Annotated in this window: 410 protein-coding genes, 2 tRNA genes, 1 other RNA gene, 8 pseudogenes and 2 other annotated features (2 of these 423 running past the window's edge); of the genes and pseudogenes, 346 read left to right on the top strand and 75 right to left on the bottom strand. The window is 44.6% G+C overall.

What is annotated here, in order from left to right; translation table 11 throughout:
• A protein-coding gene (locus MKX46_RS07745) for a nitroreductase family protein (protein WP_069010473.1) crosses the window boundary here: on the top strand, positions 1–435 show its 3' portion. It extends 219 nt beyond the left edge of the window; the window shows 435 of its 654 coding nt (coding positions 220–654); its start codon lies beyond the left edge, outside the window; it ends in the stop codon at positions 433–435.
• A gap of 143 nt (positions 436–578) precedes the next feature.
• Here the strand turns inward: MKX46_RS07745 and MKX46_RS07740 are convergent, their stop codons facing one another.
• The 3 genes from MKX46_RS07740 to MKX46_RS07730 all read right to left on the bottom strand — a co-directional run bounded on the left by MKX46_RS07740 (position 579) and on the right by MKX46_RS07730 (position 4686).
• Positions 579–1736 (bottom strand): VanZ family protein, encoded by a 1158-nt coding sequence (locus MKX46_RS07740; RefSeq protein ID WP_341071075.1) that lies wholly within the window; start codon positions 1734–1736, stop codon positions 579–581.
• A 7-nt stretch (positions 1737–1743) separates the two neighbouring features.
• Positions 1744–3087 (bottom strand): amino acid permease, encoded by a 1344-nt coding sequence (locus tag MKX46_RS07735; RefSeq protein ID WP_341071074.1) that lies wholly within the window; start codon positions 3085–3087, stop codon positions 1744–1746.
• 294 nt (positions 3088–3381) lie between these two features.
• Positions 3382–4686: a VWA domain-containing protein gene (locus MKX46_RS07730; protein ID WP_341071073.1), complete on the bottom strand. Its 1305-nt coding sequence runs from the start codon at positions 4684–4686 to the stop codon at positions 3382–3384.
• A gap of 179 nt (positions 4687–4865) precedes the next feature.
• Between MKX46_RS07730 and MKX46_RS07725 the strand changes: the two genes are divergently transcribed.
• Positions 4866–6860 carry an AraC family transcriptional regulator gene (locus tag MKX46_RS07725; protein ID WP_341071072.1) on the top strand — a complete coding sequence of 665 codons (1995 nt, stop codon included), beginning with the start codon at positions 4866–4868 and terminating at the stop codon, positions 6858–6860.
• A 173-nt stretch (positions 6861–7033) separates the two neighbouring features.
• Here the strand turns inward: MKX46_RS07725 and MKX46_RS07720 are convergent, their stop codons facing one another.
• A complete protein-coding gene (locus MKX46_RS07720) occupies positions 7034–8086 on the bottom strand; it encodes a 2,3-butanediol dehydrogenase (RefSeq protein WP_341071071.1) in 1053 nt (350 codons plus the stop codon).
• 341 nt (positions 8087–8427) lie between these two features.
• Between MKX46_RS07720 and MKX46_RS07715 the strand changes: the two genes are divergently transcribed.
• Together MKX46_RS07715 and MKX46_RS07710 are read left to right on the top strand one after the other, a co-directional pair.
• Positions 8428–9465, top strand: coding sequence for a LacI family DNA-binding transcriptional regulator (locus MKX46_RS07715; protein WP_013311372.1), 1038 nt, complete (start codon positions 8428–8430; stop codon positions 9463–9465).
• Between the two features lie 117 nt (positions 9466–9582).
• Complete coding sequence (locus MKX46_RS07710; RefSeq protein ID WP_341071070.1) at positions 9583–10233, top strand: hypothetical protein; 651 nt, start codon at positions 9583–9585, stop codon at positions 10231–10233.
• A 140-nt stretch (positions 10234–10373) separates the two neighbouring features.
• Here the strand turns inward: MKX46_RS07710 and MKX46_RS07705 are convergent, their stop codons facing one another.
• A complete protein-coding gene (locus tag MKX46_RS07705; RefSeq protein WP_340886130.1) occupies positions 10374–11303 on the bottom strand; it encodes an AraC family transcriptional regulator in 930 nt (309 codons plus the stop codon).
• A gap of 198 nt (positions 11304–11501) precedes the next feature.
• On the opposite strand from MKX46_RS07705, the gene MKX46_RS07700 reads away from it, so the two are divergent.
• The 4 genes from MKX46_RS07700 to MKX46_RS07685 all read left to right on the top strand — a co-directional run bounded on the left by MKX46_RS07700 (position 11502) and on the right by MKX46_RS07685 (position 14316).
• Positions 11502–11783, top strand: a complete 282-nt coding sequence (locus tag MKX46_RS07700; RefSeq protein ID WP_340932842.1) for an Atu4866 domain-containing protein — start codon at positions 11502–11504, stop codon at positions 11781–11783.
• Between the two features lie 49 nt (positions 11784–11832).
• Positions 11833–12570, top strand: a complete 738-nt coding sequence (locus tag MKX46_RS07695; RefSeq protein ID WP_341071069.1) for an SDR family oxidoreductase — start codon at positions 11833–11835, stop codon at positions 12568–12570.
• A gap of 223 nt (positions 12571–12793) precedes the next feature.
• The gene (locus MKX46_RS07690; RefSeq protein ID WP_029515545.1) at positions 12794–13072 is read left to right on the top strand and encodes an ArsR/SmtB family transcription factor; all 279 of its coding nucleotides are present in this window, start codon (positions 12794–12796) and stop codon (positions 13070–13072) included.
• Positions 13073–13143: 71 nt separating this feature from the next.
• Positions 13144–14316 (top strand): MFS transporter, encoded by a 1173-nt coding sequence (locus MKX46_RS07685; protein WP_341071068.1) that lies wholly within the window; start codon positions 13144–13146, stop codon positions 14314–14316.
• Positions 14317–14417: 101 nt separating this feature from the next.
• On the opposite strand, the gene MKX46_RS07680 is transcribed toward MKX46_RS07685, so the two are convergent.
• The gene (locus MKX46_RS07680) at positions 14418–15098 is read right to left on the bottom strand and encodes a GNAT family N-acetyltransferase (protein WP_341071067.1); all 681 of its coding nucleotides are present in this window, start codon (positions 15096–15098) and stop codon (positions 14418–14420) included.
• 514 nt (positions 15099–15612) lie between these two features.
• Between MKX46_RS07680 and MKX46_RS07675 the strand changes: the two genes are divergently transcribed.
• Positions 15613–15984: a hypothetical protein gene (locus tag MKX46_RS07675; RefSeq protein WP_029515541.1), complete on the top strand. Its 372-nt coding sequence runs from the start codon at positions 15613–15615 to the stop codon at positions 15982–15984.
• A gap of 227 nt (positions 15985–16211) precedes the next feature.
• Here MKX46_RS07675 and MKX46_RS07670 read toward each other — a convergent pair whose 3' ends face one another.
• On the bottom strand, positions 16212–17216 hold the full coding sequence (locus MKX46_RS07670) for a chitosanase (RefSeq protein ID WP_340932838.1): 1005 nt from the start codon (positions 17214–17216) through the stop codon (positions 16212–16214).
• Between the two features lie 265 nt (positions 17217–17481).
• Here MKX46_RS07670 and MKX46_RS07665 point away from each other — a divergent pair, with 265 nt between their 5' ends.
• From MKX46_RS07665 to MKX46_RS07645, 5 genes are all read left to right on the top strand, one after another.
• Positions 17482–18285, top strand: coding sequence for an isocitrate lyase/PEP mutase family protein (locus MKX46_RS07665; protein ID WP_340932836.1), 804 nt, complete (start codon positions 17482–17484; stop codon positions 18283–18285).
• A gap of 37 nt (positions 18286–18322) precedes the next feature.
• On the top strand, positions 18323–18883 hold the full coding sequence (locus tag MKX46_RS07660) for a bifunctional transcriptional activator/DNA repair enzyme AdaA (RefSeq protein ID WP_341071066.1): 561 nt from the start codon (positions 18323–18325) through the stop codon (positions 18881–18883).
• A 25-nt stretch (positions 18884–18908) separates the two neighbouring features.
• Positions 18909–19394, top strand: a complete 486-nt coding sequence (locus tag MKX46_RS07655; RefSeq protein WP_341071065.1) for a methylated-DNA--[protein]-cysteine S-methyltransferase — start codon at positions 18909–18911, stop codon at positions 19392–19394.
• A 13-nt stretch (positions 19395–19407) separates the two neighbouring features.
• On the top strand, positions 19408–19695 hold the full coding sequence (locus MKX46_RS07650; protein WP_341071064.1) for an antitoxin Xre/MbcA/ParS toxin-binding domain-containing protein: 288 nt from the start codon (positions 19408–19410) through the stop codon (positions 19693–19695).
• A 159-nt stretch (positions 19696–19854) separates the two neighbouring features.
• A complete protein-coding gene (locus MKX46_RS07645; protein ID WP_029515536.1) occupies positions 19855–21738 on the top strand; it encodes a stalk domain-containing protein in 1884 nt (627 codons plus the stop codon).
• Between the two features lie 86 nt (positions 21739–21824).
• On the opposite strand, the gene MKX46_RS07640 is transcribed toward MKX46_RS07645, so the two are convergent.
• Positions 21825–22382, bottom strand: a complete 558-nt coding sequence (locus MKX46_RS07640; protein WP_318627446.1) for a YdhK family protein — start codon at positions 22380–22382, stop codon at positions 21825–21827.
• 290 nt (positions 22383–22672) lie between these two features.
• Here MKX46_RS07640 and MKX46_RS07635 point away from each other — a divergent pair, with 290 nt between their 5' ends.
• The 3 genes from MKX46_RS07635 (at position 22673) to MKX46_RS07625 (ending at position 25106) form a co-directional block, all read left to right on the top strand.
• Positions 22673–23512 (top strand): MetQ/NlpA family ABC transporter substrate-binding protein, encoded by an 840-nt coding sequence (locus tag MKX46_RS07635; RefSeq protein WP_318627445.1) that lies wholly within the window; start codon positions 22673–22675, stop codon positions 23510–23512.
• A gap of 69 nt (positions 23513–23581) precedes the next feature.
• Positions 23582–24757 carry an aminotransferase class I/II-fold pyridoxal phosphate-dependent enzyme gene (locus tag MKX46_RS07630; protein ID WP_029515533.1) on the top strand — a complete coding sequence of 392 codons (1176 nt, stop codon included), beginning with the start codon at positions 23582–23584 and terminating at the stop codon, positions 24755–24757.
• 22 nt (positions 24758–24779) lie between these two features.
• On the top strand, positions 24780–25106 hold the full coding sequence (locus MKX46_RS07625) for a phosphorylase family protein (RefSeq protein WP_341071063.1): 327 nt from the start codon (positions 24780–24782) through the stop codon (positions 25104–25106).
• Positions 25107–25124: 18 nt separating this feature from the next.
• Here the strand turns inward: MKX46_RS07625 and MKX46_RS07620 are convergent, their stop codons facing one another.
• From MKX46_RS07620 to MKX46_RS07605, 4 genes are all read right to left on the bottom strand, one after another.
• Positions 25125–25610 carry a DUF5381 family protein gene (locus MKX46_RS07620; protein WP_029515531.1) on the bottom strand — a complete coding sequence of 162 codons (486 nt, stop codon included), beginning with the start codon at positions 25608–25610 and terminating at the stop codon, positions 25125–25127.
• Complete coding sequence (locus tag MKX46_RS07615) at positions 25603–26439, bottom strand: hypothetical protein (RefSeq protein WP_165149714.1); 837 nt, start codon at positions 26437–26439, stop codon at positions 25603–25605. Before MKX46_RS07615 ends, MKX46_RS07620 begins: the two co-directional genes overlap by 8 nt.
• Positions 26440–26474: 35 nt before the next feature.
• The gene (locus MKX46_RS07610) at positions 26475–27560 is read right to left on the bottom strand and encodes a WXG100 family type VII secretion target (RefSeq protein ID WP_241113381.1); all 1086 of its coding nucleotides are present in this window, start codon (positions 27558–27560) and stop codon (positions 26475–26477) included.
• A 265-nt stretch (positions 27561–27825) separates the two neighbouring features.
• On the bottom strand, positions 27826–28575 hold the full coding sequence (locus MKX46_RS07605) for a hypothetical protein (protein ID WP_340933950.1): 750 nt from the start codon (positions 28573–28575) through the stop codon (positions 27826–27828).
• 159 nt (positions 28576–28734) lie between these two features.
• Between MKX46_RS07605 and MKX46_RS07600 the strand changes: the two genes are divergently transcribed.
• The 5 genes from MKX46_RS07600 to MKX46_RS07580 all read left to right on the top strand — a co-directional run bounded on the left by MKX46_RS07600 (position 28735) and on the right by MKX46_RS07580 (position 32349).
• A complete protein-coding gene (locus MKX46_RS07600; protein WP_029515527.1) occupies positions 28735–29661 on the top strand; it encodes a cell division protein ZipA C-terminal FtsZ-binding domain-containing protein in 927 nt (308 codons plus the stop codon).
• A gap of 20 nt (positions 29662–29681) precedes the next feature.
• Positions 29682–30383 (top strand): DUF1963 domain-containing protein, encoded by a 702-nt coding sequence (locus MKX46_RS07595; RefSeq protein WP_341071062.1) that lies wholly within the window; start codon positions 29682–29684, stop codon positions 30381–30383.
• Between the two features lie 99 nt (positions 30384–30482).
• Positions 30483–30953, top strand: a complete 471-nt coding sequence (locus MKX46_RS07590) for a DUF6097 family protein (RefSeq protein WP_039274393.1) — start codon at positions 30483–30485, stop codon at positions 30951–30953.
• A 52-nt stretch (positions 30954–31005) separates the two neighbouring features.
• Positions 31006–31473 (top strand): hypothetical protein, encoded by a 468-nt coding sequence (locus MKX46_RS07585; RefSeq protein ID WP_069010495.1) that lies wholly within the window; start codon positions 31006–31008, stop codon positions 31471–31473.
• A 78-nt stretch (positions 31474–31551) separates the two neighbouring features.
• On the top strand, positions 31552–32349 hold the full coding sequence (locus MKX46_RS07580) for a hypothetical protein (protein ID WP_341071061.1): 798 nt from the start codon (positions 31552–31554) through the stop codon (positions 32347–32349).
• Between the two features lie 28 nt (positions 32350–32377).
• Here the strand turns inward: MKX46_RS07580 and MKX46_RS07575 are convergent, their stop codons facing one another.
• Positions 32378–32800, bottom strand: coding sequence for a hemerythrin domain-containing protein (locus tag MKX46_RS07575; protein WP_029515522.1), 423 nt, complete (start codon positions 32798–32800; stop codon positions 32378–32380).
• Between the two features lie 169 nt (positions 32801–32969).
• On the opposite strand from MKX46_RS07575, the gene MKX46_RS07570 reads away from it, so the two are divergent.
• The 28 genes and pseudogenes from MKX46_RS07570 to MKX46_RS07435 all read left to right on the top strand — a co-directional run bounded on the left by MKX46_RS07570 (position 32970) and on the right by MKX46_RS07435 (position 61311).
• Positions 32970–33758: a YwiC-like family protein gene (locus MKX46_RS07570; protein WP_049816889.1), complete on the top strand. Its 789-nt coding sequence runs from the start codon at positions 32970–32972 to the stop codon at positions 33756–33758.
• A 14-nt stretch (positions 33759–33772) separates the two neighbouring features.
• Entirely contained in the window at positions 33773–34891 is a 1119-nt protein-coding gene (locus MKX46_RS07565) for a TIGR04053 family radical SAM/SPASM domain-containing protein (RefSeq protein WP_165149726.1), read from the top strand.
• The gene (gene hemG / locus MKX46_RS07560; RefSeq protein WP_029515519.1) at positions 34875–36296 is read left to right on the top strand and encodes a protoporphyrinogen oxidase; all 1422 of its coding nucleotides are present in this window, start codon (positions 34875–34877) and stop codon (positions 36294–36296) included. Before MKX46_RS07565 ends, hemG begins: the two co-directional genes overlap by 17 nt.
• Positions 36297–36405: 109 nt before the next feature.
• Positions 36406–37125: an iron-sulfur cluster repair di-iron protein gene (gene ric, locus MKX46_RS07555; RefSeq protein ID WP_029515518.1), complete on the top strand. Its 720-nt coding sequence runs from the start codon at positions 36406–36408 to the stop codon at positions 37123–37125.
• Positions 37126–37154: 29 nt separating this feature from the next.
• Positions 37155–38009, top strand: coding sequence for a molybdate ABC transporter substrate-binding protein (gene modA / locus MKX46_RS07550; protein WP_340932824.1), 855 nt, complete (start codon positions 37155–37157; stop codon positions 38007–38009).
• Positions 38006–38683, top strand: a complete 678-nt coding sequence (gene modB / locus MKX46_RS07545) for a molybdate ABC transporter permease subunit (RefSeq protein ID WP_340932823.1) — start codon at positions 38006–38008, stop codon at positions 38681–38683. The genes modA (MKX46_RS07550) and modB (MKX46_RS07545) overlap by 4 nt, the downstream gene beginning before the upstream one ends.
• Positions 38684–38881: 198 nt before the next feature.
• Positions 38882–42556 carry a nitrate reductase subunit alpha gene (locus MKX46_RS07540; protein WP_029515515.1) on the top strand — a complete coding sequence of 1225 codons (3675 nt, stop codon included), beginning with the start codon at positions 38882–38884 and terminating at the stop codon, positions 42554–42556.
• On the top strand, positions 42546–44123 hold the full coding sequence (gene narH, locus MKX46_RS07535) for a nitrate reductase subunit beta (RefSeq protein ID WP_028542275.1): 1578 nt from the start codon (positions 42546–42548) through the stop codon (positions 44121–44123). The genes MKX46_RS07540 and narH overlap by 11 nt, the downstream gene beginning before the upstream one ends.
• Complete coding sequence (gene narJ / locus MKX46_RS07530; RefSeq protein ID WP_029515514.1) at positions 44116–44682, top strand: nitrate reductase molybdenum cofactor assembly chaperone; 567 nt, start codon at positions 44116–44118, stop codon at positions 44680–44682. Before narH ends, narJ begins: the two co-directional genes overlap by 8 nt.
• Positions 44682–45365 carry a respiratory nitrate reductase subunit gamma gene (gene narI, locus MKX46_RS07525; protein ID WP_029515513.1) on the top strand — a complete coding sequence of 228 codons (684 nt, stop codon included), beginning with the start codon at positions 44682–44684 and terminating at the stop codon, positions 45363–45365. Before narJ ends, narI begins: the two co-directional genes overlap by 1 nt.
• Positions 45366–45410: 45 nt before the next feature.
• Entirely contained in the window at positions 45411–45863 is a 453-nt protein-coding gene (locus tag MKX46_RS07520; RefSeq protein WP_029515512.1) for a GAF domain-containing protein, read from the top strand.
• The gene (locus MKX46_RS07515; protein ID WP_029515511.1) at positions 45864–46928 is read left to right on the top strand and encodes a PAS domain-containing sensor histidine kinase; all 1065 of its coding nucleotides are present in this window, start codon (positions 45864–45866) and stop codon (positions 46926–46928) included.
• Between the two features lie 7 nt (positions 46929–46935).
• Entirely contained in the window at positions 46936–47583 is a 648-nt protein-coding gene (locus MKX46_RS07510) for a response regulator transcription factor (RefSeq protein ID WP_023989699.1), read from the top strand.
• A gap of 22 nt (positions 47584–47605) precedes the next feature.
• Positions 47606–48136 (top strand): hemerythrin domain-containing protein, encoded by a 531-nt coding sequence (locus MKX46_RS07505; RefSeq protein WP_029515510.1) that lies wholly within the window; start codon positions 47606–47608, stop codon positions 48134–48136.
• A 166-nt stretch (positions 48137–48302) separates the two neighbouring features.
• A complete protein-coding gene (locus MKX46_RS07500; RefSeq protein WP_029515509.1) occupies positions 48303–49457 on the top strand; it encodes a nitrate/nitrite transporter in 1155 nt (384 codons plus the stop codon).
• Positions 49450–50469, top strand: a complete 1020-nt coding sequence (locus tag MKX46_RS07495) for a ThiF family adenylyltransferase (RefSeq protein ID WP_029515508.1) — start codon at positions 49450–49452, stop codon at positions 50467–50469. The genes MKX46_RS07500 and MKX46_RS07495 overlap by 8 nt, the downstream gene beginning before the upstream one ends.
• An 85-nt stretch (positions 50470–50554) precedes the next feature.
• On the top strand, positions 50555–50998 hold the full coding sequence (locus tag MKX46_RS07490) for a molybdenum cofactor biosynthesis protein MoaE (RefSeq protein WP_341071060.1): 444 nt from the start codon (positions 50555–50557) through the stop codon (positions 50996–50998).
• Positions 50991–51224: a MoaD/ThiS family protein gene (locus tag MKX46_RS07485; RefSeq protein ID WP_029515506.1), complete on the top strand. Its 234-nt coding sequence runs from the start codon at positions 50991–50993 to the stop codon at positions 51222–51224. The genes MKX46_RS07490 and MKX46_RS07485 overlap by 8 nt, the downstream gene beginning before the upstream one ends.
• Before the next feature lie 37 nt (positions 51225–51261).
• The gene (moaA, locus tag MKX46_RS07480) at positions 51262–52278 is read left to right on the top strand and encodes a GTP 3',8-cyclase MoaA (RefSeq protein WP_341071059.1); all 1017 of its coding nucleotides are present in this window, start codon (positions 51262–51264) and stop codon (positions 52276–52278) included.
• Positions 52279–52863: 585 nt separating this feature from the next.
• Entirely contained in the window at positions 52864–53697 is an 834-nt protein-coding gene (gene licT / locus MKX46_RS07475) for a BglG family transcription antiterminator LicT (RefSeq protein WP_029515504.1), read from the top strand.
• Between the two features lie 107 nt (positions 53698–53804).
• Positions 53805–55718 (top strand): beta-glucoside-specific PTS transporter subunit IIABC, encoded by a 1914-nt coding sequence (locus tag MKX46_RS07470; protein WP_029515503.1) that lies wholly within the window; start codon positions 53805–53807, stop codon positions 55716–55718.
• A gap of 30 nt (positions 55719–55748) precedes the next feature.
• Positions 55749–57206, top strand: a complete 1458-nt coding sequence (locus tag MKX46_RS07465; RefSeq protein ID WP_341071058.1) for a glycoside hydrolase family 1 protein — start codon at positions 55749–55751, stop codon at positions 57204–57206.
• A 146-nt stretch (positions 57207–57352) separates the two neighbouring features.
• Positions 57353–57510 (top strand): annotated as a pseudogene (locus tag MKX46_RS07460) (methyl-accepting chemotaxis protein); the annotation flags it as partial.
• Positions 57511–57529: 19 nt separating this feature from the next.
• Positions 57530–57880 (top strand): hypothetical protein, encoded by a 351-nt coding sequence (locus tag MKX46_RS07455; protein ID WP_341039746.1) that lies wholly within the window; start codon positions 57530–57532, stop codon positions 57878–57880.
• A gap of 86 nt (positions 57881–57966) precedes the next feature.
• Positions 57967–58773: an alpha/beta fold hydrolase gene (locus MKX46_RS07450; protein ID WP_341071057.1), complete on the top strand. Its 807-nt coding sequence runs from the start codon at positions 57967–57969 to the stop codon at positions 58771–58773.
• A 24-nt stretch (positions 58774–58797) separates the two neighbouring features.
• Positions 58798–59781 carry a sensor domain-containing diguanylate cyclase gene (locus tag MKX46_RS07445; RefSeq protein WP_318627435.1) on the top strand — a complete coding sequence of 328 codons (984 nt, stop codon included), beginning with the start codon at positions 58798–58800 and terminating at the stop codon, positions 59779–59781.
• A 42-nt stretch (positions 59782–59823) separates the two neighbouring features.
• The gene (locus MKX46_RS07440; RefSeq protein WP_341071056.1) at positions 59824–60219 is read left to right on the top strand and encodes a hypothetical protein; all 396 of its coding nucleotides are present in this window, start codon (positions 59824–59826) and stop codon (positions 60217–60219) included.
• A gap of 129 nt (positions 60220–60348) precedes the next feature.
• Positions 60349–61311, top strand: a complete 963-nt coding sequence (locus MKX46_RS07435; RefSeq protein WP_340932817.1) for a helix-turn-helix domain-containing protein — start codon at positions 60349–60351, stop codon at positions 61309–61311.
• A gap of 90 nt (positions 61312–61401) precedes the next feature.
• Here MKX46_RS07435 and MKX46_RS07430 read toward each other — a convergent pair whose 3' ends face one another.
• Positions 61402–62964 (bottom strand): S-layer homology domain-containing protein, encoded by a 1563-nt coding sequence (locus tag MKX46_RS07430; protein ID WP_341071055.1) that lies wholly within the window; start codon positions 62962–62964, stop codon positions 61402–61404.
• Between the two features lie 300 nt (positions 62965–63264).
• On the bottom strand, positions 63265–65025 hold the full coding sequence (locus MKX46_RS07425) for a methyl-accepting chemotaxis protein (RefSeq protein ID WP_341071054.1): 1761 nt from the start codon (positions 65023–65025) through the stop codon (positions 63265–63267).
• A 358-nt stretch (positions 65026–65383) separates the two neighbouring features.
• Between MKX46_RS07425 and MKX46_RS07420 the strand changes: the two genes are divergently transcribed.
• The 4 genes and pseudogenes from MKX46_RS07420 (at position 65384) to MKX46_RS07405 (ending at position 68401) form a co-directional block, all read left to right on the top strand.
• Positions 65384–66586: an MFS transporter gene (locus tag MKX46_RS07420; RefSeq protein WP_029515494.1), complete on the top strand. Its 1203-nt coding sequence runs from the start codon at positions 65384–65386 to the stop codon at positions 66584–66586.
• A gap of 115 nt (positions 66587–66701) precedes the next feature.
• A pseudogene (locus MKX46_RS07415) lies at positions 66702–67556 on the top strand (CbrC family protein).
• A gap of 94 nt (positions 67557–67650) precedes the next feature.
• The gene (locus MKX46_RS07410; RefSeq protein WP_165149765.1) at positions 67651–67977 is read left to right on the top strand and encodes a hypothetical protein; all 327 of its coding nucleotides are present in this window, start codon (positions 67651–67653) and stop codon (positions 67975–67977) included.
• A 22-nt stretch (positions 67978–67999) separates the two neighbouring features.
• The gene (locus tag MKX46_RS07405) at positions 68000–68401 is read left to right on the top strand and encodes a hypothetical protein (RefSeq protein ID WP_069010514.1); all 402 of its coding nucleotides are present in this window, start codon (positions 68000–68002) and stop codon (positions 68399–68401) included.
• Positions 68402–68529: 128 nt separating this feature from the next.
• Here MKX46_RS07405 and MKX46_RS07400 read toward each other — a convergent pair whose 3' ends face one another.
• A complete protein-coding gene (locus tag MKX46_RS07400) occupies positions 68530–69534 on the bottom strand; it encodes a hypothetical protein (protein ID WP_340932806.1) in 1005 nt (334 codons plus the stop codon).
• Positions 69535–69794: 260 nt separating this feature from the next.
• On the opposite strand from MKX46_RS07400, the gene MKX46_RS07395 reads away from it, so the two are divergent.
• The 9 genes from MKX46_RS07395 (at position 69795) to MKX46_RS07355 (ending at position 79429) form a co-directional block, all read left to right on the top strand.
• A complete protein-coding gene (locus MKX46_RS07395; protein ID WP_341071053.1) occupies positions 69795–72554 on the top strand; it encodes a family 78 glycoside hydrolase catalytic domain in 2760 nt (919 codons plus the stop codon).
• 14 nt (positions 72555–72568) lie between these two features.
• Positions 72569–73762, top strand: a complete 1194-nt coding sequence (locus MKX46_RS07390) for an MFS transporter (protein ID WP_029515488.1) — start codon at positions 72569–72571, stop codon at positions 73760–73762.
• Between the two features lie 28 nt (positions 73763–73790).
• Entirely contained in the window at positions 73791–74789 is a 999-nt protein-coding gene (locus MKX46_RS07385; protein WP_029515487.1) for an AraC family transcriptional regulator, read from the top strand.
• A 93-nt stretch (positions 74790–74882) separates the two neighbouring features.
• Entirely contained in the window at positions 74883–75890 is a 1008-nt protein-coding gene (locus MKX46_RS07380) for a phosphotransferase (RefSeq protein ID WP_341071052.1), read from the top strand.
• Between the two features lie 84 nt (positions 75891–75974).
• Positions 75975–77135, top strand: a complete 1161-nt coding sequence (locus MKX46_RS07375) for an immunity 26/phosphotriesterase HocA family protein (RefSeq protein ID WP_341071051.1) — start codon at positions 75975–75977, stop codon at positions 77133–77135.
• Between the two features lie 30 nt (positions 77136–77165).
• Positions 77166–77684 (top strand): hypothetical protein, encoded by a 519-nt coding sequence (locus MKX46_RS07370; protein ID WP_126665903.1) that lies wholly within the window; start codon positions 77166–77168, stop codon positions 77682–77684.
• Between the two features lie 35 nt (positions 77685–77719).
• Positions 77720–78379, top strand: a complete 660-nt coding sequence (locus tag MKX46_RS07365) for a DUF2625 domain-containing protein (RefSeq protein ID WP_341071050.1) — start codon at positions 77720–77722, stop codon at positions 78377–78379.
• Between the two features lie 8 nt (positions 78380–78387).
• Positions 78388–78840: a hypothetical protein gene (locus tag MKX46_RS07360; protein ID WP_341071049.1), complete on the top strand. Its 453-nt coding sequence runs from the start codon at positions 78388–78390 to the stop codon at positions 78838–78840.
• Between the two features lie 52 nt (positions 78841–78892).
• On the top strand, positions 78893–79429 hold the full coding sequence (locus MKX46_RS07355; RefSeq protein WP_341071048.1) for an SMI1/KNR4 family protein: 537 nt from the start codon (positions 78893–78895) through the stop codon (positions 79427–79429).
• A 105-nt stretch (positions 79430–79534) separates the two neighbouring features.
• Here MKX46_RS07355 and MKX46_RS07350 read toward each other — a convergent pair whose 3' ends face one another.
• Positions 79535–80122, bottom strand: a complete 588-nt coding sequence (locus MKX46_RS07350) for an RBBP9/YdeN family alpha/beta hydrolase (protein ID WP_341071047.1) — start codon at positions 80120–80122, stop codon at positions 79535–79537.
• 348 nt (positions 80123–80470) lie between these two features.
• Here MKX46_RS07350 and MKX46_RS07345 point away from each other — a divergent pair, with 348 nt between their 5' ends.
• Together MKX46_RS07345 and MKX46_RS07340 are read left to right on the top strand one after the other, a co-directional pair.
• On the top strand, positions 80471–82216 hold the full coding sequence (locus MKX46_RS07345) for a methyl-accepting chemotaxis protein (protein ID WP_069010522.1): 1746 nt from the start codon (positions 80471–80473) through the stop codon (positions 82214–82216).
• 219 nt (positions 82217–82435) lie between these two features.
• Positions 82436–85840 carry an nSTAND3 domain-containing NTPase gene (locus tag MKX46_RS07340; protein WP_341071046.1) on the top strand — a complete coding sequence of 1135 codons (3405 nt, stop codon included), beginning with the start codon at positions 82436–82438 and terminating at the stop codon, positions 85838–85840.
• 106 nt (positions 85841–85946) lie between these two features.
• Here the strand turns inward: MKX46_RS07340 and MKX46_RS07335 are convergent, their stop codons facing one another.
• Both MKX46_RS07335 and MKX46_RS07330 read right to left on the bottom strand, forming a co-directional pair.
• Positions 85947–86516 carry a DUF1697 domain-containing protein gene (locus MKX46_RS07335; RefSeq protein WP_341071045.1) on the bottom strand — a complete coding sequence of 190 codons (570 nt, stop codon included), beginning with the start codon at positions 86514–86516 and terminating at the stop codon, positions 85947–85949.
• A gap of 34 nt (positions 86517–86550) precedes the next feature.
• Positions 86551–87201, bottom strand: coding sequence for a hypothetical protein (locus MKX46_RS07330; RefSeq protein WP_318627423.1), 651 nt, complete (start codon positions 87199–87201; stop codon positions 86551–86553).
• A gap of 182 nt (positions 87202–87383) precedes the next feature.
• On the opposite strand from MKX46_RS07330, the gene MKX46_RS07325 reads away from it, so the two are divergent.
• From MKX46_RS07325 to MKX46_RS07310, 4 genes are all read left to right on the top strand, one after another.
• Positions 87384–88379, top strand: a complete 996-nt coding sequence (locus tag MKX46_RS07325) for a hypothetical protein (RefSeq protein WP_341071044.1) — start codon at positions 87384–87386, stop codon at positions 88377–88379.
• On the top strand, positions 88379–89464 hold the full coding sequence (locus tag MKX46_RS07320; RefSeq protein ID WP_341071043.1) for a hypothetical protein: 1086 nt from the start codon (positions 88379–88381) through the stop codon (positions 89462–89464). Before MKX46_RS07325 ends, MKX46_RS07320 begins: the two co-directional genes overlap by 1 nt.
• 84 nt (positions 89465–89548) lie before the next feature.
• Positions 89549–90490 carry an ADP-ribosylglycohydrolase family protein gene (locus tag MKX46_RS07315; protein ID WP_165149787.1) on the top strand — a complete coding sequence of 314 codons (942 nt, stop codon included), beginning with the start codon at positions 89549–89551 and terminating at the stop codon, positions 90488–90490.
• Between the two features lie 212 nt (positions 90491–90702).
• Positions 90703–91623, top strand: coding sequence for a hypothetical protein (locus MKX46_RS07310; RefSeq protein ID WP_165149789.1), 921 nt, complete (start codon positions 90703–90705; stop codon positions 91621–91623).
• Positions 91624–91666: 43 nt separating this feature from the next.
• Here the strand turns inward: MKX46_RS07310 and MKX46_RS07305 are convergent, their stop codons facing one another.
• The gene (locus tag MKX46_RS07305) at positions 91667–92236 is read right to left on the bottom strand and encodes a TerD family protein (protein WP_069010531.1); all 570 of its coding nucleotides are present in this window, start codon (positions 92234–92236) and stop codon (positions 91667–91669) included.
• Positions 92237–92413: 177 nt separating this feature from the next.
• Here MKX46_RS07305 and MKX46_RS07300 point away from each other — a divergent pair, with 177 nt between their 5' ends.
• The 10 genes from MKX46_RS07300 (at position 92414) to MKX46_RS07255 (ending at position 102747) form a co-directional block, all read left to right on the top strand.
• Complete coding sequence (locus MKX46_RS07300) at positions 92414–94801, top strand: polyprenyl synthetase family protein (RefSeq protein WP_341071042.1); 2388 nt, start codon at positions 92414–92416, stop codon at positions 94799–94801.
• Positions 94802–95030: 229 nt separating this feature from the next.
• Positions 95031–95570 carry a CueP family metal-binding protein gene (locus tag MKX46_RS07295; RefSeq protein ID WP_165149793.1) on the top strand — a complete coding sequence of 180 codons (540 nt, stop codon included), beginning with the start codon at positions 95031–95033 and terminating at the stop codon, positions 95568–95570.
• Positions 95571–95854: 284 nt separating this feature from the next.
• Complete coding sequence (locus tag MKX46_RS07290; protein ID WP_341071041.1) at positions 95855–97918, top strand: methyl-accepting chemotaxis protein; 2064 nt, start codon at positions 95855–95857, stop codon at positions 97916–97918.
• Between the two features lie 154 nt (positions 97919–98072).
• Positions 98073–98453, top strand: a complete 381-nt coding sequence (locus MKX46_RS07285; RefSeq protein ID WP_341071040.1) for an immunity 22 family protein — start codon at positions 98073–98075, stop codon at positions 98451–98453.
• 194 nt (positions 98454–98647) lie between these two features.
• Positions 98648–98794 carry a hypothetical protein gene (locus tag MKX46_RS07280; protein ID WP_230585172.1) on the top strand — a complete coding sequence of 49 codons (147 nt, stop codon included), beginning with the start codon at positions 98648–98650 and terminating at the stop codon, positions 98792–98794.
• Positions 98791–99045 (top strand): tyrosine-type recombinase/integrase, encoded by a 255-nt coding sequence (locus tag MKX46_RS07275; RefSeq protein WP_103049510.1) that lies wholly within the window; start codon positions 98791–98793, stop codon positions 99043–99045. Before MKX46_RS07280 ends, MKX46_RS07275 begins: the two co-directional genes overlap by 4 nt.
• Positions 99046–99210: 165 nt before the next feature.
• Positions 99211–99951 (top strand): hypothetical protein, encoded by a 741-nt coding sequence (locus tag MKX46_RS07270; protein WP_328800461.1) that lies wholly within the window; start codon positions 99211–99213, stop codon positions 99949–99951.
• Between the two features lie 165 nt (positions 99952–100116).
• Positions 100117–100764 (top strand): hypothetical protein, encoded by a 648-nt coding sequence (locus MKX46_RS07265; RefSeq protein ID WP_330720662.1) that lies wholly within the window; start codon positions 100117–100119, stop codon positions 100762–100764.
• Positions 100765–100902: 138 nt separating this feature from the next.
• On the top strand, positions 100903–101592 hold the full coding sequence (locus MKX46_RS07260; protein ID WP_341071039.1) for a hypothetical protein: 690 nt from the start codon (positions 100903–100905) through the stop codon (positions 101590–101592).
• A 174-nt stretch (positions 101593–101766) separates the two neighbouring features.
• Positions 101767–102747 (top strand): hypothetical protein, encoded by a 981-nt coding sequence (locus tag MKX46_RS07255; RefSeq protein ID WP_328800458.1) that lies wholly within the window; start codon positions 101767–101769, stop codon positions 102745–102747.
• A 188-nt stretch (positions 102748–102935) separates the two neighbouring features.
• On the opposite strand, the gene MKX46_RS07250 is transcribed toward MKX46_RS07255, so the two are convergent.
• Complete coding sequence (locus MKX46_RS07250; protein WP_029515468.1) at positions 102936–103223, bottom strand: DUF6809 family protein; 288 nt, start codon at positions 103221–103223, stop codon at positions 102936–102938.
• Between the two features lie 153 nt (positions 103224–103376).
• On the opposite strand from MKX46_RS07250, the gene MKX46_RS07245 reads away from it, so the two are divergent.
• From MKX46_RS07245 to MKX46_RS07150, 20 genes and pseudogenes are all read left to right on the top strand, one after another.
• The gene (locus MKX46_RS07245) at positions 103377–103601 is read left to right on the top strand and encodes a helix-turn-helix domain-containing protein (RefSeq protein WP_029515467.1); all 225 of its coding nucleotides are present in this window, start codon (positions 103377–103379) and stop codon (positions 103599–103601) included.
• A 311-nt stretch (positions 103602–103912) separates the two neighbouring features.
• Entirely contained in the window at positions 103913–104890 is a 978-nt protein-coding gene (locus tag MKX46_RS07240; protein WP_330720664.1) for an HNH endonuclease, read from the top strand.
• Between the two features lie 326 nt (positions 104891–105216).
• A complete protein-coding gene (locus MKX46_RS07235; RefSeq protein WP_029515465.1) occupies positions 105217–105882 on the top strand; it encodes a hypothetical protein in 666 nt (221 codons plus the stop codon).
• A gap of 275 nt (positions 105883–106157) precedes the next feature.
• Positions 106158–107000, top strand: a complete 843-nt coding sequence (locus MKX46_RS07230; RefSeq protein ID WP_029515464.1) for a hypothetical protein — start codon at positions 106158–106160, stop codon at positions 106998–107000.
• Between the two features lie 329 nt (positions 107001–107329).
• Entirely contained in the window at positions 107330–108016 is a 687-nt protein-coding gene (locus tag MKX46_RS07225; RefSeq protein ID WP_341071038.1) for a hypothetical protein, read from the top strand.
• A 207-nt stretch (positions 108017–108223) separates the two neighbouring features.
• Entirely contained in the window at positions 108224–108754 is a 531-nt protein-coding gene (locus tag MKX46_RS07220; RefSeq protein ID WP_322252197.1) for a hypothetical protein, read from the top strand.
• A 282-nt stretch (positions 108755–109036) separates the two neighbouring features.
• Positions 109037–110443 carry a hypothetical protein gene (locus tag MKX46_RS07215; RefSeq protein ID WP_330720666.1) on the top strand — a complete coding sequence of 469 codons (1407 nt, stop codon included), beginning with the start codon at positions 109037–109039 and terminating at the stop codon, positions 110441–110443.
• 282 nt (positions 110444–110725) lie between these two features.
• Positions 110726–111121: a contact-dependent growth inhibition system immunity protein gene (locus MKX46_RS07210; RefSeq protein ID WP_044788072.1), complete on the top strand. Its 396-nt coding sequence runs from the start codon at positions 110726–110728 to the stop codon at positions 111119–111121.
• 148 nt (positions 111122–111269) lie between these two features.
• The gene (locus MKX46_RS07205) at positions 111270–111503 is read left to right on the top strand and encodes a hypothetical protein (protein WP_328800451.1); all 234 of its coding nucleotides are present in this window, start codon (positions 111270–111272) and stop codon (positions 111501–111503) included.
• 838 nt (positions 111504–112341) lie between these two features.
• Entirely contained in the window at positions 112342–112638 is a 297-nt protein-coding gene (locus MKX46_RS25555) for a DUF2569 family protein (protein WP_445671743.1), read from the top strand.
• Between the two features lie 216 nt (positions 112639–112854).
• On the top strand, positions 112855–113493 hold the full coding sequence (locus MKX46_RS07200; RefSeq protein ID WP_013372315.1) for a hypothetical protein: 639 nt from the start codon (positions 112855–112857) through the stop codon (positions 113491–113493).
• A gap of 180 nt (positions 113494–113673) precedes the next feature.
• Positions 113674–113916: a hypothetical protein gene (locus tag MKX46_RS07195; RefSeq protein ID WP_013372314.1), complete on the top strand. Its 243-nt coding sequence runs from the start codon at positions 113674–113676 to the stop codon at positions 113914–113916.
• Complete coding sequence (locus MKX46_RS07190) at positions 113917–114294, top strand: retropepsin-like aspartic protease (RefSeq protein ID WP_341071037.1); 378 nt, start codon at positions 113917–113919, stop codon at positions 114292–114294.
• 709 nt (positions 114295–115003) lie between these two features.
• Positions 115004–116044 (top strand): ABC transporter substrate-binding protein, encoded by a 1041-nt coding sequence (locus MKX46_RS07185; RefSeq protein ID WP_069010396.1) that lies wholly within the window; start codon positions 115004–115006, stop codon positions 116042–116044.
• 1 nt (position 116045) lies between these two features.
• Positions 116046–116822, top strand: a complete 777-nt coding sequence (locus tag MKX46_RS07180; RefSeq protein WP_341071036.1) for a (2Fe-2S)-binding protein — start codon at positions 116046–116048, stop codon at positions 116820–116822.
• Between the two features lie 108 nt (positions 116823–116930).
• Entirely contained in the window at positions 116931–118652 is a 1722-nt protein-coding gene (locus MKX46_RS07175) for a helix-turn-helix domain-containing protein (protein ID WP_264216042.1), read from the top strand.
• Between the two features lie 774 nt (positions 118653–119426).
• Positions 119427–119777, top strand: a pseudogene (locus MKX46_RS07165) (hypothetical protein).
• A gap of 223 nt (positions 119778–120000) precedes the next feature.
• Entirely contained in the window at positions 120001–120369 is a 369-nt protein-coding gene (locus tag MKX46_RS07160) for a hypothetical protein (protein ID WP_029515456.1), read from the top strand.
• A 515-nt stretch (positions 120370–120884) separates the two neighbouring features.
• The gene (locus MKX46_RS07155; RefSeq protein ID WP_069010401.1) at positions 120885–121571 is read left to right on the top strand and encodes a hypothetical protein; all 687 of its coding nucleotides are present in this window, start codon (positions 120885–120887) and stop codon (positions 121569–121571) included.
• Positions 121572–122430: 859 nt separating this feature from the next.
• Complete coding sequence (locus tag MKX46_RS07150) at positions 122431–122886, top strand: NUDIX hydrolase (RefSeq protein ID WP_029515453.1); 456 nt, start codon at positions 122431–122433, stop codon at positions 122884–122886.
• A 242-nt stretch (positions 122887–123128) separates the two neighbouring features.
• Here the strand turns inward: MKX46_RS07150 and MKX46_RS07145 are convergent, their stop codons facing one another.
• Entirely contained in the window at positions 123129–123878 is a 750-nt protein-coding gene (locus MKX46_RS07145) for an SDR family oxidoreductase (protein ID WP_341039697.1), read from the bottom strand.
• 240 nt (positions 123879–124118) lie between these two features.
• Here MKX46_RS07145 and MKX46_RS07140 point away from each other — a divergent pair, with 240 nt between their 5' ends.
• The 9 genes from MKX46_RS07140 to MKX46_RS07100 all read left to right on the top strand — a co-directional run bounded on the left by MKX46_RS07140 (position 124119) and on the right by MKX46_RS07100 (position 131138).
• Positions 124119–124676, top strand: a complete 558-nt coding sequence (locus MKX46_RS07140) for a TetR/AcrR family transcriptional regulator (protein WP_029515451.1) — start codon at positions 124119–124121, stop codon at positions 124674–124676.
• A gap of 302 nt (positions 124677–124978) precedes the next feature.
• Complete coding sequence (locus MKX46_RS07135) at positions 124979–125428, top strand: GNAT family N-acetyltransferase (RefSeq protein ID WP_341039696.1); 450 nt, start codon at positions 124979–124981, stop codon at positions 125426–125428.
• A gap of 89 nt (positions 125429–125517) precedes the next feature.
• Positions 125518–125931 carry a GNAT family N-acetyltransferase gene (locus tag MKX46_RS07130; RefSeq protein ID WP_165149851.1) on the top strand — a complete coding sequence of 138 codons (414 nt, stop codon included), beginning with the start codon at positions 125518–125520 and terminating at the stop codon, positions 125929–125931.
• A gap of 1316 nt (positions 125932–127247) precedes the next feature.
• Positions 127248–127697: a hypothetical protein gene (locus MKX46_RS07125; protein WP_165149853.1), complete on the top strand. Its 450-nt coding sequence runs from the start codon at positions 127248–127250 to the stop codon at positions 127695–127697.
• Between the two features lie 110 nt (positions 127698–127807).
• Positions 127808–128224 carry a GNAT family N-acetyltransferase gene (locus tag MKX46_RS07120; protein ID WP_238438010.1) on the top strand — a complete coding sequence of 139 codons (417 nt, stop codon included), beginning with the start codon at positions 127808–127810 and terminating at the stop codon, positions 128222–128224.
• Between the two features lie 282 nt (positions 128225–128506).
• Positions 128507–129130, top strand: coding sequence for a hypothetical protein (locus tag MKX46_RS07115; protein WP_341071035.1), 624 nt, complete (start codon positions 128507–128509; stop codon positions 129128–129130).
• Between the two features lie 70 nt (positions 129131–129200).
• Positions 129201–129626 carry a protein export chaperone secb gene (locus tag MKX46_RS07110; RefSeq protein ID WP_340956250.1) on the top strand — a complete coding sequence of 142 codons (426 nt, stop codon included), beginning with the start codon at positions 129201–129203 and terminating at the stop codon, positions 129624–129626.
• A gap of 408 nt (positions 129627–130034) precedes the next feature.
• On the top strand, positions 130035–130490 hold the full coding sequence (locus MKX46_RS07105; RefSeq protein ID WP_318627383.1) for a DinB family protein: 456 nt from the start codon (positions 130035–130037) through the stop codon (positions 130488–130490).
• A gap of 21 nt (positions 130491–130511) precedes the next feature.
• A complete protein-coding gene (locus MKX46_RS07100) occupies positions 130512–131138 on the top strand; it encodes a class I SAM-dependent methyltransferase (protein WP_340956248.1) in 627 nt (208 codons plus the stop codon).
• Between the two features lie 162 nt (positions 131139–131300).
• Here the strand turns inward: MKX46_RS07100 and MKX46_RS07095 are convergent, their stop codons facing one another.
• Both MKX46_RS07095 and MKX46_RS07090 read right to left on the bottom strand, forming a co-directional pair.
• Positions 131301–132164, bottom strand: coding sequence for a sulfurtransferase (locus tag MKX46_RS07095; RefSeq protein WP_341039691.1), 864 nt, complete (start codon positions 132162–132164; stop codon positions 131301–131303).
• Between the two features lie 75 nt (positions 132165–132239).
• Positions 132240–133184, bottom strand: a complete 945-nt coding sequence (locus MKX46_RS07090; protein ID WP_029515438.1) for a DMT family transporter — start codon at positions 133182–133184, stop codon at positions 132240–132242.
• A 239-nt stretch (positions 133185–133423) separates the two neighbouring features.
• Here MKX46_RS07090 and MKX46_RS07085 point away from each other — a divergent pair, with 239 nt between their 5' ends.
• The 7 genes from MKX46_RS07085 to MKX46_RS07055 all read left to right on the top strand — a co-directional run bounded on the left by MKX46_RS07085 (position 133424) and on the right by MKX46_RS07055 (position 140444).
• The gene (locus MKX46_RS07085; RefSeq protein ID WP_340932750.1) at positions 133424–134332 is read left to right on the top strand and encodes a hypothetical protein; all 909 of its coding nucleotides are present in this window, start codon (positions 133424–133426) and stop codon (positions 134330–134332) included.
• Between the two features lie 212 nt (positions 134333–134544).
• Positions 134545–135258 (top strand): 2,3,4,5-tetrahydropyridine-2,6-dicarboxylate N-acetyltransferase, encoded by a 714-nt coding sequence (gene dapD / locus MKX46_RS07080; RefSeq protein ID WP_029515436.1) that lies wholly within the window; start codon positions 134545–134547, stop codon positions 135256–135258.
• 181 nt (positions 135259–135439) lie between these two features.
• The gene (locus tag MKX46_RS07075; protein WP_209950162.1) at positions 135440–136576 is read left to right on the top strand and encodes an N-acetyldiaminopimelate deacetylase; all 1137 of its coding nucleotides are present in this window, start codon (positions 135440–135442) and stop codon (positions 136574–136576) included.
• A 75-nt stretch (positions 136577–136651) separates the two neighbouring features.
• The gene (locus MKX46_RS07070; RefSeq protein WP_029515434.1) at positions 136652–137761 is read left to right on the top strand and encodes an ABC transporter ATP-binding protein; all 1110 of its coding nucleotides are present in this window, start codon (positions 136652–136654) and stop codon (positions 137759–137761) included.
• On the top strand, positions 137751–138563 hold the full coding sequence (locus MKX46_RS07065; protein WP_341071034.1) for an ABC transporter permease: 813 nt from the start codon (positions 137751–137753) through the stop codon (positions 138561–138563). The genes MKX46_RS07070 and MKX46_RS07065 overlap by 11 nt, the downstream gene beginning before the upstream one ends.
• On the top strand, positions 138553–139374 hold the full coding sequence (locus tag MKX46_RS07060) for an ABC transporter permease (protein WP_322252249.1): 822 nt from the start codon (positions 138553–138555) through the stop codon (positions 139372–139374). Before MKX46_RS07065 ends, MKX46_RS07060 begins: the two co-directional genes overlap by 11 nt.
• A complete protein-coding gene (locus MKX46_RS07055) occupies positions 139371–140444 on the top strand; it encodes an ABC transporter substrate-binding protein (protein ID WP_341039689.1) in 1074 nt (357 codons plus the stop codon). The genes MKX46_RS07060 and MKX46_RS07055 overlap by 4 nt, the downstream gene beginning before the upstream one ends.
• Positions 140445–140956: 512 nt before the next feature.
• Here the strand turns inward: MKX46_RS07055 and MKX46_RS07050 are convergent.
• The gene (locus tag MKX46_RS07050; RefSeq protein ID WP_341039688.1) at positions 140957–142120 is read right to left on the bottom strand and encodes an aminotransferase A; all 1164 of its coding nucleotides are present in this window, start codon (positions 142118–142120) and stop codon (positions 140957–140959) included.
• Between the two features lie 396 nt (positions 142121–142516).
• On the opposite strand from MKX46_RS07050, the gene MKX46_RS07045 reads away from it, so the two are divergent.
• From MKX46_RS07045 to MKX46_RS07030, 4 genes are all read left to right on the top strand, one after another.
• Positions 142517–142918: a VOC family protein gene (locus MKX46_RS07045; protein WP_341039687.1), complete on the top strand. Its 402-nt coding sequence runs from the start codon at positions 142517–142519 to the stop codon at positions 142916–142918.
• Positions 142919–143030: 112 nt separating this feature from the next.
• Positions 143031–143576: a GNAT family N-acetyltransferase gene (locus MKX46_RS07040; protein WP_341039686.1), complete on the top strand. Its 546-nt coding sequence runs from the start codon at positions 143031–143033 to the stop codon at positions 143574–143576.
• A 185-nt stretch (positions 143577–143761) separates the two neighbouring features.
• On the top strand, positions 143762–145171 hold the full coding sequence (gene aspA / locus MKX46_RS07035) for an aspartate ammonia-lyase (RefSeq protein WP_029515429.1): 1410 nt from the start codon (positions 143762–143764) through the stop codon (positions 145169–145171).
• Between the two features lie 175 nt (positions 145172–145346).
• On the top strand, positions 145347–145934 hold the full coding sequence (locus MKX46_RS07030) for a restriction endonuclease (RefSeq protein WP_341039685.1): 588 nt from the start codon (positions 145347–145349) through the stop codon (positions 145932–145934).
• A gap of 95 nt (positions 145935–146029) precedes the next feature.
• On the opposite strand, the gene MKX46_RS07025 is transcribed toward MKX46_RS07030, so the two are convergent.
• Positions 146030–149206 carry a bifunctional cytochrome P450/NADPH--P450 reductase gene (locus tag MKX46_RS07025; RefSeq protein WP_341071033.1) on the bottom strand — a complete coding sequence of 1059 codons (3177 nt, stop codon included), beginning with the start codon at positions 149204–149206 and terminating at the stop codon, positions 146030–146032.
• A gap of 284 nt (positions 149207–149490) precedes the next feature.
• Between MKX46_RS07025 and MKX46_RS07020 the strand changes: the two genes are divergently transcribed.
• The 6 genes and pseudogenes from MKX46_RS07020 to MKX46_RS06995 all read left to right on the top strand — a co-directional run bounded on the left by MKX46_RS07020 (position 149491) and on the right by MKX46_RS06995 (position 157519).
• Positions 149491–150495: a BMP family lipoprotein gene (locus tag MKX46_RS07020; protein WP_341071032.1), complete on the top strand. Its 1005-nt coding sequence runs from the start codon at positions 149491–149493 to the stop codon at positions 150493–150495.
• Positions 150496–150522: 27 nt separating this feature from the next.
• The gene (locus MKX46_RS07015) at positions 150523–152187 is read left to right on the top strand and encodes a methyl-accepting chemotaxis protein (protein WP_029515425.1); all 1665 of its coding nucleotides are present in this window, start codon (positions 150523–150525) and stop codon (positions 152185–152187) included.
• 215 nt (positions 152188–152402) lie between these two features.
• Positions 152403–154849, top strand: a pseudogene (locus MKX46_RS07010) (AraC family transcriptional regulator).
• 128 nt (positions 154850–154977) lie between these two features.
• A complete protein-coding gene (locus tag MKX46_RS07005; RefSeq protein ID WP_341071030.1) occupies positions 154978–155985 on the top strand; it encodes a tripartite tricarboxylate transporter substrate binding protein in 1008 nt (335 codons plus the stop codon).
• Positions 155986–156033: 48 nt separating this feature from the next.
• Positions 156034–157035, top strand: coding sequence for a 2-keto-3-deoxygluconate transporter (gene kdgT / locus MKX46_RS07000; protein ID WP_340956224.1), 1002 nt, complete (start codon positions 156034–156036; stop codon positions 157033–157035).
• 130 nt (positions 157036–157165) lie between these two features.
• A complete protein-coding gene (locus MKX46_RS06995) occupies positions 157166–157519 on the top strand; it encodes a hypothetical protein (RefSeq protein WP_029515421.1) in 354 nt (117 codons plus the stop codon).
• Between the two features lie 81 nt (positions 157520–157600).
• Here the strand turns inward: MKX46_RS06995 and MKX46_RS06990 are convergent, their stop codons facing one another.
• Positions 157601–158083: a DUF1641 domain-containing protein gene (locus MKX46_RS06990; RefSeq protein ID WP_039274499.1), complete on the bottom strand. Its 483-nt coding sequence runs from the start codon at positions 158081–158083 to the stop codon at positions 157601–157603.
• A 12-nt stretch (positions 158084–158095) separates the two neighbouring features.
• Complete coding sequence (gene fdhF / locus MKX46_RS06985; protein WP_069010420.1) at positions 158096–161038, bottom strand: formate dehydrogenase subunit alpha; 2943 nt, start codon at positions 161036–161038, stop codon at positions 158096–158098.
• A gap of 641 nt (positions 161039–161679) precedes the next feature.
• Between fdhF and moaA (MKX46_RS06980) the strand changes: the two genes are divergently transcribed.
• The 8 genes from moaA (MKX46_RS06980) (at position 161680) to MKX46_RS06945 (ending at position 169238) form a co-directional block, all read left to right on the top strand.
• A complete protein-coding gene (moaA, locus tag MKX46_RS06980; protein ID WP_069010421.1) occupies positions 161680–162693 on the top strand; it encodes a GTP 3',8-cyclase MoaA in 1014 nt (337 codons plus the stop codon).
• 40 nt (positions 162694–162733) lie between these two features.
• Positions 162734–163546 (top strand): formate dehydrogenase accessory sulfurtransferase FdhD, encoded by an 813-nt coding sequence (fdhD, locus tag MKX46_RS06975; protein WP_039274507.1) that lies wholly within the window; start codon positions 162734–162736, stop codon positions 163544–163546.
• A gap of 133 nt (positions 163547–163679) precedes the next feature.
• Entirely contained in the window at positions 163680–163928 is a 249-nt protein-coding gene (locus MKX46_RS06970) for a MoaD/ThiS family protein (protein ID WP_039274509.1), read from the top strand.
• A gap of 56 nt (positions 163929–163984) precedes the next feature.
• Positions 163985–164716 (top strand): molybdenum cofactor biosynthesis protein, encoded by a 732-nt coding sequence (locus MKX46_RS06965; protein WP_069010422.1) that lies wholly within the window; start codon positions 163985–163987, stop codon positions 164714–164716.
• Between the two features lie 64 nt (positions 164717–164780).
• A complete protein-coding gene (locus MKX46_RS06960) occupies positions 164781–165854 on the top strand; it encodes a thiazole biosynthesis adenylyltransferase ThiF (RefSeq protein ID WP_029515414.1) in 1074 nt (357 codons plus the stop codon).
• An 89-nt stretch (positions 165855–165943) separates the two neighbouring features.
• Entirely contained in the window at positions 165944–166765 is an 822-nt protein-coding gene (modA, locus tag MKX46_RS06955; RefSeq protein ID WP_039274513.1) for a molybdate ABC transporter substrate-binding protein, read from the top strand.
• A gap of 27 nt (positions 166766–166792) precedes the next feature.
• Positions 166793–167458, top strand: coding sequence for a molybdate ABC transporter permease subunit (gene modB, locus MKX46_RS06950; RefSeq protein ID WP_069010423.1), 666 nt, complete (start codon positions 166793–166795; stop codon positions 167456–167458).
• Positions 167459–167702: 244 nt separating this feature from the next.
• Positions 167703–169238: a choice-of-anchor Q domain-containing protein gene (locus MKX46_RS06945; protein ID WP_069010424.1), complete on the top strand. Its 1536-nt coding sequence runs from the start codon at positions 167703–167705 to the stop codon at positions 169236–169238.
• A gap of 236 nt (positions 169239–169474) precedes the next feature.
• Here MKX46_RS06945 and MKX46_RS06940 read toward each other — a convergent pair whose 3' ends face one another.
• Positions 169475–170785, bottom strand: a complete 1311-nt coding sequence (locus tag MKX46_RS06940) for an amidohydrolase family protein (RefSeq protein WP_069010425.1) — start codon at positions 170783–170785, stop codon at positions 169475–169477.
• A gap of 156 nt (positions 170786–170941) precedes the next feature.
• On the opposite strand from MKX46_RS06940, the gene MKX46_RS06935 reads away from it, so the two are divergent.
• Both MKX46_RS06935 and MKX46_RS06930 read left to right on the top strand, forming a co-directional pair.
• Entirely contained in the window at positions 170942–171370 is a 429-nt protein-coding gene (locus MKX46_RS06935; RefSeq protein ID WP_069010426.1) for a MarR family winged helix-turn-helix transcriptional regulator, read from the top strand.
• A 117-nt stretch (positions 171371–171487) separates the two neighbouring features.
• On the top strand, positions 171488–171835 hold the full coding sequence (locus MKX46_RS06930; RefSeq protein WP_013311231.1) for a DUF2294 domain-containing protein: 348 nt from the start codon (positions 171488–171490) through the stop codon (positions 171833–171835).
• Between the two features lie 27 nt (positions 171836–171862).
• On the opposite strand, the gene MKX46_RS06925 is transcribed toward MKX46_RS06930, so the two are convergent.
• Complete coding sequence (locus MKX46_RS06925) at positions 171863–172129, bottom strand: DUF4395 domain-containing protein (RefSeq protein ID WP_256026026.1); 267 nt, start codon at positions 172127–172129, stop codon at positions 171863–171865.
• Positions 172130–172189: 60 nt separating this feature from the next.
• Between MKX46_RS06925 and MKX46_RS06920 the strand changes: the two genes are divergently transcribed.
• The 7 genes from MKX46_RS06920 (at position 172190) to MKX46_RS06890 (ending at position 183797) form a co-directional block, all read left to right on the top strand.
• Entirely contained in the window at positions 172190–172927 is a 738-nt protein-coding gene (locus MKX46_RS06920) for a tRNA(His) guanylyltransferase Thg1 family protein (protein WP_069010427.1), read from the top strand.
• A 2-nt stretch (positions 172928–172929) separates the two neighbouring features.
• Positions 172930–173382 (top strand): AAA family ATPase, encoded by a 453-nt coding sequence (locus MKX46_RS06915; protein WP_069010428.1) that lies wholly within the window; start codon positions 172930–172932, stop codon positions 173380–173382.
• A 10-nt stretch (positions 173383–173392) separates the two neighbouring features.
• Positions 173393–174223, top strand: a complete 831-nt coding sequence (locus MKX46_RS06910; RefSeq protein WP_069010429.1) for a siderophore biosynthesis protein — start codon at positions 173393–173395, stop codon at positions 174221–174223.
• 478 nt (positions 174224–174701) lie between these two features.
• The gene (locus MKX46_RS06905) at positions 174702–176183 is read left to right on the top strand and encodes an Ig-like domain-containing protein (protein WP_069010431.1); all 1482 of its coding nucleotides are present in this window, start codon (positions 174702–174704) and stop codon (positions 176181–176183) included.
• A gap of 273 nt (positions 176184–176456) precedes the next feature.
• Positions 176457–177926, top strand: a complete 1470-nt coding sequence (locus MKX46_RS06900; protein WP_069010432.1) for a hypothetical protein — start codon at positions 176457–176459, stop codon at positions 177924–177926.
• 212 nt (positions 177927–178138) lie between these two features.
• A complete protein-coding gene (locus tag MKX46_RS06895; protein WP_341071029.1) occupies positions 178139–179017 on the top strand; it encodes a hypothetical protein in 879 nt (292 codons plus the stop codon).
• A gap of 193 nt (positions 179018–179210) precedes the next feature.
• On the top strand, positions 179211–183797 hold the full coding sequence (locus tag MKX46_RS06890; protein WP_069010433.1) for a fibronectin type III domain-containing protein: 4587 nt from the start codon (positions 179211–179213) through the stop codon (positions 183795–183797).
• A 49-nt stretch (positions 183798–183846) separates the two neighbouring features.
• Here the strand turns inward: MKX46_RS06890 and MKX46_RS06885 are convergent, their stop codons facing one another.
• On the bottom strand, positions 183847–184356 hold the full coding sequence (locus tag MKX46_RS06885; protein ID WP_341071028.1) for a discoidin domain-containing protein: 510 nt from the start codon (positions 184354–184356) through the stop codon (positions 183847–183849).
• A 217-nt stretch (positions 184357–184573) separates the two neighbouring features.
• On the opposite strand from MKX46_RS06885, the gene MKX46_RS06880 reads away from it, so the two are divergent.
• Positions 184574–184945, top strand: a complete 372-nt coding sequence (locus MKX46_RS06880) for a hypothetical protein (RefSeq protein ID WP_029515399.1) — start codon at positions 184574–184576, stop codon at positions 184943–184945.
• 280 nt (positions 184946–185225) lie between these two features.
• Positions 185226–185927 (top strand): RNA polymerase sporulation sigma factor SigK, encoded by a 702-nt coding sequence (gene sigK / locus MKX46_RS06875; protein WP_013311218.1) that lies wholly within the window; start codon positions 185226–185228, stop codon positions 185925–185927.
• 158 nt (positions 185928–186085) lie between these two features.
• Here the strand turns inward: sigK and MKX46_RS06870 are convergent, their stop codons facing one another.
• Both MKX46_RS06870 and MKX46_RS06865 read right to left on the bottom strand, forming a co-directional pair.
• Positions 186086–187060: an alpha/beta hydrolase gene (locus MKX46_RS06870; protein ID WP_029515398.1), complete on the bottom strand. Its 975-nt coding sequence runs from the start codon at positions 187058–187060 to the stop codon at positions 186086–186088.
• On the bottom strand, positions 187057–187686 hold the full coding sequence (locus MKX46_RS06865; RefSeq protein ID WP_029515397.1) for a TetR/AcrR family transcriptional regulator: 630 nt from the start codon (positions 187684–187686) through the stop codon (positions 187057–187059). The genes MKX46_RS06870 and MKX46_RS06865 overlap by 4 nt, the downstream gene beginning before the upstream one ends.
• 222 nt (positions 187687–187908) lie before the next feature.
• On the opposite strand from MKX46_RS06865, the pseudogene MKX46_RS06860 reads away from it, so the two are divergent.
• Together MKX46_RS06860 and MKX46_RS06855 are read left to right on the top strand one after the other, a co-directional pair.
• Positions 187909–188067: pseudogene (locus MKX46_RS06860) on the top strand (sigma factor); the annotation flags it as partial.
• Between the two features lie 124 nt (positions 188068–188191).
• Positions 188192–188653, top strand: coding sequence for a DUF523 domain-containing protein (locus MKX46_RS06855; RefSeq protein ID WP_049816884.1), 462 nt, complete (start codon positions 188192–188194; stop codon positions 188651–188653).
• A gap of 105 nt (positions 188654–188758) precedes the next feature.
• Here MKX46_RS06855 and MKX46_RS06850 read toward each other — a convergent pair whose 3' ends face one another.
• On the bottom strand, positions 188759–189508 hold the full coding sequence (locus tag MKX46_RS06850; RefSeq protein WP_069010437.1) for a YdcF family protein: 750 nt from the start codon (positions 189506–189508) through the stop codon (positions 188759–188761).
• Positions 189509–189725: 217 nt separating this feature from the next.
• Here MKX46_RS06850 and MKX46_RS06845 point away from each other — a divergent pair, with 217 nt between their 5' ends.
• The 4 genes from MKX46_RS06845 (at position 189726) to MKX46_RS06830 (ending at position 193858) form a co-directional block, all read left to right on the top strand.
• The gene (locus tag MKX46_RS06845; RefSeq protein ID WP_209949467.1) at positions 189726–190613 is read left to right on the top strand and encodes a DMT family transporter; all 888 of its coding nucleotides are present in this window, start codon (positions 189726–189728) and stop codon (positions 190611–190613) included.
• A gap of 214 nt (positions 190614–190827) precedes the next feature.
• Complete coding sequence (locus MKX46_RS06840; protein WP_341071027.1) at positions 190828–191604, top strand: NAD-dependent epimerase/dehydratase family protein; 777 nt, start codon at positions 190828–190830, stop codon at positions 191602–191604.
• Positions 191605–191887: 283 nt separating this feature from the next.
• A complete protein-coding gene (locus MKX46_RS06835; RefSeq protein ID WP_341071026.1) occupies positions 191888–193090 on the top strand; it encodes an acyltransferase family protein in 1203 nt (400 codons plus the stop codon).
• 306 nt (positions 193091–193396) lie between these two features.
• Complete coding sequence (locus MKX46_RS06830; protein WP_341071025.1) at positions 193397–193858, top strand: hypothetical protein; 462 nt, start codon at positions 193397–193399, stop codon at positions 193856–193858.
• A 2269-nt stretch (positions 193859–196127) separates the two neighbouring features.
• Here the strand turns inward: MKX46_RS06830 and MKX46_RS06825 are convergent.
• A pseudogene (locus MKX46_RS06825) lies at positions 196128–197337 on the bottom strand (IS110 family transposase).
• A 370-nt stretch (positions 197338–197707) separates the two neighbouring features.
• Positions 197708–198652 (bottom strand): MBL fold metallo-hydrolase, encoded by a 945-nt coding sequence (locus MKX46_RS06820; RefSeq protein ID WP_341071024.1) that lies wholly within the window; start codon positions 198650–198652, stop codon positions 197708–197710.
• 230 nt (positions 198653–198882) lie between these two features.
• On the opposite strand from MKX46_RS06820, the gene MKX46_RS06815 reads away from it, so the two are divergent.
• Positions 198883–199290: a MerR family transcriptional regulator gene (locus MKX46_RS06815; protein WP_318627576.1), complete on the top strand. Its 408-nt coding sequence runs from the start codon at positions 198883–198885 to the stop codon at positions 199288–199290.
• Positions 199291–199789: 499 nt separating this feature from the next.
• Here the strand turns inward: MKX46_RS06815 and MKX46_RS06810 are convergent, their stop codons facing one another.
• Positions 199790–200170 carry a hypothetical protein gene (locus tag MKX46_RS06810; protein ID WP_341071023.1) on the bottom strand — a complete coding sequence of 127 codons (381 nt, stop codon included), beginning with the start codon at positions 200168–200170 and terminating at the stop codon, positions 199790–199792.
• Positions 200171–200310: 140 nt separating this feature from the next.
• Between MKX46_RS06810 and MKX46_RS06805 the strand changes: the two genes are divergently transcribed.
• From MKX46_RS06805 to MKX46_RS06795, 3 genes are all read left to right on the top strand, one after another.
• On the top strand, positions 200311–201306 hold the full coding sequence (locus MKX46_RS06805; RefSeq protein ID WP_341071022.1) for an ABC transporter permease: 996 nt from the start codon (positions 200311–200313) through the stop codon (positions 201304–201306).
• An 18-nt stretch (positions 201307–201324) separates the two neighbouring features.
• Positions 201325–202218 carry a carbohydrate ABC transporter permease gene (locus tag MKX46_RS06800; RefSeq protein ID WP_340932712.1) on the top strand — a complete coding sequence of 298 codons (894 nt, stop codon included), beginning with the start codon at positions 201325–201327 and terminating at the stop codon, positions 202216–202218.
• A gap of 111 nt (positions 202219–202329) precedes the next feature.
• Positions 202330–203871, top strand: a complete 1542-nt coding sequence (locus MKX46_RS06795; protein WP_341071021.1) for an extracellular solute-binding protein — start codon at positions 202330–202332, stop codon at positions 203869–203871.
• Between the two features lie 76 nt (positions 203872–203947).
• On the opposite strand, the gene MKX46_RS06790 is transcribed toward MKX46_RS06795, so the two are convergent.
• Complete coding sequence (locus tag MKX46_RS06790) at positions 203948–206209, bottom strand: AraC family transcriptional regulator (RefSeq protein WP_341071020.1); 2262 nt, start codon at positions 206207–206209, stop codon at positions 203948–203950.
• 266 nt (positions 206210–206475) lie between these two features.
• On the opposite strand from MKX46_RS06790, the gene MKX46_RS06785 reads away from it, so the two are divergent.
• Positions 206476–207195 (top strand): TetR/AcrR family transcriptional regulator, encoded by a 720-nt coding sequence (locus MKX46_RS06785; protein ID WP_241113378.1) that lies wholly within the window; start codon positions 206476–206478, stop codon positions 207193–207195.
• Between the two features lie 26 nt (positions 207196–207221).
• The gene (gene map, locus MKX46_RS06780) at positions 207222–207968 is read left to right on the top strand and encodes a type I methionyl aminopeptidase (protein WP_029515388.1); all 747 of its coding nucleotides are present in this window, start codon (positions 207222–207224) and stop codon (positions 207966–207968) included.
• A gap of 262 nt (positions 207969–208230) precedes the next feature.
• Here map and MKX46_RS06775 read toward each other — a convergent pair whose 3' ends face one another.
• Positions 208231–208944 (bottom strand): expansin EXLX1 family cellulose-binding protein, encoded by a 714-nt coding sequence (locus tag MKX46_RS06775; RefSeq protein WP_340956189.1) that lies wholly within the window; start codon positions 208942–208944, stop codon positions 208231–208233.
• A gap of 479 nt (positions 208945–209423) precedes the next feature.
• Here MKX46_RS06775 and MKX46_RS06770 point away from each other — a divergent pair, with 479 nt between their 5' ends.
• A complete protein-coding gene (locus tag MKX46_RS06770; protein ID WP_341071019.1) occupies positions 209424–210140 on the top strand; it encodes a metal-dependent hydrolase in 717 nt (238 codons plus the stop codon).
• A gap of 98 nt (positions 210141–210238) precedes the next feature.
• Here the strand turns inward: MKX46_RS06770 and MKX46_RS06765 are convergent, their stop codons facing one another.
• Positions 210239–211318, bottom strand: a complete 1080-nt coding sequence (locus MKX46_RS06765) for a M42 family metallopeptidase (protein ID WP_069010446.1) — start codon at positions 211316–211318, stop codon at positions 210239–210241.
• A 185-nt stretch (positions 211319–211503) separates the two neighbouring features.
• On the opposite strand from MKX46_RS06765, the gene spoVAC reads away from it, so the two are divergent.
• The 15 genes from spoVAC (at position 211504) to MKX46_RS06690 (ending at position 224333) form a co-directional block, all read left to right on the top strand.
• Positions 211504–212010: a stage V sporulation protein AC gene (gene spoVAC, locus MKX46_RS06760; protein ID WP_029515384.1), complete on the top strand. Its 507-nt coding sequence runs from the start codon at positions 211504–211506 to the stop codon at positions 212008–212010.
• Entirely contained in the window at positions 212007–213029 is a 1023-nt protein-coding gene (spoVAD, locus tag MKX46_RS06755) for a stage V sporulation protein AD (RefSeq protein ID WP_029515383.1), read from the top strand. The genes spoVAC and spoVAD overlap by 4 nt, the downstream gene beginning before the upstream one ends.
• Positions 213026–213382, top strand: a complete 357-nt coding sequence (spoVAE, locus tag MKX46_RS06750; RefSeq protein ID WP_013311204.1) for a stage V sporulation protein AE — start codon at positions 213026–213028, stop codon at positions 213380–213382. Before spoVAD ends, spoVAE begins: the two co-directional genes overlap by 4 nt.
• A 215-nt stretch (positions 213383–213597) precedes the next feature.
• Positions 213598–214557 carry an AAA family ATPase gene (locus MKX46_RS06745; protein ID WP_165148948.1) on the top strand — a complete coding sequence of 320 codons (960 nt, stop codon included), beginning with the start codon at positions 213598–213600 and terminating at the stop codon, positions 214555–214557.
• Between the two features lie 3 nt (positions 214558–214560).
• Positions 214561–215808, top strand: coding sequence for a DUF58 domain-containing protein (locus MKX46_RS06740; RefSeq protein WP_209949478.1), 1248 nt, complete (start codon positions 214561–214563; stop codon positions 215806–215808).
• A complete protein-coding gene (locus MKX46_RS06735) occupies positions 215805–218015 on the top strand; it encodes a transglutaminase TgpA family protein (protein ID WP_029515380.1) in 2211 nt (736 codons plus the stop codon). The genes MKX46_RS06740 and MKX46_RS06735 overlap by 4 nt, the downstream gene beginning before the upstream one ends.
• 108 nt (positions 218016–218123) lie before the next feature.
• Positions 218124–218654, top strand: a complete 531-nt coding sequence (locus MKX46_RS06730; protein WP_341071017.1) for a YqeG family HAD IIIA-type phosphatase — start codon at positions 218124–218126, stop codon at positions 218652–218654.
• Positions 218647–219774, top strand: a complete 1128-nt coding sequence (gene yqeH, locus MKX46_RS06725; protein WP_069010449.1) for a ribosome biogenesis GTPase YqeH — start codon at positions 218647–218649, stop codon at positions 219772–219774. Before MKX46_RS06730 ends, yqeH begins: the two co-directional genes overlap by 8 nt.
• A gap of 110 nt (positions 219775–219884) precedes the next feature.
• Complete coding sequence (gene aroE, locus MKX46_RS06720; RefSeq protein ID WP_029515378.1) at positions 219885–220754, top strand: shikimate dehydrogenase; 870 nt, start codon at positions 219885–219887, stop codon at positions 220752–220754.
• 68 nt (positions 220755–220822) lie between these two features.
• On the top strand, positions 220823–221119 hold the full coding sequence (gene yhbY, locus MKX46_RS06715) for a ribosome assembly RNA-binding protein YhbY (RefSeq protein WP_013311197.1): 297 nt from the start codon (positions 220823–220825) through the stop codon (positions 221117–221119).
• A 17-nt stretch (positions 221120–221136) separates the two neighbouring features.
• Positions 221137–221727 (top strand): nicotinate-nucleotide adenylyltransferase, encoded by a 591-nt coding sequence (gene nadD / locus MKX46_RS06710; RefSeq protein ID WP_029515377.1) that lies wholly within the window; start codon positions 221137–221139, stop codon positions 221725–221727.
• Positions 221711–222307, top strand: coding sequence for a bis(5'-nucleosyl)-tetraphosphatase (symmetrical) YqeK (gene yqeK, locus MKX46_RS06705; protein ID WP_029515376.1), 597 nt, complete (start codon positions 221711–221713; stop codon positions 222305–222307). The genes nadD and yqeK overlap by 17 nt, the downstream gene beginning before the upstream one ends.
• On the top strand, positions 222304–222651 hold the full coding sequence (gene rsfS / locus MKX46_RS06700) for a ribosome silencing factor (RefSeq protein ID WP_013311194.1): 348 nt from the start codon (positions 222304–222306) through the stop codon (positions 222649–222651). Before yqeK ends, rsfS begins: the two co-directional genes overlap by 4 nt.
• Positions 222648–223556, top strand: coding sequence for a CvfB family protein (locus tag MKX46_RS06695; RefSeq protein WP_029515375.1), 909 nt, complete (start codon positions 222648–222650; stop codon positions 223554–223556). The genes rsfS and MKX46_RS06695 overlap by 4 nt, the downstream gene beginning before the upstream one ends.
• Positions 223557–223559: 3 nt before the next feature.
• The gene (locus tag MKX46_RS06690; RefSeq protein WP_029515374.1) at positions 223560–224333 is read left to right on the top strand and encodes a class I SAM-dependent DNA methyltransferase; all 774 of its coding nucleotides are present in this window, start codon (positions 223560–223562) and stop codon (positions 224331–224333) included.
• Positions 224334–224405: 72 nt separating this feature from the next.
• Here MKX46_RS06690 and MKX46_RS06685 read toward each other — a convergent pair whose 3' ends face one another.
• Positions 224406–224795 (bottom strand): tautomerase family protein, encoded by a 390-nt coding sequence (locus MKX46_RS06685; protein WP_029515373.1) that lies wholly within the window; start codon positions 224793–224795, stop codon positions 224406–224408.
• Positions 224796–224979: 184 nt separating this feature from the next.
• Positions 224980–225237: a binding site (T-box leader), on the top strand.
• A 61-nt stretch (positions 225238–225298) separates the two neighbouring features.
• On the opposite strand from MKX46_RS06685, the gene leuS reads away from it, so the two are divergent.
• Positions 225299–227737, top strand: a complete 2439-nt coding sequence (leuS, locus tag MKX46_RS06680) for a leucine--tRNA ligase (RefSeq protein WP_029515372.1) — start codon at positions 225299–225301, stop codon at positions 227735–227737.
• Here leuS and comER read toward each other — a convergent pair.
• On the bottom strand, positions 227718–228563 hold the full coding sequence (gene comER, locus MKX46_RS06675; protein ID WP_029515371.1) for a late competence protein ComER: 846 nt from the start codon (positions 228561–228563) through the stop codon (positions 227718–227720). The two genes, leuS and comER, sit on opposite strands and share 20 nt — an antisense overlap.
• Positions 228564–228857: 294 nt before the next feature.
• Between comER and MKX46_RS06670 the strand changes: the two genes are divergently transcribed.
• From MKX46_RS06670 to holA, 7 genes are all read left to right on the top strand, one after another.
• Positions 228858–229505: a ComEA family DNA-binding protein gene (locus MKX46_RS06670; protein WP_341071016.1), complete on the top strand. Its 648-nt coding sequence runs from the start codon at positions 228858–228860 to the stop codon at positions 229503–229505.
• 89 nt (positions 229506–229594) lie between these two features.
• Positions 229595–230113, top strand: coding sequence for a deoxycytidylate deaminase (locus MKX46_RS06665; protein WP_069010453.1), 519 nt, complete (start codon positions 229595–229597; stop codon positions 230111–230113).
• Positions 230114–230291: 178 nt separating this feature from the next.
• Positions 230292–230444, top strand: coding sequence for a hypothetical protein (locus MKX46_RS06660; RefSeq protein WP_238794850.1), 153 nt, complete (start codon positions 230292–230294; stop codon positions 230442–230444).
• Entirely contained in the window at positions 230374–232947 is a 2574-nt protein-coding gene (locus MKX46_RS06655) for a ComEC/Rec2 family competence protein (protein ID WP_341071901.1), read from the top strand. The genes MKX46_RS06660 and MKX46_RS06655 overlap by 71 nt, the downstream gene beginning before the upstream one ends.
• Before the next feature lie 739 nt (positions 232948–233686).
• Positions 233687–234235, top strand: coding sequence for an RNA polymerase sigma factor (locus tag MKX46_RS06650; protein ID WP_013311184.1), 549 nt, complete (start codon positions 233687–233689; stop codon positions 234233–234235).
• The gene (locus MKX46_RS06645) at positions 234232–235689 is read left to right on the top strand and encodes a zf-HC2 domain-containing protein (RefSeq protein WP_341071015.1); all 1458 of its coding nucleotides are present in this window, start codon (positions 234232–234234) and stop codon (positions 235687–235689) included. The genes MKX46_RS06650 and MKX46_RS06645 overlap by 4 nt, the downstream gene beginning before the upstream one ends.
• Positions 235690–235902: 213 nt before the next feature.
• Positions 235903–236934: a DNA polymerase III subunit delta gene (gene holA, locus MKX46_RS06640; RefSeq protein WP_029515366.1), complete on the top strand. Its 1032-nt coding sequence runs from the start codon at positions 235903–235905 to the stop codon at positions 236932–236934.
• Between the two features lie 143 nt (positions 236935–237077).
• Here holA and rpsT read toward each other — a convergent pair whose 3' ends face one another.
• The gene (gene rpsT / locus MKX46_RS06635) at positions 237078–237350 is read right to left on the bottom strand and encodes a 30S ribosomal protein S20 (RefSeq protein WP_013311181.1); all 273 of its coding nucleotides are present in this window, start codon (positions 237348–237350) and stop codon (positions 237078–237080) included.
• A 198-nt stretch (positions 237351–237548) separates the two neighbouring features.
• On the opposite strand from rpsT, the gene gpr reads away from it, so the two are divergent.
• The 16 genes from gpr (at position 237549) to MKX46_RS06555 (ending at position 256532) form a co-directional block, all read left to right on the top strand.
• Positions 237549–238550 carry a GPR endopeptidase gene (gene gpr / locus MKX46_RS06630; protein ID WP_341071014.1) on the top strand — a complete coding sequence of 334 codons (1002 nt, stop codon included), beginning with the start codon at positions 237549–237551 and terminating at the stop codon, positions 238548–238550.
• Positions 238551–238772: 222 nt separating this feature from the next.
• Positions 238773–240032 carry a stage II sporulation protein P gene (locus tag MKX46_RS06625; RefSeq protein ID WP_029515364.1) on the top strand — a complete coding sequence of 420 codons (1260 nt, stop codon included), beginning with the start codon at positions 238773–238775 and terminating at the stop codon, positions 240030–240032.
• Positions 240033–240059: 27 nt separating this feature from the next.
• Positions 240060–240575 carry a hypothetical protein gene (locus MKX46_RS06620; protein WP_341071013.1) on the top strand — a complete coding sequence of 172 codons (516 nt, stop codon included), beginning with the start codon at positions 240060–240062 and terminating at the stop codon, positions 240573–240575.
• Between the two features lie 71 nt (positions 240576–240646).
• Complete coding sequence (gene lepA / locus MKX46_RS06615) at positions 240647–242461, top strand: translation elongation factor 4 (protein ID WP_029515362.1); 1815 nt, start codon at positions 240647–240649, stop codon at positions 242459–242461.
• A 389-nt stretch (positions 242462–242850) separates the two neighbouring features.
• Positions 242851–244038 carry a radical SAM family heme chaperone HemW gene (hemW, locus tag MKX46_RS06610; protein ID WP_029515361.1) on the top strand — a complete coding sequence of 396 codons (1188 nt, stop codon included), beginning with the start codon at positions 242851–242853 and terminating at the stop codon, positions 244036–244038.
• Positions 244039–244194: 156 nt separating this feature from the next.
• Entirely contained in the window at positions 244195–244671 is a 477-nt protein-coding gene (locus MKX46_RS06605) for an N-acetyltransferase (protein WP_029515360.1), read from the top strand.
• A 743-nt stretch (positions 244672–245414) separates the two neighbouring features.
• The gene (gene hrcA / locus MKX46_RS06600; RefSeq protein WP_341071012.1) at positions 245415–246446 is read left to right on the top strand and encodes a heat-inducible transcriptional repressor HrcA; all 1032 of its coding nucleotides are present in this window, start codon (positions 245415–245417) and stop codon (positions 246444–246446) included.
• 121 nt (positions 246447–246567) lie between these two features.
• Positions 246568–247140: a nucleotide exchange factor GrpE gene (gene grpE / locus MKX46_RS06595; RefSeq protein WP_341071011.1), complete on the top strand. Its 573-nt coding sequence runs from the start codon at positions 246568–246570 to the stop codon at positions 247138–247140.
• A gap of 177 nt (positions 247141–247317) precedes the next feature.
• Positions 247318–249162, top strand: a complete 1845-nt coding sequence (gene dnaK / locus MKX46_RS06590; protein WP_029515356.1) for a molecular chaperone DnaK — start codon at positions 247318–247320, stop codon at positions 249160–249162.
• A gap of 247 nt (positions 249163–249409) precedes the next feature.
• On the top strand, positions 249410–250540 hold the full coding sequence (gene dnaJ / locus MKX46_RS06585; RefSeq protein ID WP_029515355.1) for a molecular chaperone DnaJ: 1131 nt from the start codon (positions 249410–249412) through the stop codon (positions 250538–250540).
• 155 nt (positions 250541–250695) lie between these two features.
• Entirely contained in the window at positions 250696–252351 is a 1656-nt protein-coding gene (gene dcuS, locus MKX46_RS06580; protein WP_080658565.1) for a DcuS/MalK family sensor histidine kinase, read from the top strand.
• On the top strand, positions 252344–253051 hold the full coding sequence (dcuR, locus tag MKX46_RS06575) for a two-component system response regulator DcuR (protein ID WP_029515353.1): 708 nt from the start codon (positions 252344–252346) through the stop codon (positions 253049–253051). Before dcuS ends, dcuR begins: the two co-directional genes overlap by 8 nt.
• Positions 253052–253172: 121 nt before the next feature.
• A complete protein-coding gene (locus MKX46_RS06570) occupies positions 253173–254519 on the top strand; it encodes a 2-hydroxycarboxylate transporter family protein (protein ID WP_318627849.1) in 1347 nt (448 codons plus the stop codon).
• A 63-nt stretch (positions 254520–254582) separates the two neighbouring features.
• Positions 254583–255779: an NAD(P)-dependent malic enzyme gene (locus MKX46_RS06565; RefSeq protein WP_029515351.1), complete on the top strand. Its 1197-nt coding sequence runs from the start codon at positions 254583–254585 to the stop codon at positions 255777–255779.
• Positions 255780–255947: 168 nt separating this feature from the next.
• Entirely contained in the window at positions 255948–256322 is a 375-nt protein-coding gene (locus MKX46_RS06560) for a hypothetical protein (RefSeq protein ID WP_069012560.1), read from the top strand.
• Positions 256323–256346: 24 nt separating this feature from the next.
• The gene (locus tag MKX46_RS06555) at positions 256347–256532 is read left to right on the top strand and encodes a YfhD family protein (RefSeq protein WP_069290020.1); all 186 of its coding nucleotides are present in this window, start codon (positions 256347–256349) and stop codon (positions 256530–256532) included.
• An 84-nt stretch (positions 256533–256616) separates the two neighbouring features.
• Here the strand turns inward: MKX46_RS06555 and MKX46_RS06550 are convergent, their stop codons facing one another.
• Complete coding sequence (locus tag MKX46_RS06550; RefSeq protein WP_141695525.1) at positions 256617–257015, bottom strand: hypothetical protein; 399 nt, start codon at positions 257013–257015, stop codon at positions 256617–256619.
• A gap of 39 nt (positions 257016–257054) precedes the next feature.
• Between MKX46_RS06550 and prmA the strand changes: the two genes are divergently transcribed.
• The 5 genes from prmA to MKX46_RS06525 all read left to right on the top strand — a co-directional run bounded on the left by prmA (position 257055) and on the right by MKX46_RS06525 (position 261552).
• Entirely contained in the window at positions 257055–258020 is a 966-nt protein-coding gene (prmA, locus tag MKX46_RS06545) for a 50S ribosomal protein L11 methyltransferase (protein ID WP_165148997.1), read from the top strand.
• A 2-nt stretch (positions 258021–258022) separates the two neighbouring features.
• Positions 258023–258715 carry a site-2 protease family protein gene (locus MKX46_RS06540; protein WP_165149000.1) on the top strand — a complete coding sequence of 231 codons (693 nt, stop codon included), beginning with the start codon at positions 258023–258025 and terminating at the stop codon, positions 258713–258715.
• 188 nt (positions 258716–258903) lie between these two features.
• Positions 258904–259668, top strand: a complete 765-nt coding sequence (locus MKX46_RS06535; protein WP_029515345.1) for a 16S rRNA (uracil(1498)-N(3))-methyltransferase — start codon at positions 258904–258906, stop codon at positions 259666–259668.
• 1 nt (position 259669) lies between these two features.
• Positions 259670–261013 carry a tRNA (N(6)-L-threonylcarbamoyladenosine(37)-C(2))-methylthiotransferase MtaB gene (mtaB, locus tag MKX46_RS06530; protein ID WP_103049601.1) on the top strand — a complete coding sequence of 448 codons (1344 nt, stop codon included), beginning with the start codon at positions 259670–259672 and terminating at the stop codon, positions 261011–261013.
• 104 nt (positions 261014–261117) lie between these two features.
• A complete protein-coding gene (locus MKX46_RS06525) occupies positions 261118–261552 on the top strand; it encodes an NUDIX hydrolase (protein ID WP_029515343.1) in 435 nt (144 codons plus the stop codon).
• Here MKX46_RS06525 and MKX46_RS06520 read toward each other — a convergent pair.
• Complete coding sequence (locus MKX46_RS06520; RefSeq protein WP_341071009.1) at positions 261542–262558, bottom strand: Na/Pi cotransporter family protein; 1017 nt, start codon at positions 262556–262558, stop codon at positions 261542–261544. The genes MKX46_RS06525 and MKX46_RS06520 overlap by 11 nt on opposite strands.
• A 394-nt stretch (positions 262559–262952) precedes the next feature.
• Here MKX46_RS06520 and MKX46_RS06515 point away from each other — a divergent pair, with 394 nt between their 5' ends.
• From MKX46_RS06515 to rnpB, 33 genes are all read left to right on the top strand, one after another.
• Positions 262953–264332 (top strand): class I SAM-dependent rRNA methyltransferase, encoded by a 1380-nt coding sequence (locus MKX46_RS06515; RefSeq protein WP_069010254.1) that lies wholly within the window; start codon positions 262953–262955, stop codon positions 264330–264332.
• Positions 264333–264568: 236 nt separating this feature from the next.
• The gene (gene addB, locus MKX46_RS06510; RefSeq protein ID WP_341071008.1) at positions 264569–268135 is read left to right on the top strand and encodes a helicase-exonuclease AddAB subunit AddB; all 3567 of its coding nucleotides are present in this window, start codon (positions 264569–264571) and stop codon (positions 268133–268135) included.
• On the top strand, positions 268132–272151 hold the full coding sequence (gene addA / locus MKX46_RS06505) for a helicase-exonuclease AddAB subunit AddA (protein ID WP_341071007.1): 4020 nt from the start codon (positions 268132–268134) through the stop codon (positions 272149–272151). The genes addB and addA overlap by 4 nt, the downstream gene beginning before the upstream one ends.
• Before the next feature lie 28 nt (positions 272152–272179).
• A complete protein-coding gene (locus tag MKX46_RS06500) occupies positions 272180–273364 on the top strand; it encodes an exonuclease SbcCD subunit D (RefSeq protein WP_307347030.1) in 1185 nt (394 codons plus the stop codon).
• Complete coding sequence (locus MKX46_RS06495) at positions 273361–276756, top strand: SMC family ATPase (protein WP_341071005.1); 3396 nt, start codon at positions 273361–273363, stop codon at positions 276754–276756. Before MKX46_RS06500 ends, MKX46_RS06495 begins: the two co-directional genes overlap by 4 nt.
• Before the next feature lie 261 nt (positions 276757–277017).
• Complete coding sequence (locus MKX46_RS06490) at positions 277018–277422, top strand: hypothetical protein (RefSeq protein ID WP_029517802.1); 405 nt, start codon at positions 277018–277020, stop codon at positions 277420–277422.
• Positions 277423–277749: 327 nt separating this feature from the next.
• Positions 277750–279093, top strand: a complete 1344-nt coding sequence (locus MKX46_RS06485) for an aminotransferase-like domain-containing protein (RefSeq protein WP_341071004.1) — start codon at positions 277750–277752, stop codon at positions 279091–279093.
• A 162-nt stretch (positions 279094–279255) separates the two neighbouring features.
• The gene (locus tag MKX46_RS06480) at positions 279256–279615 is read left to right on the top strand and encodes a histidine triad nucleotide-binding protein (protein WP_025722131.1); all 360 of its coding nucleotides are present in this window, start codon (positions 279256–279258) and stop codon (positions 279613–279615) included.
• Positions 279616–279786: 171 nt separating this feature from the next.
• Positions 279787–279960: a 30S ribosomal protein S21 gene (gene rpsU, locus MKX46_RS06475; protein WP_005547957.1), complete on the top strand. Its 174-nt coding sequence runs from the start codon at positions 279787–279789 to the stop codon at positions 279958–279960.
• Between the two features lie 16 nt (positions 279961–279976).
• A complete protein-coding gene (locus tag MKX46_RS06470) occupies positions 279977–280420 on the top strand; it encodes a GatB/YqeY domain-containing protein (protein WP_013311146.1) in 444 nt (147 codons plus the stop codon).
• A 279-nt stretch (positions 280421–280699) separates the two neighbouring features.
• Positions 280700–282067 carry an NfeD family protein gene (locus MKX46_RS06465; protein ID WP_341071003.1) on the top strand — a complete coding sequence of 456 codons (1368 nt, stop codon included), beginning with the start codon at positions 280700–280702 and terminating at the stop codon, positions 282065–282067.
• A gap of 43 nt (positions 282068–282110) precedes the next feature.
• Positions 282111–283112 (top strand): flotillin-like protein FloA, encoded by a 1002-nt coding sequence (floA, locus tag MKX46_RS06460; RefSeq protein ID WP_029517799.1) that lies wholly within the window; start codon positions 282111–282113, stop codon positions 283110–283112.
• A gap of 44 nt (positions 283113–283156) precedes the next feature.
• Positions 283157–283735 (top strand): hypothetical protein, encoded by a 579-nt coding sequence (locus MKX46_RS06455; RefSeq protein ID WP_069010261.1) that lies wholly within the window; start codon positions 283157–283159, stop codon positions 283733–283735.
• Between the two features lie 421 nt (positions 283736–284156).
• Positions 284157–285566, top strand: a complete 1410-nt coding sequence (locus MKX46_RS06450) for an amino acid permease (RefSeq protein WP_165149027.1) — start codon at positions 284157–284159, stop codon at positions 285564–285566.
• A gap of 381 nt (positions 285567–285947) precedes the next feature.
• On the top strand, positions 285948–286241 hold the full coding sequence (gene yqfC / locus MKX46_RS06445) for a sporulation protein YqfC (protein WP_029517796.1): 294 nt from the start codon (positions 285948–285950) through the stop codon (positions 286239–286241).
• Complete coding sequence (yqfD, locus tag MKX46_RS06440; protein ID WP_029517795.1) at positions 286238–287431, top strand: sporulation protein YqfD; 1194 nt, start codon at positions 286238–286240, stop codon at positions 287429–287431. The genes yqfC and yqfD overlap by 4 nt, the downstream gene beginning before the upstream one ends.
• A 6-nt stretch (positions 287432–287437) precedes the next feature.
• Complete coding sequence (locus MKX46_RS06435; protein ID WP_029517794.1) at positions 287438–288409, top strand: PhoH family protein; 972 nt, start codon at positions 287438–287440, stop codon at positions 288407–288409.
• A gap of 95 nt (positions 288410–288504) precedes the next feature.
• Entirely contained in the window at positions 288505–290751 is a 2247-nt protein-coding gene (locus tag MKX46_RS06430; protein ID WP_165149033.1) for an HD family phosphohydrolase, read from the top strand.
• A gap of 55 nt (positions 290752–290806) precedes the next feature.
• Complete coding sequence (gene ybeY, locus MKX46_RS06425) at positions 290807–291304, top strand: rRNA maturation RNase YbeY (protein ID WP_029517792.1); 498 nt, start codon at positions 290807–290809, stop codon at positions 291302–291304.
• Positions 291304–291678, top strand: a complete 375-nt coding sequence (locus MKX46_RS06420; RefSeq protein ID WP_025722122.1) for a diacylglycerol kinase family protein — start codon at positions 291304–291306, stop codon at positions 291676–291678. The genes ybeY and MKX46_RS06420 overlap by 1 nt, the downstream gene beginning before the upstream one ends.
• Positions 291679–291727: 49 nt before the next feature.
• Positions 291728–292630 (top strand): GTPase Era, encoded by a 903-nt coding sequence (gene era / locus MKX46_RS06415; RefSeq protein WP_029517791.1) that lies wholly within the window; start codon positions 291728–291730, stop codon positions 292628–292630.
• A 508-nt stretch (positions 292631–293138) separates the two neighbouring features.
• Entirely contained in the window at positions 293139–293276 is a 138-nt protein-coding gene (locus MKX46_RS06410) for a YqzL family protein (RefSeq protein ID WP_080658633.1), read from the top strand.
• A 42-nt stretch (positions 293277–293318) separates the two neighbouring features.
• Positions 293319–294071 carry a DNA repair protein RecO gene (recO, locus tag MKX46_RS06405; protein WP_013311133.1) on the top strand — a complete coding sequence of 251 codons (753 nt, stop codon included), beginning with the start codon at positions 293319–293321 and terminating at the stop codon, positions 294069–294071.
• Between the two features lie 404 nt (positions 294072–294475).
• Positions 294476–295363: a glycine--tRNA ligase subunit alpha gene (gene glyQ, locus MKX46_RS06400; RefSeq protein ID WP_023989480.1), complete on the top strand. Its 888-nt coding sequence runs from the start codon at positions 294476–294478 to the stop codon at positions 295361–295363.
• The gene (glyS, locus tag MKX46_RS06395) at positions 295356–297431 is read left to right on the top strand and encodes a glycine--tRNA ligase subunit beta (protein ID WP_340932673.1); all 2076 of its coding nucleotides are present in this window, start codon (positions 295356–295358) and stop codon (positions 297429–297431) included. The genes glyQ and glyS overlap by 8 nt, the downstream gene beginning before the upstream one ends.
• Before the next feature lie 115 nt (positions 297432–297546).
• A complete protein-coding gene (locus tag MKX46_RS06390; RefSeq protein ID WP_029517787.1) occupies positions 297547–298023 on the top strand; it encodes a YaiI/YqxD family protein in 477 nt (158 codons plus the stop codon).
• Positions 298016–299890 carry a DNA primase gene (gene dnaG, locus MKX46_RS06385; RefSeq protein WP_029517786.1) on the top strand — a complete coding sequence of 625 codons (1875 nt, stop codon included), beginning with the start codon at positions 298016–298018 and terminating at the stop codon, positions 299888–299890. Before MKX46_RS06390 ends, dnaG begins: the two co-directional genes overlap by 8 nt.
• A 43-nt stretch (positions 299891–299933) precedes the next feature.
• Complete coding sequence (rpoD, locus tag MKX46_RS06380; protein WP_007431230.1) at positions 299934–301067, top strand: RNA polymerase sigma factor RpoD; 1134 nt, start codon at positions 299934–299936, stop codon at positions 301065–301067.
• An 87-nt stretch (positions 301068–301154) separates the two neighbouring features.
• Entirely contained in the window at positions 301155–301994 is an 840-nt protein-coding gene (locus MKX46_RS06375; protein ID WP_029517785.1) for a hypothetical protein, read from the top strand.
• Positions 301991–302752, top strand: coding sequence for a tRNA (adenine(22)-N(1))-methyltransferase (locus MKX46_RS06370; RefSeq protein ID WP_029517784.1), 762 nt, complete (start codon positions 301991–301993; stop codon positions 302750–302752). Before MKX46_RS06375 ends, MKX46_RS06370 begins: the two co-directional genes overlap by 4 nt.
• Complete coding sequence (locus MKX46_RS06365; RefSeq protein WP_341071002.1) at positions 302728–303843, top strand: Nif3-like dinuclear metal center hexameric protein; 1116 nt, start codon at positions 302728–302730, stop codon at positions 303841–303843. Before MKX46_RS06370 ends, MKX46_RS06365 begins: the two co-directional genes overlap by 25 nt.
• A 61-nt stretch (positions 303844–303904) precedes the next feature.
• Complete coding sequence (locus MKX46_RS06360; protein WP_029517782.1) at positions 303905–304471, top strand: flavin reductase family protein; 567 nt, start codon at positions 303905–303907, stop codon at positions 304469–304471.
• Positions 304472–304550: 79 nt separating this feature from the next.
• An RNA gene (gene rnpB, locus MKX46_RS06355) (RNase P RNA component class A) lies at positions 304551–304949 on the top strand.
• 415 nt (positions 304950–305364) lie between these two features.
• Here the strand turns inward: rnpB and MKX46_RS06350 are convergent.
• Entirely contained in the window at positions 305365–306585 is a 1221-nt protein-coding gene (locus MKX46_RS06350; protein WP_318627855.1) for an aminotransferase-like domain-containing protein, read from the bottom strand.
• 116 nt (positions 306586–306701) lie between these two features.
• Between MKX46_RS06350 and pdxR the strand changes: the two genes are divergently transcribed.
• A complete protein-coding gene (pdxR, locus tag MKX46_RS06345; protein WP_341039649.1) occupies positions 306702–308177 on the top strand; it encodes a MocR-like pyridoxine biosynthesis transcription factor PdxR in 1476 nt (491 codons plus the stop codon).
• An 88-nt stretch (positions 308178–308265) separates the two neighbouring features.
• Entirely contained in the window at positions 308266–308496 is a 231-nt protein-coding gene (locus MKX46_RS06340; RefSeq protein WP_080658632.1) for a hypothetical protein, read from the top strand.
• Positions 308497–308553: 57 nt separating this feature from the next.
• On the opposite strand, the gene MKX46_RS06335 is transcribed toward MKX46_RS06340, so the two are convergent.
• Positions 308554–310434 carry a S8 family peptidase gene (locus MKX46_RS06335; protein WP_341039648.1) on the bottom strand — a complete coding sequence of 627 codons (1881 nt, stop codon included), beginning with the start codon at positions 310432–310434 and terminating at the stop codon, positions 308554–308556.
• A gap of 186 nt (positions 310435–310620) precedes the next feature.
• Here MKX46_RS06335 and MKX46_RS06330 point away from each other — a divergent pair, with 186 nt between their 5' ends.
• The 6 genes from MKX46_RS06330 (at position 310621) to thiI (ending at position 315429) form a co-directional block, all read left to right on the top strand.
• Entirely contained in the window at positions 310621–311127 is a 507-nt protein-coding gene (locus MKX46_RS06330) for a YpuI family protein (RefSeq protein ID WP_341071001.1), read from the top strand.
• Between the two features lie 187 nt (positions 311128–311314).
• Entirely contained in the window at positions 311315–311542 is a 228-nt protein-coding gene (locus MKX46_RS06325; protein ID WP_029517777.1) for a DUF1540 domain-containing protein, read from the top strand.
• 44 nt (positions 311543–311586) lie between these two features.
• A complete protein-coding gene (locus MKX46_RS06320) occupies positions 311587–311979 on the top strand; it encodes a hypothetical protein (protein WP_322251723.1) in 393 nt (130 codons plus the stop codon).
• A 222-nt stretch (positions 311980–312201) separates the two neighbouring features.
• A complete protein-coding gene (locus MKX46_RS06315) occupies positions 312202–312894 on the top strand; it encodes a lytic transglycosylase domain-containing protein (RefSeq protein WP_318627858.1) in 693 nt (230 codons plus the stop codon).
• A gap of 158 nt (positions 312895–313052) precedes the next feature.
• Entirely contained in the window at positions 313053–314201 is a 1149-nt protein-coding gene (locus MKX46_RS06310; protein ID WP_165149077.1) for a cysteine desulfurase family protein, read from the top strand.
• 1 nt (position 314202) lies between these two features.
• Positions 314203–315429 (top strand): tRNA uracil 4-sulfurtransferase ThiI, encoded by a 1227-nt coding sequence (thiI, locus tag MKX46_RS06305; protein ID WP_029517773.1) that lies wholly within the window; start codon positions 314203–314205, stop codon positions 315427–315429.
• A 73-nt stretch (positions 315430–315502) separates the two neighbouring features.
• Here thiI and MKX46_RS06300 read toward each other — a convergent pair whose 3' ends face one another.
• Entirely contained in the window at positions 315503–316198 is a 696-nt protein-coding gene (locus MKX46_RS06300; protein WP_341071000.1) for a TerC family protein, read from the bottom strand.
• Positions 316199–316414: 216 nt separating this feature from the next.
• Between MKX46_RS06300 and MKX46_RS06295 the strand changes: the two genes are divergently transcribed.
• The 5 genes from MKX46_RS06295 (at position 316415) to MKX46_RS06275 (ending at position 322614) form a co-directional block, all read left to right on the top strand.
• Positions 316415–317074, top strand: coding sequence for a TerC family protein (locus MKX46_RS06295; protein WP_029517771.1), 660 nt, complete (start codon positions 316415–316417; stop codon positions 317072–317074).
• A gap of 94 nt (positions 317075–317168) precedes the next feature.
• Entirely contained in the window at positions 317169–317660 is a 492-nt protein-coding gene (locus MKX46_RS06290; protein ID WP_029517770.1) for a LiaF transmembrane domain-containing protein, read from the top strand.
• 291 nt (positions 317661–317951) lie between these two features.
• Positions 317952–319793 (top strand): translational GTPase TypA, encoded by a 1842-nt coding sequence (typA, locus tag MKX46_RS06285; protein WP_029517769.1) that lies wholly within the window; start codon positions 317952–317954, stop codon positions 319791–319793.
• Positions 319794–319918: 125 nt separating this feature from the next.
• Positions 319919–320980: an LCP family protein gene (locus tag MKX46_RS06280; protein ID WP_029517768.1), complete on the top strand. Its 1062-nt coding sequence runs from the start codon at positions 319919–319921 to the stop codon at positions 320978–320980.
• A 302-nt stretch (positions 320981–321282) separates the two neighbouring features.
• Positions 321283–322614, top strand: a complete 1332-nt coding sequence (locus MKX46_RS06275; RefSeq protein WP_029517767.1) for a PhoH family protein — start codon at positions 321283–321285, stop codon at positions 322612–322614.
• 98 nt (positions 322615–322712) lie between these two features.
• On the opposite strand, the gene MKX46_RS06270 is transcribed toward MKX46_RS06275, so the two are convergent.
• A complete protein-coding gene (locus MKX46_RS06270; protein ID WP_029517766.1) occupies positions 322713–323798 on the bottom strand; it encodes a coiled-coil domain-containing protein in 1086 nt (361 codons plus the stop codon).
• A 297-nt stretch (positions 323799–324095) separates the two neighbouring features.
• On the opposite strand from MKX46_RS06270, the gene MKX46_RS06265 reads away from it, so the two are divergent.
• The 37 genes from MKX46_RS06265 to MKX46_RS06085 all read left to right on the top strand — a co-directional run bounded on the left by MKX46_RS06265 (position 324096) and on the right by MKX46_RS06085 (position 365591).
• Entirely contained in the window at positions 324096–324746 is a 651-nt protein-coding gene (locus MKX46_RS06265; RefSeq protein ID WP_029517765.1) for an RsfA family transcriptional regulator, read from the top strand.
• A gap of 126 nt (positions 324747–324872) precedes the next feature.
• Positions 324873–325832, top strand: a complete 960-nt coding sequence (locus MKX46_RS06260; protein WP_049817000.1) for a ketopantoate reductase family protein — start codon at positions 324873–324875, stop codon at positions 325830–325832.
• A gap of 4 nt (positions 325833–325836) precedes the next feature.
• Positions 325837–326226, top strand: a complete 390-nt coding sequence (locus tag MKX46_RS06255; RefSeq protein ID WP_013311106.1) for a DUF3397 domain-containing protein — start codon at positions 325837–325839, stop codon at positions 326224–326226.
• Positions 326227–326379: 153 nt separating this feature from the next.
• Positions 326380–328083, top strand: a complete 1704-nt coding sequence (locus tag MKX46_RS06250) for a peptide ABC transporter substrate-binding protein (protein ID WP_029517764.1) — start codon at positions 326380–326382, stop codon at positions 328081–328083.
• A gap of 202 nt (positions 328084–328285) precedes the next feature.
• A complete protein-coding gene (locus tag MKX46_RS06245; protein ID WP_029517763.1) occupies positions 328286–329218 on the top strand; it encodes an ABC transporter permease in 933 nt (310 codons plus the stop codon).
• Between the two features lie 4 nt (positions 329219–329222).
• Positions 329223–330173, top strand: coding sequence for an ABC transporter permease (locus MKX46_RS06240; RefSeq protein WP_029517762.1), 951 nt, complete (start codon positions 329223–329225; stop codon positions 330171–330173).
• Positions 330174–330184: 11 nt separating this feature from the next.
• Positions 330185–331123, top strand: a complete 939-nt coding sequence (locus tag MKX46_RS06235; RefSeq protein WP_029517761.1) for an ABC transporter ATP-binding protein — start codon at positions 330185–330187, stop codon at positions 331121–331123.
• Positions 331124–331245: 122 nt separating this feature from the next.
• The gene (bshC, locus tag MKX46_RS06230; RefSeq protein WP_029517760.1) at positions 331246–332877 is read left to right on the top strand and encodes a bacillithiol biosynthesis cysteine-adding enzyme BshC; all 1632 of its coding nucleotides are present in this window, start codon (positions 331246–331248) and stop codon (positions 332875–332877) included.
• Between the two features lie 65 nt (positions 332878–332942).
• Positions 332943–334208 carry an adenosylhomocysteinase gene (locus MKX46_RS06225; protein WP_013311100.1) on the top strand — a complete coding sequence of 422 codons (1266 nt, stop codon included), beginning with the start codon at positions 332943–332945 and terminating at the stop codon, positions 334206–334208.
• A 331-nt stretch (positions 334209–334539) separates the two neighbouring features.
• Positions 334540–334977: a division/cell wall cluster transcriptional repressor MraZ gene (mraZ, locus tag MKX46_RS06220; RefSeq protein ID WP_013311099.1), complete on the top strand. Its 438-nt coding sequence runs from the start codon at positions 334540–334542 to the stop codon at positions 334975–334977.
• 17 nt (positions 334978–334994) lie between these two features.
• Positions 334995–335945 carry a 16S rRNA (cytosine(1402)-N(4))-methyltransferase RsmH gene (rsmH, locus tag MKX46_RS06215; RefSeq protein ID WP_023989455.1) on the top strand — a complete coding sequence of 317 codons (951 nt, stop codon included), beginning with the start codon at positions 334995–334997 and terminating at the stop codon, positions 335943–335945.
• Positions 335946–335969: 24 nt separating this feature from the next.
• On the top strand, positions 335970–336350 hold the full coding sequence (locus MKX46_RS06210; RefSeq protein WP_029517759.1) for a hypothetical protein: 381 nt from the start codon (positions 335970–335972) through the stop codon (positions 336348–336350).
• A gap of 60 nt (positions 336351–336410) precedes the next feature.
• On the top strand, positions 336411–338765 hold the full coding sequence (locus tag MKX46_RS06205; RefSeq protein ID WP_029517758.1) for a penicillin-binding transpeptidase domain-containing protein: 2355 nt from the start codon (positions 336411–336413) through the stop codon (positions 338763–338765).
• A gap of 81 nt (positions 338766–338846) precedes the next feature.
• The gene (locus tag MKX46_RS06200) at positions 338847–340763 is read left to right on the top strand and encodes a stage V sporulation protein D (RefSeq protein WP_025721601.1); all 1917 of its coding nucleotides are present in this window, start codon (positions 338847–338849) and stop codon (positions 340761–340763) included.
• Between the two features lie 55 nt (positions 340764–340818).
• Entirely contained in the window at positions 340819–342306 is a 1488-nt protein-coding gene (locus MKX46_RS06195) for a UDP-N-acetylmuramoyl-L-alanyl-D-glutamate--2,6-diaminopimelate ligase (protein WP_029517757.1), read from the top strand.
• Complete coding sequence (locus tag MKX46_RS06190; RefSeq protein WP_029517756.1) at positions 342306–343709, top strand: UDP-N-acetylmuramoyl-tripeptide--D-alanyl-D-alanine ligase; 1404 nt, start codon at positions 342306–342308, stop codon at positions 343707–343709. Before MKX46_RS06195 ends, MKX46_RS06190 begins: the two co-directional genes overlap by 1 nt.
• Before the next feature lie 22 nt (positions 343710–343731).
• A complete protein-coding gene (mraY, locus tag MKX46_RS06185) occupies positions 343732–344700 on the top strand; it encodes a phospho-N-acetylmuramoyl-pentapeptide-transferase (RefSeq protein ID WP_013311092.1) in 969 nt (322 codons plus the stop codon).
• A gap of 4 nt (positions 344701–344704) precedes the next feature.
• Positions 344705–346126, top strand: a complete 1422-nt coding sequence (murD, locus tag MKX46_RS06180; RefSeq protein ID WP_029517755.1) for a UDP-N-acetylmuramoyl-L-alanine--D-glutamate ligase — start codon at positions 344705–344707, stop codon at positions 346124–346126.
• A gap of 49 nt (positions 346127–346175) precedes the next feature.
• Positions 346176–347273: a stage V sporulation protein E gene (gene spoVE, locus MKX46_RS06175; protein ID WP_029517754.1), complete on the top strand. Its 1098-nt coding sequence runs from the start codon at positions 346176–346178 to the stop codon at positions 347271–347273.
• 6 nt (positions 347274–347279) lie between these two features.
• A complete protein-coding gene (gene murG / locus MKX46_RS06170; RefSeq protein ID WP_340885915.1) occupies positions 347280–348389 on the top strand; it encodes an undecaprenyldiphospho-muramoylpentapeptide beta-N-acetylglucosaminyltransferase in 1110 nt (369 codons plus the stop codon).
• A 146-nt stretch (positions 348390–348535) separates the two neighbouring features.
• Positions 348536–349441 (top strand): UDP-N-acetylmuramate dehydrogenase, encoded by a 906-nt coding sequence (gene murB / locus MKX46_RS06165; RefSeq protein WP_029517752.1) that lies wholly within the window; start codon positions 348536–348538, stop codon positions 349439–349441.
• Complete coding sequence (gene murA / locus MKX46_RS06160; protein WP_176715673.1) at positions 349431–350741, top strand: UDP-N-acetylglucosamine 1-carboxyvinyltransferase; 1311 nt, start codon at positions 349431–349433, stop codon at positions 350739–350741. Before murB ends, murA begins: the two co-directional genes overlap by 11 nt.
• A gap of 57 nt (positions 350742–350798) precedes the next feature.
• On the top strand, positions 350799–351563 hold the full coding sequence (locus MKX46_RS06155; RefSeq protein WP_069010282.1) for a cell division protein FtsQ/DivIB: 765 nt from the start codon (positions 350799–350801) through the stop codon (positions 351561–351563).
• Between the two features lie 199 nt (positions 351564–351762).
• Complete coding sequence (gene ftsA / locus MKX46_RS06150; protein ID WP_039272246.1) at positions 351763–353034, top strand: cell division protein FtsA; 1272 nt, start codon at positions 351763–351765, stop codon at positions 353032–353034.
• Positions 353035–353101: 67 nt separating this feature from the next.
• On the top strand, positions 353102–354226 hold the full coding sequence (ftsZ, locus tag MKX46_RS06145) for a cell division protein FtsZ (protein WP_013311084.1): 1125 nt from the start codon (positions 353102–353104) through the stop codon (positions 354224–354226).
• A gap of 188 nt (positions 354227–354414) precedes the next feature.
• Complete coding sequence (spoIIGA, locus tag MKX46_RS06140; protein WP_029517748.1) at positions 354415–355401, top strand: sigma-E processing peptidase SpoIIGA; 987 nt, start codon at positions 354415–354417, stop codon at positions 355399–355401.
• Positions 355402–355506: 105 nt separating this feature from the next.
• Positions 355507–356247, top strand: coding sequence for an RNA polymerase sporulation sigma factor SigE (gene sigE / locus MKX46_RS06135; protein WP_176715674.1), 741 nt, complete (start codon positions 355507–355509; stop codon positions 356245–356247).
• A gap of 96 nt (positions 356248–356343) precedes the next feature.
• The gene (gene sigG, locus MKX46_RS06130; protein ID WP_007431182.1) at positions 356344–357126 is read left to right on the top strand and encodes an RNA polymerase sporulation sigma factor SigG; all 783 of its coding nucleotides are present in this window, start codon (positions 356344–356346) and stop codon (positions 357124–357126) included.
• Positions 357127–357239: 113 nt separating this feature from the next.
• On the top strand, positions 357240–357584 hold the full coding sequence (locus MKX46_RS06125) for a YlmC/YmxH family sporulation protein (protein ID WP_185156367.1): 345 nt from the start codon (positions 357240–357242) through the stop codon (positions 357582–357584).
• Positions 357585–357666: 82 nt separating this feature from the next.
• A complete protein-coding gene (pgeF, locus tag MKX46_RS06120; RefSeq protein ID WP_029517745.1) occupies positions 357667–358551 on the top strand; it encodes a peptidoglycan editing factor PgeF in 885 nt (294 codons plus the stop codon).
• Between the two features lie 8 nt (positions 358552–358559).
• Positions 358560–359261, top strand: a complete 702-nt coding sequence (locus MKX46_RS06115; RefSeq protein WP_029517744.1) for a YggS family pyridoxal phosphate-dependent enzyme — start codon at positions 358560–358562, stop codon at positions 359259–359261.
• On the top strand, positions 359252–359704 hold the full coding sequence (locus tag MKX46_RS06110) for a cell division protein SepF (protein ID WP_013311078.1): 453 nt from the start codon (positions 359252–359254) through the stop codon (positions 359702–359704). The genes MKX46_RS06115 and MKX46_RS06110 overlap by 10 nt, the downstream gene beginning before the upstream one ends.
• 7 nt (positions 359705–359711) lie before the next feature.
• Complete coding sequence (locus tag MKX46_RS06105) at positions 359712–359969, top strand: YggT family protein (RefSeq protein WP_029517743.1); 258 nt, start codon at positions 359712–359714, stop codon at positions 359967–359969.
• 8 nt (positions 359970–359977) lie between these two features.
• Entirely contained in the window at positions 359978–360760 is a 783-nt protein-coding gene (locus MKX46_RS06100) for a YlmH family RNA-binding protein (protein ID WP_029517742.1), read from the top strand.
• 171 nt (positions 360761–360931) lie between these two features.
• On the top strand, positions 360932–361441 hold the full coding sequence (locus MKX46_RS06095) for a DivIVA domain-containing protein (protein WP_023989434.1): 510 nt from the start codon (positions 360932–360934) through the stop codon (positions 361439–361441).
• A 167-nt stretch (positions 361442–361608) separates the two neighbouring features.
• Positions 361609–361890: a binding site (T-box leader), on the top strand.
• A gap of 78 nt (positions 361891–361968) precedes the next feature.
• Positions 361969–365058, top strand: a complete 3090-nt coding sequence (gene ileS / locus MKX46_RS06090; RefSeq protein WP_029517741.1) for an isoleucine--tRNA ligase — start codon at positions 361969–361971, stop codon at positions 365056–365058.
• Between the two features lie 185 nt (positions 365059–365243).
• Positions 365244–365591, top strand: a complete 348-nt coding sequence (locus MKX46_RS06085; protein WP_029517740.1) for a DUF5665 domain-containing protein — start codon at positions 365244–365246, stop codon at positions 365589–365591.
• Between the two features lie 22 nt (positions 365592–365613).
• Here the strand turns inward: MKX46_RS06085 and MKX46_RS06080 are convergent, their stop codons facing one another.
• On the bottom strand, positions 365614–366348 hold the full coding sequence (locus MKX46_RS06080) for a TraR/DksA C4-type zinc finger protein (protein ID WP_029517739.1): 735 nt from the start codon (positions 366346–366348) through the stop codon (positions 365614–365616).
• Between the two features lie 235 nt (positions 366349–366583).
• Between MKX46_RS06080 and lspA the strand changes: the two genes are divergently transcribed.
• From lspA to MKX46_RS06020, 12 genes are all read left to right on the top strand, one after another.
• Positions 366584–367081, top strand: a complete 498-nt coding sequence (gene lspA, locus MKX46_RS06075; protein WP_029517738.1) for a signal peptidase II — start codon at positions 366584–366586, stop codon at positions 367079–367081.
• A 1-nt stretch (position 367082) separates the two neighbouring features.
• Positions 367083–368054 (top strand): RluA family pseudouridine synthase, encoded by a 972-nt coding sequence (locus MKX46_RS06070; RefSeq protein ID WP_029517737.1) that lies wholly within the window; start codon positions 367083–367085, stop codon positions 368052–368054.
• A 504-nt stretch (positions 368055–368558) separates the two neighbouring features.
• Positions 368559–369125, top strand: a complete 567-nt coding sequence (gene pyrR, locus MKX46_RS06065; protein WP_029517736.1) for a bifunctional pyr operon transcriptional regulator/uracil phosphoribosyltransferase PyrR — start codon at positions 368559–368561, stop codon at positions 369123–369125.
• A complete protein-coding gene (locus tag MKX46_RS06060; RefSeq protein WP_023989427.1) occupies positions 369122–370036 on the top strand; it encodes an aspartate carbamoyltransferase catalytic subunit in 915 nt (304 codons plus the stop codon). The genes pyrR and MKX46_RS06060 overlap by 4 nt, the downstream gene beginning before the upstream one ends.
• Positions 370037–370095: 59 nt before the next feature.
• Positions 370096–371418 carry a dihydroorotase gene (locus MKX46_RS06055; protein WP_029517735.1) on the top strand — a complete coding sequence of 441 codons (1323 nt, stop codon included), beginning with the start codon at positions 370096–370098 and terminating at the stop codon, positions 371416–371418.
• Between the two features lie 61 nt (positions 371419–371479).
• Positions 371480–372616, top strand: a complete 1137-nt coding sequence (carA, locus tag MKX46_RS06050; RefSeq protein WP_069010289.1) for a glutamine-hydrolyzing carbamoyl-phosphate synthase small subunit — start codon at positions 371480–371482, stop codon at positions 372614–372616.
• Position 372617: 1 nt separating this feature from the next.
• Complete coding sequence (carB, locus tag MKX46_RS06045; RefSeq protein WP_340932641.1) at positions 372618–375833, top strand: carbamoyl-phosphate synthase large subunit; 3216 nt, start codon at positions 372618–372620, stop codon at positions 375831–375833.
• A gap of 67 nt (positions 375834–375900) precedes the next feature.
• Positions 375901–376695, top strand: coding sequence for an orotidine-5'-phosphate decarboxylase (gene pyrF, locus MKX46_RS06040; protein WP_080658631.1), 795 nt, complete (start codon positions 375901–375903; stop codon positions 376693–376695).
• Complete coding sequence (gene pyrE / locus MKX46_RS06035) at positions 376692–377333, top strand: orotate phosphoribosyltransferase (protein WP_013311063.1); 642 nt, start codon at positions 376692–376694, stop codon at positions 377331–377333. Before pyrF ends, pyrE begins: the two co-directional genes overlap by 4 nt.
• A gap of 147 nt (positions 377334–377480) precedes the next feature.
• A complete protein-coding gene (locus MKX46_RS06030) occupies positions 377481–377645 on the top strand; it encodes a hypothetical protein (RefSeq protein WP_014282411.1) in 165 nt (54 codons plus the stop codon).
• Positions 377646–377769: 124 nt separating this feature from the next.
• Positions 377770–377843 (top strand) — tRNA-Ile (locus MKX46_RS06025).
• Positions 377844–378066: 223 nt separating this feature from the next.
• On the top strand, positions 378067–378606 hold the full coding sequence (locus MKX46_RS06020) for a GNAT family N-acetyltransferase (protein ID WP_341070999.1): 540 nt from the start codon (positions 378067–378069) through the stop codon (positions 378604–378606).
• A gap of 255 nt (positions 378607–378861) precedes the next feature.
• On the opposite strand, the gene MKX46_RS06015 is transcribed toward MKX46_RS06020, so the two are convergent.
• Both MKX46_RS06015 and MKX46_RS06010 read right to left on the bottom strand, forming a co-directional pair.
• Complete coding sequence (locus tag MKX46_RS06015; protein ID WP_069010293.1) at positions 378862–379194, bottom strand: hypothetical protein; 333 nt, start codon at positions 379192–379194, stop codon at positions 378862–378864.
• Positions 379195–379486: 292 nt separating this feature from the next.
• A complete protein-coding gene (locus MKX46_RS06010) occupies positions 379487–380983 on the bottom strand; it encodes a GDSL-type esterase/lipase family protein (RefSeq protein ID WP_029517729.1) in 1497 nt (498 codons plus the stop codon).
• A gap of 168 nt (positions 380984–381151) precedes the next feature.
• Between MKX46_RS06010 and MKX46_RS06005 the strand changes: the two genes are divergently transcribed.
• The gene (locus MKX46_RS06005; protein ID WP_069010294.1) at positions 381152–383413 is read left to right on the top strand and encodes a helix-turn-helix domain-containing protein; all 2262 of its coding nucleotides are present in this window, start codon (positions 381152–381154) and stop codon (positions 383411–383413) included.
• Here MKX46_RS06005 and MKX46_RS06000 read toward each other — a convergent pair.
• Positions 383410–384309 carry a carbohydrate ABC transporter permease gene (locus MKX46_RS06000; RefSeq protein ID WP_013311057.1) on the bottom strand — a complete coding sequence of 300 codons (900 nt, stop codon included), beginning with the start codon at positions 384307–384309 and terminating at the stop codon, positions 383410–383412. The genes MKX46_RS06005 and MKX46_RS06000 overlap by 4 nt on opposite strands.
• Positions 384310–384577: 268 nt before the next feature.
• Between MKX46_RS06000 and MKX46_RS05995 the strand changes: the two genes are divergently transcribed.
• The 7 genes from MKX46_RS05995 to MKX46_RS05965 all read left to right on the top strand — a co-directional run bounded on the left by MKX46_RS05995 (position 384578) and on the right by MKX46_RS05965 (position 392748).
• Positions 384578–385537 carry an ABC transporter permease gene (locus MKX46_RS05995; protein WP_023989418.1) on the top strand — a complete coding sequence of 320 codons (960 nt, stop codon included), beginning with the start codon at positions 384578–384580 and terminating at the stop codon, positions 385535–385537.
• Positions 385538–385558: 21 nt separating this feature from the next.
• On the top strand, positions 385559–386182 hold the full coding sequence (locus tag MKX46_RS05990) for a YesL family protein (protein ID WP_069010295.1): 624 nt from the start codon (positions 385559–385561) through the stop codon (positions 386180–386182).
• A 28-nt stretch (positions 386183–386210) separates the two neighbouring features.
• Positions 386211–387731, top strand: coding sequence for an extracellular solute-binding protein (locus MKX46_RS05985; protein WP_029517726.1), 1521 nt, complete (start codon positions 386211–386213; stop codon positions 387729–387731).
• Between the two features lie 171 nt (positions 387732–387902).
• Positions 387903–389264, top strand: a complete 1362-nt coding sequence (locus MKX46_RS05980) for a glycoside hydrolase family 28 protein (RefSeq protein ID WP_318627874.1) — start codon at positions 387903–387905, stop codon at positions 389262–389264.
• A gap of 23 nt (positions 389265–389287) precedes the next feature.
• Positions 389288–390172 (top strand): dienelactone hydrolase family protein, encoded by an 885-nt coding sequence (locus MKX46_RS05975; RefSeq protein ID WP_029517724.1) that lies wholly within the window; start codon positions 389288–389290, stop codon positions 390170–390172.
• A 25-nt stretch (positions 390173–390197) separates the two neighbouring features.
• A complete protein-coding gene (locus tag MKX46_RS05970; protein ID WP_029517723.1) occupies positions 390198–391154 on the top strand; it encodes a pectinesterase family protein in 957 nt (318 codons plus the stop codon).
• Between the two features lie 16 nt (positions 391155–391170).
• Positions 391171–392748: a glycoside hydrolase family 43 protein gene (locus tag MKX46_RS05965; RefSeq protein ID WP_340932632.1), complete on the top strand. Its 1578-nt coding sequence runs from the start codon at positions 391171–391173 to the stop codon at positions 392746–392748.
• A gap of 60 nt (positions 392749–392808) precedes the next feature.
• On the opposite strand, the gene MKX46_RS05960 is transcribed toward MKX46_RS05965, so the two are convergent.
• The gene (locus MKX46_RS05960) at positions 392809–393696 is read right to left on the bottom strand and encodes a LysR family transcriptional regulator (protein WP_341070998.1); all 888 of its coding nucleotides are present in this window, start codon (positions 393694–393696) and stop codon (positions 392809–392811) included.
• Positions 393697–393814: 118 nt separating this feature from the next.
• Here MKX46_RS05960 and MKX46_RS05955 point away from each other — a divergent pair, with 118 nt between their 5' ends.
• Positions 393815–394840, top strand: a complete 1026-nt coding sequence (locus tag MKX46_RS05955; protein WP_029517720.1) for a YeiH family protein — start codon at positions 393815–393817, stop codon at positions 394838–394840.
• A 239-nt stretch (positions 394841–395079) separates the two neighbouring features.
• Positions 395080–396624 (top strand): GH25 family lysozyme, encoded by a 1545-nt coding sequence (locus tag MKX46_RS05950; RefSeq protein WP_029517719.1) that lies wholly within the window; start codon positions 395080–395082, stop codon positions 396622–396624.
• Positions 396625–396695: 71 nt separating this feature from the next.
• On the opposite strand, the gene MKX46_RS05945 is transcribed toward MKX46_RS05950, so the two are convergent.
• Positions 396696–396962 carry a DUF2642 domain-containing protein gene (locus MKX46_RS05945; RefSeq protein ID WP_025719729.1) on the bottom strand — a complete coding sequence of 89 codons (267 nt, stop codon included), beginning with the start codon at positions 396960–396962 and terminating at the stop codon, positions 396696–396698.
• A gap of 168 nt (positions 396963–397130) precedes the next feature.
• Here MKX46_RS05945 and MKX46_RS05940 point away from each other — a divergent pair, with 168 nt between their 5' ends.
• On the top strand, positions 397131–397259 hold the full coding sequence (locus MKX46_RS05940; protein WP_013371969.1) for a hypothetical protein: 129 nt from the start codon (positions 397131–397133) through the stop codon (positions 397257–397259).
• 189 nt (positions 397260–397448) lie between these two features.
• Here the strand turns inward: MKX46_RS05940 and MKX46_RS05935 are convergent, their stop codons facing one another.
• Together MKX46_RS05935 and MKX46_RS05930 are read right to left on the bottom strand one after the other, a co-directional pair.
• Positions 397449–397679: a hypothetical protein gene (locus MKX46_RS05935; protein ID WP_029517718.1), complete on the bottom strand. Its 231-nt coding sequence runs from the start codon at positions 397677–397679 to the stop codon at positions 397449–397451.
• A 112-nt stretch (positions 397680–397791) separates the two neighbouring features.
• On the bottom strand, positions 397792–398457 hold the full coding sequence (locus MKX46_RS05930; RefSeq protein WP_340932628.1) for a cupin domain-containing protein: 666 nt from the start codon (positions 398455–398457) through the stop codon (positions 397792–397794).
• 457 nt (positions 398458–398914) lie between these two features.
• On the opposite strand from MKX46_RS05930, the gene MKX46_RS05925 reads away from it, so the two are divergent.
• The 6 genes from MKX46_RS05925 to MKX46_RS05900 all read left to right on the top strand — a co-directional run bounded on the left by MKX46_RS05925 (position 398915) and on the right by MKX46_RS05900 (position 403510).
• Positions 398915–399568: a cell wall hydrolase gene (locus MKX46_RS05925; protein ID WP_340932626.1), complete on the top strand. Its 654-nt coding sequence runs from the start codon at positions 398915–398917 to the stop codon at positions 399566–399568.
• A gap of 183 nt (positions 399569–399751) precedes the next feature.
• On the top strand, positions 399752–400102 hold the full coding sequence (locus MKX46_RS05920) for a hypothetical protein (RefSeq protein ID WP_029517714.1): 351 nt from the start codon (positions 399752–399754) through the stop codon (positions 400100–400102).
• Positions 400103–400133: 31 nt separating this feature from the next.
• Positions 400134–401120, top strand: a complete 987-nt coding sequence (locus tag MKX46_RS05915) for a ketoacyl-ACP synthase III (RefSeq protein WP_340932625.1) — start codon at positions 400134–400136, stop codon at positions 401118–401120.
• Between the two features lie 201 nt (positions 401121–401321).
• A complete protein-coding gene (locus tag MKX46_RS05910) occupies positions 401322–401870 on the top strand; it encodes a GNAT family N-acetyltransferase (RefSeq protein WP_029517712.1) in 549 nt (182 codons plus the stop codon).
• 133 nt (positions 401871–402003) lie between these two features.
• Positions 402004–403107, top strand: coding sequence for a glycerol dehydrogenase (locus MKX46_RS05905; protein WP_029517711.1), 1104 nt, complete (start codon positions 402004–402006; stop codon positions 403105–403107).
• A gap of 187 nt (positions 403108–403294) precedes the next feature.
• Positions 403295–403510, top strand: coding sequence for a hypothetical protein (locus MKX46_RS05900; RefSeq protein ID WP_013311038.1), 216 nt, complete (start codon positions 403295–403297; stop codon positions 403508–403510).
• 72 nt (positions 403511–403582) lie between these two features.
• On the opposite strand, the gene MKX46_RS05895 is transcribed toward MKX46_RS05900, so the two are convergent.
• Together MKX46_RS05895 and MKX46_RS05890 are read right to left on the bottom strand one after the other, a co-directional pair.
• On the bottom strand, positions 403583–404614 hold the full coding sequence (locus MKX46_RS05895) for a glycosyl hydrolase (protein ID WP_029517710.1): 1032 nt from the start codon (positions 404612–404614) through the stop codon (positions 403583–403585).
• Positions 404615–404645: 31 nt separating this feature from the next.
• The gene (locus tag MKX46_RS05890) at positions 404646–404924 is read right to left on the bottom strand and encodes a hypothetical protein (protein WP_340932623.1); all 279 of its coding nucleotides are present in this window, start codon (positions 404922–404924) and stop codon (positions 404646–404648) included.
• A 353-nt stretch (positions 404925–405277) separates the two neighbouring features.
• Here MKX46_RS05890 and MKX46_RS05885 point away from each other — a divergent pair, with 353 nt between their 5' ends.
• The 3 genes from MKX46_RS05885 to MKX46_RS05875 all read left to right on the top strand — a co-directional run bounded on the left by MKX46_RS05885 (position 405278) and on the right by MKX46_RS05875 (position 406087).
• Positions 405278–405460, top strand: coding sequence for a hypothetical protein (locus MKX46_RS05885; RefSeq protein WP_340932622.1), 183 nt, complete (start codon positions 405278–405280; stop codon positions 405458–405460).
• Positions 405461–405512: 52 nt separating this feature from the next.
• A complete protein-coding gene (locus MKX46_RS05880) occupies positions 405513–405839 on the top strand; it encodes a YnfA family protein (protein WP_023989398.1) in 327 nt (108 codons plus the stop codon).
• Positions 405840–405934: 95 nt separating this feature from the next.
• Positions 405935–406087 carry a hypothetical protein gene (locus MKX46_RS05875; RefSeq protein ID WP_322251737.1) on the top strand — a complete coding sequence of 51 codons (153 nt, stop codon included), beginning with the start codon at positions 405935–405937 and terminating at the stop codon, positions 406085–406087.
• 75 nt (positions 406088–406162) lie between these two features.
• On the opposite strand, the gene MKX46_RS05870 is transcribed toward MKX46_RS05875, so the two are convergent.
• Positions 406163–406351: a hypothetical protein gene (locus tag MKX46_RS05870; RefSeq protein WP_023989396.1), complete on the bottom strand. Its 189-nt coding sequence runs from the start codon at positions 406349–406351 to the stop codon at positions 406163–406165.
• Between the two features lie 128 nt (positions 406352–406479).
• The gene (locus MKX46_RS05865) at positions 406480–406638 is read right to left on the bottom strand and encodes a hypothetical protein (protein WP_013311032.1); all 159 of its coding nucleotides are present in this window, start codon (positions 406636–406638) and stop codon (positions 406480–406482) included.
• Between the two features lie 247 nt (positions 406639–406885).
• Here MKX46_RS05865 and MKX46_RS05860 point away from each other — a divergent pair.
• Positions 406886–406971, top strand: a tRNA-Leu gene (locus MKX46_RS05860).
• 1214 nt (positions 406972–408185) lie between these two features.
• Here the strand turns inward: MKX46_RS05860 and MKX46_RS05855 are convergent.
• A pseudogene (locus MKX46_RS05855) lies at positions 408186–408514 on the bottom strand (response regulator transcription factor); the annotation flags it as partial.
• Between the two features lie 918 nt (positions 408515–409432).
• Here MKX46_RS05855 and MKX46_RS05850 point away from each other — a divergent pair.
• The 9 genes and pseudogenes from MKX46_RS05850 to MKX46_RS05810 form a co-directional block, all read left to right on the top strand.
• Complete coding sequence (locus MKX46_RS05850) at positions 409433–410014, top strand: YkoP family protein (RefSeq protein ID WP_049816996.1); 582 nt, start codon at positions 409433–409435, stop codon at positions 410012–410014.
• 201 nt (positions 410015–410215) lie between these two features.
• Complete coding sequence (locus MKX46_RS05845; protein WP_049816997.1) at positions 410216–410842, top strand: YqaA family protein; 627 nt, start codon at positions 410216–410218, stop codon at positions 410840–410842.
• Positions 410820–411341, top strand: coding sequence for a phosphatase PAP2 family protein (locus MKX46_RS05840; RefSeq protein ID WP_039272208.1), 522 nt, complete (start codon positions 410820–410822; stop codon positions 411339–411341). The genes MKX46_RS05845 and MKX46_RS05840 overlap by 23 nt, the downstream gene beginning before the upstream one ends.
• A 24-nt stretch (positions 411342–411365) precedes the next feature.
• Entirely contained in the window at positions 411366–412532 is a 1167-nt protein-coding gene (locus MKX46_RS05835) for an MGDG synthase family glycosyltransferase (protein WP_241113309.1), read from the top strand.
• 30 nt (positions 412533–412562) lie between these two features.
• Positions 412563–413264, top strand: coding sequence for a polysaccharide deacetylase family protein (locus MKX46_RS05830; protein ID WP_029517702.1), 702 nt, complete (start codon positions 412563–412565; stop codon positions 413262–413264).
• A 22-nt stretch (positions 413265–413286) separates the two neighbouring features.
• The gene (locus tag MKX46_RS05825; RefSeq protein ID WP_069010543.1) at positions 413287–414420 is read left to right on the top strand and encodes an MGDG synthase family glycosyltransferase; all 1134 of its coding nucleotides are present in this window, start codon (positions 413287–413289) and stop codon (positions 414418–414420) included.
• A complete protein-coding gene (locus MKX46_RS05820) occupies positions 414420–415643 on the top strand; it encodes an MFS transporter (RefSeq protein WP_341070997.1) in 1224 nt (407 codons plus the stop codon). The genes MKX46_RS05825 and MKX46_RS05820 overlap by 1 nt, the downstream gene beginning before the upstream one ends.
• A gap of 21 nt (positions 415644–415664) precedes the next feature.
• Positions 415665–415979, top strand: coding sequence for a hypothetical protein (locus MKX46_RS05815; RefSeq protein WP_029517699.1), 315 nt, complete (start codon positions 415665–415667; stop codon positions 415977–415979).
• Positions 415980–417450: 1471 nt separating this feature from the next.
• Positions 417451–417735: pseudogene (locus tag MKX46_RS05810) on the top strand (IS110 family transposase); the annotation flags it as partial.
• A 37-nt stretch (positions 417736–417772) separates the two neighbouring features.
• Here the strand turns inward: MKX46_RS05810 and MKX46_RS05805 are convergent.
• Positions 417773–419566: a hybrid sensor histidine kinase/response regulator transcription factor gene (locus MKX46_RS05805; RefSeq protein WP_341070994.1), complete on the bottom strand. Its 1794-nt coding sequence runs from the start codon at positions 419564–419566 to the stop codon at positions 417773–417775.
• A gap of 299 nt (positions 419567–419865) precedes the next feature.
• Between MKX46_RS05805 and MKX46_RS05800 the strand changes: the two genes are divergently transcribed.
• The 3 genes from MKX46_RS05800 (at position 419866) to MKX46_RS05790 (ending at position 422659) form a co-directional block, all read left to right on the top strand.
• A complete protein-coding gene (locus tag MKX46_RS05800) occupies positions 419866–421092 on the top strand; it encodes a serine hydrolase domain-containing protein (protein ID WP_341070993.1) in 1227 nt (408 codons plus the stop codon).
• Between the two features lie 859 nt (positions 421093–421951).
• Complete coding sequence (locus tag MKX46_RS05795) at positions 421952–422299, top strand: YolD-like family protein (protein ID WP_029517694.1); 348 nt, start codon at positions 421952–421954, stop codon at positions 422297–422299.
• A 201-nt stretch (positions 422300–422500) separates the two neighbouring features.
• A complete protein-coding gene (locus tag MKX46_RS05790; RefSeq protein WP_241113305.1) occupies positions 422501–422659 on the top strand; it encodes a hypothetical protein in 159 nt (52 codons plus the stop codon).
• Between the two features lie 79 nt (positions 422660–422738).
• On the opposite strand, the gene cysK is transcribed toward MKX46_RS05790, so the two are convergent.
• The 3 genes from cysK to MKX46_RS05775 all read right to left on the bottom strand — a co-directional run bounded on the left by cysK (position 422739) and on the right by MKX46_RS05775 (position 426382).
• Positions 422739–423677 (bottom strand): cysteine synthase A, encoded by a 939-nt coding sequence (gene cysK, locus MKX46_RS05785; RefSeq protein WP_029517693.1) that lies wholly within the window; start codon positions 423675–423677, stop codon positions 422739–422741.
• A 406-nt stretch (positions 423678–424083) separates the two neighbouring features.
• A complete protein-coding gene (locus MKX46_RS05780) occupies positions 424084–424257 on the bottom strand; it encodes a hypothetical protein (RefSeq protein ID WP_341070992.1) in 174 nt (57 codons plus the stop codon).
• Between the two features lie 181 nt (positions 424258–424438).
• Positions 424439–426382, bottom strand: a complete 1944-nt coding sequence (locus MKX46_RS05775) for a serine hydrolase domain-containing protein (RefSeq protein WP_341070990.1) — start codon at positions 426380–426382, stop codon at positions 424439–424441.
• Positions 426383–426639: 257 nt separating this feature from the next.
• Between MKX46_RS05775 and MKX46_RS05770 the strand changes: the two genes are divergently transcribed.
• From MKX46_RS05770 to MKX46_RS05750, 5 genes are all read left to right on the top strand, one after another.
• The gene (locus MKX46_RS05770; protein ID WP_341070989.1) at positions 426640–428700 is read left to right on the top strand and encodes a glycosyl hydrolase 115 family protein; all 2061 of its coding nucleotides are present in this window, start codon (positions 426640–426642) and stop codon (positions 428698–428700) included.
• Positions 428701–428819: 119 nt separating this feature from the next.
• Positions 428820–429482, top strand: coding sequence for an S-layer homology domain-containing protein (locus MKX46_RS05765; protein WP_341070988.1), 663 nt, complete (start codon positions 428820–428822; stop codon positions 429480–429482).
• Between the two features lie 259 nt (positions 429483–429741).
• A complete protein-coding gene (locus tag MKX46_RS05760) occupies positions 429742–430410 on the top strand; it encodes a uracil-DNA glycosylase (RefSeq protein ID WP_209949548.1) in 669 nt (222 codons plus the stop codon).
• A 16-nt stretch (positions 430411–430426) separates the two neighbouring features.
• Complete coding sequence (locus MKX46_RS05755) at positions 430427–430849, top strand: hypothetical protein (protein ID WP_318627885.1); 423 nt, start codon at positions 430427–430429, stop codon at positions 430847–430849.
• A gap of 120 nt (positions 430850–430969) precedes the next feature.
• On the top strand, positions 430970–432856 hold the full coding sequence (locus MKX46_RS05750; protein ID WP_341070987.1) for an Ig-like domain-containing protein: 1887 nt from the start codon (positions 430970–430972) through the stop codon (positions 432854–432856).
• A gap of 68 nt (positions 432857–432924) precedes the next feature.
• Here the strand turns inward: MKX46_RS05750 and MKX46_RS05745 are convergent, their stop codons facing one another.
• Both MKX46_RS05745 and MKX46_RS05740 read right to left on the bottom strand, forming a co-directional pair.
• Complete coding sequence (locus tag MKX46_RS05745; protein WP_013310964.1) at positions 432925–433227, bottom strand: hypothetical protein; 303 nt, start codon at positions 433225–433227, stop codon at positions 432925–432927.
• A gap of 385 nt (positions 433228–433612) precedes the next feature.
• A complete protein-coding gene (locus MKX46_RS05740; RefSeq protein ID WP_029517686.1) occupies positions 433613–433807 on the bottom strand; it encodes a hypothetical protein in 195 nt (64 codons plus the stop codon).
• Between the two features lie 140 nt (positions 433808–433947).
• On the opposite strand from MKX46_RS05740, the gene MKX46_RS05735 reads away from it, so the two are divergent.
• A complete protein-coding gene (locus MKX46_RS05735) occupies positions 433948–434388 on the top strand; it encodes a NucA/NucB deoxyribonuclease domain-containing protein (RefSeq protein ID WP_209949551.1) in 441 nt (146 codons plus the stop codon).
• Between the two features lie 16 nt (positions 434389–434404).
• On the opposite strand, the gene MKX46_RS05730 is transcribed toward MKX46_RS05735, so the two are convergent.
• Complete coding sequence (locus tag MKX46_RS05730) at positions 434405–434557, bottom strand: hypothetical protein (protein ID WP_165150326.1); 153 nt, start codon at positions 434555–434557, stop codon at positions 434405–434407.
• Positions 434558–434671: 114 nt separating this feature from the next.
• Between MKX46_RS05730 and MKX46_RS05725 the strand changes: the two genes are divergently transcribed.
• The 7 genes from MKX46_RS05725 to MKX46_RS05695 all read left to right on the top strand — a co-directional run bounded on the left by MKX46_RS05725 (position 434672) and on the right by MKX46_RS05695 (position 445145).
• Complete coding sequence (locus MKX46_RS05725; RefSeq protein WP_029517684.1) at positions 434672–436492, top strand: sensor histidine kinase; 1821 nt, start codon at positions 434672–434674, stop codon at positions 436490–436492.
• On the top strand, positions 436467–438092 hold the full coding sequence (locus tag MKX46_RS05720) for a response regulator transcription factor (protein ID WP_341070986.1): 1626 nt from the start codon (positions 436467–436469) through the stop codon (positions 438090–438092). The genes MKX46_RS05725 and MKX46_RS05720 overlap by 26 nt, the downstream gene beginning before the upstream one ends.
• Before the next feature lie 134 nt (positions 438093–438226).
• Entirely contained in the window at positions 438227–439909 is a 1683-nt protein-coding gene (locus tag MKX46_RS05715) for a sugar ABC transporter (protein ID WP_341070985.1), read from the top strand.
• Between the two features lie 246 nt (positions 439910–440155).
• On the top strand, positions 440156–441046 hold the full coding sequence (locus MKX46_RS05710) for an ABC transporter permease (protein WP_029517681.1): 891 nt from the start codon (positions 440156–440158) through the stop codon (positions 441044–441046).
• 27 nt (positions 441047–441073) lie between these two features.
• Complete coding sequence (locus MKX46_RS05705; protein WP_029517680.1) at positions 441074–441952, top strand: carbohydrate ABC transporter permease; 879 nt, start codon at positions 441074–441076, stop codon at positions 441950–441952.
• 26 nt (positions 441953–441978) lie between these two features.
• Positions 441979–444096, top strand: a complete 2118-nt coding sequence (locus MKX46_RS05700) for a beta-galactosidase (RefSeq protein ID WP_341070984.1) — start codon at positions 441979–441981, stop codon at positions 444094–444096.
• Positions 444093–445145 (top strand): glycoside hydrolase family 53 protein, encoded by a 1053-nt coding sequence (locus MKX46_RS05695; RefSeq protein WP_341070983.1) that lies wholly within the window; start codon positions 444093–444095, stop codon positions 445143–445145. The genes MKX46_RS05700 and MKX46_RS05695 overlap by 4 nt, the downstream gene beginning before the upstream one ends.
• A 96-nt stretch (positions 445146–445241) precedes the next feature.
• Here MKX46_RS05695 and MKX46_RS05690 read toward each other — a convergent pair whose 3' ends face one another.
• The 4 genes from MKX46_RS05690 to MKX46_RS05675 form a co-directional block, all read right to left on the bottom strand.
• Positions 445242–447005 (bottom strand): methyl-accepting chemotaxis protein, encoded by a 1764-nt coding sequence (locus tag MKX46_RS05690; RefSeq protein ID WP_341070982.1) that lies wholly within the window; start codon positions 447003–447005, stop codon positions 445242–445244.
• Positions 447006–447333: 328 nt separating this feature from the next.
• A complete protein-coding gene (locus MKX46_RS05685; RefSeq protein WP_029517676.1) occupies positions 447334–448293 on the bottom strand; it encodes an AEC family transporter in 960 nt (319 codons plus the stop codon).
• A 99-nt stretch (positions 448294–448392) separates the two neighbouring features.
• A complete protein-coding gene (locus tag MKX46_RS05680) occupies positions 448393–450111 on the bottom strand; it encodes an NAD-dependent malic enzyme (RefSeq protein ID WP_341070981.1) in 1719 nt (572 codons plus the stop codon).
• Positions 450112–450490: 379 nt separating this feature from the next.
• Positions 450491–451732, bottom strand: a complete 1242-nt coding sequence (locus MKX46_RS05675) for a nitrate/nitrite transporter (protein ID WP_340887096.1) — start codon at positions 451730–451732, stop codon at positions 450491–450493.
• A gap of 418 nt (positions 451733–452150) precedes the next feature.
• On the opposite strand from MKX46_RS05675, the gene nirB (MKX46_RS05670) reads away from it, so the two are divergent.
• The gene (nirB, locus tag MKX46_RS05670; protein WP_341070980.1) at positions 452151–454325 is read left to right on the top strand and encodes a nitrite reductase large subunit NirB; all 2175 of its coding nucleotides are present in this window, start codon (positions 452151–452153) and stop codon (positions 454323–454325) included.
• A gap of 81 nt (positions 454326–454406) precedes the next feature.
• Positions 454407–456587, top strand: coding sequence for an assimilatory nitrate reductase catalytic subunit NasC (gene nasC / locus MKX46_RS05665; RefSeq protein ID WP_241113519.1), 2181 nt, complete (start codon positions 454407–454409; stop codon positions 456585–456587).
• A 125-nt stretch (positions 456588–456712) separates the two neighbouring features.
• On the opposite strand, the gene MKX46_RS05660 is transcribed toward nasC, so the two are convergent.
• A complete protein-coding gene (locus tag MKX46_RS05660; RefSeq protein WP_029517670.1) occupies positions 456713–457786 on the bottom strand; it encodes an anthranilate phosphoribosyltransferase in 1074 nt (357 codons plus the stop codon).
• A gap of 19 nt (positions 457787–457805) precedes the next feature.
• A complete protein-coding gene (locus MKX46_RS05655) occupies positions 457806–458408 on the bottom strand; it encodes an ANTAR domain-containing response regulator (RefSeq protein ID WP_029517669.1) in 603 nt (200 codons plus the stop codon).
• 445 nt (positions 458409–458853) lie between these two features.
• On the opposite strand from MKX46_RS05655, the gene nirB (MKX46_RS05650) reads away from it, so the two are divergent.
• Positions 458854–461286, top strand: a complete 2433-nt coding sequence (gene nirB, locus MKX46_RS05650; protein WP_341070979.1) for a nitrite reductase large subunit NirB — start codon at positions 458854–458856, stop codon at positions 461284–461286.
• A gap of 12 nt (positions 461287–461298) precedes the next feature.
• Positions 461299–461373 carry the 5' portion of a nitrite reductase small subunit NirD gene (gene nirD, locus MKX46_RS05645; RefSeq protein WP_029517667.1) on the top strand. 255 nt of this gene lie beyond the right edge of the window, so only the first 75 of its 330 coding nucleotides appear in the window; it begins with the start codon at positions 461299–461301; its stop codon lies off the right edge, out of view.

The raw sequence follows: 461373 nt of genomic DNA, 5'->3' as shown, positions 1-461373 counted from the left end.
CCATTGGCCCGTTTCAACCAACGTCAAGTGGAGACATCTTCGGCAGTGATCGCTGTGTTTGGAGATTTGAACAACTTTGATAATTTCGAACAAATTTTCGGAGAAGCTGTAGAACTGGGCTATATGCCAAAAGACATTAAAGAAATGCAACAGGAAAAAGTAGCAGCTCACTTTGCAGCGCTTGATCCCGTTGTGAACAAAGAAACGGTCCTGATCGACGGTGGTTTGGTATCCATGCAGCTTATGCTGGTGGCGCGCGCTCATGGATACGACACCAACGCTATCGGCGGTTATGAGAAGGATCAAATTGCTGAAGCCTTTGGTCTGGACAAAGATCGTTATGTCCCTGTTATGCTCATTTCCATGGGTAAAGGAATCAACGATGGTCATCCTTCCACACGTTTACCTATTGATCAAATTGCACAGTGGAAATAAGTTAAGTTATATCTATATGCAACATAAAAATATACGCAAAATAAAAACAGGCGGAGCAAAGGCACATCCCTTTGCTTCGCCTGTTTTTTTATTCGCCAGGATGCAATGCAGATCCGGGGCTTGATGACGTGTCGATCCTCTGGTTATTTTTGTACTATATTCGCTCCCGACGTCTGTGTTGGGTCAGCGGGGTCATTCTGAGTAGGATGGTAGCGCTTGGGCCATATAATCTGGTGCGAAGTATGACTAAGCTCCTCATAAAATAACGGTGCTTTCTTGAATAGGCGTATGACTAGATAGAAAAAGAACCATCCGTTCATCACCAACAGCACAAGGCTGATCATAACATTTATCCAAGGAGACAGATGAGATCCCAGTACAGATCCACCTAGTACGTAATTAAGTCCAAAATACAACCAATACAAGAGACTGTAGCGCTTAATGAGCTCCCACAGGGCAACTCTTTTTCCTCTCCCTATCAGATGAATGCGTACCAGCCACTTCCCCGGAGTTCGTCCATTTGTCAGGTAAGGAACCACCATAAAGTAGACCCCACTGGAAATCCAGAAGGCAGCAGGCACATGCAGGGACTCCATGATGCCGAGTAGCCCGGTCCAAACGATAGAATCCACGAAAAAGGCTACACCCCGTCGGGTATAGGACACCCGTTTGGTCGTAATGTCCAAATGCTTGTCCAGATGCTCCAAGCGAGGCAGGAAGCGTGAAAACCATTCGCCTAATAGAAAGCCTAGCATACCGCCCAATGTATTAGCCAGCAGATCGTCCACATCGAATACACGATACGCATGGTCAAAAAATCCATATAATCCTGTCAGCTGTGTCACCTCAAAGAAGAGGGACAGGGTGAAAGACAGAATCAGACACCATCCCCATCGTGCACGGAAATAATAACGTAAGAACATACCGAAAGGCACAGTCATCACAACGTTAAAAACGACTTGCAGAAAAGCACGCTCCTTCAGCAAATGAACATAGCTGGAGAGATGGGCGGGTGAGACGGATGTTTCTCTTATAATGTCTTGCACGAATTGCAAGGGCATTAACTGCAACGCTCCCCCGGCTAATGCAGCATTATGACGCGATGCCGGAAGCGGGAGTATGACCAGAAAAAAGGCGTTCATCAAGTATAAAAGCATCAAGTAAAGCAGCCATGCTCTAGCCTTGTGAATATAGCCATACCTGCGATATTGCACGATTAGGAATGGCAGTGTGAACAATAACGCAGCAAAAGGAAACGCAAGAAAGGCATATGAAACAGGAAACAGGTACGATTGAATCATGTGCTGCTTACGCCTGCTTTCTCCGGAACTTCACTAACGACCAGATGATCAGAAATGCCATGAACGCCACGCACACGCTAATGCTGATGCGATTTTGCGGGTCAAGCAAGAACAGGAACGCAATGACCCATAGACATCCTACTGTAACTGCCGTTACATAAGGGAATCCCCATATCTTGAAAGTAGGCTCCACTGGATAAGATTTGCGCAATTTCAATTGGGACAGACAAATGCAGCTCCAGACGAGCAGCACGACAAAGCCAGGTACAGCCATCAAAATACGGAACAGCCCGTCCTGAGCGATATAAGCAACCATGGAACCGACAATCAGGACTACAGCGCAGAATTTGAGACTATTCACTGGAACCCCATTAGAAGATACGCGAGCGAGTGATTTAGGACCTTCTCCATTGACCGCCAACGAATGCAGCATACGTGTAGCCCCGTAAATCCCCGAATTGGCGGCAGACAGTACAGCAGTGATCAGAATAAAGTTCATGACATGAGCCGAGCCTTGAAGCCCTACAGAAGACAATACCTGTACAAACGGGCTGGTATTCGCATCCAGTTGGTTCCAGGGAATCAAGCCACAAATGATGAGAATTGGCAACGTATAGAACAAAACAACGCGAAGAATAAAGCTTTTAACCACTCTAGGCAGTACTTTTTCCGGGTTTTCTGTTTCCGTCAACGTCAGTCCAATCAGCTCGGACCCTCCGTATGAAAAGGTAACGACCAGCAGCGCTGAAAAGATAGCCAACCAGCCATTGGGTAGAAATCCGCCATGCTGCGCGTAGTTGCTTAGATAAGGTGGAGTTTCAGTGGGAATAATCCCGAACAGTATACAGCCACCTAAGGCGATGAAGATAATAATCATGGCAATCTTAATACCTGCAAGCCAAAATTCCAGTTCCCCAAATCCGCCGACACTCAGCATGTTGACGACAATAATGAAAGCCGCACTGACTAAACTGAGTACCCATAGAGGGACATCTGGCAACCAATATTGCAGGAAGCTACCCGCAGCAATGACCTCAATGATACAGACGGCCAGCCACATGAAGCAATACAACCAGCCGATAATAAAGGACAGTCGTTCTCCAAAAGCTTTGCGAATAAAATCCTTCATATTCATGTTGGGATAGACGGTAGCCATCTCGGCAATTGCGCCCATAACGACCAAGAGCAGGAGTCCTGCGAAGACATAGGATAAAATAACTCCTGGTCCCGCCAAGCTAATCGTTTCGGTGCTTCCTTTAAAAATACCCGTCCCGATGACTCCGCCCATAGCCATAAAGGTAATATGCCGTGGGAGCAGCTTTTTGTGCAAAGTGGGTTCATTTGATTTCAATATGAAATCCTCCTTCATATAGTGTATAGCTTCAGCATAGCCCAAACAGGGTTACTTCAATTAGACTTATACTACATGAAAATATCCAATTAGGAAATGAAAGAAATAGGATATGGTAGGGAGATTGAAATCGATAGAGGACAAACTGAAGAAAACAGAGGCAGAATGCTGGCGCTGAGGATTGCTTTATCAGCGGTCATTGTGCCTCTTATTGCTCTACTTGGTGATATTTAAGTGATCACGCAGGGGGCATGAGGGCGTTAATCTGGTGCAGTATTGGCGTTACGGCGGGAACTAGCTCCGCAATATTCCTTTAGCCCGTACTTGCTTGAGCCAACTAGGAAACTCATTCAGCAGACGGTCGTACAATTCTGCATCTGTTACGGAGTCAATGTCATCCAAGGCAAAGAAATCTGCATTATCTACTACGCGGCCGCGCATCTTATCCAACTTTCGAAGAATTCCGTAATCGGCTTTACCAAGACCTACAAATTGCCAGAAAATCGGAGTGCTTGAGCTTTTAATCAGCAGCTGTTCTATTTTTTTTTGTTCATAAATACCTCCATCACTAAAAAAGATAATGTAGGTCGGGATCATGTCGTTGGGATCTTCTTTTGTGTATTTAAGTATGATATCCTTCATGACTTCTGGCTCGTTATTGACCCACCCCAGCTCACTATCTTCACTAGGTTCAGCATAATTCCTATGAATGTAATTCTCGAAATTCCTCTCTGTGACGCTTGGAGCACGTTTGGCTTTGTCCGCAAAAAACCATACATCCATTTCACCATCGTTATCCATACAGGCGGCTACAGCCAACACACGTTCGCAGGCTTTTTGCACAGTCCCACCCGTGTACAATTTGAACATAGAAATAGAAGCATCGAATACAACCGCTACACGTGCTTTTTCACGGTCTATTTTTTTCTTTTTCAGTGAAAATTGTACATTCTGCTTGTGCAGATTAATTCTTGCGTTAATGGGGGCAGTCTCTTTTCCGCCAGCTTTAGCACCTACCGCGCTTAAGATCGCCGATGTAGGGATGTTCATCTGAACGGTATCCACTGGCGATTCCGTTTCCTCCACGGTCACACCATGAGCTTCGGCAAGCGGCTTTAGTCCTCCGTTGAAACCACGCCCAACTGCGCGAAGCTTGAAGCCAGACGTATGACGATACACCTCTGCCAGCACAAGCGATGTCTCACTGGTGGCTTCGGTGATACTGTAGGTGATATGGGATTGCTTGCCTTGGGCAGTAACTGAGCAGCCGACCACATTGACAAAAGTACCTGGGCCGTCCAGTGTGGCTGCAAACACACATTTTTCCACTCCGGTTCGTTCCAGTTCTTTGAGGGAAATAGTAAACTCGGTGGTTTTGTCATTTGGACGCTGTAACCGTACATGGCCGTGCGGGTCAGCGGGTTGATTGTAAAAAATGAAATAGTCATCAGAGGAAACCTTTCCGTCTGCTCCTACCATAAAACAGCTAACATCCAGTTCGGCAGGTGCATGCTTCCATGTAATGGTGACCCGCACTGTATCTTCCTTACCGAATGGTGCATTAGCTCCTGTACTCAATGCAACGTTGGGACCGCTCATGCTGTCAAACCCCCTATGTATTTTAAATCTTGTATTATACAAATTGTACCATGGAAATGGTATATTCACTTTGTTTCGTGCAGGAATATTTGTCTCATGGTAGACGCAGTAAAAGATGATATATAATGAGGTTGGTTTGGATACAAAGTATGATATTTATGAAGCGGAGGCCTTGATAAGTGAAGCAGGACCGGAAAAAGCAGACAGGTTCCCACACCGGGACGAGTAAGGAGCATGAGGCTGACGAGCTGAACGAGCTGCTGCCCTTATGGCTCCACTCGTCGATCCGTGTCATGGATGTCCGGCATATTCGATTGGAGCCAGAAGAGTTGCTTCAACCGTATCGTCTTCCAGCGCAGGCTTTTGTATTTGTATTGCAGGGTAGCGTGCGTTTGGATGGTGATTGGAAGGATACGCCACATTCAGGGTACGTACTGCATGGCAGCAAAGGCTTTGAACTGAATATGAAACCCTCGCAATGTGGAATTGAATATATCCTTGTACTATATAAAGCGACTTCTCTATCGGGACATACGGTGTATAATCATCCTTCGATAGCTCATGGTTTTGTACCGCCTTATCCGGTTATACTGTATCAAAAGCTTCAACTACTGAAGTACGCATGGCAGGATCAAGAGGCGCTATCCAAGATTCAGGCTCAGGGTCGGTTCTATGATTTTGCATATGAATGTATGAGGCAATTGCAGGAACCGAAGGCTCGAACTTCTGCGCGGGGTATCGTGACACAGGCCATTCGATTTATGCAGGATTGTTACGCGGAGTCCATTACGCTGGAACGTTTGGCCGGATTATTGGAATGTAGTCCGCGGCACCTGACCCGGTTATTTAAAAAACAAACAGACTGTAGCCCGATTACGTACTTGATTCAACTGCGAATGGACAAGGCGAAGGAGCTTTTGCGGAAGACGGATGCCACTTTACAGGATATTGCTGTCAGTGTGGGGTACCCGGATGTCTATTTCTTTAGCCGAGCATTCAAAAAATATACTGGCGTATCCCCGGTTCACTATCGGGACAGCCTATATTCATCTGCTTTTATGGGAGATACAAGTCTAGATAATCCATTGAGCATGTCCGAATGTTCCATTGATTCGATAAGTGGCGCCCTGCATACTGGTATTGAGGATAATAATCATTATCAAAATTATGATGAAGGGATTTTACGAATGAATAGAAACGCAAAGCATTCCATGGCATTTATTTTATTGCTTAGTTTTACCCTGCTGCTCAGCGCGTGCTCAGACACATCCAGTCCTACGGCAACCGATGGTGCTTCGCAAGGGAACAATAATACATCAGCGGAACCAACATCACAGGAAAGGGTGCTGAAGGATGCACTCGGGCATGAGGTGAAGATTCCGGCTCAGCCTCAACGTGTGATCGCTTCTTATCTGGAGGATCATCTGGTGGCGTTGGGTGTTAAACCGGTAGCCCAATGGTCGGTGGGTAAAAATTCAGTTCAAGCTTACCTGCAAAAAGAACTGAAGGATGTTCCTACCATCGCTTCAGATCTTCCGTTTGAGGCGGTTCTGAACTTCAAGCCTGATTTGATCATTATGGACAGTGCGAGCATGGTGGAAGGCGACAAATATAATCAATACTCTAAAATTGCTCCAACCTACGTGGTAGGCAGTAATATGAACAATGATTGGCGTCAAGAGCTGCTGACCGTGGGTGAGGTGCTGAATAAGAGCAATGAAGCGAAGCAGGCATTGAGCAACTACGACCAAAAAGCAGCAGAGGCTAAAGCCAAGCTGAGTCAGACGGTGGGACAAAAAACTGCGGCGGCATTATGGGTAACGGATAAAAACGTGTATGTCGTAAACCAGAATCTATCCAGCGGTGATGTATTGTATAAGGATTTGGGATTCAAGATTCCACAAGTCGTACAGGAGATTTCCAAAACGGCTAAGGCGAACTGGAGTAATTTATCGCTGGAGAAGCTGGCCGAGCTGGATGCGGATTATGTCTTTATCGTGAACAGCAAAAACGTAAGTAAAGAAGATATTGTAAAAGATCCTGTATGGGCGGGAATTCCAGCCGTTAAAGAAGGCCATGTATACGATTTTGGCAAGGATTCCAGCTGGTTGTATACAGGTACAATTGCAAATAGTCAAATGATTGACGATGTTCTGAAAAATGTAACTAAGTAATGTAACTCAATAAACTAGATTATAATAAAACAGCGCTATTCTCACTTAACGGCAGAAGCCACAGTAGGAGAGCGCTGTTTTGTCTTTTTAATTCCGTATGAACTCTTGCCGTGCAACCCGGTTTTATAATAAAAGATGTCTGCATAGAGCAGACATCTGGTTTATTTTCTAAATTAAGCTTGCGGAGATACCAGGATTTTAACCTGATTTTTCTCTTTCAGGAGTCCTTCAAAACCTTGCTCAATCACTTCTTCGAGCTTAATGCGTTTGGTAACCAGCTTGTCGGCTGGGAAATATCCTTTTTCCATCAGGCTGATAACAGCCGGGAATACATCACGGTAGCCGATAATACCCGTCAGATTGCGTTCCTTCATGACAATATTGTTCGGTTTAATCGGAGCTTCTTTTTCAAAAATGCTGACGATCATGATTTGTCCGCTGATTTTAGTAGATTCAATAGCTTGAGTCAGCACAGGAGGTACTCCAGTGACTTCATAGGCTACATCTACGCCACCGTTGGTCCGTTTGTGCAGCTCTTGCACCACATCATAAGTCTTAGGATCAAGCACAATAGCACCCAACTCTTCAGCTTTAGCTTTACGCTCCTCAGAAAGCTCTACTGCATAAATCTCAGATGCGCCCGAAGCTTTCAACGCTTCAATAACCAGCAATCCGATAGGACCAGCGCCAAATACTACAGCTTTATCGCCGACTTTCAGTTGGCTTTGACGAACAGCATACAAAGCAACGGCCGAAGGCTCTACCAATGCGCCTTGCTCGAAAGATACGCTTTCTGGAATTTTGTGAACCATGTGCTCGTCAGCTGCGACATATTCAGAAAATCCACCGCCGCCGCCTGCCAGACCGAGGAAGCCCATTTTATCGCAAAGATTATATTTGCCTTGTTTACATGCATCACATTCTCCACATGCAAAAACCGGTTCTACAACGACACGGTCGCCAACCTGAATCTTGGTTACACCTTCGCCGATTTCGACGACTTGTCCAGAGAATTCATGTCCCATTACGATCGGCGCTTTTTCGCCAGTCAATGGATGCTGAGCATCTTGGGGAATAAAGATTGGTCCTGCTACATATTCGTGAAGATCACTTCCGCAAATGCCACACCATTCTACTTTGATTTTTACTTTTCCTGCCAGAGCGGTGGGTTGCTCAATGTTTTCCAATCGTAAGTCTTTTACTCCATGCCATCTCAATGCTTGCATGTTTGTCATCTCCTTGAAGAATATATGATCATTGCCTCTATAAAAGTGAATGAATTAGGAAACGTTTCCGAAAAATAATATGTCACAAATTTTACACATTGTCAAACCAAATTCATACAAAAAGCACTTGATTTTTTTGTGAATATAATCACTTGTGACTACAGTGCTATATTCGGCTCGTTGCTTTTATACAAAGAGATTTTGTGGATTTTTCAGGTGAAGCAAAGACAAGAAGAAAACGACTTCAAATTTTTAGACACTCATTCTGTGGTATAATATCAGTATTAAGACTTTATTTTAGAAAGTCAGAAAACGATTCCGTTCTTGAAAGGATTTTGGGCGTGACAGATCAAAAGAAAGTAACCATAGAGGATGTAGCCAAGCGGGCAGGAGTCGGTATTGCGACTGTCTCCAGAGCTATTAACGATAGTGAGGGCATCAGCCCGAGAACGAAAGCCTTGATTTTGCAAGTGATTGAAGAGATGGGGTTTACGCCCAACACCTCGGCTCAGAGCTTGAAAGTGCGTCAGACACGACAAATCGCGCTGGCCGTGCCGGACATTCGTAACGCGATTATTCCAGAAATCGCTTGGTCCGTAGAGCAGGCCGCCAAGCAGCATGGTTACCGTGTCGTGCAAATCAATACCGCCGGGAATGCCAGAATGGAGCTTGAAACAGTTCGTGAGGTCAAGAAGCTACATGTCGACGGGCTCATCATTATGCCGCTGGCGTATCCGAAAATGTTGGTAGATCTGATTAACAAAGCTAGCGTTCCCGTGTCCATTATTAACTATGGCAAGAAGCTGGGCGAAGATGTCAAAGCGGATATCGTCAGTCTGGCCCGGCAAGAGGGAAGACTCGTGATGGAGCATTTGCTTAAAATCGGCAGAACAAGAATTGCCTATGCAGGCGCTGCGAAGGACAAAATCGAGGAAAGATACTTCGCTTATGAGCAGTCTCTCCAGCATGTGGACCCTTCACTCGTTTATTTTGGTGATGATTTCTCCTTTGAGACAGGGTTGCGTGCTGCCGATTATTTTTACAGCTTGAAACATATGCCGGATGCTATTTATGCGGTTAATGATATGGTGGCGATAGGGATCGTCAATCGATTTAAGGATTTGGGCGTAAAAGTGCCGGATGAGGTTGCTGTAGTTGGTATTGATAACAATCTGTGGGCTATGGTAACGACTCCTCAGATCAGCTCAGTTTCCATCATGGGGGAAGAGGTGGCACGATTGGCTGCGGAGCTGCTGCTCAAGCGGATTCAGGAACAGACACCTGGGGATTATGAGCGTGTGCAATTCGAGCCTCGTCTGATCGTGAGGGAATCGAGCGTCTCCGTGATCCGTAAGCCTACGGTGGGACGTGACGCGTAAAAGTCTAGATGGAATCTTCCTTTGTTAGATGGATGAACGGTTGCAGGCGTAGCAAGATAGGAGTGGATTTTGGGCAATTATAACGACCATTGTTTGTTCAGACAGGAGAGTGGATTCATGTTAAAAGGGAATGGGTTCGTTTCTGCAGCTTGTACTGCACTAATGCTGGCTGTAACCATAGGGTGTACTCCCCAGCCAGTGGGACAGGATGCTGAAACTGTGGCGCCGTCCGGAGCAAACCATGGGGAGTCTAAGCAAACTGCAGCCGATACGCAGCATACCCAGCAAAGTAAAGAGGAGCTTGTGCTGTCCTTTTATAAGGATTCTTCCCTCAGTGATGAAGCAAAAGTACGTCATATAACGGACCATTTAGCAGGAATCCAATGGAGAAAGATGAACGAAAACAATGAACATCAAAGCCTGGAAATGATCGAATATTTGTATAGGCAGCGAGCTTTTATTCCATTGGAAAGTTTTCCAAATCTGATCCGAGCTTCTGAAGGATTGGATGGAGCTTTAAGCGAAAGCTATGCTGCCCTTATGGGAGATTTGTTTACAAGAGACAGAACTGCGATGACTCGAGCATTGGCAAATATGGATAAAACCAACCGCACACAAGGTATAGGAAGCATCGGGTATGCTCTCAGCTATAGAGAACCCAAGGAAGTCAAGAAAGAGATTCAACAATGGCAGGCAGGACAAAAGCTTACTACGGCAGAGAAGGATGTCATTCGAGCTTTGTTCGTCAAGCTGGATAATCCGTATTAATGCATGTATAGAGGAAATATTGAACAGCCGCGTCTCTACCGGAGGAGCGGCTGTTTGTGCTGTTTTTTTACATCCTGCCATCTATGATGGGATAAGCGTTAGTAGGACCATTGGTTTCATATGTTCATCTAACAACGTGCTCAAGTGGTCTGGTGATCCTGATCCGAGCGCAAGCGTTTGATATCACTAATTGGAGGCAGGCCGAACAAGCGGGCGTATTCGCGGCTGAATTGTGAGGGACTCTCGTAACCTACCTGAAAACCTACATCTGCCGCATCCGCTGATTCGGATAACAACAGGCGGCGGGACTCTTGTAGACGTAATTGTTTTTGATATTGCATGGGGCTCATAGCCGTAACCTCTTTAAAATGACGATGTAGTGACGAAGGACTCATATTCGCTAGTTTGGACAATTCTTCAATACGCAACGGCTTATCATAATCCTGCTTAATCCGCTTTATGACTTCTGCAATTCGGTTGGAATGGCTGCCGATCATGACCAGTTGTTTTAAGGATTCCCCCTGATTACCTTGTAAAATCCTATACAGTATCTCACGAATGACTAATGGAGCAAGCACCGGAACATCTTGCGGGTTTTCCAAAAGATGCACTAGCCTTACCACGGCATCCAGCAGTAGTGAGTTGGTTTGACTTACATACAAGCCTCGTCTGGAATCAGGCATGGGGCTTGTGGGAAAAGCAGATTCCTTGATCAGGTCCAAAACCTGATGCGGATCAAAATTGAGCCGGAGGCACAAATAAGGAGCTTCTGATGACGCTTGGATGACCTGCCCCGAGATCGGCAAATCCACCGACACAACAAGGTAGTCGGATGTGCCGTAATGGTAGCTTTCCTCTGCGAGCATCACGACTTTTCTGCCTTGTGCCACAATACATAAGGCAGGTTCATGGACTTGATGTACCGGAACGGTTGTATTTGAACTTCGGACGAAGTGAAGCGAAGGTATGGCTGTAGTGAGAACTCCGTCCTGATTTGAAAATCGTTCTATAAGCCTTGCCAATTCGGCTTGTTTTTCCATGGTAGAACCCTCTATTTTGGTTGCCCCCATCTTGACACATCCCTTCTTTCAACGTAGCCCGTTTTCATTTTCAGTAGTTTATTACATATTAAGGGTCTTTGGAGGATTAGGCAATAATTTGCTCTGATTCTTCTACCAGCCCGATGGACATTCCTCTCATAATAAGATGCAGATACAACACCTAATGAGCAATTGAGAAAAAAATAGAAGTGCAAAGGAGTGGGAGTCATGGAGAGTAACAAAGCGGAAAAAAGTGTACACGCTTCGCAGCATCCCTGTATAGGGATGTGGGTAACTGAAGACGGAAATATCCGTCACGAACTCTTGCCTAATGGCCGTTATGATGAAGCACGGGGTCAGAGGAAAAGTGCCTACACAGGCAGCTATATCATCGTAGAAGATGACTATATCGAGTATGTGGACGACACCGGATTTACGGCAGATGGCGAATTTAAAGATGATGTCTTGTATCATGCAGGGATGGTTTTTTACAGGGAAGAGAAAAAGTAATCTATTTTATCTTTTTTCAGTGACATTTTAAACTAGAGGAGGAATAAGCATGTTGGATATTAAAGGGAAAGTCGTAGCTATTACGGGGGCAAGCAGTGGGATCGGTGAAGCTACTGCCCGTTTACTTGCTCGCCATGGGGCTCATGTGATATTAGGGGCCAGACGCACAGAGCGACTGGAGGCTCTGACATCCGAGGTTCGTTCTAAAGGTGGATCGGCTGATTATCAGCAACTGGATGTGACGAAGAGGGACCAGATGGAAGCGTTCATTAACTACGCGGAAAAAACATTTGGGCGTGTGGATGTCATTTTGAACAATGCGGGAGTGATGCCTCTTTCAAAATTAGAGGCCCTGAAGGTAGAGGAATGGGATCGCATGATTGATGTAAATATACGAGGCGTTCTGCATGGGATTGCGGCAGGGCTTCCGATTATGAAAAAGCAAGGATTTGGTCAGTTTATCAATATCGCCTCTATTGGCGCGTATAGTGTAACCCCGACTGCAGCGGTGTATTGCGCTACAAAGTATGCGGTTCGGGCGATCTCTGAAGGATTGCGCTTGGAGGTGGGGGGAGATATTCGCGTGACGTTGGTATCGCCGGGAGTAACCGAATCTGAGCTTGCTGACAGTATTTCAGATGAAGAGGCCCGGCAAGGAATGAAAGAGTATCGTCGTATTTCGATTTCGCCTGATGCCATAGCCCGTTCCATTCTGTATGCCATGGAGCAGCCAGCGGATGTAGATGTTAATGAAATTATTGTCAGACCCACGGCAAGCCTGAATTAATGCCATGGCATCCACGACGTTTCTCCCTCTATACTCAGTTTTTTTTCCTCCATCCTTTATGGATGGGGGATTATTTATCGGATGAGAAAGACCATCATTCACACCTCAGAGTGTAAAAAAGCTGTACCTTTATAATAAACGGGTTTACTTTTACAAATGTTTGTGATAACTTTATTTCGACAAACATCGAAATTAAGACTGAAACAGAAGGGAGCCGAACAGGGTGAAAGATACAACGGAAATGCAACAAGCTGTAAAAATATATAAAGCACTTGGAGAACCAACTCGTCTCAAGATAGCACTTCTGCTAAAAGAGGAAAGTGGCCAATGCTGCTCTGTGCTGGGCGAGAAGCTGAACAGTGTAGCTATTTCAACGCTATCGCATCATCTGAAGCAAATGGCAGAGTCGGGGCTGCTCACATACCGTAAAGAGGGGACGTTTATCTATTACAGCTTGGATGTGGAAGCAGCGCAGAAATATGCCCCGTTCCTGATGACATAATTTTTTTTAGTCTTAATTTCGATATTTGTAAAAATATAAAAACAATATAAGAAAAGAGGCGTTATTTAAAAATGCAGAGCACGTGGAAAGTGTATATTTTGGCCATTGTTAGTTTTTTGGTAGGCACATCCGAATACATTATCTCAGGCATTTTGGATCAGATTGCGACAACCATGGGGATTACGGTGTCCGCAGCGGGACAGTTGATTACAGTCTTTTCTCTTGCTTACGCGATTGGCACGCCGATTCTGATGGCAGTAACCGCTAAATGGGACAGACGCAAGCTGCTCCTGAGTTCGCTCGGATTATTTGCAGTAGCTAATGCCCTCTCCTTTATTCTGCCGGGTTTTGGAATGTTTATCGCCGCACGTATTCTTATGGCCCTCGGGGCGGGGATGGTTGTGGTTACAGCACTGAGCATTGCTGCGAAGATTGCTCCAGCCGGCAAGCAGGCCAGTTCTATTGCTACAGTTACTATGGGTTTTACAGCCTCGCTGATTATCGGGGTGCCGCTTGGAAGAATGATATCTTCTGCATATGGCTGGAAAACCGTATTTCTCGGCATCGCTTTGACAGCGATTATTGCTTTGATCGTTATCGCTATGACAATCCCTCGCTTAAAAGGAGATCAACCGATTCCCTTACTACAGCAATTTGCTCTTCTGAAGAAGCCTGAAGTTGCTTTGGGATTGGCGATTACCTTCTTTTGGGGAGGGGGATATTTCCTCGCGTATACTTACATTTCACCGTACTTGCTGAATGTATCAGGTGTAGGGGATAATATGCTAAGCTCAGTATTACTTGCCTTCGGGATTGCCAGCCTGATCGGGTCGAAAATCGGTGGATACAGCGCAGATAAAAAGGGTATTTCCTTTACATTATTCGGGGGCATGGTGTTGCATGTCTTTTCCTTGCTTTTACTTCCTGTCGCCGCTCATTCCCTGATCGCAGTATTTGCTTTATTGATCCTTTGGTCGTTCGCTGCCTGGACAACTGGACCTACTCAACAATATAACTTGGTCACTCTTGTGCCTGAATCTTCCGGTGTGATGCTGAGTCTCAATCAGTCTACGATGCAGCTTGCCATGGCGGCCGGAGCCGGGATCGGTGGTGTAGTTGTAGGTCAGGTTTCGCTGGCTTCCATCACCTGGTTTGGAGCAGCAGGGGTCGTTATAGCTATTGTGGCTGTATATTTACTTTCACGAAGATCCTCAGTCCACACGGAATTGGGTGTTACGGAGTAAAGCTTATAGATAAGTGAAAAGGAGGCCCAGTGATGAAGGTGACATTGTGGTCTTCTTTGATTTTGAATGAACAATAATATGCTCTCTTGCAGTAGGAGGACTTATTCAAACGTAATATCAGTGATTTTGCCGGCTTCCTTAAAGCCGATATTTTTATAAACTTGATTGGAAACCGATAGCTCGGATACCATTCCGCTGGCAAAACCTTTCTTTCGTAAATTAGGCGGGGTATACACAGCATTAATGCGAGCATGTCTCGGCGAGCGGTGAGCAATATTAGCCATGGACACAGGCATGTTATTTACAATCCAAAGATACAAATTTCCTGTCCCGATGGTCTTCTCCGCAACCGATATTTGACTAACCGGATCAATAAAACTACCTAAAGCTTCTTCTGAAAAACCAGCTAGAAACTGGGCAACTAATTGTACATCCTCTGGGATGGATTGTCGGATCATTCCCTCAACGCCCGAGGGCTTTTTATATTTAGGACAGAAATAAGATTCCATGACCATATGGGTATGTACCTGAGCAGCATGACGACGTTGTGCGTAAGCATTTGCGAACTTCTCGGCTGTTTCGGCATCACCACATACACCTGATAGGGTGGTTCCTTTTAAATAACGTAAGAGTTCTCCTATATAGGTCAATTTATGATTATCTGTGATTTGTTGTGAGATCCATAACCAGGCCTTATGTCCGGGTGATTGAGCAAAGACCATATTTTTATCGGACGTTTTGAGGCATGTTGATCCTTCTGACTCACAAATTCGATGGATCAAATGGTATCGAACTTCATCAGCCAAAAATAGATTTTGATTTAATATATCGTCGTTTGGGACTAGTTGCTCAATGATGACTCTGCCTCCTAATGAGCTGTGACCTAAGCACTTGTAAAGTGCTATGAAGCTATGAAGATTCGGTTGTTATATCTACTAGGATTTAAACTTCCGCGCTATACGCTTCTTATTTTTTTGTCGCCAAATCCATCTTTCGATAAAGTTTTTTTCTTTTCTTTCCTGAAGTGTTTCCTTCATACCCTTAATAAGAAATTCGGATCTTCGCTTGTCGTTTCTGCTAATTTCACGTAGTTCCTCAATAAATTTATCGTCCATGTCCGCATCTCCGTTAGTTCAGGATTTTCCAAATTGCTAAGCTAGATTATACAGAACATATGTTCCTTTTTCAAGTCTGCATCGCTCTATTCAATCACATAACCATTTTTAGATGGATGCTGCGAGGCCCGCGCCAATCGGATGGTGAGGCATAAGATAAGTTGAAAGGAGGAATTACAACATGGACAACAAAGCATATGTATCTCAAACGTATCCACGACTTACAGTTTACAACGAAGAAAATTTTCGGGGTTCCAGGAGAGTATTCAGAGGAAACCTAGGCATTCGTAATACCGATAACATTCTCGACGGCATCGAAAGTCTGCGTTTCTTTTCTACCAGCAGCAATGCTACACTGGTACTCTTTACAGGCACGCGGTTTAGAGGTAACTTCCGTGTGTTTAGAGGCAATCGCAGCATCGCCGACCTGGATGATCTGATTCGTGGGAATGATGTGGAATCTATTATCTCTACCAATCAACGTTTGACGTTGCAACAAATCCGTAATATCCGCAGTAGCGGTAGACTTCCATCTGGCTACCGAATCATCTAACGGCCTTATTTCGACTTCATAACCATTTTACAAGACTGTTTCAGGAGCTTGCAACTTTCGGGCTTTTGGGACAGTCTCTCTATTTGCACACACGACCCACATATTTGAATGATGAGAGGAACTGTTTGGGAAAATGGGACCTTGTTAGTAGTCAACACCAACTCAATATTTATGAAAATAAATAAAGGAGGACATACGATATGCCCTCCTAATGACGTATATTGTATTTACTTCAGTTCCCAATTCGTTGCTTTGATCACGGCTGCATCTGCGTTCTTAAGATCTGTTTCGCCAGAAGCTAAGAGAGAACTCCATTGTTTCACACGATTCTTACCATTGGGAGGTTGGTTATAATCGTTGGTATCGACAACCAATGTACGCTTAGCATAGAAGCTAGTCATGAAATTCTTCTCATTCGTACTACTGCCTGAACGTGAGAGGATTCCTTCAAGACTACCTGAATCACCAGTAGCGCCTTGATTGAGTGCTGTGTCGACAAATGATCCAATCGTTAGAGCAGTATTAAATCCGCGTTTATGTGCTTGCTGTACACTATATTCGATATAGGTGTCATAGAACGTACGCCACATGGCTTCTCTCCAAGCTTCATTGTTTTGGAGAGCGTTGATCTTCTTCTTGATTACACTATCGCTATCGCTGAGCTTTAGAATCGAACCATTCATCTTCCCCTTTAGACCAGCACGTGTTAATCCACCTGCAATGGAAGGGTTGCTAGCTCCACTAGCAGCATCAAAAGCTTTAAATAAGTACGGGCCATCTGGTCCCGTATCATTTGAACCGCCTGTTGTTGCTCCAAAGATACCAATGGTGTACCCACGATTATCGCCGATATCTTCAGCATAGCCATAGAATTCAGTCCATTTCAAAGAATCTTGCTCTGGTTTGTTCACTAGCTTCATAATATTATCCCACTGCTCACCGTCGAGTCCTGTATTAGCCTTCAGGAACTGAAGTGTTGAAGGTGAGAAATTAGCATCATGGTCAATAGCTGTAACCGCTGCTTGGCTAGTAGCTTCTTCGCTGGTAAGGGATAATGGCTGTATACTAGCTTCATTTGAGTTGTCGAAGCCCTCATTTAAATCGATCGTTTTCTGCACCGGAGTCCCATTCTCTTCAGCAAAAGCCCTGCTAGGTGAAGAGCCGGACAAGCTAGAGAAAGAAGCGACTACAGTAAAGCTTAGCAAGATCATAAGGAACTTTATTTTATACATATAACTCCTCCTATAAAATGTAATTGTGAAAGGCTAAAAGCGTAGATTTCCATCTAACTCGAATGGATTTAGCAAGAGTATAGATAAGAAGCATAGGATTGAATAGAGCTTAAATAACCGTTTTCTTCAAAAATTATGATTTATATGTGAATAAATGGACCAAGTTGTTCCTAGATTCCTACAGACCATAAGTGCAAGAATGAGGACGAAACAAAGATAGCCTCTTGATAAAATGAGTTACATCACATATCAGGAGGCTATATTTATGAACAAAATCCAGCAGTTTCATGCACTTCACACATTAGAGGAACTTTTATTTTTAGGGAACGCCTGGGATCTGCTATCTGCGGTGGCTCTGGAGAAAGCAGGTTTTAAGGCGATAGGTACGACGAGTTGGGGGATTGCCAATACGCTTGGATTTTCAGATGGAGAGCTTATTGATTTTGACCAGCACGTAAGTATTATTCGGACGATTGTTGAGCATGTTCAGATTCCAGTGTCGGCAGATATTGAAGCAGGATATGGAGAGGACACGGCAACGATTGTTGAGCATGTTTTAAGGGTAGCCGATGTGGGAGTTGCAGGGATTAATATTGAGGATTCTTTGAAAATGCAAAAGGGACTTCGAGAAGTGGGTCTGCACAGTAACCTATTGTCCAAAATTAGAGCGGCCTTGGATGTGCGTGGGTTTCAAGCGTTTTTTATAAACGCAAGAACGGATACATATTTGCAGATGAATGCTCCACTTTCAGAGACCATAGAGCGGGCCAAAGCGTATGTGGATAGTGGTGCGAGCGGAATTTTTGTTCCAGGATTAAAGCGTGATGAAGAGATCAGGGAAGTTGTGTTTCATATCCATGCTCCGCTTAATGTTTTATCCCTGCCGGGTCTGACGAATGTCCACCAGCTTCAGCAGTTAGGAGTTAAACGGTTTAGCTTTGGAAATGCATTTTCTGATAAGATAATAGTTGCTTTGCAAAAGAATGCAGAACAGTTGATAGAGCTACAAGATACATCACATTTATATGAGGATTTTGTATATGAGGATTTTGCAAAATCCTTGAGCTAGATGAATATGAACTATAGAAAGGACGGAGCATTCGATCATGGCTAACCTTAGTCTTTCTTTTGAAGAAATGTGGGAGAAAATTATAGCGTGTGATCGTAAGTATGACGGGTTGTTTTTTACTGCTGTGAAAACAACCCGCATATACTGCCGACCTTCCTGTCGATCCAAAAAGCCGAAGAAAATAAATGTGGAGTTTTACTTTGATTTGGACAAAGTGGAAAAGGCGGGTTTTCGTGCTTGCAAAAGATGCCAGCCCCATACAGACCATTCGCCGTATAGCAGACTTGTGCAGAATGTGGTAACCCTTTTGGTTAATCATTACAAGGAAAAACTTGTATTGCAGGATATTGCGGATCATATCGGAATAAGCTCCTTTTACTTGGATCGGATCTTTAAACAGGAAACCGCCGAAACCCCGCGCACGTATTTGGAAAAAATAAGAGTAGATAAGGCAGTCTATCTTCTTAAAAGTACAAATCTTACGAATCTTGAGATTTGCTATGAGACGGGCTTCCAGAGTCCCTCCCATTTCTATAAGGCGTTTCGTAGCTTGAACCATTGTTCTCCTAGTGAGTATAGGAAGTTGAGTAGGGAATAGAAAAGGAAGGAGGTTGTATCCTTTTATGAGCGAACTATACGTAATGAAGTATGTATCGCCGATTGGAGAGATAGAGATACAGGGCACAAATGAGGCTGTCTATTCTATTATGTTCTCTAATCGGAATGAGCTCTTAACGAGGGCTATAGAAGAGGTTCCAATCCAAGTATTAGCGGAATGCACTACCCAGCTTGACGAGTATTTTAAAGGTGAGCGCTTTGAGTTTACGTTTCCTTATGCCTTTGAAGGTACGGATTTTCAGCAAAAAGTATGGAATGCTCTGGTGTCCGTGGGGTACGGTAAAACAACAGCTTATAAAGATATTGCTCTTGCTATTGGAAATGAAAAAGCGATCCGAGCCGTAGGCAGTGCTAATGGAAAAAATAAGCTGAGCATTGTGATTCCATGTCACCGAATTATCGGTTCCAATCAGAAACTAACGGGCTATGCAGGAGGGCTATGGAGAAAAGAATGGTTGCTCCAGCATGAGAAGCGTGGTCTGAGGTCCTAAGGAGGGTTCGTAGATGAGAGACATATATTTGAAAGAGTTTAAGCCGGAGAACTGGACAAATATGGTTCAGGTCTATCAGGAGTGGTATGCACAGGTAGATCCGGCTATAAGAGCAAAAGTGGCCAAAAGTAAAATTCCCAAGGAGATTCAGATTGTGCTGCTGCCCGATATGGGGGAGTATTTGCTGATTTGGATGGATCGAAAAGTCCCCGCACTCGGCAACGAAACACCGTCGGATTATTTGAAAAGCGAAGAAGGGACTAAAGCACTGAAGGCGGCTATATTACGTATGCCACGTTGAAGAAGCGGACCAAGGAGATACATATGAACATTGAACAGAGCGCGAATGATGGAAAAAGTGAGTTCCTATATCCATAACTGTAATCAGATGGAATGAACTTCATCTAACCCTATGCTATGATTTACCGACAAGAATATAGATTTAAAAGGGGAAATAAGAATGAAGCTCAAAAAAATGATGTTCCTACTTTCGTTTTTAACGATATTTGTAGGGTTGATCACTTTGTGCACAGAAAGTGTTCAGGCTGCCAATTCGACAGTATTCAAAGATGGAGATAAGCTTAAGCTTATTCTTGATGATGGTAATGGAGTAAACAGAGTGTTTAAATTTGATCTCCCGTTTACGATTAAGCCTGATACACCAATTCGTCTGTATAGCAACAACATTGAAATTCCTTCTGGTGACTTTACGATCGATTATGCCAACTCCACAATTACGATTGCGGATTCACGACCAGCACCTGGGCCAGGATCAGAAAATCATATAGAACTTCCTATAGCTATAACTATGAAAGGGACTGTGCAGTCAGTCGATGAATCTACAGTAACTCCACTTGCGGAGGAGCCAAAAGTAACGCAGCCTGAGGTGGAGACCAATATAAAAGAGATTCCCACTCCCAGTGAACCCAAAGTTGCTCAACCTGTGGATGAACCGAAAGTAATTGAACCGCAAGTAACCCAGCCGATCGAGGAGCCTAAAGTGGACCAAGCGGTTGATGAGTCACCGGAAATCCCTTTGTCTATCCCATCTGGAGAAAATTTTCCGGGTACATTTACAATCAACTCTTCAAGTACATCATTTTCAGTTCGTTTGAAGATGAAAAATATTCAACCCACGTACACTTCATATGTTATGGTCAAAAATGCGGATGCTCAATTAATTAAACGGATTCAGTTCGATCCGGAAACAACGTTTAGCTACCCTTTGAGTAACCTGAATTTATCTACAGGTGGATATTACTTTTATATCAAAATGATCGATCAGTCGGGAAATTCGGCAGCGTCTGTACCCCAATTTGTTCCTATAAATAATAACAAGGCTCAGCAGGTTGAGGTGTTTATAGACGGTAAACTGCAACAATATGAGCAGCCTGCGACCTCTATTAGCGGAAGTATGCTGGTGCCATTTCGTGCCGTTTTTGAGGCGCTTGGGGCGAAAGTGAAGTGGGATGGAGCTACCAAGACCGTTACTGCAACCAAAGGAAATACAACGATCAAGTTAACTGTAGGCTCCAGGGATGCCTATATCAACGGAAAATTAGTGCGTCTCAATGCGGCGCCAAGACTCATTAACGGCAAAGTAATGGTTCCTATTCGCTTTGTTAGTGAGGCGCTGGGTGCGAAGGTGAAGTGGAATATTGCAGCTCAGAGCGTTGTGATTTTCCTTGCTCCACCGCAGGTTTTGACAACTAGCGAAAGTGAACAATTAATGGAGGAAAATGAAGATGCTTCCGAATCACAATCCAATCCAACGATTCTGAAAAAGATATCCACCACCTTCTCCAAATCTACGGATATTGTGTTCGTCATAGATGTTACGAGTAGTATGACAGGGACGCTGGATTATGTGAGACAGAAGGTGAAAGGCTTTGTTGATTCCGTTCCAGCAGGTTCTCATTTTGCTGTCGTTGCATTTCGGGATATCAATCTGAAGGCAGATAAAGATTTAGAATTTTTGGAGTTTACGACCGATAAAAATAAGTTAAAAGGTAACTTGAATATGCTGCGCCCTTCCGCTGGCGGGGATTTGAAGGAATCGGGATTAGAGGCTATTCAGTTAGCTATAAGTAAATTTCCCAAAAATTCTAATTCCAAAACAATCATATTCATTACAGATGCACCAGTTCATGATAAGAATACAGCCCTGGGTAAAGCCCGTTTTTCAGTAGATGAAATTAACGAGCAATTACAGAAAAATGATGTTATTTTTAATGCAATCGTGCCTGCAAATGGACTAGCCAACAAACAAATGAAAAAGCTTGTAGATTCCAACGAAGGGACTTTGTATGATATCAAGGAGGCCAAGCTGAATTTGGCGAAGTAGGTTTGTCCAAACTCAATTAAAGCCGTTAAAGGGAGCCGATGCCAGGCTCCCTTTTGTTATCACAAGCGACCTGTGCTGAAAGAGTTCTAATGGGCTGAAAGCTCACTCTCCGTCACCCATTTATGATTTTTGACAGGCTCTCCTCCTGTAGTCGGCGTATAGTCTACCATATATACGGTCGTTGGCTCGGCGGAATCAATGGTAGCCTTAGCCCCATCCATCCCCTTCATATGATCTGCTGCAAGGATAACCTCTGTGCCCGGTGCATAGGGCTCGCTGCTTGCATCCTTAATCTCTTCATGAATAACCCACTTATGATTATTCACTTTTTCTCCTCCAGTGGTTGGTGTATAGGAGACTGTATAAGCAGTAGTCGTATAAGCACCCGCAATCGTGGCCGTAGCCCCATTCATGCCGGCCATATGGTCAGCTCGTATAGTCGCTTGACTACCAACTTTGAAGGCTGGATTTTCAGCTTTTTTTAGTTCGGCAGGAAGCTCACTGGAAGTGGAATGGTTCATATCTGATGTGTCGTGCTGTTGACCGCTGTTTGCCGTGTGCTCCTGGTTCGGCGCGTTACTGTTCCCGCACCCACTCAAAATCATCATGACTGTACCAGCGAGCAAAGCCCATTGCATTCTCATATTTAATAGCTCCTTTAGGGTTTTATTTTCATATTCAATTATACCCCTAGGGGGTATAATTGAAACGGAATAATATTACAAACTTGTGAAGTGTTTTTGCCTACAAGGGGATCGCCTGTTGTGATCCCTTATTTGTTATGCAGAAGATGCGTAATTAAATGTTGTTGACAGTGAATAAAAAATCATTGTAATATCTATAAAACGCATCAAGTTACTTGGTATTTTGAGCGACTGTAAACATTCTAACTCACCAAAAGTAGATGATATCAAGGAGCAGGGGGAGACATCAAATGAAGAAACCATGGATTTCATTTATATTGCTGCTGGGAGCAGTCGTGCTTTTTATTTCAGGCTGCGGCAGCAACAATACGTCGGGCAACGCTGCGGGTGAAGAAAAGAAAACACTGCATATTAGCTTTAATCCTGGTCCATATAGCGATCAGTTTAAGAATGGTGTGGCTCCATATTTGGAGAAGAAAGGCTATAAGATTACATATAAAGAGTTTACAGACGGTGTTCAGCCCAATGTAGCCGTGGCTAAGGGGGATATTGATGCTAATGTGTTTCAGCATTCGCTTTACCTGGATTCTATGAATAAGCGGGAGAATATTGATCTGATTGGTGCTGTACAGGTCCCGACTCCTCCAATGGGATTGTACTCCAGCAAGCATACCAGCCTTGACGAAATCGGCGATGGAGCCCAAATCAATCTGCCCAACGAGCCAGTCAATATGCTGCGTGCGCTGAATATTTTGAAGGAAGTAGGCTGGATTACGTTAAAGGACCATATTGATCCATTGCAAACCTCGGTGAACGACATCACCTCTAATCCGCATCATCTGCAATTTGTTGCTACCGATCCGGCACAGGGGCCACGTGTACTGAAGGATGTTGATTTTGCGGCTATACAAGGGAACTTTGCTGTATCGAATGGAATAAAGCTGACCTCGGCATTAAAGCTTGAAAATATGACAGATCCGTTCACGAACGTGGTCGCTGTGGACAGCAAGAACAAGGATAAGCCCTTCGTCAAAGACATTATTGAAGGATATCATTCAGATGAATTCCAAAAGTACATCCATTCGAACCCTGATTATGAAGGCTACAAGTTGCCAAGCTATTTCAAATAATATGGGGCATTATCTTCTGCGGGCTGACGTTGTCAGCCTGTATCTTATGGATAGAAGGTGGATATGAACGTGATTTTTTCATCCTCTGATCTCGTCAAGGCTCTGCCTGACAACTATTTTAGCGCAATAGATGACAAAGTGAATCTGTATAAAAGTAAAGGAATAGATGTAATTAATCTGGCAGCCGGCAACCCGGATCAGCCAACACCGGCGCATATTATCAGCGCTTTGAAGGAAGCGGTTGATCAACCGATCAATCAGGGCTATCCGCCTTTTCATGGAAAAAAAAGCACGCTGGAGGCTGTCGCCGCGTTCTATAAACGGGAGTATCAGGTGGAGCTGGATCCGGACCGGGAGATTGCCATATTCAACGGCTCAGCCATAGGCGTAATGGGGATTCCACAGGCGCTATTGAATCCAGGTGATTGGTTATTGACCACCGATCCGGCATATCCCCAATATTATTCCGCTGCTACGCTGGCAAGAGCCCATATTCATACGATTCCGCTTGATGAGAAGCATGGTTTCTTGCCTGATTATACAACCGTGCCGGAAGAAATTGCAGAGCAGGTCAAATTGCTTATGATTAATTATCCGAACAATCCGACTGGAGCCGTAGCTACTGCAGACTTTCTGACGAAGACGCTGGATTATGCCGCTCGGTATCAGTTTCCAGTTATGAATGATTTTGCTTACGGTGCTCTTGGATTTGACGGGCATAAGCCGATTAGTTTATTGCAAATCCCCGGCGGCAAGGAGTATGGCGTCGAGACGTATACAGCTTCCAAAACGTATAACATGGCTGGATGGCGCTTCGGCTTTGCGGTTGGAAATGCGTCCGTTATTGGTGCGCTCAAGCATTATCATACGCATGCCTACAGCACTGTTTTTGGCGCGGTACAGGATGCGGGAGCTGTCGCATTGCTGGGCACCCAGGAGCCAGTACAGGAGCTCGCGAAGTTATATGAGCGGCGCCGTAATGTTCTTATTGCAGCGTTACGAGGTATTGGCTGGGATGTAGCAGCTCCCCAAGGGTCTTTTTTTGCCTGGTTCAAGGTGCCGGAGGGGCATACATCGGCTTCCTTTGCAGACTTTTTATTGGACGGTGCGCACGTTGCGGTCGCTCCTGGAGAAGGCTTTGGTCGTGCAGGAGCTTCTTATGTGCGGGTCAGTCTGGTAAACAGTGAGGAAAGGCTGCTGGAGGCGGTGCAGCGTATCGCAGCGACGGGGGTTTTTCAAGTATAAGCCGGAATACAAGGAAGTTATTTTGCTGCAATCAGGAATTGGCAAAGCGAACGCTGCCTCGACTATGGCCCTGCTGATTGAGCGTTTTAGCCCAGAGCTTGTCATTAATACCGGGTCTGCGGGTGGGCTCGATCCAGCGCTGCTTGCTTTTGCGACAGAAGCGCTGGCGGAGACCAGGATTGAGGGGAAGATCGTCAAGGGTTTGATTGCGACGGCAGACTCCTTTATCTCCCATGCTGAGCGCGCCCATTTTATCCGCAGCCAGTTTGGTGTTCCATTTTTGGCTGCGGCCAATTCGGCCGCATTGGTTGTGGCTCTTGTAGCCGCATATGATAGAGACAAGCTTTGATATATTCAATGGCACTATTCAGGAACGTTTTTTCTTCGACTTGCCATGCTGGTTAATGAGAGTTCGAAGTTGTTTCCCGGCTTGGTTCAGCTCCATATCGTTCAACACATAGTCAGTGCTGACTTCCCAGGTGCTGTGGTCATTCAGATGAAAAATAAAGGCGGGAAAGCGAGGGCGCAGCCATTTGCGGATGGAGGCCCCTTCGAATTCGACTTTAGTGATTGCAGCCCACGGGACAGTTCGAATACCATCTGAAATGCTGTGCTCGTCAAAGATGAACAGGTAGGTATCCTTGCGAAGCGTTCTGCTCAAACAAACCACGAGATAGCTACCGAAAAAAGGAAGTCCGACAATGGCGGACGTAATAAAGAAGAAGATTTGTAGAGCTGAGATATCTTCGTCGATAAAAATGAGCAGCAGCAAAAACAGACAAATAAGCACAAACATCAAGCTGCCCATGGCTTTCCAAAATGCCAAAGATCTTCGATATACAATTTTATCCACGGAATACCGCCTCGTCGGGAACAAACGCCTGAATGAAATAAGTTATTCGTTCTCTCCAGTCAGCTTCGGTCACACTTTCAATTCGCAGACATGGAGTGGCCTGCATATTCAGTTCTGTATTTCTTACAATCCACATATCATTCATTCCTTTAAGAACAAATAGCAGATTTGTAACAGAAGGACCATCTTCATCCGTATCCGTGTATACCATTTGGCTCAAATTATCAAGGCTACACTGATTACGATCAAAGTCCTCCCGCCAGTCTTGTATCATTTGTTGAGCCGACTCATGAAGCTTCCACGTTGCCATTTGCTGCATGGTGAAGTTGGATGAGGTTAACTCATTCCACTGTTCTTCGGTCAGATCGACGTATCGGCTGTGCGCATTGAAGTTCGGAGCAGACAGGCCGAACAGTTGATCAATGTCGTGATGCCAGTCTTCTGGAGAAGACCAGCGAAAGAAATGGAGTTCATTGTGACTGGAGAAATGATACAGAAAACGTTCATTTCCATGGTGTATCGTTAACGTATTTTGCTTATCTTGTTGCTCCTTAAAGCCACGTAGCATCTGACGACTTTGTACCAGATGAGCTAAAATTTCAACAATGAACGCATCAAATTCGAGCTGTTGTTGCTCGTCATCCCGTTGTTCCATCAAACCCTTGGATATCATGCTATGCGTTGCGGCATGAAAAAGTAGTTCCCAGCGATCTTCGGTTAGTTCCCCGTAATAAGATTGGAGCAGACCAGAAGCCATATCTTCTGCGCCCAATGCGGTCAAGGCAAAACCTAGCTCCTCAAGCGTTAAAATTACCGTTTGTTTGTCCATAGTCAGGCTCCTTCTCCATCTGTTAGGTGTGTATATTATTTAAATAATTTGCTGGCCCAGCGTATCCCTTTTTCCGCAAATTTGGCGACTTTTCCGCCTGCCCAGCTTCCCACTGTACCGCCGACGTATGCCCCGACGGCTGCGCCGACCGGACCACCGATAGCACCGCCTATGGACCCCAAAACGACAGCGCCGCCATAAGTTGCGGCGGTTTTAATCGCTACGTTAGAGGCAGATACAGCTACATCCGTTCCGGTAAGCTTCCCGCTTTTCCATTTTCCAGCCAGACTGATGCCCTCGCCCACAATATTCATGGTGGCATTAATAGGGTAGAGCTTTTTGGCAATCATACCGGGAATTTGGCGGGTGGCTATGCCGTAACGTCCTTTTTCCACCCCGGCGATGACGTTCCGTGTCCACTGAGGAAAGCTGTTGGCTTTGTTGAATCCGAGGCCGAGCTTACCCATTTGAAGCTTTCCAGCTAATCGATCAAAGCCCTTTAACCCCTTCATCACAATACCGGGTTTGGCGAATTGGCGGTTTAGGCTTTTGCCCAAATTACGCATAAAAGCATTGTTACCCTTGCCTTTCACCCATGCCGCATTATGTATAACCGCTCGAGTGGGATTCTTCAGACTTTTCTTGAATTCTACTGTTTTGGTGAGCACAAGTGTGGAAGCCAGACCGCTATAGATCGCTGTTCCGGCAAATCCTAGTTGCCCGCGCCATTTGTTGGCCTCTGACAGGCTGTTAATGGCTATATCTGCTGGATCGGGTCCTTTTTTCCCGGAAGTTGCCCCTTCGCTGTTGCTGATCTGTCCGCTGTGATCTCCTTTGGTAATCCCCGTGTCTGCTTGGGTATCTGTTTCCTTAAATTTTACTGCAATGGAACGCAGCTCTGTGCTGACAGAACTGACAGTTTGAGTGAAAGCATCCATTTGTCCACGCGCTTTATGAAAATCCTGATAAAAGCGCTGCTGTGTTGTTCCTGCCCAGCTATTTTCCAACATCTGAATATGCTGTGACAGTTGTCCGCAAATTTGTGCCCCCAGCTCACGTGCCTGTGCGAACTGCCTGGAAACCGCTTCTAGTTTCTCAGGAGGAACCATAATTTTAGCCATGATGTCCACCTCGGATGATTAAAATAATTACTTATATTTTAGTGAATCCAGTGGGGGTTAGCAAAAAAAGGAGGGGGTTTTAGTGAAAAATAAGTCATTTGTATGAGTTCATGAGGGTGCATAAGGGAGAATAGTAGGAGGTGTATGATCCGAAGTTCTTATAGTCATTCATAACGAAACGAAAAAAGCCACTCTTTTCAAATGGAGCTTTCCATTAGAAAGAGAGGCCTTCTTGCGTAGAGACTAATACATATTTCGCGTCGGTTTAATTACTTAACGGAATCTGCTTGGACAGCTTTTCAAACTGCTGCAAGTGAGGAGTGACCTTGGCAGTAATACCTTTGAGATACTTAATGGACGCTTGTCTTTGGCGTTCTTTGGTAGCAGTCTCTTCAGGGAACATGGAGTATTCCTTTTGGACAGAGCCATTTTTATAATTTACGGAGAAGAGGTCTCCTTTTTGCCACCTTTGGACCAGATCTTGATTACTGTGTAAGATATTTATTATTTCATTGCTATTTTTATAAGTGAAGCTGTAGTCTGGATCGGCCACAGCGTGGATCACTTGGTAGCCGTTCTGTAATCCATTGTTCTGAAAAGTACCTACCTGGATCTCGTTCGAACGTACGGTTTCATCCATTTGCGTCACTTTTTCAGTCTGCGTACCCTTGCCGCTCATCGTGTCATTGCTCCATGTTCCGTTGTATACGACTTTATGATTCTGTCCATCTGCATCCGTGTATTGATTTGTATATTTTCCGGTACCTGATCGCTTGCCATTCACAAAATCACCCGAATACTGCTTATATTCGCTCCATTTGATCGTACCACGTCCGTTAGGCTGCCCATTCTCGACCTCTCCATAGTAAGTAGTCTGACCGGATAGCTGAAGCAATTCCTTGGTTGCAGCCGCATTCGCCGCAGGTGTACTTACAGACAGCGCTCCAGATATCAGCGATGCGGACACCATAATAGGCAGTGATAGAGCCTTCCCTTTTTGCCAAAGTTTTTGCATCATGAGTTCTCCCCTTTCGAAGCTTTGAATTTCTAAAAGTTAAGTTCAACAACCCAGCACCGTTTTTATACTATTTTGTGCTTGGTGATTTATAGTTTAATATATATTGAGAATTATAGGAAACTGTAAAGTGAAAACAGCTAGTTAGGAGAGAGATTCATGAATTTACCCGAACATGGGAGTGAGGATGTATCGAGCATCCTTGCCGTGGAGTTGGAACATGAGCCTGTCAAGACCATAAAAGGAATCCATCAAGTGGAGCCTGATGCTAATATCTATTGGCTGATTGATGTGGAATTTAGTGGTTTTACGTTGTCAGATGAGGATATTTTGCAATTGCTCAAAGGATATATCGTGTATGGGCATGTTCATGATTTACAGGTGTGGACTAGTGTGGGGCGCAGACCAGCAGGCGAATGCCATTTTGATAAAATTTGTGTTTGTATAGATATATTCGATAATGTAGAGATGCAGGTTTGTTTGGATGAAGCCAAGGTTGCAGACTTTATGAACACACTGCCAGCGCGTTTTCAGGAGAAGGGAACTGTTCATGTGCTTCCTCGAGAGGATGCTGCCCATGCACGTGCAAAAGCGGAAAAACTAAAAGCATTTACAGATCAGGAAGGTGAAAGGGAACACGCTGTCATGCTTAGGCTTGTAGCGGATCAAGGCCAATCTTACCGTGGAGCGGATATCTGGGATGTCATGCTGAGTCTCGGAATGGAGTGGGGAGATATGGACATTTTCCATGCGCACCATCACGGGACGGGAGGTTATGATGAACTATTTAGCGTACATACGGGAACCGAGCCTGGCTTTTTTTGGTTGAGTACACTCGCAGAGGATCGCTTTGCAGATTTAATTTTTAGTATGGATGGGGTGCGAACCGCGCAGCCGCAAACGGTGTTTGAGGCGATGTGGAAAAGTGCCGAATATGCACGCACCAGACTCGGCGGGACATTAGTGAATGAACAGGGTCTGCCAGCTGTGCCGGAAGATTATCTACATCAGATTCAAGAGATGGAAGATCGACTAAGAGAGTTTGGATTTAAAGCAGGCGAGGATGTTGTTCTGTTTCTATTCTAGATTAGAAAGGAGTGATTTCGTTGTCCAGCAACGCTATTGAAAAGCTAAGAACGATTCTAAAACGTAAAGCTACTATTTTTCATACAGGGGGTCGTAGACCGTCGGATTCCCTTGAACAAAGCTGGATTGGTAGAGTTACAGTGGCTTTGCCAACGGAGGAACGACCCATTGATGTACAGGGGAATGCTATGGCTCCGATCATGCAATTGTATTTGCCGGTCTTACCCTTTGTCCCTGAAGCTATGCGTAGCATCAAGCTGTTGACAGTCTTCCTGTCTCCCGATGTACTGGATCATGAGGACATGGAAGGGTATATGTGTATTCGTGAGTATACGTCGGTAGAGGATTTGGTCGAAAAAGATTTTGGTCCGTCATTTATGCAAATCAAAGCATTTCCGCTGTTCCCTGAACTCAAAGAGAATGATTATCCGGTCTGGGACGGTGATGACATCCCTGAGGAATACGGCGATGCCCTTAACCAAATGGACAAGGAGGAACCCGACTATTTTGAGGACATCGTAGAGGAAATATATGCGGTTCACAAAATCGGTGGCTATCCCAACTTTATTCAATCGGGCATTGACTTTGGCGAGGGCTATGAATTTGTATTTCAGATTGCTTCGGATGCCAAAGCTCAATTGAATATTGTGGATGGAGGCAGCTTTTATTTTGCCAAGCATCAGAATGACGGAGTCTGGCGGGGTTACTTTGATTTTTACTAATAGGCTCATTTAGAGAGCAGTCTGGAACCGATCGTTTTGTAGAGCATGGCAACCCTATATACTCGTAAGTTAGATACTATTGAAGTGGAGTGAAAAGATATGAATGTTTTAGGTCAGCTGGGATCTGCTATCCAGAGTAGTTTATTTATTCAATCCGAACTGAAGAAAGCTCATGCATTTATTCAGGAGCACGATCTGCCTGTAGAGCAGGTAGAACATGATTTTCACAAGCAGATCATCGTGCTGGAGCAATATACGGGAACTCGCGTTTTTCAGCGAGGGCTTGCTAAATACAAAGTAATCAATGTAATACTTATGATCATATCTGTGATCATATTGCTGGCAGCAGGCATCGTTGCGGCAATGGAATATTTACAACCCGAACGACATTTGCTGCAAGTGCTGGCGAATGCCATGTTTGACTATTGGGTTCCCTCTATTACTTTGCTCAGTGTTGTATTCGTGGGTGTGATCGTTCTCGCCATCGTTAGAACTGTTTATGCCAAACAATTACATACGCGCGTGCTAGATCGGGCCTGGCAGGCCATTTTCAATCATGTGGACAAATAAGGGCAGAGAGCAACTGTAGGAGATTGGCATAATAGCTGAAGGAGTGGCAGCAATGAATGACTGGGAATCGGGAATCATTCAGGTCGATGGTGAGCGTGCGATTTACTCATCGTTAACGGAAGATCAGTTGTTAGAGGCCGATTGGTATTCGAAATATTTTCATTCTGTAAGAAAGCTAGGAAATGAGTATATCTGGTATCATTTCGATCAGGTTTCTTTGCTGCGTCGGCATTTTTTTGTGTCTGTATGCTTTAAGGATACAAGCCTAGTTGTCGCGGAGATTTCGCTCCAGGGCAATGAATTTCCAACTTCGTGGGATAATTGGTCTGAAGAAGGGGAGAGAAAGCGGCAAAGGGAGCATGATCGTTTGTTACAGCAACATTTGTCCGTAAAGCCAAGCTATCGTCAAACAAAGCCTTACCCCTATATGGAATATGAACTGAACTGGGGGAAAATCTCTTCTTATTTTGACCCCCGGTCGGGAAATACGGCCATTGCTTTTAAGTATAAAGATGAATAGTGATCTTACATAAAATACACGACAACCCTGCGCTTTGTGCTGGAGGTGAGGGTGTTGGATGAGTAAGGGAGATATGTTGTGGATAAAAAGGCGAAAAAAATACTGATGAACACATTCTGGTCCTCTAGCGGCTGGAAGCAGGAGCGGGGATCTTTTTCGGGTGAGGATTTTGAATATGCCAAAAGTAAGGGCTTGATGTTCGATCCGATCACCATTACACATAACGAGATTATAAACAGGCTGCATGAGCTGCACCAGCAAAAGGCTACAAAAGAACGAGTGGCAGCAGCATTTTTGCATAGTCTTTCCACGAAAAAGGTTCATTTACGAAGCGCCTTATCGAGCTGGGCATTAACCGCAGGGCTTCCTTTGCACACCTATGGGGAGCGGCCTGTCGTCCTGCCCAATTACAGTAGCTGTGGGGATTGTAATTTTAATAAAATGATGTCCGATAAGGAATACGTCAATAAAGATTTGAATGTACTAAATTTTGAACGAATCAAATGGGGCGGTATTCGTCTGAACTACCTTCTGTATTGCTGGATGGACCTTGAATTGTTCAGTCAAGAAGAGGATGTTCAGGTTTCCGATGAGGATCTAGCTATACTCCATAACATGCTCGAAGCTGTTCAGAACTGTGATGCTCAAAGCAGTGCACGTCAATTGGAAAAGCGCTGGAAGGATGTGTTCCCATCCAGCAAAAACGAGCGTGATGTCGTCATGGAGGTGTGGGGATATGCCGGACTGCTGGTCCCACAGGACACGCCTCGTAAACGACAGCACGGCAATCATGATTTTTATTCCGTAGCAGCCTGGCAAGGAGATGACGGATACTCGCAGGAGGCGTTGGACTATTTCTTTGGTAAGTTTTTATAGAGAATGTGAATCGTTATGCACATCTTGATTATGACGGTTGCTCAAACAGCAAACGTTCTTCTTCCCGACTATGAATGGCATTGACAACCAGAAGCGCGTGGAACTGTTGAAGAACTTCAGGCGTAAGCCCTTCTTCACGGATCCCGGCTTTGAGTTCTTTTACAATGATTCGGAGCAGATCATGATCTCGTGTAAGTTTGACGACAGCCTCCTGCAGTTCCGGTTTTTTCTCGACCATTTCCTGATAGAATCCTTCCTCTTCTGCATCAGCATGGCTGAGAATGCGGGTTTCCCAATATTCGATCAAGTGGTCGGCAGCCTGGCGCGCCACCTGGAATTCTTTCGCTTCGAGTAATTCCTCTACTTCTCTCGTCTTATCTAGAGCGCCAGATAGCCCGCCTTGATGAATGGCATGATGAGCATGCAGTTGACGTAAAGAAGGTCCTCCCATAACAGTTCATCCTTTCTTTGTTCCCTTTTTTAGTACAGTATAGCATAAGAAAATAGCGTTATTTTTCCGGTTAGGATTTTCCCCTCTAAGGAAAAGGGAACTCCCTAATTGGTTCAATTTCATATAATACTTAGAATGAAGTTAGAAGATAAAACTCAATCTTGGGGGAATGGATGATGAATCGATTAACCGAAATAACAGACATAAAAAAGATTGTGAAAAAAGGATCAAGGGTTTGAGGGGGATGAGCAGATACATACCCAATCAACATGGAGCCTGGGCTATGCTCATTCTTCCATTTTTATTCGGTTTAGCTGCTTCTCGAGGGGATCTCATTCATATACCCCTATTTGTGTGCTGGTTTTTTATCTACTTATTCAGTTTTCCTGTCCTCCAATGGATCAAAACAGGCAGCAGTGAAAGATACCGCAAACCCGCCGTTGTATACGGAGTGATATTACTTCCTTTGTTAATTTCACTGATATGGTTTGAGCCTGCCTTGATCTGGTATGGAGTTCTTTTATTGCTCTTTTTTATGGCTAATATTTATTTTGCGAGAACGAAAAATGAACGTGCTTTACTCAATGACATTGTTGCAATTCTACTCTTTTGTTCTTTTATATATCCCGTTATTTATATGGGGGGAGGAGAGGATTGGAGGGTAGCAACAGAGCTATTCTTGCTTTTGGTGCTTTACTTTATCGGAACTGCTTTGTATGTCAAAACGATCATTCGTGAAAGAAAAAATATACGTTACCATTATGCTTCCGTTATCTATCATGTGGTGATTTTGTTGTTTGCCATTTGGTTAAAGTTATTTCTGTTTGTTCCTTTTTTAATTTTTTTGATAAGAGCCATATGGCTTCCTAAACTCGGATTAAAGGCAAAACAAGTTGGCATGGCGGAAATTGGATTTTCAATGATGCTCTATGTTTTTGTGTTGTTTTTATATTTCTAAAAGGAGAGACATCAATGATATCTTTAAAAACGCCGCGTGATTATCATACTGACCCGTTTATAGTCATCTGGGAGGTTACACGAGCTTGTGCTTTAAAGTGCCTTCACTGTAGAGCGGAAGCTCAGTACAAACCTGATCCTCGCCAACTGACACTAGAAGAAGGTAAGAAGCTAATAGATCAAATCGCTGAAATGAATCATCCGTTGCTTGTATTCACAGGCGGAGATCCTTTAATGCGTCCTGATCTGTTTGAACTGGCTCAATATGCAATTGAAGAGAAAAATCTGTCGGTTTCAATGACCCCCAGTGCCACTCCTAAAGTGACACGAACAGCGGTAGAAAAAGCAAAGCAAGTTGGATTATCGCGGTGGGCATTTAGTCTGGACGGTTCATGTGCCGAGATTCACGATCATTTTCGGGGTACAGCGGGTTCTTACGATACGACCATGCGAGGAATTGGTTATTTAAAGGAACTGAATATCCCTATTCAAGTGAACACTACGGTGTCCCGGTACAATCTTCATGATCTGGAGCAAATTGCAGAAAGAGTGAAGGAAATGCAGGCCGTGTTATGGAGTTTATTTTTCCTTGTTCCAACTGGACGTGGCATGGAGAAAGATATGATTACTCCTGATGAGCATGAAGCCGTAATGAAATGGTTGTATCAAATACAGCAACAGATGCCGTACGGAGTGAAGGCTACAGAAGCTCCTCACTACCGGAGGGTCGTGCTGCAGCAAAAGCACAGCGCAGGTGAGAACAGTGTAGCAGACGGACAAAAGAGGGCAGATGTTTTAGGACGTGCTCCTAAAGGCGTAAATGACGGAGATGGATTTGTTTTTATTAGTCATATCGGCGAAGTATACCCTAGTGGTTTCCTGCCTCTTATGTGCGGGAATGTACGAAAGGATAGCTTGGCAGACATTTATCGCAACTCTCCGATCATGATGAATCTTAGAGATAAGTCCCTACTTAAAGGTAAATGTGGAGTCTGTGAATTCAAGGCTGTCTGTGGGGGCTCCAGAGCAAGGGCTTTTGCAATAACAGGAGACTATTTGGAGAGTGACCCTTATTGCGCTTATATACCCGGGGTTGGAGAGGAAAAGTGTTTTCATGATGAAGAAAAGTTCTAAAAAAGTCGTTATTCTCGGTGGAGGAATAAGCGGTTTAAGTGCTGCCTTTTATGTGAAAAAGCTGGCTGAGGATCGGCAACTTGAAGTGGAGATTACACTGGTGGAGAAAAGTGAACGTCTAGGAGGAAAGCTGCAAACCGTTCGCCAAAACGATTTTATGATCGAAAAAGGACCGGATGCTTTCTTGGCCAGAAAGACGGCAATATTGGATTTGACTATGGAGTTGGGGCTGGAAGCAGATCTGGTATCGACAAACCCGAAAGCCAAATCTGCTAGTATTTTGCATAAGGGCAAACTTCATACGATGCCGATGGGCTTCATTCTGGGCATTCCAACAAAGCTCACTCCCTTCATTCGGACAGGACTTATTTCTCCGCTGGGAAAAGCACGGGCAGCCCTGGATTTAATCATTCCGGCAAAGAAAGGTGATGCAGACGAATCTCTAGGTGATTTTATCAAACGGCGTCTCGGCAAAGAAGTTCTGGACCAGATTACGGAACCTCTGCTGTCTGGAATTTACGCTGGGGATACACATTCCCTGAGCCTCATGTCAACCTTCCCTCAATTTAAACTAATGGAACAAAAGCATGGAAGTCTGATTAAGGGTATGTCTAAAGGGGCGGGGAGAAAGCCAGCAGTACAAGACAACCTGCCGGATATCGCTAAGAAAAGTATGTTTCTTTCTTATCGGCTAGGATTATCTTCGATCGTGGAGCGGCTAAAGGAAAGGCTGGATACCGTACGTTTTGTTATGGGGCAAGGTGTAGTTGAAGTAAGGAAAGAAAGCGGTTATCAGGTCATTTTAGAACATGGGCAAAAAATAGATGCGGATGCGGTGATTTGCGCTGTTCCAGCTTTTGAAGCGGCTACATTATTCTCCGGCGTTGCAAGCGCTAGCTGGTTACACAAGATTCACTATGTTTCCGTAGCCAATATTGCTCTTGCTTATAAAAACACAGATCTTAATCTTAATTTTGAGGGAACGGGATTTTTAGTACCCCGCAAAGAAGGCAAAAAGATTACGGCATGTACTTGGTCTTCGACGAAGTGGAGCCATACTGCTCCTGAAGGATATACGCTTTTACGGACCTACATTGGACATGCAGGTGCACAGGAGTGGATTCAGATGACAGACGATCAACTTGTGGATGCCGCGCGTAAAGATTTGAAAGATTTAATGGGCCTGGAAGCGGAACCGGAATTCACCGAAGTCAGTAGGTGTGATCGATCAATGCCGCAATATCCGATTGGACACAAAGAGCATATGGCGAAGATCAGACAGGACTTCGCACAGGATTTACCGGGTGTTTTTCTATGTGGTGCCGGCTATGGGGGCGTTGGAATTCCAGATTGCATCGCTCAAGGGAAAGAAGCGGCTGAACAGTTGCTTTCTGATTTTTTATAATCAGGCTCTTTCCACGAATGAAAGAGGGAACCCCCTGATTGGTTCAGCTTTAAGGGAGACGTAGAATGAAAGGTAAGTATAAAATCGAAGTAAGATGGAGGAATGGAAGATGAGCCAGTTAACGGAAGAAACATGGGTGGCGGACATTGTGAAAGCAGTACCCAAAACGGGAGATCTGTTCCGCAAACTGAGGATTGATTTCTGCTGTGGAGGGAAAATATCGCTCCGTGAAGCAGCAGCCAATCAAGGTCTCCACGCTGGTGAACTGCTGACGCAGATACATGAAGTGGAAGAAAAGCAGGCACAGCATAAGCAAATGCAACCTCCTTCACTCGAACCCAAAGAACTAATCGCCTATATTCAAAATGAGTATCATACGAAGCTTCGGGAAGAACTATCGGCGTTAACGCCGTATGTAACCAAACTAACGCGGGTTCATGGCGAACGTTATCCGCATCTAAAGCGAGTTAACGAACTGTTCACCTTGCTTAAACAGGAAATATCGGAACATATTCAATATGAGGAGGACCTTGTGTTTCCGATGATTGAAGCATTTTTACAAGAATCAACAATGGAACGAGCAGATGAGTTAAATCCAATTTTGTCCAAGTTGCAAAACGAACATCAAACGGTGGTGGAATTCCTGAAGGAAATGCGCTTGATCACAAATGGCTTTGAGCCGATGCAGGAAGCTTGTGGTACGCACCGACTCGTATTGAAGCGGTTAGAAGACCTGGAAGCAGATATTTTCAATCATATTCTTCTTGAAAATTGTACATTGATCGAACGTACGAAACAGGCACAGCTAATAGCGAAACCCATTAATTAATGATGAACTAACATGAGGAGCCGAACCAATTGCATAAATTAATTAAAAGTAGCACTGTTTTCGTTTTGGTTATTTCCATCATTTTATTACTTTCAGGGTGCGGTGCGGGGCAACAATCAGCTTCAAATGGTAGCAGCACGGCCCAGAACAACGAGGTCTCCAGCCAGGATTCTTCGAAAAAGGTTGAAACTGTTGAGCTTACCATATCCGCAGCTGCAAGTTTAACGGATGCGCTCAAAGAAATTCAGCATTCATACGAATCAACCCATACAGGCACCAAATTGAATTTTAACTTCGGCGGCTCTGGTGCGCTGGAAAAACAAATTGAGCAAGGAGCGCCGTCGGATTTGTTCCTGTCCGCTTCGAAGAAAAACTTGAAGTCTCTCGTAGATCAACAGTTAATAGAGAGTAATAAACAAAAAACATGGCTGACGAATGAATTGGTCGCGGTTATCCCAGCAGATGGGACGATGGACATTGCGAGTGTAACCGATTTAACAAAAAGAGAAGTGAAGAAAGTTGCGATCGGAATTCCTGAAAGTGTTCCTGCAGGCAACTACGCACAGGAAGCGCTGACGAAAGCGAAGCTTTGGGACACGTTACAGAGCAAGCTGGTTCAAGCGAAAGACGTTAGACAAGTGCTGCAATATGTGGAAACTGGGAATGCTGATGTCGGATTTGTATATAAAACAGATGCATTGACTTCACAAAAGGCAAAAATCGCCTTTGAGGTGGATCCCAAAGCCTATTCACCTGTTGAGTATCCAATCGGAATTATCAAAGGTTCAAAGCACATTCAAGAAGCCGAAGACTTTTATGCATACCTACAATCACAAGAATCTCTGAATATTATGGCTAAGTATGGATTTACCATACCGAAGTGAGCATGCAAGATATAGATTGGAATGAATATTGGCCTCCTATCCGCTTATCGTTGCAGGTTGCACTGTTATCCAGCATTCTAGTAATCATATTAGGCTTGCTTGTGGCATGGTCCATGTCACGGTTAGGTTTATTTAAAGGGAAAACGGTTGTTGAAACTGTGCTCATGCTGCCCTTGGTACTCCCACCGACGGTTGTTGGTTTTTTACTACTAATATTACTAGGACGAAAAAGCGGGTTCGGACGTTTTGTGGAGCAATCGTTTGGAGAACCTATTATATTCTCGTGGTGGGCTGGGGTTATAGCAGCGGTGGTAGTGGCTTTTCCTCTTGTCTATCGGACACTGAAAATGGGATTGTCTTCTGTTGACCAGGACTTGGAAAACGCGGGACGTTCGATGGGTGCAAGTGAATGGCAGGTTTTCCGGTATATCACCTTTCCTTTAATTTTCCCTTCTTTTAAAGCTGCCTTTATACTCGGTTTTGCCCGCGGCCTGGGCGAATTTGGTGCTACGTTGATGATTGCCGGAAATATTCCGGGTAAAACACAAACGATTCCGACGGCCATTTATATTGCGGTGGATTCTGGGCATCTTCCTATGGCCTGGGCCTGGACGTGCTCTATCATACTCATTTCTTTTATCATGCTCCTGTTAACGGGCCAAAAGAACAATTAATCTCTTCATATAAGCTTCCCTTTAGCAGGGGGAGGCTTTTTTGTATCTTTCGATAGAACGAGGGATTTCCTGTAGCGCTATAGGACATTCCCTAATGGGAACAGCGATGAATGAATTACATAATGAGAGTAAGCGAATGAACCTTCCCATGGCACTTGCGTTGGGATGATTTATTCTAAAAAGGAGTGTTGGTCATCGATGAAAAAAAAATACAACCTCAACTTTTTTAAACCGATCGAAAGCTATTCGGGAAATTGGTCAATCCTTGAGGAAAAAAATAGAGAATGGGAAAACGTGTACCGACAGCGTTGGTCTCACGACAAAGTGGTTCGGACGACTCACGGAGTGAACTGCACGGGTTCCTGTAGTTGGAAGGTTTTTGTGAAAAACGGCATCATTACCTGGGAAAATCAACAGATCGATTATCCTTCCTGCGGTGTAGATATGCCAGAATTTGAACCGCGAGGATGCCCGCGTGGCGCTACATTTTCCTGGTATGAATACAGTCCATTACGTGTGAAATACCCTTATATGCGCGGTAAGCTGTTGCGGCTTTGGCAGGCTGCCATCCAGGAACATGCCAATCCGGTGGAAGCATGGGCAAGCATTGTGGAAGATCCGGAGAAAGCCAAGCTCTACAAAGCAGCTCGCGGAAAAGGCGGTCATGTCCGTGTCGCTTGGGACGATGTCCTGCGTCTGATCTCGGCGCAACTCATCTATACCATTCGTAAGTATGGTCCTGACCGGATCGCGGGCTTTACGCCAATACCGGCGATGTCAATGATAAGCTACGCTTCAGGAGCCAGATTCATTTCGCTTCTTGGTGGACAGATGTTGAGTTTCTATGACTGGTATGCCGACCTTCCGCCTTCATCTCCTCAAATTTGGGGTGAGCAGACGGATGTACCGGAATCTTCTGATTGGTACAATGCGGGTTACCTGATCATGTGGGGATCGAATGTACCACTTACCCGGACGCCAGACGCTCATTTTATGACGGAAGTACGTTATAAGGGGACAAAAGTTGTATCAGTGGCTCCCGACTTGGCGGAGAATGTGAAGTTCGCTGACAACTGGCTTGCACCACATCCGGGTACAGATGCTGCTGTAGCCCAGGCTATGACACATGTTATTCTGGATGAGTTTTACAAAGAGCGCCAAGAACCGATGTTCATTAACTATGCCAAACAATATACAGATATGCCGTTTATGATTCTGCTTGATCCGCACGAGGGAGCCTGGAAAGGTGGACGTTTCCTACGGGCGAGTGACCTTGGAGATGCTTCGCAGCATGCGGACTGGAAGCCAGTCATATATGACGAAGCAGCGGGGGAAATGCTGGTTCCGAACGGTACGATGGGACAGCGCTGGGAGCAGGATAAGAAATGGAACCTGATTCTGGAGCGGGAAGACGGAACAAAGGTTGAGCCCGCACTCACTGTGGAAGGTCATGGCGAGCAATGGGAAGAAATCGTATTCCCTTATTTTGATAACGCAGGTAATGGAACGTTCAAACGTGTAATTCCAGTCAAAAAAGTACGCTTGGCAGATGGCTCGGAACGTTACGTAGCAACCGTGTACGATTTGATGATGAGCCAGTACGGTGTCGCACGCAATGACAGCTCTCATAACGCCAAGAATTATTACGACGAAGCTTCGCATTATACCCCTGCCTGGCAGGAGAAGATCACAGGTGTGAAGGCGTCTGTTGTGGTACAGATTGCTCGGGAATTTGCCCAAAATGCTATCGATACCAAAGGGCGCTCCATGATTATTATGGGTGCGGGTATCAACCACTGGTTCAATAGTGACACCATCTATCGGTCCATCTTGAACCTTGTCGTGTTGACGGCTTCCCAAGGTGTAAACGGGGGAGGCTGGGCGCATTATGTGGGTCAAGAAAAGCTCCGCCCAATCGAAGGCTGGTCAACGATTGCCTTTGCAAAAGACTGGCAAGGGGCGGCTCGACAGCAAAATGCTACATCGTTTTTCTACTTTGCAACAGAGCAGTGGCGTTACGAAGAAAGTGGAACAGACACCTTGAAGTCACCGACTGGCGGGGATGTCAGTTACAGACATCCAGCAGACTACAACGTGCTCGCAGCGCGTCTGGGTTGGCTGCCTTCTTATCCACAGTTTAATAAAAATAGTCTGTTGTTCGCCGAAGAGGCAGCGCAATTAGGCAAAAAGTCCAACGAGGAAATCATTAATCATTCTGTGGAAGAGATTAAATCACGTAAGACACGCTTCGCTGTAGAAGATCCTGGGGCAGCCGAGAACTTCCCGCGTTCACTCTTTGTTTGGCGATCCAATCTGATTTCCAGTTCGGCGAAGGGGCAAGAGTATTTCATGAAGCATTTACTCGGAGCATCTGATGCCCTGCTTGCCCGGCCGAACGAGGAGCAGAAACCGGAGGAAATCGTCTGGAGAGAAGATGTAGAAGGAAAGCTTGATCTGATGGTTGCACTTGATTTCCGGATGACGACAACCCCATTGTATGCGGATATCGTGCTTCCGGCGGCAACCTGGTACGAGAAAACGGATTTGTCGTCCACCGATATGCATCCTTTCGTACACCCGTTTAATCCGGCCGTTAATCCACTGTGGGAATCCCGTGCGGACTGGGATATTTACCGCCAGCTTTCCGAAGTCTTTTCTGATATGGCGAAAGAGTACCTGCCAGGTATATATAAAGACCTTGTGACCGCGCCGCTCGCACACGACAGTGTGGGTGAAATTTCACAGCCGATGGGTCTTGTAAAGGATTGGACGAAGGGCGAGATTGAAGCGACCCCGGGTAAAACCATGCCGAATTTCAGCATCATCGAACGTGACTATACTAAAATTCACGATAAATTTATCTCACTCGGTCCGAATTTGACTACTGGGAAAGCAGGTGCGCATGGCGTCAGCTTCTCCGTAGCAGAAGAATATGAGGAAATGAAAAAGTTGAACGGAGTTTATTACGATGAGTCCATTAAAGACGGACTGCCAAAAATCCAGACAGCTCGCCAAGTGGCCAATGCAATTCTTCATCTTTCATCCGCGACTAATGGACGGGTATCGCAAAAGGCTTATGAGCAGGCAGAAGAGCTTCACGGTGTTGAACTTAAAGACATCTCGGCTGATCGGGCAGCGGAAAGAATCACTTTCCAAAGTATCACGGCACAGCCTCGGGAAGTTATACCGACACCAGTATTCACTGGATCGAACAAGAAGGGACGCCGCTATTCACCATTTACAACGAATATTGAACGTCTCGTTCCGTTTCGTACTTTGACGGGAAGACAGCATTTCTATATTGATCATGAGATTTTCCAACAATTTGGAGAATCATTGCCGATCTACAAACCGACGTTGCCACCGATGGTGTTCGGTCCTCGGGATCGGGAAATAAAAGGCGGACAAGATTCACTCGTGCTTCGCTATCTGACACCGCACGGTAAATGGAATATTCACTCCACCTACCAGGATAACCAGCACATGCTTACGCTGTTTCGTGGAGGTCCTACCGTATGGATCAACAATGAAGACGCAGAGGCGCACGATCTTGCTGACAATGACTGGGTAGAGGTATACAACCGTAATGGCGTCGTAACCGCCCGGGCCGTTGTCAGCCATCGGATGCCAAGAGGGACTATGTTCATGTACCATGCTCAGGATAAGCACATTCAAGTGCCAGGCTCTGAAATCACGGATACACGCGGCGGTAGTCATAACGCACCAACAAGAATTCATCTCAAACCAACCCAGATGGTCGGTGGATATGCTCAGCTTAGTTATGGATTCAACTATTATGGTCCAATCGGCAACCAGCGTGATGTGTACGTTGCGGTACGTAAAATGAAGGAGGTTAACTGGCTTGAAGATTAAAGCTCAAATTGCCATGGTCATGAACCTGGATAAATGTATTGGCTGCCATACGTGCAGCGTGACATGTAAAACAACCTGGACGAACCGCAAAGGTGCGGAATATATGTGGTTTAACAATGTGGAGACTAAACCCGGTATCGGTTATCCGAAGCGCTGGGAAGACCAGGAATTATATAAAGGCGGCTGGCAGCTCCGCAAAGGGAAATTGGAATTGAAGTCAGGCAACAAGCTGTCCAAGATAGCACTGGGTAAGATTTTTTACAATCCAGACATGCCGGAAATGAAAGATTATTATGAGCCCTGGACTTACAATTACGAGCAACTGACCAACGCTGGTGAACAGAAGCATTCACCTGTGGCACGCGCGCACTCTGCGGTAACGGGTGAAAAAATGGATTTGGAGTGGGGTCCAAACTGGGAAGATGACCTGGCGGGTGCGCATGTAACTGGTCCGCTTGATCCAAATATTCAGAAAATCGAAGAAGAGATTAAATTTAACTTTGAGAAGTCGTTCATGGTTTATCTCCCACGGCTTTGCGAACATTGTTTAAATCCGAGCTGTGTCGCGTCCTGTCCTTCAGGTGCTATGTACAAACGGGACGAGGACGGAATTGTGCTCGTGGATCAGGAAGCATGTCGCGGCTGGCGGTATTGCATGACGGGCTGTCCATACAAAAAAGTGTACTTTAACTGGCAGACGAACAAAGCGGAAAAATGTACCTTCTGTTTCCCACGTGTGGAAGCAGGCCTGCCGACAGTCTGCTCCGAGACATGTACAGGACGAATTCGCTACCTCGGTGTTATGCTGTATGACGCGGATCGGGTGCTTGAGGCCGCTTCTACGCAGGACGAGAAAGAGCTTTATAAGGCGCAGTGTGACCTGTTCATGGATCCTAGTGATCCGGCAGTGATCGCTCAAGCGAGAAAAGACGGCATCTCGGAGGACTGGATTGAAGCAGCGCAGAACTCGCCGGTCTACAAGCTTGCCATTGAGCACAAGCTGGCATTCCCGCTTCATCCGGAATATCGTACATTACCTATGGTCTGGTATGTTCCACCACTTAGCCCGATCATGAATTACTTTGAAGGGAAAGACTCGATTGAGAATCCCGATATGATTTTTCCGGCTATCGAAGAAATGCGTACCCCTATTCAGTACCTTGCCAATATGCTGACGGCGGGCGACACCCAAACCGTGAAGGAATCCTTGCAAAGAATGGCTATGATGCGCTCCTATATGCGTGCTCAATCCACAGGACAATCTTTTGATGAAAGCCGTCTTGAGCGCATTGGCATGACACCTCGGCAGACTGAGCAGATGTATCGGCTTCTGGCGATTGCCAAGTATGAGGATCGTTTCGTCATTCCAACGTCGCATAAAGAAGGATATTCGAATCCGTACCGGGCTCAAGGATCTGCGGGTTACGGCGATACCATGGGAAATATGGGTTCAGGATCTGGATGTGACGGCTGTAGTATGGCAAGTTCAATGGGGATGGAAGAGCCTTTGAAAACGGGAAAAGAAATGTATGAAGAAAACTTCTACGGGGGTATTTGGCGTGATTAATGTAGCGAAGCTGTATGAATGCAAGCCATCATTCGGGTTTTTCGCCCAACAACTCATGTACCCGGAAAAGCTGGATTTTCATCCGGCTTTTCTGGAAGCATCGTTTGATCCAAACCATCCGGCATATACGTATGCGAACACCTACTGGTCCCTTATGCAAGAGTTCAGTATGGAAGAGATTCAGGAAATGTATACAGAAACCTTTGATTTTCAAAAAAATTGTGCACTATATATGACTTACTTCAAATTCGAAGATGCAAAAGAACGGGGACAAATGTTGGTCAAGTTAAAGGTGCTATACGAGATGTATGGTCTTGAAATGCCAGATGGTGAGCTGCCAGATTACCTTCCGCTCATGTGTGAATTTCTGTATGCCGCCGAATGGTCGCAAGATCCGAAGACGACAGAAAACTTCCGCATGCCAATCGCGATCCTGGAAGACGGCACATATCATTTACTTAAAGCGCTGGAGAAAATGGAAAGCCCGTATTTTCATCTGGTCAAGGGACTGCGCGAAACGCTTAAAGCATGCGTAGAACAGGAGGCAGCTGCGCAATGATGATGCTAGAGCAGTTTTTATGGGTTATTTTCCCTTATATGTGTGTGGTCGTCTTTATTGTAGGGCATATTTTCCGCTACAGAAATGATCAGTTCAATTGGACAGCGAAATCAAGTGAGTTTATTGAAAAGAAACAATTGATGATCGGAAGTCTCTTATTCCACCTGGGTATTATCCCGGTTATTATGGGTCATGTATCCGGTCTGGGCATACCCAAAACCTGGATGCATGCACTGGGTGTAAACGATCATCTATATCATATTGGAGCAGTTTATATTGGTGGAATATTTGGAGCGATGACGTTCCTCGGTATGTTGATTCTTACCTCTCGTCGATTTACAATACGCAATGTGCGCCATTTAAGTACGGCGTCTGATTTGATAGTAAACGTATTGCTTTTGGCCATTGTATGCATGGGGATGTTTGCGACTCTCGTAACGAATGCGGTACAGCCAGAATTCGATTATCGAGAGACGATCTCAATCTGGTTCCGCGGTTTATTCGTATTCCGTGTCGACCCGACACTGATGAGAGACGTACCGATGTCCTTCAAGCTTCATATTCTTATGGCCTTTGCGATTTTTGCATTCTGGCCGTTTACCCGGCTTGTACATGTGTGGAGTGTTCCGTTGAATTATGTGCGCAGAAGTTATATCCTTTACAGAAGACATAAATCGAATTAGGAAAGCGGGCTCTGCCTTCTTTCCTAATTCTATTAGGAGAGAGCGATGAATAATAGGATGGATTATCAAAGGGAGCTTGAGCGAATACGCGAACATTTCGGTTATGATTTCATGGCGCTTGCTCTGGTTGAACCGGCCGAATATCAATACGTAATTAAATGGAAAAATGCAGCCGGTAATTTAAATGATCGCTTTAAGCGAATTGTACTGCAATCCGGAAAGGGCATAGCAGGAGTCGTGTTCAAAACTGGGAAATCCGTTTTCATTCCATCTGTTCATCAATATGTGGGGGCAGACAACCTGTTTAACTACCCGATCGTTCAATCCGAGAAACTCAAGAGTCTCGGGGCTGTTCCCCTATGGAATGATGCTCGCGTCGCGGGCGTACTGCTTGGTGGATTTCGGGAAGAACTGCTGATGACCGCAGCCATGATGCGTGATTTGGAAGCTTTGGCGCATAGGGGATTTGGAGAGTTGAACGGGAAGGAAGTGATGTAATTGACATTATCTGTAGGGACTGGCTCTTTGAATGCGCTAATGGTGAAGTTGTTTGAGAACAGTACAGAAGCCATTTTCTTTTTTGATGGGCAAGGGAACACCCTAGCTATGAACCCGGCAGCGGAGGAGATTGTGAGCGATGACGTCCTCATTCAACTCTATGAAGGGAAGGAAAAAGCTTTGTGTGGAACATGCAGGGGCTATACAAGCGAAACGGAGCCCCGTACCTGCCTTGATTGTTATTTCAATATGCCAGAATCCAAGGATTTCGCTTCTTTTCAGGTATATCTGGAAACAAAGAGCAACGGAATGATCCCCTATGCCGCTTCTTTTCACACCATTGATTCTGAACATGGAACAAGGGTGTTGATGTTGAGGGACTTGACTCCGCAATTTCAGACGCAGGAAAAATTGTATCAAAACAAAATGATGAAGCATGTCATTGAAGCGCAGGAAAATGAGCGTAAACGGCTTTCCAGGGAACTGCACGACAGCGTCGCCCAGGAATTGATGAGTGCGGTTGTTGAGCTGCGGGTGTTAAAATACATGACGAATGATGAACAGCTCATCAAAAACATGAAGCAGACTGAAGCATCCATGACGCGATTGCTGGATGATATCCGCAACCTGTCTGTGGAACTACGCCCCGCCACACTTGATGATTTTGGGCTTGAAGCGGCATTTCGTTCCCACTTTAAGAGGGTTGAACAAAGCTTTGGTCTTGTCGTTGAATTTGTGTCGGATCTTCCCCAAAAGCGATACGGAAGTGAAAAGGAAACGGTCATTTACCGTGTCTGCCAAGAGGCTGTTCTCAATGCCTTAAAATATGCCCAGGTAGACATGGTTAAAGTTTCTTTGACTGAGCACGATCATACGCTTCGTTTGACTGTAGAGGACGATGGAATTGGCTTTGAAAAGGGGAGCCAGCCTATTGGAACGGGATTAGGTTTATATGGCATGCAGGAGCGAGCAGAGCTGGTAGGCGGAAGTTTTGGCGTCCTATCAAATGTGGGTCAGGGAACCAAAGTCTTTTTGCAAATTCCGATTGGCCAAGAGGAGGAATAGAGACTTGATCAAAATTGTGTTAGCGGATGACCATGCTATTGTACGAAGCGGATTTTCCATGATTTTGAACTTCCAATCGGATATGGAGGTTGTCGGAACGGCTGCGGATGGCATTGAAGCGTATACGATGGTAGCTAAATATCGTCCGGATATTCTAATCATGGACCTCAGCATGCCCCCAGGCGAAAGTGGATTGATCGCCACAGGCAAGATTAAAGAAGACCACCCTGATACTAAAATTCTGATTTTGACCATGCATGACGATGAAGAATATCTTTTTCATATTTTAAAGAATGGTGCTTCAGGATACGTTTTGAAAAATGCTCCAGATGAGGAGCTATTACTTGCCATACGAACCATTCATGGGGGTGGGACTTATATCCATCCTAAAATGGCTACTTCTCTCGTTCGTGAGTTCATCAAAAAAGATACAACGTCACAATCAGAAGATCCTTATGAGATCCTGTCCAAGCGGGAACTGGAGATTCTGCCTCTGGTCGCAAAAGGTTACGGTAACAAGGAAGTTGCGGAAAAGCTGTTCATCTCTGTCAAGACGGTGGAAGCAAATAAAGCGAAGATCATGGAAAAATTGAATTTAAGAAGCCGGCCTGAACTGGTCCAATATGCATTAAAGAAAAAAATGCTGGATTTTTAGCCGATGAATGGAGGAAATCCGCGTGCTGGAAAATGAGAAACTGCGCTTTTCCAAACCTGCCATGCGTATTCTTGAAAATGAGCATCGATATCTAACATATCTGATGGATGAATGGCATGCCATTGTATTGTGGTTTGAGCAGCACAGAATACTAGATTTGGAAGAAGGCCGCAAGCAACTGGAAAAACTGAGAATGCAGATTCTCGACTTTAGGGTACCCCTCAAGAAACATACCGAAAAGGAAGAAGAACACTTCTTTTCTATGCTAGGAACCTACATTGGTTTTGAGCAGGGACCGCTCGTCGGTATACAGGAGGAGCACCGTGAAATAGAGGGCTATATCGATCATTTTCTTCATCAGACGGAGGGCGATTTGAGTTTGCTCACGCTTGATGACATTCAAGAGGCAGCCAAGAACGCGGGAGAGGCCTTTGAAGTGCTGACTGTACATTTTATAAAAGAAGAAACTGTACTTTTTCCTATGGCAGAGCAACAGATCAATCGGAATGATCTAACCAAGTTATGTGACAAATTAAATACACTTATCTCTTAAAAAGACCAAGCCGCTTCCTATAGAAGCGGCTTTTTTATATTTTCAGGGAGTCCCCTGTCGGGTAAAGGGGAGTCCCCTATATTCGAACAGATCGGCTAGCGGCTACAATGGGGACAGAAATTCAATTTAATAATTCGACAGAAAAAACGTTGAAAAGGTGAGTTAAATGATTAGAAAAATGCAGTTACCGTTACAAACATTGAACTTGATTCTTGGATTCATGGTATGGGTTATCATTTCTTCGCTTATGCCGTTCATTACGGAGGATATTGCTATTCCGCCCGGAAAATTGGCCATGGTCACGGCGATTCCGGTCGTGCTTGGTTCGATTCTGCGCATCCCGCTTGGTTATTATGCCAACATCTTCGGAGCAAGAATCGTTTTTCTCGTTAGCTTTATTTTGCTTTTGTTTCCCGTCTACTATATCAGTGAAGCTTCTACGATGACGGATTTAATTATTGGTGGCTTGTTCCTTGGGATTGGAGGAGCTGTGTTCTCGGTTGGGGTGACTTCGCTGCCGAAGTATTATCCAAAGGAAAAGCATGGGTTTGTAAATGGAATGTATGGTATAGGAAACTTGGGAACAGCCGTCACTACCTTCTCGGCCCCTATTGTGGCTACCCAAATCGGCTGGGCCCCTACAGTGAAGCTGTATCTCATTCTGCTGCTTGTTTTTATCGTTTTGAATTTCTTCTTTGGGGATCGTCATGAAGCTAAAGTGAAGACGCCCATTATGGAGCAGATCAAAGGGGTTTATAAAAATGAGAAGCTTTGGTTTTTCTCGCTCTTTTATTTTATTACATTTGGCTCATTTGTAGCGTTCACGGTGTACTTGCCGAATTTCCTGGTATCAAATTTTGAACTGACCAAAGTGGATGCAGGGATGCGTACAGCTGGCTTTATTGCGATTGCTACTTTCTTCCGCCCTATCGGTGGCTGGCTGGCGGATCGGTTTCAGCCTCTGTTCCTGCTGGTAGGCACGTTCTCTGTTTATACGGTCGCTGCGATTCTTTTGGCTTTTTCACCAGGGATCACCCTTTATACAGTAGGCTGCTTGGCGATCGCTGTATGTGCTGGAGTAGGGAATGGCGTCATCTTCAAGCTAGTTCCATTTTATTTTAATAAACAAGCAGGTATAGTTAACGGAATTGTATCCATGATGGGCGGTCTCGGTGGCTTTTTCCCTCCGATCTTGTTGTCGACGATTCATGCCGCTACTGGCCATTACTCCATTGGATTCATGCTGCTCTCCCAAGTGGCGCTGGCTAGCCTGATCCTCGTCATATGGCTGTATTATCAAGGGACACAATCTAATGAATGAGCGTTATTCCAGACAGATCTTATTTAGACCCATTGGTGGCGAAGGGCAGCGTAATCTATCCGCTGCTGTCGTCACCATTATCGGTTGCGGGGCACTGGGTTCTGCCATCGCCGAAACACTGGTAAGAGCGGGCGTTGGGGAGCTCCATCTTGTTGACAGGGATTACGTAGAGATGTCGAATCTGCAACGTCAGCAGCTGTTCACGGAGCAGGACGCCGCGGAAATGCAGCCCAAGGTTATGGCAGCCGAAAAAAGGCTGAAAGCCATACGAGAAGACGTGCGCTTGCACACATATCTCGATAATTTAGATGCTGAGCTTGTTCTAGAACTTGCCAGCAAGAGTATATTACTGATGGATGCTACGGACAATTTCGAAACTCGTCTGCTGATCAACGATGCTGCACTGAAGGCAGGAATTCCATGGATTTATGGAGCCTGTGTTGGAAGCACAGGCGTTGTTTTTCCATTCGTGCCGGGCGAGTCAGCTTGTTTACGCTGCCTTCTGCCATCGCTGCCTGCGATCAATCAGACCTGCGATACGGCTGGAATCATCTCACCCGCAGTCCAGGTGACAGCCGCCCTCCAATGTGCAGAAGCCATGAAGTGGCTGAGCGGCGGACGTGATAAGATGCGTCGCAAGGTTCATCTATTTGATTTATGGGAGAACACGCAGATGGACATAGGGATTTCCCGCATCCGTAACCAAGATTGTCCAACCTGTGGAGAACATCCTACGTTTCCTGCACTGACAGCATCACGTCGCTCGGCGTATGCTGCTCTGTGCGGACGGAACGTTGTACAGGTTCTTCCAGACCCACAACGTCCGATCACGCTCGATGATGCAGAAAAAATGGGCAGGCTTATAGCAGATCGTGTAAAAAGAACCCCTTATTTCGTTGAATTTTATGCTTTTAAGCATCGAATGATTTTATTCAAAAACGGAAGGCTTCTCATACACGGTGTACGGAGTGTTGCCAACGGTCAAAAACTATATCATCAGCTGTTCGGTTAAATGAGATATAGATACAAAAAGCAGAAATATTTAAAAGAGTCTGTCACCGGAGAGTGGATTGTCCGGGGGCTGGAAGGTGGAAAAGATGAGTGTATTTGAAATCGTGACGGAGCCCATTATCCCGCAGGGTTATGCGGATTATGTCCTAAGGCCGGAAGCAGGAGCGGTGACTATTTTTACAGGGCACGTACGAGAATGGACTCAAGGCGTACGGACCTTATACCTTGCTTATGAGGCCTATGTCCCCATGGCCCAAAAAAAACTCACAGAGATTGGTCGCGAAATCGAACAGAAATGGCAAGGGACGCGAGTGGCAATCGCGCACCGCATTGGCGAGCTTCAAATCGGTGATATCGCCGTTGTCATTGCCGTTTCTTCACCTCACCGTTCGGATGCGTATGAGGCAAATGAATACGCGATCGAACGAATTAAAGAAATAGTTCCTATTTGGAAACGAGAGATTTGGGAAGATGGAACGCAGTGGGTCGGAGATCAAAAGAAAAAGCCGGGGGAGATCAGTCATGATTAAGCTGTACTACTTTGCGGGACTCCGTGAGGTGACGGGAAAAACAGAAGAATTGGCAGATTTGGCGGGCCAAACGGTAGGCGATTTATCCAATTGGATAACAGATCAATATCCAGATATGCCGATCGAGTCTGTGCGAATTGCGATAAACGAGGAGTATGCGTTGTCTACGGATGTATTACAGGATGGAGACATTGCAGCCTTCATTCCCCCAGTCAGCGGTGGCTAATAATAACGATGCTAAACAACTAGAAAGGAGAGGGCGTATGAATTTTTATCCACTGAAAGACACGTTGCAGCGGCCAATTCGTGACCTGCGTATATCGGTTACGGACCGCTGCAATTTCCGTTGTTCCTATTGCATGCCCAAAGAAATATTCGGTGACGATTACGCCTTTCTTCCTCAAAATGAATGTCTGTCGTTTGAAGAGATACACCGGCTAACGAAGCTCTTTGTATCCCTGGGTGTAAAAAAGATCCGACTCACGGGCGGCGAACCATTAATGCGCAGGAATCTATCCGACCTGGTTTCCCAAATCCTGTCCATTGACGGAGTGGAAGATATCGGCTTGACCACCAATGGTGTGCTGCTAGGACAGCAGGCTAAGCCTCTCTATGACGTGGGGCTACGACGGCTTAATGTCAGTCTGGACGCTCTGGACCCTGAGCTATTTGGGCGATTGAATGGGCGGGGGATTAAGCCTGATTTTATTTTGAAGCAGATCGAATATGCAAGAGAAATCGGCTTTGAAATCAAGGTCAATATGGTCGTTCAAAAAGGCGTTAATGACTCGGAGATTTTGCCGATGGCCGCTTATTTTAAGGAGCAGGGAATAACCCTTCGCTTTATCGAGTTTATGGATGTAGGGAATGACAACGGATGGAGCTTCAAAAAGGTACTAACCAAAAAACAAATTGTTGAACGACTTAAGAATGCGTACGAGCTGGAGCCGATGGATCGGGATTACTTTGGAGAAGTGGCAAAACGTTACCGTTATAAAGACAGCGACGCACAGATTGGTTTTATTACTTCGGTTTCTGAATCATTTTGTTCGTCTTGTACACGCGCCCGCTTATCGTGCGATGGCAAGTTTTATACATGTTTGTTTGCTTCAGGCGGATTCGATTTACGCCAGATGCTTCGTAATGAAGCGGATGACCAGGAACTACTCGATGTGATTACTTCAGTATGGGAACAACGTACAGACCGGTATTCCGATGAACGTACGGAGCAGACAGCTAACAACAAAAAAAAGATTAACATGTCCTACATTGGCGGATGACATTTTATACCATGATAGTGTGTTGTATTTGATGTGGTTGCTCCGAAAAAGAAAGCGCAAACATTTTTGTTGGCAAAACTTAAATTCGATGTTATTATGATTTTGGGATTGTTACTGAAAAGGCAAAACCCGAGGCATGGAATTCAATTTCCATGTGTTGGGTTTTGCCTTTTCTTTTTAGAATACATGCTTTGCGATATCCTGCATGATATGAAAATCTGCCCAGCCATAACGCAGAAAGGTGAGTGATATAAAGCCTTACAAGTGCTGAACAACAAAGATGATGACGTCGACCAACGAATCGACATCCGAAAAATGATGTCATGGGACGTGGTTAACCGACTATATCCATTTTCAGAACGGAATATCAGATCGGTTTGGGAGCACTCAAGATCAATGATGGAAAACGTAAGGCTTTGTCTCTTATTATGAATGCGTTTTCATAACACGGAATTGTAAATCAATACATTTGAATTTGATTTACGACGAAGATTTGATCGGCTATTACCGTCTTGTGACCTATCTGAAATTTCGCCCAGCATCTAAATCCTTTTTTAAATTTGATGGGATAAGGGGGGCAGTTAGATGATCATAACGAAGATCTTTAATAACAACGCCATAATAGCCAAAGATCAAAAAAGAGATGAATTTGTTGTTATGGGTCGTGGTATTGCATTCAAAAAGAATGCAGGCGAACAAGTAGAAGAGCATCTAATTGAAAAGGTCTTTGTGCTTAAACATAAAGATGCTTCAGAGAAATTTAAGTTATTGTTAGAGGATGTTCCATCAGAATATGTTTCGTTATGCTATGACATCATTGAATATGGAAAAAGCATATTAGAAGTACAATTGAGCGATTATATATATGTTTCGCTTACGGATCACATGAACAATGCATTTAAAATGTTTGATGAAGGGTTTAAAAATGCAAATCCGTTAATTTGGGAGATCAAAAAATTTTATCCCAAAGAATTTGCGGTTGGCTTAAAAGCACTGGAGTTTATTGAAGACGAAACAGGCAAACGATTGTCAGAAGATGAAGCAGGTAATATTGCTCTTCATTTAATCAATGCTCAAGTAAACAGCTCCTACAACAAGGTAGCAGATGTTGCTCAGCAAACTCAAAAAATACACGACATCTTGAATATTATTAAATACTCTTATAATACCACCATAGATGAACACTCGATCAGTTATGAGCGATTTATTACACATTTAAGATTCTTCTTTCAGCGATTAAATAAAAAAGAAAAAGTAGAACTGGAAGACGACTTTTTATGGAGGCAAGTGAAAGCAAAGTACAAAAAGGCTTATGGCTGCATGCTGAAGATTGAGAAATACTTGGATATGGTATTGTCAGATGAGGAAAAGCTGTATATCACGATTCATATTCAGCGTGTGACCCAAAGACAAAATTGAATAACTCTTGGATTGTTACTGGTAATGCAGGCGAAACCAACCTAGATCGAATTTGATCTATTTTGGTTTCGCCTTTTTTTATAAATACAATTAAAGGGGAAATTACAATGAAGTATGAGACATTAGCAAAAGACATCATCAGAAATGTCGGCGGCAAAGAAAATGTGAATAGTCTAACTCATTGTATTACACGCTTGCGCTTCAAACTAAAAGATGAAAGTAAAGCCAATACAGAGGTTTTGAAAAATATGGATGGTGTTGTCACTGTGGTAAAGAGTGGCGGGCAATACCAGGTTGTTATAGGTAACCATGTACCTGAGGTTTATGCTGATGTTACTGCTGTGGGTGGTTTTCAGACAGGAGATTCAGAAGAAGCATCTGGTGAAAAAATGAGTTTGTTCAATAGATTCATTGATACTATTTCAGGTGTATTTACACCCACGTTAGGTGTCTTAAGTGCCACAGGTATGATTAAGGGCTTCACTGCCCTATTTGTAGCTTTGGGCTGGCTGACCACTACATCGGGTACCTATCAAATTCTCAATGCTTTAGGTGATTGTTTATTTTACTTCTTTCCTATTTTCCTGGGGTATACGTCAGCTAAAAAGTTCAATGCCAACATTTTCATAGGTATGGCTATAGGTGCATCCCTTGTGTACCCCACATTTAGCACGATAACAGCCTCGGGCAAACCACTATACACTCTATTTAGCGGTACTATATTTGAGTCACCGGTATATATCACCTTCTTAGGCATTCCGGTCATTCTGATGAGTTATGCGTCAACAGTTCTTCCGATTATCATATCCACCTATGTAGGCTCAAAAATAGAAAATTTCTTTAAAAAGGTAATCCCTAGCGTAGTGAGAACATTTTTGGTTCCGTTTTTCACATTGTTAGTTATTGTACCCTTAGCATTGATTGTGATTGGACCTCTCTCGACTTGGGCAGGTCAACTGCTTGGGGCAGCAACCCTCTTTGTGTATAACTTAAGTCCAATGATTGAAGGCATAATCATGGGCGCTTTCTGGCAAGTGTTTGTTATCTTTGGATTACACTGGGGACTTGTTCCTATCGCTATGAACAACTTAGCCGTGCTTAAATTCGATCCGATTCTTGCGGCTACGCTGGGAGCTTCCTTTGCTCAGACGGGCGTCGTACTGGCAATTTTGTTTAAAACCAAAAATGTAAAACTGAGATCACTTTCCATTCCAGCTGTCATCTCCGGGATTTTTGGTGTGACAGAACCAGCGATTTACGGGATTACATTACCACGTAAGAAACCATTTATTTTAAGCTGCATAGCATCTGCAGTAGGCGGCGGTATTATAGGAATGATGGGAACGAAAGGTTATATCATTGGTGGATTGGGTATTTTTGCTATCCCGAGCTATATCAGTCCGGCAGGAATAGACAGCGGATTTTATGGGGCTGTTATCGGTATCCTGGTAAGCTTTGTATTAGGCTTCTTGCTTATGTTCTTTGGCGGATTTAAAGATGATGAAGTGAAAGAAGCTAAAAAGGAAGATAACACCTCGGGAGCAGCTAAAGGAGAAGTTTTAGTAAAACAAGAGACGGTGATGAGTCCATTAAAAGGTGAAGTGAAGTCTTTATCTGAAGTAACAGATGAAGCCTTTTCGACAGGTGCCTTGGGTAAAGGGATTGCCATTGAACCTTCTGAAGGTAAGGTCGTTTCACCTGTAGATGGTGTATTAACATCATTATTTTCGTCAGGTCATGCGATTGGAATTACAAGTGACCACGGTGTTGAGGTCCTCATCCATGTAGGCAAAGATACGGTCAAATTAAAAGGCAAACACTTTTATCCTAAAGTAAAACAGGGGGATGCTGTTAAAAAAGGCGAGCTGCTTATGGAGTTTGATATGGAAGCTATAAAAGAGGCTGGTTATGTTTTGACCACACCTGTTATCGTTGCCAATACTACGAATTACCTGGATGTCATTGAAACAGAGAAAAAGGCAATTGAGTATCAAGAGGACTTATTGACCGTCGTAGTCTAATCCTAATTAATGTTGAGGAGGAATTAAACAATGAAAAATACAACTACATTGGAATTTCCACAAGGATTTTTATGGGGAGGTGCAACGGCTGCCAACCAATTTGAAGGTGGATATAATGAAGAAGGTAAAGGCTTAAGCACTGCTGATGTGATTACGGCTGGAACGCATACGACTTCCCGAAGAATTACACCAATGCTGGAAGAAGGAGTGAACTACCCGAGTCACGAGGCTATTGACTTTTTCCACCGCTATCAAGAGGATATCCGCTTATTTGCAGAGATGGGATTCAAGGTCTTTAGGATGTCCATTGCGTGGTCAAGAATATTTCCTAACGGAGATGATGCAGAGCCGAATGAGCAAGGCTTGCAGTTCTATGATCGTGTATTCGCAGAATTGAAAAAGTACAATATTGAGCCTTTGGTTACAATCTCACATTATGAAGCACCGTTTCATTTGACCCAAAAATATAATGGTTGGTCAGATCGCAGAGTCGTAGATTTTTATGTGAGATATTGTGAAGTGCTTTTTAACAGATACAAAAATGTCGTAAAATACTGGTTAACCTTTAATGAAATCAATATTTTAACCTTGTCATTTGGAGCATTCATGGCTGGAGCTATGATGCCGGAGGGGAATGGAGAGCTAGCCCATGCTACAGTGAAGGATGAGCAGGTTCTGTATCAGGCGTTGCATCATCAATTTATTGCCAGTGCAAAGGCTGTAAAGCTGTGTCATGAAATCAACAAGGACTTTAAAATCGGTTGTATGATTGCTTATATGTGTTCCTACCCACTTACATGTCATCCTGATGATATTCTGCTGGCTCAACAAAAGGATAACTTAAGTAATTTCCTATGCTCAGATGTCCAAGTAAGAGGAGCTTATCCGGGATTTGCCAAACGCTATTTTAGAGATCATAACATTCAGATCACAATGCAAGAAGGAGATGAGGACATCTTAAAAGAAGGCTGCGTAGATTTCTATACTTTCAGCTATTATTCTTCTACTTGTGTCAGTGCCGATCCTAACCAGGAGAAAGTGGGAGGGAATTTATCTATGGGCTTAAAGAATCCTCATTTAAAAGCAAGTGCCTGGGATTGGCAGATCGATCCACAGGGATTGAGATGGTCCCTCAATAATATTTATAACCGATATGAAATCCCGTTAATGGTTGTTGAAAATGGTCTTGGCGCCGTAGATACAGTGGAAGAAGATGGCTCCATTCACGATGATTATCGAATTGATTATCTGAAGCAACACATTGAGCAAATGAAAGAAGCAATTGCTGATGGAGTGGACCTAATAGGGTATACGCCATGGGGATGTATTGATCTGGTCAGTGCGGGAACCGGAGAAATGAAAAAGCGTTATGGATTTATATACGTCGATAAGGATAATGAAGGCAATGGGACACTTGCCAGATCTAGAAAGAAGAGCTTTTATTGGTATAAGAATGTGATCGAAACTAATGGAGAGCAGTTGGATTAGATCTTAATGCCTGTTTCATAAAAGTCATACCATCAGCGCGTGCCAATTTTAATCGGTACGCGCTGCTTCCCTAAATACATGGGATGAAAATGACGAAATAGAGGGTAGGGCTGATATCAAAATTTGAGGAAGTGGATACATATTACCTGCTTGGATTAAATGCTGGATTGAAGCTGCTCGGGTGGGTGACGCAGGAGCAGGTTTTGGGATTGTCGCTACAGAAATCTGCAAAATGTCTACGGGCACCAAGGAAGCAACAGGGCGTATTGAACAATCCTTGCAAGCCGTCAGACAACCAGTGTATAAGAAGGGTGGTTACATGTATGAATTTGAATGAGTTGAATGAACAGAGATACACAGAACTAGAGGATTATTGGGTGCGTGTATTTCTAAATGTAGTACAAGATCAGGATAAGGAGAACTGGGTGATTCCTTATTACAACACATCCTTTTCTAATGGTCAGAAAGTCATGGATATGAACCCCATTTTTTCGGCTAAATCAAAAATAAGTCATAAATCCATCAGAATCATTCAAGAAACGGTTAATGAAGAGGATGACGTTCACTATTGGTTAGATACAAATGGGAAAAACGAATTGGTTATTATTTGTTCCTTATCACAGCAACATGTGCACAAGGTAAAAGGGATCATTGAACGCTGGATTTATGAATGAGAGTCATTATCCATAATCGAAACTTTTCCGATATAATAGGGAAGAGAAGCCATAGAACAGATACTACCTCAGAGAGGTGATTCACAATGACCGTTGATATTCTCCTACGTAATAATATAAAAGTGCTAGGCACAGGTAGCCAGACGATTGTGTTTGCTCACGGCTTTGGATGCGACCAGGATATGTGGCGTTATATCGTCCCTAGCTTTATCGACAACTACCAAATCGTCTTATTTGATTATGTTGGTTCGGGAGATTCTCAAATAAAGTACTATGATTCCCAAAAATACAGTGACTTGAAAGGGTATGCCCAGGATGTGCTGGATATTATGGAAGCGTTAGACTTAAGAAATACCATATTCGTCGGACACTCCGTTAGCAGCATGATCGGAATGCTCGCATCGATCCGCAGCCCTCAATATTTTGAACGCATTGTCATGCTCGGTCCTTCTCCACGCTATGTGAATGACCTGCCTTCTTATTATGGGGGCTTCGATAAGAGTGATATTGATGAATTACTGGATATGATGCAAATGAACTTTATTGGCTGGGCTAGTTACATGGCGCCCATTGCTATGCAGAATCCCGAGCGAGGGGACTTAACCGAAGAATTGGAAAAGGCATTTTGTTCAAGAGATCCTCATATTGCACGGCAATTCGCAGAGGTTACATTTTTTTCAGATTGCCGTGTTGATCTTCAGCATGCTTCGGTTCCTACACTTATACTCCAGTGCTCAGATGATAGTATTGCTCCGATTGAGGTAGGGGACTATTTACACACCCATCTTAGAAATAGCAGACTTCAGCAGATGAGAGCAAAGGGGCATTATCCTCATTTAAGCCAACCAGGAGAAACGAGCGATTTAATCAAAGAATATTTAGCTAGTGTGTAATATCGAAAGAAAGGCAGTCATTTAATGGATATTCAATTAGATAAAGCTCCCTGTGGATACTTTTCAATTTCGGACGCTGGGATCATTCAATCGGTAAACCAAACTTTATTGGACATGCTTCTTTATGAACGCGATCAATTGCTCGGATGGCCGATTGAAATGACAATGTCTGTTACCAACAAGCTATTTTTTCATACTTATTTTTATCCCTATATTCAGTTGTACGGGCATGTCGATGAGATGTACTTTTCGTTTCGGACAAGTGATCGACAGGATGTGCCTGTACTTCTGAACGGGGTTCGTCAGGAACGAAACGGAGAAACGGTTATTGATTGTGTCGTGCTTATGATGCGTAAGCGAATTGAACATGAGAGAGATATCCTGCAGACCAAAACCAAGCTTCAGGAATTATATCAGGCCACGAATGAAGCGAATCAGAAGCTTGAACGGTTGCACGAAGAATATGAAATCAAACAGCAGGAGCTAGTAAGGATCAATCTCCAGCTTGAAACGATGGCATCCACGGACCCGTTAACTGGCCTCAAAAATAGAAGGTATTTCCAAGATCAATTACTAGCTAGCCTCGCGTCCTTTCATGAGAGCGGAATATCTTTTTCGCTGCTTATCATTGATATTGATCGTTTCAAAAGTATTAACGATACTTATGGTCATCCGGTGGGCGATCTGGTGCTTACGAATCTGGCAGAATTACTGCAATCCATGTCACGGGAGATGGATATTGTCGCTCGTTATGGTGGCGAGGAGTTTGTCATTATTCTTCCGGGCAACGATCAAGAGGAAGCCATTCGTACGGCAGAAAAATATCGTTCCATGACGGCCTCAAGGGATTGGGGAGAATACAGCATTACTGTGAGTATTGGCGTGGCAACGGTTACGCAAGCGGATACGGAACAAACAATTGTTCATCAAGCGGATTTAGCTCTGTATGCTTCCAAAAGTGGCGGGAGAAACCGGGTCACGCATGCAGCAAGTCTCGTAAAGAAATAAATGAGGCTTCAATAACCGCATGAAGAGTTGGGGAGGATAAACATGGGGGAAGCGTACAAGCTGGACTGTGATACCTGTGCTTATACTAAGAACATATTTGTGGGGTTTGGTTTATTATATATGAGTTTGGAATCCATTGCTTCGTTTGTACAGGATACTGTCCTTAAACGACGTATTGGGGAATTCATAGGCAACCCTTCGACGAGATATGATGCTTATGACGCGATATATGTATGTCCGGTCTGTCAGGCCATCCGCAATGAACTGTTTATTGAGATGATATCGGACTCATCACAGTATAAAATTTCTTATGCTTGTCCTAGATGCACGAGTGTTATGGAACAGGAACACATTGAAAAGAATGCTTCTCATCATTTAAGCTGCCCAGCATGTGAGAAGGGTAAATTGAAGGCAACGTTTTATATGGATTGGGATTAATAGATTCCCCGAATATCTCCACAGCATACTCCAATAAGCCTGGTCAAACCGGTCAAATTCAGCTAATATTAATGATAACGATTCTCATTTGTGGTATCAGAATGAATGAAAACCTTTGAGGTGACGCTAGTGAATTCAAATTCGTTATCATTAATATATCAGCATTATTTAGAAAAAACTCCGTTTAGAAAACAAAATGAGCATACGTATATGATGTTACCGGAAGCGGGTAACGGAAATATCTACCGAGTTACGACTTACAGCGGAATCGAGATTGTGTATTCGCATATTCAATATCACGAGCCTTATCCAACGAACTTTGCCTCCAGAGGACAAATGATTGAACTTCAATTTGCACTTTCGGGTCAACGTTATGTAAATATAGCTGGTCTGGACTACACGCTCCCGATAGGGCGGGGTGCTCTTATTTTTTTACAGGATTTCAAGGCACGTTTTCATCCTCCGGTTAACGAACAATACCAATCCTTTGCGCTTGGCATTCCTGTTTCGTTGTTTAATTATGCAGCTTCACAGTTGGCGGCTCATCGACAGGTAGCTATTGAATTTAATCAAATTCTGAAGGGTGGTGCATTCCATCACCTTAGTTTTGAACTGGATCACAGAAGTATAGTGATGATTGAACATTTGATCAAAAACTTGAAAAGTGTGTATAGATCTCCTTTATTAATGGAAGCAGCGGCACTAGAGATTTTGAATAGGTTTATGATTCAATTATTTGATTTAACTCCCATGCCCGAAGGCTTATCTAAAGAAGATGTCAGAAAGTTGCATATGGCTCGGCAAATTCTTGAATCCAGCATGATTGACCCTCCTTCACTGATCGCATTATCCAAAAAAGTTGGATTAAACGATTATAAATTAAAAAAAGGATTCAAAGCATGTTTTGGAACGACTGTATTTGAATATTTGCGCCAAATTCGTCTCGATTATGCGATGAAGCTGCTTAGAAGCCAGGAAAGCAATGTAACAGAAGCTGCGATGGCTGTAGGATACAGTAATGTGAGTGCATTTTCAGAGCAATTTTTTCGGGAATACGGAGTGAAACCATCATCTTTGAAGAAAGTATTTTAAAAATTCTGTTTTGACCATTTTAAAAAAATATCAAGGTAACAAAAAGCTGGAACCCTGTATAGATAGGATTCCAGCCTTTTTATTTGGTGCTTATTTCACGAAAGTTTCAATGCCATCTGTATTGATGGTTGAAGTATGGGTACGAGACGCTTCTTCAATATTTTTGAATGCCCAGTAATCTGTTGGTACATCCTTCCATGTAGCCTGAATGGTTCCTTCCAGGGGTCCTCGTTTTAAGATCGTGTTCAAAATGGTAACGGTTTCTACTCGTGTTATATATTTATTGGGTTGGAAGCTGTTATCGTTATAACCAGTAATCCATCCTGCATTAGCTAACGCTACAATGGAATCTCTTGCCCAATGCTTTTCGATATCGGTATAAGGAGACGCTGTGGTTTGCGTTCCTTTAAGCTGCTTCCAAGATGCGAGTATGGCTGCCATTTCTGCACGGGTAATAGGTTGCTCTGGCCGAAATGTTCCATCTGCATATCCATTCATAAGGTGCTGTGTCGTGAGTGCTATAATCGAATCCTTTGCCCAATAAGTGTTAGGTATATCTTTGTATGTCGTTGAGCTTTCTTTTGTTTCCAACTTTATAATCCTAGCCATCATCGCAGCGGTTTCAGCTCGTGTAATCGACTGGTCCGGTCTGAATGTACCATCCTGATAACCCGTTATATATTTTTCATGCGCAACCTCGGATTGCTCTACTGGCATGATTTCCGCAGTCGGTAAAACCGTTGAAGAAGCCGATGGTGATGAAGATGCGGTTGTTTCACTTGAAGAAGATGAATCACTGCTATCCGCGTTATCCTTCTTATCTTTTTTATTGCTACTGCTGCTGTCGTTATTGCTAATATCACCCGTGCCTGCATTTCCATTTACAACCTGTATATAGGCATCAGAGGTGCTCGGCGCGAATCGAGAATCTCCACTGTATATAGCAGTAATCGGGTGACTTCCCACACTTAAGTTGCTTGTAGTGTAGTACGCATTGGCATAGCCATTCGAAATGCCCACTGGCTCCATCGTCAGCGTATCTAATATATTCGTGCCGTCCATAAGGATGACCGTTCCGGTTAAATCGCCCGAAGTTTGTGGGTTTGAGGTTGTCCTCAAGCTAAACCTTACTTCCTGACCTTGATTAGACGGATTCAGCGAACTCAATATTGTAGTTACTGTAGGTCTCAGTGAAGGTGTAGGCGCAGATGCATTTACGACCTGAATGTATGGCTCAGATGTACTGGGGGCAAATCGAGCATCCCCACTATATATAGCAGTAATTGGGTGACTTCCCACACTTAAATCGCTTGTGGTGTAGGTCGCAGTGGCATATCCATTCGCAATGCCATTTGGTCTCATCGTCAGCGTATCTAATATATCCGTACCGTCCATAAGGATAACCGAGCCGGTTAAATCTTTCGTAATTTGTGGGGTTGAGATGGTTTTGATGCTAAACGTTACGGATTGACCTTGTTTAGAAGGATTTGTCCAACTCGTTACCGTGGTTTCAGTAGCATACACCGCATCCGTTACACTAGGTGCTGGTGAGGAGGTTGCATACACAGTACTCTCGGAAAAACTCCATGTCCAGGTTCCAAATAAGACGATAACAGCAAGATAAGATAAACAAAAAGACTTGATTTTACTCATAAATTTCCTCCATAAAATTCCGGTGTCACGATGAACTGACTAAATCCTCCATGATGACTAACCTACTAATATAATTTTCTTTCTTACATTACTGATTTACTATACTAAATGCCTCTGAACCAATTCTGAACCAAATCGACAAAACCGTGTCCAATTCCCATCGCTAAAAGGGAATCGCGATTTGCGAGCCTTTTCAGTAATTTCTCAGAGCAAATGCAAAAAGGGTCAACCCAAAAGAACGGGTTGACCTCATAATATGAAGAACAGTTTAGCGCGATGTTTTGGAAAGACTTATTTCCGTTAGTATTTAAATTTGACCGTTAGATCTTGTAACTTTTGTGACATATCCGACAAGGTCGTGGCCAGGCTGGTGATCTGCTGCATCGAAGCCAGCTGCTCTTCTGCAGACGCTGCAATATTCTGCGAGTTGTCCGCTGCTTGGAGTGCCAGACTTGATACGTTCTCTCCGCTTGCCGAAATCTCCTGGACACTTGCGGTTATTTGCTCCGTGATGCTCGCGAGCTCTTCCGTTTGCTGTGCGATATGATTGGTGGACGCCACAATTTTATTAAACTGCTGCTCCGTCTCATTGGCAATTTTAATGCCGGAGTCTACATCCTGTTTTACGCGTTCCATGGTCTTAAGCGAATGCTCCATATCTTTGCGCATATTCTGAATCAACCCGGAAATTTGCCCGGAAGACTGGTTCGATTGTTCGGCCAGCTTTCTCACCTCTGCAGCAACTACGGAGAAACCGCGGCCTTCCTCGCCTGCACGAGCAGCCTCAATCGAAGCATTTAAGGCAAGCAGGTTGGTCTGCTGTGCGATATCCGTAATGGCATGTAGCATCGTGTCGATCTGTTGAGTGCGTTCATCCAACATTCTCATAACCGCATCGGTTTCATTGACGGAATGGTTAATCAAGTCCATTTGCTTCACCGTATGTTGTACAGCAGTACCGCCAAGGCTCGCCATTTCCATCGCGTCTGCAGACGATTCAGCAATAGTCAAGGAGCTATCCGTGATCCGCTGCATGCCTATTGAAATTTCTTCAAGCGAGCTGGTTGTCTTCTGGAGCATCAGTTGCTGCTCCTTCGCACCGGCCGCCGATTCTTGAATCGCGATGGTGATATGCTCGGTTGCCTGCCCAGTATGCTCTGCACCAAGGGTTAATTCTTTCGAGGAAGCAGCGACCTGCTTTGTGGACAGGTTTACCTCACCGATCAGAAATCTAATATTTTTAATCATATGATTGAAGTCCTGTGCAAGCTCGCCGATCTCATCCTTTGAATGAATTTTGACTTCTTCGACTGTTAAATCACCGTCTGCAACTGCGTTAAGCCGCTTTGCAATCATGATAATAGGCTTCGTAAAACGTCCCGAAACAAAGCTTACGATAATTGCTCCCAGAATAACCGCAGAAGTCGTAATAATCAGGACAATATAAAGGACTTTGGTCGCCCCGCTGTTAAATTCGTTAAAATATGCTCCAGAACCGATGATCCATCCCCAATAAGGATCCCTTTCAACATAAGAAATTTTCGTCTCCACTTGATCTGTGCCAGGTAAAGCCCATTTATAAGTGACGAATCCCCCGCCGTTTGTACCGACTTCTACAAACTCTTTTCCCACATGCACACCGTCTTCCGATACGGCATTTATTAAACCCTGGCCTTCATTTGAAGGGTTCATCACTGCAACGGCATCTTGATTGACTGCCCACGGATAACCTGTTTTACCTACAGTATATTTAATCTTTACCGGTCTTTTGTTATTAGCATCTTTTACACCGAGTAGCTCGATACGAAGTTTTTCCTGTGCTTCCTCCAATGTTAAATTACCGGCTTCGACTTGCCCATTGAGGAAACTAATCATACCAATTACCATTTGCACACTATTTTTAAGTGCCACTTTGCCTGATTCATTCATTTCATTCTTGGAAACAAAATAAGAACTGATTCCAATCACGAATGTGGGTACAATTAAAATAATTAAGCACATGATGGTTAACTTCGTTCTTAATGATCTCACCTTCATGATGGATCCTATCTTTGTTTTCACTGTATTTCCCCCTGACATCGATATACAGACTCAACCCACAACTGCGCTAGTTACTAAAGGTAAAAAGACTGTACATCATATATCGTAATAACATGCCAGGAAATGAAGCCCTTCCATCCAGTCAGCGATGAAGAGACCGATGTAGTTCATTTCACAACGAAAGAGCGACTCTATAATTAACGACGCCCATTGGGCCATAGAATGCAGGCCATTTTTTACTGTCTGAAGACTGGCTGCTGTTTTATACGCAAAATTAAATCCGTTTAACCGCAAATTTATCCGTCTATAGGCAGTAGCGTTTTGGTATGCTCCGTATACTTCTGCATAGAGAGAATCTTTAACAGAGGAGTGTGCGAGGATGAATAGAATAAAAGGGAGCATCTTTTTCAGTGTATTTGTGGCTATGCTAGGGCTCATGCTCATTGCTCCAATTATGCCGCCCCTTATTCGTGAATTAGGCTTAAGAGAAAGCCATTCCGGATTAATTATATCGCTTGGTTCTATAACGATGGCCTTAATGGCTCCAGTATGGGGAAATCTAAGTGATGCAAAGGGACGCAAGCCGGTGATTCTGCTTGGTTTCATAGGGATGTGTGTAAGCTGCCTGTTGTTTACACTTACTCTTTTTGCAGGATTAAATGGTTGGCTCAGTGGGGGGCTGCTGTTAGTCCTGCTGATTGTTACACGCGGCTTAATTGGTGGCTTTATCCCGGCGGTGTTGTCATCGTCCCAAGCTTATATGGGAGATGTAACGGAAGGAGAAGAGCGTGGAAGTGGTATGGCTATTATTAGTGCGGCGAATGGGCTTGGGCTGGTATTTGGTCCCGCGATTGCAGGTGCCTTTACTTTAATAGGGCTGTTATGGCCCTTATATTTTGGAATTGTCATTGCCGCTGTTGCATTCGTGGTGTCTCTGCTGGCGATTCCGGCGGCCCAGCCCGTTATTCAGCAAAAACCCGCTCGAATTAACCCCCTCCAGCCAGGTCTAAGAATGTATTTGTTTGCAGGCTTGGTTACGATGATAAGTATTGTGACTATTCAGGTTATAGGTGGTTTTTATTTTCAAGATCAGTTAGGTCTTACATCCGAAGAAACAGCAAGAGTCGTGTCCTTTGGACTTATGTTCTCCGGGGCAGCGATGCTGATTGTGCAGATCATCCAGATGAAATGGCTTAAATGGCAGCCTAAGCCGATGATTTTACTTGGTTCTCTATTCCTGATTGCTGGAATGGCATTATTTCTGATTTCAGCCAGCTTGGTCGTTTACTATGCAGCGTTCTTTATGTTTGGCATAGGCACAGGCTTACTGATGCCCGGTTTTATGGCAGGTGCTTCGCTTTCAGTCAGTCAAGAGCAGCAAGGGGGAGCAGCGGGGCTGGTAGCTGCGGTACAGGGAATTTCCGCGATCATTGCTCCTATTTTGACGACCACCTTGTATCGAGTGGACAAATATATTCCCTTTACGCTTATAGCAGTCTTGGTAGCTGTTATGGCTGTTATTATGTGGGTAGTGAGAAAAAGAAACGGGAATAGTGAGCCTGTTCCTCATAAGGCAAAATAAATAAAAGATTGGTTAGATGAATCCATAGGCTTCCGGGGTATACTCACCGGAAGCCTATATCTATTATAATAAGTTATAAGAAATTTCAGGAAAATCAGAAGGAAGTGGGGGGCTTATGGAAATCCAGCAAAAATGGGTGGCACTAAACAAAAGATATAGTTTGTACGCACCCAGTCCCGAGGCTGTACAAGCCATGTACCAATTGAAGGAAGAGCTTGAGGGCTTAGAAAGCGAGCAGGCTGCCAGAATTTTGACAGAGTTGTATCTTCACCTGCATCAATACGAAGAGGCGCTAGAGGTTTTTATGTCCGTCATGAACCGGAAAAATAAAGCAGATTTGAAGAAACAGTGGAGTATTCAAGAGATGATTAATAGCCCGATTCGACTGCCGGTGATTAAGCCTTTAATCAAAGTAGCCAAGCGCAAGAAAACTTCCGATCTCCCTGTGTTTACTTATCATCAAGACCCTGTACGCACTCAGATCCTTAAATCAGGCTTTTTGAAAACGTGTTCCTGTTGTGGACGGCAGACCGATATCTGGTACGCGGGTCCCTTTTATACAGCATTATCTTATGAGGCGATCTGTCCTTGGTGTATTGCGAATGGTAGCGCTGCGAGCATGCTACAGGGAACATTTCATGACCCTGCTTGCTGTGCACAATTGGAGGAACCAAAGCTGGATGAGCTACTGCATCGGACTCCCGGTTATGAGGCATGGCAGACCGCCGCGTGGCTGGATCACTGTGATGACTACTGTGTTTTTATAGATTTTGTGGGCTGGTAGGAGCTTGTCAGTAGAGGGATAGAAAATGATGTCAACCTGATGTTTATGCCTATTCTGGCTTTGTATAATGAAGAAGAGGCTAAGAGTCGAATACGGGAAAGCATGAAACGTGACGGATCGTTCCGGGGTTATTTATTTCAGTGCAGGCATTGTAAGGAATACCTCTTATATGCGGACTATGACTGAATCCAAGTGAATTTCCTGAGGTGAATGAGAAGGTGAAACCCAATTTAGGGGTAGTTCTAATTAAGGAGGAGTTCATAAAATTGGAGGAATGCAGATGGGGTGGGAGTATGGAATTAAGGTCGCAGATGTTAAGGATATTAAAGCACTAATGGAACGCTTAGCTGAAGCATTGCCTAGGATTGAGGGATATCGGATGCAAAGGGATGAGGATGGTTTTGTTCTGCTTCAGAATAATTCTGATTGGCCTGAAGCGCTTCAGATTTCAGTGGAAGAGGCAAGAAATATTGAAGGGTTAGAAGATGATGAACCTTATATCTATTGTCTATTTCATATTGGCGGCGGAGATGCGATAAGGTTGAGGGAAGGAATGTGTAGGGCACTGGAAGAAGAGAAATGCGCTGCGGATTGGTTCGAGTTGTAGCCGAAGAGAGGAGTAAGAGAGAGTGACTAAGAAAGGAAAAACAGAGATTCAGACACTAATCTATCGCTATAGTGGTCCAAGAGCCAATATTGGATATACTTTTGAACCGCTGCGCTATGGGGATACAGATGAGCCAAAGCTGGAGGAGATGATCTTCATCTACGCAGATGACTTTGATATCGTGCTGTCTGTGTTAAAGTCCATATATCCACTTGTCGATCCTGACACGGGGGAAAGGTATGAGGCTTTTGATGCCTGCTGGGATAATCCGATTCAGGCGTCGGTATGGCATGAAATATTAACAGAATTGGATGCTTGGCCTGCCAAGGAGCCAGAATTACGCATATTTATCGATTCCTTTACAGCATGGGTCAGAGCGCATTTGAAGCAAGCAGATGGTATTATCGTGACCGGAAATCTGTAGAGGAAGGCAATGCACTGCAATCCGTATTTTCGCTGCCCCTCGCTTCGAGGGGCAACTGGAAAGCGAGCTGCTGGGTCAAATGCCTCGTTCTTTACATTGCATGCGACAGGCTCCTTATGGCAACTGGATTATTGACGTTGCTTCCGAATCCGGAGTAACTTTTGCTCCAATTTGGTATCACCCATAAATTTGCTGACAGATACAGCAAGCTGATATTGAATGGTCCCCATATTGTTAGCGGCAGGTTGAAGAACCCCTTTTATCGTTTGCCATAACGAAGTAGCCTGTCGGCTTTTTGCTCCAAAATGCATGATGATGTGGATACAGGCTGTAATTATATTGCGGCCAAGTCCGTACAGGAACCATTCTTTTTCCTTAGTAATAAGCGGAATGATGGTTGCCATCGTTTCCCAAGCTTCATCCCATCGTCCTGTTTCAATGAGCTTTTCTGCCAAGCTGGATGCAGTAGAACAGTAGTTACTAGAATTTTCTTCTATTTTCTCCATTTCAGCCAGCTTTTTGAGGGCTTCAATTTCACCTTCTGGATGGTTGCGCCATCTCTCATGATAAACGAGTGTCCGCAAATTTTCTTTGTCCCAATCCGTCTGCTCTCTGATCCACAAATCAATAAATAATGATAGGTATACATCTTCCCCGAGTTCACTCGCGATATTGATGCAATCTTCAAGATCAGCTGTATCTTTGCTGAATAAATATGTTTCCAAAATCAACGCAGGGTCAAACCCGGCATATGTATCAAAATTGGCCTTCTTGGCCTGCTGGAACAAAACTTGGTCCTGCTCACGCTCATATTTTTGCAGTAAAAAAACGGCGTAGTATAGAGCATCGCCAATCCCCTGAAAACTGTTCGTTTCCCTATCTATAATCTCATTAACGAGCAGCCTTCTCACAATCGGTTCGTAATGCGGGGAATCTCGATCCTCACGATTATACATAGCCAAAAGCACCTTCAAGCGATTGGTATAATTGGCATCACTTTTTCCATATTCCTCACTGTGTTGCTCCAAATAGTCAACCTTCGAAAAATCGGCGTGATCACTTATTAGAATCTGCAGCATTTCATCATAGGGTGCGATCATCTGATCCAGCAGCTTTCTGTAGTTCGTTTCCATTACTGTAATTCTCCTTTCACTGATCGGCTTAATACTACAATCCATATGTACAAAAAACAAGAGTTTTCCTTTTGAGTACTGTGCTGTCACACGTACATATTTTTCTAATAGACCCATTTTAAGATTCGATATGAGGGATGGACATTCAACACCTGTAAATCAAGCATACAACATGCAGGGATACAACATTGCGCACAACTAATGGAAGCGTTTTAATTTGAGTATAGAAACACAAAAGAAGATCTCAGGGAGGACATAAGATGCTAAAAGTGAAAGCGCTTAGATGTGAACATGTAAACAATCCGATTGGACTGGGTTGTCTAAAGCCTCGATTAAGTTGGCAAATTGAATCTGACAACATATACGTTTTCCAAAAACGCTTCCAATTGCAGGTAGCCATAAATCCCGCTTTTGAACCACTGCTCTGGAATCATTTTTCCTATTCGGAACAATCCATTTTGTTTCCCTATGAAGGTCCTCCACTCGAATCAGGACAAAGATATTATTACCGGGTAAAAGTATGGGCTCAGGGAGCGGGTGACACCGAACCCGAGGAATCGGAATGGAGTGAGATTGGCTTTTGGGAAATGGGGCTGCTCCATGAGCAGGACTGGAAGGCACAATGGATTACAGTGCAGGAGCGAAGCATCCATGAAAAGTTTCAGACAAGAGCCCCTTTTGCTGCTTCCAAGTGTTTTTCAGTTGAGGGAAAAGTGAAAAAAGCAGTCATTTATGCCACAAGCCTTGGTCTGTATGAGCTGGAGCTCAATGGACAAAGAGTAGGCGATGCCTACTTTACCCCGGGATGGACAGATTATAACGATCGTGTTCAGGTGCAAGCCTATGATGTGACTTCTACCGTTCGAGAACAACATAACCGCATCACAGCCACGGTGGGAGAAGGCTGGTACAGCGGCTATCTAGGCTGGCAAAAGCGCAAGGATACCTACGGGAACACGAATGCTTTACTATTTCAAATGAAGATTAGCTATGAAGATGGCCGTTCAGAACTCATTTGCTCTGATTCTTCCTGGGAGGAAACGAGCTGTGCCATTTTGATGTCAGATATTTATAACGGCGAAATCTATGATGCTCGACTGGAGCAGCAGGCAGCCGAACATCGCTTCTTGAACGAACGGAAAATGATGCAGGTCGCCCCGTTTCCGTTAAGTCATCTGGTTGCTCAGGAGAACGAGCCTGTCCGTGTAATGAACCGATTAAAGCCTGTTGAACTGATTTGGACTCCTAAAGGCGAACTAGTACTTAACTTGGGTCAAAATATGGTAGGCTGGCTGGAATTTAAAGTGGAAGCCCCCGAAGGTACGGTTCTGAATCTGGTTCATGGTGAAGTACTGGATCAGCAAGGGAACTTTTACCGAGATAATATTCGTGATGCAGCGCAGCAGATTACGTACATTTGCAGCGGCAAGGGGACGGAGAGATTTAGGCCGCATTTCACTTTTCAAGGCTTCCAGTATGTGAAGCTTGAGGGCTTTCCGGCTGGCGTAGCCATTGAAGATTTTACAGGCGTTGTTTTGCATTCAGACATGGCGACAATTGGCTTGTTCGAGACATCCGATCCAAAGCTGAACCAACTCCAGCACAATATTGTATGGGGACAAAAAGGGAACTTCCTGGATGTGCCGACCGATTGCCCGCAGCGTGATGAGCGATTAGGCTGGACCGGCGATGCACAGATTTTTTCCAGAACGGCCAGCTTCAATATGAATAGTGCTTCCTTCTTTCGAAAGTGGCTGAAAGATTTGGCTTACAACCAGCTGGAGAATGGGGCTGTGCCTTTTGTCGTGCCGGATGTCCTCAAAGGAACCTTTGCAGACAATATGGACCAAACGACAGCCGTATGGGGAGATGCAGCAGTTATATGTCCGTGGACGATCTATCAATGTTATGGGGATAAGCAAATTCTAGCTCAGCAGTATGACAGTATGAAAGCATGGGTCGATTATATTCGTGCCCAGGGGACCGAGGAACATTTGTGGGATACTGGTTTGCAGCTGGGAGACTGGCTGGCGCTGGATAGCGAGGAAGGAAGCTATTTTGGAGCGACCGATGGAACGTTGGTAGCGACTGCATACTTTGCGTATTCGACTCATATCTTGGCGCAGACCGCCAAACTGCTGAATCGCTATACCGATTACAACACTTATCAAAGCTTGCATGAGGGGATTAGAAGCGCTTTTGCGAACCGTTATTTTGATGACGCTGGCAAACTGACTTCTAATACCCAGACTGCACAGGTTGTGGCTTTGCACTTCGGATTGGTACCAGAAAAATATAAAAAGCAAGTGGTTCAGGAGCTCGTACGGCTGATAGAAAAAAATGATATGCATTTGGATACTGGCTTTGTAGGCACACCCTATCTATGCCTGGTTTTATCCGACAATGGCTATACAGATATAGCTTATAAAATTTTATTTCAGAAAGATTATCCTTCTTGGCTCTATCAGGTTGAACGGGGAGCAACGACCATGTGGGAGCATTGGGACAGTATCAAAGTGGACGGCTCGTTCTGGAGCACCGATATGAACTCGTTCAATCACTATTCGTACGGTTCAGTTGGAGACTTTATGTACCAAAATATTGCCGGAATCGATGTGCTTGAAGCGGGCTACAAAAAGTCACGGTTAGCACCCAAACCGCCTGTTAATCTTACTTCGGCCCATGGCAAGCTGGAGACACCTTATGGTGAGGTTGCTGTCCATTGGGAAATCGTGAATGAAGAAATGCGGATGACGGTTCACGTACCATATAATACGACAGCTGAGATTACGCTTCCGGGCGTTCTAGAGCCAGATGCATTACAACAGACCATTACTAAGCAATACCCGTCGATTCAGTATCCGCCTGGTAATGTGCCACAAGAGCTGGCCGGGAAATCAGGTTCTCCCGGAGAACCTGATTTCCAACTGAGTGGAGATCATGAATTGACGTTTACCGTCGGATCTGGACAGTATACGTTCCAGTACAAATACAACCAGAGGCTAAATAACATAGACTAGAGGTGAGAAGCTTGATGAATATTAAAAACAAAATATGGTTTAAAACAGCATTGTTGTCCATTTCCTTAGTCCTGACATCAGCGAGTGCTATTTCAGCTATCATCCCGATGATGCTGAACCAATTACCGGGAGTCTCCAGTTCACTGATTGAAAGCATAGTTACAATCCCATCTTTCTCGATGATGCTGTTTGTGCTGTTGAGTGGCCCGATCTCTTCCCGCTTGGGTAAAAAAAATACAGTCCTGCTAGGACTTTTGCTCGTGGTCATCGGCGGAATACTTCCTATGCTCACTACGAACATTACATGGATTCTCGCGTTGCGTTTGGTGCTAGGTGCAGGTCTGGGGATGTTCAATTCGCTGGCTGTCAGTTTAATTAGTGATTTTTTTGAAGGGGACGAACGTGCTCAATTGGTAGGTTTTCAAAGCGCTGTACAAGGGCTCGGAAGCAGCTTGGCTACCTTTGTGGCAGGACAGCTTGCCCTAATCGACTGGCCGTTTGCTTTTTTGTGCTATGCGATCACGATTCCTATCGCACTGTTGTTCTTTTTTATCATTCCTGAACCAGAGCGTGAGGAGCCTACAGTGAGCACGACAGGAACGGGCCAAAAGAGTGGGGGAATGTCCCTACCTGTACTTGGATTAGGGGCTGCACTTTTCCTGTTTATGACCTTTATCATGATTGTGTATACCAAAACAGGTATTATGATTGCTGAAAAGAGTATGCCTAACGCAGGGTTTTTAGGGACCGCTTTGACGCTGTTCTCCTTGTCAACTATGATTGCAGGCTTCTTGTTCGGTAGAATATATAAATGGTTCAGAAATTACGCACCTTTTATCTCCAGTTTATTAACAGCGACAGGTTTTGTCCTGCTGTGGTTTGCTCAGAATGTGACCATGGTTACGGTTGCCATGCTGATCATTGGCTTTAGCTTTGCGCTGTTTATTCCTTATATTTTTACGATACTAACTAAAATCGTACCTAAAGGCAGTGAGACGATATCTATTTCGATTGCAATGGTAGGCTCCAATTTGGGAGCGTTTGCTTCGCCTTATGTTATCAAGTTAGTTGGGGTGTTGTCTGGGAATGAAACTGCCTCATTTTCCTTTCTCGTCTCTGCGATTGTATTTATGATTGCTGCGCTCCTCTGTCTGGGAATCGCTATTAGAGGAAAGGGAAGCAAAACACAGACGGCAGTTCACAGTTAATGGGAGTCTGAAGGAGGAGTCTGTGTTTATGAACCTTCATGAGTTGGATCAGTTGCTGAGAAGTAAAACTGAAATTGAACTTTTACAACAGCAAAACAATCAAGTGATTAATGATCTCTCCAAAGAATCGGAAAATGAGCGATTTTTTGATATAAATCAGAATATGTATCGAATGCCTGCTTTATTTTTCTTCGGAGAACATGATATTTATATTAGCAAGCACAACAGGTTTGCTCCGATGCTGGAGCACATGCATGAATTTATTGAGTTAAACTATGTTTACTCAGGTAAGTGCAACCAAATCATAGCGGGTAAAGAAATTGAGCTTTGTGAAGGCCAAGTGTGTGTCCTCGATAAGGATGTACCGCACAGCATCGCACCTTTGGGAGAAAACGATATACTGATTAATATCCTCCTGCAAAGAGAAACGATTTCATCCCTATTTCTACAGCGGCTATCTAAGAAAAAAAGTTTGATCGGCGAGTTTCTTGCCAATTCAGTCCTCCAGCATCAGCATCATAATCACTTTATTATTTTTGAGTCACAGCATAATGAAAACCTTCAATATATATTGCGTAGAATCTTGATCGAATATTTTTCCAGGCAAGAGGATTCAATGGAGCTGGTCAAGGCTTATTTGTCCATTGTATTTGGGGAATTGGTCCGTGTATTGGAAAGCGAGCATAATATTCACTTAAACCAGCAGGAAAGTAATATTACTTCTATTCTGAATTACATGGAAGAGCATTATCAGCATTTAAGCCTCCAGCAATTATCTACTCATTTTAATTACAATAGTACGTATTTAAGTAATAAGTTGAAAAAAGTAACCGGTCTTACTTACACGCAGCTTATTGCCAACATTAAACTTAATGCGGCCTATTCTTTGGTAGTCAATACCAACCTGCCATTCGAAATGATCTTTAAGCAGGTCGGATATAACAGCATGAGTTTTTTCTATAAAAAATTTAAAACAGCGTATGGTGCCACCCCGCAGAATATCCGAAACAAACAAATGAGGAAATGAAGGATACACAAGGACGTCCAATTCTAATGGGCGTCTATATTTGTTATAATATCGGCAAATTCATAAGCGGATGTTTAATAGGGAGGATACATTTTGGAAGCGGTATTAAGACGGCACTGGCCAGAGTGGGACGGGACACTACAGAGACGAACCGGAGGTTGGAATAATACGACGTATTTTGTTAAGAGCGGTGGGCGAAGTGGGGTACTGCGCATCTACGATACACACAGGGATCGGAACAAAATCGAATTTGAGCATGCGGTTTTGCAGGAACTGAGCAGGCATTCTCTATCATTCAGGGTTCCAATGCCAATCCGAACGATTTCGGGGGAGACACTTGCACAGGTTGAGAAGGATAGTGGCAAATATGTGTGTCTGTTCGAATACATAGAAGGCACATCCCCATCGGAGCAGGATCCTAGCTTTGCCCATTCTTTTGGCGAGGCAGCTGGTGAATTGTCTGCCGTGCTTGCAACACTTAATCTTGATATGACCCCAGTCTATCGGCCGTATTATGCTTTGCAGCAATCCTATCCATTATGTAGCCCGGAAGTAATCCAAGGCTTTTGTTTAAACCCGCCGGAGCCTCTCAAGAATTTACATGAAGAGCTGCGCCTGATAGGAAAAGTATATGAAGAGATTACAAATTCGCTTCGTGCATTGGAAGAGTTGCCGCATCAGTTTGTACATGGAGATTTGAACGCTTCCAATTTGTTGGTAAAGGATTCTGACCCTAGTCAGGTGGCTGCACTGCTTGATTTTGAATTTTGTACGCTGGACGTTCGGGTCATGGATCCGGCGGTCATTTTATCAGGATTTTTGGGACAACCGGAGGAAACGACAGCTGTTCGTGATTTTTGCCGGGGCTTCAGCCGTCAAGTTCGTTTGAGCCAATCCGAGGTTGACGCTTTGCCTGTGTTGATGCTGCTTAGGAAGGTAGACGTTTTTCTTCATTTTGTGAGTCGCTTTCTGGAAGGAACAGATCAGCCACACGTGCTGCAAGAACAGATCAAGCAGATCACGGCCGACTTGCTCCAACTGTCTACCAGCAGTAGCTGGATTCAGGAGGAGTTGGTCCAAGCTGGAACAATGTATGAATAAACGAGCTACATGCCGTGTTATGTTATAATTTCTGGAATAACAGAAATGAAGTCTATTGAATTAAACTCGGAACAGGAGGAGCAGATGAATAGTTGGTTAACGAACGCGTTACGACCCTATTTTGGGCTGGAGACGCTGGAAGAACATTGGGACGTAGTAGAAATTAAAGAAGGATATTTTATTTGTATGGATGGAGATGTTATTCGCAAGCGAATTTCTTCCAAAGAGGATGCTTATGGAGAAGCTGATGTAGAGATTTTTACTCGTGATCGGGCATTTGTTCTGCCTAAAACGGCTCGTGGCAAAGAGAAAAAACTGAATTATACAAGTGTTTCGAGCATCACAGCAGAAGGTGTGTCCTTTTCAGCAGGCATTCGAAGAGATCGTAATATTAGTTATGTTACTGCTGTGAATAGCAAAACTGGCGTGAGATTGCCCATCACTGGATGTGAGCATTTACATAGTAAAGAAGAGATCATCGATTGGCTTCAACGTTACCCGTCGCTTGTGCCTAACGACTATGATCGTAAGCTGGAACGATTGAAGCATATGAAAAACCTGCGTTATAAAACCATTCCGGGAGACATCTTCCGCGTGGAAATAGACCTTTTCACAGATGGGTATGTACTGGTCGTCGGTGATTTGCGCCAAATGCAAAAGGATCAGTTGTTTGCAAAGGAGAGCATATGGAACAGTGTCATGACGATGCCTTTATTCGTACGTCCGTATTTGTGCACAAGTCGTGACCGTTCAATAACTTTGGAATCCATCACAGCCGCCCCGTTATCGGATACAACCTGGATTGTTATGGATGATTCCTTTATGCGTGGGGCCTACGAGCGGGTAGGGCATAAACCGTTGGCGGAAGAGGACATTGTGTTTCCGATGGGTTACGGCATTAGCACGGATAGCAGTAATGAAAGAATATATAGACTGTCCTGGGGAACGGGCACAATTTCCAAACCGGAAGGGGAGACAGTGTTCAAGTCTTCGCGGGAATTTTTAAATAACGGTGTGTATTCAGGTATTATTACGGACTGTTTTGGTCCTTGGGAAGAGCGGGAGTGGCACAAAACGCTGGATAATCCGTTGTATCGGGAGGAGCGTCGAAAAGCACTGGCCGAATTCGGATTCCCGGAAGACATTTCGTATGATGAGTTCAACCGCCAAACAGGAGGACTGACACGTTCGAAATATCTCGCTTATTTGGCAAGGAGCTATAGCGGAAAAAGAAAGATAAAATGATGCGGTTATACATCCTTTTAGGAGGGGCCAATGAAATATCTTAAAGATTGTCCGGAACCAGGCATGGGAACCTGGTATTTTGAAATAGACTCAGACGGCGTAGCCTATCGGCAAATTGTGATCCAAGATGACGGTACTTTTATTGCTTCTAATCGTAAGCACGAGCAATATCATTTCTTGTTAGCAGAGAAAGCGATTGATGATACAGAGCCCTATTATACGAAAATTACAAAAAAAGAGTTTGAAGAAATCTGGTCTAGCAATCTTCACACCTTTAACAAGGAATGGCATCAAGTCAAAACCGTACTGCCGGTTGGGACTAAGGTAAGCGGATATATTGAAGCCTTTTTTCCACACGGAACACTTATTCATATTTTCCAGCACAATGCAGTCGGATTGGCAGACACCCATTCATATGCGGAAAAGACCCCATCTGAGTGGATGTATCCGAGGCATGAGATCACGGCGATTGTCCAAGGCTACGACGAGCTGAATCAGTGGGTGATTTTAGAGCAAACGCAGGTTTTCGAAAATCAGTTCAAAGGTTGAAAGATAGATATCGGAATACAGGAAGGAGAATGGATATGCATACGTTAACGGTTGATGAGCTGGTGGATCAGGACAACCATGCATGGGAAGAGGTCAGAAACATTCTGCAAGAAGGGAATAATCCATTTCGCATTGTACCGGCAGAATCGGAATCTGCTAGGAGAGATTCGCTCTACCGTTTGCAAGTGAGCACAAAATCGTACTTGGGAACGGTTGCCTATGAAACAGGAGGGATCATATTTGACCACGGATGGATCACCTTACTGGGTGCAGGTGGGCCTGAAATTTACGGTAGTTTGGCTTCGTGGAACGGGCTGCAAGAGCCAGTGAGCGTCCCTGCACTTGGGGGAATGCTGATTGTGGCCTATGATGCAGCAGGTGGCTTCTTTGGATTGGATACAGGGAAGTTTGGACGTAGCGGCCACATCTACTATTTTGCACCGGATGCATTGGAGTGGGAATCCACTGAGCTGGCTTATTCCGGTTTCTTGAGCTGGTTGGCTGAGGGAGATTTGGGCTTGTTCTACCAGACATTCCGTTGGAATGGTTGGCAGTCGGATATGGAGCAACTTCAGCAAGGAGAGGTATTTGCTTATTATCCGCCGCTATGGACTCAGGAAGGTGGCGGAGAGACCAGCCACAAATCGCCTATAGCGGTAACAGAAGCGTGGCAGGCAGTAATAGATAGGGGCTAGCCCCGCTAATGGGAGGAGGCGTAGATCATGAATCATTCCATTCAATCCAAACTGATGCAACTGATGAAATACTTTCTCAAAATAACATTGACCATTATTACATTTATGATTATACAAGTCGCCCCAAGCTGGTACTAGCAGGGAGCTTTGACTTCAGCTATTATCACAACATAGAGATCACATTTTACGAGGTCTCGTTTATTTCCTGTCCGGGCGGTGTATTTTCAATTGAATGCTTTAGACTGGCTAATGACAAGGAATTGGAAATGTTAAAATCTGTCTCTTACAGATTTATTGAGGGGCCTGTGATTTGTATGGAGGATCAAACGTTTGGTACCCGATTTTTCATTGCTGCGGAAAACTTAGATTACGAGCTCAAGACCGTTTTTTACTATAAACGTGAGAACCTTCAACCTCATGAAAGTGTGGCTGAATGGGCTGGAAAAGATGGAAAAGTTTGAAAAAGGTAGCAACAACAACTTTTAGAGACGTCAAGGTAGGAGGGTGGTTATTATGTGGAGTATTCACTTTGAACATCAATTTATAAAATGTCCGGAAGCAACTGGTGAACAAATCGCGAATTTTTTGAGCACATGGAACATCAAGCTATCGAAGCAGGAAATTCACGAAATCCAACAAAGACAAGTGAACCCTTTTCCGAAATCGTCTCCATTTTATGATCAATATAAACCGCTAGATCCTGTTAGCTGGCATTTGCCCCAAGGACAATTTCCTGATAGTTACATAGAATTGCTGAAATATTCTAATGGCGGTGAATTTCAGAATGGAGAACGTTATTTCCAGTTTTTCAATACTGAAGATTTGAGAGAAATGAACCTCGCCTACGAGCTGCCAGAGTATATGCCGGGTGCCGTGTCGTTTGCGATGGATGGTAGCGGAAACCACTATATGTTTGATATGAGAGAGGAAAAAAGTAACAACGAATATCCCATTCTTTTTGCTCATTCTGGTAGCTTGGGGTATGACGAATGTGAACAGGTTGCCCATTCATTTATAGAGCTGTGTACGGAAAAATGGGCATTGTATTAATATCTTGACTAAACATACGCTTTATTTTCCATAGCTCATCCAGTAGAAAATGTAAAACCCGCAAGCTGGACCCTTTTGCTAGGTCTATTTTGCGGGTTTTTAACGCTACTTATTTTCATTCATCATTTCTATTAAAACTTGATAGACGATCGGTAAAGTGGTAAAGCCGTCACTTTGTAAAAAATGCCCTCCATGATCTAATTCGTGAAAATCAGCCCGGATATCTTCCGCTAGTTTCTTACTAAGTGCAACGGGGACAATTGCGTCGTCCTTTGAAGCTATAACTGCACGCGCTTTTAGCGAATCCGTGATCTGCTGATGATCCAAATGGTCATTTGTAAATTCATCTAATGACGGCAGGCTTGGCACTGGGTCAGTAAAACCGGAAACGAAAACGGCGCCACCTAGTGGTTCAGGGATGTTGACTTGCTGCAGGTATCTTAATATGGATACACAACCCAAGCTATGACCAATAAAATAGATGTCTTTATGTAGGGCTTTAATATTTTGCAATAGATGCTCAATCCACTCATTAAGTTTGGGGGCTTGCGAGTTGGGCATATCTAGTATATTTACCGAAACCCCGTCTTCCTGTAATTTGTCTTGTAACCAAGGAAACCAATGATCTGTTGGCGAAGCTGTGTATCCGTGGATTATATATACTTGTTTTTGATTTTGTATGTTTGTCACCATACGTTCTCCCCCATCATCCAGTGTTTAGATCTTAGTTTGCATATGTGTCCCACTTCATGTAAAAATCCCTCTCTAGTTTACCAAACATCCAATGCTTATGAGTACCTAAAATTGTTGATTCATGTAGCAAGCCTATGTATGAATTTGCCTATTATAATATTCATTATTTTTGCAGTACTGTAATTTGGCTAATAAATTTAAGCGCTTTCTACCGATATATATAGCATCACGTTTTGTGATCTGCTTTATTTTGTTGTATGGAGGGCAGCATCAAGAGGAAGACCAGAGTACTCGTGAAAGTTGAGAGCAGCGTGAACTATTATCCATAGACGAGCTGGAGGGGTTTGAATGAGTAACCAACTATCGGACAGGACTAAAAAAGGAAAAGGTTTTAGAGATTTAAAGATCACGACAACGATGATCTCCATGATTATGATCAGCTTAGTGGGTTTGCTCATTGTATCGTTGGTAGGAGTTATCGGTATGTATCAAGCTAAAGAGGGTCAAGGTATTTTGTATACAGATCGCTTTCAACACCAGACGAATATTCTTGAGGTCAAAAGTGACTTTTATAACATGCGAGCCAATTATACAAAAATACTCGACAATAAGGAGTATACAGATAAACAGTATAAGCAGGTGCAGAAAGGAAAAAATAGCGTTACAACTGGGCTAAATGAATTTTCACAAAGGACATTGGATACTAAGGAACAGAAATTGTTTGAGGAACTACAGAGGAGTATAGACACGTATTTTCAGGACATCGAACAGATCATGGCCGTCAAAAAGAATACTGGAACCTATGACACAGAAGAGAGAGGCCGGATCAATAAATCTAGTACGGCCATTGTTACGATGCTGACTACGATTTCAGATTATAACAATGAGCAATCCGCCAACCTATATCAAAATACGCAAAACGAGATCAAAATGCGCACAATTGTTTTAATCACAGTTCTTGCTCTCGTGTTGGCTGTTCTGATCACAATCTCCTTTGCAGCCATTCGAAATATCCGTTCCCGGATGAGCACCATTACGAAATACTGTGAAGAGATTACCCAAGGAAATTTAACGACAGCACTTGATCCTGCCTTGCTCAAAGGAAATAATGAGATCGCTGTTATAGCTCGTGCCATTCAGCAAATGACAGATTCAACCTCAATGGTCATCACAGGGGTGATCAATGAGTCACATCAAATTAACCAACTGAGTGATCAGACGAATCATAATATGACAGATCTCAATGAGCGGATTCGCGATGTATCAGCCACGGTCGAACAGCTGTCAGCAGCTATGGAAGAGACTTCGGCATACACCGAAAATATGAACCATTCTGCGGAAGAAATGCAGCGGGCAGCAGAGTATATCTCGGTCAAAACTCAAGAAAGAGCTCAGTCTGCCTATGATACGAGTGTAAAAGCTGAAACATTGAAGCAGGCGGCTAGTCAATCCAATAAAGCGGCCAAAGAAATTTACCAAAAAGCTAATGAAAAGATGACGGAAGCGTTAGAGCGAGCCAAGGCAGTAGACCAGATTCGTATACTTTCTCAGTCTATCTTGGAAATTACGGCACAGACCAATTTACTGGCCCTAAATGCATCCATTGAAGCAGCTCGTGCCGGTGAGTCAGGTCGAGGGTTTGCGGTTGTAGCTAACGAGATTCGTAAGTTGGCAGACGGCTCCAAACACGCGGTAGACCAAATTCAGAGTGTTACTCAAGAGGTTGTGCAGTCTGTAGAAAATCTGACTACCAATGCAGAAGAATTGCTGCACTTCCTGCAAGCCCAGGTAGGCAAGGATTATCAGCTGCTTGAGGATACAGCAGGGCAATATTACAATGATGCTGTTGAGCACACGAACACAGTCAATGATTTGAACGCCACCTCTAAGCAGGTAAATGAAACCATCCAAACCATGGTGAGAGCGATCCATGAGATTGCTACCGCCAGCGAACAGTCCGCCATATCTACCCAACACATTGCTGAGAATATGGTGTCTTCAACGGAAAAATCTCGTGAAGTGGCATACCAGTCTGATCAGGTGAAGGAAAGTGCAGCTCGACTAAATGAACTGGTTGCAGGCTTTAAAATTTAATGAGGACCATACGGTGTTGGTATTTAAATGAAGGGAGAAAAAAACGGCTGGGGAGCCGTAAGGAGGCTCCCTTTTGAACTTAATGAATTTATGGATAGTAAAAGAAAAGCCCTTTTTACAATCACAGATTACTTTATTAAGTTAGAAAGTAAAGCATGAAGTATAACACATTCATAGGATTCAAAGATGAATATATCAGTCTTAGAAAGATGGGAGATTATGAAAATTAATTATGATTTTCACGCATTATTAGATGACGTTGAATTTGAGGCGTTGGCAATAGATATTGTTCGAGTTCGAGAAAATTTAGAACCCAATGTATTTCGCAGATATCCTAAAGGTAGGGATGGAGGCATTGATGGGTATAGGTACAGTGATAATACTATTATTCAAGCAAAATGCTATAAAAATGATTTTAACATTTTGAAAGGAAGTTTGAAAAAAGAAGTATTAAAGTTGCGTAATTTGAAGCCGAGTCGATATATTTTAGTAACATCAGTTGGATTGAATAAAGAACAACAAAGGGAAATAATGGATTTATTTAAAGGATATATCCATTCTGATGAAGATATAATTGGTAGAATAGAACTAAATGAGTATCTTGCTGACCCAAAGTTTTCTATTATTCAATTAAAATACAATAATTTATGGACGCCTAGTACAGTAGTTTTTGAACATATTTTAGAAAATATTATTTTGCGTGGACCCAATAATTTTAATCAATTTCACTTAAATGAAATGAAAAATAACGTTGAGTACTACATAAAAACGAAAGCTTATCATGAATCACTTGATATTATGGATTCACATAATTGTTTATTGGTATATGGTGAACCGGGAATTGGGAAAACGATGCTAGGTTTTAATATAGCATTCCATTATTTGATGCAAAATGAGGAGCTTGATCTTTTTTTTACAGATACTATTGAAGATGTGTATAAATTTTATCGCTCAGATAAAAAGCAATTATTTGTAGTAGATGACTTTTTAGGTGTAAATTACGTCAATAATCAGATCCAAAATGATGAATCTAAAATTTATCGAATGCTTAAGAGCATTATTAGTGGAAATAATCATAAAATTGTATTGATTTCGAGAAAAAATATTCTTTTTGAAGGTATGAAATTATTACAAGAGTTAAAGGTAATAATTCAAAATATGAGTGTTGAGTTATCTTCAACTAGCTTAGAAAGCTCAGACAAGATGAGGATATGTTGGAGTATTCTAAAAAAGTCAAACTTACAGTATAGTCTTTTGCACAGCATTGTAATAGTTACTGACAGAATCATTAATCACGATAATTATAATCCCAGATTTATTAATGATGCGATCCATCTTCTTTCTAAAATAAAGCATGATGGTATTCATCCGGGAAAAATACTGTTGGAAACATTGAAGAATCCTAATGAAATTTATGAGAAAATGTATAATCACCTTCATGAGATCTCAAAAAGTGCAGTTTATCTTGGTATATGTATGGCAATCTTTAAAGATCCGGTTGAATTAAATATTTTAAGAAAATGCTACGGGGACTTACAAGAAAGTCTTCCTTGGCAAAAGTGGCAAAGTTTTGATGATGCTTTGGATCAATTGTCCGCCTCTTTTTGTTTCGTTAGAGATATGAATTTTATCAGAACATTGACAGGTATTGACTTTGAAGCAAAAAAAACAATTATAGGATTTAACAATCATAGCATGATGGAATTTTGGAGGCATTTAATATCGAAAAATCTGTCACTGTATGGGCTAAATATTATTAAGAGTATTAATTTAATGAATCCTATTTTGTTTTTCGCTCACAATTTACTTTTACTAAATTTAATTGATGAACATAATAATATGGAGTTTGAGCAGACAATTATTCCAGGAATTATTGATAGAATCGCTAAAGATTACGAACGTTTAGATTTTATCTACTCCAATGGGCTAGAGGAATACTGTACAGATGATAGATTTACAGACTTTTATTTCTCTTCAGATTATACCAACAGTTACAATCTTAAATTAAGACAAATATTAGATTTGAATGAACAATATAACTCTCAAAAATTAAGGGATGTAATAGAAAAGTTAAAGGCGTTTTTTATTAATAGTTTGTTAAAAGATGACCGTCATGCACTTTCTGATGAAGAGAAGTATGGCGTTCCTAAGATTGTCAATAAGTTATTAAAGCAAGGGTTCGAAATCCCTGCTATGAAAGAGTTATTAGATGGCTACCGTTCTAAAATAAATTTTTTGAAATTTTACATCGTTTTTTATGAATTCGGAGATATATATGGTCAAGACTTTGACTGCTATCTCCAAGAAAACTACAACGAAATTTCTGATAATATTGTTTGGCTTATTGAGGATGATTATGAATTTTATGCATCCGATTATTTGAAAATTGAGATTGAGCAATTGTTATTCGAAGACGTTCCAGAAGTGTTCGAATTATATAACGTAAAGATTGAAAAAAAATCCCTTAAGGCCATGAGAACATTGGAAAAAACTATAAATTGGGACGGATATCCAGTAAAGTGGAATAGAATTCATTCTAACTTTGAAGAAACTTTAAATCGTAATCCTAATAAAAGCCAAGTCGAATTTCATGAAGATGATATTTTTGTGGAAGAAACAAGTGAAAGGGATTTTATGGAGGAGTTGCTTCCCTATATACATAGGGATGATCAAGATAGTTGGGATTCTTTAATTAATTTAGCTGGAATAGTAGGCTGTGAAATTACTATCATGGATCGAGTTCAAGAAGATTTGTTCATGGGAAAATCTAAATGGAAAGGAACATATTATTCTACTGATCCGCTTTTTCTCGCGAAAATTGTTGATGAATATAAACGAGGTAATAGAATAGAGAATCAGATTCGCAATTTCTTCAACAACATGTTTAGTTCAATTGATTGTTCCGAATATGAAATTCTTACCAAGATTGCAGTTGCAGCGCAGGAACATAATGAAATGTATTTTAATCGGGATAATTTGAAACAATGGCTCAATATATCAAATGAAGAATGGAACTTGATTAAAGAGAGTAGCTACTTGGGGCATAATAATGGATGGTTGTATTTTATAGCCTCTGAGATTCAAGTTTATCTATTATGTAAGAATATTAATGACCATTCATATAATAAAGTCAAAATTTTGAGCTTGATTGACTGGATTATTAACGAGTCCGAATTTCATACTTATATTTATAACGTATTTTGTATTCTTGTTGAGTTTTTTGCGGATGAAAGTAAAAATTATTTTTTGGAAAGCATTCAACCTTTTATTGAGCACATGAAGGAACTGAATGGTACAGAACAATTGGCATTTGGTTTATCTTCTGTCTATGCACTTCAAGAGATGAACGATAACCAAGAAGTATCGAGTACAATTAAAAATTGGACTTTACTTAGGTTTTTAGAAATGTTAGAAGTAGAGTTTAATGAAGTGACCTCTGATTTGTCTTATGATTTATTTCAAAGGATCGCCACAAATAAGTACGAGACAGAATGTGCAATTGATTATGAATATTGCATAGCGCACCCAGAAAAGTTAGCTCCATTGCTTACCACTTCTTCAGTTGAACAAATGATAAAGGATGATCTAACAAAGATTGATAGTTTCATCGAACAATATTTTTGAAGAATTTTTTTAAAACAGCCAGCACCTTTGTAATAAGATGTTGGCTGTTTAATCACTATATGTTTTTTTATCTTGCCTATCCCTCCCAATTTAAACACGACTACAGTCAAGAGCTCGTATCCCGTAGTTCTTCCTGTTCAGCCATTTGCATCAGCTTATAAATCTGACGGGTTGTGTTCACATTCCGCACCGTCATTTGCTGATACAGCTTGGTGCCGACTAATTTCGTTAACCCGCTTTTTGTGACTTGTTCTTTGCTGACAGAAAACAGAATGGCTCCGGTCGTATAGATGACATGTCCAATTCCCGGTTTTAAAGGAAGCTTGTCCAGAACGGAAATATCGTTAATTTCATCCCACAGAAACATTACATCACTTTTCATCTGTGTATCATTAGCCCATTCATTCGGCAGTGCCTCCATAATGCTCTGAATCTCCTTCATATTACGGACGATGACGCGGATGGGTAAGCTAAAATCCTCCAGAATCGCCTGTTCCAGTATGAGTGATAGCTCCTGGTTGGGCCGCTCCTGACTGGAAAAAATAATGTTTCCAGAATTAATGTAAGTTGTCACATGCCCCATACCTGCATGTTCAAACGTTTGCTTGAGCTTCTTCATCTCGATTTTGTTATTGCCGCCCACATTGATGCCCCGCAGTAATGCGATATAGATCATAAAAAGCCCCACCTCTCTTTAACAAATAGGATTTCTAACAAAAGGATAGGTAATTCAGCAAATACGTGGTTTGGTTTTCGCCCAACAAATGATGTAGCAATGGTTTTACGTGCTCGATATATTCTGCTTTGGTTTCGTATGTATCTTCATCTATCAATTCTCCCTTAAAGGTACAGGCACCTTCAATCAGGATGGAAAGAGCCGTAAAGAAGTTAGCTAAAGAGTCAGCAACTTGCTGCGCTGCGCCACCTTCAATTGCAGCATATACAGGGGAAGCAGGTGCGCTAGTATCGACAATGACTGGATCATCATTAAACGTGGCAATTACAACATGGTGGGAGGGCCACGAAGATGACTCATGAACAAGCTCTCCAGATGTAATGAAGCGATAGCCCAGCTGTTGGCGATATAAATGTTCTGGTGCGACAAAAAAGAGAACAGCAGCATCCCCGATTTCAACGGCTGCATTTTTTAATTTGTGTGTTCCCGCTGCCTTAGCATCGATCATTTCATAATGGCTATATAGGTACTCAAGCTCAGGGGATATAGGTATGCGGTTGTCCCAGCAATCTGTCAGGTTCTCCGTCCGGGGCTGGATGTCGTGGTCTTGGAATAGCCCGTAGGTTGCATTATACAGGTTTTGTTGTTGTACAAACCGGGTCAGAGCTTCGCTTAGCTGTTTCATAGGTGTTCATTCCTTTCTAATCGTAGGCTATGACCTTCGTCATAACGTTTCATTCCTAGCATAAAGATATCATAATATAGAAATGAAGAACATATGTTTCTGTATTTATACCGCCTTGCCAGTCGATCCAGATTAATTTTACAATATAGGAGTTCGAAAATAATGTTGCAAGGAGGAGAGAAATGTCATTTTCTAAAATATACGATTACAAATTAAGGGCCTATTTTAATGAGCGTATTTCTGATGTAGATCATGAATATCTATTTTATTCCTATCCTGATCAAGAGCAAAATTTAAGAATACTAACTCTGAATATAAATGAGCAGAGTCATATTTCTTTAGTGCGATGGCATGATCTGTTTGATAGGTCGCTATTTACAAAAATGAATCATCCCATTCTAAGCTTAGCGGATGCTGAACGTCTGATTCGATTGCTTGCACTCATTTTTAACGTTTTTGATATACATAAAGATGCTGTTTATAGCCGAAAAAAGTTATGTTGTTTTTATTATCAATATCAAGTTTCACATCTAGCAGAGAGAGGCGATGAATTCTCGCTTACTCAGGACAGACTATTTTTCCTTCATCATCTCTTATTTGAATTGGGTTTAGGGGATGACATTTATGATCGTCTAACGATTGAAAATAATAAGATGATGTACAGGATGGAAGACGCACAACAGTATGATATGCATATTCTAATTGACATGTTGCATGAGCATATTAACAAAAATGAGATGGATATGGATACCCGGGCAGCGCTAGGAAAAATAAAAATTTTGCAAGGTCAGTTGGTCAGCTTCATCCTAGGCAGTCATGATGTATATGATTTTCCGTATGACGATTTCAACAAGCCGTTTGCAGAAGCAACGATGTTTATACAAGCCTATAACTCTAATAAAAATAGGGTATTAGAGGTGCTGATCGACTGTATCAATGAGCATCAATCTCCAACAGAGCAGTTCATCTCCCATTTGATCTTGATGAATTACTCCTATTTTATTCTCAAAAGTAATCCTAGCGAAATTACATATCTTAAATGTTTTTGCAAGAAAAAAACGGGAGTTTTTATAAAAGTATTGTCTGCATTGCTTGAACTCAGATTTTTTGTCGATAAATCCAGCTTCACAAATACGGGTATAAATTATTATTTATCCAGATTAAAAGGGGTTAAATGATGCCATTCTCTCACGTTTCTTTACCCGATTTACCACAGACTATCGGACGTCTTACGGCCATTCATCCTGTAAAAGGTGGCTCTCACGGAAGCATAACCTTGCTGGCATTGAACACACAGGCAGAACTGTGGAGGCTAGAGCTTCGCTCTGGCAGTGCAGAATTATGCACACATATTTGTATTCCTGATTTTAATCCCCTGCAACCTGTCCAAATGGTGACCAGTCCTGACGGCAAGTACGTGGCGATCTCCAATCGATTTGGCCGACATGCGGCAGTGTATGATTTAGTCCATGCTCAAGAAAAAATGCAATTATCACGGGACGAATACCACTACGATAAAAGTATGTTTCCCCTGGCCTTTGTACATCAAGACGGTGCATGTATCCTTGTTCATGGGACGGAATGGAATCGGCTGGATCTGACGGATGTAGAAACGGGGAGGCTTTTGACAGCAAGACCTACCCCAGTTTATAACAGCGAAAATAAAGATGAGCATTATCTAGATTATTTTCATGGGAGGCTCCTGACTTCTCCAGAGGGAAAGTGGATTGCGGATACGGGATGGGTATGGGCTCCATTAGGAGTAGTCCGAACTTGGTCCTTATCTAATTGGCTGCTGAACTCATGGGAATCGGAGAATGGTCCGTCAGTTCGCCATCTTTGGCAAACCATAGATTGGGATGGGCCAGTGTGCTGGACAGGACCTGATAGATTGGCGGTTTGGGGACAGATGGATGCCGATTTACTGGAGGAGGAAGATTGGGGAGAGGAAGGAGTGGAACCGGCGGTTGTCCTATTCGATATGACTCAGCCCGGGTACCGACGCGTGCTTCCTGCAATCCCGCCTTTAAATTGTAAGCCTGAAGAAGACGGGATTTATCCATATCCCCAAGCGGATATGGTCGTTTCTGGCGACCGATTATTCTTATGGGGGAAAGGAGTCCCGCTTCAGGTATGGCGGCTTTCAAGAGGTGTGCGTGAAGATGTAGATACGGAGCGATTTCCACTCATTTACCATCAAGAGGCAGGAATTTTCATTGAATTAAAACCGGATAGCGGTTGTACAGCCTTAAGCTACGAATAAATGGCGTTACCGGATTTTCTTCCTTCCAGTGATATGGAAATATATGCATTAGCTATAACAATTATTAAAGGAGTGTACATCAAAATGGCACTGATCAAGGATCGTTTTTATGGAAGTCTCGCTGGACTGGCCGTGGGTGATGCTTTGGGAACCACTGTGGAATTCAGCAGTCCAGGTACATTTGAACCTGTAACGGATATCGTGGGCGGCGGTGTCTTTGGGTTAAAGCCGGGGCAGTGGACCGACGATACGTCTATGGCACTTTGTTTAGCCGAGAGTATGGTGCAAAAAGATAGCTTTGATCCAGCGGACCAAATGCGTCGCTACACCAATTGGTATCACCTGGGATATATGAGCAGCACGGGAACGTGCTTTGATATCGGCGGTGCGACGAGAGCAGCATTGCATCGCTTCGAGGCCACTGGAGAGCCGTACAGTGGGTCCGTTGACCCCATGACTGCTGGTAATGGCTCGATCATGAGGCTTGCACCTGTTGCCATGGCCTATGCGAACCGTCCGGAAGAGGCCGTGATGTACGCCGAACTGAGCTCGCGAACCACCCATGGAGCAGTCGAAAGTGTGGAGGCCTGTGCTGTGCTTGCTTCAATCCTTGTGGCAGGTCTGCGGGGAGCGGACAAAGAATCCATGTTATCAGCCGACATCTGCTATAAGTGGCGGCGGCAGGAACAGCCAGCTTATTCGGCAGCCATTGAAGAAATCATTCAGGGATCTTACAAGGATAAGGAGCCGCCCGAAATACAGGGAACCGGCTATGTCATTCGTTCCCTTGAGGCTGCGCTGTGGGCATTTCACCATTCGACTTCGTTTGAAGAGGGGGCACTGCTGGCCGTAAATCTGGGGGATGACGCCGATACGACCGGGGCGGTGTATGGGCAAATTGCAGGAGCTTATTACGGGCTAAGCGGTATCCCGAATCACTGGCGTGAGAAGCTGGCGATGAAGGATATGATCGATGAGCTGACTGAGGCTTTATGGCAGAAGGCCGACAAGGGCCAGACACTTTAAGAGGGACATCTATAAAGATCAAGCTGGGTTGCTTTTATTATGAGCAGAACCCGGCTTTTTTTGTTCCCAATATTTTTGCCGATGCCTCATCTCTTGGGATCACTATCCATATCGCCATACTTCCGCCCTCCTCAGTAGCATGTTGTTATGACAAAATGAAGTCCAGTACAAATCATACTTCACTTTACTGATCTTTCAGAGGAGGAACTACATTGTCACATCTAAATAAACAGCTTCATTCATTTGTTGATATTTCCAACTATACTAAAGGGTTTGAGATTGTTTCAACCCAATTTGGCCCTGATGGGCGCGTGTATATTTTGCTAATTGATAAAATCCCAGAACGAGTACGAGGGATGTTCCCGCCTGCCTCTCTTAAAGAGAGACGTACTTACAAGATACTCATTATAGACGATCATATTGAAGAAGTGTATGTGGAGGGACAGCAGTTTAACTATCATTATGTACAGCCTCTACATCATCATCTACTGCTCGTCGGAGCGCGTTGTCATTATTATGGAACCGGCCAATATGATTTAAATGGTAAAATTATTGATTATGAAGGCCGTACCATAAATGAACTACTGCTTGGAGACGGTATCCAGAGTGTTCAGGTTACAGGGGAAGGTACGATCTGGACCAGTTATTTTGATGAAGGTATATTTGGGAATTATGGTTGGAATGAGCCTGTGGGGTCCTCCGGCCTTGTCGCCTGGAATAAAGAAGGACACAAAATATATGAAAACCAAGCGGCAGACATTCATGATTGCTATGCTTTGAACGTGGTCAGCGAACAGGAAATCTGGTTTTATTACTATTCAGACTTTTCGTTAGGGCGTATTTCCGGTAGCGACCGTACGAATATTACGTTTATGAATCCGAGCATTTCCGGCTGCTCCGGGGTGGCTACAGATGGGTATCACTTTTTGTTCGATGGCGGGTATGGAAAGAACGGACAATATGTCTTGAAAAAGAATGTGAAGCCAGGCAACTTAAGCAAAGGACAACACATTCGATTTTTAAATGACGATCAAGAGTTCCTTCAGCCGCACGAACAGGATTTCAGAAAAGACCGCCTGCTGCTCCGAGAAGGTTCTCTGCTGTATCAGGTGACTATAGGAGAGTTAGCGTAAAAACCCACGTCAGACGTGGGTTTTTCTTTAACACCAAAAATGCTTATTCATACGTTTTTACAAGCTCATTCAGGGAGGTAATGGTGCTTCCTTCTCCAATAGCACCGAATTTCCACTCCCCTCCATAGCGGTATACTTCACCTACACGGATACTACACATCCCTTTATAGTCCTCTGTCAAGTTGTATCGGAGAATCTCTTCATCTTGGGACGCATCCAATACTCGAATATAAGCATTGTTCACCATACTGAAATCTTTACGTCTACCAAAGCTGAAAAAACGGAATATATTCACAATAAATACGACTCTATGCACTTCCGGTGGTAGTTGCTGGAGGGAGACGGTAATGACTTCATCATCACCGTCGCCATGTCCTGTCAAGTTGTCACCACTATGTACGACGGCCCCACAAGGGCTATTTTTGTTTCCGAAATATACTAGATTTTTCGTCTGGGTCAGCTTGCCGTTCTCATTAAGAAGCAGCGCTGACGCATCAATATCCATGCTTCTACCCTTCATAGGGTCCCATCCAAGGCCTACTTTTAGCACGGATAAGTATGGATTATTTTTGGTTAGGTCTACCTTCTGTCCTTTAACTAGACTAATACTCAACGTTATGCCTCCCTATCATTATTTTCGTTCTACTCTGAAATTGTAGCATATATATAGAAGGATATAATCTATTCGTAACTTCACAGACTTTATTCCGTATAAAGATAAAAACATGATCCAAATTCGTTCCCTCAGGGAGAAATGCAACCATGTTTAACAAAATGAGAAGTTGAGGTAATGCATCATATGAATGAAAAATTTCAAGCCGATACAGGATATCAGCTGGCTGAACAGAAGGCGCTTCAGTATTTTGCATCACTCTATAATCAGGTCAAGAATAAAACTTATGTGACCTCTCTTACAGAAGATATCCATATATGGAAAAGGAATCATATCCATTCTTCTTCATGGTTATCCTTCTTTTCGCGGAATAAGAGAAAGCCGGATACCCGGGATTACTACAGATATATTCAATGGCTGAGTTACACAGGGAAACTGGATGATTATCTGAAGCGGAGTGTCTCTTATATTTACATGAGGGATCTAGGCAAGGCTCTAGATTCTGTCGACACACAGACCCGGATTCAGCGCGTCATTGCTGACGTAAAAAGATATTTGCTTCAACCCACCCATGCTAACAGGAGAGATCAAGCGGAGTTTATGAATTTAGCCGGGGTGTATCGGTGGTCTCAAAAGGAAGGGATCGAAACCACTGTAATCTGGCTAATCAACAAGCTTAACTCTGTAGCTTCTCATATTCCTGAGGAAATGGATGCAGAGCATGCCCAGCGCAAACTGATTAAAATCATCATTGGGGTTATTCTGCATGTGATGGAAGAAATGGACGAAGCCGTGTCACCTGTTGAACGTTCGCGCAGACTGGATAAAGCCATCAGGCTTGGGTATTCCTATGGGTTGACTTATCCTTTTATTGATGATCTGCTCGATTCTCAGCTGTTGACCGTTCAAGAGAAAGAACAATATTCCCATATGATACGTACCGCGCTTCTTACCGGATCTGTGCCAGAACTGGGCGACTGGTCCGGCGATCATATGAAGTTCATTCGCTATATCCATTCGGAGCTCTCGGATGCTTTTGAGTATATTAAGGCACATCAGCGGCCAGACACACAGCAAACCTTTTTCGAGCAGTCCTATGTTTTCTTTCATTCTCAAGATATCGACCGGGATAAGGATCTAACACGAGCTAATTACACCAATGAAGAGCTTTATATACCCGTTATTTTAAAATCTGCTTCTTCCCGTTTGATTGTCCGTTCCGTGATTAGTGCTCCTGAGGATGGAGGGTTTGAGCAACGAACATTCTATTATGGTATCTATAACCAGCTTGCTGATGATTTTGCAGATATGGCCGACGATATGAGGGACGGTGCGGTAACACCCTATACCTATTATTTAAAATATCATCATCAAAGATCGGATTTGATCAATCCCTTCGAACTATACTGGGCGGTCATTTCGAATTTGATCCATAACGTATATGACTCGGATGCTATGGCTCGCGAGGTGATACTGGACCGTGCAATAAATGGACTCAAACGTTATAAAGAACGGGTAGGTGCAGAAAAGTACAATGAAATAATGGAGATTTTTGCATCTGGAAATCCTGAATTTAATCGTCTCATTCAGAAGATGGTAGGCAAAGCAGAGGATGTAGATTTCTTCGATAAGCTGCTTCGGGATCAGATGATTACTCAACTGAAAAATGATTCGAAGGAAAAAGAAGACTTTATGAATACGATCAAAACCGTCCGTGATCAGATTAACAACCAATTGAAAATTACCAAGCCTTCTGGGATTGAGGCCATGAAAGAACAGCTTATTGATGCTGCCAATTATAGTCTTGAGGGGGATGGGAAAAGGATACGCCCTATATTGACCTGGGTCATGGGTGTGAACGAATATGGCTTAGACGCATCGGCAATCGTGCCTCTTCTAAGATCATTGGAATATATGCATACAGCCTCCCTGATTTTTGATGATTTGCCTTCCCAGGATAACGCGTCTACCCGTAGAGGGCGTCAGACATTACATCAGGTGCACAATAGCGCTACTGCGGAATTAACCGGACTATATCTGATCCAGAAGGCTATCGGGGAACAATCGTCACTGAACCAATTCAATGCTGAGACTGTACTTGCCTTGATACAATATTCGGCTCGTAAGGCAGAGGATATGTGTATGGGGCAGGCGATGGATCTGGATTCCAAAGGAAAGGCTTTGACATTGGAACAGCTGAATATGATGTGCTTTTACAAAACAGGAGTGGCGTTCGAGGCTTGTCTCGTTATGCCAGCCATGCTCGCACAGGCCGAGGAGCTGGAGATTGCTGCTTTGCAGAAATTTGCCTATCATATGGGAATTGCTTTTCAGATTAAAGATGATTTGCTTGATGTGGAAGGAGATACGCTGTTACTTGGAAAACCTGTGGGACAGGATTCAGATAACAATAACTCGAATTTCGTGTCCATCCTTGGTTACGAAGGTGCCAGTAAAGAAATGTGGGAGCACTACTGCCTTGCCATGGAAGCATTAAAAGAGGTACCCCGCAATATCGCTTTTCTGAAGCACTTAATGAATTATATTGTGAACCGGGATCGTTAAAAAGAATTGTGCCCCATAGCTCCATAGGAGTGGTGGGGTGTTTGTACGTTGAGACAGTAGAGTTGCTCATACTTCCTTGCCCCTCTTTGGTGATCATCTAATGTAACGCAGATACGTCTGGATAAACAAGCAAAGATGTGAATATCTGGTGACTTCAGTACCGTATTTTGTCCGTTACGGCGCGTTCTACATTATAATGTTTAAAAACGGACAAGGAGATGAACTCCAGATGAAAAAAGGAATCTTGGTCGCTTCAGGGTTGGTTGTTGCGGCATTGGGCACGTACCTGATTGCAGGAAATATGCAGAAAGAAGGAGCGGACAAGCTCGGGACAACAGATATCAAGCAATTGGTGCATGATTTCAGCGCAGGCAAGGGAACAGGTCAATCCGCTTCCATTAATTCCAGTCAGTTAATTGTTAATGGAGACAATGCCCAACCCATAACTTATAATTTGCCTGACAACGAGTTTTTTGTTTCGATTGCGCCATATGTAGAAGAGACCCACCCTTGTGCAACTCATAGTCTAACCGGCTGCCAAGGCGAAATAAAAAACGGAGAATTCAATGTGACCGTTCACGACTCCGAAGGGAATGTCATCATGGAGAATGCTGCCATGAAATCACAACCCAATGGTTTTATTGATCTATGGCTGCCGAGGGATAAAACCTACCGCATTAGCGTCAATCATGAAGGTAAAACGGCTGAAACTGAATTCTCTACATATGAGAAAAACGATACGTGTATCACAACGATGCAGCTAGGCTAATGATAGAGAATAATGGGGTTGAGCTTACTGATCGCTCGTACACTTTAAGTCCACATAACCCTGCGTTCATACATAGCTTTTAGTAAAGAGCCTACGTCTGACGGAGGCTCTTTGTGCTGCCCTAATCTTTTGCTGGAGTTGCGGAACAGGTTAGGTGGGAATCTATGAGGAATCAGATAGCAAAACCTTAAATTGTGTATACTAAAAACCTATTCAAACAGCTGCGAATTTCCGACATATTATCTAAGAGCTTTTTGCTCAATATTTCTCGGGGAGATGGCAGCATGTCACAAAATATGAAGAAGCGCGAATTCAGATCATCCAGCATCGCGAACACATTGGCCATGGTCTTGTTAGTTATTATCGTTGTCGTCTTTGCAATCTTGGGGACGTTCATGTTTGCAAGCACGCGAAGCATACTTGTCAAGCAGCAAGAGGCCATGCTCCAGACCAAGACGCAGGCCATCGTTAGTCAATTCGATGCGTTGTTTAAGGAAAAGGGCTCACTTGTCCAGCAAATGTCAACGAACAACACTTTTAAGCAATATTTAGAAACCACCCCATCGGCAGAAATGGTGAAAACTTCTCCTTATGCTGCGGAAACAGTAGCGACTTTGGCAGCCATTGTAAAGGCAGAGCCATCTTTTGCCGACGCCTGGATTGCAGGAATATCTGGTAAAGGCTTCTTTCTTCAGAATGATGGTGTTGCTTCCAAACCGGATTTCGATATCCATACACGCCCGTACTTTAAACCGGCAGTTGAAGCAAACGGTTTATACTACTCAGAACCCTATAAGGACGTCAATTCGGGTAATGTGCTCATGGGCATTTTCTATCCGATCAAAGATAGCAGTAACCAATTAATCGGATTTGCTGCTGTCGATATTGCTTTCAAAGACATCCCTGCCGTTATGCAAAGCTATTCGCTTGGAAGCACAGGCTATTCAATTCTTGCATCCAAAACAGGTGATATTTTGTATCACCCCGATCAAAATAAAGTGCTGAAAGAAAAGATTAACGAAAGCACAGGTGATCTTGGGGAGATCGGAAAGAAGATGATTGCTGGTGAGTCCGGAGTACAGCTCATTAATGATAATGGGGAACGTCGTTATATCGGGTATGCAACCAGTAAAGACACGGGGTGGTCCGTAGGTGTAACTATTTCTGAACAAGAGGCGCTCGCAGAATTAAAAGCCTTTACCTGGATTACGATTGGCGGTTTTGCTGCAGCCACCATTCTGCTCGTTGTGATTTGTTATATAACGCTCCGCTATCTGTTGAGATCAATCCCGAAATTGCTTGCCAAAATCAAGCTGATTGAAAATGGAGATTTGACCGTTCCGTTTGATACGCATTCCAACAACGAAATCGGGCAAATTTCTCAAGGGGTTCACAATATGGTTCAAAAAATTCAAGGCATGCTCCAAATGGTAGGCGGCTCAGCTCAAGTCTTGAATCAGTCTTCAAATGATTTGCAATCCATTTCTTCCAGAACCGCAATCACGATGAACGATACTGCGACAGCAATTAATGAAATAGCCAATGCAACGAACTACCAATCCATCGAAACGGATAACATTTTACAAAAAACCGGAGCCTTATCCGGCCAAATTGACGAAATTGCCAATGATACGAAAGCCATCGAATCGATGGTGCAAACCTCTGCCGAACAAAGCGGACAAGGGCTTGCAGTAGTAGATCAGCTATCCAAATGGGCGGAAGAAAATCACAATTCTACCCAAGCGATGTCGGCCATCATTCAGGATATCGATCTGAGCCGTCATGAGATTTCGGGGATCGTGGATACGGTCAACCAAATTGCAACACAGACCAACCTACTGGCGCTCAATGCTTCTATTGAAGCTGCGCGTGCAGGAGAACAGGGCAAAGGGTTTGCTGTGGTTGCCGGGGAGGTTCGCAAGCTGGCTGAGCAGACGGCACTAGCGACACAGGAAATCTACAAGAAGGTCCGTGTGATTGAAGAAAAAACCAGTGTATCGGTTGAGCATACCGTTCATGGTCTGAAAATTGCAGAAGAAAATGCCAGATCGGTAGAGGACACGAAGCAGGTGTTCTTTAGCATTAACAAGGATTTGGAAGATTTGAAATTACGAATGATCCAGATCAGCACCAACACCTCCAAAGTCCACAAGCACAAAGATGAGATTTTGCAGGCGCTGGAGATCATCTCTTCCACCACCGAAGAGAATTCCGCTTCAACCGAAGAGGTCAGCGCTAGCACGCAGGAACAATTGGAGAGCTTCGAACAGGTTGCTGAACTCTCCAAACAATTAAACCAATTGTCCACTAAGCTGCAAGACGAATTAAAACAGTTTAAGGTTGAGTAACAAGGCTAGGCATGATTTTGACTAAATATACAGCAAAGCCCGCGTTCAGCGGGCTTTTTAGCTTCAACAGCTGTTGTGGGGTAGAGGGCATGGTAGCTGGTGCGGGATACAGATAGACCATACGTATAAACTGAAATATTAGCGGGGTGAAGATATGAATTGCTTTGAAAAAAATATGGTGTCCGTCTGGTACGGTCACTTTGCCTCTGAAGATGAGTTGTTTGAATATGTTGAGATCAAATACCCGGAAGATGAGAATGAGAATATTTTTAGCGGTTTTTTAAATGATCATAAAATAGATGATTTTGACGAAGATTTTGCTGAAGGAGTCTTTCTGGTTGATGGGTCAGATGATGGTATAAAAGATGTTTCCTATGTTGATTCTTTTTTATCTCCACTATTACATGATTTGAGTAAAGTAGATGGTAAATATAATTCGTTGTTCTTTATATATGATTGTAATACAAGCGGTTTATCTGAAAAAAATGGCGAGGAACCACGCTTTTTAGCCGCATATCCTTATTCAAAAGATTAACGGTTACACTATTTTTTTGTCTTCGGAGTCTCATTCCAAGTAATTATGATAATGAAAATTGAACTTAAAGGATCAATAATTTGATCCGAAAGAATCAGGGCCTTAAGGTGAATTTACATCTTAAGTCCCTTTTTTTGTGTGAAAATAGATTTCCAATTTTTTGAACGGCTGATATACTAAGGAGACAAGCGAGCATGAAGATTACCTACTTTATCGGAAGAAGCAAGAAGGATCGTCAAGCGTTGCTCTCAAAAGCGGCTTTTGCGGTGGTCGAGCAGTACATAGGGGTGGAGAGCCAGAAGACTGGCTGTTTCCAGGGCAGAGGGAAGGCCGCCACTTGACGGAACGTTCAGCGCAGAAAGTATTTGATAAGACACTGGCTGAAGCGGGCATTCACAAACAGGTAAGTATTCATTCGCTAAGGCATTCTTTTGCGACCCTTTTGCTGGAGAATGGGATTGATCTTCGCTATATTCAGGAACTGCTAGGGCATCAGAGCGTGCGAACGACGGAGCGGTATACACATGTGAGCAGGCGGGACATTGGGCGGATTCAAAGTCCGTTGGATCGGATGAGCGGGCAGGAGGATTGAACCGCAGAAAGTGCGGGAATAGGGAGAAAAGTGCAGGATTCACGAAGTTCGTGAATATGACGAAGAGAGCATTCTTTCGGAAGTTCGTAAATAAGACGTTAAGCGAAAGTATGAGGAGGAATTCAACTGTTTTCAATTCAGATAAATGGACGATACAAATATCTAGTGAAAGTCATTAATAGAACAGTGGCCTTAATCTCTATAATTGTAAGTTTCTTCACTTTAACTCAGTACTTAAATATAGCTGTTGCTATTATGATCGTTTTTATAGGTTACTTAATAGAAAAAGTGATTTTTGTTTACAATATTGTACACATAAATCCGTTCCCTCAAAGGCTAAGAGAGAACCAAGCAGTTTCAATAGGATATGGTTATCTTGATGAAGAGATGAAAAAGCCATTTATTTACCTAGTATATAAAACCAAGACTGAAGCAATCGAACATTTTAAATATTTTGAGTCAATTGTTTTAGGAAAACTAAATGATGAAGATAACAACTTAGTATTAAGTATTGTTTTTGAAGATAAATCTCGGTATGGAATATATTTTTACCCAAGCCCTTATAGACTTTCAGCGTTAGAAACTAAAAGGAAATTCGAAAATTCTTTAGGGAAAAATGAAAAAGCCAATTTGAAAGTTATGTCGTATATCGATTTCTTACCAGCAATTTATACTGGCGATGGGGAACTGATGGAAATATTCAAAAAGTTTACGGAACAAACACCCATCGAACTTAATACTTGTTACTTTGCTAATGGAGAGATCATTACTGTAAGAAAAAAAGCTATTAAAAAATATCATATGAGAATAATGAATAGAAATGATTTGAATTTTTATACTGATGTTGAATCGAGAATTGATTGGTTTGATCCTCTTGAAGATAGGGATAAAATTATTAGTAATTAGTTGATATACCCAAAGTACCTTCGCTTAACATTATATTCCCGCATCGGGCAAACGCCCTCGGTCCGACAGAGGTATTTCAGGGAAGTAGAAGCAGCCGGACACATCCGACTACGTCGGACGTCGTGAATACGGAAACGTTATCTGAAAGACTAAAAGGAGAAAACAATGACAGATAAACTTCTAAAACTTTATAAAAAGGACTTAAGCTTGTTACACATAATGATGAAAAAAATAAAATGGCAAGGGTTTAATAGATCTATTATTGCCCTTATTTTAAGCATTATCTTAATTATTGCAATAAAGTACAATATAAAATCTGATTGGAGTAACGTATCCTTTGTCTCTTTAATAATTTGTATTGTTATACTTTTTAGAGACTTGATTTTAGAAAGAGATCGGATAATTAAATTTGATAATAAAGGGAAAAATTATTATCAAATTAGAATTGAGGGATTAAGAGCATTTTTGAGAAATGAAAGCATTGATACAGATCCTAAAAAGATAGATTTACTGATAAAGCTAGTAGAAAAGCAAGCTGAAGAACAGAAAGTTCCGTTCTTTGTAGGGAGGGGAATTCTTTTGACTATCCTTTTACCCATTGTTTCAACCACCTATACAAATATTTTAAATAAATATACTGATGATTTAACTACTGTTTTGACAATATTTGCGATAATTTCGGCAATTGTTTTACTTGCATTTATCTATGCTACTGTTTTTAGATTTATCTACGATGAGTTTATTAATGGAGATTATCAAAGATATAAGACCATAGCTAATGACTTACGAGAATTACATTTTAAATTAGTATAGTCCTTCAGATAACATAATATTCACGCATTGGACATTCGTCCTCGGTCCAGCATGAGCTGGACACCCAGCCTGCGCTGGGTCGTGAATACAGGAACGTTATCTGAAATAACTATAAAATCATAAAGAGGATTGAATTATATGTGGCCGAGTATTATCGGGTGGTCTTTGTCTGCCTTAATAGCAATTGTTGGTTGGTGGATAGCTATAACTAATTTAAATAAGCAGCATAGAAGAAATCTTGAATTAGATAAACAAAAGTTTGTTCGTGAAATGCAAATTAAAACTGCTGATGAAGCCATAAATTTACTTGCAAAATCAAGAGGCTCACTTGGAGAATTGAATTTATATTTAATTCTTTTGCCTGGTGATCTGCGAACAAAATACGCAGTGAATTTTGAAATTCATAATAGTCGTTGGGAAAAGCCAAATGAGCAAGTTTTAAAATTGTGGGAAAAATCCTCTAAGTCAATTCTTGAATTCACCTATTTTTTTGAATCGAGAGAAGTTGTACTTAATAAATTTGTAGGAATGAAGGACATATATTTAGAACAGCTAAGTGAAATAAGAGAAGTGATAGGTAGGTATAGTGAGTATTTAGGTGGGATTTATTATTCAAGATATTTAAACGGGATAGTGCTTTCAGAAGAAGAACTGATAGATTTTGAGAACAGAACGAAAGAATTTAACGAGTATATTTTTGATTTTTTAGGCTACGTACATGATTTTATCATCGAACTACAAAATGCTTTTTTGAGTGAGACATTTGAATATTCAATTCCTGTCAGACAACCAACAGACCCTAAATATAAGGTGCTAAAAGCGAAATAATAGATATGTGGGATTAATCAAGAAGAAAGTTACTTCAGATAACATAATATTCACGCTGTGGAAATACGTCCTTGGTCCGGCATTCGCCGGACACCCGACATGCGTCGGGTCGTGAATACAGGAACGTTAAGTGAAATTACTGTGAGCCAATAAATAATTCAGGGGGTGTTATAAATGAATTTTTCTGAAACAATAAATATTTTTGTGGAATCAAAACAAGAATATCGGATACAAGCACAAGGATATCAGAAAGATTTATTAGTTTTTTGGGATTTTTTAAAAACCAAAAATGTTGATGATGAATCATGGCCGTATTTTTTAGGAGGGGCTAACACAGAGCTAATTATAGGAAGTTTGAAATACTATATTAGAGAAAATAAGATCAATTCCATATCAACAGGAAACAGATTCATTTCAGTGCTGGTAGAATTTTTCCAATTTATTATTGATAAAGAGATTATACAAAATAAAGAGTTATATGCAGAAATGAATTCTCCCATCTATAGTACAAAATCATTTCGTGCTAGGATTAATTCATGGATTTCACAGAATCTCAAAGATAAAGAAAGTACAGTTATCTTCACTCAAACGGAAATAGTTAGACTAATAAATGATTGTGACGAGATACTTAACATGCGAATGATAAACGATGAAGAATTTGATAAGAAGATTGTTCCAGCGCTAATACTAAAATTAATTATACTAACCGGAGTCAAGTATAAGGTTATACGGAATCTTTCAATTAATGATTTGAATTTAAGGTACGGTACTATTGAGATAAATAAGTATGTAATTCACATGCCAATTAGTCTTATTGATCAGTTTGAATTGTATGTATCAATTAGGAGCGAGAAGACTGCTTCTGACTATCTCTTTATTCAAACAACAGGAGAACAACTTCCAGACAAAACTGGTAATACTGCTTACTTCTTAGGAAGCTTAACAATCAGAACAGACTTAACAGGGATTATTAAGTTTGCAATTATTGAGATGATTAATAAAGGCATTGGAGAAAGTATTATCAAAGAATTTACCGGAGTTGGGAAGACTGTCTTTGAAGATTGTTTGAATATAATCAATAAGGATATTCATAAGGATCGAAATGTATTTTTAGACTCACGAGTTCGTGAATTATTCTCTTATAACAATATGTAGAGTGAGGGCAATCCCAAAGAAGCAGTAACTTCACTTAACATAATATTCAAGCTGCGGCTCCTGTCGGAGCCTGGGTCTGTGGGAAGGTTTCGGAGAGGCATTTCAGCAGACAACCCTTCGGGTTCATGAATACAAAAACGTTAGACGACAGAATCAAAAACAATAGAAAAAGAGGGTCATATGGCCCTCTAAATACTAGAATTTTGCAATTCACTAAATAGTTGTAGAGCATCTTTGAAACCTTGTATGTAGATACTTCTTTCTAGGATGGATTGGAGAGAAATTTGGGCGTCTTCGTAAAGAAAAACCGTATGTTGAAGTTGATCGGGCAAAGCATCACGAAGCGTTTTGAAATATTGATCTGTCTCCGAAGAAAGCTGAGTGTACTCCTTATGACACTCCAGAAGCTCAGTATAGAGTAATTCTAAACGTATTCTTATAAGCGGCTCTGTTAATGATTCTAATGTATTAATCATATATTATTCCTCCTTTGATTAACTCTATAGAGTTATTATATAACCTTATAAAGTTAATTACAAGGTGAATATTTGACTTTATAGAGTTAAAACTTCGCTTTTCGTTGATGATTGCTAATTTGGAAGATAAGATAGAACTATGGAGGGGAAAAGATGAACGTAATCAAGTGCAATATACGAGAACTCATGGCACAACATCGAATAGATGATATAACAGAATTGATGGCGAAATCGGGCTTAAGTCGGAATTCAATCAACAAGTTGTATAGGGGAACGAATATAGAAACAACAAAGCTGGAAACCTTATTCAAACTATGCGATACATTTAACTGCAAATTATCAGATTTAATTGAGTATGTACCGAAAGAAAACCAATAGTGAAGGCAGATTCGAGAAGCAATTCGTATAACACAATATTCAGCGGCTCCTTTGGAGCCTTGATCAGCGAATTAGGATTTGGAGAGGTATTTCAGTAGACCACTCCATTGGGTACATGAATGCAGAAACGTTATCCGAAAGAACCGAGTAATTTTATTGTACATCAAAGTTCTGAGTACTCTGGTTTAGAGAAGCAGAGCAAAACAGATGTACGGTTTGCTGACTGCATGTATTACGTTAATTTTTTCCCCTAAAGCTAGCGAGGGCGCATGAATTACAACCTGAGAATATTTCATAAAGGAGCTAGGGTTATGATTTGGATAGAGATGTCAAAGGACGAAGTACATGGGGGAGGAGAATGGGGATTTACAAAATGCCTTTGGTCACCAGCATATAAAATAGTAGGGGATACCAGACGTATATGGGCATATTGGGATAGTTTAATGCGAGTAAAAGAAGGGGACATTATCTTACATTTAAGAGGAGACTCAAATTCTAAATTCATCGGACATTCAATTGCTGAAACAGATGGCTTTACCACAACACTAAGACCACCTGATCCTGGACCAAATTGGAGTTACGCTGATACTTTTTATAGAGTGAATTTGAAAAAATTTGAACCATTTGATCAGACAATCGAATTAAGTACACTTTTTACTCAAAAAGAAAATCAATTGATGTATTATTTCAATGTAAATAAAGCTAAGAGTTCAGACGAAAAGAAACTCTTATTTTATGTAATTCAAAACGGAAATTTACGTAGACAAAATGGGGCATATCTATCTGAAGTGGATTCAGAATTATACAACATTTTATTTAGTAACAGTAATATTAATACTACTGTTAGAGAAAGATTGGTAATTGATCAGTCCAATACATATGAAAGTCAAAAAACTCTGCCTATTAGAATAGGGCAAAGTAATTTTTCTAAAAATGTTCGCGATAATTTTAATCATATTTGTTGTTTTCCAAATTGTGAAGTTGCTGATAGCAGTTTTCTGATTGGAGCTCATATTGCTAGATGGTCTGATAATTCAGAATCAAGAGGAAATACATCTAATGGATTGTGCCTTTGCTTATTTCATGATAAAGCATTTGAAATTGGCTTATTTACTTTAGATGATAACTTATCTGTTTCTATAGATATTGAAAGACTATCTTATTATCATAGTCCAATAAATCAGATAATAGAATCTAATGGTCAAGCTATTAAAGATTCTAAAATACCAATAAATATTAAATATCTAAGGCATCATTGGGCTAGAATTGGATATAGACCATGGAAATAGCTTATCAATAAAGTTATGGGGTACATTTAATTGCAAATTATATGATCTGATTGAATATGTACCTGGAGAAAATCAATAGTGAGGGCAGAGTCTAGAAGCGATTCCGTCGTATAACATAATATTCAAGCTGCAGCTCCGTTGGAGCCTTGGTCTGCGGGACGGATTTCGAAGAGGCATTTCAGCAAACAACCCTTTTGGGGCTCATGAATACAGAAACGTTATCGGAAATTGTAACAAAGGATATAAATACTCAAAACTAATATGGACAACAAGAAAAAATACATGCATTTAGTGAAATATAGTAAGTTAAAGTGGAGGATAGAATATTGAGTGAATTTTTAAGTAAGACTGAAATGTATATTGAGAGAGCAAGATTTCAAGAATTAGTTCATAGAAATATTGGAGAAATGAATCTTGATAAAAATATCTTTAAAGGTGTAGCAAATTTTATATATTCAACGCTAATTATTGGTTTTTTCTTTTCTTGGGCAAGTGCATCAGATACAAGTAATATTTTTTTGTTTTTAAATAACGTCTTTGAAAGTAAACAAATAGTTGGTCAATTTTTTTATATTACATTCCATATATTATTTATGATTCCGATGATAGCGCTTCTCCTAGATATTCGTAATTCAAGACGTGCTGTAATTATTAATTCTTTAGCACATACAAATATATATAGGATATTTTATAGAGAATTTATTATTGGTAAGCTGACAAATAAGAAATATTCAGAATTGAGGATTGATGAAAAGAAAGAACTATTTCTTTCTAATCAAGGAAGAAAGGTAGAGTTTGAATATTATGAGTTTGAGAATTATATAACTGAAAGATTAAGTAAGCCAATATTCAATATTTCAGGTTTTTTTCCCTCAAGCTATGCAAATTTTATACTACTAAATGAATGTATTGATGGAACTTTAATAATGGAGCGTTATGGACATTTCGGAAAATACGGAGAATTAATTGATGAAAATTATCATTTGATGTAGAGGGGATATATGGATAATACTAATGTGATTGCATAATTTGTATCAAGATTCGATGAAGTTACGACTCCCGATAACATAATATTCACGCTGCGGGCATACGCCCTTGGTCCGGCATTCGCCGTACACCCGACATACGTCGGGTCGTGAATACAGGAACGTTATCGGAAATTCACTTTTAATGATAATCAACCTGTCTTATAAAGAATTAGTGAGACTAGTCCTTTAGCGAAGTATTGTTATAAATTTAAAAATATTAATATAGGAGGAAAAATAAAATGGAAGAAAAAGCTGTATGGGCAGAACCTGAAAATTTCATGATGGTATTCCGGTGTACAACCCAGAAATATGCTGAAAATTTTCTGAATAATGGAGAAATCAAATTTAGTACGCCAAGTTCATGGGTGAAGTACGCTTTTGAAAAAGGAGAAGGACGCGGAGATAAGTTAGAGGGTACAATGGCAACTTTTCATGTGCTTGATATTGAACGAGGAGTTGAATTAAATCAAAAATACGAAAAATACACTGACTTATTACGAGTTCCAATCGGAAAACATGTTTATTTAAAGAGTTCCCGTGACATGGAATTGCCATGCTTTTGCTTTTATATTTTAAAGCAAAGTATGTTTGATTGTCCTGAGGAAGAAGGAAAGCATAGATTAACAACAATGATACCAGACTCCTATTTCAAAGACTTTATGGACAACCTTGATCCAGAAGAAGTAGAGAAATTGGATGAAAAGGATAGACCTTCAGTTATTTTTATACATGACTATAAAGAGTTTGAAAAAAGAATTATTTCTTCTTTAATGGCATTGGGTCTAGAACGAGAAGAAATAATTGTATCACGCGTATCTTATTTTGATTTTGATAAATATGGTGAGTATGGGTGGTGGGATTTTGGGCAAAGGATGCCTAATGAATTGACTATAAAACATACAAGATTTGAGAATCAAAGTGAAGCTAGAATAATTATAAATACAGATAATAAAAAAGTTAAACAGATTTTAGAAAGACCTATTGAGATTGGTTCGTTGAAAGATATAGCGACAGTAAGCAATACTTATCTTCATGGCGGAATGTCAGTAGAGATAACAGTGGATGTAGAAGCATTAGAATAAGTAGTCGTAATGTATTTAGATAATGAATCTAACATATCATCATCTAAAAGCATTATGAAGTTTACTTTTTTATTAAAGTTATAATGCTAATTCACAGAAGAAATGAACATCCGATAACATAATATTCACGCTGTGAGCATTCGCTCTTGGTCCGGCATTCGCCGGACACCCAGCATACGCTGGGTCGTGAATACAGGAACGTTAACTGAAATCTCCGAAACCAACGAAAGACCTCTTTAATATTGTTGTTATTGTTAATGAATTAGTTCAAGTAAATAATTTAGTGCGAGTAAATAAAATCACTAAATTATGCAGAAAGGAAAATTACTGTGGAGATATTACAAGATGAAAAAATGATTACTAGAATTGCAGAGACTTTTTTACCCGTTTTACTAACAAACTTAATTCGTTCGGGTGAGCTTAATATAGATAAGATTGACGATTCTGAGTATAGAGCAGAAATTATAGAAAGAGGCATAGCATTAGTAGATGAACTTCAAATTCAGATGATCAATTATAGCGAATTTATTGAAGCTACCGAATCCGAAATAAAGTCAGAGAGATTTAAAAGTGCATTTATCATGGCAGGAACTTGTATAGAACATATCCTTAATCACTTTTATCGAGAGGTGCTTTCATTAAAGCAAGGACTCGAAGCAGATGAAATTACAAAAGCTATCACTGGACTCAAGATTCCAGACAAAATAGGATGGTTTTTTAAGTTGACAACGAGTGAGACGCTATCAGATAAAATGATTAATCAAGTACGAGAGATTATAAGTATTAGGAATAAAATTGTGCACTATCAAGCGCTTCCAGATGATATTAATTTTACTGGAGGAAGTAGTCATAAATTAGAGCTAATTATAAATGGATTTAATTTCAACGAACTTGTACCTTTTCTGAATGAATTTGACTCTACTCTAGAAGGAATATTAAATAATGTGATTCCGGAAATTGGTATTGGAAACGAAGTATTTGAAAAGTACTTTAAAAAGAATAAAACTCAGGATTAAGACCTAAGAAAATTTAAAAAAATGTTTGAAACCTTTATTAGTAATTTTGTGGATCTTTCAGGAAGTAGGAGACATCAGTTAACATAATATTCACGCTGCGGACATACGTCCTTGGTCTGGCATTCGCCAGACACTCAGCATACACTGAGTCGTGAATACAAAAGCGTTAAGTGAAATTCCGAGGCAAAATTGAAAGGAAGCTAAAGGATGATTAATGGAGATCAATTAAATCAATTTGAGACTGCAAAAAATTATCAAGAAGCCTTTCTGTCAACGAAAAGAGAGTGGGACAAAGGGAAGCGTGACTTGAGTATATGCTTGAATTTAGGTTTTATATCCTGGTATTTGAGTGTCGAATCTGGAAATACGTTTGTTACTCAGGGGCTTGATGATAACGATTATGAAATGATTGAATTGACATTAAACGAAATTACAGAAGAAGGGATACATAATTTCTCGAAAGAGACGCAGTTTTTATTGATTTTCGGTTATATGATCACTTTGTTTCCTCATCATTTTGGAGACTATGAGCATTGGGAAAGCATGGGGAAAAACATGCTGTCAAAAGCATACGAGTTGGAACCAAGTGATCCAATAATAGAAATGGTTTTTCTTGCGGACAGTATGAGAAGTGAAGGTTATAAAAATGCTTGTTTAAGAGCAAAAGAACATATTAAAGACAGATTTAAGAATAAAGGATTAATGGATAAATATTTTCAAGACGTATTTGATAGGTAATTCAGAGGAACATCACTTAACATAATATTCACGCTGCGGACATTCGTCCTAGGTCCGGCATTCGCCGACACCCAGCATGTGCTGGGTCGTGAATACAGGAACGTTATAGGAAATCAGCGCAAAAAAGCAAAATCAAAAGCAACTTCTTATATGCTAATTCAAGTAACGAGCGGATTTGCGTAAGAGCATTAAAGTATAAAAAATATTCCAAGTCCATTTTCGCAGTATTGTAAGTAATAAACACTATGTTATAAGAATTTATCCTGAAAGAAGTGATCTTAGTTGAGACCTATATCTCAAAACCAATTTGATTTGTATATGTTTTTTACTAGAAGTAGTCTAGCAGAATTTTTTAATGAAGAAATTGAGTGGTATATGAATGATTCAAAAACTCTGTGGAGTGTCATTTGTCTTGATAGACAAGATAAAAATTATACCGTGATTTTTTCTGCAAGGGACGAAAATAGACAAATCCGTTGTATTGATTTAAAGATTGATATAGAGAATATTGATCAGGCAAGAAATTATTTGTTTTCTTATTCAAAAGAACTTGAACAAACAGAAATAATGAATCCAGTAAACAAAAAAAATGTAGTAAAAGATTTGTTTGTTTCAAAAGTAAAAGCATCTAAACTTGATAGGTATTTCGATTTTATATCCAAAAGTGCAACGCACTCTGCTGCAAGGAATGTTATAAATGAGATTATGCCACATTTTTTCGATGTAGATGGTAACTTCATTGAACAATTTCAAACGCAAGGATTTGATTCTAGACTGTGGGAGTTGTATTTATTCTGTTATTTTAATGAAGAAGGTTTACTGATCGACCGAAGTCATTTTGCACCAGACTTTTTACTTAGTTCAAATGACATGATTGTTTCTTTAGAAGCCGTTATAGTAGCTAACAAAGACCCCGATAAACTGTGGGGTGAAAGACTTGATTTGGAAGGGATTTTAAACAAAAAAGATCTAATGCCTGCAAGGTGGGGAAGCGCACTATTTAGTAAACTAACCCATACAGATAAATCTGGAAGACACTATTGGGAATATTCACATACAAAAGAAAAGCCGTTTATTCTTGCTATCGCAGATTTTCATGAACCCTATTCAATGACTTGGAGTCAGAATTCGCTAATAACATATCTATATGGTTATAAGTATGATTTCTCGTATGATGAGAATGGAAAATTGATAATACACCCAATAAAAGTTGAAAAACATAGTAAAGGCGAAGGTCGTAACACGATTCCCTCCGGGTTCTTTTTCCAAGATAATTCTGAAAATATAAGTGCTGTATTACATTCATCCTGTGCAACAATTTCAAAATTTAGTCGAATAGGAAAGCAGTGTGGACTGGACGAAAACGATGTATTGATGCACAGAATTGGAAGTATGCATAACCCCGATCCTAATGCGTCTGAACCGAGTATGTTCGAATATACGGTTACAGAAGAAAATTCGGAAACATGGGCAGAAGGAGTAACTGTATTTCATAACCCAAATGCAAAGTATCCATTACCTTTGGACTTTTTTTTAAATGCAGCTCAATGCTATTTCAAAGATGAATACATCGTTACAGAGTGTATAAATCCTATAGTTTATTCTAATGTAACCTTACACGTTATTGAGGAAAGTAAATTGGAAAACTTAAAAAAATATTTAAGCGGAATAAATAGCATAAATAATTAAATGACTATTAAGAGTTAACACGATTAAATAATTATTTCGCTGCTCAAGCACGGTAATGGACACATGGCTGATACTGCTTTAAATCTATTAAATCTATACTCTAAAGTTGCACATTATAAGTTAACGGGTAGCGTTAGTTTATAATGTATGTAAATAATTCGAAGAAGGTGCTGACATCCTATAACATAATATTCACGCTGCGGACACCCGACATGCGTCGGGTCGTGAATACAGGAACGTTATGTGACATACCGGAAACCATTTATTTAAGAGGGTGAAGCCATGCAACAAGTAGATCTAACCAAAACCCTTGAAGAACTTGAAGGAAAATATTGGGGTGAACCGAATTTTGCTTCTTCATTAGTGATCCAAGTACATCGATTAAGGAAGAAACCTCTTTGTGAATTGAATAATGAAGATTTAAGACTTTTGATTGGGCAACAAATGAATCTAGATTTTCTTTTACCTCTAGCCTTAGAGCAATTAATACAGAACCCATTCGGATCAGGAGATTTATATATCGGAGATTTATTTTGTTCGATACTCAAAGTGGAGAAAGAATATTGGAAAGAACATAAAGAGTTGAAGAACGAATTGGATGAAGTGATTAGAACCTATGAAGAAGCGAGAAAGACATTAGAAGAGCACATAAGTAAATACAGAAGCGATCATTTGTAAGTAGATTCAAGAAGTCCGGTACACCACATAACATAATATTCACGCTGCGGGCATACGCCCTTGATCCGGCATTCGCCGGATACTCGACATGCGTCGAGTCGTAAATACAGGAACGTTAGTTGAAATTACTGCAAAGAGGAGAAGTCCTATGGAGTTGGAAAATATCATCAAAAAGATTCAAGAAGAAATCAATAAGACAGGATTTCCTCTTGAACTAAGAGTTTCGAAGCTTTTAAAAAATAGAGGGTACTTCGTAAATCATAGTGCCTATCACATTGATGAAGACGAAGGAAAGTCTAGAGAAATTGATATACTTTCGCACTTGAATAGAATCTTTAGGGACAAAAAAACAATCAAGATATATACGTTAGAAACGTTTTAGTTATTGAGTGCAAGAAAAGCGATAATAAACCTTGGGTATTCTTGGAGTCAGAAGTTGACGAATATGATGATCAGGATTTAGAGGAATTGTTTGTATGGAATTTCGAAAATACCAAGCCTTTTGGATTGATTTCAACAAACTATATTAAAGAAGTACATCCTTTTAAAAGTTATGATTACAGAGCTCGAAGTTTTTTTGAAGCCTTCAAAGGATCAGAGACAGGAGAGACGATATTCAAAGCTCTAACAGCGGCAGTAAAAACAAGCTTATATTATGGCAAAGAAAAAAAAAGGATGACATATGTATTTACTATCCGATGGTCATATTTGATGGGCGAATGTTTCAGGCAATATTAGATGATGCAGATAAAATTAACGTAAGTGAAATCAACTCTGTTTTGTTCACTTTTAAATACAAATCTTTGAATTATGAAAGAACCTTTACAATACGGTTTTTAAGAGAAAATTATGTTGAAGAGTTCTTAGAGAAGCTAGAACAAAGCTTAGAGGTTGCCACTAAGCAAGCAGAAATGATTAGAAATAGATTTAGTGATTTCGAGTAGAACAGTAACATCAACTAACATAATATTCACGCATCGGACATTCGTCCTCGGTCCAGCATTCGCCGGACACCCAGCATACGCTGGGTCGTGAATACAACAACGTTATCTGAAACCAATGCTCAATGCAAATAAAAGACAAAAATTAAGGAGCCAATAATGCAATTATCTCAGAATAGTATGAGTGGAATTAAAGGCTAGCTGCTTCTCTTTGTGATCTATTCTTTTTATCTACTTATAAGTAATTTAATAGGTCTTTATTTCAAATTTTATATTTATATGTTAGTTGGAACAATTGGTTGGAATCTTGCTAGAACTATTTCTGTCGGAATATATTTATTTTCTGAAGTCTTAATTATTGTTTCTCTAGTGCTTATATTGAAGAAGAAAAGGAAAGGACCGAATATAATAATTCAAATTGAAATAATCACTATAATATTTGGATTTTTGAACTTCATTCTCACAATTAACAAAATAGATGAACTTCCAAGTTTAATCTCTACAATTATTTTTGGATCAATATGGATTTTGTATTTTAAAAACTCAAAACGAGTCAAAGCAACATTTGAAAGTTAATCAAGAAGGCATTGGCATCAGATAACAAAATATTCACGCATCGGGCCATTCGGCCCTCGGTCCGGCAGAGACATTTTGGGGGAGTGGAAGCAGCCGGACAACCCTGCACTGGCTAAGTCCGTCGGACCCGGCGCGTTCGCTCCTTAAGCCAGTGAGGGTTCGTGAATACAAGAACGTTATGTGAAATCACCTAAATACTAAATTGGAGTTGATCTTATGGAATTTTCTGAGGTGATTGATTTTCTAAGTAATGATAATAGTTATTGGAGTTCTCGTGGACATGAAGAAATAGATATACCATTTGATGTTACGCCTTCAGAATACTTGTCCTTTGCTGAATTTGATTTAGAATCGGGAACTGAAAAACACAGTTTAATAAATGCTCTCTCAAATGCAAAGAGATCTCTTGACTGCCAAATTGATTGTTTGATGATTGCATTTGGTTTTTTTGGAAATTCAAAAAAATGGAATGTACCTAAGAAGATAGAGACTTTAAAAAACTTAGGAATTATTGCTCCTAGAATATTAAATAAAATAAATTCTGTAAGGAATTTAGTTGAACATGAATTTGTTGTTCCAAATAAAGAACAAGTGTCAGACTTTATAGATATTGTTGCACTATTCAATGCAAGTACAGAAAAACATATTTTTAATTTCCCGGGAGATAGTCAAATAGAACACGATTTAATAAAAGAAGTTTTTCTAGATATCAAGTTTAAACGTAACCAAAGAAACATAAAAATAGAAGTAAGAGAGAAAGGTGTAACAGATAGACAGATATTTAATATTGATTCAAGTCATGATAATTATATAATTTTTATGAAACATTATATTGAGAATTTTTCTAAATCGTGACGAATATAACTCGAAGATAAGTGACTTTACTTAAACAATATACTCACGCACCGGGCATGTAACCTCGGTCCGGCAGAGGCCAGACATCCCAGCATTCGCTAGGGTTGTGAATACAGGAACGTTAAGTGAAATTCTAATTAAATGATATAATGTAACCATAAAAGGACAGGAGGGATTAATGTGAAGTGGCAAGAAGTACAACAAATCTTCCCAAATCAATTTGTAAAGTTTGAAATTCTTCATTTCGAAGAGACAGAAAATAAAGAAATCATAGATGACGTCGCTGTGATTGGTCCTGTAAGTGACGAAGAAGCAACAAGAGAGTTGTTGAATAGCCGAGACAAAACCTTGGTTTATCATACTTCTAAGGACCAGGTCATTGTGAAGGTTCGGAAGAATGTTGGTTTAAGGAGAAATCTATAAATGAAAATTGAATTTATGGATGGGCTGTTGTTCACCGAAATAACAGTCCATTTTAATGGAGAAAAGAAAGTCATAAATAACATAGTTATTGACACAGGAGCAAGCCATACATTGATTTCACAGGATGAAGTAGATGATATTGGGATTCAGGTCGGGATGGATGACGAAATCATAACAAGTTACGGAATTGGAGGGAAAGAACACGCATTTTCCAAACGGATCAAGGGAATACAGGTAGGAGATTTTATTTTAAGAGATGTACTCATAGATTTTACTTCATTTAAATATCACAATGTCAACGGATTATTGGGATTAGACATATTGGTAAAAGGCAAATTCAATGTAGATCTAGAGAACTTTAAACTCTCTCGTTCATAAAGCCATTAAATTTAAAAAGGTTATTCAAAAAAAGGTTGAACTTCACTTAACATAATATTCACACTATGTTTCCGCTGGAACCTTGGTCTGCGGGATGAATTTCGGAGAGCCATTTCAGCAGACAACCCCTTCGGGGTTCATGAATACAAGAACGTTATAGGAGATACTTGATAAAAGGAGAAAGCAAAATGTTTTAGAAATATCTGCGGACGAAAGGGTATTAAAGATAGATGTTTCACCGAATATGGCTTATGAATCCAAAGGAACATTTTATGAGTTTCCACATTCAGAATTTAATGAAGAGCATCCACAAATTTATCATACAAACCTCTGTTGTAGTTTCAATGGAACAAATGGATATGGAATGTACATTGACGCAAGAGGTAGAAATCAATGAAAAGAAAAATATTCTTTTGAAGAAAATGAAGATCAAATAGTTGTTGCTAGATTAGAAATAACGGAACTCCCAAATGAATGGAAAGAAAAAATGGGAGATTCTTGGTTTTATTGGCTTGATACATTAGACGATGATTATGCAGTAATTAGTAAAAGAGCTGATAGAATTGTAAATGAAGATATAGCGGTTTACATGTCGCATTAGTCCGGCTGAAATGTCGCAAAAGTACATGGTAACGCGATGTGGAGATATATTATACTCGCCTTATATTTCGATAATGAAAATCATTATCATACATAAGGAGGATTCACCATGAATAAAGGAACAAAGAGGCAAGCTGCCGGAAGCATGGCACATGCTAACCATAAATCACGATTTTTAATGGGCTGGATGCTGGCCCTTGTTCTTGTACTGACGGCTTGCGGTGCCGGAGCAGGTACAAATGGCGGCAATGAGTCTGCTACAACTCCAACGGACACGCCTTCGAATGGAGCGTCTCAGACTGCCGGAGCCTTCCCGGTTACGATCTCGCATATGAAGGGTCAGTATACGCTTAACGAGAAACCAAAGAAAATTGCTGTGCTTGATGTCAAATTTCTGGATCAATTGCTAGCCGTTGGCGAGCAGCCGGCAGGCAGTGTTATCGCTGAAGGCAATACCACATTTCCGGAATATTTAGGCGATAAGCCGGGTGACGTACAGGTTTTAGGTACACGGGACAAGCCCAATCTGGAAGCGATTGTAGCATTGGACCCGGATCTTATTTTAATGACTGATTTTCAAGAGAAAGAGTATGAGAGTGTAAGCAAAATAGCACCCACAATCGTACTTGACTTCTACGAGGATTGGCGAGATACGTTAGCTACGGTGGCTGCGATCACAGGTAAGCAGGCAGAGGCAGAAACTGTGCGTAAGGCTTATGAGGACAAAATTGCAGGACTGAAGGAGAAGCTGTCGGAGAAGTTGGGAGAGGAAACGGTAGCACTTATTCGTCCGAGAAAAGAAGGCATTCGTGTTCATGGTCTTGAGCATCGAACAGGCGGCATTCTGTATGAGGATTTGGGCTTAAAAATGCCTGCATTAGTCCAGAAGATCAAAGATGATACCTCCGTTGAAATCTCGATGGAGAAAGTTCCTGAGATTGGTGCAGATCATTATTTTGTTCTGTCTGATGAGTTGTTTGCGGCAGAGGCAGAGGCTTTGGATAGCAGTTCAGTATGGAAATCCCTTGATGCAGTCAAAAATAACCGTGCATATGATGTTAATTCTACACTTTGGATCGCTTATTATGGCCCACTTGCAATTAATATTATTGTAGATCAGGCATCGGAAGCACTGTTGGGATCGAATTAAAATGGACCATTATCTATCGACTGACTTATGGCAGCAAACGGTGGATGAACACTCGATTCGGCTTGGTGAGCCATCTGAAGATAATGTCCGTATTATTGCTTTGAGTCAACTACATGAAGAAGCTGCATGCCGAGAGTATTTAAGCTGGCTTCAAGAGTATATTGGTGCGCCTGACATGAGGGTAGCTGCTTCGATGTTAGCTAAGCGAATCGGCTACCTGTGGATTGCTCCGTTGCTGACCGCGATGACCGTTCATCATCAGCATGTTTCTTTTCGGCTAGACAACAGCTTTCTCTATCATCCGACGCTCACAGCTAATGAGGGGGGGACGCATTTTCCTTTTCTAGCTATGAACGGGCTTCGGGCAGAAGCACTAACTGGAGACAGGGAAGTGTGGCGGGAAAAGGTGGTAAAGGAGATGTTTGCGTTACACCTTGCACCGCTGTTAAAGACGCTTGCTGCGATTGCTCCTCTTTCGATGAGTATCCTTTGGGAGAATATCATGATACGCATTGTCCCATTATATACTCCTGAAGTAGACAATGCTGAGCAAGAAAGTCAGCACATCCAGGCAGATTTTTCATATCTGACGCAAGGAGCGCCCGGGCATTTGTTCGGTGTAAAAAGAAATCCGTTCACCCGGTTCACAAAAAATAAGGACAGCATTCCAGCCGTGAAAAGCAAGCGTACCACCTGTTGTTTTTATTACCGGATGTCAGGGGAATATTGCAGAAAATGTCCGAAAATTGACAATGAGAATAAATCTCAATTAAAATGACAACAGCAACAATTTTAGTTTGCTAACAGGCCTGGTTGTAGTTAATTGGTTAATCCTAGTCATGTGAGTCACTCTAGCAAAGGATGCTATTGTCAGGAGATGAGAGAAATGCCGCTACAAGAACAGACAAGTCTATGGAGTGATACAACGATCAAGATGCTTGACGAGTATAGCGGTACTTTGCAGACAGGCAGTGTTCTTCGCGAAACGGAATTAACTTCGAATGTGTTGTTGCTGGCATACGGAGGGGAAGGGGAGCTTGCAATGAATGGTGAGGTTTGCCACATTGGAGCTTCTTTTGCTGGTCATGTTGTTAAGGGGACATCCTTAACGCTGACGGCCAGATCAGACGACATTTATTATATCGTGATCATGTACAAGGCTTCTTCTATGGAGGGAGCCTCTCTTGTTTTGCCTTCATATCGAAAACATCCGTTGCGCACTTCATTTGTGCAAAATTCGGTAACCCAAGCAGAATGGATCGAGAATGCAGAAAAAATTGTTGCCAAATGGCGTCGTGGCGAAGGGATGGAACGTTTTCATGCCAATGCGTTGCTTCAGGGCATGATCTACGAACTGATCATGGATTACGAACGTGATCAGGGAGGAGAAGCGTCTGACATGGTGGATGTTGTCGCTTCATATATAGCGTCGCATTATCGCCAGAATCTGGAGCTTAAAGAGCTGGCAGCCCTTGCTGGATGCAGCTTAAGACAGCTGCAGCGACGATTCAAACAAGAGAAGCAGCTCGGACTGACTGAGTATGTCATTCAGTTGCGCATGGAGAGTGCATCGCGGATGCTGCGTCACACGGATGCTCCCATCGGTGAAATTGCTGACAGAATGGGCTATCGCGACATGTATTATTTCAGTAGGGCGTTTAAGAAATATTATGGCATCCCTCCGCTGCGTTATAGGCTTGATGCCGCTTCGAAAACAGATATAGACTATGCTCATTCCTTGCAGCGGAACCGCACAGCTTCTTCATATGAGTCGGCCCAAGGCTCGGTGATATGCCATATGCGAGGGGAATACTATGTTATCGGATCTCCGAAGCGTATCGCTGTACTCGATGTGCAATATGCTGATCATTTGCTTGCGCTGGGGCTCTCTCCAGCAGGTAGTGTAGGACTAGGCAATGCAGTGTTACATTTCCCTCAAACGATCAGGGCAGGACTTCAGAATACTGAATTACTCGGAACATATGAGTACCCCGACCTGTTTGCAGTGGAGCGACTGTCTCCGGATCTAATTATTTGCACCGAGGTACATGAGCCGCACTATGAACAGTTAAGCCGGATCGCTCCAGTTCTCATGTTTAAGCGCAATGAAAACTGGCAGACTATTTTGACTCTTTTCGGTGAACTGACAGGCAAACGAGAAGAGGCAAAGCGTATTATAACGGATTATCACCGACGAACCACATTGCTGTCCGAAGAACTTGCTCCCGTTCTGGCAGGCAAGAGCGTGGCACTGATCCGTCCGCTGGATTCTCTGGTTCGCGTGCATTCTGCCTCTCATCGTACAGGGGCTGTGCTGTACCATGATCTAGGTCTGCCTGTTCCGTTATTTGTGGCAGATACCTCCGACACGGCCTATCACATCTCAGTTGACAGACTACCGGCTGTACACGCCAGCCATTACTTCTTGCTTAGCCATGAACTCATGCAGGAGGGAATATCCGCAACAGAGCAACGTGTCTGGGGAATGCTTGATACCGTTGAGCGCCAGCACATACACTCGGTCGATGCCGCGACATGGATTGGCTGTTATGGACCCACAGGCATCAATGGCATTGTGGATCAGATCGCTCAGGCTTTGTTGGCTTGATGGGAGAAGAAGTTGCTACTTGTGCGCATAGAGATTTTAACAGGAACTAAAGACAGTTCATCTTTGCCTTATGTCATAGAGGGAAAGTTGAACTGTTTTTTTATGGCCAATCCATCAGATAACATCATATCCACGCATCGGAGCCTGGCGGTTCCTCGGTCCGGCAAAGAGGATTGCCAGGAAGTGGGGGCAGGCGGACACAAACGCACGGCGGCCGCTCATTTCGTTCGCATAAGTCAGAGGGACATCGTGAACACATAAGCGTTATATGCTAGAAATGATGGACAACAGATAGAATAAAAGAAAAATGCAAGAAAATAGATGAGAACACTTGTTTGCAGGAGTGAACACAGGTAAAATATAGATACAATTGACTCTTGGGTGGGTATGGTTTTCCTTCGAAAGTGAGACCATGGAAGTAAAAGATGCGATGACTCTAATGTTACTATTTTGGACATCTATTCTTGCACTTTTAACATGCATCAATAACAACAAGAGAAGGTAAAAAATCACCTAAAGGTTAAGAGCCGAAGGTGGGTTTTTATTATCTGAGACTTAGAAGGGAATAAACCCTCCAAGCCAATTGTAATGACCAGATGTTGACCGTAATTGGTCTTTCTTTAAGTGTGCTAACAGATGAAAAAAGATGAATTAAAGAAAAAATAAGATAAGTGAAGTGAAAAGCAAGTTAGTAAGCAAACTCATATGCGAAATACTATGCAACAATTTTAAAAATCTATTAAAACAAAAACAAGAAAATGAGGGATGTGCCCAATGACATTACAGGACCTATTTAATGAAAAACCAACTCAATTGTAAAAACAAAAGAATGGTTGAATACGGAGATGACCTTTTTACAGAAGAGAGATTATTAATGTGTGATAAAGTCCTTGATAACTATCTAAACCAATTAATATTATTACAAGAAACTAAACATCCTGAAAGTATTATGAAGGCTGTAGAAGAAATTGTAATTACGTTTAATGAATTGAATGAAAAGAACACTATTTTATTGAAACGATGGAACGTGAAGAACTGGCTGAATTTATAGATAAGGCAGCAAGACTAGCTGGATTAGAAATTGAGGAGGATCAAGATATTACAGAAGAATGGAGAGAATGGTGATGGTGAATTAAACAGGATTTCTAAGTAGATTCAATGAATTCATGGTACCTCTGTATAACATCACATCCAAGCATCGTCGCATTCGCTCCTCGGTTCGGCAGAAGTTGAGAAGCCATGAAGTAGAATCAGCCGAACATATTCGGCATACGCCGGACGTCTTGAATACAGAAACGTTATGTGAGATCAGCTAGGAATAAAAAGGCTATATTTAGGAGCAAGTACTATGAAGCGAATTTACAAGCATATCGAAGAATACACAGATCAGGAAATAAAAGATATTTTAACTCGCCGAGAAGTAGAAAAACTTATATATTTACCACTTTCAGTTGGAATGTATCATCACAATTGGAAGTTTGCTCAAGATATATGTCTTAAATCAGCGCAACATGATAATCCAAATGTAAGAGCGAATTCTGTATTGGGATTAGCACATATAGCAAGAACTAAAAAACAGTTAGATAAAAGACTAGTAAAACCAATCATTTTGAAAGAATTAAAAAATAATATAGAACATAAAGGAATAATATTAGATGCTATAAGTGATATAAATTTATTTATGAAGTGGAAACTAGCAAGGAAGCATAATTATTAGTTGACTCGAAGAAAAGCTGACCTCATATAACATCGCATCTACGCTGCGGGCGTTGCCCTTGGTTCGCTAGAAGTGGAAAGCAGAGAGAGAAGCGGGATCAGCTCACAACCCTGCGAGGCTAAGTCCGATGGACCCGGCGATTTGCGCCTTAAGCCTCTCGGATTCGTAGATACAAGAACGTTATGCGAAACTGCTTAGAGATGGAGGAATACCAGATGTTTTTGAATTCTCATGTCTTTGAGTTAGCCAAAAAATTAAATACAGAAGAGAATCATAAGCAATGGACAGGCTTAAGAAGAAATTCTGTATTCTATGGCTTGGTCTGCTATATTAACAATTCAATTTCTTTATGTCTAAGTGATAATTATACAAGTTCAATATTGTTTTTAAGAAGAGCAACATCGGTTCAAAAGTTTTCGAAGAAGCTTCGCATAACATAATATCGGAGCCTAGGCCAGCGAGTTGGGGTTCATGCATACAGGAACGTTATTAGAAAGACTATGAGGAGGAAAATAATGAAGCTATTTCATGGAGAACAAGTCTTAATTAAAGAAAACAATCTCTTACAGCCACAAATACATACTCCTCTTGGAATAATTGAATTTTCAATCACAGTCTCTGATAACTTCTATTATCCAGAAAAAAGTTATAAACTCAAAAATGGTGGATCATTATATAAATATTATTATGATTCATTTGATTGTGAGCTAGTTGTCTGTAGACCCAAGCTCAATCTCGCTTTACATCTGACAGTAGAAGAATGTTGGGGAGCAGTTTTTAGAATAAAGCCTCATGCGAACACTCAAATAAGTACGTGCAGCTTTTCTGCTTCTTGGAAGGAGGGTTACAGTTGGACAGATTATGGATCTAATACTGGGGAAGATCTTGAAGCTGTCGAATACGAGAATCAGATATACCGTTTACACTTGGGGACACAAGACGGGGATATGTTAATGGCAAGAAGAAATCAAGGAGATATGATTCCTAAATCGCTATGTTTAAACTCTGACTTTGAAAAGCACGGTTTTATCCTAAGTTCTGATAAAGGCATTAAAATTCCTATGACACTAATTGATTCTAATGAGATATGCCAAGTACATTTTTTAGTTGCTTGGAATAAGAATATCAAAGAGGATGTTTCGACGTGGTTGGCTGTGGACCAGTTCTCAAATGAAATATTAAAGGGAGAAGAAATTTTGTAGATACCCTCAAAATTGTCATAGTTCATCTGATAACATAGTATCACACATCGGCATACGCCCTCGGCCCGGCAGAAGGATTTCGGAAAAGGAGATCACTGTAGGACACCTGAGCACTCGCTGGGATCGTGAATGTAGAATCGTTAGATGAAAGCCCCCGAATAAATAAAACCATCTAAAAAGGATGAAAAGAAAAAGTGATAAAATCTATTAGTATTGATGAATGGATTGGGACCACATTCAATGAAGAAATAGTTATGAATCCTACGTGGGCAGACACTTTAAGTTTTTTTTAAAAACTCGATGGAGATAAATTTACATTAGTTTTTTTTGAGGTATCAGATACAGATTCAGCATTGGTTGGAGGCGGACCGGAATATTTTATAGTGTCTATTACAATTGATGGTAATATATATACTCTTATGAACAATAAACAGGGAAACGGTGAAATTCATCTGGTTGCTGGTGGCCAGTTAGGCAATTATTGCGATAACATTTGTATAGAATTAATTCCTATGCTTGAAGTAATGAAGTATTTTTATGAAACTGGAAAACTACTCGAACACATAAATGGAAACGAGAATAATAATTACTTAACTCGAAAAAAGTCAACGTTATTTAACATAGCATTCAACTCATCTGGCCGGGACAAGCCCGACCCTTAGCCCGGAAGATGCATTTCGGAAGGGCGGATTCAACGGAAACATTCAACCGGCTAAGTAGCAGAGCCACCCGGACTACGTGCCTTATCCATTGACGAAAGTAGATTTTAGAAGTGAATCCGTCATATAACGTTAAATTCAAGCAGTGGCTCCTAACGGAGCCTTGGTCTGTTGAAGGATCTCAAAGGGGCGTGAAGAAATTGAATTACATAAGAGAATTAAGAGAGTTAGTAGGTACCCGACCTATAATTATGGCAGGAGCATGTGTGATTCTCATAGATGATGAGGGACGATTACTATTGCAGCAAAGAACTGACAATGGTCTATGGGGATTACCAGGAGGTTCAATGGAGCCTGGTGAGAATATGAAGGAGGTTGCAAGCCGGGAACTTTTTGAAGAGGTAGGCTTAGAAGCCGAAGAGTTAGAATTACTTGATATATTTTCAGGCCCGGAACTCTACTATCGATATCCGCATGGAGATGAAGTATATAACGTAGTTGCAGCTTATATATGTAAAGAATACAGTGGAATAATTAAAGGTGATAAAGCTGAAGTACAAGATATACGATTTTTTGATTTAAACAAGATACCTAATCAAATAAGTCCTCCCGACCTACCGATAATAACAAGATTTTTAAATGAAGTAAGATCATGAAAACATTTTTTACGTAAATCGAGGATGTCCCCGATATCACCTAACAAAGGGCTGTTTGAACTTCGGCAATTCCCTACATTATGTGAAATCAACGAAATTATTTAAGAGGTAAACATGGGTGTGGCCGCTTGGCGCTTTTTCTTATTCCACGTGCAAGTTGCAGTAAAATGAACATGAAGTAGACGGAGATGAGTGTTTACTTCATGCTCGCTTAAATTTTTAAAAACTGAATTACAGATGGATCAATGGATCTTTGGAGGTTCAGAATTCATCAAATCGTTAAGCTGGGTCACAAAAACACCTTCGTTCGGGCCAGGGTTATTTCGAAACATTTTCGCTTCTTCCACCAGAACTTCGTCTGTATCCGTGCCAAGTATCTTTATTGTTTCATCAATGAATGAAGCAAGTGGCATCGCCCGTGGTTCATCGTTGTTGCTTTGAACCCATGGGGGTACAATTTCTATTACTTTTACCGATGTGTCTTTAAGCATGTACCTTTGGGACAGCGTATAGGTATGAAGTGCTGCCTTCGTCGCGGAATATACAGCAGTTGTCGCTAACGGTACAAATCCAAGTATTGAAGTCGTGTTGATGACAACCGCTTCTTCTTTGGACTTCAAATGCTCGATGAATGCAGAAGTCAACCGAATGGGACCTAGAAAGTTTGTCGTGACAGTCGAAATCAAAACATCCTCATCGATCACGCCTGCCGCGTTATCAGACTGTATGATGCCGGCGTTGTTAATCAAGACATTAACATCCGGGTATTCTTTGATTAACCGCTTGGCGGCCGCCTTTATGCTGGCAGGGTCTTGTACATTCAATTCCACTGCGGACATGCCGGGATTCGCTTTGATCGTCTCCTCCAGACGCTCTTTACGTCGACCGGCGATAATAACTTTGTTTCCAAGATTGTGGAGAGCTTCTGCTAACGCACGTCCAATTCCCGAACCGCCGCCTGTAATAAAAATCGTGTTTCCTGTAAGTTTCAATTTTTAAACCCTCCTAATTCAATGTGATTTAAATAATTCCAAAGATTGTAAAACAATAGATTTCATGATTACAGCTCCACTAAAATTGAACATATGTTGAATCATCAACATAAATTTTATAAAGTGAATGTATCAGAGCGGTATATGGGGTTCAATGGTTAAAACAAGCGTGGTTGTTGATTTTTCAACAGAGGACTTCGAAGTGTTCATTTTTTCGGATAGCACAAAGGGGAGAAGGATATGGACAGGCGTATTCAAAAATCGAGGCAAGCCATTATTGATGCTTTTATGAGGCTGATGTCAGAAAAGGAATTCGAGAGAATTACGATCAATCAAATTGCTGAGGAAGCGAATGTCAATCGCGGAACGGTTTATTTGCATTTTGCTGATAAGTACGATCTGCGCGATCAATGCATGGAAGCTCAAATTAAAGAGTTACTACGCAATTGTATGTCTGAAGATAACTTCTTTCATCTCCCTTCCAAAACCGCACTACTGCGTACGTTTGAATATTTGGAGCAGCATGCTTCATTCTACTCAATAATGCTGACGAACAAGGGAAGTACGGTTTTTCGAAACCAAATAGAGACAATGTTCCGGCAAAGTCTGTGCGAGCATCTGGATTCGATCAACCTCGATCAGGATATGAACAGGGACATTACGGTGCAATTTTTAATTTCAGCGGCAGTGGGGGTATTGGAATGGTGGATTACCCGTTCAATGCCATATCCGGCATCGGTCATGGTCGAACAATTTTGGAATTTGCTGAACCGTGGTGTCGAGGGACACGAACAATAGTGGTTCAAATGATAGAAATAGAAATAACAGAAGAAGAGTCACTAAAAGCTCAAAAAAGTGAAAGAGATGCAGATGAACTAATAATCAAATTACAAAATAAAAAAAGACCATATAAGAAAATTCGCTGATAAAAAAATTGCAGATTGATTTTGAATGCATAATGAAGAAGTTCGGTAACTTCTGATAACATAATATTCAAGCATCGAATCCTTACGGAGCCTTGACCTGCTGGTATAGAGTTTGGGGGGGGCATTTTAGCAGACAACCCTGGAAAAAATAAAAAGATAATGGAGGTATGTTTGGTGCTGACATTAGAAAAAGCTGGAAAAAATGATGCGCAAAGACTTGCTGAAATACAAAAGGCCAGTTTTGAGGATGAATCAAAGCATTTTAATAATAACGAAACCGTTGGGCCCATAGGATATGACTCCATAAGTTGGCAAGAAGAGATGATGCAAAATTGCGAATATTTCAAGGTGCTCTTTAATGGAGAAATAATCGGGGGAGCTATGATATTTGTAGAATGTAATCAAGTGCATAATCTAGGAAGAATTTTTATTGATCCGAATTTTAAAAATCAAGGAATCGGAACGAAGATGATGGAGAAAATTGAAAGTAAATTTCCAGACAGCACTGAATGGTGGCTGGATACTCCTAGCTGGAGTGTGAAGAATCATCACTTCTATTCAAAGTGTGGGTTTACTAAAGTTAGAGAAGAAGGTGACTTATACATTTTTAAAAAGACTTTATAAACTTATGTAATGTACAAACGTTATGAGACATCAGTGCTGAGTGTTACCAAGAAGATATTCGAAGAAAAGAGTGAAAGGGAGAATTTACAATGAAGATTGATTTTGCGATTGAATCAGATTATGAGTACATCTTGTTAAGAGACAAGCACATACATAAGACACTTATAAGACCAAAAATAAAAGAAAATGAAATCCTAATAATCAGAGAATCCAATCAAGAAATAGGTTGGATGAGATACGGATTTTTTTGGGACAACACACCATTTATGAATATGATATGGATAGATGAGGAGTATAGAGGAACAGGTATTGGTAAAAAAGTTGTCCACTATTGGGAGGAATTAATGAAACAAAAAGGTTTTGAAATGGTTATGACCTCAACACTTTCGAATGAAGAAGCTCAACATTTTTATAGGAAGCTTGGATATAGAGATGCTGGATGTTTAATGTTTGAGAATGAACCTCTGGAAATAATACTGACAAAGGTTTTAAACAAAAATTGACGTTGAGGAAATCAATGTAAAAAGCATTTTAAGAAGAGAGTGCTAATAATATGTGGTGTATTTCTTCCAATATAGAACTAAAAAAGGAATTGACTTTAGACTACAGAGATTTTTCTAATAGAGTAATCTAGAATAGACGAGACCAAATAATATTAAACAAGGATTGAAGAATATATTAAATAAGAACTAGAGGTATCACATAACATCGTTTTCCTGAAAGTGAAAGTCAGGTAGACAATCCTGCGAGGCTAAGAACCGAAGCTAGCCGGTCGCTACGCTTCTTTAAGCTTCTCGGGTTCAGGAACACAAGAAAGCTATTAGACATAATTGCTGATAAAGTAATGTTGAGGTGAATGATGAAAGTATTTCAAAAAAAAGCAATCCCAATCATTGTTAGACATTATCAATTTATTTGCATTGTTGACGAGAAACCTTATGAGGTATTGTTTAGAGCTTATTCAAGGAAGTATAAAACTTCTTTTATTGAAATTTCGTTCGACTGGAAAGAATGTTATTACATTAACTTATATAGACCTTTAATAAAATCCATATTAATTGAATATTGTATAAAGCTTGGTTGGATATATGATAAACCGAAGCAAATTCTAAGAATAAAGGACAGTAGAAAAATTGTTCAAGAACTATCATTAAGGGATTATGATTACAAATAAATGTTGGCATTTTCATGCGAAGCAATTTTGTCTACGATTAAGAGAATTGCTTATAGATATTTTATTGAGAATTATAAACAGCTCGAAGGCGAGGATCATAAAGGGCTGATTTTGTAAGTGAATCGAAGAAGTTATGTTTCGTTAGCTCCTATGGAACCTTGGTCTGCGAGCTGGATATCGAAGAGAAATTTCAGCAGACAACCCCTGACGGAGCTCATGAATACAAGCGTTATAGAAAAGGGACGCAAACCATAAAAAGAAGGTGTTTAAGTTGTTTGGTTTATTTAAGAAGAAGAAGATAATATTTGAAGATCAACTAAACAAACTTTCTGAATTGGGCATCTTCATGAGTGCAGATTTAAAAAAAGAATTACTTTTGGAGGAATTTTCATAGATGACAAACAATGATTATAAAATTCAAGTCGAAAAAGAACATGGGAAAATACTTAAAGAAATAATGTATTTTGAAAGTAGTCCAAAGTACCGTCATATAACATCATATTCAAACAGCGGCTCCTGACGGAGCCTTGGTCTGATAGGTCGATTTCAAAGGGGAATTTCAGCAGACACCCCCTTTTGGAGTTCATGAATACAGGAACGTTATGCGAAACCTCAGTAAGTTAAATACGGTATGGAAGTGAATTGATGGAGGGACCAATCATAACTTGTATGAGTATAGGCGTTTATGCTCATGCACTTACACGAGGCAATAAATACATCGTAAAAAAAGAAGATAGGGACAAGTATAGAATTATTGGAAACCATGGAAAAGCAGTTTGGATATCAAAAGCTCATTTTATTGAAGGAAATATAGAAGTGCCTTATTTAGAAAGATGGAAGTTTGATGATGATCCAAAGGAGTTTGATTTGGTGGAGGTGACCCTTACTTTTTCGGATGGAAGTGAACGATGGAGTTTGGTGACAACCCCTCAAAAATTAGTAAATCACTTTAAAAAAGAAATGGAACCACCAGGATTTAATATTAAACATCTAATTATAACGAAAACAATGGACCACGACGATATTGAAAAAACATTGAAATATTTAGAGGTAAATGATGAATTAACAGAAGCAAGCCAATCTTTGGAACGTTGATTCGGAGAGGATGGAGGAATTGCATAACATAATATTCAAGCTACGGCTTTTATGGAAAATACAGAAACGTTAGGTGAAACCTTTGAGAATCTAGAAATGAGGTAACTTCAATGATGCAATACAGAATTCGACCAATAATAGAAGATGATGTGTTTTTTTTATGGGAGATGTTATATGAATCATTATTTGTCCCAGAAGGTCAAGAGCCATTCGATAAAGCGATAATAAAAGACCCTTATATATCAAAGTATATTGAAGGTTGGGGAAGGGATGGGGATTTTGGATTTATAGCAATGAACCATGAGGGTGAACCCGTCGGATCAATAACAGTTCGATATTTTAACGAGGATAATAAGGGATTTGGATTTATTGATAATGATGTACCCAAACTAGGAATGGCTTTGTTAAAAGAATACAGGGGAAGAAAAATCGGAATGGCCTTAATGGATGAATTATTTAAAGAAGCTAGGAAGAGGAATATAAAAAATTATCCCTCAGTGTTGATCCGAGTAATGCAGCGGCAATGAAACTCTACGAGAGATTCGGATTTAAAGAAGTTGGGAAAGTTGATTCATCAATCACGATGGTTGTCGATTTGAGAAGTTAAAATACAGTATTAATAAGGATTATTTTAAGGAACTCAAAAGAGATCAAGGGTATCGCCTAACATCATATTCAAGCAGCGGTCCTTACGGAGTATGGGTCTGAGAGGATTTCAGAGAAGCATTTCAGCAGACAACCCCTTAGTGGTTCATGAATACAAGAACGTTAGCTGAAATATGACTAAAAAACAAAAAGGGGCCAAAACAATGAGTGAATTGACTTCAGGAAGCTTATCACTATTGAAATATAAAGAAGCAATTCTTGAGCATGATCCTATATACGCGGAGGATTTAAATGACAAATGGTTTGTTTTCATAACCAAAGATACAGAAGAAAGTGAAGAAATTCCAGAAAGTTTATTTCAAATTTCAGAAAAAATCCCAGTGTTATATTTTTATAATTTTGAAGATCACTGTTGGGGATACCGGGTAGTTTACAATTCACAAGAGATAGCAAGTCTTCATATATCATATGTGTTATTAGATACTTCAATTATTAAGCTTGCTGAAGAAAGATATCCAGAGGAAGATCACATTGAATTTCTATATGTCGACCCTAGAGGGGACAAAATCAGAACTGAATTAATTGAAGAAGTTCTAAGATCTAATGAATACAATGAGAAAATAGCAAAACAGTTTACAAATTGCAATCTAAAAACATTTAGATTTTTTGAATTAGATAATGAGCGAATAAAACAATTAGACGATATTTTGAATAATAATTATTATACACAACTGGAATCTAAGCATCAGTTAGTAGAAGAGTTTAAAGAATTATTAAGCATTGAGGAAATGAGTTGGATACGAGCAGATAGAATGAATGAAGATTAGAAGCTAATAGATGGTGAGGGCTCGGAGATACAAGAACGTTAGATGAAATGCGGAGTGTTAGGAGGTTTGCATGAATTACGATGAAGTAATGAATGAAGTATTCTTTAAAGATGGAAGTCTAAGGGATATTTATGTATTGGATACAGACATCCAAGTATGGGCTTTAATTTTTGATTATTTGGAAAGTGATAGAATTAATTATCGAGTGACTATAGATGGGCTAATAACTAAAATTAGGGATATTGCTGAGTTGTTAAGAATTAAAAAAGAAGCAAGTATTGGAATAACTATTGAATATAGTGAAATTGATATTTGTGGATATTTTTATGAAGGAAGCGTTATTGAATTTGATGTTTCACCAATACAGATAAATTCAGAGAAAAAAATAGATGTACTCATGAACTTCCTAAAAGACCTAAGTCGAAAACTAAACAAAACGATAATTATAACTCCAGAAATGACTATGGAAGAATTATTAGTTCAAGTAGAGCCCTGAAGGGAAGTTGAATTGAGTAACTTAAAGAAACGGGAGAATCCATCGGATGGTTGTTGTTCAGGAATAAAAGACGAGCTTCCAGCAACCAATAGAGAAATCATGTATGGTATCTCAAAAGATTATAGAAGTAGAGGATATACGACTCAAGCGGTTCAGGGAGTAATACAGTATTAATTTGAAAATACGGGATTAAAGAATTAAACGCAATTGCATTACTTGAGAATGCAGCATCAAATAAGTTATTCAAAAAAGTAATTTTAAGTTTGTAGGAGAGATAGAAATAGATGCTGAAAGATATAATTATTATAGAATTCATAAAAAGATTTTCAGAAGGCAACCCCTTTGGGGTTCATGAATACAAATACGTTATTCTAACTAACTCAAATTTGAAAAGAGGAGTCGGAAACCATGAATGAGAGGTCGCGGTTACTAGAGGAGTTCAAGGAATGGATACGTTTTGTTTCTGAGATTCGTGAAATGGATTGGAAAATAAAGATTGCTGAAGATAAATGGTCAGTTCACGATATCGTAAGTCATATATTACTGTGGGATAAATACTTTTATGAAGTAGCCATAAATCCGATATTAAACGATGCGCCTTTGACATTAACACATATGGATTTTGAACAATTTAATCAGGATGCTGTTGAATATGGAAAAACAAAAACGAAAGAAGAATTATTTAAAATGACTATTCAGTACCGTAACATGATATTGGAGAGTATAGAGAGTTTTGAAGACGACAAGTTTACTAAAGAATATGCTGACGGGAAGTTTACTGTAATATCATATTTAAGAGATTTTATCTGGCATGATCAACATCATATCAGACAGATTGATGAGCTTAAAAGAAGAGCTATGTGAGTATATAGGCGGGTGAATCATATGGGGGATTATTGGAACAAAAGATTTACTGAAGAAGGAATGATTTGGGGTTGTGAACCAAGTCAAACTGTAATCCAAGCTATAGATTTGTTCAAAAAAAATAATGTACATGATATTTTGGTTCCTGGTGCTGGATATGGAAGAAATACGAAGGCGTTCTCTTCTTATTTTCAGGTTGATGGAATTGAGATATCTAGTTCAGCTATAAATCTAGCAAAAGAATGGGATTTAAAAACTAATTTTATTCAAGAATCGGTATTAGAGTTTACTACAAGCCAAAGGTATGATGGAATATATTGTTATGATTTATTACATTTATTTTTGTTAGAAGACCGAAAAAAACTGGTACAGAATTGCGTGAAGCATTTGAAGGAATCGGGAGTGATGTATTTTACGTGTTTTTCTGATCGCGATTTTAATAATGGTGTGGGTAGGGAAGTTGAGGAAGGAACATATGAATACAAGAAAGGAAAATATGCTCACTTCTTCACTGAAGAAGATTTAATAGAACATTTTAATGACTTGAATATATTAGAAACAGGTTCCATAAGAGAAACTCTGATATATGCTGAAAAACGACAGAAAGAATATGAATTAAGATATATATTTGTTCAAAATATTGGATAGCTATTATAAGAAGCGAGCAACTTCAACTACATCGTTTTATTGTTTCACTCGGCTCAAGTTGACTTTTTGTGTACTTTTGACCAAAAGCAAACACACTGCCTAAGCCTAGTCGCTTAGGACAGTGTATTTGTCTTTAGAGTCTGTATATCCGCTGAAAACTTTTTATTCCTCCCCGGTCGCCACCGGATTCTCCTCGTAACTGATCCAGTCGCTCCAGCTTCCCGGATATAAACGCACCTTATTAAATCCAGCTTCATTCAGGGCCAGTACATTCGGACAGGCGGATACGCCTGATCCGCAATATACGATGATCTCAGCGTTCTGATCAAGGTCTGAGAAATGCTGTTTCAACTGCTCTGCGCTTTTAAATGTACCCTTTTCGTCTAAGACCTCTTTCCAGAAGAAATTCACTGCACCGGGGATATGCCCCGCTGCTTGATCTATAGGCTCTTCCAGTCCCAGGTAGCGCGGCCGCTCTCTGGAATCGATCAATATAGGTGAAAAACCGATATAGGAGCCAACAGGAACAGAATCTTCGGATATACGTCGTACTTCTTTCATACTTGTGAGCATTTGTGGCTGAATATTTGCCACAAAGGTCGAGGGAATGCGAATCGGCTGGTCTGCCGTAACGGGGAACTTCGCTTCCTTCCAAGCGCTGTAGCCTTCTTCCAGCACATATACCTGCTCATGTCCGAGATAGCGCAGGAGCCACCAGAAGCGGGAAGCCATCATACCGCCTTGGTCATCATAAGCGACGATGCGTGAAGCGGAGTTGATCCCGGCACGACTCAGACGTGCGGCAAGTGTATCCACATCAGGTAATGGATGGCGACCACCATGCTCGCCAAGAGGAGCGGTAAGGTCTTCTTCCAAATCGAAGTGAACCGCCCCAGGAATATGGTCTTCATTAAATTGAGTCCGTCCAGCCCCGGCTTGTCCGAGCAGGGAACGGCAGTCGGCAATGATCATGTCCGGCTCATACAATCGGGCCAGCAGCCAGCGTTTGGATACGATGGATTTCATAGAGAATTCCGCCTTCCTTTTTTTAGAAGTGAATTTAATTTATTGAGTATGGTTTATGAAAATGGGGTAAATAAGTTAAGAGCTGGTCTTCAGGGGGTGCTCAGTGTCGGGCAACTCACTTTGATGGACAACTTTCTTTTTAAAATCCGTTCCGTATCGGATAAAAATCCATACCCCGAACAGGATGAAAAAGCCTGCACCAAATTGTAAAGTAGACAACCTTTCCCCGAGCAGCACCCAAGCTAGCAAGGAAGAAATAACGGGCTCGCCGAGTACCGCCATCGACACCGCAGTTGCGTTAATGTATTTGAGCAGCCAGTTAAATAGGTAATGTCCGAACAGCGTAGGTACAATGGCTAACAGCAGGAACAGTCCCCATTCCCGTGGAGCGTATCCGGTAAAAGGAATGGCATTGACCACATTATACAGCGCAAGTGATGTGGCTGCGATGGCAAAAACCCAAAAATTATACACAAACGCGCTCAAATGCTCGCGCAGATGCTTGCCCATCAGCATATGGATGGACACGGCTACCATACCCAAGAAGGACAGTGCGTCCCCGAGCAGGGCTTGTCCTGAGACATGGAAGTCTCCAGCTCCGATGGCCAGCGAGCCGATAAAAGCCATACCCATCCCGATGAGCATAGCGCGATTCGTGCCCGTCCGGAAAAACAAAAATGAACCGAGCATGACAAGGATCGGCTCCAATGTCATAATAACGGTAGAGCTTGCAACGGTGGTCAGTCGCAGTGAGCCCATCCAGAGCAAGAAATGCAGCCCCAGCGCAATACCGGACCAGAGGATCAGCATCCACTGCTTGCGGGTCAGGCTAAACAGCTCAGTGCGGTACTTCCAGACCAAAGGCAGCATGATCAGATTGGTTAGGTACAAACGGTACATAGCGATGACGGACACCTCGGCTTCAGACCATCTTACGAAGATCGAGGAGAACGAAATAGCGATAATACCTATGATGTACAATAATTCAAAGGAAAACGACGGTTTGTGTGCTTGATTCACGTGGCAGCTCCATCCGTATGGGGGAAAATAAATACGTCTATGTTCCTTCCAAGCGGTATCTCGAAGATTAGGTTAATACAGCCCATTATACCGTACCTAACATTCCCGTGGTATTAGGATTTTGCAAAATCCTGAGAATATAATAAACGGGAGCAGGAGGTAGGATTTTGGATTTTAAGTGAGATGCTGCGTAGAACTTTTGCTGCACAAGCTCGTCTATCATAGTGGAGGTGGATTTTATGAAAAAACAAAACACAATTTCAATCATACTACTGACTGTAGTGGCAGTGCTGGCTCTGTCAGCCTGTGGAACGAAACCGCAAACCAATAACACCGCACCTCAAGGGTCAGACCAACCGCAAACGCAACAGCAGCCGCAAGTTAAACCGGAGACAATCGCTGAGTCGGAGGTTAAAAAAGGCACAGGTGTATACAATGGAGCTGCTGACCCGCATACGGTAGAGATTGAAACCAATGGCGAAGCCCAATCCTTCCAATTGGGGGACGGACTGGACACGGTAATAGCTGGACTTAAGGAAGGCGATACAGTAGCGTTTGAATACACCGAAAAAGCAGTAGAGGGCGAAGCGACGGCGAAGCAACTGACTTTAACGAAAATACAAAAAACAGAGGCTGCAACAGATGGCAATCAAAACGGAAGTGCTGGTCAAGCAGTAGGCGGAGAACGCACAAAGACTCAAACTTTTGATCTCACCCTTGAGGGAAAAAAGGAAAAGCAGACTGCGACATTAGCAAAAGGAGAGGGATATTCGCTGTATGTGTTTGATCCGATGTCCCTGTTTCCTGATCAAAACCGTGTTGCCTTGGCTGTAGATGATAACTATTATGCTGAAATTACGAAGCTACCCTCCGATTTTAATCTGGACGAACTTCAAAAAGAAGGCGAAAAGGATCTAGCTTCCATCGGTAAGGTGCAAAAGCTGGACAAAGCAGCCATACCTGAAGCGTTATCCAGTAGCCGTCTGTTCTTACAAGCGAGCAGTTCGAAGATGACACAGCAATATATAGTTGTAGAAAATAAAACAGGCGGTTTCATCGTGAAAGTGAACATTCCACAAGGTGAACCTGCTGAAGGATTCCAATCCTACATTTATACATCGCTGGAGAGCCTGCAAGCTAATAAATAACCCTACTTTGATGCGGGATGATCGGCGGCTTACAATCATGAATTTAAGGCAGTCATGCCGCTGAAAATGGTTATTTTAAGGGTTAGGTTAGAGCTATAAGGGTCTAATCTATAATTGCGAGACCTGCACTTTTGTGCTATAAAGGATGAGAGAATAAGATCATTCCGGCTTGCGAAGTCGTATGAAGCGATGAAGGAGTTGTTAGATTTACTATGTCCATCGAAATGAATACACAAGAAGTCATCAACGTGATTAAAAACAGCAAGAAAAAGACGCCTGTTAAAGTATATGTAAAAGGAGCTTTGGCTTCCGCATCATTTGGCGAGAATGTTCAAGCTTTTATTTCTGGAGACAGTGGTGTTGTATTTGGTGATTGGGCTGATATCAAGCCGGTACTGGATAGCGCAAACGCTAAAGAAGAAGATTATGTGGTGGAAAATGATCGCCGTAACTCCGCTGTTCCAATGTTGGATCTGAAAGGCATTAATGCACGCATTGAGCCAGGCGCATATATCCGTGATATGGTTGGCATCGGTAACAACGCAGTCATCATGATGGGTGCAGTGATTAACATCGGTGTCACCATTGGTGAAGGCACGATGATTGATATGAATGCTGTGCTGGGCGGTCGTGTTAAAGTAGGCAACATGTGCCACATCGGTGCAGGCGTTGTCCTGGCGGGTGTCATTGAGCCACCGTCCGCACAGCCTGTTATCGTAGAAGACGAAGTATTGATCGGTGCGAACTCGGTTGTACTGGAAGGCGTACGCATTGGTAAAGGTGCAGTTGTTGCAGCCGGAGCGGTTGTAACTGAAGATGTGCCTGAATACTCCGTAGTGGCGGGTACACCTGCACGTGTGATCAAACAGGTCGACGATAAGACCAAATCTAAAACTGAGATTTTGAAAGAACTGCGCGTTCTGTAAGAATGCAGAAGTTTTTTATGTACCAAAGGTGAACGATTCCTTGTCAGAAGCATGATGCACTGACAGCATAACTTAGGGACGAAGCACAACGGACAAGGCTCGGCGGCTGCGCCGGGCTTTTGTCCTTTTGTTCTTTTGCCCGATAAGAGCTGATGAGCTATAAAGAGGAGGCGTGGCAGCAATGAGTACGGTCGACTATCGTTCTTTTGTCCAAATACGAAGAGATTTACACCAAATTCCCGAACCGGGTTTTGAGGAGTACAAAACACAACAATATTTGCTGGATTATTTGGAAACGCTCCCTCAGGAGCGGTTGGACATTCGTACATGGCGTACGGGCGTGTTAGTGTTCATTCATGGATCAGCTCCTGAACGCCGCTATGGATATCGTTGTGATATGGATGGTTTACCGATTGAAGAAGAGACAGGTTACGATTTCCGTTCGACCCATCCCGGCTATATGCATGCTTGTGGACACGATTTACATATGACGATTGGATTGGGAATTGTTACTCACTTTGCAAGCCATCCGATTAAGGATGATCTGGTTGTATTGTTTCAACCGGCTGAGGAAGGGCCGGGCGGAGCCTTGCCTATGCGGGACAGCACAGAGCTGGCAGACTGGATACCCGATGAAATTGTCGCGCTGCATGTTGCACCTGAATATCCTGTCGGTACAATTGCGACTCGCCCGGGCATCCTATTTGCCAATACGTCGGAGCTTTTCATCGACCTGAAGGGTACGGGCGGGCATGCTGCGTATCCACACAAGGCGAATGATATGGTAGTGGCTGCTTGCCAACTGGTGGGACAATTACAAACGGTTGTAGCCCGTAATGTGAATCCACTCGATGCAGCAGTCATTACTGTGGGTAAGGTTAGCGGAGGCACGAAGCAAAATATTATCGCAGAAACCGCCCGGTTGGAGGGTACGATCCGAACGTTGTCTGCCGATACGATGGCGCTGGTTAAATCGCGGATCGAAGCGCTGGTGCGCGGTGTGGAAGCTGGGTTTGAATGCCATGCCGAGATTCATTATGGCTCCAATTATTTGCAAGTGTACAATGAAGCTCAGGTGACCGAGGAATTTATGAACTGGGTCAGTAACCGGCAGGATGTGCAGCTTATTGAATGCGGAGAAGCGATGACCGGAGAAGACTTCGGGTATTTTCTGGAGCGAATTCCCGGTCTGATGTTCTGGCTTGGCGTTGATACGCCTTATGGTTTGCATCATGCGAAGCTGGAGCCTGCGGAAGAAGCGATTGGTGTAGCCATTCGTGTGCTGACAGACTACTTTACATGGAAGTCTCAAGGCTAAATGATGCGCCCTGAATAATTATGTTTAATGAGAAGAATGAAATGGAATGAAGTCGAATTTTTGAAGGAGGGTGTTATGGGAGAGCAAACCATCATCCGATTTGAACGGGTGACCAAGCAATATGACAACGATCCCCCAGTGCTGGCGGACGTCAGCTTTGAAATTGAGCGTGGTAAATTTTATACACTGCTGGGGCCTTCCGGCTGTGGTAAAACGACGATTCTGCGTATGATTGCAGGTTTTGCGGAGCCGACAGAAGGCTCTATTTATTTAAATGGAAAACTCATTAATCGTGTTCCAGCCAATGAGCGGCAGGTCAATACGGTTTTTCAAGATTATGCGCTATTTCCGCATCTGAATGTGTTTGAAAATGTAGCCTTTGGTCTGCGAATCAAAAAGATGAATAAAAAGGACATCCAAGAGAAGGTGACACAGGCGTTGTCCTTTGTCAATCTGGAAGGCTACGGCGAGCGGGAAATTTCTGAGATGTCCGGAGGACAGCGTCAGCGTGTTGCCATCGCACGGGCTATCGTTAATGAGCCTGACGTTCTCTTGTTGGATGAACCGTTGTCTGCATTGGATTTAAAGCTGCGTACTGAAATGCAGTACATTTTGCGCGAAATGCAGCAGCGCCTTGGAATTACCTTTATTTTCGTTACGCATGATCAGGAGGAAGCACTGGCCATGTCGGACGAAATTTTTGTCATGAACAAAGGTAAGATTGAGCAGAGTGGTACGCCTAATGATATTTATGATGAGCCGATCAATCGGTTTGTTGCTGATTTCATCGGCGAATCCAATATTGTCCCAGGACGGATGATTGCGGATTACCAAGTGGAATTTAACGGCCGACAGTTTGAATGTGTCGACGGAGGCTTACGTCCGAACGAGCCCATTGAAATCGTGATCCGACCGGAGGATCTGGAGATTACGAGTGTTGTTGAAGGCAAGCTGCGTGTAAAAGTGGATACCCAATTGTTCCGTGGTGTTCACTATGAAATAAGCTGCTATGATGATTCGGGACAGGAATGGCTCGTGCATTCTACCAAAAAGGCGGAGCTGGGCAGTGAAATCGGTCTGCGATTTGACCCGGAAGCGATCCATGTGATGCGGTTCGGGGAAACAGAGGAAGAATTTGATCGGCGTCTGGAAGCCTATGAAGAGGTGGATCAGCATGTCCGGTAATACAAGAGCAGCGTATCTGCTGCCTTATTATTTATGGATTGTGCTGTTTGTGGCGGCTCCGGTTGTACTTGTGTTTTACTATTCACTATTTGATGTGGATGGTCATCTCACATTCAACAACTATGCTCAGTTTCTGACACCTGTTTATTTGAGCATGACGCTTAGCTCGTTTTGGTATGCATTTCTGATCACTGTATTTTCACTGTTAGTTGCTTACCCGGCAGCCTATTTACTCACACGCACCAAGCATAAGCAACTGTGGCTGTTGCTCATTATTTTGCCGACATGGATTAACCTGTTACTCAAAACGTATGCTTTTATTGGGATTTTCGGAACCTATGGTCCGGTGAATGCGGTGTTAGGTATGGCTGGGTTGGGAGGTCAGCAATTATTATTTACCAGCTCCAGCTTTGTGTTTGTGTCGGTTTATATTTTTGTGCCTTTTATGATTTTGCCCATCTATAACGCGTTGGAAGGGTTAAACCCTTCATTGCTGGACGCAGCCCGTGATTTGGGAGCCTCCAAGTGGACTGCGTTTCGCAGGGTTATTTTTCCGTTAACGCTTGCGGGTGTGCGATCTGGTTGCATGGCTGTGTTTATTCCAGCGTTGTCGCTGTTTATGATTACCCGCCTGATTGCAGGTAACCGTGTGATTACACTGGGGACGGCGATAGAGCAGCATTTTCTGGTTACTCAGGATTGGGGTATGGGCTCTACGGTTGCCGTGTTCCTGATTTTGGCGATGGGGATCATTATGCTGCTCACCTCGGGAACGAAACGGAGGGTGCGGCATGGTAAATAAAAACCGATTCGGAAATATTTATTTGGTGATTGTTTTTCTCGTTTTGTACGCGCCTATTTTGTATTTGATGTACTATTCCTTCAATAGTGGCGGGACGATGCATGAGTTTGAGGGTTTTACACTCCAGTATTACAAAGAGGTGTTTGCAGACACTCGCTTGATCATTATTGTCATTAACACCTTGGTGATTGCTTTGCTGTCATCTGCGTTGGCTACGATTATTGGCATTATGGGTGCGCTGGCTATCCATCAGATGCAGAACCGTCGAGTCAAAAATACGCTGCTGTCGCTCAATAATGTATTGATCGTGAACCCGGACGTCATTATTGGTGCTTCCTTCCTCATTTTGTTCACGATGGTCGGGATTAAGCTGGGTTTCTACTCCGTTTTATTGTCCCATATTGCGTTTAGTGTGCCGATTGCGGTCATTATGATTTTGCCGCGCCTTCAGGAAATGAGTCCATCCCTGGTGGATGCTGCGCGTGATTTGGGTGCCAGCCGGCTGGATGTACTGACCAAGGTGATTTTGCCCTTTATCAAGCCAGGGATTTATGCGGGCTTTTTTATGGCGTTAACGTACTCGCTGGATGATTTTGCGGTGACCTTTTTTGTGACAGGCAGTGGCTATTCGACTTTATCGGTGGAAATATACTCACGTGCCCGTCAAGGGGTTTCCTTGTCCATCAATGCGCTATCTACGCTCATATTCCTGTTTACTGTACTGCTGGTGGTGGGTTACTACTTTATTATGCGCAAAGCGAATCGTAATGATAAAAAGGAGCCTGCGGCAGAAATGGGGGTGCCTAGATGAAGTCACTTGTGCGCGTGTTTCTGTCGATTTTCATCATCTCGTTTGGGCTGATGGGAGTGGCGGCATGGCTGAATTCCAGTCAAGGCTACTCCGGTGGCAACACACTGACGGTGTACAACTGGGGAGACTACATTGACCCTGAGTTGTTGGAACGGTTTCAGAAGGAGACGGGGATTACTGTCATTTATCAGACCTTTGATTCCAATGAGGCGATGCTGACGAAAATCGAGCAGGGAGGAACTTCGTTTGATGTAGCGGTTCCCTCGGAATATGCTTTGGCTAAAATGAAGCAGGAGCACTTGTTGGTCCCGTTGGACCATAGCAAGCTGCCGAATTTGAAGCATGTAGATTCACATTATCTAAACCTTTCGTTTGATCCGAATAACCAATATTCGGTTCCGTATTTTTGGGGTACAGTCGGGATTGTGTTTAACCCGGAGCTGACGAAAGGCATTGATTTTCATAGCTGGGATGGCCTGTGGGACCCGAAGTTACGTAATAACCTGTTGCTGGTTGATGGAGCTAGGGAGATTATGGGCATGTCGCTGAACAGTCTCCACTACTCCTTGAATGATACGAATGAGGCACATTTGCAGCAGGCTTTGACGAAGTTGGAGAAATTAGCGCCCAATGTCAAAGCGGTTGTTGGTGACGAGATTAAAATGCTGCTGGCAAACGAGGAAGCTGCTGCCGGGGTTGTATGGTCCGGTGATGCGTCTGAAATCATGGATGAGAACGATAAGCTCGATTACATCGTGCCGGATGAAGGTTCCAACCTGTGGTTTGATAATATAGTTATTCCAAAAACCGCTACCCATGTGGATGCGGCCCATAAGTTCATCAATTTCATGATGCAGCCCGATGTAGCCGCTCAAAATGCCGAATTTGTAGGATACTCCACGCCAAACAAGGATGCAAAGAAATTGCTGCCTAAAGATATCTCTGGCGACGAGCGTTTTTACCCTCCGTCCGACATTACAGATAAGCTGGAAGTATACAACAATTTGGGCAAACGCATGCTCGCTCATTACAATGAATTGTTCCTTCAATTCAAAATGCATTTAAAGTAGGGGAGTGGCGTGAGGATTCAGGTTTGCGCTTTAGATGTCGCTGCGGAGGCGGATGGTGCTTACCATCGCTGTTAAATTCCGATTTTTATGATTACCGCATAAAGGTGGAAATCGGAATTTAAAGGCGACCGCTTCGCTTGTCCAGTACCATTCCGCCCCCTCCGCTGCACCGTGCTTAAAGCTAGTCACCCATGAATCCCTACGCCGATAGCGCGTGGGAGTAGTGGAAGAATAGGCCTCTGAGCCACCCGTAGGGGTGCCTCAGAGGCCTATTCTGTTTACTCACCGTGTAAAGCGGTGAGTATTCTTTTATCCTGCTGCTCCACACACACGTTAGAGAATTTTGGGACTTTAAGGTGGGCAGTGAGCGAAGCGGGTCATTTGAATCTGGAGAAGCGGCAGCGTTCGCTTTTGTGGCGGGATTCTTACCTATAAATGTTTTATCCAATTCAAGAATCCCCCAGCAACAGCGATCGGAAGATCAAATGGACTGCGTAGCGCCTCTAACCACCTTAACCCCTCACCATTCCTCTAACAAACTTCTCTATTTTATCCAATCCTTGCTCCAGCACATCCTGTCCGTAAGCATAGGACAAGCGAATGTATCCTTCGCCATAGGAGGAAAAGGCATCTCCAGGTACGACAGCCACTCCATGCTCTTCCAGTAGCTTCAAGGTAAAATCCATCGAGCTTAATCCAAAATGGGCGATGGAAGGAAAAAGATAAAAGGCTCCCTCAGGCTTCTCCAGTGGAATTCCCATATCAGTCAGTCTTCCGTGTACATAGTCGCGACGTCGGCGGTACTCCTCGCGCATCGGAAGTGCATCATCCACCCCGACGGTCAGTGCTTCCAGTGCTGCATATTGGCTAATTGAGCTAGCGCAGGTCACGTTGTACTGATGGACTTTGACCATGTGCTGTGTAATTTCAGCGGGTGCAAGTGTAAAACCAATACGCCATCCCGTCATGGAATGTGATTTGGACAGACCGTTAATGACGATGGTGCGCTCACGCATACCTGGTAGAGCTGCAATGGACACGTGGGGTGTATCGTAAATCAGTTCGCTGTATATTTCGTCCGAAATGATAAACAGATCGCGCTCCTTCAGTAAATCGGCGACCGCTTCCAGTTCTTCGCGGCTCATCACTCGTCCGGTTGGATTCGAAGGATATCCGAGAATGACTGCTTTTGTCCGTTCGGTCAGATAAGGCTCCAGCACCTCGGCTGTGAGCTTGAATCCGCTACTGCGGGTATCGGCAAACACAGGAATGCCGCCTGACAAACGGATCAATGGCTCGTACCCTGGGTAGATTGGCACGGGTAGAATGACTTCATCACCGGGTGACAAAATCGTGCGTAAGGTAATATCCAGCGCTTCACTGGCTCCGTTCGTTACGATAACCTCATCCTGTCCACGGTAATTGAGGCCGTATTTACGGGCTACAAACGCTGCTGCGGCTTCTCGTAATTCCAGCAGTCCCGGATTAGGTGTATAAGTGGTCCGGCCTTCATCAATCGCCCGATGGGCAGCTTCCATAATATGCGCAGGGGTAGGGAAATCCGGCTGTCCTATCGTTAAGGAGAGCGTTCCGGGTAATGCGGCAACTTTATTTGCGATTTTGCGTATGCCGCTGATTTGAATATTTTTGACCTGATCGTTAAGCAAATGCTCCATAGCGTGTGTGCCACCTTTTTCTGTATTAGAACAAGTTTACAATAATATGATCTGATTACGCTACGGCAAGAAGAATTCATTTTTACATAATTTAAGTACTAAATTGGCTAATTTGTGGTATCTTAAATATAGGATATGTATGTAAGCGTAATCATGGCTAAATTGGGGAAGGGAACAGCTTCTAAATCCAAGAGTGGATGATCAAGTGGATCAGGATGAAAAAACATCTGAAGCCATTTTGTTGTACAAGCCTATTCTTGGTGTAAAGCAAGCTAAGGGACAAGGTAAGAGTTGTTAGTTTAATTGCAAATGTCAGATTGATTGACTTTGTGAGGTAGTTAAGTTATCTTTTGTGGAGAAGTCGTATGATAAAGTAGAATGAAGAGGTGAAGCATCGTGGGAGTAACAGCTAAACAAATTTTTGTGAATTTACCAGTTAAAAACCTACAGCACTCCATTGATTTTTTCACTACAATTGGATTTGAATTTAACGCTCAGTTCACTGATGAACATGCAACCTGCATGGTTGTTAGTGAGCATATTTTTGTCATGCTATTGGTTGAAGAACGTTTTAGAGCGTTCACTACAAAGGAAATTTCAGATGCCACGAAAAGCACAGAAGCGATTGTTGCTCTATCGGTGGAGAGCCGAGAAAAGGTGAACGAGATCGTTCGCAAGGCTTTGGAAGCAGGCGGCCAGCCCTCGAATGAACCTCAAGATCATGGTTTTATGTATGGATGGAGCTTTCAGGATTTGGATGGTCATTTGTGGGAGTTCTTTTATATGGCAGAGCAGTAATAGAAGTAAGGGTGATTAAGTAGTAAACAAAGTACCATGGAAAGTAAGCTATCCTAAAAAGATAGTTTACTTTCTTTATTGTATGTTATCGAACTCACCGGGAGGAATCACAATGTCTAACGAAGTGAGAGTTTACCCTGTTCAAGCTCTGAACGAAGCCCTGACAGATTCACTGAGTCGACTGTTAATCGACGTGGTTGCAGACGGTGCATCTATAGGTTTCTTACCTCCATTAGGTTATCAGGAAGCAGCAGCTTATTGGAATAATGTACTTGAGGATGGCGTAGTTCTGTGGATTGCCGAGAAGGACGAAGTACCTGTAGGGACGGTCCAGCTTCATTTGGCTCAAAAAGCTAACGCTATTCATCGTGCGGAAATTGCAAAGCTTATGGTACATCCGTCCGGGCGCAGGCTTGGGATCGCACGTCAGTTAATGAAGGCAGCGGAAGAAGAGGCACTAAGTCAGGATAGAACGTTACTGGTGCTAGATACGCGGGTGGGTGATCCCTCCAATGGACTATACGAGTCGATCGGGTTCGTGGAAGCTGGTGTTATTCCGGATTACGCTCAATCAGCCGATGGTCAACTGCATGCCACTCGATATTATTATAAGCCATTAAATCCGTATTCCAGTCATAGCGGAGCATTTGCCGAATAACCCTGGTATATACGGGTAATCATAACTTGTCATAGGATTACATAACCTTTTTCCGCGTTTATTCGACTGGTAAAGCACGGGAATCGGAACGTATAATGAAGAGGGGATCAGAAGAGGTCTTTTTATGTCAATTTGGCTGTACTGAATTGAAGAACGTAGCAAACACAGCGGAGGAATCAGAGAATATGAGGTTGGAGCATGATTTTTTAGGTACCAAGGAAGTACCATTAGATGCCTATTACGGTGTACAAACGCTGAGGGCAAAAGAAAATTTTCCAATTACAGGCCAACGACTGCACCCTGAGTTGATTAAAGCCATGGCGATCGTGAAAAAGGGAGCAGCGACGGTAAATATGGAACTAACCCGTTTACACCGCCCCAAAGCAGAGGCCATTATTCAGGCTGCTGATGAGATTATACAAGGACAGTTGCATGATCATTTCATCGTCGATCCCATTCAGGGCGGCGCAGGCACGTCCATTAATATGAATACAAATGAAGTGATTGCGAACCGCGCGTTGGAGCTGATTGGCAAGCAACGCGGAGATTATCAGGAGATCAGTCCTAATAATCATGTTAATATGGCGCAATCGACGAACGATGCTTTTCCTACAGCCGTACACTTGGCTGTATTAAGCATGATTGATAAACTGTTGGATACCATGAGTGAGCTTCAGGAGGCATTTTCCCGCAAGGCCAATGAGTTTGATAGTGTGATTAAGATGGGTAGAACCCACTTGCAGGATGCAGTGCCAATCCGATTAGGACAGGAGTTTCAGGCTTATGCGCGTGTGCTGGGTCGTGATATCGGACGCGTGCGTGCGACCAAGCAGCACCTGCTAACGATTAATATGGGTGCAACTGCGGTGGGTACTGGCCTGAATGCAGACCGTCGTTATATTCAGCGTGTTGCAGAGGTACTGGCAGACGTCAGTGGCTTCCCTGTGGAAGCTGACGAAAATCTTGTAGATGCCACACAAAATACGGATGCTTATACCGAAGTGTCTGCCGCCTTGAAAATTTGTATGATGAATATGTCTAAGGTGGCAAATGACATCCGCTTAATGGCTTCCGGACCTCGTGCAGGTCTGGGAGAACTGAGTCTGCCTGCTCGTCAGCCAGGGTCATCCATTATGCCAGGCAAGGTAAATCCGGTGATGTGTGAGGTCATTAACCAAATTGCATTTCAGGTCATTGGTAATGATCATACGATCTGCCTGGCTTCAGAGGCGGGTCAGCTGGAGCTGAACGTGATGGAGCCTGTGCTTGTCTACAATCTGCTGCAATCGCTGGAAATTATGAAGCAGGGCTTCCACGTTTTCCGTATACATTGTGTAGAAGGAATTGAAGCAAATGTGGAGCGGTGCCGTGAATATGTGGAGAACAGTGTAGGTATTATTACAGCACTCAATCCCCACCTTGGATATGAGGTAGTATCACGCATTGCCCGCGAAGCAATTACGACGGGGAAATCGGTGCGCGAGCTGTGCCTGCTGTATAATGTACTGACCGAGGAAGAGTTGGACATTATATTGGACCCGTACCAAATGACTCAGCCTGGTATTGCCGGAGAATCTTTGCTGAATCGCGAATAATGATACGGAGTATGGAATTTAGATAGCTTTGAGGCAAGACGAAGATAGCCCCGTCGAATCTGGCGGGGCTATTGTTATGGTGATAAGAGAGATGTAATACGGGAGCCAGCGTGCATAGGGGAGTTCCCTGTTAAGGATGATACGGCTACGCTTACGGTAGAAAAGGGAGAGTTGGGTGTTGCTAGAAAAATTATTGGCATACAAGGAATTAGGAATAGGACTCATTGTACTTTTGGTGTTGTTTGCGCTCATCATCAGAGGACTGATACGTGGTCGCAGAAATCGGATTTTACGTGATCTGGACCCACGCAAAATTGGAATTCAGGATATAGATCGTATGGAGGATGGCTCGGAATTTGAGCTTTATTTGCAACGGTTATTATCCGCGCTTGGCTATAAGGACATCTATAAAACAACCAGTAGCCGGGATTTTGGAGCGGATCTGGTTTTTACAGACCGTGAAGGCGTCAGAGTTGTCATACAGGCCAAACGTTATGGCGTACAACATCCGGTGGGCTTGGGAGCAGTACAGGAAATTTACACCTCTATGCGTTATTATGCGGCCGACAAGTCTATCGTTATCACCTCCGGCCGTTATACGGAATCTTGTAAAACACTTGCTGCTGTCAACGGGGTTAAATTATTAGATCGTAACGACTTGATCGACATCATAGATTTATTCAAGGCTAGGCACCGCGAGGAGGTTATGGACCTATTAGAAAGTAGAGTAGATGTGATTGCTTCCAAATGGAGTGAAAGATAATCATAAAAGGGACTGAACTACTGGCGACGAGTTTGAAGGCCAGTAATCAGTCCCTTTTATTTTTTAACATGGTGCTTGTTCTTATACTGTTATCATTAGATGCCTGTCCAGACATCCTTGGCATAGCGTTTTTCCTGTTGGAGACGATCCAACCATTGCTGTGCTTCTTCTTTACTGGTATGGTGTGCTTCCGCGTAAGCAGCACAAAGGGTGTTTTCTACATCGGGAGCCATCCGGCTACCATCACCGCATACATATAGATGCGCTCCTTCATCAAGCAAGTGAATCAGAGTGTCCGCATCTTCTTTCATGACATGCTGCACGTATCTTTTGGGTTGATCGGGCAGACGTGAAAAGGCTGTATGAAGCGTAACGATTCCTTCCTGCTCCCAGGCTTGCAGCTCTTGCTTGTACAGATAGTCAAGCTTAGGATTACGGCAGCCATAGTATAGATGAGCCTCGCCGAGCTGTTCCCCTCTTTCTTTAAGTACATGGCGGGTTTGGAGGAATCCGCGGAATGGTGCCACTCCAGTACCTGGACCGACCATGATGACAGGCACCGTCGGATCTTCCGGCAAACGGAAGCCCGACTGAGGCTTACGCACAAAAATGACAATTGGATCATCTGGTTGGAGCTGCGCCAAATAGTTGGAGGCAATTCCCAGGTATTCGCCCTGTCCGCTACGGGCTGGTCCACGCACGACGCCCACGGTTATACTCGCTGAATTCTCCGATTCAAGCGGAGAGCTTGAGATGGAGTAGTACCTAGGCTTGAGTGGAGGTAACAGCGAGATAAAGTTTTCAAATGGCAGCTCGCAGGCTGGATACTTCTCCAGAATATCCAGCATCGTGACGTGCTTCTGTCGTATCTCTTGATCAAAGGTAGCATCCTCTAGCAAAGCTTCGATTTCTTTCTTGTGCGGTGGACACACTGTAAAGGATGCTAGTTGCCGTAGCTGGGCTCTCGTTGCCGGTTCTTGCAGTTCCACACTGAGAGTGAGCAAATCTCCTACGCTGACAGGCCGATCTAAGGGGAGATGCGCCGCATCCCGGTCACTGCCTCTCAATACGATGTAGTCTTGATCCTGTAACTTAAAGCGTTGCATTACTCTATTCGCCAACGAAGCAGGATTACGCGGCAAAACACCCAGATGATCACCCTCGCGATAGGACAATCCGGTTGGTAATTGGATCTCCAGATGCCGTGTACTGCGTTCACTTTCAGCAGCGTGCAATTCACGATTCGCGGTAACAACGGCAGTAGTTGCCTCATAGTTGGCCGCCAGAGGAGCGCTAAGTACGTCGCTTACAAACTCTATGCTCAGACTGCTGGTGTCCTGTGGTTCTGTATCACTGTGCTCTATGCCGAAAGCATTCAGCAATTCCGGCCATAGGCCGCGATTCCAGACTTCCCAATCCTTCTCGAAGTCACCACTGGCGTCGCCCTCGCCCCGATCATACAGTCGCTTTGCCCCTTTGGCAGCCATTAGCTCATCAATCATCCTTGGAATGCGCTGATACGTGCTGGCCCAATTCCGGTCACCGCAACCAAAGACAGCGTACCTTATGCCTGCCAGTTGGACCTCGTCTACCTGCTTCAACCATTCTACAAAGGCATCAGCATTATCAGGCGGATGTCCGTTATAAGATGCAGTCGTAATAAGTACCACGCCTTCTTTAGGCAAATGGTCCACATGTTCATTCAGAGTTGCTATGCTACTGTTAAAACCCCAATTCCGACCTAAATCGGCTAGTTCACCCGCAAGTCCCTCAGCTGTACCCAGATTCGAGCCGTACAAAGACAGCAAAGAAGTATCATGTTTTTCGGCATGAGGAGCTGCAACTTTTTGTTCCTCCTGTTCATGAAGTTCTTGAGCGGCACCCGGCAGCATGACGGCAGTCTGTGTGCTACGCGGTCGTACTTGAATGGTGAAGCCCTCAGGCTTGAGTGTGAGCGTCTCTTTGACTTTCAACTCATAATGAGTATGATCAATCAGCTCAAAATGTTTCAGTACCATACCCAGCACAAGGGTGGCCTCCTGTAAGGCAAACTGTTGTCCAATACAGGCCCGTTGACCGTTGCCAAACGGTTTATAGGCATCTTGTGGAATGGCGGATGGGTCCCCAAAGCGTTCTGGTCTAAATTCCTCAACATCTTCACCCCAAGCCTCGGTATCACGGTGCAGTTTCGGGATGAGTACATTTACACTGTCGCCCTTTTTAAGCGGATAGGTTCCGTCGAGCAGTGTATCTTCTTTGGCGAAGAGCGAGAAGGCGGGCGCTGTCGGCCATAGCCGCAGAGCTTCATTCAGTATCATCCTTATGTACTTGAGCTCACGCACCTGAGTATAGGAAGGCAGCGAATCGGTGAGCACGCGATCCACTTCTTCATAGGCTTTAGTTAGCATTCGTGGATTTTTAAGCAAATAGTAAATGGCAAAGGATAAAAGCCCACTGGTCGTTTCATGACCGGCGATGAGGAAGGTGATGATCTGATAACGGATATTTTCATCATCCAGCGTTTCACCTGTTTCCGGGTCCTTGCCTTCCAGCATACGCGCCAGTAAATCCTCTTCACCTTGGTTGCCCAGGGTTTTGCGTTCTTGAATAATGCTGTCCACCAGAGAGAACATCGTTTCGATGTCGTGTTTAAACTGTTTTTTCTTCGATAACATCAGCTTGTTTTGCAAATTGAGGCGTTGCAACTGACCCATTGCTTCATCCAGTGCGCGTGTCATACTGGTCACGAACGGATGGGGCTGGTCGCGGTAAAAGCTGTTAAAACGATAATTAAAGCCGCATAATCCGATGGTATCCAAAGTCAGCCGGGTCATATCTTCCGGTACCTCTACACTTTCATCTGGATTGAGCCGAGACCATTTCTGCACCAGCTGAACCGCAAGATCAAGCATCATATTGTGGTAACCCTTCATAGCCCGCTGGCTAAAGCTTGGTAGCAATATTTGGTGGGCCTTGCGCCAGTTCGGTTCCTCAGTCCAGCTTGTGAATAGTCCGTCTCCAGCAAAAGCTCGTACTTTTTGTAAGGGAGCCCACACCTGCTTATCGAAACGGGATTCATCACAAGCATCTGCCACCAGCTTATGATCGGAAATATAAATGTTCGTTCCTTCAGGCAGATCCATGCGAAAGATGGGACCGTACTCATTAGCAAGCTTAACCAGAGACTGGACAGGGGCATGTGTATCAATCAAGGGCAGATTTCCTAAGGGACCATATGTTTTGGGTTGTGGAATTAAATGGGTCGAAGTCATTTTAAATGTTGCTCCTTTCAGATTGAAATAGGGTGATGGTTTCAAAGTACCTATGTTTTCCAAATTACACTTTATTCTTCCGGTATAAACGAAAATAAATGAATTTGGACAGTTCGTATAATAAAAACAAAGCAAAATATACATTTTTTACATAATAAACAAAGACATCACACTTATCACACTTCTATTAACAATGAATTTACAGAAACTCTTATGAAAAAATATGCTTTTATAACCGATATAAAGATGTTGGGGATTTGCATTTTATGTTGAGGTGATATGTCATGAAGAAACGAGCTCTATTATTAACTTTTAGGTGGATTCCCTTTGTCACGATCTTTGCATTATTGGTAAGTGCATGTGGGCAATCAGACGTACAAACCAAGGCCGAACCCATTAAGGTGGGAATCGTACTGTCAGATATTGGTCTGGGTGACCAATCTTACAGCGACGCGGCTTTTCGAGGTTTGGTCAAGGCACGGGATGAGGGGAAGATTGTTTTTGAATACCGGGAAATAACGGAGACCAAGACGTATGATGCGGCTTTTGAGCAGCTTGCTCAAGAAAAAGCGGATTTAATCATTGGGTTGGGTTATATGGTGAAGGACAGTATGGAATCCATTGCCAAAAAATACCCAGACCGTAAATTTTTAATCGTGGATGAGAAATCAGATTTACCGAATGTGGCCTCTATTAGCTTCAAAGCAGAAGAGGGCAGTTTTATGGCTGGGGTCGTTGCCGGTTTGACGAGTCGCACCGAACAGGTGGGTTTTCTTGGAGGTGCGGAATCTCCTCTGTTGAAAAAATTTGAAATTGGGTACCGCGCAGGGGTGCAATCAGTCAAGCCTAATGCCAAAGTTACTGCAACGTATGCAGGAGATTTTGGAAAGCCGGAACTGGGTACGAAAATTGCAGATGACATGATTAATCAGGATCAGATTGATGTTATCTTTGCAGCTGCAGGTCTCACGGGCGTAGGTGCGCTACAGGAAGCGCAAAAACAGCAAAAATTAGCCATCGGGGTCGATAGCGACCAGTTTTTTATTGCGGAAAAGGCGGTAGTGACCTCGATGTTTAAAAATGTAGACATTGCAATTTATACAGCAGTCAAAGGCTTTGCAGATCATCAAAGAAAATTTACGGAGAAGGATATGGTGTTTGGTCTTGCAGAAGATGGCGTAGGTTTAGCGCCTATTCGTGTCGTGACACTGAGTCCGGATCAGCAAAAGTTGTTGGATGATTTAAAGGAAAAAATCAAATCCGGCACACTTACTGTTCCCACCCAATAAATTTTCGCAAACGGAGGATGAAAGCTGATGAAACTGCAAGGTAAACTGGTGCTGAATGCGATGATTTCCTTGATCGCTTGTCTGGCTTTAGTGGCATATATCATTTTTGAATTAATTCGTATTAACTCGCAAAGTAGTAATTTGGTTCCGGCTATGTTGAATGTACAGCAGCTCAATGCCTATTTGATTCAGTCGGGACAGGCGTTGCAAAATTATTCTGCTTCCATGACAGAGAGCAACAAAGCTGATGTGCAAAATCAACTGACTCAGTCTGAAAAGACGATTGCTTTGCTTTCACAGGGCATGATGCAGACCGAAGAACAGCAAAAACGACTGAATACGATTAAAACAAAATTCAGCCAATTGAAAGTAGCAACGGAGAAAGCAATGAGTACCCAAAACAGTCCGGAGTCCAAGCGGGAGGCCATGCGCGCCCAGGGGATTCAGAACGATGTTTTTATGCTGGATCTGCTGACCAAGGCACGTTATGACCAATACACAGAAGATTTGACCAAGAGCATTCGTTTTACTTGGCAATTGGCCTTAGCAGGTGCAGTTTTACTTCTGGTGGCAGTTGGGCTATATAATACATACACCTCCAGGCAGCTTGCCCTTAGAACACGTAAGTTAACGGATGCCGCAAAGCAAATTGCCGAGGGGAATCTGACCGTTCAGCTCGCACAAACGAAGGGACGCGATGAGCTGGACGAGCTCAATGAATCTTTCCGGGTAATGATCGGGAACTTGCGCAGCATTGTACTCTCCATTGATCAGGCGGGTAATCGTGTCGATCTGATGGCTCGGGATATTGATCACCATAATGAGGCCATGAAGGAAATTGTGACACAAGTCAGCACGTCAACAGAGGAACTGGCGATAGGCAGTCAGAAAATTGCTGAGGATCTGTCGTCGACAGTTGGTGTTGTGGACGAGATGCAGCAAAAGTTTGAATCGAATCTGCTGGAGACCACTCAATCGACCGCGTATAGTGAGGATGCTTTGCGTGTCATTGAGCAGGGTACGCGGGTCATGAGCGATCAACTGCGTATTGTTGCAGAAAATCGTTCAGCCATGTCCGAAGTGGAGCAGACAGTCAAGGAGCTGGAAGCTAATGCAGCCGAGATTACAACCATGACTGGATACGTATCCGAAATTGCGAGCCAAACATCGCTGTTGTCCTTGAATGCTTCTATTGAGGCTGCACGTGCGGGTGAAGCAGGAAAAGGTTTTGCTGTGGTTGCCAATGAAGTGAAAAAGCTGGCGAATCAATCAGAGTCTGCTGTAAAGAAAATTTATACCGCAGTTGACGGTATTACGCAGGCTATGGATAAAGTGAAGACTTCTGTGGCGCAAAGTCAGGAGCTGTTCCGTGAGCAGGAGAAGGCAACCTCCTCGACCGGAGAATCGTTTACAGAGATTAGTGGCAAAGTGCAGCAAATTGCCGGCCAAGTCAGCAAGCTATCAACGGACATGAATGTATCGCGAGAATTGAGCGTACAGGTGCAGCAAGCTATCGAAAATATCAGCGCAATCACTCAGCAATCCGCCGCAGGCAGCGAAGAGATTACAGCTTCCACGGTAGAGCAGAAGCGTTCATTTGAGGAATCGGCTGAGAAGGTAAAAGAGCTTCGTCAGATTCGCGAGGAAATGCAGCGGGAACTGGATCGTTTTCAGGTGGAAAAGACAAGCTAAAACCTGTGAAGCGAGTATCTGTTTTTGCTGAATAATGAATATAAGCAGCCAAAGAAGAAGTTCTACCTAACACAGGGAGACTTCTTCTTTTTTTATTTTAATGATGTACTCATATGAAGTTTTATTAAGTTTGATTTACATAGGCAGGGAATTCCAACTCTTACGTCAAATAGATTTAGGGAGAATATGTCACCACGTATATGGGCAAGAGGAAGATGGACAACGAAGTCCGGAAGGATGAAGTTACGGGAATGTTGCGACTTAAGCTTCGATTGATACTGAAAAATAAACAGACAAGACTGATTCTACTGCTCACTTTGTGTGTGTCGCTCGTGATTAGCGTGATCGGCTTGCTATCGTATTCAGGATACCGTGAAGGTTTGGATACCGAGCTGAACACACCCAATATAGAATTATTGCAAATCAATCTGGATGTAACCAATCGGGCTTTTCGTGAGTCTGATAACAAGGCGCTGGATGCAGCATATCATCCGGATGTAGAGGCTTTTGTACGTGTCCAAACGGATAGGAAATCGCTGGAAGATAACGCCTCCGTCATAGATCGGCTTCAGAAATACTTGAAAACCCTTTCTTCACACGAAGAAATTTATTCGGTTGAAGTGATTTCTTTGGACAATCATGCTCTCGTATCCAGCAATTATGGTTACATGCCTGATTGGAAGCAGGCACCGGATACCACATGGGTTCCCTGGATTCAGGACATTCAAAAAAAACCGTTGTTGATTAAGCGGAGATGGTACGGCACCGATCGTGAGCAGGGGACGTTAGAGCTGCTTTCGCTGGCCAGGCCCATAGTAGAGAATGGTCAGGTCATGGGTGCGGTGCTAATCAATCTGGATTACGACCGTTTTTTCTCCAAACTATATATTCATTTATCCAACTCGCAATACGTGTATGATCTGGAGGGCGAGTTGATCTATCCCAAGCTGAGATTGTCCTTACCCTTAAATGATATGGGCAGGGTTTTGAAAGAGCTGGATGTGAGCCCCTATGCTTATGTGGAGATAGGGAATATGGAATATATGGCGAACCAAACCTTTTCTGATGTAACGGGCTGGCGTCTAGTCTCGCTCGTTCCGATGGACAAGCTGCTAAAAAATGTAAAGCTGGCGCGCAATATGATGCTGTGGCTGGCCTTTATCTCCATACTGGCTGGGTGCTCAGCAGTTTACTATTACAACTATGCAGCTTTTCGCCCCATGAAAAAAATTAATAGCCTATTGAATTCGGGTAATAAGGGAACGCGCCAAGGAGGATTGTATGACCTGGAACCTGTGATTAGCAAACTGGTTGGAGAGTTTCATCGCAAATCATTGGTGGTAGAGCGAAGCCTGCCGGAGCTGCGTTCCAAATATATGGAGGATGTCATCCAGCGTAGAATGGGCATACAGGAAATGCGTATGAAATGGGAACAGTATTTTTCCGATTGGGACGGTAATTCTTTGTTTGTCATAATCGTGTCCATCGACCGATATTCTGCGTGGGCTGCAAGCTTTCCAGAAGAGGATAAAATGCTGCTCAAGTATGCGCTGAACAATATTTTGCTAGAGATGCTCGAACCTTACTGGAAAGCAGTATGCTCGCCGGAAGAGGAAAGTGGTTTTATTGTGCTGTTACAGTACAGCGAGAGTTCGAATGAAGTTGAAGTTGGTTCGGAGACTGCCCTCCAAGAGAGTATTTTGCTTCACAAAAGCGTTGATAGACTGATTCAGGTTGTCGGTGAGTATCTTCCTTTGACCATTTCTATAGGGATTGGTCATATGGTCACGGATATTCAAGAGGCACGGGCATCTTTTATAAAAGGAAAAGAGGCCCTTAATTTGCGTTTGTATGAGGGGTATGGACGTTCATATACGAATATGGACAGCGATATAAGTGTGAAAAAGGATAATACAGTGGATGAACAGTCAAAGGAGCAAATTCAGGATTCAACATTGTTGGACGATCGGCGTGTGGAAATAATTCATGCCCTGGAGTCGCAGGAACCGGGTGCAAGTGTAAAGCTAATCAGCCACTGGGTAGAAGAACTTCGACTCCACAGAACATCCCCAGCCCAGGTCTACTTGTTTGTTCATGAATTGCTGGAAGATTTGCTGAAATGGTGTGCCACTCAGAGTGTGACGCCGCCGGATCAGCTTGCTGATTACCACTGGAATCAGATTCTGACGCTAGACCTTCAAGACATTGAGGTATTGCTGGTCACTATGTTGACTGATATTGAAGAAAAATGGCACGGACGTATTCAGTCCAAAGATTTTGTGCGTGTACAAGAGATGATCGAATATATGGAACATCATTTGCATTTGAACATCGGGCTTCAGGAAATTGCGGATCATGTTCACATGAGCGTGTCCTCGGTGAGCAGTATGTTCAAGGAAGAAACAGGGACCACCGTTTACGATTATTTGACTGGATTACGCGTAAAAAAGGCATGCACATTACTATGTGAAACCCATTTGAAAATCGGAGAAATTGCAGAGCAGGTTGGATACCGAAATGAGAACAGCTTTATTCGGGCATTCCGCAAGCATAAGCAAGTGACCCCAGGGAAATTCAGACAAATCAGCAAATCTTCCAATGAATATGCAGATCGGTCAAAAGGTTGATACTTGGCGAAATAGAAGATAAATACGAAGATTAAGCGATAGCTGTAGCCCTCCACGTTGCGGTACATTGACTTCATGTAAACGCAAACAACAAGACCGAAAACGTTGGAGGTGAAAACGGGCGCATGACGGGCCCAGTTCATTTTTGAGAAGAGGAAACGTAATGAAGAAAAAGCCATGGCAAAAATATGTGCTGGTTGCGGCGGGAGTAGCTATGCTTTCTGCCTTGAGTATCAGTGAATATGTGGATCACCGCACCTTGCAGGATCACAGCCGTATATTTCCTACGAAGCCAATAACCCTCGTCGTTCCTTATGCAGCCGGAGGCGGTACGGATATTACCGCGAGAGCGTTGGCGAAAGCCGCCGAAAAGCATCTCGGTCAGCCGATCATCGTCGTTAATCGAACGGGAGGAGGCGGTTCTGTCGGGCTGATGGAAGGGGCTGAGGCGCAGGCGGACGGTTATACCGTAACGTATCTGGTCGCTGAGCTGACTACGTTGCCTCATTTGGGACTGCTACCGCTTACCTATGAGCGATTTAAGCCGCTGCTTCAAACCAATATGGACCCTTCCGCCATTACGGTCCGGGCGGATGCACCATGGAAGACAGCAGAGGCATTTCTGGAGGATGCTGAGGCCCATCCCGGCAAGCTTAAAATGGGGAATGCAGGCACAGGGAGCATATGGCACCTTGCTGCCGCAATGCTGGAACAGAAAAGTGGAGTCCGCTTTACCCATATCCCTTATGAGGGAGCAGGCCCAGCCGTCTCCGCTTTAATGAGCGGATTTGTGGATGCTGTACCCGTCAGTCCCGCAGAAGTGAAGAAATACGTGGACGAAGGGAAACTTCGCATACTGGCGATCCAGTCAGACACTATTTCGGAAGCGTTTCCAAAAGTGCCGACACTACAGCAAGCCACTGGGCTGCGTGTACATTTTATCGGCACTTGGAGAGGGCTGGCTGTGCCTAAGGATACACCGGATGCAGTTGCTCAAACGCTAACGGATGCACTGATCAAGGGAACGAAAGACGAGGAATTCAGGGAGGAAATGCGTAAGCATGGGTTGGGATTGCGTGTCCAGGATGCAGACGCATTCGCGCGACAACTGAAGGAGAGTCATGATACCTTCGCGAGACTGATTCCCGAGCTCGGTTTGAGCCGCAAGTGACACGGCCTTGTTTTTGCATTGGCAAAAACGAAAGGGTTGAACGAAGTTATGAAAATCAAACAAAACATTGATAAAATTCCAGGGGGCATTATGCTGGTGCCGCTGTTTATTGGCGCGCTTTTTCATACATTTACTCCATGGGCAGGCGACTATTTTGGATCTTTTACCAAGGGGCTGATGACAGGTACGGTACCCATTTTAGCAGTGTGGTTTTTTTGTATGGGGGCTTCTATAGATGTGCGAGCGACGGGTACTGTATTGCGTAAATCAGGAACGCTCGTATTGACTAAAATCGCGGTCGCGTGGGTAGTGGCGATCATTGCATCCAGATTGCTGCCTGTTGGGGGTGTAGAAAGTGGGCTATTTGCAGGTTTGTCGGTGCTGGCGCTGATCTCGGCTATGGATATGACGAACGGCGGGTTATACGCCTCCATTATGCAGCAGTATGGCTCCAAGGAAGAGGCGGGAGCATTTGTACTGATGTCACTGGAATCGGGTCCATTAGTGACCATGATTATTTTGGGTAGCACCGGACTGGCCGTTTTCGAACCGCAGACATTTGTGGGGGCGGTATTACCATTTTTGATCGGCTTTATGTTGGGCAATCTGGATCATGATTTCCGAAAGTATTTTGGGAACGCAACGCAAGCCTTAATTCCATTTTTCGGTTTTGCACTTGGTTGTTCCATTGACTTGAGTGTCATTGTCCAGACAGGTATGCTTGGTATTTTATTGGGTATTTTTGTCATTCTAGTTACAGGTATTCCACTAATTTTGACGGACAAATATATCGGTGGTGGCAACGGTACAGCAGGGATCGCAGCTTCCAGTACAGCAGGTGCAGCAGTAGCGAACCCAGTCATTGTCGCCAATATCAAGCCTGAGTTCCTGCCTGTTGCGCAATCTGCAACGGCCTTAGTTGCCGCTTCGGTCATTGTGACCTCGATTTTGGTACCTATTCTGACGGCATACTGGGCCAATTATATGAAGCGTAAGGAGAAATCCCGAGGAGCAGGGCCTGTAAATCCAGGAGCGAATATATCTAAATAAGGATTTTGCAGTATCCTAAAATCTTTCCATTACCCGGGAAATGCTTTTGCAGTTATGCCTTCAATCCTAACATCACAAAACTTGTCCTAAAACACTTCTGCAAACATACATATGTAAGCAGAGGAGCGTGATGGGATTGGAAAACAAGGTGCGCCGATACTACCAGTTAAAGCAAAAGCAAAAAGAAATTGAAGGTGAACTGACTGATTTGCGTAATGACATTACCGCTCATTGTGCGCAGCAGGAAGTGTCAGATTGGGAAATTGGCAACTATCGGGTCAAGATTGTGCAGCAGCACCGTAAGGAATACGATCATACAAAGCTGTATGATTCACTGCCTGATCCGCAGCTATGGCGCTTGTTTTCCAAGCCGGATACGTCGAAGATTGCCAGTTTGCTTAAGCTCAAGGTCATCGCAGAGGAGCAAATAAAAGATGCTGTTTCTCTTAAAACGGTGACGCTATTGCAAGTGGATAAAAAATAAATAAAAAGAGCTGCCCCCGTTTTCGGAGCCAGCTCTTTTTATTGTCATTGTTACTAGTCTTCAACCCTCACGCTCTATAAGTTATTTATCTGACAAACTTTTTCCCACTCCTTTGAGAAAATGAATGCCAAATCCCATTGCACGGTTTACATCTGGATCATTCATCGCCTTCATAAGATCGCGCAGACGAGTCTTTTTATTCTGTTTTAGATGTTCATTGGCTTCGTTCAGGCCATTAGTAACGCTGTTTGTCAGCTTTTTCATCAGCTCGGGGTCTACCTCAGACAGCATTCCGGCTGCTCCCATGAGATTATTGATGATGTTCGTCACAGGCTTACGCGTCGCTTGTCCTACAGCGATTTTGGCGATGCTTTCTTTAGCCTTTAGCATAGACTGGGCTGCTTCGAGAAGACCACTATCGTGCAGCTCACGTACGATTTCAAGTGTCTTCTGCAGTGCCGCTCCATTGTCCGCCAGATCAGCAGTAAGCTGATCCAGCGATTGTTTTTGGCGTTCTTCTTCTGTCAAAATGCGTTTTCTCACAATTGAAATAGGCTTAGCCACGGTTCGACCTCCTTATTTTTGATCTACCAAATCAACATAACCGGGACGATTCCACTTACGGTCCACTTCAACCCCATTTTGCGGGTGACGCTTTTTGTAACGCGGATTAATACGTGGGAGTGGATTTTGACCATCTACCTCCAAAATTTGCATCCGTACTTTGGCTTGTTTATAGGCCGGTGTACGGGTGACCACATCGAACGCTCCACCAGTTAACAGATTGACAGCACCATCATGGCTGGTAGAGTGCATCGGCACATAAATTTCAGTTCCCTGCACCCGGTCTGTAACCAGAACGCGTAGCTTGACCGCACCATAAGGGGATTCCAATCGAACCAGCGATCCGTCTGTGACTCCGCGCTCCTTAGCCAATTCAGGTGACACTTCCACAAATACTTTTGGAAGTTTGAGCTGAATACCCGCTGATTTGGTCGTCATATTTCCTTCATGAAACTGTTCGAGCAGTCGACCATTATTCAAGGTCAGATCGAATTCAACAGGGTACTCTTTTGGTGGTACATATTCGAAAAGTCCCAAACGCGCTTTTTTATCTGGAAAGTTAAAGCCGTTGGTGTGCAGCAGCGGTGTATTGCTACCATCCGGCGATCCCCAGTGGAAGCTGTTCCAGCCTTCCAATACGTCATAATTACATTGGGAGAAAAATGGAGTGAGCGACGCCATTTCCTCAAAAATTTCACTTGGATGGCTGTAATCCCAATCAAATCCCATATGCTTGGCAAATTGGCTGAAAATCCACCAATCCGGTTTACTGTCTCCCATAGGGCGGAGTGCTTCGTATAAACGCTGGACACGACGTTCGGTGTTCGTAAAGGTTCCGTCTTTTTCAAGTGAAGGTACGGCTGGCAAAATAACGTCAGCGAATTCAGCTGTCTTGCTCAGAAATACATCTTGAACGACAAGGAAATCCAAATTCGCCAGCATTTCTTGGGTATGGTTGGAGTCGGCATCCACCCATGCCATCTCTTCTCCAGCGATATACATCGCTTTAAGCTTACCTGTTTCAATGGCTTCTAGCATCTGAATGTTGTCCAGTCCGCGCTGACCTGGGATTTGTACACCGTAGGCCGCTTCAAACTTGGCACGAATGTCATCGTTCGTCACGGGCTGATAGCCCGGGAAAATATCCGGCATCGTACCCATATCGGCAGCACCCTGAACATTGTTATGTCCGCGAAGCGGATATGCGCCTGCACCCGGACGCATAAAGTTTCCAGTCACCAGCAGCAGATTGGCAATCGCAATCGAAGTGTAAGAGCCTGCGATGTTTTGCGTCACACCCATGCCCCAGCAAATGGCAGTGCCGTCGGCTTCGTGAATCATAGTCGCTACCTGAATCAGTGTCTCTTTGGAAATACCAGTTTCCTGTTCGGCAAAGTCCAGGGTGAATCGCTCTAGCAATTTCAAATATTCAGGATAGAAGTTTACATGCTCTTCAATGAATTTTGCATCATGCCAGTTTTGCTCAATGATGTATTTGGCTACAGCGGATAACCATACATAATCAGTACCTTGCTTCGGACGAATGAACAGATCAGCGCGTTCTGCCATTTCATGCTTGCGCAGGTCGACCGAGATTAACTTTTGACCGTGCAGCTTATGCGCACGTTTGATACGCGTAGCCAGCACGGGATGACCTTCTCCCGGCGCGCAACCGACCAGCATGACCAAACCTGCTTTGGCAATATCTTTAATCGTACCGCTGTCTCCACCGATGCCTCCGGTGTATTGCAGCCCCCATGACGCAGGAGATTGGCAATACCGTGAGCAATTATCGACGTTATTCGTTTGGAAGACCTGACGAGCCAACTTCTGCATCAAATAGTTTTCTTCATTGGTAAATTTGGACGAAGAAATAAAGCCGAGTGCTTCGCCACCGTAAGTTTCTTGAATAGCTCCCATTTTACTGGCCATCAGGCTCAGTGCTTCTTCCCAGGTTGCTTCCACAAATTCGTCACCTTGACGAATTAAAGGGGAGGTCAGACGCTGATCGCTGTTTACAAAATCCCAGCCGAATTTTCCTTTTACGCATGTCGAGATACCGTTAACAGGTCCCTCAGAGGTAGGTTGTACCTTCAAAATTTTGCGGCCTTTGGTCCAAACCTCAAAGCTGCAACCTACACCGCAAAACGTACAGACGGTTTTCGTTTTTTGCGTACGGGTTTCGCGCATCGCTGCTTCGGCTTCGGAAATAGCAAAAATCCCACTATAGCCCGGTTCCACTTCCTTTATTAAATCCACCATCGGATTTAATAAATCCTTGCTCATGCCACTCATGAAGCCTGCTTCTCCCAGCATAGATTTCTCCATCAAGGCATTACATGGACAGACGGTTACACACTGACCACAGCTAACGCAGGAGGATTCGTTAATCGCAACCCGGTCATCCCATATGACGCGAGGACGTTCAGCCTCCCAGTCGAGGGACAGCGTTTCATTAACCTGAAGGTTTTGGCATACCTCTACGCATTGGCCGCATGCAATACATTGATTGGGGTCATATCGGTAGAAGGGATGAGACATATCTACTTCTGTTGGGTCAACTTTCGGTTGATATGGATATTTTTGATGTTCAATTTCCATAAGCTCTGCTGTATTATGCAAAGTACAATTACCGTTGTTATTATCGCATACGGTGCAGTAGAGGAGATGATTTTCCAGCAATCGGTCCATAGCCTCGGTTTGAGCTGCTTTCGCGCGATCCGAATGTAAATGAATATTCATTCCATCCGAAGCCAATGTCGAGCAAGAACGCATAAGTTTTCCGTCCACTTCCACGATACATGTGTCACAGGTACGGATCGGATCGACCTCGGGAACGTAACACAGCTGGGGATGGGCGATATTGTTTTCGTTAATCACTTCAAGAATCGTTGCGCTGCTCTTCGTTTTCAGTTCCTGTCCGTTTAATGTAATTTTGATCGTACTATCAGTCACGGTTCAGGCTCCTTTCAGATTTTAAATTTAAAAATTAGGAATAAAAAAACTCCACCATAAACACAAGTGCTCATGTTCCAGCACTTGTGTTTATGGTGGAGTAGTGACCAAGCTCTAGGTCCTGGAGGCCAATCCGCCATTTGAATATGTATTAATAACAAACAGTACGCACCGTCTGTATATCAATAACTTCTGAATAACTTAGATATGTCATTTTCTGCATGTTATCTCGTGTAACTATAACGTAAAATTTAAGATAGTTCAACGGTACATTACTATTTTTTTAATTGATAATGATTATCGTTTGAGAAAACGAAAAATCATTGACAAACGTTCCAGGATTGCTAACAATAGGAATGTAGTCTATTTCTGAGCAATCGTAAATGGAGTGTACGTGGGAATCGCGTATATTTTATTTGTCGCAGCGCTTGTTAGTTTGATTTTTCTATATCGCATGATGTGGGATTCGTAAAATCCTGATGTAGATAAATTAACCGGCATTTAGCAGATTCTTCGATATTCATAAGCGAAGAAGTTGTTGTGATGCCGGTTTTTTGGTTCAGTATAAAATGAATGGAAATACCGTTCCGATTTAAAAGGGTAAAGAGTTTTATTAATGAAGACGGATTGAGGTGAACAGGATGGCGAACCGGAGCGACGATCAATGGAATCGTCCGTTACGGGACTTAAGAATATCCGTCATAGACCGATGTAATTTTCGGTGCCGATATTGTATGCCGGAAGAAATATTTGGCCATGACTATCCGTTTTTGCCAAAAGAAAAAATATTGACCTTTGAAGAAATTACACGCCTTTCCCGTATTTTTGTCTCGCTGGGCGTTACGAAGCTGCGTATTACTGGTGGTGAGCCGTTGCTGAGGAAAAATTTGTCCTCGCTTATTCATTCGTTAACTCAACTCGATGGGGTTGAAGATATTGCAATGACGACAAACGGCGTTTTTTTGCCTAAATATGCTGCAGCACTGCGAGAGGCGGGACTGAAGAGAGTGACGGTTAGTCTGGATTCGCTCGATGATGATCGGTTCCGCCAAATGAACGGGGGCAGAAGCAGCGTAAAGGCGGTGCTGGATGGTATTGAGGCTGCGGATCAAGCAGGGATGCAGGTGAAAATAAATATGGTCGTGCAAAAGGGCTTTAACGATCAGGATATTGTTCCCATGGCCGACTATTTCCAAAAGAAAAAGCATATTTTACGTTTTGTTGAGTTTATGGATGTAGGCAACACCAATGGCTGGAAATTGGATCAGGTCGTTTCCAAGCAGCAGATCATCGAAGCCATTCACGAGCATATGCCGTTAGAGCCTGTCGCACCCCAGTACAAAGGTGAGGTGGCGACGCGCTACAGGTATCAGGACAGGGACGGGGAAATCGGTATTATTTCGTCTGTTACGGACGCCTTCTGCTCCACATGTACACGAGCGAGAATTTCTGCTGAAGGCTCCTTGTACACGTGCCTGTTTGCCTCTCAAGGGTACAAGCTTCGCGCGATGCTACGTTCCGAACAGTCCGATGACGAGATTAGAGCTTACATTGAGCGTGTTTGGAGAGACCGTACCGACCGCTATTCAGAGGAACGGCTGAATCATACACAGCAAGCAACGTCTAAAATTGAAATGTCACACATCGGCGGGTGAGCCGGAGAGCCAGCCTGTCAGAAATGAGGGAGTGGAGCACATGGAAAAGCCAGCTGAGGTGAAACGTGAGATTTTCCGTTATCGTGACGGTCAGATCAAGCGTTTTGAAGACACGGTGGTGACGGAGCATCCGGTGACCATCAAAATCAATCAGCAGGAATTTGCTACCATGGTTTGTACACCGGAGTATGTGGAGGATATGGCAGTAGGTTTTTTGGCCTCTGAAGGCGTCATTCAACGGTACGATGATATCGAAGATATTTGGGTTCAGGAAAAAGAAGGCTTTGTTCATATTAAAACCCGTCGAATGAATGAGTTTTATCAAAACTTTCATTCCAAACGGTACATTACCTCCTGTTGCGGAAAAAGTAGACAGGGCTTTTATTTTATCAATGATGCCAAAGTGGCAAAAAGAATGAATGACACCCATGTTACGCTGTCTTTTGACGATTGTTTTCGTTTGATGAATTTAATGCAAAACTCGGCACTTACGTTTCAGGAGACCGGTGGTGTTCATAATGCAGCGCTGTGCGATAAAAACGGGATGATCCTATCCAGAATAGATATCGGCCGACACAATGCGCTAGATAAAATCTATGGGCATTGCCTAAAACATGATATTGTATTACAAGACAAAATCATAGTATTCAGCGGACGCATTTCGTCTGAAATTTTGTTGAAGGTTGCGAAGATTGGCTGTGAAGTTGTTTTGTCCAAGTCAGCTCCTACAGAGCTTGCACTTGAGTTGGCTGAGGACCTGGGGATTACGACCGTTGGCTTTATACGCAGTCGTTCTCTGAATGTATATACGCATACCGAACGGATTGATGAACTGGTCGAATCTAAAATATAATATAATAATCTTCAATGTACACCGTCATAGTTAACCAGCATGGAATAAAACCTTTCGAGGTATTCATTCATGTTGGTTTTTCTTGGTACATATGTGGTGGGCAGTCACTGTACTGAAAAGGAGGGGATGTTAAATGAACTATCATATTCAAGTATTTGCTGGACTTGCGGAACAGATGGGAGGGCCTATAATTATGGTGCCTACTGAGCAAGAAACGATGACCGTTGCCGCATTAAAAGACTTGCTATCCGAGCGTTTCCCTGAATCAGCAGCTCAGTTGCAGGGTTCTTTTGTTGCCAGAAATCAAGCCTACGCCGCTCCTGAGGACCTCGTGAGTATACATGATGAGATTGCGATTATTCCTCCGGTTTCAGGAGGGTAGATTTTATTTAATAGGATAGGTGAATTCGATAGAATAGGTGCAAGGGGGCAGATCATATGCAATATCGTATTCAACTATTCGCAGATATGGCGGAGCAACTTGGTGATGTGATCACGGTAGAACTTTCACAGGAAGCGGTGACCATTGCAGACATTCGAAAAAGGCTGAATGAGCTGTACCCGGAAGTGGCTTCACAACTGGCAGGTTCTTTTTTTACCCATCATAAAAAGCTGGCTTCTCCAAATGAACTTGTGCTTCCATCAGATGCAATTGCTCTTCATCAGTCAGCATCCGGGATGGAGACGGTCGTTTCAAAATGTGGTTTATTTGCCATTACGTACGACCCGATTGATGCCGATGAAGTAACCTCAAAGGTACTCGACCCTTCTCATGGCGCCTCGCTGACCTTTAATGGTACGACTCGGGAATTTACGCAAGGTCAGCGAACGGTGTTGCTTGAATATGAGGCGTATGTCCCGATGGCCATGAACACGATGAAGCAGATTGGTGACGAAATTGCAGAACGTTGGCCTTCCACACGTACTGCGATTACACATCGGCTTGGCACGGTAAGAATTGGAGAGACGAGTGTGGTGATTGCTGTCTCAGCTGCACACCGCGATACTTGCTATGAAGCCAGCCGCCATGCCATTGAACGGTTAAAGCAAATCGTACCGATTTGGAAAAAGGAAGTGTGGGAGGACGGCTCAGAATGGAAGGGGCATCAGCTGGGTGGCTGGAACCCTCAAAGTACCCCAAAGCTTTCAAATAAGGGCGAGGACATCTAAGCTTTTAGCTTGTCTGATCAACTTGTAGCTATTCAATGGATAAGTATGGAGGCGTAAATCAACGATGTCAGAAATGGACAAGATCCAGAAAATAGAGGTTGCTGCACATGCGCATACGTCTCATGCCCGTTATTCTAGACAGGAATTATTCTCGAAAATTGGACCGACAGGCCAGCAAAATATCCGTAGTAAGCACGTGCTGATGGTGGGGGCCGGCGCACTGGGCACTGCCAATGCTGACATGCTGGTGCGAGCGGGCATCGGACGGCTGACGTTGGTAGACCGTGATTATGTAGACTGGAGTAATTTGCAGCGCCAACAGCTCTATGACGAAGCGGATGCCCGTAATCAGATCCCCAAGGCAGTGGCCGCGCAGAAGCGATTGCAGCAAACCAATTCGGACGTGGACATTCGTGCGCTAGTCCGGGACGTCTCGCTGGAGGAAATCGACGATATCGCAGCAGGGGTGGATCTCATCGTAGATGCCACTGACAATTTCGATACACGTTTGCTTATGAACGATTATGCGGTCAAGCACAGAATACCCTGGATTTACGGGGCATGTGTAGGTAGTTATGGGACAACCTTTACCATCGTGCCAGGGCAGACACCGTGCCTGCATTGCCTGCTCGGAACTGTACCGCTCGGCGGTGCAACCTGTGATACGGTCGGTGTGATTAGCCCGGCTGTACAGATGGTAGCGGCTTATCAAAGCGCCGAGGCATTGAAGCTGCTCACAGGGGACGATTCGGCTTTGCAAAATAAGCTGATTTCTTTCGATCTGTGGAACAATCAGCATCAGGCAATCCAAATCAGCGCCATGAAGAAAGCCGATTGTCCAACGTGTGGTGAGCACCCAGTGTATCCTTTTTTACAATCGGAGCATCAGGCTAAAACGGCTGTCTTGTGCGGACGAGATACGGTTCAAATCCGCCCGGCTTCGGGTGCTGTACGTGATCTGAATGAAGCGGCACGTTTGTTATCCCGTCAGGGGGGCAAAGTGGAGCATAATCCATACCTGGTATCCGTTGTTATCGGGACGCATCGAATCGTTCTTTTTCAGGATGGTCGCGTCTTAATTCATGGCACGAAGGACATCGCCGAGGCGAGATCAATTTATCACAAATATTTGGGTTGACCCAATAGATTCGACCCGTTATGAGATGTACAATGCTTCCTTATTTTCGCTATCTCATTTTGGAATTTATAGGATAGGGGAAGAACAAGTTGAAAAAGAAATTTGGGTACATATTCACGTTCGTTGGATTGTTGGCATGGGTTCTGGCTGGGTGTTCGTCTCCGGCTGCTGTACAGTCGGCACAGTCCGCACCCAAGACAGAACTAGTCGTTTCTGCCGCTGCGAGTCTTCAAGATAGTCTGAATACGCTCAAGGGCCAGTATGAGAAAAAGCACCCAGATATCAAACTTACCTTTAACTACGCTTCATCTGGTACATTACAAAAACAAATTGAGCAAGGCGCACCCGCTGACGTATTTATTTCGGCAGGCATGAAGCAAATGAAGGCATTAACCGATGCTTCATTGGTGGAAAAGGATAACGTGCTACTTCAAAATAAACTGGTTGTGGTTATTCCGCAAGATAAGGCGAAAAGCACAGATAACAAAAGCATTACGCTCAATGACTTGATGGGTCCTTCTTTCCTGAAAGTGGCTGTTGGGGAGCCTACTACCGTTCCCGCCGGACAATATTCTAAAGAATCGTTAACGAAGGCTGGGCTATGGGACAAGCTGGAACCTAAGATGGTATTCGCCAAGGACGTAAGACAGGTATTAAATTATGTTGAAACAGGCAACGCCGATGCAGGACTCGTCTATCTAACGGATGCCAAATCATCCGATAAAACGGTCATAGCACTGGAAGTGCCCGAGGAATTGCACGCACCCATCCTGTATCCTGAAGGCATTGTAAAAGCAACCAAACACAGCCAGGAAGCAGGAGAGTTTCTTGATTTTCTACGAACAGATGAAGCTATGAGTGTGTTCAGTAAAGATGGATTTTCAGCTCCTACAGAAATGACGGGAAAATAGAATTTACAGATAAAGGAGGGGGTCCCGTTGGATTGGTCAGCTTTTCTTCCTCCGGTTATCGTATCTGTTAAAGTCGCTGTCGTCGCCAGCATCATCGTCTTTTTATTAGCTACTGTGGTAGCGCGGATGATGGCGAACTGCACGTCGCGGAGGGGAACCAGCGTGATTGAGACCGTCCTACTTCTTCCGCTCGTTTTGCCTCCTACTGTTATCGGCTTTATTTTGCTCATCTTGCTGGGAAGGAAAAGCTGGATTGGCACTGCCTTCGAAAGCCTGTTCCAGCAGACGATTGTATTTACGTGGGGAGCTGCAGTGGTGGCGGCCGTAGTTGTTGCTTTTCCACTGGCTTACCGCACCATTAAAGCAGGTTTTGAAGCTGTAGACCCGGAGGTAGAGCAGGCTGCACGTGCGCAAGGTGCCAACGAATGGCAAGTGTTTCGCCACATTACGATGCCCCTTGCCTACCGCCCCCTCATTTCAGGATACATTCTCGGATTTGCCCGAGGGTTAGGGGAATTTGGTGCTACGCTGATGCTTGCAGGTAATATTCCTGAACAGACTCAAACCCTGCCTACAGCAATTTACACCGCGTCCGAGGTCGGAAATATGACACTCTCTTGGAGCTGGGTAGCTGTCATCATTTTATTCTCTTTTATCATGTTGATGCTTTCTAATCGACTGGTAAAGGATTAGTTCGTTTGGAGTAAGAATATGCGTAGTCTGCCGATAGGGCAGCTGCGGCAACGTTAGCAGCTTTGATCACCAAGAAACCTTGCGATTACTAAAACGCAGGGTTTCTTGTTTCTATCGACAGCGATTACGGTGACCTCCTGTTCTTTGGTATGGCGCATTAGGTTGCACTAATGGCCGATGCCAAAGAACCAGATTTAGTGGAATTAGGGTACAATTTACAAGAAAAACAAAGGGGATGAGGAACATGAAGAAATTCGGGCAAATGTTTCTGGTAGGTTTAGCCGTGGTTTTCGGGCTTGGTCTGGTGGCCGGAAATGTGCAACCTCCCGTCGCTTCCGCGGCCGGTTCAGAATATTATGTGGCCACGAGCGGCAGCGACTCTAACGCCGGAACGAACGATGCGCCGTGGAAGACGTTGCAGCACGCGGCCGACGTGGCTCCTGCGGGCAGCACGGTTTACGTCCGGGGCGGCGTGTACAAGCAGAAAGTAAAGATTACCCGCTCTGGCTCCGCTTCGCAAGGTCCCATTGTGTTCACCAACTATGGGACAGAGACCGCCATTATTGATGGCAGCGGACTTTCGGTCAGCGGGAACGAAGGGCTGATCGAACTGGCCGATGTCAATTACGTTACTGTTCGGGGGTTTGAAATCCGCAATTTTACCACTGCTTCCAAGAACGTGGTGCCTGTAGGTATTTATGTCCACGGTTCGGGCGGCTTCATTAATCTATCCAACAATAAAATCCATGACATCAAAAACATGGTCACTCCGACCGGCAAAGATCGGCTGGGCCGGGATGCTCACGGTATCGCTGTTTACGGCACGAAAGCTCCGGCTTCGATTCACGATCTTACGATCAGCGGCAATGAGCTGTACAATCTCGTGCTGGGCTCCAGCGAATCGCTCGTTTTAAACGGCAACGTGGATGGCTTTGCGGTGACCGACAACCTCATTCACGATAATGACAACATCGGGATTGATTTGATCGGCTTTGAGGGCACCGCGCCGAATACGACTTACGATCAGGCGCGGAACGGGTTGGTGAAGGGCAATCGGGTGTATAATAATTCAGTTCAAAATAACCCATCTTACAAGAGCGATGACAACTCGGCCGGGGGCATTTATGTAGATGGGGGCAAGGACAGTATTATTGAGCAGAACTACAGCTACAACAACGATATCGGCGTCGAAATTGCCTCCGAGCACGCCGGTAAAGCCACCAGCAATATTACGGTCCGCAGCAACGCGATATATAACAACCGACTGACCGGCATTGCCATGGGCGGTTACAATGAGGAGCGTGGCTCCACGGTAAACTGCAAGATCGTGAACAATACACTATACAAGAACGATACGTTTGAAGATGGAAGCGGCCAGTTTTTGGTTCAATATGATACGCGAAACAACGTGATCCAAAACAATATTTTCGTGGCCAGCTCCACGGATATGCTGATCTCCAATGGATACACCAAAAATTCCGGCAATGTTGTGGATTATAATTTATATTTTGCTCCGAGCGGCAGCTCGGAAGCAAATTGGATTTGGAAAAAAAAGGAGTATACGGGTTTCTCCGCGTACAAATCGGGGACCGGCAACGATACGCATTCCCTATTTGCCGATCCTAAATTCGTGAATGCCGCGAACGGCGACTTCCATTTGCAGTCTTCGTCACCTGCGATCGATGCCGGGAACACGGACCTTGCCATCATTGGAACACTGGATATCGACGGGAAGCCAAGAGTACAGGGAGCCGCTGTGAACATCGGTGCCTACGAGTAAGCCGTATATTTTATGACAAACAGAGCATGGCGAAATTATTTGGGACCACTGTTTGTACATTTTTACAATGTTGCTTGCAATTAAAACACCTTCAAAGTGAAACCCCATGTCGTAAGATATGGAGATAACCTTGGAGGTGTTTTTGCGTTGGCAACAAGATTAAGCTATCTTCGGAAAGTAAAAATGGAAGTCATATAAATGAGATTAGAAAGTTGTTCCTGTTCGATAGGCTCCGATTAACATAGTTGTTGCACACCTTTGAACCATACGGATTTGATCGACAAAGTATCCGAGATGTTGGTTGTCGGATCACCGTTTACTAGTATAAGGTCAGCGAGCGAACCTTCGGCAATACAGCCGCGATCGTTAAGCCCAAAGCAACGGGCCGGTTTCGCGGTAGCCGACTGAAGCGCTTCTATGGGAGTAAATCCGGCCTCAACCAGCAATTGCATTTCATGATGAACGCTGGCTCCATGAGCAAGGCCGCCAAGATTGGGAACAGGAACGGGGGCGACATCCGTCCCGACCAGAATATCCACACCGGCACGGTGAAGATCCATCACATTTTTAAAGCTATTCTCCAAATTGCCTTGCGGGAAAGTATGGAAGCTTGATTTCAAAATATCGATCCATTCCGGACTTAATTTGGAATAAACACGTGAATCATTCGCCAATTCTGATGCTGGATTCCCTAGAATGGATGAGTTCAATACTAAGCACGGTATAACAAATGCGCCTGAATCCGCTATGGATTTCACCAACTCAGATGTGTATTCGGGCCTGTCGAGAAATAAGTGACCCAATCCGTCGACTCCAATATCGATGGCGGTTTGCGAAGAATGAGCCGTCAAGACGTGGGCTATGACTATTTTATCGAACTTATGGGCTTCTACCACAGCTGCTTTTAAAATCTCGTCGCTTAAAATAGGCAGTCCAGGGGCACCCAAGACCGTCCCTTCTTCAATCATGATTTTAATAAAGTCGGCGCCACTCTCCACTTGGGTATGCACATGTTTGATCGCTTCTTCCACTGTCGTCACTTGGGGCACTTTTTCGTGATCGTGAGCGTAAGCGGCTAGCATAGCTTCCCGGTCTTTCTTGGGTAACTTCTCCAATTCCTTTAATACGAACTCAGGAATTTCATCCTCATCCTGCAATAATTCATCCGGATGACCACCTGGAGCAGTGATCGCTGTGCCGGCGGAACGGACTTCAGCGGCGTCATTCACGTTTTTTAACTGGATCTTGCGCCCTCTTTCTGTAAAACTGCCGTTCATTTCGAGTTCTGTCGTGACGCCGAATTTTAAAGCATCTCGTAACCCACCGATTGAAGTGTGGACATGCGCATCAATCAGGCCGGGCAATAATGTCGCATTTTCCCCATCGATGATCGTTGCATGCGTCGGAAGGTCTCCACCTACCGAAATAATAGTTTTCCCCTGGATGATAACATTTCTGGGCTCAATAACTTTTTCTCCATCGAAAATACGTACATTCGTAATCGCTGTAACTTTTTCTACCGTAGAGCTTTGAGTTACATTCTTCATGTCGTTCCTCCTTAGTGTTCAGCTTCAAACAATTAGAATTCTAACTGTTAGTTGTATAACTGTCAATAAACTAATTTTCATTTGACAAACAGTTTAGAGATTTATATAGTTTATTTACTGACAATTAGACTTCTAATAATTTGAGGAGGTACGATGATGAAAACCCAAAAGGATACGGTTTTTCTGGATTTGTTTCAGGTTATCGGTCTTAAGCTAAAGAAAAGAGCGGACGAGAGCATAAAAGAGTTGGGATTAAATGCTCAACAAGGAAAAATGATTAGATATATCTACGAGAATCAAGAAAATAATTTAATTCAGAAGGATCTTGCCGATCGGTTTCATCTGCGCGGAGCCAGCATTACAAGCATACTTCAAGGTCTTGAGCAAAAAGGATTCATCGAGCGCAAAATCCCGGCCAATAATGAACGGCAAAAAAATATTTATGTTTTACCAAAAGCCATTGAATTGATTGAAACTTTTAGTGATTCTTTCCAAAAGGTGGAGGACGAAATTGTTCAGGCCCTGACCGAAGAGGAGAAGCGAATTTTAGAGGGAATGTTAAACAAAATTAATGAACGCCTATAATTGCGTAAAATCATGTTCCAAAAATCACTTTCGCTAGTCTCTGTTTTATATGATAGGAATCGGTTATGATGGAAATAGTAATAGGGATTTTAGTAGATTTTAGGAGAGCGGTGCGATATGAGAAGGGAAACGGGTTTTAACGAAATTATTCGAAAAGTACGTAAAGAGCTATTTGGGAAAGGCCCGGAGCGCATACATACAACCTTTGTAGATAATATGGCCATCACGATGCTGTATGGAAATTTAACCCCATCCGAAAAGTTTCTGGCACAAGAAGAATCCGGGAAAGAGATGGTGCATGCAGCCCGAACCAAAATGGTTCAAAAAATCTATCCCACACACTTCAATAAAGAACTGGAGGATTACATGGATTCCCGGCTGCTGCACCTCTTTTCAGATATTAAAGTGGAGGAAGATATAGCCATCTCTGTTTTTGTGTTTGAGGATAATATTACTGCAAAATAATAAGAAGGCGGAACCGACATAGTCTGTTTACACGTGTTTTCTTCTTCGATATTGATATTGGGACCATTGGTAGAGAATAAAACATCCTATGCAAAAACCAAGGATAGCCACCAAGGCCGCCACCAGGCCCATGGTCGAGAATACATAAGCGACAATACTCCACTGGAGCATAAATCCTACCCAAGCGACCAGCAGAAAAAAGACGGCAAGAAGCTGATTAAACCTTTGCTGTTCTCGGTCCTCCTGCACATACGAGGAGGGGCTTTTCTTCAAGAAAAGCTTGGCTATCCGCACCCCATATCGCCCTGTACTGCGTACGTAAATCACGGATCATGAAAGGAACCTACATAGTTTATGAAAAAAAATGATTTTGGAAATAGGATGAAGGAATATGAAAATGCCTATAGATTAAGCCTACCACGCCGTTTACCAGTAATCATCAGAATTGATGGTGCGCATTTTCATACCTTTACGCGTGGGATGACGAAACCTTTTGATGAGAAACTAATTTTTGCATTATGGGAGACGTGTAAATATTTGGCCTATAACATTATGGGATGTAAATTGGTGTATCATCAGAGCGATGAAATCTCACTGCTTCTTACGAATGATGACAAATTAACGACGCAATCCTGGTTTGAAAATAATCTTCAAAAGATGGTGTCCATATCTGCCTCTCTGGCTACAGCCAAATTTAATGAGGAAATCCAAAAGGTTTACCCAGGTCAGCCTTTAGCCACTTTTGATGCGAGAGCTTGGGTTTTGCCTCAGGATGAGGTTACAAACTACTTCCTATGGAGACAACAAGATGCTACTAAAAACAGCATTTCTATGGTAGCTCAAGCCCATTTCGGGCATTCAGATCTAGAAGGATTGAACGGAAATCAGCTCCAAGACAAGCTTTTTGTGGAAAAAGGGCTAAACTGGAACGACCTTCCGGTCTGGCAAAAGCGGGGAATTTGCATTACCAAACAACAATACAACAAAGGCGAAGCCGTTAGAAGCAAGTGGGATGTTGATCATGAGACACCGATTTTTTCGCAGAATAGAGATTATATTAACCAATATGTATACTTGGACAAGGATGTGTAGATTTGGAGTGTGTTATTTTTATAGGAATTCAGGCTTCGGGCAAGTCGACTTTTTATAAAGAACAATTCTTCAAAACACATATGCGAATAAATCTGGATATGCTTAAAACACGAAATAGAGAAAATATTTACCTTCAGGCCTCCATCGAAGCAATGCAGCGCTTTGTTGTAGATAATACAAATGCCACTGTTATCGAACGGAAGAAATATATAGATGCTTGTAAAAATAAGGCGTTTAAAATTATTGGCTACTATTTTGAGCCCGATTTTGTAGAATCTATTAAACGTAATGAGCAACGTACAGGCAAAGAGTATATTCCTGAAATCGGTATTAAAAGTGTTATGCGTAAACTAGAGGTTCCGAGCTACGAAGAAGGATTTGATGAACTCTATAGCGTGATTTCCATGGAAGGAACGTTTCAGATTAGAAGGCTACCGGAAAACTATACAATATAGGGGGACTACCATGAACATACCTGAGAGATTCATCAAACGTTTTCCAGCATACGAGGACGTATTTGCCAGCGATCTTGAACATCATCGCAAGCATTTTCTGCCGATTTGCTCGATTAATCTTCAGTTCTTATTTCCAGAGCAGGACGAGTGGTTGCATTTTGTTTCCGTAAAAGAAATCTACGAAGGCTGTGTGGGTGAAAATACTCAGGACTTTCATACCTCATATACCAAGGAAGATATGCTGGGATTCGATGTAGTTGACGGCAAATACAAGTTCGAAGCAGACTGGAATTATTTTAGTCTTCATCAGAAGGAGCAATTGGAAGCTACCTATGAAGCGCTGAAATCAACCGGGGATAAAGCGTACCTACGTATGAAGAGAGAAGTCATGGCGTTGGGCGGACTGGAACAGGTGTATATGAATAATGAACAAGACTACCAAGCTCGCAAAGCGTTTTTCCTGGAAAATAATAAAATTTATCCATATTCCTCCTTTGGAGAGGCTAAAAAGTCTGTTGAAGAACTCACCCGTGATTTTGAGGAAAAGCAATCCAGTGGTTGGGGGCTGAGTTACCCTGAAGTTAACGGAATTTTAGATGATATCGCTTTTCAGTCTGACAAGGCTCAAAGTTACATCAAGGAATATCATGAATCTCTGGAAGAGATGCTCCAGTTCGAGCAAACCAATCTGCTTCATGTGCCTAAGCGTCCCAATGGTGAGACTTTTACCTATATCGGTTCCATTACCGGGTATTATTTTCAAGCGTGTGGGGCGGATACCGTCTATTTATTTTACGACCAAGAATTAAGTAAAGCGGTAATTTGCTTCGAATATTCATAAGTGTGAATTTTGCAAAATCCTGAAGTGAAAAAACTCCCATAATGGGAGTTTTTTTGTTTATTTCTTATTCAAAGTCACATCATGCTCTTTAGCAAGTGTGTTAACCTGTTCGCCAAAATCTCTGAATAGCTTTCTACCCTCGCTTAGCTTGGTGTTACTTTCATTAATTAAGTTCAGATCCCCTTTTTTATGTATGTTATGGGTAATTCGATTCATTTCATAGTCTAAAAGAACTATCCATATTATTTGATTATATCGTATAAATAAGAGAATGGTAGGGATTTTGCGGTAAAATAGTGTCAAAATTAAGTTAATTAACCTAAACCCTATTCATACGGATTACAAATAAGAATATTTTAAGAATTATATTCCATTGAAACCAGAATTCCTTTATGACAGAAAAGGACATCCTAGAATTTCCCTGCATATATTTAGGAATAGCTGTATTTCTTTAATACATTTGAGAGGAGATTTCAGTATGATAAGGTTTAAAAAGGTGGTTTCAGTTACACTAAGCTCAATGCTCCTGCTATCATTCGGGATGACGGCGAACGCGAGTGCAAGCCCAGAGGTGAAGACGGATCAAGCGATTCAAATAGTTTCCAATGTGCAGCTAACAACTGATAAGGGAAGTGTCATTGAACAATTAACACGCGCGGACAAGCCTGCCAGTATCACAAATTCGGTGTACACCATTACAGAAAATATTAACTTGGCGACACCACAGAAATCTGTATTGAAAAAGAAAGTTACCCCTTCGCTCAAAGCCAGCACAAAATCAGTATCAGCTAAAGCTGCAGCGACCGTAGCGACAGCGTCTACTGCTACATATTCCGGCACGATTACAGAAGAGGGAGGCACACAGTTTTTATATCCGATTTATTTGCAACCGGGTGAATTGTTACAGGCTCAGTTGGATGGTCCGTCTTCAGCCCAGCTAGACTATGACTTATACCTGTATGAGTTTGATATGGCGACAGGTGATATTAATTCCAATCCTATAGATGTTTCCAACTACGGGACTTATGTTAACAATTATGAGCAAGGAGCTGCTTCTCTTCCAGAAAACGTAGGAACTCGCAACTCAATCGGAGCCGAGAAGGCATACGCGCTTGCAGTTCATGCCAAGAAGGGGTCTAGCATTAATGATCTTTTTTATTTAACTGTAGCAGTAAGCTCCAACTATGATGCCTATGAGCCGGATGACAGTGCCTTTCATGCTTATGATTTTACGGTTAACGACAAAGGCTCCTCGATTAACTTCCGTACCATTCATTCCGCTATAGATAACGATTGGTATCTAGTTACAGTACCAGCCAGCCGTAATTATGATGCATTAAATGTGAAGCTGGACAGCACTTCGGAAAGCTATGGGTACAAAGCGGAAGTATATGCAGCTCTTGCTGGCAACCAAATGGTGCTTCTACCGCAAACCAATCATAATGTTACCTTAAGCACAGGGACCTACTATGTACGAGTGTACTGCACAAGTCAGTATTCAGCCGACCATTTGTATACACTAGCGATTAAACCGGTGCTTCGAGCTGGCAAAATTGAAATTACCGGCTATAACTCCAATGGCTATTATGATTATCCGACGTATTCTTACGGTCGTCATTATCGTATTAACGGAGGCAGCAGTCTGATCGTGAACGGTGTTGTGAAAACAACAGATGGTCAAATGGTTCCCAATGCTCCTGTCACGGTCGTTTGGCTGGATAAGAACTGGAGCGAGAGTGGCGGTAACCGTACGAGAACGGCTTCTACGTACACCGATGATAGCGGTAAATTCAGTGTGACCCTTTCTCTTCCGCAATCGACAGGAAAAAATGTAGAATATATAAGTGAAATTGGTTCCACACACTATTTTGATCTTACAGGAGTAGCGGCTCATGTCGATGGAACTTCGATTAGTGCGACGGACATTATTTATCTATTTGCTTACAGCTTGAGAAACTAAGAAATGCTTTAATGTCATTTTGATCATGAGAGAGTCGCTTTTTCTGAAGGGTTAGCCGAGGCTTTCCATTTCTGAAAGAGCGACTTTTCATGTTTATTTAGCAAGGATAAGAAAATAGTCTTGTTTTCATAGATTACAAATAGAAAATGTTTTGCATAATATATTCCAATAGAACCAAAGATGATTTATGATAGAGCCATGCAGCCTAGAAATCACCCTGGTTTATCCGGGGATAGCGGGAATTCCTTAAACCATTTGAGAGGGGATTTCAGTATGAAAAGGTTCAAAAAGGCTATTGCAATGATGTTAAGCATGATGCTTCTGTTTGCTTTCGGAATGACTGCGAACGCGAGTGAAAGTAAGGAGGCTGCATCGGATCAAGCGATTAAGTCAGAACCCAAGATTCAGCTAACAACTGAAAATGGAGACTTAATTAAGCGTTTAACGCGGGCAGACAAGCCAGACAGCGTTACGTCTTCGGTTTATGTCATGCAAGAAAATCTCAACTTCAAGACACCAGAGACAACCTCATTGAAAAGGGAATCCATGTCTTCGCTGAAAGAAAGCCCAATGGTTGCTTCAGCCACAGCTTCTTCTGCTACGTATTCCGGTACGATTACGCAAGAGGGAGGTACACAATTTTTATATCCAATCTATTTGCAGCCTGGTGAATTGTTGCAGGCCCAGTTGGATGGTCCATTTTCAGCCCAGCTTGACTATGATTTATACTTATATGAGTTTGATATGACGACAGGGGACATTAATCCTAATGCCATTGACGCATCCACCTATGGTACTTATTTTAACAATTATGAACAGGGGGCTGCCTCACTTCCTGAAAACGTAGGAACCCGCAACGCTTCTGGAAATGAAAAGGCATATGCGATTGCTGTCCATGCCAAAAAAGGTTCCAGTATCAATGATCCTTTCTATCTAACGGTCGATACAAGTTCCAGCTACGATGCATATGAACCAGATGAGAGTGCTTTCCATGCCTACAACTTTACCTTTAGTACGGGCGGTTCATCGCTTAATTCACGCTCCATTCATTCAGGCATTGATAATGACTGGTACCAAGTTACGATCCCAGCCAGCCGCAATTATGACGCTTTGAACGTCAAGCTTGACAGTGTTTCGGACGGTTATGGCTACAAAGCGGAAGTCTACGGAGTCCTTACCGGAAACCAAATGGTGCTTTTGCCGCAAACGAACCATAATGTTAGCTTAAATACAGGAACCTACTATGTGCGAGTGTACACACCCAATCAGTATTCACCCAATCATTTGTACACACTTACACTGAAGCCGGTGCTTCGGGCTGGCAAAATTGAAATTACCGGCTATGATTCTGCTAATGGCCCTAATGATTATCCGAACTACTCATATGGTCGTCATTATCGGGTTAATCAACGCAGTAACCTTACCGTGAATGGTGTAGTTAAGACAACTGATGGTTATCCAGTGGCAAATGCACCTGTTGATGTGACATGGTTGAATCAGAACTGGACTGAAGGCAGCGGGAATCGTACTCGTACAGGCACAGCTTATACGGACCAGAATGGAGCCTTTAGTGTGACTCTTTCCCTGCCATCTTCCACTGGAAGTATAGCGGAATACCTGTCTGGAGCCATCAGTTTTACACACTACTATGATCTATCAGGGGTAGCCGCTCAGGTGTCAGGTACTTCGATTATAGATACGGATATTGTATATCACTTTGCCTATAGTATTTATGGCGGTTGATAGATAGGTTATTAAGCTAACCCTAAGGTAACTTGTTGCTTGAGTATTTTATATTTGAATCAAAAGTAGTTTTCTTCAATATTTGTTCATTTTTGGGACAAAGCATATATTCATTCCATATATGCTTTGTCCGATATATATAGAAACAGGGTCACATTACACTATACATACGCCTTAGATTGCCTGTTACAAACATGACAGGAGGAAATAGGATGAATTTTGGGCCTCTTAGAGCACAGCAAGCGATTCTTAATGCGAGTAGCTTACGGATCAATCCGACAAGTAAGCAAGTTCCATCATCCCAGCTTCATGAAGAAAAGGTCTCGGGATTCGTAGTTCAAGACTCCGTGGAGATCAGTGAAGCCGGCAGACAGTTGGCCGAAGGAGCTATTGTATCACAGGCTGCCAAGTATTTCGGTACAACCCAAATCAATGATTCATTAAACCGGGTTTTGGAAGGTCAGTCAGAAGAAGTGTCTAATGCAGTGTACAGTATGATTGAATCTAATTTTATCGTCGACGGAACAGTAACCGATGAGAGTCAGCGAGCTGTGCTGCTGGAGATGGGAGTTACCCAATCCAAGTATATTGCCGATCATTACATGGAAGGCTACAAGGCCAAAGAATTTCTGGAAACCATGAACCAGATCGCTGGTATTGCTTTAACACGATCCACTGATCCAGAGACCGGAGATATTAGCTACACGACTCCAATGGATCGTCCGTCAGGTGCTCCTGAGGATTATGTCAAGCTGTCGGAAGTGATGAAGCAGGTCGATCCTCAAAAATATACGGCGTACATGAATGATATTAAAGGTGGAGGAAATGGGTTGAGCCAACTGTTAAATTTTGCGCAAAAGGTTCCTCAACATCCTGATTGGATTGAGAAATACAAGGAACGTATGGGACAGAATACAGAGTTGCTAAATAACACACCGTTAAACAATCGCTTTGACAAAGCGGATACGACATCAGCTTCTGCTTTTATGAACAGCATGCAAAATCTTCTTAAGGAATCTTCCGCTACTCAGGATTCTTACATGCAGAATATGCGAGGATTTTTTCGGAGCTTAGGCGTTCAAGTTCATTAACACCCTTAAATAATTTGTCAGTTCTGTTTACATCCTGCTTGGAACGAAGTATAATAGCTTCAAAACATACTCGTGATATAGAGGAAGCACCTCAAACCTAGGCATTAACGCCTTCGTTTGAGGTGCTTTTTCTATTTTACTCGAAGCGAGTTTGTAAAACTCTTTGAAAATAAAATAAAGTAAGGAGAAGTGTATGTATCGAAAAAATAAGCGAAAGGTAAGGAAGTATAGGAAGTGGGTGTATGGATTTTTGGCTGTAGTCCTACTATTAACGATGATTCCCATATTTCCGGAAAGGGTATCCGCTGCTGCTCAGGAGATCATTGGGGGCCCTTTTTGCCAAAACAATTTGCCGGGTGGAGGCGATAGTTGGGGTTCTTGGTCAGGAAATGGGATAGGAGCAACAGAAGTATACACTGGCACGGGTTCGGCGAGGTATAAATGTGATGGGACTACACAGCCGACAAATCGTTTTATTGATATTGGAAGATCTATTAAGGCTTCGGATTACAAGATTTTTGTTTATATTGAAGGGTCTTATCATACCGATATATATACGTCTAATGCCGCCGCAGGCGACAGTTGGAGGCCTAACGGAACGAATCTATATACATGGATTAATGTAAGGAAATTCTATGCTGATAGCTATTACCAGGGAAAATGGATAGATATCACCGACTCAATTACATTAAGGGATGTTCGCTATTTCAGAGCGATGGGAACTAACCAACAGACAAGTAATGAAATATCCAAGTTTGGGGTCCGTGTTATTCCCAAATCGGACCTCATGCCTAAACCACCCCAGATTCACGCAGACGCAGAGGGACAAGCTGTTACAGGGTGGACCAAAGACCCTGTAACCGTGTGGATCGATGGAGATGTGGCTCCTGAAGGATTAAAATACTATGAATATAGTCTGAACGGAGGAGCATTTCAGCAATACACCGGGCCTTTCACTGTCTATGACCATGGTGTAAATACAATCTATGCCCGGACAGTGGATGTGAATGACCAGTATAGTGGCCTTTCTTCCGGGAATGTCCGAATAGACAAGATGCCACCAACTCCCCCTAGCATAGAAGCAACAGGGAATAGTAATGACTATACGATTTCATTACAACCAGGTGTAGACGATTATTCTGGACTAGCCCATACTCAATTTCGTATGACAGGCGTTGTGAATCAGGATTGGCAGGATTATAGTGAAGCGTTTCATGTGAATAAAGATGGTAAAAGCACGGTACATGCACGCTCCATTGACAGCGTCGGTAATGTGAGCCGAGAAGTAAGCAAGGAAGTCACTATTGATAAAAAGGGACCGACTGCTCCTGTCATCCGGGCTAGTGAAACAGGCCCAACGAACCGTGATGTGAATATTACCATTGGTTCAGGAAGTGACCCTACAAATGGAATTAAGATGACACGGTATCGCTTGAATCCATCTGGCGAGTGGTTGACCTACAAGGGTACTTTTACATTAAACGCAGAAGGAATTTACGAATTATCAGCACGGACGATCAATAATCTTGATGTGTCTAGTTCAATCGTAACTCAATCGGTTATGATTGATCGAACCAAGCCAACGGCTCCAAAAGTTACGTTTTCCGAGGTGACGATACCTACTCGATATACCAATAAGCCAGTTCAGTTTGCTCTATCGGGTGCGACGGATACTACAGCAGTACATTATGAATATCAATTAGGTTCTGGCGCTTATGTGTCTGGTTCATCGGGAATATTAAAGGGTTCGGGGGTCATACAATTGACTGCACAAGCTGTAGATGCAGCTGGAAATCGAAGCGATCCGGTGTCCGCGGTGTCTTATATTGATTTGGAACCACCGACGATCCAACTGACGCCGGATTCGCGTGAATGGAAAGATACTCATATTCCTGTAAGGATACGATATGCCGATCAGCATTCGGGGATTGAGTCATCCACAATGCAGTATAAAATCACGAACAGCCCTGATTCACCCGAAAACTGGGATGCTGCAGCTGACACAACAATCCAGATGGATCTTTCAAATGAAGGTGAATGGTATGTTCATGCCAAGGTCAAAGATAGGGTGGGTAACATTTATGAAACGGTTAGCGGTGCACTTCGCATTCAAAACCAGCCCCAGTCGGTTGTGCTCTCTGCGACATCCGTACGAAATACAGAAGCTGATTTGCAGTGGACACTCCCGTCGGGCCTTGACGATGGTTACGTCTATACAGTCCGAAATATAACAACTAATGAGGTTTGGGATGTTACGCATCCGACAAATTCTTTTACAGATAGAGGGCTACAAGGAGGACGACAATACGAATATGAAGTGCGTTCTAGTAATCATGTAGGAGGCAATGCGTATTCCAATCGAGTCCATGTATTAACGTTACCTGATGCTCCTGATCATATCCAGTTACGACCTGTCTCTCGTCATTCTACAGAAATCATGGCTGACTTTACGCCAGTTTCATCAGCTAACAGATATAATATTACAGCAGCAGACGTAAGTACGGGAGAAATCATATTTAAGGATACGGTTACACAGGATGTGTATAATCCAATTACGGGAATGAAGCCTGGTAAATATTACGATATTTCTGTATCAGCTATTAATGACACTGGAGAGGGTACAGCAAAGCATGTATCTTTTCTAAGCCTACCAGACAGCCCGAACGGATTCCGGAATGTAACTGTAAGAGAAAATGGAATCGACTTGAAGTGGAATTCTGTAATCACTGCCACCTACTATGCCCTAGAACGTAATGAAGTATCGGTTTATAACGATGTGTATACAGAATTCACCGATACTGATCTTCAGGTGGGAACAGAGTATGATTATAACGTTTCCGCTGAAAATGCAACAGGATTCGGAGACTATGCTCATCTGGGAGTCATCACTTTACCTGATCGAGTAACTACATTATCGGGTGTGACGAAGGATGTGTATGCTGTCAGTGTTGAGTGGCAGGATGTGCAGGGGGCTGAAGGATACATCTTGAATGTTAACGATGAACCGAAGGTCCGGGTTGCGCGTGGTATTCATTCTTATACTTTTGAGGGCTTGCCAGCGGGCAGGTCTGCCAATATTAAAATACGAGCCTACAATCGAAGTGGTACGGGTAAAGATACTTCTATCAACGCATTAACACTACCAATTTCGGCTGTACAACTTGCAACTGTAGATGTTCGCGAGCACGATGCCATATTGATATGGGCCTCGGTTGATGGGGCAACTCAATATAAGGTGACGATCAACGGTCAAGATTATTATAGTACGGAACCACGTGTGGTTATAGCTGGTTTAACAGGTGGGAGTAACTATGATTTTCAAGTGAGCAGTGGGAACAGTAGTGGTTTTAGCCAGCCAGCGTTGGGTGAGCTGCTGACACTTCCTCCTGAAGTACAAAATGTGAATGTTACAGAACATGAGGCTGGCCAGATTTCACTGAGCTGGGATGAAATCAAGAGCGCTTATCAATATACTGTAACCCGTAAAGATACGGGGGAAGTTTTTAACACCAGAGATGCCCATATTAAGCTTTCAGGTATCCAGCCTGGTATGATTTACTCGTTTGGTATACAGGCCGTGAATACAACGGGGGCAGGTAATTTAGCTCCGTTTACGTATCGCGCTTTGCCAGGTCAGATATCAGACAGTAGATTGACTGTGAAAAAAGTAACAGATACCGATTTGGTTGTTACGTGGAAAGAAGCTCCGGGTGCAGATGCCTACAATGTCTACCAAAACGAGATGCTTATCGGTCATACGGCCACCCATGAATTTAAAGTAGATGGACTGGATAGTTCTACATTGTATCGTATTACCGTCAAGCCATTGAACACAAGTGGTGAGGGTAAGCCAACAGAAGGTCAGGTCGAGACGCTACCGTCCCCAGCGTTTGCGTTTTCGAAGACGGATACAACGAATAGTGAGTTTATTATCTATTGGGAATCAGACCATGAGAATGATATTTTCGTCCTCGCCAGTGAAGGAGGAACAGAGCTATATCGTGGTAAGGATCGAAGCTATATCTGGAGACAACTTAAAGAGAAGCAGTTGTATACCGTTCAACTTTGGGCAGAAAATAGTCAAGGAAAACGCACAGAGGCAAAACAAGCGAATGGAAAAACAACGGGTAATACTGTGGACGTAGTTGGCGGAGCAGGAGGAGCGGAGAGTGTAAAACCGATTCAGCCTGTTATAAAGGAACCGATAGTAACAGAGCACATTCAAGATTCAACCGTTGAGAAGAAGCCAAATCATTTTAGTGACATTGATCGGATATTTAATAAAGAAAAAATAAATGTGCTTGCCAATTTGGGTGTAGTAAAGGGAACAACCCACACGCTATTTGAGCCGAACAGACCTGTAACGCGTATGGAGTTCACTTCTATGCTGGTCCGTTCCTTGAAATTACCGCTCGAAACGGATGTGACTTTAGGCTTCGAGGATATCAATCCATCGGCGTGGTATGTGGATCTGCTCAAAACGGCGATTAAAGATCAGGTCGCTCGCGGGTTTAGTAATAGAGAGTTTGGCCCAGATCGTGTCATTAACCGTGAGCAGGCGGCTAAAATGGTGAATAACATTATCAAAGCTATACCACAGCAAGAAAGCAGTGCATACTCGGATTCCTCTCAAATTGTAGAGTGGGCCAGAAAGGATGTACTTGGTCTAACCGAAATTAATTTAGTACAAGGATATCCAGATGGTAGCTTCCGTGCCAAGCAGGAGGTCACACGTGCAGAAGCAGCAGAGATGATTTATAACATGCTTCAAATGAAATAGAATGAATCAAGGGGCGGCGTTGGCCAGCCCCTTTTTTGTGTATACTAACTTATTCCGCAATAGCGGGGTTTAGATTGGATGCTCTGTAGGCAGGAACGCCATTAATGAGTGCGGTTCTTAGCTGAACATATCGTAAACCATAATAGGAGGTTGTACTACTCATTCCCGATGAAAGTACAGTTATTTTATAATATGAAAAAGGAATCTCATTACTAAATTGATAGGTTGTTTTTGCAGTGGTTGGCAAAGTTTCGACTTCACCTAACCTAAACCAATTTTCTCCGTCTCTAGAGCCGTGAAAAGAAATTGAAAGTATAAAAGCTCGAGAGGATGGCTGAGCTAAAAGAATATCATTGATCGTCTTACCTGTATCTAATTTAAAGATGATTTCTCCACCTTTACCGTTTAAGCTGCTTTCCCAATAGAGATTATTATCAATTAAAACATTTTTCGGAAAAGTATTTTTGGAATCTCCGTTGGTTGATACATTTTCCTCTGCTATAACAACAGGATCCATGGAAAAAGTATAGTTGTCTGGATTTTGACTGAATTTTGCCATGTTGAAATTCCCCCTTAAGTTTAATTTTTGAATGTGTTGAAAAGGTTGATATATATCATTTATATGAAACTCTCTATGAATATATTCCTTGATCATGAAATGCATACTAGTGTTTAAGCGGTCTGGCATCATAATAGCAAACTCATTTGCGGGCGGGGAGTTGCATGTTTAGAATATAAATAACTAAATGAGGTGCGAGAAAGGAAATGGATCGAATATGAAAATATACACTTATTATTTGGGAAATGGCATATTCCCTTTGGATTGGGAAGTTTGTTTTAGTACTGTTGAGGAATATAAAAGAAAATTATTTGAGAAGTACACCGCTTCCCAAGAATACAATGATTTTGTAATAGGCGGATTTAATGTGCTTACCGACAAAATAGATGCGATTTTGAATTATGCTTTAGAGAACTTTCGAAAAGAATTTCCTCATAATTATGAGTTGCGTTGTCCGGCTATGATATTCCCGTTGCCAAGAGGTGATGAAAGTAATGGTGCTGAGTTTGCTATTGTTTTAAAACGTGATGAAGATGGAGATACAATGGTCTATTCTCCACTCCCATTGTCATATTTAGAAAGAAGTTAATACTCTGCTGAAAGAAAATGGGAAACCAAGTGATGAATAATGTAAAGCTATCCCGTGTTTCCCTCTGGCTACATGGAGCGCGTTGATTTGTGTCGAAGAGATTTCTACGTTTCGAATTGAGTATTGGAGGTTGCTCCAGCAAGATATCCGGCAAATTGTTATGGAGCAGTTTTCGGAGTACAGGCACGGATGGGCACCTGCCTACATACAATAAACAGACCGCAAGCCCGGTAAGTAACAAAGGCCGGTAAGTTCGCAACTACCTCAGGAGGTGTCATCCGTGCCCGGACTATTTAGCGCTATCGCTCTGTTCATCAAGGAATTGACGCTACTCGTTTCCTACGTGAAAAACAACGCCTTTCCGCAGCCATTGACTGAGAAAGAGGAAGCTCGACACCTAAAGCTGTTTGCCGAAGGCAATGCACACTCCCGTAACACACTCATTGAGCATAACCTACGGCTGGTGGCCCATATTGTGAAAAAATTTGATAACACCGGTGAAGATTTGGAGGACCTTATATCCATCGGCACCATCGGACTGATCAAGGCCATCGAAAGCTTTCAGACCGGGAAAGGCACCAAGCTGGCAACATTTGCAGCCCGTTGTATAGAAAATGAAATCCTGATGCATTTACGATCCCTGAAAAAAACACGCAAAGACGTATCACTTCACGATCCTATTGGGACTGATAAGGAAGGCAACGAGATTACTTTGATTGATATCCTCGGCACCGAGGCGGACGATATTGTAGATAAAGTACAGCTCAAAATCGAGAAGAGTAAAATCTATCGCAACCTGGATATTTTAGATGAGCGTGAAAAAGAAGTAGTTATTGGTCGATTCGGCCTGGAAGCCGGAGGTGAAGAACGTACACAGCGGGAAATCGCCAGAGAGCTGGGGATTTCGCGTTCGTATGTGTCCCGCATTGAAAAGCGTGCATTAATGAAGCTGTACCATGAATTTTACAAGCAGAAGGGGTAATGGATAAGGAGATATATGAACCCACTTGAGGCCCTTTACAGGGCCTTTTTAGGTCTTTTTCATAATTCAATTACTTGCTTCTTTACGCTGAAAAGCGCTAGGGAATTTTCCTATAAGTGTGGTTACTCGTTCAGCTAGTTGGCTCTCTTGGATTGAATTTATTTCCCTACATATTCATCCAAAAAGTGATCTACTCTTTTGAAATATTCAGTGGGGTAATGGTTGATGGCATCGATGTGCTCCGTATTTTGCGGGTACCATACTTCTGCTTTTGGGTTATCTTTTAAGGACTCGTAAATAATTTCTGTATTTTTATAACTAATTTGCTGATCTCCAGTACCATGAATGAGCATAACTGGCTTGTCTTGCATCTTTTTTACCGCATCCATAGGAGATATGGAATCAAGATCAACCTTAAAGGCCCAATTTGCCATCCATGTCGATGTATAACTGAATGGAAACGCAGGTAAACCTGAAAAGAAGGGTAAACCCTCTCTCAGAAATAGACCAGCATTACGAAAAGGACTATCCGCAATTACGGCTTTGATGTCATCACTTTCACTTGCGGCTAGCAAAGAAGTAGCAGCACCCATTGAAAAACCGATAACTCCAATGTTATCACCCGTATGGTCTCTCGATTTTAAATAGCTTACAGCTCCTAGCAAATCATATTTTTCATTGAGGCCCAGCGTAATCAAATCACCATCGGACTTACCTTGTGAACTGAGGTCAAATGCCAATACATTGTAGCCTTTCGGAACGAAGTGCTCTACTAACTTTTGGGTCCGCCCTTTGACTAAACGATTGCTCGTATATCCATGGACGACAATAATCGTTTTACTACTTGATTTACCAGAAAGACCACTTGCAGGAAAGAAGGAACCTCTAATCGTATTATCATTTTTTTCACTCTTGAACTCGACCTCTTCATAGGGAGTTTTATCGATATTCAATCCGTAGCTGACATTAGTGTCTCTAGGATGGTGCAACAAGGTGTCTACTACTTTATAAGATATAAAAAATACAAGAGCCGTCACAAGCAAAAGCACGATCCCTAGGCTCCATAAAATTTTCTTTCGTTTTTTCACACGAACGTTAAATGTCAGATCGGGTTGTAATGATGCTTGACTCATTCAGACTCCTCCAGTTTTTCTTTAGGTTGTATGGGTGCGAACAAATAAAAGGCATGCCCCTTCAGATTTTCCCACTCGGGATGATGAATAATACTTTCTCCAAGAGTTAAGCCCACTCCATTTAAGAAAGAGATATAGGCACGAGAGATCATTGCTGGAGAAAAGCTTTTGTTGAATTCTCCCATTAACTGTCCCTTGGCATAGACGCATTCGATCGCATCTGTCATTACCTTTATACTTTCAAGGACCTTCTGTGTAAGTTCGGGGAATTTTACTCGTTGTCCTAAGACAGATTGAACAAGCCGCAATTCATTTATATAGGAGTAGATATGGTTGAATTGTTCTGTCACCATGCTCTTAATCAATACGCCCGGCGTCCCCTCTTGTTGTAGACAAGCAAGCGATTTCGCCTGAATATCAGCCAGCGGCTCAAGGACAGCGGCGTAGTATAAAGCTTCTTTGCTGGGGAAATATTGAAAAATGGTTCCAGGAGTCACTCCCACACTCTGCGCTATGATCGCCGTTGTGGTGTTAGAATATCCACTTTCTGCGAACAGGACAACAGCTTCTTCTAGGATACGTTTACGCCGCTCCAGTCTTTTTTCTTCATTGATGGGTCTTGCCAAATGTATTCCCCTCTCTTTAAATTAATTAAATGATCGATTATTTAATTAATAATATATCTTAAATTATGACATATAGCAAGAGTGATTTTATCTTACTTACGAGCAGGATGAACCTCAACATATAAAAATAAGCCGGAGGCTGCTCAACATGCGCCTCCAGCTTGTTTGTTAGGTTATTTTGGATGAGTACACGCTCCGCCTTTCTTAAATTAATAAAACAATGAATATTTGGAGGATCTCATATCCTTCGGTACCATCGGCCTGATGAAGTTCATTGAAAGCTTTCAGACTGGGAAAGGCACCAAGCTGGCAACATTTGCAGCCCGTTGTATAGAAAATGAAATCCTGATGCATTTGCGATCTCTGAAGAAACACGCAAAAACGTATCACTCTTACGGAACGCGGACGTAGAGGCGAGTCAAAATTTTCGTACGATGACTCTACGAGGAAATTTGTTTATACTTTAACTACTTAATAGGAATACAATGGATATGAGGTGGAACTAATGATTCTGGTAAGTTCGTGTTTGGCAGGCATGAAGGTACGATATAATGGGACGGATAGCCTGGATGTACATATTCAGAAGTTGGTAGAGGAAAAGAAAGCTGTGACAATCTGTCCTGAGCTTTTGGGGGGCTTTGTGACTCCGAGAGAGCCTGCTGAGATTGTTGGAGGGACAGGCGAGGATGTGCTGAACGGCACAGCTAAGGTGGTTGAGTTTTCAGGCAACGATGTCAGCGATATGTACATTAGGGGTGCGTACGAAGCCTTGAATATAGCCAGAGAGGTTAACGCAACGCATGTTGTTTTAAAAGAAAACAGCCCGTCCTGCGGATCAGCAGCAATATATAATGGGTCATTCGAAAATCGTAAAATAGCTGGTAATGGGGTAACCTCGGCTTTGTTAAAAAAGGAAGGCTTTAAGGTCATATCGGAAGAACAAATTTCGGATATTTTCTTGGATTAGAATATGTAATGGTAAATCAAGCGCCTTGCTAGCTTACAGGCTTATACCTGCGGAGCGTAAGACGCTTGTTTGTGCTGTATGCCGCTATATGATATAGACATCACATTATTTAAGCTTTAATGCAAGAATTCCTAGGTATTCCTTGAGGGCTGTTCCGGTTGTAGACATGGCCCCAGCAGACGGCGAGAGTTTGCCAGCATACAGTGACAGCTTTTCACTTGCCAGATAGTCGGTAGGATAAGCTACGACCTGCATGTCTGCACGCTGAAATTCCATTGCAGCACGTGGCATATGGAAAGCGGAGGTCACCAGAACAGGTCTAGTGAGTTGATGTTTTTTTAAAATTTGCGATGTATATACGGCATTTTGCTGTGTGTTCAAAGAACGGTTTTCGATCAGAATGTCCTTTGCCGGAATACCGAGTCCCAGTAACTGTCTTTGTGCAATATTCGCCTCATTACCACTGTCTCCAAACACTTGCCCGCCGGAGAAAAGAATGGGTATGCCTGTTGCTTCATGCAATCTGGCCGCAGTGAGCAGTCGATTGGCCGCAGATCCTAGCAGATTGCCTTGTCCATTGATGTCAGGGGTTCCTTCTGTGGCTCCGCCCCCAAGTACGACAATGACATCACCTTGAATGGTACGGGGCTGTGGGTACTGTTTTTCCAGGCTACTGATTAACAAATCTCCAGCCAAATTGGTCGAGGAAACATACAGCAGCAATGTGACAAGAAGCAGTACGACCGCAGGTATACGTGCCCTTTTCCATAGCCAAATCACGAGCCCTGCCATCACGAGGATGAACAAACCGGGAGGGAGCACAAAGCTGTACAAAAATTTGATGATATAAATCAAGTGCAGACAACCTCCTGTCCTTATAAGCTTTATCTGTCTTTTTGGTATATTGTAACATAGGCAACTGACTGGATTCCTCTGTCCGAAGACATACCTCGATGAAAAAACGGGCATGAAAGTTGGAGCTTTCCAATACATATTTTTTGTTTGATAAAGTTGTTCTGTAGGCGTAGTATATAAAGTCTAGTGATTTTTTTCATAGAGGAGCGATAGCGTCATGGGAGAGTTAACGACAGCCAAGCGGATGATGATGATCGCGCTACTGGTTGTGTTGTGGGGCATTTCTTGGCCCATTTATAAAGTTGCATTGGAATTCACACCTCCACTATTGTTTGCAGGACTACGTACACTGCTGGGCGGTCTGCTATTGGGAGTGATTTTAGTACCGAGATGGAATCGCATTCGTTGGAAAGAAAATTGGCGGGTGTATGCTATTTCAGGTATTTTTAACGTGGTATTGTTTTATGGTCTGCAAACGGTGGGACTGATGTACGTCCCCTCTGGCTTGTTTTCTGTGCTGGTATATCTCCAGCCTGTACTGGTCGGCATTTTTGCATGGATGTGGCTAGGGGAAGCGATGTCCAGACTTAAAGTTCTTGGATTGGTCATCGGATTTTTGGGCGTTGCGGCTGTCAGTGTCGGCGGATTTTCAGGACATGTGGCTGTGGCAGGTGTAATCCTCGCCATTATTACAGCCGTGAGCTGGGCATTGGGAACGGTATATGTGAAAAAGGTAAACCAGCGTGTGGATTCGCTGTGGCTGGTTGCATTTCAATGTACACTGGGAGGCATCGTGCTGACGGGAGCTGGAACGGTGACGGAAAGCTGGTCGGATATCGTATGGAATGTCCCGTATGTGTCAGGGCTGATATTCGGCACGGTGCTGGGAATTTCACTTTCCTGGTTGCTGTATTTCACACTTGTTAATTCAGGGGATGCGAGCAAGGTTGCGTCTTATACGTTTTTGGTGCCTGTGATCTCGGTGTTTGTCAGCTCGTTGGTGCTGGGCGAAGCGATTACGGCTTTCCTGCTGATCGGGTTGATCTTAATCGGGCTTAGCATTTATTTGGTGAATCGCAGAGTAAGAGTAGTACGACAAGCTTAAGCGTAGTAGTTGAAACAAAGAAATTGAAACATAGTAGCAACAAGGGACTCTTGCACAGTAGCAGGGGTCCCTTTTTATATGCCGACAAGAGATACAGCTATTGGGCTATGACCTGCTGAATTCTAGAGTTTAAGGGGTTTTCTCCCTGAGGAGTTGGTTAAGATTATGATATGGATGACAGCATACAACCAAGCAAAGAAGGGAGATGCGGACGATGGCACGAAAATTGTTGATTACAGGTGCGGCAGGTACAATTGGGAAAGTATTATATGAAGGGCTAAAAGCGGAAGGTAAATATGAAATAGCCGCCACGGATGTGAAGAGGGATGAAGAGGCAGGGATTGTGGAAATGGATATATATGATGCTGCACGACTGGATGAGCTTACGCGCGGAGTGGATACGGTACTGCATTTTGCATGGATCAAGGATGAAGGGGATTTCCTCGGCAAAGTGCTGTCTGGCAATGTTAGTGGAGCCTACAAGCTGTATGAAGCTGCGGTGAAAAATGGGGTAAAACGCATTGTTTTTGCCAGTTCCAATCATGCCACAGGGTTTTATAAAGTAGGCGAAAGCATAGATGTAGAAGATCCCTACCGACCAGACAGTTTTTATGGATTGAGTAAGTGCTACATTGAACTGTTGGGACGGCTGTATGCCGATCAGGGCAAAATATCTTCCATTAATATCCGTATCGGAAATTTTCCTGGGGATGATCGACCCCATTCGGAGCGTGCCGCTCATATTTGGATCTCCGAGCGCGATATGATCCGTCTGACCGTCTGCTGTATTGAGGCCCCTTCGGAGATGAGTTATCTTAATTTGTACGGTACGTCAGCCAATACGGATAATTATTATGACATTGGCTACTTGGAAGAACTAATCGGATATAGGCCGCAGGATAATGCCGCTGAGCTGCTGGAGCAGGCCAAGAAAATCGGATTTCGGGTGAAACAGGATGAAACCACTTTTCAGGGTGGACAAAAGGAATAGAGTAGATCGTACAAATATGCTTTGTGAATGGGTTTAAGGCGTCGATCAGACGCCTCTTCCGCAATGGGCGCGCCTCTGGAGGGAGTCTACAACTTTATTTTTTAAAATAATTCCAGTTTGCAGTACGGACCCTTCTCCTAGATATCCAGTATAATACTTTGTTTTTTACTGACATCTATTTCAAAATCTCGTTATTCTCAAATACAAAATGGTTAACGATGTGCATTTAATCGCGCAGCATCGCATGTTATAATAGCCTCACTAATGGAAGAAGAGGGGAAAAATGAATAAAGAGACATCTGAAAAACAGCTATTCTATTTGGATGGCCTTAGGGGACTCGCGGCATTTGCCGTGGTTATTTCGCACTACATACAAGTGTTTTATCCAGCTGCGTTAACTGGAAAACCGCAACAAGCTCATTTTGAATGGGATATCTGGTATGGACATTCTCCGATTAATTTATTTTATAATGGACAATTTGCCGTTTGTTTGTTTTTTGTGCTAAGTGGTTATGTGCTCAGTGTCAAAATGTTTGAAAAAGAGCTCGATAGTGAGACCTTTCTAAAATTGTTGCATTCCAGCGCCCTACGAAGGTACATTCGGCTTGCCGTGCCGGCAGCGGTATCCGTATTGCTTGTGTATCTAGCAATTATTACGAATGCCTTTTATCTCCAAGATATATGGGGAACAACATGGACGGATATGAAAAAGAACTATTACGCTTTAGATACAAATATATATACCGTTATCAAGGCTGCTATTTTTGATCCGTTTTTCCGTTTTGAAGCACATCCTTACAATCCAGTCCTTTGGACAATGTGTTATGAGCTATTAGGTTCTTTTTTGATATTCGGTTTTCTTGCTTTATTTGGACGAGTAAAAAAAAGATGGATTGTGTATGTGGTCTTATCCATTGCTTTTATTCAAACCTATTTTGTCGCTTTTTTGTGGGGAATGCTGCTTGCTGATTTGCTCAAGCACAAATGGGTCCAAAGTAAAATAATGAAAGTACTTGTGCTTTTAGTGGGGATTTACTTAGGTTCGGCGCCTTATACTTCATTAATAGGGACTATGTATGAACCTATAGAAGTGTGGACAAAAAATATCAATGAATGGATTCAATTTGACATCGACCCACGACTTCTTGCACGAACCCTGGGTTCTGCTATGATTTTGTTTGCTCTGGTTCGTTCAAAAGTGCTGCAGCATGTGTTTGGATGGAGACCTTTTGTTTATTTAGGACAGATTTCATTTTCCCTTTACCTCATTCATTTCACTTTCCTAAATACGTTCTCCGCGTTCCTATTTAGTAAAGTAATTCATTTTTTTAATTATAATCTTGCCTATGCAATTACGTTTCTGGTTTCCATGGTGCCTTTATTTATTTTGTCGCATTATTATATGAAATATATTGATCAAGGTGCATTAAAACTAGCTCGAAAAGTTGAAAAAAAGATGACCGCTTACAAAAAAACGCAGAGTTGAAACCGACAATACTGCGTTTTTTGGTGGTAGATTACCTAAGCTCATTCCAGACCTTCAGAGCAAAGAACTTCAAAAAAGTGATTCAATGAGCGTGAACTTGTTGACAAGGATCTCGTCGAAAAATGTAAGAGTCTCTTTTTTTAAGAGGGATTTTCAAAAAAAGTGGAAGTGGAATTAGATCTTAGTACATAAGGAAATAATGTCATTAAATGTCGTATGATTGGTTATTTGGTAGAATATAACCTGCCATGTTATGATATTAGCGTATTCAAAAAAATATAATTATATTGAGAGGAAGTTATGAGAATGAAAAACAAATTTATGAAGATTATTGGTACTAGTGCATTATCTATTTCTCTTATTACTGGGGTTGCTGGTGCTGTTTCGGCAAATGAAAATACAGCATCCAAAGAAGGAAATGAAGCAATTGGAATTTTTGCAATCCAAAACAATACACTAGATTGGAATTTATCAAATAATACTACTGCAGACCCATCTACTTCATGGACAGTACAGAGTGGATATCCACATATTAACATGTATGTGAAAAATACAGGGGCAAAATCTTTTAGAGTTGAAGTAAAGCATAATACTAAGGGTACAATCATCTTTAATAAAACTATTGCAGCAGATGGAGTAGGAGTAAATTTCATAAATAATGATAGTAATCCACTTGTTCCTTCAGGTACTTACACAGTGACTATTTACGGTGGATCAGGTGTGCCAAAAGGAACAGTTATACTTAAAGCTTCTGACACTCCTTGGTAAGCATTATAATCTTGCAATGGGGCTGTCCCAAAAGTCATAAATAATGACTGAGGGCTAGCCCCTTTCTCATTTTTGTAAAACAAAAAGAAACCTTTCCTAATGGAAATGGATGGGCCTATATTAGTATTTTTCTAGGAGCATTATCAAGGCAATGGGAAAACAGAGGAACAGGTTGAGTTCCTGATTGAACTTTTTTCTAATCTTTCTCTTCATGTTCGTCCTGTTTTCCCCTCAGATGAAGCGATGGTTAAAGTTATATCAGAGATGATGACCGAAGCACTTAAACGGCGCAAGATAAAGGCTATATGGGCCCAGTAGATTCCAAACAAATCGAAGAATAAAGCGGTATATTATTTGCTAGAGAACGTTTCTAAATAATAAAGGCGTTTCCGAATTGCTCTGGAAACACTTTTATATATAGGAGGCTCTATTAGACTGAAATCGGCTTCCAAGATGGATTAGTATAGCAAACCGTTTGGAATCCCACTCCATTGTTACTTCTGAAAGCAAATCATGCGAAGCATCGCCACCGTTTTGTTTCGAGTACAGGTGTTGTTCGATGCAGCGAATTCCGTCTTCAGGGACAACGGGCTTCTCCCAGCGCTTTTCTATAAAAATTTGATCGAAGAAAGCTATTTTGAACTTTAGTTACAATGTGTTCAATATAATTTTGAGCACCTGGGGGAGCATAGAAGTTACCACTACGGTAATCAACCTTCCTTCTCGTATATCCTCATCCTGACCTACGCGCAGCTCTACGTCACATTTATATACTGTGACTTCCCCTTTGTCATTAGGAACTAAACTTCCCCCAAGGTAAGACCACTCAAACCTATAAATACCAGGCTTATAATTGTATAATCTCTTGCTTTATAAGACATACTTCTCTTTTCTCATTGAACAACATATTTTGCACTTCTACTATACTTTACTAGGCACTGATTCGAGAAACGACGTCAAAAACACATTTTACATTTATAACTCAACTGGCTGAAGGCAACAAATTGTATGGATCAAGCCGGCAACCTTTAATTTTTACCCCAACTGGGCCAACTAGCTACATGCCAATCTGCGGCAGCCTGCTCACAGTAAAACTAAGTATTATTTACCCACATCAGACGGCTTTATATTTTCTCAACGGTTTCTGCTCTTCATTAATATAAGGAAAGTTATCCTTTACTGGAGAGATACTGCTGTATCACTGAAAGTAAATATCAACTAAAAACTTATACAAATCCTCACCAGTCTTTGGCTTCTTAGAAAGAGTTTTATTGTTCTTCCTACATATTTTTAAGGGAAACTTTTGTTGATCCTCAGTGATTTCGTGTTCTTTAGGGCCTTTAACTACTTCACTGGTAACTCCTTTAATAGCTTTTAAGCCAATCCATTTCAATGACTCAGGGACTACTATCTGGTTTGTCGCATAAAGGGGATAGGTAGCTTGGCTGTCTAATGCCAGCTTTTGTGCGTAAAACTGTTCTACTTCTGCAAATGATCTAGTTATCCTGTAGCCCTTCTTCTTAAAGTCACGCTGAATGGTCTCACTATAATCACAGTTAAAGACCCTTGGATCTGGATAGTTATTAGTCCGTAGTCACTGATATCCGAATAAGCCTACCTGCACCCTGAGACAGTTTCGCCATCATATGAGAACAACGCCTGCTCTTTGAAAACGTCCTCGAGACCTTCACCATTGAGCTTTAAATAAGGATCATCTGGAACGGGGAAGGGCAGACGAGAAAAATGACGGATACAAGGGAAGTACCGGCAACTGAGAAACCTGAAAAAAACTCCCACTGCCTAGAAGTATACTACGCTCGTCTTCTTTAAACTGCTTTGTCAGCTGCTCTACGCCGCCTTGATCCTACCTCACCAGTGATTACACCAATCGAATCACAAATATCCTTTAGAGGTTCTGTTGCGCCCTGCATATGCTGTTTGATGTAGAGAGCATTAATGTTCTACCATCGGTAAGGTTTAATAATTTTTGATAATGCTTCAACTGGTTTTCAATCCAATCAATACCTTGATTACGTGGATCATGAATGGATTCCGGAATATAAACTAATGCTTGTTTGTCGTACTGGAACGATTGCTGTCAGAAGAAAAAAAGTGTTAAACTGACGTTGCTTCATTAAGCTATACCAGCTAATAGCTTGTCAACATTTCCAGCAAAATAATTAGAAACCTTATGGTATAGTGAAAAATAAGCATGCCAAACAACCTTCCAATTCGAGTTGTGTTGGAAGGTTATACCATTAACTTTTTGTTATGTCAGACGGAATGATTTCTTACTTTTTAAAATGGCATACAGCCAATGAACCAGCTTATTTGCACATGCCACTAGAGCAACTTTGTGAGGCTTTCCTTCGGCTCTTTTGCGGTCGTAAAAATCTTTAATCCGAGTGTTACGAGAACGGATCAACCCACACTGCACGGCCATAACTAGGGCATATCGAAGCTGCCGGGAACCGCGTTTGGTGATCCGATTTCGAGTTGCTGTGAACTTACCTGAAGCAAAAACACTGGGGTCAATGCCAGCAAACGCGACCAGTTTCTTTGGATGATCAAATCGGTCGACTTCTCCAATTTCCGATAAAATTGTTGCAGCAATTTTATGGCCAATACCAGGAATCGACTGAATCAAATCATACTCTTTCATCTCTTTTGCCAGGGCATCTATATTCTGTTCCAAATCAGCTAGATGCTCCTGGTATTGAAGAATAAGGGTGATCAGAATCTTTAAAATTAATTAAATGGCTAGAGTACATCGTTTGTTGAAAGGGATTTTGTTTTGCTGCATTCATCAGCCTTTGAACTCGTTCATTAATCCAAGCTTCTGAACGACCTCGTTTTGAAGAAAGCAGAGCTCTGATTGAGATTTTAAGGGTTTCCTCATCCGCTTGCAGAACGGAAGATGATGTTGAGAACTCACTTAAAAAACGAAGAGAAACGTTCGAATACATAGCTCCGAAAACACCCTTGTATGCAGGGAAAACCTGATCCAGAACCGCCTGGAATTGCAGCTTTGTTTGCACGCACATCTTTGATAACGTCTCATATTGCCGCGTCAGATAACGCAGATTAAGCAGTTGCACGCCCCTTTTCTTAAAAGGCTCAAACTCTTCCCTGTAGTAAAGATCGCCCAAAAGATAAGCATCCGCAGCATCCGTTTTTACTTTGCGAAGATGGGACTTTCTAAGGCGATTTGAAATGAGCGGATTAATAACAATGTATAAATAGTGGTGTTCCTCTAGGAATTGAACGACAGGGCTTTGGTAGTGCCCAGTTGCCTCGAGAATCAGTGTAGGACGAAGTCCAACCGCATGCTCGACATCACGAATAGTTTGAAGGAGTTTCTCGAGTCCTTCTCGCGTATGCTCGAAATAAAACGTTCCTTTGTATGGTTTTCCACGATCTAAAAAAGCCTGTCCGTGGCTTTCTCCTTTAGAAATATCTAACCCGATAACAGGATTCATCTGACCTCTCCTTAATGTAAATTTGCCGGCAGCCTCTATAAATCTTCTTGTCGCTCCATAGCATCGCATGTGATACGGGATCTTTGTCCCAACCAGCCTCAATCATGGTCATGACAAGTAGAGGTGAACATTATAGCTCTCGGAATCTAGTCCCACGGGCAGGTGCGTTCGACCCGGCTACCTTAATCCTCAAAGCAAAGGCAAAAAGGATCAACCAGAAAGAACTGGTTGATCCCATAATACGAACGGGCAGGTTAACCTAACAAGTAGACTGCCAATTACGTTTGAAAATACCCAAACGTGCCGCCGGTTTGACATTCAGAACTGGCCTTTTGAATTTGGTGGAGTTAAAGGGAGTTCTAGGTGTGTCTCATCTATTATTTTGAACAAGCATTGTATTGAAGAGCCAGCGAAAATTCCATCTGAAATACTGAGCTAGATGCCAATCTTCATAACCATTTAGTACACCTTCATTTAACCAGTAAGACTCTGGTTTTCCGCTCGTCGCAGCTTCAGACACATAAGCGATCGTTTTTTCTAAAAAGCGAATGACATCTAGAATTTTATCTGGAGTGGACACATCTCCATGCCCGGGAATAACAGTATCTACCTTCAGATCTCTTTGAATGCGTTTTAGGATGCGTATCCACGCGTATGGATTACCGTATGGCATAACCGGAATCGTCTTGTTGGTTATTAAATCACCAGCAATTAAGGTTCGTTCTTCAGGCGCGTAAACAACGGCATCGCTTAAAGAATGGCCGCCTCCGTAAGATAAAACTTCGACAGTGCGTTTTGCTCCTTTTATAACTAGTTTATCGTCAAAAGTTATCGTGGGTATCACCCTACGAAGGGAAGGGATAGCATCATACAGGGCTCTCTGCACGGAAAGATCATAGCCGATTTCGGTTAACATGTGCGGATTTTTTTCTTGTGAACGTACTTGATGTAGGCTATTTATTAACTTCTGAATGTTTTGTTGCATTAGATCAATATTCACTTTACCCATTTCAGATAGCAAATCTCTTGTCCAAACGGTAGATATAAAATCACTTTCCATGAATTCCTGATTGCCGTTGACATGATCTCCATGGAAATGAGTATTGATCACATATTTAATTGGTTTATTCGTTAATTGCTCTGCGGATTGACGTAACAAAGCACCAGAATGCGGTAGGTTGGTTGTGTCCACAACAACGGTCAAATCCCCAAGGTCAATAATTGCCGCATTCCCCAGAGAACCACTACCAGGTACCGAAATAGCACCCCAGATACCTTCCGCTGCTTGTTGAATCGTGAAATATTTGTTGTTCATTGTTTATACCTCCATCAAAATAAATTTGACACCATTTTCTTTTATCTTTAGGATGTTTTTTGTTTTCATGTATATCAATAAGCAACTTTAGCTTACAAGTTAGAGTCAACTAGAAATCAAGCACAAACTTTGAAATGAAGTTAGAGGTGCAAATAACGACTTCAAATTGACTTAAAGATGTATAATAGTTTTAAATTTTGGTTTAGAAAAAAGGAGTGACATATAAAACAATGCTTACTATAAGCCAAGTATCAGAAAGAACGGGGTTAACTCCTTATACGATTCGCTATTATGAAAAAATTGGAGTGCTACAGGAACCAAATCGAAGAAATGGAAGGACACGTATTTATACCGAAAGTGAGGTTTCATATATACAATGTTTAATTAGATTGAAAAAATTGGGATTGTCGCTTGAGGAGATCACGGAATTTACTCGTGACGGATGTGTACTGGATAAAATTCAACAAGGGGAAGAACTTGCTAATTTTACTCCTGCCTTACACATACGGATAGAAATTCTTGAGAAGCATCTGATGGAACTGGAATCCAAGCGACAGGAACTTGAGCGCATGATTTCCCTTGCCAACGAGAAGATAGCCCTGTACCAAAAACTTATGAAAGACGATATAGTAATGTAGGAACCTTGGTTCATCACCAGCATATACGATGGCAACAGAATTGATTGAACTAACGGGAAACGTTAGTTGAATGACAACAGCGGCAGTCTAAGACTTTATTTATCAAGTCTTGGTACGCCGCTGCTTCTTTTAATGGATGAGTCTAAAACTTATTTTTCAAAAGCTGACGATTCTTCAATTCAAAAACCGTGATAAATCAACGACTCCAGTCTAGTACTCTACTTTCACCGAACAATTGCGTCATCATTTTTAGTTCTACTAATTTGTCGGGGGAGGCGCCACTGATTCAAAAAGCTATTGAAGTCGCCAATTGTGGTTAAGGTGCCAAAGATCCCTTTCGATTTGTTGAAGCTTTCGAACGTATGGGTCTAAGGGGTAGCGACCTTGGAGTAATTCACAAGTTTCAGCTGCTCCATAGAAATATCTTCCTAAATCACTCGCATTGGATTTGAATCTTTTTGCAACTTTCCTGGGAAACGTTCTTTGTTACCAATGGCTTTCAGATCTCTGATAAAATAGCATCTTCCATTCGAGATAAAAAAATTTCTATAAAATCATGGGCTTCATCAGTAATCATAATACCTGGATCTACAGGAATGACAGGAGGGGTCTGTGTTTTCTGAATTCGATTTAAGGCTGACCGGATAAGCTGCTCCAGATTCGTTATGACCAGTTGATTTTTCTCTTGATAAAAATTGGTTTCGGTGTTGAGCTGTGGGACAGCTCCTGAAAAAAGGGCAACGCTCGCACTCCCGTTTAGATGCCTTAAGACTGACTTTCTTCCAATCACTTTCTTTGATTTCGCCAAGTGTAATTTCGAATTCATCCCGCTGTCCGGTTCGGTGTTACATAAAACTTCACAAATATTCGAATTGTTCACTCCTCAGGACACTCCTTTGTTCATGAAGCATGAGAGGCTTCACTTTTTATTTTGAATGCGCTTACATAAAATATAGTTATACGGCGGCGGTGCTACAAACCTTGCTGTCGGTAACGTATACAGAGGGGGAGTGACTCACATTGAATCAGCCTATGCCCAAAAATTCTGCAATGCTTACAGCGGATTCCCGCCTGAACGTTAAGAGGCTGGGAACGGGTAGAAAACACGGTTTTTTCTATGAACTGTTCCGCAATCGAGTATTATTTCTGATGTTGTTGCCCACTTTAATTTTTTTCTTCATTAATTCCTACATTCCTATGGTGGGTATTTATTATGCATTTACCCAGTTCGACTTTAATACCAGCCTGTTTGATGCCAAGTTCGTCGGACTCCAAAACTTTCGCTTTTTATGGCAATCCGGCACGCTGACAAAACTGACATTGAATACGGTCGGATACAACGCAGCATTTATTTTACTTGGTAACGTGTTAGCGATTGTTCTCGCTATTTTACTAAATGAGCTGCGAGGCCGCTACTTTAAAAAGATCGCTCAATCTGTGATGTTCCTGCCTTATTTTGTTTCTTTCGTTATTCTAAGTGTCATCGTGTATAACATATTTAATTATGATAATGGTTTTCTGAATACGCTGCTGCTGCAACTTGGTGGTGAACGCGTGGATGTATACAACAAACCATGGGTATGGATTTTCCTGATTATCCTGTTCTATTTATGGAAAAATCTTGGCTACAGTATGGTGATCTATCTAGCAGCGATTACAGGTATCAGTGACGAATATTATGAGGCAGCTAAAATGGATGGAGCCAACATTTTTCAACGAATCTGGTACATTACCGTTCCTATGCTTAAATCGACATTCGTTGTGCTGCTGTTGTTTGCGCTTGGTAGTATTATGAAAGGACAATTTGATCTTTTCTATCAGTTAATCGGCAACAATGGGGTGCTGTACAATACGACGGATATTTTGGACACTTATGTGTACCGATCGCTGAAAGTGACTTTTGATGTGGGTATGGCTTCGGCGGCAGGCGTATACCAATCATTGTTCGGCTTTGTACTGATCATGACCGTGAACTATATCATCCGTAAGTTGAATGACGAGTATGCCTTATTCTAGAAAGGAGGACCCAAACGGATGGCGATCAAAGAGGATGTATACACCCGAATTTTTAAAATTATCTCTTATGTGATTATCATTATGGCTTCCATTGCTTGTTTACTCCCGTTCCTACTTATTATTTCGGCTTCACTGACCAGTAATGAATCGATTATCAGGGATGGATATCACTTTATACCACAGCAATTCTCACTGGAAGGTTACCGGACGGTGTTCACCTTTCCTGAAGAGGTGTTAAGGGCGTACGGGGTGACGATTTTTACCACGGTTGTAGGTACGACGTTGGGCCTGTTCCTGATGACGATGGCAGGATATGTGCTGGCACGCAAAGATTTTAAATACCGTAATGCGTTTTCATTCTATATTTACTTTACGACGCTGTTCGGGGGCGGGTTGGTACCTTGGTACATTATGCTGACGAAGTATTTAGGATTGCTTGATACGTATACAGTGCTTATTTTTCCGGGATTGATGACTCCGTTTCTGATCATTTTAATGAAAAACTTCATTCGTTCTTCCATGCCGGAAGAGCTGTTCGAGTCCGCTAAAATAGATGGTGCGGGTGATTTTAAAATTTACTATCGAATTGTACTGCCTTTATCCACACCGGGTATTGCCACTGTGGGGCTGTTTCTGGCCTTGGCTTACTGGAATGACTGGTTCTCATCCTCACTCTTTATTAACGATCCGCATAAATACCAGTTGCAATATTATCTGTATAATGTAATTAACTCCATGCAATTTATCGCTCAAATGGGTGCAGGTACTGGCGTATCCCTTTCCAATGATATGCCGACAGAATCGACGAAAATGGCAATGGCGATCGTGGTTACTGGACCCATTTTGCTGCTGTACCCGTTCATTCAGCGTTACTTTGTCAAGGGGCTGACCATTGGCGCGGTAAAAGGCTGAAGCGACACTAACGGGCTGAGATGGCATAACGTGCTGACGGTATGCCATCAAAGCAGCACTTTTTGTAAGCGTTTTATTTAAACAGACTACCATTTCAAAGGGAGGATTCACATGACATTCACAAAGAAAAGAAAACAACGCATGTCCATCCTGATTGCAGTAATGGTCATCATGGCGCTATTAGCCGGATGTGGAGGCGGTAGCGGAAACAGCGCACAAAAAGCAAGTGGAGAGGATGATAAATCCCAAAAAGTGCAGCTGCAATTTTATATGCTGGGTGATGCTCCTAAGGATCTGTCTACCATTGAGGCAGAGATTAATAAGTTGGCGGAAAAAGATCTGAATGCCACCGTCAAATTTAACTATACGACGTGGACAGACTGGGATCAAAAATATAAGCTGTTATTGTCTTCGGGTCAGCCTATCGACCTGATATTCACTGCAGATTGGACGCAGTATCAGGCCTATGCCAAGAAGGGCGCATTCCTGCCGCTAGACGATCTGCTGCCTAAGGCCGCACCTGCCCTGCAAAAATTTGTGCCTCAGGACATGTGGGATGGAGTTAAAATCGGAGGCAAAATTTATACCGTGCCTGGCACGTATAAAGAGTATGTCACTAACGGCTTTGTATGGCGTGAGGATTTACGAGAGAAGTACAATTTGCCTAAACCGACAGATATCAAAAGTTACGAGGCTTATATGGATGGGATACGTCAGCATGAACCAAATATGAAAACCGTATCTCTGAACAGCGATATCAAGGGAAATCTACATGACCGATATACCGAATTAGTAACGAAGAGTATAGGTGCCTTGCCTTATGGCATTGGTATTAAATATGAAAAACCAACAGAGGTTTATAAATTTTGGGGCTCGGATGAGCAAAAAGAAGAGCTGAATACTTACAAACGCTGGGCCGATAAAGGATTCATTCCCAAAAATGTATTAAACGTAAAAGATACGCTTCAGGATCAAGTGACTTCTGGTAAAGCAGCGAGTATTTTCGGTGACAATCCAACCCGGTTTAATGATATGGTCATTAAGCTCAAAGCATCTCACCCGGACTGGAAGCTCGAGTATTACCCATTCCCTTTGACGACAGGTTATGCAACTCCAGTGCATCCGATTCATAACGGCTTTGCAATTCCAAAAAGCAGCCCAAATCCGGCGCGCGCATTAGCTTTTTATGAAAAGCTTGTGACGGACAAACGCTATAACTTGCTCACGCAATATGGTATTGAAGGCAAAAACTACGAAGTCAAAGATGGTTACTACCATATGATAGGTAGCGGCAGTTCTAATGGATTTTCACGCGAAGGTATGAACAGTTGGGCTTGGCGTAACCCGGAATATATGCTGTTTGATTCAGGCTTTGACCGTGTGAAAAAGATTTTTGCTGAGCTGGATAAAATTCAGAAGCCTGACCTGTTTACCGGCTTTGCAGAGGACTACACAACCTACCAAGCAGAAAAAGCAGCTCTAGAACAGGTTGAGAAGCAATATCTGTATCCACTCCAAGCTGGACTGATCGACAATGTAGATCAAGGCTTGCAGACCTTCTTGCAAAAGGCAAACCAAGCTGGTTTGGAGAAAATTCAAACCGAATATACAAAACAATGGGAAGCTTATGTAAAGGAGAAGGGGATTAAATAAAACCTAAAGAATTGTGATAAAGAAGAAAAGCAAGTCTCCAGAAAGTTGGAGGCTTGCTTTTTTGATGTCAGTTTACTTATTGCGCATTTGCTCTAGAACGGCGAAAATCTGTCGGTGTTACGCCCAAGCTACGTTTGAACATGCGATGGAAATAAGAGCTGCTTGCAAATCCGGTTTGTTCTGCTACGTCAGCCACGGACCAGTCGGTCTGTTCCAGTAACTCACAGGCCTTGCGAATACGGAGTTGTTGGATGACGTCCACGATAGTAGACATGGTCTGTTGCTTATATAGCCTGCTGACATAGATCGGCGACATATCCAGCTCTTCCGCAATCTGATTGAGACAAAAATTGGGTTCCGTATAGGCCTGCTCCATTCGTTCATTAATTTGTCGCACCAAACGTTCCTGTTTCGTGTTTCGTTTTTCCGATAGACTGGAGCGAATATGATCAAAGACCAATTGATAATGATCAATAAGGTTTTCAGCGGTCTCTAACCGATCTGCGGATGGTAATTCAGGTTTAGATTCTATAGCAAATCCATTGAGCTCACTGATATGCCGAACAGCATTATTCACACTCATGATGAGCCGGGATATCGCCTCTCGAACAGAGGAAAACGGATATTTTTCCATATGCATCAATAATTCTTTGATCATACTGTGTGCATCCTCCGTATGACCAGACAGTAGCATATCCAGCATTTTTTTCTCTTTATCGGCTGGATATACGTAAGTATTTTGGATATCTTCGTCTGTAGTGTTTTGCGCATTAATAATGCAGCCATGTCCCTGAAAAAATCGGTGCATAGATGCGTCTTGTACCTGGCGGTACAGCAAATGTAGCCGTTCTGGTTGACTCGTGATGGCACTGTAAGTCAGTGAAACGCTCAGCTTCAAATATTCAAAGCAAGCTTCGCGTATTTGGCGTAATAAAGTTTCTAGTAGTACAGTGTCTGTATGTTCTGCGGGATCGAGAATGTTAAGCATCAGCAGTACACTGTCCTCATCCATATCAACAGTCTCCACCCGGTACGTCTGTCCGCATATTTCAGAAGCAATGTTCATAATTGCAAACTTATAGGGTAGCAGATCAGGTCCACGTTCGCTTTGCCATCGGGTATATTCATCTATGCGTAGCAGCACAAGGCGGTAGTCTTTGTCGAACTGGAACGTAATCCCAAGCTCGCGCAATCGTTCCGGTTCTTCACTGGCAGGGATATTTTGAATTCCCCGAATCACATTTCTTAAAATGTTTTGCCGGATCGTGTACATACTGTTTCGTTTCTCCGATTCCAGTGAATTCATATGCACAACGATTTGGCCAATAGGCGTATACAGCATTTTGGACAGCAGCCACGAAGCCACGAATCCTGCCAATGCAATGATGGCGGCTATCAGTAACATCGCATTACGAATAACACTCGCCATTTTGATAACGCTTTCATACGGTGTGACACTAATATACTGCCAACCTAGTCCGTCCGGGGAGGTGTAGGAAATGAGTGATCTTTTACCATGAAAGTCTTCTACAAAATAGCCTGTTTCTTGTTTTTTGACTCTCGTATGCAACCATAGCTGCTCTTTTTCGTTCAAAGTTTCGTCTGTCAATGTTGTACCAGACAACAGCCTGCCCTGATCGTCTAAAATATAAGCGGTCCCGCCTGAGATTGGATTCGCCGCCATTTCCTTGTTCATCCAGGCCGCCGACACATTCACAATCACAGCCGAATTTATCGCTTCGTTCGAGTTAATTGCGTCATAACATAAATACGTATAGGCTGCGATATCTGGGCTTGCTTGCTCTACTCCAGCTCTGGAGTCTGAGGCAGTCAGCAGCGGATACGTGCGTGGAATAGGCGTAAAGGGTTTATAGTCCTGATAATGATCCAGTACGCGAATGATATCTGTATCAGCCAGTTCATGTTTGCTGAATAACCCGTTTTGACCTTGTGAAGACGCAATGTAGAAGGTGCCGCTTTTAGGGTTAAACACGTAGATGGATTCGATATACGGCATGGAGTTAAGATAATTGTTCAATTCGGTCATGGCAGCGGTTACATCATATACATTAGGTTTGGGATAATACAACAACTTGGATAGGGTACTGCTGCGATACATTTGGAATGCCAACGATTGAGCGATAGATGTCATGTTAATAACCTCTCTGCTTCTCAACGTCAAGCTGTTGTGATTGGCCTCGAATGCCTGCTCCTTTTCCACACGAATATAGTAAAAATAATACACAGTGGTGGATACCAGCAACGTTAGCGTAATACATAACGTAATGCTGACCAGCAATTTGCTGTGAAGCTTATGATGCTTTTTGAAATTGCTCATTTGAACAGGCCTCCTGTCTGTGTGCACGTAGCTGTAAAGTACACCCTATTTATGTATTCATTATACGTGTGATCTTGTGAACAGGACAGTGAACAAACCGATTCTTTGTGAAAAATAATGATTTTTCGTTAAGCAGCTAACCCGTTGGTCAAGTACCGATTTCTAGGTTGAGCCGGAAATCCTTCAGCTAATCTCTTGTTATTTGCATGCCAATGTTTTATATTGACATAATAGTAGGTCAAAAATAAAAGAGGTGAACGGACGAGATGAGTCCACGCACGAAGGAACAAAACGAAGAGATTCGACTGCGGCGTCTGGAGCAAATCCGGAAATCCGCTGCCGATGTATTTTTGAATAAAGGGCCTTTACTGGAAATCCGCGATGTGGCTGCGCAGGCAGGACTCGGCTATGGCACGGTATACCACTATTACAGCAATAAGGGCAATTTGCTCTACGATCTGCTATGGGATGCGTTGGAGCGGGCCGGGGGATGGCTGGAGGCCTCGTTAGAGGCTCCGCTGAAGGTTCCGCCGGAGGTCCCGCACGTTTCGGCTTCGGGGGAGGCGCCGGCGGGCGGGCATTTTGGCTTGGCTGATGCGGCGGACACTGGGAACTTGGCTGTCGCAGAGCTTGGCCCCGTTGCCGCTGCCAGCGTCCGGCTGCTGCAGCTTTGGGCGGAGGACCACGCCCTGTACCTGCTGAATAAGCTGGCCGGTGAGGGCTTTGCCTCGCTACCTGAAGCGCGCTCGGCCCCGCTCTCGGCCGCCTTTCTCCGGGAGGTGCTCGCGCCGTTTGCCGCGCTGCTGGAAACCGGGTGTGTGGCGGGCGGGTCTACCGCTTCCGGCGAAAACGCGACGGAGCCGTCGTATCGGCTACAACGCGCGGAAATGCTGCTGGCCGCTTTGGTCGGTTGCGCCGCGCTTTCGCTTCGCCGCGGAAAGCTGCACGAGGAGGCCAGGGATATCGTCCGACTTTTAAAATTATAGAATGGATAAGGAGCGAACAAACAAAGATGATTATTTTAAAATCACCTAGGGAAATCGAAGAGATGAAGCCGGCGAGCCAAATCGTTGCGGACTGCTACCGCGAGGTGGCCAAACTGATCGAGCCTGGGATCACCACCCGGGAAATCAATGACTTTGTTGCCAGACACATCACCAAGCTGGGCGGCAAGCAGTTTACGAAAGGGTACAACGGTTTCCCCGCCGAAACCTGCATTTCGGTCAATGATGTGGTGGCTCACGGCATTCCTTCGAACCAGATGCTTATGGACGGCGACTTGCTGAAGCTCGACATCGTCGTGGAATACGGCGGATGGTTCGGCGATTCGTGCTGGTGCTATGCGGTGGGCAATATCCGGCCGGAGGCGCAAAAATTAATGAAGGTGACAAAGGAATGCTTGGATCTGGGGATCGCCCGGGCCCTCCCTGGGGGCCGGCTCGGCGACATAACGTCGGCGATTCAACAGCATGCGGAAGCGAACGGGTTTTCGCTCGTACGCGATCTGCTGGCCCACGGGATCGGACGGAGCCTGCATGAGGAGCCGAGCTACGAGCATATCGGCGTAGCCGGCAAAGGCATTCGGTTAAAGGAAGGCATGGTGTTTACGATTGAACCGATGGTCAACGAAGGTACGTTTCGTATCACGATCGACGACGATCAGTGGACGGCGAGGACGGCCGACGGCAAGTTGTCAGCGCAATATGAGCATACGATCGCAGTCACGCCGGACGGACCGCTGATTTTAACGGCCCAGTAAGAATAAAGGCGAACGGACGGGAATGCGTCATTTCAGGAAATAAGTCGCCAACCCGGCCTGTTTGGCCTGACGAAAGTTCGTAATCCGAAACCACGAAAAAGCGCTGGGCCTACCTGGATCAGCGCTTTTTTTGCCTGGTTTGAAACTTTTACCGATTTACGGAAAACCGTTTCCCCGGGGAAAATGGCCTAGAAGTAAAACACTCCCATTAGCCTAGGGGATCGATCCTGAAATAACGTAAGCAAAGAGAGGCAGTACTTCATCAGTCTGGAAATTGAACGTTACCTTTAACGATATAGGCTTGGCCTGTGCCATTTTCCGCTAGAGCTGGGATGGTATCGTTGAGCACGGCACCACGAATGTCCGTAATCCTTATTTTCAGAGGCTGTTTTCCTAAGTTGGTACCCAAAAAGTGGTTGTAATCCTGTTTTTCGAGATTGAGCCATTGTCCGTTTTGTTGGACTTCCATCTTCAAGACCGGATATTTATGATTGCGTACTTGAATGGCTGCCCACCATTGGCTGCTGCCTTCTTTAATACGGTAGGAGACATTGCCGCTAACAGGAGCTTTGACAACTTTCCAAGAAATATTAATTTTTCCGTCTAATTGATTGCCAATCAGGTTGAACGCGTTTGGGGACAGATCGAGTGCGCCACTTGGACCTTCGGGGTAAAGATCAGTTACATATACGGTTGTTTTCCCTTTGGGACCTTGAACTTCCAAATAGGCTCCAGCTAATGCAGCTTTGATTCCATTATAATTCAGTTGTGTGCGGTTAAGCGCTGTGATTTTGGCATCCGAAGGGATGGGATCAAGTAGTAATGCCCCTCCAGAGTAACCTGATCCCGTATATGTGGCGTAGCCTGTGTATGTATCATTCCAAGCAGCTGAAGCGGGAAGGGCGAATAATACAATACTTAACAACGATGTCAGACCGATGGTTTTGAACTTTCGGAACGTCGATTTTTTTTGCATAATCATTTCCTCCTTATTCATTTAATAGATTCATATAGTAAATATAAACACTATATTACCTAATATTTCAAATTGTACAATAGGACTTTGAGGCAAAAAGAAAATATTGAAGATGTTTGTCAACTTACTCATAGGCCATATGTCTTGTTTTTTTTGGAAATGGTTGAACGGTGCTCTTTTTCGCAGAAAGTTTGCAGGGCAGCCGATAATTTCAGGAAGATGTATCCTTATAACACAGGACAGGGCTGACTGGAGAGTAAGGACAGAGGAGGGGGTTAATAATAAGGCAGAATGTCTTCTATGCACCGCCAGTAAAATACTTTAGAGCGATTAAACTAGGACTTTTGAATGAAGTCTTTTAAATAGAATAAGCGAACTATTGTTCTCCTTTTGTTTGTCGTATACAATCGAATCATGCTGATTCAAATGGAGTGATGTTGAACTCTGTTGTATGCTGCAACGAAAGGATGTTTTGCACCATGATGGGAAGAGCCCATTTGATTATTGGAACCGGGGTCTCCCTGTCGGTATTAGCTCTAAGTGGATACGAAGTGACCCCGGCTGCCGTGGCAGCTGCTGTGGTCGGTTCACTGTTGCCGGATATTGACGAGCCTAACTCCATGCTCGTGAGCCGTGCGCTGCCAACCAAAATGCTTAGATTCGTACAGCTTCTAATGATTGGGGCTGCTGGTTGGGTATTTTTCACCCGTTTGGCTCCGCCGCCATGGAATCTTGTTCTGGCTTTGCTGATGATTAGTGCTTCTTTTATGCCTTCACGATCCATGCGCAAGGTTATTATCTTTCTAATTGGTATCGGCCTCGCCTGGTATGGAGAATCATATGCACCGTGGAATTATATCGCTGGGTGTCTGCTGATCATTTGTACGCTAGTCCCACACCGGGGGTTAACTCATACGGTATACGGGACAATCGCATGGACTGCGCTGCTTTATGGTACAACACGTTTGCACGGTGACAGCATATGGCTGGCTGGAGGTATGGCGTACTTGCTGCATTTACTGGCAGATTCCTTGACGAATAATGGAATTAAACCTTTGCCGCCGTTCAAATGGAAGCTGCGATTTAAATTGATGAGTACCGGAACCCGGAAGGGAGCTAAGGTAGAAAACGTCTGCATTGCTCTAACTGCTGTACTTGTAGTGATTGCTTTGCTTCGTTATAAGCATTTGATTTGAAATGTTCTATCTTTTGTTTCTATTAAATTAAAAAAACAGTCAATGCACGTTGTACGTGTCTTGACTGTTTTTTATAGATAGCGATTCTCTATTACACCTTAAGCTCGTTCAATAATGGTATTCAGCGTTGTACGATCCAGGTTTTGAACCAGCTTGATGATCAGCTCTTTGGCTGCATCATAATCATCAGTGTGAATAATAGACGAGGAAGTATGGATGTATCGTCCACAGATGCCTATGACGGTGGATGGCACGCCAATTCCGCTCAAGTGCACTTGGCCTGCATCGGTTCCCCCTGTGGAGATGAAATATTGATACTTGATTTTGTGAGTTTCCGCCATGTCTTGCACGTATTCCACAATCCCGCGGTGTGTAATCATACCCGGATCAAATACCCGCAGCAGTGCGCCTTTACCGAGGTGTCCGTAAGCATTCGGGTCACCGCCCATATCATTGGCTGCACTGCAATCCAGTGCAAAGAAAATATCGGGCTGAATCAGATTGGCCGCTGTGCGTGCACCGCGCAGTCCTACTTCCTCCTGAACAGTGGCCCCCGCATACAATGTATTGGGAAGCTTGTCTTTTTCTTTATGTAACGCTTCAAGCAGTTCAATAGCCAAGCCTACACCGTAGCGGTTATCCCACGCTTTAGCCATGATTTTTTTAGGATTTGCCAGTGGTGTGAAATCACAGATTGGCGCTATGGCTGTTCCTGGTACGATCCCCAGATCCTGAGCTTCCTGTCTGCTGTCTACGCCAATATCCAGATACATATGCTTGATGTCCATAGGTTTACTGCGTTGCGATTCATCCAGCAAATGAGGCGAGATAGAGCCAACTACACCGATAACTGGGCCTTTTGGAGTCAATACTTGAAGACGTTGTGACATGATGGCTTGACTCCACCAGCCTCCAACCGGCTGAAAACGAATCATTCCATTTTCCGTAATACCATTCACGATAAAACCGACTTCATCCAGATGGCCTGCCACCATTACACGTGGTCCACTCTCTTGACCGCGTAGCACCCCAAAAAGACTGCCCAATCGATCTTGCACGATTTCATCGGTATAGCCGGATATCCGTTCCTTAACCCATGCCCGTAACTCTCGCTCATGCCCAGGAATGGAAGGAAACTCCGTTAAGGTTTTAAACAATTCCAATGTTTTTGATTCCATGATGTATACCTCACTCCTTATTAATTAACCAGTGGTCGTCATGTATTTAGTATGAATGGATTTGTACGGAATGTCCACGATATCATTTTCCTGACATAACATTTCTCCAAAAAGCTCATAATGAAAAAGACCCAAGCAATTCGAACCGCCAAGCGCGAAAACTTACAGATAAGGGGTGGTGAATGATGCCAGCTAAATCCGGGCAGCGCGGTTTTCGTACCAATACGTCGCCGCTGTCCATAAATGAGAAGGACTATCAGAATATTTCACAAAAGCATGAGCCCTCGAGAAAAGTATTTGCCAATTGTGTGCGCGCTTTTCTGGTTGGAGGCGGGATCTGTGTGATTGGACAGGCGATTCAGGAGGCTTTTATGGCAGGGATGCACATATCAGCCAAGGAGGCTGCCCCGCCGACCTCATCTATGATGATCTTGCTGGCGGTCATATTAACCTGTATCGGGGTTTACGATAAGGTTGCCCAATGGGCGGGAGCGGGAACCGCTGTGCCAATTACAGGCTTTGCTAACTCCATGTGTTCGGCTGCATTGGAATATCGTTCTGAGGGACTGGTGCTCGGAGTGGGCGCGAATATGTTCAAACTGGCAGGCTCGGTTGTCGTATTCGGGGTGGTGGCTGCATTTATCATAGGCGTTATATATGCCATCCTTGGTGTAGGAGGCAATCACTTATGAGAAGACAGGGAGGACAAACCTGGAAGTTTGAATCGAGACCGCGCATCATTGGAAGTGCCACTGTTGTGGGCCCGGATGAAGGAGAGGGGCCGTTGTCCACAGATTTTGATTATATTTATGACAATATAGAAATCAACGAGAAAACGTGGGAAAAAGCGGAACGTAGATTGATTGAGCACTCTACAGAGCTGGCGCTAATTAATGCCAATTTGAACAAAGAAGAAGTGCAGTTTTTTATTAGTGGTGATCTAATGAATCAGATTGTCAGTAGCTCCTTCTCAGCTAGCAAGCTGGCCATTCCCTATTTGGGTGTTTTTGGAGCATGCTCAACATCAATGGAAAGCTTAGCCTTAGCCGCACTTATTGTGGACTCAGAGGCCGGTGACTACGTGATGGCGGGTACGACTAGCCATAATTGTACTGTGGAAAAACAATTCCGCTATCCTAATGAATACGGATCGCAGAAGCCTCCTACGGCTCAGTATACTGTTACCGGTTCCGGCGCCGCAATAGTGGGCCATGCCAAGTCAGGGACGGTGGTGGATTGTGCTACCATTGGACGTGTAATGGACATGGGCATTAAAGACCCCTTTAATATGGGTGGAGCCATGGCTCCCGCGGCTGCGGATACGCTGTTGTCTCATTTTCGAGATACTGGCCGTGACCCTAGTTACTATGACCTCATTGTAACGGGCGATTTAGCTTCTGTGGGGCTACCGATTGCCAAGGAGTTGCTCAAAAAAGATGGGTTTGATATGAATCAGACGGAATTTAATGATTGCGGTTTACTGATTTACGACATTAATAAGCAAAAGAAAGTCATTTCAGGAGGCAGTGGTTGTGGCTGCTCGGCTGTTGTAACCTACGGGCATTTGTTGAAGCGGATCGAAAAAGGAGAGCTACAAAAGGTACTGGTGGTGGCGACTGGAGCGTTATTATCTCCTTTGACTACACAGCAGGGTGAGAGCATTCCTTGTGTTGCACATGCTGTAGCTTTTGAGGCGGGAGGAACAGTATGATATTTCTATGGGCTTTTTTAGTGGGTGGTGCCATTTGTGTCGTGGGCCAATTGATGATGGATGTGTTCAAAATGACGCCGGCACATACGATGAGTACGTTGGTAGTTGCAGGTGCAATTGCTGATGCTGTTGGGATATACGATCCGCTTATTAAATTTGCAGGGGCGGGTGCGACCATTCCAATTACCAGTTTTGGTAACTCACTTGTACACGGCGCATTAACCGAATTGGAGAAGGACGGATGGTTGGGTGTCATTACAGGGATTTTTAGTCTGACAAGTGCAGGGATTTCCTCTGCGATTATTTTCTCTTTTCTGGCATGCTTGTTTGTTCGTCCAAAAGGAAGCATATAAAAGCAGCGTACTTTAGATTTGACATCGTAAGATAAATAATTGTATACATGTGCCCTTCGGATCTAATGACCGAAGGTTTTTTGATTGTTCTGCACATGAGAGATCGAAAGAAGGATGGAGTTTGAATAATATGGGCAGGGGGTTAAGTGTACTCTGTGCCTACCTTCATGTACAATAATAGGAAACAGGTTGCTATCTAGGAGGTTTACAGAGCTATGCCCGTACGTCAAGAATCTGTGCAGATTGTATCTGCAATCCGTTCTAATCTGGAATCATGTATATTAGGTAAATCCTTTGAAATAAAATTACTGCTTACGGCTATGCTGGCGGGTGGACACATTCTGATCGAGGATGTTCCGGGTACGGGAAAAACGCAAATGATCAAGGCTCTTGCCAAATCCATGCGCGGTGATTACCGCCGTGTTCAATGTAATCCTGATATTCTCCCGAGTGATATTACAGGGGTATCCATATTTCATCCACGGGACGAGCGTTTTTATTTCCGTCCGGGTCCTGTGATGACTAATATTTTGCTGGCGGATGAAATTAACCGAGCGACGACGAAAACCCAGTCAGCTCTGCTGGAGGTTATGGAGGAACGCAGTGTGACGGTGGATGGGGACACTCATATGTTGCCTCATCCTTTTATGTTGTGTGCGACACAAAACCCGATTGATTTTGAAGGCACTTATATGCTGCCGGAAGCACAGTTAGATCGTTTTATGCTCAAAATCAGCTTGGGTTATCCTGATATGGAGACGGAGCGAAACATGCTGCTCCATCATCAGGCAGGCCAGCCAGCAGATCGTCTGGAGGCTGTAGCTCATATGGAGCAGATTGCTGACATCCAGCAGGAAATTAGAGGGATTTATATGGACAAAGCAGTGACGTCCTATTTACTTGATATCGTACGTGCGACAAGAGAACATCCATCTGTGCTGCTGGGAGCTAGCCCCCGGGCGGCGCTTGCTTTTGTAATGGCTGCGAAGGCATACGCTTTTCTGGACAACCGTGACTATGTGCTGCCTGATGATGTGAAGGCGCTGGCACCTTATGTGCTAACGCATCGTTTGTTGCTGCGTCCCGAGGCGCGCCTGGATAGTTCCAATGCCCAGTCCGTGCTGGAGGCTGTCCTTCGGCACGTACATGTACCCGTACGAATGGAGCGTCCTTAGGGAATGAATATGGTCAAAAGGAAGCGCAGGCTTCCCCGGCTGTCAGGCCGCATCTGGCTTCTGATGGTCATATGGGTGGTGTGCCTGCTATATTTGTTGTTTCAGGGCGGCAAGACGTCGGTCATGCTGTTGTCTATGGTTACGCTGTTAATCGTTTATTTATGGATCGTTGGTCTGAGCGGAGTTCGCCGTGTGCAAGGCTCCCGGCAGCTTTCGCAAGGCTCGGAGTTTGGAGAACTGCTGCATGCAGGAGATCAAGTGCATGTAAAGCTGAGCCTCAGCATTCCTGGATTTCTTCCGTTACCCTATGTCATTGTCCGTGAGGTCCTTAAGCGACATACAGGTGAGTCCTGGTCGTTTGAGGATAGTGTCATTCCCAGTCTAAAAGGGGGCGGTCAGCTTACATTTCAGACTCCCGCTTTAGAGCGAGGAAGCTATCACTTTGAGGAAACGGAATGTGTGAGTGAGGACATCTTCGGTCTGTTGGAGCACAAAGGCAGCTTGAACGCACGCGGTGAATTTCGGGTTCTGCCCCGAACGGTATTCATTCCGTATTGGCAGATGAATGACCGTCGCTCAAGGATGTCTGGACCGCAGACCGTTCAAACTCGTACGCGGCGTGAAACGACACAAATTAACGGTGTACGGGATTATGTATATGGAGATCGGTTTTCGCGCATCCACTGGAATGCGACGGCGCGTACAGGTAGCTGGAAATCCAAGGAATTTGAGCATGAGACCGTTCCTAAAACGATGCTTGTGCTGGACGTACACATGAAGCATTATGTGAACGCCGAACAGTTTGAGCTAGCTGTATCCTCTACCGCTTCATTGCTGGAATATGGTGGACGGGAGCGAATGGGGGTTGGATTGTGCACAGCTGGAGAGAAAGGCACCGTCTTTCAACCAAGTGAGCAGACAATGGAACGACAACGAATGATGCATCACTTGGTAGACATACACACCACTTCACAAGGTAGCTTGAAATCCGCTGTAGAAAGCAGTGTGCGCCAGTTTCCGCAAGGTTGTTATTTTATACTGATTAGTCCGCTGAAGGATTATCAGGCGATGGAGCTTCTTCGCTGGGCCGATACCCGGGGGATGACTCCGTGCCACGTTTATATCGGAGAAGGTTCTGCTGAGGGAGAAGTTGAAGAATGGATGAGCATGCTTCGTGCAAGGGGAATTAAGGGCTACGATGTTGAGAGCCTTGAAGAGCTCCCGGCTGTAATGGGGGGAGGGACACTATGAAGAGCTGGTTACAATCGTTAAAGGGTTCCTGGGTCCCCGCTTTTACATTTTTATGGATTATTATTATTGCCATGCAATGGGTTTCTTTTGCTTCCGAATTATGGTTGGAAGAGACAAGAGCACTCGTACTAATGACCATTACAATGCTGGCTCTGGTGAAGATTGTACTACCAGTTCGTCCCTGGATTGAATTTATTGTTAAGGCGGCGGCGCTGTTTTTTATTTTGTATCGGACATTGGTGTCTTATTCAATCATTATCCCCTTCGGAGGGGTAGCCAATCGCCTGGACCAGTTTATTTCCAATATGTCACCTTATATTTGGTTTTCCCTCATTGCTTGGCTAGTTATTGAAATGGTGCCGCTCATCGTTACAACGAAGCAGCGGATTCTTGTTTTTGTGGGTATTAACATTGCCGCGCTGGCAGTACTTGATTCCTTCACGCCAACTGTGCTGTGGGAGGAGGTTGCTTGGATCGTCTTTGCTGGTATGGGTTGGCTGGTGACACAGCATCTGCAGTATTTTCGGCAGCATTATCCTCAAGGATGGAAGCATATTCGGCGCTATCCATATAAAATAGCAGCCAATATTGCGGTCATTTTTGCGCTCATTATTATGGCTGGTGTCAATATGCCCGAGGTACAGCCCGCTTTGACGGATCCCTATACAGCGTGGACCCAGAGAAATAGCTCAACTACCGCCGGGATCAACAATGGATCTGGGGCACTGGATCAGCGGATGAACACTGCATCGGGTTATAGTCGCCAGGATAATCGGTTGGGGGGAGGTTTTAATTTTGACTATTCTCCTGTCATGACCATCACGACCACTCAACGAAGCTATTGGCGGGGGGAAACGAAACGAACCTATTCCGGTACAGGCTGGAGTGACAAGGGCAACGATGATCAAACGTTAAATGATGTTCCAATGACCGCAGAGCTTGAAAACACACAAGAAACGCGGCATTCGACTGAGCAGGTCGTTCAGACCATTACGATGCAAAACGACCAAAGCTATCCTGTTCTATTTGGCGCTTATTCGGTGCAGCGTGTTCAATCGGTGGACAGAGATTCACGGGCAGACGGGTTACGTTGGAAGCCGGAACAGGCGGAACTGCTTTGGAATCCATCCTCCCGAAGAACTGCTTATCCTAAAACGTATACTCTGGTATCGCATGTCCCTGTGATCCCTGAGAAAGAGCTACGCACAAAAACTTTTAATGAGTTGTACGGAAAAAACAAACAGGAAGCCTATCTACAAATTCCAGATGAGTTGCCACAGCGGGTTCGTGATTTGGCTCAGAACGTAACGTCAACGGCGAAAACGCCATATGAAAAAGTCGGATTACTACAGCAGTATTTGCAGCAAAATTATGCATATACGAACAATCCGGATCTCTCACGGAAAAGAAGCAGAGATTTTGTGGATGCCTTTCTGTTTGAGATTCGGGAGGGCTATTGCGATTATTATTCCACCTCATTAGTCATGATGGCTCGCTCCGTTGGGGTTCCGGCCCGTTGGGTTAAAGGGTATGCACCTGGTCAGCAGACGTTTTCAGATGATGCAACAACGGGTGAAGGTGACGAAAATATGTCCTCTTACTCCGTGACAAATGCGGATGCTCATTCCTGGGCGGAAGTATATTTAGGTGAATACGGTTGGGTTCCTGTAGAAGCAACGCCTGGCTTTGATATGCCGCTGCTTACGGAACAGGAGGATTCAAAGACTCCAGAAGCCCCAGAGGTTAAAGATCAGTCTGAACCGGAACAGCCTGAGCAGACCCCGCAGACTAATCCGGAGGAAGCTTCAAAGATTCATCCTGTAATTATAGGTTCTGCTGCTGCAATTCTGCTGTTGTGGGCTGCTTATGTCGTCTGGCGTAATCGGGCAGACCTTCACTTTTACCTGCTGCGTTTACGCAGAGGTAAGCCGTTGACTCCGGATGAAAAGGTGGTCGTCGAAACTGAGCACTGGTTAAGGTACATGCGAAGAAGGGGATTTGTCCGCGCCAGTCACGAAACACTGAGGGAATCAGTTGATAGATGGTCGCTAGAAGTACCGGAACAGGCTTCAATTTTACATCAGCTGCTTGGACGATTTGAACAGGCGCGTTATAGTCCCTCATCCGTAACCGCAGAAGATTGGCATATGGTTCGCAAGCAAGCCTCTCTGTTACACAAAGAAGGCTGGATAAAACGTCTATTTTAATCTTTAGCTATATATTTAGTGAAAAAGCTGTCCGTTTGTTGCGGATAGCTTTTTACTAAGCCATAGTAATATGGTATAGTTTGTCGTATGAAACTGAGGTGACCGACGTTGTTTGAAATGCTAATGCCCAAAATACGGGTGAATACCGTCTTTGATATTGATCTTGAAGGCTTATATGCTCAAGGATATCGCGGCATTATTACGGATCTGGATAACACGCTGGTCGGCGCAAAAGCGCCGAATGCAACTCCCGAGCTGGTGGCCTGGTTTGAGAAGGTCAAACAGGCGGGTTTTAAGCTTGTCATCGTGTCTAACAACAATATGGACCGTGTATCCGTGTTTGCTACGCCTTTGGACATTGAATTTATACATGCCGCACGGAAGCCCTCCAACTCGTCTTTTCGTAGAGCCATCCGTATGATGGGGCTGACTCCGGAAGAAACTATTATGGTCGGAGACCAAATGTTGACGGACGTATTGGGAGGTAACCGACTGGGGTTGCATACGGTGTTGGTGCTACCGATATCCATTCATGATGAAGGAGTCATGACTCGATTTAATCGGCGGTTGGAGCGAATCGCGCTCACAAGGTTACGTAAGAAAGGCTTATGGCTTGAGGAGGAAAAGAAGAATGACTGAAAGACCTGACGGCGGCACTGCCGTCAAATGTAGTGGTTGCGGTATAACCGTGCAGACCACTAGCCCGGAGCTTCCGGGATTTATTCCTGAAAAATTGCTTACTCGCGAACCTGTCATCTGTCAGCGTTGTTTCCGAATCAAAAACTATAATGAGACGTCTTCAGTGACGGTGGATCAAGATGAGTTTTTGAAGCTGCTCAGCCAGATTGGCGACAAGGATGCACTCGTTATCCACATTGTAGATATTTTTGATTTTGAAGGCAGCTTGATTTCCGGTCTGCAACGCTTTGTAGGCTCTAATCCGGTTATACTGGCTGTAAACAAGACCGATTTGCTGCCTAAGGTAACGAATTGGAACAAGATACGTAACTGGGTACAAAAGCAAGCGAAGGAGCAAGGGCTTCGCACGGAAGAAATCGTACTGTGCTCAGCTAAAAAAAATCAGGGCTTTGACCGTCTTTTGGATGTGGTATCTGAGCTCCGTGGTAACCGCGATGTATATGTGGTTGGAGCGACAAATGTGGGTAAATCCACGCTCATTAACCGTTTGATTCGTGATTATAGCGACATGGAGCAGGAGCTCACAACGTCCCGTTACCCGGGAACTACACTCGATATGGTGAATATTCCGCTCGACGACGGCAAGCACATTATTGATACTCCGGGTATTGTATACCCTTGGCGATTCAGTGAGATCGTCTCCCGTCAGGACTTGAGCGCTATTATGCCGGACAAGCCGCTGAAGCCTGCTGCGTATCAGCTTGATGCCGGACAAACATTGTTTTTCGGCGGTATGGCCCGATTTGATTTTGTCGACGGTCAGCACCAATCATTTACCTGCTACATTAACGGTGGTCTTAAGATACATCGCACGAAGCTGGAGCGAGCTGATCAGTTGTTCGCTGATCATGCCGGGGAATTGTTATCTCCGCCAACACGCGATCAATTGGCAGAGATGCCGGAATGGACAAGACATGAGTTCCGCGTGCCACGCAAGTCTCCATCGGACATCTATATTTCCGGCTTGGGATGGATCAGGGTAAATAGCGAGAACGGAGCTCTGGTTGCGATTCATGCTCCTCGGGGAGTCCGTGTGCTTTTGCGGCCTGCGTTGATATAACGTTGCTGTAACCATGTTATAGGGCGGCAAGGAACAGGTACTGTACTGGTTCCTGCCGCCATTCATGTATTTGTGCGGCCTAATATTTTGCAATATGGGGGAGAGCGACGATGAACAGCGGGGAGTCTGAAGCGACTGAACAAGGTCTTGTACTATTGGGCGTATTGGGTGATCCAATCAAGCACTCCAAATCGCCTCTTATGCATAAAATAGCTTTGCAGGCAGCGGCGATTGAAGGAGATTTTGTACCTCTTCATGTAAAACCGGATCAGCTGGAAGATGCCATGAAGGGGATTCGCGCTTTGCATTTCCGCGGAGTCAATGTGACGATTCCCCATAAAGTCGAGGTTATGAAATATCTGGATGAGATTGATGAAGGTGCCAGACTCATTGGCGCTGTCAATACGATAGTAAATGATAATGGACGGCTTAAGGGGTATAACACGGACGGAATTGGCTACGTACGTTCCCTCAAAGAAGAGACTTCTGTTGAGTTGAAGGGAGCAAGAATTGCTGTGCTTGGAGCCGGAGGGGCTGCTCGTGGCGTGATTCATGCTCTGTTGGAGGAGCAGCCGGAATCGGTCATTATTTTGAACCGAACACGTGACAAAGCTGAGCAACTGGCATTAGAGTGGACGACGGAAGCGATCCCAGTGAGGGGTTATTCCAACGAGGATGCCAAGAGCGTGCTCGCCACAGTGAATGTTTTGATTAACACAACCTCGGTGGGAATGTCTCCTTTATCGGATGAACTTCCACTGGAAACGAGCTTGATTCCGGAGGGAATCATTGTGAGTGATTTGATCTACAACCCGTTGGAAACGAGACTTTTACAGGAAAGCCGTGAACAGCGCGGCTGCACTGTACATGGGGGCTTGGGCATGTTTGTGTACCAGGGGGCTGTGGCTTTTGAGTATTTTACAGGGGTTGTCCCTGCTGTAGAGCAAATGAGAGCGGCTGTGCTGAGTAGCCTGTCGTAAGTAAGAGGGTACATTAAAATTATGGAAATGCTGCATTGCATATGTGGCGACGAAGGGGTTAAATATACATGTTAACAGGTAAACAAAAAAGATATCTGCGCTCAATGGCGCATCATTTGGACCCGGTTTTTCAAGTAGGCAAAAACGGTACGAATGAGCATCTTATGCGTCACATCAACGATGCGATTGAAAAGCGTGAGCTGATGAAAGTACAAATTTTGAACAACTGTTTGGACGACAAGCATGAAATTGCGGAAGAACTGGCCGCGGAAACAGGTTCTGAGCTTGTACAGATCATCGGGAGCACTATTATTTTGTACAAAGAATCCCGTGATCATAAGGAAATTGAGTTGCCTAGAGGATAACATGCGGGGAGAAAATTATGAAAATCGGTATTATGGGTGGTACATTTGACCCGATTCATATTGGACATCTGCTGGCTGGAGAAGCGGCAAGAGATGCCTATGGACTAGATCAAGTATGGTTTATGCCTTCTCATATTCCTCCGCACAAGCATCAGGCGGGGGCGAGCGGTAAAGAGCGTCTGGAGATGACGAGTGAAGCGGTGGCGGGTCATCCTGCTTTTGAAGTGCTGGATATTGAAGTGCTTCGCGGGGGAGTATCCTATACCATTGACACGATCAAGGAGCTTCAGGAGTTGCATTCTGCTGTGGATTTTTATTTTATTATTGGTGCGGATATGGTGAACTACTTGCCTCATTGGCAGGGAATTGAGGAACTGGCGCAGCGAATTTGTTTTATTGGTGTTCGGCGACCAGGATTCCAGCTTGCAATGGATGAGTTGCCACATTATTTGCAGGACAAGGTACTGTTGGCAGATATGCCAGTGGTGGACATTTCGTCCACGGATATTCGAGAGCGTGCTGCGGAAGGGCGCACTATCCGTTATCTTGTGCCTGATCGAGTGCATGACTATATTACAAGGGGCGGTTTGTATGAAGTACAGCCGTGAGCAATTAATGGAAGCCGTATCTGGTCAAATGCCTGAAAAACGCTGGAAGCACACACTAGGTGTTATGCATACCTCAGTGGAGCTTGCGAAGCGTTATGGAGTAGATCCGGATAAGGCCGAACTGGCGGCTATTTTGCATGATGTAGCGAAATATTGGCCTGTTCAGCAGATGGAAGAGGTGATTCGCAGTCATCCCGAATGTGATCAGGAGCTTTTGGAACATGACAAGCAGCTCTGGCATTCAGAGGTAGGATACTGCGTTGCAGCAAGAGATTACGGAGTGGATGATTCTGAAATAAGGAATGCGATCCGCTGGCATACGTCAGGACGCGTAGGTATGAGCCTGCTGGACAAAGTCGTGTGTCTCGCTGATTACATCGAACCGGGACGGGATTTTCCCGGGGTTGAGCATATCCGTAAACAGGCAAAGAAAAGTTTGGAGCAGGGCCTTGTCGCTGGATTTGACTCCACAATTTCATTGTTGCTGGAGAAGAAAAAGGTTATTTTTCCACTGACAGTCTTGTCGCGCAATGACTTGATTCAACAACTAAAACAGAGAAAAACGGAGGTTCATGAATGACCCTAACTAATGAGCAATTAATGCAAACAGCGGTTGATGCCGCAAATGATAAAAAAGCAATGAATATTGTCGCACTGGATTTGCGGGGAATATCACTAGTAGCTGATTATTTTGTCATCTGCCACGGTAATTCGGATACACAGGTACAGGCGATTGCAACAGAAATTCGCAAACGCGCTCATGATGAAGGTGTAACTATCAAAGGAATCGAAGGGATGGATTCCGCCCGTTGGGTTCTAATGGATTTGGGGGATGTCGTAGTGCATGTCTTCCATCGCGACGAGCGCGAATATTACAACATTGAACGACTCTGGTCGGATGCTAAGGTTGTGGAAAAGGTATGAGTTTGATCGCCGGTACTTATGTCACCATTATGGTGGATCGTGAGGTATCTCCTTTCGGCTACTTTCTCACTGTTGGTGAGCAGGATGTGCTGCTGCACTATACGGAGCTGACACGTGAAATTGAAGTTGGTGAACGGTTGGAGGTATTTATTTTTCACGATACAGAGGACCGTTTGGCCGCAACCATGAAAAAGCCGTTCTTGTCGTTGGGCGAAATGGCTAAGCTTGAGGTGGCCGATGTGCATCCGCGTTTGGGTTGTTTCCTGGAGATGGGATTGGGTCGTCAGCTTTTGCTGCCGATTCGTGAGTTGCCAGAAAACCGAGATTTGCATCCTCGGGTGGGCGACTACGTGTATGCCATTATGGAGCATGACAAGCAAGGCAGATTGCGGGCTAAGCTGGCAGGGGAACAGGAACTGGCTCCGTTGTGCTTCCACGCCCCTGATTCGTGGCTGAATACGTGGGTGCAGGCGACTGTGTACAAGCCGCTTCAAATGGGCACATTCGTTCTGGTGGACGGAGGTGTGCTTGGTTTTGGCGCGATTGGGATGATTCACTCCTCAGAACGCAACCGGATGCTTCGCTTGGGCGAAGAGGTTAAGGTACGGGTCACGCTTGTTCGCGAAGACGGTCGGGTCAATCTGGCAATGTCGCCACGCAAGGAAGTGGGCCGTGATGAGGATGCGGATCGATTGATTGCTTTTCTGAAAGAGCGTCCGGGCGGCGGTATGCCTTACTCCGACGCAACACCGCCGGATATTATCAAGCAACGGTTTGGTATTAGTAAATCCGCCTTCAAGCGTGCGATGGGCAAGCTGATGAAGGAAGGAATGGTTACACAAAAGGAAAACTGGACCTACCTGGTGGAGAAAATGCCGAAACCGAAGGACGGGAATGGGGAATAAAAAATGGCTTCTTACCGGAAGTTTGCCTATGTGTATGATGAGCTGATGCAGGACATGCCGTACCCGGACTGGTTGCGCTTTGCACGGCAGGCTTGGGATCAGTACGGGATGCCGCATACGGTGGCCGAGCTGGGCTGCGGAACGGGTTCAATTACGATTCCCCTGGTTAACTCAGGGTTCGAAGTGGCTGGAATCGACTTATCCTCTGACATGCTGGCAGTAGCCCGTCGCAAAATGGAAACCACTCCACAGGGACAGCGATTGTTTCGTGAGGGAAGCGTTCGCTGGATACAGCAGGATATGAGAGAATGGATTTTACCCGAGCCTGTGGATTCTGTAATTTCTTTTTGCGATTGTCTGAATTACTTGTTGGAGGAAGAAGATATCATTTCTACTTTTCGCAGAACGCATGTTGGTCTGAAGCCTGGCGGAACCTTTTTGTTCGATGTGCATCATCCCCAGACGTTTTTACGTTATGATGAAGAGCAGCCTTTCGTACTGGACGAACGCTCTATCTCATATATCTGGACATGTGCGTTGGACACTCCCCGTTGTGAAATTGAGCATCATCTTAGTATCTTTGCGAAAGCAGAACATGAAGGACGCGATCTATACCAGCGTTTCGAGGAAATACATGTACAACGTGCCTATGACCCAGACTGGATGAAGGCAGAATTGTCCAAAGCGGGTTTTCGCGATGTGAAGGTATATGCGGATTTTGAATGGGTAGAAGCAGAAGATGACGCGGCGAGACTGTTTTATGTTGCTGTAAAATAGCAAAGATTCATTGAACGAATATGGGAAAAAAAAGACGCTTTTCATGATGACATGAAGGGCGTCTTTTTGCACTTATATATTCACTTTATAGTTCAACTGAAGCTCATCACCCGGTACACCCCGAATGCCCCAGTTCTGTTTGGGTGTTTCAAATATAGTAATCTCAAGATCCTGTGGAGAAATACCCAAAAGATCGTTAATTCTTTGGAATAACAGGCTAATGAGTTGCTTCTTAGCTTCTATCGTTCTGCCTTCAAAGATACTGATTTCAATAATGGTGTACGCCTCAGAGCGACCATCGGCATATATAAAATCTTCCTGATCCATAGGAAAAAAACGATGAAACCTCTTGTCAGGAGGATATTTGAACGCATCCACCACAGCAGAATGAATCACCTCTGAAAGTTGCTTTTTGATTGGATTTAGAGTCTCTTTTATTCCGTAAATTTTAATTTGTGCCATGTCTCAGCTCACCTTTCTTATCTCAACTCATCTCAGCTTGAAGCGATTTAACTCGGAATTATTATAAAACATTCGTATGCATGTGTCATGAAAATTTAGTATGGAGAGGGCTCTTAACACCAAAGGTAGTCCTTATTTGACTTTTTTCGCGGTTTTCAATATAATAGTGCCATTATTAACGGTTAAACAATCGCTGATGAGGAATAGTAGCTTTGTCTGGACATGTAGAGAGCCGGCGGGTGGTGCAAGCCGGTTGACAGCACAAAGTGAACTCGCCTCGGAGATATGCGTCCAACGCAGGAACGCCCTATACTGGTGCTTGTATCCTGTTATTAACCCGCATCGGATCACCTCCGTTATCAGGTGCAAAGGGAGTAGAACGCGAAGAACGCTTTCTGCTAACTAGGGTGGTACCACGGGAATATAACCTCTCGTCCCTAGCGCTGACACGCTACGGGATGCAGAGGTTTTTTTGTTGCATACCGTTTGAGGAGGAAAAGACAATGACAGACACACAGCCGAAGCACGGCTATCAACCGCAAAGTATTGAACCAAAATGGCAGAAATATTGGGATGAGAACAAGACGTTCCGCACCGGGGAAGAACCGGGCAAACCGAAGTTTTATGCTTTGGATATGTTTCCGTACCCATCTGGAGCCGGCCTGCATGTAGGCCACCCGGAGGGCTACACAGCTACGGATATTGTTTCACGTTATAAAAGAATGCGCGGCTACAACGTACTGCATCCGATGGGTTGGGACGCCTTCGGTCTGCCTGCGGAGCAGCATGCGCTGGATACAGGGGAGCACCCACGCGAAATTACGGTGAAAAACGTAAATAACTTCCGCCGTCAAATCAAATCGCTCGGCTTCTCCTACGACTGGGATCGTGAAATCAGCACGACGGATCCTGATTATTACAAATGGACACAATGGATCTTCATCCAGCTGTACAAGCGCGGCCTTGCATATGTAGCTGAAGTACCTGTGAACTGGTGCCCAGCGCTGGGAACGGTGCTGGCGAATGAAGAAGTTATTGACGGTAAGAGTGAGCGTGGCGGTCATCCGGTCGTCCGTAAACCAATGCGTCAATGGATGCTGAAAATTACGGAATACGCGGATCGTCTGCTGGATGATCTGGAGGAACTGGATTGGTCTGAGAGTATTAAGGATATGCAACGGAACTGGATCGGTAAGTCTACCGGGGCAGAGGTTCGTTTTCCGATTGAAGGCTATGACGAGCAACTCACAGTATTTACAACTCGCCCAGATACACTGTTCGGCGCAAGCTACTGTGTGCTGGCACCAGAGCAGGAATTGGTGGATATTATCACTACGCCTGAGCAAAAGGATGCTGTACAACAGTACCGTGAACAAGCTGCTCGTAAAAGCGATCTGGAGCGTACGGATCTGGCCAAGGATAAAACAGGCGTATTCACAGGAGCTTATGCAGTGAACCCAGTGAACGGCGAAAAGCTGCCGATCTGGATTGCTGACTATGTACTGGCAGGCTACGGAACTGGAGCGATTATGGCTGTACCTGCTCACGATACGCGTGACTGGGAATTTGCCAAGCAATTCGGATTGAATATCATTGAGGTTGTCCAAGGTGGAGATGTGGCTAATGAGCCATATACTGAGGATGGACCGCACGTGAATTCAGGCCCGCTGAATGGACTTACCAACGAGGAAGCGATTCCGAAGATGATTGAATGGCTGGAAGCCGAGGGCAAAGGACACGGCAAAGTCACCTACCGCCTGCGTGACTGGCTGTTCAGCCGTCAACGCTATTGGGGCGAGCCGATTCCGGTAATTCATCTGGAGGATGGAACGATCAAAACGGTTCCTGAGGACCAACTTCCGCTCGTACTGCCGGAGATGGACAATATTAAGCCTTCAGGTACAGGTGAATCCCCGCTGGCGAACGCAACAGATTGGGTGGAAACCATTGATCCTGAGACAGGTATGAAAGCACGTCGCGAGACGAATACAATGCCACAATGGGCAGGAAGTTGCTGGTATTACCTGCGCTTTATTGATCCGAAAAATAACAAAGAGCTTGTATCCAAAGAGAAACAACGTGAATGGATGCCTGTTGATTTGTATATTGGCGGAGCTGAACATGCGGTTCTTCACTTGCTGTATGCCCGTTTCTGGCATAAGGTATTGTATGATATCGGCGTAGTGGAAACGAAAGAGCCTTTTTATAAGCTGGTCAACCAGGGTATGATTTTGGGCAACAACAATGAAAAAATGAGTAAATCACGCGGTAATGTCATTAATCCTGATGATATTGTCAATACGTTTGGCGCCGATACGCTGCGTATTTATGAGATGTTTATGGGGCCGCTGGAAGCGACCAAGCCATGGAATGAGAATGGGGTAGAGGGAGCGCATCGTTTTCTGTCCCGCGTATGGCGCCTGTTTGTTTCCGAGGATGGTAGCCTGAACGATAAAATTACAAATGACGGCGGTAGCGATGAGTTCAATCGTACTTGGCATAAAACGCTGAAAAAAGTAACCGAAGATCTGGATGCACTGCGCTTCAATACAGCGATCAGCCAGCTGATGATCTTCACCAACGATGCATATAAAGCAGACCTTCTGCCGCGTGCAGCAATGGAAAACTTCGTGCAAATGCTGTCGCCGCTTGCACCCCATCTGGCCGAGGAATTGTGGCAGCTGCTGGGGCACAATGATAGCATTACCTACGCGGCTTGGCCTGCTTATGATGAAGCATGGACGGTGGACGCCGAAGTGGAAATTGTTGTGCAAGTGAATGGTAAAATTGTGCAGCGTGCAACGATTGCCAAGGATCTTGATGCTAAAGCGATGGAAGCATTCGCTGTGTCGTTGGACAATGTTCAGCAGGCACTGGCCGGCAAAACGATCCGCAAGGTAATTGCTGTTCCAGGTAAGCTGGTTAATATTGTTGCCGGTTAATTGGCTTTAAGCCGAAGGAGACATCTATCTTTTGCATGTCCTCTTCATATTTGTTGTGCGTTACCTGTATCAGCTCGGGAAAGACACTATGCAGGCTGATGTCCAACAGTGCGAGAGCTTCGGCGGTAATACCTCCGGGAACCGCTACTCTGGCCTGTAACTCGGCTGGTGTCATCCCGCCTTCCGTGAGCAGCTTTCCAGTGCCGATGATCATTTCACCGGCCAGTGCGCATAGCTCCGTACGGTCCATACCTGTAGCTTGAACTGCGGCTTGAATCCACTGGTCCATAAAAAAGGCCAAGAAAGCAGGACCACAACTCGAAAAATCCGACGTGATCCGAGTATAAGATTCTTTAACCCGAATCGGCCTGCTGATGTGGGACATAAGCTCTTCCAGAAGGAAGCGGTCCTCCTCTGTAATCCGGCTTCCATGGATGCATAGTGAGGCTCCGCTGCCTACTTGGTGGGTGATACTGGGGATAATTTTGGACACTTTAGCTTTCAGTGCATGCTCTAAAATACGAATCTGCACCGGGCTTGTGATAGATACGACGATTTGCTCTTCTGTAATGACGTTGCGTATTTCATCCGTTACGGCTTTTGATTCCAGCGGCTTCACACAGATAAACAGAACATCGCTTTCCGCTGCCGTTTCACGGTTGCTTTGGACTGCATGCAAACCTGGATAACGACGGGCTAGCTCGGTTACCTTGGAATGCGTTCGATTACTTGCTGATATTTGCTGCGGCTTGAGTGCGTTAGAATGAATAAAAGACTGAATTAGCAGACTTCCCATGCTGCCAGTCCCGATAAATCCAACTTTCATTGTTCAACGTCCTCCTTTCATACTTTGCGGTATAGACGCTGTGCTGTCAGCTGTCATTCTTCTTAGTGTATGCGCCTGGTCTTGGCCGACATGACGAATTTTATGTCTGAGCATGTTAGATCGTGCCCGGGGTCGTACCACTTTATTGTAAAAATGCTCACAGCGAGACCGTATGGAGGTTGTTTACACCCTCCGGCTAAACGGGAATTGGACAGACTTGCTCTGTTTGATAGAGGCGGTGTTTTCAGTCGGCTCAATTTCTCGAATCCATGTGGAGTAGGGGACGATACGGAAATGAAACGCGTATGGACAGGAACAGCGATAACGCTTGCTGTAATCGGCAGTGGACTTATTTTATTTGCCGGAGGACAGCGTTCTGAGCCGCAAGAAGAGTGGACTTTACTTAACCATAAGGTGGAGCAGGCTGTGGCGATGGATTCAGAGCCAAATGAGTCGCAGCGCAGCAGTGACTATGCCCAGGAAAAGCCTGCTGTAAAAGAACCTTCAGACAAAGCTGAGCGCAGTAGGAATGCCGAAGCCGCTTACAAAGTGAAAAGTGATACTGTGCAGATATCTACTGGTGTATCTGCTGCTGTGAGCGGAAACTCTATTGCGGGAAATTCGAGTGCCGTAAAGCAGTCAGGTGTTGCGGATCCGACCTCAGACACAGGTATTGTCAGTTCGAGTGGTGCAACGACGAGTAGGACCAATACGGTAAGTGATTCGGTTACTACACCCGTTTCCGGCGGAAAAAAGGTAAACATCAACACGGCGACTGCTGCCGAGTTAATGGAGCTACCAGGGGTTGGGTCTAAGAAAGCCGAGGCTATTTTGAACTACCGCAATCAGCACGGGGCGTTCAAACGTGTGAATGATTTGGATCATGTAAAAGGAATCGGAGCTAAAATGTTGGCGAAAATGAAGCCGTATGTCAGCTTGTAACTTATGTAATAATTACAATGTTTATACCCTGAGAACGGCGGTAGCGGATATGGTTTACGTTTTAACTTGTTTATACGGGAGAGATGGAAATGAGTGCAGATGTACGCAAGGACTGGGACACCTACTTCATGGATATCGCTTATATGGTATCCACCCGTTCGCGCTGCGCGCGGCGTCATGTTGGAGCCGTACTTGTACAAGGTAAAAAGCTCTTGGGGACGGCCTATAATGGAGCACCATCGGGGGTGCCTGACTGTTCAGAGGCAGGTTGTATGATTTCAGAGGAGTATGAGGTCGTTCACCGTGATGGGCACGAGGAAATGGTTAAAAAGCAGCGTTGTATTCGCACTATTCATGCAGAGCAGAACCTGCTGCTGTTTACTGACCGAATTGATCGTGAAGGCTCTTCAGTATATGTCACCGACCAGCCATGCTGGACGTGTGCCAATATGTTGGCGAACAGCGGTATTGTGGAGATTGTATACCACCGACCTTATCCCAAAGATGCCGACAAGGTTCGTGCTATGATGGAGGAAAAGGGCATCGCTTTTCGCATGCTGAAGACCTATCATCCACCAAAAGAAACGCTGATGGATGTTATGAATTAAAAAGTAAACGAGGAAGAACCTCTGACGAATGCTATTTTGTCAGAGGTTCTTTTTGTTTTGTGTTTTTAAACAGAAAGCAATGTTTGCTACCGGAAGGTGATCGTATTCAAGCTAAGCTTGTGTTAACTAGACCTATATTGACCCTTACTGTTTGTTGGATTACAGGAAGTGCAGGAGCATGTCTGTATTCTGGACGTATGCTTTTGTTACTCTGGGCGGGGATTACTCTGATCTTTCCGCTTATAGCTTTATTGATGAAAATCCCCATCCGGCATATGGTGTTACTTTGGCTTGTATTCAGCGGAGGTGGATTTCATTGGTTTTGGCATGATATGCATAATGTTAGCAGTATTCCCGATGCTCTTCATGTATCGTCATCTATGGTGGAAGACATGCCTGTTCAAGCAGCAGGGTTTATCGCTTCTGAAGTGCAGGTAGATGGTGATCGAACACAGTTTGAGATGAGAGTTACTTCAATCAATCACTTCGGAAATCATTCGAACAAGGACGAGAATCGTGCACCAATTTCTGAACAGGTCATTGTTCATATCAAGTTGGCTGCCAAGCAGGAACAGCAACTTGCGGCAGCATGGCAACGTGGAGATGCGATCCTACTGCGTGGCACCTTAAAGGCTCCTGCAAAAGCGGGGAACTTTGGTGGCTTTGATTACAGTGAATACCTGCACACACAGGAAATCCACTGGTTTTTCAAAGGCGATGGGGCAGCCTCGTTACAGAAGCAGGATGCTTCACTATGGAACCGCTACACTTTGTTCAGGTGGAATGACCAGCTTAGGGAGCAGCTAGGACAGAGAATGGAACTGGCATTTACATCGCTTCATCACGCAGGATATATGAAAGGACTGGTACTTGGGGTAACAGATGAGTTGGACCCAGCAACCTATAACGAGTTTACGCAGCTTGGTTTAACGCATATTTTAGCAATATCGGGCATGCATGTGGCGGTATATGCAGCTACACTATTATATCTACTCAGGCTGTTACGAGTTAGCCGCGAGACATCTCTTACGGTCGTGATGATACTCATTCCGGCTTATGTCCTGCTGACTGGTGCTTCTGCCTCTGTTGTGAGGGCAGGAATTATGGCGATGATCGGCTTGTTTGCAGCCCGACGAGGGTTGCTCAAAGACGGACTTAATATTCTAAGTATATCCGCGCTGCTCATGCTGATTTGGAATCCATATTATCTACTTAGCGTCAGCTTTCAGCTTTCCTTTTTGGTGACAGGTGGGTTGCTCATTTATATGCCGCTTATGAAGCCGTTTTTCGCCAAATGGCCTTTCCTGATCGGCGGTGAAGTTGCGATTACAATTACGGCACAGCTTGTTTCGTTTCCAATGACGGTATTCTACTTTAATCAATTTTCGCTGCTATCATTTGCGGCCAATTTTGTGCTTGTACCCCTTATTACATATATCGTCCTTCCATTGGGTACGGTGGCGATGGGAGTTGCCTTTTTGTGGGGGGATGGGGCTCGCATTTTTGCTTGGCCGGCAGAGCAATTGAACGATTTGACTTTTTTACTAGTAAAATGGCTGAATGTGGATGATGCTTATGTGAGTAATTGGCCGTCTTCCTCCATTCTGTGGGTCATAGCGTATTACGTAGCTTTGTACAGTGTTTTGTACTGGCTCACAACGTGGCTGACATCCCGCAGAAAAACGAACGACATTACCGTCTTGGACTCTACTCCCAATTCATCAACTATCTATACAGGATTAGCAGCTTCTTCAGAGTGGGCGGCTATAGTGCATACGGCTCTTGAACCTGAGGGAGCAGGGAGATTTGCGCGTCGACAGTGGAATGGTTATCGTAATTTGGCACTGGCTCTAAGTGTTATTGCTTGGCTTGGAATATTGTATACAGGTTACCAATCTCCTGGTGAGGGGAATACGGGAATTGTTCAATATCTGGATGTGGGCCAAGGTGACAGCATTTTAATCACAACGCCGGGCGGGAAACATATCTTGGTTGATGGCGGGGGGACAATGGACTTTGCAACAGGGAAAAATGCTTGGCGCAAGCGTGCAGATCCCTACGAGGTAGGTAAAGATACGCTTGTACCCTTACTAAAGCAACGAGGTGTGCATCGACTAGATGCTGTCATTTTAACACACGGAGATCATGATCATGCCGGAGGATTACAAGCTGTGCTTGACCAGATTCCCGTATCTACCTTGTTTTTTAATGGTACCCTGACAGATAAAGCTCCATTCCGTAAGCTGTTGAACACGGCTTTAGATAAGCAGATCAAGCTGTACGGGGCACATCATAGCATGGAATGGGAACCAGACCAGGCTACGAAAATCCGCTTTCTCTATCCGTTTACGCTACCGGATAACGAATCTGAACAGCTGCCTGTTATGAAGGAACAAAATCATTACTCTGTTGCCATGATATTGGAGATGGAGGGAGCCTCCTTTTTGTTCACAGGAGATATGGATGATGCAGCAGAGTCATTGTTGCTTGCTGAATTAACCCCTTCTTCATTCCGTTTGAAAGATGAGGGAGCAACGGGAGGGGCAAGGAATGCTATAGATGTCATGAAAATAGCACATCACGGCAGCAAGTATTCTACCTCGGAAGAGTGGTTATCCTACTGGCGACCGAGAGTATCTGTCATTTCGGTCGGTGCGACCAATACTTACGGACATCCGAATGAAGCGGTATTGGAACGTTTGTCAGCAGTTGATTCTGCTATATATCGAACCGATACGATGGGAGAGATACAGATTCGAGCACAGCCAGGAAAACTGAGTGTGCGGTACCAACGCAAACAGTACAAAACAGATACGAATACAACAACACACTAAAACGGGTGCTCACTCTTAGGAGTGTGTTGTTTGCTTTGAATCCAATCTACATGGACAGTAGCTGTAAGCTTTGATAGAATCAAATGAGCTATGAAAATGAGAATCATTATTAATAGGGAAAATATTGTGAGTTATTTTAAATTTAGAGCTTCAGCTTGTTTGTTCATCATTTCGTTAATGCTGGTATTGAGCGCAATGCTACAAGTGGGGGTGAGACTGCAACGGAAAGCGGTCAATCGGCTGCTGCCAAGACCACATCAACTGGAGATGAAGCTGCCACGCGTACATATGAAAGTGATAAAGGTACAATTACTCTTCTTATTTAATGTTGGGTATTAGAGGTGATGGAGCAGCCAAGGAAAAGATATTTTATCTAAAAGCGTGTGAAGAACCTTTCTGCCGTTAAATCAGGTAAAGTATATCAATACTCAATCGAAGATTTTTATTTTCAAGATCTTGCTCTGACTTATCAATTAGAATGCATATCGGATTTTTTGATTTCCAAGAAGTAACAATATGATATTGCAGCTCGATAGGCTAGCAATTAGATGTAGTAGGAGCTAAGGGAAGGTGACTACCTTCCCTTTTTCTGTTATTCTAAGGGAGGATACGCTGGGGATTCTGGGCTTTTTGGTATAATTTTTTTTGTTGAAAAAATAAAATTAGTGTCAGACGTCTATCCTGCAACAATTTGTAAAAGGGATACGTCTGTAATATTGCAGGGAGAGGGGGATCCTTTGTGGTAGAGCAGGGACTCATTCGAGCCGCTCAATCGGGCGATCGCGACGCTCTCATTACCCTATTAAGAGAGATAGAACAGCATGTGTACCGTACGGCATATTACATTCTAAACAATGAGCAGGACGCCATGGATGCTTCACAAGAAGCCCTCATACGGATCTATTCCAAAATTAACTCTTATGAGGAAAAAGCGCAGTTTAAAACCTGGGTCCAACGCATTGTAACGAATATATGCATCGACAAATTCAGAAGAACGAAGCCCTCGGTTTCCATTGACGAGCACGACATGATATTCAACGATCCCCAAAATGTGGAGGTCGAGGTGTTGACCTCTTACATGGCACAGGATGTTCGTGAGGCTATACAACAGCTTCCGGAGCACCACCGGACGGTAATTGTCTTAAGATATTTGCAGGATTTCTCCTATAACGAGATTGCAGATTCTCTGGATTTGCCGCTAAATACGGTCAAGTCATACTTATATCGTGCAAGACAGCAATTGCAAGGGCTACTTCAGGAATATCAGAAAGGTGGTGTATCAGGATGAAGTGTGGGGAAGAGGTGATGGATTGGATGCAGCGTTATGTGGATCATGAGCTGGGCGAAGAAGAGACGTCCCAATTAATGAACCATATTGCGACTTGCCCGGACTGTGCGGAAAAATTTCTTATTCTTCAGACACTCTCTCGCGAGCTGGAGGAATTGCCTGCGGTTTCCCCGGCGTTCAGCCTGGTGGATTCCATCCTGCCTCAGCTTGATGCCATTGACCGCGCACGTGAAGAGCAGGGAAGTGCGCTTCAGGAAATGCAGCCTGTGGCTGTAGAGCCTGGACCAGTGCCTAGACAACGTACCCAGCCTATACCTTGGTGGAATCGAATGGCTGGGCGCGCTGCTATAGGCGTGGCTGCCGCTGCTGTTGTACTGGGGATTGTAGTATTTAACTTCGAGCCTAAAACAGTACAAGATGCGGAAGGCATACTTACTACCCAGTCGCCCGAAGTGACGAATCCGCAGAATCAGACGGAAACTCTTCCAGGTACAGCCAATGGCAGTGGAGGACATGATACAGCCATTGGTTCGGATTCTACAAAGCAGCCGTCAGAGCAGGGGCAAGAAACGGATGCATCTCAGCCACCTGCGGATAAAGATCCTGGCCTGAGCAAACAAGGTGCAACTAATGCAGACGATGAAAAGAACTCTTCCAAACGGGATGCTGGGGAACGTGACGATCAGCGAGCTGGGGAGGAAGATTCGACGAAGTCTGCACAAGCCGAACATTCTTCTCGTCAGGATGAAGGGCATGGACAGCTACGTACGGATCGTCAGGTGACAAAGGAAAATCCGTCTGCTGGAGATGCTCCTAAATCTGAGGACAAACAGCTAAGTCAGGAAAAATCTGATCAATCCACGATTGCTCCTGATGAACAGTTGGAACCGAAAATGGAAAAAGCACCCCTAGCGGGTACTGCTCAGGACGATAATAATGGTAACACAAGTACGAATGATTCATCTTCGTCGCTTAGTCAGGATTTGAAGGTACAGGATCGAATTGCGTCAAATGAAGCGTCGAAAGAAGCGACTTCCAGAAGCATCACCAAGGATTCGGGCAATGCCTTGGGAACGGATAGCAGCAATGCAGCTTCTAATGATCAGCAATCATCCGTGTCACAAGACCCGGTTCGTAAAGAAGGCTTTGTATCTAATTCACTGGTCTCTCCGGACAACAATAATGCTTCCAACTATAGTGCCCAATCTGCCTCTACAGATCAGCTCAACTCGCCTGATGGTAGCTATGCGGTGGCTATTGAGGGCAAAAAGCTGAAAGTGTATAAGCTTTCCGATAACGGTGTAGACCGAACAACACTGGAAGTCCGTACTCTAAAAGGTGCCTGGGTCAAAGGAAGCTGGTCGGAAGACAGCCAGACCTTTATGTATGAGACGGAGCAGGATGGGACTGCAAGTAAATATACGTACACCGTTCCGCGCAGCACTGGAAAATAGTTTCCCGAAGTTGACACACTTTTAAAAACAGGGAATAAACTATATGAACCGACGTCGTATCCCGACGGCCGAAAGTTTCTAGAGCTTTCTGCTGCCGTGTTGATATAGATGGTGGTGAAGGGATCCTGCCTATAGGTAGGGTCCCTTCGTTTGTGTCATGACTTGCCTTCCGCTCGGATGTCAGGTACGATCAGTGGGTGGGGGGAACGGAAAATGGATGTAAAAACAGCCTCTAAGGCTATTCGCAAAGGTGACATTTCGCCAGTGTATTTGCTATACGGTAGTGAAAAATACCAAATGAAGCAGTTTGTTGAGATGCTTAAAGAGAAAGTGGTGGAAGAGGAGCATCGTGACTTCGCCATCATTCCTTATGATTTAACCGAAACGCCAATTGAGGTGGTCGTGGAGGAGGCGGAAACAGCGCCTTTTCTTGTGCCAAAGAAGCTGATTATTGTACGGGATACCAGTGTATTTGCAGCAGGCAAAGATAGCGGTAAGATAGAGCACCGGCTTGAGACGCTGTTGACTTATATGGATAACCCGACTGACTATAGCGTCATCGTTTTTACGGTTCAGGCTGAAAAGTTGGATGAACGGAAAAAGATTGTCAAAAAGCTAAAAAGTGATGCTTCGGTTATTGCCTTTGCTCCAATGGGTGGAGATGATCTTGTGGCTTGGATCCATAAGCGTGCAGGAGAAAGAGAAGTGCAATTGGCTGCAGGAGCTGCTGAAAGCCTCATTCAATTCACAGGTACTGGGCTGCAATCCTTGGCTGCCGAGATAGACAAGCTGTGTTTATACGCAGGAGCACAGGGAACGATTTCATCCGCTGATATTGAATCCCTGGTGCCTCGTAACACAGAGCAAAACGTATTTGCGATGGTTGAGGATCTGGCTAATTTGCGGCTGGATAAGGCGCTCAGTATTTTTTATGAGTTGCTTAAGCAAAAAGAGGAACCGATCAAGATTGCCGCTTTGATCACGCGACAGTTCCGTATTATGTTGCAGGTCAAAGAACTGGCAGGTCAAAGCTATTCCCAGCAACAAATTGCGAGTCAGCTTAGTTTGCATCCTTATGGGGTGAAAGTTGCGGGGGACCAAGCGCGGAGGTTCCGCCCTGAGCAGCTACGTCAGCTTCTCTACGAATTGGGCGAGCTGGATTATCATATGAAAACAGGTGTCGTTGACAAGGTACTGGGACTGGAGCTATTTTTGATGAAAATGGGTGCGGGGGCTTCGATCTAATTCCACTCATGTGCTGCTAATAGAGTCAGCTTATGTAGCGCAGAATGCTGATGCTGTAAACAAATAAAAGTTATAAACTAAAAAAACCTGATCAGCCAAGGCTGGTCAGGTTTTTTTCATTAACGTATGAAAGTAGCTCTTGCTTACGCTTGAGCTGTAAGAGCGTTAAGTTTTTTCGCCAAGCGAGATTTCTTGCGAGCAGCTGCGTTTTTGTGGATCAGACCTTTAGTTACAGCCTTGTCCAGCTTTTGGGAAGCTACTTTGAAAGCAGCAGCAGCAGTTTCAGCTTCGTTACCTACCAACGCTGTATCGGCAGCTTTTACTGCTGTACGAAGCGCGGATTTTTGGGAAGCGTTCAACGCACGGCGTTTGTCGCTAGTTTTAACGCGTTTGATAGCGGATTTGATGTTTGGCATTACATTCACCTCCTGTAAAGGCATTACTTATGAACACAAACGTTTCACAACTTAAAATATTTTAGCATGCCACACCTCAAATTGCAATAAGAAAACATTCTGAGGCGATGCGAATTACAGGATGAAAATGGATGTGCATAAACCTGTTGGGTGTCTCGCACACTATAGTCAAAGATGGCATCCAAGGAGGCTCAAAAGATGGATCTGGATTTGCAGAAGTACGCGGTACGCACGGATTTGGCATTAGAGGCAAGAGAATTGGCCGAACGGGATCAGCCTGTACCTCTGGCGGGCATAAGTGAGAACGTGGAGGAAGATGACGGAATCAAAATCACACGGCTGGATGTACTGAATGAAGAAGGAGCCAACCGTATCGGGCGGGTACAAGGGCATTACGTTACACTGGAAGTACCCGGCTTGCGTGAAGGCAATACGGGGCTCCAGCAACGTGTAGCTATTGCATTTGCAAAAGAAATGGAGCATTTTATACAAAAAATAGGGATTTCTAATACGGCAAAGGTACTGGTGGTAGGTCTGGGCAACTGGAACGTCACTCCCGATTCACTGGGTCCGCTTGTCGTTGAGAATTTGATGGTGACTCGTCAATTTTTTGAACTGACACCTGATCAAATCAACCCGGGCTATCGGGATGTGAGCGCAATTGCGCCGGGTGTCCTGGGTATTACGGGGATTGAGTCCAGTGAAATCGTTCAAGGCATCGTGGATCGCACAAAGCCAGAACTGATTATTGCCATTGACGCACTGGCGTCACGTTCACTGGAGCGTGTCAATACGACCATTCAGGTGGCCGATATCGGGATACATCCGGGTTCAGGTATTGGCAACAAGCGGCGCGGTATCACCAAGGATATTATGGGTGTTCCGTGTATCGCTATCGGCGTTCCAACGGTATGCTACGCTTCGACCATTGTCAATAACGTAATTGAACTGATGAAAACACATTTTACCAAAGAAAAGGCTTCTACAAAAGCAATCCTGGGGATGCTGGACGATATTTCAGAACCTGAGAGACTTGGGCTGGTGAGAGAGGTACTGCAACCGCTGGGACATGATCTGATTGTGACTCCTAAAGAAATTGATGAATTTATTGAAGATATCGCGAACATCATTGCTACTGGATTGAACGCTGCTCTGCACGAAGCTGTGGATCCTGGCAATGTCGCCGCATATACGCATTAATCAAGGGTTGATAAAATCGTATTTCCCACAAAAGTCTCTATTTAACAGGAATCTAATCTCTTTCAAAAAGGGAGGTGATATACCTGTGGTAGAGATTTTTTGTGTTCTAGTAATTGTTCTCCGTTCATAGAGTTGAAATATAAGAGATTTCCGCAGCAGATAGGAACCCTATGTTCCAAGTATAAAGCGGGTTTCGACGGGACGAAGGAGGACAAGGCTCACATGAAAAAAATTCAGACCTGGAACGTCGGAAGATGGAGAAGAAAAGGGATCGAAATTTTGGCGATGGGACATACGCTTGTGCTGCTGATCATGGGCTCGGCGCTTTTATTTGTCATTTTGGGGCTAGGGGGATTGGCAGAAAATCGTCTACAAACATCTCCTGTTTCTTCGATGAAAGGATTGGCAGGCTCGGTGTCCAGCGGTTTTTTTGCGGATATGCTAGGTATGGAAGTACCTCATTTGGCACAAAAGAAGCAGCAATCTTCGTTGTCGGGTGAACAATGGTCGCCTTTTGTTTTTCAGATGCTTACAGGCATTAATCCGCAGGATCCCAAAAGTCTCATTTCTCGTGAGATTCCTGGCATGTCTGCAGGAGCACCTGTCTTGCTGCGCAAGGGTTCGGGGAACATCAAGGTAGAGGGTCCTACGGATTATCAGCCCGATCAGGGAACGACGGATGCTCCTGGTGGCTCAGATGCATCTGAGAACCCACCGACTAACACGCCGAATATTCCGACAACGCCGGAAACAGATCCGGTACGTGAGGATCATCCAGGTGATACGGCCAAAGGGGACAAGCGCATATTAATCTACCATTCTCATCCCAGAGAAGCATATAACCCACTACTCAGCAAAACTAGTTCCAATCCCAATTCAGGTTCTAAATCAGCGAATGTGTCAAGGGTAGGGGACTTTGTAAAGAAGAGGCTGGAAAAGCAAGGGATATCCACACTGCATGTAAACAAGGATTATGCTACTACAGTTCAAAATTACAATTGGAACTATTCCTATAAATATTCACGCGAAACGGTTAAGGAAGCTTTAGCTGGAAATAAAGGTTTAACTTATTTGCTTGATATCCATCGGGATTCACAACGTCATGGAAAAACAACAGCAACCATTAATGGACTTTCTTATGCCAAGGTGTATTTTATTATCGGACATGACAACAAAAATTGGCGCGAAAATGAAGCTTTTGCTGCTCGTATTCATGAAAAGCTGGAAAAATCGTATCATGGCGTATCACGTGGTGTATGGGGGAAAGATGGTGGCAAAGGCAACAACGGTGAATACAATCAAAGCTTGTCTTCGCATAGCATTTTAATTGAAATCGGGGGTATTGATAACACCGAGGAGGAGTTGAAACGGACCTCGGACGTTTTGGCGGACATGATCGGTGAAGTGTATTGGGAAGATCAGAAAGCTCAGAAAGCGGGCACTAATGTATCGGATACAAAAAAGAGCAACAGCGATAATTAAATGAGGTAGCAGTAAGGGGGGAAGGTAATGTCTGGACATTTTCGTAAGAAAGCACTTGGATTTGTACTGCTTATGGGGGCAGGTATTCTTCTTGGTATGCAACTGGCAGGATCTGGTCTGCGTTCAGTGTATGGGCCGGAATGGAACGGAGGGGATACGATTCAATCGGTAAATCAACAGAAAATTGCATATGAACAGACGGTTATTGAGGATACACCCGCAGCTAACGGTCGTGCATATAGCGGTACGTATAGCACGAGTAGGAATGTTAAGGTTGAGCCGAAAACGGAAGCGGGTATAAATGAAGCTAGTGGAAGAGAAGAAAATGAGGAACAGACGCAGCTCGGAGCATCCAGATGGTATTCGACGACTGCGCAACATGTCAATACTCAGGGTCTGGAGACACCGCGTGAACTGCTAGCCGTCAAGGGACAGCAAGCCTCGGTGGATACCATGGCGGACAAAACAGCTGGGTTGCTTCAAAACCTGTCGAGACAGGGCATTCGATGGGTCGTATCTGTATTTGATGGAGTAACAGAATAGAAATATTGCTGACCCCCCTTACAACTGCTATAATAAGCTGATTGACACTAGGCATTGTGTGGGGGTAAGGCATGACTGACATTTTGGCAAGACAACGTAAAATTCGGAACTTTAGTATCATTGCACATATAGACCATGGTAAATCCACGCTGGCTGACCGGATTCTAGAATATACCGGTGCACTCACTTCCCGTGAAATGCAGGAGCAAGTGCTTGACCAGATGGAGCTGGAACGGGAGCGCGGAATTACGATCAAGCTCCAGGCAGTGCGACTCACTTATAAGGCCGATGACGGCGAAGAGTACATTTTGAATTTGATTGATACACCGGGACACGTCGATTTTACGTATGAGGTATCCCGTAGTTTGGCAGCCTGTGAAGGTGCTTTGCTGGTAGTAGACGCCGCGCAGGGAATCGAGGCACAGACGTTGGCTAACGTATATTTGGCGTTGGACAACAATCTGGAGATTTTGCCGGTGCTTAACAAGATTGATTTGCCAAGTGCTGATCCTGAGCGGGTAAAGCAGGAAATCGAGGATGTTATCGGCTTGGATACGAGCGAGACCGTACATGCCTCAGCCAAAGCTGGAATCGGCATCAAAGAAATTTTGGAACAGGTGGTCAGAAGTGTGCCTGCTCCGCAAGGTAATCCGGATAATCCGCTCAAGGCACTCATTTTCGATTCGCACTATGATCCTTATAAAGGCGTTATCGTATATGTTCGCGTTGTGGATGGTAGTATCCGAGCCGGTTCGAAAATTAAAATGATGGCGACTGACAAAACGTTTGAGGTTATTGAAGTTGGTGCTTTTATGCCGCGTATGAACATCGTGGACGAGCTGAACATCGGTGATGTTGGCTTTATCGTTGCCGGTATCAAGCATGTGGGTGATACGCGTGTCGGGGATACAGTGACAGATGCAAAAAATCCAACATTAGAACCGATGCCAGGTTATCGGAAAATTAATCCGATGGTATACTGCGGCTTGTATCCAATCGAAACATCGGAGTATAACGATCTGCGTGAGGCGCTTGAAAAGTTACAACTGAACGATGCTTCGCTCAGTTTTGAGCCGGAAACATCAAGCGCGTTGGGTTTTGGCTTCCGTTGCGGCTTCCTTGGTCTGCTTCATATGGACGTTATCCAGGAACGGATTGAACGTGAATTTAACATTCCGCTGATTACAACGGCACCAAGTGTTATTTACCGCATAAAGTTGACGAATGGGGAAACGATCCAGATCGACAATCCATCGAATTATCCGGAAATCGGACGGATTGAACATGTGGAAGAGCCCTATGTAAAAGCAGGCATTATCGTCCCTAATGATTACGTAGGTACGGTGATGGAGCTTTGTCAAACCAAACGTGGTGAGTACGTAAATATGGAATACCTGGATACGACACGGGTAACCATTACGTATCAAATTCCACTGTCTGAAATCGTATATGATTTCTTCGATCAGCTTAAATCAAGTACCAAAGGCTATGCTTCCTTTGATTATGAGATTTCAGGCTATCGCCAGTCCAACCTGGTGAAAATGGATATTTTGTTGAATGGCGAGCAGGTCGATGCACTGTCGTTCATCGTGCATAGAGATCGGGCTTATCATCGCGGACGTATTATCTGTGAGAAGCTGCGCGAGCTAATTCCGCGTCAAATGTTTGAGGTGCCGATCCAGGCATCTGTAGGAACAAAGGTTGTGGCGCGTGAAACCGTTAAGGCGATGCGTAAAAACGTCTTGGCCAAATGTTATGGCGGCGATATTTCTCGTAAACGGAAGCTGCTTGAAAAGCAAAAAGAGGGCAAAAAGCGTATGAAGCAGGTCGGTAACGTAGAAGTACCTCAGGAAGCATTTATGGCGGTACTGAAAATAGATGAGTAAAGTTGTTTGAAGTATTCGTCCATTCTTTCATGGGGCATTTGCCGTGCATGTAGAATGGACGTTATTTATTTGAGCAAGCTATCCAGAGATGGAGTGTTTGTTATCTCAGTTGCAAAAATAGTATAACAACAGTATCTTTAGCGTATTTCTATAGATGCTTTACTCTTACTGCAACACCTACATCACAAAAAAAATGATCGATGGTGGTAGGCAGCAGCGAAGTGGTCCATTTGAATCTGGAGAAGCGTAGTGTTCGCCTTTACTCCCCAATTCTAACCAATAGAAAATTGGGGAGTAACAGCGATCAGAAGATCAAATGGAACACGAAGCGGTTGTCGAGACCTCGGCGCATTTTTTCACTATTCCCTGAATTGACAAGGAGGATCGGTATGACCGCATCCATACAAAAACATGAACATTCATCCGCGCCTCAAGCGGTTTACCTGCATATACCTTTTTGCACGAATAAATGCTTTTACTGTGATTTCAACTCTTATGTGCTCAAGGATCAACCTGTTATGGAATATCTGTATGCACTGGAACGGGAGATGGAACATACAGTTAAGCTTCACCCACCAGGAGAGATTAAAACCATTTTTGTCGGGGGTGGAACACCAACTACCCTAAATCCGAAAGAAATGGAATATTTCCTGAAGAGCGTCCGAACCTACTTCCCGCATTGGGCGGAAGATATTGAGTTCTCCATGGAAGCTAATCCAGGTACCACTGATTTTGAAAAACTCTCTGTGATGAAAGAAGGCGGCGTCAATCGACTCAGCTTTGGCGTACAGGCTTTTCAGAATGAGCTACTCACAGGCATAGGTCGTATTCACAGTACAGATGACGTATATCGTAGTTTGGAAAACGCACGTAAGGTTGGCTTGGACAACCTGTCGATTGACCTGATGTTTGGTTTGCCGAATCAAACGGTGGAGATGCTGCATGAAAGCGTCAGTAGAGCGCTAGAGCTGGAGCTTCCTCATTACTCTATCTACAGTTTGAAGGTTGAAGAAAACACGCTTTTCCACACGCTGTACCAGAAAAATCAGCTACCGCTTCCACATGAGGATGACGAACTGGAAATGTACTTACTCCTCATGCGTCGCATGAAAGAAGCGGGCTATGAACAGTATGAGATTAGTAATTTCGCAAAACCAGGCTTGGGGAGCAAGCACAACATGACCTATTGGCGAAATGAGGACTATTACGGTCTCGGAGCTGGGGCACATGGATATGTTGGCAGAGAGCGCCATATGAACATTAAGGGCATTAACCCTTATGTGGAGGCTAGTCGTAATGGTTTGCCGCGTCTAGATAGCTTTGAGGTGCCAGCGGCGGAAGCCATGGAGGATTTTCTTATGGTCGGTTTGAGAATGCTAGAGGGCGTTTCCAAGTCTCGCTTTGAAGCTCAATTCGGTCAGGCGTTGGAGGATACGTTTACTGCTCCTCTTGGAAAAATGCTCAATGCGGGGTTAATCGAATCGATTGAGGACGGTTATCGTTTGAGTGAACGTGGCATTTTATTCGGAAATGATGTATTTGCAGAGTTTATTGGTTCAATCACGGTAAATTCATAAGTCGTAGCTTCAATACAGCGCGTTTCAACTTCGTAAGCTGGGACCATCATTTTATTACACCATTCTGTCACAGCAGGGTAAATGGAGTATTGCGATTCTATGCGTGATGTTGTATATTTATTCATTATATGCGGCAAGCGGTAGGAGGAGAGCAAGATGGCTTCAGTGTGTAAAGATGTATTGTGCAGAAGTGCGGTTCCTGAGGATGTGGAGCCTTTATATCAAATGATTAGCGGCTATGCAGAGCGGGGGATTATGCTGCCACGTTCGAGGGAAGTGCTAACGCGCCAACTGGAGCTGTTTATTGTTGCAGAGGTGGACGGCGAAGTTGTTGGTTGTGGTTCTTTATGCAAATTGGGCGCTGACCTGGTAGAGATTCGCTCCCTTGGCATCTCTGAGGGACACAAAGGTATGGGTATTGGCTCTAAGCTCGTGGAGGGCCTTATGATAGAAGCACGGCGGCAACGTATTCCTAAAATTATGGCATTGACCTACGAGGTCTCCTTTTTTATAAAAAACGGTTTTGATGTAGTAAGCAAAGAGATTTTCCCTGAAAAGGTATGGACCGACTGCATTCACTGTAGTAAACAAAACAATTGTGATGAAATCGCAGTGTTGAAAGTACTGAACTGACCTGTCAATAATGAGGTCAGTTCTTTTTTCATCAGGACCTAATCATGCGTATATTATACAGCCTACATTGTTTAATGCGGGTTTATTTCTCATATGTTTTGAGCAACCACCAAATGAATTGATGATGAGGCTCCAGCTCGGAAGGTATTCCATTCAGGCTTCTTATGGGATGGTCCTTATGATAATCAGTATCATTATAAAAATATGCAGTGCCGTCTAATGGAACTCGGTGTTTATATTTATACAAGGCGACAACATATCTTTCAGACTCTCCGCTTCTGCTTGGACTATGTGTATATCCTTCCCAATCGGCTAGTGTTAAATCATCGTAATGTTGCATTGCCGATCTGAAACATACAAATTGTAGGTAAAAGTGCGATCGATGCGTATAAAAGGTTGCGGCGATTAGTTCTCAAATTTAATTCCTCCTCAAGGACAAAGAAGTTATAATGGTATGGAGACATAGTCTCGAATTTTTCTATTTTCTGTGTCACTATACATAAATACGGTTTTTATACGCTGGATATTGAGGTTTTTCGTGAAAAAGTGTAAACGTTCTGGATTCATTCCAGTAAACTAAACTGTTGTGATAAATCTTGTTTATTGAAAATACTGATCTGACTTGACAATGATCAGGTCGGTTTGGTATTTTTGTATTATCGGTTAGCACTCAACGCGAACGAGTGCTAATGATTCCATTTAACAATCATGCTATTATGGATAAACAACAAGGGGGGATTCGCTTGTTAACCGAACGTCAGATACTCATTCTGAATGCGATTATTGATGACTACATTCGTTCGGCTGAGCCAGTGGGTTCCCGCAGCATATCCAAAAGGCAGGATGTCGGATTCAGCCCGGCCACGATCCGTAATGAAATGTCGGATTTGGAGGAACAGGGCTATCTGGAGCAACCCCATACTTCTGCGGGACGCATCCCGTCTCATAAAGGCTATCGTTATTATGTGGACCATCTGGTACCACTGAATACACTGAAGCCTATGGAAATGCGGGAACTGAAAGCCTTTTATGCCGAAAAGCTGAATGTAATGGAGCAAGTGATCCAGCATGCGTCAGGCATTCTGTCCCATATGACCAATTATACTTCCATCCTGCTTGGGCCGGAGGTTTTTCATACTTCATTGCGTCATTTTCAGCTACTGCCGCTCAACGAAACGACGGCTGTGGCGATAATCGTGACCAATACCGGTCAGGTGGAGAATAAAACGGTAGATATTCCACCGGGAATTTCGATTTCCGAGATGGAGAAGGTTGTGAATTTACTGAACAGCAAGCTGGTCGGTGTGCCGATTTATCAGCTTAAATCACGCCTTTACACCGCACTTGGTCAGGAGATGGAGAAGCATGTGTCTCATTTTGAGGACGCTATGAAGGTGCTGGATAAAGCACTGGATAATGAATCGGATCAGCGCTTGTATTTGAGCGGTGCGACAAACATGCTTAATCAACCTGAATTTAAAGATGTAGAAAAGGTTAAACATATTCTCGATCTGCTGGAGGAAACACCAACGCTGCTTAAACTAATGACACCTGTTGTCGGGGCACCTGAAATTCAAGTCCGCATCGGCACTGAAAATGATCATGAGGCGTTTGCCAATTGCAGCCTGATTACTGCTACGTATGCAGTAGACGGAGAAGCGTTGGGCACTATAGGCATACTGGGTCCGACACGGATGGAATATGCGAGAGTTATTAATATTTTGGGTATCCTGTCTAAGGATTTGACCGCAATGCTAACGCAGCGGTTTAAATAGAACAAAGCCGCATAGGTTGCGGTACTACATGTTCCGCGTCTGGATACGGTTCGTATCCTGCGCGGGTGCATTGTTGCGTGTTTTTGTAAAGGTAGTTATGACTTGAAGGAGGTGAAACATTTTGAAGGAAGAACAAGCGTTCCAAGAAGAAAAAAAACAAAATGTAAGCACAGAGGAAGCCGCCGAAGCGAGCCAGCAGGAAGAGCCGGTTAATGAAGCGGCGGCACTGGAAGACCAAGAAAGCGAAACAGAGCTGAATAAGCTTCGCGCTCAGGCGGAAGAGCATCAGCAACGGTTTTTACGCGCTCAGGCGGATTTTGATAATTTTCGCCGTCGTACGCTGAAAGAAAAAGAAGACCTTGCCAAATATGCATCTATGAAGCTGGTTACCGAGTTGGTGCCTGTTTTGGATAACTTCGAGCGTGCGCTGGCAACGGCACCGCAAGGAGCGGAGTCTGAGTCATTCAGCAAAGGCGTGGAAATGATTTTCCGCCAGTTTGAGAGTGTGCTCCAGGCAGAAGGAGTAACGGCCATGAATTCGGTGGGACAACCGTTTAATCCTGACTTCCATCAGGCTATTATGCAGGTGGAGAGCGAAGAGCATGAGGAAGGCATTGTTGTTGAAGAGGTACAAAAAGGGTACATGCTGAAGGACAAGGTGCTTCGTCCAGCGATGGTAAAAGTGAGCATGTAGCTTTTTCAATATACATGAGGATTTTGCAAAAATCCCATAAGCGACTTTCAATGAACAATATTGCACTTTGGAGCGACTGGAATCGAATTTTGCAAAATTATGACATTAGAAATACATCATTTTGATTCAACCATTCTGGCCTGCGGGCCTCGTATATACAGAAGGAGGAATTGTCCGATGAGCAAAGTAATCGGTATTGACTTAGGTACAACCAACTCTTGTGTGGCTGTTATGGAGGGCGGCGAAGCAGTCGTTATTCCAAATCCGGAAGGCGCACGCACAACCCCTTCCGTTGTTGGTTTCAAAAAAGATGGAGAACGTACTGTAGGGGAAACAGCAAAACGCCAAGCAATTACAAACCCGGATCGTACAATCATGTCCATCAAGCGTCACATGGGTACAAATCATAAAGAAAGCATCGACGGCAAAGAATATTCCGCACAGGAAATTTCCGCTATGATTTTGCAAAAGCTGAAATCCGATGCTGAAGCTTACCTGGGACAAACCGTTTCTCAAGCTGTTATCACTGTTCCAGCTTACTTCAATGACGGTCAACGTCAAGCAACCAAGGATGCAGGTAAAATTGCCGGTCTGGAAGTTCTGCGGATTGTCAATGAGCCGACAGCAGCTGCATTGGCATATGGTATGGAAAAATCCGAAGACCAAACGATCCTGGTATATGACCTGGGTGGCGGTACATTCGACGTATCCATTCTGGAACTGGGCGACGGTTTCTTCGAAGTTAAAGCAACAAGCGGCGATAACAAGCTGGGTGGCGATGACTTTGACCAAGTGATTATTGATTACCTCGTAAATGAGTTCAAAAAAGATCAAGGCATTGACCTGAGCAAAGATAAAGCTGCTGTACAACGTCTGAAAGACGCAGCGGAAAAAGCGAAAAAAGAACTGTCTGGCGTACTGACAACGACTATTTCTTTGCCGTTTATCACAGTAGCTGATGGCGTTCCACAGCATTTGGAGTTGAACCTGACTCGTGCGAAATTTGAAGAATTGTCTGAAGGTCTGGTAGAACGTACTTTGGGACCTACTCGTCAAGCGATGAAAGATGCAGGCATGAGTGCCAGCGACATCGACAAAATCGTTCTGGTCGGCGGTTCCACACGTATTCCGGCTGTACAAGAAGCAATCAAAAAGCTGACAGGTAAAGAGCCTCACAAAGGCGTAAACCCTGATGAAGTGGTAGCTTTGGGCGCGGCAGTTCAAGCGGGTGTACTGACTGGTGATGTGAAAGACGTCGTTCTTCTTGACGTAACTCCACTGTCCCTCGGTATTGAAACCGCAGGTGGCGTATTTACTAAAATGATTGATCGTAACACGACGATCCCTACGAGCAAATCGCAGGTATTCTCGACATATGCCGACAATCAGCCTAGCGTAGAAATTCACGTGCTGCAAGGTGAACGTGAAATGGCAGCAGGCAACAAAACACTGGGTCGCTTCCAATTGGGAGATATCCCTCCAGCACCACGTGGTGTACCGCAAATCGAAGTTACCTTTGATCTGGATGCGAACGGTATCGTGAACGTATCCGCTACAGATAAAGGCACAGGCAAAAGCCAAAAGATTACGATCACATCTTCCAGCGGCTTGAGCGACGAGGAAGTAGAACGTATGATGAAGGATGCCGAGTTGCATGCGGAAGAAGATAAAAAACGCAAAGATTTGGTAGAAGCGAAAAACGCTGCGGATCAACTGATCTACTCTGTAGACAAAACGATTAAAGATCTGGGCGAAAAAGCGGATGCAGGCGAAGTCGAAAAAGCAAATGCAGCAAAAGAAAATCTGCAAAAAACGCTGGAAACCGACAACCTGGAAGATATCAAAAAGGCTACTGAAGAACTGACTGAAATCGTTCAGCAATTGTCTGTAAAGCTGTATGAGCAAGCTGCTCAAGAAGCACAGGCTCAACAAGGCCAAGACGGCGCAGCAGACAGCAAAGGCCGTGACAATGTGGTTGACGCGGACTATGAAGTTGTTGACGAAGACCAGAAGAAAGACTAAGTTACGGATCGGGTAGTGGTAGCTTTACGGTACACCGATGCGTTATGATATACTGAATAGTAATTGCAGCGTAGCTGCCTTGATAAATAACAATTAGCCGAAGGGTAACAGTTATTTCCAAGATAAATAAGCATATTACGGGTTGTACTGCCTTGAAATGATGGGAAGGTCAAAGCCGGGTCATCCCGTGCCTTTGGCTTTCCTTTTATATGTAGTGCAGACACGTTGTAGGCATGGGGGTGGAACATTGGCTGATAAGCGTGATTATTATGAGGTGCTGGGCGTCGCGAAGGGCGCTTCGGATGATGAAGTCAAAAAGGCTTACCGTAAGCTTGCGCGTCAGTATCATCCGGACGTGAACAAGGCTGCGGACGCGGAAACTAAATTTAAAGAAGTCAAAGAAGCTTACGATGTTCTCAGCGATGGTCAGAAGCGGGCAAGATATGACCAGTACGGTCATGTAGACCCGAACCAGGGCATGGGAGGCGGCTTCGGTGGTGGTGCCGACTTCGGTGGCGGATTTGGCGATATTTTTGATATGTTCTTTGGTGGCGGCGGCAATGGTCGACGTGATCCGAATGCACCGCAGCGTGGGAACGATCTTCAATATACGATGACGATTGAGTTCAAGGAAGCGGTGTTCGGTAAAGAAACCGACATTCATATTGAACGTACAGAAACATGTGATACGTGTCACGGTACGGGAGCCAAAGCGGGTACTCAACCACAAACCTGCTCCGTCTGCCACGGCAGCGGACAGGAAGAAGTGGTGCAGAATACACCGTTTGGTCGTATGGTTAATCGACGCGCCTGCTCTAATTGCGGCGGTTCCGGTAAAATCATTAAAGAAAAATGTACGACTTGTAGCGGTTCCGGTCGGGTACGCAAGCAACGTAAAATTCATATTCGCATTCCAGCGGGTGTGGATGACGGCGCACAAATGCGTATTAACGGTGAAGGCGAAGGCGGTGTCAACGGAGGACCGGCAGGTGACTTGTACGTCGTGTTCCGTGTGAAATCGCACGACTTCTTTGAGCGTGAGGGAGACGATATCTACTGCGAAATTCCGCTGACGTTCTCACAGGCAGCATTGGGAGATGAAGTCGAGATCCCGACGTTGACCGAGAAAGTGAAGTTGAAAGTTCCAGCAGGTACGCAAACAGGTACTTACTTCCGTCTTAAAGGAAAAGGTGTGCCAAAACTGCGTGGCGTTGGTCAGGGTGACCAGCATATTAAGGTAGTTGTGATAACGCCTAGCAAGCTGAGTGAGGAACAAAAGGATTTGCTGCGTCAGTTCTCTTCGCTTAGCGGAGAACAGACGCATGAGAATGAGCAGTCTTTTTTTGACCGTGTGAAGCGCGCCTTCCGAGGCGACTAAGCCCAATTAGAAATCGCGGAGCTTCAACCATGAATCAAAGGAAACTATTCCGCAATTGCGGGGTAGTTCCTTTTTTTATATTCAGGTAAACACATACATAACCATTTTTGTATAGGCATGTTGAACTATCGAGACTTAATATCAAGTAGAAAGGGGTGAGTTCCATCGGAAATGTACAGCTCAAGCTGCGTCGGGGTAAACCACTATTAAAGCTCAGAGGCCTAATTACACTGCTAGTATGTCTAGTTATGGCACTTGTGCTTCTGCCTGTAACCCTGTTATTTGCGGAGAGAGTGGAGCAGGAAACTGAGAAGGGACTGGAAGAAAAGGCAATGTCCATCGCGCGTACACTCGCCCATACGCCGCTTATTGTCGAGCAATTGCAAGGGACAGGTTCGTCTCTTTCCATGCAGGAGTATGTAAAGAGGGTCTCAGTAGCAAATCACATCCAGTTCATCGTGGCTATGGATATGAAGGGAATTCGTAAAACGCACCCGGATGCTAGGATGATCGGCAAAGCTTTTGTCGGTGGAGACGAGTATACTGCACTTCATGGCCATGAGAGCGTGTCCGTTGCGAAGGGTACATTGGGCTTGTCCATGCGAGCCTTTTCCCCCGTGTTCAGTTCAACGGGGAAGCAGGTAGGGGCGATTGTTGTTGGTATATCCATGCAAGATGTACAGATGGCTCAGGAAGGCAACAACCGTCTTATTGCTATCGCCCTTGGCATCGGAATATTGATCGGCACTGGAGGTGCGGTAGTGCTGGCTCGTAAAATCAAAAATATGCTGGTCGGTCTGGAGCCGCCGGAAATCGCACGCTTGCTGGAGGAACGCAGCGCTATGCTGCAATCCATCAAGGAAGGAGTTATTGCGGTAGATGAATTCGGTCGCGTCATGCTGATGAATGCAGAAGCGATTCGTCTACTTAGACAAGCGGGGATTGAAGATTTCTCATTCTCCGGACAGGAAATTACCGTTTATCTATCCGCTTTTCGATTGCAAGAGGTCCTGGAAGCGAGTACTCCACAAATGGATGAGGAAATGGAGCTGGGTGGAATAACTTTGCTGACTACCAGTGTTCCGATACGGGTCAAAGGGGAAATTGTGGGAGCAATTGTAACCTTTCGAGATAAAACGGAAATGAACCAGCTGGCAGAACGTTTGACAGGAGTGTCCCTGTACACGGAAGCACTACGTGCGCAGGCTCATGAATTTATGAACAAGCTGCATGTCATAATGGGAATGGTACACTTGCGAATGTACGATAAACTGGAGCATTACATTATGGATGCCGTCGAGCATCATCAAGTGGAAATTGGCTCCATCACCCGGCAGATCAGGGACCCAGTAATGGCAGGGTTTGTGTTGGGAAAATTAAGCCGGGCCAGAGAGGTAGGCGTAAGTTTTGAACTGACTCCAGGTAGTTACTTGCCCGAATCCAGTCAAACTCAAACGACACATGAACTGATTACTATTCTTGGCAATCTGTTTGATAATGCGGTAGAGGCTATGGAATCTTTGGAGCACAAGCGGATTACCCTTTCACTTTATTATGAGGAAAGCCACAAGAATGGCTATCTGACCTGTATCATGTGCGATAATGGTCCGGGTATACCGGAAGGGCTTGTGAAGGCTATATTTGAAAAAGGCTTTTCGACCAAGGGAGAGTCACGAGGGATGGGGCTTTATCTCGTGACGCAAAGCGTGAAAAGATTACAGGGAAGTATAAAGTTGATCCCAGCCGAGCAAGGATGCTGTTTTCAGATTACGATTCCATACATTATAGCGGGGAATGATGAACATGATTAATGTCCTGATTGTAGAAGATGATCCGATGGTTGCGGAATTTAACCGCAAATATATGGAGCAGGTGGAAGGTTTTCGATGTGGGGGTTGGGCTTCTTCTGTGGAAGAGGCTAGGAAATTTATAGCTGAACAAGCCATTGATCTGATATTACTAGATGTGTATATGCAGGAAAGCAATGGCCTCGATTTACTGTCATTCATACGGGAGACAGGTGTAAATATAGATGTCATTGTCATCTCGGCTGCAAGTGACATGAACAGTGTCAAAAAAGCGATGAACTTTGGGGCGGTGGATTACTTGATTAAGCCGTTCCACTTTAACCGTTTTTTGGAGGCCCTCACGGGGTACCGAGAGCACATTAGCATCGTACGTGAGCGCAGTCTACTTTCTCAGGAGGAGCTGGACCGACTCATTTATCATAAAAGCTTGACTAAAGACTTGGCAAGGTTGCCCAAAGGCATAACTAAATCCACGCTGGCTATGATATGGAATTGTATCCAGCGGCATCATAAGGTGCTATTTTCCACCGAGGATATTGCGGAGAGCGCAGGGATATCCAGGGTGTCTATGCGCAAGTACCTGGCTTTTATGACAGAGATTGAAGCTCTTTCCATGGAAACCATATACGGTACCATAGGGCGCCCCGTTTACCAATATCGAATATTACCACAGGCAGAAGGTATCATGAATAGTTTTATATAAGTCTTCTTTCCGATTACTTTAATTACAAAAGTGAATGATTAGTTTTAAAACCAAATAAAGCGTTTTCCAAGGTGTAGAATGGAAACATGATCATCATTCTTCACTTTTTGGAGGGAGACTTATGGAAAATGCTACGAATCAGCCTGTCATTCAGAAGGGGCAAAGATGGAGTAAAAATTTTGTAGATGGCATCAGAATGCTGGGCAGGGTAAAGGTGGGAGTTATTCCTCTTCCGCTCTATGCCGTGATCGCGCTGATTGTTTATGCAGCTGCAATTACTGAAAGACTTCCGAACGATCTATTGGGCGGGTTTGCCGTCATCATGATTTTGGGCATACTGCTCAGTGATCTAGGGGCCAAACTTCCGTTGCTTAAGCATATTGGCGGGCCGGCCATTTTATCTCTTATGGTCCCATCGTTAATGGTATTTTGGAATATGTTCAGTCCATCTGCGATGGGTGCGGTACACACGCTTATGAAAACCTCGAATTTTCTTTACTTCTACATCGCATGTCTAGTAACTGGGAGTATTCTGGGTATGGATCGGAAAATGCTGATGAACGGAATTGTCAAAATTTTTGCTCCCATTATTATAGGATCTATTGCAGCTGTTGCTGTGGGGATGGTGGTGGGTATGGCTTTTGGCTATAGCGCCTATCATACATTTTTTTTCATCATCATTCCGATTATCTCCGGTGGGATTGGGGAAGGCATTTTACCGTTGTCCATTTCGTATGGATTGGTGCTGGGCAAGGATTCGGCAATATTCGTGTCTCAATTTATCCCCGCTGCAATTATCGGGAACATTGTTGCAATCATAGGTGCGGGTATTCTGAAGAGATTAGCGGAGAAAAATCCAAAAACTTCAGGTAACGGGAGGTTATTGAAACTGGAGAAAGATGTAGAAAAGCTAGCCCCGGCAAGTCTGGAACAATCGATTTCTTTTCCATTGATGGGAGGAGGTCTGCTGTTAGCTTGCACTTTCTTTATTGTAGGTAAGTTGCTGGAGCCGTATCTCCATATTCCAGGTCCGATCCTCATGATTCTGGCGGCGGCGTTAATTAAGTGCATTCAGATTATGCCGAACACATTGGAGCAGGGAGCTTTTCACTTATACAAATGTATAACGGCAAGTCTGACATGGCCCTTGATGGTGGGATTGGGTATTTTGTATGTACCTTTGGATAGTGTGGTTGGGATCTTAACGGTTCCTTATGCCATCACCTGCGCATCTGTTGTAGTTGCATTGATTGTTACAGGATACTTCACAGGAAAATGGATTCACATGTATCCCGTAGAAGCTGCTTTGGTGACCAGTTGTCGCGGTGGATTAGGGGGCACGGGAGATGTAGCCATTCTGTCTGCATCCAATAGGATGGAACTGATGCCTTTTGCGCAAATTGCAACACGTATTGGAGGGGCAGGCACGGTCATTTTAGCAACTTTGTTACTCCAATTATGGAGCTGATGAGTTTTATACACAGGATTGAGTTTCATATCCAAATAGAGACATGAAAGGATGGAGAAAAATATGAGCAGTTTAATAGATGAAATTAGAGAATTACACGCAGGTGGCAAAATGGAGACCTTACCAAAGAAGCCAATTGAAACGATGGAAGGGTTGTCCAAAGTGTATACGCCGGGTGTAGCTGAAATTTGTATGGAAATCGCCAATGACCCAGCCAAAGCGTATCAATTAACGATCAAAAAGAATACAGTAGCAGTCGTTTCAGACGGAACCGCGGTACTTGGATTAGGAGATATCGGACCGGAGGCCGCTATGCCTGTAATGGAGGGTAAAGCAGTGTTGTTCAAACAATTTGCAGGTGTCGACGCCTTTCCGATTTGTCTCAACACGAAGGACGCTGATGAAATTGTTCAAATTGTTAAAATGATTGCTCCTGCTTTTGGCGGCATTAATTTGGAGGATATATCTTCGCCACGCTGTTTTGAAATCGAGAGACGGTTGAAGCAGGAACTGGACATTCCAGTATTTCATGATGATCAACATGGTACGGCAGTCGTTGTGTTAGCGGGTCTGGTCAATGCATTAAAGGTATGTGGCAAAAAAATGGAGGATGTCAAAGTCGTATTTGCAGGAATCGGTGCAGCGGGTATGGCCTGCTCCCGTATGCTGCTTAAGGCAGGTGTGCGCAATCTGATTGGCGTTGATCGACAGGGAGCTATTCACCGTGATGTGGAGTACAGTAATCCGCATTGGACAGAGTATGCGAACATGACTAATCCGCACAATTTAAGTGGGAGTTTATCCGAGGTGATTGTGGGAGCTGATGTATTCATCGGTGTGTCAGGCCCGAACATACTGACTGTAGAGGATATACAGAGCATGGCAACTGATCCTATTGTGTTCGCCATGGCGAATCCGATTCCGGAAATCGATCCGGCTGTAGCTGCACCTTATGTACGTGTGCTCGCTACTGGCCGCTCCGATTTTCCAAATCAGATTAACAATGTGCTGTGCTTCCCGGGAATTTTCCGGGGTGCTCTAGATTGCCATGCTACGACGATTAATGAGGAAATGAAACTAGCTGCCGGACTTGCCATCGCTGATGCGATCTGTCCTGAGGAGCTAAGTGAAACTTATATCATACCGAATGTCTTTAATCCGAAGGTGGTTCAAAAGGTACGGGATGCAGTTATTCGCGCTGCTTGGGAGACAGGAGTAGCTAAGTCAGGTGAAGCTCCAGCAGCTGTTTTACACCCGTAAAAGTTATGCTCTTCACAAACTCTGGTTCACTGTCTTGGCCTACTGTTCTTGATATCGTCTGCATCCGTCGGAATATAAAATCGTGCCAATGAGCAGGATATAACAAAGCGTAACGCTCTATGCTCTTGAAGAGCAGTTGCGCTCAATACTACACAGGGAGATTTTGAGATGGGCGAAAAAAATATTTTGGCGTATTTCAAAAGTCCTGAGGAAGCACAGGGAGCTGCTAGAAAACTGGAAGCTCTCCGGGCAGCCGATGTGTCGATAGACCGATTTAGCCGGTATCCGCGGCAGTCTACTGGCAACGCCGGATTGCCTGTATTTTCAGGACAGATTAGCAGCTTGTCCTCATTGACACAGGGCGTGGACTTTACAGATGCAACTCCAGCAATACTGGCTGCGGCTGATCCGTCCGCCAGTGGCATGAGTGATGGAGGACAGGGCGGACCGACAGGCCGCGATATTTTGTTGACTGCTGTGGTGGATGAATCCATTCATCATCAGGCAATGTCCATCGTGGAACAAGCGGGTGGAATGCTGTGAAAAGTTTGGAAGGGGCAGTGACCGATGTCTAAAAACAAACGGTTTGATAAAGTGCTAACCAAAACAGAGAAAATCAAACGCATGCAATCTGCTAAAAATGAAGATGTTGAGTTCTCAGCAGATCAGGCAGATGCTGAGGATCTGGAAGCGATCCGACGTAGCGAAGTAGCTGACCGTCGTCAGCAGCGTATCATAAACGACAATGAGTAGAATTTAATAAGACGGGTTATCTCCATCAATAGGATGATTTGTGGGATAGCCCGTTTTATTTGTGTTCTTTCCTTTTTCTATTCATTATCCGCTGTATGCTGTTGCACTAAAAACAAGAGGACCGGCGACGAAAGCAGTAGTCGCAGGCGTTTGATTTTCAATAATTAGTTGGTAGTTTTGCACGCCCAGAGGCGCAACGTCTACCGTTTCGACATTAAGAATAATATTGTTATCGAAGACATTGGATTCCAGTCCGTAATAAATTTCCTTGCCGGCTCTCCATATACGTACAAGTACTCTAATGTTGCCGACACCGACGAAACGTAGTCCAATCGAGGCTTTTAACTCTACACGGTTGTTGACAGCACCAGAAATAGCAGGATCAATAAATACAGATGTCGTAGCAATTCCAAGTCCGGCTGGAGAAATCGGAAAAGGACGATTACCAGCTTTTTTGAACTCCTGTGCATGTATATAGTACAATGTAATGTATGCATGTGAAATGAGGAGGAAATGAAAACCATGTTGTGGAATGAAATTACAATACATACAACCGAAGAAGCCATCGAAATGATTTCGAATTTTCTGCACGAAGCAGGTGCAGGAGGGGTTTCCATTGAAGAATCCGGTTCGCTCAACAAGCCGCGGGATACGTCCTATGGACAGTGGTATGATCGACCTTTGAACGACATACCTGAAGGACAAGCGATCATCAAAGGCTATTTTGCCGAAGAAGTGGACATGGATAGTATTCGTTCGCAAATTGAGCCGCGCGTCAAAGAATTGAGAACTTTCGATATTGACCCTGGTGAGGTTCAGTATGAACTGAAAACAGTTGATGAGGATGACTGGGCAAATGCTTGGAAGCAATATTTCAAGCCTTTGCGTGTGTCGGACCGTCTGACGATTAAACCTACTTGGGAGGACTATGAGCCTGCGAGTGAAGAGGAAAAAATCATTGAGCTGGACCCTGGTATGGCCTTCGGGACTGGAACGCATCCTACGACATCCCTTTGTCTGAGAACGCTGGAATCTGTGATTAAGGGCGGGGAAGAAGTCATTGATGTCGGTACGGGTTCCGGTATTTTGGCCATTGGAGCTGTAAAGCTGGGGGCGAAGCATGTACTTGCCTTGGATCTGGATCCGGTGGCAGTATCCAGTGCGCGGGAAAATACGCGTCTGAACGGGCTGGAGGAACGCATTACCATTAAAGAAAGTGATTTGCTATCGGTGCTTAATGCAAGCGATCCAACGCTGGGTATCCAGTTACCGGTCAAGCTGGTGGTAGCTAATATTTTAGCAGAGATTATTTTGCTGTTCATTGACGATGTATATAAAGCCCTGGAACCAGGTGGTATTTATATTGCTTCAGGGATTTGGAAGAACAAAGAAGAGGTTGTCGAAACTGCGTTGAAGGCAGCTGGCTTTGAGATTGCCGAAATAAGCCGGGATGAAGATTGGCTGGCGTTTGTGGCGAGAAAGAGGTAAGTATGGATTTTTTACAAAATATTTTTCGTGTAAATTTAAATGTTCTTCCATTTTATTTGCTGGCCGTGATCATATCGTTCACGGTTCATGAGTTTGCACATGCATTTTATGCCAATAAATTTGGTGACCCTACAGCCAAGCTACTTGGGCGCGTGACTTTAAATCCGGCAGTGCATATTGACCTGCTGGGTACGCTACTGCTGCTGATCGGAGGCTTTGGCTGGGCCAAGCCAGTTCCGGTTAATCGTGATAACTTTAGTCGTCCGCGCCTCATGGGCATTATTGTATCGGCTGCGGGTCCGCTCAGCAATCTGCTGCTTGCATTTGTTACTACTTTAATCTATGCCGTGCTCCTTCATTTTCAAGTATTGCCGGGGATGGAGAACCAACGGGTAGCTCAAGCAATCTATTTGTTTATCAATGCTTTGATCAATTTAAATCTGTTTTTGTTTATCTTTAATTTGATCCCACTGCCTCCACTGGATGGATACCGGATTGTGGAAGATGTGGCCCCCACTCCTGTACGTCGCAAACTCCAGCAGTTTGAACAGTGGTCGATCTTTATTTTTCTGCTTATCCTGGTCATTCCGCATGTACGAGCTGTAACGATTGAACCTCTTTACACGCTGGCCCAGATGATTTATATACAGTTTTTGCAGTTCTCTTTTTATATCACTGGATTGTTCGGAGCCTAAGGGCTCCTTTTTTTACGAGAATGGTAGGTATACCTTGAATAGAAGAGTGAACAGACTGGTCATACAGGCGCAAAAGATGATATGATGTTGCTTGGTGATTTATTCGGATTTTGTACGGAACATTAGTGGATAACAGTTATTTTTAGAATGAGGATTTTTGCAAAATCCAGGAATAGGTGTGAGAGAGAATGCAGCGTTATTTTATTCCGGCAGAGCAATTTCTAGAAGATCACGTGATTGTTGCGGGTGAGGACGCGCGGCATATCGCTAAAGTCATGCGGGGCCGTAGTGGTGACAAAATTATAGTCAGTGACGGGGTATCTAGGGAAGCACTGGCTGCATTGGATACGATAGAGCAGGATCATGTTACGGCGACGATTATTGAGCCGCTGAAGATGACCTCTGAACCGCATGTGCAGGTCACCATCGCTCAGAGTCTTCCTAAAGGAGACAAGATGGAGACGGTGATGCAAAAATGTACAGAAATCGGAGCAACCGGGTTTGTACCGTTTTTGTCCGAGCGTACGGTCGTGCAGTATGATGCCAAAAAAGAAGGCAAGCGACTGGAGCGTTGGCGCAAGATTGTGAAGGAAGCGGCTGAACAAAGCCACCGTAACCGGATTCCAGAAATTAGTGCGCCAATGACGTGGAAAGAACTTCTGGCTTCTTTTGCTGGGTATGATTTGATATGTTATTGTTATGAAAAAGAGCAGGGTCAGCAGCTACGGGATGTAATCCAGCCATTGGTAGGACAATGGGCGTCGACGGACATGCCGCGTGTTCTGCTGGTGGTAGGCCCGGAAGGCGGCTTTACTGAAGCGGAAAGCCTGGAGGCCGAGCAGGCTGGGGCCCAGTCTACAGGACTGGGAAGACGTATTTTGCGTGCTGAGACCGCAGGAATGGCTGCATTGGCTTGCATTTTATATGAGACAGGAGAAATGGGAGGGGTTTAATATGCCGTCAGTGGCATTTTACACATTGGGCTGTAAGGTAAACTTTTATGATACAGAAGCGATCTGGCAGCTGTTTAAAAATGAAGGTTATGAACAGGTGGACTTTGATGAGCAGACCGCGGATGTCTATCTTATTAATACATGTACCGTTACGAATACCGGTGATAAAAAGAGTCGTCAGATCATTCGCCGCGCGATTCGCCGGAATCCAGATGCCATTGTTGCAGTGACGGGCTGTTATGCCCAAACTTCTCCTGCCGAAATTATGGATATTCCTGGCGTTGATCTCGTTATCGGGACTCAAGATCGGGACAAAATCATTCCGTTTGTGCAGGAAATTCAAGGGACGCGTCAACCAGTGAACGCCGTGCGCAATATTATGAAAACGCGTGTATTTGAGGAAATGGATGTGCCTGATTTTGCTAATCATACTCGGGCCTTTTTGAAAATTCAGGATGGGTGCAATAACTTCTGTACCTTCTGCATCATTCCATGGTCGCGGGGGCTATCCCGCAGTCGTGACGCTGCGAGCATTATTGCACAGGCGCGTCAACTGGTACACGCAGGCTACAAGGAAATAGTACTCACTGGTATCCATACTGGCGGTTATGGTGACGACATGGATAATTATGACCTATCTGATCTGCTGTGGGATCTGGAGAAGGTGGAAGGGCTGGAGCGTATCCGCATCAGTTCGATTGAAGCCAGCCAGATTGATGAAAAAATGCTTGATGTACTGAACCGTTCCACCAAGCTGGTTCGTCATTTTCACATACCGCTTCAGGCGGGGGACGACACTGTATTGAAACGGATGCGTCGTAAGTACACCACAGAAGAGTTTTATAACAAAATGCTTATGATTCGCAAAGCAATGCCCGATGTTGCGATTACAACGGACGTAATTGTCGGCTTCCCTGGGGAGACGGATGAAATGTTCCGCAATGGCTATGAGCTGATGAAAAAAATCGGTTTTTCGGAAATGCATGTGTTTCCGTACTCCAAGCGTAGTGGAACTCCTGCGGCGCGTATGGAGGATCAGGTGGACGAAGACGTGAAAAATGCACGAGTGCATGAGCTGATACAACTGTCAGAGCAAATGCAACTGGCGTATGCTGAGAAGTTTGTAGGTCAGGTGCTGGAGGTCATTCCGGAAGTTGCGCCGAAAGGGACCGAAGATAGCGGCATACTCCATGGATATAGTGACAATTATATTCAACTGGCGTTTGAAGGTACTGAGGATCTGGTTGGCAAGGTATGCCGCGTGAAGCTAACGAAGGCAGGCATTAATGAAAGTGAAGGCCAATTGGTTCGCGTACTGGAGAATGGGCTGCAAACAGCTCTGTAAGAACAAAAAAAGCCTGAAAAGGCAATAGAGATGGCAAACAAGGATTTCGCCTTTCCTTACAGAGAGGACGGAATCCTTGTTGCGCAAGGAAGGGAGATTACAGGATGGCAGCAAAAAAGGAAATTTCAGCAGGCGGTGTTGTGTTTCGCAAACAGGGGGAGCAACTTGAAATTCAGCTCATTACTGACCGATATGGCAAGGTATCCTTGGCTAAAGGAAAAATGGAGTTGGGAGAAACAATCGAACAGACGGCTTTACGTGAAATTCGCGAGGAAACAGGGTTGAACGGGCGGATTATCCAGCATGTAGATATGATTGCTTATACGTATCAGCATCCGGAATTTGGGGAAGTGGATAAAGAAGTACACTATTATCTTGTAGAGGCACTAGATGGGGATTTACAGGCACAAATCGAAGAAATTAAGGGAGTTGCATGGCATAAGCCTGAGGAAGCATGGCTTCTCCAGCGCCAGGGCGGATATGACAATAATGATGTCATTTTGAGCAAGGCGCTGTCCATGCTAGGAATTAACGTTTGATTCTGTGGGGAGATATACGATCCTCTAAACGAGTCCATACAGGTAGGTAGCACAGAGGCAAGACCAGTAGAGAGCTAATGACGTTAAACAGGGTTTGGGCATGGGCTACCTTGGCTCCGGTAGATATCCAGGCGGCGGCCATTTCTAGCCCAGGGATCAACGGCATAAAGAGCAAGGCTCCGCCTACGTTCAGCAGCACATGGGACCAGGCTACAAATTTGCCGGACACGCTGCCGCCAACAGCGGCAATCAGGGCGGTCACGCAGGTGCCTACATTGGAGCCGATGACGATGGCGATCCCTACATCGGCTGGCAAGGCACCCGCAGCGGCAAGGCTGATCGCCATGCCAATAACGGCTGCGCTACTGTGAACCAGTGCGGTCAGGCAGGCACCCGCAGCGAAGGCCCACCACATGTTGGCCGCAGCGTGATCAAGAAACCAGCGGAATAGTCCGGCCTGCTCAATCCATGGGCCGACCGTTTGCATTACGCGGATACCCGCCAGAATCAGCGAAAATCCAGCAAATACGAGGCTGATATATTGTACAGCCTGCGGACGGCTAAGCCCATTGGAGCCGGGTGAAACTCCGGCAGACGCGTACTGGCGAACGGAGATTGATTCTCCCCACAGTACGGCGGCGCTCCAGCAGAGCAGTGAGCCGCAGAGCAGCGGAACAGCCAGCTTGCCAAGCTGGAGCCCCATCAGCTCGGTGGTGAGACAGGTACCGATATTGGTGCCAAGAATGATGCCGAGCGTACGGCCATAGGTCAATAGCCCGGCGTTGACCAGTCCGATCGTCAGCACCGTTACAGCGGTGCTGCTTTGCAACAGGGCGGTAATGCCTGAACTGAACAGCATACCCCGCCAAGGGGAAACGGTGGCGCGGTTCAGCCAACGGGTGAGGAAGGGGCCGGCCAAATGCCGGAGGGCTGCTTCCATCAGCTTCATCCCGCCCAAAAAAATAAACAGTCCGCCGCACAGCGGGAGTATAACATGTATAAGCACGGGCATAGCCCCCTTTTCTAGGTGAAAATACTTATGTAACAGCCTATGATCTGTCGAGGACAGCCATGACAAGCATGGCTAAGCTCTTTTTAGGAAAACGATAATTTTTGTAGTATCTTCACAAGCTTTAAAAGCGTGACGCCGATATACAGGCGGGCAGTAGCGAAGCGGATCATTTGAATCTGGAGAAGCGAGAGCGTTCGCCTGAAAGCTTTCCAAAGGAAAGCTGCTTCGGAAGTATAAACCTAGGGGGATTCTTACCATTAAAATCATTTATAAAATCCAAAGAATCCCCGTGCAACAGCGATCGTAAGATCAAATGATCCGCAGAGCCGCGCCCCTATCGAACAACGTTTTAACACTTTGAGTAATCCAAGAATGGGAGTGAAGGATTTTGCCTTCAGTAATATTAGAACGCAGCCGTAAAAAAAGGCTGGAGCACGCACACCCTTGGGTGTTTAAAAACGAAATAGCCAAGATCGAAGGAGACCCAGAGGCAGGCGATTTGGTCAGTATTGTTAACCATCAGGGGCGTTATTTGGCGACAGGTTACTATAATCCGGCTTCACAAATTACAGTGCGTGTGATGTCCTATGAGCCGCTGGAAGCGATGGATCAAAACTTTTTTGCCCAACGCTTTCGCAAATGTCTGGAGCACCGCGAACGTTTTGTGACCGGGGGAGACGCTTATCGGTTGGTGTACGGCGAGGCTGATTTTTTGCCTGGACTGATTGTAGACCGTTTTGGTGATGTGTTGGTTGTGCAGCTGTTAACGCTTGGCATGGATCGGCGCAGGGAAGAAATCAGGGATGCGCTCGTTGAAGTATTGGGTCCTGTTGGTATATATGAGCGCAGTGATGTATCCATCCGAGAGCTGGAAGGATTGAAACAAACGAAGGGTCCTTTGTACGGTGATTGCCCGCGTCATGTAGTGGTGACGGAAAATGGCCTGCACATCAAGGTTGATATCGTAGAGGGCCAGAAGACGGGTTATTTCTTTGACCAGCGTGAAAATCGTGCGGCCATAGCACCGTTGATGACAGGTTGGGGAGCACGTAGTGGAATTACGCTACAAGAAGTTGCTACAGACTCAGGGGACGCTGCCACAACGGTCATGAAGCCAGTGAATAAAAGTGGTAAGGTTGTTGAATTCCCATTCTGGGACGGCGCAACCGTATTGGAATGTTTTTCACATACGGGAAGCTTTACGCTCAATGCCTGTAAATATGGTGCTAAAAAAGTAACTTGTCTTGATATTTCTGAGCATGCGATTGAAAGTGCGCGGGACAATGTCAAGCTGAACGGTTTTGAGGAACGCGTCGAGTTTGTCGTCGACGATGCTTTTCAATATTTGCGCAATCAGGTGAAAGGTGTAGAGGAACGCAATGCACGAGCCGGGGGCAAAGGAGATACGTCTAAGCCGCTGACAGCGGGTGGCGGACGCACCTTTGACGTGGTCATTCTTGATCCGCCAGCCTTTGCCAAAACGAAGAACGCTGTCAAAGGGGCTACACGTGGATATAAAGATATCAACCTGCACGGGATGAAGCTCGTTAATGAGGGCGGCTATCTGGTGACAGCGAGTTGCTCGTTCCACATGCGGCCGGAGTTGTTTTTGGACACCATTAAGGAAGCAGCGGCAGATGCCGGCAAAATCCTTCGTCTGGTAGACTGGAGAGCAGCTGGTAAGGACCATCCTCAAATTTTGGGTGTGGAGGAAGGCCATTACTTGAAATTCGCCATCTTTGAGGTGCGCAGCCGGACACAGTTGTAGTTTCATACAAAGTCAAAGTCAATCGCCCTTTTGGTGATTAAATAGGTAAAATAAACTCGTTTTAGGTATAAATCAGTTCTGTAGAGAAGGCGTGCACCAAGCCATTCTGCGGGACTGATTTATTTTTTATAGGGAGAAAGAATTGCTACAACATGGCAAACGTACGTTCTTTTCTCCCTTGTCTGATATGCTATACTGTTTAATAGAATGTTGTTCGTTGGAAAGGAGGCCGCATCATGTCGGTCCGTTTGTTGATTGGCCGCTCTGGGAGTGGTAAAAGTACGTTAATCCGCAATGAAATGACGTCTATGTTACGCGAGGAGCCGCTAGGTAAGCCTATGCTGTTACTTGTACCGGAGCAATCGTCATTTGCTTCTGAGCATGCGTTACTTACAGAAGCCGGAAACGGTATTCAGGGGTCGGTGCGCGCCCAAGTGATGGGATTTCATCGTCTTGCCTATTTAGTTATGCAGGAAACTGGGGGTTCAGCGCTGGTGCCTGTAACGGAAGAAGGCAAGAAGATGCTTTTATATAAAATTATTCGTCGTCGCAAGGATGAACTGAGTTTGTTTAAGGATTCGGGAGACCAGCTCGGCTTTGTGGATCGGTTGAATACATTGTTTACGGAGCTAAAGCAGTATGGAAATGATACTCGGTCTGTACCCGAGCAACTGGAGCGAATGAACGCTGCTGGAGAGTCAACTCCGATTTTGCGCGGCAAGCTCAAAGATATCAGTCTAATCTATGAGGATTTTGAACGAGAGCTGACGCTTAAATATATCGATGGTGAAGATACGCTGCGCATGCTGGCAGAACAGATTGCTGAGTCTTCTCTTGTGCGTGGGGCAGATATTTGGATGGATGGCTACCGTAGGTTTACACCACATGAATATAAGGTTGTGGAGCAGCTTATGCTGCATGCCTCTTCATTGACGGTGGCTCTGACTTGCAACCGCAGCTACGAGAACGGACAGCTTCCGCATGAGCTGGATTTGTTTCATCCTTCGGCGGCTACGTATGTAAAGCTCAAAGGAATGGCAGATGAGCTGATGATAGAGACGCAGACACAATTACTGCGCCCTGATCCGCTACCGAGATTTAAGGAGCATCCAGCGTTGGCGTATTTGGAGGCTAACTTTGAACATCGTACAGGGTTACGGAATCAGGAACAACGGATGCGTCAGCAGCATCTTCGAGAGCAGTGGACAGAAAAGCAACCGGAGGGCATAAAACTGTACACTGCGGCTAATCGCCGTGCAGAGCTGGAAGGGGCTGTGCGCGAAATGCGTCGTCTGGCCCGAGATGAGGGCGCGCGTTATCGGGAGATGGCCCTGTTTGTGCGTCATATTGAAGATTATGAGCCATGGGTGGAACCGATATTCAAACAATATGAGGTTCCAGTATTTCTGGATCAGCGGAGAAGTGTATTGCATCATCCCTTAGTGGAATTGATTCGGGCTTCGCTGGATATCGTGCAGCGACGTTGGCGGTATGAGGATGTATTTCGTGCGGTCAAAACAGATCTTCTCCTACCGCTGGACGGTCGGGTGAACCGCGAGGAGATGGATCGTCTGGAAAACTATGTACTGGCCTGCGGAATACAAGGTAGCCGTTGGACAGATGGTCGCCCGTGGCAGGCTGTGCCCAGCTTGTCACTGGAGCTGGAGGAGCAGGAACGGAACCGTAGGCGGGATGAAACGTTGGATTTGATGGAGCTGTGTCGGGATGTGATCGTGATGCCTTTACGTGCGTTTGAGAAACGTGTGGGCAAGGCACGAACTGCACTTGAGAAGTGTGAAGCGGTATATCTGTTACTGGAGGATGCAGAAATTGGCCACAAGCTGGACGCCTTCATTCATCAGGCAGAGAAAGCAGGAAATCCTGAGCAGGCGAAGGAGCATCGTCAGGTATGGGACGCAGTGCTTGAACTACTGGATCAAATCGTCGAAATGATGGGTGACGAGAGGCTGGATACCTCTTTGTTTGCGGGTGTGCTAGAAACGGGATTGGCTGAATTCCGTATGGGACTTGTTCCGCCAGCTGTGGATCAGGTTCTAGTCGGAAACACGGACCGTACACGTGTGACCGGTATTCAACATGCTTTTGTGCTAGGTATGAACGAAGGTGTGATGCCGGCTGTGTTCCATGAGGACGGTGTGTTGAATGAGCAGGAGCGTACGGCATTAAACGAACGAGGCGTAGAGCTGGCGCCGGATATGACAAGACGTCTGCTGGACGAACGTTTTCTCGCTTATACGTCCCTTACTTCAGCCGGTAAAAGCCTGTGGATGAGCTATGCCGTGACTGATGAAGAAGGCAAGTCATTGTTGCCGTCTGAGTTAGTACGACATGTGCGGCAACTGTTTCCTAGCCTGGATGAACGTCCGCTGGCTGGATACCCTTTGCCTGGGGATGCCTGGACGACGCAATGGGAGTATGCTTCTCATCCGTCCGAGGCTTTGCCGCAGCTCATTGCTCAATTACGGCATTGGCGACGTGGCGGTGACATTTTATCTCCTTGGTGGGAGGTATATAACTGGTATGCCAGCCAGCAAGGGCGTGAGAAGGACAAGCTGCGTCAGCTGTTAACCTCACTTTTTTACGAGAACCATGCCGAAATGCAGAAGGAAACGAGCCGCCGTCTGTACGGCAGCAAGCTGCGTACGAGCGTATCTCGTATGGAACGTTTTGTGGCATGTCCATTTTCGCACTTTGCCTCTCACGGTCTTCGTTTGAAGGAACGTCAAATGTATCGCCTGAAGGCTCCGGATATCGGACAATTATTCCATGCAGCGCTTGGAGAGATGGCGATCAATTTGCGTAAACGCAATGTCAGCTGGGGCAGTCTCAGCACGGAGGAATGCCGCCAAGAGGCGGAAAGTACAGTGGAGCGTTTGGCTCCTCGTCTGCAAGGCGAGATTCTAATGAGCTCCAAGCGGTATGGCTACATTTTGCGCAAATTGAAGGATATCGTGAGCCGTGCTTCGTTGATTTTAGGTGAACATGCGCGAAGAGGTAGTTTTGAGCCGATTGGGCTGGAGTTGGACTTTGGACCGGGTCAGCAGCTTCCACCGTTAAGCTTCCGGTTAGATAACGGCGTTGTGATGGAAATTGTCGGACGAATTGACCGTGTAGATGTGGCAGAGGGAGAAAAGGGGTTACTTTTGCGTGTCATCGATTACAAGTCTAGCCAAAAGGATCTCAAGCTGCATGAAGTGTACTATGGCCTGTCCTTGCAAATGCTCACCTACCTGGATGTGCTGCTGAATGCGGCGGAAGAATGGTTGGGCGAGACTGCCTATCCAGCGGGTACACTGTATTTTCACGTTCACAATCCGATGTTGCAGTCGCCTAACGGTCTTAGTGCAGAACAGGCCCGTCAGGAGATTTTGAAACGTTTTAAGATGAAGGGATTACTGCTCGCGGACCGGGATGTAGTTGGGCAAATGGATACAGCATTGGACAAGGGATATTCCTCTATTTTACCTGTTGCGGTGAAAGCAGATGGCAGTTTTTATAGCAGTGCTTCGGTTGCTTCGCCGGAACAGTGGGACAGCCTGCTAGCTTCGGTGCGTAATAATATTCGGACGATTGGTACACGGATGACAGAGGGTGATGTGGCCATTGAACCTTATCGTATCCAGCAAGAGACGGCTTGTACCTTCTGCTCTTTTAAGCCTGTTTGTCAATTTGACGACAGTCTGGAAGGCAGTGGCTACAATCAATGGGGTAAACCCGGTAAGGATCAGATATGGAATCTGCTGGGTCATACACAGGAAGGGAAAGGAGGAATGGACCAATGATAGGCACGTCAAACACTAAAGGGATGCCGAAGCCGGAAGGCAGTATGTGGAGCGATGACCAGTGGCGTGCCATTTCGGAATCTGGTAACAACATGCTGGTTGCGGCAGCGGCAGGGTCTGGTAAAACAGCGGTGCTTGTAGAGCGTATTATTCGTAAAATTGTCGATCCTCAGCTTGGCTTCAGCGTGGATCGATTGCTGGTGGCAACCTTTACGAAAGCAGCAGCCGCTGAAATGCGTCAACGGATACGTGAAGCGTTGGAACGTGTATTGGAGCAGGAACCGGAAAGTGAACATGTACGCCGTCAGCTGTCGTTGCTGAATCGGGCCTCGATTACGACGCTTCATTCTTTTTGTATGGAGGTCATCCGCAGGCATTATCAGGCCATTCCCCTTGATCCCGGTTTTCGGATTATGAATGAGCATGAGACAGAATTGCTGCGCCAGGAGCTTCTGGAAGAACTGTTTGAGGAGAAATATGAGGCTCATGATGAAGGTAGTACATTTCGCAGACTAGTCGACTGGTTCAGTGGAGAACGCACTGATGATGCTATGTATGTGCTTGTGCAGCGGTTGTATGATTTTTCTCAAAGTCATCCTTGGCCAGAACATTGGCTGCGGGAGACAGCGGCAGCATTTCGTGTGCAGGATGTAGCTGCTTTGGGCGAGACGCCCTGGGTTCGCAGCATTTTGGCGGATGCCGTACTTTCTTTGCGCGGAGCGGCGAGCTTGCTGGAACAGGCGCATGAAACAGCTATGCAGCCCGGCGGTCCTGCACCTTATGCCGTGACACTGCAAGAGGATGCGGCGATGGTGAAGGGATTACTGCAAGAGCTGGAGACACAGCCGTGGGCATCTCTATATGATCATTTTCAGGCAGCTGCCTTCGGTAAGCTCAAGCCAGTCAAAAAAGATCAGACTGAGCCTGCATTGCAGGAACGGGTTAAGACGCTGCGCGAAGCAGCCAAAAAAATGATTACAGATATGAAGGCTTCCCTGTTTGGCAGGAGAGCAGAAGTCTATTGGGAGGAGCTGCACGCCGCGGCTCCGCTGATGGACGAATTGGTAGAAACCGTGATTGTATTCGGGGAACGATTTCAACAGCACAAGCAGTCAAAAGGGTTGGTGGATTTCGGGGATTTGGAACATTATTGTCTGAAAATATTACGACATCCCGATTCTACTCCGTACAAGCTACTACCTTCCGACGCTGCGCTCGAATACAAGGCGCAATTCGACGAGGTGCTGTTGGATGAGTATCAGGATACGAATACGGTACAGGAAGATATCGTTAGGCTGGTATCACGGGAGGAACCGGGTAACCGTTTTATGGTGGGCGATGTGAAACAGAGTATTTATCGGTTTCGGCTGGCGGAGCCGGGTCTGTTTTTGAATAAGTATCAACGGTACGGCATGCAGGAGCAGGAAGATGGATTTTTAATTGATCTGGCGCGTAATTTCCGCAGTCGGGAGGAAGTTGTCGATGCGGTCAATTTGGTGTTCCGCCAGATTATGAGTGTGGATGTGGCGGAAATTGAGTACGATGAACGAGCGTGGCTGGTACACGGTGCATCCTATCCCGACCCGTCGGATCAAGACGCCGCATCTGTATACGCACCTGAGCTGCTCTTAGTTGATAAGGGTGGACAGGGTCTTTCCGAGGCTTCGGAGCTGTCCGAAACGGGGGACGAATCTGCTCTACAGGAAAGTGAGCTGGCGGAGCTTGCGGAGCTAGAAACGGCACAGTTAGAGGCTCGTGCGATCGCGCAACGGATTAAAGAACTGACCGGAGACACTGGACAACCACTGTTGATTTACGACAGAGGATTAAAAGCGATGCGTCCGGCAGTCTACGGCGATATCGTCATTTTGCTTCGTTCGGCAAGCGTGTGGGCCCCCCTAATTGTGGAGGAACTGCGGCTTGAGGGTATTCCGGCCTCCGGAGAGCAGACGACAGGCTTTTTTAAAGCAACGGAAGTTGAGGTGATGTTGTCTCTGCTGCACATTATTGATAATCCGCAGCAGGACATCCCGCTTGCATCCGTGCTTCGCTCGCCGATTGTCGGCTTGACCGAAGATGAACTGGCACAAATTCGGTTGGAGAAGCCGGATGGATTGTTTTATGGCGCATTGTTGGCGGCGGCTGAGGCTGACCCACTGAAAGAGAGCGAAAAAGGGATCTCAGCTGACATCATGGAGCTGGATCTTTTCCCTGAGGATTCTTTATCTTCATCTGACTTGGGTAATAGAAATGACGGGAATACGTTGTCTGCGCGACTACGTTCATTTTTGCGTAATTTGGAAGCCTGGCGGCAGGAAGCCCGACAAGGCAACTTAAGTGCATTGATTTGGAATGTGCTGGAGGAAACAGGATATCTGGATTGGGTAGGTGGACTGCCTGGTGGCTCACAGCGTCAAAGCAATTTGCGGGCGCTATATGACCGAGCGAGACAGTATGAGACTTCTACGTCCAACCGAGGATTGTTCCGATTTCTGACCTTCATTTCCCGTCTACGGGAGCGAGGCGGTGATTTAGGATCCATAAGCGGGGGGACTGAACCCGATCAGGCTGTCCGTATTATGACCATTCATAAAAGTAAAGGACTTGAATTCCCTATCGTGTTTATTGCCGGGACAGCAAAAATGTTCAATCAACAGGATCTCAATGCGCCGTTTCTTATGCACAAGGAGTTGGGGTTTGGCCCTAAATATGTGGAGGAACAAAATCGTGTCAGCTACCCTACGCTGCCTAATTTAGCGATCCGCCGACGCTCACAGCTGGAGCTATTGGCTGAGGAAATGCGGGTGTTATACGTGGCGCTTACGCGTCCGCGTGAAAAGCTGATTATGACCGGAACCGTGAAGGATATTGCTTCGCGCGCAGCGGGTTGGGCACGTGCCAAAGAACATACGGAAACGGTCTTACCAGACTATATGCTGGCGGCAGGCCGCAGCTATCTGGACTGGGTAGGTCCCGCTTTGATTCGGCATCCTTCTGCTACTTTGTTGAGGGAAGCGGCAGGCGATCAGGATGGGTACTATCACAGGCTGGAGCACATGCCGGGGGCAGACTGGTTATTTAAAATTGTCGCCTCGGAAACACTTTCCGTCTCTCGTGTGAACTCGGAACCTGAGGAAGAGGTGTCGGGCGAAGAGCGCCAAAAGAAGACAGAAGCACTGAGAAATGCGGAGCTAATCGACTTAAACGAAGAGAGTGAAACGGACATTGAAGCAGCTCTTTCCTGGACCTATCCGTATGAACGGGCCGGCAAGACGGCAGCCAATACATCGGTTACTGAGATGAAAAGGTGGCTGGAAATGCAGGAGATGGGTTCGGACGATTGGTTGAATCTATCTACCTCCCTACTAGCAGAGTCACCGGAGGATCGGGAGGATTCTCACACTGGGGGTAGTCAATTACACTTGCGCAGACCTAAGTTCATGGGGAATCAGCGACTGACTCCTACGGAACGAGGAACGGTCTATCATACGTTGATGCTGCATTTGCCATTAGATGAGGGGATGAGCGCCGAAGTTATTGAGGAAACAAAGGCTCGTCTGCTCAATCAGCGTATGTTACTGGATGTTCATGCAAAGGCGCTAGATACGGATAAAATATTACGCTTTTTCACTAGTGAGCTGGGTAGCAGAATGCTCGGGGCATCGCATGTTCAAAGAGAGCTTCCGTTTACTTATGCCATGCAAGCAACCGATTACTGGAACCACAGCTTACCATCAATGTCACCAGGACAAGAAACAGATTCGGAAGGTGGACAGGACAGCGATAAAGTGCTGATGAACGGGATTATTGACTGTCTATTTGAAACTCCTGAAGGACTCGTACTGGTAGATTATAAAACAGACCGGATATCTGAATATCGTACACTGTCCCAATTAACAGGCCAATATCGTTTTCAATTGGAGCTGTATGCTCGTGTGATCGAAGAGATTACAAGCAAAAAGGTTGCTGAGAAGTGGCTGTATTTTTTAGAAGCTGGAGAGTGTGTACAGCTGTAGTTATATAGATAGGGAGAGGAGGAATAGCATGCGGATTTTGCATACAGGTGATTGGCATTTGGGCCGCACGTTGGAAGGACGCAGCCGTTTGAAGGAACAGGAGGCGTTTTTGGAAGAGTTGGCGAAAATGGCTGACGATCAGCAGGCCGATTTGATTATGATGGCTGGAGACGTATACGACTCAGTCAATCCTTCGGCCGCAGCCGAGCAATTGTTTTATGAAACATCTGCCCGTCTTACGGCTGGAGGAAGACCACTAGTCGTCATTGCGGGCAATCATGATCAGCCGGAAAGGGTATCCTCGGTCACACCACTGGTGAGCGGGCGCGGAATTACATTGCTGGGACTGCCCCATGGGGAAGCGGTACGCGTTCATACACCAAGAACGGACGAAATAGCATGCATTGCAGCCTTGCCATATCCCTCCGAGTCTCGTCTGAACGAGCTATTGTCTGAAGACGGAGATGAAACAGTATTGCGCGAGGCATATAGCCGCCGTGTGGGCTTGCTGATGTCACAGCTAGGTACAGCATTTCGGCCTGACACCGTTAATTTGTCGATGAGCCATATTTATGTGCTCGGCGGGCTGGAGTCGGACTCAGAACGCCCGATTCAGGTCGGGGGGGCGTATACCGTAGATCCGTCTGCTTTGAGCATTGGGGCACAGTATACGGCTCTAGGACATTTGCATCGTCCCCAATATGTAAAAGGAGACGGGCTGATGCGTTATAGTGGCTCGCCGCTGGCTTATAGCTTTTCCGAAGCCGGACAAGCCAAATCGGTTACGTTAATTGACGTAGTTGCTGGCAAGCCTGCTCAGGTCGAGGAACTGTATATTACCAGTGGACGCCCATTAGTGAGGTGGCGCGCACGGGGAGGTCTGGAGGAAGTATATCGCTGGCTGGACGAAGGACTGGATGCCGATGCCTTTATTGATCTGGAAATTACGCTGGATGAAGCGATGTCGATGGGAGATATCCAGCGGCTGCGCAAAAGCCGTGAAGGCATCATTCATATTCGCCCTATGTATCCAGAAATGGCTGCCGCACAGTTGGAGCACCAACGATCAGAACTGCCAGTGCATGAGTTGTTCCGGGCATTCTATCAGCGGCAGACAGGCGGAGCACAGCCGGATGACGGATTAGTGCAGTTGTTTCTGGAACTGGTGGAACAGGATGATGCGAGAGACCACGCTGAGGAGGATGACGCATGAAACCAATCCTTCTAAAACTGGCGGGGTTGCAAAGCTACCGGGAGTCGCAGGAAATTCGCTTTGACGATTTGACCGAAACTGGATTGTTCGGAATATTCGGCCCAACGGGTAGTGGAAAATCAACGCTGCTGGATGCCATTACGTTGGCTATGTACGGTAAAGTGGAGCGGGCCGTGAATGGCACGCAAGGCATTATGAATCATGCTGAGGATACGTTGTCTGTTGCATTTACGTTTGAATTAATGTCAGCTCAAGGACCTCGTCGTTACCGTGTAGAACGACGTTTCAAACGTGCTGGAGGCGTATCGGTTAATAATACGCTTAGCCGTTTTATTGCGTTAACAGAGGATGGCGAGGAAGTGCTCGCCGATAAGGTGCAGGATGTGACGCGCTGCGTGGAGGAGTATATCGGCCTGAAAATGGACGATTTTACACGCGCTGTCGTATTGCCGCAGGGAAAGTTTGCAGAATTCTTGTCCTTAAAGGGCAGTGAACGCAGACAGATGCTACAGCGTTTGTTCCATCTGGAGAAGTACGGAGATCAACTTGCACAGAAGCTAAGCCGTCGTGTGAAAGATAACGATATCGCACTGAAAGCATTAGAGGCGGAGCAGCAAGGGCTGGGGGATGCGAGTGCTGAAGCGCTTGAACATGTAGAGTTACGTCTCAAAGAGGCGATTGCCAATGCAGAAGCTTCGCGTCGCGAGCTAGAGCGTGTCTCACGTGAATCGGAGGCGCTAAACAAAACCCGTGAGCTGGTCATCGAGCTCAGCCAAAGATTGAACGAGCTGGAGCAGTTGGCAGCACAGGAGCCGGGCATTGCTTTACTGGAGCGTAAGCTTCGACAAGCAACTGCAGCCGAGGCATTGCTGCCTGCACTGACGGATTGGAAGGAAGCCATTGCTGAAGCGGAAAAACGGCATAAGACTGCCGAAGAAGTGGCAGTCCTGGCCGCTACCGCGCAGGAGGCTGCGCTTGTGTCTGCGCAAGCAGATGAGCAGGCCCGGCAAGCACTCAGTGCCGAAGAACCAAAGCTATTGCTTCGGATCGACCAACTAGAACAGGCGCTTCAACTGGAGCGTGATACGGAAGCGTTGCGGACCGAACGGGACCGTCTGGCGGCCGAGCTTGTGCATAGCGAACAAATCCTTGCTGAACATGCAGAAGGACTCGCAAAGGAACAAGAGCTACAGACGCGAGGCTTGAAGCGACAGCAAGAGCTTCAACAAGAGCTAAAGCAAAATGAAGTGCGAGCAGATGAGCGGCGTATGCTGCAAGAGGCTGTGCAACGGTTGCAACAGCTGGAAATCGCGAATGAGCAATTGCGTGAAGCTGAACTGGAGTACGCGACTCAGGAGAAACGGCTTGCGCAAGCAGACGAACGTCTAAAGCTGACGGACCAGGAGACACAGGAGACGGAGGCACGGCGTTCTGCCCTTGCTGCACAGGCAGCTGATGGCATTGAGGCATTGCTTACGCTGGAGGCAGAAATCACCGCCGATATGTCGTCACTGGCTGCCGAGGAAGAACAGCTGCGTCACGAGCTCCGTGCCGAGGAGCTGGGGCGTCTCGCTCAGCATCTCGCTGCCGAGTTGCGCGAAGGCGAGCCATGCGCAGTGTGCGGCTCGCTGCATCATCCCGCGCCTGCCATCGTCGCGGCGTATAGCGCGGATGCCGCTGCGCCAGATGAGCTGCACCGCCTGCGTCTCGGTTTGCAGGAGCTGCGCCTCACACTGCGCCAGCAGTTGCACGAGCAGCGCAGCTTGCTGGCGCAGCCCGCCACCGCAGACAGCGGCGCTGCCGCCACGGGCGAGCCTTTCACGCCTGCGGCAGCGCCAGTAGAGCCGCGTGGTGCCGCAGCATGGGCGGAGCGCTGCGCGGCGTTGGAACGTGCTGCGGCCGAGTTAGCCGCACGTGCGTATGCGCTGCCTGCCGAGGCACAGGCGCTGCGCGAAGCAGACGCAGCTGGACAGCAACGGCGTATCCGTGCTGCCGCCGAGCAGGAGGCAGCAGCTGTAGCGCTGACGCAGGCACAGAGTAAGCGCGAGGCATGCACCACGCGCAGCGAGGGGCTGCGCGCCGAATGGGTCGCGCAGCTGCCAGATGTCGCTCCGGACGAAGCCGCGGAGCGTTACCGCGCCATGCAGGAGCGCGACGGGCGCGCGGAAGAGCTGCGGTCCCGGCTGGAGACGAGTGTGACCTTCCTCGAAGGAAAGGCGGCGCGTGTTCAACAGATACAGCAGAGTATCATCGAGGAAGACAAAATCATTATTGCCCGTCGTACAGGGCTCCAAAGCAAAGATGATTCGCTTCGCGAAAAGCTGGCACAGCTCCGAAAGTGGGTTGGAGATGGCCAAGCGGCTTCATTGCTGGAAGAAGCGACCTCGCGACTGTTGGGACTTAAAAACGGAGCCGAAGCCGCGGCACGCCGCCGTACCGAAGCGGAAGAACGCAAGCAGCAAGCCGTTCATGCTTCACTGATTGCCCGGCAGGCCTCCGATTCGGCAGAAGAAAGACGTCAGATGGCAGAGTCCCGTTGGGGCAGCCGTCTGGAAGCCTCCTCCTTCGCTACGGAAGTAGAGGTCATGGAATGCTGCCTGGGACAGGAAGAAGCCGCACGCTATGAGCGTGAAGTGAGTTTGCATCGAGAACGGGAAAAAGAGCTGTCTTCCCGCTTAAAACATGTCGAAGAGCAGCTGAATGGAGCAACGGTAACAGAGGAACAGTGGGAAACGGCCACTGCACAGCTACGTGATTGCCGTGCACGCGACGAAGAGGCGCTTCAGAATCGCGCCAAGGCTGAGCGTGATTTAGAGGACTTGCAGCGTCGGCACGTCCGCTGGATGGAGCTGGAGTCCAATCGTGTACATTTGCGTAGTGAAGCGGAAAAAATGTCCAAGCTCCAGACTGTTTTTCGCGGCAATGCCTTTGTTGAATATATTGCTGAGGAGCAGCTCATGCAGGTCAGTCAATCGGCTTCACGCCGCCTGCGTTTTCTGACCAAGCAGCGATACGCGCTAGAGGTAGATTCCAGCGGTGGTTTTGTCATTAGTGACGATGCCAACGGTGGGGTCAAACGTCCGGTATCGACCTTGTCCGGTGGCGAAACGTTCCTGACCTCCTTGTCGCTTGCGCTTGCGCTGTCGGCTCAAATTCAATTGCGGGGCCAGTACCCTCTGCAATTTTTCTTTCTGGATGAAGGCTTTGGAACGTTGGACCCTGAGCTGCTTGACACGGTGATCACCTCACTGGAAAAGCTGCACCACGATCAATTGTCTGTTGGTGTGATTAGTCATGTGCCTGAACTACGGGCCCGTCTTCCGCGCAAGTTGGTTGTTCTTCCAGCAGAGCAGGCTGGAGGCGGATCACGTGTGGTTATGGAAACTTTTTGAAGTAATGTGATACAGGTCACAGATACAGTTTCAAACTATTGTTATAATACAGCCAAGCCGACAAGTTAATCATACAGCACCCCGGCGGACGTATGCTGCGGAAGAAATCTTCCCATCATACGTCCGTTCAGAGGGGCTCTGCCAAGAGCTCCCGGGGTGCTTCTTTTTTTTGCAAGCCGGAATTCGCCCAATTTGATGTAGCAAATGGCCCGTTTTTGAATAACATACGGTATACATGCAAGAGCCTAGGAGGAAACAACCATGGAAAAAAGCATGACAACCGAAAAAGTTACAGCACCGGAACAGACGGATGCTAAAACACTATGTCAAAAGCATATGCATCGTTATGTATGCGTATGGGTGAAGGACGGGACAATGTATGATGGCATTGTAGAGCATGTGGATGATGAAAAGATATACTTAGCCGTTCCTATGGGTGGAGACGAGATGGAGAATGTCAATGTTAATCTCCCGTATCCGCCTAACAATTGTGGCTGCGGTTCCCGTGCTTATGGTGGCTATGCATCTTATCCTCCGTATCCGTACCCGTACCCGTATCCAGTACCTGCTTATGCATATGGGTTCCCCTACGGACGCCGTCGCTTTAATCGTTTGATTCTGCCACTTGCAGCCTTGACAGCGATCAGCTTGCTGCCTTATTACTAATCCTAATTTCTTAGTCGCCAGATATAGTGAATTCTCTGCTCTCTCCCGCCTACAGCTCTTGTACAGTACAAGGGACTTTAAGGCGCATCCATACATCATCACCATGCAAGGCTGTTTCTTCCATCATGAAGAAACAGCCTCTTTTTCACATATTCTATCCCCAATATGATCCAATAATTGAAACTGTATCAGTACAGTTCAATGAAATGAGGTATCCTGTTTATCCATAAAGCATGGTAACATCTAGCTGTAAAGAAACATAAGAGGAATAAGCATGTAATGAAATGAGCATGTAATGAGTATGTAAAGAGCAGGTGGGTGGATATTGTGAAAAAATATGTATCAATTTTATTGGATATAGAGCTTAAAATTCGCGAGGGACAATATAAATCAGGTTACAAGCTACCGTCGGTCCGTGAGGCTTCAGAATTATATAGATGCAGCAAAAGCACGATTCTGCGGGCATATTCTGAACTTGAAAAGAAACACGCCATCTATTCCATACCGCAAAGTGGATACTATGTAGTGGAAAATTCGGGCGATTTACACCATAGTCATATGCAAGACTCCGTTGATTTTGCTTCGGCCTCCCCGGATTTAAATGTATTCCCTTATCTGGATTTCCAACATTGTTTGAATCAGGCTATTGATACCTACAAATATCATCTATTCACTTATGGCGATTCGCAAGGACTGGAAACACTGCGTCATACGTTGGTTTCCCATTTGGCTAATACTCAGGTGTTTGCAAAAATGGATCGGATTATCGTTACTTCGGGTGTTCAGCAGGCATTGGAGATACTCGCTAAAATGCCGTTTCCCAATGGCAAAGAAAAGGTTTTGGTCGAGCAGCCAAGTTACGATATTTATTTGCGCTTTCTGGAGGAAGAGAACATACCCGTCAGTACTATCGTCCGGACAGCGAAAGGTATGGATTTTCACGAATTGGAGAATCAATTTAAGAACGAGAGCATCAAGTTTTTTTATACCATGTCAAGATATCATAATCCATTAGGGATCTCATATAACACAGAGGAGCGAAAAGCGATAGCTGCCTTAGCCGCCAAATATGATGTGTACATCGTAGAAGATGACTATATGGCAGATTTGGGGGCCGATCATCTTTTTGATCCCATTTATGCATACGACCATTCGGACCATGTTATTTATTTGAAAAGCTTCTCGAAAATCATTTTCCCAGGCTTGCGATTAGGAGTTGCGGTATTGCCAGAAGTCCTATTAAAGACGTTTAACGCTTATAAAAGATATGTCGACACATCTATGTTGTCTCAGGCGGCGCTTGATATTTATATTAAAAATGGAATGTATGAACGCCACAAGCACACGATATGTAAACTGTATTCGGAGCGCATTCGTACTCTGAACAAGGCCGTGGAACGATACAATCAGGCCGGATACGTTCAGACTTCAGCTGTAACCTCAGGAGTTTATATGCAGTTTAAACTGCCTCGGACAGTGAATTTGGAACGCTTGGTACAGTGTCTTTCTGCGAGGAACATCCAGGTTGTAGCTGGCAAAGGCTTTTATTTATCGGGCTATAGGGAACAAGAGAAGTTTTTGCGCATAAGTATTTCGCGCGCGCAGCTGGATCAAATTGATGGAGGGGTGAAAGCCATTATAGAGGAAGTTAGTAAGGGAAACTGGTATTAAGACCCTTTTTCCGTTATGATACATATAGAAACATAAGTATAACCAAACATGGCTGTATATGTTTCTATTCAGTATGGGAAATACATAACTTTGAATGCCGAGAGCAAGGGGTGTTTGTGTCTATTTGCTTAGGATCGGCTCACTGCCAAAGGAGGGTTTTGAATGGACGATCTGTTTTTGAAAATTGTGGATGGAACCATCCCCAGCAAGAAGGTGTTGGAAACCGACAATGTGCTCGCATTTCATGACATCCAGCCTGCGGCACCAGTACACGTGCTTATTATTCCCAAAAAATATATTCCTTCAATGAACGCTGTGACGGAGGAGGATCTTCCTCTTATCGCGGAGATTCATCGTGTTGCGGTTGAGGTTGCGAAAAAGTTAGGAATCGCCGAGTCTGGTTATCGGTTGATTAACAACTGTGGCCCGGATAGTGGACAAGCGGTGGGGCATCTGCATTATCACTTACTGGGCGGCGCCAAATTGGGTGCCCTGACAGGTATTTCGGACTCACATTCTTAAAAAATGACAGAGCTTGTCTTTTCAGTAATACGGATGTGAATGGAGAAAAGTGGCCCTTTATGTATTCATTTTTTCTTATAGGTTGACACCTGGTTTCCGTTTCACCTATAATAAAATTTGATGAACCGTGTTATTGCTCTTGGACGGTCTGGTCGGAGGGAGGGAAAACTGGTGTCTGAAACTAAAGTTCGCAAAAACGAGACAATTGATGCTGCACTTCGTCGCTTTAAACGTTCCATTGCTAAGGATGGCGTATTGGCTGAGGTGAAGAAACGCAAGCATTATGAAAAGCCAAGCGTAAAGCGCAAGAAAAAGTCCGAGGCTGCTCGTAAGAGAAAGTTCTAGGAGGATCTAAGCAATCATGAATTTGAGCGAACGATTGAACGAAGATATGAAGCAAGCAATGAAGAGTAAGGACAAGTTCAAACTCTCCACCATTCGAATGGTTCGTTCTACGATTAAAAATCTTGAAATAGATTTGAAACGGGATTTGGACGACAACGAAGTGCTTGATATTCTGAGTCGTGAGATCAAACAGCGAAAAGATGCCCTCCATGAATTTGAAAAAGCCGGTCGTGATGAACTTGCGACAAGCACTAAAGCAGAAATAGAGATCATCGCTCAGTACCTTCCCGAACAACTTTCTGAGGAAGAAATTAAAGTTATTGTACAGCAGACCATCCAGGAAACCGGTGCTTCTTCGAAAGCCGAGATGGGGAAAGTAATGACGGCCTTGATGCCTAAGGTAAAAGGCCGCGCTGACGGTAAGCTCGTGAACCAAGCGGTTCAGCAATTTCTGCAATAAACCTGCGACAAACAGGAAAACACAACACCCTCTGTTTACAGAGGGTGTTATTTCTATATATGTGTTGCCTACCATAGAATGTAATGATGAGAAGATACTTTTATGTAAGCGCTATTGTTAATTGTGTGAAACGTGATGTTTGTTGGGTGCGTAAAGTATTTGGCAGCCGTCAGGATTAGCAATATACTCAATAATTTCACATTAAATCCTGAAAACTGTATAGTTTGTCTAACAAAGTTTGGTATGCTGTAACATAGAGAGATCGAAAGGGGGAGAGAAATGCATAGAGAACATCACCACTCCAGTCGCAAATGGATCCTTTTAACGTTGTGGATTATGGTATCCGTTTTGCTGTTGCCCTTAGTTCATTCCGAATCAGCGGCGGCCCAAACTAAAGGTGGAGCTGTGTTTGTTATACCAGTCGATCAGGAAATTGAGCATGGCCTGGGCAAATTTATGGAACGTGGATTTGCAGAAGCAGCAGATTCCAAAGCAGGTCTGATTTTACTGGATATTAACACTCCCGGTGGACGGGTAGATACAGCGGAGAAGCTGGGCAAACTGATTAAAGACAGTCCAATTCCGACCGTAGCCTATATAAGGGGCGAAGCGGCCTCAGCGGGTAGCTATATTGCGTTGAGCGCAAACAAGATTGTTATGAAACCGGGGAGTATTATCGGAGCAGCAGCGTTAGTAGACGGCGGGGGGCAGGCTATCACAGATCCAAAAACGATAGCCTGGTGGAAGAGTAGCATGGCATCTGCCGCAGAAGCTGGCGGACGTAATCCGGATATTGCCAGAGGTATGGTTGACTCTAAAACGACCATATCTATTCCTGAGATGAACTTTAACAAGGAAAATGGTCAGATCATTTCTTTAACCAGTGAGGAAGCGCTGAAGTTGGGTTATGCGGATCACATCGCGTCTTCCGAACAAGAGGTTATTCAGTGGATGGGTTACAGCACGGATGATGTCATTCATGTGGAGCGAACATGGGCTGAAAAAGCAGCCGAGATATTGACCAACCCAATTGTACAGACGTTGCTTTTATTTATCGGTATCGCAGGTATTGTTATTGAGTTGATCGTACCCGGTTTTGGTGTACCGGGAATTTTGGGCATACTCGGATTTGGTTTGTATTTTTTCGGCAATTATATCGCTGGTTTTGCAGGCTCGGAGACGTGGTTGTTGTTTATTATCGGTCTGGCTCTGCTTATACTTGAAATGTTCATCCCGAGTTTTGGTATTTTGGGCATTTTGGGTTCCGTCAGCCTTGTCGCCGGAGTTGTTCGGGCAGCATACAACATGCAGCATGCGTTTATATCTTTGGGCATTGCCTTTGCAGCTGCGGTTGCCCTGGTAGCGATCATCGCGGTTGTATTCAAGGACCGAGGGATATGGAACCGTTTTATACTTAAAGAAAGTTTAACGGCTGAACAAGGTTTTTCTTCAGTTGTGAACCGGGAAATGCTATTAGGTCAAAGGGGTGTCAGTCTGACTCCACTTCGTCCAGCCGGAACGGTGCTGATCGCTGATGAGCGAGTCGATGTTGTAACGAACGGCGAGTTTATTGCTACAGATATGCCGATTATAGTATCCAAAGTAGAAGGCGGGCGAATTGTGGTCAAGGCAGACACTAGCGTCTAAACAAGCAAATAACAAAGAATTAGATTAATGGAGGATGATGCGAGTGTTCGAATCGGGTATTGTCAGCGTTTTGCTGATTGCCGTTGTAGTGATTATTGTATTGAGCGTATTTTTTAGTTTCTTCCCGGTGATGCTGTGGATTTCAGCATTGGCTTCGGGTGTGCGCATTGGCATCATTACGCTGGTAGCTATGCGTTTACGGCGCGTCACGCCAAGCCGAATTGTCAATCCACTCATTAAGGCAACCAAGGCGGGTCTGGGCTTGAACATCAACCAGCTGGAAAGCCACTTTCTCGCAGGAGGGAATGTAGACCGAGTGATCAATGCGTTGATTGCTGCGCAGCGTGCTAACATTCCGCTTGAGTTTGAACGTGCGGCAGCGATTGACCTTGCTGGACGGGATGTTCTGCAAGCGGTCCAAATGAGCGTTAATCCGCGTGTTATTGAGACACCTATTGTTGCTGCGGTCGCCAAGGATGGTATTGAAGTGAAGGTTAAAGCTCGTGTTACGGTGCGTGCCAACATTGATCGACTTGTTGGGGGTGCTGGAGAAGAAACGATTATTGCACGGGTCGGTGAAGGTATTGTTACGACCGTAGGTTCCAGTAACTCGCATAAGGACGTGCTGGAGAACCCGGATTCAATTTCAAGAACCGTATTGTCCAAAGGTTTGGATGCCGGGACAGCATTTGAAATCCTGTCCATTGATATTGCGGACGTTGATGTAGGTAAAAATATCGGTGCTTTTCTGCAAACAGAGCAGGCGGAAGCCGACAAACGTATTGCGCAGGCAAAAGCGGAAGAGCGGCGTGCGATGGCTGTAGCGCAGGAGCAGGAAATGAAGGCGCGTGTTGTAGAAATGAGAGCACGCGTGGTGGAATCCGAATCCGAAGTACCGCTGGCAATGGCTGAAGCGCTACGCGGCGGGAAGCTTGGTGTCATGGACTATATGAATTTGAAAAATATTGAGGCGGATACGCAAATGCGTGGCTCCTTAGGCAAACCGAATGAGAACTCGGGGAATGACAACAAGAACCGGGATTAATAACGGGACATAGCCGATGAATTACGGCAGCTAGGTGGTGAGTAATGAACTTTATCAGCTGGATCTTTGAACATTTGTATATCCTGATCGTGATTGGCTTTGCTTTGGTGTCTTTTTTGGGGAAAAGCATCCAAGGTACAGGGCGGAAATCACCGCCGCGAAAAGGTATGCCTACCTTTGGTGGTGATCATGGTTCTCGTGGACCCTCGACGTCATCCAGACCCTTCACAATGGAACATGGGCAAGAGCAACGTCAGCAGGATATTGCTGGAGAGTTGCAACGTCAATTTCCTAATGAACGACGGACGGTTATGGAAGCTCGTCGCATAGAAGAAATGGGCGATCGGTCGGAAACCGAAGAACGGATGGACCGGGATTTATTAGATAATGGTTCGACTCTAGAGGATCGGATCCGTGCTATGGAAGAAGAACGAAAAATGGTTTTAGCCCGTCTCGATCGTATATCCAATGCGAGGGAGTCAGGGGAAATTACAGATGCGCCAGAGATAGCTTCGCAAGACCGTAATACGGTGGATACGGCTGATCTGCGCAGAGGTGTGATTTGGGCAGAAATATTAGGTCCTCCACGTTCCAAGCGCTACATGGGTGGAGGAAGACGTTAAAATGATAGTGGATCCGTCACGGCTTTGGCTGTGGCGGATCTTTTTTTGTGATGCTTTAGGAATACATAACCATGCTCGGAATAAAAAGTGAATTAACGACAAATGCTCTAATTACCTGACAACGAATGTGATAATCCCTTGTGTGCTCTAGCTTTCTCACATTTGTTGTCATCTAAAATGGTGGCATTTTGTCTAATTTAGCGCCTCATTTATGAAAATATATTCCTGAAAAATGATCAAATGTAACAATATGAATGGAGCTTTCCGAAAGCAGTTTTCATTTTTTCTTTTTTATATATAATGTTCTCAATGATAGATACTTATGAAATTCACTCCAATTTTACCTAAAATTTTATTTATATCGAGGTGATACAACAAGGTTATAAAAATGGAAAAATTAATTTTTAGGAGGATGGGATCGATGGGAAATAGCTTGTTTAGAAAGAAAAGCATTGATCAGTTGATTGCCGCTACGCGAGGGGAAAAAGCACTCAAAAGGGAGCTGGGTGCGTTTGATTTAACGATGCTTGGAATTGGAGCCATTATCGGAACGGGAATTTTTGTGTTGACAGGTACAGGAGCAGTTACGGCTGGTCCAGGCTTGGTTCTTTCTTTTGTGATTGCGGGACTCGCGTGTTTATTCGCAGCATTGGCTTATGCGGAGTTTGCATCCACCGTTCCAGTATCCGGTTCTGTTTACACCTTTACATATGCTACGATGGGGGAGCTATTGGCCTTTATTATTGGATGGGATTTAATTTTGGAATACATGCTGGCAGCCAGCGCCGTTTCCGCAGGTTGGTCGGGTTACTTTGTATCATTTTTGAACGGAATTGGCCTTCACATTCCGCTTGAATTCACTGCCGCACCGGGGGCTTTGAAAGACCAAACTACTTATTTTAATCTCCCAGCTTTTTTAATTTTGATGGGTATCACGTTCTTGCTTTATTTAGGGATAAAAGAATCAAAACGGATAAACAACATCATGGTAATCATAAAAATTGTTGTTATTTTATTATTTATCATTGTTGCTTTTAGATATGTGAAGCCAGATAATTGGACACCGTTTATGCCGTTTGGGTTCAGTGGGGTGTTTGGAGCCGCAGCTCTTGTGTTTTTTTCTTTTATTGGTTTTGATGCTGTTTCATCAGCGGCTGAAGAAACTAAAAATCCCACTACTAATTTACCGCGAGGCATTATTTTCTCTCTCATTATTTGTACGTTTTTGTATGTCATTGTTAGCGCGATTATGACTGGTATAGTACCGTTTATGCAATTTGAAGGTATCTCTCACCCCGTGTCATTGGTATTGCAGGTTGCAGGCCAGAACTGGGTTGCAGGTATTGTAGATATAGGAGCCATCTTAGGGATGACAACGGTCATGCTGGTAATGCTCTATGGTCAAACTCGTATTATGTTTGCTATGTCACGTGACGGCTTAGTCCCCAAAGTATTATCCAAGGTTCATTCCAAATACAAAACGCCCTACATTAACACGTTGTTTTTCGGCACTTTATCTGCATTAATGGGTGGACTGATTCCGCTGGATGAGTTAGCAAGTTTGGTGAACATTGGAACCTTGTCAGCATTTATTCTGATTTCGGTCGCCGTTATCGTTATGAGAAAAACACAACCTGACTTGCCAAGGGCCTTCCGATGTCCTGGAGTTCCGTATATCCCGATCCTGGCTATCGTTTCATGTGGGGTGCTCATTCTTAATTTGAATGGCCAGACATTTATTCGCTTTATTATTTGGCTTGTCATTGGTATGGCTGTTTACTTCTTATACTCTAGAAAAAACTCTCTTTTAAATCGAGATAGCGAAAAATAACCGTGTCATTTAATGAAATTCAAAAGAAGACAACCTTTGTTTTCAATATGAAAATGAGGTTGTCTTTTTTGTTGTGAATTTTGAAAGGACACATCTTTTTCCTCTGCAATATAGTAGCTACTACGAATTGTAAGTTTAGCCTCATAAATGCCGCGACTGGATCATAAAATGTACAGTACAGATATCTGTGGCGCTGGTGTAATGGTGTTCACTGATCATAAGAATATAAGATGGAAAGCCAGCAGCGTAGCTGCCTTGAAACATCTATGGGTACCGGATGGCAATAACAGAAGATGAAAAAATAGCAGCGTGCTGTCATCAAAACAACTCTAAGCCGTTGGATAACAAATATTTTGATGACAGGAAGGGAGATTTCGCCGTATGAGCAGGATGAGCCGCAAACTGCGAAAGTGGGCCAGCGAGACGCTGGAGCTTCCGCAGGACATTCTATTTGACCTGCCGCGGTTAACCCTCATCGGCAGCCGTCAGCTTTATGTGGAGAATCACCGGGGCGTGGTGGATTTCACGCCGGATCAGCTCGTACTTGCACTTGCGCAAGGCAGGCTGAGGGTGTCCGGCCATGATCTAGTCATTACGTCTATTCTGCCAGAGCAGGTAAGTGTGGAGGGACATATAACGGATATCCAAATGGAAGGAACGGAGGAAGGCTCGTGAAACATCCTGCTTTAGCAAAGCTGCGTGGTACGGTTACCCTTGCTATCAAGGGCGAAAGTGTGGAAGCTTTCATTAATTTACTCACCGATCACCATATACCTGTGTGGAACGTGCGGCCGATGGGTACTAGACATGCAGAAATGAACCTTCTGCTGCCGCACGTCTTCCTCCTACGCCCGCTTTTGAGAAGGACAGGCTGTAAAATGCATGTTCTGAAGCGGCAAGGGCTTCCCTTTACTGCTGTACGACTTGCCAAACGTAAATTTTTCCTGGCTGGATTGGCTTTGTTCTGGATAGGTCTTCTGCTGATGTCTTCGCTTATCTGGGACATTGAAGTAAAGGGGAATGATAAGCTATCGACGGAATCTGTTCTCAAAGCCGCTCGACAGGAGGGCCTGTATCCATTTCAATGGAGCTTTCGTCTATCCAGTCAAGACAAGCTTTCACGTGCGCTCATGCAGAAGCTTCCAGAGGCATCCTGGATCGGTGTGGAAAAGCAGGGTACTTTGGTGACGATTCAGGTTGTTGAAGCTTCACAGCCTACCCCTGCGCCGCTCTACAGCCCTCGTCATATCATTAGTAAGGCAGATGCGGTAGTTACTGAAATTTTTGCCGAGCAGGGTCGTCCTGTCGTGCATAAAAATACGCGTGTCAAAAAAGGAGCCATCCTCATCTCTGGAACGCTTGGAGATGAGGAGAACCAACAGCAGGTCGTAGCCAAAGGAGAGGTTAAGGGTCTTGTATGGCATGAATACGAAATTAGCAGTCCCACGGTGCAACGCAGCAGCACGTATACAGGTATCAGTCATGACCGCTTGTATCTGGTCCTAGGCAACCGTGCGATACAATTGTGGGGATATGGGAAAATACCTTATTCTACACATAAAACAACAGTTGAACATGATCCGCTAACATGGCGTTCCTACAAACTTCCGATGGGTTGGATGACCGAAAGTGTGAGGGAGACAAAGATACAGGAGCAGAAGCTTACGGAAGCAGAAGCGAAAATGTCAGGTTTAGAAGGCGCGCGAGCTGATATTTTAGCTAAATACGGCAAAGGAACGAAAATAATGAGCCAAAAAATTTTGCATGAGAAGAGAGAGAATGGTAAAGTTTATATGAAAGTGCTTTTTGAAGTGGAGCAGGATATTGCGGAAGAACTTCCGTTAGTTCATAACCAAGGAGAATGAGGCTATTTGGCAGAACAACAACGCAGCATACAAATTGCATTGAACAATGCGGGAGAAGGACAGGCGTTATTTGGCCCGCAGGATTCCTTTTTGAAATTAATCGAAGCAGCTATTCCCGCAAAAATAGCATCTCGTGAGGCAGAAGTTAATGTTTTTGGTAATGCTCACGAGGTGGAAGTGCTCGAACAATTGTTCGACGTATTACTCCAGTTAATTCGCAATGGGTATATACTGACCGAAAGGGATGTCCATTATGCGATTGAACTGGCAAAAGATTTGCGCGCTGATCAGCTGCTCGATTTGTTCAAGGGTGAAATTACGACGACGTTCCGGGGTAAACCGATTCGCGTCAAAACGATTGGACAAAAGCACTATGTAACCACGATTAAGAAACGCGATATTGTATTTGGAATTGGCCCGGCGGGTACTGGTAAAACCTATCTGGCTGTAGTGCTGGCCGTAGCTGCCCTGAAGGAAGGTTCAGTCAAGCGCATTGTACTGACTCGTCCTGCGGTGGAAGCAGGTGAAAATTTAGGTTTTTTACCAGGGGATTTACAGGAAAAGGTTGATCCGTATTTACGCCCATTGTATGATGCCCTATACGATGTGATGGGCCCAGAGCAGACTGCAAAGGCACTGGAGCGCGGATTAATAGAAATTGCACCTTTGGCTTATATGCGGGGACGTACGCTGGATGACTCTTTTATTATTTTGGACGAAGCGCAAAACACTACACCCGAGCAAATGAAAATGTTTTTGACTCGACTTGGCTTCGGCTCCAAAATGGTCATTACCGGCGATGTCACGCAAATTGATTTGCCTCGTGGCAAAAAATCCGGTCTGATTGAAGCAAATGCGATTTTACAAGGGATTGAGGAAATAGGCTTTGTCCAGTTTGCAGAAGAGGATGTTGTCCGTCATTCCCTGGTTCAAAAAATTATTGTTGCTTATGACCGAGTTGCCGAAAATCAAGGATAGTCATTCAATCACGAGTATGTCGTGTACGACCAGAAAAAGTATAAAATGAGCAGTGTAGCTGCCTTGAAAAAGATGATGGAGAGGGATTGTTTTAGATGATCTCGAAGGAATTATCTAAAGGGAAAACGTTCCAGCATAGAATGAATGGATGGAAGTATAGCGTGGCGACACGCTATCTTCTGTTTTTATTTTTGGTGGTTCTTTTTTATGTAGGCTTTGCGTCCAAGCTGCTTCCCGAGCGTTATGATATTCGGGTAAATCAACCGAGTGAAAAGGAAATTGTCGCCCCGATGCAGCTTCCTAACAGTAAGGCGACTTTGAAGGCTCAAGAGGAATCAGCTGAACGTGTGCAGCCCATGTATACCATTGTGCCCGTTCGCAACGATAACCTGATTACTGGTATTTTGGATCGAATTGAACGGCTCAATCAGGATGACCAGGTCTCCAGAGCAGATAAGATTTCGATTTATAAGGATGAGATTCCGCAACGTGCACGGGAATTTGTACAAAATTTTGTGAATAACAGCCGTAATGCGGATGCCTACCCAGATAAGTTGCTGGATGAAGTGCTGGAAAAAACGAAAGAGCAAACGTACCGAATTCCAGAGGAGACATTCATTAAAATTCCGCGCCTTACATCTGAGGATATTGCTGAAATGCGGCCTGTTGCCCGTGAGATTGTGACAGGGTTGATGAATGATCAAATTACGGATGCTCAGACAGCCCGAGCGAAAGTAGCTGAGCGGGTTAGTACAAGCTCGCTTACTAAGCGTACTTCACGGGAGGTTGTTCAGGAACTTGCAAGGCTTGTGATTACCGCCAACAAGTTTTATGATGATACAGCTACGAAGGACGCAAAGGTACAGGCTCGTGAAGATACACCGACAGTTTACATTAAACAGGGTGAAGTACTCGTCAAGAAGGGTGAGATTATTACCCAGGAAATCTATACACTGCTTGATGAAAATGAATTGCTCAAGGATAAAATCAATTATTGGCCACAATTTGGACTGCTGATGTTGTCTATGATGCTGGCATTGGGCCTGTTTATGTATATTCGTCAATTTCAATCACGAACACGAAACTTCAAGTATAATAATGCGCAGTTGCTCATGCTAGTATTAATCTTTGTGATAACAGTTGGAGCAATGATGTTAATTTCCATACTGCAGAACAATGAACGTTCCTATCTCGGCTATCTGGCGCCTATCGCGCTTGGAGCTATGCTCGTAACGCTGTTGCTTGATATGTCGTTGGCTTTCGTATGTGCCGTTATATTCAGTATATTGGCAAGTGTTATTTTGAATGTCCGTCAAGGACAAATTTTCGACTTTAATTTTGGATTTTTTGCTATTGTGGTCTGTCTGGCAGCGATTTTCTCTACTCATCGAGCCAGCCAGCGTTCAACACTGTTCAAAGGGGCGATTATGGTATGCCTGTTCGGTGCCCTGTCTGTTTTTTCTCTGGCACTGATTGACCAAGGGAATTGGACTCAAACGACGACGCTCTATGGGGTAGCTTTTGCTTTTGCAGGTGGTCTGATAACAGCAATACTTGTTATTGGGCTAATGCCATTTTTTGAGTCTACCTTTGGTATCTTGTCGGCACTGAAGCTTGTTGAGCTGTCAAATCCCAATCATCCATTGCTCCGCAAGCTGCTTACGGAGACACCGGGAACGTATCATCATAGTGTAATGGTGGGTAATCTGTCAGAGGCCGCAGCGGAGGCTATAGGGGCAAACGGCTTGTTGTGCCGGGTTGGTTCGTATTATCATGATATTGGTAAAACCAAGAGGCCTTCGTACTTCATTGAAAATCAAAATGGGTTGGAAAATCCACATGATACAATAGAGCCCAAGCTGAGCAAATCCATCATTATCGCCCATGCTCGTGACGGCGTGGAAATGCAATTGGATTACAAGCTACCCAAGCCCATTCGCGACATTGCCGAGCAGCACCACGGAACGACATTCTTACACTATTTTTATCACAAGGCGTTGCGCGAAGCTGAAGAGCGGGGGGTGGAGCCTGACTTCACGGAGGATGATTTCCGTTATCCGGGACCGAAGGCTCAGTCTAAAGAGTCTGCTGTGGTGGGAATTGCTGATAGCGTGGAGGCAGCAGTTCGTTCCTTACGGAAGCCGACAGTGGAACAAGTGGAATCCATGATTGAGAAAATTATTAAGAGCCGTCTTGATGATCACCAATTCAACGACTGCGAGCTGACCATGCGGGAGCTTGATATCGTGGCTCAAACCCTCAAGGAAACAGTAATGGGGATTTTTCATTCCCGTATTGAGTATCCGGAGGAAAGGCCCAAGTCTGAAAACGGAAAAGCTTAATATAACTTGTGCATGAAGTACGGTTAGAGCACTAGAATTAAAAGGAGCGGTTGGCATGGGCCTTCAATTAGCTTGGAATAATGAACAAAACGATATGGTAATTAACGAATCCTTGATTACGCTGCTGAACACCTTATTAGAGGAGGCAGGCAAAGTGGAAGGAGTCACTGACGGTGAGGTAGCCCTTACCTTCGTTAATGATGAGCAAATTCATGAGTTGAACAGGGACTATCGGGGAATTGATCGTCCCACCGATGTGTTGTCTTTTGCTATGAAGGAAACACTGGATGAAGAGCTTGAAATTATTTACGAACCGAATGATGAAAATTCATTGAATGATGTACCTGATGTTTTGGGGGATATTATAATCTCTGTACAAACAGCGCAAGCTCAGAGTGAAGAATACGGACATTCGATTGAGCGTGAAATCGGTTTTTTGTTTGTTCACGGCTTTCTTCATCTGTTAGGCTATGATCATCAGGATGATGTGAGTGAAGCTGAAATGATGGGCAAACAGGAAGCTGTACTGGCTCAAGCGGGGTTGACAAGGTAATGAGACGTCAGCCTTGGAGAATGACTTTTCGCTATGCGGCAGAAGGCGTGATGTACGCTCTGCGTACGCAAGTAAATATGCGGATACATGTGGCCGTGGCGCTCCTTGTCATTGTAGCAGGCTTAACTCTGCACATCTCCCGGCTCGACTGGTTATTCGTCTGCGTGGCTATCGCTATAGTCATTGTAGCCGAACTGTTCAACACCGCTGTTGAAGCAGCGGTGGATCTCATCTCACCTGATATTCATCCGCTGGCCAAAGCGGCTAAAGACACCGCCGCCGGAGCCGTGCTCCTGGCAGCGGTTTTTGCTGTAATTATTGGTATATTTGTGTTTTATAGGCCTATGTTGACGTTAATTAGTTCGCTGTTTTAATGGAAAAACCCAAATAAAATAGGTGCTTAATCGCGCTGGAGGAAATGAAATGGCTAAGAAACACTTTAAATCAGGCTTTGTCGCAATTGTTGGCAGACCTAATGTCGGAAAATCAACACTGATGAACCACGTCATTGGGCAGAAGATCGCCATTATGTCAGACAAGCCACAAACTACACGCAACAAAATTCACGGCGTATTTACTACAGAGGACACGCAAATTGTATTTTTGGATACACCCGGGATTCATAAGCGTCAGTCAAAATTAGGCGATTACATGAATCAGACTGCTTTTAATACGTTGGGTGAAGTAGAAGCGGTACTTTTTCTTATTGACGCTGCTGAAGGTCTAGGCGGTGGCGACCGTTTTATTGCGGAACAGCTTAAACAAGTAAAAACGCCAGTTATTTTGGTGCTGAATAAAATTGATCGTATTGAGCCAGAAGCATTGTTACCCCTGATTGAGCAGTATCGCAAGTTGTACGACTTTGCAGAAATCGTACCCATCTCGGCCAAAATGGGCAACAATGTAAACACCCTGCTGGAGCAGGTGCAAAAATACTTACCAGAAGGTCCGCAATATTATCCGGATGATCAAATTACCGATCATCCAGAACAGTTTGTCATTGCCGAGCTGGTGCGTGAAAAAATTCTGCATATGACACGTGAGGAAGTACCCCATTCTATTGCGGTTATGATTGAAGATATGAAAGTGCAGGATAATGGTGTAGTGCATATTATGGCTGTTATTTTTGTAGAACGTGACTCCCAGAAGGGGATTATTATCGGCAAACAGGGAGCCATGCTCAAAGAAGTGGGCAAACAGGCACGCCAGGATATCCAAAACCTGTTAGGCTCCAAGATTTTCCTGGAACTTTGGGTTAAGGTCAAAAAAGACTGGCGCAACCAGGAACGCGTCCTTCGTGACCTTGGCTTTCATCGCGACGCTTAAAAACAGAACTCGATTCTACGTCACTTTAGTTCAAGGGTTTATTGAGGTTAAAAATTGATATTAAATAAATATGTATAGTTGTAGTAAGCATCATAAAAAAGCCGTCCCGATCTCTTGGCTGAGATAGTAATAGTCTCCTGATCATTTAAAGCGCCGCGTATGTGCGGCGCTTAACTTCTTGCTCTTTTTATCCTTTTCTTCCAGCGATGAAATAGGTGTGCTTTAAAAAAGGCCTTGTATGCACGATGTAGCGGAGCGAAGGATTTGAATCTGAAGAAGCGATAGCGTTCGCCTTTACCCCCGAATTTAACCCTTTGTATGTTTTACATTCAAATAAATTCGGGGGTACCAGCGATCGTAAGATCAAATCATTTGCGAAGCGTATTCCATTCTACATACAGCAGCCTTTTTTAACGCAATCCATTTATTTCATCGCATACTTGCCTTCTCTTCGCATCATCCTAATTTTGAGATGCAAACGTCATTTCCGAAGAGAGGATGAATACGATTGCGAGATTTTTCGTGGAAGTATTTTGCGATGACTGGAGATGTCGGTGCGTATCTGTTATACCGGGAGAGCGCCATGACAAGGGAGCAAGATACGGATGAAGGAGAGTCGGACGAGCATGAAGAAGCCCGTGAATAGTACAAGCCACTGGCTTCTTCGCGAATGTTTGGGGGAAGAGGCATGCTTTACAGGGTGGAAGGAATCGTCATCCGCAGCATGGATTACGGTGAGGGGAACAAAATTATTACGCTTTGCACCGAAAGCGGAGGTAAAGCAGGCGTGCTGGTCAGAGGTGCAAAAAAGTCCAAAAGCCGTCACGCTGCTTTAACGCAGCCGTTTACGTACGGTGAATTCGTTTTTTTTCGAAATACAGGCTTAGGCACGTTGAATGCCGGTGAAATCATCCAATCCCACCATACATTACGCGAAGATATTACTAAGGCTGCTTACGCTTCTTATGCTTGTGAATTACTCGATCGGGTGTTACAGGATGAGGAAACAGGTGCGTTCTGGTTTAAGCAGCTAAAAGCATGTTTGGAGGCGCTCGAGAGTGGCAAAGATCCGCTGATCGTCATGAGTATTTATGAATTTAAAATATTGCAGGCGGCCGGATATGCTCCTCAGCTTGATGCATGTATTTCAAGTGGTCAACAATGTGCTGATGAGGATATGTTCGTCAGTCCGAGGCTGGGCGGAGTTTTGTGTCGGAGCTACAAGCATTTTGATCCAGCTGCATTAAGCGTGACTCCACGTACACTGAAGTTGCTGCGCTTGTTCGCCAGAATGGATTTGAATCGGCTCGGCAACATTGACGTGAAGGACTCCACTAAGCTGGAGATCAAACATGTCATGCGTCAGTTCATGGATATGCAGTTGGAGGTCAAGCTAAAATCCCGCAATTTTTTGGATCAGCTCGACAAGTACGATATGTGAAACGCCCTATTCTCTTGACTGTATTGCTGAAACCGTGTAATATCCTACTATATATCTCCTTCGGGAGCAGATGCATTGAACGAGAAAGTAGCGGGATGTATTCTCTGTTATTAGCGAGTTGGGGACGGTGTAAGCCCAGCGGGAATTCTTCGTGAACAAGGCACTCGGGAGCGTCTGATTGGACACGGAAAAGAGGATTACGATCTGATTGGTGATATAGGATCGCAATCAAGTAGGGTGGAACCGCGGGAGTCAGCTCTCGTCCCTACGTCTGTACAGGCGTAGAGGCGGGGGCTTTTTGCTGTCTCTAACAAGGCTCTTGAGATAAAATAGCCCTGTACATACGAGCTTAAATGAGAAGAAATCACCAACATTTGAGGGAATTGGAAAGGGAGCGTGTACCAATGAATTTTCAGCAGATGATTTTAACGCTGCAACAATTTTGGGCTGAACACAACTGTATTATTGTACAGCCGTATGACACGGAAAAAGGGGCAGGCACGATGAACCCGATGACGTATTTACGTTCGATCGGACCTGAGCCGTGGAATGTAGCTTATGTTGAGCCTTCTCGTCGTCCGTCAGACGGACGTTATGGTGAGAACCCAAATCGCCTGTATCAGCATCATCAGTTCCAAGTAGTTTTGAAGCCTTCGCCGGATAACATTCAGGAATTGTATTTGGAGAGTTTGAGCCGTTTAGGCATTAACCCTCTGGAGCATGATATTCGTTTCGTTGAAGACAACTGGGAAGCACCGACGTTGGGAGCGTGGGGCTTAGGTTGGGAAGTATGGCTGGACGGTATGGAAATTACCCAGTTTACCTATTTCCAGCAAGTGGGCGGTATTGATGCCAGTCCGGTTGCCGTAGAAATCACGTACGGTATGGAGCGTCTTGCTTCCTACATCCAGGACAAGGAGAATGTGTTCGATTTGGAGTGGGTCAACGGAATCACGTACGGTGATGTCTTCCACCAGCCTGAATTTGAGCATTCCAAGTATACGTTCGAAGTATCTGACGTCAAAATGCTCTTTACTCTTTTCAATATGTACGAAGAAGAGGCAAATAAAGCGATGGCGCAGCATCTTGTATTTCCAGCCTATGATTATGTGCTGAAATGTTCTCATGCGTTCAACTTGCTGGACGCTCGCGGAGCGATCAGTGTGACGGAACGGACTGGGTTTATTATACGAGTGCGTAATTTGGCGCGTCAGGTGGCTGCGACCTATCTGGAGGAGCGCGAGAAGCTGGGCTTCCCGCTGTTGAAGAAAGGAGGTGCGGCAAATGTCTAAGGATTTATTGTTTGAGATCGGATTGGAAGAAGTCCCTGCACGTTTTATCCCGAATGCGATTCAGCAGTTGAAGCAGCGTATGACGGCGTGGCTTGACAGCTCGCGTATTGCTTATGGTGCTGTAGAGGCTTATGCTACACCTCGCCGTTTGGCGGTACTTGTGAAGGAAGTAGCGGAGAAGCAAGAAGATATTAACGAAGAGGTTAAAGGTCCTTCCCGCAAAATCGCACTAGACGAAGCTGGTAACTGGAGCAAGGCTGCACTGGGCTTTGCTCGCAGCCAAGGTGTTGATCCTGAACAGTTCACGTTCAAGGAGCTTGGAGGCGTGGAATATATTTACGCAACTAAGAGCAGCATAGGTGTTCCAACGGCGGATGTACTGTCCGAAGGTTTATTGCACATTTTACATGCCATGACATTCCCAAAATTTATGCGCTGGGCGAGTTATGACTTTAAATTTGTTCGTCCGATCCGCTGGTTGATTGCCTTGTTTGGTAACGATATTGTTAATTTGGAGATTGCCGGCGTGCAGTCAGGAAATGTGACAAGAGGGCATCGTTTCCTGGGACAGGATGCCGTAGTAGAAAGTCCAGCCGACTATGTTGAAGTGCTTCGCAAGCAGCATGTCATTGTGGACATTGAGGAACGTCAATCGCTTATCGTGAAGCAGATTGAAGCGCTGGCTGCCGAAAAAGATTGGACGATTGCGGTAAAAGATGATTTGCTGGAAGAAGTGCTGTATTTGGTGGAAACTCCAACAGTACTGTTCGGAGGTTTTGATCCTGCGTTCCTGAACATTCCGAAGGATGTACTCATTACTTCCATGCGTGAACATCAACGCTATTTCCCAGTGCTGGATCGCACAGGAGAGCTACTGCCATATTTTGTTACGGTACGTAACGGAGGAAGTCAATCGCTGGAAGTCATTGCTAAAGGGAATGAAAAAGTATTGCGTGCGCGGCTGTCTGATGCCAAATTCTTTTATGAAGAAGATCAGAAGCTGGAAATTAAGGATGCACTCTCCAAACTGGAAAGTATCGTCTTCCACGAAGAGCTGGGAACGGTTGGAGACAAAGTGCGCCGGATCCGCCGTATTGCTGATGCTCTGGCAGAGAAGCTTCGCGTTTCTCCAGATACACAGGAATCGGTTAGTCGAGCAGCGGATATTTGTAAATTTGACCTGGTAACACAAATGGTATATGAGTTCCCGGAACTGCAAGGTGTGATGGGTGAGGATTATGCTCATAAGGCTGGAGAGAAGGAAGAAGTGGCAAGAGCGGTGTTTGAGCATTACCAGCCGCGTTATGCAGGAGAAACGGTTCCTTCAACGAATGCTGGAGCGATTGTAAGTATCGCAGACAAGATAGATACTATTACAGGCTGCTTCTCCATCGGTATTATTCCAACAGGTTCACAGGACCCTTACGCGCTTCGTCGCCAGGCAGCAGGTATTGTGCAGATTTTGTTGGATCGTAAGCTTTCAGCTACGTTGTCTGATGTGTTCAATATCGCGCTCGATGTGCACGGCAATCTTGGAAATATGAAACGTTCCGCGGATGAAATACGTAAAGAATTACATGAGTTTTTTGGATTACGCGTGAAGAAACTATTGTCTGAGACACTTCGTTATGACGTTGTGGATGCTGTGCTTGCAGCTGGATATGACGACGTTGCTTCCGTTGTTAACCGTGGAGCTGCGTTAATGACTGCCGTACAAACAGGTGAGGTATTCAAAGCAACAGTTGAGTCCTTTAATCGTGTAGGTAATCTGGCTGCTAAAGCAGTGCATAAATCAGTTAATACGGGTGAGTTTACGGAACAAGGCGAAAAAACGCTTTACGAAGCATGGTATAGCGCTTATGAATCTTACAGCGTAGCTTTACAGGAAGGTGATGCGACACGGGCGTTAGCGCTAGCTTCATCCATTACCCCTGCGGTAACGGCGTTCTTTGATTCCGTTATGGTTATGGCTGAGGATGACGCTGTTCGTAATAATCGTTTGGCATTGCTGGCTGTTATTGACTCAGAACTGAAGTGTTTTGCCGATTTTTCCAAGCTTGTAGTTTAAACGTCAGTTGTGGTAGTATGAACAACTTGAAAAAATGGGTATAAATATACGGAACGGTGTAAGAGTAATCTTGCAGCCGTTCCGTATTTTACTCGAATGCGGATGGGGGATGCTTATGGGGGGAACCGGAACTTTACTGGGTGTGAGGATCGTTGTTGACGGGGACGCTTGTCCTGTTAAAAGTGAAATTGCGGAGATAGCTTCCCGTTTTCATATTGAGGTTATTATGGTATCTTCATATGATCATCTCATTCAGGGCAGCAAAGGTGTAAGCGTCGTTAAAGTAGACCGAAGCGACCAAAGTGCCGATCTCTATATTGCCAATCATATCCGCCGCGGAGATATTGTAACCACCAATGATTATGGTCTTGCTGCACTTGCCTTGGCAAAAGGTTGTGAAGTGATGTCTTTTCGCGGAGCTATGTATCGAAACGATTCGATAGATTTCATGCTTGACCGACGTCATACTTCTGCCAAAGAACGGAAAAAAGGACGTTATGGAAAAGGCCCTAAACCGTTTTCATTAGAGGATCGTGAAGTTTTTCAACATAAACTGACAAAACTTTTACTTCGCTTGCAGGAGAATGAGTAACGGTATCGAATTATATTTACGTGCTAAAGAGATGAAGGTGGTTAATATGAGTGCCGGACAAGGTAACATACCGGACGATATCATTGAGTCAGTTTTACAACATCATGATATTGTAGATACGGTAAGCAAGTACGTGCATTTGACCAAGCAGGGGAAATATATGAAAGGCCTCTGTCCTTTTCATTCCGAAAAAACCCCTTCATTCACCGTGACACCGGATCGTCAGATTTTTTACTGCTACGGCTGCGGCGCGGGAGGCAATGCCATCAAGTTTATGATGGAAATCGAAGGACTATCCTTTCCCGAAGCTGTCAGGACAATGGCAGAAGAAAGTCATATCCCGCTCGGCGAATGGCAGGGACGTGATTCATCGCATCAGCATCCTGAGTTGGACAGGCTGTTGCAAGCGTATGAGTTAACTTCTAAGATGTACCATTTTTTGCTTAAAAATACGGAGCACGGCAAACCAGCTATGGAATACTTGCGCTCACGAGGATTCAGTGACAAGATCATTGATCAATTTCAAATTGGCTATGCACCCAACCGATGGGATACGATCGTTCAGTTTCTGGATAAGCGTTCTTTTGATCCCGTGGAGATGGAAAAGGGAGGGCTTATTTCTCCCCGGCATGAGGGTGATGGATATGTGGATCGATTCAGAGATCGTATCATGTTTCCCATTTGGAATCGCAACGGAAAAGTTATTGCCTTTGCAGGCCGTATACTTGGTGAGGGACAGCCGAAGTATTTGAATTCACCGGAGACCAAGCTATTCAATAAGAGCCGAACGCTGTACAATCTCCATCATGCTAAAACCTCAATTCGCAAGCTTCGCCAAAGTGTTCTTTTTGAAGGCTACGGTGATGTCATCTCGGCATGGGAAGCTGGCGTACAAAATGGGGTGGCCGCCATGGGCACTGCTCTAACAGAGCACCATGCTACGATGTTAAAAGGACTGTGCGACGAGGTCATTATTTGTTATGATGGTGACCGGGCAGGACAAGCTGCTGCGCTTAAAAATTTTCCGCTGTTGGAAAATGCGGGGCTTCACGTGAAAGTAGCGCTGGTCAGTGACGGTATGGACCCGGATGATTTTATCCGGCAATACGGCGGCGAACGATTCCAGCGCCAAATTATCGAAAGTGCTGTTTCAACGGTGAAATTTAAGCTTATATATCTGAAAAAAAACCATATACTGCAAGAGGAAGAAGGAAGAATCGCGTATTCCCGCGAAGCATTAAATGTCATTGCACCTCTGTCATCCCCGACCGAGCGGGAAGTGTATCTGCGCGAAGTGTCAGCCGAAGTCAAGGTGGATTTTGAAACCTTGAAGCAAGAATGCAATTTACTGCGTCAATCCCTGCAAAAAAAACAGAACTTTGGGGATAATAACGAAAATGGGTGGAATAATGGTAGGCATAAAAAAGGGCAGGTCTCCACACCTAATCTGTTGCCGGCTTACCATGTGGCTGAACGCAGACTGCTTCACTGGATGATGCAGGATTTAGAAGCTGCAGAGTATGTAGAAAAGCATCTGGGCGACGCCTTTAATATTGAGGATCATGCAGCAATTGCTGCTTATCTATATGCCTATTACGCGCAAGGGAAGTTACCGGATACAAGCCGTTTTATTTCATCTTTGCAAGACGACCGACTGGAGAAGAACGTAAGTTCGATCATGATGATGGATGCTCCAGGCGTATGGGCACCGCACATTTTGGATGATTATATTCATCAAGTGCGAAAATTTCCATTGCAGGAGCAACTGGATTTGAAGAGGGAAGAAATGAGAGCCGCTGAGCGCTTAGGTGACTTTCTGCGCGCAGCACAAATTGCAAGTGAGATTATAGCCCTAGAGAGACAATGAACACACAGAGGTCGGATGTTTCTAGGGAGGAGGGAGTCGAAAGATGGCGAATGATCAGCATACTGAACTGGAGACGGAACTAACACTGGATCAGGTTAAAGATCAACTGATTGAGTTGGGTAAAAAAAGTTCTTCTCTGAACTACAAAGATATCATGGAAAAACTATCGCCGTTTGATCAGGACCCCGAGCAAATGGATGAGTTTTATGAGCAGCTGGGTGACTTGGGGATTGAGGTTGTGAATGACAACGACGAAGAAGTTACCAGATTGCGTCAAAATGACGACCCGGAAAACAATGATGGGGATGATTTTAATTTCGATGACGATCTGAGCCTGCCTCCCGGTATTAAAATTAATGACCCAGTCCGGATGTACTTGAAAGAAATCGGTCGTGTACCGTTGCTTTCTGCTGATGATGAGGTGGAGCTTGCCAAACGGATCAATAACGGCGATGAAGAAGCTAAGCGCCGGTTGGCAGAAGCGAACTTGCGTCTGGTTGTAAGTATTGCCAAACGTTATGTTGGTCGCGGAATGCTTTTCCTGGATCTGATTCAGGAAGGTAATATGGGTTTGATTAAGGCAGTAGAAAAATTTGATTACGAAAAAGGCTTTAAATTCAGTACGTATGCAACCTGGTGGATTCGTCAGGCCATTACGCGCGCAATAGCCGATCAGGCGAGAACGATTCGTATTCCGGTGCATATGGTGGAAACGATCAACAAGCTGATTCGCGTATCGCGTCAACTGTTGCAAGAGCTGGGGCGCGAACCTACGCCGGAGGAAGTGGCTGCCGAGATGGAGCTGAGCGTGGAAAAAGTACGGGAAATTATGAAAATTGCCCAAGAACCGGTTTCATTGGAAACACCAATTGGTGAAGAGGATGACTCACATCTGGGGGATTTCATTGAGGATCAAGAAGCGTTGGCGCCTGCAGATGCGGCTGCCTATGAACTTCTGAAGGAACAGCTCGAGGATGTACTGGATACGTTAACCGAACGGGAAGAGAATGTTTTGCGTCTCCGCTTTGGTTTGGACGACGGAAGAACCAGAACCCTTGAAGAAGTGGGTAAAGTGTTCGGTGTTACACGTGAACGTATTCGTCAGATTGAGGCCAAAGCGCTACGTAAGTTGCGCCATCCAAGCCGCAGTAAGCGACTGAAGGATTTCCTCGAATAGAAGCGTTACATTGCGGACCTTCTGCGGCTTGAAGCGCGCAGGAGGTCTTTTTTTATCTCATGGCAGCCTTGGTGGAGGGGAAGAAGCTTGGACCAGGAGAAAAAGCGGGCAATACTGTTACATGAAATTGAGCATTGGCGGCGAAGTCGGCTGCTCCCTGAGCAATATTGCGATTTTTTGTCTAACCTGTATCGGGAGGACGAAGATCCGTCGCAGAGCCAGAACCGTAACAACACCGGGCTGCTTACATATCTTAGACACGGGCATGGGATCGCCTGGCTTCTTGGTTTTGTCATTATTTCCTGCATTTGTTTGATCGGTTTTTATTTTACCGCTTTTCCGTTGGCAATGCAAATATTCTCGGCGAGTGCAGTTACTACGATTTGCTATGGAGTGGCCGCATTTTGGCGGTCTTCTGAAAAGAGTATGAGCGCGATGTTGAGCACTTTAGGCAGTGCGATTATGTTGGGTTCGGGTGTATGGATCATTCAGCTCCATCAAGGTGAAGCTAAGGTTTGGTTTCTTTTGCTCGTAGGCCTATGCGGTGTGGTATGGTGTCTTGTGGGATTAACTTTGCGCAACAGCTTACTTCATTACTGTGGCATTGCTGGGCTACTTTTAGTGTACGCGATCCTTATAGGCCGCTTCTGGCCTACAGCAACTTTAGTGATGCTTGAGGCATTTTGGATTTTGCACGCAGTATTGTTGATCTGGTTAAGCTGGTGGGTACATCGCCGCTTTCCGCGTCTCGCTTTGGTTTATTTCGCTATAGGCATGACACTAGCATTCATGGCTGAAGCAGACACGATTATCCTGCGCCATCAAGCGGCGGGAGATGTGGTGTTTTACAGCCTACTGAAGTTGGCATTTGTTGTTGGAATTTTATTTTGGACTCGAAAAAAATGGATTACGTGGGTGACGTTATGAAACTTTCTCAACGATTACAATATATTATGGAACAAATTCCTGCCGGGAGCAGACTTGCGGATATTGGCTCGGATCATGGACTACTCCCCGTGGCCGCAGTGCGTAGTGGCAGAGTACCGCAAGCTGTGGCGGGTGAAGTCAATGATGGACCGTTGCGTGCGGCTCAAAAGCAGGTGGCCGAAGCAGGTCTCACGGATCGCATTGCGGTTAGAAAGGGAGATGGCTTGGCTGTAATTAAGGTCGATGAAGTTGATGTTATTACGATAGCCGGGATGGGTGGTGCCTTGATCGCTACCATTTTAGAGCAAGGGAAAGACAAGCTTGTTTCAGTGAAACAACTTGTTCTACAACCTAACGTAGGAGAGGATATCTTACGCCGTTGGCTCATCGAACATCAATGGGTACTAACAAGTGAACATATTATGGAAGAAGACGGGAAAATATATGAGATTCTGACGGCAGTACCTGATTCGGTAAGCCCACTGAAACAGGATGCGCTGTATCAACCATGGAAAATTCCCGATAGTTCGCTGGTACTGACACCGGATTTGTTGATGCAACTCGGACCACTATTGGTCAAAGCACCGAATGAAATCTTTTTTTATAAATGGAAATTGGAGATTCGCAAGCTTGAGGATGTGCTGGCACAAGTGGCACGATCAGATCAGGAATCCGCACAGCATAAGCGGGAGCAATTGCGCAAGCAAATTGAACAGCTAGAGGAGGTACTTGCATGTTTGCCAAAGGACAGACAGTAATTAGCTATATGGAGCAGCTGGCTCCGAAATACTTGGCAGTTCCGGACGATAGAATTGGGCTTCAGCTGGGTAGTCTGCAAAAGGAAATCAAAAGCATATTAGTAGCCCTGGATGTTAATGATGAGGTTGTCGAAGAGGCAATCCGCATAAAAGCTGACCTCATTATTGCGCATCATGCAATTATATTCCGCCCACTTAAAGCTTTGAACACAGATCAGCCTGCGGGTAGATTGTATGAAAAACTAATCAAGAATGATATTGCTGTCTACATCAGTCATACGAATCTGGATACAGCTGAGGACGGCATGAATGACTGGATGGCAGAAGCACTGGGTATTCAAAGTGAAGGTACGCTGGAGGATGTTCACACCGAGCAATTATTCAAGCTTGTTGTTTTCGTACCAAAAACACATCATCAACGGGTACTGGATGCCATACTGGGGGCGGGAGCTGGACATATCGGCAACTACAGCCATTGCAGCTTTAACATTGACGGCTATGGAACTTTTGTGCCGGGTGAAGGCACACAGCCGTTTTTGGGTGAGCCGGGCAAAATGGAACGTAGCGAAGAGGTTCGTATTGAAACCATTGTACCGCAGGCTGTACGCAACAAAGTCATTCAAGCGATGCTGAAGGCTCATCCTTATGAAGAGGTGGCTTATGACCTGTATCACATGGATTTGCAGGGCCGTTCCTTTGGTTTGGGACGGGTGGGCAAGCTTAAGGAAACTCGCACGCTACGGGAGTTTGTCGATGTTGTGAAAAATGGCCTCAAGGTCGAGCATGTACGTGTGGTGGGCGACTTGGACCGTATGATCAAAAAGGCAGCCGTGCTTGGGGGCTCAGGCAGCCGCTATGTGAATAAGTCGCTTTTCAAAGGTGCTGATGTATTGGTCACAGGGGATATTGACTACCATACGGCTCACGATGCCCTGATGGCGGGGATTGCTATTATTGACCCTGGACATAATGCTGAAAAGATTATGAAGCCTAAAACCGCAGAATGGATGCGCAAACGCTTGACAGAAGGTCGTTATTCAACGGAAGTACATGTATCTCAGGTAGAAACCGAGCCTTTTCAATTTTTGTAAAATATCAACATCTATGAGAAAATGAAGATGTTCTATTATTTTTTTCGTAGGGAGAGGTTCTATGCGGACGCTGATAGCTGATTCTGCAATTCATGCCTATCCAGGCATGGTCGCTGTTGTTACTTCCCGCTATGAGGGGGAAAATAATGTAATGGCCTCAGGCTGGCATACCTATATCGGATCATCACCGGGCATGTATGGCATTTCACTGAGGAAGGAAACATATTCTCACGGACTGATCGAGAAAAGCGGAGGCTTTGGTATTCAGTTTCTGCCTGCGCACAGATCGGAATGGATTCAGGCTGTAGGTACCTTTAGTGGTAAAGATGTAGATAAGTTTCAGCAGTTTGGCATTGCATATGAGGATGGAATTTCAGTCAATGTGCCTATATTGCTGGAGGCTTATCTTGCTTATGAGTGTAAAGTCGTGGATATTCATACCTATGGAGATCATGATTGGATCGTCGGTGAAATACAGCAGACCTACCGAGATGATGAACTGTTCCTAGATGAGGACGTTCCTGATTTTAGTAAGCTTTCTATCCCGCTATACGTGGGAAGGTCTGCTTATTATGTGGCGGATGATTCATTGCAGAGAAAGGTACATCCGTTTTATTTGGGCAAGTAAACAGAGATCTATACGTTTTACAATATTTTCAGGGTTGTATCATGCGCGCGTTCCCTGTATACTATGTAATGTTGTTCGGAAAGTTTGACAGACAATCGCTGGTGGCGTAAGCCGCGAGAGGAAAGTCCGGGCTCCATAGGGCAGGATGCTGGATAACGTCCAGTCAGCGCGAGTTGAAGGATAGTGCCACAGAAATGGACCGCCGATGGCCGCTTGCGGCACAGGCAAGGATGGAACCGAGGTGTAAGAGACCCCGAGGAACGCTGGTGACTTCGTTCCTGGTAAACCCCATCTGGAGCAAGACCTAATGGGACACAGCTTCTTCGCGAAGCAGCCTTAGCCCGAGGCGTGTCTAGGTTGGTCGCTGGAGCTGGATAGCAATGTTCGGCCTAGATAGATGATTGTCGCTTGTAGTGGGAGGGTAGTTCCCGTCTGTACCACGAATAGCACAGAACCCGGCTTACGGAAAACTTTCCCCACTGCAACACCTTAAAAAGTATGAATTTAACTTTTGTAAATGACCTGTTTGCATGAAAGCCTTTAATCCAAATGTATTTATTGAATTAAAAAGGGTGTGTCATATTCCTGTGGGAATGATGGCACACCCTTTTTAACATACCGTACTTACGCAGATATAGTGCATTCTTAGAATGAAGCCCCCAGCATAATTACTGTGGGCTTTCATCCTAATTTTTACTTCTCTACCGTAAAACCGTTCGAGAATGAGGCACGTAGTCAGCGTAGCAAACGCATTTGAATCTACGGAGGCGAGGCGTACATCTTTGTCCCAGATTCCAACATGCTATTCAAATTCCAAACGAATCAGAGGGAACAGCGATCGTAAAATCAAATGATTCGTGAAGCGGCCTCACGTACGTGTCCTGCCAACTCCATCATCGCACGCTGTTTACAACACTTTCCTCTGTGTACATCTTCAGTGCCCGATCCAATCGGTCAACTGCTTTTGGAAGCAAGGAAGGATCCGTATGCGTGAAGTTGATTCGCATATGGTTGCTGCCACTTAGGTCAGCATAGAAGACTTGTCCAGGCACAAATGCCACTCCTTCCTGAATTGCGAGTTGCAGCAACCGATCAGAACGGAATCCCTCGGGTAAAGTAACCCACATAAACATACCGCCAAGTGCATCATTCCAGGTGATTCCTTCCCATTGGCGTTCTTTCATCAGCGACGTGAGACGTAGCATACGAGTATGGTACTCAGCAGACACAGTACGAATATGTCCGTCCAAGTCAAAAAAGTCCAATAACTCATTCAAAGCACGTTGATCAATACTGCTGGAGTGCAGATCGGCAGATTGTTTGGCATTGGCGACTTTAACGACAATCGCTTGATTAGCTACCAGCCAACCAGATCGAACACCAGGAGCGACGGTTTTGGAGAATGTAGAAGTGTACATCACATGACCGTCTCCACCTAGCTCTTGATCGATTGAGAAAAGGGATGGAAAGTTAAGGTTTTCGTCAAATTTAAGACGTCCGTAAGGATCATCTTCAAAAATCAAAGTGCCGTATTTACGGCATATTTCAACAACGCCTGTTCTTCGTTCCATACTCCAAACACTTCCTGCCGGGTTGGAGAAGGTTGGGATGACATACACGAATTTAGGCTGATGTTTTTTGATCTTGGCTTCAAGATCTTCTAATCGCATACCGTTAGAGTCTGTATCTACACTTACAATGTTGGCACCATAGGAATTAAATACCTGAAGAGCTGCCAAATAAGTAGGGGACTCCACCAATACAGTATCCTGCGGATCGAGCAATACACGCGAAACCAGATCAATGGTCTGCTGTGAGCCCGTCGTCATGATGATGTTATCTCTGGTGACGGAGATGCCTTGGGATGACATGATTGCTGCAAGACGTTCCCGTAGAGGAATGTAGCCCTCGGTTAGGCCGTATTGAAGAGCGGTAGTACCGCCGAGGCGAAATACCTGCTCATAGGCTTTAGCAACAGCTTCGATGGGGAAAAAGGCATCGGCAGGAAGGCCGCCTGCCAGAGATAACACATCTGTTCCCTGTGTCAGCTTTAAAATGTCCCTTACCATGGACGAGCCCTGAGTACGAGCCATACCCGAAAATTTGTGTTCCAATCCAATCATCTCCTGTGTTCTATACTGTACTATGAAATTTGTTGTATTATATCGATAATGAAGTATAACAGTAAACGTCTAAATGTAACAGTTGATTTTTGGAGGGGACGGTTCCGATGCATATTGATCTCAGCCGCAATAGCAGTGTTAAATTATATTCACAGATTGCCAAAACATTAGCAGATCGCATCCAGTCTGGACTGTTGCCTCAGGGCACAAAGCTTCCCTCTGTCCGTCATTTGTCCAGTTTGCTTGCGGTAAGTCCCGTAACTGTAAGCAAGGCGTATGCTGAGCTGGAGTCTATTAATCTGGTTACCTGTACACAGGGAAAAGGTTGCTATGTAGCAGAGCCTTCGGTAGCTGTTCAACGTGAGGGAGCGCAGGATTTGTCATGGCAAATGTCGCTGATCGATTATTTGCCACGCGCACAGTTATGGAGAAACTTTAACCATAGCAGACAGGTTCCCTATTCTTTTCATATAGCAGCAATTCAACCGGAGCTTCTTCCTACACGCGAAATCATCGCTGATACTCAACGTCTATCCTCTGGAAATCCTGATGCAATGGCAGCATACGGTACTTTTGAAGGTGATTTAGCGCTGAGGGAAGTGTTTGTAGATCACCTGAACGAACGTGGCCTATGCACTGTTGCAGAACAGCTGCTCGTGACCAGTGGTGCCCAACAGGGCATTGACCTGGTGGCACGTACTTTCGTTGGTTCTGGAGATGTTGTCTACATGGAGGCTCCTACATATACGGGGGCCATTGATGTATTTACCAGTCGTGGTGCCAAAGTAATTATGATTCCGATGGATGAGCAGGGCATGCGGATCGATATCCTCACGCGTCTTTGTGATACTCATCCCCCAAAACTGATATACACGATACCCACCTTTCATAATCCTACCGGAGTAACTTTAACGACGGCCAGACGCACACAATTATTGGATCTAGCTCAAAGTTATCATTGCCTCATTGTTGAGGATGATCCATTTTCTGACCTCTACTATAAAACAAAGCCGCCACTCTCTATCAAGGCACATGATCAATCCGGACATGTGATATATATCAAAAGCTTTAGCAAAACCGTTGCTCCCGGCTGCCGTATAGCTTGTGTAGCGGCCACTGGCAGTGTAATGGATCGTTTGGTGGCTGCCAAGTCTACTACGGATTTGGGGAGCCCTCTATTAACGCAAAAAGCGCTATTGCCCTTTATCAGGAACCGTCTTGATCGACATCTTGTCTGGTTGCGGGAACAAATGCGGGATCGGTTGACAGTCGCATTGTATACGCTCCAGCGCTATGCTCCGCCAGAGGTTAGCTGGTATGCTCCCGAAGGCGGCTTAAATGTGTGGATTAAGCTTCCTCCTAATGTTGATATTCCAGAATTGGAGCGGCTGGCTGATCGAGAAGGCGTTTCCTTTTTACCTGGTGCAGTGTGCTATGCAGGTGGTATGGACAGTAATCATATCCGTATTTCTTTTTCGTATGTGGACAAGGAAACACTTATAACAGGTCTTCACAAACTGTGCCGTTTGTTGGGCGAACTGCTTGATCATTCGGTCATTGTTGAACGGAAGCCTATTTTATAAGGGATATTTGTATTAGGGGGTAAACATCCAAGCACAGCACATGCCTTCTTAATATGCTGTACTAATTCACCGAAAGGAGTTGCACATTATGAGTCATTGCCCTTACGACCCGATCGTGTGCCCGCCGATCCAATTTGTAAATCATCAATTTTTCCCACAAGTCGTGCCTGTGGTTCATCCAATTGAGATTGTTAATCAGACGCACATTGTACCTGTACCACATCACGTATTTCCAGTGAGTATAAAGGATCCTGGAGAACCTTGCTGTCATACTCGCAGTCATAGCAAGCGTCCTGTTCGCAGCAGTTCCAAGCGTTAATAAAGCCCAAAAAAGCAGCCATGGAGCAACATGGCTGCTTTTTTCCAATAAGGAATCTTACGTTTCCAGTTTCTTTAAAATAGATTTTAACTTGTCACTTAAATGCTGTGGATAGAATTGCAAAGGAACATATGGACGTTGTGCTGCTTTCAACGCTTTATACACATCAATTTGACCATACCCGAAATATTTGTCATGCCCTGGTGTGCCCAAGTCAATTACGCTGCTTCTCATTAAATCCATAACCTCTTTGTTGGTCAGATCGGGGTTAACGGATCGAATCAGGGCAGCAAGTGCTGATACATGGGGACTGGCCATTGAAGTGCCCGACAGTGCAGCATATTGATTCCCTGGGTACGTACTGGCAATACTTGCACCTGGAGCCATGACGTCTACATAATCTCCATAGTTAGAAAAGGATGCACGGTGCATAGAAGAATCTGTAGCGGAAACGGCAAACACTTCAGGATACGCTGCTGGATACCCAGGCCGTTCCGTATTGTCATTGCCTGTGGCTGCAATTAATACGACATCTTTATCATAGGCGTATTTGATCGCATCATGCAAAAATTCAGCTTGTGCGTAATTGCCCAGACTTAAATTGATAACCTTGGCACCGTGATCAGCTGCCCAGATAATACCTTCTGCAACCGAGTAAGTCGTACCGGAGCCGGATTGGTCAAGTACCTTGATCGGCATGACTTTGTTGTACCATGTCATGCCAGCGACCCCCTCACCATTATTCACGAGGGCAGAAATGATGCCGGCGACGTGCGTTCCATGACCGACGTCATCATAAGGCTTTTCAGACGGGTTTACCACGTTATGACCTGAAAGGATTTGACCTTTTAGGTCGGGGTGATCCAAATCTACTCCCGTATCTACGACAGCGACAATTACGTCCTTGCTGCCTTTGCTTAATTTCCAACCTCGGTTGGTTTCAGTTGCCGGCAGATTCCATTGATAGCGGGAAAAGAGCAAATCATTGGGAATAGAGCTGTCCGCTTTGATAGGTGTGCTCTCATTGGTTAGATACATATAGTGAGGTTCCGTATAAAGCGGGTTCCACTTTCTTGAAAAATATTGCTTTAGCTCCTTAAAGTTCATCTTATCCGAATGAAATACATAGGTATAACCAAGCTTGCGGCCTGGCGCACAGTGTAAATCTGCTGCAATTTCCTGCAGTTGTCGTGAATCAGGATTATGATGGAAGCGAACGACAATTTCATTTTCAAAATAATGGCTTGCATTTTCGTTGTCGTGGCCCGTCTTGACAGTAATATCGTGCAATGTGTCGGGATGTACGGATTCGATTTTGTAGCTGCCTTCTTTTGGATAGGGAATCAAACGCAAATTTTTCCGCTGATGCTTCTCCACGTCACGCAATACTTGCTGACTGACCAGAGCAGCAACGCCGCATGTTCCGTCAGCCGATGGTTCTGCCATGACAAAATATTTACCGCCTTCAGCCTGAAATGCAGCAGATTCGTAGGATTTATTTTGCATGACGGAACGGCGAGCCGCAGCCAAGCTGCTTTTAATTTGAGGATGACTGAGCAGACGAGTTTGTGCTTTGCTGCCCGTGTAGGTGTTCGTATTCCCGTCGCTTGTGTGAATCCACTGTAACGTATGAAGATGACTGTGCGATTGCTGTAGCGTGCGGGTAAATTCCCTTTTCTGATCAGCAGTTTTACCATCAAGTTCCCGCATCACGTACTGAATATCCTGCCTTGCATCCATGCGTGTGAGGGTATCCGTAGCGGACAGGTCCAAAGCCAACATTCCTTTTTTGAGTTGCTTCTCTTGCTGTGGCACCATCTTGGCCGTATATTCGGGCTGCGGTGTATGGCGGTGATCACGGGAAGGCAGCATCAGTGTGATGAGAAGCACCCCGGCAGCTGCTCCTAGCAGGGGTTTTAACCATTTTCGCCGAGACATGGGACCGTCCTCCTTGAGTAATCATAAATTTATGGTTTAGCGTGAGGAGGTTGGCATGTTTTTATACCTTTCAATGCTTATTTGTGGTAGGATAAATACTGAAAATTACAGCTCTTTCGGTTAGAAGGGACTATTTTCGGGTAACCAAATTGATGAACAAGCAACAAATAAGGGGGAGCTGCCTTGATGTCAGCAGTCAACGTACAAAAATTATGTGAGTCGGCGCAGGAGAGACTGAAAACTGCCGTGAAACGGGTGGAAACATTCCTCAATGAGCATGCTCTGCCGCAACTGGCTGCAGATAGCAATGAGGAGTCCGTGCTCTTTTACAAAGGCTTTTTGTCGGATCTCCGTCATGTCCTTGTTTTTTCCGAAGTATCTTATGAAAAGTTGGGCGTGGCTTTACGCCGTGCCAATTTTGACGTCGATTTTGCGGAAAAGGCATTGTATAACGTTTACCATGACTGCGTGAACAGCTTTTTTTATCCCAAAAATGAATCTTACGCAGAGGATGGACGCTATGCGTATACGGGACAAGATGCTATCCGCTTCCGTAAAACGCCGGTACCAGCCGCTCGCGAAGTGATCATGGACATTACGAAAAATTTTGAAGAATTGCGTGATGATCTGACTTATTATGAAAGTGACTATTTGACTCAGCGCCGGATGCAGACTCGCCGTACTCATGCCTAAAGCATTCAACGGGGAAGATCATTTCTAATCAAAAACTAAAACAAGACAAGCAAGCCGTTTTCTACTTGCTTCCTGCCATTTTGGAGGAGGTGAAGGAAGCGGCTTTTTTCGTATGTCACCAACTGCCATATACCATAAACGCATAGGTGCAGGATAGCGGGGGGACAATGAATCCGAGGTGATGATCATGAGCCAAGAGGCCAAGCCAATCGTTAAGTGTAGCGTAGCCAATTGCCATTATTGGGGAGAAAACAACTTGTGCAAGGCAGATTTGATCATGATTGAAGTTGATGGTCATGCCGGAAAAAAATTTAAAGAAGAATATGCGGGGGAAAGCTTCAGTTCAGAAGAACGTGATAAGGCCGACACGTCAGCCGCAACCTGTTGCCACACTTTTAAACCGAAGTCCGTGTAAATTTTATTACGCGATTCATTTTGCATTTGGAGGTGCAGTTTATTATGGAAGATCATGAAAACGACAAGCATCAGAATGAAGAGCATGTTAGCCGCAAACGTGTAGATTACCCCCGTCACATTCATGAACGATCTGCCAAGCGCCGTAATGATCGTGAGGAATATGCAGCAGAGGTTGCTCCCGGCTCAGTTGCGACTCGACATGAGGTCAAGGGTGAAGAGCAAGTTATAAACAATAGTGGTCGTATTTCTGGCTATGTTGGTCTGGCTGCGGGAATTGCCTCATTGTTTATGTGGTCCATTGTTCTGGGGCCTATTGCTGCAGTTTTAGGCTTTTTTGCTTATGTGAATGGCAGCAAAACGACCGGCATTTGGTCGATTGGTCTTGGGGCGCTGGCGACATTGAGTTATTTTGCTTTTATCCCGTTCGTTCGCTGACCTTGCTGGAGGAAAAAGTACAGTTTTCTTTTGTATATCCGAGAAAAATCATCTTAGTGATATAATTACATTTAAGCTGATCTATAAAGCTCCGCTGTCTTTTCGACAGAAACGGAGCTTTTTTTCATTAAAAGGTATGGAAGTACATAGTAAAAAGTTGTATCATAGCAGTAACGACAAGCTATTTGGGATATAACAACTATAGAAAGTTGGGAACACCACATGCAAATTGATCCGCGCGTGTCCAAGTCCATGTTAGACATGCAGCTGTTAAATAATATGAGTGCTACAACCCAGACGGGGACAACGGACGCTTTTTCCGGATTACTGGAACAAGTAGGTCAGTTGGAAACAGATGGTGCTGTGACTCGAGAAAATTCAAGTGATGTTACCAGAGACGAAAATGGTTTGCTTTGGCTTCAATTGGGACCTTCGAGGGGAACGGCTTCGTCATTGTATCCCGCTCCTTCCAGCACAGCAACAGACGGACCTACAACACCTACGGCATATGATGATTTGATTAACGAGGCTAGTCAGAAATACGGCGTTCCAGTAGCGTTGATTAAAGCAGTTATTGATACGGAATCTTCATTCAATCCGTCGGTCACTTCTTCGGCCGGGGCCAAAGGGCTTATGCAACTTATGGATGCTACGGCTCAAGGTCTGGGAGTCAGTGACCCGTATGATCCTGGACAAAATATTGATGCTGGAGTTCGTTATTTGTCTTATCAGATTAAACGTTTTAACGGACAAGAAAATATGGCGCTGGCTGCATATAATGCAGGTCCCGGACGGGTGCAGCGGCTTGGTGTAAGTAGTGATGAACAGTTAATGTCTGTACTGGATAAGCTTCCGCTGGAAACGCAAAGATATATTAACAAGATTCAAAATGCACGTGAAAAATATACGATCTAAGCCCTATAGCTTATAACGAAAAAAGTGCGTAATTTCAATTTAGATTAGGTCCGCAGAACAGGGTCAATATGGGGAAAGGGTGTCGCTATAATGTAGCGACCTTTCCCTATTTTGGTCTTTTTTTGTTGCAGCAGTTGTAGGGTAGAAAGGGGAGTTTAATGAAATATTTTGATTATGCCGCGACAACTCCGCCTTTTGAAGAGGTGATTACAACCGTTGCCGAGATCATGAGACGCCACTATGGCAATCCATCTTCGATGCATCGGTATGGAGAGGATGCGGATAAGTTGCTTAAGCGTTCGCGCGAAGTATGTGCTGCGGCTTTGGGAGTGTATCCATCAGAGATTGTCTTCACATCTGGGGCAACGGAAAGCAACAATCTTGCTATTAAGGGAGTAGCTTTGCAGTATCAGACCAGAGGCAAGCATATTGTTACTGTATCGACAGAACACCCGTCTGTGTATGAAGCTTGCAGACAACTGACAAATCTGGGTTTTGAGGTTACATTTTTACCTGTCGATGCAGAAGGGCATGTGAGCGCCGAACAGGTTTGTGCCGCTGTCCGTAAAGATACGATTTTAGTCAGTATTATGCATGTCAATAATGAGACGGGAAGGGTGCAACCGGTGCACGATATCGGAGCTGCGCTGAAGAAACAGTTCCCCCGTATTCTATTTCATATTGACGGTGTACAAGGGTTTGGAAAGCTGCCGGTTGATATCCGGGGCTGGCAGGCTGATCTGTACAGCCTCTCTGCGCATAAGCTGCGTGGACCTAAAGGTGCTGGACTACTATTCGTTCGGGAAGGTGTAGAGGTTTTCCCACTGCATAGTGGCGGCTCTCAGGAGCAGGGTTTTCGTGCAGGTACGGAAAATGTGCCACTGCTTGTTGGTATGTCCAAAGCGGTACGACTAGCGGGCGAACGACAAGCAGAAACAGCACGACGTATGACCGAGTGGAGAGAACGGGTGGTCGCAGAAGTGCAGACAATCCCTCAACTGCGGCTAAACAGCGGGGAGGAAGCACCGCATATTGTCCACTTTTCGTATCCGGGTATGAAGGCCGAGGTGCTGCTGCATACGCTGGAGCAACTAGGTGTGGCCGTATCCACCAAATCGGCTTGTTCTTCGAAGTTGGCCGAGCCCAGCCGGGTGCTGCAGGCGATGGGCCGCAATGAGGCAGAAGCATCTGGCGGCATTCGTATCAGCTTCGGTGACGAGCATACGGAACAGGATATTGACGAGCTTATACTTGCACTGCAACAGGCTGTAGCCAAGCTGGAATCCCTTGAAAGGTGGAAACGTTAAAATGCACTATGATATGCTGTTACTTCGCTTCGGTGAATTTACATTAAAAGGGAAGAATCGAACTCGTTTTGAAAAGGCAGTACTGAATCACGTGAAGCTGCTGCTCAAGCCGTTTCCCGGCGCTTCTTTGCGGAAGGAATTTGGACGGATTTATGTGGTACTCGGAGGAGAGCCTTATGAACAGATCATTCAAGTGTTACAAAAAGTGTTTGGCATCACGACAATAAGTCCTGTCAAAATGGCTCCTGTCGAGCTGGGTGCTATAATTGAGACCGCTGTAGCTTTGATGCGTGAGCTGAATGTGGCCGAGGGAACGACTTTCAAGGTAAATGCCCGCAGAGTGTGGAAGGAGTTTGCTCATTCCTCACAAGAGATGAACCATTTAATTGGTTCTCCTATTTTGCGAGAGTTTCAAGCGTTGAGGGTCGATGTGCATCAACCAGATATTGAGTTGCGTGTGGAGGTCAGAGAGCAGGCGGCCTATATATTCAGCGATGTTATTATGGCTGTAGGGGGCTTTCCGTTAGGAACGAACGGTAAAGCTATGCTGCTGCTGTCTGGTGGAATCGACAGCCCGGTAGCAGGATGGTCTTCCATGCGTAGAGGACTGGAAATTGAATGTGTACATTTTTATAGCTATCCGTTTACAAGTGAGCGTGCGAAAGAAAAGGTCATTGAATTGGCAAGGGTATTAGCAGGCTATGCAGGGCGGATCAAAATCCACCTTGTACCGTTTACAGAGGTGCAGACGGCCTTTACGCGCACTGGACAGGACAATCTGATTATAACGCTAATGAGACGGTCTATGCTGCGAATTGCAACGATGCTGGCTGAGCGTGAAGGAGCGCTGGCACTCGTGACGGGTGACAGTCTGGGTCAAGTTGCTAGTCAAACGTTATCCAGCATGAATGTGATTGGCCGTTCAACAGAATTACCATTGCTGCGACCTCTCGTCATGATGGATAAGCAGGAGATCACGGAAATCGCTAAGCGAATTGGCACCTACGATTTATCCATCCTTCCATATGAAGATTGCTGCACATTGTTTGTTCCTAAATCCCCAACGACCAATCCAAATTTGTGGGTTGTTCAAAAGATTGAAGCCTCTATTCGGGATTTAAATGCCTTGATTGAACAGGCTGTGGCTGCAACGGAAACGCTTGTCCTGGAGTCAGGCGGAGCTATAGAGGGGCGTAATGAGGAAGTTATACAGGAAGATTGGTTTTAAACAAAAAGGCAGACCCACTGTTATTATGGGGTCTGCCTTTTTTGATTTTAGTTAAAACAGTTTTTGAAGCATTTTAAACAGCTTTTTCTCGACTGGACATTGCTTTGCGATTTTGAAGATATCCCGTGAGCAAAATACCAGCCATAACTGTAGCAATAAACAAGATACGCAGCGCAGGGTGCTCGGTAAAGTAAGGTACCAGCTTACGTTCTTCAGTAATCATATTAGAGGCCGTATAACCAAGTACAGCCGATCCCAAATAGATAATCCAGGGGAATTTATTGATCAGTTTGATAAAAAGAGTGCTTCCCCATACCACGATTGGCACGCTGATTAACAGGCCCAGCACTGCAAGTAGCAAATGCTGCTGGGCAGCGCCAGCAACAGCAATCACATTGTCCAGACCCATAGCCGCATCGGCTACAACAATCGTGCGGATAGCACCCCATAATGTTGTTCCCGCTTTGACTTCGGTATGGTCCTCCTGGTCTACGAGCAACTTATACGCAATCCAGACTAACATAATCCCCCCGATGAGTAACAACCACGGTACTTGAAGCAGCCAGAGTACCACAATGGTGGCTGCTATGCGAATAAGCAGGGCACCACCGGTGCCGTACAGTATCGCTTTTTTTTGCGTTGCAGGAGGCAGCTTTCTGGCGGCAAGTCCAATTACAATCGCATTATCCCCTGCGAGCAGAAGATCAATAAATATCACATTAAGCAGTAGCCAAAAGAACTGAAGTCCGGACATATCAATCGTTCTCATCTCCCTGATTAAACATCCTAAAATCGTTGTATGTGTTTATTTTAATACCCGTTTTCCGGAAATACGATTCATTATATGGCTGTTTGTTATTGATTTCAAGGTCTTTACTCAACGAATTTGACATCATTTTTTAATAAAGGATGACTTATTTGACAAAGCTTATAAGCATAGCCTCGTCCTATTTCGCATACAAGTAGGATGGGGGTGTTTGTACACATGGAGCATATCATTTTGCTGTTGAAAATATTAATGATTAATTTGGTGTTAAGCGGTGATAATGCGGTTGTTATAGCCATGGCGAGCAAAAATTTGCCTGCAAGGCAGCGGAGTCAAGCTATATGGTGGGGGGCAGTCGGTGCAGTCCTCCTGCGCTGTGTTTTGACTTTTGTAGCTGTCATTTTGCTGGGCATACCCTTTATTCAGGCGGCAGGTGGTCTACTTCTGTTATGGATTGCGTTTAAGCTGCTTTATGAGAGTGAGGATCATGTAGGAGTCAGAGCAGAAACAACCATATGGAAGGCTATACAGGTGATTCTGGTAGCGGACTTTGTGATGAGTCTAGATAACGTATTAGCTATTGCAGCACTAGCAGATGGGGATATCGCCATTATTGTCATTGGTATTGCAATTAGCATTCCGATAGTTGTCTGGGGCAGCAACGTAATTGCGATCTGGCTTCACCGGTTCCCTGTACTTGTTTTGCTCGGATCTGCAATCCTGGCTTTTACGGCAGGAGAAATGCTACTGCGTGATCCCCGATTGGGTGTATGGTTAGCAGGTACGGGAGAGCTTATACATGCATGGTTACCAGGACTCTTAGCCTCAGCAGTTGTGATTGCAGGAATATATCGTCAGCTACGTGCTCATCATATTTGAACGTAGTTTTTTTGGAAAACATCGGCTAAAATATACTTAAAAACAATCACATTAAGCGACCTAAAAACAAATTCAGCAAACAAAGGAGACCACGATGAATTCCGGAAAAGAGCGTATGATCGGAGTGGGCATTGTTGCCGTAGGACTGATTATTTTGTTGGGGAAACTGGGGACGTTCTCCTTCTTGGGACGAAACTTTTGGCCTTTGCTGTTTTTAATACCTGGAATCGTACTGCATGCAATGTACATGAAGCGTAAAGTTTCACCCTTTATGTTGCTGCCAGCAGGGATTTTATCGGTTTATGGCTTCTTATTTTTGCTCTGCAATATTTGGGGCTGGAATTTAATGGCCTATTTATGGCCTTTGTTACTTCTAGGTGTGGCGGTTGGATTATGGGAGTACGCCATTAATGATATTTCGCTTTCTCGTAATGTATATACGGGGGGCGTGATATTGGGCTTGGTATCGGTGTTTTTATTGGTCATTACCCTGTTAAGAACGGGTATCATATATGTTATTGCAGTTTTACTGATCGGCGCTGGAATCTGGTTGGTCGTAAACAACCGTGGCAAACGCAAATGGTAAACGACAAGCAATGAGATTTTATGGCGGTAAATTACGGAACAGGCAATAATGTCTTGCTTTATGACATATTTCAACTATAATATAATGGATATGATAAGAGCGTCGGAATGATTTCTGACGCTTATTTTAAGGTTTTCACGCGAATCGGAGAGAGAAGCTGTCTGTACAAAGCCTGAAACATATAGAAGGCTGGCAGGGAGTGGGCCTAAAGAACGATTGTTAGCCTTGAATCAGCACTGCTTCAGGATAGAGACACTATTTTGATATACGGAAAGGATATGGATACAAACCATGCATGCTAGAGAAAACATTCGCAATATTGCGATTATTGCCCACGTCGACCACGGAAAAACGACGCTTGTCGACAAGCTGCTTCAACAGTCCGGAACATTTAGAGAACACGAGGCTGTTCAGGAGCGCGCCATGGACTCCAACGATCTGGAGCGTGAACGCGGTATTACGATTTTGGCTAAAAATACAGCTATCACTTACAAAGATTATCTGATTAACATTGTAGATACACCAGGACACGCCGACTTTGGTGGCGAAGTGGAACGGATTATGAAAATGGTTGACGGTGTTTTGCTTGTCGTAGATGCTTACGAAGGTTGCATGCCGCAAACGAAATTCGTACTGCGTAAAGCGCTGGAACAAAATCTGACGCCTATCGTTGTAGTGAACAAAATTGACCGTCCGGCGGCTCGTCCGGCAGAAGTTATTGACGAAGTACTGGATCTGTTCATCGAGCTGGGTGCGAATGATGAGCAACTGGAATTCCCTGTTGTGTACGCTTCGGCGCTGAACGGAACATCCAGCATGGATGCTGAAAAGCAAGACGATAACATGCAAGCATTGTACGAAACAGTTGTAGAGCATATTCCGGCTCCAACTGAGAATGTAGATGAGCCTCTTCAATTCCTCGTAACACTGATGGATTATAACGAATACCTTGGCCGAATTGCAGTAGGTCGTGTAAACCGCGGTATCATCAAGCAGGGGCAAGCAGTCACAGTTATGCAACGTGATGGTAGTAGTAAATCGGCGCGTATTGAGAAGCTGTTCGGCTTCCAAGGCCTGAAACGTATTGAAACGGATCAAGCGGGCGCTGGTGACATTGTAGCGATTGCGGGAATTAAAGATATCAACATTGGTGAAACCATTGCTGATCCAAACCATCCTGAAGCGCTGCCTGTACTGAAGATTGATGAGCCGACACTGCAAATGACCTTCTTGGTTAACAACAGCCCATTCGCAGGTCGCGATGGTAAGTGGGTAACATCCCGTAAATTGCGTGAGCGTCTTCTGAAAGAACTCGAAACGGACGTCAGCTTACGTGTTGATGAAACGGATAGCCCGGACGCCTTTATTGTATCCGGACGTGGTGAGTTGCATCTGGGTATCTTGATTGAAAACATGCGTCGTGAAGGTTACGAACTGCAAGTGTCCAAACCGGAAGTTATCGTCAAGGAAATTGATGGTAAGAAAATGGAGCCAATCGAACGTCTCCTTATTGATATTCCGGAAGAAAGCATGGGCGCAGTTATGGAAAGTTTGGGCTCCCGTAAAGCCGAAATGGTTAACATGATTAATAACGGCACCGGACAAGTTCGCTTGGAATTCCTGATCCCTGCACGTGGTCTGATCGGCTACACTACAAACTTCCTGACTTTGACTCGTGGTTATGGCGTAATGAACCATGCGTTTGACAGCTATGGACCATTTGTTGGCGGTCAAGTAGGTGGACGTCATCAGGGTGTACTCGTGTCAACAGAAAACGGCAGCTCTACATTTTATGGTATGCTGGGCGTAGAAGATCGCGGTATTTTGTTCCTAGAGCCAGGTACTGAAATCTATGAGGGTATGATCGTTGGAGAGCACACACGTGATAACGACATCGTCGTTAACATTTGTAAAGAAAAACAACTGACAAACGTTCGTTCAGCAACAAAAGACGATACAGTTAAACTGAAAACACCTGTAATCTTCTCTTTGGAGCAAGCGCTCGAATACCTGAATGATGACGAGTATTGCGAAATTACACCTAATGCCATCCGTTTGCGTAAAAAGATTTTGAACAAAGGTGAACGCGAGCGTGCAGAGAAGCAACGTAAAACAGCACAAGCAAATATGTAATTGATTGGATTGGTCTTTGGCCACAGCGGCGACGCCCGGGAACGGGATGCGCCGCTGTGTGTGTTTTAGGATTGTAAACTTGGAGAAAGCTATATTTCTCAAAACGCAGGAAAAGGTGTTGAAGCATGAGTAATCTTTCGAACGGATTGCCTCCCCGGACACAAACTGGGAAAAAATCCGCCAAACCGAAAAAAACGAAAAAGAAAAAAAGCTTTTTCAGATCGTTTATGAAGTTTGTCTTGTTTCTGCTCATTATAGGTATTTTAGCAGCAGGTGGTTATACCTACTATCTTTACAATCAGGTAGAGGAAGTTTTGGATACGGGGATCAACAAGGAAGTACCCAAAACACAATTGGCAGAAACTAAGCCTTTGACTATCTTATTGCTAGGAACCGATTACCGCCCTGATCATCCGACTTATTTGTCCGACGTTATTATGGTAGCTACATTGAACCCCAATACTAAATCGTCTACCATCGTGTCCCTACCGCGCGATACGCGTCTAGAAATGGATGGATATAAACCTCGCAAGTTGAATGAGTATTATCCGGTGTTTAAGGCTAGAGAAAAAGAATCTGGTGAAGTTGCTGAAGAACAGATGAAGAAGATGATCGGCAAATATTTAAACATTGATATCGATTATGTGACGGTTATTAACTTCCAGGGCTTTAGAGATGTAGTAGATAATTTGGGTGGCGTAGATGTGACGGTTGATAAAAACATGTGTTATCGTGACCGTGCAGATGGTACCGATATTAATCTGACAGCTGGAGCCAAGCATTTGAACGGTGACCAGGCTCTTGATTTTGTTCGCTACCGCAAATCGAATTGTCGTCCGAGAACAGCTGAATCTGACGATTTTGATCGCAATCGTCGACAAAATCAGGTGCTTCATTCTCTAATTGACCAAATGCAATCCTTTAACGCTTTGACCAAGTTTAGTGCAATTATTAAATCGGTTGATAAGAATATGATGACAGATATTGAGTCACAGCAAATGAAGAATATCGTACAAACCTATTGGAATATTTCCAAGCAAAATGTGAAATACAATCCGGTAGCGGGAACATGGCGTAGCCCGTATGTGTACATTGATGAGCAACAGCTCGATTTGGCCAAACAAGCGCTACAAGAGGAGTTAGCTAAAAAAGTAAGCGACAATACCGCAGCTTCTTCCAATTCCTGAGTATGTATATTTCTTCCCGCTTATGTTATACTCGCAGCGAGTAAAGCTCTTATATAACATAAGGGGGTTGAGGTATGTCTAAAGTTATAGTGAACCAAGTCTAGGTCCAGTGAGCAATCACTGGGCCTTTTGTGTCTAAATTCAAAAATGGACAGGCTCAGAGGCTATCTTCACTTACAACTTTTCGTTGTTTTATGCTGCTTTGGGGTTCTTTTTTCAGGGAATCAGCAAGTATTAGGTACCCGGTGAATAGGTATAGGTATGAAACACGAGATTGTCCACGCCGCTTTGGAGGGGATTTAATGAAGAAAATTTTTGTGCTGGATACGAATGTGCTGCTGCATGATCCGAAAGCCATTTTTACCTTCAAAGAACATGAAGTTGTTATTCCAGCTGTAGTTCTGGAAGAAATCGACTCCAAAAAACGCAACGCGGATGAGATTGGACGGAATGCCCGCAATGTATCGCGATTGTTGGACGGGTTGAGAGAAGTGGGCCATCTGCATAGTGGCGTTCCACTTCCCCAAGGTGGAAGGCTTAAGGTTGAGTTGAACCACCGAAGTTTTTTGAAAGTTCAGGAGATGTTCGGGGAGGTTTCGAACGATAACCGGATTTTGGCGGTCGCCTTGAATTATCATCTGGAAGAGCAGGAGCAGCCTGAGCCGCGTTCGGTCGTTTTGGTCAGTAAAGACGTGCTGGTCAGGATCAAAGCAGATGTATTGGGACTGCTGACTGAAGACTACCTCTCCGATAGAACAGGCGATTTAAGTGAGCTATACCCCGGATACTCGGCAATACAGGTGCACCCGTCCATCATAGATGAATTTTACTCTAACCGGTTTTTACTAATCAAGTCACTGGAACTACCTTATACACTGTATCCACATGAATTTGTCATTCTGAAAGATGAAATGGGAACTGGAAAATCAGCATTACTGAAAGTTAACCAGGAGGCAGAGCGATTAGAGCCGCTGTACTTAAGTAACGAATCAGTATGGGGAATCAGCGCGCGCAATGCTCAACAGAGGATGGCATTGGAGCTTTTGCTTAATGATGATATCCCTCTCGTGACCATTACAGGAAAAGCGGGTACGGGCAAAACGTTGCTGGCGCTGGCGGCAGGTTTGCTTAAAGTAGAGGATGAGCATCGCTTCAAGAAACTGCTGATTGCTCGACCTGTTGTTCCTATGGGCAAGGATATTGGTTATTTACCAGGAGAAAAGGATGAAAAGCTTCGTCCATGGATGCAACCAATCTACGACAATCTGGAATATCTGTTTGATGCCAAAAAATCAGGTGATATCGACAAAATTTTGATGGGCTTGGGCAGTATTCAGGTGGAGGCACTTACTTATATTCGCGGACGTTCGATACCTGGGCAATTTATTATAGTCGATGAGGCGCAGAATTTATCCCGACATGAGATTAAAACGATTGTGTCTCGGGTGGGTGAGGGAAGCAAGATCATTTTGATGGGAGACCCGGAGCAGATTGATCACCCTTATCTGGATGCAGCCAGCAACGGTTTAACCTATGTGGTGGAGCGGTTTAAGCAAGAAGGGATTAGCGGGCATATTATGTTGGAAAAAGGAGAACGCTCCAAGCTCGCGCAGTTGGCAGCTGATTTGCTATAAAGTCCTATCGTTATTACAATAATAAAGACCTCGGGAATATCCCGGGGTCTCTTGTTTTGTACACGTAAAAGTTCAGAACAATGAAAGTGGGCAAAAGCTTATTTAAAGTTTAATTCGAGCTTAACTTCAAGCATTCCTGCTAAAGTGCGTACTTCTGTGGCTTTGACATAGGAAATAAGCTGCTGTGGGTAGAAACCCAGATCAAAATCCCTTTCCAGCTTGTTGCGGGTCGTATCAGGTAGTTCCAGACCATTAAATACTAATCGATCCACATGAAATAAAATTGCATTTTTCGGTTCATTCTCTACCGTGTAGTGACCTTCTACCCTTAATTTCATCGTTCCTTGTTGGCCTTCTACCATAATTTGATCCTGCGCAAATGTAAAGTTGAAGTGATTAAACAATTCATTTTCTGACTTTAAAAAACGGTTAAAGTCCTCTTCACGAATGCTTATCGTAATGACTTTTCCATTTGTAACCATGGCACCTTGTTGTTGTTGAATGAATTGCGGTAAATCCTGCATAGCTTGAGCTAATGCTTTAAAGTGTTTATTTACCTCGTAGACACCTACATTTTCCCAATAAGCTGTCATTTCGCCAATTAGCTTGCGTAGGGTATCCGGGTCATTACTGGCGCTAACGCCGTCATTTACACGCGACTGAAGCAGGACAATGCGTTTGCGTTGAGCCAGTAAGTTTGTTTTGACTGTCTCCAATTCCATTGACGCTTGGATGACTTGTTGTTCTGTTTTTCGCATAGATTGATAATTGGATTCGTATTCTTGAAGCACATCCTGATCGTGACTAATCAATAACAAGTAGTAATCGTACAGAGAGAGAAGTTGCCTTATACTTTTTGCCCCTAGCACCACACTTAACAGCTTGTCCCTTTCCCCCATATAATAAGATCGCAGCACAGAGCCTGCACGCTTCCGTTGTATGGTCATTTGCTCTTGCTGAACGGTGAGGTTACTTCGCAGTTCCTGCTGGCGCTGCAAAAGAGTCTGTTGCTCCTGACTGATTCGCTCAATTTCATGGTCTATCTCTACAATCGACAGACTATCTTGTAAAATCTGACTTTCTTCTTGGGAGGGAGCGGCTAGAGTAGGACGTACATATATGAAAGTTAGCAACATAATGGTGCTCAGCAGGGTGCTGATTGTGATTTTTATTCGTTTGTTCATTTGGTTTCCCCTTTTATGTATTCCCGAAAAAAACTCATGGTAATGTATATGATCCTTTCTGTTTCTTTAACCATTCATTTTATTGTACAGCAGTCTGAGCATGCTTGAAACCCGAAACTGTTTACGTTCACGTATGAGTTCTTGCAGAAATGGAAATACAATTTAGTATCAAATAGATTCTATGAACTCTACGAGAGGCATAGGAATGAATAAACAGCTTTTATACCCTATTCAAATACCGGCAGGATCGGTTCATGAAGACGGTTATTTCAGGATGTTGTTAGGAGGGCTAGAGGCATGACTGCAATAAGACAAGATGCATGGAGTGTGGAAGATGACTTGATATTGGCGGAGGTGACATTGCGGCATATCCGTGAAGGTGGAACGCAGCTTGCTGCGTTTGAGGAGGTTGGACAAAAGATAGGAAGAACCTCTGCAGCATGCGGCTTTCGTTGGAACAGTTGCGTGCGCAAACGTTACGATGAAGCAATTAGCATTGCCAAAGCACAGCGCCAGAAGCGCAGTTATATCCGCAAGCAGAACCCGGTAGGTGTATCACAGGTTGCGGCTTTTGCCTCGCTTGATACAGTCGAAGGTGGGTACAGAACGGATGGTACGAGTGAGGATACATTATCTATTGATGCAGTAATTCGTTTCTTGCGTCAATGGAAGGGATCCGTCCAGGAAACGAATCGGCAGATTAAGATGCTGGAGAAAGATTTACGGGAAAAGGAAGAAGAATTGAGTCAGCTTCGCTCCATTAATGACCGGCTGTCCAAAGAAGTGAATGAGGTGCAAACCGACTATCGTGTTGTGAATGATGATTATAAAGCTCTGATTCAGATTATGGACCGGGCTCGGCGCTTGGCTCTAATTACTGAAGATGAGGAAGAGCTTAAATCCAGATTCAAAATGGATGCCAATGGGAATCTGGAGCGCATTGAGTAACAAGATTACTTCTGCAATTCTGAAATAAAACGTCAACTAGCGCTTTGCCGTAGTTGGCGTTTTTTGTATTTCTTTAGAGTGCATATGATATAGTAGAAAAAAAGATGGAAGCGAGACGATACAAAGGTGATTGATATTATTGGAGCGGGTTCGCTGGGATTGTTGTTTGCCGGGAGGTTATCTGCCTCGGGTACAAAAGTAAGGCTGTGGACACGTACACTTGAGCAGGCACGCGTCATTACTCATGAAGGAATCACTGTGTTTGATAAGGAGGGGCAGGTGGCAGTACATATGTCTGGAGATAAATTGAAGGTAGCGCCATTGGCGGATTGGCAACGGTTAAATTCACAGGCTCCGGCACGATGGATAATGCTTATGACCAAACAGGGGGCGATTGAGGAAGTATTAGAACAGATCCAGCCTGCAGCTCAAATGGACAGAGATATAGGAATCGTTTGCTTGCAGAATGGAATCGGTCATATAGAACGCATTAGAAAGGCTTGGCCTAAAGCTGTGGTATACCCTGCTGTGACGACTGAAGGAGCCAAGAGGCAGGGAGTCGCATCTATTATACATGCAGGATCGGGTGTTACTGAAATAGGTTGTTCGGAGGAAGGGGAGGAGTCGAAGAACAATAATTTTAACCAATGTGTGCTAAATCGGCTGCTTGCAGCAGGATTTGACGCTTGCTTGTCGAAAGAAATCGAGAACGGTATGTATCGCAAGTTGTTGATCAATGCTGTAATCAATCCGCTGACGGCGGTATGGCGAGTTCGTAATGGCGAGCTGCTTTCGCCCCCTATTCGAATACATATGATGCGCAGGTTGTACGATGAAGGCATTCAAGTGTATGAAGCTCATGGTATCCACTGGGAAAACGCATGGTGGGAGCAAATTATAAATGTATGCCGGTCAACGGCAGAAAATCACTCGTCCATGCTAGCTGATGTACTTGCACAGTCCATGACAGAAGTTGCTTCAATTAACGGACAACTGGTGCAGATGGCAGATCAGGCTGGGGTTACTGCACCAACTCATGAGGTATTGTGGCAATTAATTGAAGGTATGCGGCTAAAAGAGGGGTGATCAGTTGAGTCTTATACAAGGTACCATTATCACTTTCAGTATTCTTCCCTTTTTTCCGTTTTTGATCGTGTTTGCGGTTTGTCGCTACATTCTTAAAATGGAAAAAAAGAAATCGTTACTTACTTCTATGGATATTACCACGTTTTTTCTGATATTTTCCGTCGCAGCACTCTTTAACGTCATTTTTACATCTCGATTCGGTTTTTATTTGATTCTACTGCTCCTATTACTGGCCTTGGGTTTAATTGGAGGAGCTCAAAATCGAATAAAAGGAAAGGTTGATGGTAAAAGATTATGTAGAGCGGTCTGGAGATTAACTTTTATAGCAATGACATTGGCGTATATTTTGTTGACTGTTGTTGGTATATTTAAGAATATATTCAACATCATGTGATATAACATGACATGAAACGGTGAGAAAATATGAATTAATCATGTTTTTTTGAAAAAAAAGCTCAATTTGAAGAAATGTAATGTAGATTTTTTTGACCGCTGGTTGTATAATCTATAAACATATACCACTTTAGAACTAGGGGGAAAACGCTAGATGAAAAGGAAAAGCTTTTTAGTCCTTTTGACACTCATTCTTGCAGTTGGCGCATTGCTCGCAGGTTGCGGCTCCAGCAAGAACGATACCAATGGTAAGGGCGCACAAGAAAACACCTCGACTACGCCGGCTCCGGCCGACAAGCAAATTTTGCGCATTAACCTTGCATCCGAGCCGCCAACGTTCGATCCGGCACAGGCTCAAGATACTCAAGCAAACACTGTTTTAAAAACAATGTATGAAGGTCTTGTTCGCATGGGCCCTGATGGTAAAGAAATTCCTGGCGTAGCTGAATCTTGGAAGATTTCCGATGACGGCAAAACCTATACGTTTAAGCTTCGCGATACTGCAAAATGGAGTAATGGCGACCCAGTCAAAGCAAGCGACTTCGTATTTGCTTGGCAACGGGTATTGGATCCTTCCACGGCTCCTGCACCTCCATATGCTTACCAATTGTACTATATCAAAAATGCTGAGGGTTACAACCTGAGCACTTCCAAATCTTTTAAAGGTACTAAAGTTACGGACTTCAAAGATGTAGGTGTCAAAGCAGTTGACGACCATACATTACAGGTAGAACTGGAACATGCAACACCTTACTTCCTGGGATTGACTTCTTTCTACACCTATTATCCGGTGCATCCGTCTGTTAAAGGTAATGATAAATGGGCGACTAAAAAAGAAAGCATGATCACTAACGGGCCTTTCACATTGTCGACTTGGGAGACAGGTCAAAAGATTGAGGTTTCCAAAAGCGAGAATTATTGGGGTAAGGACGAAATTAAACTGAAGAAAATTACAATGTCCCTTGTAAACAGCGGTGCAACAGAACTCGCTTCTTACAGAAGTGGACAACTTGATTATGCAGGTAAACCAAATGGTGAAATTCCTGCAGACCAAATGATGGCTGTGAAAAATGAAATGCCTAATGAATTCCAGGCTAAAGGTATAGCAAGCACCTATTACTATTTGTTTAACGTCACCGAAAAACCGTTCAATAATCTTAAAATTCGTAAAGCATTTGCAATGTCGATTCAACGTCAGCCGATTGTTGATAGAGTAACGATGGGTGGAGAGATTCCTGCTTACGGCTTTGTACCTCCGGGTATTAAAGGTTTATCTCAGGAATACCGTAATGAGCATAAAGATGATTATTTCAAAGAAGATGTAGCTGAAGCGAAGAAATTGCTTCAAGAAGGTATGAAGGAAGAAGGAGTAACTTCACTCCCTCCAATCACTCTACTCTACAATTCTACTGAAGGACACCAAAAAATTGCTTTGGCAGTTGCAGATATGTGGAAGAAAAGCCTGGGAATCGATGTGAAAACGCAAAACCAGGAGTGGGGCGTATTTATCCAAACACGTAACAAGTTGAATTTCCAAATTGCTCGTGGTGGATGGTCTGCTGACTTTAATGATCCGATGACATTCTTGGATATCTGGACAACTGGTAATGGCAACAATAATTCTGGATATTCTAATCCTGAATATGATGGTTTGATTAAAGCGGCTAAAACAGAAACTGATCCAGGAAAACGCATGGAAATATTTGCGAAAGCAGAGAAGCTTCTTGTTCAGGATGATATGGTTTTACTGCCGATTTATTACTACTCTAATACTTCTTTGACGAAACCAAATGTAAAAGGCGTTGCCTTGGATTTTAGTGGTGCAATTGATTTTACAAGAGCTTATATAACACAGTAAGTAGCTGATACTTGATTCTGAAGTTGAAGAGTTACTTCGGGATATATATGTGGGTACTGCCATATATATCCCGTTTTTTTTGTGTGTGAGGGTTCTTCTTAATATGATTAAATTAACCATGCATATAAGTAGATTGGACAACCCAACTCTATTTCTATAGAATCGAATGGTGTCGAAAAAATATGGGGGGTGTAAACGGGCGATGGCGCGTTATTTGATCAGTAAATTTATATTTATGCTTATTTCTTTGCTCATTCTGATCTCTGCGACGTTCTTTCTGATGAAGGCAATTCCAGGTAACCCTTTTATGAGCGAAAGAGCGACGTCTCCTGAGATTCAAGCCCGATTAATGGAACAGTATGGGTTGGATAAGCCTGTATATGTACAATATTTTAAATACTTAGGTGATATTGTTACGGGTGATTTTGGTATTTCTATGAAAAAATTGAATCAAGATGTGAGCGACATTATTGGACAGACCTTTATGGTATCATTAAAATTAGGTCTGGTAGCAATTATTGTCTCCATTATTGTCGGTATTTTACTAGGCATGCTGGCGGCTTTGTACCATCGTAGACTCATTGATACCGTAGCGATGATATTGGCAATTCTAGGTATTGCGGTTCCCAGCTTCGTTTTGGCATCATTAATCCAGTTCTTTTTTGCCCAAAAGTTGGAATTGTTTAATGTTATGGGTTTTGAGGGCCCAATGGACTACGTTCTGCCTGTTGCGGCTTTGTCCGCTCAACCAATTGCGTTTATTGCACGATTGACGCGTTCCAGTATGATAGAAGTACTGCATGCAGATTATATCAAAACGGCCAAAGCTAAAGGCTTGAAATCCATTACGATCATGTTCAAGCACGTTGTGCGGAATGCTATTTTGCCAGTTGTTACCTACGTAGGTCCAATGACAGCGAATATTATTACCGGATCTGTGGTTATTGAACGGATTTTCGGGATTGGCGGTATTGGTAAAGTGTTTGTGGAAAGTATCACAAGCCGTGATTACACTATGATTATGGGGATAACGATTTTTTACGGTGTTTTGCTTATGTTAGCGCGTTTTATTACAGATGTCGCGTATGGGTTTATTGATCCTCGGATTAAGCTGTCCGGCGGGAAGGAGGGGTAACTTTATGTCTGTGAAAGACAATGCTGTGAATTTGGATAAACTTCAGGTGAAACCGGAAGATTTCCAAAAAATAGGTGTCGATGAAAAGCAGTCTGAAGTTATTCAGCGAGAAAGCTTATCTGCTTGGCGCGATGCCTGGGAACGACTTCGTAAAAACAAGGTTGCAATGACTAGCTTGATTGTTTTAGTTCTGATTGTGCTTTTTTCTTTAATCGGCCCGATATTGTCACCCTATAATTATTACTCTAATGATTTACTCAGCACGAATCTGCCACCTTCCGCGGAGCATTGGTTCGGTACGGATGATCTTGGACGTGATATGTTTGTCCGTACATGGATGGGAGCACGGATTTCCTTGACGATAGGTCTGGCTGCAGCTTTGATTGATTTGCTGATTGGTGTTATTTATGGTGGAATTATGGGTTACTTTGGTGGCCGCGTTGATGAAATCATGAATAAATTTTCTGAAATCTTGTACTCCATTCCTTACTTGCTTGTTACGATCCTGTTGCTGGTTGTACTGGAGCCAAGTATCACTACAATCATTATTGCGCTTTGTGTGACCGGGTGGATTAACATGTCGTGGATTGTACGTGGTGAAATGATGCAACTCAAAAACAGAGAGTTTGTACTTGCTTCCCGTTCCATGGGTGCTGGAGCAGGTCGTTTGCTTTTCCGCCACCTCTTGCCTAATGCAGTAGGTCCGATCATCGTTACATTGACGTTGAGCGTTCCGACCGCTATTTTTTCCGAAGCTTTCCTGAGCTTCCTCGGGTTAGGGGTACCGAATCCGGAGGCATCGCTGGGTTCAATGATTGAATCAGCTCTGACCGGGTGGATGTATTACCCGTGGCGGATGCTTTTCCCGGCAGGTTTGATCAGTTTGATTATGCTTGCGTTCAACCTTTTTGGCGACGGCTTGCGTGATGCGCTTGATCCGAAGTTGAAGAAATAGGAGGTGAGATCATGGTGAGTAGCAACAATTTAATTGAGGTTGAAGGTCTTAAAAAGTATTTTAATGTTGGCAAAAACCGTGTGCTCAAAGCGGTGGACAACCTGAATTTCTATATTCGTGAGGGTGAAACGCTGGGTATGGTTGGCGAATCCGGCTGTGGTAAGTCTACAGCGGGTCGTACGATTTTGCGCTTGTATGAACCTACAGCAGGAAGCGTACGTTTTAACGGGACGGATATTTACAAATTATCACCGAGTAAAATGAAAGCCATGCGCCGTGATATGCAGATGATCTTTCAAGATCCGTATGCATCATTGAACCCGCGTTTTACTGTTTCTGATATTATTGGTGAGGCGCTGGATATTCACAATATGGCGGGTAGCCGTGCAGAACGTAAGAAACGGATTGAAGAGTTACTTGATCTGGTTGGTTTGAACCCTGACCATGCAACACGCTATCCGCATGAGTTTTCTGGTGGTCAACGTCAGCGGATCGGTATTGCACGCGCACTAGCGGTTAATCCTAAATTCATCATTTGTGATGAGCCGATTTCAGCTCTTGACGTATCTATCCAGGCTCAGGTTGTCAACCTGCTAAAAGAGCTTCAAGAACGTTTGGGTCTGACATATCTGTTCATTGCGCATGATCTGTCGATGGTTAAGCACATCAGTGATCGGGTAGCTGTAATGTATATGGGTAGAATGGTCGAGCTTGCAGAAAGCGCTGAGTTGTATGCAAATCCGATCCATCCTTATACGAAAATGCTTTTGTCGGCGATCCCACTTCCTGATCCAGAAGTAGAAGCTAACAAAAAACGGATTATTATGCCAGGCGACCAAGCAGGCCCGATTCATGATGCATCTGGCAATAAGACAGGGGCTTATAACCTGGAAAATGCCACGCTTATCGAAGTGTCTAAAGGACATTTTGTAGCTGAGCCTTACGCCTGATCTTGTTTTATGCAACAACCGCCGAGTTATTCGGCGGTTTTTTTTGTAGGAAGCTTTGACGTGGACATGGGCTTTCGGTACAATCAAGCAGTAAGGTTTTGGTGGAGACAGGAGGCAGACCCATGAAAATAATTCCGGAAACGCTTCGCGGAGGGTCGGCTTTGGCAGAAGATTATATACAGGGTACGGGACGCGCAAGCGATTTGTATGAGTATAATGTGCTGCACGCCGATGCTTATGCCCAACGGGCGAAGTGGCTGGATAAGACGGGGCATCTGCGATTAAACCGTAAGGATGTCGTAGCATGTCTTCGTATATACAATGAGAAATACAATTCGCATGAGGCGGTTCGTGCTTCATTGGACCGTCTGGATAGTCCAGATGCCTTAGTAGTAGCTGGCGGACAGCAAAGCGGACTGTTCACAGGTCCGATGCTGGTCATTTACAAAGCCGCTACAATTATTAAGGCAGCGAGAGAAGCTGAGGAACGGCTTGGACGTCCGGTTATCCCCGTCTTCTGGATTGCTGGCGAAGATCATGACTGGGATGAGGTCAATCATACATACGTAATGGCAAATGACCCACAAGCCGTCAAAATCAAGCTGAATAAGCAACTAGAACGCCGTTCTTCGGTTAGTGCGATTAAAGTTGATACTGTTGAGTGGAAGCAAGCGATAGCGGATATAGAGCAAAGCTTGCCAGATTCAGAACATAAGGCTGATATAATGCGCATGATTGAGAACGGATTAACGGACTCATATGGACTGAGTGAAGCCTTTGCCAAGTTGCTGGGCCTTTTGTTCGGCAGCTATGGATTAGTACTTTTGGATTCAGCAGATCCTTCGCTACGCAAGCTGGAAGCATCCGTTTTTAAGCGGCTGGTTCAGCACAATGATGAGTTGGAGCAGGCTTACCGGACGACTGCCACGCGGATCGTAGATTATGGCTATCATTTACAAGCGGATGTGCATGAAGGCGGCGCGAATCTCTTTTATATCCATGAAGATGAACGTTTGCTGCTTTTCAAAAAAGCTGGGCTATTCACAGATCGACACGGTCTGGTGGTGTTTACTGTGGATGAACTGCTTGAAGAGATAGATAGACATCCCGAACGTTTTAGTAATAATGTGCTAACTCGTCCTCTAATGCAGGATTCAATGTTTCCGGTGCTGGCATCTGTGCTGGGTCTAGGAGAGATTGCTTACTGGGCGATTACACGGGATGCTTTCGGGGTGTTGGAGATGCAGATGCCGATACTGCTGCCACGGATGTCTTTTACGTTGGTAGAGTCAGGTGTGGAGAAGCATATGCTTAAGTATGAATTAAGTTTTGGTCAAGTTCGAGACGGACTTGAGGAACGGAAAAAGCAATGGATTGCCACTCAAGACCAGCTTGGAATGCAGGATCAGTTTTCCGGGGCAAAGGAAGCTTTTGTCCGCATGTACGAACCGCTTGTGCAGCAGACAGGTTTGATTGAAAAAGGTTTGCTACGGCTTGGAGAAACCAACCGCGATAAGATTCTGTCACAGATCGCCTATCTGGAGGCAAAAGTTCAGGAAGCGTTGCTTCGACAAAATGAAACAGCACTTCGCCAGTGGGATCGTATTGAATGGTCGCTTTTCCCATTTGGACAGCCGCAGGAGCGGGCGTATACGATCTATCATTTTCTGAATCGTTATGGTCTCAGTCTGATGGATACGATTATGAATGTACCATTGGATTTGACGGGGACGCATCGTGTTATTTATGTATAATTTGTTGTTTTATATAGGATTTATCATGGAATAAAATTTAACCAATTTGAAGGAGGAAACAAAGTATGACTTCCCATTCTCTGCAAAATAGCATAGTTCACGATCTTAAATTGGCTCCTGAAGGTCATTTGAAAATTGATTGGGTAGAAGCACATATGCCGGTATTGAACCGTATACGTCAACAATTCGAGCAAGAACAGCCTTTTGCTGGTTTGAAGGTAACCATCTGTCTACATCTGGAGGCCAAAACGGCTTATTTGGCTAAAGTGGTACAAGCAGGTGGAGCGCAGGTAACTATTACGGGTAGTAATCCATTGTCCACACAAGATGATGTTTGCGCCGCATTAGTTGAAGATGGCGTTACAGTATTAGCTAAATACAATCCGGACCCAGAAGAATTCAAAAATTTGCAAATCAAGGCACTGGAAACAAAGCCGGATCTCATTATAGATGATGGTGGTGACTTGGTTACTCTGTTGCAATCCGAACGGCCTGATCTGATTTCTACGATCCGTGGGGGAGCAGAGGAGACAACTACTGGCATTATTCGTTTGAAGGCATTGGAAAAAGAAGGGCAACTTCACTTTCCGATGGTGGCTGTTAATGATGCTTACTGCAAATATTTGTTTGACAACCGCTATGGTACAGGACAGTCAGCTTTCGACGGCATTATTCGTACGACTAATCTGGTTGTAGCCGGAAGTACAGTGGTTGTGGTAGGTTATGGCTGGTGTGGCAAAGGGGTTGCAATGCGTGCGAAAGGGTTGGGAGCCAACGTTGTTGTAACCGAAGTTGATCCAATCAAGGCTGTAGAAGCCCATATGGATGGTTTCCATGTGTTACCAATGGTAGAGGCTGCCAAACTGGGTGATTTCTTTATTACAGTAACTGGTAACAAGGCTGTAATTACAGGGGAACACTTTGATGTGATGAAGGATGGGGCTGTGCTGTGTAACGCAGGGCATTTTGATGTGGAGGTTAGTAAGCCTGAGCTTGCTAAACGTTCCGAATCCATTCGTACGGTGCGTCGTAATATTGAGGAATATCGCTTTAAAGATGGACGTAAAATGTATTTGCTGGCAGAAGGACGCCTTGTGAATCTAGCTGCCGCCGATGGTCATCCAGCAGAAATTATGGATACGACATTTGCGCTTCAGGCGCTTGGCTTGAAATACGTGAATGATCGTTATAATGAGCTTGGTAAGGCCGTTATCAATGTACCTTATGAAATTGATGAGCAGGTAGCTCGATTCAAGCTTGATAGTCTGGGAATTCAAATTGACACGTTAACTGAAGACCAAAAGATCTATTTGGACAGCTGGAACGCGTAAGCGGATTTTTCGTCACGATTTTCGCTGCAAAAGTGTTGTGTTTTTAATGCAAGTGTTTGTTTAGGTTGACATAATGGACAGAGAGTAAGCCCTTTATTCCGTGTGGTTTCGAAACCTGATGCATATTGTCGGGTGCCGGCTTCATGGGATAAGGGGCTTTTTTGTATCTTATGACGCAGGGCTACAATAACAGACATAATGCTATGGATCCAGCTTCTATCACTTTTTGGTAATGAAAAAGAGGTCTTTGATTTTTTAAAGCGAATCTATTATGCTTAGGTGGTGGAAAGTGGGCCAAAGTGGGAGAATGGGGTAAGGGGTGACGAAACCAATGTTTATGGGGGAGTTCCAACATAGCATTGATGAGAAGGGTCGGCTTACTGTACCGGCCAAGTTTCGTGAACTTCTCGGTGCCTCGTTCGTGGTTACCCGCGGGCTGGACCAATGCCTCTTCGTGTATCCTATGGATGAGTGGGCTGTCATGGAGAAAAAACTTAAAGCACTGCCTCTGATGAAGGCCGATGCGCGGGCGTTTACCCGTTTTTTTTTCTCGGGGGCGACTGAATGCGAATTGGACAAACAGGGCAGGGTAAATTTACCGGGGAATTTGTGCGAATACGCCAAGCTTACTAAAGAGTGCGTCGTATTGGGAGTGTCCACCCGTGTAGAGATTTGGAGTAAGCACACTTGGGAGCAATATTTCAACCAATCAGAGGAAGCATTTAATGACATTGCTGAGAAATTGGTTGATTTCAACTTTGAATTGTAATTTAGGAGGTCAGCCGTTTGTTTCACCACATTACCGTACTCAAAGAAGAAGCAACACAGGCACTAAACATCAGGCAGGACGGGATTTATGTGGACTGCACGTTGGGAGGGGCAGGACACAGTTCCGTCATTGCATCACAGCTTGGCCCTGAGGGAAGGCTTATTGCCTTTGATCAGGACGACTGGGCATTGAACAATGCGCGAGAGAAGCTGTCAGCCTATGAAGGAAAGATTTCATTAGTGAAATCTAACTTCCGCCACTTGCAGGACAAGCTGACTGAATTGGGATTGCCCGAAAAAGACGGCGTCCCGCAGGTCCAGGGTATTTTGTTCGATCTGGGTGTGTCCTCGCCCCAGTTCGATGAGGGGGAACGGGGATTTAGTTACAATCATGATGCGCCGCTTGATATGCGGATGGATCAGAGTAGCTCGCTTACGGCTTACGAAATTGTCAATGAATGGTCGGAAGCAGAGATTGCGCGTATTTTGTTTCATTACGGAGAAGAGAAGTTTTCACGGCGGATCGCAAAGATCATGATTGAACGTCGATTGAACAAGCCTATTCACACAACAGGGGAACTTGTCGATATTATCAAAGAAGGAATTCCGGCTGCGGCACGCAGAACCGGGGGACATCCGGCTAAACGCAGTTTCCAGGCTTTGCGGATTGCTGTAAATGATGAGTTGGGTGCACTGGAAGATACTTTGCATCAGGCAATAAGATGTCTGGCTCCAGGAGGCAGAATTTCGGTCATTACATTCCATTCTCTGGAGGATCGGATATGCAAGCATATTTTCAAGGAGTATTTGGCGAAAAGCATCTATCCATCTGATTTGCCTATTTTGGAGGACAAAATGATAGGCGATCTGAAGCTGGTGAACCGTAAGCCGATTGTAGCGTCAGAGCAGGAATTGGAGCTTAATCCACGGTCCCGGTCAGCGAAGCTGAGAGTTGCCGAAAAATTGTAAATTTAATGGAGAAGGAGAGGCGACATGGCTTATACACGCGGTAATTTGGCTGTAAAAGAAAGAGCCCGTCAGGAACAGGTTCAGCAACAACGGTATCGTGAGACCACCAAAGTCGTTACACGCCGCAGAGAGCTGCCGATTCGAGAAAAGCTGCTGTATCTATTGACACTTGTAGCGTGCATTGTCATTGCTGGTATGTTGATTGGCAGGTACGCTCACATTTATCAAATCAATTATTCGATTAATACGGCAAGCAAGGACATTTCCAAATTACAGACCAATATCGCCCAACTGAAGATTCAAAAAGAGCGTCTGGAAAATCAGATCGTGCCGACTGCAAAGGAACAGGGATATATCGAACCAACAAGAGAGCCCATTCGTGTGGAAAAGCAGGCTGCCAAATAGTTAAGGGCATAGCATCAAGCTATGCTCTGACGTACATTTTTTTGCAGAGAGGTTTGAGCTATGGTCAAAAGAATAAAGCTTCGTACACTGCTGATAGGGGGATGTATTACCCTCTTTTTTCTTGTTCTGCTACTTAAGGTATTTTGGATTCAAGTTGTGAGCGGGGAGTACTGGCATAACCTGGTAGTTACTCAAGTGGAAAAAGATCAGGTGATTCAGCCCAAGCGTGGAACCATTACGGACCGTAAAGGAAACGTATTGGCTACGGATGCACCGGCTTATACGGTAGTTGTCAATCCTACCATCATTCAGGAGTATGATTTGGAGAATGAGGTTGTAGCTAAGCTACACCAATTACTCAAAACACCTGAGGATGAGCTGAGAAGGCATCTTTCTGCAAAGGATAAAGCGGGGAACTACTTAAAAAACCGCGAGATCCGCAATGGAGGCTGGAAGGTAGATCCTGAGGTCAAGGCACAAGTGGATACGTTCAAAGAGTATTTGAAGGATAAGTATCAAGTAATTGGAGCTGTGGACACTGTTCAAGGATCCAAACGCTATTATCCAGAAAATAAGCTGGCTTCCCATGTTCTTGGCTATCAAAGAAAAGATGGCACAGCAGGTATGGGGTTGGAAGCTTATTATAATAAAGAGCTCTCGGGGACGGCTGGAAAGCTTCTCTATCAGCGGGATCGGAAGGGAGTTCCTCTTCAAGGATCGGGAAGTGTCTATGAGCCGGCACAAAATGGTAAAAATTTAAAGCTGACGATTGACGATACGATTCAGTATTATATAGAGGATGCCATGCAGGAAGCTATAGCAAAATACAATCCGAAAACGATGACTGTGGTAGCGGCTGATCCCAAAACGATGGATGTTCTCGGTATGGCGACCTACCCGAATTTTAATCCCAATACATATGGGAGTACACCTTTGGAATATTTCCGTAATAATGCTACTCAGTCCATCTACGAGCCGGGCTCCACGTTTAAGATTGTCACTTTGGCTGCCGCGGTTCAAGAAAAGGTATTCAATCCGAATGAATCCTACCAATCTGGTATGATTCGGGTCGGAGGCTGGGATATTCGTGACGTAAGCCGTAACTGGGGAACGTTAACTTATCTTCAGGGAGTCAAGCGTTCAAGTAACGTCGGCTTTGTCCATCTGGGGCTGGATAAGTTGGGTGGCGAAAGGCTGAAGAAATATATTAATAACTTTGGTTTCGGGGTGAAAACGGGTATTGATCTTCCGAGTGAGTCTACCGGAGCTATCACATTCCATACCCAGTACAAATCCGAGGTCGCAACGGCTTCATATGGACACGGACGTGTCCAGGTGACGCCAATCCAGCAGGTAGCTGCCATCTCGGCAATTGCTAACGGGGGGAAGCTGATGCAGCCTCATCTGGTAAAGGAAATTATAAACCCAGATACAGGCGAAGTGCAGACGATTCAGCCAAAGGAAATCCGCCAAGTGATTACTCAGGAATCTGCAGCTCAGACAAGCAGCTATCTGGAGCAGGTTGTGTCTGACCAGGAAATTGGTACGGGACGCCTTGCTTATATCGACGGATATCGTGTAGCTGGTAAAACAGGTACAGCGACGAAAGTCGTTGGAAAAGTATATGACCATTCGAAGGATGTCGTGTCCTTTATAGGTTTTGCACCGGTAAATGATCCGAAAATGGCTGTTTTGGTTGTTATGGACGAACCTAACAAATCGGTAGGCGGCGGTACAGCAGCAGCGCCTGTATTTAAAAAAATCGTATCCCAATCGTTGCAATATATGGGTGTTCCAAAAACGGGAACTAAAACGAATAAATCAGGTGGTGCTGTTGTAAAAACAGTGAATTTGCCAACGGTACCACAATTAACGGGTCAGGTGAAGAAGGATGCGCAAAACGCATTGCTCAAACAGGGGATTGCCTATGAAACGGTAGGCAAAGGCTCCAAAATTGTTCGCCAGTATCCTGAAGCAGGCGTCAAAATGAAACCCGGACAACGCATTTACTTGCTGACTGAGGATAGTGCTAACATGACTATTCCTGATTTTACAGGTGTTTCGTTGCGTGACACACTTCAAGTCCTAACCCTTATGAGGGTTGGTGTGCAGGTAAGCGGCGAAGGTTATGTCGTCTCTCAAAAGGCGCAAATGGTAAATGGAAAGCGAATCGTCAGTGTGATGCTTCAGCCGGCCAAAGAAACGGTGACCGGAGTGAAACCGGAGGAAACACAGGACTCGACTAATGGAGTTGCAGCTAACCAGATTGGGAGCGCGACAAAAACGGAGGCCGATAATAAAAACGAATCCGGTACTACTGCCGAAGCTGGAACAGACGCGGGAGCTCCTAAGAGAGGAATATCGGCTGTTGCAGATGAGAAAAGTGCTGCTGAGATTAAAGGCGAGGATAACTGATAGCTTGTTCTAATGTTCGTTCTTTTGAATATTCATGAGGTAAGACATGTCATGAGTATTTGAGGAACGGAGGGAGCGCGTTTGAAAAAATCTAACGTGACCATGCGGCGAAGGCTGGTATGGGGGCTAATGGGATTATTTGTACTGTTTGCGGCCTTGTCGATCCGGCTCGCCTATGTTCAATTGGGTAAAGGAGGCGAGCTCTCGGCCAAGGCTGAGGATTCGTGGCGCCGCAATATTCCATTTGCCGCCAAGCGTGGCGAAATTTTGGATCGGCAGGGTACGGCGCTGACCTACAATGTCAGTTCGCCCACAGTCATGGCGATACCAGTACAGATTAAGAAGCCGGAAGAAACGGCACGCAGGCTGGCGCCCTTGCTGGATATGAGTGAGGATAAAGTGCTCAAGCTGATTACCAAACGAACAGCAAGCCAAAAACTTCAGCCCGGCGGACGAAAAATTACGATGGAGAAAGCGCAGCAAATTCGTGATTTGAAGCTGCCGGGTATCGTTGTTGCTGAAGACAACAAACGTTATTATCCTTATGGTGATCTAGCCGCTCATATTCTTGGGTTTACAGGAATTGATAATCAAGGGCTGACAGGCGTAGAGAAGCAGCAAAACAGTAAGCTTCGGGGAATTGACGGAAGTATTGCATATTTATCAGATGCAGGTGGTCGTCTGATGCCAGGTTCTTCCGAAAAATACATTGAACCGAAGGATGGACTGAATTTACAATTAACCATTGATAAGTCTGTGCAGTCCATTATGGAGCGGGAGCTTGACCAAGCCATGGTCAAATTTCAGGCGAAGTCCGCGTTGTCTATAGCTATGAACCCCAAGACGGGTGAAATATTAGGCATGGCTGGACGACCAAGCTATGAGCCAGCGCTATACAAGCAATATGCGCCTGAAATCTACAATCGAAATCTGCCTATCTGGATGACATATGAACCTGGGTCTACTTTTAAAATTATTACATTGGCGGCTGCCTTGGAAGAAAAGAAGGTCAATCTCAAAAATGACCGTTTTTTTGATCCGGGATATATTGAAGTCGGTGGAGCACGCCTGCGTTGCTGGAAGAAAGGCGGACATGGGAGCCAAACTTTCCTTCAAGTGGTGGAGAATTCTTGCAACCCTGGTTTTGTAACATTGGGGCAGCGGTTAGGCAAAGAAACACTGTTCAAGTACATTCGCAATTTTGGCTTCGGCAGCAAAACGGGGATCGACATGATTGGTGAGGGCAACGGCATTTTGTTCAAGCTACCTCAGGTAGGTCCTGTAGAACTGGCGACGACCGCTTTTGGTCAAGGGGTGTCTGTCACCCCGATCCAGCAGGTTACGGCTGTATCAGCGGCAATCAATGGCGGTAATCTTTACAAGCCTCACATTACAAAAGGTTGGGTTCAGCCGGGAACCGGAAAAGTGCTGGAAAAAGTAGAACCAGAACTGGTACGTAGGGTCATTTCAGAGGACACCTCCCGACAGGTAAGGGAAGCGCTGGAAAGTGTCGTTGCTAAAGGTACAGGTCGTCCTGCTTTTATTGAAGGCTACCGGGTGGGAGGTAAAACGGGGACAGCACAAAAGGTGATTAACGGGCGTTATTCTTCCTCGGAGCATATTGTATCCTTTATTGGTTTTGCACCGGCAGATGATCCGCAAATCGTCGTCTATACCGCTGTCGATAACCCGAAGGGCATTCAATTCGGCGGGGTTGTTGCTGCGCCAATCGTGCAAAATATTTTAAAGGACGCGCTGATTGCCTTAAAAATACCACCTCGCACCAATCAAATTGCCAAAGAGTACAAGTATGGAGAAAATCCGATCGAAACGGTACCTGATCTGGTAGGTGCTACTGCAGCTGATTTGTACGAAGATATGAATATGAACTTTATGCTCGTAAAATCCGGGTCAGGCAAGACGGTCGTGAGTCAGGCGCCGAAGCCGGGCTCCAGATTGGAGCGGGGATCAACGATCCGTATTTACATGGGGGATTGATAGGTTCATTTTATACCATACTATGAATAACGAGAGAGCAATGGAGGAATGAAAGATGCAGCTTCAACAATTGGCTTCACTGCTGGCCGTCTCCCGTGTCGTGGGTGACGGTACAGTGGATTGCCGAGGAATCGGGGCGGATTCACGTCGAGTGCAACCGGGAGATTTATTTCTGTGTCTGCCAGGTTTTACAGTGGACGGACATGACTATGCTGAGCAGGCAATTGCGTCCGGAGCGGCAGCTTTGGTCGTTGAACGGGAACTGGATGTACCTGTTCCGCAGCTTGTAGTTAAGGATGCACGACATGCCATGGCGGTTTTGGCGGATTATATGTTTGATTCACCGAGCCGACGCATGCGCATGATCGGCATAACCGGAACCAACGGTAAAACAACGATAACTTATCTGATTGAAAAGATCATGAAGGACGCCGGGGTGAACACCGGACTGATTGGTACGATTCAAATGCGTTACGGTGGTCAGTCTTATCCAATGTCTGGCACTACGCCCGAAGCGGTGGAACTTCAACGTTATCTGGGAAATATGGCAGAGCAGGGGGTTCAATGCTGTGTCATGGAAGTATCCTCACATGCGTTGGAGCAGGGTCGCGTCAAGGGAACTGATTTTCGCACAGCTATATTTACAAACCTGACGCAGGACCACCTGGACTACCACAACACAATGGAGGAGTACCGTGCTGCAAAAGGACTTTTGTTCTCTAGGTTGGGAAATGCTTTCTCGCGCGATGCATCAGATAGCAAATATGCTGTTCTGAATGCAGACGATCCGGCTTCTTCCTATTTGCAGGCTCAAACTGCGGCCCAAGTGATTACATACGGCGTGGAAAAGGAATCTGATGTGCAGGCATCTCGTATCACTATTGGTGCCAAGGGAACCTTCTTCCATGTGTCCACTTTTAAAGGAGATACCGATATTGAGCTTCGAATGGTGGGCAAGTTCAATGTGTACAACGCACTGGCGGCCATTACCGCAGCTCTGCTGGAGGGAATTTCGCTGGCGGATATCAAGAGGAGTCTAGAGTCTATCGCAGGCGTAGATGGGCGGGTAGAGCCTGTAGATGCGGGTCAGCCCTTTGCTGTTATTGTAGACTATGCCCATACACCGGACGGATTGGAAAATGTCCTTCGCACCGTAAAGGAATTTGCGGTCGGTAAAGTATGGTGTGTATTTGGATGCGGCGGTGACCGGGATCGTACGAAACGTCCGTTGATGGGGAAAATTGCTGCGCGTTACAGTGATCATTCGTTTATTACTTCCGACAATCCGCGAACAGAGGACCCGAAAGTGATTTTGAAAGACATCGAACAAGGGCTGATTGATGAAGGTATACCCGCAGAACGATACGAATTGATCGTGGATCGCAGAACTGCAATTCATAAAGCTGTTGAAATGGCAAGCCCTGACGATGTAGTATTGATTGCGGGAAAAGGTCATGAGACTTACCAGTTGATCGGAAAAACGGTGCATGAATTCGATGACCGCATCGTAGCCAAAGAAGCGATAAGGGGTTTATCCAAGTGATGAAAAGAACAACCGGTCAGATTGCATCTATGTGTGAAGGAACACTTCACGGAGAAGCGGACGCCGAACAGATAGTCGAAGGCGTTTTTACAGATTCTCGCAGGCCGCAGAGCCAAGGGTTGTTTGTTCCACTCGTGGGCGAACGATTTGATGGGCATAATTATGTGCAGCAGATCGTAAGTGAGGCAGGTGCAGCTGCATTTTTATGGCAAAAGGATCATGGCGTACCTCCGGCTGAGAACGCTATTGAGGTAGAGGATACGTTAGAAGCCCTTCAGCATCTAGCAGCTGCATACTTACGCGAGACTGGCGTTTCTGTCGTTGGGATCACGGGAAGCAACGGCAAGACGACAACGAAAGACATCGTAAACGCTCTGCTGGGCACGACTTTTAAAGTACACAAAACCGAAGGAAATTATAACAATCATATCGGTTTGCCTTTAACGGTACTGTCCATGCCGCAGGATACAGATATTCTCATTCTGGAGATGGGCATGAGTGGACGTGGAGAGATTCGTCTGCTGGCTAATATTGCCCAACCAGATGTAGCTATCATAACGAACATAGGCGAATCGCACTTGCTGCAGCTTGGTTCTCGTGCGGAAATCGCTCGTGCAAAGTTGGAAATCACAAGTGGCCTTAAGCCCGGTGGTTTGCTGATCTACAACGGGGATGAACCACTGCTTTCACAAGTGTTGGCGGAGTCTGAAACGGTCAAGCCTGAAGGTTTAAAATTATTTACGTTCGGGCTAGCTGCAGGCAACGATGACTATCCAACTGAAATCACTTCGGATGGAGAAGGTAGCTTATTCATAACAGCCCAATCTGGCAAAGAGGCTTTCCGACTTCCCTTGCTTGGACAGCACAATGTTGTAAATGGTTTGGCAGCACTGGCGGTAGCGCGTCATTTCAATGTCGATGCAGATCATATACGTAAAGGGTTGTCGTCTTTAAAACTGACGGGCATGCGTATTGAGGTCGTGAACTGTCCTAATGGACTTACTGTGCTAAACGACGCTTATAATGCCAGTCCGGCTTCAATGAAGGCTGCAATTCAGACGTTGTCTGCGTATAAAACGGATGGACGTAAAGTCGCCGTACTTGGTGACATGCTGGAGCTGGGACCTGAGGAAAAGCAATTCCATGAGGAAATTGGAATTTTCGCGGCAAAGCACGACGTAGAGGTACTGTTTACCTACGGTGCGTTAGGCACTTCGATTGCACAGGGCGCGCAAGGGTTGATGCCAGCTGTTAACGTGCACGCTTATACAGATAAGCAAGAGTTGATCCAGCATTTGCGGGTTCATCTCCACGCCAATGATATTGTGCTGGTTAAGGCATCCAGAGGGATGCGACTAGAAGAAATTGTGGATGCGCTGAAAAACGGTCCGCTACAGAACTGATGTTGACGAGAGGGAGACTCCCATGGATATTCAATTATTACTGCTGACGATCGTCGTATCGTTTATACTGGCGGTCATTGCCGCTCCACTGCTCATTCCGCTGCTGCGGCGAATGAAATTTGGCCAGCAGGTCCGGGATGACGGGCCACAAAGCCATCTTAAAAAGATAGGTACGCCTACAATGGGCGGTATCGTGATTCTGGTGGCTTTTACGCTGACCTTTCTTAAGTTTTCAGCTATCAAAAATACGGACTTTTACGTTCTGCTGGTTGCTACGCTCGGCTTTGGGCTGATCGGCTTTTTGGACGACTATATCAAAATTGTATTCAAACGCTCGTTAGGCCTGACGGCGCGTCAAAAGCTGTTTGGACAATTATTGTTTGGCGCGATCATGTGCTGGCTTCTGCTTAGCAATGATCATAGTACTGCGATCGGCATCCCTGGAACGTCATGGTCATTTGATTGGGGCGGCTGGTTCTATTATCCGTTCATCATTATCATGATGCTGGCAATTAGCAACGCTGTCAATTTCACGGATGGGCTGGACGGGCTGCTGTCCGGTACAAGTGCCATTGCCTTTGCTGCTTATGCCATTGTCGCGATTCAGGCAACCTCGCTTCCGGCAGCAGTATGCTCAGCAGCTATGATCGGCGCTGTACTCGGATTTCTAGTATATAATGCTCATCCTGCCAAGGTGTTTATGGGTGACACAGGCTCGCTGGGAATCGGCGGCGCCATAGGTGCCATTGCCATCGTTACGAAAAGCGAAATTTTGTTTCTCATTATCGGCGGTGTATTCGTAATTGAAATGCTGTCCGTGGTCTTGCAGGTAGCTTCCTTTAAAACACGTGGCAAGCGTATTTTCAAAATGAGCCCGATTCATCATCATTTCGAGCTGTCCGGCTGGTCCGAATGGCGCGTAGTTATTACATTCTGGGCTGTAGGACTGCTGTTGGCAGGACTCGGACTTTATCTCAACAAGGGGTTGTAGACCAATGAACCATCCAGACGCATACAGAGATCAGGAAGTCGTCATTATCGGTCTGGCCAAAAGCGGCGTGCAAGTTGCCAAGGTGCTGCACCAGGCCGGAGCGAAGCTGACAGTCAATGATAAAAAAGATAGGGAACAATGTCCCGAAGCTTCTGAATTAGAGGCTTTGGGAATTTCCGTTTTATGCGGGGGTCACCCAGAGGGGTTGATTCATCATGGAGTGAAGCTGGTTGTCAAAAATCCAGGCATTCCTTATACGGCCCCTCCCGTACAGAAAGCTGTCGAGCTCGGCATTGAGGTTGTGACCGAGGTTGAGGTCGCCTACCATCTATGTAAAGCTCCGATCATCGGAATTACTGGCTCCAACGGAAAGACGACCACGACCACTTGGGTAGGCAAGCTGTTGGAGGCATCCGGCATGAATCCAATCGTGGCTGGTAATATCGGTACGCCCTTATGTGAGGCGGCTGTGGACGCCAAGTCGGATGAGTGGATGGTTGTGGAGCTGAGCAGCTTTCAGTTAAAAGGAACAAAGGATTTCAAGCCCGCTGTGGCCTGCCTGCTCAATGTAGCAGAGACCCATTTGGACTACCACGGAGGCATGGAGGACTACGTTGCATCCAAGGCGCGTCTATTTGCCAATCAAACGGCGGCGGATACTGCGGTGGTGAACTGGGACGACCCCGTCTGCCGGGAGCTGGTACCCTATATAAAAGCGAAGCTGCTTCCGTTCTCTATGACAGAACGTTTGCAGGAAGGGTTGTTCGCTGATCCGCCATACATACCGGATGTGACGGACGATATTGAACGTAGCATCGTATACCGCGATGGAAATGGTGTGCTGCATCCCATTATAGGCATAGCTGAGATTGGACTTCCGGGTCGTTTTAACGTAGAAAATGCTCTTGCTGCCTGCGCAATCGCCATTGCTGCAGGCGCAGAACCAGCAAATTTGGCGGAACCATTAAGTACTTTTCGCGGCGTAGAACATCGGCTTGAATATGTTTTAGAACACGCTGGTGTAGCTTATTACAATAATTCCAAAGCAACCAATTCGAAAGCAACGATGATGGCCTTATCTTCCTTTAAGCAGCCTATTGTACTCATTGCCGGAGGATTGGATCGTGGCTCTGATTATACAGAGCTCGTACCTTCTTTACAGGAAGGTGTGAAAGCCGTTGTGCTCCTGGGTGAGACACGGCATAAGCTGGCTGAGCGGGCCAAGCAGGCCGGAATAGAGCATGTCAAGGTCGTCGATAATGGGGAGGATGCCGCCGCTACGCTCGTGGAGGCTGTGAACAAGGCTTCTGAATTTGCTGAGACGGGAGATGTGGTATTACTCTCACCCGCCTGTGCAAGCTGGGATATGTTCCGATCCTATGAAGAGCGTGGACGTATTTTTAAAGAGGCGGCGCATAAATTGTAAGTAGGGGGGTTGGATAAGCCCCTACTTTTATGCAAGGGGTGGCCTCCTGATGAAGCAGTCTCGTCCAGCGCCGGATCTATGGCTTTTCGTTTGTATTGTAAGCTTATTAGCCATCGGCATGGTTATGGTATATAGTGCGGGCGCCGTCCTCGCTTTTCACGAGTACGGGGACTCCTACTATTTTGTTAAGCGACAATTGCTGTTTGCGGGGCTCGGCCTAGTAGCGATGTACTTTACTGCCAGAACGGACTACCGGGTCTGGCAGAAATATGCCAAGGTCGTATTGTTGATCTGTCTAGCGCTGCTGGTTGCCGTATTAATTCCCGGCATTGGTGTAGTAAGAGGCGGGGCACGAAGCTGGCTCGGTATTAGCTCTTTCGGCATTCAGCCTTCCGAGTTTATGAAGCTGGGTATGATTCTTTTTCTCGCTCGTTGGCTCAGTCGTCCTGATTATGATATTAGCTCTTTTACGCGCGGCCTGTTGCCGCCGCTTGGACTCATGGGACTGGCTTTTGGGCTTATTATGCTCCAGCCCGATTTGGGCACAGGTACGGTAATGATGGGAGCGTCCATGCTCATCGTATTTACGGCAGGCGCGCGTATGAAGCATCTCGGTCTGCTAGCTCTGTCGGGAGCAGCGGGGTTTGCTGCACTGATTGCAGCTGCGCCTTATCGACTCCAGCGCATCACAGCTTTTCTGGACCCTTGGTCCGATCCGCTTGGCGCAGGCTATCAAATTATTCAATCGCTATATGCGATTGGTCCTGGCGGGCTGGCGGGCTTGGGACTCGGCATGAGTCGACAAAAATATAGCTACGTTCCTGAGCCGCAAACTGATTTTATTTTTTCCATTTTGGCGGAGGAGCTTGGCTTTATCGGTGGAATGACGGTGCTGGGGCTCTTTTTGGTTCTCGTGTGGAGAGGAATGCGTGTCGCTATAACCATTCCGGATACCTATGGTAGTTTGCTTGCGGTGGGTATTGTCGCAATGGTTGCCGTACAGGTCGTCATTAATATTGGTGTCGTTATCGGTTTAATGCCGGTGACAGGAATAACACTGCCCTTAATCAGCTATGGAGGTTCTTCTCTGACCTTAATGCTAACTGCTCTGGGCATTTTACTAAATTTATCACGTTATGCGAGGTGAACGTTTATGCGCGTCGTGTTGAGCGGCGGCGGCACCGGAGGGCATATTTATCCGGCGTTGGCCGTAGCCAGACAGTGCGAAGAAATTGATCCAGACGCTGAATTTTTATACATTGGCGGTCAACGAGGACTCGAAAGTAAGTTGGTTCCTCAGGAAAAAATTCCATTTGAGGCTATTGATATCACAGGATTTCGTCGCAGCTTGTCTGTGGAAAATATAAAAACGATCATGCGTTTTTTCAATGGGGTTCGCAGATCCAAAGCATTATTAAAGAAATTTAAGCCAGATGTCGTTATTGGAACTGGGGGATATGTATGTGGCCCCGTCGTTTATGCAGCTTCCAAGTTGGGAATTCCCAGCATTATTCATGAGCAAAATGCAATTCCAGGGCTGACTAATACATTTCTGAGTCGCTATGTGGATACAGTGGCTGTTAGCTTTGAAGGCTCAGAAGGAGCTTTTCCCAAAGCTAAAAATGTACTTTACACCGGGAACCCGCGTGCTACAACAGTTCGTTTGGCTAACCGGGATCGGGGATTTGCTACGATTGGGGTTCCGATGGACAGCTCAGTTGTCCTTGTGGTCGGTGGCAGCAGGGGAGCGAAGGCCATTAATGACGCCATGATTGCAATGGCTCCGCAACTTTCGCAACTGAAAGACGTCCATTTTGTATATGTAACCGGAGAATCTTATTACGAGCAAACGCTGGATAGCATACGGAATCAGATCGGCTCATTGCCCAATCATCTACATGTGCTTCCCTATATTCACAATATGCCAGAGGTGCTGGCCTGTACTTCTTTAATTGTTAATCGTGCAGGTGCGTCCTTCTTGGCAGAGATTACATCGCTCGGCATTCCGTCCATTCTGATCCCATCACCTAATGTGACGAATAACCATCAGGAGGCTAATGCTCGTACCCTTGAAAAGGCAGGCGCATCCGTCATGATTGTAGAAAAGGAACTGAGTGGCCCGGCCCTGTTTCAATCTATAGCGGGAATTATGAAGGATAAGGCATGGCGGAGTCGCATGGCGGAGTCGGCGTCTGCGCTTGGCAAGCCTGACTCAGCGGATATTTTAGTAAAAGAAATGGAGCGTCTTGCCCGTAAAAGGTAGTTTGCAGCGTAGAATTGGGCGGTTGTCACACACCGGATGGTATTTACATAGGATACCCTATAGATTGTGACCATCACTCAGGCTGCCGGTTGTCAGGTGAGAGCCTTATAACCATGCGGGGCAAGCAACAAGGAGGTTTCAGTACAATGCAGCAATGGATGCCATTATTAGCGGAGCATGATATCGGAAAAGTGCTGGAGCATGAGCCGCTGTCCAAATATACGACATGGAAGATTGGAGGCCCTGCGGATGCACTTGTCATCCCGGATACCAAAGAGCAGCTGGCAAGAGTTTTGAAGCTGGCTAGCGAGCACGGAATTCCCTGGATGCAGTTGGGGCGGGGCTCCAACATGCTCGTCTCTGACAAAGGGATACGGGGACTTGTGATCAAGCTGGGACCAGGATTTGATTATGTTCATTTTGAAGATGAACAGATCGTTGCTGGAGGAGGCGTTTCACTGGTCAAACTGTGCGTTATGGCCAGCAAACAGGGCCTATCCGGTCTTGAATTTGCTGGTGGTATCCCAGGATCGGTCGGTGGGGCTGTCTACATGAACGCCGGTGCCCATGGGTCTGATGTGTCACAAATATTCCAGTCCGCTGAGATTGTGCTGGATACAGGGGAATTGGCTGTGTACGATGCCGAGAATATGCATTTCAGCTATCGTCACTCCGTGTTGCATGAGCAACGTGGAATGGTGACAGAGGCAGTGTTTCGGATGAAGCGGGGCGACCGCGAGGAAATTTCAGCAGCGCTTGCGGCTTTTAAAGACCGCCGTCGGCTGACTCAGCCGCTACAGTTAGCTTGTGCAGGAAGCGTGTTCCGCAATCCTCCAGGAGACTATGCTGCCCGTCTTATTGAGAGCGCAGGTCTCAAGGGCTTGAAGGCGGGAGGCGCAGAGGTATCTGTACAGCATGCCAATTTCATTGTAAATACCGGTCAAGCGACAGCAGAGGACGTGCTTACCCTAATGAAGCATATTCAAAGTACAATATCATCTCAAACCGGCATCAAGCTAGTTCCGGAGGTTTTCGTAGTGGGTGAGCGGTAAACTCGGAGGTGATACATTGGACAAATTGGTGATTGAGGGAGGCCGTCCCCTGTCAGGCACCATACGTATCCATGGGGCAAAAAATGCGGCACTACCTATTCTTGCAGCGAGCTTACTTGCACAAGGTAAGGTAGAAATTCGGAATGTGCCCCATCTTTTAGACATTAAGGTCATGCTGCACATCCTTGAAAGACTCGGCTGTACATGCCGACATGAAGAGGAAACGGTATACGTGGATACGTCGTCCGTCCGAACGTTCCAAATTCCGGAAGATTTGATGAAGCAAATGCGCTCATCTATCTTTCTGATGGGACCGCTGCTCGCCAGATATGGAGAAGTTTCTATTTACCAGCCCGGAGGCTGTGCCATAGGCGAGCGCAAAATTGATCTTCACCTAGAGGGCTTAAAAGCTCTTGGCGCAGAGATAGAGGAAAAAGACGAGCAAATTACGTTTCGAGCCCACAAGCTGATCGGCTCGGACATCCACATGGATTTCCCGAGTGTAGGTGCAACGGAAAATATTATGATGGCCGCTGCGTTGGCTGAAGGACGAACAACGATCACCAATGCAGCGAGGGAACCGGAGATTCAGGATTTACAAAACTTCTTGAATGCCATGGGAGCCCGCATTATCGGTGCTGGAACCGACACGATTACAATTACGGGGGTCAGTTGCCTCAATCCGTGTACGTATGAGGTCATTCCTGACCGCATAGTTGCTGGAACGGTTATGATCGCAGCTGCAGCTACACGAGGAAGTGTGTCGTTGACACACTGCAATCCATCCCACTTGTCTGCTCTGATTCATGTCCTCAGGCGGGCTGGTGTTCAAGTCGGCATCTTGAATGATATAATGACCGTAAGTTGTATGAGTCGTCCCAAAGCAGTGGAGAGGATCGTTACCTCCCCTTACCCGTCTTTTCCAACGGATTTGCAATCTCAGGTCATGGTTCTGCTTTCTTTGGCGGACGGATTCAGTGTCATGAAAGAGACCGTCTTCGAAAGCCGATTCAAACATGTGGATGAACTAAATGTAATGGGTGCTGATATTACGGTTGATGCAAATGCTGCCTTTATAAGAGGAGTTTCACGTCTGTACGGGGCTACGGTAGAGGCTACCGATCTGCGGGCAGGGGCTGCGCTGGTCATAGCGGGTCTAGCGGCTCAAGGACGTACCGTTGTCGAGCAGGTTCATCATATTGACAGAGGGTATGACCGGATCGAGCGTCTTTTTCAGGGACTGGGTGCCCGAATGAGCCGTCAGTCTCCGGTGCCGGAGCAACTGGATTTCGTAAATTAATGCCTGTAATGTCCCTCCATTAACGGGGGGACAAAAGGGCTTTTGTGGAGAGAAGCTATGCCAAATGCTCAAATACCTGTTCTTAAAAAGAACAGAACGAAAAAAAGAACAAGCCGAAAGATTGCTATTCTTCTCATTTTGTTGTTTATCGTATTGCTCGCTGTTCTCTTTTTCCGTTCTTCGTTGAGTCGGGTTTCTGAAATTCGTTTTGATGGTAATGTATTTTCGACCCGAGACCAGCTTCTTAACCGAAGCGGTCTGGCTGTTGGAGATCAGTATTTCGGAGTCAGTTCATCTGACATCTCTGAGAAGTTGCGAGAAATTCAATCGATACAGCAAGTCACAGTGGACAAGCAGTTTCCGGGTATTATTGCTATTCACATTAAAGAGTTTGCTACGGTCGCTTACGAGTTGCAGAGTGACGGGAGCCTTCGTGCTATTCTAGCGAATGGGACAAGCGTGGGCGTGGGGAGTAGCGGAATAGCCGTTGAGAAGCCTATTTTGACCAAATGGAAATCTGATGATCCGTACAAAGCAAAGCTGTGTGATGCTTTATCACGCATTCCGGGGGAATGGACTGCCGATATTTCGGAAATCATTCCTGCGCCGATTCCTTCTTTTCCGGACCGCATCAAAATGTACACACGTTCCCAGTTTGAGGTTATAACAACCGTTTCTCTACTGAATTCTAAAATCAGCTATTTGAATCAGGTGCTAGAAACAGAAGATCCAGGTTTGATCACCATGTTGGAGGCGGATTCCTACGTTCCGTTCAAACCAGATACGAGTGAAGAGAGCCAAGAAAAAGATACTACTCAGTGATGTGAAAAAATGCTAGAATTGATTTTATGGGTAATAGACTTGCCTCCTTCTTTTTTCTTCAAATTTTTATGTGACTGCAACCATAAATTGGCTTCTAAAAAATTTGTAGAAAAAAGAGGGAAAGCATGGAGTTTGTTGAATATGTACAGAGTGTGTTTAAAGAACGAAATTCATTTTGGAGTCAGGAGGTGCCACAGACTTGAGCAACAATGACATCATTGTTAGTTTGGACATCGGTACATCCAAAGTTCGGGCTATTATTGGGGAAATGAATAATGGAACCTTTAATATTATTGGAGTTGGATCTGCCGACTCGGAAGGGATTCGCAAAGGTGCAATTGTAGACATTGATCAAACCGTGCAATCAATCCGTAACGCCGTGGATCACGCAGAACGCATGGTTGGTATTCAAATAACAGAAGTGTATGTGGGGATTTCAGGCAATCATATTGGCCTGCAAAATAGTCATGGCGTAGTAGCCGTGTCCAACGAGGACCGTGAAATCGGTGAGGAGGACATTGAGCGTGTACTGAAGGCAGCTGAAGTTATTGCCGTACCACCGGAGAGGGAAATTATTGACGTGGTAGCCAAGCAGTACGTCGTTGATGGCCTTGAAGGCATTCAGGACCCTCGCGGTATGATTGGAGTTCGTCTCGAAGTAGAGGCTACGATTGTTACTGGAGGCAAGACCCCGATACATAATCTGTTGCGCTGCGTTGAGAAAGCTGGCTTGAGGATTAAAGATCTGGTCTTGCTGCCTCTTGGAGCCGGACAATTGTCTCTTTCGAAGGATGAAAAGGTGATGGGTTCAGTTCTGGTGGATATTGGTGCAGGTTCTACGAATGTTGCCATTTTCCAGGAAGGAACGATTGTTGCCACATCAACACTTCCGATTGGTGGAGAGTTTGTAACCAATGATATTGCCTACGGACTGAGAACCCTTACCGATCAAGCCGAAAAAGTAAAGCTTAAATACGGCTGCGCATGGTATGATGATGCGGCAGTCGATGTCGTCTTTAAAGTGACACGTATCGGCAGTAATGTGGATAAGGAGTTTAACCAGCAGGATTTGGCTGCTATTATTGAGCCGAGAGTGCAGGAAATTTTTCAACTCATTCAGGCGGAAGTTAAGCGCTTGGGTTACACAGAGCTTCCGGGAGGTTATATACTTACCGGAGGCACCGTCTCCATGCCTGGTGTACTTCAGGTGGCACAAAGCGAACTGGCCGCTTCCGTAAGGATCGCCGTACCTGATTTTATCGGTGTAAGGGATCCGGGCTACACGAGCGGGGTTGGAATCTTGCATAATGCTATTCGTTACTATCGCGGAAGATCGACTAGCGTTAGCAACAGTGGCGGAAGTGCCAAGAAGCCGACTAACCGAACCAAAAGCAGTAGTCCCGTTGCGGAAGGTGAGCAAAAGCAGGGGTTGATTGAACGATTAAAAAATATGTTCAGTGAATTTATATAACGTTCATTGCTAATTATGCCAATCATGGACGGGCCATCCATGCACATTGAGGGGGAGATGGAATAGTATGTTGGAATTTGATTTTGAAATGGAGAGCTTGGCTCAAATTAAAGTGATCGGCGTCGGAGGCGGCGGCAGCAATGCGGTTAACCGAATGATCGAAAATGGTGTTCAGGGTGTGGAGTTCATTACAGTCAATACAGATGCCCAAGCACTTCATTTAGCGAAGTCTGAGCATAAGCTTCAAATTGGCGATAAGCTGACCCGCGGTCTGGGTGCCGGCGCTAACCCAGATGTGGGTAAAAAAGCGGCTGAAGAGTCGCGTGAGCTCATTATGAATACGCTCAAAGGTGCGGATATGGTATTCGTAACGGCGGGAATGGGTGGCGGTACAGGAACCGGAGCGGCTCCTGTCATTGCTGAAATTGCCAAGGAATGCGGCGCGCTGACCGTAGGCGTGGTAACCCGACCGTTCACGTTTGAAGGGCGTAAGCGCTCCAATCAAGCTGAACTTGGTATTGAGGGATTAAAAGAAAAAGTAGACACTTTGATTGTAATCCCGAATGACCGCTTGCTTGAAATTGTGGACAAGAAAACCCCGATGTTGGAAGCATTCCGTGAAGCGGACAATGTTCTGCGTCAGGCGGTACAAGGTATTTCAGATTTGATCGCTGTACCGGGTCTAATCAACCTTGACTTTGCTGACGTTAAGACGATCATGACGGAGCGTGGCTCCGCTTTGATGGGGATTGGCGAAGCAACTGGTGAAAATCGTGCGGCTGAAGCAGCACGCAAGGCGATCATGAGCCCGTTGTTGGAGACATCCATTGAAGGTGCTCGCGGTGTGATTATGAACATCACTGGCGGCAACAACCTGTCTCTGTATGAGGTTAATGAAGCAGCTGAAATTGTAACATCGGCTTCCGATCCGGAAGTAAACATGATTTTTGGTGCTATCATTGACGAAGAGTTGAAAGAAGAGATCAAGGTTACCGTCATTGCCACTGGCTTTGAAGGCAAGCCAAGTCAACCAGCACCGGGACGTAAACCGGCAGCTAACCCGGCTACTTCTGAATCGGCGGAAAAAGGCTCTCCTAACTTGCGTCCATTTGGTAACACTCAAAGCAGTGATCAATTAGACATTCCTACATTTTTACGTAACCGTTCGCGCAATAATAATAACGATAACTAGTTTCAATTCAGACTGCCCGCATTCTCCCTGGAGATGCGGGCTTCTTTCTGTTTTCCGTATCCTGCAGTTCAGGTGCTTCTCCTCTTTCCGACAAAATTAGTCGGTCACCGTCCCCACCGTTAGACAGACTTTGAACAGCATGACTACTATACTTAAGCCTATCCTGCAAACGCTGGGCGGGTGAAGCCTTGGTTGTTTATATCGACTTGATTTTTTTGGCCAATTTGTTCATTGATGCTGTGCTGCTGATGGTCACCGCTTGGATGAGAAAAATCCGTCCGGTGTGGTGGAGGTTGATGGCTTCAGCTGGAATCGGCGCAATGTACGTGGTCATGATGTTTGTGCCGGAACTGTCCTTTTTATTTACGTTCCTGATCAAACTGGCATTATCGGTCATAATGCTGCTGGTGGCTTTTGGATTTGGCAGCATGCAAAAGTATCTTCGTACAATGGGTGCCTTTTACATGATCAATTTTGTAGCTGCAGGTGGCATTTTGGGGATGCATTATTTTCTCCAAAATACGGGGGAATTGTTTAATGGCATCTGGTACACCGCTTCAGGAGGAATGTCTTTTGAACTGAAAATTGCATTCTGGTTTATTTTATGCGCATTTGGCGGAGTGATGCTTTTCTTTCGAATTGTGCAGTCCTCAAAGCAGCGCACAGAAAGGATGAGTGGGTTTCTGGGACAAGTGCAGGTGTGGATTGGGCAGGATCATATTGAGTGTACAGGCTTGTTGGATACAGGTAACCAGCTCCATGATCCTTTGACCCGAACCCCGGTGATGGTCATGGAGGCAGCATTGTGGGAGTCGTATTTGCCCGCTTCCTGGCTCCAAAAATGTTCTGAGGGTAATGCTGACCAACTGGTGATGGAACTGGGAGACGAATCGTTTAGCTGGCAGGATCGTGTTCGTCTCGTCCCCTATCGTGGAATTAACCGCAGTCATTCCTTTATGCTTGCCCTTAAACCAGACCGGGTAGAGGTGGTGATGAATGGGGTTCATTTTGTACATCATCGAGTGTTGATTGGCTTGGACGGGGGAACATTGTCGGCAGAGGGGAAGTATCGCGCCATCATCCACCCGGATGTGACGGCACAAGAAGGGGGCAGTGCTGATACCAACCAGAAACGAGATGCACATTTGAGTGAACATTTTACAGAATCAGGATGATGGAGCATAACACAAAATGATGTTTGAAGGCGACAAGAAATATCCAATGGTGAAATGCACGGAGCACAGCAGGAATTGCACTATTTTCAAAAGGGGGAGAATGATATGCGGGAACAGATGAAATTGAAGATGAAAATTAGGCTAGCGTTGCAACTGCAATATTATCGTATTTTATTTTTACTTGGGCTGAAAAGTGAAGAAATTTATTATATTGGCGGCAGCGAGGCGCTCCCCCCACCGCTGACGAGAGACGAAGAAGAATATTTGCTGGGAAAACTTTCTTCTGGAGATGCGGCAGTACGGTCGATGCTAATCGAAAGAAATTTGCGGTTAGTCGTATATATTGCCCGCAAATTTGAGAATACGGGCATCAACATTGAAGATCTCGTATCCATCGGTGCTATTGGACTAATCAAAGCGGTTAACACTTTTGATCCGGAGAAGAAAATCAAACTTGCCACCTATGCGTCCCGATGCATTGAGAATGAGATTTTGATGTATTTGCGTCGCAATAGTAAAACAAGAACGGAAGTTTCTTTTGATGAGCCTCTGAATATTGATTGGGACGGTAACGAGTTGTTGCTTTCCGATGTGATGGGGACGGAAAATGATACCATTTACCGTAATATTGAAGAGCAGGTAGACCGTAAATTATTGCATAAAGCACTGGATAAGTTGACGGATCGAGAGCGTTTGATTATGGAGCTGCGCTTCGGCTTACAAGACGGAGAAGAGAAGACACAGAAGGATGTTGCTGACCTGTTGGGTATCTCGCAATCGTATATTTCGCGTCTGGAAAAACGAATAATAAAGCGCTTACGAAAAGAATTTAATAAAATGGTATAATGCATGGGTATATCCGGAAGCGATGGAAACGGCGAATAAAAAAATGCCCTCAGGAGATAATGTACATTAATGTTGCTCCTTGGGAGGTAAGACACGATGACCCGAAACAAAGTGGAAATTTGCGGTGTGGATACCGCCAAACTGCCGGTATTAACCAATGCAGAAATGCGCGAGTTGTTCACATCACTTCAGCAAAATAATGAACGATCAGCCAGAGAAAAATTGGTCAACGGCAATCTCCGACTCGTCCTGAGTGTGATTCAACGATTTAACAATCGGGGAGAGTTTGTGGACGATTTGTTTCAGGTAGGATGTATCGGCCTAATGAAGGCGATTGATAATTTTGACCTTTCGCAAAACGTAAAGTTCTCCACTTACGCGGTGCCGATGATTATCGGAGAGATCCGCCGTTATTTGCGGGATAACAATCCGATCCGTGTATCCCGTTCGTTACGGGATATTGCATATAAGGCGCTTCAGGTGCGGGACAGTCTGACGAATCTGAACTCGCGGGAACCAACGATTTTTGAAATTTCAGAGGCACTGAATGTGCCTAAAGAAGATGTTGTGTTCGCGTTGGATGCAATTCAGGATCCGGTTTCGCTGTTCGAGCCGATATATCACGACGGGGGCGACCCAATCTATGTGATGGATCAGATCAGTGATGACAGAAATAAAGACGTCTCATGGATTGAGGAAATCGCTCTGCGGGAAGCGATGCATCGCCTGGGCCAGCGTGAAAAGATGATATTGTCTATGCGTTTTTATGAAGGAAAGACGCAAATGGAGGTTGCCGACGAAATCGGTATCTCTCAAGCCCAGGTTTCAAGATTAGAGAAGTCGGCTATACAGCAAATGCAAAAACATGTAAAGTCCTAATGAAATGAATGCTTGAATGATTCAGTGACAAAAACGATCCCGGTGCGGATCGTTTTTGCGTTTACAGGACATTTTTTCGGCTCTTTCGCTCATATAGTGAATTAAAGGATGTGATGCGTGTGAGTGCACCGGAAACGTCAGTAAGAGCCATGAAAATTTCCGAGTTTCAAACCAAGGATGTCATTAACATTGTAGATGGGCGACGTCTTGGACAAATCAGTGATCTGGAGATTGACGTACGACAAGGGAAAATTGAAGCTATTGTGGTTCCGGGCAGCAGTCGATTCATGGGCTGGTTTGGAGGGGGAAGCGAATTGGTTATTCCGTGGCGCAACATTGTGAAAATTGGTTCGGATGTTGTGCTTGTTCGATTGGAGGGATTGCATGAGCCACCGGATGAAAGGGAGGAAAAGCCGTATATCGAACGTCAGGAGCGGAATGACCGACGGGTCTTTTGAACAAGAGGGACACGTAATTTAGTATGTTGTGAAGACACAGCGGCGGCTTTTTGGTACACTGGGCAGTAGAGGTGAGAACAAAATGGAACCGTTTATAGTGAATACCGAGGCTACGGGGACTATGCCAATGCAAGATGGCGGACGTCCCGTACCGAAGTTGTTATATATTCAATCTTGGGAGCGGCAGGTTCAGGGATTAACAGCGGGTTTTACAGGTCGTCATGGTGGTGTCAGTGAGGTGCCCTACGCTAGTCTAAACTGTGCGTTTCATGTAGGGGATGACCCCGAGAAAGTCATTCGTAACCGGCGGCTCATTGCAGAGCAACTTGGTTTCGCTGCTGAAGCGTGGACGTGCGGTGAACAGGTTCATGGTCATCATGTTGCTGTGGTCAAGGCTGCTGACCGCGGGCGGGGCTTTCTGGATCGTGCATCCGCTTTTCAGGACACAGATGGACTATTGACGAATGTACCTGGCATTTTGCTGACGTCTTTTTATGCAGACTGTGTACCCTTATATTTTTGTGATCCAGTGCGCCGTGTGATTGGGCTGGCGCATGCAGGCTGGAAGGGAACCGTTGCGGAAATTGCATTGAAAATGGTACAGACCATGCAAAACGAATATGGATCTCAGCCGTCAGATATACTAGCAGCTATTGGTCCTTCCATTGGTTCTGAATCCTATGAGGTGGATGAGCACGTGATGAACCGAATTCGGGTTTTGGAGCATGATTGCCCGGGTAATGATAAATGGGAAGGTTGTGTTTACTTCCCCTTAGCCGACGGTAAAACACTACTTGACTTGAAACAATGCAATCGACACATTATGATGAAAGCAGGAATATTGCCGAGCCATATCGAATGTACTACCTTATGCACGAGTAGCCGTAGCGATTTGTTTTTTTCATATCGCAAAGAAGGCGGCGTCACAGGAAGAATGGCGAGTTGGATTGGTCTGGAAGAGAGGTGAGTCCTCCCGTGTCTTTGGAGGAACGAATTAAAGAGGTGAATGCCCGTGTAGAAGCGGCATGTGCCCGAAGCGGACGTTCGCGTGATGAAGTAAATGTGATCGCTGTCACGAAATATGTTTCGGCGGCGACAATGACATCGGTATTGGATAGCGACTTAGAGCATGTGGGCGAAAATCGCTGGCAGGATGCTGCGGATAAATGGAGTAAGCTGGGTGACCGGGGAACGTGGCATTTTATTGGTCATCTCCAAACGAATAAGGTTAAAGATGTAATTGGAAAATTTAAATTTATACATTCGCTTGACCGCTTATCACTCGCTCAGGAATTGGATAAGAAGGCAGCTGCTCTGGGACTGCGAGTTAAAGCTTTTGTGCAAGTCAATATTTCTGGGGAAATGTCCAAATATGGCTTGTCCTCTGAGGCGGTTGTCCCCTTTTTGGAACAAATTCGCGAGCTGGAACATGTGGACGTGATTGGCTTGATGACAATGGCTCCTCATGAGGAAGACCCGGAAAAAACTCGGCCTGTATTTCGGGGATTGCGTGAATTACGGGATAGGTTAAATGGACAAGCCTTGACCAGAGAACCCATCGTTCACTTGTCTATGGGGATGTCCAATGATTTTGAAGTGGCGGTTGAAGAAGGAGCGACCTGGTTGCGGCTTGGTTCCGTACTGGTCGGACGAGAGGAGGATTTCCATTGGGCGTAATGAATAAGTTCATGAACTTTCTGGGGCTTCAGGAAGAAGAGGAAGTTATAGAGCGAGAGGTTATGAATACGCCGGAAGATCAAGAAATTGAAACCCCAAGCTTTGATAAACGTAAGAACCAGAAGGGCACTAATGTTGTCAGCATCCATTCACAGAAAAATGTGAAAGTTGTCCTGTATGAGCCGCGTTCTTATGATGAAGCACAGGAAATTGCCGACCATATCCGTTCCCATCGCACCGTCGTTGTCAATTTGCAACGAATTCGCAAGGATCAGGCGCTACGCATTATTGATTTTTTGAGTGGTACTGTGTATGCATTGGGTGGTGGTATTTCCAAGGTCGGGAATAATATTTTTCTGTGTACACCAGATACGGTTGAGATTCAAGGCTCTATTACGGAAATACTGGCTGACACTGAACAAGAACTTAACAGAATGAGGTGAACTTTTCTTGATCGAGGTAATTTACTGGCTATTTCAGATTTATTCGTACATGATCATTGCATATGTTCTACTGTCATGGCTTCCTAATGCCAGAGAGAGTGTGATTGGTGATTTACTAGCCAAGTTTGTGGAGCCGTATTTGTCTCCTTTTCGCAGGTTTATACCGCCAATCTTCGGGATGATTGATATTTCACCTATCGTTGCGCTGATTGCTCTGCGTTTTGCGTCGTACGGTTTGATTTCTTTAATTGGTAAGCTCGTCTAGGAGGAGTTATGCGAACTGAGATTTATGAGCATTTTCACCCGGATGAACGGGATTATGTGGATCGTGCTTCCGAATGGATCAGTCATGCGGGGGCTTATCATGAGCAGAAGCTGACTGATTTCTTGGACCCGCGCCAACAGTACATATTGGAGACACTTGCTTCGAAGGAAGACAAGGTCACGATTAGGGTAGATGGCGGATACATGGCTTCGGAACGAAAGCGGGCGCTGATTGCGCCCGATTATTCGTATTTGGACGGTGAGGAGATGGGGATTCAGGTCCTTTCCATCACATCTGACGATCTTAAAATAGGTACCCTTGAGCACGGTGATTATCTAGGTGCCCTACTGGGACTTGGAATCAAACGTGGGAAAATTGGAGATATTCATGTACTAGATGATGGGTGTCATGTATTGGTAGCTTCAGAGATCGGTAATTTTATGACGATGCATTTGCAGCAGGTACACCGTGTTCATGTATGGACAGAACTATTGCCTGTAGCGAGTCTGCGAACGAAGGAAGTTGCATTAGAGACGCTAGACCTGACGGTCGCTTCTTTGCGTCTGGACGGTATTGCTAGCGATGTGTACAAGCTAAGCCGCAGTAAAATATTAACACCGATTCGGGCGGGACGGTGCAGGGTAAATTGGAAGGTGGAGGAGAATCCATCCACTCCACTTAAAGCTGGAGACGTTATTTCCATGCAGGGTTTTGGGCGTTTCAAAGTGCTTGAAACAGACGGGATGACAAAAAAGGGAAGATTCCGTGTCAAAATTGGTAAGTTTGTATAGCTGTAGGCAGGAATCACGAGCTTTCTGTCGAAAGAATTAAGCTATAGCGAAGAACTGGAACGATTTTGCTCTGTACAGTATTCACAAAACGGGGTATGATGACCGATAGATGATAGTGAGCGTCGTGACGCGGAAAATGTATTTTTGTCAATCTTATAGGAGGTGGACGGCATGCCATTAACGCCATTGGATATACATAACAAGGAATTTGCCCGCCGGCTTCGCGGTTATGATGAGGATCAGGTTAATGAATTTTTGGATCAGGTGATCAAAGATTACGAGGGCGTTATTCGTGAAAATAAAGAACTGAGCACCGAGTTGTTGAACGTACAGGAGAAGCTCGATCATTTCGCGACCATTGAGGATACGCTGAGTAAGACGATTATCGTAGCGCAGGAAGCCGCAGATGAAGTTCGTAACAACGCCAAGAAAGAATCCCAACTGATCGTGAAGGAAGCGGAAAAAAATGCGGACCGTATTGTGAACGAAGCATTGTCCAAATCCCGCAAGATCGCGTTGGAGGTTGAAGAGCTGAAGAAGCAGGCATCGATTTACCGAGCACGGTTTCGTACACTGGTGGAAGCACAGCTTGACTTGTTAAGCCAAGACGGCTGGGAAGCTCTTGAAAACCGGGAACGCGAAGTACTGGAGCGCGAGCGTGAGATGAAGGAAATTTATTAATTTCATTTCTGACAAGCTTTTATTAGACGTTGTTAGGGTTGACTTTTCACTTTAAACAGGCTATAACTGTAAATACTATACTGAATTCAATGATTATCCGTCCGTCGGCTGATGGTTGTTATTCAAGGTAACGATGTTGCTGTTTAATATTCGATGAATTTAACATGTTTAATTCGTTGATGGGAACGAGTACGTCATGATTTGTCCCTCAGAGAGTTGGCCTTCCGGTGCAAGCCAACGTTCAGAACATGACCGAAGATCCTCCCGGAGAAGTGAGCTGAAGCGCTTAAGATGTATGGCGTGTGTAAGCAATCACCGTTTGCCATGCGTTATAATGGCGCCCTGCTGTAGTTGAGTGGGGCTCAGAGAGCCGTGATGAGACTGTATTTTTAGAATGGTCTATTTTTACGGAATCAGGGTGGTAACGCGAGCACAGTCTCGTCCCTTTACAGGGATGGGGCTTTTTTGTTGCTTTTTTTAGGAAATGCTAGGGAAATCAATGATGAGCAGAGAGGGAGTATGACAGTATGAACAGAGTGGATGTTAAAGAAAAAGCACGGTCCCGTGACCTGCGCATCCTGAGCAAATGGAAGCAGGAGGACACATTCCGTAAATCCATTACAAATCGTGAAGGAAAGCCAAATTTTGTGTTCTATGAGGGCCCACCAACAGCTAACGGTAAACCGCATATCGGTCACGTGCTGGGCCGTGTAATTAAGGATTTTGTGGGCCGCTATCAGACAATGAAGGGATACCGCGTCGTACGTAAGGCAGGCTGGGACACGCATGGCTTGCCGGTAGAATTAGGTGTACAGAAGCAACTGGGGATCTCCCATAAACCTGAAATTGAAGAATACGGCGTTGAAAAGTTTATAAAAAAATGTAAGGCGAGCGTGTTTGAATACGAGCAACAATGGCGTGATCTAACCGAAGCGATCGGATACTGGACAGACCTCGATAACCCGTACATTACATTGGATAATAACTATATCGAGAGCGTATGGAACATTTTGGCGACCATTCATGAAAAAGATCTGCTGTATCGTGGTCATCGTGTGAGTCCGTATTGTCCGGATTGTCAGACAACGCTAAGTTCTCATGAAGTAGCGCAGGGCTACAAAGATGTAAAGGATCTGAGTGCCACGGCCAAATTCAAGCTGCATAGCAGTGGTGAATATGTACTGGCTTGGACGACAACACCTTGGACCTTGCCGAGTCACGTGGCGCTTGCCGTCAACCCTGAACTGGAATATGCACGTGTGAAGCAGGAAGACGGTGTATACATCGTTGCTAAAAATCTGGTTGAAGACGTCATTAAAGGCGAGCATGAAGTAATTGGCACGCTATCTGGTTCAGAACTGGTTGGCCAAACCTATACCCCGCCATTTACGTATTTTCAGGCTGAGAAGGGTAATCAGATTCTGGGTGCGAAGTTTGTAACAGATTCCAGCGGTACAGGTATCGTTCATATGGCTCCAGCGCATGGTGAAGATGATTACCGGGTATGTCGTGAAAATGGTGTTGAGTTCATCAACGTGGTGGATCTTCAAGGTAACTATGTAGAGGAAATCACTGATTTTGCAGGTCGTTTTGTGAAAGACTGTGATGTAGATATTGTAAAAATGCTGTCCGAAAAAGGCCTGCTGTACAGCAAGGAAAAATACGAGCATAGCTATCCGTTCTGCTGGCGTTGCGATACTCCATTATTGTACTATGCTATGGACAGTTGGTTTATCAAAACAACTGCGATCAAGGATCAACTGATTGCCAACAACAGCGAAGTCGAATGGTATCCGGGTCATGTACGTGAAGGACGTTTTGGCAAGTTTTTGGAGGAACTGGTGGATTGGAACATCAGTCGTGATCGCTATTGGGGTACACCGCTAAACATCTGGGTTTGTGAGGAAACTGGAGAACAGTTTGCTCCGCATAGTATTGCTGAATTGAGGGAACGTGCGATTGGCGACGTACCAGCGGACATCGAGCTGCACAAACCATATGTAGATGATATTAAGGTTCGTAGCCAATGCGGTAAATACGAAATGACTCGTACACCGGAAGTGATCGACGTATGGTTTGATAGCGGCTCCATGCCGTTTGCACAGCATCATTATCCTTTTGAAAATAATGAAACGTTCGAGCAACAATTTCCGGCAGATATGATCTGTGAAGGGATTGACCAAACTCGTGGCTGGTTCTATAGCTTGCTTGCGGTTTCGACTATGCTGACTGGCAAAGCTCCTTATAAAGCTGTCATGGCGACAGGCCATGTACTGGATGAGCAAGGGCAGAAAATGTCCAAATCAAAGGGTAATGTTATTGATCCGTGGGAAGTGATTGACGAGTATGGTACAGATGCTTTCCGCTGGGCATTGTTGTCCGATAGTGCACCATGGAATAGCAAACGTTTTTCCAAAGGAATCGTAGGTGAGGCTAAATCGAAGCTGGTAGATACGCTTGTGAATACACATGCTTTTCTGACCTTATATGCGGATATCGACGGATTTGATCCGGCACAGCACCCGTTCAAACCATCGGCTCATAAGTTGGATCGCTGGATTTTGTCCCGTCTGAACAGCCTGATTTTGGTAGTGGACAAAGCGCTGGCTGTAAATGACTTCCTGAACTCATCCAAAGCAATTGAGTCGTTTGTGGATGAGCTGAGCAACTGGTATATCCGTCGTTCACGCGACCGATTCTGGGGCAATGGTCTTACAGAAGATAAGCTGGATGCATACCGTACACTGACTGAAGTGCTGTTAACGACTGCCAAACTGCTTGCGCCGTTTACACCACTGCTTGCAGAGGATATTTACCTCAACCTGAGTAACGGGGAAAGTGTTCATCTGGATGATTATCCGACTGCCAATGAATCCTTGATCGATCTGGAATTGGAACGAGATATGGAAACGGCACGTCGTGTCGTTGAATTGGCGCGTAACGTCCGCAACGAAACGGGTTTGAAAACGCGTCAACCGTTGTCCGAGTTGATTCTATCCATGGATCAAGATTTTGAACTGAGTGGCTATGAGGAGATCATCAAAGATGAGATTAACGTGAAGCATATTCATGTTGAGACGGACGATAGCGGCTTTGTAGATTTTACACTGAAACTGAATTTGAAAGTAGCAGGCAAGAAATACGGCAAAAATGTCGGTTTCCTACAAAACTTTTTCAAAGGAATGTCTGCTGAGGATACCCGTACTGTTGTAGAACAGGGAATGTTAAATGTCGCTTCTCCAGAAGGTGAAGAGCTACAAGTTACAGCTGAAGAATTGCTGGTAGAGAAAAAAGCGAAAGAAGGCTTCGCTTCTGCTTCCGGTTATGGCTTAACGGTAGCGTTGAACACGGACATTACACCGGAGCTGGAGCAAGAGGGCTGGGTACGTGAAGTGGTTCGTGCGGTACAGGATTACCGTAAAAAACTGGATCTGCCGATTGAAAAGTATGTGGCATTGACGTTGGATGTAGATAACGAGCTGCGCCAGGCCATCGCAAGCTTTGACACTGTGTTGCGTGAGAACGTATTGGTTACGACTGTGACATTTGGTCAAGCCGAACCGGCAGAACATGTGGAAGTGAACGGTAAAACCATCGGCGTTCATATTGGGGAATAATTACAAGCCCCCTGTCCCATAATACAATAACAGGCAGCATATAAAAACGAGCCTAAGCATCGGAAACGGGTTTTCTCCGTTACGTGCTTCGGCTCGTTTGCTGCGTTCAGGGCAGCCATGGGAAAAGGGGGATTGTGCACATGACGGCACGATCAAGGCGTAGACAGAAGAGGAGTCTCCGAGGGATGAACGGAGAAGGAGCTGCCATAGCCACAGATAAAAGCAAAATAGGTAATCAGACAGAGCGATTAAGTCGTGTTGAAAAGCTGATACGTGCTGTCTCAGAGCAGATGGAACGGACACGTATTGCAGATTACGCTTTGCTGTTGAATAAGCCTTGGCGATTGCTCTGGCTAAATCTAATATCAGGCGTTTCCCGGGGAATCGGCATTGCGCTAGGTTTTACTTTTTTTGCCGCTACCATTATTTATGTGCTGCAAGTGCTCGGAGCGTTGAATTTGCCGATTATCGGTGATTATATCGCTGATATTGTACGGATCGTACAACGACAATTGGAGCTTACTACCTATTAGGAAGCGATTTCCACCTTGAAGTTCACGATTCGTCTTCGTGCGTATCCGGCTCCAGTAGACCTTCGCCCTCGCCATCTTCGATATAACGCTGATAAATGGAGCTGCGAATAACAGATACATTTTGTCCATAAATGTCAGTAGCAACAAAGCTTTCGTATGGTTCTACGAAGCCCATATTATCGTCGCCTGCTTCAATTCCCATATCATCATAACTGTGGATTTCTCCGCTTTCGGCCATGGCTGGGGTGTTAGATGTACCCCAATTTTCGACGATCTGCCAGGCATCTTCACCGTCGAAGCCATTTTGATCATCACGCTCATCCAGACTCGTTCTGCCGAACGAGGGAGCGAGAAATTCTTCCTCCACTGGGCGGCGGTTAGACACTTCTGTTTCGGGACTGTACTCTTTGCAGTAAATGGTATAGGGAACAGCCAGTAGCCGTTCATAGGGAATAGGTTTACCGCTGGCGGCGCAAATGCCATAGGTCCCCTTGTCCATTGCCATCAAGGCTGATTTGATACGTTCCAATTGAAACTCATCATGCTCCAATAAGGAAATATCTTTGGCTCGCTCGTAGGTTTCGGTAGCCAGATCGCCTGGATGGTTATCAATGGGAGAAAGCTCACCGGTTTGATCGCGCTGTGAATCACCGAGTCCGTAATGGTCGTTGTTTTGCAAGCGATGCTCAATTTCCTTTTTGCGTTCCAGCAGTTCGTTACGCAGGCCCTGCAATTGTTGCTCCGTCAATGGGGACATGGAATCCTCTCCTTGTTCTAGGTTTCATGCGTATGCGTTGTGTCGAGTATGCTCCTTGTAGTTTGCACCGGGAAGACCTCTTTTACATAGGAAATTCTAATCAAATGCGAAGGAGTTCATTTTATGGATGGTCTGTGCTTGATAGCTTGCGGGTTTCGTGGACGATCTGAGAACGCTTATGCTACAATAAATGGGTTCAACAACGGATATAAGCGGATCGGAGTGACGAAGGACTGTGATTTATTTTGGTATTGCGCTAATAATTTTTTTGATTGATCAGGGAGTCAAATATTTGGTGGCTACACGAATGGAATTGTACGAACAAATACCAGTCATCGGCAATTTCTTTTTAATCACCTCCCATCGTAATCGTGGAGCCGCTTTTGGGATTTTGGAAGGTCAACGTTGGCTTTTTATCGTGATTACAATTGTAGTGGTGATCGGTATCGTCTGGTATCTGCGAAAAACAGTTAAGGCTGGACAAAAGCTACTTCCTGTTGCGCTAAGTTTAGTGCTGGGAGGAGCAGTCGGTAACTTTCTGGATCGGGCTATTTCAGGGGAAGTGGTTGATTTTGCGCAATTTAATTTTGGAAGCTATACGTTCCCCATTTTTAATGTGGCAGATTCGGCAATTGTCATCGGTGTAGCATTGATTATTTTGGATACATTGCTGGAATCGCGTCGGGAAAAGGGAAATGGCAATGGCAATGATAGCATCGAAGGGAAGTCATAGCATGAGCGAAGTGAATGAAAATGGCGAAGCCGCAGGTCTGTCTTATGAGGACGAACTGGAGGGTGAATCTCTGGAATGGACAGCGGCTTCCGGGGATGCCAAAACGCGTATTGACAAATATATCGCCGAAGAAATGAAGGAAGTGTCTCGTTCTCAGATACAGCTGTGGATCGGAAATGGTCGTGTGCTGGTGAACGGTACGACAATTAAGGCGAACTACAAGCTGGCTGAAGGAGACCGGATTGTATTATCAGTACCGGAAGCAGAAAGTGTAGATATTGTTCCAGAGAATATTCCGTTGGATGTCGTTTACGAGGACTCGGACGTTATTGTTATTAACAAGCAACGTGGTCTGGTCGTGCATCCTGCACCGGGACACTCTTCGGGAACATTAGTTAACGCACTGATGTACCACTGTCACGATCTTTCGGGCATTAACGGGGAATTACGTCCTGGTATTGTTCACCGTATTGATAAGGATACATCAGGACTGCTGATGGCGGCTAAAAATGATCAGGCTCACGCATCACTTGCAGCACAGCTTAAGGATCATAGTGTGACTCGGAAATATATAGCCTTAGTTCACGGTCATTTGAGCCACGATCAGGGAACGGTAGATGCTCCGATTGGCCGTGATTCGGGTGATCGCAAATTGTTTACAGTGACGGAACGTAACAGCAAGCATGCCGTCACCCATTTTCTCGTCATTGAACGATTGGGGGATTATACCCTCCTTGAACTTCAATTGGAAACAGGACGAACACATCAAATTCGTGTTCACATGAAATTTATTGGACACCCATTGGTTGGTGACCCTATGTATGGGCGCAGCAAAGGGGTTCGTATGGATGGTCAGGCGCTGCATGCGGCGGTACTGGGCTTTAAGCACCCATCCACTGGAGAATACATGGAATTCAGCAGACCGATTCCTCCTGATATGGAGGATGTGTTAGCATCCTTGCGTAGTCGTTAAAACAATGGTGATTTGCATTCCTATTCACAAACCTGAATAAATTATTAAGTTAAACCGCCTAAATGGCGGTTTTTTTATTGTGAGACAAGGCATGGGTAAAAACAACTATGGATAATTATACAATGACATTGTATAATTATTAGAGTGCTTCCGGTGGTTCCGGTTGAACGGGTGTTGACACACGATTTTCAATCTGTCATACTTCTTGTAGTTGCGATGAACTTTGTCCAAGAGATGGCTAACCATCTCACACTATGAGAAGCAGGACAAAGGAAATCCTGAATAGCACCTTTAAATCAGTCCCGTGAGGCTGGCAAGGTAACGTGAATGGATCACTGATCAGTGCATCCGCTGCGGCGGTATGTCTTCAGTGTGTCCGAGAGATCGGAGAACAGTAGAAGACTGTTCACACGAGACTCCTTGCCAAACTTGGGCAAGGAGTCTTTTTTGTATCCGAACACGGGACCAGGTCTGAAGGGAACATCACCTGAGGAGGCTGGAAGCATGAGTAATGAAACACATGTACTGATGGATGAAATTGCGATTCGTCGGGCATTGACACGGATTGCACATGAAATTTTGGAGAAAAACAAAGGTATTGACGATTGTGTGCTAGTAGGTATTCGAACACGCGGAGTTCATCTGGCGCAACGCCTGGCTGAAAAAATTGCTGAGATTGAAGGCGCACCAATTCCATGGGGAGAGCTGGACGTCACAGCCTACCGGGATGACCGGAACAGCGTAGCCGAAGCTAAAGGAAATGGAAAAGAGCTTTTGATGAATCCTGCTGACGTATCGGTTCATGATAAGAAAGTCATTCTCTTTGACGATGTGCTGTACACAGGCCGCACCATCCGCGCGGCGATGGATGCATTGATGCACTGCGGACGACCGCAAATGATTCAGCTGGCAGTACTAGCGGATCGCGGACACCGTGAGCTTCCGATTCGTCCGGATTACATCGGCAAGAACATCCCGACCTCCAAATCTGAGGAAATCGTAGTAGCCCTTCAAGAGACGGACGGTAAGGACGAAGTGACAATCATTCAGAACCGGGGGGAACAGCTATGATCACCACAGCCAGTCAACTTAAAGAACGTAGCCTACTCGGGTTAAAGGAACTCAGCCGAAATGAAATCGAGTCCATTCTGGATCGCGCTCATTATTGGGAATCTCAACCAGAAAAACTGGTTCCAGTACTGCAATCACGCTTTGCGGCCAACATGTTTTTTGAAAACAGCACTCGTACCCGCTTTTCTTTTGAAATGGCAGAGAAGCGGCTGGGCGCTCAGGTTTTGAACTTTTCCGCTGCGGCTTCCAGTGTGGAAAAAGGGGAGTCCATTTACGATACAGTACGTACGCTCGAATCCATGGGCATTGATGCAGGAGTCATCCGGTTAAAGCCAGCCGGAGTGCTGCAAGAGCTCGCTGAGAAGGTCAGTGTCCCACTGGTTAATGCGGGGGACGGCAACAATGAGCATCCAACGCAGGCTCTGCTGGACCTGTACACCATGCGCAAAACTTTCGGTGAGCTTAAAGGCTTGAGAGTGTCCATCATAGGAGATATTCTGCACAGCCGTGTCGCTCGCTCGAATCTGTGGGCCTTGCAAAAATTCGGAGCCAAGGTAAGCTTCTGCGCTCCTGATAATATGCAAGCACCTGATCTTGCGGCCTACGCGCCTTATGTTCCGATGCAAGAGGCACTACAAGCGGACGTGGTCATGATGCTTCGGGTACAGCTGGAACGGCATGCCGAAGGGATGTTGCGCTCAGCGGATGAATACCGAGAGCAGTACGGTTTGACAGAGAAAAGAGCAGCGAATCTGAAGCCCGGAACGATTATCATGCATCCAGCTCCAGTGAATCGGAATGTGGAAATTGATAGTGCAGTTGTGGAAAGCGAACAATCGCGAATTTTTCCTCAAATGGCAAACGGGGTTCCGATCCGCATGGCGGTTATGGAACGGGCAATGAAGCTGTAGAAGCTGTCAGTAGGATCGTAGGGAAAAGTTGCAAAAAACTGAGCGGAGGAATATTTCAGATGAAACAATTAATTATGAATGCAAGCGTATTGAACGAGCAGGGCGAGGCTGAATTGAAATCCATCCTAATCGCCGACGGAAAGATTTTGGCTATCGCAAGTGCGGATGCTGGAATCAGCCTACTTATGGAAGAAGGCGCATCTGGGCAGGAGCGCGAAGTCGAGAAAGTTGACGCCCAGGGGAAGCTGGTCATCCCCGGTTTAATCGACATGCATGTGCATCTGAGAGAACCCGGCTTTGAATATAAAGAAACGATTGAAACGGGTAGCCGCGCGGCGGTTAAAGGCGGATTTACGACGATTGCCTGCATGCCAAATACACGTCCAGTGACGGACAATGTGGACACAGTTCAGCTGGTATTGAAAAAGGGACAGGAAGCGGGGCTAGCCAAGGTTCTTCCTTACGCAGCCATCACGAAAAACGAACTGGGTCGTGAGCTGACAGATTTTGAAGCGCTCAAAGCAGCAGGTGCCATCGGCTTTACTGACGATGGTGTCGGGGTGCAAAGCGCGCAAATGATGAAGGACGCCATGACGCGGGCCAAAGCACTGGATATGCCGGTTATTGCACACTGTGAGGATAACACACTTGTTGAAGGAGCGGCAGTGACGGACGGCGAATTTGCCAAGCGCCACGGGCTTAAAGGCATTCCGAACGAATCTGAAGCGATTCACGTCGGACGGGACATTTTACTATCCGAGGCAACCGGGGCACACTATCATGTATGCCATGTCAGCACGGAGCAGTCAGTGCGGTTAATCCGCCATGCGAAATCTTTTGGCATCAAGGTAACGGCTGAGGTATGCCCGCACCACTTGGTATTGTCAGATGAGGATATCCCTGGGCTGGATGCGAACTGGAAAATGAATCCTCCGCTACGCTCCCCGCGTGATGTGCAGGCATGCATCGAGGGACTGGAAGACGGTACGATTGACATCGTCGTAACCGACCATGCAGCGCACAGTGAGGAAGAGAAGGCAAGGGGGATGGAGCTGGCGCCATTCGGGATCGTTGGATTTGAGACGGCCTTCCCGCTGTTGTACACGAAATTCGTAGCTACCGGACAGTGGACGCTGGACTTTCTGGTGCGTCGTATGACTGCTGATCCAGCGCGTGTCTTCCGCCTTGATACGGGACGCCTGGAAGAAGGGGCTCCAGCTGACCTGACCATGATTGATCTGGAGCAGGAGCAGGCAGTTGATCCGCAAACGTTTGCCAGCAAAGGACGCAACACTCCTTTTACAGGCTGGAAGCTCAAAGGCTGGCCTGTGAAAACTTGGGTAGATGGCAAACTGGTATGGTCTGCTGACGAAGCAAAATAAATAGAAACCACTAAAAAAATAGAACCTTATAGCAGGAAACAATATAGAGGAGTGAGACGGGATGCAGGCAAGATTGTTACTTCAGGACGGCACGCTGTTTACAGGCACATCATTTGGTGCGGAAGGTGATAAAACAGGCGAGGTCGTTTTCAACACAGGGATTACAGGCTATCAAGAGGTGCTTACTGATCCCTCTTACTGCGGACAAATCGTAACGATGACTTACCCGCTGATTGGCAACTATGGAATTACTCGTGATGACTTTGAATCGGTACGGCCTTATGTCCATGGCTTTGCTGTTAGACATTACGAGCCAGCGCCAAGTAACTGGCGTGCTCAATACAGCGTGGGCGATTTGCTGAAGGAATATGGCATCATTGGCATTAGCGACATCGACACCCGCATGCTTACCCGGATTATTCGCCATCACGGTACGATGAAGGGCATTTTGACGACTGGTTCCCAGCCGCTGGAAGAACTGAAAGAAATGATGTCTGACTTGACCATTGAAGAACTGCGCAATCAGGTTCCTATGACTTCCACACCTCATCCGTACAGCAGTCCTGGCAACGGAGAGCGGATCGTATTGATTGACTACGGTGCAAAAAGCGGCATTTTGCGCGAACTGAATAAACGGGACTGCGATGTAGTTGTCGTTCCACATGATACGACGGCTGAGGAAATTCGTCGCTTGGACCCAGACGGTATCCAGCTGTCTAACGGCCCTGGAGATCCAAAAGACGTACCCTATGCCGTTCGTACGGTAGCTGAATTGTTAGGGGAATATCCGATTTTCGGAATTTGCTTGGGACACCAGTTGTTCGCTTTAGCTTCGGGAGCGGATACGGAAAAGCTGAAATTCGGACATCGCGGTGGTAACCATCCGGTGAAAGAACTGGAGAGCGGACGCTGCTTTATCACATCACAAAATCACGGCTACACGGTGAATGAGGATTCGATCCAAGGGACTGAGCTTGAAGTGACACATATTAATAACAACGATAAAACGATTGAAGGTCTAAAACATACCAAGTATCCCGCGTTTTCGGTGCAATATCATCCAGAGGCTGCACCAGGACCTTACGATAATGGCTATCTGTTTGATCGCTTTCTGGACATGATCCGTGAGCACAAAAGAAATCATCCAAAGCAACCGCGTCAGGCTGCTATCGCCGCCGCAGTGAGAGGAGAGCGCTAATATGCCGAAAAATACAGAACTTAAAAAAATACTCGTGATCGGTTCCGGTCCTATCGTCATTGGTCAGGCAGCAGAATTTGATTACGCTGGTACACAAGCTTGCCAAGCGCTCAAAGAAGAAGGCGTCGAGGTAGTACTGATCAACAGTAATCCGGCAACCATCATGACAGACACCAACATGGCAGACAAAGTATACATCGAGCCGATTACACTTGATTTTGTAACACAGATTATCCGTCAAGAGCGTCCAGATGGTCTGCTTCCTACGCTGGGAGGACAGACAGGTCTGAATATGGCAGTGGAACTGGCTCGCGCCGGAGTGCTGGAGCGTGAAAACGTTAAGCTACTGGGAACTCAACTGAATTCGATAGAAAAAGCCGAGGATCGTGATCTGTTCCGTGATTTGATGCGCGAGTTGGAACAACCTGTACCAGAGAGTGTCATTGTAACAACCTTGGAAGAATCTTTAGAATTTGCTAACGAAATCGGTTATCCAATTATCGTTCGCCCGGCTTATACGCTAGGGGGAACAGGTGGCGGTATCTGCTCCACAGAAGAAGAACTGCGTGAAACCGTCAGCTCTGGCTTGAGATACAGTCCAATCGGACAATGTTTGGTGGAAAAAAGTATTGCAGGCATGAAGGAAGTCGAGTATGAGGTCATGCGTGACGGCAATGATAACTGCATCGTTGTCTGTAATATGGAGAACTTTGATCCAGTCGGCGTGCATACTGGCGACAGTATCGTCGTAGCTCCGAGTCAGACGCTGTCAGATCGCGAATACCAGATGCTGCGCTCTGCTTCTCTGAAAATTATCCGCGCCCTCAATATCGAAGGCGGCTGTAATGTACAGTTTGCGCTTGATCCGCACAGCTATCAATACTATGTCATTGAAGTAAACCCACGCGTAAGTCGCTCCTCGGCACTGGCCTCCAAGGCAACCGGATATCCGATTGCTAAAATGGCTGCTAAAATTGCACTCGGCTACACGTTGGATGAAATTGTGAATCCGGTAACGGGACAGACGTATGCTTGCTTTGAGCCAACATTGGATTACATCGTAAGCAAAATACCACGCTGGCCATTTGACAAATTCATTTCTGCCAACCGCAAGCTGGGCACGCAAATGAAAGCAACGGGTGAAGTCATGGCCATCGGACGCACATTCGAAGAGTCCATCCAGAAAGCGGTACGGTCTTTGGAAATCGGTGTACACCGTCTGCATCTTAAGGGAGCCGATCAGCTGTCTGATGACGTGCTCAAGGATCGTCTGATTAAAGCAGATGATGAGCGGTTGTTCTTGGTAGCTGAGGCGTTCCGTCGCGGCTGGCAGCAGCAGGAGATTCAAGATTTGACAAAAATTGACTGGTGGTTCCTCGATAAGGTAGAGGGAATCATCAAGTTCGAAGCCATTATCGCTGGAGAATCTGAGCTGACCTACGAAACACTCTATCAGGCCAAACGTAAAGGCTTTACCGACCGCTCTATCGCCGAGATTCGCAGTATGGGCCAAAACGACAGTATGACAACCGAGCGTGAGGTACGTGAATTCCGTCTAGCTCAAAACCTGCGTCCGGTCTACAAAATGGTAGATACGTGCGCAGCCGAGTTTGAAGCCACAACTCCGTACTACTACTCCTCTTACGAGGTGGAAAATGAAGTGATTCCATCTAGCAAAGAGAAAGTTATCGTACTCGGTTCCGGACCGATTCGGATCGGGCAAGGGATTGAATTTGATTACTCCACCGTACATGCGGTATGGGCTATTCAAAAAGCGGGCTACGAAGCAGTGATTATCAATAACAACCCGGAGACGGTATCTACGGACTTTAACACATCCGACCGCCTCTACTTTGAACCGCTCTTCTTCGAAGATGTAATGAATGTTATCGAGCAGGAAAAACCGATTGGGGTTATCGTCCAGTTCGGGGGTCAAACGGCCATTAATCTCGCAGCTCCACTGAGTGCGGCAGGCGTGAATATTTTGGGTACGAGTCTGGAAAGTATCGATGAAGCGGAAGACCGGAAGAAGTTTGAGCAACTTTTGTCTCGTCTGGCTATCGCACAGCCTAAAGGCAACACGGTCACATCAGTTGATGAAGCAGTAGGAACCGCACAGGCGCTGGGCTATCCGGTTCTGGTACGTCCATCCTACGTTCTGGGCGGACGCGCTATGGAAATCGTGTACTCAGATACGGAATTGCTGCGGTACATGGAAGAAGCGGTTAAAATCAATCCAGAGCACCCGGTGCTCATCGACCGTTATATGTTGGGTAAAGAAGTTGAGGTTGACGCCATCTGCGACGGCGAGACAGTATTGGTACCAGGCATTATGGAGCATGTAGAACGGGCCGGGGTTCACTCAGGTGATTCTATCGCGGTGTATCCACCACAGCACTTGTCTGCCGAGTTGAAACAAAAAATTGTGGAAATTACAATCAGCATCGCTAAGGAATTGAAAACGATCGGTCTGGTAAATATCCAGTTTGTTATTCATCAAGACGAGGTGTACGTGATCGAGGTTAATCCTCGCTCCTCGCGGACAGTTCCTTTCTTGAGTAAAGTAACAAATATCCCAATGGCGAATCTGGCTACACAGGCTATTTTGGGCGGTAAGCTTAAAGATGCAGGTTATTCAGAAGGTCTATGGCCTGAAAGTAATTATGTCTCGGTTAAGGTTCCGGTATTCTCCTTTGCCAAACTGCGTCGTGTAGAGCCGACGCTGGGCCCGGAAATGAAATCGACAGGTGAAGTTATGGGACGCGATATTCAGTATGCCAAAGCACTGTACAAAGGACTTGTGGGAGCTGGTATGAAAATTCCATCCACTGGGGCGATCATCATTACAGTGGCAGATAAGGACAAAGAAGAAGCTGTCGAGTTGATGCAGGGCTTTTACAGACTGGGCTATAAAATTATTGCAACAGGTGGAACGGCGGCTGCTATGAAGCAGGCCAATATTCCAGTGAACACGATCAACAAACTGAGCGAAGGTAATCCGAACATCCTGGATATGATTCGCACGGGTGAAGCCAACTTTGTCTTCAATACGTTGACCAAAGGCAAAACGCCAGAGCGTGATGGATTCCGTATCCGCCGCGAAGCAGTTGAGAATGGCATTGTCTGCATGACCTCACTGGATACAGTACGCGCTTTGCTAAGAATGCTGGAAACGATCAATTTCACATCCGAATCCATGCCGGTCCTGAGCAAATAATGCGTTACGAATAGATGTGAGGAAATAAGTAGCACAGGGAAGGACATTCATCAGCTTCGGCTGACGGATGTCCTTTATCACGGGCAAATGCACCCGAATTGACGTAAAAAGGGGATGGAGAACGGTGAATGGAGCATTTCAGCAGATGGCAGGACGGCTGATGGTTGCGTTAGATTATCCCAATGCACAACAGGCTGAGCAGTTAATTCGGCAGCTAGAAGGGATTCCTTGTTATATAAAAGTAGGTATGCAACTGTTTTATAGTGCAGGGCCAGCTTTTGTAGAACAACTAAAGTCCAGAGGATACTCCGTATTTCTGGATTTGAAAATGCATGATATCCCTAACACGGTGCGGGGAGGGGCAGAGAGCATTACCCGCTTAGGTGTAGATATGTTCAACGTACATGCTGCTGGGGGCGTTAATATGATGTCAGCCGCTAAAGCTGGTGCAGAAGCAGCTATTTCCGCAGACAGCTCGCTTTCCATGCCGCTCATTATTGCAGTCACACAGCTGACCAGCACGGATCAGACGACCATGAATAAGGAATTAGGTATTCCTGGTACGGTACAGGATGCAGTGGTTCGTTACGCACAACTGACCCGTGAGGCGGGACTGGATGGTGTGGTAGCTTCACCTTTGGAAGTGCCTGCCATTCGTGCTGTATGTGGATCAGACTTTAAGACGATAACTCCTGGCATACGCCCGGCAGGTAGTGCTACAGGCGATCAGTCGCGTGTGCTTACACCTGGCCAAGCCATTGCACAAGGCAGCAGCTACATTGTCGTTGGACGTCCTATCACCGCAGCAGCAGACCCACGCGCCGCAGCGGAACACATTATTGAGGAGATGATACAAGTATGACCACATTCAATAGTATACCTGAGCAAATTGCATCCCATCTGTTACGTATTCAGGCGGTGGCATTGCGCCCACAACAGCCTTTTACATGGACATCCGGCATTAAATCGCCAATTTACTGTGACAATCGCCTGACCATGTCCTACCCGGAGGTGCGCGAGCTGATCGCAGACTCATTTGCTGCCCTTATTCGTGAGCAATACCCCGAAACTGAAGTCATTGCAGGGACAGCTACAGCAGGGATTCCTCATGCAGCCTGGGTGGCGCAAAAGCTAAATCTGCCAATGGCCTATGTAAGGGACAAAGCCAAAGGACATGGGAAAGAAAACCAAATCGAAGGCCGTATTAGTGCAGGTCAGAAGGTTATGGTTATCGAGGATCTTATTTCTACAGGAGGCAGCTCCATTAAAGCAGCACAGGCCGTAGCACAAGCAGGCGCTCAGCCATTAGCGGTACTGGCCATTTTCAGCTACCAGCTAGACAAAGCGACTCAAGCCTTTGAAGAAGCGGGTGTGGAGCTGCAAAGCTTGTCCAATTATACAGCCCTGATGAACGTTGCCTTGCGTGAAGGAACCATTCAGGAAGAAGAGATGGAACTGCTGCGTTCCTGGCGCCAGGACCCCGCTTCCTTTGGTAAATAAGATGAGCTATAGAGGCCAATAGGTCTAATGATTAGAGCGATTCGTACTCTTTGCTAACCATTGTAGATTGTTATGGCCCAGGCCGTGTAAATCGAATTCGATCCGGTTACACTAACTCCTACCATCATGTGAAAAGAGGGAGCTCGGATGTATTGGATTTACTATGGCAGACTGTACACGACTAAATTTCAGGCAGGATGTCTGGCAAAAAGGTTGGAGCACGACGGCTGGATGTATGGCTACAATGATCCCCGCGCAGTGGAGGTGTACCGCTCGCGCAAAGGTCGTTATGGTGTCCGATTTATTCCGTAAGTCCACAAAAATAATTTTTAAAAAGAAAATTTTCGAAAGACTATTGACGAAACACAAGAAAATGTTGTATATTAATTAACGTTGCTGTTATGAATATGTGACGTGAATATACATGTTTTTTTGAGGGCCCTTAGCTCAGTTGGTTAGAGCGGTCGGCTCATAACCGATTGGTCGGGGGTTCGAGTCCCTCAGGGCCCATTTCCTCAAAAACTCTTGCGTAGCAAGGGTTTTTTTGTTTTTCCTAGAGGGAAAAGGAAATTTTGAACTGCCCACGGTATTCATTGAGACAGACCTTGTTTCGGATAAGGCTCGTACTCCACCGCTGGTTCATCGAGGATGCTTTTTTATGATGTTAAATTGAATTTGCCAAAGCCTCTTTATTAAGCTAGTGCTAATGCGGGTTCAAGGATGGAGTGGTATTTTGAAAATAGATCAAGTTTTTGAACATGACATAAGTGAAGAGTTAGCAGCCAATATACAAACATTATTAATCGACAGTTTTTCAGAAATCTACCCTAAGGATAGAATTTATTTCAAGCAACTTCCTCATTTTAGATTTCTAGCTTTTAACCATGAATATCAACTTATAGGTCATGTTGGATTAGATTATAGGATAATGAATCTAAACGGAGAATCCATAAGAGTACTGGGTTTAATTGATTTGTGTGTTTCAAAAAATGTTCGATCACAGGGAATAGCTTCAGCGCTGCTTTTAGAAATTGAAAAATTATCCGTTACAGGAAATATTGATTTTATACTTTTATGTGCAGATAATATGAACTTGTATTTAAGAAATGGATATAAGCCTGTAAAGAACAAAATTAAATGGTTAAAAATTGATAATGGAAAAATGATTACAAATGGAATAGGCTTTGAGGAAATTGATGGAATAATGATTAAAAAAGTAGGAAAGATCGATTGGAGCGAGGGGGACTTGGATTTTTTTGGGTATCTCTATTGATCTCACGAAAGTTTAGAAAAGAGGACGTTCGAGCAGTTTTGAGGATCATTTAAATAAAACTTCTCAAGAGGCCGTTAAATAGAGTTCAATGAAAATTAATATAGAGTTCTACTGATAAAATAGCAGTATGAGTTCTACTCGCCCCATAAAGAAGCACTGTCCCAATAAACGGACAGTGCTTAAAAAACTCGCTATCAAATCACCATTTTGATAATGATCGTTGACTCCGTACTCCCAGGAACGCTTATTCCAACCTTAGTTTACCTTGACGGTATACACCATTCTCAATTTACCGTTACCGCCGTAAATTTCTACTCTTGCGCTCGTTGCAGTGGTGGTTGTTACCACGCCGGAAGAGGAGACTGTGACATTTCCGCTCGCCACTTTATAAGTATCGCCCGGGTAATTTGACAGCGCATAGGAATAATTTCGTGGCAATGTAGCCGTTCTGTAATATACTCCGTTAACTTCTACAACAGGCGTAATTACTGGCGAAGGACCTACTGCTGCGGACGCACTAGGGACGATGATACTACCAATTAGCCCCAAAGACATTGCTGTTGTTAATAAGATTTTCTTAGTATTCATAAAAATACCTCCTGATGTATTTATACAAGCTCCTAAAATATACCATGTAAATTGTTGTTTTCACTTTATTCGACAAATATTGTCAATATAAGACATTCAAATGATACAAAAGACCTATGGAATACTGAAAAATTAAATAATAATAAATGAAGAATTTTCTTTCGATTTATCATACTTTTGAACTATTCTCTATAGCTAGGCAATCTTTGATCCACACGGAATAAAAAACGGACGTCAGAGTGATTAGCTCCAAGCCCGTTTTTCGTATTTGTATTCTTTCTAGTTCTTGATATCAGTTGACAAGTTGATGTGCAAGTCTCTCATCGCTGTCTAGATTCCTTTCTACCATACGCTGTTTTAATGCAGACAGTTCCGCACACTGACGAATGGCTTCCGCTATAAGCTGGGCGACCTGTTTGGCTCCTTTGTCAGAAAAATGGGTATTATCCGTTATACCAGCGGGGTAATTAGGGTGCGCTTTTTCAGGCAAATACATAAATAGCTGCTGGGACTCTTTTTCACCCATGGAACGATAAAGCTGCTGAGAAGCTTCAAAAATATCGAGCAGGGGTGTTTTGGTTTCCGCGGCTACTTGTCTCATGGCAGCGGGATAGGCTCCTACAGCCAGCGGATCAGGTTCACCGTTTGCGGTGAATCGGCGGCGGCTTACAGAGGTCAATAGCACTGGAATTCCACCACGCTCTCTAGCGGACTGAATGTAATGAATTAAGTTTTGACGATAATCTCCATCAGGATCGGTATAGCGAGTGGGGTCTTCTTTTTTCTCATCGTTGTGTCCAAATTGAATAAACAGATAGTCTCCAGCTAGAATATCTTTTTCAATATCAGCTAATCGGCCTTCTGCTATAAAAGATTTGGTGCTTCGCCCATTGACAGCACGATTGTCCACATGAACAGACGGTGCCAAATAGCTTTGCAAGTGTTCACCCCAGCCTGTCATCGGTTTTTCGGTAGCCCCTTTTTGAGCTGCAGTGGAGTCCCCGGCGATAAACAGTCGAGTTGTGATCTGTTGTCTCGCCCGAGCATATCCATGTTTTTGAAGCCAAGTTTCCGCCAGATTGAGCCATTGATGGCATTCATGGTTGTCCTCTGACAGTCCCAAGCCGTGTCGTCCTTCCTCAAATACATGCAGTTCAAACGGAATACGTTCCCTGGATAATGAAAAAGCGAACAACAGACTATTTTCTACCGGTACAGCGCCATCATTGGCTGTAGTCCACATCAAAGTTGGAGGTGTCTTTGAAGTCACTTGCCGATCGGATGAAAAGGCTTGAAGCTGTTCCAGCGTCGGCTGTTCCCCTAAAAAATGCGTACGGCTTCCGATATGTGTATAAGGCTCATAAAATGAAATTACAGGGTATCCCAACAACAGAAGATCTGGCTTTACCGTCCCTATAGTGGAGACAATGGAGGCCAAGTGACCGCCTGCTGAAAAACCGATGAGCCCCACTTGGTCAGGGATGACCAGCCAGTCATGCGATGTTTGGCGAATCCATTGCAGAGCATGTTCTACATCCTCCAACAAGGAAGTAATCTCGAAATCACCGACTTGATACTCCAGCACACCCGCATGAATACCTAGATCGTTTAACCACCGAGCTATAGGCTCTCCTTCATGTGAGGCCAAATGCTCGTAACCACCGCCAGGTAATACCAATATAAAAGGACGAGCTTCACCAACTGCTAGGGGATAGAGGGAGAGAAAGGAAGTTTCTGACGGAAATTCTTCTTTTACAATCGGTTCTTTAGGACTAACAACATGTAACATAAGTAATTCCTCCAAATTTCTTTTTAACTGCCGCCAACCAAACAAAATCGACTTAAATTGGAATGATACGGATGTAAAAAATAATGCACACGTGAAAAAAATGATTTAAACCTTGTTATGAAAGCGCTATAATTTTGATGTGATGCAAAGAGCCAGAGGGGGAGCGCAATGAAAAAAGGAAGAATGTTCTACACCATTTTTATTACGATTCTGGTTTTAGGAATAGGATTTGTGGCCAGTTTTGGAAGCTACATCTATTTTACAACAATTAGCTCCGTTGTGGAGAGGGTTTCCAATACCAAGCAAAGCTATATGGCACAGATCAGAAATAGCCTGGAGCAGAAAATTCAAACGATTGAATATGCTTTTAATACGTATAGCACGACCAGTTCCTTTAATGATGTTGTGAAAAATCCCATTACAGAAAAAGATTTTATAGCGTATCGGAATGTGAATACTCAGCTCAATTATATTGCTACAATGGGATTAGAGGGAACGGAATATTCACTCATCAGTCTGGATCAGAATTGGAGAATCTCCAATGGAAGCCTGTCTTATTTGACGAAAGCAGAAAGGGAGAAGCTGGTTAATACCTATATCGACCATCAGAATCAGGGACTATTCTGGGTTAAAACAGATAAAGGGATTCGTTTTGTTAATACCTTGCCTGTATTCTCTAAGAAGAAGCAAGCCATTGCTCTGTCGGATATTTCGCTGCAAACATTAAATCATACGATTCAAACCGAGGATCATATGGCTGTTTTTATCTTGAATAATCAAGGCGATTTAATGTATGAAACCCAGCCTGCCGAACAATTATTGTCCACCCAGCAGCTCCAGCATATTTCAGAAGCCACAGTGAAGCCGAGCAACACAGGTATGCTAACTTTGGAGAAAACGGATCAGCAGCCTGCACGACAAGTCATTTACGCCAAATCTGCCTATAACAATTGGACTTACTTAACAGTATTAGATAAAAAAGAAATTGCGGATGCCTTTCAAACGACCAAATTTGGGATCATCATGATGGGACTTGTATTAACGCTCTTAATGGTGGTAGTGGCGTACTTCATTGCCATTTACTTTACAAAGCCATTTCAGCAAATAAAACGAAGCTTGCCTAAAAATCCTAATTTCGCTTTCAAAAATGAACCTTCTAAAAATGAAATTGAATGGATTATTAATTCCATCGATAACATTGTAACCGAGAAGGAAAGCTTGGAAAGTCTCATTCAGTCCGAAATGCCACAGTTGGAAACCCAATTGATTCTCAACCTGTTCCGCAAACGTATTTCTGCAGAGGAATTGGCACGAAAAATGCCACGCTTGGGTTATCCGCAGATCGAGAATCAAATGTATATTACCTTGTTAGTCCAACTGGATAATCTGGGAGATCGAGAGCCCTCGGATAAAGATGTTTTGCTGCTGGCTATTAACAAAATCGTAGAAGAAACGATTCCAGAGCAGCAGCGAATGCTTCCCATCATTTTGAACGATAACACTCAGGCCACCATATTAATTTTGACAGGGTTGAGCGAACAGGAAATGAGAAAGCAAGTCTTGGATGATGCGACCCTTTTGGTTCGAAACGTAAAAGAGTATTTAAATGTTTCCATCAGCATCGGCATTAGTACGGCGTATGATAACTTATTAGAAAGTAAAGAAGCCTGTGAGATGAGCAAGCAAGCTTTGCATCACCGTTTAAATTTAGGCAAAGAGTCGATTATTTTTTATGAAGATATTTCCATGGTCATTTCAGGTCCGGTGCTGCTCCATTATCCTACGGAATTGGAATCAAAACTATTTGATGCCATCCGAATAGGGGACGAAGAGCAGGTATATCATACCGTGCACTCATTATTGGAGGAAATGATGGTAAAAAACAATCATTCCATGAACTTTGAGGTGCTGTTGGTACGGTTTGTGAATAACCTCATCCAATTAGAGCAACTATTAGGGATTGAAGTGCTGCTGACGCAAGACAATCATGCCTTGTATCATCGTTTGCTGGACATCCGTAATCCGGAAGAGATAGAACGTATGCTGATAGAGCAAGTTATTTTCCCCATGGTAAAAAGCATGAAGGAGAAGACCAACCAGCAATTCCGCTGTCTCTCGGAGAAAATTGCTGCTATTATCCGTGCTGAATATGACCAGGAATTATCATTAGAACTCATTGGAGACCGACTTCATTACAATCCGAATTATTTAAGCAGTATTTTCAAAAAAGAATACGGAACGACGTTTAGTGAATATCTGATGGGCTACCGGCTGCAAATGGGTAAGAAGTGGCTCGTTGAGACAGATATGACGATTAAAGAAATCGCCGAGCGACTGCAATATCATAATTCGCAAAACTTTATCCGCTCTTTTCGGAAAAAGGAACAGGTTACACCGGGAGCTTACCGAAAGATGAAGCAAGCCAATTAACCTTTAACCGCTCCTAACAAAGCTCCTTTGACAAAGTGCTTTTGCACAAATGGATACACGATTAACATCGGAACGGTCGCAATGACAATGACCGCCATCTTAATCGTCTGCGCAGGCGGAATGACATCTACAGCAGTCCCTTCTGCCTGCATACCACTGGAAACGATTACAATTTGACGTAGCAAGACTTGAATCGGCCATTTGGCAGAATCATTGATATAGAGAATGGCGTGCATATACGTATTCCAGTAGGCAACAGCGTAGAATAGAGAGATGGTTGCAATAGAAGGCAGGGCTAATGGCAACATAATTTTAAAGAAGATACCAAAATCGTTGCACCCGTCCATCTTGGCTGATTCCTCCAGATCATCTGGCAGCGCCTGAAAGAAGTTACGCATGATAATCAGGTTAAACGCATTAATGGCCACAGGAAGAATCAAGGACCAATACGAATTGATAAGCCCCATGCTTTTTACAACCAGGAATGTTGGAATCATCCCCCCACTAAACAACATAGAAAACACGACAATGAAGTTAATCGTATTGCGGCCGAGTAGATATCTTCGGGATAATCCATAAGCCATAAAAGCAGTAAATATCATACTTACAACTGTACCGACGATCGTTACGCCGACCGAAACCCCGAGACCTCTAAAAATGGTGGGAGTCGACAGAATATAGCGGTAGGCATCCAAGGAAAAAGTAACTGGGAATAAAATGAACTTCTTGGCTATCACTTCTTCGGTTGAGGCAAAAGAGCTGGCGATGATATTCAAAAAAGGTAAGAGACAAGTGAGGGCAATGAGAATCAATAGTGTACTGTTTACAATGTTGAAGATACGGCTGCCCAGCGATTCTTTTTTTCGTAATTTTTGTTTTCGTAATGGCTGTGTCAATGTGGTTGACCTCCTCGTAATCGTTTACATGGCAACCTTATCAAGAGGAAAGAATTCCGTATATAATCAAATCTTGAGGTGTTCCCTAAGCCTGGAAAAAAGCGAATGATCATTAGGTTGTGTAGTAATCATTAGCTAAGGTGAAAGGTTGAAAAGTAGGCTGCACACCCAATTTTGTAAACGCTATCATTTGGTGATTATATGCGGAATGCTGAAAATCGCATACTCTTGAAAACGTATACAGGAACGTTTGAAGGAGGTCGAACTAATGAAAGTTTCAAGTGTCCCCGCACCAAACATGAAAATGAAAAAGAACAAAAGAACGACGGAAAGCCTTTTACGAATGCAGAAACACAAGCTGCTCTATCTAATGGTTTTACCCGGACTGGTATACTTCATTATTTTTAAGTACTTTCCTATGGGGGGATTGGTGATTGCATTTCAGGATTATCAAGCTTTTCAGGGAATCACAGGCAGTCCATGGGTAGGCATGAAGCATTTTATTCGTTTGTTTACCGAGCCTACGTTTTTTATGCTGCTTCGCAATACGCTGGTTTTGTTTGCATTGAACATTGTAATCTTTTTTCCATTGCCCATCATTTTGGCGCTTATGCTGAACGAAGTCAGGAAGATGTTCTTTAAGAACATTATCCAAACCATTATCTACATCCCGCACTTTATGTCATGGGTTATCATTGTTTCGATTTCTTATGTATTCCTAACCGTAGACGGTGGGGTGCTGAATGAAATGATTGCCGCGCTAGGTGGTGAGAAGATCAGTTTCTTAACTTCTCCGCAATGGCTGCGAACAGTCTACATCGGGCAAGTGATTTGGAAGGAACTGGGCTGGTCTACCATCATTTATCTATCTGCGATTACAGTGGTAGATACGCAATTGTATGAGGCAGCAGAGATGGACGGAGCTGGACGCCTGAGAAAGACATGGCACGTTACCTTGCCTGCGATCCGCCCAGTCATTATTACATTGTTAATTTTGAAGATCGGTAGCACGTTGGATTTGGGCTTTGAGCATATGTATCTGCTATTGAACTCCTTAAACCGCGAAGTTGCCGAAATCTTTGACACTTACATTTATACTGCGGGCTTAAAGAATGGACAATTAAGTTTTAGTACAACGGTAGGGCTTTTTAAAGGTGTGGTAGGTTTAATCCTGATTATGGGCTCCAATCGACTGGCCAAGAAATTTGGTGAAGACGGCGTTTACTAATGACGACGGGAAGGATGCAAAATGGTGCGGTTTGTAGAAAACATGAACAAATGGTGCATGCGCCTGCTACGCCTGGTCTACCTTAATTTGCTTTGGACGGTTGCGACGATTCTGGGCTTGGGTTTTATAGGCGTTGGGCCTGCAACCGTTGCTATGCTTAGTATTTTAAGACAGTGGATTCGGGGCAATGAGGAAGTCGCTATTTTCCCGACGTTTGTACGTTACTTTAGAGAAAGCTTTAAAGAAGCAGCAATCATTGGCGGGCTTTACAGCCTTGTGGGTTACGTGCTCTACGTGGATATCGTCAACGTCTCGTCCTGGTATGTTCGTGTGGTGACGCTTATTGGAGCCTTTTTGTATCTTATCTCTTTGGCCTATATTTTCCCGCTGCTGGCTCACTATGATTGGAAAGGCATCAGACTGAAGGTCAAGATGTCAATAGTGATTGGATTTTCGTATTTACAATACACGCTTGTTCTTTTTGTAGCCATTGTCGTGCTATTTGCATTGATTCTAGGCTTGTACCCAGGAATTCTAACTTTTGCCGGAGTAAGTATTATGGGCTATCTCGTGATGTGGATGACGCATCAGGTATTCAGCAAAATAGAGCGAGAGGTTCTGGTGAAAGAGGAAGATATGGCATGAATATACAAACAGAAAAGGAGCAAACACGATGAAAAAGGGAATCACGACGAAAAAGGGAGTATCAGGCCTTCTTGCTGTACTAATGGTCATGAGTGTTTTTTTAGCAGCTTGTGGTGATAAGGGGGGGGAGGATCAAAGCGGCCAAACCTATGATCCGAAGTCCAAACTGGAGTTCACTTGGTTAAACGTATTGCATACTGCTTCTCCGCCTACAGAAACGATCAAAAGCAAAATTGAAGAATACACCAATTCTAAAATCACGTTCAATTGGGTGCCGGATGCTTCCAAAGAAGAGAGAATTACCACCGCACTGGCTTCTGGTGAATTGGCTGATATGGTGACGCTGACGATGATGACTAACTCTTCAGTGCGTAGTTCATTGAAATCAGGACTATTCTGGGATGTAGGAAAGTATTTGGATGATTATGAAAATTTGAAGAAGATCCCGCCTGAAGTGCGAGAAGCCGCATCCATTGAAGGGGTACTGTATGGCGTTCCGTTCCAGAAGAATCTGGCTCGGGCAGGTCTGGTCATTCGTCAGGATTGGCTGGATCGCTTAGGATTGAAGGTGCCGACGACACTGGATGAGTTGTATGAAGTTGCGAGAGCGTTTACAGAAGATGATCCGGATGGGAATGGAAAAAAGGATACGACTGGATTTGTTGACAGATCGGATCTACGCTACAGCAGCTTCAAAACTTTAAGTTCCTACTTTGGCACACCTAATGGCTGGAAAGTAGATGAAAGCGGAAAGTTTACGCCGGAATTTGATACTCCCCAATATTTGGAGACCTTAAAGTATTCGAATAAGTTATACAAAAACGGATATCTCTCTAAAGACTTTGCTGTAACCGCTAAAACGGACCAGCAGCAACAATTTGCACAAGGTAAAGCAGGTATTTATACAGGCATGATCGATATCTCTAACCTCAGAACCTTGTCCCAAGGCCTGCAAAAGGGGCTGAAGCTGGTACCAGTTAACAAGATTTCGAATGGAGATGGCAAATACCACGTATGGTCTGAGGGAAGCGGGGTAGGAGGTTTGCTGGCATTTCCGAAATCCGAAGTAAAAACAGAAGCTGAGTTGAAGAGACTGCTGCAATTTGTAGATGATTTAATTGACAAAGATGTATATATGTATATGACCGGTGGTATTGAAGGCACTCATTATAAAATCGAAAAAGATGGAGCCTTCAAAATTACGAATACAGATTTGTGGCAAGCAGATGTTCAGCCATTTTCAAGCTCCAGACCAAGTGAAGTGACTTATAACTTAAAAGATGCCAATCCAGAAAAGGAACTGGCTAATGAATTAGTCCGAGAAAATAATGAATTTGCTGTTCTGGACCCGACCGTGCCACTGGATTCAGTCACCGCTAATGAGCAAGGAACAGAGCTGGAGAAAATCATTACCGACGCCTCCTTCAAATTTATTATGGGTGAGCTTGACGAAGCCGGATTTAAAGCAGCCGTAGAAAACTGGAAAAACTCCGGTGGATCACGGATTACTGCTGAGTATGAGGAAGCGTATAAGAAAACGAAAAAATAAAGATATAGGTTGAGCATGAGTGTACATGAATTGCCACTACGCAGGCGGAAGGTGCTTACCATCGCTGACACTTGTCCAGCACCATTCCGCCTATTCCGTTTTCCAGTGTATTTTCAAGCCCAGTCTATAAATCATTTTCGTATTCACAAAAAAAAGACAGGAGAGAACGAAATGCAATTGTATAACATTGTAGAATATGGAGCAGTTCAGGATGGCACGACGTTGGCTACGGGAGCGATTGCGGCTGCCATTGAAGCGGCCAGCAATGCTGGAGGAGGAACCGTTGTTGTTCCGTCTGGGACGTATCTGACAGGTGCTATCTTTCTGAAAAATAACATTGAACTACATGTAAGTCCTGGCGCAATTCTGTCCTTCAGTACGGATCTGGCTGATTACCCTGTAGTGGAATCCAGATGGGAAGGCGTTCAGCGGGAAGTGCATGCGTCATGCATTTATGGACAGAATCTTGAGAATATTTCAGTTACAGGTAGCGGAACGCTGGATGGAAATGGTCAGCCGTGGTGGGAAAAGCACCGAAATCATCCAGAGGAGTTACAGTATCCGAGACCCAAATTAATCAGCTTTGACCGTTGTCAGCGGGTTACCATTAAAGATGTTATGTTAAAAAATTCCCCCAGTTGGACTGTGAACCCCATCGCTTGCTATAACGTTACGATTGATAATTTGTCCATTCTTAACCCGGCGGACTCCCCCAATACGGATGGCATTAATCCTGAATCCTGTTCCAATGTTCGTATTAGCAACTGCAATATAGATGTGGGCGATGATTGTATTGCGATCAAAGCGGGGACCGAAGATACACAAGAGCGAATTCCATGTGAAAATATTACGATTACCAACTGTACGATGGTGCATGGACATGGCGCAGTTGTACTGGGGAGCGAAATGAGTGGTGATATTCGTAATGTTACGATCAGCAATTGTGTGTTCAAGCAAACAGATCGGGGTATACGTCTGAAATCCAGACGGGGACGTGGCGGAATCATCGAGGATATCCGCGTCAGCAACATTGTGATGGAGGAGGTCATTTGTCCATTTATTCTGAACCTGTATTATTTCTGCGGCCCTCGGGGCAAAGACAAATATGTGTGGGACAAAAATCCCTATCCGATTACCGATGAAACCCCGTGCTTTAGACGAATTCATTTTTCCGATATTACGGCACGACAGGTTCATGCGGCTGCTGGATTCTTATACGGACTAGCAGAACAATATATTGCTGAAATTACATTCTCCAATATTGATATTTCTATGGCTAAAAATGCAATTCCCGGTCGTCCGGCCATGATGACAGGGATCGAAGATATGAACAACCGTGGTTTTTATCTAGGTAACGTGAGGGATATTCGTTTTCAACAGGTGACGATTGAGAATCATCAAGGTCCTGCCTTTTATATTGAGAATGGGGAAGACGTTGAAATCAATCGTTGCCATTCGAAGAATACAGCTCAGCCCGAAAAGCTGATAGAACAAGTAACGATACAACCTTCTGAACAAAATAGGATGAATTAGGAGGACATGAAAGGAGGTACAACGTGGATAAATTACAAGCATTGTTGGGAGACCTTCCGGCAGATCGCCCTATAACGGCAACTCTGTTGAATGAAGAAGAGCGTGAGGGGTACCGACTGGAGTGTCTCCTGCTGGACTTGAACGGGATCGAATCTGTACCCGCTTATGTAGCTACACCCTTGCAAGGGAACGGTCCGTTTCCAATGGTCGTTTTTAACCATTCGCATGGGGGCAACTATACGAATGGACGTAAGGAACTGCTCCATAGCAGCTCTTACTTGCAGCAGCCCTCGTTTGCTACAACCCTGACAGACATGGGGTACTGCGTATGCTGCATTGACATGTGGGGCTTCAATGAACGTGGGGGCAAAACCGAAAGCGAGCTGGTAAAGGAAATGCTCTGGCAGGGCCAAGTGCTGTGGGGCATGATGCTGTATGATAACCGTCGCTTGGTGGATTATATGTGCCAGCGTGAAGACATTGATGCTTCCCGTATCGCAACAATCGGTATGTCGATGGGCGGACTCATGGCATGGTGGATGGCTGCGTTAGATGAACGGATACAGGTTACGGTTGATATTTGTGGACAGGTAGATGCCCATACGCTAATCGCTAAACGGGGATTGGACCATCATGGCTTTTATTCCTATGTCCCCGGCTTGCTGAAGCATTTTACCACCCTTGATATTCAAAAGCGGATCGTACCTCGTCCACGGATGAGTATAACAGGTCAAAATGACCGGATGTGTCCTATTGAAGGAGTCGAGCATTTGGCAAAAGGGTTGCTGGAAGCTTACCAGCAGGCAGGTCACCCAGAGCATTGGCAGCCTGTGATTGCAGGCGGTGGACATATGGAGACGCTGCAAATGCGCACGGCGTGGCAGACATTTTTAGCCAAGCACCTGTAAATCAAATGAAAGGATCGGGGTAATCATGCTAGTTGGAAAAGAATCCTTTTGTGATTTCCATACGATTCAGGAGGCAATTGCTGTATTGGAGCAGTCGGCTTCCAATGAAATGGAAACGTTAACTATTTTATCAGGTATTTATGAGGAAGAGGTGCGAATTTACCGTTCGTATCTTCATATTATAGGCATCGGGCAGGTAGAGATTCGAATGAATCGGTATGCCAAGGAGCGGAATGAAGCGGGTGAGGAAATAGGGACCTTTGCGACACCCACTTTATTTTTAGGCGGTAGCCATCTGATCTTGGAAAATCTCACGATTTCCAACACGGCAGGACAGGGAGAAGCCATTGGGCAGGCCGTTGCGGTATACGCTCATTGCGATGAAACGGTCTTTAGAAACTGTACCTTTAAAGGGCACCAGGATACTTTATTTACAGGCCCTCTACCTCCTGCACCGAAAGAACGACTCCAGTTTGGTGGAATCCATTTGAAGGAGCACCATAGACACTATCGGCAGCTCTATCAGCATTGTTATATAGAGGGTACGGTGGACTTTATTTTTGGTGGGGCTACCGCTTATTTTGAAGATTGCGAAATTCGCAGTTTACGCCATCATGAGAACCAAACGAGCTACGTCACAGCCGCCTCTACGCCGCAAGGACAAGCGTATGGCTATGTATTCAACCAATGCTACCTAACTGCAGAGCCTGATATTACCCCGGTTTTTTTGGGCCGTCCGTGGCGGGAATATGCCAAAACCGTATTTGTCGATTGTAAAATGGGCGATCATATTGACCCACGTGGCTGGGACAATTGGAACAATGTTGCGAACGAGAAAACCGTCTGTTATCAGGAATATAACGGACCCGATGAAGTTGCTACGTTACGTAAGCAGCGTGTTCCGTGGGCGGATTGTTTTGAGGCGGGAACAGAAGCATGGAGCAAGGAACAGGTTTTTGCTGAAGTCACATTTTGGAAGTAAGGAGAAGTGAGGTCTCATGATGATCCAAAATCCCATATTAAAAGGCTTTAATCCCGATCCGTGTATTACACGAGCCCTGGATACTTACTATATTGTGGTGTCATCGTTTGAGTGGCTGCCTGGAGTACGGGTGTACCAGTCCAAAGATTTGGCCCATTGGGAGCACTGCACAGATATTTTGACCGATCAGGTTGACTTAAGAGGTAATCCTAAAAATTGCAGTATTTGGGCACCACAGCTTAGTTATGCGGATAACCTTTTTTATCTGCTCTATACGGATGTGAAAAGCACCAAACGTCCGTTCAAGGATGTTCATAATTTTGTGATGACGGCGCCTACGATCCAAGGACCGTGGTCGGAACCCGTTTATCTGAATAGTAGCGGATTTGATCCGTCTTTATTTCATGATGATGACGAACGCAAATGGCTGTTGAACGCATTGTGGGATTATCGCATGTTGGAAAGCAATAAATCTTCCGGTATCGTCATGCAGGAGTATGATAGCAAGCAACAACAGCTCATTGGGGAGCCTGTTAAAATCTTTGATTGTACTCCTTTGAAGAAAACAGAAGCGCCTCATATCTACAAGCAAAACGGATATTATTATCTTGTTACAGCGGAAGGCGGAACGGGTACGGGGCATGCCGTTACCGTAGCACGCTCGAAGCAAATAACCGGACCATATGAAGTAGACCCGCACAACCCGATGCTTACATCACGTGATCGACAGGATTTCCCGTTACAATGTGCAGGACATGGCAGTCTTGTACAAACACCGGACGGCGAATGGTACATGGCTCATTTATGCACACGTCCGGTAGAGGGGAAATATGCCATTTTAGGACGGGAAACAGCCTTGCAGCAAGTGTACTGGAATGATGAAGGCTGGCTGCGATTAACCGCGGGGGGCCATACGCCTCAATTGGAGGTGCCTGCACCTCAAGGGACAATTTCGGTTAAGCAAGAGCAAAAGAGTAATATTTTCGAGGATTTTTTCGAGGGAGCCCTATTAGATAAAACGTGGAACACATTGCGTATCCTAGCGAACGAGAGCTGGTGTTCATTAAGTCAGCGCCCGGGCTATCTTCGAATCCATGCTGGGGAATCCATACAAAGTCTGTTCCAGCATCACGTGCTTGCCATTCGGCAAACAGATCATCATTTCCGGGTAGAAACAGCACTGGAGTACCAGCCAACAAGCTATTTGCAGATGGCGGGGCTACTACTGTACCTTAATGAAGAAGATTATTTGTACGCCTATATTAGCTATGAGGAAGGACAAGGGAAGGTACTACGCTTGATGCGATGTGAAGCCAATACATTTACTTTAGTTCCCCAAGCGATTACGCTTCAGGACGATCTTCCTATACATTTAGCTGTGGAAGTCCATGCATCCCACGGGCAATTTTATTATGGAGTCGGAGATAGACCTGCTTGGAAGCGACTTTTTGAAATGCAGGATATCAGCTTTTTATCCGGTGGTTTTACAGGGAATTTTGTAGGTATTGCTGCTCATGATATGCAACAGTTCCAAGGAAGCTACGCTGATTTTTCTCATTTCTTATATCATGGTATGGATCATCTTTCTTCATAAAAAATATTATAATGATGAATGCTGAAAGCACCTTTATGGGTGCTTTTTTGTTTATGCACGTTATCTTTTCACATTATAACTTCGCAAAACCTCCAAAAAAGCGGTGCATGCTTTCGTCTCAAATACTGCAGAAGGGGTCAGAAAAGAAAATTTCCGAATGAACGGGAGATTGAGAATATCCAATACTTCTAATGTTCCCAAAGCAAGTTCCTTCTGGATGACCCATTGGGACAGCAAAGAAATCCCCAAGCCTGCTTCTACAGACTCTTTGATGATCTGTGTACTGCCAAAATTCATCATATGAGAAGGATAAAATCGAAGCTGTGCAAACATCTTTTCAGCCGCCTCCCGGGTTCCAGAGCCTTCTTCCCGCAGAATCCAGATGTCCTCATGCAGCTCATTTATATCCACTTGAGATTTACCAGCCAAACGATGATTTTGCGGAACGACGATATACATTCGATCATCAGCAAATGATTCAATGTGTAGATGGTCATGCTGAAATTCTCCTTCGATAATCCCCACATCCAGTTGATTATGGATCACGAGCTTTTCAATTTCCAATGTATTGCCGATGGTAATGGAGGGCTGAATGAGTGGATACTGGATTCTCATTTGCGCAATCACATGCGGCAGCACATATTCGCCATACGTGTAGCTTGCACCAATAGACAGGTTACCCTTTGCCGTATGCATTAGCTCATCCACCAAGTACTGCATACGTGTATGGAGTCGGATAATCTCCTGGGCATGATGATACACAATTTCACCTGCTTTGGTTAAGCTCACATATTTATTACTACGCTCCAGGAGACGGGTTCCTACGCTACGTTCCAGCATTTGAATATACTGACTTACCGCAGGTTGGGTCATGTGTAATACCTCGGCAGCTCGTGTGAAGTTTTGTTTCTCTGCGACCCTAACAAATACGATTAAAGATTGGTCCAAAGCCCATTCCTCCAAATTTATTATATCTATTTACTTATTATCATAATTATAATGATTTATTTTTCTTATGACAAAAAACATATTAAGCTGGATGTATGTAGAATTGGAGGGGTTCACCATGAATAGTCATATACAACATACCAAATTATTTTCGAACAGAGGGCGATTATTCCAGCGTATATTTGGCATTATCCTCACGATGTTATTTGCTTTGGCAGGCTACGGTCTGAACGAATTGCCAGGCTTTCATTATGTAGGTCCATTGGCTTGTGCCATGTTTCTCGCTATTCTGTACCGACAGTTGTGGGGATACCCTGAAGCTGTGCGCTCAGGGGTTGAGTTTTCAGCAAAGAAAATACTACGCGGAGCGATTGTGTTATTTGGGCTGAAGCTGAATATGGATGTTGTCATTCATCATGGACTGGGTTTACTTTTGCGTGATGTGGGCACCGTTGTATTTTCCATCTTTTTTACGGTTTGGCTGGCAAAACGTTTCAAGGCAGATGCTTCGCTTTCGCTTCTTCTTGGTATTGGAACAGGAGTTTGCGGTGCAGCAGCGATTGCAGCGGTTTCTCCCTTGTTAAAATCCAAAGATGAGGATACAGCCATAGGAGTAGGACTCATTGCCTTGGTTGGTACGATATTTGCCATTTTGTTTACCGTGCTTCGACCCTGGCTTCCTTTGACGGATATGCAATATGGGATCTGGTCGGGCGTCAGTTTACATGAAATTGCACATGTGGCCTTAGCTGCAGCGCCTGCCGGACAGGATGCTCTTGCAATGGGCTTATTAGCCAAACTGGGGCGTGTTTTCTTGCTCATACCGCTCAGCTTTGTTTTAATGGTTTGGATGAAACGAACCGGAAAAATTCGTACAGATGCTAAAGTGGAGTTTCCCTGGTTCCTCATCGGCTTTATGGCTACAAGTGTTGTGGGCAGCTATGTTTTTGGAAAATATATTGTAGTTCCATCTAGTCTGACAAACGGAATTTCTCAAGTTACCACCTTTATGTTAACGATGGCTATGGTAGGTATGGGGCTGAATGTGAGCTTTAAGGCTTTGCGAGAGAAAGCAATGCTTCCCTTACTGGTACTGTCTGTTACCTCGATCATTCTTATAGGTTTAACATTTTTAACAGTGTGAACATGAAGTATTCGTTTGTGATAAGATTGCTAGTAAACCAGATTAATAAAACTGGAAAAAGCTCTGCTTGCTATATAGCTGGTAGAGTTTTTTAGTACTTTTGTATGATAAAACTGAAATATGTACTGAATCAATCGTAACTTTTTACATATGATTCGCGTCTATCAAAATGGAGGTCCTGAGAATCATAGAGTGCAAGAATTTCATAAGCGAAAATATAGAGAATGGTAGGGTACATAATGAAGAAAATTTGTTTATTTGCTTTTTTGTTTCTGTTTCTACTAGCATTTCCAAGAGAGAGTCACGCTGCCTCTTCGAGTTCACATCTTCAGTTAGACGGTAAAGATATAAGTGTTGGCAAAGGTGTTCAGATTCAAGAAGTAAAGGGGAATATACTGGTTCCACTCCGTCTCATTGTAGAGGAATTGGGTTATAGCGTGAATTGGGAGTCCAAGACAGGGACCATAACTATACATAAGCAAAATCTTAACCTCAGTCTTCAGGTCAACAATCCCATGGCCTCTGTTAATGATCATCAAATGGGATTGGCTGTAGCGCCTTTGCTTAGAGAGGGGACGACTTATGTTCCGCTTCGCTTTGTATCCGAACAGACAGGGGTTGATGTGGTCTGGAACAACGAGCTTAAAACCGTGTTCCTGACGACTCCACCTGCTTCAAGCGGGAATAGCGAGTCCACTCATGATCATTCTGCTACTCCAGCTGTAAGTAATCCTAAAGAGAGTGCGCGCACGGCTATAAACCAAATTAGCTTCGCTAATCACCAATTGACTATAGCTGTTAATGGAAAAGTAACCCCCAAAGTAACTACGTTGACTCATGCAGACCGTATTGTTGTAGACATACCGGATACAAAGTTTGCTGAGGAATTTCTAGCATCGCAATCATTTGACAATAGTGGACAAGGAAGTTTTCCAGTCACAGAAGATCCAGATGTTTCCCAAGTAAGATATTCCATGTTTAGTACAACTCCCGCATCGGTACGTATTGTGGTTGATCTTAATAACAGCACACCTTTTCATATACTCAATGCAGATGATGGTAAGGTTGTTATAGCATTGGATCAGGAAACGGAGGAGCCATCAACTACCGAGAACGTTTTACCTACCATACCTGTTGCACCTGTGATTTCTTCCGATGGACACGCGCAAGGGATTGACGTCTCACACTATAATGGCAATATTGATTGGCAGCAAGTGGCAGCGGCAGGTAAAACATTTGCTTTTATTAAAGCTACAGAGGGCACAAAATATCAAGATAATCAATTTTTGATAAATGTACAGGGTGCCAGAGAGGCTAACATCTTGGTTGGCGCTTACCACTTTTTGAACGCAACTACCGCGGATGGAGCTCGTCAGGAAGCTGCTAACTTTGCTAGGGCTCTAGATTCAGCAGGAGGCAGGCTGGATCTGCCCCCTGTGATGGACTATGAAAATAACCCCAAAGGTCTTACTCCTGCACAAATTAATGAAGTGGCTCATGCCTTTTTGGATGAAATGGAGAGGCTTACCGGACGTCAGCCGATCGTATACACGGGTAATGTCTTTGCTTCCAAGTTTGATCCTACATTTTCTATGTATAAACTGTGGGTAGCCCGATACAGCACTACGCAAAAGCCGACCGCGGTTCCAGCTTGGAATAACTGGTGGGCTTGGCAGTACAGTAGCACAGGCAGTGTTCCGGGTATTCGAGGCCAAGTGGATTTGGATGAATACAACGGAACGATAGATGAACTCCGGGCTTCACTTGGAGGAGAGCTCGATTAGCATAATCATATCATGATCAATCCTCGCGAATCCGGAATAGGATCTGCGAGGATTTTTAATGTCTGTTTTGTTTAGTTGGGCATGATCCATACGATTTCGCTGATTCGAACAAAGAATTTTTTCCCATATACATCTAAAATGACATGGTCGGGCTTACAATCAACTACGCATCCATCAATTCTGCCACGAGTGGTCTCAAGTACAACGTACTTGCCGATCACCGATTTTAATGTTTCTACGACGTATGGATCTACAGGGTGCACCACGACGTGATGAGAGGTAGGATGGTGAGGAAAAGGTTGATTAACGTTGTAATTGAGCATTTGATTTGAATTCAATTGCTTCACTCCTTCAAGATTAGTTGTGTTATCCTATGCTCCTGCCTAGGAAAGGTGTAGGCTAATGCCCATCAGCGAAAACATTCATAACATTGCCAAAAAGCCCGGTCCATAGGAAAGCTCAATACATAAGCTATGTTGTACCTTGAATTGAAGGAGGCAATGACCATGAGTGAATGTGAAAGAGGTTGTGGCGGCGGTTCAGTAGGAGGCTACCCAGGAGTTTGGACATCGACAGGAGCTATTCTGGTACTGTTCATTCTGCTCGTTATCATTACGAAGTCTTTATGGGTTTAATTTAAAATGAGTAGCTTAACCCCCCATCGGTATATAACTGATGGGGGGTTAAGTGTTTTAGAGGATGGAATAAATGATAAAACACCTCAAATAACAGCGTACAAGCCCTACACAAATGGTGCCGGGCGAGACAGCTGTCATTTGAGGTACATTGGCATCTATAGACAGGAACGGACAATGGGTCAGGGATTAAATTAACGCAATCGCCAGCAGGGTGAACAGGCTCAATGTTAAGATTTGATTCCCATACCCGTAGCCAGGGTAAAAGGCAGACGTTTGTACACGTCCGTTCCGTTCTGTTTTTAAGTACACATTATTACGATCCACATCCATAATGGTTCCTTCGTACTGTTTTCCGTCCATGGTGAGAATACGCACCTTTTTATTCATGCAGTTCAAACAGTTGTAGTAAGCGTCCATTCCATCACCCCCTCTTATACATTGGCATTTTATGAGAGGGACGGTCTTATGGTAACGGCGAACATACAGGGAAAAGGTATTCCCTCGAACTTAGGACCTGACTAGAGTTAGCCTATTCTTGATAGGGATTAAAAGAGAAGCCAGGATATCCGTTAGTATAGGCGTAATCTCTTTGGAGGACGGCTTGATAGTGTGGTGAAGTATCAGCAAGCCTCACATGTATCCCAGGTTTTCGGGGGGGCTGCTGCTTGCAGTCATTGGGAGGACCGATGATGACAGGCTTTTTAATAGGGACGAGCGCTTCCTGAACCTTATTCTCATCCAGGCAGTAAGTATGAGCCATAATGTTATTTGGCGTTAGGCGCAAAATGTCAGATCCCAGTATAAATTCAGGGGTCGGGGCATCAAAAATCGTCAACAAATGAGTGTTATCCATCGTGGCGACCAGATAATGCCACCATCCTTGAGGGACGTTAGCCACTTGGCCAGGTGTGATCGGAAAATGCCGTAACTCGCGGGTAAAGGGGTTAATCAGTGACACGGTTACGGCTCCAGAGATGCAGTAGACCAGTTCTGTGGCATTTTGATGATAGTGAGGCTCCACAACATTAGCAGTGCTGAGGCGAATATCCAGCAGCGATACATTTGCCAATGTATTCAGCTGCTGGATCGACAGCTCGTTGATCGAATTTTGAGCATCCTTCTGAAACAAAACATTGTCTCTTAAATCATAGGTGAATTGTACAGTAGGAGAGGTGTAATCCATATATGAATTCACGCGTCGTTTCCAGCCTTTCTGTTATTCGAAATTTGAGGATCGTACGCTACTCTATGCATACGCCCATATATGTGTGCGCGGAAATGTGATTTGAATTCATAGAAATCAGGCTTCGGTCCCGGGTAAGTTAAAGCGAAAAATAGCGAAAAAAGTCACGTATTCAAGTGTATCCAGAACATGCTCCATTGCTTTTAATACACGTCATTCCTTTAGGGATGGCGTTTTATTTGCTTGGGTAGTCTTAGGACCAGAGCCGGATGATACGTAAATGCGGCTTGTGGTATACTGCAACGGACGTGTGAAAGCATGATTGTCCCATTCCGTATGTAGCCACGCGTCATTTCTGCAGCTAGGCATAAGTTATGTCATAAGAAACATCATCGGATAAACGTCCCTGAGTTGTACAGGCCGGAATGGTTGCACCGGACAGAACATGAAAGAGGAGGTTGTCTGGAATATGAAAAAATTATCTATTTTAATCCTGTCCTGCGCATGTATGTTAGGTACTGTATTTTCAGCCGCACCAGGACAAGCACAAGCACAATCGTCAGCTTTGAAGAAAGGGGTTCAAAGCGAACGGGTGCTGGAGCTTCAACAGCAGCTTCATTCGCTCGGTTATTTCAAAGCCGGGTTTACTGGGTACTATGGTTCTCTGACCAGTAAAGCGGTGACTCGTTTTCAACGGGATAACGGTCTGACACCTGATGGAGTAGCCGGAGCGGCTACACAAGCCAAGCTGAAATCCTTCGGTAAGGTGCGCGTAACCGCGCTGGATCAACTGGCTCGTATCATTTATTCTGAGGCGCGCGGAGAATCGTTTGAAGGTCAAGTGGCTGTCGGCGCTGTTGTATTAAACCGTGTTCAGTCCGGCGAGTTTCCAAGCTCGATCCCGGACGTTATTTTGCAGCCTGGCCAATTCACCGCTGTACAGGATGGACAATACCGCCTGAAACCCAACAAGACTGCGTACCGTGCAGCCAGACAGGCACTTAATGGTGCTGATCCGACCAATGGGTCCTTGTTTTATTACAACCCGGCCATTGCCACAGCCAAATGGAGTAAAAGTCGCCCGGCTGTCATCTCACTCGGTCGCCATACGTTTACGAATTAATTTCACATGAGAATACGCAAATTTCTAGCCGTCAGTTGCTTCTTTAGGAGCAGTGACGGTTTTTTATATTCGCAAATTTGTAATATTTTAGTGGTGATTTATCTGATTTAATATTAAAAATTCTACCTATTATTCCGATACTCTTAATAGACAAAAAAATGAAATTAAAGGAGTCTTTCTAAAATGAGTCAACATCCTTACACTATCGAAGTAGATCAAGCCATGAAAACGGTACATATGGCGGTGAATGGAGTGTTTAGCCAGGAAGAGTATGATAGCTTTGTAAAAGATTATGTAGCCAAAACCTCATCCATTCAGGCGTCCAGCTTTACACTCAAGGTAGATTGTACCCAGATGGCACTTTTGGGTCCGGGAGAAGTGGAAAAATTGAAGGGCTCATTTGTACGTTATAAAGAAACTGGATTTGCCAAAGTAATCTTTGGTATCAGCCTTCAACAAACCATTATTAAAATGCAGCTTGGTCGAGTAGCACGCGAAGCAGGATTAAACAACGTAGATATTGTTGTACAATAATGCGCTGACGTATGTGTAAGGGGGAAGCCTGATGAGCCATATCAAAATAAAAGCACTGGGTGTGTACCATCCGTCCCATTCGTTGGATAACGAATACTATGTTCGCCATTTTGACGAGCGGGGCAAGGATATTCGACGCTTCATGGAGCATATGGGCAGAAGACAGCGTTATATCATTGATGACCCGAACGAAAACGGTTTAACCATGGGAATTGCGGCTGCACAAAAAGCTCTGGAACAGGCTGGTATGACAGGCCGTGACGTGGATATGATCGTGTTCTCCACTCAAGTTCCTGAGTCACTGTTTCCGATGAATGCCTTGTTTGTTCACCATGTGATTGGGGCCAGACATGATGTGGCCGTGATGGATTCCAACGCGAATTGTGCAGGGATGACAGTCGCTGTCGATCAAGCCAGTCGGTCGATGTTATCTAATCCTGACGTGCGGACAGCACTTATTATCGGGTCGGATTTTAATTCACTCATTTCCGGTCCGGAGGATGAGATTACTTATGCGAACTATGGAGATGCTGCATGTGCGGTTATTTTGGAGCGTACAGAAGAAGACACCGGATTTATAGATTCTATGTATTTTACGGACCCAGTCAATATAGATAAAATTTTGTACCCGGCTCAGGGATTAGCGGCAACACTCCAAAGGAATGCCCCCGGAAAATATATTCAGTGGCTTCCGTTCGATGCTAATATGGCCTTGCCTCCTACATTTGATCTGCTTGAACGCATTTTAAAAAAGAATGGGCTATCGCCTCAGGATGTACGGGCTTATTGTCTGTCTCAGTTCTCGTTAGCAAATGTATTAAAGATTCAGGATCACTTGGAGCTAGAGGATGCCCAAATGATTTATGTGGGTGATCGATATGGTTACACAGGAACCAGTAGCCCGTTCATTGCTCTACATGAAGGTATTGAATCGGGTCGTATCCGGCGCGGTGATTATGTGCTGTTCTGGACGATTGGAGCTGGGTATCAGCTGGTTGCTATGTTGTTTAAATATTAGTTATGCGAAGACCTTGCAGCTGCAAGGTCTTTTTGTGTATCACACAATGACAATTGTAATGATTTGGTTGTGTTATGTTTGATTATTTTGTAAAATTTAAACATTGAATTCATAAGGGAGAGCTTATATTGCGGACATCGGATAGCATGATAATTATGACAGAAAACATAGCACACATTTCATAATAGGAGCTGAAGGGTCATTAAGATCGAAAATTTATTTTATGGAGAACGAATAAAGCTGGCCGCAGTCAGGGAAGAAGATGCCGAAGTGATGTTCAAATGGGGTGAGGATGCGAAGTATCTGCGAAATGTAGATACGGATTTAGCGCTTCCTTACACGTTGAAACAGATGGAGTCAGAAGGATCTCCCAGATCTAACGAGGTCTATTTTCGATTAAGAACATTGGCAGATGATGTCCTGATCGGATTTGTTGCTATCCACGGGATTGAGTGGAATAATCGCAGCGGACAACTGGCAATAGGTATAGGTAATACGGAGTACCGTGGCAAGGGCTTTGGGGCAGAAGCTGTAGGTCTCATTCTTCGGTATGCGTTTTATGAGCTCAATTTAAATCGGGTCGGCTTGGATGTGATTGAGTACAATACACAAGCGATCCGAACTTATGAGAAGGCGGGGTTCCAGCTTGAGGGTAGAGTTCGTTCCGCTGTTCTTCGTGATGGCAACAGTTATGATCGTATCATGATGGGTATCCTGTATTCTGAATGGAGCTCGACTGTTCAAGTATAATAGATACACAATTTGTTCATAAAATATTCCATAATAAGCCTTTTAATAATGTGAAAAGAGGTTTATAGTTAAGGGGTCACATGCCCAAATGGTTATTAATTTGAGTATGAGTCAAAGCTGAGGAGGAATTTACATGGCAAACGTTGTAAGATCCATCACTTCACCCAAGAAATTTATTTCTGGACAAAATCTGCTCTCGTCGTTAAATGACTATATTAAGGATTATGGCGATAAAGCCTTTGTTATCTGCGATGAGTTCATACTTGAAAGGGCCCAAAAGGAGGCAGGCGCTTCAATTGAAGCAGCTGGTAACCAAGTGGTCTTCGAGAAATTCCAATATGAATGTACAAAAGAAGAGATTGATCGTAACCGCGAATTGGTGCGTAAACATGGTTCGAACATTATCATAGGCATTGGCGGGGGAAAAACATTGGATACTGCTAAGGCAACGGCTTATTATGAAAAGCTGCCTGTTGTTATTTTCCCAACGATTGCTTCTACAGATGCTCCTTGTACCGCGCTTGCGGTTATATACAAAAAAGATGGCTCTTTTGATGAATATCTGTTCCTGCCTACTAATCCAGACGTTGTACTGGCGGATACAGGCATTCTGGCAGCAGCGCCTGCACGTTTCTTTGCAGCTGGAATCGGTGATGCACTGGCCACTTATTTTGAAGCTCGTGCTTGCTATCAGGCCAACGGGGATAACCTGGTTCTGAACAAGCCTTCCACTACAGGGCTGGGACTTGCTCGTCTTTGTTATGATACGTTGCTGGAAAATGCTGTGAAGGCCAAACGTGCTGTGGATCGTAAAGTATATACTCGTGCGGTGGAGGATACGATTGAAGCTACCATTTATCTGAGCGGTGTTGGTGCAGAATCAGGTGGATTGGCAGCAGCACACGCCATTCATAATGGTATGACGGCTGTTCCTTCGCTTCATAAAGCACAGCATGGTGAGAAAGTCACATTCGGTTTGTTAACCCAGCTAGTGCTGGAAAATGCACCGAAAGAAGAACTGGAAACCGTGATTAAACTGGTTAAGGATGTAGGCCTTCCATTGACACTTCGTGACTTGGGTGTAGAGGAATTTGTTGAGGCCGAATGGCGCCAAGTGGCTGAAGCTGCTTGTGCATCGAATGATACAATGGTCAACATGCCGTTCCCGGTAAGTCCTGCTGACGTGTACAATGCAATCATTGCAGCGAATGCAATAGCAGAATCCTATCAAGAATAGTTTCTTCCTAAATCACGAAAATGGGTTTGCAAAAACGGGTCTGTCACATCACTGGCAGACCCGTTTCGTGTACGTGCACTAACATGTGAAACGAAAGAAGGATACCAGGGACTTATATCCTACCTTGTTCTGACCGATATACATGTAACAGGGAAATTAGGTTGGTTACACAGCAGGAGGAGATTTGATGTTGGTGCATGGTAAAACACGTAGGGGCAACTTGTACATCCATATGTCCAGCGGTTTTCACAAAATTGGAGATTATCGGGAAGAATACTCTGTAGCACCGGGTGATCGGCTGATGTCTAGACTGTCCAAGCGGATCTACACCATTGTATCCGTACATCTTGGAGAAGAGGCATATGCCGATATTGATCTAGAAGAGGTTATCAGGAATAGTTAGAGAACTTTATTTGGATTTTGGTATAAAAAAGCTTTCACTTTGCTTCTAGAGCGAAGTGAAAGCTTTTTTCTTTCAGTCCAGAGATTCATGAAGAAGGTCTCGTGTAATGATATTATTTTGGTTCATAAAATGTCTGATTGCTGCTTGTGAATTGGTTGCCGACAGTTCCTTACCCCATGTCATGGCATAGGCCCAGGCTGGCTGGTTCTGCAGCACCTTCGCACTCGGCAGAATATTACTTTCTCCGATTCCCATAGGCTTGCCCTGCGCAAGCTTTAGTAATTCGGTGTAGTAAGAGGATTTGTAATCATTGTTATAGATATCAGCTGCAAGAATATCTACCCGGTTAATACCTGGGAAGGAAAGATCATAAGGAGTGCTATATGCGTTTGGGGCATTGGGACTCCACACCCACAACAGGTTATCCAGATGATGGACATGAGTAAATCGATCATACATTAAATTCCACAACTTGGCGTAATTTTGCTTGTCTCCCCACCAAAACCAGTTGCCGTTCATTTCATGATAGGGCCTCCATAAAACAGGTACATCCGCGTCTCGTAAGGTCTTAAGGGACAGAGCCACCTCATCCAGATCGGCGATCAGTTGTTTATATTGCGGGGTACCTGGCGTGATGTAACGATTAAATTCAGCTTGAGTAATTTTTGCTTGTACGTTTTTCCACGTTTTGGGTTTGCCCGGTAGCGCCTGATGGAAGGTAACAGCTACAATTCCGCCGCCCCGACTCCATTGGATAGCACTATTCACAACATGCTGACGTTGCTCTCGTAGGGCCGTAAGAGACTGATTGGCTAATCCTCCAAACTCATAGCCGTGAAGCCCTGCGTATTGTCCGCTGATTTGTTGTAGCTTGTTATTTTGTTCATCCGGTGCCTCTAAGTAATCATGCTGCCCGGAAATTAGCATACCATCCGGTACATTAGATAGGTAGGCAAGTAATTGCTTGGCTTTGGCAGAGGCCTGAACATTAATTGGCGGGGCGGCATCGGCAACAATGAACGATTGCTGAGAGCCGCTGAAGAGTAAAACAAGCATCAGCAGTAGCACCCTCTGTAACCAAAAGCGTGTTGAGTGAGATTTCATGGCGCTCCTCCTTTGATGCATGGTAATGGGATTAGTATTTTTCTTTTTGCTTTCTAAGCTGTATATAGGTACTAATAATAATCACCAGCAGACTAATCATGGCCCATCCATTGAATTCCTGTGAGTGTATCCAGTTGTCCCATACAAGGAAGCCTAAAATTACAACGAGCAAACTCATTGTGAGATACATTTTGGTTTGTGCTGGACGTTGAGTGCGTTTCGAAATCCAATGTATGATGCCGAAAACGATGGCTGCCTGAAATAAAAATATACCCATTATCATTAAACTTGCTATAAAGATTGGGGACATCGGTATCCTCCTCCTGGGTTTACAAACAGAATATGCAGGTTGTAACCGGAATGTGGATTCTTGGATGTGAATTTAATTGCAAGTTGAATAAACAATTGAGCGCTGGTTACGATCTTGAACAAGTTGACTAAATTATACCATAACTACCGTCCTGCAATGAAAGACGTCTAAATACCCACTCTACCTTGATTCGACATCAGACTTTATATTCAGCGAAATATTGACATAAGGGGGTACACTTCACATATATGAAGATGCAATCAGAAATATGTGGTAAGTATATACATAAAAGCAACGCGAAATCGACGGAAAAGTTTGGTATGATTAAAGTGGATTGAAAAGGAGGTACTCTTATGAATGAAGAAAACAGACCATTCTCTAGATCGGCAGATGCTGAAGGAGCAAAAGCGAACTTTGATGCCAATCAGTGGAAGCTTCACTCCGAGGGAGTGCCTAGCTTATGGCGTCAGGTCAGCAACCTGCTGATTCTGGTTGGTGTGATTGCATTGATTATCATTTTAGGTCGAGTGCTCTAATGAGATATCCAAAAAAATCAAAAAGAATTTGAAGAATTAGGGATGTGAAATGGTGCTAAAGGCAGCTTTACTTTTTATATTGGCTGGCATCGCTGAAATTGGAGGAGGATATTTGATTTGGCAGTGGCTGCGGGAAGGGAAGACATGGTATGTCGGACTTTGCGGCGGAGTAATTTTAGCTGTGTATGGAATTATTGCTACCTTTCAGGTATTTTCCTCCTTTGGGCGTGTATATGCAGCATATGGTGGTGTCTTTATTGTTCTTTCCATTGCATGGGGCTGGTGGATTGATAAAAAGACACCCGACTTGTACGATTTCATTGGTGGATTGATTTGTTTGGTCGGTATAGCTGTAATCCTGTTTCCGCGATCAGGGTGATAGGACGAAAAACCCTTTTTTATTTTTAAAAACATGACTATAGGTCTACAAAAAAAAGCTTCATATTCCGAAATAGAACTTAAGGAGGGGGTTCTATGAACTGGAATCAAATGAAGCTTAAATTGAAATTTGGCAGTACCATGCCAAAGAATGAAGGTAATTTCTCTTTTGGTATCATGTGTGGACTCTTAATCAGCATCGTGCTGTGGATCTCGATCATTGGCTGGATCATGCTGATCTTTAAGTGATTTTACGAAATCGCTTTACATATCAAAACAAATGCATTAAGGGCTACTTTAAACCTATGTCCTATTACCCATGCTTTATTTTGTGAAATCGTTACGTAACTTGTCTATCCCGCGACCTATGGCTTCATCGATCATATCAGTAGCAGCAGGTGTATCTGCATCGGTGTCAGGAATGCGATTAAATCCTGGCTCGCGCTTGTCCAGGGATTGTTTATGTTCAATTTGATCGTCAGTACGATTCTTTTCAGAGTTATTATCTCTCATAGCACATCACAGCTCCTTTTATTAGGTACATCAGCTTCTATACTTTACATAAACGTTTGTACTCCAGACTAAACGTTGATAAAAATAAAACCGGGGGGGAGTAATCCCGCCCGGCACTTCCCAAACAACTAGCGATGCTCAATCAGATCAATCGCTCCCAGAACAACATGAGCCAGTCCGAAACCGAGAATGCCTGTAGCTGCAAGTTTGTACTTACTGCTCAGCAACACAGCGCCTGAAGCCGATACTACCGTTCCAAGAACAGCTGGAATCATACCTTCACGCATTCGTAACACCCCTTCTGGTAGTTTGGAAAGACGTTTATTAGTGTAATTCAAATGTGCATAAGTTATACAAAAAGAAATTTTATTATTTTTTTTAAAAAAAACTTTACAATCCGATGAAATTATCGTATTATATGTTGGTGCCCGGTTGAACGACATTTACATAGCGAGAACACTTCTTAATAAGTAAGCTTCTCAGATACTTGTAAGACAAGAACAAGTAAGTGTAAAATAGCGTTCCTAAGATTATGCCGGGGTGGCGGAATTGGCAGACGCACAGGACTTAAAATCCTGCGGTAGGTGACTACCGTACCGGTTCGATCCCGGTCCTCGGCACTATTGTTTTTCTTTTGAATCCCTTGATTATCAAGGGATTTTTTATTTTTTAGTGATTGAAATCCTGGCTTCCATATCACAGGATCACAGGGAGCGAGCGCCTTTTTCGCTCCTGGGGACGGATTGGGGACGAACTTTTGGATCGAAGACATCGAGGTGTGCTGTTGTTTTACGACTAAGCTTCTTGGTGATGTGAGCATAGGTATCTGAAGACACCTGAGATGTGGAATGTCGTAATCGATGTTGAATCTCCTTGATAGATGCTCCCTGGCCCAGCAATACGTTGCATTTGTATGGCGGAGATCATGAAGTGATACATTACGGAAGCTGTGCCGCTCACACCAGTTTTTCCACTGCTGGGGCGCCGTTGTATGGTAATAGGGTTTCCCTGTACCTGAATGAAAAACAAAGTTACGATCCCCGCCTTTCCATGTCCCATTTGCCTTTGTCTCAAACCTTAATTTCCGCATGCTTTTAACATGGACGGCCAGTTCCTCCATGTACCATTGTGGCATATCTACATAATCGTTAGATGCTTCATTCTTGGTATCTGTAATGTCCGCCTGGCCATTTTTGGTGCTGTCAACCGAATACTGGATTTTGTCACCAACGACTATGGACGGGGGACGAAACGAAACAAGAAAAGTGAAAATGGACTCAGGATGCCAGAAGTAAATTAGACCGTAAGGGCTTAAGCCTTTGCGGTCTTTATTGTAGGTGTCTAAAGTTCTAGACTGAAAAATAAAGTAATAGTCTGAATGAGAAATTATCTAAGATCAATACATTGGTCTCCTCATCAAGATACCAACCAGGTGTTTATCGTGCTCGAAGAAGAGATGTTCATTGATTTCCGCGATAGCCAAGTAAAGATTTCCCAAGATGTTGTTTATTGTACCAAGGGTGTCGAACACAAAACTTTCGCTAACCAGGAGTATCATATCATGTTAGTAGAGCCCAGGGGCGTAGTAAACACTGGCGAGACTGAGTCAGAATTAACAGCAGTCAATGATATTTGGATCTAATGCATTTAGCTTCAGTTCGATTACATCGTTAAAGTAACGGGACACGATAGTTCAACTTCACTTGCTGCTATGACGAGAACCGGATTCCCCTGTAAGGGTCCGGTTTTTTCTGCAACGCATTGCTTAGCATACGATTTTTTCCGTTTCGTGAGGTGCCCCCTATATCGTGAGTACCATCGGGAAATTCTCCAGCTACACGATATTCTTCATTCGCGCCATTTCTATTGCTTCTTCGCGGTTGTTGACGCCGAGTTTTGAGTAGAGAATCGAGCAGTAATTGCGGATCGTTCCCTCCGATAAAAATAGCTTGGTGGCGATCGATTTGTAGCGCAGTCCGCTCAACAGATGCTCCAGAACTCCATCACGCGTTTCGTAAGCCCGTACGGGTAGTTTCCCTGACTTGAACCGATTTTCTCCAACTGCTCACGTTGACGCTTCATCTCTTCGAAAACTCGCGTAGCGACCGATTGGTCGATCTAGATTCCTCCATTATAAATAAGTTTCAAGGCTTCCTTCATCTCAATTTCCGAATGATTCAGACTATCATGCAATATAACTTCCCGATCCGTCAAGCGACAGAGGGTGGGGTAACTGCGGTTAGAACGTAGTTTAGCAAGCACGTCATATAAGACAGTTGACAGTTTGTCATGCGGTATATGTGACAGGTCCAAGTCAATGTCATCAAAAGCTTGGCGGTTTTATCACTGTTCGATTTAACAGTATCGGAGGTAAGATGAGGGGGTAAAGCAGAACAAGATTCTAAAATAATAGGAGCGATTGCGTTATGAAATCATTCACCATTCGAAAAGGAGTTGCACTTACTATAATAGCTATATTGGAGACGGATTCCTAACGCTGCTCTTTAACGATTCGCTACTTCAGGGATTTGAACTCACGTTCTTATTCAGCTGTACATTTCTTACAGGTGGTACGCAGAACTGAATGGATTGTTTAGCTTCGGCCGTAAGAGGGCGACGAATCCTTAGGTTGCAGGGTTTGTTGAAGAAGATGTCTATGAGGGGACTTTCCGTCATTTTCCCGGCACGCGCTGCACACTGCTTTAATTGAAGGTTTCCGATCAGCATCGTACCGATGTGATTCGGGTCATCCGGACTTTTCAGAAGGAGAAGCCATCTTATCAGTATTACCTGATTGGATTGTTAGGAGTGCAAATGAATCTCAACTAGCATGTAACGAAATTATTTTTGGTCGCACTTATATATCAGATTAAACTTGAGCGATCAGCGATGTGCATCAAATTGAGTGAAGGCCCCCCTCAAGACGGGCCACCATCCAGTACCTCAGCCCGGATGCTTTTTTGGTTAAATCCTCTATCATAAAAGTAACAAAAATAAGGAATTCACATAGGAATATTATTTCAGTTGGACAATTTCAATAAAATTTGTCGATTAAAATAAGAATGAGGGATGATTGGATCAATGTTGCTTCGTTTACGCAAATCTTCAATGCAGGCGGCCTGGATGGTGTGGGAAAGAGGGTTCGATTGGATTTCACGCTTTCGCGGCTCGCATACATCGCACTTTGGAATTTGCAAAGTCATGATTAAGAAACACCGAGGGGAGAGTATCGTCTGTGCGGACTCCACGATCATCAATAAAGGCGATCTGGTCGGGGAACTCCATCTCAATAATGAAACGATTCTGACGCTGATCAAATCCGAAGACTCAGACCGCGCAGCGCTCATGACGGCCCGGCTTACACGGAAATCCATGCAGCAGATCAGCGAGGCATTCGCAAGTCAGCCGGAGTTCAGAGAGGTGAAGGCGTTAGTCGGCGTTACGCTGCTTCATCGTGGTTTGATACATGGTCTTGGTTTCGAACAACAACCGATGAAATCCGATCTGTTCCAACGCATTACAACGGCTTATCTCCGATTATTGTTATCCGTCATGCACCCTGAAGGCAAGAAGCGGATTGGCCGCAAGACCGAAAAATTGATACCGATGATGCTGATTCACTCCCGCAGCTCGCTGAGGAACCGATTTATGACGGTGAAGTGACGGTCCGTTTCAAAGGAGTTATGTCTACCCAAATCAAGCTCCAATTAATTAAAAAAAAGAAACTAAGAGCGTGGTGAGTAAGTTCCTGGAGGGCGGTATGGAGTTGGAAACACAGCGATTGGAAACCCATACCGCCCGGAGGCAACCTATTTTTCATCATGCTCTGTAACAAAGGCGGGATAGGCATTCATGGATAAAATTATGGAATTTTTACAGAACTTTGGAGCGACGGGACTTTTCATTCACGCTATGCTCGATGCGATTATTTTCCCCATCCCGGCGTTCTTCCTGCAGCTTTCTTTAAGCGCGGTGCAACCGGAGTCGGCTTTATGGCTCGCTACGGTTGGCTTTGCAGGAAGTCTGCTTGGGACACCGATCGGTTATGGGATCGGCAAGGTGTCGGGAAAGCATGTTATGGGTGGTGTAATGAAGAAAAAATGGCTGGATTCGGCAAGCGACTTATTTGCCCGCCGCGGCGAGGCTGCAATCCTGATCGGATCGTTCACTCCGATCCCATTTAAAATATTTACGATTTTATCTGGATGCATGAATTATCCATTGTGGAAGCTGCTCAGCTATGCGGCCATTGGCCGGGCGGTGAAGTTTTATGTAGTCGGTTTTCTCTTCTATATATATGGCCGTGCGGCAGAGAATATGGTGAACCAAGTTCTCACGATTACGCTGGTGGGCATTGGTGTTGCGATTGCGGCAATATGGTTCTTGATACGGAAGCTGTGCGAGCGGAGGAAGATAAGGGATGAACATCAACCGATCGAAAAAACAGGGAATGGAGGCGGAAAACAGGATGCAGTGGATAAGGCGAATTGATCAAACGATGTTCTTCTGGTGCAACCAGCGGCTGAGCAGTAGGGCAATGGACCGATTGTTCGGATGGATTACCCATTTGGGCGGAGCTTTGTTTACCATCATTTGCGCCGTGTCCTTGGCATGGTTCGCCGAGGGGGAGTTCAGCAGAATCGGGCTGCAAAGCTTGATCGCACTGGCCGTTAGCCATATCATTGCTGTCCTGATCAAGAGAAAGGTGCGCAGAGACCGGCCTTTCCGCAAGCTGGAGCAGGTGAAGGTAGGCAAATTCCCGTTGAAGGATTATTCCTTCCCATCCGGCCATACTACCGCTATTTTCGCCCTGGTTACACCTTTTATGTTGGCCTCATCACCGGCAATTATGCTTGTCTTGATTGGTCTGGCCTTGTTGGTGGCCATATCCCGGGTTTATTGGGGCTATCACTATCCGATCGATTGTGTGGCTGGTGGGATGGTCGGATTCCTAACGGCGGTGCTGGTTGTTTTGTTCATGCATAGTTAAATTTCACGAGGGAGGCGATTGTTGATGAATAGCATGAAACGGGAAAAGCTGCTGATTCTGTCCGGCGCGCTCGGGGATGGACATATGCAGGCGGCCAAGGCGATTTTAGAGGCATCGGTGCTGTACAAACAGGGAGTAGAGGTGATCGACTTCATGCAATGGATCCATCCCCGCATGCATGTGGTTGAACGGTATTGCTTCCTGCAATGGGTGAAGCATTTTCCTTCCTCATACGGATATATGTATCAGAAGACCCGGACGGACAGTACACTTACTTTCTTCCTGAAGCATTTTCTCACGACCAGCCTGCAGCGGCTGCTCAAACTTCTGAATGAGGAACAGCCGACGTTGATTGTCAGCACGTTCCCGTTGGCATCAGCCGCCATTTCCTTGCTTAAGGAAAAAGGAATGACGGATCTGCCTGCGGCAACGGTCATTACCGACCATTCCGATCACAGCTATTGGATACATCCGTCTACGGATCTGTATCTGGTTGGCTCCGAAGGCGTGCGTGCAGCTCTGCAGAGAAAAGGCGTTGCTGACCACAAAATCGCTGTAACGGGCATCCCTGTTCGCCCATCCTACAGTCAGCATGACAATAAAGACCGGCTGCGCGAGAAGCTGGCCTTGGCTCTTGACGCCTTTGTCGTGCTGGTGATGGGTGGCGGCTGCGGGATTATCGATAAATCCTTCATCGAGCAAATGCAATCTGACTCTTTTCCCCCTAACGTGCAATTTGTCATCGTATGCGGACGCAATGTGAAGTTGCTGTACCGCCTGCGTGAAGCGTTGGGAGACAGGGATAACGTCATACTGACAGGCTTCATGGAGGGAATCCATGAATGGATGGCGTCCGCAGACGTATTGATTACCAAGCCGGGCGGACTGACGACCTCCGAAGCGCTGGCGCTTCAGCTTCCCATGCTGCTGCTGGAGCCACGGCTGGGGCAGGAAAAGGATAATGCCGATTATTTGATTCAAGCGGGAGTAGCGTATCTATGTCAGATTGACAATTTGCAGGATCAGCTTCAGCGGCTGGTTCAACAGCCTTCCCTATTGGAAGAAATGAGGGAGAAGGCAGGGCTGTGCAGACAGCAGGATTCCGCCAGACATGCGGTCATGCAAATTCTGAGCATGCAGAGCGATACACAGGAAGAAAAATGGGTTTGCTCCTTGCAGCAGTATGCTTAAGCTTAATTTTCACTAAGGAGGATAAAGACGTTGCTTGTTAAATATTTGTTGATTGGGCTCATAGGCTTCATCAGTCTGTATATGATAATTCCTAGTTTTCTGCCAAGAATGATCAAATTTGGAGCCTTTCGTAAGGGAACGACCAAGAACCAGGTAGCGTTCACGTTCGACGATGGGCCGCATCCGAGGTATACACCGGAATTATTGGATTTATTGCAGGATTATCAAGTGAAGGCCACATTCTTCGTGCTTGGCTCGCAGGCGGAGCTGCACCCGGATCTGATCAGAAGAATGGATCGTGAAGGTCATCAGATTGGAATCCACAATTACAATCACATCTCCAATTGGCTGATGCTTCCCTGGACGGTGCGGCGTGATCATATGAAACGGACCGCAGATATTATTGAATCCATAATTGGAAAAAGGCCGGATCACTATCGTCCGCCGTGGGGGCTCATGAACGCTTTCGATTTCTTTCATCCCAAATCGTACCGCATTGTACTCTGGTCCTTGAAGGCGGGGGACTGGCGCAGCAGAAGCTGCCGCAAGAAACTGAAGGCAACGCTGCTGAACGGAATTACGGACGGATCTGTTATTTTGCTGCATGACAGCGGAGATTCGCCGGGAGCGGACCGTCACGCGCCATATTTTATGCTTCGGGCTCTGGAGGAAGTACTGCATCAATTACAGGGACGCAACTTGCAATTCGTTCGTCTGGATGAAATGGCTTGACAAAGGAAATGAGGTGACAATAGTGGGACAGGAACCGCAAATTTTAATTTTAACGGCCGATTACGGAGAAGGTCATCATCAGGTGTCCAAGGTGTTGCAGCAAAGCTTGATCCGCAATGGTTATTGCCAGGTGGCGGTTGTCGACTTGTTCCGGGAAGCCTATCCTGTGCTGAACAAAATAATCCGCTATCTGTACCGGCAAAGCCTGTATGCAGCCAGCCTGGGCATTCCCTATTACGGATGGACCTACCATCTGACCAACCAGCTTCCCATGAAGGGAAAGATCGCAGCCTGGATGAACAGTCTTGGCGGCGACAGGCTCAAGAAAATCATCCTCCAGTACCAGCCGGAAGTCATCATTTATACATTCCCGTTCGGCAGCTTGCCAAGCAGCGTGGCATTATCTGCGATCCGTCCCCGGACTGCTGTTGTCATAACGGACTTTGACGTTCACCGAAGATGGCTGTTCGCCAAGCCGGATCATTATTTTGTCCCTGCCAGCGACGTGAAAGAGGCCATGGTCAGGCAGGGCGTCCCCGAGAGTCGTATTACCGTGACCGGAATTCCGGTCAGAGAGTCATTTCATGATGCGGCAATGAGTGGTCCCGGCTCCGTTAAAGAAGCAGATGAGCATGTGATTCTGCTTATGGCTAACGTCTGCGGCACATTGCATTCGCTATCGAGGCTCATCGGGAAGCTGCTGCTCTTGTCAGGCGTCCGCATTCAAGTGATTTGCGGCCGGCAGGAAGGATGGAGACGGAGGCTTGCGGAGAGCTGGGCGGATGATGCAAGAGTGGATGTATTCGGCTTCACCGATCAATTGCATGTTCTGATGAGCAGCGCCTGCTGCGTAGTCACGAAAGCGGGAGGCGTTACACTATCCGAGACGATTCAGGCCGGGGTTCCAATTTTCATCCTAAATCCGTTTCTGGGGCAGGAGAAGGAAAATGCCCTGTATTTGCAGCGCAAAGGAGCGGCAGTCGTGGCCTTTACGATTCATGATCTGGTGTTGCAGATACAAGCGATGATCTCCTCTGAGCAGATCAAGCAGTCGATGATGAACGGGCTGCTCGCAGCAAGGCAGAAAGCGGCTGCGGATCATATTGTCCGGCATTTGTTTCCTGAGGCAAGTCCCTTAAGAAGGAGTGGAATATGATGAGCGGGAGGAGCGCGTTCAAGCTTTCTACTCTGACGCTGTTCACGGTGCTTTTTTGCACAGAGTTTGTCCGAAGCGCTTTCTTGTTCTCGTTCCTGCCGAACTTTGCCGTCAACGAGTCGGGGCAAACCGTTGCTTTGGTCGGTCTTGCCGTCTCGCTTCATTATACAGCCGATACGCTGATTAAATGTGTGGCTGGATATTTGCTGGACAGGTTTTCGCTGCGCTGGCTGCTGCCCGCCACTTTCGTCCTGATGCTGTCCGGACTAGCCGCCGTGTTCTTTAGTCCGTATGCCTGGGGGCTTGTTGCCGGTTCCGTGATGCTTGGGATGGGGGCGTCGCCTATATGGCTCATTTGTCTGGAGAAAGTCCGACTTACGGAGCGGGCGGCCCAGATGGGAGCGATATACACCGTGTGGTTGGCCTGCATCGGTCTGGGGCCGGTCACAATCAATCTCACCTTCGATTATGGCTTCGAACCTGCCTTCCGGCTGATGGTTGCGCTGCTCGCCGTCGGCTGCATCGCATCGTTCGGGATTAACAGAACAACCCCCTTGCATCTCCAGAATGTCAGCTTTGCCGAACAAGCGGCAGGACTGCGAAGAAGGCTCGTTCAGCTGAAATGGCTGCTGCCAGGCATGGTCCTGCAGATGACCGCCGCGGGACTGCTGCTGCCGATACTGCCCGGTTTTGCCGCTGACCAACTCGGTCTGAGCCAGCCGCAATATTCGCTAATGCTCATATTAGGCGGGGCCGGCGCGATGCTGTTTCTTGTCCCGATGGGAAAGCTGGCCGATCGATGGGGGCACAAGCAAATGCTGTTCGCCGGTTTCGTATCGCTTACGGTCGTATTGGCTCTGTTAGTCGTATCCATGCCGCCGCCTGCATTAACGATGCTGTTTGCCTTTATGCTGGGATTGTCTTACTCAGCCGTGCTTCCGGCCTGGAATGCGGTGCTGTCGTACCTTGTTCCGGAGGATCAGAAGGGGGCCGGGTGGGGAGTACTCTCCGGGATTGAAGGGCTCGGTATTATGATTGGCCCGGTCATCGGGGGAGGGATAGCCAGCCAGTATACGAATGCCGCTGCCATTAGCATCAGCGCTGCTTTACTGGCGGTTCTTGCACTTTTTTATTTGATTTTGCCGCAAAACAAGCTTGTCTCGGCTGGCGGGACTTTGCAGCACAAGAGGGAGAACGCTCATGGACCTGATCGGGTTAGTTGAACCGAGTATGGATACCTGGTCTTGCTCATCGGCTTGCCGCTGGACTTCATCGCGCTCCCCATTCCGCCGAGTACACCTGAAATCCAAGCCATCGAAAATCATCACGATACAAGCCTCAGTTCATCTACCTCAGTACAAGAAGCTGGTGAAGGTGCCGATTTTAATTACGATTCTTTAAAGGATTACATTGCCTATGGTCTAACTTATGATAAGAAAGAGGACAGATTTCTCTTCAATGACAAGCAAGTCAGATTGTTTGTTGATAAGGATATAAAAAATGAAGGTAGATCAAATAACTTTTACTATGATGCTAAAGGAAATCCGATTTCAAAGTGATTAGAGATGATAACAATAAGATAATCAAAATAACGGAAGTTCATGGGAGTGAGTTACAAGCCTTAAATAAAACATTTGGATTTATAATAACTGATGGAAATTTACAGTTTGAATAAGTAGAGTCATTATATAAGCTACTGAAAAAGCCTTAAACCGTAAAAGGTGAACGAATACCAGTGAAATGATGGTTTTCTTTCACCTTTTTTAATAGACGGATTGTCAAGACAAGTACAACAGTTTCTCCTGTAACGATTCGTGAGAGGACTTCCATCTTAAGTTTTTCGGGGCCGGTTGTTAATCAGGGCGAGAGCCTGCTCCAGATCAGCATCTGTCACCAGAGCGAAGTTATGCCCCTTTGAGATAAATTCACGCTCAAGACTTGGCATTCTCGTTGGAGTCTCGTTGCCAGGATGAGTACGGGTCGGCGAAATAGACACCCACGCCGTACAGTCGTTCCAACTCTCTGTGACAGGCGAATTCTTTCCCCACGGTCGCGCTCCGAATCGCAGACATCGGATACTGAGCCGCCAATAAGCCAAACGCGATCTTTATCGATAATGCCGTGCGATCGTCATATAATCACTTGGTAAAAACGTGTTTTTGCCACCACGATGTGTCGACGCAAGCTTACTCTTTCCTCGGCTGGAAATGACCGTATCCGGCTCCCAGTGACTGAAGGTTTTCCGGCTACGGATCGTATTGGGACGCTGAATCAGGCTGGGTATTATGAATCGATATCACGCTTTGGGTACAAACAGCGGTACTACTAAGTATAAACATAGGGGAAAGCAGAAATAAAAAGCAAGAGATTATCAGGCTCTACCGTATAAGGTGAGGCAGGTGCAAAAAAGCAAAGGGAGTTATGCAGGAATAACGATGAAATAGAAAGAAATATCATTGATGACAATTTTCTTTTCAAAGGAGACTATTAATTTCAAAAGCATACAAAAAGACCCATCTAAATTATACTTCCTGTGCATGACATTCATGTTCCCTCTTACTTCTCAACACCATCATTTGATAAAATAAAAAGAGCGGCCGATAACATGACTTGCACGGCCACTTCATGCCTATTGTCGTTTCATTTCATTATTCCAGGTGGTATGTTCGTGATGGATATACGATTTATTGGCTGCTAAAAGGTTTGGTTTAGAACAAGTCGTGGTTCAGTACAGCCAGCATTTTCATTTTACAAACGAAGATTTACACGAGGAAGTTGCTGCTACCCAACTCTTGATAAACTTTCTAATACATAAATAATCAGTCAATTTAAAATGCCGTTGCAACGGAGAAAGTAATCACTATTTATCAAGTTTGTCCCCTATATTGATAATGAAGTAGGTTTAGTTTTTATATAAGCGTAAGTTGAAATAAGGGGTTTGAGAATGAAAAAGACTCCTTGGTATGATGTAAATGGGTCCACGATGCTGGCCAGCGACCGGATCCAAAAACAACCCAAGGAGACTACAAGATGAATTCTACTCAAAATGGACGTATTAATCAAATCACTTCTTCTACCTTAATTATCGGTGTAGACATCGCTAAATTCAAACATGTCGCCCGGGCACAAGACTACCGCGGAGTCGAGTTCGAGAAGGCCATTACGTCTGAGAACGACCGTGAAGGCTTTGAATTGTTCGTTAGCTGGTTCAGAAAGATTGCGACGGAGCAAGGGTTCCAGGACGTCATCGTTGGCATGGAACCGACCGACCACTACTGGTTGAACCTGGCCCATTTTTTGAAAGAACAGCACGTGACCCCTATATCGTGAGTACCATCGGGAAATTCTCCAGCTACACGATATTCTTCGTTCGCGCCATTTCTAATGCTTCTTCACGGTTGTTGACGCCGAGTTTCGAGTAGAGAATCGAGCAGTAATTGCGGATCGTTCCCTCCGATAAAAATAGCTTGGCGGCAATCGATTTGTAGCGCAGACCGCTCGACAGATGCTCCAGAATCTCCATCTCGCGTTTCGTAAGCCCGTACGGGTAGTTTCCCTGACTTGAACCGATTTTCTCCAACTGCTCACGTTGACGCTTCATCTCTTCGAAAACTTGCGTAGCGACCGATTGGTCGATCCAGGTTCCTCCATTATAAATAAGTTTCAAGGCTTCCTTCATCTCCCGCGGATGAATCGACTTCAGCATGTAGCCTTCTGCCCCGCGCTCCAATGCAGTTGCTGCCTGCAAGGAATCCTTAAACGTTGTCATGAATACAACCTTCATATCAGGCCATCGTTGCTTCATCTCAACTAAAGCTTCAATCCCGCCCATTCCCTGCATACGAATATCCATTAGCACGATATCTGGTTGGGAGCGATCACAATGTTCTAATGCTTCGCGCCCGTCCCTGGCTGTACCAACGACGTTAAAATCAGCATGCTGATCCAAAATTTGCTTCAAGCTGTCGGTAATGATCACCTGGTCATCAACGATCAGCAGGCGGATCGCATCATGTACAGGCTCTGTCTGCAACGGAATATTACATATGACGAAAGTTCCTTGTCCTGACTCGGAATGCACGGACACCGTGCCGTGAAATAGTTCAAGTCGTTCCTTCATTCCATTGAGCCCAAATCCAAATTGGATTTCTTCCATTCCGATGCCGTTATCTTCGATCTGTAATCGAAGCTGCTGACTATTGAAATGTAACTGAACGGATATCACGCTCGCCTTACCGTACCGAACCATGTTGGTTAGAGACTCTTGAAGGCAACGATATAAACAAATGTTTATTTTTTGCATAACGAGAGTCTCACTGCCGATCACACGGAATTTGACCGTTATACCTGTTGACTTCATAAAATCTTCAGTTAATTGCCGCAGCGATTCACTTAACGAATGGTTCAACGGAGTATGAGAGAGCTGATGCAGATGCTTTCGGATATCAACCAGACTGTGTTGGGCGATTCCGACAAGCGAATCGATCCTCTCTATTTGCGCATCTGGTACGGACGATCGCAGTGATTGGATGCCGACGATGAGCGAGGTAAGCGTATGGCCAATCGTGTCATTCAGCTCATGTGACAGCCGGCTGCGCTCCTCCATCAGCGTAAGTTCCTCAATCCGCTTAATATGCTGCTCCAGCAACAGCTTTTGCTCTTGAATAATTCGGGCTTGCTTGTGGGACTGAATTAAAATATTAAACGCGAAGCCGATGGCAAAACCAAGGCTGCAGCTAACGATAAACTCATACGGGAGACGATCAGCAATCCAACCGTTCAATACCGGGAATACGATTCCGCTAAGGATACCTGTCCACACATAGGTTCTTCGACTGCTCGTCAAGCCGATAGTTATCACGAGTAAAACAAAAGACCAAAGCAATCCCGGGGCTGCGTAGGCTAAATATAGATAAAAAAAGCCCGTTACCGTGACTTCGATTGTGAGATACCAGTCTTCTTTCCTATAGAGGATGATTAATGGAACGAGATAAACGACGAAAGCGAGAGAAAGTACAACCCAAAGCGATACAACGGTCAATGACGGATCGACAAAACCAGCGCTTGCGATAATGACCAGCCAAAGCGTTCGTATGGCCACAAGTATCCAATCATACCAGACCCTTTTTTTCATTATCGAGAACACGAATTACGCACACCTTCTTATATTTTTTTGCAAATCAAATTCCGAATGATTCAGACCTATCATGCAATATAACTTCCCGATCCGTCAAGCGAAAGAGGGTGGGGTAACAGCGGTTAGAACGTAGCTTAGCAAGCACGTCATATAAGACAGTTGACAGTTTGTCATGCGGTATATGTGACAAGTCCAAGTACGATGTCATCAAAAGCTAGACGGTTTTATCACTGTTCGATTTAACAATATCAGAGGTAAGGTGAGGGGGTAAAGCAGAACAACATTCAAAATAATAGGAGCGATGCGTTATGAAATCATTCACCATTCGAAAAGGAGTTGCACTTACTTTAATAGCTATATTGGCGGGTACAGTGGCCTATGGAACTGTCCACGCAGAGGGTCAGACGGCAACTTATCAAGCTATCAATAAAGCTGCCAATACCGACAATATTTTATCGTCGGAATTCGCAAAAGAACCCAAAAAAGAACTCAACGAGAAAGAAAAGAAAAGAAAGCATCGGGAAGAAGTCAAACGCGTCATGGATCAAGTAGTTACCAACAAAAGAGTCCCAAGTGTCGTAGCAGGCGGGCTACAGGATGGGGAACGCTGGTCCTACGCTACGGGTACAGCCAGTTTCGAAGTACCACGCCCGGTGGAGCCGGATTTTTCATTCCGTATTGGAAGCATCACGAAGACATTCACTGCTACCGTTGTATTGCAGTTGGCTCAGGAGAAAAAATTGAACCTGGATGATTCGGTCGAAAAATGGCTGCCAGGGGTCATAAAGGGTAATGGGTATGACGGCAACAAAATTACGATTCGTCAGTTATTGAACCATACAAGCGGGCTTGCGAGCTATACTGATCTTGATTTTCGAGATATTACCTTGCCTCAAAATCCATTCCGTTACTATTCGTCCGACGAGCTTATCAGCATGGGACTAGCAAAGCCGCCTGTATATGCGCCAGGGAAGGGCTGGAATTATTCGAACATGAATACTATACTAGCCGCTCAAATTATTCAGAAGGTAACAGGAGAGACGTATGCGGAGCAGATCAGGAAACGGTTGATCGAACCGCTCGGTATGACAGGGACATTTGTAATGGAAAATAGTCACGATATTCCAGGTAAGCATGCCACAGGATATAATATGGATAGATCGGGTCATTTGTATGATTTAACAGAAATGAATCAATCATGGGCAAATGCAGCCGGAGATATAGTCTCAACAACTAAAGATTTGACCACCTTCTTCAGTTCGCTGTTGGGCGGAAAGCTTCTAAATCAAGAGATAATGAACCAGATGCTCACGACAGTAGATTCACCTATAGGTAAAGTCGGACTAGGGATTTATGAAATAAAAACAGCTGACGGGCAATCATACTGGGGGCATGCCGGCGGTACTTTCGGATTTGAATCGAGAGCCTTCGGATCTCTAGGCGGGCAGCATATTTTGGTAACGTGCATCAACTCGGTAGCTCCGGAAGTGGAGCCGGCTCACAATAAAATAATCAATAAGGAGTTTGGCCGTTAAGTTTAAAGCCGACATCGCGTCCTTTATTTGAGGGCGGATGTCGGTTTCTGCTGTGATTAACCGTCGTTTCATGCAATCGAGACACATATGTCCGCATTCAGAATAAAACGACATCAAAATAGACAAGATGCACGAGGGGCATAACGACGGCGTATTTTATATTCGGTCGGTCAAGCTCTACTATCGACTTCTTTATCACTCCCGCCAACAGATGGTTTACCGCCGAAATCGGTAAAATAGGTTAGACGCAAATTCGATATAGAGAATAAGAAGATATATGAGATTTTTAGAAATACATAGTAGGTATAGACAACGTAATATTACTAACCTACACATTGCACCAGACTACAATTTCTATTTAAAGACTTCAAGGAAAATCAAACATTAAGACTAATGTACAAAAATATCAGAATTTCGTATATGTTATTCCGCTAACGGGATACGTTAGTTCAATGGAACAGCGACAGTCTAGGACATTATTTTCTCGTACTGGTTGTCACTGTTCCAATTTCAAAGTCCGTCTAAAACTTATTTTATGGAGACTAGCGGTATGACAATTCGAAAGATGCATGGAATAATGTCGATACAATCGTATGGAACAATATAGGAGATGAATTTGAGGGAAAGAAACTTAATCATTATTCAAAACTTGATCTAACCAGGTGAATATGCGGTGGTTAGCCAATTTTAATGCTCCAAAATTTTCATTTTATCCCCCTGATTTTGTATTTTCGTCTAGTCTATCAGACCTAGGAATATTTTTCTAGGACAAAAGTTTTGGATTCGGTATGCAAAAAGCCTTGTCTAGAACGTATGTTCGGAATATAATTTCTACATAATACATCAGGAGGCTACATACATGTCGAAAAAATTAGAAGGTAACGGCTTATGGGAAAGCAGCAGGATTATCATACCAGAACACAAGGAAGCATACTTAAAACTCATGAAAGACCGTCAGCGGAGAGGCAAGCCGGAACTTGACGATCAGGAAGTCCAGTTGATCGAGCAAGCGCTTATAGAGTCCTACAACACACGTCAACCTATAACACTAGTGGTTTTTAGCCCATTCGATGACGAAGAACTCACAGGTGTAATCACGTCTATAAATACTACTCGCAGGGAAGTGAAACTGTTTCGTGGCGAGGATGATTTTAGTTGGATCAAGTTGGAGGATATCATTTTCAGCAAGTATCTAGCAAAAATCTAAGGGTAGTAAATATTCTACTGATGTTATTCAACAAACAAGAAATGTCTCAGCTGCCTTATCTACGACAATTCAGCCGAAGTCTTTCTAGGAGCATTTGATGCTAGTGTTTTAGCTGAGCAGATCAATCCTCATATCGCAATCGAAGACTTCCTGATGATGATGCGTTACACCCGCATCAAGTTAAAGAAAGAGGCTTACAGAGTGGTACAAAACTACTACGGAGAAGCTCACTTTTACAGAAAAAGCCTGATGAGCTACAACAACATCGGGCTGGGCAAAGGTAACTTTTTCTTCGCTAACGGTCCATTTGTTGTGCAAAAAAATGGACCGCTAGCGAAGAAAGAAATCAATTCAGGTTAATGAAACAATTCTATGCGCTCTTGCTTGTGTACTTGGAAAATTAACAAAAGAGGCAGCTGGATTCCTGCCTCTTTTGTTATTATTCTACGTCTGAGAAAAGCGGAGTGGACAAATAACGCTCACCTGTATCAGGTAATATGACCACGATCGTCTTGCCTTTGTTTTCTGGAAGCTTTGCAATTTGTGTTGCTGCATAAACCGCAGCCCCAGAAGAAATACCAACAAGCAGCCCTTCTGTTTTGGCAAGCAGGCGTGCAGTTTCAAATGCATCTTCGTTTTTAACTTTGAAAACCTCATCCACATATTCTTCATTAAAGTTATTTGGAATGAAACCAGCACCGAGTCCTTGTAGTTGATGTGAACCTGGAGTACCGCCAGACAGCACTGGTGAATCGAACGGTTCGACGGCTATCACTTTTACAGAAGGTTTTCGTTCCTTCAATCCCTGGCCAACGCCCGAAATAGTCCCACCTGTACCTACGCCCGCAATAAAAATATCTACACCGCCATCCGTATCATGCCAGATTTCTACAGCTGTAGTTTTGCGGTGGATTTCTGGATTGGCAGGATTGCTAAACTGCTGTGGTATGAAAGAGTTTGGTGTTTCGGCAGCCAATAGTTCAGCACGCTTGATAGCGCCTTTCATCCCCTCGGATCCCGGTGTTAACACAAGCTCAGCACCGAACGCAGTCAAAAGCTTGCGACGTTCGATACTAAACGTTTCAGGAAGTGTAATTATAAGTTTATATCCAAGAGCCGCAGCTGCAAATGCAAGTCCGATTCCAGTATTGCCACTTGTTGGTTCGATAATAACGGAGTCTTTATTGATTAAGCCTTTCTCCTCAGCGTCTTTAATCATAGCATATCCAATGCGGTCCTTAACGCTACCAGCCGGATTGAAATATTCCAACTTTGCTACCACGTTTGCCTCAATATTTTGGATTTGGCTGTAGTTCAACAGTGCTAGCAAAGGAGTATTTCCAATTAATTCAGTCAACTTTTGGTGAATTTTAGTCAAAATTATCCCTCCAAACGATTAATTCATATCTACTTACTATGACATAGATATTATCACGAATTTTTCTTCATAACCATGTTCTGTTAATTCATAGTGAGGAGCGGGAACGGACGAAACAGTTTAAACCTAAGGTACTACTCATAAAAAAGTAGTCCAAGCTTATTCAGAACCTGAGAGTCATTAAGAATGTATACAGTGTATCCTTTTACCCGCTAACCTAGTGGTCGGCGGATAACGAATTTGTATTTAGTAGAAGGCAAAAAGAGCAGTAAGGAATTAATCCTTCTGCCTCACTGTTAACATACGGGGAGGCGTTTTTATTTTGGCAAGCTTACGGTGTATCAATTCGCGCCATCAAGTTGCTCTTGCGAGAGCTTACGACTAAATGCCTACAATACGAAGTAATTTATGTTCTTAATAAGGATATCGATACATCATCTAAAAGAATTGTGGCAAAGGTATCCTCTGCTGTAACACGGAACACTAAATCTCTGGAAACAGTTCCCGAATTTCCTGAGATTGAGAAAGTGCGGGAGGATATGACAGGGGCTGCGCCTTTTCCACTTTTCTTTGGTTTCATTTGAATTAACCCTCTTTCTGTAGACATATTTGCTACACTAGTAGTTTATGAAATATGAATAAGAGTGTTCATAGAGAAGAGAATACAAAAAAGACCGTCTATTGACGGCCTTTTCTATGTTTCGACTCGAAATATATCGTGGAGGCTATCTATGCTATAAAAAGGATAAAATTAAGTAGATCTATGCGAAAAAATAGAAATTATAGGAATACAAGAAAAACGAAATAGCTAAAAACGAAAGAATCAGCGCCGCGGTGTATACCTTTCTTAACAAAGTAGCCTCCGAAACGTTACATTTTCTTACAGCAAGATAGGCAGCCGGTACAAAGGCGAGCCCAAGTACCCAGAAAAGGATAATATTGAAATTGAAATTGGACATAGGCTGATAGGGGTCGCCTATCAATTGGATGCTTGAAGCAATGAGATTGACGATCACAAGCAGACCCAGCAAGGGGATTACGGTTACACTGTCAGGCAAGGGAAGCCGCGAAGCACTCTTCTGCTTTCTTGCGTCCTTGAGCTTCCGCAGCCATCCAATAATACCGAAAATAGACCCAAGCGCAAACCAAATACCGCATCCCCCGACCAGAATATAACTGAAGATGGATGTTTGCAGGAAGGATATCGGCAATTGGTCATCGATCACTCCATATGACAACTGCGTCACTTTACCATCGGCATTGGTTATGAAAAAAAGACGGCTGATGTTTAGGCCCGCGTGATCATAAGGAGTGCTCCCGGGAGTCACGCGTTCAAAAAAATAGGGTTTGGTTTCTACATAATCAACATGAATATTCATGGATGGAATACTCAGAGTGATTCCGCCATTGCCGTTGGCTGTGACCACTTCTTCCGCATTGGATAATACGGGTATAAGCTTCAATATACCAGATGATACTGCGCGAGCAGAACGGTATTTTCCCTCCACATCCGCGCTATGCTTCAACGTGTTGTCCGCTTGCGGAGTAGCGTGGGAACCCCCGACAAACAGGTCAATGAGTTCGCTTCTTGCCCCGGACATTTCATTTTCCACATTAGTCAGAATACTGATCCCAAAGTTTTGATCCGGCACGATAGAGACCAGAGAGGAGAATGAATCTGTATTTCCACCGTGCTCGATAACACGATAATCTCCCGCGAACCGTTCCCAAAAGCCATGGGCATTCCCCGGAAGCTCGGGATAGTGGGTATACGAAGCCTCATGCATTTCTCGCAAGGTTTCATTCTTGTTGAACAGCGAATATTTTAAGGAATGGTCCATGTTCAGATGAGCAAGCATAAAATGAGCCATGTCCTCCGAAGTAATGTTTAACGCACCAGCCGGCACATCATTAAAGAAAACATTCGGCTTTGCCACCCAGTTTCCATCCTTCTTGGAGTAGCCTGTTGCTTTATGTTCGATAACCTCTGGAATAAGATCATACCGTTGTGTAAAGTAAGAATGTTTCATGTCTAGAGGCTCAAATATATGTTTCTGAATATAGGTTTCAAAAGGCATTCCGGATACACGTTCTATAATATAACCGGCCAGGTTGGTCCCATAGTTGGAATAAGCAATCACTGTTCCAGGCTCATAAATCTGTTGAGGCTGGTTTCCGGGTGCGACATGCTCCTTGAGAGGCCTAAGATCAGCAGGATCATGAACCAAAAGTTTTTCCAGGCGCTCCTCAAAACCTGCCGTGTGGCTTATCAGTGATTTCAGGGTAATAGGCTTATCAAAAGAAGGCTTAAGAAAGCCGTCAGGCAAGTATGTGCGGATGTCCGTATTCAAATCCAGCTTTCCTTGCTCAACCAGTTGCATTACTGCCGTCCAGGTGAACAATTTCGATACGGAACCGGCCTCCATATAGGTTGTTTCCGTACTCATGGGTGTTTGTTTCTCGATGTTTGCGTATCCGTAACCTTTTGAAAGAACAATTTTCCCGTCCTTTACTATGGAAACCGCAGCACCAGGAATCGCTGTTCCTATATATTTTTTCATAATTTGATCTGTTCTGTTTTCGATTTCGGAAATCGGAATTCCAGAGGGAGTAGTTGGAACGGACTCAGAAGCATATGCCTGGACCGGGATAAATGCCATCAATGCCAACAGGAACAAAGAGGCAAATCGTTTTTTCAATTTCATATCATGTCTCCTTTTTGCTGCGCTTGAATCTTTAAGGGCAGTCTGTTTTTTGGAACATTTTTAGTATAGCAGTCAAGTCTTTCTTATTTCTCTCCTGTTCCTTACTTTTTTCTTTCTCAAATGAAGCTTCAACTCTCAAATGATTTACCGAAAAAAAGCTATATTTACGTTGGTACAGCTTTATATGTATGTTGACAACCTATAAAATAAAGACAAGAAGAATCCTCATAGTTGAAAAAAATAGGAGATGACAACAAATGAAAGCCTGTGAACCTCTAACTATTTCATCTGAAAGCGGATACAATCTTCAAACCAATGAAAGTGTGCCCATTGCCCACGCTTGGAACATGATTGCGCGAGATCATAAGCAAGTGTTTGGCCTCGAGCCATTGCAAACAGAAATAGAGCCCTCGATCATTATCCGTTATGCGCAGGAAGGAGATAGCTGTCCGCACTGGCCAGAGAGCTATTGTCTACGTTTTGTTGCTGGTCGCAAGGGAACGGTACTCCATATTATTGGCCGTGATGAATTAGGAATTATTTATGGACTGCTTCATTACAGCCGTTTCGCTTTGGGTGTGGAGCCGTTCTGGTTCTGGGCGGAGCTTCTCCCACCTAAGCGGGATACCATAGTTTTACCGAGTGAGAATGTTGACAGTATACCGTCCAAGGTTCGATATCGAGGATGGTTTGTCAATGATGAGGTATGCTTGATTGGCTGGAAGGAAGATTATCCACCGACGGAGCAGGTGTGGCAGCCCGTTTTCGAAGCGTTACTGCGGTGCGGTGGAAATATGGTGATTCCCGGAACCGATTTACCACGCACAGGTATCCATCATAAGCTTGCAGCAGACATGGGCTTATGGATCACACATCATCATGCTGAGCCGTTGGGGGCGGAGATGTTTTTGCGCGCGTTTCCGGGTAAACAAGCTAGCTACAGAGAGCATCCCGAGTTGTTTGAACAGCTGTGGCAGGAAGCGATTGAACGGCAAAAGGGAGAGAAAATTGTTTGGGTGTTGTCTTTTCGCGGGCAGGGTGACAAGCCTTTTTGGGAAGATGATCCTTCCTTTAATACGCCGGACAAACGCGGACAATTAATCTCGTATGTGGTTCGCAAGCAGTACAATATGATCTGTGAATTTGTGGAGCAGCCCGTGTGCTGTATGGCGATGTATGGTGAGATTGCCGAGTTATACAAGCAGGGGCATATTGAAGTACCCGAAGAGGTGATCAAAATATGGGCGGATAATGGTTACGGTAAAATGGTATCCCGGCGTCATGGGAATCTTAATTATCGTGTACCAGCATTGCCTGAGACGCAGGATGGGGGCAAGAATGGAGTGTATTACCATGTGACCTTCCACGACTTGCAAGCGTCGAACCATCTTACCCAATTTCCCTCCTCAGCCAGCTTGATTGTAGACGAATTAACAGCAGCGTTTACTACAGGGGCGGACGAGTACCTGCTGGTCAATTCAGGTAATATTTTGCCGCATGTATATACGCTGGATTTAGTAGCAAATTTATGGACGAATGGTAACGTAGATGCCGCAGACCAACTTACTGATTTTATTGGGCGCTTGTACAGTAGTCAGCTTCAAGAGATTTCCCAATTATACCGGGATTATTCCCGTTGTACTATCGTTTATGGCCCGCATAAGGATGATCGGGCAGGGGAGGAATTCTATCACCATCCGACTCGGCAGATTATGGGGTATTGGCTACAAGGCAAAGAAAGCAGTGATGAACGGCTGTACTGGGCTACTGGAGAAAGGCCTTTTCCTGAACAGGTTCGCTGGTTCAAGGAAAAAGCCGAGTCGGCAATTCCCGACTGGGTTGAACTGCGAGAGCGGTGTCTACGAATCATGAAGCAGTTGTCTGAAGATGAATGTCGTAGGCTGTATAATCAACTGCTTGTGCAGATTGAACTGCATCTAAGTGGTTCACGTGGACTGGCAAGGTTATGTAGCGCTTATGGGCTGTTCCTTGAAAAAGATTATCCACGAGCATTTATACAAGCTTCTCATGCCGTTTGGAGCTACCGGATGGGTAAAGAAGCTTTATCGCTCGCAGGAACTGGAAGATGGGAGCATTTCTACCGGGCAGATTGGTTAACCAATCTGGATAATACTATTTCACATGCGGACACTGTGCGGAGATTTCTTCGTCTTCAGGGAGACAGTCCGGATATGTTCCTGTGGTCCAAACAATATTTAATGCCAGAAACAGAGAAATATATCTATCTAGAGAATACGCATCGCAAGCCCCTTTCCGATGATGAGTTGGCACGCTGTCTGGAGAAGGTATTATATTAAAAAGGAAGACATGTAGCATAAGAGTTAACAGCGTCGCCTGCAACCTTTCCATCTTATACTACGTCAATGAAGTTGTTAATGGCCAAGCGGCCCAATTCAACTACAAGGTGGAACTTAACATGAGTATGAGAAAAAGTGCATTTGCAGCCATTACAACTGTAGCCATTTTGTCCTTCTCCGTTGGAGGTCAAATGTCTGCGGCAGACCGTCAATTCAAAGATTTGGATAACGTAAGTGGTAAAGAAAAAATTATATCCCTTAAAGATCAGGGTCTGCTCAAAGGTATCTCTGATACGCAGTTTCTCCCGTCATCTAAAGTGACCGCTGCTCAAGGCATTCAGTTGATCTCCGGCGGACTCCAGCTCAGTTTGTCCACCATTGATTTGAACAAGGAGCCACAGGTCAGTAGACTGTTTACCCATGTGAAGGATAATGCATGGTACGCCGAAGCTTTTATCAACGCGCACTATAATGGTGTGGTTATTCCAAAGGATATTGATCCTGCCAAAGCTCTGACTAAGGAACAGTTCACACATATGCTGATTCAGGGCATGGAAAAAGCAGGCGCTCTTCCGATGATTAAAATCGCACCTGCGAATATTGCGGATGACAGCGAACTGGAGCCTTCTTACCAAGGTAGCATTCAACGCTCGCTAGTCTACAAGGTCAATACCTTGGATGCAAATGAAAAGTTTTATCCAAAAAGCGAGATTACACGTGCCGAAGCTGCTGTTATGTTATATAATGCATTGGAATACCTGAATACTCATACAAAATCGTAATAAATACAGCAATAAAGAGCTTTTCTTCTGAGGGAATTAAGCTTTCAGTTACTTGACATCATTATCGTTAATGTTATAATAAGGAAATCGAATTTAGACCTGCGGTAGCTGATTACCGTAAGGATATTTTCCTGGTCCTTCGGCATATAACACAGGTAACGAATAAATAAGCTGGCTCCGGATGAGGAGTTCAGCTTATTTTTTTGGATCAAAAAGCTTACCGTTTTCACAGATTTACATATTGAGAGGAGACAGGAGTATGTTTGGGAATGACTGGGATGATGTACTACGAGAAGAGGTCGAAAAGCCATACTTTAATGATTTAAGGTATACGTTAGCCCGAGAGTACAAGTTACATAAGGTATATCCTCCAAAAGAAGACTTGTTTTCCGCACTCAAATTAACGCCATTTCATCTGACCAAAGCGGTTATATTGGGGCAGGATCCATATCATGGAGAAGGACAAGCTCACGGTTTAAGCTTTTCTGTTAGACCTGGTGTGCGAACGCCACCGTCTCTATTAAATATATACAAGGAGCTTCGCGATGATATCGGTACTCCCATTCCGAATCAGGGATACCTCGTTCCTTGGGCTGAGCAAGGTGTGCTGCTGCTGAACAACGTGTTAACCGTTCGTGAAGGACAACCGCAATCTCACCAGGGAATAGGTTGGGAACGTTTCACGGATGCTGTCATTGAAGCGATTAATGAGCGCGAGCAGCCAGCAGTGTTTATTTTGTGGGGGAGCCATGCTCAGAAAAAAGCAAGCTTCGTGAATACCAGCAAGCATTTGGTGCTGAAATCCGTTCATCCGAGTCCATTGGCGGCTCACAGAGGTTTTTTTGGCAGCAAACCTTTTTCGCGTACCAATGCATTTTTGCAGGAGCATGGAATGGAACCGATTCGGTGGGATATTCATAGCCGCTAGCACTGGAGGTGAGGACATGCGTCAATGGAAGGGACGTCAGGTCATTTTATATCACGGCAACAATGATCATACCCAGAAGGTGCGCGGCACGCTTGAAAAATGGGATGAAATACGAAAGTGTGTTATTTTAGGCCCGAAAATGCTGGCTATTCCTTTTGAAAATATTACGCATATTACCATGTTTCCTCCGGGGCGTGAGCGTAGAAGCCGCCATCCGGCGAAGCTGAACGCTACTGGTTATGTAATGAGCGTTCCGTTACAGTTTGATAATGCCATTCATTTTCAGTCGGCGGTGACGATTTGGAGAGAGGATCAGCTGATTGCTTATAATGTAAAGCTGGTTAGTCACTCGGCACACGATGTAATTCTTGAAGATGGACAAACCTTATCTAAGGAAGAGCATTTGTTTGTGGTAAGGTCACTGCGTGGAGAACTTTAACTGTAATAATTCACCTTTTTTTGATGAAGGGTTCAATTTAGTTAACTGCTTACCGATAAAAGATAATGGGATTGTTAATAATACCCTGTTTTATAGAATGAAACAAAGGGAGCGAAACGAATGGAACGTATGAAACGTATGAGCAAACGGAGTACCTTCTTACTTGCGTTGCTGATGTTTGTATTTGCAGCATGGCCAGCAGGTTTGATCCGGGCTGAGGAGAGCAAGACCTCCACGGTAGAGTGGGATAGTCAAAATCCGACTACATTGAATCTGGGTGGAAGCCCCGCTCAATTAAAAGTGTGGTCATTGACAGAAAAGGGCAAGGAAGATGTTACACAAAAGGCAGAATGGATCTCTGGGGATTCAAGCATTTTAAAGGTAGATAAGGGACTCATTACTCCTGTGTCAAAAGGGCAGATTAAGATTGTTGCTACATATGAGCAGCAAACGGTAAGTACAACGATTACAGTAAAATCGCCTTACAGCAAGCTGCAATTAAATCCGTCTAGTCCCATTAATTTGACGATTGGCGGGGAATCGAAGCAATTGACTGCTCAAGGTGTACTTACTGGAGGTGGGACGGAAAATGTATCCGGTGTCGAATGGACTTCTTCGAATGCGGCTGTTGCTACCGTTGAAGATGGTCTTGTTCGTCCACTTGCCAAAGGCGTGACTTACATTAAAGCAAGCAAAGATGAACTTAAAGCACAAACGATTGTGTATGTGCGTTCTTCTTCTCAGGCGTTAGTATTGAGTGCAACTGGGTCCAAATCGGTCTTTCTGGGTAGCTCCCCAATTCAGGTTAGTGCAACTGATGTCAACCTGACTGGCAGCAAAACAGATGTGACCAACACGGCAGAATGGACTTCCTCCAATCCGCTGGTTGCCACAGTCGAGCAAGGTAAAATCACACCGATGGATGCAGGCAATTCGACGATTACAGCGTCCTATCACGGTTTGAGCAAGACTCTAAAGATTAATGTACTTCCGACGGTTGAAAAACTGGTTTCAAGCAAAGCCAGTCTGACTCTCGAAACAGGAGGCAAAACTTCTCTTCCGAGTATATCTGCTTATTTGGTCAATGGAACAAAAAAAGCAGTTCAATCCGATGTAAAATGGAGCTTAAGCAGTGAAAGTGCAGTTAAAATAGCAAATGGTAAGCTGGTTGCAGTGAACCCAGGCAGTGCAACATTGACAGCAACGGTAGGTGCGCTCAAACTGGATATTCCAGTGACTGTGCAATATAAAGTGCTCAAGCTGACGGCTTCTGAGAAAAAATATGTACTGGTTGCAGGCCAAGAAGCAAGTATTCCGACAGTAAAAGCCCACATGGCTGGTGGTGGAATCCTGGATATTACCAATCAGGTAAGCTGGGTAGGTACAACAGCCGCAGTTACAGTAGCAAATGGTAAAGTAAAAGCGGTGAATGGCGGTAACTCTGGAATTAAGGCTATGTATATGAATAAATATGTGAAAGTACCTGTCATTGTGGAAGGAGCCATTTCTACATTGACACCAAGCTTTTCGAATGCCGAAATGAATTTGAAAGGAAGTAAGTCCATCAAAGTCATCGGCATATATACGGATGGTAAAAAAGTTACCCTGAGCAGTAAAGTGAAATGGACAACATCGAATGCTTCCGTAGCGATCGTAAAAGGCTCTTCCATTAAAGCCGTTGGAATTGGAAACGCAACGATTACGGGCACATATCAGGATAAGTCGTTTAACATCGAGATCAAGGTCACACCTAAGCTGCTCAAACTGGTATTGAGCAATAAAAACCTGAAGCTGCCTAAAGGCTCCTCTCAAGTGCTTAGTGTGAATGCAGTTTATGATTCAGGTGCTACTACCAATGTGACAAGCTCAGCGGTATGGACATCCTCCAAACCGTCGATCGTACAGGTTACAGCTGGTCAGGTGAAGGCCTTGGAAAGCGGAAGCTCCAGTATTAAAGTAGTCTATGGCGGTAAGAAGGTAACGACATCTGCCAAAGTGTTAAAATAGCTACGTACATTGCCACATCCACTTATAAAAAATAACCCCCGGTCCAAAGACCGGGGGTTATTTTCAGCTTATTCTACGCCGTCCTGATAATGATTTTTCCAATGTTTATCGCCTTTGTGTGCGAAGTCTTCAACTGTCTTTTCCAAAGTAGCTACCAGTTGGGCTTTAATCTCAGAAATTGTGTCTCGGAACAGTCTTTCTTCCGTACCATTGATCTTTTCACCATATAGAGCCTGAGCGGCTATAAATTGACGATGTTGCTCCACAAAACTGTCAATCGAATGCAATGCATGCTCCACGTATTGGGAAATGCTATGATGCTCGTTAGGCAGTTGCAATTTTAATTCATGAACTCTGTTTAATAATGCCATGATGATCACCTCGTACGTTTTGTTATGTCAATAATTATACATCATTTTCGGAAAACTTTCATTAAATTTTGATTAAAATGTGACTTTTATTATGTCATGATTGCATTTTCAATGGTGATCAGGCATAATTTTCGGAAATTTCATTATTTTCCTTTGTATTGTGATTTTAAAATTTAAAATATATGATACGAAGATGATGCAAGAGCAAGCTGCGACAGCTGTCTTTCTGACATGTTATAATGGGGAAAAGCCCAGTCGGAAAGGTTGTCAGTATGGTATGAAGCTTTTTAAAGGTTTATTTTGGGGGATTCTGATTAGTCTTCTTCTGTGGTGTGCCTTGTTTGGGCTTGTCCGCTGGATGTCTCATTAAGTCGCTTCCTGTATCTTATACAATAACTCTTGCGACTGTATCCACGTCATTAACAGAAATCGTATATACGTGTTCGTCATCATAGAGCTTGAATTGCTGAGTTTCTTGGTCAGATAGGAGCTTAGGCCAGCCAATTACGGTACTTCCATTCAGTAACCGGACTACAACGGCTTGCATTTGGCTCACGGCCAGTTTGATCTCATCGTTCATTCGTGCAACCTCCTCTCTATACTATTTGTCGTCCAATATTCAACCTTTTTTTATAGTTAGTAAGGGGTTACAAAAAATAAAATCCGGGGATCACCTTAGTTGAAGGCATCTATTGGAATAGCTTGAAGGGAAGAGAGAAATTGAAGAAAAAGTTGCTAAGTTTTATAGCTTTAGTTCTGCTAGCTGCGGGCGCGTACTGGTTTGAAGGAGGCAATCTTCTTACGAAAATAACAGGAGAGAACCCGCCTTCCTCGGCGGCTCAGGTAACGCTGCAATTCCCGTCAGGTCGTTACCCTGAAACGGCGCAGCATATTAAGGAAGCCATTCAGGCGGGAAAATCACCAGTATGCACAATTGACCGTGAAGGAGCCGAGCAAAATCGCAAGCATTCGCTTACAGGTGTCCCCACTCGTAAGGGATACGATCGTGATGAATGGCCGATGGCTATGTGTTCAGAAGGTGGCAAAGGTGCAAATGTCAAATACATAGCCCCTAAGGATAATCGTGGGGCAGGATCATGGGTTAGTCATCAATTGGATGAGTATGAGGATGGAACTCGTGTGAAATTTGTTGTGAAATAGTTGCCGTTTAGTATATTTACTTTTTATTTCCTTTCGCTGTTTCCTGTTTGGCCTTAACCAACGCCAGAAAATCAAAAAAATCACCTAGTGTATTGAAGCCGGCACCTAAAATGGCCAAGTCTTCAGCGGATAGTTGGTTAAACCATTCCATTTGCTTAGCATCAAACATATTATCACCGCCAACCATTGATAATGTAGTGTATGTACTGACGGCAACAAAGGTCAGGGCTCAGGCATACCAATTAAGTATGCCTGTTTCTTGTGCAGAGGATGTGTAGAACTCATGTTTAAATTTAATTTTTATACTAAAATCGTCTCCATCGTTATCGTATTGCTTATACCTCTGCTGATCCTGTATGTCTATTCTAATCAGACAACGACAGGTGTACTACGTGAGGAGCTGAATCAATCTAATTATAATCAGCTGACTTTTTTTCAAAACCAGGTGAATACGAATATTGAAATGATTTCCTCCTGGCCGCATCTGCTGATTCATGATCCTGATGTAGCCAGTTTTCAAGCGATTTTTTTGAAGGACAAAGTTCTCAATCTGGATGGAATTAACCTTGTCAAACGGATTCAAACCAAGCTTGGGCTTCAGGAAAGCTCTTCTAATTGGAGAACCGGACTGAGTATCTATTCTCCTTCGCTTGGACGGGTTGTATCGGAAAATGGAGCAGGTTTATATGACCAGAAAAAACTAAATCAGCTGATAAAAGACGGCTGGCAGGTATCCAAAAAAAGATCATACGGGAAAGACCAATTTATATTTTCATTGTATACATTATCCCCGTTTTCTTCACTTGGTAATCCAGAAACTGCTAACACGATTATTAAGGTTGAATTTGACAGCAGTAATATTCAGGATATGCTTGACCGCTTCAAAGGTGATGGACGCAAGGAGCCTTTTTATTATAAAAAAGGCGTAGGAGCGATCTATAATCGTACTGCCAATGAAGAGCTGTCTGGACAGCTGATTTCAAAATTGGAAAAAATGGGACTCCATGAAGTTGACAATCTGACTGTGAAAATTGGAGAAGAAAGCTACCTGGTTCATGCCGTTCTTTCGCAAACGACGGGTTGGTATTTGATTGATTACATGCCTTTGTCTGATATGATGTCTCCGATTTACTCATCGAATCGACTGTTTTATATAACGGTTGTTGGCTCGCTGCTGGTAGGCCTGATTGGCGCTTACTTGCTTCATTCACAGGTACAAGTGCCGATTCTTCAGCTTGTGCGGGCATTTCGGAGACTAAAGGACGGAGACTATGCTGTTCGATTAAGTCTAAGGGGGAGTCACGAGTTTGCTTTCCTGTCTAGTCAATTCAATCAGATGGTCGAACAGATTCAGGAGCTGTTTGAGAAGGTGTATGTTGAGCAGCTACATGTCAAGGAAGCGCGACTAAAGCAGCTCCAGTCACAAATCAATCCACATTTTTTTTATAATTGTTTTTCGTTTATCACAAGTATGGCGAAGCTGCGCAATCATGAGGCGGTCGTGGCCATGGCTCATAATTTATCCAGGTATTATCGATATACAACAAGACAGGAGCGGGATTTAGTTCCATTATCAGAGGAAGTCGAGTTTGTTCAATATTATCTGAGGATACAGCAGATGCGTATGCCAAGGCTAACGTTCTTAGTTCATGTTTCTTCGCAGGCCAGCAGTCTGCCGATTCCGCCGCTTATAGTGCAGCCACTGGTGGAAAATGCGGTGCTGCACGGAATAGAGCCTCAAGCGGAGGAGGGTCTAATTCATATTTTGACTGAGCGTGTTGGCTCGTATATGTACCTGATTGTGGATGATAACGGACTCGGTTTGAGTAGAGAGGCTATAGCTGCCCTGACATCAACGCTTGACAAGCCTGTGGAAGAGGATCATGGATACGGTTTGTGGAATGTGCATCACCGCATGCGATTACATTTTGGGGAAGATGCCGGACTGGAGTTCTCTTTGTCTCCATTGGGAGGATTGCGTGCAGTATTAAAATGGTCGATCTCAACAGAAGGAGAGCATGCGAATGGTTTAATTGAGCCTTCGCCAGATTCGAATATAGTTAAAACGGAGGGACCAGATGGTTCAGATATTACTAGTAGATGATGAGAGTTATGTAACAGAAAGTCTGGCAGCTACCATTCCGTGGGAGACGCTAGGCATCGAGAGGGTTCATCAAGCGGTTTCCGCATTAGCAGCAGTGGATGTGCTGGAAGCGTACGATATTGATATTCTGGTAACAGATATTCGTATGCCTGGTATGACGGGACTGGAGTTGATTGTTGAAGTAAACGGGCGATGGCCGCATATCCGAAGTTTGTTACTGACAGGCTATGCCGATTTTGAATATGCTAAAAAAGCGCTTCAGCTTAAGGCTTTTGATTACATTTTAAAGCCGGTGGATGATGAAGAGTTTATCAAATGTGTGTCAGCCGCCATGGATTCGCTAAAGGAAGAATGGGAAGCATTTGACAAGGTTCATCAATTACAATATAGCCGCAGAAACGATTTTGGTGTACTGCGGACCCATTTGATGCATGATTTGCTACTCGGGCGTGATTTACCAGTACCAAAAATAGAGAGCAAAATGTCCGAGTACGAAATCAAGCTACGCACGGGACATCCTGCCAGTATGCTGCTTATTCAGCTAGGAAAGCATTTTTCTGATATGGACTATCATTCAGTCTCCTTAATTGAGTATGCGATTGGAAATATTGCCGAAGAAGTGTTCGCACCTGATTTTCACGTTTGGCATTGCAAAGCGCCGCATGACTGCTTAATTGTATTAATAGAAGAGAATTGGGATTCATTTCCTGAACGGAGTGTGGATGAGCAGAATCGTTGTTTGAGTGCGGCGATTGAGACCTTTCGAAAAAATGTGAGCAATTACTTGAAAGGGGAAATTTACGTTGCATTAACCGGATGGTTTAAGTTTCCAGAGGAACTGCCTAAGCTATATCAGACAGCGATTAGATCCTTATACTGGAACCATCAGGAGGAGACGGATACACTGCTATTCATAGAAGAACAGACAGAACAGCCACACAGCTCAGTTAAGTCACTGGAGGGGCTTTATATGCACCCTACGCTTACTCATCTGCTTGAATCCAGGCAATGGGACGAGGCCGAAGCAAAAGTGAGCCGTGTATTTGGAAAAATGGAAGAGGTGGGATATACACGCGAGCATTTATATGAGCTGTTTATTTCGGTGACGAGCGCCTTTATGTATACAGCGCACAAACAAGGACGTTTCATTACACAGATGGATCAAGTAGGCTTCGATCCGTTACATGCGCAGAAAATGGTTCATTCGTTTCCTCACCTCAAAGAGTGGATATTTTCCATGATGAACAAACTTAAATCTGAATGGTCTGCAAGCGAGCAAAGCGCTAAAAGCTATGTGGTCAAGCAGGTTCAGGAGCTCATCTCCCAGGATAAAGGTCAGGAGCTGTCTGTTAAAACGATTGCCGATCAGGTTTATCTTCATCCAGTCTATCTGTCTAAAATTTATAAAGCTGAAACCGGAGAAGGTCTGGGTGACTATATTATCCGAATGAGAATGGAGCGGGCACTTTATTTGCTCAAATATTCCAACAAAAAAATATACGAAATTACGACGGAACTAGGCTACCAGAATCCCCAATATTTCAGTAAAATGTTCAAAAAGCATTACGGAATGACTCCGCACGAATTTCGAGATCAGTAGAGATGACCAGTAAAGACGAAATCAGTAAAGATCAGTTGGGAAAGGTGCAGAAATATTTATTTTGTGACATAGGCTGTGAAGAAAAGCCCTTCTATAATAAAAGAGTAGAAAATGATTTCTAGAGGGGGAACAATATGCGAGTTCATTCGAAGAAAAAGCTGTTGTCGTTGCTCGCCGCAACTATGGTATTAGGAGTTGGCCTTGTGGGCTGCTCAGGTGCGGGAAATGATGGGAATGCGGACGGCACAGCTAAAACTGAAAACGTATACAAAGAAAAATACAATCCAGAAGTCACAATTTCCACGGTATGGGGTGTAGATCCCGCCTTAAAATTTAAAAATGGTGAATCTATCGAAAATAACATTGCGACCAAATGGGCTAAAGAGAAATTCGGTATTAATATCAAATCACTCTGGTCCGTCACGGATACGAATGGCGCATTTGCTACGAAGCTGCGTTTGGCTATGTCCTCCGGTCAGGAGATGCCGGACGTCGTTGTACTGGGGACGGAAAATGAGCAACTGGCACAGGACATGATCGATTCCGGTATGTTTGCAGAGGCTGGTCCGTTGTTTGACAAGTACGCTTCGGATTCATGGAAGCAGGCGATGAATCAGGATACGAATGTATGGAATCAGTATAGCCGAGATGGTAAGAAAATGGGTATTCCTGTGCTTGATTTCGCCTATAACCATGATTATGTATTGTGGGTACGACAAGATTGGTTGGATAAGCTGGGTATGAAGGCTCCTGAGACGATGGATGATCTGGAAAAAGTGATGGATGCCTTTAAAAATAAAAATCCGGACGGACTGGCTCCGAACAAAGTGGTTCCGCTCAGTATCGGTTTTAAAACATCCATGAACACTTGGATGGGTGACCCGTCCTGGATTTTCGGGGCATATGGCACACTACCTCAGCAGTGGAACAAAGGCACGAATGGCAGTTTGGAATATGGCTCCGTGCAGCCTGGCATGAAGCCGGGTTTGCAAAAGCTGAGCGAGTGGCTCAAAAAGGGATATATCCCTCAGGAAGCAGCATTGTGGGATGAAAATAAAACGGCAGAACCTACAGTCGCAGGAACAGCCGGCATGATTCCTGGGCCATATTGGATGAGCGGCTGGCCGCTTCAGGATACAGTCAAAAATGCGCCGGGTGCCATATGGAAGCCGATTAAGATTCCAGCAGGTCCTGACAACAAAGCCATGCGTCACGGTACGCAATACACCAATGGTGTTGTACTAATCAACAAACAAATGCAGCATCCTGAAGCTTTTTTCACTTATCAAAACTATTTGTTTGACCATTATGCTAATGCCAAACCGGATAGCGATTTGTCGAATGGGCTGTTTAAGGGCTACGATTATGATTTGGATGCGGACGGAAAGCTAATGTCTATCGATAAAATACCAGGCGGTTATGTAAACTCTATTCGTTATTTGCTGGTTCGTGATGGTGCGCGTATACCTGATGCCCAAATGAAGGCTTTGCTAAGTTTGGCTAACGGCGCAGAACCGAAGACCCGTCTGGAGAAAGATGTAATGGTGAACTACGGGAAAGGTACTCCTGCAGCTGCCAAAGTGCTTATGGAACAGAAGGATATCTCCATGAAAGATCAGTTCACAGGTCCAACTACGCCAACCATGAAGGCTAAAAAGGACTATCTGGATAAAATTGAAAGTCAGACCTTCAATGAAATTATTTATGGCAAGCAGCCGATCTCTGCTTTTGATACCTTTGTGCAGACGTGGAAAACAGCGGGTGGCGAACAAATTACAAATGAAGTAAACGAATGGTATAAAAGCGTCGAAAAGTAAAAACCAATGATGTTGTAACAGAGTAGGAAGGCTGTCCCGAGGTGGGCAGCCTTTTTACTACAGTTTCACCCGTATCGAGTGGAAATGAATGCGCTATCATGGTGTATTTGAAAAAAAGTTTTATTCGTTTGGCGAGCTAAAAAAATGATTGCTTTTGTGCCATGTATGTTGGTTTTTTGAACTGTTGGGACAGCGAAAACGCTTTTATAATTGAAGTATACCATGAGAGTTACAGGAGGAACTGCAATGAGGAGTCTACAACGTACGTGGCCATTTCATATCATGCTGCTGCCTGCCATCATTTTCTTAATTGTATTCAGCTACATTCCGATGGGCGGCATCGTGATGGCCTTTCAAAATTACAAGCCTTGGCTAGGCATAACGGGTTCCGAGTGGGTTGGACTGGATAACTTCCGCTTTTTGTTTCAACGGGAGGACAGTCTTCAAGTTGTCTGGAATACACTAATTATTGCTGTGTTAAAGATGTTTTTCAATCTGGTGGTTCCGTTTGTTTTTGCTATACTGCTGAATGAAATTCGCAAGGTCGGACTTCAGCGATCCATTCAGACATTGGTTTATCTACCACACTTTCTGTCGTGGGTCATCTTGGGCGGAATTCTGATTGACCTGTTGGCTACAGATGGATTTATGAACCGTATTCTCGGTAGTTTCGGGATCCAGCCTATCTTTTTTCTGGGAGATAATAACTGGTTTCGGTTTACTGTCATTGTATCGGATATATGGAAGGAGTTCGGCTACAACACCATCGTATTTCTCGCTGCACTGGCGGGTATTAATCCTTCGTTGTATGAGGCTTCTGAAATGGATGGAGCGAGCCGCTGGAGACAGACGCTACACATCACTGTACCTTCGTTAATTCCGATGGTAGTCGTTGTTGGAACGCTTGCACTTGGCAATGTACTGAATGCCGGTTTTGACCAGATTTTTAACCTTTATAATCCACTGGTTTACCAAAAAGGCGATATTATTGATACATTCGTCTACCGGACAGCGTTAATCAATGGGGAAATGGGCTTTGCCACCGCTATCGGCTTGTTCAAATCCGTTATCAGTATGATTCTCATTCTGATATCTTATCGACTTGCTTACAAATGGGCAGGTTACCGCATATTCTGATTCCACGAGGCTGAAAGAGGGAGAGTCATGTATCATAAAACAACGCCATACCGCATCTTCAATGTGTTTAATATTTGCTTACTAGTGATGTTGTCTATCATGTGTATCGTTCCACTGATTCATGTGTTGGCGGTATCGTTTAGTGCTAAATCAGCAGCAGATGCCAATCTGGTTGGACTGTGGCCAGTGCAGTTTTCATTAGAAGCCTATAAGAAGACAATGAATAACCCGATTTTTCTGCACTCCATCTGGATTTCTGTCTGTCGGACTGTATTGGGAACCGGCTTGACACTGCTGATTACCTTTTTAGCTGCTTATCCACTTTCAAAGGAAACATCTGTGTTCCGTAGCCGAAACGTATATTCATGGTTGTTCGTGTTCAGCATGATTTTTAACGGTGGTCTGGTTCCATTCTATATGGTTATTCAAAAGATTCATTTAATGGATAGCTTCTGGGTACTTGTTTTGCCAGGAGCGGTCAACACATTTCTGGTCATCCTTATGTTGAACTTTTTTAGAGGAATTCCCAAAGAGATGGAAGAGGCCGCATTGATCGACGGAGCAGGACATTTTCGGACATTGTTTAGTATCTTTTTACCGATATCCATGCCTTCCATTGCGACGATTGCGCTGTTTAGTATGGTATTTCATTGGAACTCCTGGTTTGACGGTCTACTCTATTTGAGCAATGCAAAGGACTATCCGCTCGCGACGTTCCTGCAAACTGTAATTATTCAGAAGGACATGAGTTCCATGAGCATGAGTCCAAAGGAGATGGAATTACTTTCTCAAACGACGGTTAATGCAGCGCAAATTTTCATTGGTGCAGCGCCTATTCTCATTGTATATCCATTTTTACAAAAGTATTTTGTTAAAGGTATGACGCTAGGTTCCGTCAAAGAGTAATAGAAATAATAAGGAGATGATTTACAGTGACGTATCAAAACATAACTAAGTACCCCCCGATTAGTGAGCGAATTCCACGTATGCTGCATGGAGCGGACTATAACCCGGAGCAATGGCAGCATTACCCTGAGGTGTTAGCGGAGGATATCCGTCTAATGAAACTAGCCAAATGTAACGTGATGTCTGTTGGCATTTTCTCATGGGTATCATTGGAGCCTGAGGAAGGTGTATTTACGTTTGAGTGGCTGGATCGTATTCTGGATTCGTTTGCTGAGAACGGAATCTATGCATTTTTGGCTACTCCTAGTGGAGCAAGACCAGCCTGGATGTCACAAAAATACCCTGAGGTGCTGCGTGTGGAGGCTAACCGCGTCCGTAATCTACATGGGTTTCGTCATAATCACTGTGCTACATCACCTGTTTACCGGGAAAAAGTACGTATCATGAATACGAAGCTAGCCGAGCGTTATGCTAACCATCCGGCTGTTATTGGCTGGCATATTTCCAATGAATTTGGTGGAGATTGCCACTGTGATTATTGTCAGGAAGCATTTCGCGCTTGGGTTGAGGATAAATACGGTGCGTTGGATAAGCTTAATCACGCATGGTGGACGACCTTTTGGAGTCATACGATTACAGATTGGAGCCAAGTTGAGTCTCCGGCACCTCACGGTGAAACACAGGTCCATGCCATGAATTTGGACTGGAGACGGTTTGTGACCGATCAGACTGCAGATTTTATCAAACATGAGATTGTGCCGCTCAAGGCCGCAAATCCAGCAATTCCAGTCACAACCAATTTAATGGAGTTTTTTGAAGGATTGAATTACTGGAAGTTTGCTGATCTGCTCGATGTTATATCCTGGGATAGTTACCCAACATGGCATGATCGTGAGGGAGATGATAGCCGTCAGGCTGCTAAAGTGGCCATGATGCATGATATTATTCGTTCAATCAAGGGAGGTAAGCCTTGGATGCTCATGGAGAGTACACCAAGTTTGACGAACTGGCAAGACGTTAGCAAGCTGAAGCGGCCGGGAATGCATCTGCTCTCGTCTTTACAGGCTGTGGCACACGGGTCAGACACCGTTCAATATTTTCAGTGGCGGAAAAGCCGCGGTTCGAGTGAAAAGCTGCATGGTGCGGTTGTCGATCATGTCGGACATGAGCACACTCGGGTATTCGGGGATGTGACCCATGTCGGTAATACGCTGGAAAAATTGGAGGAGGTTATCGGTACATCTGTACCGGCGGAGGCCGCAGTCATTTTTGACTGGGAGAACCGTTGGGGAATCAACGATTCACAGGGACCGCGGAACAAAGGTGTGAAATATGAAGAGACAGCTGAAGCGCATTATTTGGCGCTGTGGGAGCAGGGTGTGCCTGTAGATGTCATTCATATGGATGCAGATTTCTCCAAATACAAACTTTTGGTAGCTCCGATGTTATATATGGTCCGCAGCGGTGTGGGGGAGCGTATACAGAAGTTTGTTGAAAACGGTGGTATTTTCGTAGCAACCTATTGGTCTGGTATCGTAGATGAACATGATTTGTGCTTCCTTGGAGGCTTTCCGGGCCCGCTTCGTAAGACGCTGGGGATCTGGTCGGAAGAGATTGACGGATTGCATGATCATGACCGTAATCACATTTTGCCGGTTGAAGGCAATGAGCTGGATCTGCAAGGGGAGTATGAAGCTGTAGAATTGTGTGATCTCATTCATACAGAGGGTGCAGAGGTACTGGCTGTGTACGGTTCAGACTTTTATGCAGGACGCCCAGCTTTGACGGTGAACCGTTTGGGACAAGGAAAGGCTTATTACATCGCATCACGCAACATCGGACTATTCCACAGTCATTTTTACAGAAGTTTAATTGATGATGCAGGAATCAGTAAAGCGCTCAATGTGAAGTTGCCTCATGGAGTGAATACGGCGATTCGTACCGATGGAGTTCATGATTATATTTTCATATTGAATTTCACGCATGAGCCGCAAAAGATTATGTTGGATGGGCGAACTTATGCGGATATGCTTGAAAATCATGTGATAGAAGATGGTAGCATTCAATTGGATGCCTACGCTGTTAAGGTTTTAAAGACAGAGCGCAATGAGAAGTATACAATTCGGATGGGAGATGACTTATGAAAACAGGTAACCGCACGATGGTATTTGCGATGTTGATCTTGTTATCCAGCTTATTGTATCCGTTCGGTTCTGTAGGGTTGGGTGCGGCTTCGGCCGCCCCTGCTTTCGCCAAAGGAGCAGATATAAGCTGGGTAGCAGGAATGGAAGCGCAAGGTATGAGTTGGAAGGATAAGAAGGGTGTTCGTCGAGATATACTGCAAATTTTGCGAGATGACTATCAGATCAACTCGGTGCGTATCCGTGTGTGGGTAAACCCTGACATGAAAGATTATGCAAGCGGATACATGAATGCCGAAAAGGCAGCAGAACTGGCGCAACGAGCTAAAAAGTTAGGTATGAGCGTTATGCTGACTCTACATTATAGTGATTCTTGGGCAGATCCAGGGCAACAGAACAAACCTTATGCGTGGCGCAATTTCACATTTACACAACTTATGGATGCAGTCTGGTCCCATACGGTCTATGTTATGGACACGATGAAAAGCAAGGGGGTAACACCGGACTGGGTGCAGATCGGTAATGAGACGAACAATGGAATGCTCTGGGAAGATGGCAAAGCTTCGGTGAACATGAAAAACTATGCCTGGCTCGTCAATACAGGTAATAATGCTGTAAAATCGGTAAGCAGTAGTACTAAAACGATCGTACATTTAGCCAATGGAGATAATGATTCCGTGTTGAACTGGAATATCGGCGGGCTGATTGATAATGGAGCTCAGTTTGATCTCATCGGGCTGTCTCTGTATCCGTCTCCTTCGGACTGGCAGGGCAAGGTGGATCAGACGATTACCAATGCCAATAACCTCATTGCAAAATACGGCAAAGGTATTGTCATCAGTGAAATCGGGATGGAATATAATGAACCTGCGGCTTCCAAGTCATTTATATTTGCAATCAAAACGAAGGTTCGGAACATCGGAGGCGGTAAAGGTACAGGGGTATTTTATTGGGAGCCTGCTGCAACTCCAGGTTACAATCAGGGTTATAACAAAGGTGCTTGGCAGGCTGACGGTAAGCCAACTTCAGCTTTGGAAGGATTTATAAATTAAGAAGTACGTAAGAGTATATCAAAGAACCTCTGATGCGCATTATATGCAGATTAGAGGTTCTTTACTGTTATCTATGGCTATTTAGAAGTTATAAAATTAGGCTTCTCGGTTTACCTTGAAGAAAGAAATAAGCTCTTCCAGCTCGCCAGACATCAATGTAAGCTTGTCAGAAGCTTGGACAATAGAAGCCATAGACTCAGCCTGTTCTCCAATAGTATGCTGAATTTGTTTGCTGCTGTCGACTGTTCTGCTAACTGTGGAAGACAGCTCGTCAGAGGTAGCTGACATTTCCTGCGTGCTGGCTGAAATCTGCTCCGTTGCGCTGGATACCTCTTGAATTTGTGACGACACTTTATTAGACGCATCTAAAATTTCAGAGAACATTTCGCCTGTTTGCTTCGTAACTTCTAGCCCAATCTGAACTTCTTTTGTACCAAGGCTGATGCCTTTTACAGTCTGTTCAATTTCTTTTTGGATTTCTTCAATAAGCTCTGCAATTTGTTTGGCAGACTCTTGAGACTGTTCAGCCAAATTACGCACTTCTCCTGCTACGACTGCAAAACCTTTGCCTTCTTCACCGACTCTGGCAGCTTCAATAGAAGCGTTCAGTGCAAGCAGATTCGTTTGACTGGCAATGCCTGTAATGATGCTGACGATATTGCTGATTTCGTTAGAACGGTTCTGCAGCGCATTAACGGAATCAGCTGTACTTTCCATTGTAGTGGAGATGGAGTCCATTTGAGAGGAAAGCTTTTGGGCTACCTGATTGCCTTCAACGGAGCGTTTTTCCATAGAATAAGCTTGATCGGCTACGGAAGAGGAGCTTTCGGCAATCGTTTGGATAACTGTCGACATTTCATTCATAGCTCTGGAGCTTTCATGTGCTGCGTGATCCTGAGCTTCAAGCCCCTGGGTTATTTCCTGAATATTGCTGTTAATGACGTTCGTATTCGTACTGTTTTTCTCGCTAATACTTAACAATTCCTGGGCAGATCCCGTAACTTCTTGTGTCGTATCCTGTACTTTCACCATTGTATCGTTAAGGCGTTTGATCATAGAATTAAATTTTTGATTGATAATGCCAAGGTCGTCCTCACCTGTCTTGATTTTTACATTCAGATTACCCTCGCTGACTTCTTCAATGCCCTTCATCAGGCTACGAATCGGGGAGAGGGTGCGCTTTACCAGTAAATATTGAATCGTTAAGAAGATGGCAAGAAACAGAATGAGCAGTGAAACACCGTATACAAGCAATTTATGAAGGCCGGTAGGTACAGAGCTCGCATCTACGTCAAAGTAAATCGCACTTGTGACTTTCCCGCTTGCATCTGTAATCGGGTAAACAATGGTAGTCCATGTGCCATATTCGTCCGTGTAAAAGCTGCTTAATGCTGATTCATTAGATTGAAGCATTTTATTTACGGCTTGTGCATTTTCGTCAGGAAGAGTGTACATGTCCCCAATGTTCATCTTTAAGTCTTGGAAAGCTTGGACTAAATTTGTGGGAACGCCAATAATGGAGGTCTGATTACCTTCTGTTAGCTCTGTACCAAATATGTAAGCTTGGGCAACATTCGGATAAAAGGCGTGAATAGAATCGAGAAATTTGCGTAGATCTTGTTGAGCAGAGCCGTTATAATCTTTTTCATTCAATGCTTGTTGTACTTTTGTTTTATCAACATCTTCTGCCCATTTTTTAGTCAATACCTTAACTTGATCTTGCAGCTGCGTGGTGAGAATGTTCTTTTGAAGTATATAGCTGGATGTGATGAGAATAGCTCCTATTAATACGATGTTAAGAAAAGAGATTAATAGATTTTTACCAAAAAAGGACATAGTTCTCCACTTCAAGTTTTTCACGTTTTCTTCTCCTTTGAATTAGCAATTTAGTTTCATATACAACCTACCCCATATATATTTCGACAATTTGCTTTCTAAATGTTAGGTATTTATTAAAAGGGAGAGTAGAAGGTTATTCAAAAAGAACGGCGGCCCCCTAGTGAATGAAACGATGGGACCGCCGCTTGTCGGCAAAACTGGATTTTATGTTGTTTTTCCAACTCAATTCTTACTAAATCACTTTATTGTTTGAACAATATTTAAAAAATAAGATAAAAAAGAACAGACGGGTATGCTTTACACCAATAAATACCTGGATTGAATTGAGGGTTCTTAACTTTTCTGTCCCTTATAAAAGAAGTGAAATGAGCAAGGGTAGTGAAATGAGCGATAAGACTGAGCTAATAACAAATGCAGATGCAGCTTCCGTTTCCAGTGTTTCATAACGGGTAGCAATCATAGCGGCCACAGCCGAGCCGGGAAAAGCGACAAGCAGTACGGCTTTGCTTACATCTTCATGGGATAGTCCTATCAGAACAGCAATACCGAGCATAACAATAGGCATTACGATGGCTTTCAGCACAGCAATGCTAAGTGCTTTTGGACTGAACGTAATCTTCTTGATACCAATGGTTACCCCGATGGCAAATAGGGCTGTACCGGCGGTAACATTGCCGATTTGATCAAACATGGATTGTAAAAGTTTCGGAGCGTGGAATCCACATAGAGTCAATATGACACCAAACAAAGGTACGCAGGCAAGTGGCTCGCTGAGTCCATGAAGGACTGATTTCATAGTGACTTTAAATAAGTTGCCTTTAGTGCCGTCGGATTCTGTTGTTTTGCGCTGGCCGACCGTTCCCAAAATACTTGCAAGCGGATCAAGAATGGCATTAACGACGATCCCGGTAATTGCAATCGGGATGGCGACTGCCGCACTTCCGAACAAGCTGCCCAGAACCGGAATTCCCATGAATGCAAAAGAAGGCTGTGTTGAATTCAATGCGAACATAGAGGATTCAGTCAGGCCTTTTTTGGCAATTAAGCGATAAACAATGAGCAATACAATATAAAAGCCGATTACACCAAGTAGCAAAGCCACAAGAAAGGGCCACTTTTGAATCAACGTCTCTCTTGGTGTCGTCGTAATCCCAATAAACAAATGTGCGGGTAGAGCAAACTTCGTCACGAGTGTATTTAATCCCTTAGAAGAAGCGGGGTTAAAAGCTTTAAACAATCCTGCGAAATAACCAATTAAAATGACAAAGAAAATAGGAATTAAGATAATAAAAATATGACCTGTAGCCATGATGTCGCCTCCAATGAAGATGTCCGCCAAAAATGGCGGACATCAGTTAAATAATCACTTTGCGTATGCAAGTATAAATTTGATGTTGTTCGCTATTTTTTAAACCAGGACCGCTTCCTGACCATATTGTTTGATGGGTTTATATTTACAGTCCCACATCGCATCTCGAACTGCTTGTGCGATATCGTCCGGTTGATGACGCGCTACTCCATCCTGAACTGCTGCCTTGGCCACAGCCACGGCTACCGCTTCAGATACTTCGCGTAATTCATTGATTTTTGGCAGCAGGGAAGCACCAGGCTGCGACAAATCCACCATTTGAGCTACTGCATGGGCAGCTGCAGCAAACATGCTATCTGTTATGATTTTGGATTTTACCACGATTGCGCCAAGACCAAGACCCGGGAACACGAAAGCATTGTTGGATTGCCCAATTTCAAACTTAATATTGTTATAGATCACCGGCTCAAAAGGACTTCCTGTTGCAATCAGGGCTTTTCCTTCGGTCCAGTGGATCAAATCTTGCGGAGTTGCTTCTGCAAGTGGAGTCGGGTTGGACATAGGCATAATTATAGGACGTTCTGTATGTTTGGCCATTTCTTTAACGATTTCCTCACTAAATGCCCCACTAACACCGGAAGTACCAATCATAATCGTCGGTTTCACGCGGCGAATGACTTCAAGCAGAGGGATTTTTCCATCTTCAGCATGTTCCCAGTCACGGCATTCTGCAGCATCACGCGCATAAGGAACCTGAAATGGAAAAAGTCCTTCTGTTTCGTTGGTAAGCAGGCCACGGTAATCATAAGCCCAGAAGTTACGTCTTGCTTCTGCTTCTGACAGTCCTTCCAGCATCATGGCGGAGCTAATTTGGTCTGCATTGCCGATTCCGGCAGCTCCTGGACCAAAGACTAGAACCCGATGCTTGCTCAGTGGGATTCCGGACAATTGAACACCGGACATCACACCTGCGAGTGTAACCGCTCCAGTACCCTGAATGTCGTCATTAAAAGTCAAAATACTATTTCCGTATTTATTGATAATGTTCCGTGCATTGACATTGCCCAAATCTTCCCAGTGCAGCAGAGCATTCGGGAAAAAGGAAAGTGCAGCCTGAACATAAGTGTCAATAAATTGATCATATTGTTCTCCACGTACACGTTTGTGACGATTCCCCATATATAAAGGATCTTCCAATAGCTTCTCGTTGTTTGTACCTGCATCAAGAACAACTGCCAGCACCCGGCTAGGATCTATACCAGCAGCAGCTGTATACACAGCAAGCTTACCAATAGAGATATTAATACCTCCGACTCCCCAGTCCCCGATTCCCAAAATACTCTCGGAATCTGTGGCTACGATCAGGTCGATATCATCAGGGTCCAGGTTCAAATTCTTAAAAGCCTCTCCAATACCCGCCAGATTATCAATAGATAAATACATACCACCAGGCTTGTGATATTCATGACTGTATTCCTGTATAGCCTGGCCTACTGTTGGTGTATAAACAATCGGGAGCATTTCGCTTAGGTGCTCAGAGAGCAAACGATAATAAAGGACCGTATTGCGATTAAAAAGATCATTTAACGCAACATTTTTACGCAAATTATCCGGTTGGCTCTGAAATTGCTCGTAAACCCGTTGAACCTGCTCCTCAATAGTTAATATCGTAGGAGGAAGGAGACCGTCAAGTCCAAGTTGTTTCCGTTCTTCCAAGGTAAAAGCCACTCCTTTATTCAGCAGTGGGTTGGCAAGTAGATCTTTTCCGGTTAATTTGGTTTCGATAGATCCGTCTTCCGTAAAATGAAAAGCACGCATTTTTAATTCCTTCTTTCTAGAAAATTACATTTAGTTCATCCTTGAACAATTCGTGAACAAGTATACGCCTTATTTTAAACCAAGTGAACAAGTATGTTGTGTGAAAAATGGTTATATAAGTGTTTACATAAGAGAAATTATGAAAATGAAAGCGATTTTCAATGTTTTTTAAATGAAAATTTCATTTAATTTTCATAATATTTTCGGAAAATATTGATCTAATGTGATGTTTATCATAGTTTTTATAGGTGTGATTCGATTGAGTGTGCATAAAAAATAGCTTAACTTCATTTTATATAAACGAAGTTAAGCCATTTTTTGGGCTATAGGGATGTTTGAGGAACAATTCAATGCTTCGCAGCTTTATATTTAATGAATATCAGGCATTTAATTCTCCAATGCGATTGACGGCTTCATCAGTAGCTGTAGCAGAGCGTCGCATCCAGCTGTTACGCCATTTCAATTGCATTATGATGACGAGGGTAAAGGCACAGAACGTAAGTAGGCTCAGACAGATGAAGCCCGGCATATAGGAACCCGTTGATTTGTACAGATGACCCAGTATAAGAGGGAGAAAGTACCCGCCTATGCCACCAGCAGCGCCGACGATGCCGGTCATGAGCCCGATTTCGTTGCCGAAGCGCTGCGGCACGAGCTGGAATACAGAGCCGTTGCCAGCGCCAAGGCACATCATGCCTACGAACAGCAGCACAACTACCACGGTAAGTGGCGGTAAAAACGCAATGCCGGCGAGCATAATCCCGGCCCCCGCATACAAGTACATTAGCATGCGTGAACCACCAATCCGATCGGATAAAAAACCACCTACAGGACGAAAAAAGCTTCCGGCAATCACACAAACGGTTGCAAAATCGGCGGCATGTACCGCGGAGAGGCCATACTGGGTATTGAAGAAAATAGTCAAATAATTAGAAAGGCCAACGAATCCGCCAAACGTCACGCAATAAAAGGCACAGAATACCCAGGCATCCCTCTGTTTGAGCACCGAAGCATATTGCGACAGATTTTTTGGTGCCGGGCGGTGAGGGCTGTTGCGGGCAAAAATACTGAACAGAATGAAGACGATTAAGATGGGGAGGATGGCCAATCCGAAAACGGCTTCCCAACTGCCAAAATGTTGAGCAATGCGGTTGGCGAACAAAGTCGCAAGGACGGTACCGCTATTACCGGCTCCGGCAATTCCCATAGCCAAGCCTTGATGCTCTTTGGGGTACCATTGACCGGCTAACGGCAGCGCAGCTGCAAATGAAGCTCCAGCTACGCCCAGGAGTAGGGCAACAACGTATAATTGCTCCAGCGAATCAACCCACAGCCAGCCGAGCAAAAGCGGGATGATCGTGACAAGCATACCAATCTGTCCTGTGAGCTTGGGACCGATATAATCCGACATGAATCCGAGCACGAGCCGCAGCAGGGAACCACCGAGTATGGGTAGAGCGACAAGATTGGCTTTTTGTACAGGGTCCATTGGATAATCATTGGCAATTACAACGGCCAACGGTCCGATCATCCCCCATATCATAAAACTGATATCAAAATACAGAAAGGAACCAAATAAGGTGGGCTTGTGTCCGCTTTTCCAGAAACTTTTTTTGTTCATTCTCCATCTCTCCTGTTCTAATTGTTGTTCTTTGTCTGCAAAATGTAATTTGAACATGAAAAGCCGCAAATCGCCCCTACATGGTATCTAGGAAACGGTTTGCGGCTTCATTGCCGTGGTTGACACACTTCATTGTGAGTCGACTTGGTATGATCACGTTGGAGTGATTTTAATTCAAATTATAAAAAAGGATCTATTGTATGTCAATATACATAACACAAATGCGGGAAAAAATTAAATAAAAGGTGAAAATATAGTTTTTATGTATTGAATGTTGACATGACATTCACAATTCAGTAATCTTAGATACATATCGGCACAACGATGTGCCGACTTTTACGGCAACGGTGCCCTTTTCCATTGAATGGAGAAGGGCTTTTTCTGTCTTATTTTATTCGGAGAATGGGGCTGGTTTAACATGATGAAAAAACTGGTCGTCGTCGGCAATGGTATGGCAGGCATCAAATGTGTGGAGGAAATACTCAATTTGGAGCCAGAGCGGTTCCAAATCACGATATTTGGTGCAGAGCCCCGTCCCGGGTACAACCGAGTGCTCCTGTCCAAAATGCTTCAGGAGGAGAGCTCATTTAAACATATCGTTACCCATGACTGGGACTGGTATGAAGAGAACGGGGTAAAGCTGTACGCGGGTGAACGCGTCTGTCGTATTGATGTTGCAACCGGGATGGTGGAAACGGAATCCGGCATGAAAGAACCTTATGACATGCTCATATTGGCAACGGGCTCATTACCTTTCATTCCGCCCATTCCTGGAGTGCGAAAACAGGGAGTAATTGCTTTTCGTGATGTGAATGATTGTGAAACCATGGCTAGATATGCCAAAACATACCGCAGGGCCACGGTTATCGGAGGGGGGCTGTTAGGACTTGAAGCTGCTCAAGGCCTGCTGAATCTAGGGATGGAAACTGAGGTTGTTCATAATGCGCAGTATCTTATGAACCGTCAGCTTGACCGGACGGCAGCTGTGCTTCTGCAGCGAAAGTTGGAGGAACAGGGCATGAGGTTTCATTTGGCGAAGGAAACGGTCAACATCATAGGCCGAAACAGGGCGCAAGGCTTGATGTTTGCGGACGGGAACAGGCTGGACACGGATTTGGTTGTGCTGGCGGTTGGTATCCGACCGAATATCGAATTAGCTCAGGATAGCGGTCTGACTGTAAACCGCGCCATTGTCGTGGATGATTATATGCGCACGAGTATTCCTGGTATTTATGCCGTCGGCGAATGTGCTGAGCACCGGGGGATTTCATACGGACTGGTGGCGCCGCTATATGAGCAGGGCAAAGTGCTGGCAAAAGTTATTTGTGGTCGTGAAACGGCTCCCTATGAAGGGACGATTCCGTATGCGCAGCTCAAGGTAGCGGGGATCCATGTGTTTTCCGCAGGAGACATTCGCGATGAGGGAAACGAGACAGCAGTTATGGAATATAACGGGATGCTGGAGGTTTATAAAAAAGTGATGATGCACGGCGGTGCTGTCACTGGCGCCATTTTGTACGGAGATACGGCGGAAAGTACCTCGTTGCTCGGAATGGTACGGCGCGGGGCGTCCGCTACAGAGCTTACATCCCGGGATAACAGCCGGAGCAAAGCAGAGGATGCGGCAGCCGCACTGCCGGAAGAAGAAACGGTATGTGCGTGCAACGGCGTGAGTAAGGGGGCTATTTTGCGAGCGATTGCCACGGATAAGCTGAAGACGGTGGAAGAGGTGAAGAGCCGGACCAAAGCGTCCGGTTCCTGTGGGGGATGTCGGCCGCTGGTGGCTGCACTGGTCAAAAATAGTTTGTCCCGATCCACAGATTCCGGACCTGTAGTTACTCCAACCGCCCAAGAAATTGTCCCTGTTTGTGGATGTACGCATTACGATCATGATTCGCTTAAAACAGCTATGGTGGACGCAATCTGTCAGACTCCAGGTGAAGTAGTATCCCGTCTCGGTTGGACTAGACAGCAGGGGTGTGAATTGTGTCGTCCGGCTGTACTTTATTACTTGGAATCTCTCGGGTTGCGCGACAGATCTGCGACAAATCCATTAGGGGCTGGCGTTGCGGTTCAGGTCACACCGCAGTACGGAGGAGAGGCGCCCTCTGCGGGTCTGCGCTTTACGAACCTAAATGCCGAGGATCGGTCTTTTGTTGAGTCGGATCTGATGGATCAGGCATTTGTAGAAGTAGCCTGGCTAAGAGAGCAGTTGGCAACTTTATGGGGAAGTCTCGCATTGCCAGCATTAGTTAGAGTTGCTATTTGTCCTGGATCGGCGTATCCCGGAGGTGTACTTGTCCACGATATTGGAATATCTCGTTCTCCAGCAGGCTGGGAGGTCTATGCGGGTGGCCAGGCAGAGCATCCGGTTCGCCAGGGGCACCTGCTTGGATTGGAGGAAGACCCGACAGAAGCGGTTCTGCTGACTGCAACTTGCTTGCAAATATACCGACATAGTGCCCGGTATGGGGAAAAAATGTGGGAGTGGATTGAAAGGACTGGTGTTCTGGCATTACGGGAAAGTGTGCTTGACGCTGCTCTTCGAAGTGGTCTAGCGGGTAGTCTGCGGACCACAATGCTGACAGGATGACGGGTTGAGTTGGAGTTATGGCGAATTATCTATCGTGCAGACGATAAAATTCCGAAAAATGGCGAAAGGAAGGTGGCTTTGATGTGTCAGTCGGGAGAAGGCAAACCGGAAGCTGGGCTACATGTACCGTCAGTAATGGATACGCAGTGCCCGTTTTGCAGCGTGCAATGTAAGATGACCGTTAGCACGGGTACAGAGACACTTGCGGGTATCATTCGTACAGTGTATAAGGCGGAAGGGAAGCATAATGCAGCCTCGCAGGGTAGGTTGTGCATCAAGGGAATGAATGCGCATCAGCATGCGACTCATGCGGAAAGGCTGGTACAGCCCCTCATTCGCAAAGAGGGCCAACTGGTTCCCGTCAAGTGGGAGGAGGCGTTGGATACTATAGCTAGCAGTTTCTCTACGCTACTGTCCACACAAGGTCCTGATGCAATCGGAATTTACGGTGGAGGTTCACTCTCCAATGAAACGGCTTATTTACTCGGCAAATTTGCAAGAGTGGCTGTAGGTACGCGATATATCGACTATAACGGGCGCTTCTGCATGTCGGCAGCGGCATCCGCTGGCAGTAAAGTGTTTGGCATTGATCGCGGACTGACCTGCAGGCTGGCTGATATTCCGTTGGCTCGTTGTATTGTGCTCGCAGGTACGAATATCGCTGAATGCCAGCCGACCTTAATGCCTTACTTTCACCAGGCGAAGGAAAACGGCGCCTTTGTCATCGTAATTGACCCGCGCGCGACACCAACGGCGGCCGCCGCTGATTTGCACCTGCAAATCAAGCCGGGTACGGATGCTGTGCTGGCCAATGCCATGCTAAAGGTCATCGTGGATGAGGGATTTGCGAATGAAGAGTTTATCCGCAAGCGGACCAACGGCTATGACCAGCTGTTGACTCATTTGAAGGGTGTGGATCTGAGAGAATCGGCTGCGTTGTGCGGAATTGAAGTAGAAATGATCCAGCAGGCAGCACGTGCCTTTGGCAGTGTGGAGACGGGCATCGTTTTTACGGCCAGGGGTGTTGAACAGCAGACAGATGGACATATGGCGGTGCGTGCATTTCTTAATCTGGTGCTGGCCACTGGCAAGATTGGAAGGGAAGGATGCGGTTATGGAGCTATCACAGGTCAGGGAAACGGGCAAGGGGGACGAGAGCACGGCCAAAAGGCTGACCAGCTTCCTGGTTACAGATCGATTGAGGATGAAGAAGATCGAGCCTATGTGGCGTCCGTATGGGGAGTGAAACCAAGCAGTTTGCCAGGAAAAGGGGTGTCCGCCTATGAAATGATGGAGCTTGTCCATCAGAAACAAATCCAAGCTTTGTTCGTGATGGGCTCTAATCCTATTGTATCTAACCCGAATGTCCGGCTGGTGGAGAAAGCCCTCAAAAAGCTGAATCTGCTGGTTGTGGCGGATATGTTTCTCACGGAAACCGCGCGAATGGCTGACGTTGTTTTGCCTGTGACATCTTATTTGGAGAATATGGGGACGATGACCAATCTGGAGGGCCGCGTTCTGCTACGGGAAGCGGCGAGGCCCGCACCAGGCGAGGCTAGAGATGACTGGAACATTTTGTGTCAGGTGGCTGCAAAGCTAAACAAGGGCGGCTATTTCTCGTACAGGGATGCCGAGCATATCTTTGAAGAACTGCGGCTCGCCAGCCGGGGCGGTCCTTCCGATTACTACGGGATCACATACGACAGGCTGCGTCGTGAAGAAGGAGTATATTGGCCATGCCCGTCTACGGACAGAGCCGGTATGGATACAATGTTTCGGGAAACCTTTGCCCATTCTGATCAAAAGGCTGTTTTTACGGTGGTTGAAAGCTGTGGAGCAGGAGAGGAGATATCAGAGGAGTACCCGCTTATTTTGACGAACGGCCGTGTACTGGCTCACTATTTGACCGGTGCACAAACGCGCAGAAGTCCGTCGCTGGCCGCGCGAGAGATTGAGAATTATGTGGAAATTCATCCGCGGACAGCGCGACGCTGGCACATCAGGGACGGGGAGTGGGTAGAAATAGCATCACAGCGCGGCAGCTTCACTGTCCGCAGCCGGATCAAACCACATATCCGCGAAGATACGCTCTTCGTGCCCATGCATTGGGGTGGGATACAAAATGTTAATCGGGCGACCCGCCCTGATCTTGATCCGTTCTGTCGGATGCCTGGCTTCAAAACGGCAGCTGTACGCATCCGTCCCCTTCATCTGGCTGCAGCCGCAACCAGTGCAGATAACGAGGAATGGTCGGAGTTCTAGAGCAGGACGGAGTAAGTGACTTTTTCTTTGCATAAAAGGCCAGCCCCCTTGTATGAGTGAGGGAGCTAGCCTTTTTGAGTTGGACAGTTTAGGGCTCGTAATCACAGACTGCGTGACGCCAGTAATTATAAATGCAATCGGGTTTCAGATCTGTCTGCTCCCGTTTTTATTTCTGTTCTGAGCATGGCTTCCCGCCAGTGACAATACAAACCCCAGGCGTGCCCATTTTCTAGCAGCGGTTTGCAGGTATACAAACCTTCCTCTATGGAGTCAACTCGCCCTGCAACGAACAGTCGGACCGCACTGTTGAGTAACACTTGATTCGAAAAGGCTAAAGAAGCTATGCCTTGTAGCACTTCCTCCGTAATGCGCAGTTGTTCAGCGGGGGTCCAGTTATGCTCTGGTACCACCGAATCCAGTCCGTACATTTCCGGATCAATAACCTGTAATGATACCTCGCCGTTAGCAAGCAGGTAAGTCCGGGTCGGCCGATCGATGAACAGATCCTCCGATCCTTCGCTCCCTTGGACGATCAGAGCTCTGTGGTAATTCAGATTTTGTATGAGTTTCGCCGTCTTTTCGAACACGGTATTGTGGAAAACGCCGAATACAATATATGGGGAAGAACCGTAATCAACCAGTTTCTCGGCAGTATTCAGCACTGTGCGAAGCCCCAGTTCTTCGCGAATGGGCCGCATATCTCGCAGGGGCACACACCACTGTTCGGAGGCTACGAACAGTACACCAGTCAGCTTCGCGGCATGAACGGCGATTTCACGCGTCATGTTCCGGGGCGTTACTCCCATTTCCTGCAATAAAAGCGGGAGCGTAACACCCCATTTGGGAGGGAGGGGTGCACTACCATGCATCGTTACAGGAATTCCGCATGAGGCGAGTAGAAAGGCCGTTGCGAAGGTGGCAATAAATGAAGACTTCCTGCCATCATACGGACCGGCGAAATCAATACCTTTATGCATCGGGTAGCGATGGGTATATTTACGGCAGACGTTTACGAATGCTTCCAGCTCGCCAACACTCTCCATTTTAATGCGCTCCGCGGCAAAGAAAGCTCCGATTTGAGCAGGGGTTGCTGACTGGGTCATAATAAGTTCGGCAGCAGCTTCGGCTTCGGCGTAATTCAGATCCCGGGCGCCCCTTTTGCCACGACCCACTTCTTTTAATATTTCTATGATATTCATGTTCAGGCCCCTTTCAGATTTATGCTTTTAGCATTTGCTGTGCTTTGACGATGGAAATTGCCACATCAACGATACGTTTGCGTTCGTTCATTGCTTTTTTCCGCAGCACATCATATGCTTCCGCTTCCGGGATACCGTTTACTTCTCCAAGTATTCCTTTCGCCATATCAATCCATTTGCGTTCTTCCAACCGAGCGGTCAGTTGCTTGCGTTCACTTTGCCAGTGCTGGCGTTCAAAAAAGCGTTTGGCACTAAAATGAAGAGCCCAATTCAGCTCATGGGCTGCCATAGAAGGGGTTAGAATGCCATCAACAGTGACATCAGCTTCACAAGCCTCTGTCGATGATAACGCTGATTCTGCGCTGCACCACCAGAGCAACGGGACTGCTTTGGCTTGCTCCAGCCTGCCACCCCACATGCTGATCGTGCCGACAGGCATGTCTAGTACCGCCGCATCTGCATTAAGGATTAGCTGTTTGATTTCAGATTCATTGCGGCAGGGCAGAGTTAGGTATCCGTTGGATTCTAAAAGGTTTTCAGGTCCTGCCTGCCATGAGGAAACGGCGTGTGTCTGCTCAGATACATGGTCAGAATGTAAGTGAATTACCAACAAGGAACGCAAGCGGGCTCCTCCTCTCTGTAATATGAAGGGTAGTTAGCGATGGGGATGGTATTCATTGATAACAAATATGACATTGGATTTTATCCGTTTGCTTTATTTTTCCACCATCATCAAGTTAAAACGGACTTTTAAACCATTTTGGCGTGTTTTGGTCTGAAAATCAATCCTAATTTTGTAGGGGAGTGATATTTTATACGTCATAGACATGTTACATGGTGATAAAATATAATTTTTTATAAGTTAATGCGTAAGGAATGTTGACATATCATTTAAACCATTATATATTAGCTACAATACTTTTTAATTCCATACTCTGATGGATACAACGGCGTATTCGATGAAACGGCAATGGAGCCTGTTTTCTCATGTGGGGGATATTTTGAATCCCCATATGTGAAGCGGGCTTTTTATGTTTTGAGGATACAAATGGAAGGGGAGTGACCTGATGAACAATATCCAAAAGTTAGTGTTGATCGGCAACGGAATGGCGGGGATACGCACTCTCGAACATTTGCTGAAGCTTGCACCAGGTAGCTATGAGATTACGGTATTCGGGGCCGAGCCCCATCCAAACTATAACCGGATCATGCTGTCTTCCGTTCTGGCGGGAGGGGCTGGTTTGCAGGATATTGTCATCAACGACTGGAGTTGGTATGAAGACAACAATATTCGATTGTATACCAATGATCCTGTCACAGCTATCGACACGGAAAAGCAGCAGGTGACATCACGCTCCGGCGTATGCATCTCTTATGATTTGTTGTTGTTGGCAACGGGGTCTAAAGCCTTTATTCTGCCGCTTCCAGGGGCCGACAAGGATGGTGTTATCGGTTTCCGGGATATTCGTGACTGTGAAACGATGATGGAGACGGCGAAGACGCACAAAAAAGCAGCCGTCATCGGTGGCGGATTGCTTGGACTAGAGGCAGCCAGGGGGCTGCTTAACTTGGGGATGGACGTCACAGTTATCCATATTAACGGATATATTATGGATCGGCAGCTGGATGAGGCTGCTTCCCTTATGCTACGGCGCGAGCTGGAAGAGCAGGGAATGACATTTCTGGTCAATAAGCGGACGGCGGCTATAACAGGACGTCGCCGCGTGGAAGGGGTGAAATTTGCCGATGGCAGCGAGTTGGAAGCGGATCTGATCGTTATGGCGGTAGGCATCAAACCAGACATTGAACTGGCGGTGTCGGCGGGAATCCCTGTAAACCGCGGGATCATCGTAAATGATCACATGGAAACGAATATCCCCGGCATCTACGCCGTTGGAGAATGTGCAGAACACCGGGGAATCACTTACGGGCTGGTTGCTCCATTATATGAGCAAGGTGGTGTACTGGCTCAGCGACTCGCGGGAATGGAGACTCCCGGCTACAGTGGTTCAGTTACCTCGACAAGGTTGAAGGTATCGGGTGTCGACGTGTTTTCAGCAGGGGATTACAAGGATGAACCGGGAACACGTTCCCTGCGGTATCAGGATGATATTGGTAGCGTCTACAAAAAAATCGTAATCAAGGAAGAAAAACTGATCGGAGCCGTTCTGTTTGGGGATACGTCTGACGGAGCCATGCTGTTTTCGTTGATCAAAAGTGGCGAGTCGGTGGTTGGCCGAGAGAAAGAGTTATTACTTGGCTTCAATCCTGGTCAACCAGAAGCTAGTGGCTCCATGATGCTGGAGCAGATGCCTGATGACGAAATTGTATGTGGATGTAATGGTGTATCCAAGGGTGACATTGGAGAGGCGGTTGCGGCTGGCTGCCGGAGTGTCGGGGAGATTAAGGCATGCACAAAAGCATCGGCCTCATGTGGCGGCTGCAAGCCATTAGTGGAGGGACTCTTACAGCTATACGCAGGCGCAGAAGCCGGAGAAACGATGAAAGAGGGTATTTGTAGTTGTACGACGCTTGACCGGGAAGCGATCATTGATGGCATTCGGGAGATGGGATTAAAGAGTGTCAAAGAAGTGATGAATGTGCTGGGATGGAACGAACCGGAAGGTTGCACTAAATGTCGGCCGGCCCTCAATTATTATCTAGGTATGCTATGGCCACTGGATTATGAAGATGAGAAGGAATCCAGATTTACGAATGAACGGTACCATGCCAATATACAAAAAGATGGCACCTATTCTGTCGTGCCCCGCATTTATGGAGGAGTTACTTCACCTGCCGACCTGAAGAAAATTGCTGCTGTCGCGGAGAAATACAATGTGCCTCTGGTTAAATTTACGGGTGGTCAACGTCTTGACCTGCTTGGTGTGAAAAAAGAGGATTTGCCAGGGATCTGGGCCGAGTTGGATATGCCGTCTGGATATGCCTATGGAAAGACGCTGCGAACGGTTAAGACGTGTGTAGGTAATACCTTTTGCCGCTTTGGCACGCAGGATGCTATGGGGATGGGCATCCGGTTGGAAAAGGCATTTGAACGTCTGAATGCTCCATCCAAAGTCAAACTGGCTGTGTCCGGTTGCCCGCGTAACTGCGCTGAAGCGACGATCAAGGATTTGGGCGTCGTTGCTATTGACGGTGGCTGGGGGATCTACGTTGGAGGTAACGGGGGTATCAAGGTTCGGGCAGCTGAACTACTTTGTACCGTTAGAACCGAGGATGAAGTGATGGAATGGACCGGTGCCTATCTGCAGTATTATCGTGAGCAGGCCAATTGGAACGAACGCACAGCCCATTGGTTGGAACGGGTCGGAGTGGAATCCATCAAACAGGCACTTTCGGATGCAGAGACGAGGAAGCAACTGGTGACCAGAATTGAAGAGACATTAAGCACGACGACTGATCCGTGGCACGAAATTATTCACAACGAAGAGCTGCGCAAAAATTTTGTGCAGCTGCCGGAACTTAAGCCAGTAATGGAATAGGGGGCTGACAAAATGGAGACCAATACGACAACCAACAGAATCAGAATAGCTAATTTGAACGAAATTGACCGACGTGGAGCAAGGACA

This window comes from Paenibacillus sp. FSL P4-0113 (assembly GCF_038009305.1).
GTDB lineage: Bacteria > Bacillota > Bacilli > Paenibacillales > Paenibacillaceae > Paenibacillus > Paenibacillus polymyxa_D.
Note: the sequence above shows the minus strand (reverse complement) of the source record. Positions and strands in the feature narration are given on the sequence as shown.

Excerpts from the sequence above, each read along its gene's own strand:
- leuS (WP_029515372.1), top strand. The coding sequence starts at position 225,299 with ATGACAGACACACAGCCGAAGCACGGCTATCAACCGCAAAGTATTGAA.
- MKX46_RS05750 (WP_341070987.1), top strand. The coding sequence starts at position 430,970 with ATGGAACGTATGAAACGTATGAGCAAACGGAGTACCTTCTTACTTGCG.
- MKX46_RS06070 (WP_029517737.1), top strand. The coding sequence starts at position 367,083 with ATGAGCGAAGTGAATGAAAATGGCGAAGCCGCAGGTCTGTCTTATGAG.
- MKX46_RS07295 (WP_165149793.1), top strand. The coding sequence starts at position 95,031 with ATGAAAAAAGGAATCTTGGTCGCTTCAGGGTTGGTTGTTGCGGCATTG.
- MKX46_RS05850 (WP_049816996.1), top strand. The coding sequence starts at position 409,433 with ATGTTGCTTCGTTTACGCAAATCTTCAATGCAGGCGGCCTGGATGGTG.
- MKX46_RS06880 (WP_029515399.1), top strand. The coding sequence starts at position 184,574 with ATGAAAATATACACTTATTATTTGGGAAATGGCATATTCCCTTTGGAT.
- MKX46_RS06320 (WP_322251723.1), top strand. The coding sequence starts at position 311,587 with ATGGAAGATCATGAAAACGACAAGCATCAGAATGAAGAGCATGTTAGC.
- sigE (WP_176715674.1), top strand. The coding sequence starts at position 355,507 with ATGCGGGAACAGATGAAATTGAAGATGAAAATTAGGCTAGCGTTGCAA.
- mraY (WP_013311092.1), top strand. The coding sequence starts at position 343,732 with ATGGATATTCAATTATTACTGCTGACGATCGTCGTATCGTTTATACTG.
- dapD (WP_029515436.1), top strand. The coding sequence starts at position 134,545 with ATGTCCATCGAAATGAATACACAAGAAGTCATCAACGTGATTAAAAAC.
- MKX46_RS06785 (WP_241113378.1), top strand. The coding sequence starts at position 206,476 with ATGAGTCCACGCACGAAGGAACAAAACGAAGAGATTCGACTGCGGCGT.
- MKX46_RS06500 (WP_307347030.1), top strand. The coding sequence starts at position 272,180 with ATGCGGATTTTGCATACAGGTGATTGGCATTTGGGCCGCACGTTGGAA.
- MKX46_RS06645 (WP_341071015.1), top strand. The coding sequence starts at position 234,232 with ATGAAGTGTGGGGAAGAGGTGATGGATTGGATGCAGCGTTATGTGGAT.
- MKX46_RS06240 (WP_029517762.1), top strand. The coding sequence starts at position 329,223 with ATGTCTGTGAAAGACAATGCTGTGAATTTGGATAAACTTCAGGTGAAA.
- MKX46_RS07190 (WP_341071037.1), top strand. The coding sequence starts at position 113,917 with ATGAAAATTGAATTTATGGATGGGCTGTTGTTCACCGAAATAACAGTC.
- MKX46_RS07320 (WP_341071043.1), top strand. The coding sequence starts at position 88,379 with ATGCCATTCTCTCACGTTTCTTTACCCGATTTACCACAGACTATCGGA.
- MKX46_RS07180 (WP_341071036.1), top strand. The coding sequence starts at position 116,046 with ATGGACCATTATCTATCGACTGACTTATGGCAGCAAACGGTGGATGAA.
- MKX46_RS07400 (WP_340932806.1), bottom strand. The coding sequence starts at position 69,534 with ATGGAAACGAACTACAGAAAGCTGCTGGATCAGATGATCGCACCCTAT.
- MKX46_RS06205 (WP_029517758.1), top strand. The coding sequence starts at position 336,411 with ATGGTCAAAAGAATAAAGCTTCGTACACTGCTGATAGGGGGATGTATT.
- MKX46_RS06340 (WP_080658632.1), top strand. The coding sequence starts at position 308,266 with ATGAGTCATTGCCCTTACGACCCGATCGTGTGCCCGCCGATCCAATTT.
- carB (WP_340932641.1), top strand. The coding sequence starts at position 372,618 with ATGCCGAAAAATACAGAACTTAAAAAAATACTCGTGATCGGTTCCGGT.
- fdhD (WP_039274507.1), top strand. The coding sequence starts at position 162,734 with ATGGAAAAGCCAGCTGAGGTGAAACGTGAGATTTTCCGTTATCGTGAC.
- MKX46_RS06855 (WP_049816884.1), top strand. The coding sequence starts at position 188,192 with ATGATTCTGGTAAGTTCGTGTTTGGCAGGCATGAAGGTACGATATAAT.
- MKX46_RS07610 (WP_241113381.1), bottom strand. The coding sequence starts at position 27,560 with ATGGCTAAAATTATGGTTCCTCCTGAGAAACTAGAAGCGGTTTCCAGG.
- MKX46_RS06565 (WP_029515351.1), top strand. The coding sequence starts at position 254,583 with ATGAGCAGTTTAATAGATGAAATTAGAGAATTACACGCAGGTGGCAAA.
- spoVAE (WP_013311204.1), top strand. The coding sequence starts at position 213,026 with ATGATATTTCTATGGGCTTTTTTAGTGGGTGGTGCCATTTGTGTCGTG.
- MKX46_RS07365 (WP_341071050.1), top strand. The coding sequence starts at position 77,720 with ATGCATACGTTAACGGTTGATGAGCTGGTGGATCAGGACAACCATGCA.
- MKX46_RS07465 (WP_341071058.1), top strand. The coding sequence starts at position 55,749 with ATGAAAAATACAACTACATTGGAATTTCCACAAGGATTTTTATGGGGA.
- MKX46_RS06210 (WP_029517759.1), top strand. The coding sequence starts at position 335,970 with ATGGCTTATACACGCGGTAATTTGGCTGTAAAAGAAAGAGCCCGTCAG.
- MKX46_RS25555 (WP_445671743.1), top strand. The coding sequence starts at position 112,342 with ATGTTAGTTGGAACAATTGGTTGGAATCTTGCTAGAACTATTTCTGTC.
- spoVE (WP_029517754.1), top strand. The coding sequence starts at position 346,176 with ATGAAGCAGTCTCGTCCAGCGCCGGATCTATGGCTTTTCGTTTGTATT.
- MKX46_RS06560 (WP_069012560.1), top strand. The coding sequence starts at position 255,948 with ATGGGCGAAAAAAATATTTTGGCGTATTTCAAAAGTCCTGAGGAAGCA.
- MKX46_RS06820 (WP_341071024.1), bottom strand. The coding sequence starts at position 198,652 with ATGAACAACAAATATTTCACGATTCAACAAGCAGCGGAAGGTATCTGG.
- MKX46_RS06265 (WP_029517765.1), top strand. The coding sequence starts at position 324,096 with ATGACTGCAATAAGACAAGATGCATGGAGTGTGGAAGATGACTTGATA.
- MKX46_RS07060 (WP_322252249.1), top strand. The coding sequence starts at position 138,553 with ATGGTAAATAAAAACCGATTCGGAAATATTTATTTGGTGATTGTTTTT.
- MKX46_RS06790 (WP_341071020.1), bottom strand. The coding sequence starts at position 206,209 with ATGAGCAATTTCAAAAAGCATCATAAGCTTCACAGCAAATTGCTGGTC.
- MKX46_RS06800 (WP_340932712.1), top strand. The coding sequence starts at position 201,325 with ATGGCGATCAAAGAGGATGTATACACCCGAATTTTTAAAATTATCTCT.
- MKX46_RS05935 (WP_029517718.1), bottom strand. The coding sequence starts at position 397,679 with ATGGACGCTTACTACAACTGTTTGAACTGCATGAATAAAAAGGTGCGT.
- MKX46_RS07340 (WP_341071046.1), top strand. The coding sequence starts at position 82,436 with ATGAAAATTAATTATGATTTTCACGCATTATTAGATGACGTTGAATTT.
- addB (WP_341071008.1), top strand. The coding sequence starts at position 264,569 with ATGTCGGTCCGTTTGTTGATTGGCCGCTCTGGGAGTGGTAAAAGTACG.
- MKX46_RS06930 (WP_013311231.1), top strand. The coding sequence starts at position 171,488 with ATGAGAAGGGAAACGGGTTTTAACGAAATTATTCGAAAAGTACGTAAA.
- MKX46_RS06965 (WP_069010422.1), top strand. The coding sequence starts at position 163,985 with ATGCAATATCGTATTCAACTATTCGCAGATATGGCGGAGCAACTTGGT.
- mtaB (WP_103049601.1), top strand. The coding sequence starts at position 259,670 with ATGCCGTCAGTGGCATTTTACACATTGGGCTGTAAGGTAAACTTTTAT.
- nirB (WP_341070979.1), top strand. The coding sequence starts at position 458,854 with ATGAACAATATCCAAAAGTTAGTGTTGATCGGCAACGGAATGGCGGGG.
- MKX46_RS06620 (WP_341071013.1), top strand. The coding sequence starts at position 240,060 with ATGTCTGGACATTTTCGTAAGAAAGCACTTGGATTTGTACTGCTTATG.
- MKX46_RS06480 (WP_025722131.1), top strand. The coding sequence starts at position 279,256 with ATGGACGATCTGTTTTTGAAAATTGTGGATGGAACCATCCCCAGCAAG.
- MKX46_RS07220 (WP_322252197.1), top strand. The coding sequence starts at position 108,224 with ATGATTAATGGAGATCAATTAAATCAATTTGAGACTGCAAAAAATTAT.
- MKX46_RS07635 (WP_318627445.1), top strand. The coding sequence starts at position 22,673 with ATGAAGAAACCATGGATTTCATTTATATTGCTGCTGGGAGCAGTCGTG.
- MKX46_RS07430 (WP_341071055.1), bottom strand. The coding sequence starts at position 62,964 with ATGAGTAAAATCAAGTCTTTTTGTTTATCTTATCTTGCTGTTATCGTC.
- MKX46_RS06490 (WP_029517802.1), top strand. The coding sequence starts at position 277,018 with ATGGAAAAAAGCATGACAACCGAAAAAGTTACAGCACCGGAACAGACG.
- MKX46_RS06740 (WP_209949478.1), top strand. The coding sequence starts at position 214,561 with ATGAATATGGTCAAAAGGAAGCGCAGGCTTCCCCGGCTGTCAGGCCGC.
- MKX46_RS07300 (WP_341071042.1), top strand. The coding sequence starts at position 92,414 with ATGCATCATATGAATGAAAAATTTCAAGCCGATACAGGATATCAGCTG.
- MKX46_RS05685 (WP_029517676.1), bottom strand. The coding sequence starts at position 448,293 with ATGGCTACAGGTCATATTTTTATTATCTTAATTCCTATTTTCTTTGTC.
- MKX46_RS06795 (WP_341071021.1), top strand. The coding sequence starts at position 202,330 with ATGACATTCACAAAGAAAAGAAAACAACGCATGTCCATCCTGATTGCA.
- MKX46_RS07185 (WP_069010396.1), top strand. The coding sequence starts at position 115,004 with ATGAATAAAGGAACAAAGAGGCAAGCTGCCGGAAGCATGGCACATGCT.
- MKX46_RS06660 (WP_238794850.1), top strand. The coding sequence starts at position 230,292 with ATGTCTGTATTCTGGACGTATGCTTTTGTTACTCTGGGCGGGGATTAC.
- aspA (WP_029515429.1), top strand. The coding sequence starts at position 143,762 with ATGAGGTTGGAGCATGATTTTTTAGGTACCAAGGAAGTACCATTAGAT.
- MKX46_RS06235 (WP_029517761.1), top strand. The coding sequence starts at position 330,185 with ATGGTGAGTAGCAACAATTTAATTGAGGTTGAAGGTCTTAAAAAGTAT.
- MKX46_RS07335 (WP_341071045.1), bottom strand. The coding sequence starts at position 86,516 with ATGATCTATATCGCATTACTGCGGGGCATCAATGTGGGCGGCAATAAC.
- MKX46_RS05695 (WP_341070983.1), top strand. The coding sequence starts at position 444,093 with ATGAAAACAGGTAACCGCACGATGGTATTTGCGATGTTGATCTTGTTA.
- MKX46_RS06995 (WP_029515421.1), top strand. The coding sequence starts at position 157,166 with ATGGGATTGGAAAACAAGGTGCGCCGATACTACCAGTTAAAGCAAAAG.
- yhbY (WP_013311197.1), top strand. The coding sequence starts at position 220,823 with ATGTTAACAGGTAAACAAAAAAGATATCTGCGCTCAATGGCGCATCAT.
- MKX46_RS06835 (WP_341071026.1), top strand. The coding sequence starts at position 191,888 with ATGAATAAAGAGACATCTGAAAAACAGCTATTCTATTTGGATGGCCTT.
- MKX46_RS06270 (WP_029517766.1), bottom strand. The coding sequence starts at position 323,798 with ATGAACAAACGAATAAAAATCACAATCAGCACCCTGCTGAGCACCATT.
- MKX46_RS06315 (WP_318627858.1), top strand. The coding sequence starts at position 312,202 with ATGCAAATTGATCCGCGCGTGTCCAAGTCCATGTTAGACATGCAGCTG.
- MKX46_RS07660 (WP_341071066.1), top strand. The coding sequence starts at position 18,323 with ATGGCTAACCTTAGTCTTTCTTTTGAAGAAATGTGGGAGAAAATTATA.
- MKX46_RS07570 (WP_049816889.1), top strand. The coding sequence starts at position 32,970 with ATGGATGATGAATCGATTAACCGAAATAACAGACATAAAAAAGATTGT.
- dcuR (WP_029515353.1), top strand. The coding sequence starts at position 252,344 with ATGATTAATGTCCTGATTGTAGAAGATGATCCGATGGTTGCGGAATTT.
- MKX46_RS06455 (WP_069010261.1), top strand. The coding sequence starts at position 283,157 with ATGAACTTTATCAGCTGGATCTTTGAACATTTGTATATCCTGATCGTG.
- MKX46_RS06195 (WP_029517757.1), top strand. The coding sequence starts at position 340,819 with ATGCAGCTTCAACAATTGGCTTCACTGCTGGCCGTCTCCCGTGTCGTG.
- hemW (WP_029515361.1), top strand. The coding sequence starts at position 242,851 with ATGACCGCATCCATACAAAAACATGAACATTCATCCGCGCCTCAAGCG.
- MKX46_RS06910 (WP_069010429.1), top strand. The coding sequence starts at position 173,393 with ATGAACATACCTGAGAGATTCATCAAACGTTTTCCAGCATACGAGGAC.
- MKX46_RS07495 (WP_029515508.1), top strand. The coding sequence starts at position 49,450 with ATGAATGAGCGTTATTCCAGACAGATCTTATTTAGACCCATTGGTGGC.
- MKX46_RS06830 (WP_341071025.1), top strand. The coding sequence starts at position 193,397 with ATGAAAAACAAATTTATGAAGATTATTGGTACTAGTGCATTATCTATT.
- MKX46_RS07395 (WP_341071053.1), top strand. The coding sequence starts at position 69,795 with ATGCTAAAAGTGAAAGCGCTTAGATGTGAACATGTAAACAATCCGATT.
- thiI (WP_029517773.1), top strand. The coding sequence starts at position 314,203 with ATGCACTATGATATGCTGTTACTTCGCTTCGGTGAATTTACATTAAAA.
- MKX46_RS06280 (WP_029517768.1), top strand. The coding sequence starts at position 319,919 with ATGAGTAATCTTTCGAACGGATTGCCTCCCCGGACACAAACTGGGAAA.
- MKX46_RS05885 (WP_340932622.1), top strand. The coding sequence starts at position 405,278 with ATGAATGAAGAAAACAGACCATTCTCTAGATCGGCAGATGCTGAAGGA.
- MKX46_RS07695 (WP_341071069.1), top strand. The coding sequence starts at position 11,833 with ATGTTGGATATTAAAGGGAAAGTCGTAGCTATTACGGGGGCAAGCAGT.
- MKX46_RS06570 (WP_318627849.1), top strand. The coding sequence starts at position 253,173 with ATGGAAAATGCTACGAATCAGCCTGTCATTCAGAAGGGGCAAAGATGG.
- nirB (WP_341070980.1), top strand. The coding sequence starts at position 452,151 with ATGATGAAAAAACTGGTCGTCGTCGGCAATGGTATGGCAGGCATCAAA.
- MKX46_RS06365 (WP_341071002.1), top strand. The coding sequence starts at position 302,728 with ATGTTTGCCAAAGGACAGACAGTAATTAGCTATATGGAGCAGCTGGCT.
- nasC (WP_241113519.1), top strand. The coding sequence starts at position 454,407 with ATGTGTCAGTCGGGAGAAGGCAAACCGGAAGCTGGGCTACATGTACCG.
- comER (WP_029515371.1), bottom strand. The coding sequence starts at position 228,563 with ATGAAAGTTGGATTTATCGGGACTGGCAGCATGGGAAGTCTGCTAATT.
- MKX46_RS07315 (WP_165149787.1), top strand. The coding sequence starts at position 89,549 with ATGGCACTGATCAAGGATCGTTTTTATGGAAGTCTCGCTGGACTGGCC.
- MKX46_RS06920 (WP_069010427.1), top strand. The coding sequence starts at position 172,190 with ATGAAAAAAAATGATTTTGGAAATAGGATGAAGGAATATGAAAATGCC.
- pgeF (WP_029517745.1), top strand. The coding sequence starts at position 357,667 with ATGGAACCGTTTATAGTGAATACCGAGGCTACGGGGACTATGCCAATG.
- MKX46_RS07085 (WP_340932750.1), top strand. The coding sequence starts at position 133,424 with ATGAAAAAACAAAACACAATTTCAATCATACTACTGACTGTAGTGGCA.
- MKX46_RS05920 (WP_029517714.1), top strand. The coding sequence starts at position 399,752 with ATGAGTCAACATCCTTACACTATCGAAGTAGATCAAGCCATGAAAACG.
- rsfS (WP_013311194.1), top strand. The coding sequence starts at position 222,304 with ATGACCCTAACTAATGAGCAATTAATGCAAACAGCGGTTGATGCCGCA.
- MKX46_RS06085 (WP_029517740.1), top strand. The coding sequence starts at position 365,244 with ATGAACGGAGAAGGAGCTGCCATAGCCACAGATAAAAGCAAAATAGGT.
- MKX46_RS07055 (WP_341039689.1), top strand. The coding sequence starts at position 139,371 with ATGAAGTCACTTGTGCGCGTGTTTCTGTCGATTTTCATCATCTCGTTT.
- MKX46_RS06325 (WP_029517777.1), top strand. The coding sequence starts at position 311,315 with ATGAGCCAAGAGGCCAAGCCAATCGTTAAGTGTAGCGTAGCCAATTGC.
- MKX46_RS07520 (WP_029515512.1), top strand. The coding sequence starts at position 45,411 with ATGAATAATAGGATGGATTATCAAAGGGAGCTTGAGCGAATACGCGAA.
- MKX46_RS07115 (WP_341071035.1), top strand. The coding sequence starts at position 128,507 with ATGAGTGAATTGACTTCAGGAAGCTTATCACTATTGAAATATAAAGAA.
- MKX46_RS05845 (WP_049816997.1), top strand. The coding sequence starts at position 410,216 with ATGGAATTTTTACAGAACTTTGGAGCGACGGGACTTTTCATTCACGCT.
- MKX46_RS07675 (WP_029515541.1), top strand. The coding sequence starts at position 15,613 with ATGGACAACAAAGCATATGTATCTCAAACGTATCCACGACTTACAGTT.
- MKX46_RS05760 (WP_209949548.1), top strand. The coding sequence starts at position 429,742 with ATGTTTGGGAATGACTGGGATGATGTACTACGAGAAGAGGTCGAAAAG.
- MKX46_RS07640 (WP_318627446.1), bottom strand. The coding sequence starts at position 22,382 with ATGAGAATGCAATGGGCTTTGCTCGCTGGTACAGTCATGATGATTTTG.
- MKX46_RS05740 (WP_029517686.1), bottom strand. The coding sequence starts at position 433,807 with ATGAACGATGAGATCAAACTGGCCGTGAGCCAAATGCAAGCCGTTGTA.
- MKX46_RS07420 (WP_029515494.1), top strand. The coding sequence starts at position 65,384 with ATGAATAGAATAAAAGGGAGCATCTTTTTCAGTGTATTTGTGGCTATG.
- MKX46_RS06190 (WP_029517756.1), top strand. The coding sequence starts at position 342,306 with ATGAAAAGAACAACCGGTCAGATTGCATCTATGTGTGAAGGAACACTT.
- MKX46_RS05995 (WP_023989418.1), top strand. The coding sequence starts at position 384,578 with ATGAAAGTTTCAAGTGTCCCCGCACCAAACATGAAAATGAAAAAGAAC.
- MKX46_RS06310 (WP_165149077.1), top strand. The coding sequence starts at position 313,053 with ATGAAATATTTTGATTATGCCGCGACAACTCCGCCTTTTGAAGAGGTG.
- MKX46_RS07390 (WP_029515488.1), top strand. The coding sequence starts at position 72,569 with ATGAATATTAAAAACAAAATATGGTTTAAAACAGCATTGTTGTCCATT.
- MKX46_RS07600 (WP_029515527.1), top strand. The coding sequence starts at position 28,735 with ATGAATTTACCCGAACATGGGAGTGAGGATGTATCGAGCATCCTTGCC.
- MKX46_RS06470 (WP_013311146.1), top strand. The coding sequence starts at position 279,977 with ATGAATTTGAGCGAACGATTGAACGAAGATATGAAGCAAGCAATGAAG.
- MKX46_RS06080 (WP_029517739.1), bottom strand. The coding sequence starts at position 366,348 with ATGTCCCCATTGACGGAGCAACAATTGCAGGGCCTGCGTAACGAACTG.
- MKX46_RS07160 (WP_029515456.1), top strand. The coding sequence starts at position 120,001 with ATGAAGCGAATTTACAAGCATATCGAAGAATACACAGATCAGGAAATA.
- prmA (WP_165148997.1), top strand. The coding sequence starts at position 257,055 with ATGTTGTGGAATGAAATTACAATACATACAACCGAAGAAGCCATCGAA.
- MKX46_RS05970 (WP_029517723.1), top strand. The coding sequence starts at position 390,198 with ATGCTAGTTGGAAAAGAATCCTTTTGTGATTTCCATACGATTCAGGAG.
- MKX46_RS05985 (WP_029517726.1), top strand. The coding sequence starts at position 386,211 with ATGAAAAAGGGAATCACGACGAAAAAGGGAGTATCAGGCCTTCTTGCT.
- MKX46_RS06225 (WP_013311100.1), top strand. The coding sequence starts at position 332,943 with ATGACTTCCCATTCTCTGCAAAATAGCATAGTTCACGATCTTAAATTG.
- MKX46_RS07670 (WP_340932838.1), bottom strand. The coding sequence starts at position 17,216 with ATGTATAAAATAAAGTTCCTTATGATCTTGCTAAGCTTTACTGTAGTC.
- MKX46_RS06625 (WP_029515364.1), top strand. The coding sequence starts at position 238,773 with ATGAAAAAAATTCAGACCTGGAACGTCGGAAGATGGAGAAGAAAAGGG.
- MKX46_RS06010 (WP_029517729.1), bottom strand. The coding sequence starts at position 380,983 with ATGTTACATGTTGTTAGTCCTAAAGAACCGATTGTAAAAGAAGAATTT.
- MKX46_RS05770 (WP_341070989.1), top strand. The coding sequence starts at position 426,640 with ATGAAAGCCTGTGAACCTCTAACTATTTCATCTGAAAGCGGATACAAT.
- kdgT (WP_340956224.1), top strand. The coding sequence starts at position 156,034 with ATGAAAATCAAACAAAACATTGATAAAATTCCAGGGGGCATTATGCTG.
- carA (WP_069010289.1), top strand. The coding sequence starts at position 371,480 with ATGCAGGCAAGATTGTTACTTCAGGACGGCACGCTGTTTACAGGCACA.
- MKX46_RS07280 (WP_230585172.1), top strand. The coding sequence starts at position 98,648 with ATGAAGATTACCTACTTTATCGGAAGAAGCAAGAAGGATCGTCAAGCG.
- addA (WP_341071007.1), top strand. The coding sequence starts at position 268,132 with ATGATAGGCACGTCAAACACTAAAGGGATGCCGAAGCCGGAAGGCAGT.
- yqeH (WP_069010449.1), top strand. The coding sequence starts at position 218,647 with ATGACTGAAAGACCTGACGGCGGCACTGCCGTCAAATGTAGTGGTTGC.
- MKX46_RS05840 (WP_039272208.1), top strand. The coding sequence starts at position 410,820 with ATGCAGTGGATAAGGCGAATTGATCAAACGATGTTCTTCTGGTGCAAC.
- MKX46_RS06060 (WP_023989427.1), top strand. The coding sequence starts at position 369,122 with ATGATCACCACAGCCAGTCAACTTAAAGAACGTAGCCTACTCGGGTTA.
- MKX46_RS06685 (WP_029515373.1), bottom strand. The coding sequence starts at position 224,795 with ATGGCACAAATTAAAATTTACGGAATAAAAGAGACTCTAAATCCAATC.
- MKX46_RS07240 (WP_330720664.1), top strand. The coding sequence starts at position 103,913 with ATGATTTGGATAGAGATGTCAAAGGACGAAGTACATGGGGGAGGAGAA.
- recO (WP_013311133.1), top strand. The coding sequence starts at position 293,319 with ATGCTTTACAGGGTGGAAGGAATCGTCATCCGCAGCATGGATTACGGT.
- MKX46_RS06245 (WP_029517763.1), top strand. The coding sequence starts at position 328,286 with ATGGCGCGTTATTTGATCAGTAAATTTATATTTATGCTTATTTCTTTG.
- MKX46_RS06555 (WP_069290020.1), top strand. The coding sequence starts at position 256,347 with ATGTCTAAAAACAAACGGTTTGATAAAGTGCTAACCAAAACAGAGAAA.
- MKX46_RS07440 (WP_341071056.1), top strand. The coding sequence starts at position 59,824 with ATGGGGGAAGCGTACAAGCTGGACTGTGATACCTGTGCTTATACTAAG.
- MKX46_RS06100 (WP_029517742.1), top strand. The coding sequence starts at position 359,978 with ATGCGAACTGAGATTTATGAGCATTTTCACCCGGATGAACGGGATTAT.
- aroE (WP_029515378.1), top strand. The coding sequence starts at position 219,885 with ATGAACAGCGGGGAGTCTGAAGCGACTGAACAAGGTCTTGTACTATTG.
- MKX46_RS06870 (WP_029515398.1), bottom strand. The coding sequence starts at position 187,060 with ATGAGTCAAGCATCATTACAACCCGATCTGACATTTAACGTTCGTGTG.
- MKX46_RS07410 (WP_165149765.1), top strand. The coding sequence starts at position 67,651 with ATGGGGTGGGAGTATGGAATTAAGGTCGCAGATGTTAAGGATATTAAA.
- MKX46_RS07040 (WP_341039686.1), top strand. The coding sequence starts at position 143,031 with ATGTCTAACGAAGTGAGAGTTTACCCTGTTCAAGCTCTGAACGAAGCC.
- MKX46_RS06450 (WP_165149027.1), top strand. The coding sequence starts at position 284,157 with ATGGGAAATAGCTTGTTTAGAAAGAAAAGCATTGATCAGTTGATTGCC.
- MKX46_RS06775 (WP_340956189.1), bottom strand. The coding sequence starts at position 208,944 with ATGCAAAAAAAATCGACGTTCCGAAAGTTCAAAACCATCGGTCTGACA.
- ftsZ (WP_013311084.1), top strand. The coding sequence starts at position 353,102 with ATGTTGGAATTTGATTTTGAAATGGAGAGCTTGGCTCAAATTAAAGTG.
- typA (WP_029517769.1), top strand. The coding sequence starts at position 317,952 with ATGCATGCTAGAGAAAACATTCGCAATATTGCGATTATTGCCCACGTC.
- MKX46_RS07590 (WP_039274393.1), top strand. The coding sequence starts at position 30,483 with ATGAATGTTTTAGGTCAGCTGGGATCTGCTATCCAGAGTAGTTTATTT.
- rpoD (WP_007431230.1), top strand. The coding sequence starts at position 299,934 with ATGGCGAATGATCAGCATACTGAACTGGAGACGGAACTAACACTGGAT.
- MKX46_RS07540 (WP_029515515.1), top strand. The coding sequence starts at position 38,882 with ATGAAAAAAAAATACAACCTCAACTTTTTTAAACCGATCGAAAGCTAT.
- MKX46_RS05950 (WP_029517719.1), top strand. The coding sequence starts at position 395,080 with ATGAAGAAAATTTGTTTATTTGCTTTTTTGTTTCTGTTTCTACTAGCA.
- MKX46_RS05730 (WP_165150326.1), bottom strand. The coding sequence starts at position 434,557 with ATGTTTGATGCTAAGCAAATGGAATGGTTTAACCAACTATCCGCTGAA.
- pyrR (WP_029517736.1), top strand. The coding sequence starts at position 368,559 with ATGAGTAATGAAACACATGTACTGATGGATGAAATTGCGATTCGTCGG.
- MKX46_RS05675 (WP_340887096.1), bottom strand. The coding sequence starts at position 451,732 with ATGAACAAAAAAAGTTTCTGGAAAAGCGGACACAAGCCCACCTTATTT.
- MKX46_RS06030 (WP_014282411.1), top strand. The coding sequence starts at position 377,481 with ATGTATTGGATTTACTATGGCAGACTGTACACGACTAAATTTCAGGCA.
- MKX46_RS07110 (WP_340956250.1), top strand. The coding sequence starts at position 129,201 with ATGAATTACGATGAAGTAATGAATGAAGTATTCTTTAAAGATGGAAGT.
- MKX46_RS06540 (WP_165149000.1), top strand. The coding sequence starts at position 258,023 with ATGGATTTTTTACAAAATATTTTTCGTGTAAATTTAAATGTTCTTCCA.
- glyS (WP_340932673.1), top strand. The coding sequence starts at position 295,356 with ATGTCTAAGGATTTATTGTTTGAGATCGGATTGGAAGAAGTCCCTGCA.
- moaA (WP_069010421.1), top strand. The coding sequence starts at position 161,680 with ATGGCGAACCGGAGCGACGATCAATGGAATCGTCCGTTACGGGACTTA.
- MKX46_RS07615 (WP_165149714.1), bottom strand. The coding sequence starts at position 26,439 with ATGGACAAACAAACGGTAATTTTAACGCTTGAGGAGCTAGGTTTTGCC.
- ric (WP_029515518.1), top strand. The coding sequence starts at position 36,406 with ATGAGCCAGTTAACGGAAGAAACATGGGTGGCGGACATTGTGAAAGCA.
- MKX46_RS05715 (WP_341070985.1), top strand. The coding sequence starts at position 438,227 with ATGCGAGTTCATTCGAAGAAAAAGCTGTTGTCGTTGCTCGCCGCAACT.
- MKX46_RS05965 (WP_340932632.1), top strand. The coding sequence starts at position 391,171 with ATGATGATCCAAAATCCCATATTAAAAGGCTTTAATCCCGATCCGTGT.
- MKX46_RS05720 (WP_341070986.1), top strand. The coding sequence starts at position 436,467 with ATGGTTCAGATATTACTAGTAGATGATGAGAGTTATGTAACAGAAAGT.
- murG (WP_340885915.1), top strand. The coding sequence starts at position 347,280 with ATGCGCGTCGTGTTGAGCGGCGGCGGCACCGGAGGGCATATTTATCCG.
- MKX46_RS07665 (WP_340932836.1), top strand. The coding sequence starts at position 17,482 with ATGAACAAAATCCAGCAGTTTCATGCACTTCACACATTAGAGGAACTT.
- MKX46_RS05940 (WP_013371969.1), top strand. The coding sequence starts at position 397,131 with ATGAGTGAATGTGAAAGAGGTTGTGGCGGCGGTTCAGTAGGAGGCTAC.
- MKX46_RS06605 (WP_029515360.1), top strand. The coding sequence starts at position 244,195 with ATGGCTTCAGTGTGTAAAGATGTATTGTGCAGAAGTGCGGTTCCTGAG.
- yqeK (WP_029515376.1), top strand. The coding sequence starts at position 221,711 with ATGAAGTACAGCCGTGAGCAATTAATGGAAGCCGTATCTGGTCAAATG.
- spoVAD (WP_029515383.1), top strand. The coding sequence starts at position 212,007 with ATGAGAAGACAGGGAGGACAAACCTGGAAGTTTGAATCGAGACCGCGC.
- MKX46_RS07445 (WP_318627435.1), top strand. The coding sequence starts at position 58,798 with ATGGATATTCAATTAGATAAAGCTCCCTGTGGATACTTTTCAATTTCG.
- MKX46_RS06095 (WP_023989434.1), top strand. The coding sequence starts at position 360,932 with ATGCCATTAACGCCATTGGATATACATAACAAGGAATTTGCCCGCCGG.
- MKX46_RS06935 (WP_069010426.1), top strand. The coding sequence starts at position 170,942 with ATGAAAACCCAAAAGGATACGGTTTTTCTGGATTTGTTTCAGGTTATC.
- map (WP_029515388.1), top strand. The coding sequence starts at position 207,222 with ATGATTATTTTAAAATCACCTAGGGAAATCGAAGAGATGAAGCCGGCG.
- spoVAC (WP_029515384.1), top strand. The coding sequence starts at position 211,504 with ATGCCAGCTAAATCCGGGCAGCGCGGTTTTCGTACCAATACGTCGCCG.
- MKX46_RS05710 (WP_029517681.1), top strand. The coding sequence starts at position 440,156 with ATGAGGAGTCTACAACGTACGTGGCCATTTCATATCATGCTGCTGCCT.
- MKX46_RS07200 (WP_013372315.1), top strand. The coding sequence starts at position 112,855 with ATGGAATTTTCTGAGGTGATTGATTTTCTAAGTAATGATAATAGTTAT.
- ileS (WP_029517741.1), top strand. The coding sequence starts at position 361,969 with ATGAACAGAGTGGATGTTAAAGAAAAAGCACGGTCCCGTGACCTGCGC.
- MKX46_RS07350 (WP_341071047.1), bottom strand. The coding sequence starts at position 80,122 with ATGGTGACAAACATACAAAATCAAAAACAAGTATATATAATCCACGGA.
- era (WP_029517791.1), top strand. The coding sequence starts at position 291,728 with ATGGCTAAGAAACACTTTAAATCAGGCTTTGTCGCAATTGTTGGCAGA.
- MKX46_RS06745 (WP_165148948.1), top strand. The coding sequence starts at position 213,598 with ATGCCCGTACGTCAAGAATCTGTGCAGATTGTATCTGCAATCCGTTCT.
- MKX46_RS05900 (WP_013311038.1), top strand. The coding sequence starts at position 403,295 with ATGTTGGTGCATGGTAAAACACGTAGGGGCAACTTGTACATCCATATG.
- MKX46_RS06390 (WP_029517787.1), top strand. The coding sequence starts at position 297,547 with ATGGGGGGAACCGGAACTTTACTGGGTGTGAGGATCGTTGTTGACGGG.
- MKX46_RS07375 (WP_341071051.1), top strand. The coding sequence starts at position 75,975 with ATGAATAGTTGGTTAACGAACGCGTTACGACCCTATTTTGGGCTGGAG.
- MKX46_RS07485 (WP_029515506.1), top strand. The coding sequence starts at position 50,991 with ATGATTAAGCTGTACTACTTTGCGGGACTCCGTGAGGTGACGGGAAAA.
- MKX46_RS06695 (WP_029515375.1), top strand. The coding sequence starts at position 222,648 with ATGAGTTTGATCGCCGGTACTTATGTCACCATTATGGTGGATCGTGAG.
- MKX46_RS07325 (WP_341071044.1), top strand. The coding sequence starts at position 87,384 with ATGTCATTTTCTAAAATATACGATTACAAATTAAGGGCCTATTTTAAT.
- pdxR (WP_341039649.1), top strand. The coding sequence starts at position 306,702 with ATGCATATTGATCTCAGCCGCAATAGCAGTGTTAAATTATATTCACAG.
- MKX46_RS07050 (WP_341039688.1), bottom strand. The coding sequence starts at position 142,120 with ATGGAGCATTTGCTTAACGATCAGGTCAAAAATATTCAAATCAGCGGC.
- MKX46_RS07065 (WP_341071034.1), top strand. The coding sequence starts at position 137,751 with ATGTCCGGTAATACAAGAGCAGCGTATCTGCTGCCTTATTATTTATGG.
- MKX46_RS05755 (WP_318627885.1), top strand. The coding sequence starts at position 430,427 with ATGCGTCAATGGAAGGGACGTCAGGTCATTTTATATCACGGCAACAAT.
- nadD (WP_029515377.1), top strand. The coding sequence starts at position 221,137 with ATGAAAATCGGTATTATGGGTGGTACATTTGACCCGATTCATATTGGA.
- MKX46_RS06250 (WP_029517764.1), top strand. The coding sequence starts at position 326,380 with ATGAAAAGGAAAAGCTTTTTAGTCCTTTTGACACTCATTCTTGCAGTT.
- MKX46_RS07575 (WP_029515522.1), bottom strand. The coding sequence starts at position 32,800 with ATGGGAGGACCTTCTTTACGTCAACTGCATGCTCATCATGCCATTCAT.
- MKX46_RS07260 (WP_341071039.1), top strand. The coding sequence starts at position 100,903 with ATGTGGCCGAGTATTATCGGGTGGTCTTTGTCTGCCTTAATAGCAATT.
- MKX46_RS07450 (WP_341071057.1), top strand. The coding sequence starts at position 57,967 with ATGACCGTTGATATTCTCCTACGTAATAATATAAAAGTGCTAGGCACA.
- MKX46_RS06735 (WP_029515380.1), top strand. The coding sequence starts at position 215,805 with ATGAAGAGCTGGTTACAATCGTTAAAGGGTTCCTGGGTCCCCGCTTTT.
- MKX46_RS06845 (WP_209949467.1), top strand. The coding sequence starts at position 189,726 with ATGGGAGAGTTAACGACAGCCAAGCGGATGATGATGATCGCGCTACTG.
- MKX46_RS06330 (WP_341071001.1), top strand. The coding sequence starts at position 310,621 with ATGTCAGCAGTCAACGTACAAAAATTATGTGAGTCGGCGCAGGAGAGA.
- mraZ (WP_013311099.1), top strand. The coding sequence starts at position 334,540 with ATGTTTATGGGGGAGTTCCAACATAGCATTGATGAGAAGGGTCGGCTT.
- MKX46_RS07100 (WP_340956248.1), top strand. The coding sequence starts at position 130,512 with ATGGGGGATTATTGGAACAAAAGATTTACTGAAGAAGGAATGATTTGG.
- narI (WP_029515513.1), top strand. The coding sequence starts at position 44,682 with ATGATGCTAGAGCAGTTTTTATGGGTTATTTTCCCTTATATGTGTGTG.
- MKX46_RS07005 (WP_341071030.1), top strand. The coding sequence starts at position 154,978 with ATGAAGAAAAAGCCATGGCAAAAATATGTGCTGGTTGCGGCGGGAGTA.
- MKX46_RS07700 (WP_340932842.1), top strand. The coding sequence starts at position 11,502 with ATGGAGAGTAACAAAGCGGAAAAAAGTGTACACGCTTCGCAGCATCCC.
- MKX46_RS07605 (WP_340933950.1), bottom strand. The coding sequence starts at position 28,575 with ATGCAAAAACTTTGGCAAAAAGGGAAGGCTCTATCACTGCCTATTATG.
- MKX46_RS07230 (WP_029515464.1), top strand. The coding sequence starts at position 106,158 with ATGGAAGAAAAAGCTGTATGGGCAGAACCTGAAAATTTCATGATGGTA.
- pyrE (WP_013311063.1), top strand. The coding sequence starts at position 376,692 with ATGACCACATTCAATAGTATACCTGAGCAAATTGCATCCCATCTGTTA.
- MKX46_RS06895 (WP_341071029.1), top strand. The coding sequence starts at position 178,139 with ATGAATTTTGGGCCTCTTAGAGCACAGCAAGCGATTCTTAATGCGAGT.
- MKX46_RS06945 (WP_069010424.1), top strand. The coding sequence starts at position 167,703 with ATGAAGAAATTCGGGCAAATGTTTCTGGTAGGTTTAGCCGTGGTTTTC.
- MKX46_RS07070 (WP_029515434.1), top strand. The coding sequence starts at position 136,652 with ATGGGAGAGCAAACCATCATCCGATTTGAACGGGTGACCAAGCAATAT.
- ybeY (WP_029517792.1), top strand. The coding sequence starts at position 290,807 with ATGGGCCTTCAATTAGCTTGGAATAATGAACAAAACGATATGGTAATT.
- MKX46_RS05980 (WP_318627874.1), top strand. The coding sequence starts at position 387,903 with ATGCAATTGTATAACATTGTAGAATATGGAGCAGTTCAGGATGGCACG.
- MKX46_RS06125 (WP_185156367.1), top strand. The coding sequence starts at position 357,240 with ATGCGTGTGAGTGCACCGGAAACGTCAGTAAGAGCCATGAAAATTTCC.
- MKX46_RS07120 (WP_238438010.1), top strand. The coding sequence starts at position 127,808 with ATGATGCAATACAGAATTCGACCAATAATAGAAGATGATGTGTTTTTT.
- MKX46_RS05865 (WP_013311032.1), bottom strand. The coding sequence starts at position 406,638 with ATGCGTGAAGGTATGATTCCAGCTGTTCTTGGAACGGTAGTATCGGCT.
- MKX46_RS05800 (WP_341070993.1), top strand. The coding sequence starts at position 419,866 with ATGAAATCATTCACCATTCGAAAAGGAGTTGCACTTACTTTAATAGCT.
- MKX46_RS07490 (WP_341071060.1), top strand. The coding sequence starts at position 50,555 with ATGAGTGTATTTGAAATCGTGACGGAGCCCATTATCCCGCAGGGTTAT.
- MKX46_RS07205 (WP_328800451.1), top strand. The coding sequence starts at position 111,270 with ATGGAGTTGGAAAATATCATCAAAAAGATTCAAGAAGAAATCAATAAG.
- MKX46_RS07740 (WP_341071075.1), bottom strand. The coding sequence starts at position 1,736 with ATGATTCAATCGTACCTGTTTCCTGTTTCATATGCCTTTCTTGCGTTT.
- dnaG (WP_029517786.1), top strand. The coding sequence starts at position 298,016 with ATGAGTAACGGTATCGAATTATATTTACGTGCTAAAGAGATGAAGGTG.
- murD (WP_029517755.1), top strand. The coding sequence starts at position 344,705 with ATGAACCATCCAGACGCATACAGAGATCAGGAAGTCGTCATTATCGGT.
- lepA (WP_029515362.1), top strand. The coding sequence starts at position 240,647 with ATGACTGACATTTTGGCAAGACAACGTAAAATTCGGAACTTTAGTATC.
- holA (WP_029515366.1), top strand. The coding sequence starts at position 235,903 with ATGGATGTAAAAACAGCCTCTAAGGCTATTCGCAAAGGTGACATTTCG.
- pyrF (WP_080658631.1), top strand. The coding sequence starts at position 375,901 with ATGTCCTTTATCACGGGCAAATGCACCCGAATTGACGTAAAAAGGGGA.
- moaA (WP_341071059.1), top strand. The coding sequence starts at position 51,262 with ATGAATTTTTATCCACTGAAAGACACGTTGCAGCGGCCAATTCGTGAC.
- MKX46_RS07285 (WP_341071040.1), top strand. The coding sequence starts at position 98,073 with ATGAATTGCTTTGAAAAAAATATGGTGTCCGTCTGGTACGGTCACTTT.
- MKX46_RS05795 (WP_029517694.1), top strand. The coding sequence starts at position 421,952 with ATGTCGAAAAAATTAGAAGGTAACGGCTTATGGGAAAGCAGCAGGATT.
- gpr (WP_341071014.1), top strand. The coding sequence starts at position 237,549 with ATGGATCTGGATTTGCAGAAGTACGCGGTACGCACGGATTTGGCATTA.
- MKX46_RS07095 (WP_341039691.1), bottom strand. The coding sequence starts at position 132,164 with ATGAAATCCATCGTATCCAAACGCTGGCTGCTGGCCCGATTGTATGAG.
- MKX46_RS07155 (WP_069010401.1), top strand. The coding sequence starts at position 120,885 with ATGAAGCTATTTCATGGAGAACAAGTCTTAATTAAAGAAAACAATCTC.
- MKX46_RS05765 (WP_341070988.1), top strand. The coding sequence starts at position 428,820 with ATGAGTATGAGAAAAAGTGCATTTGCAGCCATTACAACTGTAGCCATT.
- MKX46_RS05875 (WP_322251737.1), top strand. The coding sequence starts at position 405,935 with ATGAACTGGAATCAAATGAAGCTTAAATTGAAATTTGGCAGTACCATG.
- MKX46_RS06840 (WP_341071027.1), top strand. The coding sequence starts at position 190,828 with ATGGCACGAAAATTGTTGATTACAGGTGCGGCAGGTACAATTGGGAAA.
- MKX46_RS07020 (WP_341071032.1), top strand. The coding sequence starts at position 149,491 with ATGAAGAAACGAGCTCTATTATTAACTTTTAGGTGGATTCCCTTTGTC.
- MKX46_RS05895 (WP_029517710.1), bottom strand. The coding sequence starts at position 404,614 with ATGAAATCTCACTCAACACGCTTTTGGTTACAGAGGGTGCTACTGCTG.
- MKX46_RS06290 (WP_029517770.1), top strand. The coding sequence starts at position 317,169 with ATGAATTCCGGAAAAGAGCGTATGATCGGAGTGGGCATTGTTGCCGTA.
- rpsT (WP_013311181.1), bottom strand. The coding sequence starts at position 237,350 with ATGCCAAACATCAAATCCGCTATCAAACGCGTTAAAACTAGCGACAAA.
- MKX46_RS07290 (WP_341071041.1), top strand. The coding sequence starts at position 95,855 with ATGTCACAAAATATGAAGAAGCGCGAATTCAGATCATCCAGCATCGCG.
- MKX46_RS06770 (WP_341071019.1), top strand. The coding sequence starts at position 209,424 with ATGATGGGAAGAGCCCATTTGATTATTGGAACCGGGGTCTCCCTGTCG.
- MKX46_RS05925 (WP_340932626.1), top strand. The coding sequence starts at position 398,915 with ATGAAAAAATTATCTATTTTAATCCTGTCCTGCGCATGTATGTTAGGT.
- MKX46_RS05820 (WP_341070997.1), top strand. The coding sequence starts at position 414,420 with ATGAGCGGGAGGAGCGCGTTCAAGCTTTCTACTCTGACGCTGTTCACG.
- licT (WP_029515504.1), top strand. The coding sequence starts at position 52,864 with ATGATCATAACGAAGATCTTTAATAACAACGCCATAATAGCCAAAGAT.
- MKX46_RS06940 (WP_069010425.1), bottom strand. The coding sequence starts at position 170,785 with ATGAAGAATGTAACTCAAAGCTCTACGGTAGAAAAAGTTACAGCGATT.
- MKX46_RS06335 (WP_341039648.1), bottom strand. The coding sequence starts at position 310,434 with ATGTCTCGGCGAAAATGGTTAAAACCCCTGCTAGGAGCAGCTGCCGGG.
- MKX46_RS07720 (WP_341071071.1), bottom strand. The coding sequence starts at position 8,086 with ATGCAAGCATTGAGATGGCATGGAGTAAAAGACTTACGATTGGAAAAC.
- yqfC (WP_029517796.1), top strand. The coding sequence starts at position 285,948 with ATGAGCAGGATGAGCCGCAAACTGCGAAAGTGGGCCAGCGAGACGCTG.
- MKX46_RS05745 (WP_013310964.1), bottom strand. The coding sequence starts at position 433,227 with ATGGCATTATTAAACAGAGTTCATGAATTAAAATTGCAACTGCCTAAC.
- dnaK (WP_029515356.1), top strand. The coding sequence starts at position 247,318 with ATGAGCAAAGTAATCGGTATTGACTTAGGTACAACCAACTCTTGTGTG.
- MKX46_RS06155 (WP_069010282.1), top strand. The coding sequence starts at position 350,799 with ATGCCAAATGCTCAAATACCTGTTCTTAAAAAGAACAGAACGAAAAAA.
- MKX46_RS05705 (WP_029517680.1), top strand. The coding sequence starts at position 441,074 with ATGTATCATAAAACAACGCCATACCGCATCTTCAATGTGTTTAATATT.
- MKX46_RS07685 (WP_341071068.1), top strand. The coding sequence starts at position 13,144 with ATGCAGAGCACGTGGAAAGTGTATATTTTGGCCATTGTTAGTTTTTTG.
- MKX46_RS07015 (WP_029515425.1), top strand. The coding sequence starts at position 150,523 with ATGAAACTGCAAGGTAAACTGGTGCTGAATGCGATGATTTCCTTGATC.
- MKX46_RS06885 (WP_341071028.1), bottom strand. The coding sequence starts at position 184,356 with ATGGCAAAATTCAGTCAAAATCCAGACAACTATACTTTTTCCATGGAT.
- sigG (WP_007431182.1), top strand. The coding sequence starts at position 356,344 with ATGACCCGAAACAAAGTGGAAATTTGCGGTGTGGATACCGCCAAACTG.
- MKX46_RS06815 (WP_318627576.1), top strand. The coding sequence starts at position 198,883 with ATGCTTACTATAAGCCAAGTATCAGAAAGAACGGGGTTAACTCCTTAT.
- MKX46_RS06970 (WP_039274509.1), top strand. The coding sequence starts at position 163,680 with ATGAACTATCATATTCAAGTATTTGCTGGACTTGCGGAACAGATGGGA.
- MKX46_RS07500 (WP_029515509.1), top strand. The coding sequence starts at position 48,303 with ATGATTAGAAAAATGCAGTTACCGTTACAAACATTGAACTTGATTCTT.
- MKX46_RS06430 (WP_165149033.1), top strand. The coding sequence starts at position 288,505 with ATGATCTCGAAGGAATTATCTAAAGGGAAAACGTTCCAGCATAGAATG.
- MKX46_RS07330 (WP_318627423.1), bottom strand. The coding sequence starts at position 87,201 with ATGAAACAGCTAAGCGAAGCTCTGACCCGGTTTGTACAACAACAAAAC.
- MKX46_RS06900 (WP_069010432.1), top strand. The coding sequence starts at position 176,457 with ATGAAAAGGTTCAAAAAGGCTATTGCAATGATGTTAAGCATGATGCTT.
- MKX46_RS07650 (WP_341071064.1), top strand. The coding sequence starts at position 19,408 with ATGAGAGACATATATTTGAAAGAGTTTAAGCCGGAGAACTGGACAAAT.
- MKX46_RS06005 (WP_069010294.1), top strand. The coding sequence starts at position 381,152 with ATGAAAAAAGGAAGAATGTTCTACACCATTTTTATTACGATTCTGGTT.
- MKX46_RS05915 (WP_340932625.1), top strand. The coding sequence starts at position 400,134 with ATGAGCCATATCAAAATAAAAGCACTGGGTGTGTACCATCCGTCCCAT.
- MKX46_RS06525 (WP_029515343.1), top strand. The coding sequence starts at position 261,118 with ATGGCAGCAAAAAAGGAAATTTCAGCAGGCGGTGTTGTGTTTCGCAAA.
- MKX46_RS06275 (WP_029517767.1), top strand. The coding sequence starts at position 321,283 with ATGAAGAAAATTTTTGTGCTGGATACGAATGTGCTGCTGCATGATCCG.
- MKX46_RS07655 (WP_341071065.1), top strand. The coding sequence starts at position 18,909 with ATGAGCGAACTATACGTAATGAAGTATGTATCGCCGATTGGAGAGATA.
- MKX46_RS07025 (WP_341071033.1), bottom strand. The coding sequence starts at position 149,206 with ATGACTTCGACCCATTTAATTCCACAACCCAAAACATATGGTCCCTTA.
- MKX46_RS06015 (WP_069010293.1), bottom strand. The coding sequence starts at position 379,194 with ATGAATACTAAGAAAATCTTATTAACAACAGCAATGTCTTTGGGGCTA.
- MKX46_RS06495 (WP_341071005.1), top strand. The coding sequence starts at position 273,361 with ATGAAACCAATCCTTCTAAAACTGGCGGGGTTGCAAAGCTACCGGGAG.
- MKX46_RS07075 (WP_209950162.1), top strand. The coding sequence starts at position 135,440 with ATGAGTACGGTCGACTATCGTTCTTTTGTCCAAATACGAAGAGATTTA.
- bshC (WP_029517760.1), top strand. The coding sequence starts at position 331,246 with ATGAAAATAATTCCGGAAACGCTTCGCGGAGGGTCGGCTTTGGCAGAA.
- MKX46_RS05905 (WP_029517711.1), top strand. The coding sequence starts at position 402,004 with ATGGCAAACGTTGTAAGATCCATCACTTCACCCAAGAAATTTATTTCT.
- MKX46_RS07345 (WP_069010522.1), top strand. The coding sequence starts at position 80,471 with ATGAGTAACCAACTATCGGACAGGACTAAAAAAGGAAAAGGTTTTAGA.
- MKX46_RS07585 (WP_069010495.1), top strand. The coding sequence starts at position 31,006 with ATGAATGACTGGGAATCGGGAATCATTCAGGTCGATGGTGAGCGTGCG.
- MKX46_RS05680 (WP_341070981.1), bottom strand. The coding sequence starts at position 450,111 with ATGCGTGCTTTTCATTTTACGGAAGACGGATCTATCGAAACCAAATTA.
- MKX46_RS07385 (WP_029515487.1), top strand. The coding sequence starts at position 73,791 with ATGAACCTTCATGAGTTGGATCAGTTGCTGAGAAGTAAAACTGAAATT.
- MKX46_RS06890 (WP_069010433.1), top strand. The coding sequence starts at position 179,211 with ATGTATCGAAAAAATAAGCGAAAGGTAAGGAAGTATAGGAAGTGGGTG.
- MKX46_RS05780 (WP_341070992.1), bottom strand. The coding sequence starts at position 424,257 with ATGAAACCAAAGAAAAGTGGAAAAGGCGCAGCCCCTGTCATATCCTCC.
- MKX46_RS07125 (WP_165149853.1), top strand. The coding sequence starts at position 127,248 with ATGGAGGGACCAATCATAACTTGTATGAGTATAGGCGTTTATGCTCAT.
- MKX46_RS07730 (WP_341071073.1), bottom strand. The coding sequence starts at position 4,686 with ATGAGCGGTCCCAACGTTGCATTGAGTACAGGAGCTAATGCACCATTC.
- MKX46_RS07710 (WP_341071070.1), top strand. The coding sequence starts at position 9,583 with ATGTTAAAAGGGAATGGGTTCGTTTCTGCAGCTTGTACTGCACTAATG.
- MKX46_RS06905 (WP_069010431.1), top strand. The coding sequence starts at position 174,702 with ATGATAAGGTTTAAAAAGGTGGTTTCAGTTACACTAAGCTCAATGCTC.
- MKX46_RS06690 (WP_029515374.1), top strand. The coding sequence starts at position 223,560 with ATGGCTTCTTACCGGAAGTTTGCCTATGTGTATGATGAGCTGATGCAG.
- MKX46_RS06535 (WP_029515345.1), top strand. The coding sequence starts at position 258,904 with ATGCAGCGTTATTTTATTCCGGCAGAGCAATTTCTAGAAGATCACGTG.
- MKX46_RS07140 (WP_029515451.1), top strand. The coding sequence starts at position 124,119 with ATGGACAGGCGTATTCAAAAATCGAGGCAAGCCATTATTGATGCTTTT.
- MKX46_RS07645 (WP_029515536.1), top strand. The coding sequence starts at position 19,855 with ATGAAGCTCAAAAAAATGATGTTCCTACTTTCGTTTTTAACGATATTT.
- MKX46_RS05890 (WP_340932623.1), bottom strand. The coding sequence starts at position 404,924 with ATGTCCCCAATCTTTATAGCAAGTTTAATGATAATGGGTATATTTTTA.
- glyQ (WP_023989480.1), top strand. The coding sequence starts at position 294,476 with ATGAATTTTCAGCAGATGATTTTAACGCTGCAACAATTTTGGGCTGAA.
- MKX46_RS07470 (WP_029515503.1), top strand. The coding sequence starts at position 53,805 with ATGAAGTATGAGACATTAGCAAAAGACATCATCAGAAATGTCGGCGGC.
- MKX46_RS06465 (WP_341071003.1), top strand. The coding sequence starts at position 280,700 with ATGCATAGAGAACATCACCACTCCAGTCGCAAATGGATCCTTTTAACG.
- MKX46_RS07105 (WP_318627383.1), top strand. The coding sequence starts at position 130,035 with ATGAATGAGAGGTCGCGGTTACTAGAGGAGTTCAAGGAATGGATACGT.
- MKX46_RS06295 (WP_029517771.1), top strand. The coding sequence starts at position 316,415 with ATGGAGCATATCATTTTGCTGTTGAAAATATTAATGATTAATTTGGTG.
- MKX46_RS06960 (WP_029515414.1), top strand. The coding sequence starts at position 164,781 with ATGTCAGAAATGGACAAGATCCAGAAAATAGAGGTTGCTGCACATGCG.
- MKX46_RS06370 (WP_029517784.1), top strand. The coding sequence starts at position 301,991 with ATGAAACTTTCTCAACGATTACAATATATTATGGAACAAATTCCTGCC.
- MKX46_RS05870 (WP_023989396.1), bottom strand. The coding sequence starts at position 406,351 with ATGAGAGATAATAACTCTGAAAAGAATCGTACTGACGATCAAATTGAA.
- MKX46_RS07210 (WP_044788072.1), top strand. The coding sequence starts at position 110,726 with ATGCAACAAGTAGATCTAACCAAAACCCTTGAAGAACTTGAAGGAAAA.
- MKX46_RS05955 (WP_029517720.1), top strand. The coding sequence starts at position 393,815 with ATGAATAGTCATATACAACATACCAAATTATTTTCGAACAGAGGGCGA.
- MKX46_RS07255 (WP_328800458.1), top strand. The coding sequence starts at position 101,767 with ATGAATTTTTCTGAAACAATAAATATTTTTGTGGAATCAAAACAAGAA.
- MKX46_RS05990 (WP_069010295.1), top strand. The coding sequence starts at position 385,559 with ATGGTGCGGTTTGTAGAAAACATGAACAAATGGTGCATGCGCCTGCTA.
- MKX46_RS05660 (WP_029517670.1), bottom strand. The coding sequence starts at position 457,786 with ATGAATATCATAGAAATATTAAAAGAAGTGGGTCGTGGCAAAAGGGGC.
- MKX46_RS06360 (WP_029517782.1), top strand. The coding sequence starts at position 303,905 with ATGCGGACGCTGATAGCTGATTCTGCAATTCATGCCTATCCAGGCATG.
- MKX46_RS05835 (WP_241113309.1), top strand. The coding sequence starts at position 411,366 with ATGAATAGCATGAAACGGGAAAAGCTGCTGATTCTGTCCGGCGCGCTC.
- MKX46_RS07370 (WP_126665903.1), top strand. The coding sequence starts at position 77,166 with ATGAAATATCTTAAAGATTGTCCGGAACCAGGCATGGGAACCTGGTAT.
- MKX46_RS06765 (WP_069010446.1), bottom strand. The coding sequence starts at position 211,318 with ATGGAATCAAAAACATTGGAATTGTTTAAAACCTTAACGGAGTTTCCT.
- hemG (WP_029515519.1), top strand. The coding sequence starts at position 34,875 with ATGAAGAAAAGTTCTAAAAAAGTCGTTATTCTCGGTGGAGGAATAAGC.
- MKX46_RS05775 (WP_341070990.1), bottom strand. The coding sequence starts at position 426,382 with ATGAAATTGAAAAAACGATTTGCCTCTTTGTTCCTGTTGGCATTGATG.
- MKX46_RS07130 (WP_165149851.1), top strand. The coding sequence starts at position 125,518 with ATGAAGATTGATTTTGCGATTGAATCAGATTATGAGTACATCTTGTTA.
- murB (WP_029517752.1), top strand. The coding sequence starts at position 348,536 with ATGCAGCAATGGATGCCATTATTAGCGGAGCATGATATCGGAAAAGTG.
- MKX46_RS06670 (WP_341071016.1), top strand. The coding sequence starts at position 228,858 with ATGAAACGCGTATGGACAGGAACAGCGATAACGCTTGCTGTAATCGGC.
- MKX46_RS07175 (WP_264216042.1), top strand. The coding sequence starts at position 116,931 with ATGCCGCTACAAGAACAGACAAGTCTATGGAGTGATACAACGATCAAG.
- MKX46_RS07565 (WP_165149726.1), top strand. The coding sequence starts at position 33,773 with ATGATATCTTTAAAAACGCCGCGTGATTATCATACTGACCCGTTTATA.
- MKX46_RS07250 (WP_029515468.1), bottom strand. The coding sequence starts at position 103,223 with ATGATTAATACATTAGAATCATTAACAGAGCCGCTTATAAGAATACGT.
- MKX46_RS07265 (WP_330720662.1), top strand. The coding sequence starts at position 100,117 with ATGACAGATAAACTTCTAAAACTTTATAAAAAGGACTTAAGCTTGTTA.
- MKX46_RS05725 (WP_029517684.1), top strand. The coding sequence starts at position 434,672 with ATGTTTAAATTTAATTTTTATACTAAAATCGTCTCCATCGTTATCGTA.
- MKX46_RS07455 (WP_341039746.1), top strand. The coding sequence starts at position 57,530 with ATGAATTTGAATGAGTTGAATGAACAGAGATACACAGAACTAGAGGAT.
- MKX46_RS07245 (WP_029515467.1), top strand. The coding sequence starts at position 103,377 with ATGAACGTAATCAAGTGCAATATACGAGAACTCATGGCACAACATCGA.
- MKX46_RS06420 (WP_025722122.1), top strand. The coding sequence starts at position 291,304 with ATGAGACGTCAGCCTTGGAGAATGACTTTTCGCTATGCGGCAGAAGGC.
- MKX46_RS06055 (WP_029517735.1), top strand. The coding sequence starts at position 370,096 with ATGAAACAATTAATTATGAATGCAAGCGTATTGAACGAGCAGGGCGAG.
- MKX46_RS06665 (WP_069010453.1), top strand. The coding sequence starts at position 229,595 with ATGAGTGCAGATGTACGCAAGGACTGGGACACCTACTTCATGGATATC.
- MKX46_RS06300 (WP_341071000.1), bottom strand. The coding sequence starts at position 316,198 with ATGAGAACGATTGATATGTCCGGACTTCAGTTCTTTTGGCTACTGCTT.
- MKX46_RS07355 (WP_341071048.1), top strand. The coding sequence starts at position 78,893 with ATGTGGAGTATTCACTTTGAACATCAATTTATAAAATGTCCGGAAGCA.
- MKX46_RS07360 (WP_341071049.1), top strand. The coding sequence starts at position 78,388 with ATGGGAGGAGGCGTAGATCATGAATCATTCCATTCAATCCAAACTGAT.
- MKX46_RS07705 (WP_340886130.1), bottom strand. The coding sequence starts at position 11,303 with ATGGGGGCAACCAAAATAGAGGGTTCTACCATGGAAAAACAAGCCGAA.